At 49.2% G+C, this 461373-nt stretch carries 365 protein-coding genes, 4 tRNA genes and 1 other RNA gene (2 of these 370 cut by a window edge); 140 read left to right on the top strand and 230 right to left on the bottom strand.

Annotated elements, in window-relative coordinates; genetic code table 11:
* Window positions 1-650 carry the beginning of a sigma-54-dependent transcriptional regulator gene (locus tag FPE01S_RS18955; RefSeq protein ID WP_046370557.1) on the bottom strand. The gene continues 1270 nt to the left of window position 1, outside the view, so only the first 650 of its 1920 coding nucleotides appear in the window; its start codon is at window positions 648-650; its stop codon lies beyond the left edge, outside the window.
* Window positions 643-3084 (bottom strand): sensor histidine kinase, encoded by a 2442-nt coding sequence (locus FPE01S_RS18950; protein ID WP_046370556.1) that lies wholly within the window; start codon window positions 3082-3084, stop codon window positions 643-645. Before FPE01S_RS18950 ends, FPE01S_RS18955 begins: the two co-directional genes overlap by 8 nt.
* Before the next feature lie 382 nt (window positions 3085-3466).
* Between FPE01S_RS18950 and FPE01S_RS18945 the strand changes: the two genes are divergently transcribed.
* From FPE01S_RS18945 to FPE01S_RS18920, 6 genes are all read left to right on the top strand, one after another.
* A complete protein-coding gene (locus FPE01S_RS18945) occupies window positions 3467-4039 on the top strand; it encodes a hypothetical protein (RefSeq protein ID WP_046370555.1) in 573 nt (190 codons plus the stop codon).
* A 35-nt stretch (window positions 4040-4074) separates the two neighbouring features.
* Window positions 4075-4485 carry a hypothetical protein gene (locus tag FPE01S_RS25110; RefSeq protein ID WP_157474092.1) on the top strand — a complete coding sequence of 137 codons (411 nt, stop codon included), beginning with the start codon at window positions 4075-4077 and terminating at the stop codon, window positions 4483-4485.
* Window positions 4486-4544: 59 nt separating this feature from the next.
* Entirely contained in the window at window positions 4545-6896 is a 2352-nt protein-coding gene (locus FPE01S_RS18935) for a TonB-dependent receptor (protein ID WP_046370554.1), read from the top strand.
* Complete coding sequence (locus tag FPE01S_RS18930) at window positions 6893-8170, top strand: exo-alpha-sialidase (protein WP_052956010.1); 1278 nt, start codon at window positions 6893-6895, stop codon at window positions 8168-8170. The genes FPE01S_RS18935 and FPE01S_RS18930 overlap by 4 nt, the downstream gene beginning before the upstream one ends.
* Window positions 8171-8333: 163 nt before the next feature.
* Window positions 8334-8705: a 4-fold beta flower protein gene (locus FPE01S_RS18925; RefSeq protein WP_046370553.1), complete on the top strand. Its 372-nt coding sequence runs from the start codon at window positions 8334-8336 to the stop codon at window positions 8703-8705.
* Between the two features lie 384 nt (window positions 8706-9089).
* The gene (locus tag FPE01S_RS18920; RefSeq protein WP_046370552.1) at window positions 9090-9449 is read left to right on the top strand and encodes a hypothetical protein; all 360 of its coding nucleotides are present in this window, start codon (window positions 9090-9092) and stop codon (window positions 9447-9449) included.
* A gap of 3 nt (window positions 9450-9452) precedes the next feature.
* Here FPE01S_RS18920 and FPE01S_RS18915 read toward each other — a convergent pair whose 3' ends face one another.
* The 3 genes from FPE01S_RS18915 to FPE01S_RS18905 are packed head-to-tail and all read right to left on the bottom strand — an operon-like array spanning window position 9453 to window position 12568.
* The gene (locus FPE01S_RS18915; RefSeq protein WP_245624024.1) at window positions 9453-10370 is read right to left on the bottom strand and encodes a transporter; all 918 of its coding nucleotides are present in this window, start codon (window positions 10368-10370) and stop codon (window positions 9453-9455) included.
* A 59-nt stretch (window positions 10371-10429) separates the two neighbouring features.
* Entirely contained in the window at window positions 10430-12070 is a 1641-nt protein-coding gene (locus FPE01S_RS18910) for a glycoside hydrolase family protein (RefSeq protein WP_046370551.1), read from the bottom strand.
* 21 nt (window positions 12071-12091) lie between these two features.
* The gene (locus tag FPE01S_RS18905) at window positions 12092-12568 is read right to left on the bottom strand and encodes a hypothetical protein (protein WP_046370550.1); all 477 of its coding nucleotides are present in this window, start codon (window positions 12566-12568) and stop codon (window positions 12092-12094) included.
* A 91-nt stretch (window positions 12569-12659) separates the two neighbouring features.
* Here FPE01S_RS18905 and FPE01S_RS18900 point away from each other — a divergent pair, with 91 nt between their 5' ends.
* Window positions 12660-13589 carry a heme-dependent oxidative N-demethylase family protein gene (locus FPE01S_RS18900; RefSeq protein WP_046370748.1) on the top strand — a complete coding sequence of 310 codons (930 nt, stop codon included), beginning with the start codon at window positions 12660-12662 and terminating at the stop codon, window positions 13587-13589.
* A 502-nt stretch (window positions 13590-14091) separates the two neighbouring features.
* On the opposite strand, the gene FPE01S_RS25105 is transcribed toward FPE01S_RS18900, so the two are convergent.
* From FPE01S_RS25105 to FPE01S_RS18875, 5 genes are all read right to left on the bottom strand, one after another.
* Window positions 14092-15150: a DUF4998 domain-containing protein gene (locus FPE01S_RS25105; RefSeq protein WP_052956008.1), complete on the bottom strand. Its 1059-nt coding sequence runs from the start codon at window positions 15148-15150 to the stop codon at window positions 14092-14094.
* 35 nt (window positions 15151-15185) lie between these two features.
* Window positions 15186-16364, bottom strand: coding sequence for a DUF5000 domain-containing lipoprotein (locus FPE01S_RS18890; protein WP_046370549.1), 1179 nt, complete (start codon window positions 16362-16364; stop codon window positions 15186-15188).
* 15 nt (window positions 16365-16379) lie between these two features.
* Complete coding sequence (locus FPE01S_RS18885; RefSeq protein ID WP_046370548.1) at window positions 16380-18290, bottom strand: RagB/SusD family nutrient uptake outer membrane protein; 1911 nt, start codon at window positions 18288-18290, stop codon at window positions 16380-16382.
* 18 nt (window positions 18291-18308) lie between these two features.
* Window positions 18309-21521 carry a SusC/RagA family TonB-linked outer membrane protein gene (locus FPE01S_RS18880; RefSeq protein WP_083990329.1) on the bottom strand — a complete coding sequence of 1071 codons (3213 nt, stop codon included), beginning with the start codon at window positions 21519-21521 and terminating at the stop codon, window positions 18309-18311.
* 781 nt (window positions 21522-22302) lie between these two features.
* The gene (locus FPE01S_RS18875) at window positions 22303-24744 is read right to left on the bottom strand and encodes a BamA/TamA family outer membrane protein (protein ID WP_046370547.1); all 2442 of its coding nucleotides are present in this window, start codon (window positions 24742-24744) and stop codon (window positions 22303-22305) included.
* 112 nt (window positions 24745-24856) lie between these two features.
* Here FPE01S_RS18875 and FPE01S_RS18870 point away from each other — a divergent pair, with 112 nt between their 5' ends.
* A complete protein-coding gene (locus tag FPE01S_RS18870) occupies window positions 24857-25522 on the top strand; it encodes a sterol desaturase family protein (RefSeq protein WP_046370546.1) in 666 nt (221 codons plus the stop codon).
* A gap of 19 nt (window positions 25523-25541) precedes the next feature.
* Here FPE01S_RS18870 and FPE01S_RS18865 read toward each other — a convergent pair whose 3' ends face one another.
* The 17 genes from FPE01S_RS18865 to FPE01S_RS18785 form a co-directional block, all read right to left on the bottom strand.
* Entirely contained in the window at window positions 25542-26537 is a 996-nt protein-coding gene (locus FPE01S_RS18865; protein ID WP_052956007.1) for a DUF6807 domain-containing protein, read from the bottom strand.
* A complete protein-coding gene (locus tag FPE01S_RS18860) occupies window positions 26534-27907 on the bottom strand; it encodes a Gfo/Idh/MocA family protein (RefSeq protein ID WP_217998235.1) in 1374 nt (457 codons plus the stop codon). Before FPE01S_RS18860 ends, FPE01S_RS18865 begins: the two co-directional genes overlap by 4 nt.
* Window positions 27908-27918: 11 nt before the next feature.
* Window positions 27919-29670 carry a hypothetical protein gene (locus FPE01S_RS18855; RefSeq protein WP_046370545.1) on the bottom strand — a complete coding sequence of 584 codons (1752 nt, stop codon included), beginning with the start codon at window positions 29668-29670 and terminating at the stop codon, window positions 27919-27921.
* A gap of 81 nt (window positions 29671-29751) precedes the next feature.
* Complete coding sequence (locus FPE01S_RS18850) at window positions 29752-31035, bottom strand: IPT/TIG domain-containing protein (protein ID WP_046370544.1); 1284 nt, start codon at window positions 31033-31035, stop codon at window positions 29752-29754.
* Window positions 31036-31059: 24 nt separating this feature from the next.
* The gene (locus FPE01S_RS25100; protein ID WP_052956006.1) at window positions 31060-32205 is read right to left on the bottom strand and encodes a glycan-binding surface protein; all 1146 of its coding nucleotides are present in this window, start codon (window positions 32203-32205) and stop codon (window positions 31060-31062) included.
* A gap of 18 nt (window positions 32206-32223) precedes the next feature.
* Window positions 32224-33918 carry a RagB/SusD family nutrient uptake outer membrane protein gene (locus FPE01S_RS18840; protein ID WP_046370543.1) on the bottom strand — a complete coding sequence of 565 codons (1695 nt, stop codon included), beginning with the start codon at window positions 33916-33918 and terminating at the stop codon, window positions 32224-32226.
* A gap of 10 nt (window positions 33919-33928) precedes the next feature.
* Window positions 33929-37099 carry a SusC/RagA family TonB-linked outer membrane protein gene (locus tag FPE01S_RS18835; RefSeq protein WP_052956005.1) on the bottom strand — a complete coding sequence of 1057 codons (3171 nt, stop codon included), beginning with the start codon at window positions 37097-37099 and terminating at the stop codon, window positions 33929-33931.
* 139 nt (window positions 37100-37238) lie between these two features.
* Window positions 37239-41399 (bottom strand): hybrid sensor histidine kinase/response regulator transcription factor, encoded by a 4161-nt coding sequence (locus FPE01S_RS18830; RefSeq protein WP_046370542.1) that lies wholly within the window; start codon window positions 41397-41399, stop codon window positions 37239-37241.
* A gap of 110 nt (window positions 41400-41509) precedes the next feature.
* The gene (locus tag FPE01S_RS18825; RefSeq protein ID WP_046370541.1) at window positions 41510-43810 is read right to left on the bottom strand and encodes a GH92 family glycosyl hydrolase; all 2301 of its coding nucleotides are present in this window, start codon (window positions 43808-43810) and stop codon (window positions 41510-41512) included.
* A 41-nt stretch (window positions 43811-43851) separates the two neighbouring features.
* Window positions 43852-45273 carry a glycoside hydrolase family 125 protein gene (locus FPE01S_RS18820; RefSeq protein WP_046370540.1) on the bottom strand — a complete coding sequence of 474 codons (1422 nt, stop codon included), beginning with the start codon at window positions 45271-45273 and terminating at the stop codon, window positions 43852-43854.
* Window positions 45274-45275: 2 nt separating this feature from the next.
* The gene (locus tag FPE01S_RS18815; RefSeq protein WP_052956002.1) at window positions 45276-46406 is read right to left on the bottom strand and encodes a glycoside hydrolase family 76 protein; all 1131 of its coding nucleotides are present in this window, start codon (window positions 46404-46406) and stop codon (window positions 45276-45278) included.
* A gap of 2 nt (window positions 46407-46408) precedes the next feature.
* A complete protein-coding gene (locus FPE01S_RS18810) occupies window positions 46409-47560 on the bottom strand; it encodes a glycoside hydrolase family 76 protein (protein WP_046370539.1) in 1152 nt (383 codons plus the stop codon).
* 16 nt (window positions 47561-47576) lie between these two features.
* Window positions 47577-48713 carry a SusE domain-containing protein gene (locus FPE01S_RS18805; RefSeq protein WP_046370538.1) on the bottom strand — a complete coding sequence of 379 codons (1137 nt, stop codon included), beginning with the start codon at window positions 48711-48713 and terminating at the stop codon, window positions 47577-47579.
* A gap of 28 nt (window positions 48714-48741) precedes the next feature.
* Window positions 48742-50370: a RagB/SusD family nutrient uptake outer membrane protein gene (locus tag FPE01S_RS18800; RefSeq protein WP_046370740.1), complete on the bottom strand. Its 1629-nt coding sequence runs from the start codon at window positions 50368-50370 to the stop codon at window positions 48742-48744.
* An 8-nt stretch (window positions 50371-50378) separates the two neighbouring features.
* Window positions 50379-53720, bottom strand: a complete 3342-nt coding sequence (locus FPE01S_RS18795; protein WP_046370537.1) for a TonB-dependent receptor — start codon at window positions 53718-53720, stop codon at window positions 50379-50381.
* A 31-nt stretch (window positions 53721-53751) separates the two neighbouring features.
* Window positions 53752-54738: a FecR family protein gene (locus tag FPE01S_RS18790; protein ID WP_046370536.1), complete on the bottom strand. Its 987-nt coding sequence runs from the start codon at window positions 54736-54738 to the stop codon at window positions 53752-53754.
* A 78-nt stretch (window positions 54739-54816) separates the two neighbouring features.
* A complete protein-coding gene (locus FPE01S_RS18785) occupies window positions 54817-55455 on the bottom strand; it encodes an RNA polymerase sigma-70 factor (protein ID WP_046370535.1) in 639 nt (212 codons plus the stop codon).
* A gap of 84 nt (window positions 55456-55539) precedes the next feature.
* Between FPE01S_RS18785 and FPE01S_RS18780 the strand changes: the two genes are divergently transcribed.
* Complete coding sequence (locus tag FPE01S_RS18780) at window positions 55540-57006, top strand: M28 family peptidase (RefSeq protein ID WP_046370534.1); 1467 nt, start codon at window positions 55540-55542, stop codon at window positions 57004-57006.
* Here FPE01S_RS18780 and FPE01S_RS18775 read toward each other — a convergent pair.
* Both FPE01S_RS18775 and uxuA read right to left on the bottom strand, forming a co-directional pair.
* Window positions 57003-57431: a DoxX family protein gene (locus tag FPE01S_RS18775; protein ID WP_046370533.1), complete on the bottom strand. Its 429-nt coding sequence runs from the start codon at window positions 57429-57431 to the stop codon at window positions 57003-57005. The genes FPE01S_RS18780 and FPE01S_RS18775 overlap by 4 nt on opposite strands.
* 85 nt (window positions 57432-57516) lie before the next feature.
* On the bottom strand, window positions 57517-58701 hold the full coding sequence (gene uxuA, locus FPE01S_RS18770) for a mannonate dehydratase (protein WP_046370532.1): 1185 nt from the start codon (window positions 58699-58701) through the stop codon (window positions 57517-57519).
* Between the two features lie 73 nt (window positions 58702-58774).
* On the opposite strand from uxuA, the gene FPE01S_RS18765 reads away from it, so the two are divergent.
* Window positions 58775-59524 carry an SDR family NAD(P)-dependent oxidoreductase gene (locus tag FPE01S_RS18765; protein ID WP_046370739.1) on the top strand — a complete coding sequence of 250 codons (750 nt, stop codon included), beginning with the start codon at window positions 58775-58777 and terminating at the stop codon, window positions 59522-59524.
* Window positions 59525-59641: 117 nt separating this feature from the next.
* Entirely contained in the window at window positions 59642-60235 is a 594-nt protein-coding gene (locus tag FPE01S_RS18760; RefSeq protein ID WP_046370738.1) for a diheme cytochrome c-553, read from the top strand.
* 52 nt (window positions 60236-60287) lie between these two features.
* Here the strand turns inward: FPE01S_RS18760 and FPE01S_RS18755 are convergent, their stop codons facing one another.
* A complete protein-coding gene (locus tag FPE01S_RS18755) occupies window positions 60288-60917 on the bottom strand; it encodes an MgtC/SapB family protein (RefSeq protein ID WP_046370531.1) in 630 nt (209 codons plus the stop codon).
* A 65-nt stretch (window positions 60918-60982) separates the two neighbouring features.
* A complete protein-coding gene (locus FPE01S_RS18750; RefSeq protein ID WP_046370530.1) occupies window positions 60983-61525 on the bottom strand; it encodes a hypothetical protein in 543 nt (180 codons plus the stop codon).
* Between the two features lie 131 nt (window positions 61526-61656).
* On the opposite strand from FPE01S_RS18750, the gene FPE01S_RS18745 reads away from it, so the two are divergent.
* The gene (locus tag FPE01S_RS18745) at window positions 61657-62547 is read left to right on the top strand and encodes a winged helix-turn-helix domain-containing protein (protein WP_046370529.1); all 891 of its coding nucleotides are present in this window, start codon (window positions 61657-61659) and stop codon (window positions 62545-62547) included.
* A 25-nt stretch (window positions 62548-62572) separates the two neighbouring features.
* Here the strand turns inward: FPE01S_RS18745 and FPE01S_RS18740 are convergent, their stop codons facing one another.
* From FPE01S_RS18740 to FPE01S_RS18680, 13 genes are all read right to left on the bottom strand, one after another.
* The gene (locus tag FPE01S_RS18740; protein ID WP_046370528.1) at window positions 62573-62983 is read right to left on the bottom strand and encodes a type II toxin-antitoxin system VapC family toxin; all 411 of its coding nucleotides are present in this window, start codon (window positions 62981-62983) and stop codon (window positions 62573-62575) included.
* Window positions 62984-62985: 2 nt separating this feature from the next.
* Entirely contained in the window at window positions 62986-63234 is a 249-nt protein-coding gene (locus tag FPE01S_RS18735) for a DUF6364 family protein (protein WP_046370527.1), read from the bottom strand.
* 647 nt (window positions 63235-63881) lie between these two features.
* Window positions 63882-64994 (bottom strand): 2-aminoethylphosphonate--pyruvate transaminase, encoded by a 1113-nt coding sequence (locus tag FPE01S_RS18730; RefSeq protein ID WP_046370526.1) that lies wholly within the window; start codon window positions 64992-64994, stop codon window positions 63882-63884.
* Between the two features lies 1 nt (window position 64995).
* The gene (locus tag FPE01S_RS18725) at window positions 64996-66309 is read right to left on the bottom strand and encodes a DUF5690 family protein (RefSeq protein WP_174446984.1); all 1314 of its coding nucleotides are present in this window, start codon (window positions 66307-66309) and stop codon (window positions 64996-64998) included.
* Between the two features lie 31 nt (window positions 66310-66340).
* On the bottom strand, window positions 66341-67561 hold the full coding sequence (locus FPE01S_RS18720; protein WP_046370524.1) for an NAD(P)/FAD-dependent oxidoreductase: 1221 nt from the start codon (window positions 67559-67561) through the stop codon (window positions 66341-66343).
* The gene (locus FPE01S_RS18715) at window positions 67558-68652 is read right to left on the bottom strand and encodes an alkaline phosphatase family protein (protein ID WP_046370523.1); all 1095 of its coding nucleotides are present in this window, start codon (window positions 68650-68652) and stop codon (window positions 67558-67560) included. Before FPE01S_RS18715 ends, FPE01S_RS18720 begins: the two co-directional genes overlap by 4 nt.
* A 33-nt stretch (window positions 68653-68685) precedes the next feature.
* Complete coding sequence (gene phnY / locus FPE01S_RS18710) at window positions 68686-70158, bottom strand: phosphonoacetaldehyde dehydrogenase (RefSeq protein ID WP_083990326.1); 1473 nt, start codon at window positions 70156-70158, stop codon at window positions 68686-68688.
* Window positions 70159-70166: 8 nt separating this feature from the next.
* Window positions 70167-71414 (bottom strand): phosphonoacetate hydrolase, encoded by a 1248-nt coding sequence (gene phnA, locus FPE01S_RS18705; RefSeq protein ID WP_052956000.1) that lies wholly within the window; start codon window positions 71412-71414, stop codon window positions 70167-70169.
* 8 nt (window positions 71415-71422) lie between these two features.
* Window positions 71423-72931 (bottom strand): SusD/RagB family nutrient-binding outer membrane lipoprotein, encoded by a 1509-nt coding sequence (locus FPE01S_RS18700; RefSeq protein ID WP_046370522.1) that lies wholly within the window; start codon window positions 72929-72931, stop codon window positions 71423-71425.
* A gap of 18 nt (window positions 72932-72949) precedes the next feature.
* Window positions 72950-76102 carry a SusC/RagA family TonB-linked outer membrane protein gene (locus tag FPE01S_RS18695; protein ID WP_046370521.1) on the bottom strand — a complete coding sequence of 1051 codons (3153 nt, stop codon included), beginning with the start codon at window positions 76100-76102 and terminating at the stop codon, window positions 72950-72952.
* Window positions 76103-76265: 163 nt separating this feature from the next.
* Complete coding sequence (locus tag FPE01S_RS18690) at window positions 76266-76847, bottom strand: helix-turn-helix domain-containing protein (protein WP_046370520.1); 582 nt, start codon at window positions 76845-76847, stop codon at window positions 76266-76268.
* Between the two features lie 97 nt (window positions 76848-76944).
* On the bottom strand, window positions 76945-77544 hold the full coding sequence (locus tag FPE01S_RS18685) for a hypothetical protein (protein ID WP_046370519.1): 600 nt from the start codon (window positions 77542-77544) through the stop codon (window positions 76945-76947).
* Between the two features lie 39 nt (window positions 77545-77583).
* On the bottom strand, window positions 77584-78924 hold the full coding sequence (locus tag FPE01S_RS18680) for a glycosyltransferase (RefSeq protein ID WP_046370518.1): 1341 nt from the start codon (window positions 78922-78924) through the stop codon (window positions 77584-77586).
* A gap of 236 nt (window positions 78925-79160) precedes the next feature.
* Here FPE01S_RS18680 and FPE01S_RS18675 point away from each other — a divergent pair, with 236 nt between their 5' ends.
* Window positions 79161-82223 (top strand): ligand-binding sensor domain-containing protein, encoded by a 3063-nt coding sequence (locus FPE01S_RS18675; RefSeq protein WP_046370517.1) that lies wholly within the window; start codon window positions 79161-79163, stop codon window positions 82221-82223.
* Here FPE01S_RS18675 and FPE01S_RS18670 read toward each other — a convergent pair.
* From FPE01S_RS18670 to FPE01S_RS18600, 14 genes are all read right to left on the bottom strand, one after another.
* Complete coding sequence (locus FPE01S_RS18670) at window positions 82177-83799, bottom strand: ABC-F family ATP-binding cassette domain-containing protein (RefSeq protein ID WP_046370516.1); 1623 nt, start codon at window positions 83797-83799, stop codon at window positions 82177-82179. The genes FPE01S_RS18675 and FPE01S_RS18670 overlap by 47 nt on opposite strands.
* 142 nt (window positions 83800-83941) lie before the next feature.
* On the bottom strand, window positions 83942-85345 hold the full coding sequence (locus FPE01S_RS25090; RefSeq protein WP_052955999.1) for a glycine-rich domain-containing protein: 1404 nt from the start codon (window positions 85343-85345) through the stop codon (window positions 83942-83944).
* 396 nt (window positions 85346-85741) lie between these two features.
* Window positions 85742-86320, bottom strand: a complete 579-nt coding sequence (gene nudK / locus FPE01S_RS18655) for a GDP-mannose pyrophosphatase NudK (protein WP_046370514.1) — start codon at window positions 86318-86320, stop codon at window positions 85742-85744.
* A gap of 411 nt (window positions 86321-86731) precedes the next feature.
* A complete protein-coding gene (locus FPE01S_RS18650) occupies window positions 86732-88933 on the bottom strand; it encodes a hypothetical protein (RefSeq protein WP_046370513.1) in 2202 nt (733 codons plus the stop codon).
* Between the two features lie 199 nt (window positions 88934-89132).
* Window positions 89133-89783: a riboflavin biosynthesis intermediates N-glycosidase gene (gene ybiA / locus FPE01S_RS18645; RefSeq protein ID WP_072054017.1), complete on the bottom strand. Its 651-nt coding sequence runs from the start codon at window positions 89781-89783 to the stop codon at window positions 89133-89135.
* A gap of 18 nt (window positions 89784-89801) precedes the next feature.
* Window positions 89802-90293: a YcxB family protein gene (locus FPE01S_RS18640; RefSeq protein WP_046370512.1), complete on the bottom strand. Its 492-nt coding sequence runs from the start codon at window positions 90291-90293 to the stop codon at window positions 89802-89804.
* Between the two features lie 27 nt (window positions 90294-90320).
* Window positions 90321-91016: a DUF4349 domain-containing protein gene (locus tag FPE01S_RS18635; protein ID WP_245624023.1), complete on the bottom strand. Its 696-nt coding sequence runs from the start codon at window positions 91014-91016 to the stop codon at window positions 90321-90323.
* A 172-nt stretch (window positions 91017-91188) separates the two neighbouring features.
* The gene (locus FPE01S_RS18630) at window positions 91189-91941 is read right to left on the bottom strand and encodes a DUF4184 family protein (protein WP_046370510.1); all 753 of its coding nucleotides are present in this window, start codon (window positions 91939-91941) and stop codon (window positions 91189-91191) included.
* Window positions 91942-91943: 2 nt separating this feature from the next.
* The gene (locus FPE01S_RS18625) at window positions 91944-92480 is read right to left on the bottom strand and encodes a M23 family metallopeptidase (protein WP_046370509.1); all 537 of its coding nucleotides are present in this window, start codon (window positions 92478-92480) and stop codon (window positions 91944-91946) included.
* A gap of 8 nt (window positions 92481-92488) precedes the next feature.
* Window positions 92489-93271, bottom strand: a complete 783-nt coding sequence (locus FPE01S_RS18620) for a fatty acid desaturase family protein (RefSeq protein WP_046370508.1) — start codon at window positions 93269-93271, stop codon at window positions 92489-92491.
* 276 nt (window positions 93272-93547) lie between these two features.
* A complete protein-coding gene (locus FPE01S_RS18615; RefSeq protein WP_046370507.1) occupies window positions 93548-94333 on the bottom strand; it encodes a LytR/AlgR family response regulator transcription factor in 786 nt (261 codons plus the stop codon).
* Window positions 94334-94491: 158 nt separating this feature from the next.
* Entirely contained in the window at window positions 94492-95538 is a 1047-nt protein-coding gene (locus tag FPE01S_RS18610; protein ID WP_083990323.1) for a sensor histidine kinase, read from the bottom strand.
* Window positions 95539-95710: 172 nt separating this feature from the next.
* Window positions 95711-96628 carry a DUF1338 domain-containing protein gene (locus FPE01S_RS18605; protein WP_046370505.1) on the bottom strand — a complete coding sequence of 306 codons (918 nt, stop codon included), beginning with the start codon at window positions 96626-96628 and terminating at the stop codon, window positions 95711-95713.
* Complete coding sequence (locus FPE01S_RS18600; RefSeq protein WP_046370733.1) at window positions 96609-97673, bottom strand: saccharopine dehydrogenase family protein; 1065 nt, start codon at window positions 97671-97673, stop codon at window positions 96609-96611. Before FPE01S_RS18600 ends, FPE01S_RS18605 begins: the two co-directional genes overlap by 20 nt.
* 289 nt (window positions 97674-97962) lie before the next feature.
* Here FPE01S_RS18600 and FPE01S_RS18595 point away from each other — a divergent pair, with 289 nt between their 5' ends.
* From FPE01S_RS18595 to FPE01S_RS18560, 8 genes are all read left to right on the top strand, one after another.
* Window positions 97963-98532 (top strand): YceD family protein, encoded by a 570-nt coding sequence (locus FPE01S_RS18595; protein WP_046370504.1) that lies wholly within the window; start codon window positions 97963-97965, stop codon window positions 98530-98532.
* Between the two features lie 27 nt (window positions 98533-98559).
* Window positions 98560-98754: a 50S ribosomal protein L32 gene (gene rpmF / locus FPE01S_RS18590; RefSeq protein ID WP_046370503.1), complete on the top strand. Its 195-nt coding sequence runs from the start codon at window positions 98560-98562 to the stop codon at window positions 98752-98754.
* Window positions 98755-98784: 30 nt separating this feature from the next.
* Window positions 98785-99726, top strand: a complete 942-nt coding sequence (plsX, locus tag FPE01S_RS18585) for a phosphate acyltransferase PlsX (protein WP_046370502.1) — start codon at window positions 98785-98787, stop codon at window positions 99724-99726.
* Window positions 99727-99735: 9 nt separating this feature from the next.
* Entirely contained in the window at window positions 99736-100677 is a 942-nt protein-coding gene (locus tag FPE01S_RS18580) for a CPBP family intramembrane glutamic endopeptidase (protein ID WP_046370501.1), read from the top strand.
* 90 nt (window positions 100678-100767) lie between these two features.
* Window positions 100768-101397, top strand: coding sequence for a hypothetical protein (locus FPE01S_RS18575; protein WP_046370500.1), 630 nt, complete (start codon window positions 100768-100770; stop codon window positions 101395-101397).
* Window positions 101394-102110 (top strand): DUF3307 domain-containing protein, encoded by a 717-nt coding sequence (locus FPE01S_RS25085; RefSeq protein ID WP_052955998.1) that lies wholly within the window; start codon window positions 101394-101396, stop codon window positions 102108-102110. Before FPE01S_RS18575 ends, FPE01S_RS25085 begins: the two co-directional genes overlap by 4 nt.
* Before the next feature lie 18 nt (window positions 102111-102128).
* Window positions 102129-102539, top strand: a complete 411-nt coding sequence (gene arfB / locus FPE01S_RS18565; protein ID WP_046370499.1) for an alternative ribosome rescue aminoacyl-tRNA hydrolase ArfB — start codon at window positions 102129-102131, stop codon at window positions 102537-102539.
* A 56-nt stretch (window positions 102540-102595) separates the two neighbouring features.
* Window positions 102596-103705, top strand: a complete 1110-nt coding sequence (locus FPE01S_RS18560; RefSeq protein ID WP_046370498.1) for a DNA alkylation repair protein — start codon at window positions 102596-102598, stop codon at window positions 103703-103705.
* Here FPE01S_RS18560 and rnpB read toward each other — a convergent pair.
* The 9 genes from rnpB to FPE01S_RS25080 form a co-directional block, all read right to left on the bottom strand.
* Window positions 103705-104074, bottom strand: an RNA gene (gene rnpB / locus FPE01S_RS25130) — RNase P RNA component class A. The two genes, FPE01S_RS18560 and rnpB, sit on opposite strands and share 1 nt — an antisense overlap.
* Window positions 104075-104092: 18 nt before the next feature.
* The gene (locus FPE01S_RS18555; protein WP_046370497.1) at window positions 104093-105637 is read right to left on the bottom strand and encodes an N-acetylmuramoyl-L-alanine amidase; all 1545 of its coding nucleotides are present in this window, start codon (window positions 105635-105637) and stop codon (window positions 104093-104095) included.
* A gap of 1 nt (window position 105638) precedes the next feature.
* Window positions 105639-106007 carry a BlaI/MecI/CopY family transcriptional regulator gene (locus tag FPE01S_RS18550; RefSeq protein ID WP_046370496.1) on the bottom strand — a complete coding sequence of 123 codons (369 nt, stop codon included), beginning with the start codon at window positions 106005-106007 and terminating at the stop codon, window positions 105639-105641.
* A 57-nt stretch (window positions 106008-106064) separates the two neighbouring features.
* A complete protein-coding gene (locus FPE01S_RS26455; RefSeq protein ID WP_369403733.1) occupies window positions 106065-106289 on the bottom strand; it encodes a macro domain-containing protein in 225 nt (74 codons plus the stop codon).
* On the bottom strand, window positions 106261-107289 hold the full coding sequence (locus tag FPE01S_RS18545) for a Smr/MutS family protein (RefSeq protein WP_046370495.1): 1029 nt from the start codon (window positions 107287-107289) through the stop codon (window positions 106261-106263). Before FPE01S_RS18545 ends, FPE01S_RS26455 begins: the two co-directional genes overlap by 29 nt.
* An 18-nt stretch (window positions 107290-107307) precedes the next feature.
* Window positions 107308-108978: an APC family permease gene (locus tag FPE01S_RS18540; protein ID WP_046370494.1), complete on the bottom strand. Its 1671-nt coding sequence runs from the start codon at window positions 108976-108978 to the stop codon at window positions 107308-107310.
* A gap of 33 nt (window positions 108979-109011) precedes the next feature.
* Window positions 109012-109977 carry a polyprenyl synthetase family protein gene (locus FPE01S_RS18535; RefSeq protein ID WP_046370493.1) on the bottom strand — a complete coding sequence of 322 codons (966 nt, stop codon included), beginning with the start codon at window positions 109975-109977 and terminating at the stop codon, window positions 109012-109014.
* Between the two features lie 31 nt (window positions 109978-110008).
* Complete coding sequence (locus FPE01S_RS18530) at window positions 110009-112300, bottom strand: DUF3858 domain-containing protein (RefSeq protein ID WP_046370492.1); 2292 nt, start codon at window positions 112298-112300, stop codon at window positions 110009-110011.
* Between the two features lie 16 nt (window positions 112301-112316).
* Window positions 112317-114260, bottom strand: coding sequence for a transglutaminase-like domain-containing protein (locus tag FPE01S_RS25080; RefSeq protein WP_052955997.1), 1944 nt, complete (start codon window positions 114258-114260; stop codon window positions 112317-112319).
* A gap of 126 nt (window positions 114261-114386) precedes the next feature.
* Between FPE01S_RS25080 and FPE01S_RS18520 the strand changes: the two genes are divergently transcribed.
* The gene (locus FPE01S_RS18520) at window positions 114387-117809 is read left to right on the top strand and encodes a TraB/GumN family protein (RefSeq protein ID WP_046370491.1); all 3423 of its coding nucleotides are present in this window, start codon (window positions 114387-114389) and stop codon (window positions 117807-117809) included.
* On the opposite strand, the gene FPE01S_RS18515 is transcribed toward FPE01S_RS18520, so the two are convergent.
* Both FPE01S_RS18515 and FPE01S_RS18510 read right to left on the bottom strand, forming a co-directional pair.
* Complete coding sequence (locus FPE01S_RS18515) at window positions 117799-118404, bottom strand: hypothetical protein (protein ID WP_046370490.1); 606 nt, start codon at window positions 118402-118404, stop codon at window positions 117799-117801. The genes FPE01S_RS18520 and FPE01S_RS18515 overlap by 11 nt on opposite strands.
* Before the next feature lie 92 nt (window positions 118405-118496).
* Window positions 118497-119420: a hydroxypyruvate isomerase family protein gene (locus tag FPE01S_RS18510; RefSeq protein WP_046370489.1), complete on the bottom strand. Its 924-nt coding sequence runs from the start codon at window positions 119418-119420 to the stop codon at window positions 118497-118499.
* 55 nt (window positions 119421-119475) lie between these two features.
* Between FPE01S_RS18510 and FPE01S_RS18505 the strand changes: the two genes are divergently transcribed.
* Genes FPE01S_RS18505 through FPE01S_RS18485 form a run of 5 tightly spaced genes read left to right on the top strand, consistent with a single transcriptional unit; the run spans window position 119476 to window position 126151 of the window.
* Window positions 119476-120507, top strand: coding sequence for an FAD:protein FMN transferase (locus tag FPE01S_RS18505; protein ID WP_052955996.1), 1032 nt, complete (start codon window positions 119476-119478; stop codon window positions 120505-120507).
* Window positions 120508-120562: 55 nt separating this feature from the next.
* Window positions 120563-121522: a formylglycine-generating enzyme family protein gene (locus FPE01S_RS18500; RefSeq protein WP_046370488.1), complete on the top strand. Its 960-nt coding sequence runs from the start codon at window positions 120563-120565 to the stop codon at window positions 121520-121522.
* A gap of 28 nt (window positions 121523-121550) precedes the next feature.
* Entirely contained in the window at window positions 121551-122897 is a 1347-nt protein-coding gene (locus FPE01S_RS18495; protein WP_046370487.1) for a Gfo/Idh/MocA family protein, read from the top strand.
* Between the two features lie 35 nt (window positions 122898-122932).
* Window positions 122933-124582 (top strand): amidase, encoded by a 1650-nt coding sequence (locus FPE01S_RS18490; RefSeq protein ID WP_046370486.1) that lies wholly within the window; start codon window positions 122933-122935, stop codon window positions 124580-124582.
* Window positions 124583-124597: 15 nt separating this feature from the next.
* Entirely contained in the window at window positions 124598-126151 is a 1554-nt protein-coding gene (locus FPE01S_RS18485) for a M20/M25/M40 family metallo-hydrolase (RefSeq protein ID WP_046370485.1), read from the top strand.
* Between the two features lie 6 nt (window positions 126152-126157).
* Here the strand turns inward: FPE01S_RS18485 and FPE01S_RS18480 are convergent, their stop codons facing one another.
* From FPE01S_RS18480 to FPE01S_RS18450, 7 genes are read right to left on the bottom strand one after another with little or no spacing between them, the layout of a single operon-like run.
* Window positions 126158-127120, bottom strand: a complete 963-nt coding sequence (locus FPE01S_RS18480) for a pseudouridine synthase (protein WP_072054015.1) — start codon at window positions 127118-127120, stop codon at window positions 126158-126160.
* Window positions 127113-129104 carry a ribonuclease R gene (gene rnr, locus FPE01S_RS18475; protein ID WP_046370484.1) on the bottom strand — a complete coding sequence of 664 codons (1992 nt, stop codon included), beginning with the start codon at window positions 129102-129104 and terminating at the stop codon, window positions 127113-127115. The genes FPE01S_RS18480 and rnr overlap by 8 nt, the downstream gene beginning before the upstream one ends.
* Before the next feature lie 9 nt (window positions 129105-129113).
* Window positions 129114-130190, bottom strand: a complete 1077-nt coding sequence (gene lpxK, locus FPE01S_RS18470) for a tetraacyldisaccharide 4'-kinase (RefSeq protein ID WP_046370483.1) — start codon at window positions 130188-130190, stop codon at window positions 129114-129116.
* On the bottom strand, window positions 130180-130752 hold the full coding sequence (locus tag FPE01S_RS18465; protein WP_046370482.1) for a 5-formyltetrahydrofolate cyclo-ligase: 573 nt from the start codon (window positions 130750-130752) through the stop codon (window positions 130180-130182). Before FPE01S_RS18465 ends, lpxK begins: the two co-directional genes overlap by 11 nt.
* Window positions 130749-131378, bottom strand: a complete 630-nt coding sequence (gene bioD, locus FPE01S_RS18460) for a dethiobiotin synthase (protein WP_046370481.1) — start codon at window positions 131376-131378, stop codon at window positions 130749-130751. The genes FPE01S_RS18465 and bioD overlap by 4 nt, the downstream gene beginning before the upstream one ends.
* 3 nt (window positions 131379-131381) lie before the next feature.
* Window positions 131382-131921, bottom strand: a complete 540-nt coding sequence (locus tag FPE01S_RS18455; RefSeq protein WP_046370480.1) for an RsmD family RNA methyltransferase — start codon at window positions 131919-131921, stop codon at window positions 131382-131384.
* Window positions 131912-132760 carry a DUF3822 family protein gene (locus tag FPE01S_RS18450; RefSeq protein ID WP_046370479.1) on the bottom strand — a complete coding sequence of 283 codons (849 nt, stop codon included), beginning with the start codon at window positions 132758-132760 and terminating at the stop codon, window positions 131912-131914. The genes FPE01S_RS18455 and FPE01S_RS18450 overlap by 10 nt, the downstream gene beginning before the upstream one ends.
* Window positions 132761-132797: 37 nt before the next feature.
* Here FPE01S_RS18450 and FPE01S_RS18445 point away from each other — a divergent pair, with 37 nt between their 5' ends.
* Complete coding sequence (locus FPE01S_RS18445; protein WP_046370478.1) at window positions 132798-134156, top strand: MATE family efflux transporter; 1359 nt, start codon at window positions 132798-132800, stop codon at window positions 134154-134156.
* On the opposite strand, the gene FPE01S_RS18440 is transcribed toward FPE01S_RS18445, so the two are convergent.
* The 5 genes from FPE01S_RS18440 to FPE01S_RS18420 all read right to left on the bottom strand — a co-directional run bounded on the left by FPE01S_RS18440 (window position 134157) and on the right by FPE01S_RS18420 (window position 138826).
* Window positions 134157-134519: a dihydroneopterin aldolase gene (locus FPE01S_RS18440; protein WP_046370477.1), complete on the bottom strand. Its 363-nt coding sequence runs from the start codon at window positions 134517-134519 to the stop codon at window positions 134157-134159.
* Between the two features lie 8 nt (window positions 134520-134527).
* Window positions 134528-135478: a thioredoxin-disulfide reductase gene (trxB, locus tag FPE01S_RS18435; protein ID WP_046370476.1), complete on the bottom strand. Its 951-nt coding sequence runs from the start codon at window positions 135476-135478 to the stop codon at window positions 134528-134530.
* A 30-nt stretch (window positions 135479-135508) separates the two neighbouring features.
* Window positions 135509-136393: a DUF4249 domain-containing protein gene (locus FPE01S_RS18430; RefSeq protein WP_046370475.1), complete on the bottom strand. Its 885-nt coding sequence runs from the start codon at window positions 136391-136393 to the stop codon at window positions 135509-135511.
* A 65-nt stretch (window positions 136394-136458) separates the two neighbouring features.
* Entirely contained in the window at window positions 136459-137316 is an 858-nt protein-coding gene (locus FPE01S_RS18425; protein ID WP_039132713.1) for a sigma-70 family RNA polymerase sigma factor, read from the bottom strand.
* Between the two features lie 334 nt (window positions 137317-137650).
* Window positions 137651-138826 (bottom strand): AIR synthase related protein, encoded by a 1176-nt coding sequence (locus tag FPE01S_RS18420; protein WP_046370474.1) that lies wholly within the window; start codon window positions 138824-138826, stop codon window positions 137651-137653.
* Between the two features lie 54 nt (window positions 138827-138880).
* Between FPE01S_RS18420 and FPE01S_RS18415 the strand changes: the two genes are divergently transcribed.
* Window positions 138881-139831 (top strand): bifunctional riboflavin kinase/FAD synthetase, encoded by a 951-nt coding sequence (locus FPE01S_RS18415; protein ID WP_046370473.1) that lies wholly within the window; start codon window positions 138881-138883, stop codon window positions 139829-139831.
* A gap of 255 nt (window positions 139832-140086) precedes the next feature.
* On the opposite strand, the gene holA is transcribed toward FPE01S_RS18415, so the two are convergent.
* On the bottom strand, window positions 140087-141082 hold the full coding sequence (gene holA, locus FPE01S_RS18410) for a DNA polymerase III subunit delta (protein WP_046370472.1): 996 nt from the start codon (window positions 141080-141082) through the stop codon (window positions 140087-140089).
* A 209-nt stretch (window positions 141083-141291) separates the two neighbouring features.
* Between holA and FPE01S_RS18405 the strand changes: the two genes are divergently transcribed.
* Window positions 141292-142266, top strand: a complete 975-nt coding sequence (locus tag FPE01S_RS18405) for a DUF8428 domain-containing protein (protein WP_046370471.1) — start codon at window positions 141292-141294, stop codon at window positions 142264-142266.
* 189 nt (window positions 142267-142455) lie between these two features.
* On the opposite strand, the gene FPE01S_RS18400 is transcribed toward FPE01S_RS18405, so the two are convergent.
* From FPE01S_RS18400 to FPE01S_RS18380, 5 genes are all read right to left on the bottom strand, one after another.
* Window positions 142456-144279 carry a right-handed parallel beta-helix repeat-containing protein gene (locus tag FPE01S_RS18400; RefSeq protein WP_083990320.1) on the bottom strand — a complete coding sequence of 608 codons (1824 nt, stop codon included), beginning with the start codon at window positions 144277-144279 and terminating at the stop codon, window positions 142456-142458.
* Entirely contained in the window at window positions 144272-148192 is a 3921-nt protein-coding gene (locus tag FPE01S_RS18395) for a beta-galactosidase (RefSeq protein WP_046370470.1), read from the bottom strand. The genes FPE01S_RS18400 and FPE01S_RS18395 overlap by 8 nt, the downstream gene beginning before the upstream one ends.
* A gap of 107 nt (window positions 148193-148299) precedes the next feature.
* The gene (galB, locus tag FPE01S_RS18390) at window positions 148300-150837 is read right to left on the bottom strand and encodes a beta-galactosidase GalB (protein WP_046370469.1); all 2538 of its coding nucleotides are present in this window, start codon (window positions 150835-150837) and stop codon (window positions 148300-148302) included.
* A gap of 144 nt (window positions 150838-150981) precedes the next feature.
* Window positions 150982-151530, bottom strand: coding sequence for an outer membrane beta-barrel protein (locus tag FPE01S_RS18385; RefSeq protein WP_046370468.1), 549 nt, complete (start codon window positions 151528-151530; stop codon window positions 150982-150984).
* Between the two features lie 51 nt (window positions 151531-151581).
* The gene (locus tag FPE01S_RS18380) at window positions 151582-155067 is read right to left on the bottom strand and encodes a DUF8818 domain-containing protein (RefSeq protein ID WP_245624022.1); all 3486 of its coding nucleotides are present in this window, start codon (window positions 155065-155067) and stop codon (window positions 151582-151584) included.
* Window positions 155068-155176: 109 nt separating this feature from the next.
* Between FPE01S_RS18380 and FPE01S_RS18375 the strand changes: the two genes are divergently transcribed.
* Together FPE01S_RS18375 and FPE01S_RS18370 are read left to right on the top strand one after the other, a co-directional pair.
* Entirely contained in the window at window positions 155177-156013 is an 837-nt protein-coding gene (locus tag FPE01S_RS18375; protein WP_157474091.1) for a hypothetical protein, read from the top strand.
* A 77-nt stretch (window positions 156014-156090) separates the two neighbouring features.
* Window positions 156091-156930, top strand: a complete 840-nt coding sequence (locus FPE01S_RS18370; protein ID WP_046370466.1) for a hypothetical protein — start codon at window positions 156091-156093, stop codon at window positions 156928-156930.
* 15 nt (window positions 156931-156945) lie between these two features.
* Here FPE01S_RS18370 and FPE01S_RS18365 read toward each other — a convergent pair whose 3' ends face one another.
* Window positions 156946-158586 (bottom strand): ABC-F family ATP-binding cassette domain-containing protein, encoded by a 1641-nt coding sequence (locus FPE01S_RS18365; protein ID WP_046370465.1) that lies wholly within the window; start codon window positions 158584-158586, stop codon window positions 156946-156948.
* Window positions 158587-158690: 104 nt separating this feature from the next.
* Here FPE01S_RS18365 and FPE01S_RS25950 point away from each other — a divergent pair, with 104 nt between their 5' ends.
* Complete coding sequence (locus FPE01S_RS25950) at window positions 158691-158855, top strand: hypothetical protein (protein ID WP_157474090.1); 165 nt, start codon at window positions 158691-158693, stop codon at window positions 158853-158855.
* Between the two features lie 66 nt (window positions 158856-158921).
* Here the strand turns inward: FPE01S_RS25950 and FPE01S_RS18360 are convergent, their stop codons facing one another.
* The 13 genes from FPE01S_RS18360 to fucP all read right to left on the bottom strand — a co-directional run bounded on the left by FPE01S_RS18360 (window position 158922) and on the right by fucP (window position 173535).
* Window positions 158922-159686 (bottom strand): succinate dehydrogenase/fumarate reductase iron-sulfur subunit, encoded by a 765-nt coding sequence (locus FPE01S_RS18360; RefSeq protein ID WP_046370464.1) that lies wholly within the window; start codon window positions 159684-159686, stop codon window positions 158922-158924.
* Window positions 159687-159695: 9 nt separating this feature from the next.
* Window positions 159696-161669 carry a fumarate reductase/succinate dehydrogenase flavoprotein subunit gene (locus FPE01S_RS18355; protein WP_046370463.1) on the bottom strand — a complete coding sequence of 658 codons (1974 nt, stop codon included), beginning with the start codon at window positions 161667-161669 and terminating at the stop codon, window positions 159696-159698.
* 25 nt (window positions 161670-161694) lie between these two features.
* Complete coding sequence (locus tag FPE01S_RS18350; protein WP_046370462.1) at window positions 161695-162402, bottom strand: succinate dehydrogenase cytochrome b subunit; 708 nt, start codon at window positions 162400-162402, stop codon at window positions 161695-161697.
* A 221-nt stretch (window positions 162403-162623) separates the two neighbouring features.
* Window positions 162624-163061: a DUF3276 family protein gene (locus FPE01S_RS18345; protein WP_046370461.1), complete on the bottom strand. Its 438-nt coding sequence runs from the start codon at window positions 163059-163061 to the stop codon at window positions 162624-162626.
* Between the two features lie 131 nt (window positions 163062-163192).
* Complete coding sequence (locus FPE01S_RS18340; protein WP_046370460.1) at window positions 163193-165028, bottom strand: ABC transporter ATP-binding protein; 1836 nt, start codon at window positions 165026-165028, stop codon at window positions 163193-163195.
* A gap of 23 nt (window positions 165029-165051) precedes the next feature.
* Entirely contained in the window at window positions 165052-165870 is an 819-nt protein-coding gene (locus FPE01S_RS18335; protein ID WP_052955994.1) for a carboxylesterase family protein, read from the bottom strand.
* A 463-nt stretch (window positions 165871-166333) separates the two neighbouring features.
* Window positions 166334-167122 (bottom strand): bestrophin-like domain, encoded by a 789-nt coding sequence (locus FPE01S_RS18330; RefSeq protein WP_157474089.1) that lies wholly within the window; start codon window positions 167120-167122, stop codon window positions 166334-166336.
* A 171-nt stretch (window positions 167123-167293) separates the two neighbouring features.
* Window positions 167294-168931, bottom strand: coding sequence for a UxaA family hydrolase (locus FPE01S_RS18325; protein ID WP_046370458.1), 1638 nt, complete (start codon window positions 168929-168931; stop codon window positions 167294-167296).
* A gap of 4 nt (window positions 168932-168935) precedes the next feature.
* A complete protein-coding gene (locus tag FPE01S_RS18320; RefSeq protein WP_046370457.1) occupies window positions 168936-169721 on the bottom strand; it encodes an L-fucose dehydrogenase in 786 nt (261 codons plus the stop codon).
* A 2-nt stretch (window positions 169722-169723) separates the two neighbouring features.
* Entirely contained in the window at window positions 169724-170602 is an 879-nt protein-coding gene (locus tag FPE01S_RS18315) for an amidohydrolase family protein (protein WP_217998234.1), read from the bottom strand.
* Window positions 170532-171389, bottom strand: a complete 858-nt coding sequence (locus tag FPE01S_RS18310; protein ID WP_046370455.1) for a fumarylacetoacetate hydrolase family protein — start codon at window positions 171387-171389, stop codon at window positions 170532-170534. The genes FPE01S_RS18315 and FPE01S_RS18310 overlap by 71 nt, the downstream gene beginning before the upstream one ends.
* Before the next feature lie 47 nt (window positions 171390-171436).
* Complete coding sequence (locus FPE01S_RS18305; protein ID WP_046370454.1) at window positions 171437-172201, bottom strand: SDR family NAD(P)-dependent oxidoreductase; 765 nt, start codon at window positions 172199-172201, stop codon at window positions 171437-171439.
* A 38-nt stretch (window positions 172202-172239) separates the two neighbouring features.
* Window positions 172240-173535: an L-fucose:H+ symporter permease gene (fucP, locus tag FPE01S_RS18300; protein WP_046370453.1), complete on the bottom strand. Its 1296-nt coding sequence runs from the start codon at window positions 173533-173535 to the stop codon at window positions 172240-172242.
* Window positions 173536-173736: 201 nt separating this feature from the next.
* Here fucP and FPE01S_RS18295 point away from each other — a divergent pair.
* The 5 genes from FPE01S_RS18295 (at window position 173737) to FPE01S_RS18275 (ending at window position 177229) form a co-directional block, all read left to right on the top strand.
* A tRNA-Ser gene (locus FPE01S_RS18295) sits at window positions 173737-173821 on the top strand.
* A 197-nt stretch (window positions 173822-174018) separates the two neighbouring features.
* Complete coding sequence (locus FPE01S_RS18290; protein WP_046370452.1) at window positions 174019-174255, top strand: GIY-YIG nuclease family protein; 237 nt, start codon at window positions 174019-174021, stop codon at window positions 174253-174255.
* A 680-nt stretch (window positions 174256-174935) separates the two neighbouring features.
* Window positions 174936-175610: a hypothetical protein gene (locus FPE01S_RS18285; RefSeq protein WP_046370451.1), complete on the top strand. Its 675-nt coding sequence runs from the start codon at window positions 174936-174938 to the stop codon at window positions 175608-175610.
* A 584-nt stretch (window positions 175611-176194) separates the two neighbouring features.
* Window positions 176195-176731 (top strand): hypothetical protein, encoded by a 537-nt coding sequence (locus FPE01S_RS18280; RefSeq protein ID WP_046370450.1) that lies wholly within the window; start codon window positions 176195-176197, stop codon window positions 176729-176731.
* 57 nt (window positions 176732-176788) lie between these two features.
* Window positions 176789-177229 carry a hypothetical protein gene (locus FPE01S_RS18275; protein WP_046370449.1) on the top strand — a complete coding sequence of 147 codons (441 nt, stop codon included), beginning with the start codon at window positions 176789-176791 and terminating at the stop codon, window positions 177227-177229.
* A 68-nt stretch (window positions 177230-177297) separates the two neighbouring features.
* Here FPE01S_RS18275 and uvrA read toward each other — a convergent pair whose 3' ends face one another.
* A complete protein-coding gene (uvrA, locus tag FPE01S_RS18270) occupies window positions 177298-179814 on the bottom strand; it encodes an excinuclease ABC subunit UvrA (RefSeq protein WP_046370448.1) in 2517 nt (838 codons plus the stop codon).
* 38 nt (window positions 179815-179852) lie between these two features.
* Between uvrA and FPE01S_RS18265 the strand changes: the two genes are divergently transcribed.
* On the top strand, window positions 179853-180875 hold the full coding sequence (locus FPE01S_RS18265) for an LLM class flavin-dependent oxidoreductase (RefSeq protein ID WP_046370447.1): 1023 nt from the start codon (window positions 179853-179855) through the stop codon (window positions 180873-180875).
* Here FPE01S_RS18265 and FPE01S_RS18260 read toward each other — a convergent pair.
* The 7 genes from FPE01S_RS18260 to FPE01S_RS25720 all read right to left on the bottom strand — a co-directional run bounded on the left by FPE01S_RS18260 (window position 180835) and on the right by FPE01S_RS25720 (window position 187285).
* Window positions 180835-183168 (bottom strand): glycosyl hydrolase family 95 catalytic domain-containing protein, encoded by a 2334-nt coding sequence (locus tag FPE01S_RS18260; RefSeq protein WP_052955993.1) that lies wholly within the window; start codon window positions 183166-183168, stop codon window positions 180835-180837. The genes FPE01S_RS18265 and FPE01S_RS18260 overlap by 41 nt on opposite strands.
* 24 nt (window positions 183169-183192) lie before the next feature.
* Window positions 183193-183816, bottom strand: a complete 624-nt coding sequence (locus FPE01S_RS18255; protein WP_245624021.1) for an alpha-ketoglutarate-dependent dioxygenase AlkB family protein — start codon at window positions 183814-183816, stop codon at window positions 183193-183195.
* Window positions 183788-184033, bottom strand: a complete 246-nt coding sequence (locus tag FPE01S_RS18250; protein ID WP_046370445.1) for an Ada metal-binding domain-containing protein — start codon at window positions 184031-184033, stop codon at window positions 183788-183790. The genes FPE01S_RS18255 and FPE01S_RS18250 overlap by 29 nt, the downstream gene beginning before the upstream one ends.
* A 4-nt stretch (window positions 184034-184037) precedes the next feature.
* Window positions 184038-184751 carry a 2OG-Fe(II) oxygenase gene (locus FPE01S_RS18245; RefSeq protein WP_217998233.1) on the bottom strand — a complete coding sequence of 238 codons (714 nt, stop codon included), beginning with the start codon at window positions 184749-184751 and terminating at the stop codon, window positions 184038-184040.
* Window positions 184752-184761: 10 nt separating this feature from the next.
* Window positions 184762-185610 (bottom strand): methylated-DNA--[protein]-cysteine S-methyltransferase, encoded by an 849-nt coding sequence (locus tag FPE01S_RS18240; RefSeq protein WP_046370723.1) that lies wholly within the window; start codon window positions 185608-185610, stop codon window positions 184762-184764.
* 62 nt (window positions 185611-185672) lie between these two features.
* Window positions 185673-186404 (bottom strand): subclass B1 metallo-beta-lactamase, encoded by a 732-nt coding sequence (bla, locus tag FPE01S_RS18235; RefSeq protein ID WP_083990341.1) that lies wholly within the window; start codon window positions 186402-186404, stop codon window positions 185673-185675.
* Between the two features lie 56 nt (window positions 186405-186460).
* Window positions 186461-187285: a cupin domain-containing protein gene (locus FPE01S_RS25720; protein WP_052955991.1), complete on the bottom strand. Its 825-nt coding sequence runs from the start codon at window positions 187283-187285 to the stop codon at window positions 186461-186463.
* Between the two features lie 78 nt (window positions 187286-187363).
* On the opposite strand from FPE01S_RS25720, the gene FPE01S_RS25075 reads away from it, so the two are divergent.
* Window positions 187364-188374 (top strand): helix-turn-helix transcriptional regulator, encoded by a 1011-nt coding sequence (locus tag FPE01S_RS25075; RefSeq protein ID WP_052955990.1) that lies wholly within the window; start codon window positions 187364-187366, stop codon window positions 188372-188374.
* 19 nt (window positions 188375-188393) lie between these two features.
* A complete protein-coding gene (locus FPE01S_RS18220; protein WP_046370444.1) occupies window positions 188394-188687 on the top strand; it encodes a GNAT family N-acetyltransferase in 294 nt (97 codons plus the stop codon).
* Between the two features lie 35 nt (window positions 188688-188722).
* Here FPE01S_RS18220 and FPE01S_RS18215 read toward each other — a convergent pair whose 3' ends face one another.
* From FPE01S_RS18215 to FPE01S_RS18205, 4 genes are all read right to left on the bottom strand, one after another.
* A complete protein-coding gene (locus tag FPE01S_RS18215) occupies window positions 188723-189823 on the bottom strand; it encodes a slipin family protein (RefSeq protein ID WP_046370443.1) in 1101 nt (366 codons plus the stop codon).
* A 188-nt stretch (window positions 189824-190011) separates the two neighbouring features.
* Window positions 190012-190123 (bottom strand) — tRNA-Asn (locus tag FPE01S_RS25945).
* 223 nt (window positions 190124-190346) lie between these two features.
* Window positions 190347-190826 (bottom strand): ribonuclease H-like YkuK family protein, encoded by a 480-nt coding sequence (locus FPE01S_RS18210; protein WP_046370719.1) that lies wholly within the window; start codon window positions 190824-190826, stop codon window positions 190347-190349.
* A 31-nt stretch (window positions 190827-190857) separates the two neighbouring features.
* Window positions 190858-190928 (bottom strand) — tRNA-Gln (locus tag FPE01S_RS18205).
* Window positions 190929-191418: 490 nt separating this feature from the next.
* Here FPE01S_RS18205 and FPE01S_RS18200 point away from each other — a divergent pair.
* The 9 genes from FPE01S_RS18200 (at window position 191419) to FPE01S_RS18160 (ending at window position 201788) form a co-directional block, all read left to right on the top strand.
* Entirely contained in the window at window positions 191419-192258 is an 840-nt protein-coding gene (locus tag FPE01S_RS18200; RefSeq protein ID WP_046370442.1) for a helix-turn-helix domain-containing protein, read from the top strand.
* A gap of 60 nt (window positions 192259-192318) precedes the next feature.
* A complete protein-coding gene (locus FPE01S_RS26485; RefSeq protein ID WP_046370441.1) occupies window positions 192319-192543 on the top strand; it encodes a hypothetical protein in 225 nt (74 codons plus the stop codon).
* On the top strand, window positions 192527-193429 hold the full coding sequence (locus tag FPE01S_RS18190; RefSeq protein ID WP_046370440.1) for an NAD(P)/FAD-dependent oxidoreductase: 903 nt from the start codon (window positions 192527-192529) through the stop codon (window positions 193427-193429). Before FPE01S_RS26485 ends, FPE01S_RS18190 begins: the two co-directional genes overlap by 17 nt.
* Window positions 193430-193449: 20 nt before the next feature.
* A complete protein-coding gene (locus FPE01S_RS18185) occupies window positions 193450-194043 on the top strand; it encodes a short chain dehydrogenase (protein WP_046370439.1) in 594 nt (197 codons plus the stop codon).
* Window positions 194044-194076: 33 nt separating this feature from the next.
* Window positions 194077-194616: a dihydrofolate reductase family protein gene (locus FPE01S_RS18180; protein ID WP_046370438.1), complete on the top strand. Its 540-nt coding sequence runs from the start codon at window positions 194077-194079 to the stop codon at window positions 194614-194616.
* A gap of 92 nt (window positions 194617-194708) precedes the next feature.
* The gene (locus FPE01S_RS25070) at window positions 194709-195026 is read left to right on the top strand and encodes a DUF6660 family protein (RefSeq protein ID WP_052955989.1); all 318 of its coding nucleotides are present in this window, start codon (window positions 194709-194711) and stop codon (window positions 195024-195026) included.
* Window positions 195027-195180: 154 nt separating this feature from the next.
* A complete protein-coding gene (locus tag FPE01S_RS18170; protein WP_046370437.1) occupies window positions 195181-199500 on the top strand; it encodes a CusA/CzcA family heavy metal efflux RND transporter in 4320 nt (1439 codons plus the stop codon).
* Window positions 199501-199510: 10 nt separating this feature from the next.
* Window positions 199511-200719, top strand: a complete 1209-nt coding sequence (locus tag FPE01S_RS18165) for an efflux RND transporter periplasmic adaptor subunit (RefSeq protein WP_046370436.1) — start codon at window positions 199511-199513, stop codon at window positions 200717-200719.
* A gap of 91 nt (window positions 200720-200810) precedes the next feature.
* Entirely contained in the window at window positions 200811-201788 is a 978-nt protein-coding gene (locus FPE01S_RS18160) for a TolB family protein (RefSeq protein ID WP_046370435.1), read from the top strand.
* On the opposite strand, the gene FPE01S_RS18155 is transcribed toward FPE01S_RS18160, so the two are convergent.
* Complete coding sequence (locus tag FPE01S_RS18155) at window positions 201789-203306, bottom strand: amidohydrolase family protein (RefSeq protein WP_217998232.1); 1518 nt, start codon at window positions 203304-203306, stop codon at window positions 201789-201791.
* 103 nt (window positions 203307-203409) lie between these two features.
* Entirely contained in the window at window positions 203410-204090 is a 681-nt protein-coding gene (locus FPE01S_RS18150; RefSeq protein WP_046370434.1) for a type 1 glutamine amidotransferase domain-containing protein, read from the bottom strand.
* Between the two features lie 84 nt (window positions 204091-204174).
* On the opposite strand from FPE01S_RS18150, the gene FPE01S_RS18145 reads away from it, so the two are divergent.
* From FPE01S_RS18145 to FPE01S_RS18125, 5 genes are all read left to right on the top strand, one after another.
* Complete coding sequence (locus FPE01S_RS18145) at window positions 204175-204789, top strand: TetR/AcrR family transcriptional regulator (RefSeq protein WP_046370433.1); 615 nt, start codon at window positions 204175-204177, stop codon at window positions 204787-204789.
* A 29-nt stretch (window positions 204790-204818) separates the two neighbouring features.
* Window positions 204819-205307, top strand: coding sequence for an acyl-CoA thioesterase (locus FPE01S_RS18140; protein WP_046370432.1), 489 nt, complete (start codon window positions 204819-204821; stop codon window positions 205305-205307).
* Entirely contained in the window at window positions 205304-205828 is a 525-nt protein-coding gene (locus FPE01S_RS18135) for a DinB family protein (RefSeq protein WP_046370431.1), read from the top strand. The genes FPE01S_RS18140 and FPE01S_RS18135 overlap by 4 nt, the downstream gene beginning before the upstream one ends.
* Before the next feature lie 68 nt (window positions 205829-205896).
* Window positions 205897-206844, top strand: a complete 948-nt coding sequence (locus tag FPE01S_RS18130; RefSeq protein WP_083990318.1) for a glycosyl hydrolase family 18 protein — start codon at window positions 205897-205899, stop codon at window positions 206842-206844.
* Between the two features lie 31 nt (window positions 206845-206875).
* Complete coding sequence (locus tag FPE01S_RS18125; RefSeq protein WP_046370429.1) at window positions 206876-208381, top strand: family 43 glycosylhydrolase; 1506 nt, start codon at window positions 206876-206878, stop codon at window positions 208379-208381.
* 3 nt (window positions 208382-208384) lie between these two features.
* Here the strand turns inward: FPE01S_RS18125 and FPE01S_RS18120 are convergent, their stop codons facing one another.
* The 4 genes from FPE01S_RS18120 to FPE01S_RS18105 form a co-directional block, all read right to left on the bottom strand.
* Window positions 208385-208768, bottom strand: coding sequence for a response regulator (locus FPE01S_RS18120; protein ID WP_046370428.1), 384 nt, complete (start codon window positions 208766-208768; stop codon window positions 208385-208387).
* Between the two features lie 6 nt (window positions 208769-208774).
* Window positions 208775-212143: an ATP-binding protein gene (locus FPE01S_RS18115; RefSeq protein WP_052955987.1), complete on the bottom strand. Its 3369-nt coding sequence runs from the start codon at window positions 212141-212143 to the stop codon at window positions 208775-208777.
* 70 nt (window positions 212144-212213) lie between these two features.
* A complete protein-coding gene (locus FPE01S_RS18110; RefSeq protein WP_046370427.1) occupies window positions 212214-213161 on the bottom strand; it encodes a bifunctional helix-turn-helix transcriptional regulator/GNAT family N-acetyltransferase in 948 nt (315 codons plus the stop codon).
* A 47-nt stretch (window positions 213162-213208) separates the two neighbouring features.
* On the bottom strand, window positions 213209-215209 hold the full coding sequence (locus FPE01S_RS18105; RefSeq protein ID WP_052955986.1) for a glycoside hydrolase family 97 protein: 2001 nt from the start codon (window positions 215207-215209) through the stop codon (window positions 213209-213211).
* Window positions 215210-215257: 48 nt separating this feature from the next.
* Here FPE01S_RS18105 and FPE01S_RS18100 point away from each other — a divergent pair, with 48 nt between their 5' ends.
* Window positions 215258-215812 carry a DNA-3-methyladenine glycosylase I gene (locus FPE01S_RS18100; protein ID WP_046370426.1) on the top strand — a complete coding sequence of 185 codons (555 nt, stop codon included), beginning with the start codon at window positions 215258-215260 and terminating at the stop codon, window positions 215810-215812.
* A gap of 94 nt (window positions 215813-215906) precedes the next feature.
* Here the strand turns inward: FPE01S_RS18100 and FPE01S_RS18095 are convergent, their stop codons facing one another.
* Window positions 215907-216794 carry an NAD(P)H-binding protein gene (locus FPE01S_RS18095; RefSeq protein WP_046370425.1) on the bottom strand — a complete coding sequence of 296 codons (888 nt, stop codon included), beginning with the start codon at window positions 216792-216794 and terminating at the stop codon, window positions 215907-215909.
* 86 nt (window positions 216795-216880) lie between these two features.
* Between FPE01S_RS18095 and FPE01S_RS18090 the strand changes: the two genes are divergently transcribed.
* Complete coding sequence (locus FPE01S_RS18090; RefSeq protein ID WP_046370424.1) at window positions 216881-217255, top strand: winged helix-turn-helix transcriptional regulator; 375 nt, start codon at window positions 216881-216883, stop codon at window positions 217253-217255.
* Between the two features lie 4 nt (window positions 217256-217259).
* Here the strand turns inward: FPE01S_RS18090 and FPE01S_RS18085 are convergent, their stop codons facing one another.
* Window positions 217260-217556, bottom strand: coding sequence for a helix-hairpin-helix domain-containing protein (locus tag FPE01S_RS18085; protein WP_046370423.1), 297 nt, complete (start codon window positions 217554-217556; stop codon window positions 217260-217262).
* A gap of 100 nt (window positions 217557-217656) precedes the next feature.
* Here FPE01S_RS18085 and FPE01S_RS18080 point away from each other — a divergent pair, with 100 nt between their 5' ends.
* Window positions 217657-219690 carry a beta-L-arabinofuranosidase domain-containing protein gene (locus FPE01S_RS18080; protein WP_046370422.1) on the top strand — a complete coding sequence of 678 codons (2034 nt, stop codon included), beginning with the start codon at window positions 217657-217659 and terminating at the stop codon, window positions 219688-219690.
* 4 nt (window positions 219691-219694) lie between these two features.
* Here the strand turns inward: FPE01S_RS18080 and FPE01S_RS18075 are convergent, their stop codons facing one another.
* The 3 genes from FPE01S_RS18075 to FPE01S_RS18065 form a co-directional block, all read right to left on the bottom strand.
* Window positions 219695-220231, bottom strand: a complete 537-nt coding sequence (locus FPE01S_RS18075; protein ID WP_046370421.1) for an SRPBCC family protein — start codon at window positions 220229-220231, stop codon at window positions 219695-219697.
* 93 nt (window positions 220232-220324) lie between these two features.
* Window positions 220325-221671, bottom strand: a complete 1347-nt coding sequence (locus tag FPE01S_RS18070; RefSeq protein WP_046370420.1) for a voltage-gated chloride channel family protein — start codon at window positions 221669-221671, stop codon at window positions 220325-220327.
* Window positions 221668-222447: an RMD1 family protein gene (locus tag FPE01S_RS18065; protein WP_046370419.1), complete on the bottom strand. Its 780-nt coding sequence runs from the start codon at window positions 222445-222447 to the stop codon at window positions 221668-221670. The genes FPE01S_RS18070 and FPE01S_RS18065 overlap by 4 nt, the downstream gene beginning before the upstream one ends.
* Window positions 222448-222529: 82 nt before the next feature.
* On the opposite strand from FPE01S_RS18065, the gene FPE01S_RS18060 reads away from it, so the two are divergent.
* Window positions 222530-223054: a DinB family protein gene (locus FPE01S_RS18060; protein ID WP_046370714.1), complete on the top strand. Its 525-nt coding sequence runs from the start codon at window positions 222530-222532 to the stop codon at window positions 223052-223054.
* Window positions 223055-223066: 12 nt separating this feature from the next.
* Window positions 223067-224056, top strand: coding sequence for a Gfo/Idh/MocA family protein (locus FPE01S_RS18055; protein ID WP_046370418.1), 990 nt, complete (start codon window positions 223067-223069; stop codon window positions 224054-224056).
* Window positions 224057-224072: 16 nt separating this feature from the next.
* On the opposite strand, the gene FPE01S_RS18050 is transcribed toward FPE01S_RS18055, so the two are convergent.
* Genes FPE01S_RS18050 through FPE01S_RS18040 form a run of 3 tightly spaced genes read right to left on the bottom strand, consistent with a single transcriptional unit; the run spans window position 224073 to window position 228490 of the window.
* Window positions 224073-225017 (bottom strand): helix-turn-helix transcriptional regulator, encoded by a 945-nt coding sequence (locus FPE01S_RS18050; RefSeq protein WP_046370417.1) that lies wholly within the window; start codon window positions 225015-225017, stop codon window positions 224073-224075.
* Window positions 225004-225849 carry an aminotransferase class IV gene (locus FPE01S_RS18045; protein ID WP_046370416.1) on the bottom strand — a complete coding sequence of 282 codons (846 nt, stop codon included), beginning with the start codon at window positions 225847-225849 and terminating at the stop codon, window positions 225004-225006. The genes FPE01S_RS18050 and FPE01S_RS18045 overlap by 14 nt, the downstream gene beginning before the upstream one ends.
* Window positions 225850-225880: 31 nt before the next feature.
* Window positions 225881-228490: an MGH1-like glycoside hydrolase domain-containing protein gene (locus FPE01S_RS18040; RefSeq protein ID WP_046370415.1), complete on the bottom strand. Its 2610-nt coding sequence runs from the start codon at window positions 228488-228490 to the stop codon at window positions 225881-225883.
* A 77-nt stretch (window positions 228491-228567) separates the two neighbouring features.
* Between FPE01S_RS18040 and FPE01S_RS18035 the strand changes: the two genes are divergently transcribed.
* Window positions 228568-228996 (top strand): CBS domain-containing protein, encoded by a 429-nt coding sequence (locus tag FPE01S_RS18035; protein WP_046370414.1) that lies wholly within the window; start codon window positions 228568-228570, stop codon window positions 228994-228996.
* A 2-nt stretch (window positions 228997-228998) separates the two neighbouring features.
* Here FPE01S_RS18035 and FPE01S_RS18030 read toward each other — a convergent pair whose 3' ends face one another.
* From FPE01S_RS18030 to FPE01S_RS18000, 7 genes are all read right to left on the bottom strand, one after another.
* Window positions 228999-231110 carry an endonuclease MutS2 gene (locus FPE01S_RS18030; protein WP_046370413.1) on the bottom strand — a complete coding sequence of 704 codons (2112 nt, stop codon included), beginning with the start codon at window positions 231108-231110 and terminating at the stop codon, window positions 228999-229001.
* 61 nt (window positions 231111-231171) lie between these two features.
* Entirely contained in the window at window positions 231172-231735 is a 564-nt protein-coding gene (locus FPE01S_RS18025; RefSeq protein WP_157474087.1) for a hypothetical protein, read from the bottom strand.
* An 83-nt stretch (window positions 231736-231818) separates the two neighbouring features.
* Window positions 231819-232874, bottom strand: a complete 1056-nt coding sequence (gene trhO, locus FPE01S_RS18020) for an oxygen-dependent tRNA uridine(34) hydroxylase TrhO (RefSeq protein ID WP_046370411.1) — start codon at window positions 232872-232874, stop codon at window positions 231819-231821.
* A gap of 63 nt (window positions 232875-232937) precedes the next feature.
* On the bottom strand, window positions 232938-235400 hold the full coding sequence (locus tag FPE01S_RS18015; RefSeq protein WP_083990317.1) for a DUF5686 and carboxypeptidase regulatory-like domain-containing protein: 2463 nt from the start codon (window positions 235398-235400) through the stop codon (window positions 232938-232940).
* Between the two features lie 3 nt (window positions 235401-235403).
* Complete coding sequence (locus FPE01S_RS18010; protein WP_046370409.1) at window positions 235404-235745, bottom strand: hypothetical protein; 342 nt, start codon at window positions 235743-235745, stop codon at window positions 235404-235406.
* Between the two features lie 20 nt (window positions 235746-235765).
* Window positions 235766-238228, bottom strand: a complete 2463-nt coding sequence (locus FPE01S_RS18005; protein ID WP_046370408.1) for a penicillin acylase family protein — start codon at window positions 238226-238228, stop codon at window positions 235766-235768.
* Between the two features lie 157 nt (window positions 238229-238385).
* On the bottom strand, window positions 238386-239492 hold the full coding sequence (locus FPE01S_RS18000) for an aminotransferase class I/II-fold pyridoxal phosphate-dependent enzyme (RefSeq protein ID WP_046370407.1): 1107 nt from the start codon (window positions 239490-239492) through the stop codon (window positions 238386-238388).
* 54 nt (window positions 239493-239546) lie between these two features.
* On the opposite strand from FPE01S_RS18000, the gene FPE01S_RS17995 reads away from it, so the two are divergent.
* Window positions 239547-240161 (top strand): MiaE family protein, encoded by a 615-nt coding sequence (locus FPE01S_RS17995; RefSeq protein ID WP_245624020.1) that lies wholly within the window; start codon window positions 239547-239549, stop codon window positions 240159-240161.
* 10 nt (window positions 240162-240171) lie between these two features.
* Window positions 240172-241200, top strand: a complete 1029-nt coding sequence (locus FPE01S_RS17990; protein WP_046370406.1) for a phosphotransferase enzyme family protein — start codon at window positions 240172-240174, stop codon at window positions 241198-241200.
* On the opposite strand, the gene FPE01S_RS17985 is transcribed toward FPE01S_RS17990, so the two are convergent.
* Genes FPE01S_RS17985 through FPE01S_RS17955 form a run of 7 tightly spaced genes read right to left on the bottom strand, consistent with a single transcriptional unit; the run spans window position 241171 to window position 248971 of the window.
* Window positions 241171-242157, bottom strand: a complete 987-nt coding sequence (locus FPE01S_RS17985; protein WP_046370405.1) for a GSCFA domain-containing protein — start codon at window positions 242155-242157, stop codon at window positions 241171-241173. The genes FPE01S_RS17990 and FPE01S_RS17985 overlap by 30 nt on opposite strands.
* Window positions 242158-242174: 17 nt before the next feature.
* Window positions 242175-243059: a hydroxymethylglutaryl-CoA lyase gene (locus FPE01S_RS17980; protein WP_046370404.1), complete on the bottom strand. Its 885-nt coding sequence runs from the start codon at window positions 243057-243059 to the stop codon at window positions 242175-242177.
* Window positions 243049-243825, bottom strand: coding sequence for a 23S rRNA (guanosine(2251)-2'-O)-methyltransferase RlmB (rlmB, locus tag FPE01S_RS17975; RefSeq protein WP_046370403.1), 777 nt, complete (start codon window positions 243823-243825; stop codon window positions 243049-243051). The genes FPE01S_RS17980 and rlmB overlap by 11 nt, the downstream gene beginning before the upstream one ends.
* Before the next feature lie 9 nt (window positions 243826-243834).
* Entirely contained in the window at window positions 243835-245346 is a 1512-nt protein-coding gene (locus FPE01S_RS17970) for a serine hydrolase (RefSeq protein WP_046370402.1), read from the bottom strand.
* A gap of 48 nt (window positions 245347-245394) precedes the next feature.
* Window positions 245395-246648 (bottom strand): methionine adenosyltransferase, encoded by a 1254-nt coding sequence (metK, locus tag FPE01S_RS17965; RefSeq protein WP_046370401.1) that lies wholly within the window; start codon window positions 246646-246648, stop codon window positions 245395-245397.
* A gap of 38 nt (window positions 246649-246686) precedes the next feature.
* Complete coding sequence (locus FPE01S_RS17960) at window positions 246687-248114, bottom strand: DUF4270 family protein (RefSeq protein ID WP_169749192.1); 1428 nt, start codon at window positions 248112-248114, stop codon at window positions 246687-246689.
* A 44-nt stretch (window positions 248115-248158) separates the two neighbouring features.
* Window positions 248159-248971, bottom strand: a complete 813-nt coding sequence (locus tag FPE01S_RS17955; protein WP_046370399.1) for a glycogen/starch synthase — start codon at window positions 248969-248971, stop codon at window positions 248159-248161.
* Between the two features lie 100 nt (window positions 248972-249071).
* On the opposite strand from FPE01S_RS17955, the gene panC reads away from it, so the two are divergent.
* Genes panC through rfaE2 form a run of 4 tightly spaced genes read left to right on the top strand, consistent with a single transcriptional unit; the run spans window position 249072 to window position 251845 of the window.
* Entirely contained in the window at window positions 249072-249926 is an 855-nt protein-coding gene (gene panC / locus FPE01S_RS17950; protein ID WP_046370398.1) for a pantoate--beta-alanine ligase, read from the top strand.
* Between the two features lie 45 nt (window positions 249927-249971).
* Window positions 249972-250316 (top strand): aspartate 1-decarboxylase, encoded by a 345-nt coding sequence (panD, locus tag FPE01S_RS17945; RefSeq protein ID WP_046370397.1) that lies wholly within the window; start codon window positions 249972-249974, stop codon window positions 250314-250316.
* A gap of 9 nt (window positions 250317-250325) precedes the next feature.
* Window positions 250326-251339 carry a lysylphosphatidylglycerol synthase transmembrane domain-containing protein gene (locus FPE01S_RS17940; RefSeq protein ID WP_046370396.1) on the top strand — a complete coding sequence of 338 codons (1014 nt, stop codon included), beginning with the start codon at window positions 250326-250328 and terminating at the stop codon, window positions 251337-251339.
* 8 nt (window positions 251340-251347) lie between these two features.
* Window positions 251348-251845, top strand: a complete 498-nt coding sequence (rfaE2, locus tag FPE01S_RS17935; RefSeq protein ID WP_046370395.1) for a D-glycero-beta-D-manno-heptose 1-phosphate adenylyltransferase — start codon at window positions 251348-251350, stop codon at window positions 251843-251845.
* A 337-nt stretch (window positions 251846-252182) separates the two neighbouring features.
* Here the strand turns inward: rfaE2 and FPE01S_RS17930 are convergent, their stop codons facing one another.
* Genes FPE01S_RS17930 through FPE01S_RS17920 form a run of 3 tightly spaced genes read right to left on the bottom strand, consistent with a single transcriptional unit; the run spans window position 252183 to window position 255748 of the window.
* Window positions 252183-252821 carry a DUF4294 domain-containing protein gene (locus tag FPE01S_RS17930; RefSeq protein ID WP_052955985.1) on the bottom strand — a complete coding sequence of 213 codons (639 nt, stop codon included), beginning with the start codon at window positions 252819-252821 and terminating at the stop codon, window positions 252183-252185.
* 59 nt (window positions 252822-252880) lie between these two features.
* Window positions 252881-255331, bottom strand: a complete 2451-nt coding sequence (gene ccsA / locus FPE01S_RS17925) for a cytochrome c biogenesis protein CcsA (protein ID WP_046370394.1) — start codon at window positions 255329-255331, stop codon at window positions 252881-252883.
* 12 nt (window positions 255332-255343) lie between these two features.
* Window positions 255344-255748 (bottom strand): cytochrome c maturation protein CcmE domain-containing protein, encoded by a 405-nt coding sequence (locus tag FPE01S_RS17920; RefSeq protein WP_046370393.1) that lies wholly within the window; start codon window positions 255746-255748, stop codon window positions 255344-255346.
* Window positions 255749-255883: 135 nt separating this feature from the next.
* Here FPE01S_RS17920 and FPE01S_RS17915 point away from each other — a divergent pair, with 135 nt between their 5' ends.
* From FPE01S_RS17915 to FPE01S_RS17890, 6 genes are read left to right on the top strand one after another with little or no spacing between them, the layout of a single operon-like run.
* Entirely contained in the window at window positions 255884-256927 is a 1044-nt protein-coding gene (locus FPE01S_RS17915; protein ID WP_046370392.1) for an agmatinase family protein, read from the top strand.
* A gap of 2 nt (window positions 256928-256929) precedes the next feature.
* The gene (locus FPE01S_RS17910) at window positions 256930-257472 is read left to right on the top strand and encodes a hypothetical protein (RefSeq protein WP_046370391.1); all 543 of its coding nucleotides are present in this window, start codon (window positions 256930-256932) and stop codon (window positions 257470-257472) included.
* 17 nt (window positions 257473-257489) lie between these two features.
* Window positions 257490-258785: a radical SAM family protein gene (locus FPE01S_RS17905; RefSeq protein ID WP_046370390.1), complete on the top strand. Its 1296-nt coding sequence runs from the start codon at window positions 257490-257492 to the stop codon at window positions 258783-258785.
* Between the two features lie 17 nt (window positions 258786-258802).
* The gene (locus FPE01S_RS17900; RefSeq protein ID WP_046370711.1) at window positions 258803-259687 is read left to right on the top strand and encodes a DMT family transporter; all 885 of its coding nucleotides are present in this window, start codon (window positions 258803-258805) and stop codon (window positions 259685-259687) included.
* Window positions 259688-259745: 58 nt separating this feature from the next.
* The gene (locus FPE01S_RS17895) at window positions 259746-260621 is read left to right on the top strand and encodes a hypothetical protein (RefSeq protein WP_046370389.1); all 876 of its coding nucleotides are present in this window, start codon (window positions 259746-259748) and stop codon (window positions 260619-260621) included.
* Entirely contained in the window at window positions 260621-261910 is a 1290-nt protein-coding gene (locus FPE01S_RS17890) for a bifunctional folylpolyglutamate synthase/dihydrofolate synthase (protein WP_046370388.1), read from the top strand. The genes FPE01S_RS17895 and FPE01S_RS17890 overlap by 1 nt, the downstream gene beginning before the upstream one ends.
* Here FPE01S_RS17890 and FPE01S_RS17885 read toward each other — a convergent pair.
* From FPE01S_RS17885 to fbp, 5 genes are read right to left on the bottom strand one after another with little or no spacing between them, the layout of a single operon-like run.
* Window positions 261900-262454, bottom strand: a complete 555-nt coding sequence (locus FPE01S_RS17885; protein ID WP_046370387.1) for an NUDIX hydrolase — start codon at window positions 262452-262454, stop codon at window positions 261900-261902. The two genes, FPE01S_RS17890 and FPE01S_RS17885, sit on opposite strands and share 11 nt — an antisense overlap.
* Before the next feature lie 10 nt (window positions 262455-262464).
* Window positions 262465-263004 carry a YfiT family bacillithiol transferase gene (locus FPE01S_RS17880; RefSeq protein WP_046370386.1) on the bottom strand — a complete coding sequence of 180 codons (540 nt, stop codon included), beginning with the start codon at window positions 263002-263004 and terminating at the stop codon, window positions 262465-262467.
* 17 nt (window positions 263005-263021) lie between these two features.
* The gene (locus FPE01S_RS17875; RefSeq protein WP_046370385.1) at window positions 263022-263789 is read right to left on the bottom strand and encodes an ABC transporter ATP-binding protein; all 768 of its coding nucleotides are present in this window, start codon (window positions 263787-263789) and stop codon (window positions 263022-263024) included.
* Window positions 263790-263809: 20 nt separating this feature from the next.
* Window positions 263810-264307: a CAP domain-containing protein gene (locus FPE01S_RS17870; protein ID WP_217998231.1), complete on the bottom strand. Its 498-nt coding sequence runs from the start codon at window positions 264305-264307 to the stop codon at window positions 263810-263812.
* Between the two features lie 30 nt (window positions 264308-264337).
* Window positions 264338-265348, bottom strand: a complete 1011-nt coding sequence (gene fbp / locus FPE01S_RS17865; protein WP_046370384.1) for a class 1 fructose-bisphosphatase — start codon at window positions 265346-265348, stop codon at window positions 264338-264340.
* A gap of 82 nt (window positions 265349-265430) precedes the next feature.
* Between fbp and FPE01S_RS17860 the strand changes: the two genes are divergently transcribed.
* Window positions 265431-266693, top strand: a complete 1263-nt coding sequence (locus FPE01S_RS17860; RefSeq protein WP_046370383.1) for an aspartate kinase — start codon at window positions 265431-265433, stop codon at window positions 266691-266693.
* 7 nt (window positions 266694-266700) lie between these two features.
* Here FPE01S_RS17860 and FPE01S_RS26020 read toward each other — a convergent pair whose 3' ends face one another.
* The gene (locus tag FPE01S_RS26020; protein ID WP_046370382.1) at window positions 266701-267900 is read right to left on the bottom strand and encodes a L,D-transpeptidase family protein; all 1200 of its coding nucleotides are present in this window, start codon (window positions 267898-267900) and stop codon (window positions 266701-266703) included.
* A 1080-nt stretch (window positions 267901-268980) separates the two neighbouring features.
* A complete protein-coding gene (gene hppD, locus FPE01S_RS17845) occupies window positions 268981-270105 on the bottom strand; it encodes a 4-hydroxyphenylpyruvate dioxygenase (RefSeq protein ID WP_046370380.1) in 1125 nt (374 codons plus the stop codon).
* A gap of 174 nt (window positions 270106-270279) precedes the next feature.
* Between hppD and FPE01S_RS17840 the strand changes: the two genes are divergently transcribed.
* From FPE01S_RS17840 to purE, 5 genes are all read left to right on the top strand, one after another.
* A complete protein-coding gene (locus tag FPE01S_RS17840) occupies window positions 270280-271404 on the top strand; it encodes a 5-(carboxyamino)imidazole ribonucleotide synthase (protein WP_046370379.1) in 1125 nt (374 codons plus the stop codon).
* A gap of 135 nt (window positions 271405-271539) precedes the next feature.
* The gene (locus tag FPE01S_RS17835; RefSeq protein ID WP_046370378.1) at window positions 271540-272607 is read left to right on the top strand and encodes an efflux RND transporter periplasmic adaptor subunit; all 1068 of its coding nucleotides are present in this window, start codon (window positions 271540-271542) and stop codon (window positions 272605-272607) included.
* A 1-nt stretch (window position 272608) separates the two neighbouring features.
* The gene (locus FPE01S_RS17830) at window positions 272609-275701 is read left to right on the top strand and encodes an efflux RND transporter permease subunit (RefSeq protein ID WP_046370377.1); all 3093 of its coding nucleotides are present in this window, start codon (window positions 272609-272611) and stop codon (window positions 275699-275701) included.
* Window positions 275702-275710: 9 nt separating this feature from the next.
* On the top strand, window positions 275711-277030 hold the full coding sequence (locus tag FPE01S_RS17825) for a TolC family protein (protein WP_046370376.1): 1320 nt from the start codon (window positions 275711-275713) through the stop codon (window positions 277028-277030).
* A 44-nt stretch (window positions 277031-277074) separates the two neighbouring features.
* The gene (purE, locus tag FPE01S_RS17820; protein ID WP_046370375.1) at window positions 277075-277611 is read left to right on the top strand and encodes a 5-(carboxyamino)imidazole ribonucleotide mutase; all 537 of its coding nucleotides are present in this window, start codon (window positions 277075-277077) and stop codon (window positions 277609-277611) included.
* Here the strand turns inward: purE and bshC are convergent.
* Window positions 277596-279218: a bacillithiol biosynthesis cysteine-adding enzyme BshC gene (bshC, locus tag FPE01S_RS17815; protein WP_046370374.1), complete on the bottom strand. Its 1623-nt coding sequence runs from the start codon at window positions 279216-279218 to the stop codon at window positions 277596-277598. The two genes, purE and bshC, sit on opposite strands and share 16 nt — an antisense overlap.
* Window positions 279219-279247: 29 nt before the next feature.
* Window positions 279248-280495: an NAD(P)/FAD-dependent oxidoreductase gene (locus FPE01S_RS17810; RefSeq protein ID WP_046370373.1), complete on the bottom strand. Its 1248-nt coding sequence runs from the start codon at window positions 280493-280495 to the stop codon at window positions 279248-279250.
* A gap of 89 nt (window positions 280496-280584) precedes the next feature.
* Here FPE01S_RS17810 and FPE01S_RS17805 point away from each other — a divergent pair, with 89 nt between their 5' ends.
* The gene (locus FPE01S_RS17805; RefSeq protein ID WP_072054014.1) at window positions 280585-281886 is read left to right on the top strand and encodes a sterol desaturase family protein; all 1302 of its coding nucleotides are present in this window, start codon (window positions 280585-280587) and stop codon (window positions 281884-281886) included.
* Here FPE01S_RS17805 and FPE01S_RS17800 read toward each other — a convergent pair.
* Window positions 281810-283261, bottom strand: a complete 1452-nt coding sequence (locus tag FPE01S_RS17800) for a glycoside hydrolase family 140 protein (RefSeq protein WP_245624019.1) — start codon at window positions 283259-283261, stop codon at window positions 281810-281812. The genes FPE01S_RS17805 and FPE01S_RS17800 overlap by 77 nt on opposite strands.
* Window positions 283262-283371: 110 nt before the next feature.
* Between FPE01S_RS17800 and FPE01S_RS17795 the strand changes: the two genes are divergently transcribed.
* Genes FPE01S_RS17795 through FPE01S_RS17785 form a run of 3 tightly spaced genes read left to right on the top strand, consistent with a single transcriptional unit; the run spans window position 283372 to window position 285486 of the window.
* Window positions 283372-283839 carry a hypothetical protein gene (locus tag FPE01S_RS17795; protein WP_052955982.1) on the top strand — a complete coding sequence of 156 codons (468 nt, stop codon included), beginning with the start codon at window positions 283372-283374 and terminating at the stop codon, window positions 283837-283839.
* A 1-nt stretch (window position 283840) separates the two neighbouring features.
* On the top strand, window positions 283841-284812 hold the full coding sequence (locus FPE01S_RS17790; RefSeq protein WP_052955981.1) for an MBL fold metallo-hydrolase: 972 nt from the start codon (window positions 283841-283843) through the stop codon (window positions 284810-284812).
* On the top strand, window positions 284812-285486 hold the full coding sequence (locus tag FPE01S_RS17785; RefSeq protein ID WP_046370372.1) for a DNA alkylation repair protein: 675 nt from the start codon (window positions 284812-284814) through the stop codon (window positions 285484-285486). The genes FPE01S_RS17790 and FPE01S_RS17785 overlap by 1 nt, the downstream gene beginning before the upstream one ends.
* On the opposite strand, the gene FPE01S_RS17780 is transcribed toward FPE01S_RS17785, so the two are convergent.
* Window positions 285483-286622 (bottom strand): serine hydrolase domain-containing protein, encoded by a 1140-nt coding sequence (locus FPE01S_RS17780; protein ID WP_046370371.1) that lies wholly within the window; start codon window positions 286620-286622, stop codon window positions 285483-285485. The genes FPE01S_RS17785 and FPE01S_RS17780 overlap by 4 nt on opposite strands.
* A gap of 69 nt (window positions 286623-286691) precedes the next feature.
* On the opposite strand from FPE01S_RS17780, the gene FPE01S_RS17775 reads away from it, so the two are divergent.
* Entirely contained in the window at window positions 286692-289217 is a 2526-nt protein-coding gene (locus FPE01S_RS17775) for a DUF3857 domain-containing protein (protein WP_046370370.1), read from the top strand.
* A gap of 216 nt (window positions 289218-289433) precedes the next feature.
* Here FPE01S_RS17775 and FPE01S_RS17770 read toward each other — a convergent pair whose 3' ends face one another.
* The 8 genes from FPE01S_RS17770 to FPE01S_RS25060 form a co-directional block, all read right to left on the bottom strand.
* Window positions 289434-289688 carry a hypothetical protein gene (locus FPE01S_RS17770; RefSeq protein ID WP_046370369.1) on the bottom strand — a complete coding sequence of 85 codons (255 nt, stop codon included), beginning with the start codon at window positions 289686-289688 and terminating at the stop codon, window positions 289434-289436.
* Window positions 289689-289892: 204 nt separating this feature from the next.
* Window positions 289893-290330 carry a toxin-antitoxin system YwqK family antitoxin gene (locus tag FPE01S_RS17765; RefSeq protein ID WP_046370368.1) on the bottom strand — a complete coding sequence of 146 codons (438 nt, stop codon included), beginning with the start codon at window positions 290328-290330 and terminating at the stop codon, window positions 289893-289895.
* A 14-nt stretch (window positions 290331-290344) separates the two neighbouring features.
* The gene (locus FPE01S_RS17760) at window positions 290345-298735 is read right to left on the bottom strand and encodes an RHS repeat-associated core domain-containing protein (protein ID WP_083990313.1); all 8391 of its coding nucleotides are present in this window, start codon (window positions 298733-298735) and stop codon (window positions 290345-290347) included.
* 10 nt (window positions 298736-298745) lie between these two features.
* Window positions 298746-299477, bottom strand: a complete 732-nt coding sequence (locus tag FPE01S_RS17755) for a LolA3 family protein (RefSeq protein ID WP_046370366.1) — start codon at window positions 299475-299477, stop codon at window positions 298746-298748.
* Window positions 299478-299487: 10 nt separating this feature from the next.
* Window positions 299488-307092: a PA14 domain-containing protein gene (locus FPE01S_RS17750; protein ID WP_046370365.1), complete on the bottom strand. Its 7605-nt coding sequence runs from the start codon at window positions 307090-307092 to the stop codon at window positions 299488-299490.
* Window positions 307089-308198, bottom strand: a complete 1110-nt coding sequence (locus FPE01S_RS17745; protein ID WP_046370364.1) for a hypothetical protein — start codon at window positions 308196-308198, stop codon at window positions 307089-307091. The genes FPE01S_RS17750 and FPE01S_RS17745 overlap by 4 nt, the downstream gene beginning before the upstream one ends.
* The gene (locus FPE01S_RS17740) at window positions 308198-310414 is read right to left on the bottom strand and encodes a hypothetical protein (protein WP_157474084.1); all 2217 of its coding nucleotides are present in this window, start codon (window positions 310412-310414) and stop codon (window positions 308198-308200) included. The genes FPE01S_RS17745 and FPE01S_RS17740 overlap by 1 nt, the downstream gene beginning before the upstream one ends.
* A gap of 19 nt (window positions 310415-310433) precedes the next feature.
* Window positions 310434-311615: a hypothetical protein gene (locus tag FPE01S_RS25060; protein ID WP_157474083.1), complete on the bottom strand. Its 1182-nt coding sequence runs from the start codon at window positions 311613-311615 to the stop codon at window positions 310434-310436.
* Between the two features lie 369 nt (window positions 311616-311984).
* Here FPE01S_RS25060 and FPE01S_RS17730 point away from each other — a divergent pair, with 369 nt between their 5' ends.
* The 6 genes from FPE01S_RS17730 (at window position 311985) to FPE01S_RS17705 (ending at window position 317331) form a co-directional block, all read left to right on the top strand.
* Window positions 311985-312317, top strand: a complete 333-nt coding sequence (locus FPE01S_RS17730) for a PadR family transcriptional regulator (protein ID WP_046370362.1) — start codon at window positions 311985-311987, stop codon at window positions 312315-312317.
* Window positions 312278-312985 (top strand): HAAS signaling domain-containing protein, encoded by a 708-nt coding sequence (locus tag FPE01S_RS17725; RefSeq protein WP_157474082.1) that lies wholly within the window; start codon window positions 312278-312280, stop codon window positions 312983-312985. Before FPE01S_RS17730 ends, FPE01S_RS17725 begins: the two co-directional genes overlap by 40 nt.
* Window positions 312986-313039: 54 nt before the next feature.
* Entirely contained in the window at window positions 313040-313807 is a 768-nt protein-coding gene (locus FPE01S_RS25055) for an AraC family transcriptional regulator (RefSeq protein ID WP_052955978.1), read from the top strand.
* 63 nt (window positions 313808-313870) lie between these two features.
* Window positions 313871-314764, top strand: a complete 894-nt coding sequence (locus tag FPE01S_RS17715) for a sterol desaturase family protein (protein WP_052955977.1) — start codon at window positions 313871-313873, stop codon at window positions 314762-314764.
* 103 nt (window positions 314765-314867) lie between these two features.
* The gene (locus FPE01S_RS25715; RefSeq protein WP_083990312.1) at window positions 314868-315689 is read left to right on the top strand and encodes a helix-turn-helix domain-containing protein; all 822 of its coding nucleotides are present in this window, start codon (window positions 314868-314870) and stop codon (window positions 315687-315689) included.
* Window positions 315690-315780: 91 nt separating this feature from the next.
* Window positions 315781-317331, top strand: a complete 1551-nt coding sequence (locus FPE01S_RS17705) for an amidohydrolase (protein ID WP_046370361.1) — start codon at window positions 315781-315783, stop codon at window positions 317329-317331.
* A 724-nt stretch (window positions 317332-318055) separates the two neighbouring features.
* Here the strand turns inward: FPE01S_RS17705 and FPE01S_RS17700 are convergent.
* Window positions 318056-319642: an FG-GAP repeat domain-containing protein gene (locus tag FPE01S_RS17700; protein WP_052955972.1), complete on the bottom strand. Its 1587-nt coding sequence runs from the start codon at window positions 319640-319642 to the stop codon at window positions 318056-318058.
* Window positions 319643-319735: 93 nt separating this feature from the next.
* Between FPE01S_RS17700 and FPE01S_RS17695 the strand changes: the two genes are divergently transcribed.
* A complete protein-coding gene (locus FPE01S_RS17695) occupies window positions 319736-320017 on the top strand; it encodes a hypothetical protein (protein ID WP_046370360.1) in 282 nt (93 codons plus the stop codon).
* 245 nt (window positions 320018-320262) lie between these two features.
* The gene (locus tag FPE01S_RS17690; protein WP_046370359.1) at window positions 320263-321315 is read left to right on the top strand and encodes a DUF5677 domain-containing protein; all 1053 of its coding nucleotides are present in this window, start codon (window positions 320263-320265) and stop codon (window positions 321313-321315) included.
* Window positions 321316-321703: 388 nt separating this feature from the next.
* Here FPE01S_RS17690 and FPE01S_RS17685 read toward each other — a convergent pair whose 3' ends face one another.
* The 10 genes from FPE01S_RS17685 to FPE01S_RS17640 all read right to left on the bottom strand — a co-directional run bounded on the left by FPE01S_RS17685 (window position 321704) and on the right by FPE01S_RS17640 (window position 329385).
* The gene (locus FPE01S_RS17685) at window positions 321704-322264 is read right to left on the bottom strand and encodes a hypothetical protein (RefSeq protein ID WP_157474081.1); all 561 of its coding nucleotides are present in this window, start codon (window positions 322262-322264) and stop codon (window positions 321704-321706) included.
* Window positions 322265-322320: 56 nt separating this feature from the next.
* The gene (locus tag FPE01S_RS17680) at window positions 322321-322812 is read right to left on the bottom strand and encodes a hypothetical protein (protein WP_046370357.1); all 492 of its coding nucleotides are present in this window, start codon (window positions 322810-322812) and stop codon (window positions 322321-322323) included.
* 331 nt (window positions 322813-323143) lie between these two features.
* A complete protein-coding gene (gene moaCB / locus FPE01S_RS17675; protein WP_245624018.1) occupies window positions 323144-324088 on the bottom strand; it encodes a bifunctional molybdenum cofactor biosynthesis protein MoaC/MoaB in 945 nt (314 codons plus the stop codon).
* On the bottom strand, window positions 324051-324497 hold the full coding sequence (locus FPE01S_RS17670; RefSeq protein WP_046370699.1) for a molybdenum cofactor biosynthesis protein MoaE: 447 nt from the start codon (window positions 324495-324497) through the stop codon (window positions 324051-324053). The genes moaCB and FPE01S_RS17670 overlap by 38 nt, the downstream gene beginning before the upstream one ends.
* A complete protein-coding gene (locus FPE01S_RS17665; RefSeq protein WP_046370355.1) occupies window positions 324481-325626 on the bottom strand; it encodes a HesA/MoeB/ThiF family protein in 1146 nt (381 codons plus the stop codon). Before FPE01S_RS17665 ends, FPE01S_RS17670 begins: the two co-directional genes overlap by 17 nt.
* Before the next feature lies 1 nt (window position 325627).
* Window positions 325628-325870, bottom strand: a complete 243-nt coding sequence (locus tag FPE01S_RS17660) for a MoaD/ThiS family protein (RefSeq protein ID WP_046370354.1) — start codon at window positions 325868-325870, stop codon at window positions 325628-325630.
* Window positions 325870-326601 (bottom strand): sulfite exporter TauE/SafE family protein, encoded by a 732-nt coding sequence (locus FPE01S_RS17655; RefSeq protein WP_046370353.1) that lies wholly within the window; start codon window positions 326599-326601, stop codon window positions 325870-325872. The genes FPE01S_RS17660 and FPE01S_RS17655 overlap by 1 nt, the downstream gene beginning before the upstream one ends.
* A gap of 2 nt (window positions 326602-326603) precedes the next feature.
* Complete coding sequence (locus FPE01S_RS17650; RefSeq protein ID WP_046370352.1) at window positions 326604-327800, bottom strand: molybdopterin molybdotransferase MoeA; 1197 nt, start codon at window positions 327798-327800, stop codon at window positions 326604-326606.
* Entirely contained in the window at window positions 327797-328777 is a 981-nt protein-coding gene (gene moaA, locus FPE01S_RS17645) for a GTP 3',8-cyclase MoaA (RefSeq protein ID WP_046370351.1), read from the bottom strand. Before moaA ends, FPE01S_RS17650 begins: the two co-directional genes overlap by 4 nt.
* A complete protein-coding gene (locus FPE01S_RS17640) occupies window positions 328774-329385 on the bottom strand; it encodes a nucleotidyltransferase family protein (protein ID WP_157474080.1) in 612 nt (203 codons plus the stop codon). Before FPE01S_RS17640 ends, moaA begins: the two co-directional genes overlap by 4 nt.
* Window positions 329386-329444: 59 nt before the next feature.
* Here FPE01S_RS17640 and FPE01S_RS17635 point away from each other — a divergent pair, with 59 nt between their 5' ends.
* Complete coding sequence (locus FPE01S_RS17635) at window positions 329445-331616, top strand: xanthine dehydrogenase family protein molybdopterin-binding subunit (RefSeq protein WP_046370349.1); 2172 nt, start codon at window positions 329445-329447, stop codon at window positions 331614-331616.
* Window positions 331617-331929: 313 nt separating this feature from the next.
* Here the strand turns inward: FPE01S_RS17635 and rimO are convergent, their stop codons facing one another.
* Entirely contained in the window at window positions 331930-333240 is a 1311-nt protein-coding gene (gene rimO, locus FPE01S_RS17630) for a 30S ribosomal protein S12 methylthiotransferase RimO (protein WP_046370348.1), read from the bottom strand.
* 87 nt (window positions 333241-333327) lie between these two features.
* Between rimO and FPE01S_RS25935 the strand changes: the two genes are divergently transcribed.
* The gene (locus FPE01S_RS25935) at window positions 333328-333525 is read left to right on the top strand and encodes a hypothetical protein (RefSeq protein ID WP_157474079.1); all 198 of its coding nucleotides are present in this window, start codon (window positions 333328-333330) and stop codon (window positions 333523-333525) included.
* Between the two features lie 252 nt (window positions 333526-333777).
* Here the strand turns inward: FPE01S_RS25935 and ftsY are convergent, their stop codons facing one another.
* From ftsY to rpmB, 4 genes are all read right to left on the bottom strand, one after another.
* Window positions 333778-334743, bottom strand: a complete 966-nt coding sequence (ftsY, locus tag FPE01S_RS17625; protein ID WP_046370347.1) for a signal recognition particle-docking protein FtsY — start codon at window positions 334741-334743, stop codon at window positions 333778-333780.
* Between the two features lie 94 nt (window positions 334744-334837).
* Entirely contained in the window at window positions 334838-335011 is a 174-nt protein-coding gene (locus FPE01S_RS25555) for a DUF4295 family protein (protein WP_072039031.1), read from the bottom strand.
* 48 nt (window positions 335012-335059) lie between these two features.
* Window positions 335060-335242 carry a 50S ribosomal protein L33 gene (gene rpmG / locus FPE01S_RS17620; protein WP_046370346.1) on the bottom strand — a complete coding sequence of 61 codons (183 nt, stop codon included), beginning with the start codon at window positions 335240-335242 and terminating at the stop codon, window positions 335060-335062.
* Window positions 335243-335253: 11 nt separating this feature from the next.
* A complete protein-coding gene (gene rpmB / locus FPE01S_RS17615; protein WP_046370345.1) occupies window positions 335254-335490 on the bottom strand; it encodes a 50S ribosomal protein L28 in 237 nt (78 codons plus the stop codon).
* Window positions 335491-335691: 201 nt separating this feature from the next.
* Here rpmB and ppk1 point away from each other — a divergent pair, with 201 nt between their 5' ends.
* The 6 genes from ppk1 to FPE01S_RS17580 all read left to right on the top strand — a co-directional run bounded on the left by ppk1 (window position 335692) and on the right by FPE01S_RS17580 (window position 344325).
* Window positions 335692-337839 carry a polyphosphate kinase 1 gene (gene ppk1, locus FPE01S_RS17610; RefSeq protein WP_072054013.1) on the top strand — a complete coding sequence of 716 codons (2148 nt, stop codon included), beginning with the start codon at window positions 335692-335694 and terminating at the stop codon, window positions 337837-337839.
* The gene (locus FPE01S_RS17605; RefSeq protein ID WP_046370344.1) at window positions 337836-338729 is read left to right on the top strand and encodes a Ppx/GppA phosphatase family protein; all 894 of its coding nucleotides are present in this window, start codon (window positions 337836-337838) and stop codon (window positions 338727-338729) included. The genes ppk1 and FPE01S_RS17605 overlap by 4 nt, the downstream gene beginning before the upstream one ends.
* 51 nt (window positions 338730-338780) lie before the next feature.
* Window positions 338781-339587, top strand: coding sequence for a 3-methyl-2-oxobutanoate hydroxymethyltransferase (gene panB / locus FPE01S_RS17600; protein WP_046370343.1), 807 nt, complete (start codon window positions 338781-338783; stop codon window positions 339585-339587).
* A gap of 772 nt (window positions 339588-340359) precedes the next feature.
* The gene (gene amaB / locus FPE01S_RS17590) at window positions 340360-341883 is read left to right on the top strand and encodes an L-piperidine-6-carboxylate dehydrogenase (protein WP_046370341.1); all 1524 of its coding nucleotides are present in this window, start codon (window positions 340360-340362) and stop codon (window positions 341881-341883) included.
* 80 nt (window positions 341884-341963) lie between these two features.
* Window positions 341964-343676 carry a S8 family peptidase gene (locus FPE01S_RS17585; protein ID WP_046370340.1) on the top strand — a complete coding sequence of 571 codons (1713 nt, stop codon included), beginning with the start codon at window positions 341964-341966 and terminating at the stop codon, window positions 343674-343676.
* 139 nt (window positions 343677-343815) lie between these two features.
* Window positions 343816-344325, top strand: a complete 510-nt coding sequence (locus tag FPE01S_RS17580; protein WP_046370339.1) for a DinB family protein — start codon at window positions 343816-343818, stop codon at window positions 344323-344325.
* Between the two features lie 3 nt (window positions 344326-344328).
* Here the strand turns inward: FPE01S_RS17580 and FPE01S_RS17575 are convergent, their stop codons facing one another.
* The gene (locus tag FPE01S_RS17575) at window positions 344329-346485 is read right to left on the bottom strand and encodes a carboxy terminal-processing peptidase (RefSeq protein WP_046370697.1); all 2157 of its coding nucleotides are present in this window, start codon (window positions 346483-346485) and stop codon (window positions 344329-344331) included.
* Between the two features lie 172 nt (window positions 346486-346657).
* Here FPE01S_RS17575 and FPE01S_RS17570 point away from each other — a divergent pair.
* Window positions 346658-346731 (top strand) — tRNA-His (locus FPE01S_RS17570).
* A 577-nt stretch (window positions 346732-347308) separates the two neighbouring features.
* Entirely contained in the window at window positions 347309-348871 is a 1563-nt protein-coding gene (locus tag FPE01S_RS17560) for a sulfatase family protein (RefSeq protein ID WP_052955968.1), read from the top strand.
* A gap of 43 nt (window positions 348872-348914) precedes the next feature.
* On the opposite strand, the gene FPE01S_RS17555 is transcribed toward FPE01S_RS17560, so the two are convergent.
* On the bottom strand, window positions 348915-351956 hold the full coding sequence (locus tag FPE01S_RS17555) for a choice-of-anchor tandem repeat GloVer-containing protein (protein WP_046370336.1): 3042 nt from the start codon (window positions 351954-351956) through the stop codon (window positions 348915-348917).
* A 231-nt stretch (window positions 351957-352187) separates the two neighbouring features.
* On the opposite strand from FPE01S_RS17555, the gene FPE01S_RS17550 reads away from it, so the two are divergent.
* The 4 genes from FPE01S_RS17550 (at window position 352188) to FPE01S_RS17535 (ending at window position 360615) form a co-directional block, all read left to right on the top strand.
* Window positions 352188-353312, top strand: coding sequence for an efflux RND transporter periplasmic adaptor subunit (locus FPE01S_RS17550; RefSeq protein ID WP_046370335.1), 1125 nt, complete (start codon window positions 352188-352190; stop codon window positions 353310-353312).
* On the top strand, window positions 353305-356430 hold the full coding sequence (locus FPE01S_RS17545; protein ID WP_046370334.1) for an efflux RND transporter permease subunit: 3126 nt from the start codon (window positions 353305-353307) through the stop codon (window positions 356428-356430). The genes FPE01S_RS17550 and FPE01S_RS17545 overlap by 8 nt, the downstream gene beginning before the upstream one ends.
* Window positions 356417-357853 carry a TolC family protein gene (locus FPE01S_RS17540; protein WP_046370333.1) on the top strand — a complete coding sequence of 479 codons (1437 nt, stop codon included), beginning with the start codon at window positions 356417-356419 and terminating at the stop codon, window positions 357851-357853. Before FPE01S_RS17545 ends, FPE01S_RS17540 begins: the two co-directional genes overlap by 14 nt.
* Before the next feature lie 107 nt (window positions 357854-357960).
* Window positions 357961-360615 carry a TonB-dependent receptor gene (locus tag FPE01S_RS17535; RefSeq protein ID WP_046370332.1) on the top strand — a complete coding sequence of 885 codons (2655 nt, stop codon included), beginning with the start codon at window positions 357961-357963 and terminating at the stop codon, window positions 360613-360615.
* On the opposite strand, the gene FPE01S_RS17530 is transcribed toward FPE01S_RS17535, so the two are convergent.
* Genes FPE01S_RS17530 through FPE01S_RS17505 form a run of 6 tightly spaced genes read right to left on the bottom strand, consistent with a single transcriptional unit; the run spans window position 360616 to window position 364438 of the window.
* Window positions 360616-361254 carry a LysE family translocator gene (locus tag FPE01S_RS17530; RefSeq protein ID WP_052955966.1) on the bottom strand — a complete coding sequence of 213 codons (639 nt, stop codon included), beginning with the start codon at window positions 361252-361254 and terminating at the stop codon, window positions 360616-360618.
* Window positions 361247-362311 carry an ATP-grasp domain-containing protein gene (locus tag FPE01S_RS17525; protein ID WP_046370331.1) on the bottom strand — a complete coding sequence of 355 codons (1065 nt, stop codon included), beginning with the start codon at window positions 362309-362311 and terminating at the stop codon, window positions 361247-361249. The genes FPE01S_RS17530 and FPE01S_RS17525 overlap by 8 nt, the downstream gene beginning before the upstream one ends.
* Complete coding sequence (locus FPE01S_RS17520) at window positions 362308-363021, bottom strand: NRDE family protein (RefSeq protein ID WP_052955963.1); 714 nt, start codon at window positions 363019-363021, stop codon at window positions 362308-362310. The genes FPE01S_RS17525 and FPE01S_RS17520 overlap by 4 nt, the downstream gene beginning before the upstream one ends.
* Window positions 363009-363509, bottom strand: coding sequence for a hypothetical protein (locus FPE01S_RS17515; RefSeq protein WP_046370330.1), 501 nt, complete (start codon window positions 363507-363509; stop codon window positions 363009-363011). The genes FPE01S_RS17520 and FPE01S_RS17515 overlap by 13 nt, the downstream gene beginning before the upstream one ends.
* A 21-nt stretch (window positions 363510-363530) precedes the next feature.
* Window positions 363531-364076 carry a YceI family protein gene (locus FPE01S_RS17510; RefSeq protein ID WP_046370329.1) on the bottom strand — a complete coding sequence of 182 codons (546 nt, stop codon included), beginning with the start codon at window positions 364074-364076 and terminating at the stop codon, window positions 363531-363533.
* Window positions 364073-364438 (bottom strand): DoxX family protein, encoded by a 366-nt coding sequence (locus FPE01S_RS17505; RefSeq protein WP_046370328.1) that lies wholly within the window; start codon window positions 364436-364438, stop codon window positions 364073-364075. Before FPE01S_RS17505 ends, FPE01S_RS17510 begins: the two co-directional genes overlap by 4 nt.
* 35 nt (window positions 364439-364473) lie before the next feature.
* Between FPE01S_RS17505 and FPE01S_RS17500 the strand changes: the two genes are divergently transcribed.
* The 3 genes from FPE01S_RS17500 to FPE01S_RS17490 are packed head-to-tail and all read left to right on the top strand — an operon-like array spanning window position 364474 to window position 366370.
* Window positions 364474-365253 (top strand): (Fe-S)-binding protein, encoded by a 780-nt coding sequence (locus FPE01S_RS17500; protein ID WP_046370327.1) that lies wholly within the window; start codon window positions 364474-364476, stop codon window positions 365251-365253.
* An 18-nt stretch (window positions 365254-365271) separates the two neighbouring features.
* On the top strand, window positions 365272-365817 hold the full coding sequence (locus FPE01S_RS17495; RefSeq protein WP_046370326.1) for an HdeD family acid-resistance protein: 546 nt from the start codon (window positions 365272-365274) through the stop codon (window positions 365815-365817).
* Between the two features lie 37 nt (window positions 365818-365854).
* Window positions 365855-366370: a hypothetical protein gene (locus FPE01S_RS17490; protein ID WP_046370325.1), complete on the top strand. Its 516-nt coding sequence runs from the start codon at window positions 365855-365857 to the stop codon at window positions 366368-366370.
* A gap of 403 nt (window positions 366371-366773) precedes the next feature.
* On the opposite strand, the gene FPE01S_RS17485 is transcribed toward FPE01S_RS17490, so the two are convergent.
* Window positions 366774-368117 (bottom strand): sensor histidine kinase, encoded by a 1344-nt coding sequence (locus tag FPE01S_RS17485; RefSeq protein ID WP_046370324.1) that lies wholly within the window; start codon window positions 368115-368117, stop codon window positions 366774-366776.
* Window positions 368107-369465, bottom strand: coding sequence for a sigma-54-dependent transcriptional regulator (locus tag FPE01S_RS17480; RefSeq protein ID WP_046370323.1), 1359 nt, complete (start codon window positions 369463-369465; stop codon window positions 368107-368109). The genes FPE01S_RS17485 and FPE01S_RS17480 overlap by 11 nt, the downstream gene beginning before the upstream one ends.
* Window positions 369466-369663: 198 nt before the next feature.
* Between FPE01S_RS17480 and FPE01S_RS17475 the strand changes: the two genes are divergently transcribed.
* The 10 genes from FPE01S_RS17475 to FPE01S_RS17430 all read left to right on the top strand — a co-directional run bounded on the left by FPE01S_RS17475 (window position 369664) and on the right by FPE01S_RS17430 (window position 386325).
* Window positions 369664-370920 carry an efflux RND transporter periplasmic adaptor subunit gene (locus tag FPE01S_RS17475; RefSeq protein WP_046370322.1) on the top strand — a complete coding sequence of 419 codons (1257 nt, stop codon included), beginning with the start codon at window positions 369664-369666 and terminating at the stop codon, window positions 370918-370920.
* A gap of 31 nt (window positions 370921-370951) precedes the next feature.
* Window positions 370952-371149, top strand: a complete 198-nt coding sequence (locus tag FPE01S_RS17470) for a hypothetical protein (protein ID WP_046370321.1) — start codon at window positions 370952-370954, stop codon at window positions 371147-371149.
* Window positions 371150-371166: 17 nt separating this feature from the next.
* Entirely contained in the window at window positions 371167-371844 is a 678-nt protein-coding gene (locus FPE01S_RS17465) for an ABC transporter ATP-binding protein (protein ID WP_046370320.1), read from the top strand.
* Window positions 371845-371854: 10 nt separating this feature from the next.
* Window positions 371855-374287, top strand: coding sequence for an ABC transporter permease (locus FPE01S_RS17460; RefSeq protein WP_046370319.1), 2433 nt, complete (start codon window positions 371855-371857; stop codon window positions 374285-374287).
* Window positions 374288-374294: 7 nt separating this feature from the next.
* Complete coding sequence (locus FPE01S_RS17455; RefSeq protein WP_046370318.1) at window positions 374295-376724, top strand: ABC transporter permease; 2430 nt, start codon at window positions 374295-374297, stop codon at window positions 376722-376724.
* A gap of 10 nt (window positions 376725-376734) precedes the next feature.
* Window positions 376735-379161 (top strand): ABC transporter permease, encoded by a 2427-nt coding sequence (locus tag FPE01S_RS17450; protein ID WP_046370317.1) that lies wholly within the window; start codon window positions 376735-376737, stop codon window positions 379159-379161.
* Window positions 379162-379171: 10 nt separating this feature from the next.
* Entirely contained in the window at window positions 379172-381586 is a 2415-nt protein-coding gene (locus tag FPE01S_RS17445; protein ID WP_046370316.1) for an ABC transporter permease, read from the top strand.
* 7 nt (window positions 381587-381593) lie between these two features.
* A complete protein-coding gene (locus tag FPE01S_RS17440) occupies window positions 381594-383987 on the top strand; it encodes an ABC transporter permease (RefSeq protein ID WP_046370315.1) in 2394 nt (797 codons plus the stop codon).
* Between the two features lie 203 nt (window positions 383988-384190).
* Window positions 384191-384862 carry an ABC transporter ATP-binding protein gene (locus tag FPE01S_RS17435; RefSeq protein ID WP_046370314.1) on the top strand — a complete coding sequence of 224 codons (672 nt, stop codon included), beginning with the start codon at window positions 384191-384193 and terminating at the stop codon, window positions 384860-384862.
* Between the two features lie 11 nt (window positions 384863-384873).
* A complete protein-coding gene (locus FPE01S_RS17430; RefSeq protein WP_072054012.1) occupies window positions 384874-386325 on the top strand; it encodes a TolC family protein in 1452 nt (483 codons plus the stop codon).
* 1 nt (window position 386326) lies between these two features.
* Here the strand turns inward: FPE01S_RS17430 and FPE01S_RS17425 are convergent, their stop codons facing one another.
* Window positions 386327-388069 (bottom strand): carboxypeptidase-like regulatory domain-containing protein, encoded by a 1743-nt coding sequence (locus tag FPE01S_RS17425; protein ID WP_046370313.1) that lies wholly within the window; start codon window positions 388067-388069, stop codon window positions 386327-386329.
* 87 nt (window positions 388070-388156) lie between these two features.
* Entirely contained in the window at window positions 388157-389920 is a 1764-nt protein-coding gene (locus FPE01S_RS17420; RefSeq protein ID WP_046370312.1) for a carboxypeptidase-like regulatory domain-containing protein, read from the bottom strand.
* A 183-nt stretch (window positions 389921-390103) separates the two neighbouring features.
* Between FPE01S_RS17420 and miaB the strand changes: the two genes are divergently transcribed.
* The 8 genes from miaB (at window position 390104) to FPE01S_RS17380 (ending at window position 397233) form a co-directional block, all read left to right on the top strand.
* Window positions 390104-391531 carry a tRNA (N6-isopentenyl adenosine(37)-C2)-methylthiotransferase MiaB gene (gene miaB, locus FPE01S_RS17415; protein ID WP_046370311.1) on the top strand — a complete coding sequence of 476 codons (1428 nt, stop codon included), beginning with the start codon at window positions 390104-390106 and terminating at the stop codon, window positions 391529-391531.
* Between the two features lie 4 nt (window positions 391532-391535).
* On the top strand, window positions 391536-392774 hold the full coding sequence (locus FPE01S_RS17410; RefSeq protein WP_046370310.1) for a sigma-54 interaction domain-containing protein: 1239 nt from the start codon (window positions 391536-391538) through the stop codon (window positions 392772-392774).
* Window positions 392758-393264 carry an LPS assembly lipoprotein LptE gene (gene lptE, locus FPE01S_RS17405; protein ID WP_046370309.1) on the top strand — a complete coding sequence of 169 codons (507 nt, stop codon included), beginning with the start codon at window positions 392758-392760 and terminating at the stop codon, window positions 393262-393264. The genes FPE01S_RS17410 and lptE overlap by 17 nt, the downstream gene beginning before the upstream one ends.
* A 2-nt stretch (window positions 393265-393266) precedes the next feature.
* A complete protein-coding gene (locus FPE01S_RS17400) occupies window positions 393267-394142 on the top strand; it encodes a DUF8458 domain-containing protein (protein ID WP_046370308.1) in 876 nt (291 codons plus the stop codon).
* A 1-nt stretch (window position 394143) separates the two neighbouring features.
* Window positions 394144-394500, top strand: a complete 357-nt coding sequence (secG, locus tag FPE01S_RS17395; protein ID WP_046370307.1) for a preprotein translocase subunit SecG — start codon at window positions 394144-394146, stop codon at window positions 394498-394500.
* A 74-nt stretch (window positions 394501-394574) separates the two neighbouring features.
* Window positions 394575-395612, top strand: a complete 1038-nt coding sequence (gene mltG, locus FPE01S_RS17390; protein ID WP_052955957.1) for an endolytic transglycosylase MltG — start codon at window positions 394575-394577, stop codon at window positions 395610-395612.
* A 1-nt stretch (window position 395613) separates the two neighbouring features.
* A complete protein-coding gene (locus FPE01S_RS17385) occupies window positions 395614-396591 on the top strand; it encodes a YihY/virulence factor BrkB family protein (protein WP_046370306.1) in 978 nt (325 codons plus the stop codon).
* 39 nt (window positions 396592-396630) lie between these two features.
* Window positions 396631-397233, top strand: coding sequence for a thioredoxin family protein (locus tag FPE01S_RS17380; protein ID WP_046370692.1), 603 nt, complete (start codon window positions 396631-396633; stop codon window positions 397231-397233).
* On the opposite strand, the gene FPE01S_RS17375 is transcribed toward FPE01S_RS17380, so the two are convergent.
* Entirely contained in the window at window positions 397198-397644 is a 447-nt protein-coding gene (locus FPE01S_RS17375) for a TlpA disulfide reductase family protein (RefSeq protein ID WP_046370305.1), read from the bottom strand. The genes FPE01S_RS17380 and FPE01S_RS17375 overlap by 36 nt on opposite strands.
* 150 nt (window positions 397645-397794) lie before the next feature.
* Here FPE01S_RS17375 and FPE01S_RS17370 point away from each other — a divergent pair, with 150 nt between their 5' ends.
* The 4 genes from FPE01S_RS17370 to FPE01S_RS17355 all read left to right on the top strand — a co-directional run bounded on the left by FPE01S_RS17370 (window position 397795) and on the right by FPE01S_RS17355 (window position 405815).
* The gene (locus tag FPE01S_RS17370; RefSeq protein ID WP_046370304.1) at window positions 397795-400863 is read left to right on the top strand and encodes an AsmA family protein; all 3069 of its coding nucleotides are present in this window, start codon (window positions 397795-397797) and stop codon (window positions 400861-400863) included.
* Between the two features lie 56 nt (window positions 400864-400919).
* Window positions 400920-403310 (top strand): sodium-translocating pyrophosphatase, encoded by a 2391-nt coding sequence (locus tag FPE01S_RS17365; protein WP_046370303.1) that lies wholly within the window; start codon window positions 400920-400922, stop codon window positions 403308-403310.
* Window positions 403311-403438: 128 nt separating this feature from the next.
* Window positions 403439-403822, top strand: a complete 384-nt coding sequence (locus FPE01S_RS17360; protein WP_046370302.1) for a BlaI/MecI/CopY family transcriptional regulator — start codon at window positions 403439-403441, stop codon at window positions 403820-403822.
* Window positions 403823-403943: 121 nt separating this feature from the next.
* Window positions 403944-405815 (top strand): M56 family metallopeptidase, encoded by a 1872-nt coding sequence (locus tag FPE01S_RS17355; RefSeq protein ID WP_169749191.1) that lies wholly within the window; start codon window positions 403944-403946, stop codon window positions 405813-405815.
* Window positions 405816-405891: 76 nt separating this feature from the next.
* Here FPE01S_RS17355 and FPE01S_RS17350 read toward each other — a convergent pair whose 3' ends face one another.
* Window positions 405892-406452 carry a WbqC family protein gene (locus FPE01S_RS17350; RefSeq protein WP_169749190.1) on the bottom strand — a complete coding sequence of 187 codons (561 nt, stop codon included), beginning with the start codon at window positions 406450-406452 and terminating at the stop codon, window positions 405892-405894.
* Window positions 406453-406843: 391 nt separating this feature from the next.
* Between FPE01S_RS17350 and FPE01S_RS17345 the strand changes: the two genes are divergently transcribed.
* Complete coding sequence (locus tag FPE01S_RS17345) at window positions 406844-407317, top strand: LEA/WHy family protein (protein WP_157474077.1); 474 nt, start codon at window positions 406844-406846, stop codon at window positions 407315-407317.
* Between the two features lie 72 nt (window positions 407318-407389).
* Here the strand turns inward: FPE01S_RS17345 and FPE01S_RS17340 are convergent, their stop codons facing one another.
* Both FPE01S_RS17340 and pyrE read right to left on the bottom strand, forming a co-directional pair.
* Window positions 407390-407731 carry a heavy-metal-associated domain-containing protein gene (locus tag FPE01S_RS17340; RefSeq protein WP_046370298.1) on the bottom strand — a complete coding sequence of 114 codons (342 nt, stop codon included), beginning with the start codon at window positions 407729-407731 and terminating at the stop codon, window positions 407390-407392.
* A gap of 23 nt (window positions 407732-407754) precedes the next feature.
* The gene (pyrE, locus tag FPE01S_RS17335) at window positions 407755-408390 is read right to left on the bottom strand and encodes an orotate phosphoribosyltransferase (protein ID WP_046370297.1); all 636 of its coding nucleotides are present in this window, start codon (window positions 408388-408390) and stop codon (window positions 407755-407757) included.
* 41 nt (window positions 408391-408431) lie between these two features.
* On the opposite strand from pyrE, the gene FPE01S_RS17330 reads away from it, so the two are divergent.
* A complete protein-coding gene (locus FPE01S_RS17330) occupies window positions 408432-409055 on the top strand; it encodes an NUDIX hydrolase (protein WP_046370296.1) in 624 nt (207 codons plus the stop codon).
* Window positions 409056-409063: 8 nt separating this feature from the next.
* Here FPE01S_RS17330 and FPE01S_RS17325 read toward each other — a convergent pair whose 3' ends face one another.
* The 7 genes from FPE01S_RS17325 to prfB all read right to left on the bottom strand — a co-directional run bounded on the left by FPE01S_RS17325 (window position 409064) and on the right by prfB (window position 414946).
* Window positions 409064-409504, bottom strand: a complete 441-nt coding sequence (locus FPE01S_RS17325) for a hotdog fold thioesterase (protein ID WP_046370295.1) — start codon at window positions 409502-409504, stop codon at window positions 409064-409066.
* A 2-nt stretch (window positions 409505-409506) separates the two neighbouring features.
* Window positions 409507-409983, bottom strand: coding sequence for a pantetheine-phosphate adenylyltransferase (gene coaD, locus FPE01S_RS17320; RefSeq protein ID WP_046370294.1), 477 nt, complete (start codon window positions 409981-409983; stop codon window positions 409507-409509).
* Window positions 409984-409995: 12 nt separating this feature from the next.
* Window positions 409996-410925, bottom strand: coding sequence for an aspartate carbamoyltransferase catalytic subunit (locus FPE01S_RS17315; RefSeq protein WP_046370293.1), 930 nt, complete (start codon window positions 410923-410925; stop codon window positions 409996-409998).
* Between the two features lie 19 nt (window positions 410926-410944).
* Complete coding sequence (pyrR, locus tag FPE01S_RS17310; RefSeq protein ID WP_046370292.1) at window positions 410945-411466, bottom strand: bifunctional pyr operon transcriptional regulator/uracil phosphoribosyltransferase PyrR; 522 nt, start codon at window positions 411464-411466, stop codon at window positions 410945-410947.
* Between the two features lie 82 nt (window positions 411467-411548).
* Window positions 411549-412127: a porin family protein gene (locus FPE01S_RS25040; protein WP_052955952.1), complete on the bottom strand. Its 579-nt coding sequence runs from the start codon at window positions 412125-412127 to the stop codon at window positions 411549-411551.
* Between the two features lie 72 nt (window positions 412128-412199).
* On the bottom strand, window positions 412200-413831 hold the full coding sequence (gene pruA, locus FPE01S_RS17300) for an L-glutamate gamma-semialdehyde dehydrogenase (RefSeq protein WP_046370291.1): 1632 nt from the start codon (window positions 413829-413831) through the stop codon (window positions 412200-412202).
* A 16-nt stretch (window positions 413832-413847) separates the two neighbouring features.
* Window positions 413848-414946 (bottom strand): peptide chain release factor 2 gene (gene prfB / locus FPE01S_RS17295; protein ID WP_369403732.1). Its coding sequence is split into 2 segments (ribosomal slippage): window positions 413848-414894 and window positions 414896-414946, totalling 1098 coding nucleotides; the frame shifts between segments, so codons are not numbered across the junction.
* A gap of 115 nt (window positions 414947-415061) precedes the next feature.
* Here prfB and msrA point away from each other — a divergent pair.
* The gene (gene msrA / locus FPE01S_RS17290; RefSeq protein ID WP_046370289.1) at window positions 415062-415751 is read left to right on the top strand and encodes a peptide-methionine (S)-S-oxide reductase MsrA; all 690 of its coding nucleotides are present in this window, start codon (window positions 415062-415064) and stop codon (window positions 415749-415751) included.
* A 43-nt stretch (window positions 415752-415794) separates the two neighbouring features.
* Here the strand turns inward: msrA and FPE01S_RS17285 are convergent, their stop codons facing one another.
* Both FPE01S_RS17285 and FPE01S_RS17280 read right to left on the bottom strand, forming a co-directional pair.
* A complete protein-coding gene (locus FPE01S_RS17285; RefSeq protein WP_046370288.1) occupies window positions 415795-416589 on the bottom strand; it encodes an acyl-CoA desaturase in 795 nt (264 codons plus the stop codon).
* A gap of 410 nt (window positions 416590-416999) precedes the next feature.
* Entirely contained in the window at window positions 417000-418628 is a 1629-nt protein-coding gene (locus tag FPE01S_RS17280; protein ID WP_046370287.1) for an ABC transporter substrate-binding protein, read from the bottom strand.
* 36 nt (window positions 418629-418664) lie between these two features.
* On the opposite strand from FPE01S_RS17280, the gene FPE01S_RS17275 reads away from it, so the two are divergent.
* A complete protein-coding gene (locus tag FPE01S_RS17275) occupies window positions 418665-420323 on the top strand; it encodes a M1 family metallopeptidase (RefSeq protein WP_046370286.1) in 1659 nt (552 codons plus the stop codon).
* A 3-nt stretch (window positions 420324-420326) separates the two neighbouring features.
* Here FPE01S_RS17275 and FPE01S_RS25710 read toward each other — a convergent pair whose 3' ends face one another.
* Window positions 420327-420983 carry a C40 family peptidase gene (locus FPE01S_RS25710; RefSeq protein ID WP_169749189.1) on the bottom strand — a complete coding sequence of 219 codons (657 nt, stop codon included), beginning with the start codon at window positions 420981-420983 and terminating at the stop codon, window positions 420327-420329.
* A gap of 86 nt (window positions 420984-421069) precedes the next feature.
* Here FPE01S_RS25710 and dnaE point away from each other — a divergent pair, with 86 nt between their 5' ends.
* Both dnaE and trxA read left to right on the top strand, forming a co-directional pair.
* Window positions 421070-424690 (top strand): DNA polymerase III subunit alpha, encoded by a 3621-nt coding sequence (gene dnaE / locus FPE01S_RS17265; protein WP_046370285.1) that lies wholly within the window; start codon window positions 421070-421072, stop codon window positions 424688-424690.
* Window positions 424691-424785: 95 nt separating this feature from the next.
* Window positions 424786-425103: a thioredoxin gene (gene trxA, locus FPE01S_RS17260; protein ID WP_046370284.1), complete on the top strand. Its 318-nt coding sequence runs from the start codon at window positions 424786-424788 to the stop codon at window positions 425101-425103.
* 60 nt (window positions 425104-425163) lie between these two features.
* Here trxA and FPE01S_RS17255 read toward each other — a convergent pair whose 3' ends face one another.
* Complete coding sequence (locus FPE01S_RS17255; RefSeq protein WP_046370283.1) at window positions 425164-426426, bottom strand: NupC/NupG family nucleoside CNT transporter; 1263 nt, start codon at window positions 426424-426426, stop codon at window positions 425164-425166.
* Window positions 426427-426515: 89 nt separating this feature from the next.
* Between FPE01S_RS17255 and mqnE the strand changes: the two genes are divergently transcribed.
* Entirely contained in the window at window positions 426516-427643 is a 1128-nt protein-coding gene (gene mqnE, locus FPE01S_RS17250) for an aminofutalosine synthase MqnE (protein ID WP_046370282.1), read from the top strand.
* A 77-nt stretch (window positions 427644-427720) separates the two neighbouring features.
* Here mqnE and FPE01S_RS17245 read toward each other — a convergent pair whose 3' ends face one another.
* The 4 genes from FPE01S_RS17245 to FPE01S_RS17230 form a co-directional block, all read right to left on the bottom strand.
* Window positions 427721-429448 carry an alpha-L-arabinofuranosidase family protein gene (locus FPE01S_RS17245; RefSeq protein WP_046370281.1) on the bottom strand — a complete coding sequence of 576 codons (1728 nt, stop codon included), beginning with the start codon at window positions 429446-429448 and terminating at the stop codon, window positions 427721-427723.
* 54 nt (window positions 429449-429502) lie between these two features.
* On the bottom strand, window positions 429503-430930 hold the full coding sequence (locus FPE01S_RS17240; protein WP_046370280.1) for an L-serine ammonia-lyase: 1428 nt from the start codon (window positions 430928-430930) through the stop codon (window positions 429503-429505).
* Window positions 430930-431421, bottom strand: coding sequence for an FKBP-type peptidyl-prolyl cis-trans isomerase (locus FPE01S_RS17235; RefSeq protein ID WP_052955942.1), 492 nt, complete (start codon window positions 431419-431421; stop codon window positions 430930-430932). Before FPE01S_RS17235 ends, FPE01S_RS17240 begins: the two co-directional genes overlap by 1 nt.
* Window positions 431422-431523: 102 nt before the next feature.
* Window positions 431524-431871, bottom strand: coding sequence for a hypothetical protein (locus tag FPE01S_RS17230; RefSeq protein WP_245624016.1), 348 nt, complete (start codon window positions 431869-431871; stop codon window positions 431524-431526).
* 63 nt (window positions 431872-431934) lie between these two features.
* Between FPE01S_RS17230 and FPE01S_RS17225 the strand changes: the two genes are divergently transcribed.
* A complete protein-coding gene (locus tag FPE01S_RS17225) occupies window positions 431935-432786 on the top strand; it encodes a hypothetical protein (protein ID WP_046370279.1) in 852 nt (283 codons plus the stop codon).
* 5 nt (window positions 432787-432791) lie between these two features.
* On the opposite strand, the gene FPE01S_RS17220 is transcribed toward FPE01S_RS17225, so the two are convergent.
* The 18 genes from FPE01S_RS17220 to FPE01S_RS17135 all read right to left on the bottom strand — a co-directional run bounded on the left by FPE01S_RS17220 (window position 432792) and on the right by FPE01S_RS17135 (window position 453183).
* Window positions 432792-434177: an undecaprenyl-phosphate glucose phosphotransferase gene (locus tag FPE01S_RS17220; RefSeq protein ID WP_046370278.1), complete on the bottom strand. Its 1386-nt coding sequence runs from the start codon at window positions 434175-434177 to the stop codon at window positions 432792-432794.
* A gap of 2 nt (window positions 434178-434179) precedes the next feature.
* Window positions 434180-435277 carry a non-hydrolyzing UDP-N-acetylglucosamine 2-epimerase gene (wecB, locus tag FPE01S_RS17215; RefSeq protein WP_046370277.1) on the bottom strand — a complete coding sequence of 366 codons (1098 nt, stop codon included), beginning with the start codon at window positions 435275-435277 and terminating at the stop codon, window positions 434180-434182.
* Window positions 435278-435284: 7 nt separating this feature from the next.
* Window positions 435285-436031 (bottom strand): WecB/TagA/CpsF family glycosyltransferase, encoded by a 747-nt coding sequence (locus FPE01S_RS17210; RefSeq protein ID WP_046370276.1) that lies wholly within the window; start codon window positions 436029-436031, stop codon window positions 435285-435287.
* Window positions 436018-437217: a prenyltransferase/squalene oxidase repeat-containing protein gene (locus tag FPE01S_RS17205; RefSeq protein ID WP_046370275.1), complete on the bottom strand. Its 1200-nt coding sequence runs from the start codon at window positions 437215-437217 to the stop codon at window positions 436018-436020. Before FPE01S_RS17205 ends, FPE01S_RS17210 begins: the two co-directional genes overlap by 14 nt.
* 3 nt (window positions 437218-437220) lie before the next feature.
* A complete protein-coding gene (locus FPE01S_RS17200; RefSeq protein WP_046370274.1) occupies window positions 437221-438186 on the bottom strand; it encodes an SGNH/GDSL hydrolase family protein in 966 nt (321 codons plus the stop codon).
* A 3-nt stretch (window positions 438187-438189) separates the two neighbouring features.
* On the bottom strand, window positions 438190-439617 hold the full coding sequence (locus tag FPE01S_RS17195; protein ID WP_046370273.1) for an MBOAT family O-acyltransferase: 1428 nt from the start codon (window positions 439615-439617) through the stop codon (window positions 438190-438192).
* A gap of 4 nt (window positions 439618-439621) precedes the next feature.
* Window positions 439622-440734 carry a polysaccharide deacetylase family protein gene (locus FPE01S_RS17190; RefSeq protein WP_157474075.1) on the bottom strand — a complete coding sequence of 371 codons (1113 nt, stop codon included), beginning with the start codon at window positions 440732-440734 and terminating at the stop codon, window positions 439622-439624.
* A 12-nt stretch (window positions 440735-440746) separates the two neighbouring features.
* Window positions 440747-441493, bottom strand: coding sequence for a GNAT family N-acetyltransferase (locus tag FPE01S_RS17185; protein ID WP_046370271.1), 747 nt, complete (start codon window positions 441491-441493; stop codon window positions 440747-440749).
* A 4-nt stretch (window positions 441494-441497) separates the two neighbouring features.
* Complete coding sequence (locus FPE01S_RS17180; protein WP_046370270.1) at window positions 441498-442694, bottom strand: glycosyltransferase family 4 protein; 1197 nt, start codon at window positions 442692-442694, stop codon at window positions 441498-441500.
* Window positions 442695-442831: 137 nt separating this feature from the next.
* Window positions 442832-443494, bottom strand: a complete 663-nt coding sequence (locus tag FPE01S_RS17175) for a hypothetical protein (RefSeq protein WP_046370269.1) — start codon at window positions 443492-443494, stop codon at window positions 442832-442834.
* A complete protein-coding gene (locus tag FPE01S_RS17170) occupies window positions 443467-444330 on the bottom strand; it encodes a polysaccharide deacetylase family protein (RefSeq protein ID WP_046370268.1) in 864 nt (287 codons plus the stop codon). Before FPE01S_RS17170 ends, FPE01S_RS17175 begins: the two co-directional genes overlap by 28 nt.
* Window positions 444327-445463: a glycosyltransferase family 4 protein gene (locus FPE01S_RS17165; RefSeq protein ID WP_157474074.1), complete on the bottom strand. Its 1137-nt coding sequence runs from the start codon at window positions 445461-445463 to the stop codon at window positions 444327-444329. Before FPE01S_RS17165 ends, FPE01S_RS17170 begins: the two co-directional genes overlap by 4 nt.
* Before the next feature lie 20 nt (window positions 445464-445483).
* Window positions 445484-446659, bottom strand: coding sequence for a glycosyltransferase family 4 protein (locus FPE01S_RS17160; protein ID WP_046370266.1), 1176 nt, complete (start codon window positions 446657-446659; stop codon window positions 445484-445486).
* 43 nt (window positions 446660-446702) lie between these two features.
* Entirely contained in the window at window positions 446703-448166 is a 1464-nt protein-coding gene (locus tag FPE01S_RS17155; RefSeq protein WP_046370265.1) for a lipopolysaccharide biosynthesis protein, read from the bottom strand.
* A complete protein-coding gene (locus tag FPE01S_RS17150) occupies window positions 448144-449496 on the bottom strand; it encodes an O-antigen ligase family protein (protein ID WP_046370264.1) in 1353 nt (450 codons plus the stop codon). The genes FPE01S_RS17155 and FPE01S_RS17150 overlap by 23 nt, the downstream gene beginning before the upstream one ends.
* Window positions 449497-449502: 6 nt before the next feature.
* Window positions 449503-450045 (bottom strand): transcription termination/antitermination NusG family protein, encoded by a 543-nt coding sequence (locus FPE01S_RS17145; protein WP_046370263.1) that lies wholly within the window; start codon window positions 450043-450045, stop codon window positions 449503-449505.
* Window positions 450046-450194: 149 nt separating this feature from the next.
* Window positions 450195-452498 carry a GumC family protein gene (locus FPE01S_RS17140; protein WP_046370262.1) on the bottom strand — a complete coding sequence of 768 codons (2304 nt, stop codon included), beginning with the start codon at window positions 452496-452498 and terminating at the stop codon, window positions 450195-450197.
* Between the two features lie 19 nt (window positions 452499-452517).
* On the bottom strand, window positions 452518-453183 hold the full coding sequence (locus FPE01S_RS17135; protein WP_245624015.1) for a polysaccharide biosynthesis/export family protein: 666 nt from the start codon (window positions 453181-453183) through the stop codon (window positions 452518-452520).
* 610 nt (window positions 453184-453793) lie between these two features.
* On the opposite strand from FPE01S_RS17135, the gene FPE01S_RS17130 reads away from it, so the two are divergent.
* Window positions 453794-457765 carry a PKD domain-containing protein gene (locus tag FPE01S_RS17130; RefSeq protein ID WP_046370260.1) on the top strand — a complete coding sequence of 1324 codons (3972 nt, stop codon included), beginning with the start codon at window positions 453794-453796 and terminating at the stop codon, window positions 457763-457765.
* An 82-nt stretch (window positions 457766-457847) separates the two neighbouring features.
* Here FPE01S_RS17130 and FPE01S_RS17125 read toward each other — a convergent pair whose 3' ends face one another.
* Both FPE01S_RS17125 and groL read right to left on the bottom strand, forming a co-directional pair.
* Window positions 457848-460013, bottom strand: coding sequence for a T9SS type A sorting domain-containing protein (locus FPE01S_RS17125; RefSeq protein WP_169749188.1), 2166 nt, complete (start codon window positions 460011-460013; stop codon window positions 457848-457850).
* 532 nt (window positions 460014-460545) lie between these two features.
* On the bottom strand, window positions 460546-461373 hold the 3' portion of the coding sequence (groL, locus tag FPE01S_RS17120) for a chaperonin GroEL (protein ID WP_046370258.1). Its footprint extends 807 nt past the window's final position; only the last 828 of its 1635 coding nucleotides appear in the window; the start codon falls outside the window, past its right edge; the stop codon is at window positions 460546-460548.

Raw genomic sequence — 461373 nt, 5'->3', positions numbered from 1 at the left:
TTGACAATTTTGGCTAAATCGCTTTTCTGTAAACCTGATATCGTCCTAAACTCATGTTCACCAAAAAACTGGTATTCATTAAACCCGGTACGCCGGTAGCCAACATCAGTAAACTGCTCAGCGTTCATGGGCCGGATACCTAAAGAGATGAAGTCGAATGGAATAAATGATTGCATAATGCCGGCGATCCTGAATAATTTTTGTTCCGGTTCCAATGATTCTTCGCGCAATCCCTCCAGGCGCTTTCTGAGTTGTTCTTCCTGCCGGAGCTTTGATTCAAGGCTGTGCTGATGACGATACCAGGCAATGTCCAGTGCAATCAACAGATCTTTTTCCCGGAAAGGCTTTACCAGGAAGCCATCGGGTTCGGTGGCTTTAGCGGCTTCCAGGATCTTTTGATTGGAATTGGCGGACAAATAAATGAAGGCGATGTGCTCAGTCCGAAGTTTTCTGGCAATATCAATCCCGGATTGCCTGCCCTTCAGTCTTATATCCAGCAAAACAAGATCCGGTTTCCGGCTGATGAATGCATCGGCCTCTTCCCCGGAAACCGCAATACCGATAACCGCATAGCCGGCTTTCTCCAGTATCAGCTGAAGGTCATTGGCGATAATGAATTCGTCTTCTACTATCAGTATTCTTTTAGGCATGCGCGGATATTTCCTTATCTGAAAACTGCAGGTCGCCTGCAATAAACCTGACCGTTATGATCAATCCATCAGCAGCATCTACCCGGAGGTCGCCGTTCAACTGCCGGGCCAGTCCTTTCATTAAATTAAACCCAAGTGAATTGTGTGCGGACACATCCAGGCCGGCAGGCAGCCCTACCCCATTATCCGATATTTTGAGCAATAACGTATTATCTGTTTCCCGTTTCAGCTGAATGGAAACTACTCCCTTACGCCCGTCGGGAAAGGCATATTTCAGTGTATTGACAATGCCTTCATTAATGATCAGTCCCAGCGGGATAGCCTGCGACACATCCAGCTCAACCGGTTCAATGTCTAATGCAAAGGTTACCCGGCCATCAGTATCAAAACCATCTTCCAGGTAGCCTGCCAGTTCCTGGATATAAAGTGGCATGACGATGGAAGAAACATTATCCGACTGGTAGAGCTTCTGATGGATCAGTGAGATGGCATGAACCCTGCGCTGGCTGTCATGAATTGCGGTCAGCGCCGCATCATTATTGATGTACACCGACTGCGAATTCAGTAAACTCATAATGATCTGCAGGTTATTCTTTACACGATGATGTACTTCCCTCAGCAGCCATTCCTTTTCGTTGACGAGTTGTTGCAGCTGCTCATTTTTAAAGGTAATTACAGCATTGTTTTTTTTCCTGTTCTGGCTCTGACGGTATAACAGGAAAGCAATGATGATGGCAGCGCCAATACCGCCAAGCGTCAGGTTCTTTACCAATTGGGTTTGTTTTGCCTGCTGGTTCAGTATGGCGATCTGGCTTTCCTTTTCCTGTGTTTCATAGGTTACCTGCAGCTCTTCTGCCTGTCTTATTTTGGTGACCCTGAAATTGGAGTCGAGCAGTTCTGTATATTTTTTATAATGGAACAGGCCGGATGCCTGATCGCCGAGCGCAGAATCTGCGGCGAGCAGTGAACGGTAGGTATTCAGATCATTGACCAGTGTACGCTGGCCGAATGAAGGCGTTGTAAATTGTTTTTCAAAGAATTCTCTTGCCTTCTGGTATTGCCCGCGCTTAAAATAGAGGTGTCCGTACATATCGGTTACGATACTGCGGCTAAGCGGTCCCCTGATCCGCTCCGCTTCAGTTTCCAGGGAATCCATGATATTGATCTGAACCTCGGCATCATCCAGCCGGTTGAGACTCAGGTAGCACCCCGCAAGCGAAAAATGATACACCAGCTGGTCCGAGAAAGTTATTGCCGGACCGACCGCTTCGGAAACACGCTGTACGAGATCGAGTGCTTCTGCTGCACGGCCCTCGTTGCAAAGCTGGTCTATCACCAGGTTAAGAATATTATATACAGACGGATTGCGGGAGGCCACAAACCGGTCTATTGCTTTGTGCGCCATGTCCATGCTTTCCTTCATCCGTCCTTCAGCATCATAGAGAAATGCCAGCCGGCTGTAAAAATAAACCCACCCGATACTGTCCCGAACATTTTCCGCCACTTCGATGGACTGCAGGGTGTACCGGAAGGGTTCTCCGAATTTGCCCTGGTAGACAGTAACCATGGTCAATGCATCAGTAATGTAATGTGTATAGGGGTAGCGGATCTGTTCCGCCAGTGCAAGTGCTTTCAGAAAACCTTCCTGTGCAGGCTGGAACTGACCGGTTACTACCTGCATATAGCCGAGGTCCATCAATACATTAATTTCTCTTTCTGTGTTTCCCAGCGCCTGGTATAACCCGGCTGCGGTTTGCAGGTCCGTTAGTTTCTGCTGAAAGCTGGCTTGTGTGGGAGCAGTATATATACCACGGTAAGCGATGGCCCGGGCTTCCGTTTCTTTATCGCGATCACGCCTCGCCTGGTTGATGACCAGGTTAAAAATGGAATCGCCTTTAGGGTCGTTGGCCTGTACATATACTTTACCCAGGAGGCAAAGTGCCTGGGCGCCGAGCTTTTTATCTTTGAATACCTCGTTTTCAGTGATCGCCTGGTGGACAAAGTATTCCACGCTGTCTTTATACCTTGTATGACTTCCCGGTTGAAAGGCATAGTAGGCACCCAGCAATGCCAGTAATGGAAGCCTTTTCCTGCCTTTTATGGAGGAAAGCAACGCAACACCGGTACCCGGTTGCTGCGCATCGATCCACGCGGTCTGGCGGGGCAGGTCGCCATCGGCAATTCCCTCTGCCAGAACGGGCAGCCGGCTCAGCCCCAGGGAACGACTGGCCAGGTAAAGACAGGTATCATGATCCACCTGGCCTTCCTTTACCACCACGATATAGGTAGAGCTGAGCCATAAATTCAACCGTTGCCAGGAAAGTTTGTCTTCGGAAGGCGGGTGATAGGCATAACCGGGAGTTGCCGTTTGAGCGCTGCAATACCAACCTGAAAGCAGTAATGCCAGGATACCTGATGAAATAAATCTGAACATGAATTTTAAAGTTACTTTTTTATTTATGCTTTAATCCTGCGGTTTCAGACGATTAACCTACGTTAAACCTTCAGTAATCCTGGCTCCAACCATGTGCCGGCCGGTGGGTTGTTTAAAATATTAAATATGGTTTTTTTATAGATATCTAAAGGTTTTGTTAAAAACGGAACGATTCTTGAGGCATAACCCAGCCGCCGGAGAGAAAAGCCGGAACACAGGCGGGACAGCGGGCAGGCTTGCCTGGAGCCAGGTTGGAGCCAGGTTGAAGCAGTGAGGAGTATAGGTAGCCCCTGACCTGACCCTAAGCTGACCCTAAGGTGACCCTAAGGTGCCCCTGGGCCTAATGTTGTTTTTAATTAATAATCTATAATCTGTGAAAACCATGGCAATTCTTGACCACAACCTGCTCCTGCATGGCGCCAGTGGCTCCATCGACAACTACTATACCCGGCAACACAGGGGCAAAACCCAGCTCTGCCGGAAACCAAGATCAAAAGACGGCTGGAAAGCCAAAGGCGGACAAATTGAAAACCGAGAAAAGTTTAAGGCAGCCAATGCGTATGCAAAGAGGGTGCTGAACGATCCGGAACTCCTTGCCGTTTACGAGGGTCTGCTCAAAAAGTACGAAGAAGTGCAAAATATCGCCGTCCGCGATGCATTCCGCCCGCCGGAGATCCTGGACCTGGACGTCGACTTTAACCCCGCAACAGAAAAGCTTTGCATCTCGATCATCGCGGTTGACGACACCAAAGTAGTCAGCGTTGAAGTAACATTGATGGATTGCATTGAACAGGTCTTACTACAGGGACAAGCTTTGCGTCACCCCTATAACCATAACAAATGGATCTTTGAAGCGGATAATGTAACGGCATTACCAGAAAGCGGAACCATAGAGGCCATTGCGTATGATATTCCCGGCAACAGGGCTACTGCAACCCTGCTCACCGGCAATTAGTATTTCGATTTGCGGAATAATTCACTGCAGCCTGCGTGGTTCAGCGACAATTGATCTACCTTTGCGGCGAAGTGCACAAAATCGTTGCCGTTATATTATTATTTGCCTTTCTCGGACAAACCTTCAACCAGGGTTTATACTACGCTGGTTACCTGGTCGAGAAAAAAGAATACATGAAACGCTGCGTCAACAAGGCTCGTCCGCAGTTGCATTGCGACGGGAAATGCGTGCTGATGAAAAAATTGCGGGACCAGGAAGACAGGGAAAGGGGACAATCCCCGGAATTGAAACTGGCCGCACAACAGTTGATCGCGCAACCGCGTTCATTCGTCACCGTTCCGGCCATCCAGGTCGCAGAAACCCATGCCATTTATTTTACGCGCATCATTGGCGCGCCCATTGACCGCGCCACTACCCTATTCCATCCGCCTGACCTCACGTGCTAGTCTTTTCTTACTGACCATTCTCCATCCAACCTTCAACACGAAGACTAACACGTTTTCTCATGAAAGCATTATATGTGCTCACCATAGCGTTGCTATTGTGCAGCGCCGCATACACACAGACAATTATCAAAGGAAAAATCACTGACCAGCAATCCGGCGAAGTGCTGCCGGGCGCAACGATCGCCAACGGTAAAACAGTGATCACGGCATCCGATAAAGGTGAATTTGAGATCCGGCTGACGGATGATGGAACTTCTTTAGCAGTTTCCTACGCAGGATATGAAACAAAAGTTATTACTGTTCCGGCGAACACGGGTTTCGTGGTGATCGGCATGAACAGCAGCAATATTAATCTCAGCACGGTAGTGGTGACTGGTTATGAAAACAACCGCAGGTTGCTGGAGACTGCCGGCGCCATCGGTGTGTTGAAAGCCAGCCAGCTGCAGCGGGGTGACAACCGTGATATCATGGCTGCCATGAATACTGTACCCGGCGTTAAAATGGAAGCCTATTCCACCGGCAATTACCGGATCGCTATCCGCGGCAGCCTGCTCAACAATCCCTGGGGAATCCGGAATGTGCGGGTCTACTGGAACGATCTTCCGCTATCATCACCGGACGGCACCACCCAGAAAAGCATCGACTTTGATCCTGCGCTGATCGGGTCGGTTGAAGTGCTGAAAGGTCCCTCGGGCAGCATGTATGGCGCCGGTAACGGCGGCGTGTTGCTGATCAGGAACACGAAGGCTGGCGCCGATGAAAATTCCCTCGAAACAGGCTATACGGCTGGCTCATACGGGTACAGCCGTTTCGAAGCCTCCTACAAAACTTCCGGTGAAAATTTCAATATCGCTGCCAATGTGGTCAGCCAGCGCTACGATGGTTACCGCGAAAACAACTGGGGCAATAAAGATGTGATCAATCTTTTTTCGCAATTCAAAACCAGTGAAAAAAGAACGCTGAACCTTTTTGTGACCCATGTGACGGGAAGTCTTGGCATCGCCGGCGCGCTGAATGCATTTCAGGCTGATTCGATGCCGCGTCAGGCTGGCCAGTACAACAAAGACAACAAGACCTCGGTCAAAAAATACGATGCCACTGCGTTCGGGGTTTCGCAGACTTATCGATTCAGCAGCCACTTTACCAATACCACCGGCGTGTACGGAAATTTCCAGACCTATGACCATCCGTTTGGTACCGGCATCTATTATAATGGTTACCTGAAGGAAAGCCTGACGGGTTATGGCGGCAGAACAAGGTTCGTCTATGCCCCGGTATTGGGGAGTATCAGCAGCCGGTTCAGCATCGGGGGCGAATACCAGTACCAGCACCAGTTCGGCAATACTTTTACGGTGATCAACGATGAAGCAGGTTCGTGGCCCGAAACCGGTGATCTCTACCAGAATGATATCGTGGTGTCAAAATCAGCCATGCTTTTTGCACAGGCAGAATTTGACCTTCCCCGGAGTTTTTTCCTGACCCTGGGCGCGAGTTATACCAACCTCAGCTACGATATCCTTGACATGCTGAAGACTGCCGGCCATGTGGATTATTCCGGCCTGCTGCAGTTCCCGGATAAGATCTCGCCACGTATCGGGCTGGTCAAAACAATTGGTAAAAACCTGGCAGTGCATGGCAGCATCAGTTCAGGCTATTCGCCCCCGCCGGTTTGGGAGATCAACAATTATGATGGCACGCTGAACAAGGATATTCAACCGGAAGGCGGCGTGAATTATGAGATCGGGTTCCGCGGGAATATGCTGAACAGCAAACTCAACCTGGATGTGACTGCCTACCAGATGAACCTTAAAAATGCGATCGTCCCCGTAGCACAGGCCAACGGAACTACTGCTTACAAAAATGCCGGTGCGACCAACCAGAAAGGTATAGAAGCTGCGGTGTCGTATTTACTGCTGAGCGATCGGGAACAACTGGTCTCCCTGCTGAAGCCCTGGATCAGCTATACCTTCAACGATTACCGGTTCAGGGATTATAAAACACAATCCTATGATGACGGGTCGTCTTCTGTAATCACTGTCGACAACTCAGGAAAGAAAGTGACCGGTGTGGTTCCCAACAGCGTGGCTGCCGGTGTTGATCTTGATACGCGGCCGGGCATCTACCTGAATACAACCTTTTACTATTACGATAAAGTGCCCCTGAACGATGCCAATACCTATTACGCCGATGCCTATGCGCTGCTGAACCTGAAGATAGGTTACAGGAAAACTTTCAACCGGATCGGGCTTGATCTTTCCTGCGGGGTGAACAATGTAACGGACACGCAATACAGTTCCCTCCTGTTGTACAATGCGGATGCTACTGCCTACGGCGCACCGCCACAATTTTACAATCCGTCTCCCGGCATCAACTATTATGGCGGGGCCAGGCTCAAATACAGTTTCAAATGAAAAATACAATACTCTTCTGTGCGCTGGCCTGGGCGGCAGTGGCCTGCAATACCGGTGTGAAGCCGGATCAACCGGTGCCTGGTGCGACATGTATATCAGATACCACCCGTAAAGCATCAGCGGTATCGCTGAGTACGGATCAGTCCGCCCAACCGGTCATCTCCTGGTGCGAATCTGATGCAAAAAGCACCCACTATTTTTATATGGCATATGCCGATACAGCAACCGGCGGGTTTTCTGCACCGGTTGCCGTGCCGGTAGAAAACGGGGTTAGTCTCCACGAGGAAGGCATGCCCAAAATAGCGATCAAGTCAGACGGCACTATCGTGGCGGTTTATGAAGTTTCCAGTCCCACTACTCAAAACGAATATGCGGGAGCAGTGCGTTTCATTCAATCAGCTGACAAGGGACGCACCTGGTCGGCGCCGCAATATGTTCATGCCGATACGGTGGCGGGTAAGAGCAGGTCATTTGCAGCAATCACGCGGCTCGCGGATGGTGAGCTCGGTGTGTGCTGGCTGGATGCGAAAGTGCCTGGTCAGAAAAGCGGCAGGCCGGTAAAATTTGCCCGCACCAATGGAACCGGCGGCTTTGTGAACGAAATCCTGGCAGACTCCACAGCCTGCGAATGCTGCAGAACTGCCATCACCTGCAATGAATCAGGAAAGATCAGTATCGCGTACCGCGACATCATCAGTGATTCGATCAGGGATATTTCCATAGTCACCTCTACAGACAACGGCCGCACGTTCAGTGAGCCGGTTCCATTCAGCGGGGACAACTGGAAGCTGACAGGCTGCCCGCATAATGGTCCCGCCCTGGTGAATGCAGGCAACATAACCTATGCCACCTGGTTTACCGGGGGGCAAAGCCGGGGAGTAAATTATGCGGAGCTCGACAGCAGCAATATGCCCCGCGCCAAAAAACACCTCTCCAACAATGGAAAATACAGTCAGCTCTGCGTCATGCCTTCGGGGGAATCCGTGGTTGCTTTCAGTGACCTGGTGAAGGCGGGGGGTAAACTGCAGAGCAGGATCGTATTGAATAAAATCAGCCATGACCAGACCGGGATACTGGAACTGACAGCACCAGAAATTGAAGCAACCTACCCGGTGATCAGGCCAGTGGCAACAGGAAAAGTGATGGTCGCCTGGTCCGCGCAGGGAAAAGTGTATTACCAGTTGGTGGAAACCGAAAAGATCTCGCACCCCGTGACGCAGGTGGCATCGGTGACTACCGAAACTCCTGCGCATCATCACGGGCATGGAGAATAGTGATTTATTTTTCAACTATTTATGCAGGTTTTCAGCGAACGGCTGTTGGTGTGGAAAAGGTTTCTGCTGAAGAGCGGATTATGGCAAGGTTGTGGATAAAAACCCGGCAGGTGGCGCGATCCTTAACATTGAGTTAATACTAAAGCGAGACCTTGCCCCGGTTATGATGACACTCTTCCGGAAAGATCAGCGACCTGCTGGCAGGATAATCAACAACATGTTGCTGTTGCCTGATGGCCATATGGTAGGCGTGCTGCTCGGCAGCTGCCTGTTTGGCCTGGATGGAAAAGTAAAGGCGAAATATTTCCACCACACGCTGTATACGCTGGAAGGTGAAATCCTCGCATCGGAGCGGTCGGCACCGGATACGCTGGCGGAACTGGCAAAGCGGCCATCCATATCTGCCGCATGGGAAATCATCAAGCGGATCAAGGACCACACCTGTCCTATCATTCAACCGAAGAGTGAATGGGCCGACCTTAACATGGCCGCCTATTTCAGCAGTCCGGCTGCGGCTGCGGCCACATTTGCGTAAGCTTCACGCATATGCTTGCTTTTCACGCAAGGATTTTTCACGCTATTTTTTTTCCTGGATTCGCTAAAGCTATGGCAGGCAAGGCACGCAAGGGCGCTGGCCACCTTCAAAGACGGTAGCCGAAGCGCGCCCCGCAAAGGGCAGAGGCGCAAAGGTTTGGTTGATAGTGGTTAATGGTTTGGATTAGTTCTCTGGGAGTAAGACAGAAATTATACGGAAACACGAGTTTATTTTTCTGAAACGTAGGCTGGTGGCTCATTTGTGTAAATTTTACAAATTGGCGATTTTGCAATAAGACATCCCCCATCGCGAAAATCCCGGCGACAACACCCCTGGCCCGGCATTTGCAAAGTCCATTTTGTGAAATGCCTGCAACACATATCAGTGATTTTGACCCTGGCATCGGCTGTAGCCTGCCAGCAACCCATACCCGCTGACAACAATACTCCATCGCAGGCAACGGCCACCAAACATCCTAACTGCGACGGCCGCCAAAGTATTCAACCTATCAGTAATACTGCATCTTTTGAAAGGCCTTCCACTATCCTTTTGATTCGTTTGGAAAGACAGGATGCCCCGGTACTCATTGACAACTATAATGTTACTGAAAGCGATAATGCCAGACCGCTGGTGGTGGAAAACATGGTGATCGACTCAGACACCCTCGTTCCTGCATTTTTACGGGAAGAAGCGCTTACAGATAACGGGGATGATATCCGCACCCGTTTGTTTATGGCCAACTAGAATTCAGAAAAATACATATTGCCAGCTCAGCATAACAATATTGTAATCGTATCCCGTATTGGTGAAGGCGCCGATGTGAAACTGCGCTTTCAGGGAATGCTGCTTTGAAACGGGCACACCAAAGGTGGCGCCGATGCGCCAGTTATTCTCGAGGTTGCCCACCGCTTTTCCATCTACTTTGGTTACGCCGCCGCTGAACCAGTTCCCATTCAGACCGATCCACATCTGGTTATTGAAAATATAGTTGGTGTGGGCCTGGAACGAATAAACGGGTGCCTGGGATTGTACCTTATTACCCAGGTAACTGGTATTATCGGTATAAAACCAAACCCCTGCGTAAGCTTCTGCATAGAAGTGCTGCCAGCGTTGCGACACACCGATCTCGGGTTTGAATCCCCAGCGGTTGGCACCGAGGTTGATCAGTTTCTGCGGGTAGTATAATCCAAGGGGAATGGAAGTTACCAGGCTGACACCGAGGATGGTCTTTTGCTTGAATGTTCTGAATTCTTTCGGGGACAAAGCGGGTGAGCCAAGCAGGTTGATGCCAATGCGGATGCGGGCATCGGAGAAACCGTTGCGTGCGGTTGATGTATCCATGCCGCCCACTTTTGCCGTGCCGGACAAAAAAGAAAAGGGCCAGGTCAGTTGCACGCGGGCCAGTTTATTGAAGAGACCGAATGTCCGTACATATCCGATTCCCAGCGTATGCGCCTTGATTTTGCCGTCCGATATGGGCCGTGAAGGATCGGTAAGTACGTTACCTGCTGAATACCCGTATACCAGGGCGATGGCATTGGTACCCTTCGGCAGGTTGGCGTAGGCGCGCGGCTCCAGTTCCTGCGCTGTGGCGGAAGGCAACAAAGTTACAATGAGCAGAAAAATGCAGAAAGCGGCGGAGGCCAACTGCCGGAAGCTGTTCATGCTTCCAAGGTAGTTTTCCCCCGCCGCTTTTCCCGTTTTATGGCTGGTTTACCGTAAAATCAGCTGCCTGTTGAACCGCCTTTCTGCGTGATCATGAGGGGCTGAAATACATTCCTTTTAATTTTAGCCCTGCCGATAAAGCGGTTGCCTTCGATCCGGTTGAACATCCGGGGATAGATCATCACATCTTCATCGCGGGTATCGAACAGCAGTTCCTTTTTCATTTTGCCATCATTTCCGATTTTGGTCACAATCACCTGTCCGCCTTTTCCATTAACGTGGCGCTTCGGAACATCCTCATCTGCCAGGTCCATATTCTTGATATTATCAAGGTAGAGGAAATAATAACCACTGGCATCGCTCACTGTTTTGTAGCCGAGGGTAGCATAATCATTTACACCATACTGACGCTTCGGAACTTTTCTTACCCATGCCATATTGCCGTTTGCATCGATCTTCGTGGCGATGATATCGTCATAGTAATAGTAGTAGTTTTTGGTGCTTGAGTTCATGTATACGCCGGTTCCGGACATCCTGGATGTGTACACCACCTCCATCATGTATTCCTCACAGCTGAAGAAGATACTGCCGTCCTGCTCCACGATTACATCACGCACTTTCAGGTTGGGCATTTCAAAGTCTTCTGCCCTTTCCATCTTTCTCCTGTCGCGTCCTTTCTCATATTTGGCCAGTTCTTCCACCGGAAACTCGTAATATCCCTTTTTGAAATTCACGAGGTTGCCGGTGCCATCGATATTCGCGAGGAAGACGCCGTCTGTTCCGGTGTTCCGTTTTTTGGATTTCTTGGAATAGGTACAGGCTACCACCAGGCTTTTGGATCCATTTTCAATCAGGGTGGTTTCGCGGATGAAATAATCATCCAGCATCACTTTGGTGATCATTGGTTTGCTGCTGCCTTTTGAAAATTTCATGACTTCAAAGTGATACCCGGGTTTGCCTTCCTTGTCTTTCTCTTTCCTGGAATCGTTCTCATATACCTTAGCGAGGAGATAGGCATTTCCCTCTGAATCGACTGTAAAATCAGAGTTATCCATTACAGCTTCCGTGTAGGGCATGCTAAATTCGCCGCCCCAGAGTTTTTCCATATTGTCGTTAAAAACCTGGAAGCCGAGTTTGTCGTAGTTCTTTTTATCGTTGCGTTGTTCCGGGAATAGCCGGTAGCTGATCAGGAGCTTTGTTTTGTCGTGGCTGTAAGTGAAATCGTATTTGTCGTCGACCTTCGATATGTACCAGCCCCTGGGTACCAGGTTTCCTGTAACCTTGGTGGTAGAGAACAACAGTTTGTTGTTGTCTTCCAGTTTTCCGGTTTTCACATTGATGCGGGCAGAATAGAGTTGTTCCTGCTGGTCGTCTTTGTTCCAGTCGCTGTGCAGCCAGAAATATTGGCCATTGGTGAATTCCGTTACGACCTCGCTGTTCATGTTGCGGGTAGCTTCAGGTACGTCTATAATCCGCTCCGAAGATTTGTTCAGTGATTTCGGATCGAACTGAACGAGGATCAGTTCTTCCTTCTTGATCGAAATATTGACCAGGCCGTCTTTGTCGTTGCCGACGAAGGCGAGGTCGGTTGTTTTGCGGGGCAGGTCGTATTCCATGCCCAGTTTGAAATCGAATTTGGCGGTTTGCCCATTAGCGATGCCTGCAAGGAGACAGCCTGAAAGCAATAGAACCTGTTTCATATAAATGGGGATTTGTTTTAATCAGGGTGCGGACAGATTGCCGGTGCTCGAACCGGACTGATTGGATGGTGATGTCAGGGTGAATGTACCTTCCATGGTCACTGTATTCGGAGTCGTCTGACAAGGTGTTTCCGCAGGCGGGTTGGTAACGGTGATGTATATGCTGTCGTTTTTTGTTTCACAGTCAGGAATTCCGAAAGTGCTGAGTACATAGAGGCCTTCATCGAATTTGCTGATGCGACCGATCATGTATTCCGGGTTGTATTCAGAGGACTTGCCCTCACGGGACAATATTACGTTGGTGTAGTCAGGTAACCCTGCGGCGCGTAAGGTCATTTCTTCGCCGCGCAGATAAGCCGTCTTTGCTGTTTCGATGGTAACATTTTCCAGGAGGGTGCAGGCATTTGCTTCGTCGTCGGGGGATTCAGCCAGTTTGACGCAGGAGATGAGGCAAACGGATGCAATTGAGGCTACGGACAGGGCTTTGAACGATCTCAAGGGTAAGGTTTAGGGCCGCAATATAATCGCTTTTTAATTATTTGTCGTATACTTGGCTACCAACGATCGGTTTGCCTGTTACAAAAGCTGTATGAAGAAATACTTGCCTTTTCTGACAGGACATTATTCCACGGCACCGGGGTTGTTACCGATCCACCGGCAGGAGCATGCTGCCGATCAGCTGATCTTCCAGATCGATCAGCAATATTCCGCCTACCGCGCCAACAAGCTGTGTTGCAGGGAAGAAAATATTCATAAATATTATATCGAGAGGGATTGCCGCCTGGAAACGATGCGTGCCGTCAATGAATACCTCGTGTACCAGCTGCAGTACGAATATCCGTTACTGTTTGATTTTACCACGGGCAGGAACGATTCACTGCTCACCAACCTGAACACCGGTGAAATCATCCGGTGGCGGACGGCGACCATGGAACTGGAAGGATCTGCCTATGTCAGCCTGTTCGATGCCCTTTGCAGCCAGGTGCAGGAAGACCTGGCGATTTGCCAGCTGACTGAAGCGCGGGACTGGCTAGCGGCGATTCACCTTTGTGCGCCCAATCACTGGTCGGCGGCAGACAAGATCGGCAAGCCCTTTGATGCCGTTCATGCGCCGGTACCGGGGATGGAAAAGACGATGCCTTCCTATTTTAAAATGCTGCAGAGTATCGTGGACAAGGGGCCATTCACCCGTTTCGCCTGGGGTATAGGGACGGATTACCGGCTGAATCATCATCCCGAACCGCCGCCGGGCTGGGATCCTAAATCATGGCACGGCAGGAAGATCAACCGCAAATCCGAATTATTTATCCGGACTGAGCGGCAGAACCTGGTTGGTTTCCCTGCGCAGCAGGCATTTTTGTTCACGATCCGGACCTACTTCTACCCTGTTCGTGACCTGGATCCTGCTGAGAAAACGGCGTTGTGGTCGGCGGTGCGGAGTATGTCGCACGAGGCGCTGGCATATAAGGGGCTGGAGGGGGTGACGGCCTGGCTCGCGGAGAAACTGTTTGAGGAGTAGAAGAAAGTTTGGGGTCTGGAGTTTGGCTTTGCCTGCCGAAGCTTTAGCGAAGGAAGGTGTTGCTTTCAGGAAAACCGGCAATTCATAAATTCGAGTGAAATGAGCCACCAGCCTGCGTTTCAGAAACGTATACGTTATAAACGGTTAATTTGCGGGGGAAGAACAGGTTTCCGTTAACTTGCCTGCCGTTATATCAGCTTCTCTTTTGGATCAATTTCTCTTTTGGATCAATTTCTCTTTTGTATCACTTATCCGTTTAATAAGCCGCTGAATAAAACGGGTAATACGCATACGACTACGAAACGCAGGCTGGTGGCTCATTTCACTCAAACTTGTGAATTGCTCTTTTTTCAAAAAGGAACCCCTGCTCAAACTAAACCATCAGGTGGAAGCAGGTGGAAGCAGGTGGAAGCAGGTAGAAGCCTGAGGACCGTTAATAAAAAAGGGGCCGCTGAAAAGCAGCCCCGTTTGGGAATTCTAACCAATACAACGGAAGGCAATGCTACTCCGCGTAAAGTACTTCGTCGAATTTGCGATAGAGCCCTGATGCATTCAGGTACATGTATTTCAGGTAAAACACGCGCCCAACAGGATCATAGGTGCAGGCGCCATCGGCTACTACTGAGAGCCCCGCTTCACTGCCGGATTTCGACAGGATATTTACAGTATTGTCTTCATTGATGGTCATGTACACCTGGAGGGTGGTGTTGGCAAAAACAGACGGGGCGATCTGGAACTGGTACTCGCCGTCTCCGTTAAAATAGACCCATTTCCACTCTTCGAAACTGGCGAGGGCTGTTGATGGCCTGTCCAGCGTACCCATGGAATAATACCAGCCTTCGCGTTTGGCATCCAGCATGTCTTTGACTTTCCTGTCCATCGAATCAACACCCGCCACCGCGAAAGTGTCGATTGCCTGGCTGCTGGGTTTGTAGTAGGACTGATAGTACACTTTGGTGCCTTCTTTCCATTCCGGAAGGGTCTTTTCAAAATCGTCAGGGCCCAGAAAAACGGTTTTGCCTTCGCCCCGGATATTGGTGTACCGGATTTCGGTACGTACGTTAACTGTATCAGGTATGCCCCAGGTGGTGACCAGCCCACCGTCTTCGTTCATTGATAGCGAACTGAGGTTTCGGTTATACAACCCCGACAGGTAGTTGTCGCCGTAAACTTTTACATTCAGCACCTGACGAAGGGTGGACCGGTTTCCCTGCTGGTCATAGGAATAGACGAAGAAATTGGTAGTAGATTCCGGAAGACCGGTGATCAGCTGCCTGATCGTGTCACTGGCCTGGTGTGTTGACGCCGGAATTTCAAGAGAGTCATTGCCATTGTTCCAGAAAACCCTGTAACTGACAATGGAAGGGTCTGTATTCGGCAACCACGTGACCAGCACACGCTTGTATCCTGAATAAACGGTAAGCTGTTCCACATTGCCGGGATAAATGATCTCCCGCTCTTTCAGGTAATCGCGGAAATTACTGTCCGCCTTGCTGCAGGAAGCAGCCACGGCCAGGAACAGGCAGATCGCTGCAGCCCACTTTATCGTTTGATGTTTCATTTTAAGGTTTGATGTTTGAGGATTGAAGTTTGGGGTTAATTGCCCCAGAAAGTGAGTTCCATCATATGCATGAAGCTGCTGCCCGACCAGGTTTCCAGCGTTTCGAAACGCAGGTAACGCACTGCAGGCAGACCCACCGGGAAATTGTACTCGAAGCCGGCTTGTGCAAAGAGTTCATCTTCCGGGGTGAAGGATGGGCCTGGTAATCCGGAAGGTTTGGGATAACACTCGAACTCGCCTAACAGGGTCCATCCGTCAAAGCTCCCATCGGGGTTGGGATTGGTTGCTCCCCAGATGCGCCAGCGTTTAGGATTGCCATGGTAATAGGTATACGTGCCTGTTCTTTCCCAGATCTTGTACCGGCTCAGCTGTGAGCTCACCCCAAGGTCAAAGGTGAAATGCTGGGGCATGCCACCACCTACTGCAGTATGGAAGCCGCTGCCTTCGGTTATTCCATCATTGTCCCACAGGTAATTCACCTCCCAGCCCCAGTCGGATGCCTGGTCAGTGGGAAGCGGGTAAGGCTGAAACTTTGCTTTGTCCAGCTGGTATTCATACAACGGTGTCAGGGTGGTGAACAGGGTATCGGAAACATTGTTCCATTTGTCCGTGGTGAAAATGGCAAAGTCCCGCGGCTCAGCGGCATATCCCCTTACGCTGAATTTGATATTTTCAAATGCAGAGAATTGCTGATCGGCAACCTGCCAGTCGCCATTCTGGTCTTTCGTCATCACAATCACACCTACATCTTTTTTCCGGGAATTGGTGCCGCTGACAAATACACCACCGAAATCAGGCAATGCAGTAATGGTTTCCCGCACGAGCCGGTATACCGGTTTCAAGGGATGCACGGTTACAGTAACCGGGTCTGATTTTACTTCAGCACGCGAGATAACGGTGAGGGTTACCTGGTAATCCTGTTCCTCATTGAAACCATCCACCACCAGCTTGTTGTCATAATAGGAAGCTTTTGTTTGCCGTGAAACTGACTGGTTGATCTTGTAGTCGGCCTGCACATACAGGATGTTGTCGGATTTGGGCAGGTCGTAGGAGATCTCGGCACCACCATTCACGGCAACGGACTGAACATTCGTTACGGGCAGTGGTTTGGTGGGATCAGTAGAGGGCGGACTGTTGTAGTCTGCTTTCTTGTCGCACGACAGTATTGTCAGGGAAACGAGCCAGCAGCACAGTAGTATTCTATTGCTAAGCATGTGAAATATTTTGGTTTACCAGTAAAGGTTTTGAACGAGTTTGGGATTTACGGAAAGGTTGTCGGTAAGGATCGGCCAGAAATAATCCCGGGTCTGGAAGGACGGTGTGAGGATGGTCCGCGGACGGTAATAGTACCCGGCTTCCGACTGATCGATATCCCAGCCCTGGATGGGACGGCTCAACACATCGGCCATCGTTTTCCAGCGGCGGAGATCCCATCCGGCCTGTCCCTCGAAACACAATTCAATTCTCCTTTCGTGCTGTATGATTTTGCGCAGGCCGTCTTTTGTTGTATAGGCAGCGGGATATTTTGAATATTGGGTCCATGCCGTTTCCACGTTTTCCAGCCCGGCGCGGTTGCGTACCTGGTTGATCCATTGCAGGGCATTGCCGGTTGGGCCTTCGCTTTCATTCAGTGCTTCTGCATACAGCAGGTATAAACCCGCCATCCGTATGACCGGCCAGGGATACCAGACTTCTGAGGTAATGTTCTCATCGAGTACGGTCTGGTAGTGGATCAGTTTCTTGGGCCAGTAACCGGACACATTGTACCGCGTACCGTCAGTTTTTCCTGCCGGTCCGCCAATACGCCCCTGGAGGTGATAGGCAGTGGCATCACTGAGCTGGCCGTTACCAAACCACTTGCCGCCATCAAAGCCGAGGCTGGCATAGAATCGTGGTTCCCGGTTGAGGTGTAACTGTACGGTTGTATATCCCTGTTCCACATAGAAACGATTGGCCTCATTGCCCGTAGTCAGGTTAAACCTTTCTGCATAATTCCAGGTTTTGTCTTCCTCGATGGGCACCCCATGGTTGGAGTAAAACATTTCTGCCGTATTGATGGTGGAACCGAACTGGCCATAGATGTAATAGTTGTTCATTGCGCCGGGCGTAAGGCGTGCCGCGGTGACGCGCTGGTAATTGTAGCCGGGGTTTAATGCCCAGATCTCTTCATCGTTCCAATCGTCGGTCACGGCATTCTGAAGGGTCAGCAGCAGCTTGGTGGAATCGGACACCTGTCCGAGGTTGCCCGGTGCCACAAAATGATAGAGCTGGTAGTTGGCGGCATGGCAGGCATCGATGGCTTCTTTGCAGGCTGCGACTGCCACTTCCCATTTTTTCGGATCGGTTTCAGGGGCAAATAAGGCATTGCCTTCCTTGTCTTTCAGGGCAGCCATATCGGGGTTGCCGTTGAACAGGGGACTTGCCTGTGTCACCCGCACTTCAGCTTTTACAGCGCGGGCAATGGTTTTGGTGATCCGGCCCATCTCATTGGATTCTACCTGGATCTCTTCCGGCAGGTCTGTAATGGCTTCATCGAGCAGGGCTACCACGTAGTTAAACACGGTGTCAACATGTTCCCGGGGAATACGCACTTCTTCGGAAGTTGCACTCACCGGGAGGTTGGTACGGATGACGGGGATGGGACCGTACATCCTGGTCAGCCAGAAGTGATAATAGGCTTTCAGGAATTTCGCTTCTGCGGTCCACCTTTTCTTTTCCTGCGGGGAAAGGTCGGGCGGAAGACTGATGTTGTCGATCAGGATATTGCAACGCCGGATGGCCTGGTACATCGACGGTGCGCCGCCTTTTCCATCCCAGAAATTGAGTGTGGGATTAATCGCAGTCTGCGTACCGCGAAGGATCTGGAAGCCGTCCATGAACATCTGGGGTTCGCCCCAGAAAGAAGGCATTACCACTTCTCCGGAGGTGGTAAATCCGGGATTGAGGTCCACCCGGCTGAGTTGTTGCAGGGTGTTGTAACAGGTAAAAAGATATTTTTCTGCTTCCAGCCTGTTGCGGAAGGCGTAATCGATGGTCGCGACGTTGTCCGGAACTACATCAAGGTATTTTTTGCAGGAAGTAACGAGGATGGATCCTGTTGCTACCAGCCATATATAAACGAAGAACTTTTTTGCTTTCATCACAATTGCAGGATTGGTTTAAAAATTGGCATTAATGGCAAAACTGAAAACGCGCTGGATCGGGTAAGCCAGGCCGTTACCCGCGAGTTCCGGATCCCAGTCTTTGAACGGGCTCCAGCAGATGAGGTTCATCCCGTTCACATAAACACGGAGGTTCTGCATGAACAGTTTTTTGGAAACGCGTGCCGGCACTGTGTATCCCAGTTCAACAGATTTCAGGCGGAGGAAAGAACCGTTGCGCATATACCAGGTGCTCATTTGTGTGTTGTTGGCATGCTGTTCCGGCGAATAGCGCGGCCAGATGGCGTACAGGTCCTGGTTTTCTTCAGACCAGTGACTGTCGGCATACACCTGCAGCAGGTTGGTATTGTTGACGAAGGGTGCTGTCTTGTTCGGATCAACAAAGAAGGAAGAACGTGCAGATCCCTGGAAGAAGAAGGACAGGTCAAATCCTTTATACCCGCTGGATGCACCAAAGCCATAGATGATTTCAGGCACCGTGGGGTAACCAAAGAAAACCTGGTCTCTTTCGGAAATGATGCCATCACCATTTACGTCACGGTATTTGATATCTCCTCCCCGCACGGCCATGGTTTCACCGGGAAAATTCTGTTGGGGCGATGCAGCCACTTCCTTATCGTCTACGAACAGTCTTTCTGCGATATAACCGAAAGGCCTGTTCAAAGGCTGACCGATACGGCTGCGCCAGGGTTCGTCGTATTGTGGTTCCTCATACTCGGTGTATTTGTTGCGGGAGAAGGTCATGTTGCCGCGGCCTTTGATCCATCCTTTACCGCCTGCAAAATTGACCGTGTAATCGGCCTGCAGGTCGATGCCCCTGGTTTCTGCCTTCCCGAGGTTGGCACTGATCGGAGCTTCCAATCCGAGTGTCGTGGGAATGGTATTTCTTACCTGGAGGATATTGCTGCGTTTCATGCGGTATACTTCGGCAGTAATATTCAGTCCCTTGAAGAGCTGCATTTCCAGTCCCAGGTTGGTGGACAGAGATTGCTCCCAGGTGACAGCGTTGTTCTGGTACCGGGAGATCAGGATGCTGGGCTGCGAATAGGTATTACGGAGACCGAAAACGGCAGCCGTCGGGCCGTTGAGGTTCACGTTGGACATATAGTAAAACCGTTCATCGCTGATGGCATCGTTACCCGAAAGTCCATGGCTGGCGCGCAGTTTCAGGCGCTGGATGATATCGGAGATTCCGCCCTTCCAGAATTTCTCATTGGATAAAACCCAGGATGCACCCAGTGTCGGGAAGAAGCCATAACGATTTTGTTCAGAGAAGCGTTCAGACCCGTTGTACCCGAAGTTGAATTCCAGGAAATAGCGGCTGGAATAGGAATAGGTGGCACGGCCGGCCAGCCCGATGTTACGGTATGGTAGTGATGACAGCAGGTCGTTAACTTCCTTACTCACAGCGAGTGATTGCTGCCTGGTGGCAACCACAGAAGCGCTGACGCCATGTTCACCGAATTTGCGATCGTAATCAATTACACCCTGCAGGTAGTAGAATGAATTGATCTGGCGGTTCCAGGGATTGGAAACATAATCGAGGTATTCTGTGGGCTGGGCGAAATTGGAATTCTGGTTGTTGAGCCAGGATAAGGTATAGGAGTTGCTGACTTTGTCGTACCCCGCATTGGGAATGGTATAGTAAAAAGGATTGTACCGGCGGGTTACATCAAAATAGGAAAACCGGTTGGTGCTCAGCAGCCCGCGGAAATTCAGGCCTTCTGTGATGAAGCCCAGTTTCTGCGTGAGTTCGATTTGCGCACTCATGCGGGAGCGGGAGAAATTCTGGTATCCCCGCATCAGTTCGGCGTAGGGATTTTTAGCCAGGTTACCATCCCGGAGTGTATTACCGAAAAGGATATGCTGCGTATAGGCATTCGCGGCATCCGGTGCGTAATACGCGGGGAAATCCACCGGGCTGGTATGCAGGATCAGGGAATAGATATCGGTATTGATATCCCCTGAATCGGAAATGGGGCCGGTGAATTCATCAAAGTTTCCCGATAATCTTACGACCGCCTGCGTGGTACTGGTGATGTTCACATTCACATTGGAACGCAGCTGGTAGTTGCGGAATTTCGCATTGCTGCTGAAGGTATTCATGTCATCCTTCTTCAGCGTGCCGTTGTCGAACATGGCAGAACCGGAAATATAGTAACGCGCCACTTTACCGCCGCCGCTAACGCCCATGTTCATGCGATGGTTGGCCGTGCGTGACTTCATCAGCATGTCCATCCAGTTGACTACCGGGTACACATACTGGTTGCGGTTGGGATCCATCCGGTTGCGGATATCGTTTTCCGTATAGCGGGGAGCCTGGCGGTTCTCATCGGTTACGCGATTGGCGATAGCTTCATTGTAGCCGCGCATGTAAGTAATCGGATCAGCCAGTTCGATGCTTTGGGTTGGTTGGGAAATGGATTCTTCGAGGCGGAGGTTGATCTGGGCCTTGCCTTCCTTGCCTTCCTTGGTGGTCACGAGGATCACCCCGTTGGCACCGCGGGCACCATAGAGTGCAGTAGCGCTTGCGTCTTTCAGGATGGAGAAGCTGGCGATATCATCTACCTGGATGCGGGCGAGATCGTTGGCAGTCAGTTCGACGTTATCGATCAGGATCAGCGGATCCTGCTTGTAACCGAATGTGGTAACGCCTCTTACAAAAAAGTTAGCGTTATCGGCTCCGGGCTGGCCACTGCGCTGATAGGAAATCAGGCCGGCGATCTGTCCCGATAATGCCGTGGTAAGGTTACTGGCAGGAATTTTTAGGTCCCCGGGTTTGATGGTCGTAACAGAACCGACTGTCGCTTCTTTACGCTGTTTGCGGCCGTAGGCAGTTACCACCACATCCTGCATGGTATTGGCCAGTGACTTCACCACGATGTCGATGACGGTCCTGTTGCTGACAGCAATGGTTTGCGATGAAAATCCCTGGGCTGTAATTTCCAGTTCATCATCCGGTAGTACGTCCAGCACGAATTTTCCATTCATGTCGGAACTCGTTCCTTCACCGGAACGGCTTTTCACTACAATACTGATACCCGGCGTAATCGCACCGGTAGAATCTCTGATGGTGCCTGTAATGGTGATCTTTTTTTGCTGGGAAAAACCTGCTGAAGGCAGGCCGGCCAAAGCGCTGGCCAGTAACAAAAGGGGCAATAGCTGCCTTAACCGGGAAAGCAGTGCTTTTCCAGTGGAGGATAAGTACATAAGCAGTAATGATTGGTTAGATAATAGAGATCCTTATTTGTTCAGATTTTTTACTGTCGGATCTGGCAGCATATTCAAAACAGCAACTGGAGCAGGCTGGGCTACTAATCAAAAACACGGCAACAGGAGCAAGTCAATCTCCGGCACAATAAGACATACCAAATCAATGAAGGCAAATTAGAATGGAAACGAGGGTGAAACAAACAGCGGGTTAACAATTTCTGGCGTTATGTTAGCACTTATGTATTTAGGAAGGTTTGGGTCCGGATACCCGGCGAAGGAAAGGGCTGCTTTTTATAAAACAGGTAATTTATAAAACTCAGTGAAATGAGCCACCAGACTACATTTCACAAACGTATGCGATATAGACGGATATGAAATGAATACAAAACAGACCTTCGTTAATCAAGCCGGAACAGGACTGAGCTGGCTTCCCTGTATTTCCTGCCAATGATGGAGTCGGTGTGCCTTGCCACCCTTATCCGATAATGATTTTCCAGGAGGATCTGGCATATTATTTACCCGTTTAACCATCTACCCGTTTAACCATTTAGCCGCCTGGCCTTCTACCCGTTTAACAATTTATTCGATTAGCGATTCATATGTTTAGCTATTTACACGTTTGCAGAAAGCATTTTTAGACGAATACTTCACATACGGATATAAAACGCAGTCTGGTGGCTCATTTCACTGAGTTTTATGAATTGCAATATTTTAAAAAGAGGATACCTCCCGCGCTACCGAAGCAATCAATACAACCGAACAGCAATCAAAAAATAAATCAGAAACGGAAGGCCATTGTAAAATACGGATACCAGCCTTCTTTGGAATAGCCGGCGAGTACATTGAAGGAAACCAGGGAAGCCGGCACGAAATAAATACCCGCGCCGACACCATTGTGCCATACACCGGATTTTTCATCAGGCACCCATATGCGGCCGATATCCCAGAAGCTGGTGAGGCCAAGTTCACCCGGAAGGATATAACTGGCGACGCGTACGATCCGGATGCGTGCCTCAAGGTTATTGTACAGGCTGTGGCGGCCGGCAAAGCGGAACTGGCGGTAGCCCAGCAGGTTCTCCTGGCCGCCGAGGACGGCCTGCTGGTAAAATGCTTCTTTACCAACGGTTACAGCGCCTCCGGTACGATTGGCGAGCACGAATCGCTTTTTCTTTCCCAATGCCCGGTAGAAATCAATCTCACCGATGAACTGACCATAATCCTTTGCAAAGCTTTCCAATCCGGCGTAGCCCTGCAGCCGCAGGTGGACGTACATGCCGCGGCGCGGTATGATCCTGCTGTCGCGGCGGTCAAGGATATAGGTTAGTCCAGCCCCGAGGTGCAGTTTGTTTTCATAAATCGTGGCACTGTCATAAGTGGTCACGGCACCGGGCTGGTTAATGAACCTGCCCTTGTTGTCTTCGGGGTCATAAACATAGTAGTATAATGACGGACCGGCAGAGAGGGTGGCCGTATTGCCGAAGGTCCACCGCAGGGAGGGTTCAAAGCGGTAGGTGTTGAAGCGGGTGCGGTAATAGGTTTTGTAGTCGCCCGTTTTGTCGTAAACAGTTTCGTTGCCGCTGCCGAAGAAGTTGAAGGTATTGTTGGGGGCATTGATCAGTGCGCGGACAAGCAGGTCGGCATTACCGGCCACATCGGTCCATTCGCCCTGGTAGGTAATGCGGTAAGCGGCTGTAGAGAAAGAATGGGTAGCCATGAGCTGGTGACGGCTGGCAAAAGGTTGCTTTCCGAACCCGTGCTGGCGGGTGAAAATGAATCCGGCGCCAAGAAGGAACCCGTCATCGATGTTGATACCGACATTGATTTTGGGTTGCCAGATATCATAGAGGTTGACGGGGTGAAAAGGTGTTCGTGCCGCATCATATTGTTTCAGTTTCCTTTTGCCGGACTGAAGCGCAACGGTAGCACTGTCCGGTGCGATCAGCCTGAGTTTTATGGGGGAGTTTGCATTGCTGATGCGGACGCTGTCGGCGCCTTCCCCCGTGTATAGCCGGATCTCACGGGTGAGGTGATGGTCATAGGTTTTTTCCATCAGCAGATCGGTGATTTCGTGTTGCCGGTTGATCTTGTACATCCTGACTACCAGGTCACGGTTACCAGTGTCCGCAATGGTGATCCATTCATTTTTATTGCTGGCGCGGATGTCGACGATGCGTTGCGTAAACCGGTAGTATTCCATCGCGGCGTCGGGAACGCGTTCCCGCCTGCTGATCAGTTTTTCCCTCAGGGTAGCGCCGCGCAGCCGGAATGCAGGTGCGGGTAAGCGGAGCAGTGCACTATCGATCACGGCGTCGGTGATGGCGGCCTGGAATGCCTTCGCGGTGGAATCCCACACTGTAGCCGACAACTGGAATCCCGGGTAGGGATGAACGAACCGGGTTTTGGACATCAGCCACCTGACCTTCTTGATGTGCGGATCAAAATCACGGAGAGTAGGTAAAATATAAGACCGGGAAGCCATCTTCGGAAAAAAACCTTCTGTGAGGTGAAATACCTGGTCGCGGTCACGTGGCACGCCGGAATAAGTCGTTATGCCATCAGTTTTTTCAGGATGCCACCGCCACTGGTCCTCGTGCCGGTCCCAGTCCCCCAGGTACATATCCAGTAATCTTGCTGTAAGAAATTCCGCGCCGTTTAACCGGTAGTCGTTATCGGACAGGAGATTCTTTTGCATTTTTTCAGAATTGTCCGACGGTTCCAGCGGCTCTCTTTCTTCAAACAGTACGACGAGGCCGGCGAATTGCCGGCGATATTCACCCAGGGCCGGATCATCTGCCACCACCCCCAGGATGGGTTGTGCATGTGGAATATTGACAGCGGTGGCGAAAGGGGGCACGGCCAGCGCCGAAAACGGGTGCTGGGCACTGGTCACGTCATCGATCCAGTCGCGGGCAAAGGTTTGCTGCAAAAGGGGTGGCAATAATTTGTCGGGAATTTTTTCGACGCTTCTCAACACCCATTCCTTTCCGTTGTTATCCTTCAGCCGCAGCGACTGTGATTGCATGCCGCCACCCAGCTGGTCGGGACGCAGGCCACCTTTCAGGACGGATATGCGCAGTAACGGCAGCGTAACCGGCATGGCCCATTCCTTCCGGTAATTTTCACCAAAAAAGTACCGGTGAAACTTTCCCGGTTTGTCGTAAGATTGATGCACCATAACGGTTACACTGTCCTGTGCAACGGCACGGGTGCAGCAGGTCATCAGACAAATTGCTGTTAAACTGAACGTTATACTGTAAAATCGAATGACGCCGGTCATGTTATTAACATAATTATTTGCCTAAATTAGCAGCCGAAAGCTGTAACCATTCGCTATGAAGTTCGAGAAAATTCACAATAAGGGGCAGGCCAGGCTTTTTGATAACAGAATCCTGGAAATGTTGACCAAGACACATCCACTGGTGATCTGGGCGATGTACATTCCTATTATTTCCTACCTCTTTTACCTGAGTATGGATAAGGGGGGATTAAATTTCTGGAGAGCGGCGCTCACCTTTGGGTCCGGCGTTTTCTTCTGGACTTTCTTCGAATACATCATGCATCGCTTCGCGTTCCATTTTATTTCCGAAGATAAAGGTACACAACGGTTCATCTATGTAATGCATGGTAACCACCATGAATATCCGCGGGATAAGGAGCGGTTGTTCATGCCGCCGTTGCCGAGCCTGATGATCTCTTCTACCCTGCTGGCAATCTTTTATGGCATCGGTTACCTGCTGGATATGCCATTCTACGCACTGCCTTTCTTTGGCGGTTTTATTTTCGGATACCTGCTGTACGGTTCCATGCACTATGCCATACATGCCTGGAAGCCACCGTTTAAATTCATGAAACCTTTATGGCGCAATCACCACCTGCACCATTACAAGGATGAAGGCAAGGGATATGGTGTGAGCACTACCATCTGGGACCGGGTGTTCGGTACCATGTTTGATGTGTCCGACCGCAACGCGGCTGCCGGAAAGGAAGAGAGGGCTTAGCAAAATTCTAACGGCCTGATCAATCCAGTTTCCGCGCAATCCTGTCAATTGCGTCTGCTGCCATGGGTTCTTTTCCGGTAACTACCAGGATCGTATAAGTGAAGGTCACCTGCTCTCCTGTTTTTAATGCCAGGTTGAGATTATCTTTTCCGTTACTGAATACCGAGGCACCCAGCGGGTTCACGGCAAACAGGCCATATCCCCTTGCGTGCCAGTAGGCAGGATAACCAGGATTAGAGGGATGATCCAGCATGACTATGCTTGTTACATTTCCATTCAGGGGAGCCGACAGGCGGCACCAGCGGGCACGTTTACTCCATGCACTGTCACCTCTTTGTCCCTCGCTGTTGAGATAGTCACCCTGGGGCAGCTGCAATTCCTTCGCTACCCGAAAGCCCAAAAGTCCGTCTTTGGCGTCTTTAAAGGTTACCGGTTGTTTTGCAGTTAGGGTGGTTTTCCGGTCGATCCGCCTCATGCCGCCGCTGCCGCTGAAGGTAAGGCTGGTGGTTTCTTCCAGGAGCGTATTTCCGGCCGGATCTTTCCAGTTGGCATGGTATTCCAGCAGTCCTTTTTTACCATCGGCTGTACGGACAACACTGTCGGTGCTGATGGAGCCGTAATGGTCTTTTTTATCGGCAGGGATGGCGTACGAATTATTCCAGAAATCGAAGCCGTTCACATTCTCAAAATTGAGCCAGATGCCAATATGATGGGGATGATCTGTCGGATCTCCCGGTCTCGGATCAAGCGGAAAGCCCCGGGTTACCACAGCCCCGTCGGCACCAATAACAGGAAACAGAACGGGCTTGGGCAGGGTATCCGGAAAGAGGAAATTGGTAAACAGCCTTCCGCTGATGGTAACATTGATGGTCCTTCCCTGGTGGTAAAAGCGTACCGGGTCCTGTGCGCGGCAGGGTGTTGCCCAGATTGCTGTTGCACACAGGAGGGTTAGCAGGCACTGGATGGTAGTGCCGGAGCAACTACGGCGAGAGATTGGTTGATAATTGTTAATCACAGGTGGAAGATTTTTCCGTTAGCCATAACATTCTGGGTGGTTTCGTCAAACACCACGCGTGCGCCGGTATGCGCCGCAGCGGTGGTCATGATGCTGGCGATCGAGTGGTTGTAACCCGCTTCGACGGGGGCATTGGGCGGCTGGCGGCTGCGGACGCATTCCATCCAGTTGCGCACATGTGCAGACGTGAGCGGATCACCGCCGGTATTGGCAGATGCGATCACTTTGGCTGTCTCCTGCAGTTTCATTTCGGGCAGCAGGTTGGGTGCCATCTGCATGGCATCGGCAAAATTCTTGGTGAGCCCGCCTACAGGCGAGATCATGTTGGTATTCAGGTTGAGGGAACCGCCATTGGAATAGTACACTTCCTGCGGATGCTCATCACCGTTACCCATGCGGGAAGCGAAACTTACCTGAAAGCCATTGGCGGGGTCATTTGCCGGACCGTAGTCAAATACGGCGGTGATGGTATCCCAGTTGCGGCGGCCATCTTTCCAGTTATAGATACCGCCGTTGGCAACCACCGAACGTGGGTGGGCCAGGCCGGTGAACCAGTGTACGGTATCGATCTGGTGGCTCATCCATTGTCCGGGTAAACCCGAAGAATAGGGCCAGAAGAGGCGGAATTCAAGGTATTTGCGGGGATCAAATGCTTCTTTGGGGCGATTCATCAGGAAGCGGGCCCAGTCGGTGTCGGCTTCTTTGAGCAGCGGCACTTCTTTGGGGCGGCGCCAGCGGCCGGGCTGGTTCACGTTCCAGGTGAGTTCCACCATATTGACCGGCCCGAATTTGCCGGACTGGATGAAGTCGCGGGCTGCCTGGTAGTTGCCCCCGCTCCTGCGCTGTGATCCGATCTGCACGATCTTACCGGAAGCTTTGACCGCTTTCAGTGCCTTGCGGTTGTCTTCCATCGTTTCGGCGAAAGGCTTTTCCACATAGGCATCGCAGCCGGCCTGCACTGCTTCAACGGTATGCAGGGCATGCTGGAAATCGGCCGTGCTGATAAAGACCGCATCGACCATTTTCGACCCATACAACGCTTCATTGTTCCGGAAGGCTTTTACCTCGTGCTGCATTTTTTCCTTCCAGGCTGCGGCGCCTTCGTCGCGGCGGCGGTTCCAGATATCGGATACTGCGACGACATCGAAGTTGAGTTCCTTGTAGTGTTCCATAAAACAGGGCATGTGGCTCTGGCGATGGCGGTCGGAGTACCCGATAACGCCCACCCTTACCCGATCATTGGCCCCGGGTATGCGGCGATAGCTGGCAGCAGCCATGGCATTGGTGCCCATGTAAATGCCGGTGGCAGCGAGGGCGGACTGGCGGATGAATTTCCTGCGGGAATTTTGCAGCGCTCTGGAATTTTTCATCCTTAAATGTATCATTTTTTGTCGATCACCATCATTACTGCACCATAGGCCGGTACCACAACTTTTACACCGTTGAGGGTATTGGAAGACCTTGCCTTTAGGGTGGCATAGTCTGCCGGGCCTCCGGCGTCTTTGGTGGGACCCGAACCATTGACGATCACTTTGCGGGAAAATTCGCCGTTGTCGTTGGAGCCTTCGAGGGTATAATAGTAAAAGCGGCTGCCGATATTGAAGTTCTTCGATTTGATCTCTACGGTAACCGCGCTGGCTGAAGTATTCAGGATCGTACAATTGGCCTGTCCCGAGCTGTAGGTAGAGGCATAAGCCTTGATGGCAGCGGTGCCGGAAACAGCGGCCGGAACGAGGCGGTCACCCATTAACTTCTGGAAGAAATACAGGTAGTGAAAGGATGGTCGTGGGCTCCATTTCGGGATGCCGGGTTCATCCCCGGGGCTGAACAGCCCATGATCATTGCCGTTATCCCAGCCATTCACCAGGTCCCAACGGGCAGCCATACCAAATTTGTTCTTGAGCGATTCGCCCACTACCAGTAATGCAAACAGGCCGCTGGTATTGCTGACCTGTTGTTTGGAGCCGAGGGCCCACATATTCCATTCGGTGAGGGCAACGGGTTTCAGGGTGCCCCCGTTGTTCAGCACTTCTGATTTAAGGAAGTTCATCATGTCATAAGGCACTTTTTCTCCTGCTATCAGCACCTGGCTGGCGTTGGAATTTTCGCCGTAGTTGGTGAAATAATTGTGCGCGATGAAGAAATCATTTTTGCCTTTCAGGGCCGGGATCAGGGTGCTGTTCCAGGTTTTGACTACATTGGTTGCCCAGGTTGCGGGCGGTGTTTCGATGAGGGTAGCGCCGATATAAATGGTCTTATCAATTTCAACTGCTGCTTTCCGCATGGAGTCAGCGAATACCTGGAAGTGCTGGCCATATAAACCACCCGAAACATATTCCGGCTGGCCGTCTTTATTTTTGGTTTGATCGATGCGGTAGCCCCATTCCCAGTCGCCGTAGGTTTCATTGCCGATCTCCCAGTAGGGAGTGCGGCCATTGTCGTAGCGGACCCAGTCGGCGGCGAGGTGGGCAGCAGCGGCTACGGGGTCATCGCTGGTGCCATAACGTGCGTAGCCGTAGTTGATGGTGATCATCCCTTTGCTGTTGCTTTGCTGCAACAGCGTATAGTATTGGTCGAGGCTTGCCTGCCAGGACTGTGTGCTTTTGCCGAAAAAATGACCGGGCGATTTGATGTTTCCGTCTTTGTCCATGATCTGTGCAGGAGCATCGGGTGGCAGGTCGCCATCGGTGCGGTTGAAGAAATAAACATCACTACCGCTGCCGGCGGGGAACCGGATGATGTGTGGGTTCAGATTTTTTACGGGATCGATGACGATTGGTTTGGCAATGTCCTCTCCCATCCAGGCATTGGCATTGTGTCCGAAGATGGAGAGCGGAATTTTGGTGATGATGGCCGATGCGTCGATGGTGACGGAATTTACTGTGGTGGTAGTCACCGGTGTGGCATCGGTGTAGGCCGGAGCCGTGAAAGTACGGGGCAGCCAGTTGTTGTCAAGGAAGAAGCCCATGGTTTCGGCAACAGCGGGATCGGTTACAGGAACAACAACTGGTGGTTCGTTGCCGCCACCACCACCGCCGCCCGGATCGGGTTCAGGAGTATCATTTTTGCTGCAGGCGATGGCCAGCATAGCGCAGAAGAGTAATGATTCAAGGGTCATCAGCTTACTTTTCATCTAAAAAAGTTTATAAAAAACCCGCCAGCGCAACCAGGGGTTGGTGGCGGGTCCTGTTTATTCCAATTATCAAAAACGCGTTTACCGGAGGCCGATATAGTCGACATAGATGGTGCCGGCCCATTGCTGATCCTGGATCCAGAAATCATTAATGTTTGCAGGGCTGCCGAAGGTGCTCAGTGGGATCCTGTGTTCGGTCCATTCTCCTTCTATTATTTCTATTTCCGTTTGCTTACCGGCCACCTGCAGGTTGATTTTTTTTCCACCGGTGCCAGGTGTTCCGAATATATTGATGATAAACTGGGTTGAGCCTGTAGTGGATGAATTGCCACCCCCCATCTGCAATGCTCCACCCCAATCGCCTGCAAAATTTACTTTAATAGATTTGTCGCCTTCCCGGGAATTGTCGGTGCTGGCAATGTCTGAGCTGCCACCGCCCCAGCCGCCCCATTTGCCCCAGCTGTTTTGAGGAGCATCAAGGTATATGGCAACTGTCAATGGATCCGGTGGAGGCATTGGAAGCACAAGGGTTTCCGCCACTTCAGTTGCGACAAGCGAATGCGCGATAAGCTTCACCTTACCTTTCAACGCCTTCTCCGGCACCAGCACCTTGATCGTTGTTGCGCTCTGGCTTATAAAATCCTTGATGGTGTCTGCAACACCCGCGAACAGCATACCGTAAACGAGATCAAGATCGGTTCCGGTTAGGGTTACTTCCTCATTACGAACAGCAGGGTTGGGAGAAAACGTTGCTCCCTGGGGCAGAATGATGGAGTAATCTGATTCCGTTTCTACGGCGTCAGATTCTGTTCCACCATAGTACAGGATCAAAGCGCCTGTTTTGGCAGCTACCGGTACTTTGACCTTCAGTTCATTTCCGCTGACGCTTTCAAATTGGGTTACCCATTGGTCATCAGCAAAGACGACGGCTGTTACCCAGTTCATGCGTTCCCCGGTGATGGTGATCACATCACCCGGCCTGGCTGACTCAGGACTGATACCAGTGATAACAACAGCCACATTGAAATTGATGGTAGCCACCGATTCGATCTCACCATCCGGTGTAACCAGGACGATCTTGCCTGCTTCGGCGGATTCAGGCACTTTGACAACGATCGTTTCCTTTTCCTGTGAAACGAATGCACTTTGTTCAATGGTAGCGCCTACCATTTTAATTTCGGTAACACGGTCGAGGTTATTACCGATGATGCTGATATTTTCTCCATGGAGTACACCGGCGGGACCAAAGCTTAATAATTGTACTTCGCTGGAAACTTCGTCTTTCTTGTCGCAGGCAGCAAGCAGGAATAAGGCAAACAATGTCATCATTCCCAGCACTACCCTTTTTATTTTCAGAATTTGCATTTCCGTTAGTTTGTTGGTTAGGGATTATTCCTTGATCTCTTTGGGAACGATCCGGAAATTATCAAAGGAAATATCTGCATCCCATTCACCCGGGCCCTGGATCAGTACACGTGTCCAGTAGCCGTTTGGATTTACGGCAAGTTTGGCATTGTAGCTGGATGCCAGTTCATTGAATGGAATGGTTACTGTTTGCCAGGCTCCTTTGGTATCAATAGGCGGTGCCCACTGGTAGTTCGCATTGTCCTGCGCTGCCAGTCCGAAGTTGAACCTGACCATACTTTTGTCGTACGGTTTTTTCGTATTGACTTCGAATTTCAGGTTGTATAGTTCGGGCTTCAGAATTGCCTCATCCGGAATGTTTTTACTGATATCGCCCATGGCATCGGCGGGTCCGCCGGCGACTTCCGTCCAGGCCCAATCGCCAATAACTTTTTTCACCCGGATATAGTTGCCGTTGATCAGTTGCGGATCATCAGGACCTGGTGCGCTAACCACGTATGACGCATTCCACCAGCCGGTGAAGGGATCACTGCTGATGACAATGTTGCGGTTATCGCGGAACCAGAAGTTGGATTTGGTAGATCCGAAATTAGTAGTGACGGTAACCTGGCCAGGCTGGGCACCTTCCGGAATCTTAACCCGCAGAATTTGTGGTTCGACGGATACGATCTCACCTTCTACCCCCCCGGCAAATGCCACTGTAATCGGCTCGTAGAAATAGTCGCCGCGAATCGTGGCCACATCTCCTGTGGCCACATATTCGCTGACCATGCTACCAACCAGTGGTTCGCTGATTTGTACTTCAAACTGATACTCCAGGTTCGTGCCGTTACCGAAAATAAGTTTAACCTTATTGGACACGTCAATGGGGATCGGGCTGGGTACACTTACTAATATTGATGTTGCTGTGATGTAGGTTGAAGTGAGTATGGCTTTCTGATCGTTAAACCAGACTTCTCTTGTGTCGTTGAGATTTTCCCCCATGATGGCGATCAGTTGCCCCTGGGCAGCTCCAATGAGCAACGAATCTGCAGCCGTGGGTTCGGTTATCCGAACATACCGGATGCGGGGTTCACCATTGTTGGGCAGATCGTCTTTTTTGCAGGAAGCAAAACTTCCGGCAAGAAAGAAGGCGAAAAAGGCCCAGATGATGGATTGAAATACTTTCATATGACGTGCATTTTTCGTTTAGTAGTCTACGGGTTCTTTGTTAAGGTTGGGCGCCTGTGCCAGTTCAGGGGAAGGAATAGGCAGCTGGAAGTTTCCTGCATTGGCAACGATATGCCGGTTATTGTCCCAGGTCGTAATCTCAAACAACCATTGTGTGGGATTTGGGAACACATCGGGCACTGCACGGAATAATCCACGATCCTGTGCTTCCAGGATCGCATAAGCTTTCTCCGGATTGTAATAGTGCAGGCTTACGAGATCATACCAGGCCTGTCCTTCCATGGCGAATTCAATGAACCTTTCCTTCTGGATGATGTCTTGTGTGATCGGCATCGGCGTGTGCGTAACAGGATCTTCCAGGCGGGGTAATCCTGCACGTGTACGGATCCGGTTAAAATATTCCAGTGCTTTGGCATCATCCGTCTGCGCATTGTTACCCAGGGTAGCCTCAGCATAAATGAGATACATTTCAGCGAGGCGCAGCATATAGGTGTCATGACCGTAACGCTGTGAAGCTGCCTGGCCATCTACATCCTTTGCCTTGCCCACAACGTATTTTTTAACGGACACAAAGTTGAAATCACCGGTAACATAGGGGAAGATCAGTTTCTGTTCACCGCCATTAATAGATTGTGTGATCTCGGGGTAACTGGCACCCGGCAGCATGAAGGTTGCCTTTAGTCGTTGGTCGAGCGTTCGTCCGGCAATAGCAGTGTCACCTCTTTTGACCATTCCTTCATAATTGGCGAGCATCCAGAAAGTGGCACTCACATCGCCACCCCAACCATCACCATTAGCGATATCACCGCTATAGGTAAAATAGGCCGGTGCAGAATTCTGTGTACCCCACGCATTGGGGCCGGAATATACCCATTGCAATTCAAACAGGGATTCTTTGTTGTTGTCATAGGGGAACAGGAACAGGTCAGCGTAATTTCCCAATAGTTGCGCACCGCTCATCGTTATCACGCGTTCCGCAAAGTATTTGGCACTATCCAGAAATTCCTGTTTGCGGCCATTGGCTCCGGTGCCTTCAACACCTGCCCTCACCAGATATGTTCTCGCCAGCATTCCTTCTGCTGCCCACCGGGTAATTCTACCCGGCCTTGGTGGTGAAAGCGGGAGAATTTCAGCAGCTGCCCGGTATTCGCGGGTAATGAATCTCCAGACACTGGGAACAGTGTTCCGGGTGATGCCTGTATCGCCAAGATGTTTGAGATTGTCTTCGATGATCGGAACGGCGCCCCAGTTCATGACCAGGAAACGATAGGCGGTTGCACGCATGAAGCGGGCTTCGGCGATGGTTTGTTCCTTTACTGCGGGAGTAACATCGGGACCAGCATAGGTATTGATGTTACTGATCGCGAGATTCGACTGTGCAATGACATTGTAAAAGGATCGCCAGGCAGACCCATTATCAATGGTATTACCATTTGTATTGAACCTTACATTGTCCTGGTAATTCCACATGGAGTAAACAGTACCCGCACGGAAGTCTCCGAGGTTAAAGGAAGCTTTGTCATTATAATCAAACCAGACTTTACTGTAGAGCAATTGCGTTCCGGCATACAGCTGATCATCGTTCTGATAGAAACTACCATCCGTCAATTGGTCTGTCGGCGGCCGTTCCAGGAAGTTCTTGCTGCACCCCATCATCGTTCCGGCAAGGCAGGAGATGGTTAAAAACCGAAGTATGATTTTTCGCGTGTTCATGGCAATTCTTTTAGAAGTCAATGTTGATGCTTGCGGTATAAAACCTGGTCAATGGATAACGACCGTAATCCACACCGATCGCCTGGTTATTGGACCCTGCGTCTCTGCCAACATAGGCGCCTACTTCGGGATCCATTCCTGAATAGCTGGTGAGCGTCACCAGGTTCTGACCGCTGACAGAAAGACGGATGCCGCGAACGATCTTCTGTTTTGACAACAGCTTTGGTGGAATACTGTAGCCAATGGTTATGTTTTTTAAGCGCAGGTAAGATCCATCTTCTACCCAACGTGTGGTTGGCCGCAGGTAGTTACCGTTTGGCCCCAGTGAAATCCTGGCCACTTTAGCATCGGGATTTTCCAGGTATACTTTTCCATTTTCATCAACCGGCTTCGCATAGTCCATGGCGTCAATCAACAGGTTGCGGCTTAGGTTAATGTTATTGGGATTGGAATTCACCTTGGCCATATAATTGTATATGTCATTGCCATAACTTCCTGTGATGAGGATGCTCATGTCAATCCCTTTAAAGGAAAAGGTGTTGGTAAAGCCACCAAAAAGTTTCGGCCAGGGGTTACCGATATAGGTAAGGTCTGCTTCGGTGATCTTATTGTCACCGTTGATGTCCTTGAATTTGGCATCTCCCACCCAAATCCCACTAACCGGATCGATGGGATACCGGTCTCCGGTATTGTTGACGGGAACAGCACTGTTCTGGATTTCTTCAATAGACTGGAAGAGGCCTTCTTCCACATAACCGAGGAACATCCATGGGGCATCGCCAACGGTAGACCGTTGCTGCCAGTTGTCCATCCACCAGCTGGATCTTGTCAGCTGTGCATAGGCAGAATTGAGTTTATTGATTTTGGTTTTGATGCCGGAAAGATTCAGTGAGCTTTCCCATTTAAACCTGCCATTGTTGATGTTTACGGTATTGATGGTAAAGCCCCAGCCTTTGTTTTCCATATCGCCCGCGTTCACATAGTTGGGAGCAACGGAACCAGTTCCGTTGGTACCCATGTACCAGGGCAGCAGGTTATCCATCAGCATATTGCTGGTCTTTCTGACATAGTAATCAAACTCCAGGTTTACCCGGTCATGAAAAAGGCCCAGGTTGAATCCGAAGTTGTTGGTATGGGTTTCTTCCCAGCGGAGCGCATTGTTCGGCAGACGGCTAACCAGGAATCCTGTGCCGTTGGGTGAGGCATCACCACTAAGCGGTGAATAGACGCCGGAGCCATTACCCATGTTACCAGTTACACCGGTTTCCACCCGAAGTTTCATTTCACTGATCCAGGGTACGTTAAAGAATTTCTCCTGGGAAATACGCCATGCAGCTGAAACAGACGGGAACCAACCCCACCTGTTTTCGGGTCCAAAATTGGGAGAGCCATCTGTGCGGACAGTCGCTACAACCAGGTAGCGGTTGTCATAATTATAGTTCAGGCGACCCAGGTAGGATTCGATTGCCCATGGGCCTGATCCGCCGGAGCTGCTGGATGTCAGGTCGTCACCTGCTTCAAGATCGAGGATATTATTGGTGAGGAATCCGGATTTACCGGCACCGATATTTTTCCATTTCGATTCCTGGGCTTCGTGGCTGACCATTACACCGATATTATGCAGGCCAAGTTGCTTGTTGTATTCCAGTCCTTGCAGGAAATTCCAGTAAAAGCTATTGTTAGCGTATTCGTTTAAGGTTGAAGTAACGTTTTCAGCCCAACCGATTTTGTAGGTAGGCATATAGTATTGACCGTTACTGTAGTTGAAACTCGTGTTAAAGCTTAGCCTGAAAGTGAGGTCCTTCGTAATCTTTGCTGCGCCATTCAGTCCGGCCATCACCTGGCGGCGAACCCATTTGTTCGTTACCAGGTTAGCAATAGCCACGGGGTTTACGGGAGCAAACTTGTTGGCACCATTAAAATCATCACCGCCGCCCCAGGAACCATCCATGTTCCTTACCGGGATCTGAGGTGTCAGTTGCAGTGCATTGGAAATGGTATTCTCCTGGGTCGCGGTCAGCTTCTCGTCCGTCTGGTTAAAACTCAGGTTGGCGCCGATGGTCAGCCAGTCTTTAGCCTTATTGTCGAGGTTGAGTCGTACTGAATAGCGATCAAAGCCCGATCCTATGGCCACACCATCCTGCTTAAGGTATTCGCCGCCGAGGTAGTAGGTTGTTCTTTCGTTGCCCCCGCTCATACTGAGCTGGTGTTTCTGCATTGCAGCATAATCAAACAACTCATCCTGCCAGTCGGTACCTTCTCCTAAAATAGAAGGGTCCAGAAATTCCTGCGGTGTGTCACCGCCGGCAATGGCATGATACTCTTTTACCATTTGCGCATATTGGCGGAGGTTCATGACCTCCAGTTTTTTGGGGGGTGCCTGGAGGCCATATTGAAAGCCATAATTGAATTTGGTGTCACCATTCTTACCCCGTTTGGTTGTGATGAGTACCACACCATTGGTGCCACGTGTACCGTAGATCGCTGTTGCAGATGGTCCCTGCAGGAGCTGGATATTGTCCACATCGCCCGGATTGAGTCCGGCGAGCACATTGGAGGAGCTTTGTGCGCCAAAACTGACGATCTCCGGCTGCACCTGGATACCATCAATAACATACAGCGGTTCAGTAGTACCGTTAAGGGTACTGACCCCCCGGATATTCACTGAGATCCCGCCACCAGGCTGTCCGCTGTTCTGGGTTACATAAACACCTGCAGACCGGCCCTGAATGGCCTGCTCCAGGGTTGTGTTCACCGTTTTATCCATATCCTTGGCAGATATAGAGGTCTGTGCGCTGGTCAGGTTGGCCCGCCTGGCGGAGCCGTAACCGATCACGACCACTTCACTCATTTTGTTGTCGCCCTGTACCATGCGCACCTGGTAGGTGGCGGCACTGGTAACGATGAGTTCACTCTGCTGGAACCCCACATAGGAGAACACAAGGACATCGTTGTTTCTGGCCGGAACGGAGAAGTTACCGCTGGCATCCGTCGTGTAGGCCCGGCTGGTGCCCTTGACCGTAACGGTGGCACCAGCTACGGGTCTGTTGTCAGAAGAGGTGACCTTACCCGTTATGGTCCGGTCGGAAGTCTGCGCTGTCATCCGGAAGGGAATCAGCAGGGAGAGCAGTAAGGCCCAGAATAGGGTACCCAACTGAACAGCAGTTCTGGTTTTTTTCATACACAAGCAATTGTTTGATGCAATAAAATGCAGCTTAAATATATCTGCGGATGAAAAAAAACAGGATACCCAAACTGTTTTTTATGGGTGTAATTATGTTAGTCGGAGGGTATGAAATTGTTCTTTGAGGGGTATAAAATTATCCGTCCGTACTTTTCCCGGGATTGTTGGTACTTTTTTTCCTGGTTTCTGATTGATAAAGGGAAGGCAGGATTCCGAATTCTTCTTTAAAATACCGCGCAAAGTACTTCGGATTGTTGAATCCGACCATATAAGCCACCTCAGTAACGTTATGCGTGCTCTTTTCCAGCAGCTGAGCAGCTCTTTTCAGGCGGATCGTCCGGATGAATTCGATTGGCGTTTTCCCGGTTACCGATAATACTTTTTTGTACATACTGGTGCGGCTCAGCAGTAATTCCTGCCTTAAATGGTCTACAGAGAACTCAGCATTGGACATATTCGTTTCAATGATGCCCAGCACTTTCTGAACAAAATCATCCTCCGGTATCTCAGCCTGTATATCCGTCGGATTTGCCTCTACCTGTTTCTGATAGGTCTGCTTAACGGCTTCCTGGTTTTGGATGAGATTCTTCATTTTTGAATACAGGATCTCAAAATTGAACGGTTTGGTCAGGTAATCGTTGGGGCCAGTCTCCAACGCCAGCAATTGCTGCTGCTCTCCCTCCAGGGCAGTCAGCAGAATTACCGGCATGTGTTTGGTGCGGGGATCTGTTTTCAGTTTCCGGCAGAGCTCCACCCCATCCATCACCGGCATACTGATATCGCTTACCACCAGGTCTGGGTGGGCCGACAGGGCCTTTTTCCATCCATCCTTTCCATCACTTGCCTCCAGAATGGTAAAATAAGCGTTGAGGTTATCCTTGAGGTAGAAACGAAAGTCATCATTGTCCTCTACCAGCAAAACCACCGGCTTTTTGGAACGTACACCGGGAGAACGCCCGGTAACACCGCTAATTTCCATGGCCTCTTCGTCTGCCAGGTCCGGATTCAGTCCGACTGAACCTGCAGTAACCGGAATGTCCCTCCTGGCCGGAATGGGCAACAGCACTGTAAACAGGCTCCCCACGCCCTGCTGGCTGTCCACCCTGATCGTGCCGCCATGCATTTCGACAAATTCCCGGGTGATCGACAGCCCGATCCCGGACCCCTGGTTCAGGACGTTTTCCGGCAACGAAGCCTGAAAGAACCGGTCGAAGATCCTTGGCTTCTTATCCACGGGTATGCCTATCCCTGAATCTTTCACCTTGATCTCCAGGAAGCCGTCATCACCCTGGTAATACTGGCTTAAGGTCACATGCACATTGCCTTCTTCAGGGGTGAACTTGAAGGCGTTGGACAGCAGGTTGAACAGGATCCTTTCAATTTTATCCTGGTCAAAGGGCATGATCAGCTGTTTGACCAGGCTGTTGAACTGGAACTGGATATGTTTTTTATCTGCCAGATCAGTGAATGCGTAGCATACATCCCTTATAAAAGCCACTATATCGCCCGACGTGGTATGTAGTTTCAGTTCATTCACTTCCATCTTTCGGAAGTCCAGCAGCTGGTTCACCATATTCAGCAGGCGTTTGGCGTTCCGCTGGATCAACTGGAACTGGTCGCGCAATTCGGCATCTTTCACCTGTCCGATCATTTTTTCGATAGGAACCAGGATCAGCGACAACGGTGTTCTGAATTCGTGGCTCACATTGGTAAAGAATTTGATCTTCATCATGTCCAGCTCGCGCATCCGCTGGGCTTCTTTTCTTTCGGTAGCCAGGGCATACCGCATTTTTTCCCGCCGGATGATGCCACGGCGGGCCAGCCAGAGGGCAAATAAGACCAGTAACACATATCCCGCATATGCCCAGCTGGTAGACCACCAGGGTGGTAATACCGTCAGGGCAAGTTTAACCATACCTTTTTCATTCCAGGTACCATCATTGTTCGTTGCCTTGACGAAGAAGGTGTAGTGACCGGGATCAAGGTTGGTGTAAGTGGCTTTGCGGTCGCCCCCATCGGTTACGATCCAGTCTTTGTTGAAGCCTTCCAGCATGTAGGCGTACCTGGTTTTACTGGTATGGGTGAATTCCAATGCAGCAAATTCCAGGGAGATATCATTCTCATCGTAACAAAGCTCCAGTGATTGTGTTTCCGTGATCGTCTGGGGCAGTATCACGTGTTTCTGGAAGATCTGTCCTGCTTTCATGGAATTGTTGAAGAGCTGAAAATCAGTCAGTACAAGCGGTGCCTGGGGGTTATGGTTCCTTACGTCGGCCGGATTGAACAGGTTAAACCCATTGGCGCCGCCGAAGACCAGCTCCCCGGAACGTAATTTCAGTGCAGCATAGCGGTTGAATTCCCTCCCCTGCAGGCCATCATATTCATTGTAGTTGATACAGCGGATGGACAGTTCATTTTCGGGCGTATGCAACACTTCAATTTTTGAAATTCCCGACTTCGTACTTACCCAGAGAAAATGCTGATCATCTTCCAGGATATCCAGTACGGTATTGTCGGCCAGGCCGTCTTTCTTGTAGAAAGTCTTGAAATCATTCCTGCCTTTCTGCAGCACATTCAGGCCCCGGTTGGTACCAATCCAGATATTGCCTTCATGGTCTTCCCGTATACCCGTGACGGTATTGTAGCTGAGTTTGCTGTTGTCGGTCAGGTAATGCACGAACCGGCCGGAACGTTTGTCCAGCATATCTACCCCCCAGGCCGTACATACCCAGAGATTCCCCCTGGAATCTTCCATGATGGAAGTCACATTGGGTGAATGCAGGGTCTGCGGAACACTGGGATTATAGTGGTAAAAAATATCCTTTTCACGATCGAGCCGGTCAAGGCCGAAATTGAGTGTTCCGATCCAAAGGCTGCCGTTGCTGTCTTCATAGATGGAGAAAACCCGGTCGTCGGCAATGCTCAGCGGATCGTTGGCACTATGCCGGTAATGCCGGAAGGTTTTACCATCAAAACAATCCATGCCGCCGAGGTAGGTTCCGATCCAGAGTTTGTCGTTCCGGTCAAGGCAGAGGGCCACGATTACATCGTTGGTGAGACTGGCGGCGTCCCCGTTGCGGTGACGGTACTGGGTAAAGGTTCCTGCCTTACGGTCAAAATAGATCAGTCCGCCGCCATTGGTGCCGATCCAGAGATTGCCTTTTTTATCTTCCACAAAGGCATTGATATCTTCAAATGGAATGCGCCGGTCATCGGGGCCGGACTGGTGATAGTGCGGAAACTTATTACTGTTTTCGTCAAAATAGTTGATGCCTTTTTTTGAAGTGCCGAGCCACATGATCCCCTGGTTGTCGCGATATACTGCATTCAGGGCCTCATCAGAAATGGATTTCTTGTGCACCTGGCTGTTGACCAGGTGCCGGATGGCATTCTTATCCTTATCAATGATATTAACACCACCATGGTCAGTCACGAGCCAGATCTGGCCATGCACGTCTTCGCCAATACCGTTGATGGCGTTGCTGCTGAGTGCAGGACTTGTAGTGGTGCTGAAGTGGCGGATGCTGTTGCGGGCGGGACTGAGTTCGTAGACACCGGCGAGCGTATTGCGCTGGTACAGCCAGATATCGTCATCACTGTCTATCACCATCGCATAACCGAACTGGAGGCCGATATCCTCCTTTTGGAAAATAGCTGTCCGCAGCAGGTTACGGCCCTGGTCGAGGTCCAGTTTTTCGATGATGCCGTTGAAGCGCATCAGCCAGCAATATCCCTTTGAATCCAGCACGGCGCTGTTGATGGGATTGGTACTGTTGTCTTCCAGTACCGATTCCCGGATATGCCTGATCCGGCCGCCCTCCTGGTATTCGTAAACACCTGCATTGGCATATACGAAATAGTACAGGTCTTTGTTCCGGAGGATGGTGATAAAGCCGTCGCTGGGTAACCCGAGCGATTGAAAATAGTATTCAGGCTTCCTGGAAATCTTTTCTGTCCGCTGGTCGTAGATATTGAAGCTGCTCTGGGATTTGATCCAGAGTTTGTCAGACGGACCTTCAAAAATGCCAACAATATTGTCGTCCAGGAGTGTAGCGGTGTCGCTTTCGTCATGTCTGAAGATCTTGAACCCGTAGCCATCATACCGGTTGAGTCCGGACAAGGTACCGACCCACATGAATCCATGGGCATCCTTGTAAATACAGTTGACCTGGTTACTGGAGAGCCCCTGCTGGATATCTACCGTCGCAAACTGGTACTCCTTTTCCTGGGAATAGAGCGCATGGCAAAAAATACTAAAGCAGGTAAACAGAAAAATGGGCAGGCACTTCACACACATGTGTTCTCACAGACAGTTGATGAGCAATCGGTTTGGTCGCTATAAAATAAGCAAATTATCCGATTCGGATCTGCCCCGTAAGAATAATACCAACAATCAGCTAAAAAGTACTAGCGCAGTTTTTCATGAACGGAAAAAGAATACGGTTCAGCAGACGGATCGGTTCCCCGCGTGCGGGAAGGATCTGCCCCCAGGGAGAAATCGAGTACACCGCCTTGTTGAATGGCGGTATGCGACACCCAGTTATTCGTCCAGGTTTTACCATTCAGCAGCACTGATTGTACATACTGGTTTTCCGCTGAGTTGCCGTCGGCACGGATCACCAGTGATTTGCCGTTAGGCTGGCTGAGCGTCAGCTTTTTGAAGAGTGGCGTTCCGAGAACGTATTGGTCGGTACCCGGACAAACCGGGTAAAAGCCCATGGCGCTGAATACATACCAGGCGGAAGTCTGGCCGTTGTCTTCGTCACCGCAATAGCCATCGGGAGTTGCCTTATACAGCCTGGTCATCACCTGCCGCACCCAGTATTGGGTTTTCCAGGGCTGGCCGGCGTAGTTGTAGAGGTAGATCATGTGCTGGATCGGCTGGTTGCCGTGTGCATACTGCCCCATGTTCATGATCTGCATTTCGCGGATCTCATGAATCACACTGCCGTAATAGGAATCATCGAATATGGGTGCCTGCGTAAATACAGAGTCCAGTTTTTTGCCGAAAGCTTCGCGGCCCCCCATCAGTTTAGCCAGTCCGGCGATATCGTGGAATACACTCCAGGAATAGTGCCAGCTGTTGCCTTCTGTGAAAGCATCCCCCCATTTGAAAGGGTTAAAGGGTGACTGGAAAGAACCATCGAGGTTGCGGCCGCGCATCAGTTTAGTGGCGGGATCAAAGAGATTCTGGTAATTCATGGCTCTTTTGGCGTAGAGATCGAGTTCTTTCTTCGGGCGTTTCAGCATTTTACCCAACTGATAGATACTGAAATCATCGAAAGCATATTCAAGGGTGCGGGCGGCATTCTCATTGATTTTGACATCGTAGGGAACATATCCCAGCTTATTGTAATAGTTCACACCCTTGCGGCCCACAGCTTCCAGCGGGCCTTCGTTGTTGGCTCCTTTCAGGAGTGCCTCATACAGTTTATTGATGTCATACCCACGGAGACCCTTTACGTAAGCGTCTGTGACTACTGAGGCAGAATTGTTTCCGACCATTACATCGCGGAAACCGGGACTGCTCCATTCCGGCAGAAACCCGCCTTCCAGGAAACAGTTCACCAGGCCTTCCTGCATTTCCTTATTGATATTGGGGAATACCAGGTTCAGGAAAGGATACAGGGCACGGAAGGTATCCCAAAAGCCGGTGCCGGCATAGAAATAACCCGGAAGCACCTGGCCGTTGTAAGGACTGTAGTGCACTGTTTTGCCGGTGGCATCAATTTCGTAGTGCTTTTGCGGAAACTGGATCGTGCGGTACAGGCAGCTGTAAAACGTCCTGGTCTGCTCCGGCGTTCCACCTTCTACCAGCAGCTTCGACAATTCTTTGTTCCAGGCAGCTTTGGCTTTGCGGCGGGTTTGCTCGAAATCGTCGCTGCCGAGTTCCTGCCGGAGGTTGAGTGCAGCCTGCTCATGACTGATAAAGGAAGAGGCTACACGCGCGCCGAGGGTTTGACCTCTTTCCATTTTAAACCCGATGATCGCGCCGGTATGATCCGCCTGCAATTCGAGTGTGTCTTTCGCGAGTTGTGCGCCATGCCAGGCATGGGCTACCGTAAAGGGCTGATCAAATACAACTTCAAAATAGTTCTTGAAATTGGCCGGAACACCGCCGCTATTGCGGGTCGTGTAGCCGATTACCTTTTTCTCGGAAGGAATAATTTTAATATAAGAACCTTTATCAAAAGCGTCGATCACCACAAAGGCACTGTCGCTGCTGCCATAGGTAAAACGGAATTGCGCGGCACGTTCTGTGGGCGTGATCTCCGTTGTCACATCGTGGTCAGCCAGGTAAACGCTGTAATAATAAGGTTTTGCAACCTCGGCTTTGTGAGAGAACCAGCTTGCCCGTTTGTCCTGCTCGAAAATGTTCATTTTCGTCACCGGCATGATGCTGAACTGTCCATAGTCATTCATCCATGGAGAAGGCTGGTGTGTCTGCTTGAAACCACGGATCTTGTCCGCTGCATACTGGTAGGCCCAGCCGTCGCCCATTTTATTGGTTTGCGGCGTCCAGAAATTCATCCCCCAGGGAAGCGCGATGGCGGGATAGGTATTGCCGTTGGACAGGCTTGGTTTGGAGTCGGTTCCCATCAGCGGGTTTACCCATTCCACCGGGTCGGTCACAGCGGTTACTTCCTGGGCAGATACGGACAGGGCGGCAGTTCCCGCCAAAAGGAAGGAAAGCAGAACTTTCTTCATGAGCGCTTCGTTTTTTTGCAGGCTGCAAGATAACTAAACCGTTATTTCAGCAGCTGGGGTTTTTCACGGTAAGTTTTCCAGATAAATTCTCCAAAGATGGTATTGGCCCAGGCGAACCATTTGCGGGTGAAGTTTGCCGGATCGTCTTTGTGCGCGGATTCGTGCATGAAGCCGGTACCGGCATGGCAATGCTGGAGCGACTGAAGGCAGGAACGGATCTCGCCTTCATCTCCCGATGTAAGGCCACGCATCACGATGCTCATGGGCCATACCATGTCAATGCCGATATGTGGTCCGCCAATGCCGGAAAGCTTTTTACCGCTGAAGAAAAACGGATTGTCTTCAGACAGCACATACGCGCGGGTTTGCTGGTAGACCGGATCAGATCTTTTGACGCCGCCGAGATAGGGCAATGACAAGAGGGAGGGAATATTGGCATCATCCATCAGGTTATAGCTGCCGAAACCGTTGGTTTCGTAGCCATAGATCTTGCCGTATTTCGGGTGGATGGTGGTGGCATGGGCTTGTAGCGCATTCTTTACCTGCTCTGCCAGGGCGATGGCCGCGTTGGCATCTGCTGCGGGTTTGCCGGTTGCGCCCAGGATCTCCGCCAGCTGGCGAAGGGAGCGGACTGCAAAGAAGTTACTGGGAATGAGGTAAGGATACACTGTTGCATCGTCGCTTGGACGGAACATGGAACAGATCAGGCCGTTTGGTTTGGCCGGGTACCCGTAACCGCCCATCGGCACGCCGTCGGTGGCCCAGGCTGTTTTACGCTGAAAAGTGTAGGGACCTTTTCCGTCAAATCGCTGTTGCTCTTTGAAAGTCTGCACCACGAGCTTCATCGCTTTCACCCATTCGGCATCAAATACCGAGGTATCGCCGGTTTCCTTCCAGTAGCCATAGGCCAGGCGGATCGGGTAACACAGGGAGTCGATCTCCCATTTGCGTTCATGAATGCCCGGCTTCATTTCGGTGATATCCGACTCTTTCCATTCCGATACTTTGTTCTCGTCCTTATAGAAAGCATTGGCATAGGGATCCTTGATGATGCACTTCACCTGTCGGTTGATTACACCACGGATCAGTTGCTTCAGTTCCGGATCAGTATGGCAAAGAGGGATATAGGGCCAGACTTGTGCGGAGCTGTCGCGCAGCCACATGGCGTCAATATCACCAGTGATTACATAGGTATCCGGTTTGCCGTCGATCGTTTCAAATTCGACGGTGGTATCGAGCGTATTGGGGAAACAATTTTCAAATAACCAGGCGATTTCCTTGTTGCCTACGTTTTTATGAATGTCGGCAATCAGCTGTTCAACAGCTTTGCTGTTGAATTTGCGGTTGGCCAGTGGCGTCCGCACGGTGGGAAATTCAGCATTTGCCTGTGAGAATCCATAGGTACTCCAAACCAACCCAGCACCGGCGAGCGCCGATTGCTGCAAAAAATTCCTCCTGTCCATGTTTAGAATTGATAATTTTTTTCAAGGTAAGCCAACCTGGCTAATATTTCGAGCATTCCTGACTGATTCACCAGGTCTACCGTTTTTCCCTTGCTGATATACAGTCCGTCTTTGTTGCGTTCACTGGCAATGGCGTTCCGTGTTGCTTTGGCAAAAGCTTTAATATGATTGGTGTCATTGTCATATTGCAACAGTTGCTGGTAGGCACGCAGCAATACCGCGGAGAACCAATAGCCGTCATGCATTTTCCCGTTGGGCAGGAAATAGGTTGTTGCTGCTGTTGCAATACGTTTCGCTTCTGCCAGGTACTTCGGGTTGCGGGTAATTTCATATAGCATCACATTAGCCTGCAGCATGGTGCCGGTGTTGTAGGCATAACGGCGCTGATCAATTTTGCGGGAAGGAAGGCCGATATTGTCGAAATAGAGGCCTTTGTCATCACGCAGGGTATTGTTCACCCAGTTGTATAACAGCAATGCGGTGTCGAGATAAGTCTTTTTTCCGGAAGCCTGGTGCAGTTGCAGCGCGAGGAGAATGCCGGGCCCATTGGAGCAGGTATTCTTGGTATTCAGTTTTCCTTCTTCCCAGTACAATCCGCCCCCGCCAACACTGTCATATGCGGTCATCATGAATGTATAGATCAGCTCGGCGCGGCGCCTGTACGCTGTATCCGGTCGCCGTTTCCAGGCGTCCATCACGGCGATTCCGATCCACTGGTTATCGTCATAGAACCTGTCCCCGCCTCCTTTTTCCGGTGGATAGGAAGCGTACCCGGTTACAGGTGGCCGCTGGTCTTCGTAACGGTCTATCAGGAACATGTAGCGGTCGAGTTCAACGGCTGTTCCCTGCAATACATCCAATTCATTCCCCGCCTGGATCAATCCGCAGAGTGGCCAGAGGTAAGAGACCGGGTTTTTATTCCTGTCTTTTTCAGCGTGTTCATTGTAATAGCCTGTTGCCGGGTTGAGGAAATGCTGCTGGATGGCATTGTTCAGGGAAACGGCAGCCTCACGGAATTCAGCACGTGCGGGTGCCTGGCCCGGGCCAGACACCTGCGCATGTGTGTATAAAGAAAACAAAGCCAAGGGTACGGACAATCCCTTACGAAGGGCACTATTCAACACTATCGTCATGATCAGAATAATTTGTTTTTCTCCAGCGTGGCGGCCGCTTCGATGAGCATGGCGCCGCTGAGTTGCGTGGTCAGGTCGGTGGAAGCGGCCGGTTTGTTTTTCCAGTAAGTGCCAAAGAGCACGGAGGATTTTGATGTGCCGGCAAACCACAGCAATTCAGCATTGTGTTTCAGGAAGGCAATATAACGGCTCCTGTAGGATTCCGACAGGTCAGGATGCTGGATCAGCAACGTGAAGTACCGCACAAATACGCCTTTGAACAATCCGCCGTCACCTTCGCCTTCATCTCTCAGCAGGCGATCAGTGGAATTCGTAAGAGTATTGTCTCCAAGAGTATAACCTGCGGCTTTCTGCGCGTCATTGAAATACACTGCGCTGCCGGTGGCATTATACAGCTCGAGTGCTGCACCGATGAAAGTCCCCTGGTTGTACGTAAATTTCCAGGCGTCACGTTTTCCATCGCCCTGGTTGTTGATCCCATCGTAAACATAACCGGTACCGGTTTCAAAAAGACTATCCTTTTCCCAGGCATAGATCTTCTGTGCCCAGGCGAGGTCTTCATTCTTTTTGTCTTTCTGATAGAGCCGGGCAGCCAGGATGGCTGCGGGCATATTGGCCGGCGTGTTTTTGTAACCCGGCATTGCCCTGCGCCACATGATGCCACCACCCATCGTGGTATTCCATCCGCCTTTGATCTCGTTCCACAGCGCATCTACGGCTGTTTTGAATTTGGCATCACCTGTGGCATCATACGCGCGGAGCATGGCCAATGCGTTCCATTCCATATCGTCATAGAACTCATTGCTGAAGCTTCCGCCGTTCATTTGCTTTACCCCGTCGAACCAGCTGTCTATCTGGGTGCGGTAAACGGCGTCATTCGTCCGCAGGTAAGCATCCACCAGTACATCCAGTGCATGTGCCTGGGGCCAGTAGTTGAAAGTGGTATTGCCACCATTGTCTTTATTGAAATATTTGCCTTGCGGGTTCCAGAAATTAGCAGCAACAGAACGTGAACTGCTGTCGGCAGCCTGCTGCCAGCTCACTTCATACCGCTGGATACCGGATTTGTCGCCGCTGATGATCACATCGTCATAGTCTTTCGTACAGGAAACAAGCGTTCCTGCGGCAAGTGCGACCGTAAGTATTTTCTTCATGAATTTGTTTTATGGATTACCGGATCTGCACCACGTGTGTATAGTGTTCCGTTGCGGAGAAGTCTACTGTAACATTGAGCGGTACTCCGTCTGCTTCAGTCTGAAACTTGTAACAGTTGTTCCACTGGTCACTGTTCGGTAACATGAACAGGTACCAGTAGGCGGGTGAAGTTCCGGTGGTTGGCCGCTGGTTGTCGCCATTGCTGCTGCCATACCACTCGTAGGTATCGTCACCGCCATTATTCACCTTCATGCGGAATTTGTACCGCTCGTCTCTGCCCCAGCTTTCCTGTTTGAAATCGATTTTCACGTTTTCCGCTACAAACTTGCCCAGGCCGGAATACGGGATCGCAAATTTGGTCGTATTGTCGGGAGCAAACCAGAGTTCGATTGCCTTGATCTCGGTGATGGTGGCTGCGCCGCTGTTGAAATCAAGCACCATGCGGTAAACTTTGGTGTCGCCAGTTACCGTAGCGGTTCCACCGGCAACGATCTTATCACCATCCAGGCTGTAGGTCGTGGGCGTGCCGGAAGTTTTATCGGCCAGGTTCCAGGTGCCTGCTTTGAGGGAAGTATACACTTCAAATACACCGTTTGCAGTTTGCTTTGCAGGAACTGCCTGTGCCAGGTTCTCTCCTCCTTCAGTGGCTGAACCGGTCAGGTAAAGCTCCACCGGTTTCACGGCAAACCCGGCAAGCGTTTTCACTTCAATGGTCCTTACCTGGGATGATGTCACAGCGTTGATACCTTTCGAAGAAATGACAGTCCATTTCAATTTGCCATTGGAGTTGGACTGTATTCCAGCCATAGAGGCGATATTGTTCAATACGCTATGCAGGATGGTGGCTTTGTTGATCACGCCACCATTGTCTGACACCATTTTGTAAACAGGGTTGGAAAAATCACCACCTTCCTTGTCGAAGGCCACTTCATACATTACCAGTCCGCCGTCTTCCGCGCGGGCCTGTTCCCATTCAAACACGGCACTGGCTGAAGCGGACTGCTGCAGCTGGATGAACTGGTTGTCTTCAGGACTGAAAATGTTTGTGACTTCCGATACTTTGGTATGATCGAGGTTTTTGTCTTTTTCACATCCGGCGAGGGCCAGGATGCCTGTTGCGGCAAAAAGCAATTGTTTCAGAAAGCGTTTCATATAAAAAAGATGAAGTTTGATGAATGGATTACCAGCCGGTATTTTGGGTCAGATTAGGGTTGAGGTTGCGCTCATCGCGGGGAATGGGCCACAGGTAGTGTTTGTTGGGATCGAAGCTGCGTTCGTTGGCGCGGATGTACCCGTTGTCGATGGTGGGTTCACCAAATTGTGCACCGTGCGCCCAGCCATTGAGCACCTCTTCTGCTGTTTTCCAGCGACGGATGTCAAAAATGCGCAGGCCTTCCATGGCCAGCTCGGTGCGGCGTTCACGGCGGATCACGGTTTGCAGCTGGTCCTGGCCCAGGGCGCCATCAAAGGCAGTAGCGGAAGTCTCCGTGAATCCGGCGCGTAGGCGCAGTGCTTTGATGGTTTTGTTCCAGGTTTCTTCGTCCATTTGACCCAGTTCGTTTTTTGCCTCGGCATACATCAGCAGCACATCGGCGAAGCGGATCAGGATGAGGTTCAGTCCCGAGTTAAAATTGTTGATGGAAGTGGGATCATAGTATTTGCGGATATAGTATCCTGTTGGTGAGCTTACGCCGCCCGGAGCATATTCGTCAAATTTTGTATTGTTGGGATCTGAGCCTGGTTTCGTGTAGATGGTTTGGGTGCTGCCATCCGGCTTTTTCCATTTATATTCATTGTACACGATGGTATTGGTAAGGCGCGGATCACGGCTGGTGTACGGATTGGCTTCGTTATAGCCGGAACCGCTTTCGCTGATGCCTTTTCCATTCAGCATGATGTAGTCATCTACCAGTTCCTGCGTGGGTGCCAGGGCGTTGAGGCGTGCGCCTACAGCCAGGGGAGCCATATCGAAGAAGTTATTGTAAGTTCTAACCTCGGGAACGAATTGCAGATCAAAGATCACTTCTGCATTGTACTCATTCTGCGGAAGGAAAACACCTTCATACTGATTGAACAGGCTGTAGGTGCCGTATTCCATACCATTGATCAGTGGTTCCGTTGCAGCGACTACATCAGACCAGCGGCCTTCATAAAGCAATGCACGTGCCTTCAGTGCCTGTGCAGCACCACGGGTGATGCGTCCGCGATCTTCAGCAGCATAAGCAGAATTAACCGGTAAGGCAGCTGCTGCAAGCTCGAGTTCTGACAATACGAATGCCAAAACTTCCTGGCGGGGACTTCTCACAATTGAAGTTGCCTCATCCACTGAAATATCATGATCGAATAAGGGAACATCACCATACCAGGTATACAACTGAAAATACTGGTAAGCCCTGATGAATCTTGCCTCTGCAATCATGCGGTTGCGCAGGTCTTCGTTCATGCCCGGCACTTTGCCTACATTTTCGATGAAGATGTTACAGGTCTTGATGCAGGTATAGTGGCCATTCCATTCATCTTTAAAACGACCAAGGGAGGCGTCAGCGAGCCCGGCAGCAATGGAGTTAACTCCGGCATTGTCACCACGGCCATTATAGGCATTGTCGCTCAGTGCTTCGTTGTAGAAAAAATAGTTGGCATCGAACATCTGAGAATAGGCCTCTGACAATACTGTTGAAGCCTTTTCGGGGGTCGTCCAGAAATTCTTATCGGTAAATTTATTGGTGGGTACAAGGTCAAGCTTCTTGCAGGACAGTCCCATCATTATTACTGACACAACCAGCAAGCTTTTTATGGGTGATTTTTTCATGAGTGACATTATTTGAAAGTGATGTCAAGACCAGCACCGTAAAAAACCGGTGTAGGATAGTTACGGCCACTGTTTGCCCCTGAGCTCTGAAGGCTGTTGGTGAATTCCGTGCTTTCGGGGTCGATGAAAGAAACACCGGAAACAGTGAAAAGATTCTGTGCTACTACGTAGAACCGTGCACGTTGCATTGAGGCTTTCTCCAGCCAGCGTGCCGGCAGGCTGTAACCTACCTGGATATTCTTCAGGCGCGCATAGGCACCCTCGAAAATATACAGGTCTGATCCCCTGCGGTAGTTGTTCTGGTTGGAAGGCGTGTTAGCAGGAGCAAGGCGCGGATAGTATGCGTTGGGATTCACCGGTGTCCAGTAGTCCAGCTGATGCTGGTACATCACCTGGGAATAATTGAAGTGGAAAGGCTCTACCAGTTCACCACGCACAAACATATCCCGCTGGCCCACTCCCTGGATCAGCAATCCCAGGTCAAACTGGCGGAACGACACATTGTAATTAAAGCCGAAGGTGTACCGGGGAAACGGATTGCCCAGTACAAAACGGTCCTGGTCATCGATCACACCATCCTTATTGCGGTCAACATAGCGTATATCACCGGGCTTTACCTCAATACCTGTTGGTGTAGCACCGTTTTTAATGTCATCAAGGTTCTGGAAATAGCCGTCACGCTTCAGGCCGATATAGCTGTTGTAGGGAAGTCCCTCGCGCAGGATGATCTGCATTTCGTCAGAACTGGTGATCCTTTCGTTACCCTGGAAGTATACCACTTCATTGCGGGAGTCGGCAATATTGAAGCCAAAGCTGTGGTTCCACTGTTTTCCGGGAAGCTGGTAGTTCAGGGTGAGTTCCCAGCCCTTGTTGCGCACTTTACCGGCATTATAGTCTGATACAGTTCCTCCAAAAACACCCGGCACTGCCGGCGTGATCAGGATGTCACTGGTCAGCTTGTTGAAATAGTCGAAACTGGCGGTCAGTCGGTTCTTCAGGAACGAACCTTCCACCCCGATATTGAAAGTTGCTGCACGTTCCCAGCGGATATCAGGATTTGCGAATTTCAGGTCTACACCTGCGACAGGCTGGTTGTTGAATCCGTAGGCGTTGGTGCTGGCGGTATAGGTTGTCTGATACTGGTAGTTATTTACATTCTGGTTACCCAGGATACCATAAGAACCACGGAGTTTAAGATTTCCTACACGGTCACGAAAATCTGCCATGAAATCTTCATCCGTCAGGCGCCAGCCTGCAGATACTGAAGGGAAGAATGCATTCCGGTTATCCGGTGCAAATTTTGAAGAAGCATCTACCCGGAAATTAACCTCCGCAAAGTAACGGTTGTGCAGGGAGTAGCTGACACGACCGAACACTGAGTTCAGGCTGCTTTCATCAGTGCCACTTAATGAGTTAATGGAATTTACATCATCGATAACTGTTCCGGTTGTTGGTGTGCCCAATTCAGGATCAGTGTATTTCTTCCGGATTTCAGACCGCTGGTTGGTTACGGATTCATTCGCGAAGCCTACCAGTGCTGTCACATTATGGTCGCCGAACGAACGCATGTATTCCAGCATCAATTGGGTATTCAGAAAGAGGTTTTTGTTGTAGCGGTCATTGGTATTCCTGTCCGCACCATATTTTCCACTGGGGAAGAAATCAACCTGCTGAATGCGTTCAAGCACATGATTCGAGGCTAAAGTACCTCCAAAGACACCTTTCAGTTTAAGCCCCTTATACAGGCCGAGTTCACCGGTAATATTGGCAAACAGGTTATCGTCGTCGTATTTGCGGTAGCCACCTTTTTCGAGAATTCCAAGCGGATTGTATTCTGCCAGTACTTCATTGGTCAGGTAACGGCCCTGGTCATCTTTCATGTCATAATAGGTCGGCGTTCTGCCGGCGTCCACGATAAGTGTACTGGTATTGGCAGAATGATCTTTGGTTTCATTCCTGGCATAGGCAAGTGTACCGCCTATTTTCAGTTTGCCGACTTCCGTATTCAGGTTAATGCGGTAGTTGTACCGGCGAAGTCCGAGACCCGGACCAACGAGATTGTTCTCCTGCTGAAGATAACCGGCGGAGATCAGGTAGGTGGTCTTATCGTTACCACCAGCCACACTCAGGTTGTGGTTCATCTGCATGGCGGGCTGAAGGATCTGGTCGAGGAACCATTCCTTGCTCCCATCCTGCTGGAACTGACGAATCTGTTCCGGAGAGTAGATCGGCGGCTGGTTCTCATTTACGTTAGACTGGTTCCGAAGGATGGCATTCTCATAGCTTTCAACCGGTTTGTACCACACTTTAGGCTCCTGTACGCCGACAATACCGTTATAAGAAACGATGGGACGGCTATTCTTCTTTCCTCTTTTGGTGGTGACCAGGATAACGCCATTTGCCGAGCGGCTTCCGTAGATGGCTGCGCTACCGGCGTCTTTCAGCACGGAAACATTGTCGATATCAGAGGGGTTCAGCAGATTGAGATCCCCGCCAACGAGTCCATCAATAACTACGAGCGGACTGTTGTCGCCAAGCGTACTGATACCACGGATGTTGATGTTCATGGCACCGCCTGGTTCCATACTGCGCTGTTGAATGATCAGGTTGGGTGAAAGGCCCTGCAGTGCCTGCGTCACATTCACACTGGGACGGCTCTCCAATGATTTGGACTTAATCTGGTCTACCGCGCCGGTCATGGCGGCCTTGCGCTGCGTGCCATAACCGACCACCACGACTTCTCCAAGGTTGTTATCAGCGGCCTGGAGCTTTACGATCATGGGTGTTGCCGTAATGTCCATTTCCTGTGCGCGATACCCTACGAAGCTGATCAGAAGCGTTCCTTTGGCCTCAGGAACACGAAGGCGGAATTCACCGTTGGCATCGGTCACTGTCATCAGGCTGGTTCCTTTTACCTGCACCGTTGCCCCGGAAACAGGCTGCTGCTGTTCATCCAACACCCGGCCGCGGATTTCTTCTTCCACAACATGGGAAGCCAGGGTAACAGTGATGTTTTCCGGCCGGTTGTCAGGACGCAGCAGGATGTTTTTGCCCGAGAGTTCATACGTAATGTTCAGCGGTTCAAAGATGGTCCGGAGTGCGCTTTCAAGTGGTGCATCTTTGAGGCGTACATTCATTTTACGTCCCAGATCGATAGCATCATCTGAATAGACAAATAGCAGGGTGGTTTGCTTTTCCAGTTGCTGGATCACCCAGCGGAGGTCTTTGTCCTTGCAGTTAACACTGACAGTACCATATTGCAGGTAGTCGTGACCGTTGGTTCCCGCTTTTATTCCCGGGGAAGCGGCCAGCAAGAGTAGCATTGTAGCTAATCGCAGTAGGTATTTCATTTGCGGCAAGCGATTTTAGGTAATGGTTAAACTATTTTCCAATGAGAATTGCTGTATCAGAAATGGTAATGGGAAAGGCTTTGGTGCGGCTGAGAAAATGCAGGATCTCTTCTGCCGAACTGTTGCTGAAAGTGCCTGTGTAGCGGAAGCGCCGGAACTTTTCATCGCGGAAAACGATCTTCCTGCCATAAAATCTTTCCAGTTTCCGGGTGATGGCGGACAGTTCTTCTGCGGCAAACACCAGTATTCCTTCCGTCCAGGCACGATCGGCTGCAGCATTGGTGGCGGTAACCGAAACCTGATCATTGCCCGGCGTGTAGGTAACTTTTAGTCCCGGGGTCAGGAAAATGGAATCCCGGTAAGCACGGGCTGCGGGCACAAAGGCTACTTTACCCGTGGCAACGGAAGTGGTGATGGCTTCGTCAGCAGCATATGATTCAATATTAAAAGAAGTACCGAGCACCCGCACATCACCGGATTGCAGGTGGATCACAAAAGGTTTCTCCTTATTCTTAAAAACATCAAAAAAGGCTTCCCCTTCCAGCTTCAGTTCCCGCAGGTTGCCGGTAAAGGCAGCGGGATATTCGAGACGGCTGTCGCCACTCAGCCACACTTTACTGCCATCGGGCAGGGCGATAGTGGAACGAACGCCGCGGGGGTTATAGGACACCAGCATTTCGGGCAATGCGGACTGGCGGGCTTGCATCAGCCACCCGGCAACCAGCAGCAGACCGGCTACGGTAGCTGCAGCCACCCAGTACCATTTGTTGATGCGGCGGATGGGTACTACCGGTACATCGGCAGGGGATTCGCCGGCAGGGGTTTCGCCGGCATGAATTTTCTGCCAGGCGCGTTCGAGGGCGGCTTCGACCGTGGGTGCAGCAGTTTCCTGGCCGGACTGCCAGTAGCGTGCGTATTGATCGTAAAGTACCTGGAATTCGGGGTTGGATTGTACCAGCTCCCTGAGCCGGGTTTCCTCCCCTTCTGCGGCATTTCCCGAAAGTACACGGGTAGCCAATAATAAGAATTGGTCTTTATCCATATGGCAGCAACCTGGTGCGGTTACCCATAAGGACACGGTTTTGGAAAGAACTACTTACAAGCGCTGAAAAAAATATTGGAGCGTCCAGGAAAGCAGCACGACGGACTGCAAATTGCCGGGTAAATTCTGACGGCTGTGCTGTTCATCCGGTGAGAGGACCGCCCTGATTTTTTTGATGGCGCGATAGAGCTGGGTTTCGACTGTGCGTGGTGAGATCTGTAGAATTTCCGCCACTTCCTTGAATTTCAACCCGTCTTCGCGCACCATCCGGAAGACCTGGCGGCATTGGTCGGGCAGGCATTCGATGGCCAGGTGAAGCCGGTGTTTTAATTCCCGGAAAGCAAGGTCTTCTTCCGGGTCGTAGGCGCTGGTGAGGGTGGCGAGGTTATCCGCTTCCAGGGAAACTGTCCAGAAGGAATGGTCACGGAGATGGTTGTAGCATTGATTTTTAACGGCAACGAAAAGGAATACCCGCAGTTTTTCAATCAGCAGCACTTCTTCCCTTTTCTTCCAAAGGCGCACGAATACATCACCGACAATTTCTTCGGCGGCCTGTCTTTGTTTGACCAGGTCAACAGCAAAATGTACAAGCGGCAGGTACAGCTCGCGGAAGATGCGGTTGAAGGCAGTTTCATCTCCCTTTGCCAACTCACGTTGCCAGCTCAGCAGCAGATCATCAGAAACCTCAGGCATAGCGCGTTTTCAACTTTACGGCGGCGGCAAGATAACAAATTCAGTCATTCTGTATTACATTCGGCCACTAACAGATTTGCACACATGAAGAAATTATTTATTGCGAGCATCCTTTGCAGTGCCACCGCACTGCAGGTTTCAGCACAGGCAAACCCTGAATGGACACCGGTTTTCACGCGGATCAATGAAGAGGTCCTCTCCCATTCCAATGCGTATAAAAGTCTGGGTGAAGCGACCTCTACCATCGGTCACCGGCTGACTGGTTCTGCCAACGGTGCAAAAGCCGAGGAATTTGTATTCAACCTGCTGAAATCATATGGCTTCGATAATGTTCGGTACCAACCTTTCGAAGTGGAAAGCTGGAGCCGAAAAACACTGACCGTTAAAATCGGTTCTTCCCTGAAGTCACTGCAGGATGTTAAAGCAGTAACGCTTGCGCACTCACCGGTGAAGGCTGATCTGAAAGGCGAACTGGTGGATATGGGCAATGGCCTGGAAGCAGATTATGCTGCTGCTCCCGATAAAGTGAAAGGGAAAATTGCATTCGTCTACCTGGGCGTTCTGCCGGGTTCCCCGGAGAAGACAGAGAACCTTCACCGCTCAGAGAAAACAGCCATTGCTATTAAGTACGGTGCAAAGGGAATCGTGATTTACAATACGGCAGACGGCGGCATCCTGTTGACCGGAACAGCATCCGTAACGGGAAAAGTGATTCCGATTCCCGCGGTTTGTATCGCGAAGGAAGAAGGCTTTAAACTGAAAGCGGAACTCGCGAAAGGCAAACAGTTTGTTTCGATATCGATGACCAATTTTTCCGGAATCATTAAGGCAAGAAATGTGATCGCCAGCATTCCCGGCAAAACCCTGCCGCAGGAAAAGATCGTTGCGGGCGGGCATCTCGACAGCTGGGATCTTGCTACCGGTGCTATTGACAACGGTATAGGTTCGTTTTCGGTGATTGATATGGCACGGACTTTCAAGGCACTTGGCCTGCAGCCGGCAAGAACAGTGGAATTCGTCTTGTTTATGGGAGAAGAGGAAGGTCTGCTGGGTTCAAAAGCTTACCTGGAAAAAGCAATGGCAGATGGTTCGGTTAACCAGATCCGGTACATGCTGAATTATGACATGACCAATGATCCGAAAGGTTATCATGCCACGACCGATGAAAGCAAGGAGCTTTTCCAGTCGATCGGCAGCATTGCGAAATCAATCGATACTTCTTTCACAAATATATTCAGAAGCGGTGCCGGGTTACATAGTGATCACCAGCCCTTTATGCTGCAGGGCATACCCACAGGCGGTGCCGCCGGTGGAAAGCTGCCCAACAATTCGGGTCCCTGTTACCACGCAGACTGTGATGATTTCAAACTGGTAGATGAAAAAGGCATGCAGAATACAGTCCGCTTCAACGCCATGCTGATCTATGGGTTGGCGGATATTGCCGAAGTTCCGGCAAAGCGGCTGGACGATGCTGCCACACGTGACCTGATGATCCGCAGCAAACTGAAGGAGCCCCTGCAGATTGCCGGCGAATGGCGTTGGAAGGACTAGGGTTTATCCATTCGCAGTGCCCATTTACCATCTCCTGCTATTACGAAATACACGAGCAGGAACAGTACGATCAGCGATACGATCAGTTCAGGAAATGGCCGCCACAGTTCGCGTGTAGTGTTCACAAAAAAGATGGCGCCGAGCACGATCGGGATCTGGATCAGTGCGGCAATCCGGGTATAGGCACCCAGGATCAGGAGAATTCCGCCCAGCAGGTGGGCGACAAATACGTAGTGACCTAAGAGGACCAGTGCGAAGGGAGGCATGGGCAGTTTTGCATCTACCTGTGCCATCAGCGCGCTCATGTTGTATACGAACTGAACGCCCTTTACGCAAAGGAAGATTCCGAGTGCTATCCGAACAATGTCCATCCATCTGGGGTGATGTTGGTCGCCCCACATCTCAATGCGGTGCAATAGATTCATATAGCTGCATTTTAGGTAAGAAGGAAAGAACTACTGTACTCAATTTACGAAATTCTCCTGACCTCCTGCCCTAATGTGCATATCCCTAAACGCGCTTTTCCCGGCTGATCGCATACTCAAGTCCCCGCAGTTCGGCCAGCCCTTTGAGGCGTCCTATTGCTGAGTATCCGGGGTAGGTATCCTTATGCAGGTCATCAAGCATCTGGTGACCGTGATCGGGCCGCATGGGAAGGGAAATTTTCCTTTCCTGCATGATGCGGAAGATCTCCCCCATGATGGCATACATATCGGCATCCCCTTCCAGGTGGGAAGCTTCAAAGAAGTCGCCGTTTTCGTTGCGTTTGGTATTGCGGAGGTGCAGAAAATGAATGCGTTGGCCGTATTGCCGGATCATGTCCACCAGCTGGTTATCGGCCCGCGCGCCGAAGGAACCTGTGCAGAAACAGAGTCCGTTGGCCGGATCCGGTACAGCGGCCAGGAGGTCATCCACGTCACTGGCGGTGCTGAGGATGCGGGGCAAACCCAATACCGGGTATGGCGGATCATCCGGATGGATGGCCATTTTGATTCCGGCAGCTGCGGCATCCGGGATAATATTCCGCAGGAAGTAAAACAGGTGATCCTTGAGTGTGGTGCTGTCGATACCGGCATATTCCGAGAGTGCCTGGAGTACCTGGTCGCGGGTGAAGGCAATTTTGCTTCCCGGCAAGCCCAGCATGCAATTGCGAAAGAGTTTTTCCTTTTCCGCTTCCGGCATCTGCTCAAAATGCTGTCGGGCAATTTCCAGTTCTTCTGGTGTATAATCCTTTGCGGCACCTGGCCTTGCCAGCAGGAAATTATCGAAGATGGTAAAGGCTTTGCGATCGAAATACAGGGCTTTGCTGCCTTCCGGCAGCGTGTAGGCAATATCGGTACGGATCCAGTCGAGTACCGGCATAAAGTTATAGGTAACCACTTTAATGCCGCAGGCGGCAAGATTACGGAGGCTTTCCCGGTAAAAGCTGATCCAATGGTCTCTCAGTGGCAGGCCTTTTTTGATGTCTTCGTGCACCGGCAGGCTTTCCACTACTTCCCATACCATACCTGCTGCTTCAATCATGGACTTTCTTTCTTCTATTGCGGCGACGGTCCAGACTTCACCCACAGGTACCTGGTGCAGGGCAGTGACCACGGCGGAACAACCGGCCTGGCGGATATCGGCGAGGCTGACCACGTCATCGGGACCGTACCAGCGCATGGACTGTTGCAGATAAAAAGGGTAACCCTGCATAAGAAATGGCAATTTTAGTACAAGTCTAAACCAATTTTTAATAGCTAGCTTGCAGCATACAAAAATCAACAGCATGTCAACTGGAAACAGGAAGGTCGCCATCGTTACCGGCGGCGCATCAGGGATCGGGCTTGCGATTGCCCGGAAATTTGCAGACAACGGTATCTTTACGGTTGTACTTGGCCGTGATGAAAATAAACTGGCAGCAGCTCGCGAATTGCTCGGTGCCAATGGTACTACGATCTCCTATGACCTTTCCCAGCTGAGCGGCATTCCGGCCCTGATCGACCAGATCCACCAGGAATACGGCAGCATCGATATTCTCGTGAACAATGCCGGCATCAACCAGAAAAAACCATTTACCGAAGTAACTGATGAGGAATTTCAGCGCGTGATCACCACCAACCTGACGGCGGTGTTCTCCATCTCCCGTGAGGTCGTGAAAAAAATGTTGCCCCAGGGTGGCGGAAGTATTATCCATATCAGTTCCATGGCGGCCTATTACGGCCTTCCCAAGGTAATTGGCTATTCGGCATCCAAAACTGCCATTGAAGGGCTGACAAGGGCCATGGCGACCGAACTTTCTGCCCAGGGCATAAGGGTGAATGCCATTGCTCCCGGCTTTATTGTAACCGACATGACAGACAAGGCACTGAATGCCGATCCGGAAAGAAAAGCGAAGGCGATGGGTCGTACAGCCATTGGCTATATGGGCAAACCGGAGGATATTGCCGAGACAGCTTTTTTCCTCGTGTCACCGGCGGCTTCCTATATCACGGGCACCAGTATCCGGGTGGATGGCGGCAATGCCACAGGTTTCTGATCCGGATACGGTTCATCCTGCATTATCTACAATCCATGCATTGGCGGCTTTACGGCGAGTGCGTTGGGGTCTAATTTGGTGACGGATTACAGCGAAGTGATCCCAAACACTAAATTCATGAAAAAGACCTTTCTCTCGGCGATCGGGCTTGCCGCATTGTTAGCAGCCGCAATAGTATCCTGTCAGCAAAAACCAACGGCAGCAGCAGAAACAGGAACAGTCGCTGCACCCACCAGGGTGGAGCTTGCCAAAAGAGGCGAACACCTGGTGAACGTGCTGGGTTGTGATGACTGCCATTCTACCAAGACCTTTGGTCCAGGAGGACCAGAAATAGATACGGCGCACCGTTTGGCGGGGCATTTATCCGGAGCGCCACTTCCGGTAGCCGATACCGGTGCATTGAAAAAAGGCTGGGTATTGTTCGCGCCTGATCTGACTGCGGCGGTGGGTCCCTGGGGCACCTCTTATTCCGCGAACCTGACTTCAGATGAAACTGGTATTGGTAACTGGAGTGAGGCGCAATTTATCAAGGCGATCCGGGAAGGCAAACTGAAAGGGATGGACAATAGCCGCCCGCTTTTGCCGCCAATGCCCTGGTTCAATTATGCCAGGCTGGAGGACAATGACCTCAAAGCAATTTATTACTTCCTGCAATCCACGAAGCCGGTGCACAATGTAGTGCCGCCTCCGCAACCACCTGTCTCCTTATAGTAGCTATACATGGTGTATGTGGCCGCTCCAGTTTTGGAGCGGCATTTTTTTGTCAATATTCAAACCGCCGGATATCCGGATCAGTGGCCAGTATTTCAAATAGCCGCTGGTGTTTGGCTGCGGTGCCCTGGATGGTCCATCGCAGGGTAAGCAGGTCACCCTCCTTAACCAGCCGGTTGGCCTTATAAGCCATGCCCAGTTTTGCGAATTGTGCTTCCAGCGCGGCGGCTTTGCCGGAGGAATATTTGCAGATCACGGTATAGGACCTGGATTGATTCAGTTTGTCGATCAGCTTTTCAAAGTATGGCAGCACGGCAAGAATGATCAGCATCAGGACGCTGGCACTGGCGGCAGCGACATAGCGCCCTGCACCAATGCCCATTCCAACAGCTGCTACTGCCCAGATAGTAGCGGCCGTGGTGATCCCGTTCACTTTATCTGTGCCGCGAAAAATAACGCCGGCGCCCAGGAATCCTATACCGGTTACAATATTGGAAGCGATACGGTCGGGGCTGGCTGGTGCGCCGATATACATGGACAACATGGTGAACAGGCATGCCCCGACAGAGATCAGGATCATTGTCCGGAAGCCTGCAGCTTTGCTCCGGAATTCGCGTTCAAGGCCTACAACACCGCCCCAAAGGGCTGCAATGAGGAAGCGGATAATAACTTCGTTCTCCATATGCAAGCTTTACCCTGCAATGATAGGAAAAAGAAACCTCCGGGAAAATGGATGTGTACGGCCGTTTAGCAGCCACCTTTGCGGGGGGCACGTTTGTATATTACTTTTTTATCCCGCTCTGCATAGTCGCCCGTTACAATCGGATAGGCATACTTGGGCGCATACGATACAACATGGCTTCTTATAATTATCCTGTCGTTAACTTTCAGGCTACTCAATTGCTGAAATTCATCAGGCTTTCCCGCTCCGAAACTGAGGATATACTCGTCACCATTGATGCTGGCCATCACTGCGAAACCCAATCGTGTGCCTGGCGGAAGCGAAAGAGACGTTACAACAGCCTCCATATTGGTGAAACCACTTACTTCCTTCCTGATTTTAGCAGCACCGGCAAGTACTTTCTGACCTTCAGGAGATGCTTCCCATTTTTTGAACTTTATCCCTTCCGGGGTAGCCTCCCATTTTTTCCTTTCTGCTTCCCTTTCAGCAGCAGAGAGTGGCTTCGGGGTTAATTTTTTAGCAGTTTCTATTTTCTTTTCCCGATTGGCAAATACCAGTCCGCCTGCCACAAGCAGCAGTAAGACCACCGCATAAATAACCTTTTTCATAAATTTTGTAGTTTTAATTAACGCAGATCTCTCCTTAAAAATTGGTCCGGTAAAAGTACTTTGATGGTGTTCAGATGAGGCATCCCGTTTGTAAATAATAGTGTAAACTTTGTAAATAACACCTTGATATCATGCTAGTTAGAAGATTTCTCGTGCCATTGAAACGAAAGCACCCGGGCGGATTATTACTACTCGCGTTTCTCTCGATAATCTGCGTGGCTTTCAGTTTGACCGGCAATGATGACTATGACTTTGCCAGGAGGGAAATTCTGCTTCGCCGGGTCGGGCATGAAATACTTCTTCAGTCTGGCGACAGTGTATCAAGGGTACTTCCGGTTAAAAAAATCGGCGGAAATGAATACCAGATCAGTTTTGAGCATGCGTTTACTTTTCAACCGGAATCCCTGGTAAATACGACTCAGCGATTGTTAGCCAGGGACCCGCTCGCCAGTGATTATGTTGTTAACGTACTGAACTGTGCCAATGCCGGTGTAGCCTATGGATTTGCTATATCAGGAAATAAGAAAGATGATATTGTAACCTGTAAAGGCAGAAGGCAACCCGTGGCCTGTTACAGGATTAATATCAAATTTAAACCGGCAGGAATAATTACTGCTAAGAATGGATATCTCCTGGGCAGCCTGACCGTTTTAGCATTCGTCGGATTCATTTTCTTAAGACCTGTTAAGCCGCGCAAGGCAATACCTGATCGTCAGCCGGAGGGAATACTCACTTTAGGGTCAATGTGGTTCGACGTGGAGGCTCGTAAACTCATGACAGATGGAAAGACCACCGACCTGACCAAAACAGAAACCCGTGTACTACACATTTTCGCGTTGTCGCCCAATGAGGCTATCGAGCGAAGCCGGTTGCAAAAGGAGATCTGGGAAGATGAAGGTGTTATAGTAGGCCGCAGTCTGGATATGTTCATTTCCAAACTCAGAAAAAAACTGGAAGCTGATCCGAACGTTAAGATAGTAGTTATACGGGGCAAAGGATATAAGCTTGAAATCAGCACATAATTCGAATCTCCCGGGTGATGTATCCTTAGGTTCTTTTCAGATAGGATTCAGCAGTAAGTACAGCAATTTTTGCTTCCTTATAATCCTTGATGTTTCTGGTCAGAAGATTATTTATACCATTCTCTGTTGCAGTATAATATTGAATGCCGTCCTCGAAATCTTTAAACTTTGAACTTAACGCCAATCCAATGATTTTATCATCCACTGCAAGTACTTTTACCAGCACTTTAAAACTATTCAGAATCCTTCTGCTTTCTGTTGAATTATACTGCCGTGACAACAAATAATTCAGATTGCTGAAGGAAAGAGAGGAAATGTAAATTGTTACTTCTCCTTTATCTGCAAGACTAAATAGTGCCGCTGCCGGTAAATAATGTGGTTCTCTTTGCGCTAGTAAATCAAGCGCGATATCAGTATCAATAAATACCTTATCCATTCTTATCGATACTTATCAGCTAAAAAATCGCCATACATTTTTTTACTGTCTGAACGATCATCAAGCTTTAATACTCCTGATAAGCTCTTAACCAGGGGAGTGATTTCATTTTTCTCGACCTTGCTTTTTTGGGTCACACTAACAAGATAGTTTTCGATAAGATTCGATAAGGATGTATTTCTCTTCCTGGCATATTTTTTTGCCTCTTCAATTATATCCTTGTCAATTGAAAGGGTAAGTTTGGTGTCCATACTCCATATTTACGTATAAATGTATGAAATATATACGTATCGGCAAGTAATTTGAATTTTAAGTGTTTGTTTTAGTGATTTCACAGGCACTTCCTTTGACCTCTTTGCTACCTCTGTTCAACCTCTGTTGGACCTCAAATTCACTACGCCGGGTACTCGGGTTTGCCTCGAAAACCGAGGCGAACACCTCGGATTCCGAGGTCAACACGTGATTCTACATAGGGAACAAAGACCGGGAACAGAGGCCGAATCAAGGGTTTTGTGATCTCGTCCCTGGAAAAGTGCAACCCCGTCCCGCCAGAAGTGCAACCTCGTCCCTGGAAAAGTGCAATCCCGTCCCATATGACTTTTCCAGGCCAGCCGGGTTGCTAATTTTGTGTCCAGTTCTTTGATACGATTGTTGGCGGTCTGGTTCATAAGCGCGCACCTTCAAGGCCATTACGGATTTCCCGCACCCATTGAAACACTACCGTGATATGCCTGAAAACAGTGTAGACCTACAGCCGAACTGCAGCAAAACTACAGCCGTCCCTTAGCAAACCCACCCTTCCGCTGTAGAATCGGTGCAGGATTGGTGTAATTCGGCTATAAAACGGCTATGGTTCGGGTGATGCCTTTCCGGGCCCTTAACCTACCGGCAAACGGCTTTAAGCCACTTTCACCCCCATTTCTGCCAGCACTTCCCCAATGGCGGCTACCAGGCCACGGACATCATCGGGATAGATCTGGCCGATATTGCCGATCCGGAACGCATCGGTTTTGCCGAGCTTGCCGGGATAGATGACAAATCCCCGCTGGTTCAGCTTCTCGTAGAACTGCCCGAAATGAAAGGCCGGGTCTGCCGGGTATAAAAACGAGGTAATGATATGCCCCTGGATGGCAGGATCAAGGTACTGGCGGAAACCCAGCTTCGCCATCTCTGCATCCAGCACCGCCTTGTTGTTGCGGTACCGCTTTTCCCGGGCCGTTATGCCTCCCTCCTGCTGCAATTCCTGCATCGCCTGGCGGAAAGCCATCAGGCTCAGCGTAGGCGGCGTAAAGCGGAATTGTCCGCTCGCCTCGAGTCCTGCCCATTGCGCATACAGGTCGAGGCTCAGGCTCCGCGCCTGGCCCTTCGCTTTTTCGAGTTCGCTGCGTTTGCAGAGTGCAAAGGCAAATCCCGGCACGCCCTCGATGCATTTGTTGGAAGAAGATACCAGGAAGTCGATATGCATGGCCTTCATGTCCATTTCCGTACCGCCAAAACTGCTCATCGCATCCACGATGAATACTTTGCCCAGGCGCGCGCAAACAGCGCCGATGTCACCAATGGGATTGAACAGCCCGGTGGTGGTTTCACTGTGAATACAGGCAACATGGGTAATCGCCGGGTGTTGCTGTAAGGTCGCTTCCACCGCTGCTGCTGTAACGATTTCGTTTTCCGGACACCGGACAACGATATGATTCAACTGGTGCATAGCCGCCATCGTGGCAATCCGCTCACCGTATGCGCCATTGGCCAGGATGAGCAGCTGGTCATTTTTACCCACCACAGAACTGATCACTGACTCCACACCAAAGGTTCCCGATCCCTGCATAATTACGGTCTCATAACCGTCTTCTTTTGATACATGCGCCAAAGCAAGCAGCTCGCTCCTGATCGCTTTCACCGCCTGCACAAAAGCATCATCACGCGATCCCATGTCCTGCAGCATGGCTTCCTTTACCGTTAATGAAGTAGATAGTGGTCCGGGAGTAAACAACAGTTTCGTGGTAGACATCTTATGGATTTAAGAGGTTAAGTTTTTCGATTTGTTTGGTAACGGGTCCGTTCACACCGAGTTTGCGGTTGAAGTACACCGCTATAAAAACCAGCAGCAGCAGGGAAGCAGCTGCCATGATATAACTGAAATGCATCAGCACCGTGGCCCATTGCGTTTGCTGCATGAAAAATTCTTTGTACAGGATCAATCCCACACTGCCGAGGTAGCCGGTGGCATCGCAGAGGTAAACAAAGTAGCCGGCATTGGCGCGGATCGGAAAAAGGGCGATGATCCTTTCAAAAACAGCCACCTGTATCGGTACATAGGCAAGGAACAATCCCATACCCGACAACATCATCCAGCCAAACGGCGGTAACAATTTGAACTGGAACAGCAGCGTGCTGCCGCCACACATCAGCAGTCCCGCAGCAATCAGCCACAACGTGCTCCAGAAGCCCCGGATATTGTTGCGGATCATCGACAGGCATCCCACGCCCACCAGCACCACGAGTCCGGCAATCATTTCCGTGGTGGAGAAAACCGCGTTGGTCCGGGTGGGATAGATCTCGCGCCAGATCTCCACGGAGAAATTATCCCGGAAATCGCGCATCGTCGTCAGCAGGGAATAGATGAGCACCAATCCCGTAACGCCCAGGCCGATCTCCTGCATTACTTTTCGTTTGTCCGACACCGTCATGGGTAGCCGCTCCGAGCGGAGCAGCTTGTCTGTTTCCGTGGGTTCGGGAATGACTGACAACATCCAGACGAATAGAAAGAAGGCGGGCAGGAAGGCCAGGCCGACCAGGGCCGGCATCCAGAATTCCGATACCGCCGGCAGCCAGTCGTGCAGGTTGAAGTACACCGTTTTCAGGATCCCTGAAGAAACGATCAGGCTGATGCTGAGGCCCATCCCCAGCATTTCGGTAAACCGCCGTCCTTCCAGGTAACTGAAGATGATGCCCCATACCATGCCCAGTGGCAGGCCGTTGAAGAACAGGAATACAAAATTGTACGGATGCGGCACCAGCCCGAACAACACGAGGCTGACCTCGGCCACCAGGATCAGGGCAATGATCAGCTTCCTGCGGTTTTGGGGTTGCAATTCAGAGATCACCTTTATGCCCAGGAATTTGGAGACCATATAACCCAATACCTGCGCGATAATCAATACCGCTTTATATTCCAGGCCAAAGGCAAACAGCCCTTCGTAAACGCCGCTGTTAAAGGGTTTGCGGAAGGCATACATGCAGAAATAAGTACCGAATGCAGCCACCATGGCCCAGATCGCGGTAAAGATTTCCGATCGTTGGAATTGTTTTGACAGGTATAACACAGCGCCTCCGTTTCTTGGTTTTTGAATAGGATCAGCCACTCACTTTTTTGGAGCGGGCCATTGCACATTTGTCCAGCCATTCCTGGCTGAACGGATCAATCTTCCCGAACCTGCTGATATCAAAATCATTGAAGTTGTAGGGATTGGAGCGGCCCGCTGCCAGTTCCGCAAAGGCCCGGCCAACGCCGCCGGCAATTGCAATCCCTGCACCTACACAGCCCGTTGCCAGCAACAGGTTGTTGACGCCGGGAGCAACACCCATCGACAGGTTGCCGTCAGGGGTATACGCCGAAAATCCGGCCATATAATACTTGAGTCCGATATCATAAATGCCCGGAAAAAAGCGGCCCAGTCTTTCGATCACTTCACTCAGGTCTGTCATCCCACGGTCAGGACTAAACGAAAATTCAGTAATCTCTTCCGGGATCAGATCCGGGGACAGGCTAAGCGACCTGTTCTCCCTTACTCCAAACAACAGGGCGCCACCTTCTGGTCGCGCGTATGCCTGTGCATCCGGAAGCAACACGATTGGTGATGCTTCCGGAAAAAGCGATGATCTTTCCGTAATCCAGTACTGGCTGCGCACCGGCGCCATGGGCAACCCGATCCCTGCCTGGCGGGCCAGCAACGGCGACCATGCACCTGCAGCGATCACCACTTTACCGGCATACAGTTTTCCGCCGTCGGTCTGTAACCCGACCACCGTATTGCCTTCCATCAGCATCGATTGCACCCCAACACCCTGGCGGATATCCGCACCCTGTTGCTTTGCGCAACGGGCAAAGAAAGTTCCCAGCAGGTAGGGATCACAATAGGCTTCCTGGGGAAGGAAAGCGATCGCCCGCGCTTCATCAGCCTTGAGCCAGGGCGCTTTCTGCATGGCTTCGTCCGCGCGCAACCATTCAGCTGGCTGTTCATAGGTTCCGGCAATAGCCATCAGTTCCTGCAGGTCTTTTTCCCTGGCTTCACTAGCCGCAACATGCATCATGCCCACTGTCTTCATATCCAGGGATTCGCCGAGTTGCTTTTCCAGCTCCGGGATCACCGCTCTTGTTTCCAAAGACAGCGGGATATAGGATTGTTTGGACCGCACTACCGTCATTAATGCGGCGGCCCGGCTGGTGGCGGCATTGCACAGCTCTTTCCGCTCCAGAACCATCACCGATTTTGCGGGATAGTTCCGCGTATAATAATAGGCTATGGCACATCCAAATATGCCCCCACCCACAATTACCAGGTCAACTGATTTCATTTCTTACCGGGTTGAAGTACTGTATTCACGGGTTCGCCTACCGGATGATTGGCAGTAAACCGGAACCCAAGCAACTGCGCAGCAGTCTGTGCAAACTGGTCCTGGTAAAGCTGTCCGGCGGTTTTTACTTCACCGAGTGGTGCTATGCCAGGGCCGATCACAGCCATCCAGGTTTCATTGGCCCTGGGAATCGAAGAACCGTGACCCGTCCATTTTGGTCCCACGCCCCTGCCATGGTCCGGATAGATCATGATGGTCGTCTGGTCTTTGTAAAAAGGGTCGGACTGGATCATGTTCCAAAGGCTGCCGATCATGGCATCGAGGTAGTGACCGGCATCGAGGTATGAATCGTACTGACCGGCATGAGCATAGTCATCGGGGTCGGCAAAGTCGATGTACACCATGCGGGGATGATTGGCCTGCATATAGGATTTGGTCATGGCAAAACTGTGCGCATCGTCGCGGACCGATTTGCCGAAAAACTCCGGTGTGTAAAACTGCAGTTCGTTGGCCAGCTTTTGTGCCTCGGTCAGGTTGTTGCCTTTCACCTGTTCTCCCGGAAGGATCGTCATCATGCCGTTGCGGTCGCGGTTCACGATCCGTCCCACGGCATCCCAGGAAGCAAACGTCACCACCTTTCCTTCAAACCCTTTTTGTTTGTTCACAAACTCGAGTACATTCTCGTTCGGGTTGTTGGGGTAACTGTTGGAATTCACGGCGGAATCGTAATAGCCACAAAGGGTTTCACTGCGGCCTGGATAGGAGAACCAATATTTGTTTCTCACATTCACCAGGTTGCCCGCGTCGCGGTTGCCGTACAACTGCCCCTGCCGGGCAATGGTCTTCCAGAAAAAGGGCATGAGCTTTTCCCGGCGCTGCTGTGCATCGGGCGCCCAGAATTTGGTCATCAGTTCAGTCGAATCCTGCCTGCGGTATTTGGGTGGAAAAAGCAATGTTGAATCTGCACCCTGAAATACCTCCTGCCAGCGATATCCATCGAGGGAAATCAGGATGATGTTTTTTGATTTCTGTTGTTGCGCCAAACCCATCGTCGACAGGCATAGCAACATTCCTGCTATGAATACTCTCATGTTAATCTGATTGGAAATTGATTGAATAGGGTGTCACCAGGGTAAGGAAAAAGTTTTGACGTAGGTGAAACATTTGATCGCTTCGATCACACCCTCTTTGATGCCGAGACCCGAGTCTTTGATGCCACCAAAGGGAGAACTTTCAATGCGGTACCCCGGTACTTCGTTGATGTTCACCGTACCCACTTTCAGCTCGCGGATAAACCGCAGCGCATAGGCCATATTGTTGGTGACGATGCCGCTGGACAAACCATAGTCGGTTGAATTGCTCAGGCGGATCGCATCATCAATATCGGTGAAGGTGAGCACAGGTGCCAGTGGCCCGAACGATTCGCGTACTACCATTACGGCATTGCGCGGTACGTTAACAATCACAGTGGGTTCGAGCAACGCGCCGTGGCGTTTGCCGCCAATCAATACACGGGCGCCCTGTGCCACTGCCTGTTCTACCACGGATTCGAGGTAGATGGCAGCAGCTTCATCGATCACGGTACCCACCCTGGTTTCAGGATTGGCAGGATCACCGCAGGTATATTCCTTTGTTTTCGCAACCAGCTTCTGAATGAAGGTATCGGCAATACTTTCATGTACCAGTATACGCTTTACAGCGGTGCAGCGTTGTCCGCTGTTCCGGTAGGCGCCTTCTGCGGCAAGGTTTACAGCAAGATCCAGGTCGGCATCTTCCATCACGATCAGTGGATCGTTTCCGCCGAGTTCCAGGATCACTTTCTTGTAGCCTGCAGTGCTGGCAATATGTTTGCCCACCGCAACACTGCCCGTGAATGACACGATATCTACGCGGGGATCTTTTACCAGTGGCTCCGCAATTTCTGCCGTTGGTCCCAGCAGTACGCTGAGCATGTGTTTCGGCAATCCGGCTTCATACAGCAGCTCCACCAGTTTAATGGCGGTAAGCGGTGTTTTTTCAGAAGGCTTCAGGATCACCGGGGTCCCCGCGGCAATGGCCGGCGCGATCTTGTGCGCCACCTGGTTCAACGGATGGTTGAACGGCGTGATGCACACCGCCAGGGAAAGGGGTTCCCGTTGGGTGAAGATCTTGCGGGCCTTGCCTGTCGGGGATATATCACAGGAAAATATCTGGCCGTCATCTTTCAGGCATTCCATGGCAGCAAACATCAGTACATCGTGTGCCCTGCCGGTTTCATAGCGGGCCTCGCGAATGGCGAGTCCCGATTCGGCACTGATGATCTGTGCAATGGCTTCCTTCCTTTCCACCAGCAGCTGACGGGTTTTGTCGAGAATGCTGAATCGTTCATAGCGGGAAAGCGCAGTTCCGCCCTGCAGGGCCTTCTCAATGGCAGCCGTGGCATCGGCTTTTCCGGCAAGGGTTACGGTACCTACCAGCCTGTTGTCGTAAGGGCTGTGTACCTTCAGAAGTTGTTGTGAAGTGATGGGCTGCCCGGCAATGTAGGAAGTCAAGTGCCAGGCAGGAACGCCATTCTTCACATGGCTTCCGGCAATTGTTGAGGTTATGCTATCGGACATGAGCAGTTTCAGTTTGTACCATTGATGGTAAAGTCAAAAATGTCGAAGTTCCTGGGGTCGCCGGCGGCTTTCATGGTATAGGCGCTGTTCAAGGGATGGGAAAGCACCATGGGTACCATTTCTTCGTAGCGGCCACCGTGGGAACGCAGTGTTCCGTCGAGTGCGGAGAGGTCATGGTATTTGGGTTTCCGTCCTACCACCACATCTCTTCCCGATAATACCACCAGGTCACCTATCCGGTCTTCCGGTTGTTCCAGCACATGTACGGCCGTAGCGCGGTCATATACTTCGGTTATGCCTGGCTGTATGGAAAGCCATTTTCTTACTTCGTCGGTCTTTGCCTGATCTTCCAGGTGTACCACCACATAGGAACCCAGGGCACCGTGGTGTTTCACGTAGGGATCAGTAATGGGGCAGATCACGCGGAAACCACCGGCACCGAATTGCGCTTCCAGCATGTCTTCCACGAAGAGCACGTTGGGACTGCCATCAGTTTTCACCTTGGCATTCATGCCGTGGTCGGCCGTAGCACCCACTACGGCCCCCAGGGCCAGCAGTTTTCCGATCTCTGCATCCATTGCCTCATAAAATGCGAGGGAAGCTTCAGCTTCCGGCGCATAGGTATGCTGCATATAATCGGTGAGTGACAGGTAAAGGAAATCGGCGAGTCCGTTTTCAATGAAGGCTACTCCCGCCCGCAACACGAACAGGCTCGCATCGGCGCTGTAAATGGCGGGCGTGGGATGACCCACGATCGCTTCCACCCCATCAATACCATGTGTTTCCTGTTTTGCCTGGTTGGCTTTTTCTGCAGAGATGGCTATGCCTTCCATTTTGTGCGAAAGGATATCCCGCAGTTTTTCCTTGGCGGTCACCACGGCCACCTTCCGGCCGGCCGCTGAAGCAGCTGCCAGGATGGTATCGGCACGCAGGTAATCCGCACTATTCATCATCACTTCGGCGTCTTTTGCCGCGTCGTAAAAAAAGTTGCCGCTGATGCCGTGTACCGCAGGCGTTACGCCGGTTACAATGGAGGAATTGTTCACATTGGTAAAAGAAGGCAGCGCCCCTCTGACCATGCCCCGGTACCCCTGTTGTGTCATCTTTTTGAGGTTCGGCAGCCTGTCGAAAGCCATCGTGGTATCGAGGTATTCATCGGCAGAACCATCAATACAAATCACTACCACCGGCGCAGCGGGCGGCGCATAGGTTTTTCCATTCACTGAAAACGTCTTCGTCGAAATCTGATTGACCATTGTCTCTTTTATTTAATTAACCACATTACATCATTCCGGGTATCTGAGCCACCGAACTGTTCCTGAACGGCATCGGTAACACTTTCTTTATTGTTCGTGTATTCAGCAGAAGGATAGCTGAAACGCACCGGGATCATACCCCCATTTTCGTTGGCTGGTCCGATCACAAAAGCCGGCACACCGGTTCTCCGCTGGTTGTAATAAGCCTGCCAGCCGGAGTTACCGAAATAAGCCACATACTTCTGCGTCAGGATCTGCTCCAGGCCATCGGCATCGTTACCCGCGTAGGTAACTTCGGGCTGGGCAAGAAAGTCAGCGATATCACTGGCTTCCACTCCATAAAACAGCATCGACTGCGTAATACCCATTTTGTAGTATTCACCTGCATCACCGGTAGTCCAGCCGCGGTTGATACCTTCAGCAATGTTAAAGGCTGTTTCGCTGGCACCCAGCTGGATACAGGGTATACCGCTGGCATCCTTCAGCCAGTAGCTGCGGTTGAGGTAAGCATACAGGCCGGCATTGGTAGCGGTCTGAATTTCACTCTGGATGGCCCCTGAATTCGCGCCTTTGTACCGCGCAAACGGATCAGCAGGATCTTCCGGAATATTTTCAGCCGGGGAAGCAATGATAAAAATCCGGGGATCCTTCAAACCGGTAAGCAGATCCACCCAGGTAGCACCCAGTATATTCCTGTTTACATAAAATTTTGAATCATCCGGGAAAACAGGAAAGTTGTTGCTTTTGTCAGTGGAATTGTAGGTCATCTGCAGGTTGCTACTATTGGTCAGTATAACCGGGTATGCTGCAGGGTTGGATACAATCGCGTTGAAACGCTCTTTCAGGTTCAAATCACCATCGGCCTCTTTTTTACTCAGGCTGATCAGGAGCCTCAGGGAAAGTGAATTCACCGCCTGCTGCCATTTGGCGAGACTGCCGCCATAATAAATATCCCCTTCGATGGCAGCATTGGGATTTTCGGTAAGGATGGCTGCCAGCTCTGTATTGGCTTCCGTGAGCCACTGCAGGCACTGCAGGTATACTGATTTCTGGCTGTCGTATTTGGGATAATGCACACCGTCAGCTCCCTGCATGGCTTCGCTCAGGGGGATGTCACCCATCTGCTCTGTCATCTTGCTGTACAGCATGGCTTTGGCAAATTTGGCAAACGCCTTGTAGCCACGTGTTACGGTATTGACGCCCTGCTTGTCTGCTTCGGTTTCCAGGCGGCCCACATTGCGGAGGGTATTGTAGTAAAATGATCCACTGCCCCAGGTGTACGACTGGTTGCCATAGTAGTCGAAGTTCAGCACCTGGGTTTGCGCCATGCGCTGGGAATAGGAATTATCGCTCCAGGAATTGTCGTACATATCGTACTGGATGCCGGTAACGATCAGCTTGGGAGATGCCTGGTCAGAGGCATTGGGATTCTTCTGAATCTCGTCAATTTTTTTACAGCCGGTGATGAGAACGGCGGCCGTGATAGATAAAGCCAGGAATTTATAACTCCGGTTCATGATTACAATTTTTGCTGATTAGAAGATAAGGTTCAGGTTCAGGCCAAAGCTTTTGATGGATGGAGTTTCCAGTTCAGTACTGGTGCTGGTCCACTGGTCGAGGTCGATGTTGCGGGCATTTTTGTCTTTCGCATGATACCAGAGGTTTCTGCCCACCAGGGAAACAGACGCTGCATTGAAAAACCGCTGTTTGGACAACAGGTGCTGTGACGCGTTATACGTGATGGTCACTTCGCGGAGTTTGATGTAGGATTTGTCCACCAGGTTGGCGATGCTGCTGCCATAGTAACCTTTGGCAAAAGACTCCCATTTGATCGGCGTTTCATTGTCTTTATACTCGCGGGTATCCTTCACCATATTGCCGTCACCGTCCACTTCCAGGGTGCCGCTCACAATATTTACGCCATCGGCAACAAAAGTGCCTTTGTAACCTGCTACGTCGCGGTTGTTCCAGTCTGCCAGGCGGTATTCGTTGGCGGACAAAGGATGCGCACCTGCCTGCCATTGTTTCTGGCTGAGGTAGTTGACGAGTTTACCACCATACCGGCCATCAATCAGGAAGCCGAAGCTGAGGTTCTTATAGCGGAAGGTGTTCTGTAATCCTGCCATCCAGTTTTCGTTGCCATAACCCTGCATGGTAACATAGTTGTTGAAAAGGGGCCTTCCGTTTCCGGGGTTATAGATGATCTGACCGTTGGCAGATTTCTGGAAATCGGTGAGGTAGAGTTTGTCTGTGCGCTCTCCCACTTTGATCCGCTGGTAAGTTTGCAGCGTATCGTATACTTCATCGAGGTAACGTTGCTGGGTAGACCAGTTCAACAGGACGTCCCAGCTGAAATTTGCTTTGCGTATAGGCGATGCCGTTACCACCAGTTCAACACCTTTGCGCTTGTAGGTAAGGCCGTTGCGCTGCAGGGTGGTTACGCCGGTACTTTGAGAAAGCGGCAGGTAGAAAATCGATGGACCTTCAATGTTGCGGAAGTAGGTGAAATCAAATCCGAGGCGGTTGCGGAAGAAGCGGATATCTGCGCCGAATTCCAGGGCCTTGCTGAACTCCGGGCTGATATTGGGATCGTAGAGTGTGCCGCTGTAATAGAGCGACGGGTTACCGTTCCAGCGTACACCGGTGGAATAGGTTGGATACAGGGTATAATAGTTTTCACTGCCTGCAACCAGGCCGTCGTTGCCCACTTTGGCATAGGAGGCGCGCACTTTGGCAAAGGAAATCACTTCCGGCAGTTTGACCATTTCAGAGATCACGCCGCTGAGGGACACGGAAGGATAGAAATAGGAATTGTTCGCCTTGGGCAGTGTGGTAGCCTGGTCCATCCTGCCGGTAAGGCTCAGGAAGATCATCTTGCGATAGTCCAGGTCGGCATATCCATAAACGCTCCTGCGCTGGTAAGACGTTTTGAAGGTTTCTGTAGAAGGCGGGTCAACACTGTTCTGTACGGTCCATAGTTGCGGAACGAGCAAACCGTTGTTGGTATGGCTGTACTGGTAATTTGTCCGGCGCGTCAGCAGGTTGGCGCCGGCAGAGGCTTTCAGGGAAAAGGACCGGGAGATATCTTTGCTATAGGTCGCAAGCACATCGGTATTGTTTTCCCAGAAATAGCTGAAGGACTCGTTGTATCCGCCGCGCTGGAAATAGCCGCCGTCACCATTGTACTGCGAGGTGGAGATCGGGTAACGGTTCTGGCGGTTCAGGTAGTTGGTAGAGACGTTGGTGCGCAGGTGCACATCGAGGCCTTCCGTGATGTTGTATTTCAGTTTCGCATACCCATACAGGTCATCTTTATAATAACCACGCAATTGTTCGTAGGCGATAAACCAGGGATTGGAATATTGATAATTCTCTACGTTCTTTTGCTGGGTGCCTTCTTTACCCGGCATCCAGTAATCGCGGAGGTCACGCACATCGTAGTTGGCGGCACCCCAGATCATCATGGCATAGACAGGACTGCTGGGCTGGTAGGCAAATACGGGGTAGTTGGGCGTATACTGTTTGTTGTAGTTGATATTGGTTTCGAGGCGCAACTTCTTGTTGATGTTGAGTCCGCCGGACATGGCCACGTTGGTGGTATTGAGTTTGGTATTGGGAACCTGGCCGCGCTGGTACATCTGGGTGATGGAAAAGCGGATATCGCCCCGGTCGTTGTTGGCAGAAATGGCAATGTTGTTGCTGGAAAGGATACCGTTCTGCAGGAAATTGTCAAGGTTGTTCTTGCCTTTGGCAGTCCATGGCAGGGGAACCAGGTCTCCTGTAGCGGGATCCACTTCGCTGTTCCATTGTTTGATGAGTTGTCCTTCGAAACGGGGGCCCCAGACGTCATAGTCGGCATCATTGATACCGGCGCCACGGCCATCCCCATATTCATATTGAAAATTGGAACCGGGACCGTATTCGCCCTGCAACCCGGGAACGGCGTTGAACCCTGTTTGTAATTGTGTGCTCGAGTTGAATTCTACGGAATAGCCCCTCTTGTTTTTGGATCCTCTTTTAGTGGTGATCTGGATGGCGCCGTTTTGTCCGTCGGAACCATAGAGGGCGGCAGCGGTTGGTCCTTTCAGCACGGAGAAGCTTTCGATATCGTCGGCGCTCAGGTTCCAGGAATCGGAATTGATGCGCACACCATCTACTACGATAATGGTGCCTTTACCACGCAGGGAAATACCGGGATCACCAAACAGGTTGGAGGAGCTGGCGATGCGCAGGCCAGCCACCTTACCCGTGAGGGAACTAATTACGTTGGGTTCCCTGGCTTTCACCAGTTCTTCTCCTTTTACTTCCTGAACGGCATAACCCAGTGCCTTCTTTTCCTTTTTGATACCCAGGGCAGTCACTACTACTTCGCCCATGGCGTCGTTGTTGGGTTTAAGCTGGATGGCGATGTCGGATTCGTTACCGGCGGGTTGTTCGCGGGAAACAAAACCGACGTGGCTGAAAATCAGCACGGCGCCGGAGGCAGCCGGAACGCTGAACCTGCCGTTCTGGTCAGTGGCGGTGCGGGTATTGGTTCCCTTCACCTGAACGGTTACACCAGCTATTGGCTGGTTGGCTTCATTGGTAATGCGTCCTTTTAATTCGGACTGTGCCAGCGAAACATACCAGCACAGCAGCAGGGAGAAGATCAGGCTGCTGCGGCGGAGTGAAGCTAAAATGGGTGACATAAGCAGTGGTTTGAATAATGGTTTGTTTAGTATAAATATACATTGTGTAGTAAACATAATTTACTATTACTAAACAATTGACGCAAACGTATGCGTACCCACTACCGCCCGGGGAAGCCGGAGATGTCTGGAAAAACAACAGGAATTATGATCGGAATGGTGATCAGGAATTTGTCTGGAAGAAGTATACTACCAGGATCAGCGCGTCGGTCTTACCGATATTGGCCGGTTTGTGCCCAAGCCTGCCGTCAAAAAAAAGGGAATCTCCTTCCTGCAGGGTGTACACTTTTTCTTCAATCAGGTATTCTACCGTGCCCTGGATGATGTATTTGTATTCATAGGCATCTGTCTTAACCATCTGGCTGCGGTTAGCGCCTTTTTTCAGTTTCAACAGTACAAAATCCACGGCTCCGCCGGCCATATTCCGGGTAAAGATCCGCTGGTAGTCGAATCCTTTGGCCGTTTCTTTCTTGAAGTGTTTGTAGTCGGCGGATCTTTTGATAACGATTTTCTCTGTCCCGCCATTCGCCTGGATGCCATTGAAAAACTCCGTAAGGTCCAGTCCCAGCGATTGCACGATGCTCATGAGAACAGGAAGCGAGGGAACGGTACGGTTATTTTCGATCTGTGAAATCAGCCCTTTGCTCACATTGGCCTGGGTGGCCAGCTGTTGCACGGTAATATTTTTATTACGTCTCGTCTCTTTTATCTTGTTGCTGATCTGGATCAATATGTCTTCCTGCATCGGGCGGGTTTGAATGGGGCCAAATTACTGGATTTTCCAACAAAAAAGCCGCTCCTTACGGGAAGCGGCCTGACCCTATGATTACTGCTTAACCTGCTTACTTTAAAGCGATATCAAAAGCATTGGGCTTTTTGGTGATGACCAGTTTTGCCGAACGGCTGAACGGCAACTCATGTTCACAGCTGTTCATTTCCGCCAACCAGGGCTGGCTTACCAGCCATTCCATAAATACATGTTTGTCATTACGGCCATAGAACAGGGATTCGTGGAAGGCATGCCCGTTCCATTCGGCTGCATGCTTATCGATCCAGCGCTCTTCGCCTGCTGAACTGGTTCCCCTGAATTTTTCATAATCTTCGGGCAATCCGATTTCACCGGCGCCTGCCAGGAAGCGTATGCTCAGGTGCGGCACTGCATAGAGATCCAGGGGATCTGTGCCGGCCGGGATCTTTTCGATCACCAGGCTATCGGCACCAAGGGTTTCTTTCCATGCTACCGGCAATTTCACTGTACGGCGGGAGAATCCGCTTTCGGCGATGGTAATGCCCAGTACCCCGTCTTTTCCGGAAGCATCTTTTTCAGTCCAGTTGCTTACGCCTGTTGGCGCTGCAGCAGCTCTTGCTTCCTGCCCCAGTTGTTTGCAGGAGACTGCAGCCATAAAGGCAAAAGCAGCCGGGATGATCCAAATCTTTTTCATATTAAGGATGGTTTAGTATTTATCAATTAGATGTAATCATCAGTACACTATGGCTTCCGGATGGATAAAGCGGGGTTGCGGATTGGACAACAGCAATTCCTGTACATAACCTGCTGCCAGTTGCAAAGGCTTGTAGGTATTGAACTCGCGGGATAGTTGTTGTACATTTTTCCGGTAGCTGCCATCGGCCAGTACTTTTTCCACTGCACCTTTAATTTGTGAAGGCTTTGGAGTTTCAGTCCTCAGGTCAATCCCCAGCCTGAAATAACCGATCCTTGCGCAGATCTCATTCTTTCCTTCATGAACACCGGCAACCACGAAGGGCAACTGGTTTTCGATACCCAGCAGCACACCGCCATAACCCCCGTTTGTAATGTACACATCCACATAAGGCATGATGTCATTAAAGGGTATGAAGTCTTCGATGATAATATTGGCCTGCGGGTAGGCTTCGCGAAGTTTTGCGGTACCGCCACCGCCGGTAGTGACCACCACCAGTGTATTGGAGTCTTTATAAGCTTCTAGGGTTGGCACCAGCAATTTGTTCACATCCGTTTCCACAGTACCCTGTGTAACCAGGATGACACGGTCATAATGGTGCACGCGATGGTCCATCCAGGTATCTCTGCCAGCGGGCTGCTGATAGGGCAGTAATGGCCCGATAAAACGAACATTGTCGCTGATGTCGCTCCTTTCATATTCAAAAGACGGACTGCCGCTTTGCAATACCAGGTCAGTTTGACGGTACAGCATATCAAAGAAGTTTTCCTTTCCATGCCGGATGCCGTATTTGTCCAGCAACGCATACATCACCTTTATGGATTTTGCAAACAACACATGGTCAGTTAACCAGCGTAGTGCAGCCTGTTTGCGGCGTCCAAAGAAGCTTTTTGAAGGATGCATACCCAGGCCCGCAGGCGGCAGGTCTACCGATCCTTCTGCCAGCGGCATGATGCCAATGGCCATTACCGGAATATTCATGAGGTTCTTTACAAACGCATTACCGGTGAACATCACGTCTGAGATCATCAGGTCAAAAGGAAATTCGCGATAGATCCCGAGGATATCGGTATAATATTCCGGCCCGCGTTTCAGGAAGAATTCCTGCACATCATAATTCAGCTTTCCGATCTTGCTGCTGATTTTCTCCCTGTCGGGGAATAGTTCTGACAGGTTATCTGTATCCACTTCCAGGGCAACTTTGTATGGATAGTATTGCAAACCCAGTTTTTTCACCTTCCCGGCATATTTGGCAGATGTATACCAGCGTACATCATAACCCAGGTCTTTCAGGAAAACGGCGATTCCGGTCAACGGGTTAAAATGACCATCTGCCGGTACATTAGCAAACAGGATTTTTTTTGCTGTGGATTGTTTCATGATTCTGATAAGGTTTAATGAAGGCACAAGTTTACTACAGGATCCACCGGGGATCAAGCGCGGCCTGCATGAACCGTATTTTCCGGATGTTGAAATGGCGAATTGCCTGACTGAACGATCATAGCTTTCTTGGTACGCAATCCATCCGGGCTTTTCCTCAATTCATCCCCGCCTGTTGCCCGTTGATTGGGAAATTGCCCCCCTCCTTCCTATATTTGACCATAGCCCCGAGTGCCTTGAAAAAATACACCATTCCGTTACTGCTGTTCTGGTTTTGTTCCGGCATACTGCAGGCCCAACAGGCCCGTCAGTATTCCTATACCCATTATAATAATGCGAATGGCCTCGCGTCCAATTTTGTTTACCGGGTAACACAGGACCAGCAGGGATTTATCTGGATTGCCACCGTCAATGGCCTGCAGCGGTTTGATGGCAAGGAATTCATCACCTTCAGGCACAACCGCAACGAGCCCGGATCGATACCTGCCAATAATGTTGCCTCCGTGTACTGTGACAAAAAAGGAAGGGTCTGGATCATCAATGAAGACAATACGGTTGGCATGATCAACACGAGCAAGCTGCAATACCAGCCGGTGTCCATCCGCATGCCGCCCCGGAAGGCCAGGATTTTCATGCCGTCCAAATTCTTTGAGGACTGGCGGGGCAAATTGTTTCTGCGCATCGCGGCCATCGGCATTTTCGAGCTAGACCAGCTGGAGATGACCTTTAAGCCCACCAGCAACATTAAGGTGCCGGACAAATGGTTCGTGTTGGATATAACACCTGATTTTTACCGGGAGTGTTTCTGGATCGGTTGTGATTCGGGGCTGGCCAGGTATCAGCCGTCCACCCAGCAGGTCAGTTACGCCGACCACAATACATTCGGCGATGCTGTGATTGAAGCTTTCAAAAATGTAAAGAACATTGGTGGCATCATGCCGGTGGAAAACAGCAATGATTTTGTCTGCAACAGCTGGCCGCCGAGTTCAGGTAATCCCTTTCTTTATCTCTATCGCGCCACCCCCAATAAACTCATGCGCTTTGACCTGGGAAATATCCTGGGCGTTGGCTATCATGAAATAGAAAATGCTTTCCACCAGAAAAGCGGTCCCATCTGGGCATATGGACTCCCCTTTGCGGGCACCATCGATACTGCCCTGGGCATCTTCAAACCATTGTCACAACTGGTGGCCCAGAACGGCCAGATCAGGTTTGACCGGGCAAACAGCATATTTGAGGACCGGCAGCACAATCTCTGGTTGTGCACCACAGACGGCATTTATGTATTCAATCCGGATCACCAGCCCTTCGATTCCTATAACCTGATCCGACCCGGCAGCAACCAGCCACGGGAAGGTGCGGTGACCAGTGTGGTGGACATCAACCATCAGCTCTGGGTAGGCACCTGGGGGGCGGGGCTATATCTCTATGACAGCTTATTGAATCCGCTCCCCATACCGGCAGCGTTCAAACCCTGGCAGGATCATTTGACGATATGGTATATTCATGAACATAGCAGAACGGGAAAGGTGGTGTTGGGTGAACAGGGTGGCCGGATGAAGGTATATGATCCTTACACCGGCAAGGTGCAGGATCAGTTGCTGGATGTTTTTAAGAAATCCACTATCCGGCAAATCGCGGAAGACAAAGAAGGTAATCTTTGGTATGGCACGCAGAGCGGAAAGCTGATCCGGTGGGACTACCAGAAATCACATGGAGACTTCTCAAAAGGTTATGAAGAAGTGATGGCCATCGGACTGGTGCACCGGCTGTATATGGATACCGATGGCAGTCTCTGGGCGGCGACAATGGGTAACGGGTTGTATCATATTAACCCTGTTACAAGAAAAATAATCGACCAGGTGTCTACCAGCACGCCGGGCGAATGGAAACTGGGAACAGACTCTCCGATTGATATCTTAAGATATAACGACAGCCTGCTGATCGTTCCCGGATTCACGGTAACGGTACTGAATACGCGAAGGCGCCGCGGAACGGTATTGTCGCTGGATGACGGGCTGCCTTCCAATACGGCCTATTATGTACAAAAAGACAACCAGGGCAAATTGTGGCTTGGGCTGCAGAACGGTTTGTGCCGGTGGAATGTGGAGAAGAACAGCTTTACGCTTTTTGACCGGCGGGATGGAATCGTTTACGACAATCTTACCTCCGGCGGGGCTTTCCGGGTGCCGGGCAACCGGCTTGCATTTACGTCGGATCACAATTTTGTGGTGTTTAATCCGTCCAAAGTAGTCACTGCCGATAAGCCTGCACGGGTGCAACTCACCAATATCTACCGGCTGAACAAGAGACTGCCGGTGGACAGTGTGATGAAGATTGGCAACCTCGAACTGGATTATGAGAGAAACTCCGTGGTGATTGACTACAGCACCCTGCAATTTCCGGATCACGGTCAGCAGACTTACTACCACAAACTGGAGGGGCTTGACAAGGACTGGGTGCGGTCCACCACCAACAAAGCCATTTACAATTACCTGCCTTACCGGAGTTATACGTTCAAGGTGAAAAGTGTGAATGCCGATGGTGCTTCAGCACCGGAGACGAGCCTGATGATTCATGTGAAGCCTCCATTTTACAGGGCGTACTGGTTCATGGCACTGATGGTGTTTATCGGTATCGGTTTTTTGTACTGGCTCGACCGGTTACGCCTGCAGAAGCTGCGTGCCACCGAAAGCATCCGGAGCAGGATTGCTTCCAGCCTTACGGATGACCTGACAAACTCTCTCAGCAGCATCAATATATCCAGTGAACTCGCTAAAACCAAAGTGAATACTGATGCCAACAGAACGCGTGATTTCATTCATCACATCAGTGAGACCAGCAACCGGATGACACAGGCCATGTATGATATGGTGTGGAGCATCAATCCGCAGAATGACCAGATGCAGAAGACGCTGGAACGCATGAAGCAGTATGCGATGGAACAGGAATCCATCAGCGATACCAATATTACCATTGAAGCTGACCCCGCGATCAGGGACCGGCAATCGGATATGGAACACCGTTATGAATTGTTGTCCATATTCAAGGAATCCATTTCCAATGCCGTGAGGCATTCAGGGGGCAAAAACATTCATGTTCAGCTCCGGCTCCGGAAAAACAAATTGCTGTTGCTGGTTCAGGACGATGGCCGCGGATTTGATCTGAGCACGGTTCCACTGGGCAGAGGGTTAAATGACATGCGCCGCCGCGCAGAGGCTATTGGCGCGCAGCTGGACATTCTGTCCGAGATCAATACCGGTACATTGATCCGCCTCGAAATGAAACTGAAAGGTTGACGGTCCGGGAGATGCCCAACTGGTCCAGAAAAGCCTGGTCATGCGACACGATCAGCAAAGTTCCGTCAAAGCTGTTGAGCGCTTCTGTCAGAATGGTGATGTGTTGCAGGTCGAGGTTGTTGGTGGGCTCGTCCAGCAGGATCAGTTCCGGGGGCTCCTGTTGTAGGGTCAGGCAACAGAGGGCAAGGCGCATGGACTCGCCGCCACTGAGCACGCTGCAGGATTTGTGCCAGTCGTCTTTTCCGAAAAGGAACCGGGTGAGCCGGATATTCAGTTCATGTTGTTCCAATGCACCATCGTTGAACAGCTGCGCCTGTTCGCTTACGGTCAGGGTGCGATTAAGCAGCGAATAATCCTGATCGATATACATGGCATTCTTAAATCCCCGCAGCACTTCACCACGGTCGGGCTGCCATTCACCGCGTACCAATTTCAATAGCGTTGTTTTTCCTGAACCGTTGTTGCCGGTAACAGCAACACGTTCTCCGCTCAGCAGTTCCAGATCCGGATCGTTTGGCCACAACCAGTTGTTGTTGCGCCGTATATTAATGCCCTGAGCCCGGAACAGTACTTTGCCATGATGCCCGGTTGCATTCCGGAAAGCGAGGCGCATCCCATCGGTATCAGGTGTTGCTTCCCGCAGTTCCTGCAGCGACTGCCGGATCTCCGATATTTTATCCTGGTGCATGCCGGCTTTTTTTGCTGTACTGTTTTCTGCCGCGTTGCGGTAGGTATTCATCATGATCCTGGCGACACCCGCTTTCTCCTGTTTTTGTTTGCCCCTTGCGTTCAGACGGTTCTGTCTCTCCATGGTTTCCCGCGCTTTTTCCCTGGCTTTGCGCAATGACTTTTCCGATTCTTTCAGGTCGTCGGCCAGTGCATCCAGCGCCATGGATTTCTGCTCCTGGTAAAACTTAAAATTGCCGCCATAGGTGATCACCTGGCCACGATCCAGTTCGATTACTTTGTTCAACAGGTTCATCAGGGTTCTGTCGTGGCTGACGACGATCAGCGTTGTGGTGGTACTCCGGATAAAATCGTACAACAACCTCCTGCCCTCCTGGTCGAGGTGGTTACTGGGTTCATCGAGCAATATACATTCCGGCTGATGGATGGCGATGCCGGCGAGGAATACCCTGGCCTGCTGGCCACCACTCAGGGTGGCCATGGATTGTTGCAGGTCGACTTCCTGCAATTGCCATTGCTGCAACGCGGCGCGGCAACGGTCATCGATGGACCAGTCGTCATCCAGCAGGGTCATGTTTTCGGTGGTTACATCACCCTCCAGGATCGCCCGGAGTGCCTGTAATTTATCAGCGACACGCAACGCCTGTGCGACGGTGAGGTGATCGAACTGGCCGAAGAGCTGGGGAACCCGGTATGGGTGAACTGCGCTGTGGTATTGTCCGCCCGAAGGTGTCAGTTCCCGCGCGATCAATCGCAGTAAGGTTGATTTTCCGGTGCCATTGTTTCCGGTCAGGGCAATTTTTTCCCCTGCCTGTACATTAAGCTGAAGATTGTCAAAAAGCGGTTGCCTGTTGGGATGGGAATACGAGATATTCTGAAGGAGAAGCATAATTTCTTTTTCCAGGTGATGGGAATCGACAGCAATGGTATGCTGCGGGTTTTGTCCTGTTGAAAGAAATTATTCTACATGATGGGATGCTCTTAATTAAATGCAGCTGCAATATTACAGCTTTATCGGCAACTTTTGGCAATTAATCGCCTCCACCGCCGCAACCGCCGCAGGAGCTGCCACAGGAACTGCCGCCGCCATCTCCGCCACCACCATCGGAGCTGCCACAGGAAGTACCACAACTGGACGTACTGCCACTGTACCTGTCAGTACGTTCCACCAGCCCGACCATGCGGGGCATAAGCACCGCAGTACCGAGCATCAGGTACTGCCATTGCCAATCGTTGTGAGCGAAAGATCCCATCCGGTACAATTTTGAATAATGCGCGGGAATGGTTTGTGCGAAGAATTGCCGGAGCAGCCACCAGAGGAAGAAGCCGATGGCCGGCACCATCAGGAAGGCAACGGCAGCTATTTTGGTAACGGGCCGGTCGTTTAACATGCCGTTGAACAACCTTGAGGTGGCAATCAGCCATATTGCTGTCAGGATTACAAAATTCCATTTGAACAGGTTGCCGTAACGATGGGATTTCTTCACATGAAAGATCAGTGCGTCCATGCTGTTGGCGGTGTTGGCAAAGACCGGTTTGGCAGAAAGTTCTTTCATAACTGCCGGATACCAGCTGCGCTTGAGATTGCCGATCACCTGCAACACCTGCTGTTCCTCGTTATCATTTCCACGGCCACCGAGATCCAGTTCCAGCGTATGGTCGGGGTTCACGCGGATCGCTTCCCGGTGAAGCAACTCGTTGACCACGCCGCTGACTACGCGCGAAATTTTCCTGGTCTTCAGGAACACCAGCTCCAGGGGTTCGAGGTCAAAAACATATGCATCCCGCTCAATTCCGTTCAGGATGTTTTGCAGCGCCACGCGGTTCACGATGGCCAGCGTTAAAAATGCGGTAAGGGTGATACCAACCAGTCCCTCCAGGAAACCCGGGTTGTTGAGGTGAATCAATACGGGTGCCAGCAGGTAAGTCATCGGGATAGTAAGGAACAATACCACAGGAATGCCGATATTCAGAAACTGGTACACCGAAAATTTTGCTGTGGGAAGGCGGAGGCTATCGGTAATGGTTGTGTATTCCCAAATTGCTTTGGGCTGATCACCGAAAACCTGCTGATAAAGTTTTGTCGTCCTTTCTTTGGCGATTTTGAAAGTGTTGGCTTCAGCATGGTTGTGGGTAGAAGGCACGTGGGCGATCTGCCTGCCGAGCAAGGAGCAGAAGTCGTTGTACGATTGGGTAAAGAGCAGGTGCTGGTGCCAGACCACATCTACAATGGGCGACGGTGACACCATCTGGCTTGCCGTAGCGGCGAGGTACATGAATTTTTTGTATTCAAGAATAGCCTGCCGGGTGAAGTTTTTGGGCCATTGGTTTTCATGGGCCAGCCGGATGGAAAAGCTGTATTCGGAAAAGCTATCGTCACCGGGCGGACTATCCAGGTCAAACTGCAGGATCGCGGACCAGAGTTCCTGTTGCATATCAGCGGTGTTTCAATTTGATCAAAATTCCTTGCTGTTGAATTATGTGCAGGTTAATGTGAACCGTATATACTAGAGTGTCATCACTTCGGAGCATCAATTCAAAATAGGGTTCGCCCAGGCTGTTCAGTTGTTTTTGAACGCTGCTCATCCTTGCAGTATCTGGCCTATTGGGACTTATAAGGACTGTGCTGTTGCCTCTCGTCTGAATAAGGTATTTGCTTTCGAGCCTGAATTGCGTAACCCATGCGATACTATCCTGTAATGTTATCGAAATGGAATTATTTCGGTAAACGCCGTCAGGGATGTGTGACTGGGTAAACCCCTGTATTCCTGCGGTGGCCAGAAGGTAAACCGTCAATATTAATTTCTTGTCCCAAATCTTGTATGAAAGCTTCATAGTATGCCTTTCAGCCGGAGGTGTTGCAACAGCATGATGGTTTTGCCATCTTTAATCTCACCTGATCCAACCATGTGGAGCGCTTTGTCGATGTCCAGTTCCAGTACTTCAATATTTTCCTCTTCGTGTTCAACGCCTCCGCCCTCGTTTACTTTCATGGACGCCGCATATTCGGCAATGAAGAAGTAAAGGATTTCCGTTACAGAACCGGGCGACATATACGCCTCAAACACTTTGCGCACATCATGAATCTTATAACCGGTTTCCTCTTCTGTTTCCCTGCGGATGCAATCTTCCGGATTGTCTTTGTCCAGCAATCCCGCGCAGGCTTCGATCAGCATGCCATCGGCGTTGCCGTTTATAAAGGTTGGCAGGCGGAATTGCCTGGTCAGGATCACTGTGCGGGAACTACGGTTATATAACAGGATCGTTGCCCCGTTCCCCCGGTCATAGGCCTCACGGCTCTGCGTCTGAGAAGTGCCGTCTTTTTTGGAATAGGAATAGGTGATTTTGCGGAGGGTGTACCAGTTGTCGGAAAGAATTTCCGTTTTCAGGATCTCAACTTTTGCAATCATGCGTTAAATGTAGTGACTTATTTAAGGGCTTTCGTAAAGGTGCAATTGAATTTTGCTCCAGCCAATCGGAAATAAACATCGGTTTCATAGGAGAAGTATTATTTTTTTAATGTCATCATCCGGTCGAGCTCTTTCAGGGGCTCATCGTCAAGCCGTGCCTCAAACAATGGCAGCAAGCAACTGCTGCTGTATTGGAAAGTTCTCCGGTTTTCTGCTGGAAACACCAGTAGGCAAAGTCGTAAATCTTTAGCAGTCTGACATGGTCGGCATGCAGGTGGGCTTCCCTGACTTCATGAAGCAGATTAAAGAAAACGATGTATATAGTGGTGTGTTTGTCTGCAAACGTTTTGGCCAGGTCAGGGCAACATTCGATAGCCCGTCGTCTCCAGGTGCTCATAAGGGTAGATAGGATTAACGGCGTCTTCCGCCACCGCCGCGGCCACCTCCGCCCATACTGCTCCGCTGGCGGGAGTAGTTGTTGGTGCGCATATTGCCGCGGTCACGGGACTGGCTTTCGCGGTTCATGTTATTGCGGGTGGCATTATTGTTTGCAGAATTCCAACTGTTGTTGCGATTATCCCGCTCATTCCAGTTGCCTTTATTGTCCCGCTGGTATACATTACCATCGCGGTCTGCATACACATTATTGTTTTCCCTGCTTTGCCGCATTTGTCCGCCCTGATTGGGTAACTGGTTGTTGACACCTGGCTGGCGGCCCTGGCTGGGAAGTTGATTATTGACACCCGGGTTGCGATTGCCGCGGTTATTGCCCAGCGACTGGCCTGGCTTTTTGTCCATCGTGCTGACCCCGGACTGGTTATTGTAAATATTATTCCGGTTGCCGCCACGGTGATCTACCCGGTTGCCGCTTCCATTGCCAACATTGATCTCACCGATATTGATATCGCCGGTGTTTATCCGGTTGCCACCGCCATAATAACCGCCACCGTAATATGGCGGTCTGAAGGGCGGGTAATACATCGGGGGGCCATACCAACCACCATAGCCGCCAAAACTGAATCCAAAATGCATGAAGCCCATACTGAACCCGAAATTCATGCTCCAGCCAGTCCACGGGTTATAACTGAATCCAAAACCCCAGGTCACCGGAGGCGGATAATAGACTGATCCAAACCATGGCGCATAATGATAACCGGTACCGTACACCACGGTCGGACCATATACATAACACCCCATATAACCCGGTGTATAGCCCACGTAGACGTACTCGGGGGTACTTTCATACACATAAACGTATTTGGTATTATAGGCCTCGTTACTTGGCGGGATCTTGCTCACATCTTCAGGTCGTTCATCAGAAACTTTCCAGGGTCCTTTTGCCTTATCAGAGGTGAACCATACACCTTTCTCAACAGCATAGAATTTACCCAGTTCGTCTTTGATCACCGTAACGTTGGAGTTTTCGGCAAGTTCGAGCGAGGTGCCTTCAATCTTTTTGAATTTCGGATTGCCATCATATTCCACTTTGATGGTGGCATCTTTCCTGTTGACTTTTGCAGTCTGTGGGATCTGGGCATCTATCCGGGCTTCTTCCGCAGCCGGTGTTCCCGCGATATTTGCCAGCACTTCATCCTTTTCAGAACCCTCAGGTATTTTGGCGAAATCAGACGGGAGTTTGTCAGATGCAATATACTCCCAGGGTCCCTGCAGGGATGCAGCGCTATACCAGCGACCAGCGAGGACTGTATAGGTTTTCTGTGTATTGATGTCTTTAAAGATCTGGTTCGTGGTATTGGACGCATACAGCAGCGAAGTTCCCTGGATCGACTTATAATCAGCCGCCCCCTTTGTCTGTAATAATTCAGATGGCTCGGTGGTAACGAGAATATCTGTCACAGTTGGTTTCTCTTCTGATTTTTTGCCGTCGTTGTTCTTGGCCTCTTCTTTTTTGATCTGTTCGTCAACAGATTTCACCTTTTTCGACAACGTCTTATTGGGTACCCAGCCTTCCGTTACCGATGCTGATTTATACCAGAGGCCACCGGCGTAAAGATTCCAGACATTACCTTCTTTGAAAATTAAAAATGGTGTGTTGACTACCCGCTCTGCATCAAGATCTTTCTCCTTCTGGATTTTGGGATCGCCGTCGAGCAGGATCAGTGTTGTAGGTTTGTCGCGATAGTAGATTTTGGGCGGATTGTTATTGAAAGTCTCGGTAGTTCCTGAATTTTCCACCTTGATGGTGGCTACCAAAGCATCGAGCGAAATACTAAGATTCCAGCGGGGCACTTCTGTTTCGATGATCTTTGTAAGGGTATCCAGCTTGCCTTTATCTTCCACTCCCGGGAACTTTACATTGGTGATCTTTACAGACCGGCAAAGTGCTGTGCGGCTGTCTTTATCCGTATCAACGGTAGCGTCATAAAAAATAGCGCCAAAAACCGGTTCGGCTTTCGCGCTTTTACGCACAGACAGTGCTGACCTTCCGGTAATGATATTGCCGCTGAAATTTTCAGGCTGGGGTTGGTAGATGGTAATGATTTGCCCGGCTGCAGTAATGATTTCTTTAGGGAAGGCAGTATTTGCGTCCTGAGCATGGCTGAACAGGAAAAACAGCAGTCCGGCGATCAGGCTTAAAGTGTTTCGGCGCATGGTTCAGTCATTTCCATGGGTAAATTACTTATATATGGCCAGTAAGGCCTTCAAGACAATTGGGAAGCATGCGTTTAACCGTAAAATAAACCCGCTGCCGGGAGAATTTCCGGCTTCCGGGACATCAGCATCAACCGCTTAGTTTTTCTTAACAGGGGTAGAAAATTCAAATAGCGGCTCTTTCTCGTTGATCAATTTATCAAGGTAGCACCAAAGTTTGTACCACCGGGTGGAGATATTGGAAAGCAATAAAAAAGGTGAATAGTTGCTGTTTCGGAACATATGGCTGGCTATTTTGGATAAAAGCTTTCAGGTAATCCCTCACCTCCATTAACGCAAAGCCAGGCAGGTTTTCACCGCGCCACTGGCTCGGGTCATAGATTTTCCTGCTGTTTTCGGAAAGTCCTATACCCCAGATGGCATCTACCGGGCTGGCTTCACCGATAACCTTATTTCCAGTGCTGAGCAGGAAGGCTGCCATTTCCGCATGCTGTCTGAATTTGTGGAGATTGCCTGCCTTTACCAGGGCAAACTTTTTTTCATTCCACACGGCATCGTCGTAATGCTGAACGGTACGGCCCAACGCTTTTGCTTCTGCTGGCGTTTCGCATTGTATAATTTTGTCAAAAGCGGCCTGATCATTAAACAGCAGCGCCTTCTGTGCCATCATCCAGTGTTCAGCGGTTTTATAGATAATACCGTCTACCATGAATGGGCTTTCAAACCATTGGCTGAAGCAGGCTTTCCCTGCTTTTTCATTGGCTTTGGCAGTATGCCCCCAGAAGAAGAAAAAGGACACAGCTTCCCCATTCGCTCTCGCATTGATCAACCAGTTCTTATCATAATGCATTGTTTTCTCCTTTGGCTTCTATTGCGGTTTTTTCACCCTGTTCCGGATGATGAATGTCCTGAACTCCTCCAACTGCCCGGTGTTATCAAAACTCCTTTTCGGAATGAGCACGATCCTGTTGTCTGTCACTTCCACATACAATGCGTGCGGAGTTTCATCCCAGCCATTGATGGTGCTTGCCATCAATGCATTTTCCTGATCCGGGTTGCTATACCAGATTTTCCCGTCTGCACATTCAATGAACAGGCTATAGGCTTGGCCATCTGCCGCCACATCGCCGGCCGCCTGCCATTTCCGGAAAAGAACAATACCATACATACCTGAGTAAAGTATGGCAATGCCAAACAGCCAAAAGGCATTCAGGTGAATACCAAATAAATACACGAAATAGGTCATGGCTATAAAACCCAGCGCGGCATAGAGTAGCTGTTGTGGAAGTTCTTTTTTGACTAGCAGCCGATGGCTATATTTCACCCGGTCCTGCGGGGTTATTTCTACTGTAAGTCTCACTCAGATAGTTTAATGTTAAACAAAGGATCATTCTTTTACACTGTTGATCAACACTGTGATCAGCTTCAGTCGGTCAGCGATCATCAAAATTACCAGGATCGCCACACTCGTCAACAGAATTCCTGTAACCAACAAGGCAAAATACCTGATCGTCCATTCCAACGCTACTTTTACCCGACTTATAAATCCGATCTTACTTGCCGGAGCACCTTCATAGAGTGATATTCTGACCGTACAGAACTCATTTTCCGCATTGAAATTACCCAGCTCCACACCCAACTCCTGCAGTCGTTCTTCAGTTTCGAGTATTTTGTCATTCAGGGTCACAAAATCTTCGATCCCGCCTCCTTTTGACTTTAGCTCATTAAGCGCCTGAAGCGATTTTTCAATCGAAGTCTTTTTGGCATTTAGTTGCCGGTATTCGTTGGTTTTGTCCACCTTGGTAACTTCTTTTGAGGTTACCGTACCAATCCGCTGAATATCGAGGTAAAAGCTGTCAAATTTTTCAGGATTGACACCAATCAGAAAATGAATCTGCCTGTTGCCGGTCTGCCCCACATTCTGTTCATATTGAATGACGGCATTATAGTTTTTGGTTTTGCTTTTGATGATCGTTTCATCCTTTTCAAAAGCTGAAGTTTTTGTCCTGACGGACGCAGTCTTTTCAAATTTCTGGCTGGTAGAAAAATCCGCCGTCGCAGATGGATTGAAACCGTTCTTCACGCTTTCAGAGGCATAATTTTTCCGCAGGTTGGTGATATTGCTGAAAAAATCATCGTTCGCATCAAAGTTGAATGTGTTGTTTGAACGATATATGTATCCATAAAGCAACCGAAACAGAAACAGTAAAATAAAGAGGAAAACAAACCATCGGCCTGTTTTTCTGAACCGTTGTCTAAGCCCTGGTATCATGACTGTATTTATTCTTTGTTTTCAGTAAAATCGGCGTCAGGATCAGCGAAAAGATCATGGCAGACATGATGGCTACCAATAGGTGGCTATCGGCCTCAACATCGCCATCAACCAGAATTTTTGCCCCCAGGATCAGCCCGCTGATCAGTAAATACCAGTACCAGAATGCTGAACCGGTAATGGCTGGTTTCGCCAGCGTGGACGGGCGCAATTGCCAGAAGGCCACGAGCAGAACCAGCCCACCCACCATGCTGCTGACATGTTGCAATAGTTTAAACACAGGCACTGAGTATCCGTTGATGGCTATTTCCTGTTGTAAAGCCGAAATCCTGTCCACAAAATAGCCATGCACATGCGTAAAACTATCCCAGAAGAGATGGCTGCCGGCACCTATCCATACTGACAACAATACTATGGGGGCAGCAGACCTGAAGTATTTCATCCAATCAAATTGTTGAAAGATCATCGACCTGCGCTGTATGGCAACAGGCAGATTTTCAAGAAGCGTATCGCGTATTATCTGGTGGAAAATTATGGTCAACAACACCCCGACAGGCAGATTAAACCAGAACAGTCCTGGCAAGGTATGGCTGAAGGTGCTCAGCACACGCATGCGCAGGAAATACTCCATATCCGGCGCGATAGTTCCGGCTACCAGGCCTGTTAAGGAGTACCATCGTTTGGGTAATGCGGTGAACGGAAGGATGATGGCCGGGTGAGAAAACGTGAAGGGCATGTTCAGGCATGCGGTTGTTGCACCGCTGTGTTCAGATAAGGAATAGGATTCAGGTAAAACATTTTTTTCCATCCCTGTTTGGAAAGGTCAATTTTCCAGAACAGGGGTACGATCGATTTTATCGTGTAATGCAAATGTGCCGGTTTCCCTTTAGCATTTCCGGAATCGCCAACTGTTCCAATCTTGCTGCCACGTTGAACCCAACAGAAGCCCGACGTATAGGTGCCATCCAGGTGGGCATAGTAGTGAAATTTCCAGTGTGGCCCGAGAACCAGTACCACATTGCCCCCTAACCGAATATTTCCGGTATACAACACGAGTCCGGAAGTGGCCGCATTCACGCGGGTACCCTTTTTGGCAAAAATGTCAACCCCCTTGTGTGTTCCCGATTCTCCCCATGGATAGTACCAGAAGGATTGCTGATCATAACTTTTTAAGCCGGCATGCTCTACCGGCATGTCGAACCGCTCCGGCAACAGGTAGCCAAGCAACAATACTATGCCGATCGCGAAGAACAACCACCTGGCAATCTTTTTCATGCAAGTCCTTAGAAAGTAGTTTTCTTGTTTATTTCCGGCAACGCTGCGTCGATCCTTCTGGCAAGTTCAGGTAACTTAATAGTGGGCACGGCAGGAAAAAGATGATGTTCCAGGTGATAGAACATGCTAAATGTGACTTTGTTTTTCCAGCCGGTACGCTGTGTTCTTGCTATTTCGGGCCTGTCGTGGGTATCATGATGCACGGTCCATACCGCAAAGAAAGCCATCAGGAATTCCCCAATAATCATCACAATAATGTGATAGATCAGGAAATGAATGTTGAAATAAATCACAGCGGCTGCAAACAGTGCAATTGAAACCAGTTCTGCCAGCACATTGCGCCGATATTTGCTGTTGCCCAGCTGAAAGGTGATCTTGTGGATCAGAAACATGTGTATGGGTCCATACAGGATTGCGCCGTACCAGGTCATCCCGGCAGATTTCCCTTCATAGTCTTCTTCCGACAAGCAGAATTTGTGGTGACGAATGTGATTGAATTTAACAGCATGAATGGACACCATCATCAAAATGCTGTTGAGGTAAAGGGACAGCCAGGTCAGGAACCGGTTTGTGCCGAGCGATTGATGAAATCCATTATGCACCTGCCGCAATCCCGTAAGGAAGAAAAAGGCAGAAAACGGCAATGCCAGTAAGTAATAGCCAAAATAGGCAAGGGTGAGGGAAGTCAGTAACCAGGGGATGGTCAGGTTGTTTTCGATCAGCATTTCCCTGATGGTCAGTTTTTTCAGATCCTTCCACGCTACCCTTTTCAATAATTCCTGATGTGTCATTTTGAATGCTTCGCCGCCTAACTCACAGACGGCAGGCCGGACAAGACATCCGGTAACGGTTAGGAATAAGGTTTTTGCGAATCCGAAGTAATGATAGACAAAGTCCCGAATTCCGCAAAACCTGAAATCTTAAATTCCGCTAAAAAAAAGTGCAACAGCGTCACTGTTGCACTTTTGCCAATATGTTTGCCCTCGCGGGATTCTCAACTTCCAAACCCCAAACTCCCAAACCTCCCACCTACGCTAAAGCTTCGGTGGGCGAAGCCTAAACTTCTCCTACTTCCCCATCCACTTTTTAAAGTCAGTCACTTTTTCCCTGCTGACAATGGCTTCCTTATCTACCATTGGCTTCAGGTTCAACAACAGCCTGTTGCCAAAATAGTCGTGGATCTGTTCAACACTTTCAATGGAAACATAAAAGGACCGGCTGATCCTGAAAAAGCGGTCAGGATCCAGCATTTCTTCGAGTTCATCCATGGTGTAGTCTACAATAAACTTCCTGTTGTCACTGGTCTTGAAGAAATTGACCCTGCCATCACTGTAGAAATAAGCGATTTCTTCCACTTCCACACTCACCAGTTTTTGTCCCTGTTTAACCAGGAACCGCTTGCGGAAATCTTTGGGTTGAAGCCGTTGCTGAAGCTCTTTTACCAGGCTGTCGACATTCAGCTGGCCATGACCATTTCCTTCGGCTGTACCAAGCAGTTGTTTCATTCTTTTGAACTTATCCAGTGCTGCTTCCAGGTCTTCTTTCTGGACTGGTTTCAGCAGGTAATCGACGCTGTTTACCTTGAAGGCTTTGAGCGCATATTCGTCGTAGGAAGTGGTGAAGATGACCGTGCTGTTTACTTCTACTTTATCGAAGATCTCAAAGCTCTGGCCATCGGCCAGCTCAATATCCATCAGGATAAGGTCGGGAGCCTGGTTCTCTTCGAGCCATTTTACAGAAGACCGGATGCTGTCGGTAATGCCCACCACTTCGGCGCCGGCATCAACCGAATGAAGGGTTTTCTGCAACTTTCTTACGGCAAGGTCTTCGTCTTCGATAATCAGGACTTTCATATTTCTGGTTATACGTTGGTGTACGATACAAAGATATTTCGACTTTCGGCCCTTAATACTCCTTCTCCAATGAATTGCAGTATTTCCTGCATGAATTGCCGGGAATGCTATTTCCCTGCTCTTCAAAGGTTTTTGCCTGCCCGGATCAGCTACGGTGGTTAAGGCTGAATCAGGGGAATTACTACGGCAAATTCCTTCCCGTCATCCCGGATCATGATCTCCTCTCCTTTCATCAACCGGTATTTATTGCGGATATTGTTTAGTCCCACCCTGGTAGAATAGACCATCCGGTCCTTTCGCTGCAGGTTATTGCTGACAATGAGCCGGTTGCTGTTGGTGGTGATCAGCTCGATTTTAAGCGGGCTGTCCCGGAGGATCATATTGTGTTTTACGGCATTTTCCACCAGCATCTGCAGGGTGAGCGGCGGCAGCAGGTAAACCATCAGCCTGTCCTCTATCCTGACTTCCATTTCAAGGCCATCGCCATAGCGTGTTTTCAGCAGGTGGAAATAACTTTGTATGAACTGGAGTTCAGTGTCCAGCGTAGTCAGGCCGTCTTCATTGGTCCGCAGCATATAACGGTACACCTTGCTCATTTCATCCAGGAACTTTTCCGCTTTGGCCGGGTCTTCGCTGATCAGGGAACTCAGAGAATTCAGTGAATTAAAGAGAAAATGTGGATTTACCTGTCCTTTCAGGCCTTCCAGCTGGCTTTGGAGGTTTTCTTTTTTCAGCTGTTCCGCTTCGTCCACGAGGGAGCGCCATTTTTCGTAAAAGGCGGCGCCTTCATTGAAACTCGTAGCCAGCAGATTGGCAGTTATCCCGACCAGCAATGCCCAGGAATAATGTTCCATATTGATGCTGTAGCCCAGGAAGCTGACATAGTCATAACCCCAGAAAAGCAGGCTGATGCCGGCTACCATCACGGTGATATACAGGAGCAGGCCGATACAGATCCGTTTGAACGTCTGGCTATAGAGCGGATATTTATGGATCAGCATGGCCGCGATCATGCCGCAGGAGATATAAACCAGGAAGATTGTGGCCAGCGAGATGAGGGTGGCGAGCAGGAATCCGCCGAGACTTTCCGTGTATCGTTTTCCAAAAAGCAAAAAATTGACCACTACCGCTATGGGCGGTAACAGCAGGAAACCGATGATCGCTTCCTTTTTGGAATACTTCATTAGTGCCATTCTCTCCATCATGTGTGCCAGCCTTTGTATTTAATATAGTAATTTTCTTTACGGAGACGACACAGGCCACGACGAAGCAGCCGAAAGCCGGATGAATTGTTGAAAATACTGTATGAATTGTAATCAGCGGCAATAAAATGGGGAACGGTTTCCCGTTCCCCTTGCTGTCAGATAGCCGGGTTCATTACCCCTGCCTTTGAGTTTGTGTGTTATAGGTGCTTTCGAAAATCTTATCAGCATTACCGGCTTCAAAGCCTTCCCGCCGGTGTTCCCGTTTTATTGCTGTTTTGGATAAATCAGAAAATTGGTCCAATACCTTTCTTTCTGCAAATTCTACATATGACCCTGCGATCGGCAGCGTTTCTCCGCCGGCGAAAGTGGCGGTCACCATTCCTGCAACTGTAGAAGACTGTGATAGTTTTCCATCGGGACTGGTTTTGATTTTTCCACCGGCATCATTTAACCGGAATCCTTTCCTTTCGAGGAATGCGTTGAAACCAGCGATGGTATCATAACCTTCCGGAAGGTTGTGAACACTTACGGTAAAATGATTAAGGTAATACCGGTTGTAGATGACCCAGGCGGCATACTCCGATTCAGCGGAAAGTGACTGGTAGTCTGCCAGGGTTGGGGTTTGCCAGAGGGCGCTATGCAGGAACTGATCCACCGCCTCCGGCTGATCCAGGTCGAGTGCATCAACGGGATCCGATTTTACCGTGTCGGTGTAATTGCGGATGGTAACCTGGGCAGCGGGTGAAAGGTCCGGTACTCGAAGCTCGGAAATAAAGATCCGCGGAAATTCCGGGGCCGGAGGCGAATACCAATAGGCATTCAGCTTCTTTTCCGGGAAGAAATACGGATCGCGGCGGCTATAGCCAAAATGCTGGAAGATCTTTTCCAGCGATGCAATTCCCAGGTGGGGAACGCCCATCGTACGAAAGGCGATGTGATCATTCTCGATATCACCGGGACGGGAAATTATGTCTTCCCCGATCATCGCGTTGATGACTGCCATCACATCAGGTACCCTTTCCTGGTACCGGCGCATCAATCCATCAAGCACATATTCCAGGCCTTTTCTGTTATACGTGGTGGTTGGCATAGAGACCTCCGTTTTTCGTTTTCATAAAAGCTTCGAAGGAAATCTCCTCCTGTTTGATGAATCCTTTGGAAGGCAGCGTGCCGTTGGCAACCATTTCCACAACAGCCGCAACGGATGCAGCGGTTGTCCAGCTGATGGCGCGCCACTCCTTGCCGTTGATGTCGATAGGATGATATGCCTGGTAAAATTCTTCGCGTGAAAGCTGGTCATTTTTCCATCCTTCCACAACTGCATATACATATACAACATCTTCCCTGACGGGAGGTTTGGCCTCGGTAAGAATCTGTTCCACCAGTTCCCTCTTTTCCTTGAGGATCAGTTCGTAAAGCAGGAAGCGCATCAGCCGGGCATGTCCGGGATACCGCATGGTCTTGTAATTAAGCGTATCCACTTTTCCTGCCAGTGTTTCGCACATGGTGCCGAGGCCACCGCTGGTGCTGAATGCTTCAAATTCCTGGCCTTCGATATTGATCATTTCGATGCCTTCCAGGGAGGGCACCATTTTCCTTTCGCCGTTATGAATCACCTCAGCGTCATTGATGTATTCATTGATCACGCCGGCAGGTGACCAGGTGAAGGAATAGCCCATGAGGCCATTGGGAAAACGTGGCAGCGCGCCAACACGGAGCTCTACATCACGCAGTTTCGTAAACCTGTTGTAGAGGTCAGCACCAACGATCCCGATGAATCCCGGTGCGAGTCCGCACTGGGGAGCCATCACACCTTTGGAGGTTTCCGCCATTTTACGGATAGCGGTAGTGGTGGGGACGTCTTCCGTGAGGTCGAAATAGTGAATACCCACTTCATGGGCAATTCTGGCAACCGGGAGGTTCAGGTTATAGGGAAGGCAGGATACTACCGCATCCTGGGCAGAAAGCAATTCGCGGAGGGCGGATTCATCCTGAACAGAACCGGTTTTCACGGTGAAGGGAAGTTTATCAGCAGGTTGCTGACGATCGAATCCGGTTACGGTAAACAAGTCGCTGAGCAGCGTTCCCACGAGGGAGCCAACTTTACCCAGCCCGATAACAGCTACATTTTTCATTCCGAAAAAAATATTATAAGATGAGTCATGTTCCGGCGGCATGCCGAAAGCACGGAAAACAATAAACAAGGCGGTATTGCCCGAAGTATCCGGGGTGAAAAATGGTCAGGGAACGTTGGCACAGGCTGACCGCAGATAGGCCAGATAAGCTCCGAATATCTTTAGAAGATGATTCATGCCTGTGAATGCGTACTTTTGATTAAGGCCCCGAAATTACGGGTTTGGGGCAAAAAAAAGGCTTCTATCAAGATTTTTTTACTACCTTTGCCCACCTTTAAAAAAGGTACTCATGAGCAGCAGACGGGAATATGATATCGCTTTTGTGGGGTTGAAGCCTGGGATTCATGAGTTTACATATTCCATTACGGACCGTTTTTTCGAGCCGTACAACGAACAGGATTTTCACAATGTTTCAGCTACAGTGAAGCTGACATTGGATAAGAAGAATGGCTTTATGCTCCTGAAATTTGAGATCGGGGGCAGGGTCGAAGTACTTTGTGATCGTTGTGGCAGCCCGAATTTGCCCTGGGACCTTTGGGATGAATTCAACATCGTGGTTAAACTGGTGGAGAATCCTGAAGAGATGAATGGGCAGGAAGACGATCCGGATGTGTATTATTTATCACGGGGAGAGAGTCATCTTCATGTGGCGGACTGGATTTATGAGTTTGTGGTACTGAGCATTCCCATGCAGAAGATGTGTGCGGAGGAAATGATCGGACAACCCTACTGTAACCAGGAAGCACTGGAGTTACTGAGGAACCTGGGAAAGGGTGAGAAAAAGGAAGGTGAACAGGAAAACAACCAGAGCAATCCTTTATGGAAGGGTCTGGAAAAGTTCCGGAATCTTGATAATTGATTTTTATATTTTATAAACTGTTGACAGATGCCAAATCCGAAACGCAGACATTCACAGCAACGGAGTGCCAAGAGAAGGACCCATTACAAAGCAGCAGCTGCTACGCTGAGTACTGACAGCACTACCGGTGAACTGCACGTACGCCACCGTGCTCACGTGAGCGAAGGAAAGTTGTTCTACAAAGGTAAAGTGGTAGCGGAGCAATCCCCCATCAAGAAATAATCACCTGAACAATCGTATAGTTTGCCGGAGATGACTATCGGTCTGGACATGATGGGTGGAGACTTTGCACCGCTTGAAGCGGTGAAGGGTCTTCAGTTGTACTTGTCTGAACCGGGAGCTCCGGCAAATATTTTCCTGCTGGGAGACGAAGCGATACTTCGTCCATTGTTGGCTACCCACATGATTCCGGAAGACCGGATCAGGGTAGTGCATGCACCTGAAGTCATCGGCATGCACGAACATCCTACCAAAGCGCTCAAGGAAAAACAACAATCTTCCATTGCGGTTGGCTTTTACCTGCTTTCGCAGGGAAAGATCGATGCTTTCATCAGTGCCGGCAATACAGGAGCCATGCTGGTGGGAGCACATTATAGTCTGAAGACTATTGAAGGGGTGATGCGCCCGACCATCAGTACCATTATTCCCAGGGAAGACGGCCGGACCGGACTCCTGCTGGATGTTGGCCTGAATGCCGACTGCAAGCCTGAACACCTCAACCAGTTCGCCGTGCTCGGTTCCCTTTATGCCAGGCATATCCTCGGAATACAGCAACCGCGTGTAGGCCTGATCAATATCGGAGAGGAAGAAGGAAAGGGCAACATTCTCGCGCAGGCCTCCTACCCCCTGCTGAAAGAAAACAACCGTATCCATTTTATTGGAAATGTTGAAGGACGTGATGTACTTGCTGACAAAGCTGATGTGATGGTTTGCGAAGGCTTTACCGGCAACATTATCCTGAAGCTTGCGGAATCCTTCTACGAGATGACTCACCGGCATTCTATCCGGCATGAATATCTCGACCGTTTTAATTTTGAACATTACGGTGGTACTCCGGTTCTCGGTATCAACAAGCCAGTCATTATCGGTCATGGTATTTCGCGCGCACCCGCTTTCAAGAATATGCTGAAACTCGCTGCGAAAATGGTGAAGAGCGATCTCTTCGACCAGATGCAGATTGCTTTCCGAAACTAAGGCAGTGCTATGCAGGCCATCTTTTCCTATTTCCAGGATTTTCTCCAGGCTATCCATCGCGGTTTTTTTATTTGCTGCACGCTGCTCGCAGCTGTATTGGTCTTTGCCAATTACCGGTGGGGCATCGAAACCAGGTGGATCAGCTGCATCGGCCCGAGGCCTTTGCGATTCTTTGCTTTTTATGCGCTGTACCTTGTGTCTTACGGCCTGCCGTGGCTGCTGTTCCTGACATTTTTCCGCAAAGCAGAAAACATCCCTGTAACCGTTCTGGCCGTGGTCATTCTGGCACCTGCAATTTTTGCCCTCAAGGTAACAGCCGGAGGGTGGCAGGATCTTATCCGTAATGCCATCGGCGGAGATCGTGGCCGATACCTGGCTATTGTCAGCGACTGGCCGGTCAGGCTGATATTTACAAGCTGCCTGATTTTTATCGCTTATGCATTTCTTTCCGGTTTCCGGGGGGCTGCAGCCGGACTTGGACTTACAACGGATTATTTCGACTGGAGACCTTATGCTGTTTTGTTGCTGGCGATGATCCCCCTGGTTGCTTTTGCGGCAACACAATCCTCTTTCCTGCAGGCATATCCCAAGCTAAGGGTATTGGGCTTTCTGGCTCCCAGCGGTCCCTCGGCACTGCAACAGGGAGTATATGAACTGGCCTATGCTTCCGACTTCCTGACCATTGAACTGTTTTTCCGTGGTTTCCTGATTGTAATGCTCTGCCGGATAGCCGGACCGGTTGCCGTGCTGCCGATGGCAGTCTTTTATTGTTCCATACATTTTGGCAAACCGATGCTGGAATGTATCTCCTCTTTTTTTGGCGGAATTATCCTGGGCGTAATTGCCTGCTATTCAAGATCCATCCTGGGTGGCATTGTGGTACATATCGGCCTCGCGTGGATGATGGAAGCCGCCGCACTCATCAGTTCGTATTTTCATACGAATAAATAGGTGATTCGTACAATTATACGAACTTAGCCAAAATCCGTACAATTATACGAACTGAACTAAAATACCTAACTTTAGGCTATAAGGAGGCCTATGTCTACAACCACGGTAGCCGTAATAACGGCGGATATCGTTAATTCTACTGCTTTACCCAAAAAGCAGGCAAAGCAGCTGAACCATCAACTGGAAGCATTGCTGCTTCCCTACCAGTATGAATTTTACCGTGGCGACAGCTTCCAGGTATTGGTACCCGATCCAGCTGAAGCCCTTACCATTGGACTTCAATGCCGCAGCCTGGCTATCGCCTTCAGTCCAAAAGACGATGAAAAACACACAGACATCCGGCTCAGCATTGGTATCGGAAAAAGCCCCCTTCCGGTTTCCAAACTTGGCGCCGCATCAGGAGAAGCATTCCTGCTTTCCGGAAGGGCCTTTGACGCACTGGAAAAGTCAGACAAACGGCTAAGCATAACAGTATCCAACCCGCTTGCTTCGACAGCGCTTGCCGTGGTTGCAGACTATGCTGACGCAGTATTTGCTCAACTGACCGTCAACCAGGCTAGACTTTACCAGTTGATGTTTACGGGTGCTACCCAGCTGGAAGCAGCTGCAACACTTAAAAAATCGAAAAGCACCGTTCACCAGTATGTAGTTTCGGGCAAATGGTATGAAACGGAAAGGATATTGTATCATTACAGGGAAATTGTCAAACATATCCTATGATCAGCGAAACCGTCTGGCTTACAAAACTGCTGCTCGCCCATTTGCTGAGCGATTTTATACTTCAGCCGCAACGCTGGCGGGATCAGCGTTATCAAAAACATTTTGCAGCCGGCTCACTTTATCTGCATGGACTGATCATCGGCATACTTGCATTACTTGCAGTCGGGTTTTCTGACTGGCCTGTTGCGGTTTTCATCATGGTTACGCATGTGCTGATCGATGGATGGAAATCCTACCGCCCGGTCACGACAATTTACCTCGTTGCCGATCAGCTCTTGCACCTGTTGATGATCACCCTCTGCTGGTGGCTGCGATTTGGTTCAGCCGATATGGCACTGCAATGGCTCAGTTCCCTGCAACAGCGACCGGACATATGGAAAACGATAACGGCTTTTATCTTTCTTACCAGCCCTGCAGGAATGCTCATCGGTCAGCTGACCCGCCAATGGCGCGACAAGATCGCAGTGGCTGCTCCATCTGAAACAGAAAGTCTTGCCAATGCAGGCAGATGGATCGGATTTGCGGAAAGAACCATCATTCTCATATTCGTATTGCTGGGTCAATATTCGGCGATCGGACTGCTGGTAGCGGCAAAAGGCATCATCAGGTTCAACGAAAAAGACCGCCAGGAAATCAAAACTGAATACCTGGTGGTAGGAACGTTGCTGAGTATCAGCATTGCCGTACTGACCGGCATGGCCATAAAATTGTAAGTAAAAGGAAGATTCGGTATGGAACGGCTCGATATCAGTGAAGAAATCATATTCCAGACTGCCCGTAGTGGTGGCAGTGGCGGCCAAAACGTCAATAAAGTGGAGACGATGGTGGAAGGGCGTTGGGATATCGCCGCATCAGCGCTCGTAAACACAGTTGTAAAAGAAAAACTGCTGCACGCTTTGCATAACCGGCTCGTTGGCGGTACCATACTACTGGTGAAATCACAAACGGAAAGAACCCAATTGGGTAACAAGGCATCCGTGATCCGAAAAATGAATGTGCTGGTGAACCAGGCACTGGTGCCTAAAAAAGCCCGGATTGCCACAAAGCCATCAAAGGCAGCGCTTGCACGCCGTACGGAATCCAAGAAGCAGCTGGCAGAAAAAAAAGCCGGCAGGCGAAAGATCGGTAAAAACGATTATTGATCCTGCTGACATAGGGTTGACATCACGTGCCGGTACCTTTAAAAAAAGTTGCTGACATGGCTACACTGCTCAAAGACCTGTATTCTCCCGCGTTTTATGATCGTTTCCTCGGAATAGCTCCGACTGCAGTTCCACTATTACAACCGGAACAGTTCCGCAGGTCCCTTTTTACTCCTGAATGGCAGGATATGGCGCTTAAACAACGCATGCGGCATACTGCAACAGTACTGCACCAGTTTCTTCCCGATAATTTTGAATCAGCGGCACTGGAACTGGAAGCACTAGTAACTGGCCTGCAGGATGCGTCTTTCTTTGGCGCTGCCCTGGAATTCATGTTCCTTCCGGATTACATTGAACAGTACGGACTTGATCACCCCGATGCCGCCCTGCGGGCTTTTGAGATCATCACACCCTATACCAGTTGTGAATTTGCCATCCGGCCCTTCATCAAACGATTTCCCGAAAAGGTTTTCCAGAAACTTACCTGGTGGTCAAAGCACCCCAATCACCATGTACGCAGGCTGGCCAGCGAAGGATGCCGCCCCAGGCTTCCCTGGGCGATGGCACTTCCTGATCTGAAAAAAGATCCCTCACCGGTAATAAACATTCTTGAAAACCTGAAGCAGGACAGCTCCGAATATGTTCGCCGCAGTGTTGCCAATAACCTCAATGATATCGCCAAAGACCATCCGGAAATAGTAATGGAGATCGCCGCAAACTGGAAAGATCTCAGTGCAGAAACCAACAACATTATCAAACATGGCTGCCGAAGTCTCCTGAAGCAGGGTCATAGGGCAGCACTTGCCCACTACGGACTATCCCCAACACGAATCGCAGTTCCCAGTTTCCGGATCAAAGCCGGGCGGCTCAGGGTAGGTGACCGGTTGCAAATGGAATTCTCCGTGGAGAACCTTGCAGCGTCAGCACGGCTGTTCAGGATGGAGTATGCGATATTCTTCCGGCACAAAAACGGTCGTCATTACCGTAAGGTTTTTAAGATCTCGGAACGGGTAGTGGAAGGTAAAACTTCATTGACCCTGCAAAAGTCACATGACCTGAAACCGATCACGACCCGGAAATATTACCCCGGTACACACCGCGTTGCGCTCATACTGAATGGAAAAGAAATGGCGGTGTTGCCGTTTGAACTGCAATTGAAAAAATAAAAAACTTCCCTCCTGTAAGCCGGATTCTGTACTGCCTGCGCAGTGGCTATCATTTATCTGGCCACGGCATTACTGCCGTGATCTATCTGCCTACCCTCCGGCGTTGATTCCGAAGAATCATTGAGCGGGCCGCTCTCAACCACCGGTATACATGGCATTTCAGCATACAAGGTTTACCCACGAGCTGCATTACTGCAGCAAGCCGTAGTCTCTTACACTACGTTTTCACCTTTTCCCGAAAGGGTAGTTATTTTCTGTGGCACTTTCTGTTGACGGAACTCCGCCCCCCGGCCGTTAGCCGGTGTATTGCCCTGTGCTGTCCGGACTTTCCTCGTTACGTTGCCGTACCGCGATAGCCCGGAGGGAAGCATACAAAGATAGCTTAAATCAGCACCCGCTTTCCAGGTATTGTTGCAGGGCAGTCAGGATCGCCCGGGCGATCGCTTCGCGCCGAACCGGATCATTCAAAGCCTCCCTGTCTGCAGTGAGACTCATATTACCGCATTCGATCAATACGGCCGGCACCTTTGTCTGATTCAACACATAAACTGATCGCCTGACCTGTTTCAGTTGCTGATTCATGGAAATATGAGGTTCCAATGCCTTCGCGATCATGCTTCCGCTTCTCCTGGAAGCCGAAACAATGTCCTTTCCCAACGAATCCGGCGGAATGATTACTTCTCCCTTTGCTACAGCACTTCCGGCACCGACATGCAAGGCAACAAACAGCGCTGCATCCTGGTACATTTTCATCCTGTAACGCAAAGATTCTTTGGGATCGTCGCTACCCGGCAATGCATCACTGGTTCTGGTCAGTTCGATGTCAACCTTATATTCGGAAGCCAGTCTTGCAATATCCTTTGCCAGGCTGAGATTCAGGTCCTTTTCGCTGATCCCTGCTTCCATCGCTCCCGGATCAATACCGCCGTGCCCTGCATCTATCACTATGGTACGGCTTTTTACCGGAGACGAAAATTCCTGACCGAATAAGAAAGGGTTGGCATAGTAACCCAGGCGGGCATGTACCTGGTCAGTTGGCTGTATCACCGTGCGGCCGGGACGAAATGCCAATGCACAGAATATGATGGCAGCCACAGGAAGGGCCAGCCAGCGAAACAAAGTATTATGCTTCTTTGAAGTTTGAATTAACATAAGGATTCTTCTTTTTAATGGTGGATGGGAAAAAGGGAGTATCAACAAATGCTGTTTTCGGGAAATCTGCTGTTCCAGCAGCAACTCGGCATAACGCAGCGCTTCGTCGGCCGGTGTTGCTGCAGCGTCTGCAGCAAATTCATGCACTGTTTTCAACTCTTTATTGATCAGGTGTACAAATGGATTAAACCACGCGAAGGTGCATACCAGTTCCATCAGCAGGATATCAATGCCATGCCGCTGTTGCAGGTGATAGCGCTCGTGCCGCAGGATCAGCTGCCCCTCTTCTGAAGCAGGCTCGAGTTCCATTGGCCAGAACAGATTGTTCAGGAACGTGCAGGGTGCCACCGGATCATTGGTCAGCATCAGCTGCTGGCCATTGAACTCCCGGCGAACAGCCAGTTGCCGCGTTTTTTCCAACCGGATTGCCGATCTTCCGAATCGCCACATCCCCAGCACAAGGCCCCCGAAATAAATCAATGGCCATACCATGTCCCACCGGAAAGCCGATACCGGCACACCGCCAGGAGACAGTTCCGCTTCTTGCCACTCGCCTACCGTAACCGGCAGCTCTCCGGGTACCCATACGCGCATTGGCGCCCTGACGGCAACGGGAATTTCAATATGCACAAAAGGTAGCGCCAGGCTTACCAGTACAGCAGCCAGCAAAAAAAACCGGTTAAACTGATGATGCCGGCGATTGCGTAAGAAAAGCCAGTAATATCCCAGGAATATGCCCGACCCCAGGATCATCTTGTACAACATCGGGATAACAGTCATATCACTTCTTTTTAGCTGATTTGATTGTTTTCAGGAGGGTTTCCATTTCTTCAATACTGAGCTTGTCTTCCCGGAGGAATTGTGACACCAGGTTTGCCGCAGATCCATCGAAATAACCTTTGAGTACCTGCTGAACAGATTTGCGCCCATAAGCGGTTTTGGTGATCACAGGCTCATAAAGGTTATTCCTGCCATGTACTGAATACCGTACAAAACCTTTCTCGACAAGGATCTTGAGCAGGGTTGCAACAGTATTGGAATGGGGTTTGGGAGAAGGCATCCGGTCAATGATGTCTTTCAGGAATCCCTGTTCGAGTTCCCACAATACCTGCATGATTTCTTCCTCAGAACGCGTGAGCTTCATCTCCATGACTAAGTAATTAGTTATACGAACTAACAACTAATTATTTAGTTATGCAAATTTTTTTTAAGAATTCTCCAAATCGCTGGTATAACAGCCAAGGCTCTCTTCGTCGAAACAGACGAAGAAAATCTCCCGGATTTCATTGTCCGGATGAGCCTGCAGGTATAAGCTTACGGTACTGACAGCTATTTCAGCCGCCTTCTCTTCTGGAAAACGGTAGATACCGGTACTGATTCCAGGAAAGGCGATTAATTTACGATCAGGTATTAAAATAAATTTCGGTGGCACCGTACCCGTATCGTGGATCGTACTGGTTTACAAAAGACTTCACTGGTTTCCGGTGCCGCAATATATCATGTACCTCGTCACGCAACCTTCCGGACCCCACACCATGAATAATCGTCAGCATGGGCTGCCGGTGCGCCAGCGCCAACTCGTAATATTTCTCAAAAGTTTCTACCTGTAACTGCAGGATTTCCTGGTTGCTCATGTCTTTCCAGGCGTCAGTCAGTTTCTCGATATGAAGATCTACCACCGTCCGCGCCGGTGGCAGGTGTTGCCTTGCTTTCGAAGCATCGTAAATTTTAAATCCAGCTGCAGCCAGTCTGCCCAGCTCTACCGTATCCTCTTCCACTTTATCAGGATATTGTTTAAACAACTGGTAGCTGAAAAAGGGCTCGCCCTTTGCCTGGATCTCCTGCACTTTCTGGAATACCTGTTTTGGTTTCAATTTCAAAGAAGCCTCAAAATAGGGCGCCTTCTTTTTATCAGCCTGCAAAAGGGAGAATTCAAAATACCATGCGGGACTATCATTCAGGTGGGAAAACGGGATGTCATGCATATAAAAATCCTGAAATGCCAACACTTCGTTCTTCAACTCAAAATCTGTGTTGCCGAAATATTTCAACTGGTAGCGGAAACCATATCCTTCATTATTCTGATTGTGGAGATGGATCTTTAATTGTGTTACGATGTCATCGCCGAATTCATCGGTTTCATAACTGGGAATGAAGGTGAGCCATACGCCATTCGGTGCTTTACGGGGAAGGTCTTTAATCTTTTCTTTCGGAACCTGGTCAATATAGGTTTTGGGAGCAGCAGGCTTTTCCGGCATTACTTTCTTCTGTGAAAACCGTTTGAAATAAGGAAAATCCAGCTGGTCGGTGTAGGCAGGAAACCGTACGCCCCGCACATCCACCATCACCATCTTATCGCTCAGGATCTCCACCACTTCGCCATCCTCATTGGTAATCCTGACCACAACCTTGTCGCCAACTTCAAATTTCATCCGGCAAAGATAAGACGACTACGCCAGACGGCTTCTCCTGTAGCTATAGCCGAAATAAATAGCAAGGCCGACCACCATCCAGCCGAAAAATACCAACCAGCTTTTTGCGGGGATTTCAATCATCAGGTAGAGGCAACATAACATGCCAAGTACCGGAATCAGTGAGTATTTCCGGATAAAAGACATCACGCCGATTACCCAGGCGACGACCATGAAAACAAGGAACAGGATTTCCTGGTAGCCTTCGGTACCGATCTGGCTGGCCGCATCGGCAATACGACCACTGAAGAGTATGGTAAACAGCACGACAAGGGCGGGAATAATCCATTGGCCGTTGATATACGGAAGCCTGAATTTACCGGGTATCTTCTCCAGCCTGGGAAGCAACAACACACCTCCGCAAACCAGCACGAAAGCAAACAGGGTTCCGATGCTGGTAAGATCAGTCATCAGCTTATCATCGGCAAACAATACCGGAATTCCTACTACAAAACCGGTAATGATCGTAGCGAAAGAGGGCGTTTGAAATTTGGGATGAATGCGGGAAAAGGATTTGGGCAGCAACCCGTCACGACTCATACTCATCCAGATCCTTGGTTGCCCGATCTGGAAAACAAGCATTACACTGGTGGCTGCAACCACCGCAGAAATGGAAATAAAAGTGCCCACTTTATGCATATTGATCTTATCAAAAACAAATGCAAGCGGATCGGTAACGCCTTCAAACTCTTTATAGTTCACCATTCCCGTGATGACAAGTGTTGTGACCACATAGATCAGCGTACACAAGATCAGGGAATTGATCATACCCCTTGGCATATCACGTTGCGGGTTGGCACATTCTTCCGCTGTGGTGCTGATGGCATCAAACCCGATATACGCAAAGAAGACGGCAGAAACGCCTTTCAGTACGCCACTCATGCTATTGGGCAGAAATGGTGTCCAGTTGCTGGTGGTGTCATTGCTGAAAATGACCCAGATGCCCACAACTGCTATAAAAATGAGCACGCAGATTTTCAACCCCACCATAAAGTTGGCGGTATTTTTACTTTCCTTGATCCCGATATAAGCCAGCAGGGTAATGATGCATACGATGGCAAAGGCCGGCAGGTTGATGATAAAAGGATAACCTAAAAAGCGTGGCGCCGTTGTGAAGAGCAGGTTGTCTACCGGCTTTCCTGCTGCCAGTGCATCCTGGTACACATGGCTGGCCGTACTGTAACCGGTGGTCAGCCAGGCCGGCAGATTAATGTGAAACACATTGTGCAGGATATTATTGAAATAGCTGCTCCAGCTGATTGCGACCACAATGTTTCCAATGCTGTATTCCAGGATCAAAGCCCAGCCCAGGATCCAGGCCACCAACTCGCCGAACGTAACGTAAGAATAAGTATAAGCGCTGCCGGATACCGGAACGCGTGAGGCAAATTCTGCATAACACAAAGCTGTAAACCCGCAGGTCACCGCGGTGATCAGGAAAAGGAAAATCACCCCCGGACCGCCGTCGAAAGCTGCTGAACCGATGGTAGAGAAGATTCCTGCACCAATGACTGCTGCAATGCCCATAAAAGTCAGGTCTCTAACCGTCAGCACCTTTCTCATCTCACCACCATGACCATCCGCCAGTCCCTGTTCATGATCCCTGATGATCTTTTCAATTGATTTTTTACGGAAAAGCGAATTCGCCATGCAGTTGGTTTAAGGCGTCAAGATAAATAAATATTAATAATCCCGTTGTACGAGAAACCGTGCCAACGCCTCCAATGGGGCTTTTCGCTTACTGACCACAGCTATATCGTCAAGATTCTGCAAGGCAGACTGTAAATATTGCGTTTTCAGATCCAACGCCCATTCGTGCACGCCACAGGCCCTGTAGATCTCCAATACCTGTTCCACTTTGTCAGGAGGATCACTCTTCAGTAATTCCCGGAGCTGTTGCTGCTGACCAGCGTCTGCCGTTTCAAGCGCACGGATCAGGAGGAAAGTTTTCTTGTTGGATAGTATGTCGCCCCCTACCTGCTTGCCAAACCTGACCGGATCACCAAACGCGTCCAGGTAATCATCCTGGATCTGAAAAGATATTCCCAGGTGCTTTCCAAAAGTGTAGATATGTTGCTGGTTGCCTTCACCTGCCCCACCCAGTACAGCTCCCAACTGCAGGCTGGCTGCCAGTAAAACGGAGGTTTTCAACGTGATCATCTGCAGGTAATCCTCCAGCGATACCCTATCCAGTTTCTCAAAATCCATATCCAGCTGCTGCCCCTCACATACCTGGCGGGCTGTCTGGTTGAAGATGCGGATGATTCTATGGAAGGATGGAGCCTTGACTTTATTCAGGTAGTCATAAGCAGCCACCAGCATCACATCGCCCGATAATAATGCTGTAGGCTCACCATAACGGGTATGTACTGTCTCCATGCCTCTTCGCAACGGAGCTTTATCCATAATGTCATCATGGATCAGCGTGAAGTTGTGAAACAATTCGATTGCCGTCGCCACCATCCAGCTGTCCGGTAGAATAGTATCAAAAAGCTCATTGCCCATCAGCACACATACCGGCCTGATGCGTTTACCGCCCATCTCCAGGAAATAGTTGGCAGGTCCATACAGGGTCGGCGTTCCCGCAGGAAAATGGGATTGCTTGAAATGCTCTGAAAACGCTAACAACAACTCGTCAAAGGAATGCATAATTGGCCTTTTGGCCTCGCTAAATTAGCGTTTATTCCTTCGTCAGAATGACACGGGCCTGTGAAAAGTTATATGCCTGATCTATGATTTCAACCAGTTGACTCCAGTCTTTCACAGCCAGGTTGCGCGTTTTATATTTCTTCACTACCGACAGGTATAACTTATTGTTCTCATATTTCACAGTACTCCTGAAGTTTCCGGCAGCGTTGTCCACAGACTGCTGCAGACTTTCCCATCCGATAGCCTTGTATCCGGCCGGCACCTGGAAGGCGATATTCCAGTACAAGCCCCTGGGTGCACCCAGATCTATGGGATAGGTTCGGTTTCTTTCTTCTGCCTTAAGCCGGTACTGACTGCCGATGAGTTGGGGAAGTGACAATATGATATCCTGCCCGGCCCTCGCAGTCATATCGCCCAATTGAAATTTTTCATTATACTTCAGCACTCTCTTTTTAAAGCTTCTGCCGTCGTTCTGAAGTTTAAATAATTCATACTTCTCCACTTTCTTGCCGTATTCATCTTCTGTTACTTCCTTCATCTGCTTCGGCTTTTCTTCCTTCCACTCTTTTTTCCGTTCCGCGAATGCTTCGGTAGCCTTGTCCAATGCAGTGCCGGACAGCCCTCTCCACATGTCGTTTCCATCGTAATTGCGGTAGTCATTTTCCATGAATGGCGTAAAGATCAAAATCTCGTCGATCAGCGCATCTTTCATGAAACCTTTGGCAGTAGTTTCCTTTTCCACCAGCAGGTTGGCCTGGCTGGAATCCAGCAGGCATTTAATGTCAGACAATATAATATTGGATGCCGTGTCTGAAACCGGTATCTGGATGGATTGAAGCGCGCCTGATTTAGCATCTTTTCCAAACTTTACAGCGGTATTGCCTGCGAGATAGGCCGGTATTTCCTCCGGATTCAGGTGATCTCCGGGATTCACATAATATTTTTTGTTAAACAGGATAACCCATGCAATTTCCTGGGTGAAAGCAACCTTACCGCTCTCCGTCTGGTTGTTCCTGGTCGTAGCCACGATCTCATAATCAAGTTTCTGACGGTCGAGCAGGTTGGCCATAACCTTTGCGTAAGCATAGTCATCCCAGTTATTTTCCATGCTCAGGCCACGGATCGAATAATATGCCTTCTGGGCAAATTCGTCGCCACTGCTTACAGTAACGCCTGCTTTCTTCAATTGCCTGTAAATATCGTCCGCCGTAGAACTAATTCCGGCTTTCAGGCCATCTGTATAACCGCCGGCAGACTGAAGCTTGCCTGGTGAGAACCAGAATGTGCGCGCTTTTTCGGAAAGTTCTGCTGGTGTAATATCTTGTTTCATCGCATTCTCATCCGCGAACCAGATAAAGTTCTTACTGCTGTTCCGCGTATAGATCACCTGGAATTTAATGCTGGGCAATTCAATCTTCTCATTCAGATAACGGGTATCCACCAACTTATCGCGGTCACGATCATCCCACCGGTACACTTTGTTGTTTTCCGCACCCTGTGGCTGAAAATCGGGAGCTCCTTTCAGGCTCTTATACCCGATATGATAGTTCTCATCCTGTGTTTTTACCTCAATGATCTGGCGCCCTACGGGGAACTCGCGGTTGCATAGGTAATAAACAGGATCGAATTCCTTATAACTCGGATTATTCAGGTACTCCCGGTTGTTGAGATGCAGGAACTCATATTCGATCACATCGCCTTCCTCCAGGTCAGGTACGGCTATTTTATAATAATCCGGACGGTAATAAAGCCCCGCTGGCTTCTCCGTATAACTCCTGAACATCGATGGTACTGACCTGGAGTCATCGAGATGAATTGCCTCAGTCAGCGAAACTGGTTTCGCTGATCCGTCTTTCTTGATCACTCTCGCCGCGAAAATGTCGCCTTCCCTGGATAACCGGAAATACAAAACGGAGAAATTCTCCAGCGCATATTTGTCACGCAGAAGGATCTTTCTTCTTTCCCTTTCTTCTACCAGCATGCTGGTCTCATTATGAGCGTTGGCGCTCCATATGGAGGTACCCAGTGTAGGAACAGCAAGCAACAGCCCAACAATATTCCTGCCGATCCGCTTGCCCACACTCACTCCCTTCTTATCAAAATCAAAAGTGGTCTTCTGGCAGATGATCACAGCACTTTCTGTATTCCATTTGTCAGAACCGGATGCTTTGAAATCACCGTCGGCATCCAGGAGCAGAGGTGTTTCTTTCAACCCCCTGGACAGGTAACCCAATTCTTTTTCAGAAATTTTCTTTTGTGCCTGTGTGCCTGTTGATATCAACAGAACTGCGGCACAGGTCAGGACTAAGCGGAGCAGTGGCATATTACGGGGGATAGGTTTAAGGCAGCTGGATGCTGACATTGTTACGGTTATATTCTTTGATTCGCGTCAGGAATGCTTTCCATTCCGTAAATCCGTCGTTCATGATCACGGGCGTGGACAACTGCATTTTCTTCCGCAAGACGATCGTATTCTTTTCCGCACTATAGGTGGCCTCAATAGTGTTTTCTTTGAAATTTGCCCTGAACAATTCGGGAAGCTGTTTTGGTTTGGCATTGGCCGGCAATTCCAGGATCACTTCATCTGATGCTACAAAAATGTGATCGAGGTCGATCGGCGTCAGCCGCTCCTCATCTGGTATGAACCCGGAAAAGGTACCGGGGAAAAAATCCATGCTGGTATAACAAACCTTGTCAACTTTGGTAACCTGGTTGCTTACTTCAACATCACCTTCAACGACCAGGGGAATATCCCTGTTTTTGAAATCAGAAGTTTTGAGGTTAGTAACATCCGTATTGTTGTTGTTGAGTTCAACCAGGTTTTTAAGGAAGTCGTTGCGCTTATTGGAAGGGATATTATTATATACATAATGGAAGAAGTTTTTCGCTTCCCCAACGAACTGCATTTTCACATGTCCCTTTAACTTATCCCCGTCCAGTTTCAACCGCACCGTGGTTTGCATTGTATTGTCACCGAGGTTTGCTGCAGGCACTCTTTCTACCTTGCATTTATCACCATGTTCCACGAGAACGGTCTTCCCCTGAATGCGGTAGGCATTAACACCGAATGGCGCATATTTTTCGGTACCGTCCAGGAACCATGTTTTCCCCTGGAAGTATAAGACAGAAATGGCGTGATTGTCCACACACAGAGATTGCACTTCATTGTGATCATAGGGAATTTCACGGGTGCCCACCCAAGCGAAATGAGCATCATATCCTGCCAGTTTCAACATTTCGGTCAACAGGTTTGCCATTCCCTTACAGTCACCATATTTGTTCCTGAACACCTGTTGAACAGTGTGCGGAACAAATCCCGCATACCCTTCCTCAAAAGCGATGTACCGGATATTGTCCTGCACCCAGTAATATATTGCCCTGATCTTCTCTTCATCTGTTTTCAACCCTTTGGTCAGTTCCTCTACCTGGTTGCTGATGGCCTGTTTGTCATTCTGTGCTTTCTGGTACAGCAGGCTATACCAGGAATAGAGATCATCCACCGTTTTGAACCCCGCATAAGATTTGTTGTCTACTGAAAATGACCTGACAGTGATGATCAGGTGGGGCAGATAATACGGTTTGCCCAGGGAGGATGGCTCAGCTTTCATCGCCTGCAGATTCTCGGCCGTATAGGTATAGATGGTAAAATTGCCTTCTTTCCGGGTTTCCTTTTTAATCTTCATGTACCCGAAATTCTTTTCGTCAATGGTGAGTTGAAGCCAGGAAGGCACTTTAAACCTGAACACCCGCTGTTTCACCGGGATTCCCTGGTGAAAGAACAATCTTGTCAGGTATTTGGCATCGGTATACTGGTAGTCATATTTGAACCTGCATCGCTGACCTGACTCGGCTGCCTCAAAACCGTAATACAAACCATAACTATCGTCGAAAAAAATGTCGTCATCCGTCAGCGACATTTTCAACGGCGGATATTTCTGGCTCTTGAAATCTTTGCGGTAAAAGATCTCAAAGTCATAATCACGAAGCTTCACGAAATCATTATAGGGAAGCAGGTAACCAACTGGTGTTCCTTTTTCCAGGGAAACCATTTCAATCGTCCCTTTGTCTCTGGCAGTAACGACTGGCTGATCGTTCATACCCTTTCCGGTGGAAAAGTCAAACTCCTCCTCAATCAGGTATGCGCCGTATTTTGCTTTTTTGGAAATCTTTTTCAGGGCAGTAGACTGTGCTGCGCCATCTCCATCAGGGGTTTGCAGTTGCGCAAACAATGACGTGCATGAAAAGGCAGTCAGCAGGGCTACGGTCAGAATCCTTCCTTTCATAGTTTGGGGTTAAGGCGCTCAAAAATACAATCCAGTTCCCGATTTTAAAAGCGCAAAACACATTTTCACCATTCTAATGTCTCCTGCAGAATGCCTATCTTGGACCCGTTTCAATAAACCTTACCGATGAAAAAGATCCTGATCTGCAACCTGCTGAGCCTGCTAACCTTTTTTTCAGCCCTGTTTGCCCAGACGCCAAAAACGCTGTTATGGCGAATATCGGGCAATGGCCTCCCCCAGTCTTCCTACCTGTACGGTACTATGCACCTGACGGATGAACGGCTTTTCCGTTTTGGCGATTCCGTTTATACTGCCATCCAACAAACCCAGGGCTATGCCATGGAAGTCAACCCGGACGAGCTGGCCGTTTACATCATCAACAAAACATTTGATGCGCTGGCTTCAAAAAAGGCACTGGAAGATATGCTCGACAAAGATGTTTACAACCGTTACTCAAAATCCCTGTCGCGGAAATTCAAAAAACCTGCCAGTGAAATCACGGCACAGGATATACAAAACGCCAGAAATGGATGGATGACCGAGTATTTCCAGAAAGGCGGGATGCCCACCGTGGTTGATGGTTATCTCTATATGCTGGCTAAAAAACAAGCGAAATGGGTGGGGGGAATCGAAGACATCACCGACCAGACCAGCCTGCTGGAAGCGTCCGTAGATGAGAGCGACCTGGCCCAGCTGACTGCTGATGACCTGTCGGACGGCAAAAAATATATTGAAAAAATGATCAGCATATACCAGGCGCAGGACCTTGATCGGCTGGATGAGATGTCGCAGGATATGAAGAAAAGGGATGCGATATTAGTTCGCAGAAATATCAAAATGGCACACAGGATGGACAGCCTCAGCGCCATCAGGCCCATGTTCTTCGCTGTGGGCGCTGCCCACCTGCCGGGTGATGGCGGCGTGATCTCGCTCCTCCGGAAAGCCGGTTTTACGGTTGATCCCGTTTTCAGCGCTAAGCAGATTCCCGCCAAACAATATACGTTCCAGGAAATACCTGCCAGCTGGTCGGAATTGAAAGAAACACGGTCCGGCTATTCCGTGTCGATGCCCGGTAAAGCCAACAAATACACCATGTTTGGCATGATTGACTTTTACTACCAGTTCGATATCACCAATCTTTCTTTTTACGGCATCTACAGCGTTCATATTCCTGCCGGTGAAGGGGACAGCCTCGTGGAGGAAATTATCAGGAAATCACTGCAGGTTGACAAAACACCCAAGACTGTCCGCCAGCTCAGTGTTGATGGGGGAACGGGCCGGGAATTTGAACAAACCACCCCGCAGGGCAGCATCCGGCTCCAGGTGTTCGTCAAACAGGAAATGGTGTTTTTAATGATCGTCAGCGGAGTAAAAAAGTCAAGTCTTTATTCTCCCAATGCCGACAAATACTTCAGCTCCTTTCATATAATTGAACCGGATACCGACGTTCAAAACGGGATGTTGTTTACAGACAGCTTCGGGACAGCACGATTCTATTCGCCCATCCCGATTGAACCCAATGACAACCTGATCAAACAAACCTCTCCTCAATGGAAATTCTCGGCAAATATGGGAATGGACAGGAGAACGGGCGCGATTGTGATGGCCATTTCCAAAAAAACAACCGGCAGTAATTATGTCACATCAGACGAAGCTATTTTGCAGGAAATCCGCAAAAACGCCGGCAAACAGCTAAAAGACACGGTTGAACGCCGGATAAATATTGGCGGCATACCCGGCATTGAGATCACCGGGCGACAAGTTACCAACCCGCGCATATTCATGCATTCTGCCTCATGGGTAAGGGGAAATGTACACTTTTCACTAATCGCTTTGGGTGATTCCGCCGTACTGCAAACGGCCCCCTACCGTAACCTGTTTAAGAGCGTGACATTTGTTCCCTACAGTACACCTGACTGGCAAACCCGATCCGATTCAGCCGGCAGGGTTTCATTCTGGGCTCCCGCAACTGTTGTTGGAAGGGAAAACGATGTCTATGCAGCTGATACCTTTTCCGCAACAGGATATAACGTCAGGCTGGACACACTTTCCATTTATACTACTGCGGCAAATGACTCCGTGTTATTGAACCGCTATTATACCGATCCGGACAGTTCCCAGGTATTTAATAATAACACGGGATTTGCAGGCGGGCAGTACTTTATGGAACGTATTGCCCGGACAAAGGGAAGTTTCATTGTTTCCCGCCATCGCCTTTCACGGCAGGGCAATACGCTGATCAGCTCCTTTGTGAGCGGTGATTCATCCATCATTTTCAACCAGTCGGCCAACCGGTTCTTTAACAGTATCAAATTGCTGAATACGCCGGATGAACTTTCCCTGGCCAGTCCGAAAGCTGAAAGGCTGCTACGGGACCTGGAAAAAGGCGATTCCACCGCCAAAGAAGCTGCCTACGCGTCACTCGATACAACGGTTATTACCAGGAAAGACAAGTCACTGCTGGAAGATTACCTGTTCCGCGAGCTGCTTCCGGCCAATAGTTATGATACGCTAAGCTATAACAGGAAAATCGGCAGTCTGCTATTTTCCTATGATACCGCCGGTGCGATTGCCCTGATAAAGAAAAAATCAGGTGAACACACCAGCCAAACAAACAGCAAGCTGTGTTTGACATTACTCAGCAAAATTGCCACAAAGGAAAGTTATCGCGTACTCTTTGACAATCTTGCTTTACAAACCGGCGATTCCGATTTTGCATCCGGGCTCGTTTATGAGCTCAGGGACAGCCTGCCATTACTGAAGTTGTTTCAGGAGGATTTCAGCAAGTTGTTGCAGCATTCCACAACTGCGCCGCTGGCAGCCGCATTGTATCTCCGGTTGCTGGACAATAATCTGATCACGGTTGATGAGATCCTTGCAAATCAGGACGCACTCCTGAAAATGGCCGAACACTATCTGCCTTTCTCCAACAAGGCGTCGGATTACGAGATGCATTATATTGGCCGCATCCCCGAACTGCTGGCCCGGACTCCCTCCCAACGCGCAGTGGCTATGGCAAGAAAATTCCTGGAAACGAAAGACCAGGCGTTTAAAATGGCATTTGTAACCTATCTGTTTAACCATAACATTTCGGTTGACACCAAATACCTGCGTCAGCTGGCAGCATCCAAAGCATATCGGATAGACCTTTATGATGTGCTGGAGAAAAATAAAAAAACAAAACTCTTTCCGGCGGAATACCTGACCCAGGTACATTTTGCGGAAGCTGATCTCTATACTGTTGCCATTGAAGAAGCAGACTCAGTAAATCTGAAACTGATGGGCAAAAGGACAAGTATTGTCAACGGTAAGAAATATCAGTTTTACCTGTATGAAACCCGGCTATGGTATGACGGCGAACCGGAAAGCCACCTGGGTGTAGCCGGTGCTTACGATATTGCAGGAAAACAACTTAAGCCTGTGCCGGCGTTTACGACACTTTACTGGCAGGAGAATTTCAACGCTAAAAAAATGAACGATCAATTCAAAAAATGGATTCTCCAATTGGAAGAGGCTCTGGCTGAAGAACTAACGATATCTAGCGAATAAGCACCTGTACAAATCCACATTTTCCAGCGGCAATCCGAACCAGCGGGCGGCCGCCTTTTTTTTCCTGGGCTTCAAATATCCCTTCAGGCTTCTTCGTCCATAATATTTCTGTAGGATCAAAAACTACCGCCTGCATATTTCGTTCCGCGGGTGTCATTGTTTCCAGGAGGTGCGTTAACCTGCGTAAGGCATCTTCGTATTTCTGCACGAGTGTTTCGCCACTGGTACCAATGGATGCCTTTCGGAACATTGACAGCCTGTCCAGTTGCCCCTGCACAAAAATCTCCATAGCAAACAGCAATTCCTCCCTGGTTACCGGATCAAGCGGAAGACAGTCCCCATCGGTTATAAGAATAGAATACGGTGTTGCGGCTGCTGTATCAGCATTCTTCCGGAATACCGGGTATCCCCGGTATTCACCTACGCGCTCCGGCATGTAGAAGAGAAAATGTCCGCCAGCCAGCGGAAAATCATTACTGCGGGCCATGGGTTCGAGAAACTCCTGCAGCGCATTGCTGTGATACTGAACGTCCTCCTGGGCCACGGCGCCGGACCATAGCATCAGCCCGGCGCAAATGGCAATTATCAATTTCATAAGAAAGGTTGTTCACAAATTTCCGTTGCGGGAAACCCGTAAACAACCTCTTATCGTATGGACGGTTGAAAATGCTGTATCAATTGCAGTTGCTAGCGGAAGGCGTCTGCATCGCGGTAGGCCCTGATCAATGCTGCTTCCCCTTCTTTGCCCTTAATGGCATTGCCATGCTCCATCCCGAGAATGCCTTTATACCCCTTGTTGTAAATGTGTTTGAAAATATTGCGGTAATTCATCTCCCCTGTTCCGGGTTCGTTCCGGCCGGGATTGTCACCGATCTGGAAATAACCGGTTTCATTCCAGCACCGGTCAATATTGGCAATAATATCGCCCTCGTTGCGCTGCATATGATACATATCAAACAGGAACTTGCAGGAGGGACTGTTCACAGCCTGGCAGATCATATACGACTGATCAGTATGCCGCAGAAAAAGATCAGGGTTGTCGCTCAGGGCTTCCAGCACCATGACAATTCCATGCGGTTCAAGAATAGCTGCCGCCTTCCGGAGTGCATTGATTACATTGCTTGTCTGGTATTCCAGCGACAGGCTCCGGTCATAATTGCCCGGTACCACAGTAACCCATTTGGCATTGCATCGCTTGGCCACTTCAACAGTTTCCTTACAGTCTTTGATCATCCGGTCAATAAATTCCTGCTTACCGGTCGTAAGTGATGTTTTCCAGTGCCAGTTATCGGAAGTCACCACAAATACACCCATAGACATTCCCAGGGAGGCCAGCGTGTCACCGATTTTTTTCTGCTGTTCCACCGGCCGGCCCATCATGCCATTATCTTCAATAGCACGGAAACCCATACTATGCCCGAATTTGATCTGTTCGATGAAATCGGGACCAGCGGAATTTGCGAACATGCCATCGTGAAATGCATAGTTCAGGTTGAATGGTTTTTCAGCAGTGCCGGATTTTGTTTTGGCAGCCTGTGCCGCAGCCATTGTACCGGTTAGCAGACCGCCGGTGGCAAGAACCGACTGCTGCACAAAGTCTCTTCTTAACATGCAGTTGTTTTATATTTTTTAAATTTAACGCCTTCCGGAACAATCCAGCAAAAAAATGACGGACAAGCCAAACTATCACTTACAATATCTGCTTCCCCTGCTCATCCTGCTCGCATTTGCCACTAACCTTCACGCTCAGCCGAAGAAATACGCCTTCAGCCGCGAGAAGATGGGATCCCCGTTCGGCATTACGCTATATTCGGAAGACAGCGTTAAAGCCGCCCGGGTTGCTGAAAACTGCTTTAGCCTGGTGGATTCTCTGGTATTCATCTTCAGTGACTATATTGATAGCAGCGAACTGAACCGGCTCGCTGCTTCGTCTGGAAACCCGGCCGGCTTTACCTGCAGCCCGGCATTGTTCGACATCATCAACCAGGCTGCCGGCGCCTGGAAAGCCAGTAGGGGTACTTTCGACATAACACTGGGTCCGCTGACCCGGCTCTGGCGGAAATCAAGAAGGGAAAAAACCTGGCCCGACAGCACATTGGTCAATGAAACAAGGCGTCGCTGCGGATTTGAACATGTTACAATCAACACGCAGGAGCATAAGGTCTATCTCAAACAGCCCCATATGTTACTGGACCTCGGTGGTATCGCCCAGGGCTATATTGCCAAAGAAGTTTTGAACCGCACCCTGCAACTGGGTATCCGCACGGCGCTGATAGATGTGAGTGGCGATATATCCGTCAGCGACCCTCCTCCTGGAAGGCCGGGCTGGCGCATCAGTATTAATCTGCCGGAATCAGAGGAATCAACTTTACCCGACAACCTGGTGCTTCGCCAGCAATCCGTCACTACATCCGGCGATGTTTACCAACACCAGGCGCACAACGGGAAGCGGTATTCCCATATTGTTGATCCCCGAACCGGTTATGGCTCCACAAACATGCGCAATGTGACGGTCATCGCAAAAGATGCCGTGGTGGCTGACTGGCTCACGAAGGCCGGAACACTGCTGAAGATAAAAAAGGCGAAGAAATTGGCAATTAAGTTGCAGGCTGAGATCCTGATTACCAGTTTGCAGGACGGAAAGCTCGAATATCATGCAACCAAAGGGTTTTCCCAATACTGGGAAGAACAAAATTGAACAGCACGCAATCACTTAATAACCTAAATTGTAGCTCCAAAATCGTTACGCTGCAATGAAATTTTTCGGTACGCTGGTGTTTGCCGGTCTTGTGATGAATATGAGTGCGCAAGGTCAGCAGGCAGACTTCAAACCCTATGAACAGACGGTGCCTGGTTCATCCCTGAAATTTAAAATGGTACCCATACCTGCCGGGAAGTTCCGCCTGGGAAGTTCAGACAAAGAAAAGAATCGTCAACCCGACGAATCTCCGGCCCGTGAGCACGAAATCAGTACTTTCTGGATGGCTGAATTCGAAACCAGCCGCGATGCCTTCGATGTTTTCTTTAAAGACGACGCTTTTTCCCAGAACAATACGGCTGACGCCATAACCCGACCCAGCCCCCAGTATATTGATTTCAGCAAGGGAATGGGTAAGGAAGGCGGCTTTCCTGTGAACAGCCTTTCCCAGTATTCAGCCTTGATGTATTGCCGCTGGCTGTATGAAAAAACTGGCGTTTTTTATCGCCTGCCTTCAGAAGCAGAATGGGAATATGCCTGCCGCGCAGGTTCATCTTCAGCATATTTCTTTGGTGACCAACCGGACAAACTGGGTGACTATGCCTGGTTCGACGGCAACAGTGGCAATAAATTTCACAAATCGGGAGAAAAGAAACCAAACCCATGGGGACTTTACGATATGCTGGGAAATGTCAGCGAATGGACCCTGGACGCATATACAGACAATGCCTACGAAGGGTATGCCGAGGGTAGTAAAGACCCACTGGCAGCGTATAGTGCTTCCCGGTACCCCAAAGTTGTTCGCGGCGGCGGATATGACGACCAGCCGGTAAAATTGCGTTCTGCAGCAAGGGTAAAATCTGATCCCACCTGGAATCGCCGTGACCCCCAGATTCCGAAAAGCCGCTGGTGGCTCACAGAAGCCTCTTCTGTCGGCTTCAGGGTGGTGAGACCATTTCCCCAGCCCTCGGCCGAAACAATTCAGGCATTCTTTCAACAATATCTTGGTAAATAATTCTTCTAATAAACTTTCAAACAGCAAGATGACAAACGAAGCTTTCCACAAAAAATCATCCCGCCGGGCATTCATGTTGAATTCCGGTATACTGGCAGGTGGCGCAATGGCAGCACCGCTGTTGTCAAAAGCCAATTATTTTTCCGGAGCAGACGGCACCATCAAAGTGGCCCTGGTTGGTTGCGGTGGTCGTGGTACCGGTGCCGCAATGCAGGCGCTGCTCAGCAAACAGAATGTTAAACTGGTCGCCATGGCGGATGCTTTCCGTGACCGGCTCGACGAATGTTACAAAACACTGACTGCTGACGACATCTCTGATTACAGCAGCACGGTGAAGAATGTAAAAGCAAACGTGGATGTTCCCGAAGAAAGAAAATTTGTTGGCTTCGACGGCTACCTGAAAGCGATCCCGCTGGCCGATGTTATCATCCTGACCACCCCTCCCGGCTTCCGCCCCATTCATTTTGAAGAAGCCATCAAACAGGACAAACACGTATTCATGGAAAAGCCGGTTGCCACTGATCCCGCCGGCGTTCAACGGGTACTGGCAGCAGCAGCAATTGCAAAACAGAAAAAACTTAACGTAGTGGTAGGGCTGCAAAGACACTATCAGAACTCCTACCGCGAACTGTACAAAAGAAAAAACCTGATCGGTGATATCATTTCAGCCCAGGCCTGGTGGAACAATGATGGCGTATGGGTACGCCCGCGCCAGGCCGGACAGACGGAAATGGAATACCAGATGCGTAACTGGTATTATTTCAACTGGCTCTGCGGCGATCATATCAACGAACAGCACATTCATAATATCGATGCAGTAAACTGGTTCAAAGGTGGCTATCCCGTAAAGGCACAGGGCCAGGGTGGGCGCCAGGTACGCAAGGGTAAAGACAACGGGGAGATCTTCGATCACCACTTCGTTGAATTCACCTACGCTGACGGAAGCATTCTCAACAGCCAGTGCCGCCATATCCCCGGTACCATGAGCCGTGTGGACGAACTGCTGGTGGGAACAAAGGGCAAGATCCATTGCGGTGCCGGCAGCATCAGTGATGCCAAAGGTAAATCGCTGTACCAGTTCGATTCGAAACTGGAAAACAACCCCTATCAAACAGAACATGACGAACTGTTTGCGGCAATCGCCAAAGGCGAATACAAGTTTGCCGATGCCGAAAACGGTGCCAGAAGTACCATGACTTCCATCCTGGGAAGAATGGCCACTTACAGTGGACAGATTGTTGAGTGGGACAAGGCCATTAACAGCGGCATTGATATTCACCCCAAAGTATATGCGTGGGATGCACCACCACCGATCCTGCCAAATGCTGACGGATTTTATCCCGTCGCGGTGCCCGGTGTCACCAAATATGTTTAACTTAAAAAGCCCTGCCACCCGCAGGGCTTTTTACTATGAAAAGACGAAATTTTCTCCGCGATGGCAGCCTCGCCTCCCTGGCTATGGCCGGTCTCGCCATTACGGCCTGCCAAAATACATCCGACGCAAAAAAGGATAGCAAAGACACAGCATCCAACGAAAGCAGCAAGTCAGATCAATCCGCAAACGACGATCTGAATGAAACAACTGTCCGCGAACTGCAACGTAAAATGGAAGCCGGTGTACTCACCGCAACTTCGCTGACAGAAGTTTATCTCCGGCGCATTCGCGAAATAGACCAGGGCGGCCCGAAACTGCGTGCCGTGATCGAACTCAATCCCGATGCGCTTTCCATCGCCCGGGCCATGGACGCGGAACGGGCAGCCGGAAAAACCCGCGGCCTGCTGCACGGTATCCCGGTACTGATCAAGGACAATATCGATACGGCAGACAGCATGCAGACCACTGCCGGCGCGCTTGCGATGGAAGGCAACAAAGCTTCCAAAGACGCATTCCTCGTTACCCGTCTCCGGGAGGCCGGTGCGGTATTGCTGGGCAAAACCAATTTATCTGAATGGGCCAATTTCAGGAGCTCCTCGTCCTGTTCCGGGTGGAGCAGCCGCGGTGGTCAGACGCTTAACCCCTATCTCCTATCCCATAATCCCTGCGGCTCCAGCTCGGGGTCAGGCGTGGCAGTTGCCGCCAACCTCTGCGCTATAGCCGTCGGAACGGAAACAGATGGCTCCATCACCTGCCCCGCTTCCGTGAATGGCGTGGTTGGCCTTAAACCTACAGTTGGCCTTGTCAGCCGGTCAGGAATCATTCCCATCTCGCATACCCAGGATACCGCCGGTCCGCTTACCCGCACAGTAGAAGATACGGCAATCCTGCTGAACTACCTGGTTGGTGCAGACGCGGCGGATAACATTACGGTAAGCGCAGCGGCTAACCTGGAAAAGGACTACACCCGCTTCCTGCAAACCGATGCATTGAAAGGGAAAAGAATTGGTATCGAGAAAAAGCCGCAGGGCAAAAACCAGTTCATGCACCGCCTCCTCGAAAAAGCAAAAGATACGATCACCCAGGCTGGCGGTACTATTGTAGACATCGAATACCTCGACAGCATCAGCAAACTTGGCGACGCAGAATTTACCGTGATGAAATATGAGTTTAAATCCGGCGTCAACAAATACCTTGCTGCGGCCAATGGTAAGATGAAATCCTTGCAGGATGTGATTGCTTTTAACAAGGCTAACGAAGACAAAGCCATGCCTTACTTCAAACAGGAAACACTCGAATCCAGCCAGGAACTGGGAGACCTGGAACAGCCAGACTACCTGAAAGCACTGAAAGAATGCCACGATGGATCCAAACAGATTCTCGACAAAGTTATCCTTGAAAATAAACTGGATGCCATCGCAGGCATTACCATGGGCCCGGCCTGCGCCGTCGATCGATGGTATGGTGACCGGTGGGGTGATGTATTCCTTACCCAACCTGCCGCCATATCAGGCTATCCACACATTTCAGTTCCCTGCGGAATGGTATATGGCCTCCCGGTTGGCTTTTCGTTCTTCAGTAAAGCTTTTTCTGAAGGCCCGCTATTGGGAATGGCCTATGCATTTGAACAAATGAATAAGGCAAGGGTGCATCCCGCCTTTACACCTGCTATTCCACAAATATAAATACCCGGAGATCCTATGATATCAATAGCCGCCAGATTCCATTTCAAAGTTGTTCTTGCACTATTGCTGTTCTTATCGCTTCCCGGTGTTGCACAGCCATTATCGCAGGTGCGTGAAATAAGGAAGAAAAAAGAGATCGGCTGGCTGAAAACCTTTTCTGAATTCCTGTCAATTCCCAACATTGCCTCAGACAGTAACAACATCCGCAAAAATGCCGCATTTATTCAGGAAATGATGATCCGTCGCCAGCTCACCAACGTACAGCTCCTGGAGTCAAAAGAACCCGGAGTGCCTCCGGTGGTTTACGGTGAATACCTGGTACCCGGTGCCTCAAAAACCCTGATCTTCTATGCCCATTACGATGGGCAACCGGTGAATCCGGCGCAATGGGCCACGGGGTTACATCCCTTCGTTCCTGCCCTGTATTCTGATGCAATTTTTAATAAGGGACAGGCCATCACTTTACCGGACAGTAACGGTCATACACAACCGGAGTGGCGCATTTATGGCCGCGGCGCTTCAGATGACAAGGCTGGCGTAGCTGGCCTGTTGTATGCCCTTGAAGCTTTGCAGACTGCCCGAATACGACCATCCGCCAATATCAAATTCTTCTTCGAAGGAGAAGAAGAAGCAGGGTCCCCCCACCTGGAGGGAATCCTCAAACAAAACCGGGAATTGCTGAAGGCAGACGGTTGGATCATCTGCGACGGCCCGGTGCATCAGTCGGGAAGAAAGATGATTGCACTGGGCGTCCGCGGAGATGCCCACCTGGAAATTACCGTGTATGGCCCGGTCCGGCCCTTACACAGTGGCCACTACGGCAACTGGGTGCCTAATCCTGCCATGACACTCTCGAAACTCCTCGCCGGCATGAAAGACGACCGGGGACGAGTTTCCATTCGCGGCTTTTATGATGATGTCCAGCCGCTGACAACAGCAGAAAAAAAAGCCCTTCTGGCGGTTCCATCGGCAGACGAGCAGATGAAACATGAGTTGGGTTTTGAGGAAGCAGAAACACCCGGCCAGTCACTGATGGAAGCAATCAACCAGCCATCACTGAACATCAATGGAATGGCCAGCGGCAACACCGGAAAGCTGTCAGCCAATGTAATTCCCACCACTGCCATCGCTAATATCGACCTCCGGCTGGTATTGGGAAACGACTGGCAAAGACAACAACAAAAAGTAATCGATCATATCCGTTCCAAAGGCTTTATGGTGATTGATTACGACCCCACCGCCACAGACCGGCAATCAGGTAAAAAGCTGGTAAAAGTAACCAGGGGACTGGATGGATACAATGCACAACGTACAGACCTTTCCCTCCCGCTTGTGCAAAAAGTAAAACAGGCGGTTCAATCCACCAGTAAAGAACCGATTGTGCTGTTACCAACACTTGGCGGCTCCCTGCCCCTGTATGTTTTTGAAAAACAATTGGGCGCCAAAACGCTTATCGTTCCGATTGCCAACCACGACAATAACCAACATGCAGAAAATGAAAATATCCGTCTTGAAAATTTCTGGAATGGCATCGAGACCTACGCGGCCATCATGACAATCGACTGGTAACTGTACCTATTTTCTTCTGCCGCGAAATGCCTTGTAACTTCCTTTCGCAGGCACTTTGGCCGCAGCTTTGCCGGGAGGCCGCCCTGGTACTTTGTCTGCCTTCTTTTTGGGCTTATGTGCCGCAGGGGCCTGATCAGCCTTCGGTGCTGACCTGGGTGCCGGTTTAGGTGCCGCATCCTTTTTCAACCCAGGCCTTTTTTCCATCTTTTCTGAACGCACTCCATAACTCCGTTTTGCCTTCCTTTTCGCAGAACCGTCAGACGTTTTAAGCGCTTCAAACAACTGATGCTGCTCCGCATCACTGAGATGCCGCCATTTGCCAACCGGCAGCTTATCAAGCTTAACATGCATCACCCTTACCCGCTGCAGCGCCATCGCCATATAGCCAAGATACTCGACCATCCGCCTGATCTGGCGGTTCAGGCCCTGCACGAGCGTGATCCTGAAAGTCTGCCTTCCGGTAACCGTCACTTTACACGGAAGCGTACGACCTTCTGACAGTGGAATTCCAGCTGCCATTTTTTCTGCAAATCCAGGTGCAAGCGGTTTATTGACTTTAACCACATATTCTTTTTCGTGTGTATTGCCAGCCCGCAGCATTTTATTGACGATATCGCCATCGTTGGTCAGGAAAATCAGCCCTTCAGAATCTTTATCAAGCCGGCCAATGGGAAAGATCCGCTTTGGATAGCCAATAAAACTGATAATATTCCCTGCCACCTGCTCCTCCGTTGTAGTAGTGATTCCAACAGGTTTATTGAAGACAAGGTAAACGGGCTTTTCCTTTTGCTGAGGTGTCACAATACTGCCATCCACTTCTACCTCGTCACCATCCGAATAGCGGTTGCCGGGGCGCGCCAGTTCACCATTCAGCAATACTCTTCCGGCCCTGATCAGCTCATCTGCTTCTCTTCGGGAACAATATCCTGTATCACTGATAAACTTATTCAGACTTACTGCTTCACCCATTATTTTTCTTCTTGGAATGTTCTTTCAATGATGCCGTGATTACCCATTCATAGTCAAGCTGCCGCTTGTCAAGGTTGGCAGACACTACCCTTATCCTTACCTTATCGCCCATGCGAAACTTCCTGCCCGACCGCAAACCTGCCAGCATGTAGTCTGATTCGATCAGCCGGAAATCGTCCACCTCCGAAAGGCTTGCGATACTCACCAGCCCCTCACATTTATGCTCTACAGTCTCTACCCAGAATCCAAAGGAGGAAACGCCGCTGATCACCCCGTCAAACTCTTCTCCCAGGAAATTCTGCATGTATTCCACCTGCTTATACTTGTTCCCGGCCCGTTCTGATTCCATCGCCGCGCGTTCCCTTTCGCTGCTGTGTTTGCACTTCTCCTCCATCTTCTTATCGAAAACAAATTTACTGTCAAGCGCGTCCTGCAGCACACGATGTACCAGCACGTCCGGATACCGCCGGATAGGCGACGTGAAATGACAGTAATGTTCAAATCCCAATCCGTAGTGCCCGATATTCTTTGTGGTGTAAATAGCTTTGGCCATGGTCCTGATTCCCAGCTGCTCCAGCACATGCTGTTCGGGGTGACCCTGCACATCCTGCAACAACTGGTTAAAGGATGCGGCAATTTTTTCAGGCGATTTGGTGTCAAAGGAGTGTCCGAATTTCCGTGCGAATGCAGCAAACGGTACCAGCTTTTCTTCATCAGGCTGATCATGCACCCGGTAAGGAAAAGGAATGGATTTTTTGTTGACTTCGATCTTGCCGATGTATTCCGCTACATAGCGATTTGCCAGCAACATAAACTCTTCGATCAGCTGATGCGCCTCTTTACTTTCCTTGATCATGATGCCGATCGGCCTGCGCTGTTCGTCAAGTTTGAACCGCACTTCCTGTGATGAAAAATTGATGGCCCCTTTCTTGAACCGTTGCTTCCTGAATTTCTGGGCCAGGTTGTTAAGCAGCAATAGCTCCTCTTTATACAGCCCTTCTTCTGATTCAATCACTTCCTGCACTTCTTCATACGTGAACCGGTGATTGGAATGAATCACCGTGCGACCCAGCCAGTGCTCTTTCACCTCTCCCTTTGCCGTAATGTGAAATACTGCGGAGAACGTAAACTTATCTTCATGCGGCCGGAGCGAGCACAGTTCATTGGAAATGCGTTCCGGCAACATCGGGTTCACCCTGTCGGGCAGATAAACAGAAGTGGCACGCTGATAAGCCTCCTTATCCAGCGCAGTGTCCGGTTGCACATAATAACTCACATCGGCAATATGAACGCCGATTTCGTACCCTGATTTCAGTTTCCGGATCGACAAGGCATCATCAAAATCACGGGCATCCACCGGGTCGATGGTAAAGGTGAGGATTTCGCGAAAATCCCGTCTTGCAGCAATATCTGCCTGCGATAATATTTCCGGAATACGGGCAGTCTCTTCCAGAACATCTTCCGAAAACGTCAGGGGAAATCCATTTTCCAGGATGATCTCCTTCATGGCCAGGTCATTTTCAGCTACATCTTCCAACACCTCAATAACTTCCCCGAGCGGTTTTTTTCCCGGCTCCCATTCGAGCATCCTGACCATTACCCTTGCACCGTTCGTCGCACCGTTTACATTGGACAGCGGAACAAAAATATCAGGCATCGGCTTATCACTTTCCGGCAGAAAGAACGCAAATGTTTTGCTGATCTCCAGTTTGCCCACAAATGCCTGTTGCTTGCGGTCTATTACCCTTGATACCACGCCCTGCATCCGGCCGTTTCTGGCAGCAGGTTTGGTTACCCTGACTTCCACCGTATCGCCATGCATCGCTGTATTAAAATCACTGGGCCTCACCAGGACGTCCTGCTCCAGCTGATCGATCACTACAAATCCCATCCCGCTCCGGGTGATGTCGAGCTTACCGGTCCAGGTGGGCAATACGCGCTCCTTGCCTTTTTCCTTTTTCTTTCCTGCACGCTTTTTACTCATTTTGTTGTATTAGGATTGAGCGGAAAACTCCTTAATAAATTTACCAATTAAACCAGTAAAGCGCTCCGTATCATGAAACAAAAACTGCATCTCAATCGGGATCACAAACAAAGGCATATCATGCAGTTCCTGCCTGAATTTGATGAGCCTGACCGCGTCTTTTTCTGTAGTCAGAATGATCTTGTATTTGCCGGTTAACTGCTGAAACCGCTTGCGGATCTCCCGCAGGTCATCGATACTGAAAATATGATGATCACTGTACGTCAGCTCCTCATAGGTACGGCAATGATCATTCAGCAGTTTTTTCAATGGTCTCGGGTTCGCTATTCCGGTTACCAGCAGCACTTCCACATCAGGGGTAAGCTTATAATGCTGTTTGTCAGTAATGTGATATAATTCTCCGTAGTGGATCGTGGAAAAAAACAGCGCCTGCCCGGGAGCCAGCGACAGTTCTTCCCGGATCGCATCGGCTTCCTGCCTGGATAAATGCCCCGGGCATTTCGTCACCACTACCATATCGGCCTCCCTGGCTCTCCGCTTCTCGTCGCGAAGGTCACCGGTCGGAAGGTACCAGTCCCGCGTATACAGGTTATTGAAATCAGTCAGCAGTATATTCCAGCCGGCACTGATGGACCTGTGCTGAAAAGCATCGTCCAGGATAACGCATTCGGTTTCCGGATGATCATGAAGCAACTGCGGCAGCGTTGCCACCCGGTCCTCCCCAACGGCAACTGCCACATCGGGAAACTTCAGGTAGAACTGCATCGGTTCATCGCCAATATCCAGCGCATTCGTATGTCCGTTAGCCAGCACATATCCCCGTGTTTTCCGCTTATACCCCCTGCTCAACGTAGCCAACCGCCGTTCGCGGCTCAGGAACTGCAACAGGAATTCCACCATTGGCGATTTGCCCGTACCACCAGCAGCGATATTCCCCACACAAATTACCGGCAGGGCAAAACTCGAAGTCGGGAACAATTTGAAATCATAACATTTGTTCCGGATGAAAATAATGAGATAGTACAACAGGGAGAAAGGAAACAGAATGATCCGCACCGGCTTCAATAATGGGAAATTAAAATTCATAGACGGTTTCTGGAGTGATGCAGGCATTTAAAGGTACATCAAATTCATTGATCCCCGGAATGACATCCACCGGTGGAAAATAACTGATACCCAACCGAAAACAATCCGGACGGCATCGTTCAAGGAACCGGTCATAATAGCCTTTACCATATCCCAGACGATGGCCGTGCTGATCAAAGGTCAGCAATGGAACCAGTACCAGGTCAATTTGCAGGGGATCCCAGACGGGACCGCTTTTCGGCTCTCCGATGCCGTAAGGCCCCTTTACAAACCGCGTATCATCATCAACACCTATCGCTTCCATCCTGCTCTCCTCAGGATAGGTTTTCGGGTAGGCAAGTGATAGCCCCGGGATCCTGAACTGCATAAAATCTGTCAGCAAAAAACTGCTGGGTTCGTGACTTTCAGCCAGCGACCAGAAAGCCAGTATGCTTTCCGGAAAACCTGGCAGGGACCATTCCTGGAACCGGATGAGCACGAGGTCATCCAGTTTGCTGCGTTCACTATCAGTCAGGGTCAACCGCTTCTCCCTGTATATTTTCCTCAGATCTGTTTTCGTCATAAAAATGTTTTGAGTGGCGGAACAAGTTTCGCCTGTTCCCGTACAAATGCCACGTCAACTGTTGTTGCGGGCAGAATGGAAGCAATGATGGGATATCCGGTCCTTGCTGCAATCTCCTCTTCATAATTCCCGAAACGGTCATTGAAGACCCAACCCAGCACATCCAATCCGTTTTGGCTGCAATACGCCGCCGTAAGCAGGCTGTGATTGATACTGCCCAGGTAATTCCTGCTTACCAACACTATTCTTGCTTTCATTGTTGCCGCAAGGTCTGCCATAGTTTCCCGGTCGTTCAGCGGCACCAGTAATCCGCCTGCTCCTTCTATCAGTAGAGGCTGTGCTGTTTCCGGTTTTGCTTTCACCAGTGCTGCCACGGTGATCTCCAGTGATTCAGCCTTTGCTGCAATATGCGGAGATGCCGGCATCCGTAATACATATTGTTCGGGGAAGATCGTGGAGACCGTTTCATCTGTATGAGCCGCCACCCACTGCCTGTCGGTACCGTCTTCATACCCGGCCTGTATGGGTTTCCAGTAGGCCGCTCCCCAGGCGCTTGCCAGTACGGCTGAAACCAGCGTCTTTCCGACCCCGGTGCCGATTCCCGTTACAAAAATGGGACGTTCCATACCCTACCGGTTGATGAAAAAGGAAAACAGGGTCGTTCCATATGACCTTGTCTGAACAAATTTTTCAAAGCCTTCATATTTGTTGCGGGGGGTATGTTCCAGAACAAACATACCGCCAGGCTTCAACAATCCTTTGGCAACAATCTGGCGGGGGAGTTCATCGATCGCTTCGAGCGCATATGGAGGGCCTGCAAAAATAAAGTCGAACTGATCATTGCAGGAGTCGATGAATTTAAATACATCCGATTTAATCACTTTCAGGTGATCAAGTCCGAACGATGCTGCTGTTTTTTGAATAAACGCATACATTGCCGGGTCTTTTTCTACAATCGTCTGGTCTGTCGCTCCACGGGAGGCCAGTTCATAACTGATACTGCCTGTACCGCCAAACAGATCCAGTGATTTCAGACCTTCGAATTCGATATTTTGTTGTAAGATATTAAAGAGGCCTTCCTTCGCAATGTCCGTGGTAGGACGTGTGAACGGCATTTTTGCCGGAGGATTTACCCTTCGGCCACCCAGCTTTCCACTGATTATACGCATGTTGCCATCTGCATTAAGGGCGTGAAATAATGAGCAGGCTGATCGTCCAGCTGACGCAGATCCCAGGTCAGATCCCCGGGTACCGCGGCAACGCGGAGATTAAGGATATACTTTTTCAATTCAGCGTAAAGTGACGACTCAAGATCGATCCAGCCATTAAAATGCACTTCCGCTGTTTCTGGTGAAAGGTCATATTGTGACAGCACGGCCAGCAGGTAATAACTGATGTCTTCAGGCTGCTGGTACTCGTATTGTTGCAGCAGTAACCAGTCTTCCTTCCGCACCGCCATCACCACGTGACTGGCCTCAAACAACATAAATGCCTGTCCATCCGCGGCTGTTGGCTGTTTTTCCAGCCACGCCATCCATAGACTATACAAATGCCGGTGAACAGTTATGCCATTCACGGCAGATAAAGTATGATAAGCTTCTGTGCTGATCCGGTAAACAGTATAATCCTGCCTCCCGGTAATCTGTTCCGTTAAAAGTGTTCCTTTAAACAGGTCTCCGAACTGCAGGTCCAGCAACTCTTTACCGTTGTCAACATTATAAAGGGAAGCCGGTACAATGGTTGCCTGCTGGCAGTCATGTACTACGACTACCCTGCCCCATTGCCTTGTCCATTCCCTGTTCTCCGCCAGCCACTCAGAGAGTGCAGACAGAGATCCTGTTTCGGCAGTTTCCCGGTCAAATTCCACCATAGAAAATCTAAGGGGTTTCCGGTCGCGGTCAGCCACCAGCATCTGCAACCCGGCATTATTTACCTGCAACAGCAGGATGGCTTCAGCAGGCTGGCCGGCAGTGCCCAGCTCTAATTCAAATCTTGTTGAATATGACATATTGATCGCTGCAATAATACATTATTTTCGGACTTCTATGTCCCAGGCAATTCCAACTGCTGACCTCCGTGTAACGGCTACCAACCGCCAGATTCTGGCGATTGCCCTGCCGATCAGCTTCTCCATTTTCGTACCACAAATCAATTTCATCACCAACAATATTTTCCTGGGGGGGCTTGGTGAGAAGCCACTTGCTGCTGCCGGCATCACCGGTGTATACTACCTGATCTTCGGAGTTATCGGCTTCGGTCTCAACAACGGTCTGCAGGCCATGATTGCCCGCCGCGCAGGCCAGCAAAGGCCGGAAGCTATCGGTAAACTGTTCGCCCAGGGCGTCTATATTGCCATGGCCATCGCCGCCCTTGGCATCATCTGTACCTGGCTCCTCGCCCCGCTGGTACTCAATTACTCCCTGCAGGATCCGGAACTCAGGAGCACCTGCCTGTCGTTTCTCAGGATCCGGATTTTCGGGCTGCCCTTTCTCTATGTCTACCAGATGCGCAATGCCCTGCTCGTTGGCACGAACCAAAGCAGGTTGCTGATTTGGGGCACAGCTGCTGAAACCATCGCAAACATAACACTGGACTATAGCCTGATCTATGGCCGCCTTGGATTGCCCAGGCTGGGCTTCAATGGCGCCGCAGTTGCTTCTGTAATCGCTGAAGCCATCGGTATGCTGGTAGTTTTTGCTGTCATCGAATGGAAAGGCATCAGTAAACAGCTCGCTTTATACAAAGACCTGCGGCCCGACTGGCCGGAAGCCAGGTTGCTGCTGGTGCAGTCTTCGCCGCTTATCCTGCAGTATGGCATCAGCATCCTCAGCTGGGAATTCTTTTATATACTGATAGAACACTATGGCTCCAGGGACCTTGCCATCAGCAATACCATGCGGAATATCCTTGGTTTTTTTGGGGTGTTCACCTGGGCATTTGCCGCCACCAGCAATACCATGGTGAGCAATATTATCGGCCAGGGAAAAGATGAGGAAGTAGAGCCGCTGATCCGGAGAATCGTAAAACTCAGCCTGTATTTCTCACTGGTACTGATAACCCTGCTCAATATTTTTCCGGGATCTATCCTGCAGATTTACGGACAGGGAGAATCCTTTGTCAGCATGGCCATTCCCGTTATGCGGGTGGTCTCCCTCGCGATGGTGATGATGTCTTTTGCTACGGTATGGCTGAATGCGGTCACCGGTACCGGTCATTCCAAAGTCAACCTGCGCATTGAACTCGTGGCCATCATCGCGTATACGATCTATGTATACCTGGTGCTGCGGGTATACAAACTGCCGATCAGCATTGCATGGATGTCGGAATGGCTTTACTGGATCATCCTTTTCCTGCTGTCTTTCTTCTATATCAGGAGCGGCCGCTGGAAAGGAAAGGTAATCTGATCACCTGTCGAATTCCTGTTGCAGCGTAATGCCCACCTTACCCTGGAAATTAGCCAGCGGCGCATTCAGTTTGTAAATCGACAACCTGACAACGCGAACGGATGCATACCGGTGCCTGATCTTCTGAATGATGCTAAAAGCCAGTTCCTCCAGCAGTGGCGTCGGTATATTCATGCGCTGCCGCACGATCTGCAGCACGTCCTCATAACTGATGAGGTTGCGGATATCGTGCACCTTATCCTTCTTTACCGTGTATTCGATATCGACATTCACTTCGAAATCATTACCCACTTTGTCTTCTCCTTCATACAGGCCATGCGCTGCATGAAATACCAGTTTATGTAAATGAACAGTCAGTAGCATATCAATAATTAATGTCCGAGTCCGGAAAGAAATCTTTCAGCATCAAGGGCAGCCATACAACCACTGCCGGCAGCAGTTACCGCCTGGCGATAGGTTTTATCCTGTACATCACCTGCTGCGAACACGCCTTCAATATTGGTCTTTGATGTGCCGGGAATGGTTTGAATATAGCCGGATTCATCCATGGTCAGCCAGCTGTCAAAAATGGCAGAATTAGGCTGATGTCCGATGGCAACAAAGAATCCGCTCAGGGGAATTTCAGTTTTTTCGCCCGTCTGATTGTTACGCACAACCGCAGCGGTTACCTTCTGATCACCGATCACCTCAATCGTTTCGGAATGCCAGTAAACCTTGATATTCGGTGTAGCTTTTACCCGGTCCTGCATCACTTTGGATGCCTTCATTCCGTCTTCGCCCTTACGAACGATCATATGCACGGTTGAAGCTAATTTGGAAAGATAAACCGCCTCTTCACAGGCTGTGTCGCCGGCGCCAACGATGGCAACTTCCTTACCGCGGAAAAAGAACCCGTCACACACAGCACAGGCGCTGACCCCAAAACCATTGAGGCGCTGTTCGCTTTCCAGTCCCAGCCATTTGGCAGAAGCACCTGTGGCGATGATTACGGCATCTGCTGTAAGCACCTTTTCCTCATCGATCTCTACCTTGAAAGGTCTCCGGGAAAAATCTACCTTAGTCGCCAGTCCGAAACGGATATCGGCACCCATTCGTACCGCCTGTTTTTCAAAATGGACCATCATTTCCGGGCCCTGAACGCCATCGGCATAACCGGGATAGTTTTCCACTTCTGTGGTAATGGTAAGCTGTCCACCGGGCTGGATACCCTGGTATAATACAGGTTTCAGGGCGGCACGGGCAGCATAAATTGCAGCAGTATATCCGGCGGGTCCTGATCCGATGATCAGGCAATGAACGTGTTCGGACGGAGTTTGATCCATGTATTCTAAAATTTGAGTCGGCAAAAATAGTTATTTGGGAATAATGATACTCTTATACTGAACGGCATAACCGCCAAAATAACCAAGCGCCCCGTTGGAAACGTTCCCCAGCACCTTCGTGGGGGAAGAAAAGGGACTGCCGATACTTTGATAATTGTATTCCATCGTTCGCCAGAAATCATAAGTGGCTTTGTCTATATTGGCAAACTTGACAATTACGGTGTCACCACGGTCAAAAAAGCTATAGTCCTCAAAATCTATCTCCTCATTCCGGTTCACCCCTTTCTCTACCTCAATCGTGTAAGACTGACCATCGACAATCTGATCATCATATACTGAATTCAATCCAGGCAGATATGCTTCATGATTAACGGAGGTAAAATACCGGATATAGTTCCCGAATCCCGGGGGATCAGTCACAGCTGCCAGTAATACAACCTTGTTGGTGTCAGGATTGTTCGGACTTGGCATCCATCCCAGCGAATCAATCCTTTTGGTCAGGTCCGGGATCACAGTTGTGGCGGCATAACGCTGGTCTTCAACCGATATCTGCAACTGGTAGGTCTTTCCAAATTCCCCCAGGAAAGCAGTCGCAAGATCGCTGGAATCTATCCCATAATAATAAACAGTAGCTTCCGGTGCCTCAACGGCATATTCCTTTAACCGGTGCGTCAGGGTTCCATTGGATACGGTGATATCCGCACCATGAACAAATGAGCTTTCCAATATTTCCGGGGTGATCTCACTGAAATAATCAAGGCTTCTCGAAAGAACCACCATCGGCGGTTTGGTCGACTCAATGCTGCCGTCTACCACCAGTTTGGGTGGTTGCTCATCCAGGTCAAAGCTGACAGCCTTTTCACATCCGTAAAAAGTCAGCAACGCCAGTAAACAGATAGGAAGCCCCCTGTACATGTTCGCAATATACCATAAAAGGAAAATCCTGCCGTGGGCAGGATTTTCAACAATTTTCCGGGTAATTAACCCAGGTATGCTTTCAGCGCATTGCTGTAACGGGCTTTCTGAAGGCGCTTGATCGCCCTTTCCTTGATCTGGCGGATACGCTCTTTGGTAAGATCGTATTTCTGGCCGATCTGTTCGATCGTAACGCCATTTTCACCGTCCAGTCCGAAATAGGCATTCACGATTTCTGCCTCACGGGGACTGAGTGATTTCAGCACACGGCGAATCTCATTACGCAAAGAATCCTGCATAACATCTTCGTCCGTGTCATCTGAACCTTCCAGCAGGTCGCCCATGGCAACATCTTCTGCTTCGTGAACCGGTGCGTCCAGGGAAGTATGACGGGTGTTGCTCTGGAAAATATTATTGATCTCGGTTTCACTCATTTCCAGGATCTCGGCAAGCTCTTCCGTTGAAGGCTCCCTTTCATGTTCCTGTTCAAAAGCCATATAGGCTTTATTGGCCTTGTTATAAGTACCAATCTTGTTCTGTGGTAACCTTACGAGACGACCCTGTTCTGCCAAAGCCTGAAGAATCGACTGACGGATCCACCATACAGCGTAAGAGATAAATTTAAAACCCTTGGTCTCATCAAAACGCTGTGCAGCTTTGATCAGACCCAGGTTACCTTCATTGATCAGGTCACTGAGGGAAAGACCCTGGTGCTGATATTGCTTAGCCACAGACACGACGAAACGAAGGTTCGCCTGTACCAGTTTGTCCAGCGCCCGCTGGTCACCCATTTTGATCCGCTGCGCCAGAGTTGTTTCCTCTTCCGGCGTGATCATGGAGATTTTGGAAATTTCCTGGAGATACTTTTCAACCGCCTGGGAGTCACGGTTGGTAATCTGTGTAGCAATTTTAAGCTGCCTCATGCCTGTCTATTAATATTATAAATTATGCTCGAATGACGCTTACGGTTCGCCGGGGGTTGCAGATAGGTAGGTTAAGGTTAGGCGAAAATCGTCTTGAACTGTCTGCAAAAATAATCACAAGGTTAGAGAAATCATAGAGCCTGTGGATAATTATCTGCTTTTTACAGATAAATATTAACCCGAATGCGATACAGCCTTGTTGATAAATATTTGCGTTCCGTTATACAATACAATTACTTCTAAATTCTTGCCAAATTCTTCCCCATTATTATCAACCTTCCCCGATTATTTCCCCATCCCTTCCGGATCATCCCGGGTCACCCTTTTCCTTGACTCAATACGTCACCAAACTGCTGTCGGCTGCGGTGAGTATTAGATTTTTTTTAACATCTTTTTCCACCCGCCCGATAACCTGTGCCGCTATGCCCAGTTCCGTTGCTGCTGCGATCATTGCCGGTGCTGCGGAAGCCGAAGTGAATAATTCCAGCCGCTGCCCCATATTGAATACCTGGTACATTTCGCGCCAGTCGGAACCTGAAGCGGCTTTCAGTATATCAAAAACAACAGGAGGTTCGAAAAGGTTGTCTTTCACGATTCTGAATGGTTGCGGCAGGTATTTCAGGCACTTGGTCTGTCCTCCGCCACTGGCATGTACCAGCCCATGAACCTCCGGGAAAAAGTCTTTCAGCAATAACTTCAGCAAAGGGGCGTAGGTCCGGGTGGGTGACAATAGTAATTTTCCGACCGGAATTTCACCGAAACCTGACACTTCCACAGTATCAGTCATCCGGTGCGGTCCGATATACACCACGGCATTATCCAGGCCTGTATCAAAAGATTCGGGGAAGGCCGCCGCATAATATTTATCTAATGCATCGTGCCGTGCACTGGTGAGCCCGTTGCTGCCAAGGCCACTGTTATAGGATTGCTCATACAGGGCTTTTCCGGCACTGGCAAAACCAACAATCACGTCCCCATCCTGGATCCGGTCATTCGTCACAAGATCCTTTTTCGGCCAGCGGGCGGTCATCGTTCCGTTCACCGCGATGGTGCGTACCACATCACCTACATCGGCAGTTTCGCCGCCCAGGTAATGAATATTGACCCCGTATCCCTTCATTTCATCAAAAAACTCCTGCGTACCGGAAATAATCGCTTCGAGTACCTCCCCCGGGATCAGCCGTTTGTTGCGGTCGATGGTGGAGCTGAACAGCAGGTTATCATGGATTCCAACACAAAGCAGGTCGTCGATGTTCATCACGATAGCGTCCTGGGCGATGCCTTTCCAGACAGAAATATCGCCGGTCTCCTTCCAATATAAATATGCGAGAATACTTTTGGTGCCTGCACCATCGGCGTGCATGAGGTTCACCCAGTTGCTGTCACCGCCAAGGAAATCCGGATAGATTTTGCAGAATGCGTTCGGGTAGAGTCCCTGATCGAGTTTTTCGGTTGCTTTATGAACTTCCTCTTTTTGTGCGCTGACACCCCTTTGGGAATACAAACTCATGGCGCAAAATTAAGTACTTATTCCCCTATTCTCCTAATTTTGCCCCCTCGCTGCATGCAGGTTCACCGTAATATACAGGAGTTGCCGGCCTTCCGGAACGCGATCGTAACCATTGGAACTTTCGACGGTGTGCACCTTGGTCACCGGTCAATCATCGGCCAGCTGAAAGCAGTTGCCGAAGCCGTGAACGGGGAAACGGTAATCATCACCTTCCACCCTCACCCCCGCCGGATCGTGGGTAAAGAAGCACAATCGGTTCAGCTGCTTACCAGCCTGCCGGAAAAAATCAGCCTGCTCCGTGAGGCTGGCATCGATCACCTGGTGGTAGTGCCTTTTACCCAGGACTTTGCTTCCCAGGCTCCCGAGGATTATGTCGAAACCTTCCTTGTAAAACGTTTTACCCCCCATACCCTGATCATCGGTTATGATCACCGGTTTGGCAGAAATCGCGGTGGCGACTTCCAGTTGCTGGAGCAATACGCCGCCTCCGGCCTTTTTTCACTGGTTGAGATCCCGGCCAAACTGCTGGAGACTGCCACCATCAGTTCCACCCGGATCCGGACCGCCCTCCTGGAAGGGGATATCCGGCTGGCGACGTCCCTCCTGGGCCATCCCTATTTTTTTGAAGGGATTGTGGTGAAAGGCAACCAGCTGGGAAGAACGATCGGATTCCCCACCGCCAATCTCCAGCTGACGGACAACGAAAAACTAATCCCCGCCAACGGTGTCTATGCCGTTACCGTAGAAAGGATCGATCCCAGCACCGGCCTGAAAACACAGCTTAAGGGAATGATGAATATAGGGGTGAGGCCCACGGTCGACGGGTTGAACCGTACCATTGAAGTCAATATCCTGGACTTTAATGAAGATATCTACGGCGAATACCTGCAGATCACTTTCCACCAGTGGCTGCGCGCGGAACAAAAATTCGACGGTCTCCCCGCACTCCAGGCGCAACTCGCGCACGACCGCGACAATGCCCGGCTGGCACTCCGCCACCTTTGACACTGCAACTCCCTGTAAATCAGCTTAAAACTAGTCTAATAGTAACTTAATCCTTGCTTTAACCTTGCTTCAGAAGCAAGGTTCTCATAGGGAAGAAGCAACTTTAAAGCAAGGTTAAGGCAACTTTAAAGCAAGGGAAAAATCGCTGACTGTCTTGTCCTAAAAGCTTCAGCCTTCGCTATCGCTACGGCTGACTATGTCGGCAGGCAATGCCAAACTTCAAACCTCAAACTTCAAACCTCAAACCCTCCTGTATTACATCATCTTCCCCACCATCTCCCGCATCAGCTGTGCATCCGTTGCCGGTGCGGAATCCACTCCCACCGATTTCAGGTTGTACTGATGCAGCAACAACAGCACCTTTTCCACGCCCTCATAATCATACCGCGTCGCTGCCGCCAAATAGTCTTTTACAAAGAATGGCGAAACGCCGAGTGCAGCAGCAACTGATTTTTCATCCCTTGCCGGAACACCAAACACCTGGAAAACCTTGCTGAAGAAATTGTATAGTGCCGGCAGCACCATCTGGATCGGGCCGGCCTTCGGGTTTCCTTCAAAATAGCGGATGATCCTGATAGCCTTAGGATAGTCTTTTTTAGCGAGGGCATCCTGCAGCTCAAAAACATTAAATTCCTTACTGACACCAACAAACTGCTCAATGTCATCTTCGGTTATGCCTTTCCGGTTGCCCAGGTTCACCAGCAGCTTATCGATCTCATTGTCGATCCGGCTAAGGTCATTCCCGATATGATCTACCAGCAGGGCAAGCGCCTTCGGCTGGATCTGGTATCCTTTGGATTCTACCAGTTTTTCCGTCCAGCCCGGCAGCTGGTTGTCATACATCTTTTTGGTCTGGAGCAGTTCAGTTTTATCTTTCAGGATTTTGGCAAGCTTGCTGCGGCCGTCAACTTTCTTCTCTTTATGGGCCACTACCAGCACGGTAGACGACAGCGGTTTGGCAATATAGCCTTCCAGCTTGTCCAGGTCTTTCATCTGCTGCGCTTCTTTCAATACCACCACCTGCCTTTCCGAAAACATGGGATAGCGCATGCAGGCATTCACCACATCAGTCCAGTTTGCTTCCCGCCCATAAAAAACGGTGAGGTTAAAGCCGGCTTCGGCCTCAGTCAGCAAATGCTGTTCCGCCTCACGGGTCAATTTATCAATATAGTATTCCTCCTCCCCTTCCAACCAGTATACCGGTTTGAATTTTTTTTTCTTCCAGTCGTCCAAAATTGATTCTACAGACATGTGCATTACTTGGGGATGCAATAATAATTGAAAGATGGGAAAAAAGTCAGAAATTAGTGTGGGCCTGATTTTCAGCTTTACCGGAATGCTGACTGGATGTGGAATATAAATTTCTGGCACGGTTTTAGAAAAGGCCTAGATGAACACAATCACTAAAACCTTTTACAACCCGACATTAACCATTTCTAAAATTCCAAAAACAAATATCAATGAGTACGACAAATTATCCTTCAGCAACCCCCTCTCAGGAACCTAAAAAGGATTATAAAGGCCTTATCATCGCCCTTCTGGCAGCCGGCCTCCTGGGTACCTGGGGTTACTTATTGTGGAACAACAATAAGAACGAACAGACCATTCAGCAGAAAGAAGCTACCATCGCACAGGTAACTGACGAGAAAACAGAATTGCAGCGCAACTTTGATGCATCTCTCGCCCGCCTGGATTCTGTAACCGGCAGCAACAACGCGCTGGAAGGTAAACTCACTGAAAAAAACAGCGAGATCACCAAACTGAAAGGTGAGATCCGCAGCATCCTCAACAAAAAGAATGCTACTGCAGCTGAACTGAAACGCGCCAAAGAACTTATCACTACCCTGAATGATAAAGTTGCCGGCCTGGAGCAGGAAGTTGCCCGCCTTACTACCGAAAACACGCAACTGAATACCGACCTCACTGCAGAAAAAGGTAAGACCACCCAGCTGACTTCAGACCTGGCGACTACCACTTCTGCAAAGCAGGAACTGGAAAAAACAGTTGACATTGCTTCAACCCTGAATGCTTACAACATTGCAGTAACACCCATCAACGAAAAGAACGGTGGCAAAGAGAAAGTAACTACCTCTGCCAAGCGTGTTGACAAACTGGTTGTTTCTTTTGATGTTGACAACCGTATCGCTCCTGCAGGAACTGCTGACGTGTACGTTGTGGTAACCGGCCCTGATGGCAAACCTGTAGCCCAGGAAGCACTTGGTTCCGGAACCTTTACTACCCGCGAAGAAGGTGAAAAGCCTTTCACTGCGAAAGTTCCTGTAAAAATCGAAACTGCCAAGAAAACCGCTGTTGAATTTGCCCTGAAACAAGGTGATAAATTCCAGAAAGGCAACTACAAGATCGAGATCTATCACAATGGATTCAAGATCGGCGAAGGAACACGTGAACTGAAAAAAGGTGGCCTGTTTGGATAATCTGATGCGAAAGTATATTACAAGCCGTCTGCATGAGCAGACGGCTTTTTTGTTTAAGAGTTTAATTGTTTATAAGTTTAGCAGTTGCGTTCGTCAGTGCAAGTAATCTGCGGACAGCAGGCACCAGCTTATAATACCTGCGACCCGGAGCCCAACAACTAAACTTACAAACTATTAAACAGCTAAACTTTACTTCTTCACCACCTGCAGATCAGCTTTCAACTGATCCGCCTTCATATTTTCGAGCTGAATTTCCGGGCGCCACCCTACCCTGAAATCATTGCCAATGATTTCAACTTTTTTACAGGCCGTCAGGCTGAACGATGGCTTTCCTGTCGTGTTCCCATCTCCGGAAATAATATTACCGGTGAATTGCAACCCGTCAACACTCCTGGCGGTGATGACACTGACATCAACCAAATTGAACCGGTTGCCCGTTATGGTGATATTGCGGTGAACAAACCGGTCTGCTACCAGCTTATGATTTTCAGGGGAAATGGCGATAACTGTGTGCTGCGGATCAGAATTATAACCACATCCTTCAAAAAGGTTGTTGCGGATGATTACATCCTGCACCGGTCCCGATTCATACCAGCTGCTGGCATCATCAGCAATAAGGATGGCATGCATTCCTGTCCGGTAAAAGACATTATTTTCTATCACTACCTTTCTACGGGTGGTAACCAGCAGGCCGCGGGTATTTGTTTTTTCGAAACGGGAATTCCTTACAGTCAGTTCCGGTGTCCACGTGAGATTTTCCAGGCAATCGCCAACCATCATTCCGGCGAGGTCTTTATCCAGCGTCAAAACCATTTCGCGGCGATTGACCAGTTTAGCGGTTTTCACCACAGCAAAGCCTTTAGCCAGTAGGGTCGCCGGATCTGTCAGCGCAATACTATCCCCCGCAAAATATGCTTCGAAGCCATAGGTCTGATGATGCATGAACCGAACAGTCACCTCGTTACCCTTGCTAATTGAAATGATCTTCAGATGGGTGCCATGTACATTAACCGGGTCATCGTGTGAGCCGGAGGTGAGGCAACTGTCCAGCAGGATACGTCCCCTGCATCCGGAAAAATGAAAACAATCCGCGAAAGCGCTGATTACACGACCAGATCCTTCAGGTGGCGCCACACGCACTTTCACCAACGAAATATCTTCTGAAAATTGCGAGACAATCCCTAATCCATGCATATAATTCATGGTGATACCCTCCAGGCGGACATTAGCGCACCTGTTGATAAATGCGCCAACATTGTCTCTGTATGGATCGCGGGTCGTCAGCACATTTCCGGCTGCAAAATTTCCGCGGGAAAAATCACCCTCAAACCGTACTGCGAGGGGGCCACTCCTCACCGCGCGGCTTCCTGCGAACGGCTGAAAGCTGCTGTAGTGCATCCTGCCGCTACCGGTATCCAGCAGGATAGTATGATAGGACCTGCTTTTCCATCCCTCGCCGTACCAGTTGATGCGCTGGCTTTCATCGATGTAAAACCAGGTATCAGGATGGATTGCTGCCTCAATTGCGTTGGGTGAAACCTTTACCAGCGTCATTTCCGACATCGTAGGCCGTTCATAATCGAAACGGATATTCTTAAGCTGCACATTCCGGCAACCCGTCAGTACAAAGGATACCATCTTACCATGCAGCACCACGAGGGTGTTGTTCCCATCGATGGTCAGGTCATGCATATCCGCCAGGTCAAAGGCAATATTCTTCTCCTTCGATAAAGTATCGTTCTCGGTAGCATTCGAGATATAGAGCTCTTTCCGAACGGATCCTTCCGGCCACACATCTATTCTCCCTCCCGGCAACAACAGTGTCGCATTTGATTTACCCCTGCAAAAATCAATTGCTTTCCTGATCGCGCCGCTTGCATTTTCGAAGCTGTTGGATCGAACCCCAAATGCATCTGCCCTGACCACTTCCTGTGCCATGGTAAATACCGGCAGCATCAATATTAACAGTGCCAGCAACCGCATTATATTAATTTCAAGCCTTGCTTTAGTCATATTTTTTGTCCGGAATTATTTTGGAAAGTGTCCCGCCTTCTTTATTGTTAAGAAATGTAACCCCGGAGGAATATTTTACCTGCAAGGGATGAATGCATCCATAGAATGTATTGTTACAGATCATGACATTCTTTGCTCCTGAAACTGAAATGCCATACTGCGACTGTTCGCCTTCTATCAGGTTGTTCTCGATACGAATCTGCTGGTGTACTCCGGGCACCGAAATATCCGATGCTTTCACATTGATGGCTATTGCAGTAGCCTGGTCATTGGTCCCATCACCAGTGCCACATCGAAATATCCGGTTATTTCGAATGATAATATTGGAAGAACCCGGTCCCTCCCGCCAGTCACCTTCGGCTCCTATATGGATGGCAGTACCGGTGCTTTCACGGAATGTGCAATTTTCAATCAGAACATTCCTTGTTTTCACCAGTACGGCCCGGGCGAGGTGACTGTTGACAGTGGAATTGACGAATTCTAGACGGGGTAACCGCGTCACATCAATCAGAAAATAATTTTGATGGTCGTCCGGCAATGGTCTGTCAAGTCGAATGTCTGCGTGCCACTGCACCCGGGAAGTGTCCACCTGCCGCACTATATACTTTTCCGTTGTCTTGAGATTGTTTTTCGACACCAGTTCCAGGGTATCACCTGTGTCCGGATAATCTAAAGTCATAGAATGCGTTCCCCAGGCTTTTTCCATTTGTATCCGGTACAGGTTACTGTCCAGTTTTTTGGTGACGACCTGGTAATAGCCATGCACGTTGGTAGCATCGTCACCATGCCCTTCGAACATACAGCCATCCATCCGTATCGTCCCTTTACAGGCAGTAAAGTGGGTAGCGTCCGTGTTGGTGGACTGGAACTTTCCCGGGCGTGGTACAATACGTAATCCATTCAACAGGATGCCGGTGCAACGGTGCCCGACAATACCCATTCCCGGCTGCGCATGGATGGTTACCCGGTCTAGTGTAGTTGCTGATGATTCGAGGAGAAGTACTGCCGGACGGAAATGGAAGGTGTGATTTACCAATGCCATCATCCCGGTAATGCCAGGCGGGTGCTTTGCCCAGACCCGCAACAGGTCGGTACCAATCATTCGGCTGCTGTCAGGAAAATAAATCGTTTCTCCGGCCAGCCGGTTCCTGGTCTTATCCCAAAACATGATCCGGTTCATCACCAGGCTGTCTTTCACAAAAAATGCATCGTTAAACCTGATATCAAAATACATTTCTGTTGCCCCTGTCACCAATCCTTCGCTGTGAGGCGGTGTTGCATAGTCAATGGTCAGTCCCCGGATGGTTACTCCTTTACAATTCTCAAGGGATACGGGCTCCATCCAGCCTTCAACCATAAACACGGCGCCGTCTGCGATTACCTCCAGGTCGTTAATACGATCAAACCTGATGCCCCTGACATAGTCGTAATAAGGTGTATAAATGATATCCTGGGAATTGCGTCCCATTTTGTGGCTCATGACATCCTGCATCAACTGTATTGCGCGGCCATCTGAAATCTTGTAAGTTCCAGGCGGAATCAATAATCGCCTGATCCTGTTTTTTCTGCAGTAATCCACTGCATTTTGAAGCCCTGACCTGTCGTTGAAATCATCATTTGGAATTGCTCCAAATGACGCGGCAGAAACGGCTGCGGGAAGGGAATCAGGAATGATGTCCACCTGCACCTTGTACTCAGGCACAATCGTTACTTTCACTACACCAGGTTTTGCCGCCTTCACGCGTTGGACGATAGCAGGAGCAACTCCGGTGATGTTATCATTCCATGGTTCTGTTGCAATACGCAAATTTCCTTTCCCCAAGAACTTGTTGATTCCCACCACCCAGGTAGTTCCGTTAAAAAGGTGGTCACCTACTACCACACCTTTATCATTTAATAGCTTAGCAGCCCCGCCGAGATAATCAATGTTCACCTTAACATCCTCCAATGCTGCAGGAATATTTTCCGGCACAATAAGTTCCATCATTCCCGAGGGTGATTCCTTCAATTGTACAGGCAACTTAACGGCCTCACCTTTAATTACAACCACATCCGAAATCGTGCCCTTGCTGGTTATTGCCGTTGGAGAAAAATATTTAATGCCGGAAGGATAAATCGTAAACTGAAAAGATGGCTTGCCTAACTGGCTCAACCTGATCTGGCCATCATCGAAGTTCACATCCGCAGTAGAAATGATCATCGCTTCTTTTTCACCAGCCTGTATTTTCACAGCATTTTCCGCCTCCTGCCTGCTGAGGAATATCATGATCACCCTACTGCCATTGCCCGCTGTCACCGAAATACTTTTTCTTTGGCCGACAGAAATTGCGGTCACTCCATTTTTTTGCTTAAAGAATTTTGCCGGCTGATCAATGCTTTTCAGGGTTGCGGCATCAAATGCAGCTATCGGTTCCGTGCCCGGCAATCGTTGAAAAAAAAGTAACGTATCACTTCCATTGGCCACTCTGCACATCAACTGCGCGGTCACATATTTGATCCGCACGCCATTCACTGACAGGTTGAATGGCAGCACCGGACTCGTCTTTCCTTTCAACCAAAATGAAGGAAAATCGATGGTCTCGCCCGGAAGCTTAACCTGAAGGTGAACCTTCTTATCCGGCATATCCACCCGTACCTGGGCATTGTTCAGAAAAACAAAACCCGAATTGTCTTTTACACGGGTGCAATAGCGCAGTTGTATGGTATCCAATGGATCTTTTACCGGATATTCCGGTTCAACCACCTGCATTTGGGCAAGATCGCTGCCGAAGTCATTGATGAACTGGTGCAGTATCCTGAGATACCGGTAAGAAGGCCGCAATTCATTGTATTCCCCGATGGGCGCCTGGAAATCATAACTCTCCGGAAGGCCTGGCTCCTTCAATCCCGGCGTTTGTGTTCCCCCATGGAACATATAATAACCAACCAGGTTCATCCCCCTGCCAACCTGATTCTGCAAGTGGGCCTCGACGATATGCGGGTCAACCACGAAACGGTTGGCAAAGGTCATCTGGCTGCCGCATCCCTGCTCACACATGCCTTTCGGAAATTTGTGTACATCATAGAACACTTTGCCGAGTGCGTCGTCCATGATCCACTGGTCATTGCCATACAGGAAATCTTTGGTTGCTTTCCCGCCACCAGCCTCCCAGCCCCTGTAGGGATAGGCACCCTGTAGCGGAATTACTTCCATAGCCTCATCATCGAATACAGTATTGGCCGTTACCGACCAATACACGGGTTCAATACCAGCGGCCTGAGCCATTTTTTTTAACGTTGAAATATGTCCCTGCTTTCCGGAAGCATATTCATTTTCCAGTTGTATTCCGATTACCGGGCCGCCATCCTTAAAATACATTCCCGCAGTAACACTACCGATCTGCTTAAATAGTTTTGATGCTGCTTCCAGGTAGGCGGGATCATTGGTCCTCTTCCCTTTCATTTGTTCAATCCACTCCGGAAATCCTCCATGCAATTGCTCGCCATGGCTCCAGGGACCTATCCTTAACCAGACATACATGCCATTACTTTGACAGGTCTCCAGGAATTGCCGCAGATCACGATTGCCCCGCCAGTCCCAGGTACCAGGATGCTGTTCATGTTCGTTCCAGAAAACATAGGTAGCCACAACTGACAAGCCGCCGCTTTTCATCTTCGCGATCTCACTGTTCCAGAAAGCAGGTAACACCCTGTTATAATGCAACTCTCCCATCAGGGGCATCCAGGGTTTGCCATCCCGTTCAAAATAGCTGCTGTTCACCGATAAGGTCTGTCCCGAAGGGTCTTTACCTGTCATGTTGATCACCGCCGGTTTTGCTGGTTCATTCACCCGGCGGAGATCGATGGTACATTGTTGTTCCTGGCACAGCGCCAAAGCCGGAACCACAGACAAAAAGAAAAAGATAATTTTCATCACGGTCTTAAATATTAAAGTACCCTTTCTGGTATAATTCGATATATAAGACAACCTTATCGACCAGAAGGGCTAGTGACGAAAAAAAAAGTGCGTCTTGATTAACACTACCGCTGCTTTATTTCCACTGACACAGAAGCTGGCTGCAATCCGGCGCTTCGGGCATGTAGCTGCAGCTTACCAGACAGCCCTGGTTTTGGCTTTACAATCACCAATACCATCCCGTTAAACGCTGCCTTCGTGTGGCTTTGAAAGGATTCAAAACTTGTCGGATCACCGTTATCGGTAGCAACTATGTCACCCGGCCCTTCCACGTCAAACTGAACAGGCGGGCTGGAACCAGGTACCAGCATGGCGTTTTCATCCACCACCGTCGCAGTGACAAACAGCAACTCTTCTCCGTTACTGATGACCGTTTGCTGATTTGCCGTCAGGTTCAACCCTGACATTGTTCCTGTTGTTTGCACACTGTCTGTCGCCCACCGCCTGCCCTGCTTATAAGCTATCGCTGTCAGCTTTCCCGGCTGGTACACCACGCTATCCCAGATCAGCCTGTAATCTCCCGCCATTTTCTTTTTTCTTCCGAGACTTTTACCGTTAAGAAATAGCTCGGCTTCATCACCGGATGTATACAAATGAACCGGCACAATAGAATCAATCCTGCCCGGCCAGTTCCAGTGCGGCAACAGGTGAGCCATCGGCAATTCAGGCCGCCATACCGACTGGTACAGGTAATACCGGTCTTTGGGAAACCCACACAAGTCGACGATGCCAAAATAACTACTGCGGGAAGGCGGATTCTTCGCCTTCATTTCGGCCAGCTTTTTCTCCAGCGAATCGCGCTTTGCGGGATCATTTCTGAAATTCAGCAGGTTGGTCTCATCAGAACCATAGGGCGTGGGTTCTCCCAGGTAATCAAAGCCCGTCCACACAAACTCTCCCAGCAGCCGTGGCATCCGCTGCAATATATTGAACTGGGTATCTGGAATACATCCCCAGCCTGGTTTAGCCACATCGTAGGAACTGATCTGCCAGTTCCTGTAGGGTGATCCGAAAAAATATTCGCCTCTTGTACTGAGACAGGATGAAGTTTCACTTCCAATCGTAGGTTTCTGCGCATAACGGGGATCTTTATCCCAAACAGGTTGTTGACTGAAAAAATAATTGACTCCCATAATATCCAATGCCTGAGCGGCGCCTGATGACCGGCCTCCGTCCGGATCATTATAGCCATTGGATACCGGTCTTGTGGGGTCTTCCTTATGTACAATATCAACCAGCATGCGGGTGAGCGCTACATCCTGCTGATCCATCACTTCATTGCCAATTGACCAGATAAATACGGATGGATGATTTTTATCCCGGCGTACCATAGCTGCCAGGTCCTTCTCATGCCACTCCGTGAAAATCTTATTGTAGTCATTTTTCTTCTTGCCGGTTTTCCAGGCATCAAACGCTTCATCCCACACCAGGAACCCCATCTCGTCTGCAAGTTCCAGCAATTCCGGCGCAGGCGGATTATGGGATGTTCTCAACGCATTGCACCCCATCTCTTTCAGAATGGACAACTGCCTGCGCAGGGCGCTTTTATTCATCGCAGCGCCCAATGCCCCGAGATCGTGGTGATTACAGGTGCCCTGGATCTGTACCCGTCTTCCGTTTAGCAATACACCGCTGTCCGCTGTTACCCTGATCGTCCTGATCCCGAAAACAGTGTAATAGGTGTCCGTTATTTTGCCTTTTACTTCGATACTGGTTTTTGCGATATACCGGTTGGGATGCTCCAGGTCCCATATTTTCGGATGCTTCATACTGGTCCGGCTGACGGATACAACTGAATCGTAAGCACCGACAAAAACGCTGGTAACAGGCATCGATCCCGCTTCCCGTATGATCCTGTTATGGGCATCCACCTCAAAAAGCGTTGAGCGGATGGCAGCGCTAACGGGTTTACCGGAATGATTAACCACCACCGTATTCAATTTGATAGCAGCAGCAGCCGCAGACACTTCCGGCGTCGTAATGGTCGTTCCCCAGTGCCCTACATGCACCGGGTCTGTCTTCACGAGCCAGACATGCCGGTAAATGCCCGCGCCGGGATACCACCTGGAATCCCATTTTTCTGTATCCAGCCTGACCGCAATCACATTTTCCTGGCCAGCTTTGATGTACGGTGTCAAGTCCATCCGGAAGGAGCTGTAACCATAAGGCCATTTGCCGATATAGTGCCCGTTCAGCCAAACCTCCGCATAAGCCATTGCCCCGTCAAAGTCTATAAATATCCGTTTCCCCGCATCCCCTGCAGGAAGCGCAAAATGCTTACGGTACCAGCCGATTCCTTTCCACGGTAGTTTTCCGGTCTCTCCGGCCAGATCAATTCTGAAGGGGCCGGTAATCGCCCAATCGTGCGGCAGTTTGAGTTGTTGCCAGCCGGCATCCTTAAAATCAACGGCTGATATATTCGCTTCCTCAGCTACACTGAAACCGTCTGCCTGCAGCCCGTAACGCCTGAACAGCCAGCCATCATCAAATGAAAGGGTGCCGGCCTGGCCCATTCGTGAAGGCAATTGCTGAGAAAAAGCAAGCGCAGTTGTTAGTGACAATAACAATACAAGTAAAATGACTTTAGCGTTGTGCCCGGGCATACAATCGTATTTTAATAAAAATACAGGCATATACACACGACCATCTTTTCCGGATTTACCAATTGCTGTTTTTAAATTACCCGCTCACCACCAAAAAAAAATTCCGGCACTATGGCCGGAATCGCTATCATCAAATGATGTTTACTAACGGAAAGTGTAACGCACAGACACCCCTACATTACCACCATTGAAAGAATTGTAACCATTATAGTGGTAAGGATCATCACTATCGTAAGGATCTACCAGGCTGAAGGTGGGACGGAAATCGGCAGACAGGTTCAGGGGAATATTGCCGAATTTGTAATCAATACCGCCGGTAGGGAAGATTCCCAGGCCAAACCCGGTATAATGATCATCATCACTGAAAGAATTGTACGCGGTCAGACCACCTCCAATATACCATTGCAATCCGGGAACTGGCTGGATGGGAAAATGATGCTGGTAGGCAGCGGAAAATGCCAATGTTACCCAATTGATCTTGTCGCCGGGATAATTATAGGTCCGCGGACGAAAACCAAGATCCAATTCAATCGCACCCTTTTCGGTAATGAACGTTTTGTAGGAAGCAGAAAGCAACTCATAATAACCCGTACTCAACCTGCCACCAATGGCTGATTTGTATTCACTGTCCTGGGCACGGGCAGCAACCATGAAAATGCATAAACACAAAATCGATAAACTGAATCTTTTCATACAAGGATTTTAATAGTGGGCGAAATTATTTAAAAAAAAGTGAATCATTGGTTAAAGGATCGCACGCAATCCGGCACGGCCAATGTGTATGATCCTGGTATCACCAGGTTTTCTTCCTTCATATTGTATATTCATTTCAAGATTCCTGCCAAGCCTCTTGGTAAGATCCAGCGTCCACAACAGGTTTCGACCCGGTTGAAGGCCATCCAGCATCACATAACTGACCGTACTGTTCGTCGCATAAGGATACTTGATAGTGTTATACGTGAACCTGGCCTGAACGGAAGTACTTTGCAGAATATTGTATTTGATGTCTGTATTAAAGGCATTGGACAGGTAGATTTCCCCTGCGCCCTCGCGGTTTTCCTTGCGGCCATAGCGATAGCCGCCACTCACGCGGAAATTCGCCCCCTGGGTAAAACTCAGCTTCGGCTCCAGTGATTTTCCGTCAATCCGGTAATTGCGGTTATCAAACTGCGCATTCGCCGTTTCCAGTTCATTCATGTTGGTTTTACCGGTAAGCTCGAACGTGATTTTGCGCGTAAGATTCCATCGGGTCCGAAAGGTAAAGTCATCCAGGGCGCGGCTTTCCAGCCCATAGGTGAGTAATATTTTCCCCCGATTGCGGGACTGACTGATGTCAAATCCCCACTTCGAACTGAACCGGTTAAACGCAAGGCTGTTCACCCAGATATTCGCCAGGGTGATCAGGGTACTGTCATCGAAATTCTTGCTGAAAGGATTGAACTGGCTGATGCCATCAGAAATCTGTTTGCGCGATAACTGCAGGCTGCTCTGCAGGCTGATCCTGGCTATGAATTTCTTCAGGCCGCTGGCGGTCGCCAGTTCGATCGCATTCCTCGGATTCAGCGCCAGGCTATAATTGAAGCTATTGTAACTGGCTTTCACAAAGTCATTGGTAGGAGTGAATATGCGGATGAACTTTGCCTGATCAGAGAATTGTGCGATCTCGAATTCATTCAGTTGCTGCACACCATCCCCGTTATAATCAAACCACGCATACTCCCCCTGGCCGGCAGGCACTTCGAGGAATGCATAATCGCGCTTCTGCTCCTGCCCTGCCCCCAATTCATATAATACGTTACCACTCAGCATCCCGTTCCATTCATTAACGGCGTATTCCATCCGGCCCAGCAGGCTTTTGTCTGACGCGGTATTGGCGACTGTTTTGTGATCTACCTTCAGCACCCTGTAGGTGGTGTTCAGGCGAAGCTGATGCGCCTGGCTTTTCAGCAACTCCGTCATCAGGCTGATGTTCTGGCTTCGGTCCGTCCGTTCCATTTTGGATCCGGCAGGCATCTGGTCTGCCCGGGTATAATAACTGACGCCCCAGCGGTTCGGCTTCTTATCATCAGAGTTCAGATATACTTTGAGGACATCGAAGGAGAAACTGTAAGGCGTGATGGTATCGCTTTGTTTGTACCGGGCTATATTCTGCTCGAGCGAATAACTGGCGCCGAGGGTATAGTTCTGCAGTCCTGACAACGTTTTGGAAATATCGAACGTGGGCCGGAAAAAGTATCCCTTATCCGTGCCGCTTTCTGAGCTTGTCATGCTGACCTGGTTGTTGAACCGCCAGCCTTTCGTTTCCTGCAACTGGGTCAAACTGTTACGGATACCCGAAAAGCCATCACTCCGGTTATAACCGGTCAGCTGGTACCGGAGTTTGTTGTTCCTGTCGTCCCCCAGCTCAAGGCCGGCGCTGAACATCGTTTCATCAGCAGGCTGCACCACCAGCGGCAATCCCCAGTCACGGGTGAACTCCACATTGCGCAAACGCTCCAGGGGCTTGAAACTGTGTTCCACCCATTCCACGGAGCCGTCACCCTGGATACGCCTGCCCCTGCTGATCGGGATCACGTGCTTCAGCTGTAGTCGTCCGGCAAGTCCACGGTCGTTGCCTTTTCCTTTAGTGGAAAAGGTATTGATATCATACCGGCTCATGCCCACATCCGCACTGATCAGGGTTCGGTTGTCCACCTGGTAATCGCCGCCAAACGTCAGCACCTGCTGGCGCTTGGGCGTCACCAGGAAAGTTGCCGCTTCATACTGCCCCTGCGGAACATTGTTGACAGGCGCCACCCATTTGTACACTTTACCATTCGCCGCATTGAGGTCCGGCACATAATTGCCCTTCCCCGCACCTACATCCACGAAGGATAGATTATACCGTGCACTGTCGGGATTGGTAGAATAGATATAGATCGAATCTTTCAGCCCGTTGTTTTCAATCTCCACTTTTTTATAGAGGATTTTGGAAGGAGAAAACGTATCGATCTGGGCCACCGGGTAGAAAGCATATTGTACACTATCACCGATTGCTGACAGGAACTGTTTTTGTTGAGGATCCAGCGTTTGGTTGATGGGTGAGTTTTTGGCGTCATTATTGGAAAACACACCCATCCGCAACCGAAACCTTTTTCCAAAATTCGTTTCATTGGCGAGGTACAGGTTCGTATTCAGGTAGTTCCTGTCTGCATATTCAAACTCCACCTGGATGCGCCGGTCTTTGGTGATCATCCGCCTTGGCGTGAAGGTGATCTCAGCCGTATTGTAATTGATCGTATAATCGCGGTCTTCTCCCCGTTGCATCAGTTCACCATCGATAAATACCCGTTCCGTTCCGGCAAGCACCACGAAGTACAATTCATCATTGGCGCCGGTAAGGCGGTACGGCCCCTGGTTGCCCTCCATGCCATCAAATACATTCCGCGTGAATTTCCCCTTGGCAATCGATCCGCTGAAGAGCGTACTGTTGGTAATATTTCTTCCGATGGTGGATGTATTTTCAAAAGAAGCACCCTGTAGCCTTTTATAGAAATTCAGGAAGTAATTGCGGTTCTGCCGCAGATCGATATCGCCGAGACTCAGGGCCCAGCCGTTCTTTTTGAATTGCAGGAAGATCCGGTCAAACTCGTTCAGCTGTTGGGTGGTTCCGTCAGGCTGAATGGGAATATTGTTATCGGTAATGGCAGCTGCGATCTCAATACTGTCGGCAAGGTAACCGCTGATCTGGAGATTGAGGTTGGAAGTAACCACTGCATCCTGGGCATTGCCGAAGGAAATCCCTCTTCCGAAACTGCCGTTGTACGTGATATTGCCAAAATTGAAAAATTCGTTGTCTGCATTGGGATCTCCATAAGCCTTCCGCAATTCCTGCTGGCTGGCGTAGCTGTTGGCAATACTGTCAAAATTGAGCCGCTGCCTGCTGGCATTCAGCCTGCTCCCCAGCACACGGTAACGAACCAGTACAGAGTCTATGGGGGGCACCTGCTTCCAGTAAACGGTTCCATTCAGCCAGTCGACGGTGTACCAGTGTGCCGGAATGCCCGGAATATGAACCGTGTTGGGGATCAGTGAGGAGCTGTCGATTACCGTGAGCCCGGCATGAACCGGAAGGTATTTTTCGCGGAGGTTGGAAGCGGGAGACGACTTGCCGGGGCCAATAGTCGATTGTGCCCGGGAAAGTCCCGTCGCGAGTACGATCAGCAATGGTATAAGCAGTAGTTTTCCCAAACGCTCCCTTTCCCTTAAAGCGCGAATATAAGCTGATTATTGTGCTTTCCAGACGGGGAGCGGATTACAGCGGATGCAGCGATTCCCCGCGGCCATCTGTCAATGGTGCATGAAATCTAGAAACCCTATCCCCGTTTTTGCCTGCCTCAGCCTGATGGTCATCCTTTTAGGAAGCTGTACCGGATCAAATAAGCTCCTGATGAGTTCCATCCCTTACGCCCAAAGTTCCTACCATGTACAGCCGACCCTGAGTGACAGTATCTCCCACGCCAACTATGTGAGTCTTGCCGGTTCTTTTAACGCCATTGGCCGCGACCTGGAAGACAATTCCCAGTTGGCCCAGTTCAAATTTCACCATGCCGGTACAGCCGGTCGTTTCCAGTATTATGGTGGCCTGCAGTTGAACGCCGGGGCGTATAACATCACGGATGGCCTGTATGAAGACAGCACATTTAGCGAGTACCCCTACAGGCGGTCCAATTTCGTTTTTGCGGGCGCCGTCAGTTTTGGCGCCTATTATACCCTGCCGGTGTCCAAAAGCTTTGAGTGGCGGATCCTGGGTGTGGATGGAAGTGTTGGTTATGAGGGCGGTAAATATGTTCAATACAGGAAAGGTCTTCCGAATCATTTGCTGGGGTATGTGGACAAAGAGAATTTCCAGCAGGTTTACTACCTGAGTACGGAAATGGTGTTTAAGAAGAGACGTTCGGGCTTCAAGCTGGGTTACCAGTTCTCCGTTGGCACCACTTTCAGGGAACTGCCCTATGATGAGTATTATAACGGCAGTAGCAGCGCGGTATTGAACGGTTACAGCACCCCGGCGATCGTACGCAATACCCTGCACCTGGGCAATGACCCGATGTATTTTTATTTCCAGGTGTATGGAAGCCGCTACCTGCTCGGTTTTGGAACTGGCATCACCTATCGTATCAGTAATCTTAGATAAATTCCAAAAGGCGCTCTTAACCAGCGCCTTTTTTGCTATTTTGGATAGTTCGATTTATTAAACCTTAACTATATATCATGAGAACCTTATCCAATTTTGCTATCCGGCTATGGCCGTTTCCCGCCATTTCATTGCTGCTGACCAGTTGCACAGGTCCGGGAATCGTCATGAGTCCGCTGCCCTTTACCCAGAGTACCTACCAGGTTCAACCTACCCAAAATGACAGCGTCAGGTCAGCAAATTACCTGTCGGTTGCAGGCTCCATTAACGGCGTAGGCGATAATGACGATTTCGATATGGCACTGCTGGGACAGATCAAATTTCATCATGCCGGTAAAGCCGGTCGCTTCCAGTATTTCGGGGGTGCACAGGTTAATCTCGGGTCTTATAACTCCAGCGACAAGGTTTTGATTACTGATACTGCGATGCACTATCCCCAGAAAGATCTCTATTTTGTCTGTTCAGGTGCTGTCACTGCAGGATTCTCCTATGTGATACCAGTTCATCCGAACTTCGACTGGCGTATTATCGGCTTGGAAGGGACTATAGGATATGAAGGTGGCCAATATGTAAAATACAGGAAGGCATTACCCGGAGATTATTACGAATACATTGACCGGCAAAATTTACAACAGCTGTATTTTCTAACTACAGAACTGGTATTCCGGAAGAAAAAGAACGGCTCGAAGATCGCCTACCAGCTTGCCGTGGGTACCCATTTTAAGCAACTGCCCACCGATGAATATGACTATGACGGAAACATTTACAATTTTCATACAACTGTGCCGGCAGTGGTCAGGAATACCGTAGCGTTTGTCGGGGATCCAATCAGCTTTCATTTGCAATTCACGGGCAGCCGGTATTTTGCAGGAATTGGTGCCGGCCTTACTTATCAACTTGGTAGAAACCGAAAATAAAGTCTGCTGACAGTTTTAGGCCAACGCCTTCTCCTGGTACATTTCTGCTTTCAGGTTCTTCACCCGGTCGTCAGAAAGGTATTCGTCGAAAGTCATCAGGCGGTCGATAATTCCGTTGGGCGTCAGCTCAATAATGCGGTTGGCCACCGTCTCCATGAAAGTATGGTCATGGGAAGTCATGAGCACCACACCAGGGAAGTTCTGGCAGCCTTCGTTGAAGCTCTGAATGCTTTCCAGGTCGAGGTGGTTGGTCGGCTGGTCAAGGATCACCAGGTTCGGTGCCTGCAGCATCATCCGGCTAACCATACAGCGCACTTTTTCTCCACCGCTCAGCACATTCGTCTTCTTCATGATATCATCACCACTGAACAGCATTTTGCCCAGGAAGCCGCGCAGGAAAGGTTCGTCTGCATCGGTTACATAAGCAGGAACATACTGACGCAGCCAATCCATCAGGGTCAGGCCATGGGTAAAGAACTGGTTGTTTTCCAGGGGCAGGTAGGCCGTAGTGATCGTAGTGCCCCACTCCAGTGTGCCTTTATCTGCCTGCCGGTTGCCGGTGATAATCTCAAAGAAAGCGGTAACAGCCAGGGGATCCTTGCTGAGGAAGGCAATCTTGTCATTCTTGTTGACGCTGAAGGAAACTTTATCGAACAGCACCCGTCCGTCTACGCTGGCAGCCAGTTTCTCCACATTAAGGATCTGGTTGCCCACTTCACGCTGGGGTTGAAAAATGATACCGGGATATCGCCTGTTGGAAGGCTCGATCTCTTCGATAGTAAGTTTCTCGAGGGCTTTTTTCCGGCTGGTAGCCTGCTTGGATTTTGAAGCGTTCGCACTGAATCGCGCGATGAACTCCATGAGGGCGGCACGCTTTTCTTCTGTCTTCTTGTTCTTGTCATTGATCTGGCGGCTCATCAACTGTGAGCTCTCATACCAGAAGGTATAGTTACCGGTAAAGATCTTGATCTTCTGACGGTCCACATCCGCCACATGGGTACATACGGCATCCAGGAAGTGACGGTCATGGGATACGACCAGTACGATATTTTCATAATCAGCCAGGAAGTTCTCCAGCCAGCCGATGGTTTCAATGTCCAATCCGTTCGTCGGTTCGTCCAGCAACAGGATGTCCGGATTGCCGAAGATCGCCTGCGCCAGGAGCACCCGCACTTTCAGGTTGCTGGGGATATCTTTCATCAGGCTGTTGTGGAACTGTTCGGGAACGCCCAGTTCGCTCAGCATGGAACCGGCATCACTTTCGGCTGTATACCCGCCCATTTCGCCGAATTCGCCTTCCAGCTCACCGGCACGCATACCGTCTTCCTCGGAAAAATCAGCTTTTGCATAGATGGCATCGCGCTCCTGCATCACTGACCACATCTTTTGGTGGCCCATGAGCACAGAGTTCAGCACGGTGACCTCATCATAAGCGAAGTGGTTTTGCTTCAATACAGCCAACCGCTCACCTGGGGTAATGCTGACAGAGCCTTTTGAGGGCTCGATCTCGCCGGAGAGAATCTTCAAAAATGTGGATTTACCTGCGCCGTTTGCCCCGATAACGCCATAACAGTTCCCCTTGGTAAAATTCAGGTTCACTTCATCAAACAATACCCTTTTACCGAAAGAGAGTGTTACATTATTAACTGAAATCATATGAATTGCCTTTTTCCGAGGCGCAAAGGTACGAACTAATCCCCTAAACTGGTAAACAACTAAACTGTTAACATTCTCTACCTTAATAGTTCAAATTCAGGGTTATGAGAAAGCAGGTACTATTGTTGGTATTGGTGGCTTTCATGGCCGCCGTTGCTTTTGCCAGTTTACAGAACAGGAGCAGAAAGTCCAGTCCGGCACCTGAAAAAAAGGAGATCAAAAAGGAAGAAAAGAAAAAAGATTGTTCAAGGCATTGCCCCTTCAGTTGAGAAGCGGCACGCAACAGAAAGGGCCATCCCCACGGACGGCCCTTTTTTTATGCAGTAAGGTCGTGGTTATTTTTCTGACACCAGTCCCGCAGCAATATATTCCCCATTGAGGCGGGAGATATTGGAAAGGGAGATTTCCTTCGGGCAAACCGCTTCGCAGGCACCGGTATTGGTACAGGAGCCGAAGCCTTCCTTGTCCATCTGCGCCACCATGTTCAGTACACGGGTCTTCCTTTCGGGACCTCCCTGTGGCAGCAGTGCCAGGTGGCTCACTTTAGCAGAAAGGAACAGCATTGCTGAACTGTTTTTACAGGCGGCCACACAGGCACCGCAACCAATACAGGCAGCGGCAGCAAAAGCAGCATCAGCTTTGTCTTTCTCAACGGGCAGCGCGTTGGCATCAACTGCGTTACCGGTATTCACCGAAATATAACCACCCGACTGGATGATCCGGTCAAAGGAAGAACGATCCACCATCAGGTCTTTGATGACCGGGAAAGCATTTGCCCTCCAGGGTTCAACGGTAATGGTATCACCATCTTTGTAGGCCCGCATGTGCAGCTGGCAGGTTGTATTCGCCTGCCAGGGACCGTGAGGTTTCCCGTCGATATACATTGAGCAGGTTCCGCAAATTCCTTCGCGGCAGTCGTGGTCAAAAGCGATCGGGTCTTTTCCTTCACGGATCAGTTCTTCATTCAATATGTCGAACATTTCCAGGAATGACATTTCCTCAGAAACATTTTTCACCTGGTAAGTTTCGAAACGTCCTGTATCCTGGCTGTTCTTTTGCTTCCAGACTTTCAGTGTCAGGTTCATGTTGTTACTAGACATGGTTCGTATTTATTTGTAAGAACGCTGCGTAGGTTTAGCAACTTCAAAATTCAGATCTTCTTTATGCAATTGCCATTCGTGTTCTGCCTTGTATTCCCAGGCAGAAACATAGGAGAATTCAGCGTCATTGCGTTTTGCTTCTCCTTCTTCGGTCTGGCTTTCCTCCCGGAAGTGGCCGCCGCAGCTTTCCCGGCGATTCAGTGCATCGAGGCACATCAGTTCGCCCAGCTCGATGAAATCCGCTACCCGGTTGGCTTTGTCGAGTTCAGGGTTCATTTCGTTCACTACTCCGGGGATCTTTACATCACTCCAGAACTCTTTCTTCAGCTGCTGGATCTCCACGATGGCTTCCTTCAGTCCCTTTTCGTTACGGGCCATACCGCATTTGTCCCACATGATCTTACCGAGCCGCTTGTGGAAGCTTTCTACGGTCTGTTTACCCTTGATATTCATGAGCTGACTGATCCTGTCGGAAACTGATTTCTCTGCTTCTACGAATGCAGGATGATCTTCCGGGATCGCCTTGGTCATGATGTCATCAGCCAGGTAATTGCCGATGGTATAGGGAATCACGAAGTAGCCGTCAGCCAGCCCCTGCATGAGTGCAGATGCACCGAGACGGTTGGCACCGTGATCACTGAAATTCGCTTCACCGAGACAGTACAGTCCGGGCACCGTTGTCATCAGTTCATAATCCACCCACAGTCCGCCCATGGTATAGTGTACCGCGGGGTAGATCCGCATGGGAATTTCGTAGGGATTCTCGCCGGTGATCTTTTCGTACATATCGAAAAGGTTACCGTATTTCTCTTTCACCACATCCTTGCCCAGCTGGGTCACTTCTGCTGCAGAAAGCCCCTGGAGGTTGCGCTTGTTCACTTCGCCTTTTCCATAACGCTGGATCGCATCGGCATAATCAAGGTATACCGCCTGCCGGGAGGTGCCTACGCCATAACCCGCATCGCAACGCTCTTTGGCCGCACGGCTGGCCACGTCACGGGGAACGAGGTTACCGAAGGCAGGATATCTTCTTTCGAGATAGTAGTCTCTTTCTTCTTCAGGAATTTCATTGGGGCGACGGGCATCTCCCTGTTTTTTGGGTACCCAGATCCGGCCATCATTCCGCAGGGATTCTGACATCAGCGTCAGCTTGCTCTGGTGGTCACCACTCACCGGGATACAGGTGGGGTGGATCTGTGTGAAGCAGGGGTTGCCGAAATATGCGCCTTTTTTGTGGGCTTTCCAGGCAGCCGTTACGTTACAGCCCATGGCGTTGGTGCTGAGGTAGAATACGTTTCCGTATCCACCGCTGCACAACAGTACCGAGTGCCCGAAATGTCTTTCCAGTTCGCCCGTTACAAGATTGCGGGCGATGATACCGCGGGCCTTGCCATCTACGATCACCACTTCAAGCATTTCATGGCGGGCATACATGGTCACATTACCCAGGGCTACCTGGCGTTCCAGGGCCTGGTAGGCGCCGATCAGCAATTGCTGCCCGGTCTGACCGGCAGCGTAAAAGGTGCGCTGCACCTGTGTTCCACCAAAGGAACGGTTGCTCAGCAAGCCGCCATATTCGCGGGCAAAGGGAACACCCTGGGCCACGCACTGGTCGATAATGCTGGTACTTACTTCAGCAAGGCGGTGAACATTGGATTCGCGTGCGCGATAGTCACCTCCTTTGATGGTATCATAAAAAAGACGAAAAACAGAGTCGCCATCGTTCTGATAGTTCTTGGCAGCATTGATACCGCCCTGTGCAGCGATGCTGTGTGCCCGGCGGGGAGAATCCTGGAAACAAAACGCTTTCACCTTGTAACCGAGTTCACCCAGCGCAGCCGCTGCCGAAGCACCCGCCAGACCGGTTCCCACCACTACAATTTCCAGCTTGCGCTTATTCGCAGGGTTCACCAGTTTGCAGTGCCCTTTGAATTCTGTCCATTTCTGTTCAAGCGGACCCGCAGGAGTTTTTGAATTGAGCATATGCAGAAAATCTGAATTTATTGAATCAGGCAACCCAGCCAAAGTGCATGGCAATGGGCATCAGGGCAAAGACCAGGGGAACGATAATGGAGAAGCCATAACCCAGGCTGGTCAGGAGAATATTGTATTTCTTATTGTGCACACCTACCGTACGGAAGGCACTCTGGAAGCCGTGAGCGAGGTGATAGGCCAGAGAAATGCATCCCAGGATGTACACCAGTACCACCAGCGGGCTGGCAAAAACATCCTTCATGCGGGTGAACATATCATGCATTTCTACCCCATTATAGGTTACCGGTGACAGTTGGTCGGTGAAACGCGCTTTTGTCCAGAAATGCCCCAGGTGGAGGATCAGGAATAGCAGGATCAGGGTGCCCAGCAGTCCCATGGAACGGCTGTACCACTTGCTGCCCCGGTTGCCCAGGTTTACCGCATACCCCACACCGCGGGCGGCACGGTTTTTTACGGTAAGTGCATAGCCCTGAACGATGTGCAGGAGTATGCCGATGAAAAGTCCGTATTCAAGGATTCTGATCAATACCGTGGAACCCATGAAATGGGCAGCGACATTGAACATTCTACCGTTGTCTTCGGCATTGAAAATGGGCAGATCAGCAAATATGCAGGCATTGATACTAACGTGAACGATCAGGAACAAGACGAGAAAAATACCAGTGAGCCCCATCACGAATTTCTTACCAATCGATGAAGTGAAGAATTCAGACCATTTCATCCTTGTCAAAATTTTGCACAAAAATAGCCATTGATGGCTACTCTTTAACTTTGTTTTTAAAATAAGTTTTGTCTAAGAGGCGCGTTACCAACGAAATGAGCATCATCGCTATTGTATGGAAACCCGTTTTAATATACACGCCACAGCCTGCGCCAACACCTGCCTTCAATAAAAAACCCCCTGCTGAAGCAAGGGGCTGAATAAGCAATTGGTTGGTCGAATTACCACTTGTCTACTTCCTCGTTGTCACCATCAACCGGAGGTATGCTTGCTGCAACTACAGCAGCACCATTGGTTGGGGCAACACTCGCGGCTGCAACAACCGGTGCATGATGTACATGCTCCGCGCCGTCGCCATTTTCTTCGAGGTTGTCGTGGTTATAGGCATCAAAATCAAAATCCGGCATGAGGTCGGTCTTTACATAATCAACAGCCTCAGTTAATGCCTTCAGGAATTTATTAAAGTCTTCCTTATATAAAAAGATCTTGTGACGGTCATAACCGTTGTCGTCAAATTTTTTACGGCTTTCTGTAATGGTCAGGTAGTAATCGTTGCTTCTGGTTGCACGCACATCAAAGAAATAGGTCCTGCGTTTTCCAGCTCTGATCCGTTTGCTGTAAACACTCTCCATCTTTTTGTCATTGTTCTCGTACGCCACAGGTTTTGTTGTTTTTTGCAGTTAATTAATTTCGTTAGGTGCCGAATAAGAGACAAATAAAGCGGTTGTTGTTCAAATCGCAAAATTTTACAAAACTTTTATAATCAACTAAGTGTTTACCACTACCCCCGCTATTTATCCGTTGCCAGGTCCTCTTCCGGCTCGTCCTGCTGGTGTTCGTACAGGAATTGATAATAACCGTTATTTGTAATCAGTTCTTCGTGTGTGCCCTGCTCAACGATGCGGCCGTCTTCCAGCACGATGATCTTGTCAAAACTGAACAGGGAAAAGATGCGGTGCGTGATGATGATGGCGGTCTTTTGTTGCAGGTATTCTTCGAGGTTAGTGATGATCTGTCGCTCCGTTTTGGCATCCACCGCACTGAGGCAATCATCAAAAACGATGATGTCGGGATGCTTCAGCAATGCCCGGGCAATGCTGATCCGCTGTTTTTGTCCACCGCTTAGGGTAACTCCCCGCTCCCCGATCATCGTGTCATACTGCTGCGAAAATCCTTCGATCTCCCGGTGAACACTGGCAGCTTTTGCCGCCTGCTCCACTGCAGCTGCGTTTACGGTTGCCTCGCCAAAAGCAATATTGTTGCGGATGGAATCGCTGAATAAGAAAACATCCTGTGGTACATAACTGACTTCTTCCCGGAGATGATGCAGGTCAATTTTCCGGATATCCACACCATCCAGGGCGATGCTGCCCTCCTGCGGATCATACATCCTCAGCAACAGCTGGGCAAGGGTCGTTTTGCCGCTGCCGGTACGCCCGATGACGGCGACCTTCTCCCCCTGCCTGATATCCAGTGTAAAATTGTGAACGGCCCTGATCCCGGTATGTTCGTAGGTAAAACTCACATTATTGAAACGGATATTGCCGCGCACCTCGGGTTTCAGCGCAGCCTCCGGCTGAAGGATCAGGGGCCGGGTATCCAGGAATTCGTTGATCCTTTTCTGGGAGGCTGCCGCCCGCTGGATCATACTGGCCGTCCACCCGATCGCGCTTACCGGGAAAGTCAGGATATTGATGTACATCACAAATTCCGCCAGCGTACCCGCTGTAACGCCGGAACCGGGCTGCAGGGCATAAATGCCGCCGACCAGGATGGTCAGCAGGGTACTGATGCCGATCATGAGCGACATGGAGGGGAAATAGATTGCTTCCACCTTCGCCAGGCCGATCGCGCTGTTGCGGTAGGCCTCGGCATTCTCCCCGAAATACTCTTCCTGTGCCTTTTCCTGGACGAAACTTTTGATCACCCGGATACCGGAATAAGATTCCTGGGCCGTGGTCGTCAGGTCAGACAACTGTGCCTGGATCTTTTCACTGCGGCGGTTGATGATCGTATTCACGTAATAAATCGTCAGGGCGAGTAAAGGCAACGGGGCCAGAACGATCAGGGTCAGCTTCCAGTTGGCCGTAAACATATAAAACAGGCTGAACCCGATGGTCACGGCCAGGTTGATGAAGTACATGGTAGCCGGACCGGTATACATGCGGACGCGGCTGACATCTTCCGTGATCCGGTTCATCAGGTCGCCGGTACTGTTCTTTTTATAAAAGCTAAGGTCAAGCAACTGGTAATGCCGGTAGATCTCGTTCTTCTGATCAAATTCGATGTGACGGCTCATCACGATGATGGTCTGCCGCACGAGGAACAGGAAGAATCCGCTGAGCAGCGCGGTTCCCAGCAGCACAATGCCGCAAAGCACCAGCATCTGCCGGAAAGATATGTTATTCGAAAAGGCGACCACATATTGCACCAGGGGATCGTAGGCATGCAGCGTTTTTTTCGCCGTGTAACCGGGCAGGTGTTGTTCCACCGCATCGATCACGAACCCGGTCAGCTGCGGTGCCAGGATCCGGAAATAGTTGGAAAGGACGATAAAAAGGATGCCCAGCAACAGCCGCCAGCGGTACTTCCAGAAATATTTGTTCAGCGAGGTAAGGTGCTTCATGGAAACGCGAAGGTAGAGAGAAACTATTGCTTCCAGAACCAGGCGAGAAAGTCCGGCTCGGCGAATGCGTTGTTCCAGCTGTCATGTTTTACGCCAGGGTATTCGATGTAGGATACTTTTTTGGCTTTCAGGTTTTCCAGGCGTTTAACCATATCACGGGAATATTGCACATTCACAGACTGGTCGTCCGCGCCGTGGAAGATCCGGAAGGGCACTTTCGCTGTCTGGCGGTTATACGAGGCCGTATCGCCACCACCACAGATCGGTGCCGCTGCATGAAATACCGCCGGCGCATGATACACCAGTTCGAAAGTTCCCATACCACCCAGGGATAGACCGGAGAGGAACACCTTTTTCTTGTTCACCTTTTCCGTGGCGATCAGGGCAAGTATTAGGTTAAGTGTCCTTTGCAACGGCCGTTTCATCGGTTGGGAATAGTCAAAAATGAATTCGTTGTGATCTGCCTGCCGGTTCACTGTGATATTGGTCCAGGATTCATTCTGCGGGCATTGCGGAAAGACCACGATCGCCGGAAATTGTTTCCGGTTGGAATCCGCCAGGAAAAGTGCGCCTCCGTGCGTCAGTTGTTTTTCATTGTCTGACCCCCTTTCGCCTGAACCGTGCAGGAAGATGAAGAGCGGATATTTCCCGCCCTGCTCATACCCTTCCGGATATAATATGCGGTATTGAAGGGTGTCACCGGCCGACGAGATGTACAATTTTTTCTGGAAGAGGCTCATATCGGGGGATGCAGCAACAACATTCGCGTTCTGCGCCAGACCGGGCAGCACGGAACAACAGAGCAACATCGCAAGGCAAATGGGACGGAGGGACTGACGCATATGGCTGATCGTAGTTAATGAAGTCTACGCTCTGAAGTTACTGCTGTCTGGCAAAATATAACGGGATATATCCTCTTTTCAAAATAGAGCAATTCATAAAACTGAGTGAAATGAGCCACCACACTACATTTCACAAAACTAAACGTTTGCCAACGCGGGCACTCGTAAATGGCGCTCAAGAGTCAAAAAAGATTATCAAGCCAGGCGGGAAATAAGCTTCATGTTTGAAAGTTTCACGGCTATCATTATTACATTAACAATTTACCGTTTAAGGAAACGGCATTTAAACGAATAATACACATACGCTTCTGAAACTCAGTGTGGTGGCTCATTTCACTCAGTTTAATGAATTGTCCTTTTTTTAGAAAAGAAGTACCATATCTCGTTTGTTCATGTCTGTCCTGATTTTTCTTTCAGGCAACCAACTCTCAAACCACAGACCGCAAACTGCAAACCTTACTCATCACAACCCCTTCCTGAGATCCACAATCATTTTTTCGGCAGCATCAAGGGTAAGGATTCCGCGTCTTGGCCTGTCCAGCTCAATGATCAGGTACAAAACCATTGTTGTCAGCAACGTAAACCCAAAAATCATGACATCATTTCGCTGTTTGGTTTTTGTTCCGTAGCCCAGCAGGAAGGAAGATCCCAAAGTCAATACCAGCAGCAGGATCAGGATGATTGGGGGCACTTTCGCCACCCGGGAGGCCTCACGGGTGGAGACAATATCCGTCATGTTATTCAATGCAGGGATCATCTGAGCTGATGAGATGAGAAAGCGAGGATCATGGGTGAATGATGACGCTATCTGCCAGATCCTTTTGAAATGATCAGCGGTCTGATCCAGGGTTGTCCTGATTTTGTCATCATCATCCCTTGCTTCATAATACGCAATCCTTGTATCGAGGTAGTCTTTGAAATGAGCGCGCAGCAAATTACGGACGCTATCAGGATACATATCACAACGGAGTAAGGCTGTCCCTATGTTATTGGCTTCTTCCACTACGATCTGCCGGCGGGCTTCAAATTTGGAAGCAGCCATACTGAACGTGAAGCCCATGATCAACGCCATCAGGCCCAGCATTGAACTTTCTACTGTTCCCAGCCCTTCACCCTCATCTTCATTTTCCTTATTTCTTCTTAACCTGGATTTCCGGTATCGAAAACCTGTTCCGTTGGCTATGAAAATCAGGACAAATATGACGATGGCTATGAGGGGAGCCGGCATGTCAAAGAGTGCAGACTTGCTCATGTTTTGGGTTTGGAGAAAGTTCAGCATTTTTCGCTGATTTTCTAAATTCCGCTGGGGATATCCCATCATTATCCCGCGTTTAGGCCAAAAAGGTCCGGAACCGGAAAATGAGGTTTGGAGTTGACCTCAAACCCAACTCCAAACCCCAAACCGCAGACTTCAAACCTTCCGCTACAAACTCACCCCTCTCTTCCAGGGAATAAAGTCATCCTGGTTCAGCTGCACCGCCTTCGGTATCACTTCCCCGTTCGCTACCGAAATACAATATTCCAGGATTTCTTCTCCCATCTGCTGGATCGTCTTCTCTCCCGTGATAATGGCTCCCGTATCGATATCGATAATGTCCGGCATCCGGCGGGCAAGCGGCGTATTGGTGCTGATCTTGACAGTGGGACAAACCGGGTTACCGGTAGGCGTACCCAATCCGGTTGTAAACAGGATAATAGTAGCGCCTGCGGCGGCCTTGCCGGTAGTGGCCTCCACATCATTGCCCGGTGTGCACACCAGGTTGAGTCCGGGCCGGGAAGCCTGTTCCGTGTAATCCAAAACATCAGTTACAGGCGAATGGCCACCTTTCTTGGCTGCACCTGCGCTTTTGATGGCGTCAGTAATGAGGCCGTCGCGGATGTTACCGGGACTCGGATTCATAAAGAACCCCGAACCCGCCTGGTGCGCAAGCGCATCGTAGCTTTTCATCAGCCGGATGAATTTCCGGGCTGTGGGTTCATCCACCGCACGATCGATCAGGTCCTGTTCGGCACCGCAGAGTTCCGGAAACTCCGCCAGCAGTACCGTGCCGCCCAATGCTGCCAGCAGATCGGAACAATAGCCCACGGCAGGGTTTGCCGATATACCACTGAAGCCATCGCTCCCACCGCATTTCACGCCGATGGTCAACTTTGATAAAGGAGCTGGCTCGCGTTGCTGCTTATTGATCTCCTGCAATCCTTCAAAAGTCTGGCGGATCGCCGAAGTAATGAGTTGTGGTTCGCTTTCTGATTCCTGTTGCTCGAATACGTATAGCGGCTTGTCGAAAGCCGGGTTCAATGTTTTCAGCTCTTCCAGGAAATCGCGGGTCTGCAGGTGCTGGCAACCGAGACTCAGCACGGTAATGCCACCCACGTTGGGATGATTGGCATAGGCCGCCAGCAGCTTGCCGAGGATCTCCGAATCCTGCCGGATCCCGCCACACCCACCATCGTGGTTCAGGAATTTGATGCCATCCACATGTTTGAACAGGCGGTCCTGTTTAGGTTTGCCCGGCTGGAAGGAAATGGTGCTCAGGCTGTCTCCCTGGCGGATCGCATCCGCCAGCTGATGCGTATAGCGTTTATACTGGTCCGTTACCCCGTAGCCCAGTTCATTCACCAATGCTTCCTTGATCACATCGAGGTTACGGTTCTCACAGAATACGGTGGGAATGAACAGCCAGTAATTGGCAGTTCCCACTCTGCCGTCACTGCGGTGATAACCATTGAAGCTGCGGTTGGCAAACGCCGATACGTCAGGAGCAGTCCAGTGATAGTCGCTGCCGCGATAGTCAAAGGGATCAGCAGCGTGACGGATATTTTCAGTAGTGATCAATCCGCCCTGCGGAATATTGACGATCGCTTTGCCGACAGTAACGCCGTACATAAGCACGGGATCGCCGGGCGCGAGGTCTGTAATCGTTAATTTATGTTTTGCCGGTACGTCATCCCTGAGTGTGATGGCGTTCCCGTTCCAGGTGATGACAGTTCCTGCCTTCAGATTTTGCAGGGCCACCAGCAGGTTGTCGTTGGGGTGAATTTGTATAGTTGGTTGGGACATGTACTTAGTCTTGAATGATAGGATCGAGGTGCACGTAGCCGCCATCCACATGGATGAGCTGGCCCGTTGTGTGGCTGGACCTTTCCGACAGCAGGAAGGCCGTGGTATTGGCAATCTCTTCTGCCGTGGTCATGCGGTTTTCAAAAGGTATCCTGGCATTGATGCTGGCCAGTTTGGCAGCAGGATCCGGCAGGGTCTGGATCCAGGTTTCATATTGCGGCGTCCAGCATTCCGCTACGATGATGCAGTTCACCCGGATGCCATAAGGCAACAGTTCAACTGCCCACTCGCGGGTAAGCGCATTGCGGCCACCATTGCTGGCTGCATAGGCGGAAGTATTCCCCTGTCCCGTTTCTGCAGTCTTGGAACTGATGTTCACAATATGACCTTTGGATTTCTTGAGATACGGTAACGCAAAATGCGCCATCAGGTAATAATGGACCAGGTTGCGGTGCAATGATTCCATGAAACCGGTATAGGATCCATGCTCGAGGCCAACACCATCATTTTTGCCGGCATTGTTCACGAGACCATCGATACGTCCGAATTGCCCTACGACAGCCTTGATTGCTTTTTCACAATTGGCGGGATCGTTCAGTTCCGCCGCCACCTGGAAAGCCTGCTGGCCTTTTGCTTCCAGTTGCTTCACCAGGTTGGAATTATCTTTTACATCCCTGCCAATGATCACGGGGATCGCACCTTCCTGCGCGAGTACACGAACGATGCCTTCGCCGATGCCCTTGGCACCGCCGGTTACGAGTATGACTTTATCTTTTAATTGGAGATCCATGTTCAGAGTTTATAAAATTGACGGGCATTGGTACTGAAAACGGCTTCCTGCTCGGATGCGCTGAAACAATCTGCCACCAGGGAAACGGTCCTTTCATAGCTTCCGGCCAGCAGGCTCACGGGCCAGTCCGATCCGAATACCAGCCGGCTGATACCAAATGTTTCCACGAGGGTATCGATATAGGGACGGATCTGCTGTGGCGTCCAGCTGGTCCAATCGGCCTCTGTAGCGAGCCCCGATACTTTGCAGTATACGTGATCCATTTTACGGAAGGCCTGCATGTCTTTTTTCCATTGATCCATTTCCCCTTTCCGGATATAAGGCTTGGCGCCGTGATCGATGATGAAAGCCTGGTTGCTGAATTTGCCGCAGAGCGTTGCGGCAAACGGCAACTGGTCGGGAAAAATGAGGATATCATAAGTATATCCCTTCTTTCCCAAAGCGGCGATACCATTCAGGAATGCCGGTTGCAGCATGCCGCAGCGATTAAGCTCTCCCTGTAGGATATGGCGGAACCCTTTGAGTAAGGGCTGGTCGCGGTATTTGTCCAGTTGATCTTCCACAAATGGGGCCCGGAGATCCGTCCAGCCCACAACGCCTTTTACAAAGGGCGCCGACGCGGCGAGGTCCAGCAGAAATTTCGTTTCTGTATCGGACTGATCCGCCTGCACGGCTACGCAGCCTTCAAAGCCATTGGCTTCGAGCAGGGGTGCAAGGTCGTCCGGGAAAAAGTTTCGCCGGATAACCTGCATCGAATCATCGATCCAGGCATCGCGTACGGGATCGTACTGCCAGAAATGATTATGGGCATCAACGCGCCGCATAAGCGATACAGGTTTGTTTGGAAGATCCGAGGTGATCGATGCCGAGTTCCATTTCATCACCGGGTTTCAGGTAGCGCGGCGTAGCCATGCCCAACGCAACACCGGCAGGTGTTCCGGTAGAAATGATATCACCGGGAAGCAGGGTCATGAAACGGCTCGTATAAGCGATCACGTGCGGGATGTTGAAGATGAAATCGTTCGTGTTACCATCCTGCATCTTTTCACCATTCACGGTGAGCCACAAACGCAGTTGGTGGATATCAGGAATTTCATCCGGCGTAACGAGCCATGGACCGATCGGGGCGAACGTATCGCAGCCTTTTCCTTTGTCCCAGGTACCGTTTCTTTCCAGCTGGTATTCCCTTTCACTGATATCATTGTGCAGGGTATAACCGGCAACATATTGCAACGCCTCAGCTTCTTCCACATAGGAAGCTTTCTTACCGATCACGATGGCGAGTTCGACTTCCCAGTCGGTCTTCACAGAATCTTTCGGGATCGTTACCTGGTCATTGGGTCCAATGAGGGCCGTGGTGGATTTCAGAAAGATCACCGGTTCAGACGGCGTTTTTGCGTTGGTTTCTTTGGCATGGAGCGCATAGTTGAGCCCGATGCACACGATCTTGGAGGGGCGTGCAACAGGACTACCCAGGCGGGCGCCGTTGGGGATCACAGGAAGATCACTGCCGTACTTCACCAGCATGCGGGCGAGATTTTCGAGTCCGCCTTCTTCAAAGAACTGTTCATTGTAATCCTGGATAAACCCGGATACATCAAAGTTTTTGCCGTCAATGTGAACACCGGGTTTTTCTTTGCCGGGTTCGCCGAATCGGATCAGTTTCATGATAAAAAATTTCTGTTGGTTTATGCCTTGCTATAATATCAGAGCGATCAGGTATTCAGTGTCAGAAAACCGCCATCGATAGGGTAATCGGTGCCTGTGATGAAAGACGCTTCATCCGAGCAAAGGTAGACCATGAGGTTGGCGATTTCGTCGGGTTTGGCCATGCGGCCGATCGGTTGGGATTTCGCCAGTTTTTCGAACATTTCCGCTTCCCGGCCGGCATAGTTCTTCGCGAGGAAACCATCTACGAAGGGGGTATGCACGCGGGCGGGCGAAATGCTGTTGACGCGGATCTTGTCGGCCAGGTAATCTTTCGCGGCTGAAATGGTCATGGCATAGACCGCGCCTTTGGTCATAGAATAGGCAAAACGGTCTGCGAGGCCTACCCAGGCAGCGATGCTGCAGAGGTTGAGAATAGCGCCGCCGCCACCCTCCTGCATCAACGGGATCGCTGCATACAGGCAGTTGTAGACGCCTTTTACATTCACGTTAAACAGGCGGTCAAAATCAGCCGTTGTGGTAGTGGTCACTTTGCCGATATGGGAAACGCCGGCATTGTTCACGAGTACATCCAGCTTGCCGATGCCATTGAAAATGCTGATCATTTTCTGCTGGTCAGACACATCGCCGATATGGGCTTCCACACTCAAACCTTCTTTTGCCATTTCTTCTTTCAGCGCAGCCACATTGGCATCATTCACTTCGATCACATGAACACTGGCGCCCTGGCGGGCAAAAGCCAGTGTGGCGGATTTACCGATACCTGAAGCGCCCCCGGTGATGACCGCTATCTTATTCTTATAACTGAACATCGTATGTTTAGTTGTTTATCTGTTTATGAGTTTAGTTGTTACGCAGTTGCCAGAACGGGCTTTTTTTGTTGACTGAGCGCAAACCACGCGACCACGCCGAAGCAAATCAGGGGCACGATATAAGCCAGCTGGATATTTCCTCCTGTCAGGTCAGATACCTGTCCCATGATCAGTGGGAAAATAGCACCACCCACGATGGACATCACCAACAGGGACGAAGCCATTTGTGACTCACCACCCAGTCCGTCGATGCCCAGCGCAAAGATTGTCGGGAACATGATGGACATGAAGAACGGAACAGCCATAAGACAATACACAGCAGCGTTGCCTTTTACGGTCAGCGCCAAAGCCAGCAGCGCCATACTGATAGTGGCATAGATCAACAGCAGTGTTGCCGGTTTTACATACCGCATGAAGAAGGTACCGGTAAACCGGCCGATCATGAACCCGATCATGGCGATCGATAAATACTGGGCGGCATCTTTTTCAGGCAGGCTCACCACGTAGGCGGAGTACCGCACAAAGAAGCTTCCCACACAAACCTGTGCGCCAACATAAAAGCACTGCGCCAGCACGGCCATGGAAACCTGTTTATTTTTCAGTACGGCCAGGCTAAATCCGGAAACGGAATGGTCGTGATGCCCATCGCTGCTTCCACCGGCTTTGTTGCCATTGCCATTCTCGCCTTCCGGCAAATGCGCCATGAAGAAAAGCCCGATCAGCACAAATACAAGAATACCTATTACGAGATACGGCATTCGGACCGTATTCGCTTCTGTTTGCAGGTAGGCGCCGAGGGTGCCGTTGGCCTGCATGTTCGCCAGTTCTTCTTTGGAGTGTTCGATTCCTGAGAAAATAAATTTACCGCCGATGATGGGCGCAACAAAAGCACCGACACCATTAAAGGATTGCGCGAAGTTGAGGCGTTGTGCGGCGGTGCTGGGCTCCCCGAGTTTGGTGATATAGGGATTGGCAATGGTTTCCAGGAAAGTAGCACCGCTGGCAATCACGAACAGTGCGAAGAGAAAAAACGGAAAGCTCCTGATGCCTGCTGCGGGCAGAAACAGCAAGGCTCCAACGCCATACAGCAGGAGGCCGAACAGGATACCGTTTTTATAACCATATTTCTTCATGAACCAGCCGGCAGGCAGGGCAATGGTGAAATAGCCCATGTACACGGCAAAGTCAATCAGGGCGGATTGGGTGTCGTTGAGCTGGCAGGCTTTCTTGAGGTGGGGGATCAATATCGGGTTGATATTGTGCAGGAAGGCCCACAGGAAGAAGAGGCTGGTGACCAGGATAAAGGGAACTAAATACTTGTTTTTGGCTGGCATGCAATGATGATATTTTCGGGGTGAAAATTAGTGAAGTGGCTGATAACCAGCCACCCCAAATCCGACAAAAACATCATTTAAATTAACCGCCCCACCTTCCCCGGCATCGGCCCATTCCGCTGAAACGCAGTACCGGCGGGCATTTGCGTAAAAAATAAAAAAATATTTTGGTGGAAAGTTTCAAACCCTAATTTTGCGCCCGGAGAGATGGCAGAGCGGTCGAATGCGGCGGTCTTGAAAACCGTTGACTGTAACAGGTCCGGGGGTTCGAATCCCTCTCTCTCCGCTCTCACCCACCGAAGCTTTAGCGTAGGTGGGCTTCGCCCTCCAGGTAACATGCTGAATGTCCCGGTGGGTAAGAGCGGACGCAGTCCGCTTCGTTAAAAACGCGGTTTTCCTCATGGAAGCCGCGTTTTTGTTTGCCGTATCAAATGCGGTGATAATACGCTACCGCTAAAAAAAGCCTTTATTTAGTTTTCGGACATGTATTATGTCTATATCCTTCTTTGCGCAAATGGAGACTACTACCGCGGCTGTACAATCGATCTGAAGGACCGGTTCAGGAGACACCAGGCAGGTCATGTTCCGGCAACTGCTCACAATCTTCCTGTCTCGCTGGTATTCTACGCGGCTTTCCCTGATAAGTATAAAGCTTTCGCTTTTGAGAAATACCTGAAGTCAGGATCTGGCGGCGCGTTCATGCATAAGCGCCTGGTATAACAAAATACCGATGGCCTTTCCCCGGCCAGTCTATTTCCCGGATTTTGACTGCTTGCCGCCCCTTACCCCCGGGCCGCCCACTCCCTGATCACGCATCCGGCATCTTGCGCTACATCTGCATATTCAAAGACCTTGACACAAAATTAGCAAACAGTGCGAGCCGGAAAAGGCATTTGGGACGACGTTGCACTTTTCCAGGGACGAGGTTGCACTTTTGGCGGGACGGGGTTGCACTTTTTCAGGGATGAGATCACAAAACCCTTGATTCCGCCTCTGTTCCCGGTCATTGTTCCCTATGTAGGACCACTGCTTCGCCTCGGATTCCGAGGTGTTTGCCTCGGATTCCGAGGAGCACCCGAGTACCCGGCGTATAGAATCTGAGGTCCTACAGAGGTTGAACAGAGGTTGCAAAGAGGTCAAAGGAAGAACCCATGGCAGTCCATGTCGCTAACGGTTGTTGCCTTTTCTGGGATCTGATCGATTTCTACCCCCCGGATTCTGTTAAGTACCTGGAGTCGCCGGGATCAGCGGGAACAGACTAAAAAATTCAATGCGGAATTATTATCTTGGCAATCCTAAACCTTAAACCTCGTGAAACTGGTTCAGCATCATGACAGTCCTGCATCAACAGCAGGGAACGCCGTAGGCGCTTAAAGAACCAAACGCTAATGAAAATTTCTATGAAAATCAATCCTGTTGCTATTTCCGTACTTGCCATTTTTTTACTTACACTCTCCAGTTGTCTGACAGCCAATAAAGTAAATAATTTCGTTGCTGTACATTACAACAATGAATTCCCCGAACCAGGCAAGAAAATGAAGCCTGAAATAGAAGTATCTCCGGCATTTACTTCGGATAAATCTATTTCAACAACGGTGCATAAAACAGATAAATTCCTGCCTTTACTGGTTTATTGGAAATATGACCAGCGGAAAAACTGTTCGCTGAATCCGTCCATCCCGGTAATCAACTTTTCAAATGCAATAAATTCCGTAGCGACCAAAAGGCTTACCGATAAATTGAATGGACGGAAATTAGAACTGATAGTAGAACAGGCACCTGCAGCATTTTCCCTTGTCATCAAAGAAAATCTGATATGGTTAATACTTGCATACAGCTGGTCTAAAATCTACATAGAACCAGATTTTAAGGACCTGGTCGTTTCTTATAAATTAATGGAAGCTGACAACACTTTAAAATCCGGACAAATCACTGTTAAGAATATAAATGATATTAAAGGGCGACGATTTTTTCAATCATGGAAATCGGCGACATCAGAATATCTATCCGAATACAACTCCAATTTTACCAGCATGACTAAATCGTTTGTAGACCAGCTGGCAGAAGAGCTATAACTTGTCTTGACTTTTGGAAATCAGAAGTCGAAAAACATGTAGCAACTGACATAGACAAAATTATTCCCGCCAATTGCCTGAAAGTTTAGCCTGACATACCTGTATTATGAAAAAACCAGCCAAAACAAGCCGACCTATTTTCTAAATTCAAGCGCCAAATACTATGACTCAACTGACTTTTCAAAAGTCGATGATTTGTCATCCTGGTTTTATGTACTGGTTGACAAAAGCCTGAGTTATGAAGATCCGGTAAAACCAATTGGACAACTTATTTTTCAAAAAGATCAACAAACCAGTTGCAGGAGACATTATCATCATCAATCAGTTTATTTTCCTGAATACTAATGTCTGTTTGAAACGATCATCAATCGGGTATTCTCTAATGTGGATAAAACAAAAGTGACTACACTGGAGAGTATCGTAAAACAGTTTCCCATCAAAGGAGATATAATGAAGTTGCCGTTTTAATCCTGCAGCCAACATATGCTTTGCAAAGTTGGACTGAAGTCACTATCTTAAATGAGTCAATATTAAGATACCAATATTTTTTTAAGGCCAGATTAATTGATCAATCGCTTAATAAAATGAAGACCCTGATAACCTTAGTGGCACTCCTGTTTGTTTGTAAATCTCCTTCAGAGAAAAAGCTTACGCTGACTATTAAGATTTTGCCTCCACTGGCTAAAATTTTCAGAAATCAACCCATAGATATCGACATTTCAACATCAGACTTTACTTATAAATCTTCTGTACTGGTTCCTGACAGTCTGAATTTGACATTTAACCTGAAAAAGGCATCCGTTGTTTGGGTCACCCTGGACGGACTTGCTCAGTATGCAGATAGTTCAACCAGGTATTTTCACAATGGTGCCAGAATAACGCTCTCAAATTCTTCTACAGTCAGGACACTGACTTTTCCCATTGACTGCGAAGTCAATAGATACCTGGGGGGAAAGCTTTGTCCAGGGTGCAAAACTTCCGATGCTGTTATTCCCATTTATTGGGGACTTCCTTCACCTGATTTAAAGGGAGAAATTGGTGTGGACTTCCAGCTGGGCGGCTGCGTAACGTCAGGTTGCGATCCGACCTGGTTCTGTAGAAAAGACACGCTGGAATTCTGAACGGCTATCCAGGCAAAAACAACAGGACAACCGCTGTTCCCCTATTTTTGTCGCCTGATGCGGCCAACATACGATATTGTCAATGAAGTGCTGGAAGAATGTATTCTGGCCTACCCGGTGTCTTCTTTTGTCATCAGCCTCTATAAACAGTACCTCCAGCGGGGCAGCCTGAGTAAAAAGCAACTGGAAGGTCTTTTTGGAAAAGCTTCAAAGATTGAAGGTATTGAACCTGCAAAACTCGCAACCCTGGAGGCTTTGATCAAAAGAATGCCCACGCGGATAAAGTCCACCGTTCCGGTCAGTAAACCCTTGTATCAGAAAGAAGAAACCATCGGCCAGATGATAAACGCCATTCTTCAGCAATATCCTACCCATAAAAGGGTCCTTTTCCTGAAATCAAAATACCAGAACAACGAAGTGTTCAACAGTAGCGAGACCGCAGATGTAAAGCGGTTTCATCAGTTGCTTGTTCTAAAGCAGCAACCGCCAAAATCCTGATTGGGTCAGCCTTCCCCTCCTCACCCAGGCTTCTGGTTCGAATTCCCGACAACAGTATTATTGTCAGATCATACATACCGGGAAAGATATTCCGCTGTTTTGCTTTTTTTATGCTTCGCAACAGTTGCCGGAATGCCTTCCGCCACAATCGTTCCGCCATTTTCACCGGCACCGGGACCAATATCGATCACCCAGTCACTCGCTGCAATCACCTGCATATCATGTTCAACGATAATTACGGTGTTACCAGCATCCACCAGCTTGTTGAGCTGCACCATCAGTTTTTCCACGTCGGAAGGGTGCAAACCGGTTGTCGGCTCATCCAGTATGTAAAGGGAATTGCCCCGCTGTGCGCGCTGCAGCTCGGTCGCCAGCTTAATGCGCTGCGCCTCTCCGCCGGACAACTCCGTTGCAGGCTGCCCGAGTCTCAGGTAACCCAATCCCACCTGTTTCACCACATCAAGGCTGCGCTGCAGTATTTCCTCATCAACAAAAAATTCACTGGCTGCATCCACGGTCATTGACAATATTTCTGCGATATTCTTGTCCCTGTACTTTACTTCCAAAGTCTTTTCGTTGTAGCGTGTACCCTTGCAGGTCGGACAGGGAGAATATACACTCGGCAGGAAGAGCAGTTCCACCATCACAAATCCTTCCCCGGCGCAATGCGGGCAGCGCCCCTTCGCCACGTTGAATGAAAATCGCCCGGCGTCATAGCGTCTCGCTTTCGCCATTTTAGTAGCAGCGAATAATTTCCTTACGTGATCAAACAATCCGGTATAGGTGGCAAGATTAGACCTGGGTGTTCGCCCGATCGGTTTCTGATCAACCCGCACCAGACGCCTGATATGCTCCATGCCTTCCACTATCCGTCCGGAAGACTGCATCGTTTCCTCCAGTAATAAATCATCTTGTTCTTCCGGTGACTGATCAACTTCGTGTCCTAAATGTGCTGCGACAAGGTCAACCAATGCCTGGCTGACAAGACTGCTTTTCCCGGAACCGGAAATACCGGTAACGCTTGTCAGAACGCCTAACGGAAATCTCACACCGAGGTGGTGAAGGTTATTGCGTGACACACCTTCGAGCCGTAACCAGTGTGTTGCAGTACGTGTTGTTCTTTTGGGTGCGTGCAGCTCTCCTATATACCGGCGTGTAACTGACTGTTTGATTTCCTGCAGGCCATCGAGAGGACCGCTGTAAATAATTTCACCACCATTCACCCCGGCAGCTGGTCCCACATCAATTACCCAGTCCGCATGCCTGATGACATCCACTTCATGCTCCACCACAAAAAGCGAATTGCCGGCTTGCTTTAATTTGTCCAGTGCCCGGATCAGCGCTTCTGTATCTGCAGGATGCAATCCCGCCGATGGCTCGTCCAGCACATACACCACGCCAAACAGGTTGGAACGCACCTGTGTCGCCAGCCGCAGCCTTTGCAATTCACCCGGCGATAAAGTCGGCGTGCTGCGTTCCAGGGTCAGGTATCCAAGGCCCAGGTCAAGCATGATCGCCAGCCTCGCCACCAGGTCTTCTGCAATGCGCTGCGCAACCATTGTTTTTTCAGGATGATCGTCTGCGTCAGCAAGGTGTATTTTTTTCGCATAGGGCAGAAATATTTCATTCAGCCTTGACAACTGTTGCCTGGAAATATCCGCAATATCCTGCCCTGCGAAGGTCACAGACAGCGATTCCTTTTTAAGTCTCTTCCCGAGACACACCGGGCAGTCTGTACTGCGCATATACTGCATCACCCTTTTTTTCATCAACTGGCTCTGCGTATTCGCAAATGTTTGCATTACATAGCGCTTTGCACCGGTAAAGGTGCCCATATAACTGGGCTCCATTTTCTGCCGGAGCGCTTTTTTCATCTCCGCGGCAGTAAACCCGGAATACACTGGTACCGTAGGCTGCTCATCCGTAAACAGGATCCAGTCCCGATCCTTCTTCGGAAGGTCCCGCCACGGCTTATCTACATCATACCCAAGGGTCATGAGTATCTCGCGGAGGTTCTGGCCCTGCCATGCTGCAGGCCATGCTGCAATCGCACGTTCACGGATCGTCAGGGTGTCATCCGGCACCATCGACGCTTCCGTTACGTCATAGATACGCCCCAGCCCGTGGCATTCCGGACATGCACCATCCGGCGTATTGGGAGAAAATCCTTCTGCATAGATGATGGGTTGCCCTTTCGGGTAATCCCCCGCCCTGGAATATAACATCCGCAACAGGTTGGATAAAGTTGTAACGCTTCCCACAGAAGATCGTGTTGTCACCGCACCTCGCTGCTGCTGTAACGCTACCGCCGGCGGCAATCCATCGATCTCATCAACCTCCGGAACGGACATCTGGTTAAACAACCTCCTGGCATAGGGTGACACGGATTCCAGGTAACGGCGTTGTGCCTCTGCGTAAAGCGTACCAAAGGCAAGCGACGATTTGCCTGATCCTGAAACCCCGGTGAAAACCACCAGCGCATTACGCGGCAAATCAACATTGATATTTTTAAGATTATGCTCTCTTGCGCCACGAACGCGAACAAAATCTCCGGCAGCAGCGTTTTTGGGTAGTCCTTCTTTCATAGCAAAGATTGTAACTGCAAATATTATACTTACCGATTATGAAGAAAATAGGCTTTCTGTCTTTCGGGCACTGGTCCAACCATCCGGCATACAAAACCCGGTCGGCCAGTGATGTGCTCCTGCAGTCCATTGACCTGGCAGTAGCAGCGGAAGAGATTGGGCTGGATGGCGCCTATTTCCGGGTGCATCATTTTGCTGCACAGCTCGGCTCACCATTTCCCCTGCTTGCTGCCATCGGCGCCAAAACAAGCAAAATAGAAATAGGAACGGGCGTGATCGATATGCGGTATGAAAACCCGCTGTACATGGTGGAAGATGCCGGCGCTGCCGACCTGATCTCGCGGGGAAGACTGCAGCTGGGCATCAGCCGCGGGTCGCCGGAACAGGTCATCGACGGCTGGCGCTACTTCGGATACGAGCCTGCTGAAGGGGAAACTGATGCAGATATGGGCCGCCGCAAAGCACTGGAATTCCTGGACAAGTTAAAAGGTGTAGGATTTGCCCAACCGAACCCCTACCCGATGTTTCCCAATCCGCCGGGACTCCTGCGTGTTGAACCGCATGCCGAAGGACTGCGCGATCGGATCTGGTGGGGCGCTGCATCCAATGCAACGGCGGTGTGGGCAGCCGAGCAGGGCATGCATCTTCAGAGCTCCACCCTCAAATATGATGAGAGTGGCAAACCCTTCCATATTCAGCAGGCGGAGCAGATCAGGCTGTACCGGGAGGCATGGAAAAAAGCCGGACATACCCGTGAGCCGAGGGTGTCAGTAAGCCGCTCCATTTTTGCCCTGGTGACCGAACAGGACCACTACTTTTTCGGACAGGAATCCGACCGCCGCGATAAGATCGGGATGATAGAACAGGACAAACGAGCCATTTTCGGAAGAAGCTACGCGGCCGAACCCGACCAGCTCATTAAGGAACTGGCAGAGGACGAAGCCATCAAAGAAGCAGACACGCTCCTGCTCACTATACCCAATACCTTAGGTGTGGACTATAATGTGCATGTATTGTCTTCTATTTTGAAGCATGTAGCCCCCGGGCTTGGGTGGCGGTAAGTTTGGCGGTAAGCTGGTAAGTGCTTCCTGCTTTGGTAGGAAATGTATAGACATTTCCATTCACTGTTGCGATAAGCGGTTTTCCGTCTTCTGTTACAGACAACGCAGTGTTCCAGGGATTCTCTACTGAACAGGGCCTTCCTTTTTCACTGTTGATGGTCACTTGGCGGACTGTGCCTGCCTGCTTCTCCGAAGATACAAGGAACGCCCCGTATGTCCTGAGGTGGTGAAAGCGGGCGTTTTCACCCGGCCAGGCAGGAAACACCCGGATCATCCCTTCGTAGCTCTGCAACAACATTTCGTTGATGCAGGACGGAACCGCGCTGAGGGTTTCCGTCAACCCGCCCGACTGCTGCACCCAGAAGTTCGGCAGGGCAGTTTTAGCAATTCGCTCTTTGAGTTTTGTAATTACTGCTTCGGGATCATAACCCACCCGTATCGCCGTGGTAAAGTAGGTTTCAAATCCGTTACCCAGGTTGTTCCAGGTGGCATCTCCGCCAGGCAATGAATCCCACCTGCCTATTTCCTTCCGGAGGATCTCTGCAAATTCAGGAGTTGACCGCACTCCTGTAATATCTGAAGGAAACACCCAGGCATACGCCGAAACCCTGCCAAACCCGGGCTTGGTTCTCCCCTCACTTCCTGAGCTGGTTCCGCGCTCAGCCGCCTTGACCCGGGTCATACCATTCGACACTGCCAGTGGAACAGGATACAAATGTTGTTGAATGTGCTCCCACTTAGCCCTTTTATCCTGGTCTACCTGGAGGAATGCGCTCATCTCCAGGATGCCCTTGTAGAACATTTTCAGAAGTCCAAGCGTATTGGTGTTATTGGTATCGCCGGATTGCATGTCCAGTCGCCAGTTGTCTGTCCACGGTCCGACTTCCCAAAAATTATCATTGTAATCGTTATACTGCCCGTTTTCATACTTCAGGTAATCTTCCCAGAAATCAGCTACTTCCCGGATAAAAGGATACACTTTCATGGCATACTCCCGGTCATAAGTGTGATAAAATCGTTGAAACATATTGACAGTCAGGAATGCGGCATTGCTTCTTTGTCCGCAGAACATCAGTCCCCCTTCGAGATTAAGGTCTTTGATGCCATAGTTTTTCATCATCTTTTCTTCTGTCAGCGGATACATGGATGACGCAAAGCCCTTCGGCCCTATCCCCACCGGATAATAAACACCCCGGCAATGCATCAGCTCCTTCGCATGAACCTGTGCTTTCTGCATATAAGCAAGCACCGGGTTATCGTACCCGTCGGTAAGCTCAACATGATTGGACGAAAAGCTCGCCCACCAGGGTGCCTGGTAATTGTAATTCGCATGATAATCTCCCTGCCATGCACTCACGGCATCTGCAGTAATGGAATTGCCGCACAATCCCGGCGGAAAATTGCTGTTCCTGCTGCAGGATGCCAACAGGTATTGCGCGCCGTAATAATATTTCTCCAGGAGGGTGTCTCCCAACTCAACATGGGATTGATTCCAGAAGGTTCTCCACCATTGATCATTGCTTTTCCTCAACCCAGCCACCACTGAAGGTGATGCATGCTTCACACTGGCGATGGCAGCACCGAGGTAATCTGATTGCTCATGATTGGTGCTGGCGCCAACTACCACGATCACTTTTGTCGATGGCTTTAATGTAAAATAATTTCCCGTACTACCGATGGGGTGCACGGCCAGCGCAACATGGGAAGGCCAGTCCAGTTCCGGTGAATCAAAATGGCGCATCGTATAGGATATGCCATCTCTTTCGCCGGATTCATTCCGGGAGTCAAAACCGGTCTGACTCCAGATGCCAAGGGTAACCGCACATGGCTTGCCGGTTACTGACATTTCAAGGATCACCTTATTGCTTCCTGCCGGCACAAATAAGTTGAGCTTATAGGTTAAGTCACCTTTCTTACAGGTTACATTGATATTGCCATTGGCAATTACCTGTTCCGCATAATAAGTTGCACCATCCAGTTCCGGGATGGATATATTCAATCCACCCGGCAGGCATAATCCTCCTTCGGGATAACCCGTCTTCGCCTTCCAGAAATCATTCTTGGCAATGTAGATGCATTGTTTTGCGGGTGTACCGCCCACAACAATGCCAAGATCTCCGTTACCGGCTATCGGCGCATCAGGTGTAAATGCAGTGGGAATAAGTTTTGCGGGACGGGTAAAGATGCCCTTATATGGTGGCAGGAAAGTGTCCTTTTTCTTTTGTGCAAAAACACCTGTAACAAACCAGATCAGGAACAGGCAGCAATAGCTGTAACGATAGCAAGTACTCATTGGTCAAAGTAAACCCTTTGAGCACTACCCCGCAATAGTCCGGAAGGTCAGATTCACCCTCAAAATTGCTATTTTCTTACTCGGAGGCAGCCTGTGCAGCCAGTGAGTCTGTGTAATGCCCTTCATCACCAGCAGGCTTCCATGCTCCAGGTACATTTCCACCTTATCACTGGTTCGTTTATGCTTAAAGGCAAATTTCCTTTCCGCCCCGAAACTTAAAGAAGCAATCGCCCCGTCTTTTTTCAGGTCAGTTTCAGCATCGCTATGCCAGGCCATCCCCTCCTCCCCGCTATGATACAAATTCAACAGGCAGGAATTGTAGGTTTCGCCGGTTTCCTTTTCAGCCAGTTCCTTCAATGCCAATAATTCTTTTGTCCATGGCAGGGCCCTTTTTGTTGTATTGGAATAGGTGTATTCAAAAGGCTGATCACCATACCAGGCGACTTTTCTCCTGGTGACAATCTCTTTACCAAAGATGACGGCTACATCATTTTGCCAGGCGATTGTTTCCAGCAAACTATCCCGGAAGTGATCTGCAGCTTCCCTGGTGAGGACTTTGCCGTAATAATTCACTGTCCCGTCATAGGGGAGCCAGTTACGGGTTTTATCGGCTTCGAAATCAAACAGGTTCATGTTTCCATTTTTCATAGTCACTTTTCAAACAATGTCCGCAAGGGCGATAACCATTGCGTCTTGCTTCCTGTTCGGAAGAAAAGAACACGCGATTTGACTCTTTCATTCTTTTGCCGGACGCACAGGAAAGCATCCCGTAGATCTTCAGCTTGCGGTTTCCGCCGAAGCAGACCAGCTTTTTCCTGATCATGCTCCTCAACGCGGCAGGGGTAACAGCAGTGTGTTGTATCACTATGCTAATTTATCGCATCATGAAAGATGATCCCGAGGGTATGCCGCTGTCCTGATCTCACCTTGCTTACCCCGTGCTTCATATTTACCCGGTAATACCCCTTCGTGCCTTTCTCCGGTTTAAAGTTTGTCGTAAAAATCACCACATCGCCCTTTCGGGGTTTGATAACGATGGCCTCGGATTGCGCCCTGGGGATCTGTCGGGTGAGTACCAGCTCGCCGCCCGTGAAATCCTTTTCGGGATCATTCAGCATCAAAACAATCTGAATTGGAAAATAGATGTCCCCATATAAATCCTGGTGCAATGTATTAAAGCCACCCTGGCCATATTTCAGGATCAGGACCGTCGCTTTATCCTGTCCCTTCTCATGGCATTGCTGCAACAGCGCTGCATGCTCCGGGGGAAACTGCCGGTCAATATCCAGTTTTCTGAACCAGGTGTTGGCGATCGTAGCCAGTTTCGGGTAGATTGCAGTTCTGATCGACTGAATGATTTCAGGCAGCGGGTAGTTGAAATATTTGTATTCCCCCAATCCGAAACGATAGCGCTCCATCACGACAGTCTTTCGGTAAAGCCGCGAATCGCTATAATCTGCTTTCAGGAGTTCGCACTGATCGTCTGAAATTAAACCCGGAATAACAGCGTAACCGTCCCGGTGCATGGAGGCAGCGATTTCCTGCCAATTCACCTTTTCTATTCTATCAGCTATAATCTGCACGGTAGAAGATTTAGATTTCTGATTGCGTTCTGCTACCTTCCCATCCAATGATTGCGGCTTTTCTTGTAGGTCCCCACATGTACCCGCCAAAGGCTCCGGAGGATTGTATCACCCGGTGGCAGGGGATGAGGAAGGCAACCGGATTGCTGCCGATGGCGGTACCCACCGCCCTCGAAGCGCCGGGGCTTCCAATCTGTTCCGCAATGTTGCCATAGGTAGACAACTTTCCCATCGGGATCTTCAGCAGGCTTTCCCATACTTTCAGTTGAAAATCCGTTCCCTTCAGGTGCAGCTTGATTTCACCCAGGCGGCTCCAGTCGTGCTGGAAAATAAATAGGGCATTCTGTTGGATCAGGTCAAGCATTCGGTGGAATGTTGCGTTGGGGAATTTCGCCGTAAGGTCAGTGAATGCTTTTGCCTCATCATCTTCAAATGCCATATAGCAAATGCCTTTTGCCGTTGAGGCAACAATCAGCGAACCGAAAGGACTTTCGGCGAAACTGTAGTTGATGGCCAGTCCCTTCCCGCCGTTTTTATATTCAGCAGGCGTCATGCCCTCAATATTGATGAACAGTTCATGCAGCCGGCTGGTGCTGGAAAGTCCGGTTTCTATGGCCGTATCGGCAAGGGTTGCTTTTTCTGTCTTCAGGATCGTTTTGGCATGCTCCACGCTAATGTATTGCAGAAATTTCTTCGGGCTGGTTCCCGCCCAGTCGGTGAAAAGGCGCTGAAAATGCGCCGGACTCAGGTGTATGCTTTCTGCAACTTCATCCAGGTTGGGTTGCGATCTGAAATGGGCATTGATGAAGTCGATCGCCTCAGCAATCCGCCGGTAATTCAATTGAGCCTGTGTTTCCATAACTGCTGGTTTTATGATACAAATCTCAGCAATAGCAACCAACCAGAAAATCCGGAATATGCTCAATGCCTGAATAAGCGGATCGTATAATCCAATAGCTCTTGCTCGCCGTATGCTCCGTGACCGGGAATAACAATTTTAACATCGGGAAATGCTTTCTTCACCCTTTCAACAGTTGCTGACCAGGCAGCCACATTGGCATCGCCCAGGTAACCTTTGGAAGCATCGATCTCTTTGACCAGGCAGCCTCCGAACAAAATATGCTCACCCGGAAAATAGCCGACTACATTGTCCCGCGTATGACCTTCGCCAAAATATTTTGCCATGATGGTGGCTTTACCAACGCTGAGCACCAGGGAATCCTGAAAACTGTTTTGGGGAATAGCGACCTTATGCTCCCTGGCATATTCAATTGTTTTGAAATATGCATAGGAAGCAATCGCCTGTTGATGAAACGCCTTGAGCCCGCCCAGGCAATCATTGTGAAAATGCGTTGGAATCACCGCTTTCACTTTGCTTTGCAGGGAATCTTTGACCCATGCGATCAGTTCTTCCGATGTGCTGTCATCCGCGGGCGTATCAAAAATCACGGCTTCACCGGCATCATTGACGATCAGGCCATTGCAAGGTACTTTTCCAAAATCCTGTGTTTGCAGGTAAGTCGTATGTTCATATGCATGCGCGGAAATTCGTGTAACCTCCAAACGGTCGGACCGATAAACAATGCGGGGGCCAAACGACATAGTTTTCTGGGCGCAACAATGCAGTGTTGCTAATAAGACAGGAAGGATCATCAGGTATTTCAACACGACTGCTTTTAATGCCCGTAAATATACTGTAACCGGGAACATCAGAAGGTTTGTCCGCTGGCTTTAAAATACTTGTACAGCACTTTATCCTCTCCTTTCCACTGAGCGATCTTCGCCAGGGCGCTGATCAGCGGTTCCTGGAACCAGGATGGTGCCATTGGAAGATAGGATTCGGAATAGGCCAGCAGCAATACCATATGCCAGGGGTTTTTGGTCATGTCATTGTGAAGCTCGCCGTCATTGATGAGTCCGTAAGCGACACGTAAAGTCTTTTCGAGCCCGGATGCCGGCGAAACTTTTACCTGCAGCAAAGCTTTCTGATTGTCCGCATTCTTAAAGAAATGGAAATGTTCGCGCAGGGCAGTTGTTGAATCGCCTTTATTGAGTAATATTTCCTTGCCCTCCTCCCCGATGCGGATGCGCCCTTCGACTACAGTAAATGTTTCCTCAAAACTATTGTGGTAATGCCAGTCGTTGCCGCCAAGTGGTTCCAGCTCTACCTGAACCAGTTCATAGGCACCATTTGTTTCCGTACCGGTTTTCACAAACGTCGCCGAATAGCCGCCTTCACTGTTGGTGATGGTGCGGTCAGCCCGTTGACCGACAGTCCGGTCAAGCGGTGGCAGGAATGCCGCGAACAATACAATGCTACAGTAGGCAAAGCCCAATAAAAAAATGGGCAGGCCGACGATGGTATACAATAGTTTCAGCCAGAGGGGCTTCAGCAACGGTTGCCGCCGTTTCCAGGTTTTGTATACACCGACCGGGTAGACCAGCAACCAGAGAAGGTTCATCCATTTGCGGGAAGGAACAGTTGGTACAGCGTTTTCTTCAACCTGTACCCCATCAACCAGTATTGTTTCCATAATTTTTCCAGTTTTAGTCAAAATTGCGCCGGAAACAGGCGATGGCTTTTCAGGCAAACGGATTCTAAATTTTGATAAATGGATAAAATCAACCTGGCTAACTGGGATCAGCTCTTTGGCAAAGCGGAACAACAAATAGTTTTCGCTTCCGACCGTTATACTGATTTCCGGTTTCAATTTGAAGAAGCTGGACTGGCAAAAGGCAGTATCCATGCGGTGAGCACGCCCGGTATGCAACTCACGGAATTCAGGCTCGATGCCGGCCAGCCATTTCAGCTGGTAGACGAGGCACCCAGGGCATCAGCCGAATCGGTTTTTATCCTGGAAGGAAATGCAGCTTCCCGGTTTCATAATATCGATGGAAGCGTGCGGCTGGCGAAAGGGTTTCACAACCTGCAATATAATCCTGAATTTACCGGGCATCATGCTATTAACGCGCCAGTCTTTCATGCACTGACGATCATTTATGACATCACATTCCTGCAGGGGTTGCTGCAGGGAGATGACACACGCGTTGCCGATCGCATCGCCAATGCCATTGGTGGCGCAAAAACTTTCCTGGCTGATAAACAGGCGATGGCCTGCCGGCCTGGCATCGCGGATGTAATTAGCGCTATCCGTCAATGCCGTTTTACGGGCACCACCCGCTACCTTTTCCTGGAAAGCAAAATGCTGGAATTACTGGCATTGCAACTGGACCAGGCGGCGCAACTACCACCAACAACCAATAGTCAGCAATGGTCAGTTGCTGATCGTGAGCGGCTCCATGCCGTGAAACAATTTGTAGAAAATGCATACCTGGAGGATTTCAGCCTGAAAGAGCTGACCTATAAATTCGGACTGAATGAATTCAAACTCAAGAAGGGCTATAAAGAATTGTTCCAAACCACCGTGTTTGGTCACCTGCACCAGTTGCGCATGCAGAAGGCCAGGGTATTATTGCAGGAAGATGGGATGAATGTTTCGGAAGCCGCATTCTTTATCGGGTACAACAATGTGAGCAGCTTCTGTACTGAATTTAAAAAGCGGTTCGGATACACGCCCGGAAAAAGCACTATGAAAGAAAAAACCCTGAAAGCTGTAACTTAACCGCTCATACCCCATACCAATGGACGAAATAACGTTGCGGTTGAACGACAAAAACCAGGGCGGCTTTTTTATTTTTGAAGGAGAAGAAAAAGTTGCTGAGATGATCATCAGTATTTCGGGAACAGCGCTGACCGTTTACCATACGGAGGTTATACCAAGTGCGGAAGGCCGCGGACTGGCCAAAAAGCTCCTGGCACATATGGTGGATTATGCAAGAAAACATGGGTTGAAAGTCATTCCGCTTTGCCCTTATGTCCATGCACAGTTCAAGCGTCATCCTGCTGAATATGCTGATCTCTGGAAGGAGGAATAGTAAAACATCCGGCACCTGACGATACCGGATGTTGATTATTTACCGGGAATGAAGAGCTGCTTCAGCTGTTCGACCAGCTGGCCGCTGCCATTCACACTGATGTTGCTGATCTTTTCCGCGATCTTCTCCACGTATTCCATTTCCTTCAGTTTCCAGAGCATCGCGTTTTCTTCCATCAGCCGAGCGGTGTTCAGCAGGCTCCTGGTGCTGGCGGTTTCTTCCCGGCGCATGATCGTATTGGCCTGCGCTTTCTTTTCCGCTACCAGTACCTGGTTCATGATCTCTTTTACATCACCGGGCAGTACGATATCCCGGATACCGAAATCATGCAGCGTTACACCCAGCACAGTTGCTTTGTCCCTAACGGCTTCGCGAACGAATGCACCGATGCTGTCTTTCTTTTCCAGCAGTTCATCGAATGCAAATCCGGCCACGTATTCCCGCAGGGCAAGCTGCACAGACACATACAGCTGCGTGTCATACCCCTTGTTGTTCAGTACCGCTTTTTCGATATCGGTAACGGTATACTGCGCCCAGGCGTTGATCCGCAGCGCGGCCTTGTCTTTGGTCAGGATCTCCTGGCCATTGATCTCCAGCTGCTGCTGCCGCATATCCACCCGAGCGATACTCACGGGGATCGCGTTTTTCCAGAAGTAGTAAACACCTCCTTCCAGCACGCGAATGAATTTACCGTCCATGAACAGGAGGGCTTTTTCATAGTTCTCTACGGTGACGGTACGCACATATTGACCCAGGTAGCCGCTGTTCAGCACGGCGCGGTCGAATACAGGATCGATCTCAGGCTGGCTGATATCGGCCTGCAGGAAGTCATACCGGATCACACTTTTCCAGAAAGCATACCGGCCGGTGGTCAGTACTTTTCTCAGCAGCCCGTTTTCGTATTGCAGCGCGATGGCATTGTCTTTCACTTCCACTACCTGCAGCATGGCAGACAGCAGGGGATCCTGCAGCAGGACGTTCAGTTCAACGGTAGGTGTAAAAGGTTTTGTGATATCATAGATCTCCACCTGTTCACCCCTCCAGAACCAGTAGCTGCCCGCTGTGATGGTCCGCTGGTAGGCGCCATTTTTGAATACCAGTCCTACCTGCCAGGCATTCAGTGTTACATGTTTCATTGTTATCTGTTTTGGTCATTCTTTTTTTAATAAGAAACAGGCCTGGGCGCCGGCAACCGGCGGACCGCGGAACCTGGCTGCATTCTGGGTCGGGATACTTTTTCCGGGACGATGACGGGATAAGGTGAGCGTCATTTGCCCGGGGTTGAGTATCATGTTGCCTGAACTGCTGTTCCAGGTCGCAGGCGGGCTTTCGGTGGTGCATTCCCGGGGGAACCACCGCCGTTGCCCGGCCCGTTTCTTTTTTGTTGTTCTTCCAGATTAATAGTCTGGTGTTCTACCATTTGAACTATCCGAACCAGTCGGAGCGGGATTCGAACCCGCAGGTATCCATGCTCTAACCACTGAGCTATCCCCGTTAAGGGAAGAGGAGTCGAACCTCTGACCTTGGATGTGGTGGGGAAAGCGCGCCATAACCAACAGCATACAGCTGATTACTATCGCTGCACTGCGATGCTTCTTTGAAACATCCGCCTGGTTTGAATTACAACGAACAAAACCCATTTCATCCATATTAAAATTTCTATTGTACTATCTTATTCGCGCAGCTGGAGCTCGCAAATGCATGGGGTTTGGACCGGAAAGCGAAGCCCATTCCCATAATGAACCCCATCGCTTCTTTTAACGCATCATTGCTTTTGAACTTCGGATTGGTGTTGATGTCGGCATGCACTTCCATGTCCACACTGTAGCGGGACAGGATATTGCACAATGCATACGCCACGTCAACACTTTTCGCAACTTCAGTCAGCATCCGTTCTTTGATACTGAACCTGCGCCTGGTGGTTTCGTTGCGGATATACATGAATCCGCCCTTTCCTTTCCGGATGAACACCACTACGGTAGCAAACTCGGTTACCGCACCTTTTACCTGGCTGTCGGTACCAATACAAACCTTCAATTCATGCCCCTGCGCTGTTTCGCGCTGCAATACTGCTGTCACTTCATCTGTCAGCGGATGCCTGATCCGCTCGCCGCTCAATTTTCTCCATACCTGTTCCATTGTTTTGGTTTTTAATCTCACTTGTAATTTGTCGTTGCGGCTGGATTCGAACCAACATCTTCTGAGCCAGATTCAGATGTGCTGCCTTTGCACTACGCAACTATAGGATAACGGGCAAAAAAAGCCCGGTCGTTGATTGCGACCGGGCCTTCGAACACAGGGGATGGTTACACCTGTGAAACAAATTTTTCCGATAGCAAATGAACAATATTCAAGGGGATATATTCTAACCGTATACACCATGAACCGCGCACAACGATGCCCTTACTGCACACCTGCAATACACGCGATCTCTCTGTATTCCAATCCTGTTGATGTAATCGATCCATACTGTTCGTTTTATGCATAAAAAAAGCCCCCGATTCAGCGGGGGCTTGTATTTCAGCGAATCTCTTAATTATGATTCTGCAGCAAATATTGCCCCGCCAATGATGTTATAGCCTGGTTGACTAAACTCATTTAAGCTGATGATATGTTTTTCTATCCGGAGCATTTGATGCTGTTGTTTTTTAATTGTGATTGCAAAGATGCAATTCTTTTTTTGATATCACCAAATAATGCATCAAACTTTTTTATACAATAATTTTGAAGCATGAAGTTGATTCCCGTCCGGCAAATAGCCAAAACGCCAACACTCCCGGGTACTACCGGCCGCTTTCGCATACGCGACCTGCAGCACGTACTCAACGGCAAAGACCTGGCGCAAGATCACCACAAACACGACTTCATTTTTGTTCTGGCGGTACAACAGGGAAACGGCCATCACGAGATTGATTTCAAATCTTACGAGGTACACAACAATGTTGTTTTCATACTTCGGCCAGGCCAGGTTCATCAACTGCGTTTAACGGCCGGCAGTACAGGATTTCTCATGGAATTCGATCTCTCTTTTTACCAGCCACCCAAAAAAGCCCTATACAAAAATCACTGTACAATGGAACCTGTACAGTTCGAAAAACTCCATACCCACCTGGTGACCATAGCAGAAGAATTCACTCACCGCGAAGAAAGTTACCAGGAAGCCATTAAAGCCCGACTCGATCTGTTCTTTATTGACTACATCCGGCAAAGCCCCAACCCTTCCGCCATCGCCGATACCGGCAATAACTATCAACAGGAACAATTCGAAGCTTTGGCTGCATTGCTGGAAGCCAATATCAGTAACCTCAAAACCGTATCAGAATATGCAGACCTCCTTAACCTATCTTCCTACCAGTTGAATGCCATCACCAAGGCTTCCGTCGGCAAAACTGTTTCTGAAATGATCAATGATCAGATCATCCTGGAAGCAAAGCGTCAACTGCTCGCCACACCGAACCAGGTTAAAGACATCGCCGGCCACCTCGGCTATGAAGATGCTTCCTATTTTGTCAGGTTCTTTAAAAAACAAACAGGGCAATCCCCGGAAGCGTTCCGGAAGAATTCCAAATAAGTCCTGCTCAACTTCACCATAGTCCTGTTCCCATCCCGGTACACCTGCTACTTTTGTGTTATGAAGACAAAAACACGATGGATAGCATCTCTGAAAATCTGGATAGTCATTTATCCATCCATTACCTTTTTCCTTTTTTTGTTCGGGGACCTATTGTCAGCTCTCCCCTTATACCAGAGAACATTTATCCTGACCATTTCGTTAGTACCCTGGATGATGTTCATCGGTATACCGGTGATTGATTTCTTCTTAAGCAAAATCAACAGGAATGAAAAGAACATTTGATGTGATCATTGTTGGCGGCAGTTACTCCGGGGTGGCCGCGGGAATGGCACTGGGCAGGGCATTAAGAAATACGCTCATTATCGATAGCGGAAATCCATGCAACAAACAAACGCCACATTCTCATAATTTCCTTACCCATGACGGCAAGACCCCAAAGGAAATTTCAACACTGGCTAAGCAACAGGTACTGCAATATGACACGGTGCAATTCATCGATGGATCAGCCATATCCGCTACAAAAACAGCCGATGGTTTTGACGTCTCGCTGGAATCAGGAGAAACCTTTGCTTCACGGAAACTGATACTCGCGACAGGCATTAAAGACCTTATGCCCGACATACCCGGCTTTGCCGAATGCTGGGGTATCAGCGTACTGCATTGTCCCTATTGCCACGGTTATGAAGTGCGCCGGCAACCAACAGGTATACTGGCGAATGGTGATACTGCGTACGAACTGGCTTCACTCATATCCAACTGGACCAGCGAGCTGACTATTTTCACCAATGGAAATTCCACGCTGACACAGCACCAGCTTAACCAGCTCGAAAAGCATCAGATCGGGATTGACGGAAAGCACATTCAAGCCCTTGATCATCACAATGGATTCATTCAACTTGTCATTTTCAAAGACGGATCTGCTACACCTTTGAAAGCAATATATTCCCGTGTTCCCTTTGTGCAGCATTCGGCAATCCCCGAATTGTTAGGATGCGCATTTACCTCCGAAGGCTATATAAGCACAGACCCTTTTCAGAAAACCACTGTCCCCGGTGTTTATGCCAGCGGTGACAATAGCACGCGGATACGCACAGTGGCCAATGCCGTTGCCTTGGGAACCACCTCAGGATTGATGGTCAACAGGGAATTGATCGAAGAAGATTTTTAATCTCCATAAAAAAAACAGCAATGAAAATTGTAATTGTTGGTGCTTCCGGTACCATGGGCACTTATTTGTCCCAGGCCCTGGAAAAAGAACATGAAGTGATCCGTGCAGATCGTAAGGGTAAAGATGTAACAGTCGATATCACTGCCCCTGAAACCATCGAAAAAATGTATCAGCAGACCGGCACCTTTGATGCGCTGATCTGCACCGCCGGACCAACCTGGGTGGGTCCCTGGAAAAACCTGAACAATAACACTTTCCGTTCTGGTGTCGAAGGTAAGATGATGGGACAGATCAACCTGGTGCTCATTGGTCAACACTATATCAATCCGAAAGGTTCCTTCTCCCTGATCACCGGGGCGCTGACTCACGATCCGCAAAAGAATTTCGCGAACGCCTCGGCTGCCAATGCCGCTGTGGAAGGATTCGTAAGGGCAGCAGCCATTGAACTGGAGAATGGAATTCGCATTAATGCTGTGAGTCCCACTGTGATCGAAGATTCACCGCAGTATTTTCCTTTCTTTCCCGGTGAAGTTCCGGTAACCATGAAAGCGCTGGAATTCGCCTTCAGAAAAAGTGTTTTCGGCGCCAATACGGGGCAGATCATAAAACCTTAGCAACTCCATTCCTTTTGTTTACCTTGGGTTACTATGGAAAAAAAGAACTCCGTCTACATCGGCACCAGCCTTGACGGTTTTATCGCTGACAAAAACGGCGGACTCGACTGGCTGGATGCCGTCCCCAATCCCGATAACGATGACATGGGCTATACAGAATTCATGACCCGCATTGACGCCCTGGTCATGGGCCGGAATACATTTGAAGTGGTCTGCGGATTCGATATTGAATGGCCTTACCAGAAACCTGTTTTTGTACTCAGCAACAGCATGGCGGCCATTCCCGAAAAATACCATGACAAGGCCATCCTTGTGAAGGGGCCATTAAAGGAGGTACTCAGCGAAATACACGAACAGGGTTTTCACCGGCTGTATGTGGATGGCGGCAAAACCATCCAGAGTTTTCTGCAGGAAGACCTGATCGACGAAATGACCATCACCATTATTCCCTTCCTGCTGGGGGACGGCATTCCGCTTTTCGATGGACTCCCTGAGCGATTGTTGTTTGAATGTGTGGATACAAAAATTGCGTTGGGCTCGGTGGTGCAGAACCGGTTTGTCAGAAAAAGATAAAGCTTTACCAAAATCCGCTTTTTGCAACAGTATGGCTTTAATAGTTACCCATATACTTTTTAAATGAGCCGTTAAGTTTTACTTTTGCACCGATGAAATCAATTTTCTATTTACTGGCCATCTGGATCCTCAGCCTGTCCTGCCTCCCGTGCAGCGACAGCAGGGAATGCAGTGTGCCAGCAGAATTGAAAGTTTCATCCGGCATGACCCACGATCAGCACAATCATTCGCGGGAAGGCTGTACGCCTTTCTGCACCTGTTCCTGCTGTGCCGTTACCACCATCTGTTCTGTAGTCACCGCCATCCAGGTCGGAAAGCCGCTGATCCGTGCTGAAAAACATATTCTCTATTTGTCTGCCCCCACACGGGACGCGCAATATACCATCTGGCAGCCGCCCCGGCAGGTTTAGATAAGCCCCTCTAATCTATTTTCAGGATTCACCAGCGGCATTGTACTGTTTCCGCTGCATCACGCTGTATGCAAATGCACTGCAGGGTGCATCTTTAGCAACAAAGCATGCCGCTTTCCGCGGACCATTTCCGCTTTCCATTAATCGACAACCCATGTTGAATAAGATCATTTATTTCAGTATCCGGCACAAACTCATCGTCGGCATCATGACGCTGGCCCTCATCATCTGGGGTACCTGGAGCGCCACCCAACTGCCCGTTGATGCCGTTCCTGACATCACCAATAACCAGGTCCAGATCATCACTGTCACCCCTACCCTCGCCGCTCAGGAAACGGAACAGCTGGTCACCTATCCCATCGAACAAAGCCTCGCCAATCTTCCCGATCTCGTGGAGATGCGATCCATTTCCCGCTTCGGCCTTTCCGTCATCACCGTGGTATTTGACGAAAAGATCGACGTCTATTTCGCCCGGCAACTCATCAGCGAAAAACTAAAGGAAGCCCAGGAAAATATCCCTTCCGGGATCGGCAAGCCAGAAATGGCGCCGGTCAGCACCGGCCTCGGTGAAGTATACCAGTACGTAGTCCATCCCAAAAAAGGCGCCGAGAACAAATACACGGCCATGGACCTCCGCACCATGCAGGACTGGATCGTTGCACGGCAGCTCTATGGTACGCCGGGCGTTGCAGAAGTCAACAGCTTCGGCGGGCAGCTCAAGCAATATGAAGTAGCGGTCAACCCAGCCCGCCTCAAGGCCATGAATGTTACCATCGCCGACATCTTCACCGCCCTTCAAAAAAACAATGAAAATACCGGCGGTGCCTATATCGATAAAAAACCAAATGCCTATTTCATCCGCGGCATCGGGCTTATCTCCTCAATAGAGGACATTAAAAGCATCGTGATCAAAAATGTAAATGGTATTCCCGTACTGATCCGCGATGTTGCTGAAGTAGGCTTCGGCAGTGCGATCCGGTATGGCTCAGTCACCTATAACGGCGAAAAGGAAGTGGTCGGCGGAATCGTCATGATGCTTAAAGGCGCCAACAGCGCGGCGGTTGTCAAAAGGGTGAAAGAGAAAATGGAAACGATCAGGAAGGCACTGCCGGCGGACGTGGACATTGAACCTTTTCTAGACCGGACCGACCTGGTGAATCGTGCCGTTAATACCGTCAAAAAAAACCTGGTCGAAGGAGCGCTCATTGTGATCTTTGTACTGGTCGTTTTTCTCGGGAATTTCCGCGCGGGACTGATCGTTGCTTCTGCCATACCGCTATCCATGCTATTCGCCCTCGGGCTCATGCATGTGTTCGGCGTCAGTGCTAACCTGATGAGCCTCGGCGCAATCGATTTCGGGTTGATTGTTGACGGCGCTGTCATCATTGTGGAAGCCACCCTGCATGCATTGGGATTAAGAGCTGCCGGAAAGATCAGTCAACAGGAAATGGATGACGCAGTTGGTCAGAGTGCCAGCCGCATGATGAACGCCGCAGCATTCGGGCAGATCATCATCCTGATCGTATACCTGCCGATACTGTCATTGCAGGGCATTGAAGGGAAAATGTTCCGGCCGATGGCGCAGACCGTTGGTTTCGCGATCCTCGGTGCGTTGATCCTTTCCCTTACCTATATCCCCATGATGTCGGCACTCTTTCTGCCCAAAGCCATCAAACACCAGCGCACCATTGCAGACCGCATGATGGGATTCTTCCAGAAACTGTACACACCACTGTTGCAGTGGGCCATAAGGTTTAAATACGCTGTGGTCGCTACGGCATTTGGCATGCTGCTGGTCGCTTTGTTTTTATTCAACCGGATGGGAAGTGAATTCATCCCGCAACTGCAGGAAGGCGACTATGCGTTTCACTGTATCCTGCCACAGGGCACATCCCTGTCACAAAGTGTGGAAACATCCATGCTGGCCAGCCGGATCGTCCGTTCCTTTCCGGAAGTTAAAATGGTGGTAGGCAAAACCGGGTCTGCAGAAGTGCCTACCGACCCCATGCCACCTGAGGCCAGTGATCTCGTTATTGTATTAAAACCAAGATCGGAATGGACTACTACCCGCGACTATACAGCGTTGGCAGAAATGATCCTGGATAAACTCCAGGTGATTCCCGGCGTGTTCTTCGAATACAACCAGCCCATCCAGATGCGTTTCAATGAACTGATGACGGGCGTCAGGCAGGATGTAGCCGTGAAGATCTTCGGGGAAAATATCGATACCCTTGCTGCACTGGCACCAAAAGTGGCAGCGATTGTAAAAACTGTAAACGGCGCTTCAGGGCCGGAGGTAGAACGGACAGTTGGCCTTCCCCAGATCACCATCCATTATGATCGCGCGAGAATTGCTGGTTACGGGATGAATATTGAGGACATCAACCATACGATCAGCACAGCATTTGCCGGTGAAGCTGCGGGGGTTGTATTTGAGAATGAACGCAAGTTTGATCTCGTTGTACGGCTCGATAGCGCTAACCGTGCTTCCATTGACGATGTAAACAACCTGTTTGTGTCGACTGCTGACGGCAGCCAGATCCCGCTGTCACAGGTAGCTACCGTTTCGTTTAAGGAAGGTCCCGCGCAGATCAGTCGTGAAGCAGGCAAACGACGCATTGTAGTTGGCTTCAACGTGCAGGGCAGGGATGTCGCCGGCGTGGTGAAAGAGATCCGGGAGAAACTCGCGGCTGCTAAAATTTTACCACCAGGCTATTACTACACATACGGCGGAACTTTCGAAAACCTGCAGCAGGCTTCTTCCCGATTGCAGATCGCAGTACCTGTTGCGCTGGCATTGATCTTCCTCCTGCTGTATTTCACTTTCGGATCGCTGAAAGAATCTTTACTGATCTACACCGCTATCCCGATGAGCGCCATCGGCGGTGTATTTGCGCTGCTGTTGCGCGATATGCCCTTCAGCATTTCCGCCGGTGTCGGCTTTATTGCCCTGTTCGGTGTAGCCGTACTGAACGGCATTGTGCTCATGAGCACCTTCAATCAACTGGAAAAGGACGGTATTGACGATGTGACTGAAAGGGTAAAGGAAGGTACCAGGATCCGCCTGCGCCCGGTATTGATGACCGCTATCGTGGCCTCCTTCGGCTTTATTCCCATGGCCTTATCTTCCGGCGCCGGTGCTGAAGTTCAAAAGCCGCTGGCAACCGTTGTGATCGGCGGATTGATCACAGCCACTTTCCTTACGCTGGTGGTATTGCCGCTTCTCTATATTATTTTCTCCCGCAAGCCGCGAATCAACATGAAACCAATTCCAGCCATCCTGATCCTTCCCCTGTTGCTCTACACCAGCCTTCAGCAAGCCCGCGCACAGCAACCGGACCCGCAAAGAATCAGTATCGACAAGGCACTTTCGGCAGCCAAAGCCAACCTGCATTATGCCGTGAACAATGCGCAGATCAGTAAAGGCCAGCTCCACATGAATTCGGCCGGTGCATTACCCAAGACCGGCGTTTTCGCCGAAAATGAAGACCTGCGTCCCAGTGATCACCAGGGGATCCTGAAGATCGGTCTATCCCAAAGCATCGCCTGGCCGGGATTGTACAAGGCGCAAAAAAACCTCTACAGGGAACAACTGAAATATTACCAGGTGAACAGCCTGCTGATCGACGCCGAGATCAGGCGGAATGTACGCAGCGTCTATTACCAGCTGTGGTACCTCCAGGAAAAACAAAAGTTGTTTGTTTCACTGGATAGCGTGTTCCGTTCCCTGACTGCAGCTGCCACGCTAAAGGTCAAAACCGGTGACAGTCCCGGCCTCGACAGCATCGCTGCCAACGTACGCCTGCGGGAACTGCAGGCCCTCATGCTGCAAAACCTGCAGGAGACCGGCATCCAGCAGCAACTGCTGATGCAGCTGCTCAATACCGACACCAGCATGCTGCCTGAAGAGCGACCGCTCGAAAAACTGCGCACTGCACTGCAGCCGCCTGATTCGCTTCATCCCCAGGTGCAACTGCAGCAACAAAATGTAAGCATTGCTACGGCGGGCGTTGCTGTTACCAAAAATGAGAATCGTCCCGAATTCTCAGGACGATTCTTTACGCAACGGATTTACGGCATGAGTGATCCTTATTCCGGCTTTTCTGTAACGGCCGCATTTCCCTTACTCGGAATGGGTTCCTACCGTAACAAACTAAAAGCGTCACAGGCAGAAACCACCTTGCAGCAAAAGGAATATGATCTTACAGCTCAACTATTGCACACGCAATTATTACAGGCAGAAAAAGAAGTGGACAAGAGCAGCAAATTATTATCCTTTTATGAAACTGCCGGTCTGAAGCAGGCCGACGAGATCATTAAGGCCTCCTCCCTCGCCTACCGCGCCGGTGAGATCAGTTTTGCAGAGCTGTCACAGTTCCTGTCACAGGCCATAGATATCCGGCGGAATTATATCGAGAACCTCAATGCCTACAACCAGGCCGTTATTCAATATCAATACTTCATCAACCAATAATATTTTCCCGATGAACAAGCATCTGATCAATTTCGTTATCCTCCTTTCGATGAGCCTGCTGGCAGCCTGTGGCGGTGAACAAAAAGCCAAACCCGAACAGGTTGAAACCGAACATCAGGACGAACATGAAAACAGCAACACCACCTCCCTTTCCGCACAACAGCTGAAAAGCATCGGCATTGAAACGGGTATGATTGAGAACAAGCAACTGACCGCATCGCTGAAAGCCAATGGTGTATTGCAGGTTCCCAATCATAACAGGGCAAGTGTCAATTCGATGTATAGCGGCGTGGTAAAATCATTGCTGATCCAGCCCGGAAACACCGTGTCGAAAGGACAGGTAATTGCTACGATATCGAATCCTGAATTCTTGCGGGCACAAGAGGAATACCTGGGTATCCATCCGCAGATCGAACTGGCGGAGCTGGAATACAACCGGCAGAAAGAACTCAACCAGGGGAATGCCGGTGCCTTGAAAAACCTGCAGGCGGCGGATGCACACCTGAAAACCCTGCGCACCCGGAAAGCATCCCTGCTCAACCAGATCCGGTTAATGGGAATCAATCCTTCTTCCCTTTCCAGTGACCGGTTGGTTTCGGTTTTGTCCATACGCAGCCCAATCAATGGTGTGGTGAGCACGGTGCAGGTCAAGATCGGCAGTTTCGTGGAAAGCAGCACACCGATCACCGAGATCGTGGACAACAGCCAGCTGCACCTGGATCTTTTTGTTTACGAAAAAGACCTGCCGAAACTAAAGGAGAACCAGACCATCCATTTTACGCTGACCAATAACCCGGGCAAGGAATACGATGCTGATATCTATTCGCTGGGGTCTTCCTTTGAAGGCGAGAGTAAGGCGGTAACGGTTCACGCTAAGGTGAAAGGTGACAAGACGGGATTGATCGACGGCATGAACATCACGGCCGTAGTGAGCCTCAATGAACAAACAGTACCCGCTTTGCCTTCTGAAGCGATTGTGACCTGGCAGGGCCAGGACTATATTTTCATTGTGACCGGTGAAATGTATTCAGGTGACGAAAAGGATTCAGCAGGTGAAGTAACCTTTGAAAGAATCCCCGTCGCAAAGGGAACTACCGATGTAGGCTATACTGAAATAACGTTACTGAAAGCGATCCCGGCTGATGCACGGGTGGTGACAAAGGGTGCTTTTTTTGTGCTGGCAAAAATGACTAACGCCGGTGAGCACGACGACCATTAAACGAGGCTTTACAATACAAATCAGGTCCTTGCGTTATTGCGATATTCCCTTAATTTAACCACACGATTCAAGTGTTGCTTAATCCTTATCTATGAAAAAACTGATCCCATTTGTACTTTCCCTGCTTTTTATTGCCTGTAGCCCTGATCATGACCAGGACGGCCCCAATGGCACTGACCTCCCCGCGGATTCTATTGCTATAACACCTTACAACAGCGGAATAATTGTGTATGAGGAATTTCTGGATCATGGACACTATACGATCAATACAATCGACTGGGTAACTGGAATTGAAAAGAAAATATTCCCATTGGAAGCAGATAGCATTTATTGCAGATTTCCCAGGTTTGACCGGGCCAGTAAACGTGTATTTTTTACCTCGCGAAATTCGTATTATGGAAATTCAGACATCTTTTCCATGACTTCAAATGGCAGTGATATTCGAAATCACTCTCAAACTACAGATGTGAATGAGACGATGGCTTGCCCATCTCCAGATGGAAAATCAGTCGTTTTTACTTCGGAAACTCCGGACAGAGAGTTTATTACGCTGTCAATTCTTAACCTTGTCAGCGGTGAACAACAAGAACTTCTTCGTTGGAATTATATTGAACCTGACACCAGGTATGTGGACAAATATCTATTTTGGTCCAGGGATGGCAATTCAATCTTTTTTAATGCGAATATTACCGGAATCAAAAATAGCGTACAAAGATTTGATCTGAACACCAAAAAATACACCACGTTAACACCGGATAACAATTCCTATTATGTCACCAACATTTCACCAACTGAAGACAAACTACTTCTATGCAGGATAGTAACCGGCAGTTGTTCATTATATGCAATGGATTATGCCGGTAATAATCTCCATGCCGTAAGCAACGTAAATTTAGGTAACGCTGTAGAAGCGGCCTGGACGCCTGATGGCAAATCAATTATCGGATGTATCCAGCGCAAGCCGATGGAAAGCTTTCAATATTACTATCTTGCGAACGATCACCAGGTAGGTCAGCAAATCGGTGAAACAAAAAATGTTAAATTTTCCCTGGATTGGATCGACCCCTGATTAAGGATTTCTCCTGACCGGCTTGCCCGGGCGGGCATCAGGATTCAGAACTCCGTTTTCGATCACCAGCTTTCCATTTACCAGCACATACATCATCCCGGAAGCTGGTAAAGTAGGATTGGTAAATGTCGCATTGTCCTGTACCGTTGCGGGATCAAACAGGATGATATCAGCATCCATTCCCAGTTGTAGTCTCCCTTTTCTCTTCATCGCCGGAACAGATCTCTCCAGGATCTGTGCGGGGATCAATGATGACTTGGCAATAGCTTCACTTATAGTTAATGCATGGCGTTCCCGCACCCATTGCGCCAGCAGTCGTGTATAGGTACCAGCTCCCCTGGGATGCGCAAAAGCTTTCTCCGACAAAGGCCATTGGTGATCATCAACCGGCATGCCGGTAGCTTTATCGAGCCAGGGCATGCCATCACTGGCGATCGCTCCACCGGGAAAAAGCACAGACTGATCTAAAAGATCATGCTCCCGCGGCAGATCAAAAAATTTAAACACGATCACTGCACCGGGAGTTTCTTTCCGATACTGGTGGAAGGTCTGATCATTGAGGGGAATTCCGTTTAGTTCGATCTGTGAATACCTGATGCCTTTCCGTTTGATGCCTTCTTCATTAAAAAGCGCAGCACCGATGGTGGTGCTGGAAGCCCCATAGGTATATGCTTCCGTAGAGATGGGTAGTCCCCTCGCCTGGGCGCCGAGGATCAATTTCCTTGTAGTGGCAATATCTTTCCGGCTGGTACTGTTGAGGTGACAGATATGCTCCTGGCTGCCGGTGGCTGCCGCGTAGGAAATGATCTGACCAATGGATTCAGCTGCACTGTTCGGATCATCGGGATAGTCGCCGGTAACATGCGTAAAAACCGGCACCTTGTACCGGGCCGCCAGTTCGTGAACTGCCAGCAGTTCCTTATAGCCGCCGCCGGGTGCATACCCGGCATTCACCCCGATGCCCAGTGATCCTTCCTGTATGCCCTGTTCAATTCTTTTTGCTATGGCAACTGTCTGCGAGTCATTAGCCGGGTCATACACCCAGTGTTTCAGGGAGAATGCCTGCTGGAACCACAGCAGGTCGGCCCGCATGGGGATCCCCTCCATTTCCGAGATCCGCGCAAAAGTCCACGCGGCGGCGGCACCATAGTTCAACACCCGCCCCTGCTTTTCCTGGAACTGGTACCATTCACCAATGGGTAACACACCAGACTCAAGTTCCAGTGCTGTCGTAACCCCATCAAAAGCCTGCATGCGGTCTGCAATAAGGGATTGTCCGTGGGAATGGAGATCAATAAAGCCCGGTGCGACGATCAGCCCGGTTGCATTAATCGTCTTTTTCCCCTCAATTTTTTCATTAGTGATAACACTAATGACGCCACTGTCGATACCAATGTTCTGGATTGCATTAAGCTTTGTTTCAGGATCAATGACGGTACCGCCGATAATGACCAGGTCATAGCGCGAGCCCGTCTTTTCCGGACTATTTTTACAGGAGGAAAAAATTCCCAAAATCACGCTGCAGCAAATTGACAGCACAAAAACGCTCCTCCTGTTCATAAACATGCTTGAATTGAACATCAATTTAATCAATGGACTTCAGTGTTGCAAACCCTTACCATCATTGCGATGCTTCAAGGAGCTTTCTGATCGCCTCTCCAACCCCGGCAGCCGATTGCGGATTCTGACCCGTTACGAGTCGCTGATCAGTCACCACATGTACCTGCCAGGGGGCCGACTTCTCATAGTCTCCGCCCTGCGCTCTCAGTTTATCTTCCAGCAAAAACGGAACAACCTCCGTGAGTCCCACAATCGATTCCTCCTCGTTGGAAATACCATTCACTTTTTTGCCCGCCACCAGGTAGCTGCCGTCACTTAGCTGCACGTTAACCAGTCCAGCTGGTCCATGACACACGGCTCCAACCACACCCTGCCGCTCGTAAATCGCTGCAGCAATACCAGCAATCCTTGAATCGAATGGTAGATCCCACATGGCCCCATGCCCACCGGCAAAATAAATGGCAACATAATCTTCCGGATGCACTTCTTCCGGCCGCAGGGTATGCTGGATTTTATTCCGGTACCAATCATTTCCCCAGAAAAGCCTGTTTTCAGGATCTTCCAGGTCGAAGCCGTCCACCGGCGGCTCTCCGCCCAGAGGGCTGACAAAGTCAATTTCATAACCGGCTTCAGTGAGCACTTTCCAGGGATGCGTCACTTCTCCGAGGTAATAACCGGTCTTCTGACCGGTATTCCCCTTCTCGCCATGACTGGTGAGAACGAATAATATTTTTTTGCTCATGATACCTTTGTAACAGGCGGGAAAAGCAATGGTTGAAAAAAAGTTATTATACCGATCGGTATTTTTATTTACCTTCGGTACCGCATGCCGGAAATACTATCCAAATCAGAACGGACGAGGCAGTTCATTATCGAGAAGACTGCCCCCATCTTCAATGCCAAAGGCTATGCAGGCACGTCGATGAGTGATCTCACTGAGGCGACCGGGCTGACCAAAGGCAGTATCTACGGAAACTTTGAGAATAAGGATGAAGTAGCACTGGCAGCATTTGATTATAATTTCGGGCGGATCACCGATTACATGAAAGAGCGGATCAAGGCATCAGACAATGCCATCGACCGGCTCCTCACGTACCCCAACGTTTACCGTAATTTTCTCAAAATACCCTTTCTGAAAACCGGTTGCCCTTTGCTCAACACTGCTGCAGAAGCTGATGATACCCATCCGCAACTGAAAAAGAAAGCCGCAGCTGCCCTGACCTTCTGGCGGACCTCCCTCGAAAACCAGGTGAAACGCGGCATCGCCAGGAATGAAATCAAATCCGGAACCGATCCCTACCAGTTCGCCGTGATCCTGATGTCGCTGCTGGAAGGCGCTGTATTGCAGGCTAAAGTGACCGGCAAATCCGCGGAACTGCAGGTGGCCATGGACTTTCTTGCTGACCTGATCCGGAACCTGAAAACAACGGGAGACAATTAATTTTTTTACCCAATAATATACCGATCGGTATGAAAAAAGTATTAGAAAGCCAGGTAAAGATCCGCTTCCATGATTGTGATCCTTTCAACCACCTGAACAATTCCCGTTACCTCGATTATATCTTTGCTGCACGCGAAGACCAGGTACTGGAGCATTATGACTTCGATATCTATCGCATTGCCCGGGAACACCACCGGGGCTGGGTGGTGGCACAGTCGCAGATCGCGTATCTTGCTCCGGCCTTTCTCAATGAGACAGTTACCATACAAACCCAATTGCTTTCCTTCACGGAACAACGCCTGTTGATGGAAGCAGTGATGTGGAATGCCGACAAAACTGTTCCCAAAGCGGTACTGTGGGCCACCTTCGCGCACATTAACCTCGCCACCCAACGCAGCCACCCGCACAGCGCAGAGCTGACTGAACTGTTCAGCCAGGTGGTCAACCCTTTGCCGGAGCCCCTTCCTTTCGAAGCAAGGGCAGCAGCTATCAAACTACAAAAACTCATTACCGCATGAAGTTTGACCTTAATCAATCTTATCCCATCCTCGAAAGAACCCCGCTGGTGCTGCAAACCCTGTTGCAGGGCCTTGACAGTACCTGGACGCATCAGCATGAGGGTCCGGACACGTGGAGCCCATTTGACGTGGTGGGCCACCTGATCGTTTGTGAGAAAACAGACTTTATCACCCGTACGCATATTATCCTCTCTGATGAAGCGGAGCGCAAATTTCCGCCGCTTGACATGACAGCGCAGTTCACGGAAAGCATAGGAAAAACCATGGACCAGCTATTGTCAGAATTTGCTTCCCTCAGGCGTGAAAAATTACAGGAACTAATGGCGCTTCAATTGCAGCCAGCTACGCTGCAGCGAACCGGTGCACACCAGGTACTCGGAGAGGTTTCCCTGAGCCAGCTGCTTGCCACCTGGGTGGCGCACGATATGGTTCATCTTGCCCAGATCGCCCGGGTAATGGCAAAGCAATACCGCGAGGCCATCGGCCCATTCCTCAGCTATATGCGGGTGATGCAGTCCTGATTGACACTAATGTGATGCCTGCACGGTAAAAAGCCGGAGGAAATGGTATCTATTAGTAAAACCATCCGATGCGTCTATACCTGATGTTGCTGCTGGCGATTTCCTGCACGAAGCCTGCCACCACCCAATCTGTCATGCCTAAACCATTCAGGATCGTTGCTTATGTACCCGAAGCAGATGTGACGTACCTGGACAGTATCCCTTATGATCGGGTGACGCACATCAACTATGCCTTTGTGAATCCGGCTGCTGATGGCACTTACCACGGTACCCTTTTCCTCGACAGCCTGGTTGCCAGGGCACACCGCAATCGTGTACAGGTGTTGCTGTCTGTTGGCGGTGGCAACCCACCTGGATATTTTAAAGCATTGCTTGCTCCAGGCGCCAGGCCTATGGTGATCCGTTCGCTGGTTCAGCTGCTCCTGAAATCCGGTGCTGACGGTATTGATATGGACCTGGAAGGGGATTTTATCACCGAACATTATGAAGGGTTTGTCAGTGAATTGAAAACGGCTCTCCCGGAAAATCATCAATCCTTCACTGCTGCATTAGCCACATGGTGCGGGGAGAGGGTCACCGCCAGGGCGCTGGAGGCATTCGATTTTATCAACATCATGTCGTATGACAAAACCGGCCCCTGGAATCCGGCACGACCTGGTCCATATTCGCCTTATGAAATGTCCCTGGAGGACCTTTATTACTGGAGTAATACGAGAAAGGTACACAAAGACCGCCTGGTACTCGGGGTACCCTTCTATGGCTATTATTTTGGTCCTGCGGGAGCTGGTTCTATGTCATTCGCCCGGATCGCAGTATTGGGAGACAACGCCGACCAGAATGATCAGTGGGACCTCGGTGGCGGCAATACGATCTACTACAATGGCATCCCTACCATTCAGCGAAAATCCCGGCTGGCCAGGGAAGAAGCTGCAGGCATCATGTTCTGGCAAACGTTCCAGGATCACCCCGGCGAACACTCGCTGCTTTCGGCCATCCTGGCCGCATTAAAAATGTAGGAATGATTTTTATCGGGATTATATTGCGGCTATGAAGAAGTTTGCTTCCGCCCTGTTGATCCCATTCCTGACGGTTGCCCTGCGGTTTTCCGCTTTTGCGCAACCTGCGTTTATACCCGGTGATTTTGCTGATCCCTCCGTTATCCGTGCCGGCAAACAATACTATGCCGTAGGTACTTCTTCTGAGTGGGCACCTCATTTTCCGATCTATGCATCACCCGATCTGCGCAGCTGGAAACAGGCAGGTTATGTTTTTGACAAGGCGCCGGCATGGACCTCCGGTTCTTTCTGGGCGCCGGAATATGTTTTCCGAAACAACCGCTATTATATCTACTATACAGCCAGGCGGAAAAAAGATGGTATCTCCTGTATCGGCGTAGCCAGTTCCCAATTTCCCAACCAGGGTTTTAAAGACCATGGCGTTGTTGTGGATTTCGGAAAGGAAGCCATTGACGCCTTCCTGGTACAGGATGGAAAAGACCTCTACATCACTTACAAGGCCTATGGACTGGACCAGCGTCCGATAGAAATTCTTGCCTTAAAGTTGTCTCCCGATGGCATGACCACCAGCGGCGAACCTGTTTCACTGCTGCGGGATGATCCGCGGATTGGCATGGAGGGACAGGCATTCCTGCAGCATAACGGTTACCACTACTTGTTTTACTCAGCGGGAAGTTGTTGCGGCACTTCCTGCTCCTACAATGTCCGGGTAGCGCGCTCCAGGAACTTTGCCGGTCCTTACGAAATATATAGCGGCAATCCATTGCTCGAAGGAAACAGCGACTGGACCTGCACCGGCCATGGCAGTTTCGTTACCGGCAGTGACCAGCAGGTCTGGTACCTGCATCATGCGTATAGCCGGAGCTCCGGAGTTTTCACGGGGAGGCAGGGAATGCTTGCCAGGTTGCAGTGGAACGACACCACCGGCTGGCCTTCCCTGGCAGCGCAAAGCGATCCCCCACCGCTGGCGAAAGACTTTATCTCCGACGAATTCGATGGACCGGTACCGGGTCTGTACTGGAATTGGGATTTCCGCCATGCGGCACCAGTTGTGCGCCAGGAAAAAAGCAACCTGGTACTTTCAGGAACTACCATCGGGGAGAACAGCACCGGTATCGCGCTCACCACGCGACCTGTTTCCGGCCGGTTTACTGCAGAAACAAAGGTGGTATTACCCAATGCTTCGCGACAGGGACTGGTCTTTTATGGTGATGCCAATGCGGCTGCAGGAATCTGCGTTTCCGGCAACGAAGTGGAAAGCTGGACGGTAACAAAATCAGGCTATAAAATGCTGGCAAAGACAACCATAAATCCTGCACTTCCTGTTGAATTGCAGATCAGGGCAAATGCTCCTGAACAGATACATTTTTATTTCAGGCAGAAGGGCCAGGAATGGCTGCCACTTCCCGGCGAGGGTCTGACAGACATTGGATTTTTGCCACAGTGGGATCGCAGCCCGCGCATCGGCCTGCTTTTCCAGGGAGACGCAGCAGCGAATGCCCGGTTCGATTATTTCCGGGTGACAGGTGTGGAATGATTATCACCGGAAATCCTGCAGGATCTGCTGCAGATCACGCTTCAGGCGGTTGTAATCATCTGGCTTGGCAAAAAAATGACGGGCGCCAAGTTGTTTTGTCCGTTCCTGTTCCGAGCGGATTCTGGAGGTCGTTATGATCACGATGGGAATGCCGGAAAGATCGTCATGCTGCTGTAGTGCAGTAAGGAATTCATAGCCATTCATGCGAGGCATATTCAGGTCGAGAAAAATGACGTCTGGCAACTTGCTGGCGGTGCGGAGATAAGCGAGTGCTTCGAGGCCATTGACGGTTTCGTCACAAGTGATCGATGTGTCAATTTCCTGGATGGCGTCCATGAACAAAAGACGATCATCTTCATCATCGTCAACCAGCAGAATTTTGAACATAGCAGTTTATATCGGTAAATATATGCTAAATGTTGCTCCTTCACCCGGTTGCCCGGTTGCTGTTATAAATCCATGATGATTCTGTACAATTCTTTTGCAGATTGCCAGGCCGATACCTGTTCCTGCATACAGGTCATTCCCGTGAAGACGCTGAAAAAGTTCAAAGATTTTCATGGCGTATTCCGGTTCAAAACCAATTCCATTGTCGGTGATGGTTAACCGCAGATAGTGGTCGGAATGCTGTGCACTTAAGACTGGAAGTTCCGCTGCGCGTACTACAGCAGTCCTGATGGTTATCAGCGGTTGTATGTCAGCCCTCGCGTATTTCAGTGCATTGGACAAAAGGTTGGAGAGTAATTGATGGAACTGGTGCGGAATGGCCTGGATCACAGGAAGTTGATCTGCATCAATAATTGCCATTTTCTCATCAATCTCTTCCTGTAGGTTTGTCTTCACATCCTGGAGCACGATATTCAGATCTGTCGCCTCAAAGGTTTTTTCTGGTGTACCTGCCCGCGAATAATCAAAAAGGGCATTGATCAGGTTCCGCATCTTCTGCGACGCTGCGACAATACGGGAAAAATAATCGCGTGTTTTGTCATTCAGCAATGCCCCCTGATCATCCATAATCCTGCCACTGAAGGTCTGTATTTTACGGAGCGGTTCCTGCAGATCATGGCTGGCTACATAGGTAAAGGACGCCAGTTCATCATTTTGCTGGATCAGCTCCTTGTTCACGCGTTCGAGGTTTTCCTTGGCGGAATTCAAAGCATCTGTCCTTTCCAGTACCATGGCTTCGAGTACAGTCTGGCTTTTTTCCAGTTGCCTGCGGGCCATCACCTGGTAGGTCAGGTCATTGGCAATCCCGATCAGACCAATGATATTACCCCTTTCATCCTTTCTGGGCTCAAAGGCGAAGGAAACATAAATAGCTTCCTCCTTACCGTTGCGGTTAACGAGCACCTTTGTCTCGGGCGACTGGTAACTGATTCCGGTACGATAAACCTCGGCTGCGATTTTATCGAACCCCTGTTCCTTAGCCTCGATCATCAGTTCCCAAAGCGGAGTATTCAGTGCCTGTTCACGGGTGCGGCCCCAATACAACAACATGGTTTCATTAACCAGTTCAATTACCAGGTTTTCACCCCTGTACATAGCAATACCAACAGGTGTTTGCTCAAACAGGTTCCGGATCTCTTTTTCATTGCGCTGCCTGATCCGCTGTGTCTTGATCTGGGATTTTATGCGGGCAAACAGTTCACGGGACGAAAATGGCTTAACCAGGTAGTCGTCAGCGCCGGTCTCCCAACCCTCTATCCTTGACTCCTCGCCGGCCCGTGCCGTTAACAGGATAACCGGCACATGAGAAATCGCAGGATCTTCTTTGATGGCATGCAGCAGCCCTATCCCATCCATCACCGGCATCATGATATCGCTCAGCACAAGATCGGGAGGACAGATTTTCATTTGCTGCAGCGCCTCCCTGCCATTCGCTGCCGTCAATATCTCAAAATGCGGGGAAAGCACTGACCGAAGATGCTGACGCATATCCGGATTATCATCCACCACCAGTACTATGGCACGGTCATCTGCCCTTTCCCGGTCGTCATTATTGCTATTGTCATGACCGCTTACCAGGTCATTCCATTCCTCAATGGCGGGAAAATTGATATCGGACAATTCAACAGGTAAGGTGCTGCTATGTGCTTTTCTCAATGGGATAGTTACCCGGAAGCTACTGCCCTTTCCGACCTCGCTCTCCACAGCCACCTCACCATGGTGCAACGCTACCAATTCCTTCACCATGGAAAGGCCGATGCCGGTGCCTTCAAATGACCTTCCATCGCTCTGCTGCACCCGGTAAAACCGATCAAACAATTTTGGAATCTCGGAAGCCGGAATTCCAACACCTGAATCTGCCACCGTGAATACCAGATTATCACCCGACCGGTTAAGGCAGACCCTTACGTTTCCCTGCAGCGTATATTTATAGGCGTTAGAGATAAGATTAAATACAATCCTTTCCCACATTTGCCTGTCCACCATAACCTCCGGTAGCAACTGGTCAAGTTCCACCAGCAATTTCACATCGGCCTTCTCAAACAACGACTGGAAGTTACCTGCCAGGTTACGGGTGAAAGTGACAAGATCTGTAGGTTCGACATTCGCCTTTTGTTTCCCGGATTCTATCTGGCTGAAGTCGAGCAGGTTGTTCACCAGCCGGAGCAGCCGCAATGCATTGCGGTGGGTGGTTGCGATCTGGTGACTGATCTCCGGAGGCAACGGTTTCGTGTCCCGAAGCAACGCTTCCAGCGGGCTCAGGATCAGGGTCAACGGGGTGCGGAATTCGTGGCTGATATTGCTGAAAAAAATCGTCTTGGCTTTATCGAGTTCTTCCAGTGCTTCCCTTCTTCTACGCTCCGTTGCAGCTTCCAGTACTATCCGGCTTTCATGACTTACCTGTGCCGCAACAAGTTCCACGAAATTGGAAAAAGTATTGTCGAATTTGCGATAAGGATTCAATCCCAGTATCAGAACCGCCAGCGGCTGTTCCTCCTGAATACCTTTGATCGCTACAGTGGCCAATTGCCGGGGCGCTTCATCCCATGGACCCTTTGGCAGGTGGTGCGGAATGGTTGCAGCATCAATCAGCGCGGTAGTGCTATTGTCGGAAAAAGCCTGCCGGGCGATGGCATCAAGCCAGGGTGCCGGTTCGATACCGGAATGTGCAGGCTCCTCCGGATCAGGTGTATACAACAGTGCAAAAGGAAAATCCCTGTCGTTTCCTGCAAGAACACCGATCACCTCCCGGAACAAATCCTTCAGGTTGTCCTGTTTTCTGATAGCACCCAGTTCCTGCAAGGTCTTTAAGGAACGCGCGGTGATGATCTGCTCCGTACTGGCCGTATTGTAACAAATCATCCCTGCAGTATCACCATCGCTTCCCGGAATTGGTGAAAAAGAAAAAGTGTAATAGGTTTCCTCACGATAGCCGTACCGCTCCATAATGAGCAATTGCGATTCTGCATAAACACCCACATTTTTTTCCATCAGCTCTGACAGGCGTGGCTCCATATAATCCCAGATCTCCCGCCACACGACCGATGCAGGTTTTCCAAGCGCCCAGGGATGTTTTCCACCGACGATCGCTTTATAGGGATCATTGTACAACTTGATCATATCCGGTCCCCAGCCGATCCATATCGGCTGCGAGGACGTCAGCATGATGCGCACGCAGGTTTTGAGACTTTGGTCCCACTGTTGAGGAGGGCCGAGCGGGTTGTCGGACCAGTTATATCCGCGGATCAGCGCACCCATTTCGCCACCCCCGGAAAGGAAATCAAGTTGTTTATCAGCCTTTGACGCCATCTCCATGAGGAATGATTGAGCCTTTCGAATGTAGGGGTAAAAGCAATTGCAGTGCCATCAGCAGTTGTTGAAAAAATTACACAACCAGCGCCATTTGAATATTGCACCTTTCGTAAGGCGTCGCGTGCCCTGCTACTTTTTCAAAGCCCAGCTTATGATACAGGTTGATAGCCGGCTTCAGGATAGTATTGCTTTCCAGGTATAGATTCGTGGCGCCGAGTTCCTTCGCTTTTCCGATTGCCGCCTGCCCCAGCAACAAACCTATATTCTTTCCCCGGGCTTCCGGTGACACGGCCATCTTGGCCAGTTCGAAATCATAAACCGGGTCGTTCATTTTGATCAATGCAACTGCACCTACCGGCTGATTGTCCAACAGCGCGATCAGGATCGCGCCTCCTTTATCAAGGATATACTTCTTCGGATGATCCAGCGCCTTATAGTCGGCGGCTTCCATTTTAAAATAGGTGGAGATCCATTGTTCGTTCAGCGCCCGGAAGGCTGCTGCATGGCGGGGCTGAAAATCGACGATTACTACTTCTGCGCTTTCCCTTTTTTTCCGCTGGGCCTCCACACGCCTGAAAAGGCTCTTTTGTTCCAGCAGAAACTCCCATTCCCCGATTGCTTTCCACAGGTCATTCCTGGTAGCCTGCAGGATCTCTTCCACAGCAGCTTCCACATCCTGTAACTGTGTAGCCAGCTTCTCCGCGGCTTTTTTTCCCTTTGCCGTCAGCGATACAAGATTCCGGCGGCCATCCTGCGGGTCTTTTTTCTCTTTCACAAGGCCATCTGCCACCATTTCGGAAACGATCTTACTCACAGAGGGATGGGAATGACCGATCTTCCTGGCGATTCCGGTGACAGATTCTCCACCCTCGCACAACAAATGAAATACAGGAAACCATTTTGGTTGCAGGTTAACCTGATACAACTGGTAAATCTTTTCAGCATCCGCGGTAATGATGTCGGTCAGCATGCGCAACCTGCTACCTATAGCGACCTTTCCCGCCTGGTCATAAAACTCCATATCTAAACAATTACGTAACTGATTACGTAAATATAAGCGTTTCCCGGCTAATCGGCCAGCTTTTCAATTTTCACCAAAAATCCCCCGCCGGCTGCCATGGCCAGTTCCAGCCTGCTGGTGTTGCTGAATGCCTGGCGGCCGATGGAATAATCCGCAGGGTATTTTTCCGCATTCAGGCCATCGCGGCAGATGGTTGCCTGGTAATTGCCGGCTTCCAGGAAATCACCCTCCAGCACAAAAATCCGCGGTGACCAGTTGGTGATACCTGCCACATACCAGGTATTGCCTTTCCTTCTTGCCGTTACCAGATGCTCTCCTGCCCTGCCAGCCAGGATCCTGGTTTCGTCCCAGAGGGTTGGAATTTCACCCAGCAATTCCATAAAGGCCGGTTCAGTGATCGCTTGTGAAGGGTTTCCCACGAAAAACTGGATGGGACTGTCATATACACCATACATAGCCAGTTGGTGGCAACGGGTACCCGCGCTCATTACAAAACCTTCAATAGCGCGGAAACTCTTCCGGCTGGCATTATTGAGCAAACCCGGCTCATAGTCCAGGGGGCCGGCAACCATACGAACAAAGGGAAGCCACGTGTCGTGCTCAGGCGTCACCCGGTCACTCCAGATATTATATTCTGAACCAAGCACTCCCTCGCGCGCCACTGCATTGGGCCAGGTGCGGTTAAAGCCTTTTGGCGGAAACGAACCATGAAACATGATCATGATCTTCTGACCGGCACAGGCTTTGGCAATCCGGTGATGAAAATCAACTGCCACCTGGTCATCGCGGTTGATAAAATCTGTCATGATGAAATCCACACCCCATTTCCTGAAGACGGGCAGGATGCTGTCCAGCTGCCTGTCCAGTGTCAGCGCGAGCGTCCAGAGGGCGATCTTTACCCCTTTTTCCCTGGCATAGGCGGTGAGCGAATCCATATTGATCTGCGGAATCACTTTGAACAGGTCATTGTTGTCGCTCCAGCCCGCATCCAGCATAACGCGGTCAATACCGAACCTTGCAGCAAAATCCACATAGTATTTATAAGTCTCAGTATTGCGTCCGGCTTTGAAAGGCAGGTGATAGAGATTGAGGTCGATGATCCACTCATCCGTGATATTGCCCGGCCTGATCCAGGACGTTTCGGTTAGCCGGGAAGGCGATGCTAGCCTGTACACGATATCGTTGCCGGGCAGCTCCTTTTCGTCAACTGCAATGGCCATAATCCGCCAGGGAAAACTATTGCTGCCGGTGGTCCGCGCAAGAAATCCGGTACGCGCAGTCACTTTTTTTTGCGAAAATTCCCCGCTGTCAATGATCACCTTTTCAGGGTATGCTGCGAAAACAGCCTGCAGCGACAAGGGATCAGCAGGTGCGTTTCCGCGGGTCAGAAACATGCCCGGATAATGTTCCAGGTCTGACTCCGTAAGCACGATGGTGGGTAACCCGGCATTGCGGATCATGACTGGTGAATAGGTCAGTGCCGTTGAAGCCAGCGTATCGAGCCCAACAACACTGTAGGTATCTTCAAAACTTTGCTGGAAACGGTCTGCTGCAGATTCCGGCAGTAGTGGTAGTATGGTTACGGGCTTCCCGGGGAAACTAAAAATTGCAGTCTCCTGCCTGATCACCATACTGTCGGCAAATCCTGAGATGATCCGGTAGGCAACCCCATCGTCATAAGCGCGGAATACCACTTTATAGCCACTCCTGAAATTCAGGATGAGTTGCCGATAGTGATCAGGAATCCTGATTCTTTTCTCCGGAACCGGGGACACGATCGTATCCTTCACCTCATGGTTTTCAACCCGTCGCCATGGCCCGGAAGCCGACAGCGCCGGCTTATCCACCGGCATGATGTCGACCGTACCTTTCTGCAGGATAACCTGTTCCCTGTACCAAACCGTAAAGTGCAGCTGCTTTTCCTGCCAGATCTTCACCCTGATATTGCCGGAAGGCGCTGCAAGTTTCAGGCTATCGGTTGCGGCTTGCAGCTTCGGTGCAATGACCAGTCCCATTACCAGTATCGCGAAACGCAGTGGATAAAACATGCAATCGTTTTAACTTGCCTGAAAATACAATATTCAAACAGAATGGCTATGTCTTATTGCAACGCAATTACAGCGATGACGGGTGAACGGCAGGCATTGCATGCAGCCTATCATGATCACCTTTATGGCTTTCCGATTCTGGACGACGATGCGTTATTCGGCAGGCTGATCCTTGAAATTAACCAGGCAGGATTAAGCTGGGAGACTATCCTGAAAAAAGAGCCGGCTTTCCGGAAAGCATATCATGATTACAGCATAACCAGGATTGCCGGGTATGGAGAAAAGGACAGGAACCGGTTATTGCAGGATGCCGGCATTATCCGAAACAGGCTGAAAATAAATGCCGCAATTGAAAACGCGAAAGTTATCCTTGAGCTGCAGAAAAATTTCGGTTCATTCCGCCAGTGGCTCGATCACCATCATCTGTTGTCAAAGGAGGAATGGATCAGGTTGTTTAAAAAACATTTCCGGTTCACCGGCGGTGAGATCGTAGGCGAGTTCCTGATGAGCACCGGGTATTTGCCTGGCGCGCATTCGGAGGACTGCCCGGTGTATAAAAAAGTGCTGAAGGCAAAACCGAAATGGGTGGAGAAAAAAGTTTAGCAGTTTGGTTGTTTAAAGGTTTAGAAGTTGCCGCCACTGCAGTATGCTTCACCCGCAGGGTGCGCAACTTCTAAACTACTATACTTATAACCCTCTAACCAGCACTATACGCTGCTGCAAACTCATTGGCAAATTCTTCCAGCTTCACCTTCCCCGGTTGCTCAGGCCGATGTTGCTCATAACCTGGCAGCAGCGAGCCGTTCCTTACTGCCTGTCCCATTTCAACAAAAAGCCGGGCAGCTTCATCCGGCAGGCCTGCCCCGCGCAAACCTTCCAAAGCAGCATCGTCAGTAAATGCCACCCAGGGCAACTCAGGTTTTCCAATGGCTTTCCCCAACACAGCCGCAACCTCCCCCAATGTCCGTTCATCACTTACTACATACCTTACGTGGTGATTGCTGTTCAGATCTGTCAGCTCTTCCGCCGCAGCTGCAGCAATATCACTCGGATGAACCATCGGCAGCCGGTTTTCCGCAGCATAATTTGAACCAATGATCCCGGATTCACGGATCATGCCCAGGTTACCGAGAAAATTAAGGTAAAAGAATCCCGCACGCAGGTTGGTCACATTCACCCCTTCCAGGGTATCCAGCAAAGCTTCTGCTACATGCAATCCGGCAATGGGACCCGTTCCGGAAGGAAGTTCAGCACCAATGCTGCTCAGGTTCACGACACGCTTCACGCCCGCTGCCCGAAGTGCGCGGGTAATGCAGGCGGCAATATGTTCCATATGCAACCGGTAGGAATTGCTCATTACATTCGGCGGTATCATCGTGTACACGGCATCCGCGCCCCTGAAAGCTGTTGTCAGAAAAGTTACATCATCCAGTGAGCCGATGGCGGCCGTTGCACCCACCTGTTCTATAGCTGCTTTCCGTGATGGATCACTGCTGATCACGGTTACCTTGTGCCCCTGCTTTACCAGTGAAACTGCCAGCGGCCTGCCTGTATTTCCCAGTGATCCTGTCAATACGATATTCATATTTGGAGATTTTGAAACACAAAGCTAGTTTTGTACTTACTTTTTGACAAGTACTTACCCTAAAGTAGGTTCCTAAACAGGCCAGTATGACAGCTATAAAACCAAGTTCAACCCGCCAGGAAAACAGGCAGACCGCCATCGCTGCCTGTCCCGTTTCGTTTGTAATGGATAAGATCGGGGGCAACTGGAAACCTGTGATCCTTTTCCAGATGATGAGCGGTGCCAAACGATATAGTGAAATAAAAAAAGCCATCCCCACAATTACAGAAAAAGTGCTGATTCAACACCTGAAACAGCTTCAGGATGACGGACTGGTATTGAGGAAAGCTCTTGACGTGGTGCCGCCACACGTGGAATACAGATTAAGCAAATCCGGGCAGGCGCTGACACCTGTGTTGAATGCCATGGCAGCCTGGGCATTTGAACACCGTGAGTTCGGAGGAAGAAAGGCTTCCCGGTAACCATCTACCTGCCAACCCATTTCAGTCCGGCTTCGCTGAAAGCCGCTTCCAGGCGGGGAATGGTAGAAGGACCGATACCGTGAAGTGCCAGCAGCTTTTCCGCAGACCACGCAGATAATGCCTCCAGTGTCGTTATTCCGGCATTTTCAAGGGCTCTTCGGGCCGGAGCAGACAGTTTGGCCATCCACCCGCTTTCAGGCGCCCTGAGCGCCTCGCAAACGGGACAGGTGGGACAATCACTTGATTTTTCGTACCGATGCCCATTGGGGCAGGTTTTCAATTGTGGTTTCCGCGCTGGCATAGGTTAATTTATTCAATTTCATTCAATCTTTCCCTTATTTGTATCCGGGAAAATGGCGTAATGCTGTTACCAATATTTTTGGACCGCAAAAATTTCTGATATGAGCATATTACGATTGCTGCTGGTTGCGGCGATGGTCACGGCAACTACCGTTCACGCGCAACCGATCAACGGCAAAGCTTCCTATAACCAGTACCTGCAAACGAAGTCCCCCCTGCGGCAGAACTCCTACAAAGCACTTCCGTTGGGTGCCATCCGTCCCGAAGGCTGGTTAAGAGAAATGCTCCTTCGTCAGAAAGATGGTGCCACCGGGAAGCTGGACAGCCTTTACCCACTGGTGATGGGTTCCCGCAATGGATGGCTTGGCGGTGATGGCGATCAGTGGGAACGCGGTCCGTACTGGATAGATGGATTGCTGCCGCTCGCTTATATCCTGCAGGATCAGGCACTGCAGAAAAAAGTAAAACCATGGGTGGAATGGGCGATCAATAGCCAGCAACCCGATGGATACTTCGGTCCCTCACGTGATTATGGTGCCGAACCCGGCGTACAACGTGACAATAGCCGCGACTGGTGGCCAAAAATGGTTATGCTGAAAGTGCTGCAACAATATTATTCCGCTACCGGAGATCAGCGCGTTATCACGCTGTTGTCAAATTACTTCCATTTTCAACTGAAAGAACTGCCGCAGAAGCCTCTCGATCACTGGACCTTCTGGGCAAAGTACCGTGCCGGTGACAACCTCCAGGTAGTCTATTGGTTGTATAATATCACGGGAGACAAAGCCCTCCTGGAACTCGGCGACCTGCTCCACCGGCAGACCTTCGACTACAGCACCGCATTCCTGGATACCGACCTGTTATCCCGCACCAACAGTATCCATGGCGTCAATCTTGCGCAGGGAATAAAGGAACCGGCGATCTATTACCAGCACCACCCTGAGAAGCGATACCTGGATGCACTGGACAAAGGTCTCCATGACCTCCGCAAATTCAACGGCATGGCGCACGGACTTTATGGCGCTGATGAAGGCCTTCATGGCAACAACCCAACGCAGGGTTCCGAATTGTGTACCGCCGTGGAAATGATGTTCTCCCTGGAAAGCATGCTCGAGATCACCGGCAATGTCAGCTACGCAGATCAGATCGAAAAAATCGCCTTCAATGCATTGCCAACGCAAACGACACCCGATTATATGGCCAGGCAGTATTTCCAGCAGGCCAACCAGGTAATGCTCACCCGCCATCCGAGGAATTTTGATGTCAACCACTCGGGTACTGACCTTTGTTATGGCTTGTTGACGGGTTATCCCTGCTGCACCTCGAATATGCACCAGGGCTGGCCGAAATTCACACAGAACCTTTGGTATGCAACTCCCGACCAGGGACTGGCGGCAATGCTTTATGGTCCTTCCAGCGTAAACATGCTGGTAGGTAACGGACAGCCGGTGACGATCAGGGAAGAAACCGGGTATCCTTTTGAAGAATCGATCCGGTTCAGCATCACACCCGGCAACAAACAAAAAACCATCACTTTCCCCCTTCATCTCCGTGTACCGCAATGGTGTAAAAAAGCAACGGTGCTGCTGAACGGACAACTGTTGCAGGAAGCGCAGGCCGGGCAGGTACTCGTATTGCGGCGTACCTGGAAAACGGGTGATCAGGTTACCCTGCAATTGCCCATGCATATCTTCCGTGAACGCTGGCATGAAAACACCGCTTCTGTAGAACGTGGTCCCATCACCTATGCACTCAAAATCGGGACAGCGAAAAAGCTGGTCAACAACGACCGCGATCCTGTTGATTATGGCAAAACTTATACTGAACTCAGGCCCACCACACCCTGGAATTATGCGTTGCTCAATGCTCCTGCTGACAAATGGGGAGACCTCTTTACTGTGGAGAAAGCGCCAGCAGTTTCACTTTACCCGTGGACTACCACAACTGCCCCCGTAACGCTGAAAAGCAGGGGTAAAAGACTTCCTTTCTGGACGCTTTACAACGAAATGACCGGACCAGTACCGTATAGCCCGGGATATGGGCTGGAAACCGCTCCTGAAACGGAAGAAATCGAGCTGATTCCTTATGGCTGCACCGAATTGCGTATTGCTCAGTTCCCCGTGGTCGATCGCTGACCCGTCATTTTTCGAGGATGCCTTTCAGCTTTTCCAGGCTCCATTGCAGGTCTTTGCCTAACAGGCGATCCATGTCTGCGAACAACATCATCGCATTCATGGGATATTTCATACTGCTGGACATTCTCCAGCGGATGCGCGTCTGGTTGGTAGTTACAGCTTCAACTGTTATCGGCGCCTGGGCAATCGCCTTAAAGGGTCGTTCGAAACGGATAACGATTCCGATTTGTTTGTTCGGGTCTATGGACATAATCTCCTGTTCGCCGGCGCCTGCCTGCTTGTTGCCATCCCATCCATAAACAAATCCTACCGTTCCGTCGGTACCCCGGAATGATTTTTTCATGTCGGGATCCCGCATCACCCACTTGTTGAAATAATCCTGGTTCTTCAGGTGACGGACATAATCAAAAACCTTATCTACCGGTTGATTGATCACAATCTCGCGTTGAACAGTATAGTCCCGTTTTGAATACAGTGCAATGATCAGTACAAGTATGATCAGTATGGCAAGAATACCGATAATGGTGAGCAGAATTTTCATGATGAAAGATTTATGGAAACAAAGATTGTAGTTCTGCTGCAATCAACCGGGGTGGGATGGCGACAAAGAAAGGGGGGAGTAACGCAGCGGAGATCACTCGTTCCTTCTGCGCAATTGCCAGTCTCTGATCGTCTGCAGTGCCTCTGTTTCTGATGGTCCCACTTTGTTGCCGCGAATCCCCTGGCTGGAATAAATACCGGAATGCCCGCTGAAATAATATGCCGTGAAACAGGCTACCGTGTAATGCAGGATATGATCGCCGCCAAACAGCTCCACTCCCATCAGGGTACAGGCAATCGGCGTGTTGGTGGCACCTGCAAATACGGCGATAAAACCGAGTGCAGCCATCAGGTCAACGGGTGAGCCTGTGGCAACGGCAAGCGTATTTCCCAGCGTCGCACCGATAAAAAACAAGGGCGTAACTTCTCCCCCTTTGAAACCTGTGCCCAGTGTGACCACTGTAAACAACAGCTTGATCGCCCAGCTCCAGGTGCCTGCACCGCCACTGTGAAATGCATTGACAATACTCACACTACCGGCATGGGGACCAGTTACACCCAATCCGAGATAGTCCTGCGTGCCGAAAAGATAAACCAGCTGGATCACCACTACGCCGCCCGTTACCGGGATCAGCCAGGGTACCCTGATCCATTTGGCTGCATACGATTTCACTGCTTCCATGGTATTCGCAAATACCCAGGCCGTCAGACCGAAAGCCATTCCAGCCAGGATGGTCTTGCCCAGCAGCAGCCATTCAGCCGCTGCATTGCTACTGAACATGGCCGTTATCTCTCCTACTGGAGTTGTAATGGCATAGGCGGTGTGATGCACGCCCCACGCAGCAACGGTGAAATTTGCCAGTACGGCAGCGATCAGCGCGGGCACGAGGGCATCATATTTCATATGACCGACCACCAGCACTTCCAGTGCGAACACTGCACCTGCAACCGGTGTCCCGAAAACTGCACCGAATCCCGCAGCAATTCCTGCTGTAAGGATGATCCGTTTTTCCTGCACATCAAATTTTATCCAGCGCAACAAAAGTGAGGCCACACTTCCGCCCATCTGGACAGCCGTACCTTCACGGCCAGCCGAACCCCCGAGCAAGTGGGTAAGCAGTGTTCCACCGAGCACCAGTGGTGTCATTCTTGCCGGTACGCCGCCCCCCGGTTCATGTATCTCTTCGAGCAACAGGTTATTGCCTGCCGCAGCATTTTTTCCGGCATAGCGGTAGAGCAGCCAGATCGCCACACCCCCAACGGGCAACAGGAACAGCAGCCACGGATGCTGATAACGCTGTTGCGTAACATAATCAAGCGACCAGAGGAAAAAAGCTACCAGGGAACCGACCAGTATAGACAGTGGGATAAGTATTATGGTCCATTGTACCAGGAACCGGAAAATAGTTGCTTGTTCGAATTTTGCAAGGGTAGCCTTCATCGCATCAGTTTTTCCAGTATCAGGTTAAGTACTTCCACAAAGATCAGGATGATGATGATCCATTCCAGGGTAACACTATTACGGTACTGAAGCAGGTCTTTGAAGAGTTCGAAATTCTCTGAAACAATGCCCAGGCTTTCCTGGATGTTACGGAAGCGCGACTGAATATCGAATGTTTTCTTCAGACCGGCGTCGAGCTTCAACAGGTCTTCATCTTCCCAGGTTGATTCAGGAGAGTCAAAAACATATAAGTTGGCTGAAATCCTGTTCTTCAGATTCAGCACTTTCCCGATATACTTTTTCATATTGAGCCCTTTGAGCTCGATCCTCCCTTTCCGCTCCAGTACCTGGGTATGGTAGTTGGTTTCGTTGAGCAGCTGGTCGCTTAATTTCTCAAAATGATCCAGTGCCACAGATTGAGAAACATACAACATCACCAGCCGGTACATATCGGTGTCTTTCCGGGGAATCCCCACCTGGTCAAAGCCAAAAGTCAGTTTACCGGCCCTTGCGTCGATCTCGAATTCCTCCTGCAGTTTTTCCGGCAGCGGATTTTTACAGAAACCATCGATCAGCTGCAGGATCTGGGTCGTCTCTACCTCGCTATGATTAAGCAGGCAGACCACACCATACTTAAATACGTAAAGGAACTGGTGCCTTTCCAGCACATAAAACAATTCTTCTGCATCGGAGAAATACAGCGTGCCGGTGAATGCCGCTTTGAACTGGCGGAGATCAATGGCGTCCGCCACCTGGAAAGCCTGGACTTTATCCATATGAATTGTATTGCAAAATAATCAACCTCGGCCAGATCATTTCTTATCTTTCCAACTACACTGTATTACCAACGAAATGGCAATGGATACGATCAGGACAATAACGCCCGGTGAACCGGAAAGATGGCAAATGGGTGCGGTGGACAATATCACCCCGCTCCTTCAGCCTGTGGCCCATGCACTGCTTCAGGCAAGGGATGAGATCAACACCATTATGGCGGACTTTGATGACCGCCTGATCTGGAAAAAACCGGCAGCTGTTGCTGCCCCTGCCTTTCATCTGAAACATATGGCAGGCGTGCTCGACAGGCTTTTTACCTATGCAGCCGGGAACTCCCTCAGCAACCAGCAACTGGAATACCTGCGGTCCGAAGAAAAAGACGAAGGGCAATCCCGCACGCAACTGCTGGCCCACTTTAACGGGGCCGTTGAACGCTCGCTGGAGACATTACGCACCGCGGACCCCGCACAGCTTGCCAATGAACGAAAAGTCGGAAGAAAAGGAATCCCTTCCACCGTGTTGGGACTATATTTTCATGCCGCCGAACATACCATGCGACATACCGGCCAGTTACTGGTAACGGTCAGAATACTCGTTTCCCATTGAAAAAATCAATTCATGTCAACAACAGGACCACTCCGCTGGGGCATCTTGGGCGCCGGATATATTGCCGGTGAATTTGCCAAAGACTTTCGTTTTATGCAACATGCAGAACTGGTTGCGGTTGCTGCCAGTGATATCGGCAGGGCAAAGCAGTTTGCGGCTCAATACGACATTCCCCACGCTTACGACTATGCGCAACTGTATGCATCACCCGAAGTTGATGCCGTATACATCGCAACCACGCATAACTTCCATGCAGAACAGGCCGCCGCCTGTTTAAGGAGCGGTAAAGCCGTGCTTTGTGAAAAGCCCATTACCATCAATCTCCAGGAGTTTCAGTTGCTGCGGAATATAGCCAGGGAAAACAATGTATTCCTGATGGAAGCCATGTGGACCTGGTTCCTGCCGGCACTGCGGCAAGCCAAAACATGGTTGCAGGAAGGCCGCATCGGGAAATTGAAAATGATCCAGGCAGATTTTTCCTTTGCGGTAGAATATAAGCCCCAGGGCAGGCTTTTCAACCGGAACCTGGCGGGCGGCAGCCTCCTGGACATTGGCATCTACCCTATTGCCATGGCCACCTTCCTGACAGACCGGTATCCCAGTGCAATTCAGTCGTCTGCATCTTTCACCGATACCGGTGTGGATGAACGGGTGGGCATGCTCCTGGAATACGGTCAGTGCCTGGGCATCCTGAGCGCTTCCATCGGCACGCGGATGACCAATCACCTGCGCATCTTCGGTGAAACAGGGGCTATCGAAATCCCTGAATTCTGGAAGGCACGTACAGCTACCCTGTTTGACAAAGAATACCGCCAGGTTGAGGTGTTTCAGGATGATCGCCCTTCCCGCGGTTTCATATTTGAGATGCAGGAAGCAAACGACCGGATACTTTCGGGCCATAAAGAGAGTGCTGTTGTACCCCTGGAAAGATCCCTCTGGCTGCAACAGATCATGCAGGAAGTGCGGCGGCAGATCGGGCTGCGGTATCCTTCGGAAGTGTAAACACCAGGCAAAACGGTCACTGATTGCCAGCGATCAGTTGATGCAGCTGTTTCACCCGTTCCTTTACCTGGACCGGTGAGATAATCCTGGCGACATCACCGATCGTCAGGTAGAATCGTGCGAATCCTTCCAGCGAGGCAGACATGAACTGCATTCGGGTGATGCCGTTTTGCTCGGACTCGCTGACCAGCCCCATGTAATACTTCTGATCACCCACATACTTTACCTGGTCGGTAGGTACTTCAATCACCACCTCCTGCAGGGGATAATTGATGTACATTTTGTCGAGGTATGATTTGAGGGAAGGATGCTGTTGCCGGAATTGCTCGGAACTTGTTTCCAGCTTTTCTATCCGGTCCAGCCGGAAATCACGGTAGTCATTGCGCATCCTGCACCAGGCGACAAGATGCCAGAATCCGTCAAGGAAAAATATGCCCATTGGTTCGATCCATCTTTCCGTACGCTCCTTTTTGAAACCGGTGATATAGATTAACCGGATCAGCCGTCGCCCTGCAATGCTGTTCAGGATATCCTGCTGGATGTTTTTGTCTATAGCCGTTCTTGCTGTCCGCACACTTTTCAAAACCTCGATATGGTCGTCAATATTTTCCAGCAGGTCTTTTTCAGTGGTGCGCAATACTGCCCTGACCTTGTACATGGCGGAGCGGTAATGTTCGCTGTTTCCGGAATCCGTAAGTTGTGCCACGAGTTTTTCCGCAGTAAGAAAGGCGATCGCCTCTTCACGGGTGAACATGACCGGGGGAAGCCGGTATCCTTCCATCAGGGTATATCCCATGCCGGCCTCACCCAGAACGGGCACACCAGACTCTTCCAGTGCCTTTACATCCCGGTAAACGGTACGCAGGCTGATGCCGAAACGATCGGCAATATCCTGGGCCTTCACCAGTCTTCGTCCCTGCAGCTGGATCAGTATCGCGGTCAGCCTGTCAATCCTGTTCATATAATATTCCGGTAAATACTTTTGCCTGCAGCCATTCATTCAGCTGGCGGGTGATCGCACCAGCACTGCCATTGCCGATTACTTTGCCATCAATGGCTACCACAGGCCGTACAGGTTTGGTGGTGCTGGTTATAAATGCTTCCGCTGCAGCCATGGCTTCCACCAGGCTGAAGTCTTTTTCAATCACGGGAATGCCGGGCAACGCCGATTCCAGGACTTTTTTTCTTGTAACACCTTTCAGAATGCCTGTAGCGGGCGTTAATACAACACCGTCTGCAGTTACCATGAAAAAATTTGCCCGCGGACATTCGGTCACCCCCTTTTGCGAATAATACAGCATATCGTCCGCACCGGAAGCTTTAAGCTGTGGTTGCAAATGGACCGCCATAAGATAGTCGATCGTCTTAATCTCCGGTAACTGCCGCTGGTGTTCAACACTCATCAGGTGTAGTCCTGCACCAAGCCCTCTTTCAAACAGCATGGGTGATGCCGTCACCATCAGGTTGGGTTTACCAGGTGTATACCCGTCAGCAGAATATCCCCCTGTCAACAGCAATTTAATGCCGCCTTCAGTAAGGTTGTTCCGGGTGGCAATATGGTGGATAATGTCAACCAGTTGCTGTCGCTCCCAACCAGGATCAAGCCCCAGGGAACGGGACGATCTGAAAAAGCGGTCCAGGTGATCTTCCAGGAAAACCGGTTTACCGTCTATGATCCTGAAGAAATCAAATATGCCGAATCCCCTTTGCAATGCGAGGTCGCTGATACCGATACTGGCATCATTGGCCGGAAACCAGGTTCCGTTGATCCAGGAAAAATTGGTGACTGTCATGGCAGATTTTTTTTCATGTTACAAACGGGGGTTAATTCCTGGGATGCAATAATTTGGCGACGAGTCCTGTCCATCCTGTCTGGTGAGAAGCACCCACACCTCTACCATTGTCACCATGAAAATATTCATAAAACAACAGGTAGTCCCTGAATTGAGGATCATCCTGCAGGAGCTGGTAATCACCATAAACGGGCCGCTTTCCGGAGGTGTCTTTACGGAAAATCCTGAGCAGGCGCTGCGACAATTCGTCGGCTACCTGGTCGAGTGTAAGGAAGTTGCCGCTCCCGGTGGGGAATTCTACCTTCAGCTTATCGCCGTAATAGTAGTGGTACCGTTGCAGCGATTCAATCAGCAGGTAATTGAGTGGGAACCAGATAGGTCCCCGCCAGTTGGAATTACCCCCGAACATGCTGCTGTCGGATTCTGCCGGCAGATAGTTCACACTGAAGCGGTTGCCGTCAACATCTATGCTGAAGGGTTTTTCATGATGATGTTTTGAAAGTGCCCTGATCCCGTAATCGCTGAGGAATTCCGTTTCATCCAGTACCTTCTGCAGCATCGCCACAAGCCTGTCTTCCCTGATCAGGGATAACATATGCTTCTTGGATCCGGCGAGCATTTCGGCCCAGTCTTTTACCACCGTAGCGTAAGAAGATTTATGTTTCAGGAACCACTCCAGGCGTTGAACGAATTCCGGGATCTGTTCAAAGAGACTGTGATCAATCACTTCCACGGCGAAAAGGGGTATGAGACCCACCATGGAACGAACGCGGAGTTTCATCTCGGTGCCATCAGGTTTCTTCAGTACATCATAATAGAATTGATCTTCCTCATCCCAGAGTTTGATATCTTTTTCACCGATGAGGTTCATGGCGCGGGCGATGTAGATGAAGTGCTCGAAGAACTTGGTGGCCATATCCGCATACACGTGGTTGTGGGTTGCCAGCTCCAGGGAAATGCGCAGCAGGTTCAGGCAATACATGGCCATCCAGCTGGTGCCGTCACTTTGCTCAATATGGCCGCCACCGGGCAGTGGTGCGCTGCGGTCAAACACACCGATATTGTCGAGTCCGAGGAAGCCTCCCTGGAAGATATTATTGCCGTCATGGTCTTTCCGGTTCACCCACCAGGTGAAATTCAACAGCAACTTATGATATACGCCCTCCAGGAAAGCGATATCGCCTTTACCCCCGTTGCGGTTTTTGTCAATTTCATATACCCGCCAGGTCGCCCAGGCATGCACCGGGGGGTTCACATCGCTGAGGTTCCATTCATAGGCAGGAAACTGGCCATTGGGGTGCATATACCACTCCCGGGTGAGCAGGGACAGCTGGTTTTTGGCAAAACCGGGGTCCAGCACAGCCAGCGGGATACAATGGAATGCAAGATCCCAGGCAGCATACCAGGGATACTCCCATTTGTCGGGCATGCTGATGATATCGGCATTACTCAGGTGGGGCCAGTCGTGATTGCGGCCCCAGCTCCTGTTTTGCGGCGCAGGTTTTTTAGGATCACCATGCAGCCATTGTTCCACATTGTAATAATAGTATTGCTTGCTCCAGAGCATCCCGGCATAGGCCTGACGCTGAATGCTACGGTCATCCGGATCTTTTACACCACGTTGCAGGTCGTTGTAAAAAGCCTCGTTTTCACCCATTCGCTGCCAGAAGATCGCATCGTAGTCATGAAACGGGTAGTCGTGCGCTTCCTTGGATAAGCGAAGCTGAATAGTGACCGTTTCACCCGGATTCACATAGAGATTGTAGTGCAGGGCTGCCCTGGTACCATTTTTCTGTTTGTTCAGCACCCCCCTTTTACGGTTCACAATAAAGTCGTTGATGCCGTCCTTGGCAACCAGGGGAATTCCTCTTTTGCCCTGAAACCTGCGCTGGTTGGTATCATTCTCACAGAAAAGCATGTCGCATTTACCATTGCTGTAGAGGTAGTAGTCACCCATCCGCCGGTGATTGATATACATGGCATTGGATGAATCTGCAGCTATGGTTGGCCGGTAGTCATCATAGCCCCATGACCAGGTATTCCTGAACCACAGGGTAGGCAATACACTCAGGGATGCGGCGCGGCTGCCGCGGTTTACCACCGAAGCCTTGATCAGTATATCATGGGGACCAGCCTTTGCATACTCTATAAAAATATCAAAATAGTTGCCGTCATCGAAGATGCCTGTATCCACCAGTTCATATTCCGGTTCAACCCTGTCACGGGCGTCATTCCCGCGGTACAGTTCATCGTAGGGGAAAGCATTATGGGGATATTTGTACAGCATCTTCATGTAAGAATGAGATGGTGCACTGTCCAGGTAGTAATAATGTTCCTTGACATCTTCCCCATGGTTTCCCCTGGGGCCGGTAAGGCCAAAAAACCGTTCTTTTAAAAAAGGATCTTTTTTATTCCAGAAAGAGAAGGCAAAACACAGCAGCTGGTGGTTATCAGAAATACCGGCAATGCCATCTTCGCCCCAGCGGTATGCATAGCTTCTGGCCATATCATAGGATACCGACTCCCAGGTATTTGTATCCTCACTGTAATCCTCTCTCACTGTTCCCCATTGCCTGTCGGATACATATGGCCCCCATTTCTTCCATTGCGGATCGATCAGTCGTTGCTGCTCCACATTCATGTTTTCAAAGATAAGGATGCACTTTCTGATATCAGGGAAATTCGTTATCTTATGGTAGAAAAACGAACCGCTTGCATATGATGAAAGTTGCAGAAATACTGGCCCGCAAAAACCGCGATGTGATCAGCGTGCGGCCGGACATAACCGTACTCGACGCCCTGAAAATCATGAGTGATAACAATATCGGCTCGATCCTGGTCATTTCAGGCGACCAGTACCTGGGCATCATGACAGAACGTGACTACGCCAGAAAAGTTATCCTGCAGGGGAAATCCTCAGTGGATACCAAGGTTGCAGATATTATGTCCACCGAGTTACCCCGGATCGGACCGGACAGTTCCATTGAAGAATGCATGCAGCTGATGTCGGTAAACAATATCCGCTATCTGCCGGTATTCGAGAAGGACCATCTCAGTGGAATCATTTCCGTAAATGACGTGATCAAAGCCGTGATCGCCAACCAGGCGGAAACCATTTCCCACCTGCAGTCGTATATCCATTCCTGATATCAGGACGCCGGCTCGGCGGGCTTTTCTTTTACCACCACCAGGTCTTTCATGTCTACCTGCATGGGCAGCAACCCTATTTTGACTACTGCACGCTTTCCGCGGATCTCAATAACCTCCCCTACCTGGTGATTTCTTTTCATCTTCACCTTCATACCCACTTCAATCGCTCCGCCTATTTCATCAAATTTTGAATCGATCTTCTTCTGCAGCTTATTCACCACCTTGCCTTCATCTTTTTTGAACAGCAGCGCGGCCATCTCCTTCATTGATTTTTCCTTATCAGTCGCTTTTTTCCACTCGATGATGATCTGCTTCAGTTTCCTGTCCATGTCTTTCAGGTAGGCGATCCGGTCTTCCGTTACCTTGTTCTGCTGCTTCAGCAGTTCCATCTGCTGGCGGTGCTTTTCCTTATCCAGCACCTGCTCCATTTCCTTTTTCAGCCTGGCATTCTCCTTCAGCAATTTATTCAGTTCCTTTTCCTTCTTCTCGAGTTCCCTCAGATCCTGCTCGGTGCGGTTCAACAGCCTGTCAAGACTGAAATGATCTTCATCCACCATATTCCTGGCGCGCTCGATCAGTTTTTTATCCAGCCCGATGCGTTCGGCAATGGAAAACGTATAGGAACTTCCTGGCTTGCCGATGATCAGTTTGTATAACGGTGAAAGGGTTTGCTCATCGAAAGCCATTGCACCATTCACGATGCCCGGAGTTTTGTTGGCCATCACCTTCAGGTTCAGATAGTGTGTGGTGACTATCCCCATAGCATGCTTACGGGCCAGTTCTTCCATGATCACTTCCGCAAATGCGCCGCCCAGGTTAGGATCGGAACCACTACCCAGCTCATCTATGAAAAACAGCGTTTTGCCATTGGCTGTTTCCATAAAATGTTTCATGTGCCTGAGGTGGGAACTGTAGGTACTGAGTTCGAATTCCAGGCTTTGCGTATCGCCGATATGAATCAGGAGTTGCCGGAAAATCCCGAACTGTGACCCCGGATGCACAGGTACGAGGAGGCCGCTCTGTACCATCATCTGGTTCAGGCCGATGGTTTTCATGGTTACCGTCTTTCCGCCGGCATTCGGGCCGCTGATCACCAGTATCCTGTTCCTGTCATCAAGGGTAAGTGAAACGGGAATAGTGGGCTTCTGAAGCCGCTTGTTATAGATCTTCAGCAACGGGTGGTACGCATTCACTACGTGGATCTGTGCCTTATCCTGTACGACCGGGTATTCTCCATCATACTCTTCGGCAAATCTCGCTTTGGCGCGGATAAAATCGAATTCACCGCAAATGTCGAGGTAGGCCTTCAGCAAGGGTGCATGATGACTCAGCTGGGCAGTAAGCGCTTTCAGGATCCGGTAAACCTCGCGGCTTTCCTCGTTCTCGAGGGAGAAGACCTCGTTGTTCAGGTCAATGGTTTCTTCAGGTTCGATAAAAGCTGTTCTCCGCGTATCGCTTTCTCCATGCAGGATGCCTTTGATCATCCGTTTCTGTTCTGCAAATACGGCGAGAACCCGCCTCCCATTCAGGAAGGACTCTTCAATATCTGCCAGGTACCCCTGTTTATTCAATTTGGAGACTACTCTTTCGAATGCCCGCCGCAGGTCTCCCCGCTTTTTGTAGAGACTGATCCTGATCCGGCGCAGCTCTTCGGAAGCGCTGTCGAGCACAGTTCCCTGGTCATCGATCACCGCAGTAATCAATTCGCGGATGGCTTTCTCGTAATAGGTGTCTTTCAACACACTGGCCAGCCCCGGATAGGCCAGCCTCCTTTCATTATCGAACCAGCGGAACAGGCTTGAAATATTCTCGGCAAGCTTCCGGATGTTGACCAGCTGTTCGCCGGTCATTACGGCACCCGGGATACCGAGCAGTTTCAGGTCTTTGGAAAGATTGAGTATGAAGTCGTTGGGGAAATAGACGGCATTGAGCAGCAGCTGCCGGAATTCATGGCTTTGCCTCAGGGCAGTTTCAATGAATTCAAGCCGGGTATGGATGCGAAGATCCCGGCACTTTTGTCGGGCATATTCGGTTTTGGCATGTAGTTCCAGCAGGGTCTTGATCTTTTCGAACTCCAATTGTACCGCCGCCGATTCTGGAAAGAGTTTCATATCGAACGGCAAAGTTAGGGTTTTCACCCGTCGGGCGAAACCCGACGGGTGAAAGAAAATCCTAATAGGTAAATTTACCGTACTCACTCATTTCTCCGTCCACATAACGCAGCTGGAGCCAGTCGTCAATGCCTTTCATGTTGATAATGTAAGCCTTGCCGTCAACAGTGCTGATTTCAGTTACCTGTTCCATGTGATAGCCTTTGTAAGCATCTTTTACCTGGCTGATAACTGAGGAGGGAAGTTTTTCAGCACCATAGTAGCGGATGGTATTAAGCACATCACCTGACTTATCCAGCGTAGTTCTGGTTATCACACCATTTTCCTGGAAAAAGAAACGGGTAAGCTTGCCATCCTGGTACCAGGTAGCATTAACGGCTTTCGGGAAGTTCCTGCTGAACTTTTTAGCCATTTTTGAATTCAGGGTATAGACAGAATTTCCAACAGGAGATTTTTCAACAGCAGTTGCTGATGCCGGATTATTCATTGCCAACAGGGCGGGGTCAACAGTTTTGAATTTCCTGGCATTAATGGCAGCGAAATCCTTCTGTGCGAAAACTTCTGCCACGGCCAACCCACCTACGAGGAGGAGTGCAGTTGCTATGGCTGATGCATGCTGTTTCATTTTTTTTGGTTTCATGTTGAGGAAAGAGGTTGATCATCATGAACCAAAATTACAACCGGCAACTACCCTGAAACAAGGATGAATTACCCGTTGGACGGGGGTATTTTTCCCTGTTGCAACGCTTGCATGCGGTCACGCGATTTGTTAAATACATTCCTGTCTTTCACCTTTCCTTTCCTAAGTAATTGTTGCTCATCATCTGACAGGTGAATGATGTCACGACACGGTTCACTGCAGCATCCTTCAAATGCGGCTGCACAGGCGTCACATTGAATAAAAAGCAGGTGACAACCTTCATTGCTGCAATTAGTATGTGTATCTGCAGGTTGTCCGCACTGGTGGCAAACAGCAATGATTTCCTCGCTGATCCGTTCTCCCAGCCGGTTATCGAATACAAAATTTTTACCACGGAACTTGTTCGCCAGTCCTTTCTCCTTTACCGTATTGGCATAATTGATGATGCCGCCTTCCAGGTGAAAAACATTTTTGAACCCACGGTGCAGCATATACGCACTTGCCTTCTCGCAACGGATACCGCCTGTGCAGTACATAATAATATTCTTGTCGCTGTTGCCCTGCATCATATCAACGGCCATGGGCAGCTGCTCCCGGAAAGTATCACTGGGCACTTCGATCGCTTTGTCAAAATGGCCCACTTCATATTCGTAGTGATTGCGCATATCGATCACCACGGTATCCGGATCATCCGTCAGCTGATTAAACGTTTCCGCATCTACATACCGCCCCTTCCGTTGCATGTCAAAGGCTGGATCATCAATGCCGTCAGCAACGATCTTGTCACGGATCTTGATTTTCAGCACCCAGAATGATTTGCCATCGTCATCAACGGCAATATTGAGCCGAAGCCCTTTCAATGGTTCATACGTTTCAAGTATATCCCGGAACACTTCGACCGAAGATGCCGGTACGCTGATCTGTGCATTGATACCTTCGGCTGCTACGTAGATCCTGCCGAAAACCTTAATTGCAAATAATTTTCGATACAGTTCATCGCGGAATGCCTGAACATCACTGATGGGAAAATACTGGTAGAAAGAAATGGTGGTCCTGGGTTCGGACTCCTCCTGCAGGCGCTGCTTGAGCTCCGCCTGCGATACGCGGTTGTGTAAAATTGCCATTTGGAAATTTTATGGACACTTGCCTGGTGAACAAAATTTCGTTAAACGGCGCAAAGGTAAGCATTAATTGCCTCCTGCCAACCCTTTAATACTGAATCTGAAATAGGCACCCCGGAAGCTGTTCTGGTCGAATGACCAGACGATATCCGTACGGATGATCTTGAAAATATTTTCCAGTCCCGCACTCAACTCACCGTAATGACTGCCACCGTCCATTACCAGGATATGTCCGCCGGCCACCAGGTACCAGTTCAGTTTCCGGAAGCCCGGGATCTTGTTGGTCAGCATGCCGTTAAAATGATGCTCCGCATGCATTTCACTCCAGAATCCAGGAGTGCTGCTGTACTGGTAGTATGGTAATGCCTGGAAGCCGCTGAGATAAGATGTTGCCAGTACAGTCTGGTTGCCGTTAAAATGCCGGTAATCGGGCGTTTGTACCGCATCCCGGTTGATAAACCCGCCAGCTGACAAATGATAGGAAAATGTGCCGGCCAGTTTCATGTTGGCATCCCCGGTGACGCTCACCCCCCACTTCAGGTAGTCTATATCACTCCCGAGAAACTTGTTGATGCCTTTGCTCAGTGCTGCTGAAAATTGAGGGTATTTTGATCCCAGCGAGATCTTTCGGTCCGGGAATTCAATATATTTTTCACCGGGTTTCCAGGTAAGCCCGGCCGTAAGTACCGAAGCCTGGTGTGCAGGCATCGGGCTTTCACTGGCAGGTGCCGGATAGTTGGGCGTATAGTTTTTGTCTTTCACATTCCGCCAGCTGAAACCGGTAGTATTTTCAAGCGGTGAACGGTCCTGGAACTGGAAAGATGTAAATACGGTCATTCCGTTCCCGATCCCCTTCGAATATCCCGCCTGAAACCACGCAGCCTCATATAGCTTCATGTAATTGCTTTCCCAGATCAGGCTGCTCAGGCTGTTGACCAGGCTGCCGATAGGATTGGCATTGTTGAACTGGAAAACATATTTTCCTGCAGCAGCGGTAAGTGTAGACCCATACCCCTTACCAAAGCTATAGCTGGCGTTCAGGCGGCCGTAGAAATGCTGACTGCTGAATCCATACCGGGCATTCCCGGTAACGGCCAGCTGTTTTCGCCCTTCCAGGGTATCGAGCTGCTTTATCCAGGTGACAGATGGATTGACCACCCATCCTTCCACGGTATTAAAGGAAATGGTTGGAATGAGCCCGTTGATTACCCAGGTGGTACGTCGTTTCTGCCGGGAAATGGATTCACCGGTGAACAGCAACCCCATCACGGATAATTTATTCCGGATCCGATCCACAGAATCCAGGTACTCCGGCCGCATCCGCTGCTGCTCAAGACTATCCTTTCTCCTGAAATCCAAGATCTCTTCCGGCTGAAGCGGTAAGGGCCGGATAGAGTCCCAGTACTGATCACTTTTACGGTTAGACCCCTCATGGTATTTCATCAGGGTGTTATTGAAATATTTTGGTGCAAAACCGGCATCCAGGTCGAATTTGGAATACATGGTCACCGCCGATCCGAAGGCATCAAAACCAAAGATCCTGATCGATGGATACAACACCTGGTTCCGGATCACCCATACGTCACGGCTATACGGCGCGTACAACTGCTCGATCTTCAACGTATCCAGAATTTCCATCTGGGAAGATTTCAGCAGTTCGAGCTGCAGGCTGTGGATCCGCCAGCTGTTTTCGGTGATCATGATATAACCGGAAAACAGCGGTTCGTATTTTCTCTTCGGGATGACTTTGATCCTGTTCACTTCAACACTGTCTTCCCGGAAACTTCCTTCATACTGGTAGCGGTAATAATGCAGGGCATTCTCAGAGATGGGCGAAATAAAACCCCGGGGATTCAACGCTTCCGCAGCAATAACATTTTCATAAAAGCTGATAATCTTGGGCAGGCTTAGTCCGAATGCATTCCTGCTGCCACTCACCCTGGTGGACAATACATCAACCCTCGCCTTCCCGGGTGGCTTCACGGCATAACGTGCCACGGTTTCGGAGAGGTACAGCATTTTGCGTTTGCTCGTATCGCCATCTTCGAAATCCACCGGCTGACCCATGAATTTCTTTGGATAATCCCGCAACTGAAGCTGTTCGCGGGTATATACTTCGCTGCTGAAATGTGACAATTCTTCAAGGTGTTGCTTTCTCAACCGGATGGCATTCCGGATAATCTCATAAGCCGGATCCTCTGCACCTGGTTTTACCACCACCTCACTCAGTACCACCTGTTGCAGCACCAGTGTAAAATTGACTGAAACCGGCTCATCACCTACAATGATGGTTTTTTCCACTTTGGCATATCCGACATGGTGCGCGATCAGTACATAGGTTCCTGACGCAAGCGTAAGCTGGAACTGGCCATTGCCACCGCTGGTGGTTCCTTCTCTTCCCTGCTTTACATAAATGGAAGCATATGAAACCGGGTTACCTTTTTCGTCCTTAACCCATCCCGAAATCGTACCGGCATGCAGCATAACTGTCCAGCACAGCAAATGGACAATAAAAAGAATTCTTTTCATACGTTACAACTTTCTGGCAAGGCTGCCGGTAAGTGCGGCTGCTGCGCCTACCAGCCCACCAATGAGGCCACTGACCAGTATCAGCATGCCGGCAGATTGCTGTTTCAGCAACAACATGGATATTTTGTTGGCCAGCAGGTCGTCATTGGCGGTGCTGATCCACCACGCAAGAAGGGACCAAAGTAAAAAAATGCCGAGAAAACCTGTGAGCAATGCTTTCCAGGGTGTCTGTGGAATGGCGAATGCAACTACGAAGGCGGCCAGGGCGATGATCCACCAGGGAAAAAATATGGAGAGTGCAAAACCGAGTAATGCCGTCAACAGAATTGACACAATAATTTTCATGGAATAGTCTTAAGTTGAAATTACGCTTTTCTGAAATGCATCGTCCACTTAACGCGGTCATCGGCTTCCTCACCTGCTTTCATCATCCAGAGCCGGTAATATTTTCCGGTCACCCAATGGTCTACAAAATCATCATAGTAACGGCTGCCCGGGTTACCGCTTTGCCCGCCGGGATATACGCCGTAAGCTTCGATTCCGTCTGTCATCGCCACGATCATTCTCCAGCTTGGTCCGTGATCCGGTCCGGTCGCATTGATAATACCTTTTCCACCGCCAATGGGAAGGTGCAACCTGCTGAAAGGATCAATCACACGAAGCAGGTGCCGGATCTTTGTATCTTTTGCCTTTTCCCAATCGAGGTTGTTCTGCGCTGAAAGTTTGTCCAGCGAATCAGCAGCTGTTTTCAAGGAAGCCAGCAGGTCATCTTCAAGGGTTTCCTTTTCAGGAGTGGAAACATCATCGATCCAGGCATAGGCGGAGTCTTTGTGCAGGCTTTCGATCAGCACATATTCACCCGGCCACGGAAGCGGAACATTTGCACGCGAAAACTCATCTTTCCAGATCTTTTGTTCCAGCTCCCTCCACCAAAGGTGGAAAACAGTTGAACCAGGTTCCCCGGGGTCAGCTTTATTGTTCCATTTCTGATAGAACTCAAAATATTTTTTCAGCCGGTCATCCAGTTTCTCTACTGGTAAACGTGTCAGTATATCGCGGGAAAGTTCAGCCTTGATCACATAATTGCTCGTCTGCATGGCCATCATATCCTGAGGCGATAGATTATTGGCTGTATCCAGGAATCGGTTTACCATAAATCCGCGATAGACCGGGAAAACATTGCCGGTATAATACGGATAACTCGTATCGGCAGAAAGCTGGTTGGCACTGCTGACATATCCTCTTGAAGGATTTTCAAGGTGAGGATTTTCAGTTTCCGGGATAGTGCCTTTCCAGAAATAAGCGCTGTCAGTTCCCGGCATAACGAAGTCGCCCTGCCTGCGCCATTTGGCAGGGAACGTACCCTGTTGCCAGATGCCATAGTCACCGTTGCGGGAAGCAATCAGGCAATTCTGACCCGGACAATGAAGATTCCGGATCGCTTTTACGCCGTCCGAATATGATTTTGCATGGTTCAATCCGTAGAAGGTCAACCCGTCATTGCTGGGTTCATGCGCCTGCCAGCGAACGGCAAGGTTACTGACATTTTTTTCTGAGTTCCTGTAGTTGTTATCATACATCACTGGCCCGATCGCTGTATACGCGACGGTATCCAGGAGATCCGGCTTCCCTTTGATGCGGATGATCTCTACTCTTTTGGAAGTAGGCAGCCATTCATTGTTGAACCGGTAGGCGTTTTTGGTCTCATCCTGAAATTCGATTTCATAATAATCTTTCACATCCCGGCCGGCATTGGTGAACCCGAATGAAATGTCCTCATTGAAACCAATGATCACATTCGGGGATCCCGGAAAGGTGGCGCCATATGCGCTGAACGCGGGGCAGGATAATTGCATCTCAAACCAGAGGGACGGCAGGTTCAATCCCAGGTGTGGGTCATTGCAGAGAATGGGTCTGCCGCTTCTTGTTTTTGTTCCGCCCACCGCCCAGTTGTTGCTGCCGTTTTCAGGGTTTGGCTGATATGGTGGCAGTTTGGTAATGCTGTCTGAACCAGCCGGAAAACGGAAATAAAGCGAATCGGCGTCGGCAGGACGACGGAGATCCATTGCGGCGCTTGCGGGATAGGGTGATTCTGGCGTATTCGGCTGTATGGGCTTCAGGGAATCGGAAAGATAGGGATACAGCTTCTCAAAATCCTGCTTTGAAAAGAAATCACGTGCATTGGTGAATTCAAGATCATCTTCGCCACCTGCGAGGTCAAAACTCATATACTTGAGAAAAAGGGCGGTTTTGAGCGGCGACCATTGCTCCGGCGAATATCCCAGCAGTTTATACTCGATCGGTAACTGGCTTTCCTTCAACTGCGTTATCCAGGCATTCACGCCTTTGGTATAGGCTTCATATTGTGCTTTGGATTCGGGCGTTTTGTCGGCTTCTTCCACGGAACGTTCGGCAGCGTAAACCATACCCAGCCGCCGCATGCTGCGGTCATATTCGAGTATTCTGCCTTCGGGCCCTTCTCCCAGTATTTCACTGAGCCGGCCGGCCGCAGCATGGGTTTGAAATTCCATTTGCCACAACCGGAATTTTGCATGCAGGTAACCCTGCACATAATACAAATCCGTTTCGTTCCGGGCGAACACGTGGGGAACCAGCCGTTCATCAAAGTAAACGTCAACCTTATCCTGCAGATCCGGCAACAACAGGTCTTCATTAAAACCGGCATCGGATGGTTCTGCATTCTGCCAGATACCATGCTGCGGGCTTAATAATCTTCCTAACGGCGCAGGCAATACTTTCCGGGTGTCAAACACGATAATCAACCCGATTGTCAGCAGGAAAGCGAATGCCAGGTATACGAATCTCATAGCGGGCGGTTTACACCGCTAAAAATAAAGCTAGTTTGGCAGAACTTCCGCGACAATTAATTTCTCTTTAACAATCGCACTGTAATCCTTGCCCGCGTTTTGTTGTCTAATAAGTATGGATAGCAAAAAATACATACTTGGCGGCTTATTCATCCTGTTAATCGTGTTCAGCCTGTTTGCGTAGTCCAGACAACAATCCGACCAGACCCTGTAACTCGGCAGTAGTATTGAAAGCATGCAAAACGATCCTGAGCCGCTCGCTTCCCTGCGGAACAGTTGGAGAAAGGATCGGACGAACGTCAAATCCACTGTCGTGAAGCACACCCGCTACCTGTTTCACCTCCTTATTCCCCGGTATGATCACTCCCTGTATGGGTGTGGTTGAATCTAACCTTTCAAAAGGCAGGTCGGTCGCTCTGAAATTTGCAATCAGTTGCCGCAGCTTTTCCCGTTCTGCTGTTGACCCCGGAAATGATGCATAGGCATGGCCGATCGCTTCGAGCGCAGCAGGCGGCAATGCGGTAGAATAGATCAGCGGTCTTGCAAAATTTACCAGGAAATCTTTTAACAGGGCCGACCCGGTTATGACAGCGCCATGCGCCCCGGCAGCTTTGCCAAAAGTATACACCCGTGCCAGGCAACGGGACGCAAGCCCAAGCGACTGCGACAGCCCTTCTCCCTTTTCGCCTAAAATCCCCAGGGCATGCGCTTCATCTACGATCAGATGTGCCTGGTAACGTTCACAGATAGCCGCAATGTCATGCAGTGGCGCAAGATGTCCGTCCATACTGAACACACTTTCTGTCACCACAAACCGGTTTTCACCAGCTCCCGTTTCCAGCTTTTTCTCCAGGTCAGCCAGGTCATTGTGCCTGAATGAGAATGCTCTTGCCTGTCCCAGCCGGATACCATCACGTATGGAGGCATGACTAAGCTGATCATACACAATGAGGTCATTTCTGCCCGCAACGGCACTGAGCAAAGCCAGGTTGGCATCGTAGCCGGAGTTAAACAGCAATGACGCTTCGGATCCGTGGAAGGCAGCCAGTTGCTGCTCCAGGCTGACGGCCTTTGCCGAATTCCCGGAAAGTAACCGGGAACCCGTACTTCCATGTGTTATTCCGGAAACCGGCCATTCCCTGCGCGCATAACCGAGGTAGTCATTCGAACAAAAATCAACGCAGCCCTCCGTCAGTTTCAGCTGCCGAAATGCATGCTGTGCCTTTCGTTCAGCCAGTTTGTTTTCGAGGAATTTTTCTTTCATCCGAATCAAGTAGTTTTGTTGAAACCGGTTACCGGGGCAATTTACACTTCCTCTATGGAAATGAACGAAACCACCGAGGTCAGGAACATCCTGGGGCTTCAGCTGCCCACAGATCCCCGATGGGTGGACCTCGCATCGATCTCGCTGGAAGATGTGCTCACGGATCATGCCTATTGTGAACAAAAAGCCGCTACCACCTGCATCAGCCTTATCCAACGTTATAGTCAGCATCCCGGGCTCGTGCGTACACTCGCTCCGATCGTTACGGAAGAGTGGGGACATTTCCGGCTGGTGTTGCAGGAACTTGAAAAACGCGGGTTGAAGCTGGGCAAACAGCGGAAGGATGAATATGTGAATGCACTGATTGCCTACCAGCAAAAGGGTGGTGATGTGGAAACCCGCATGCTCGATCAGCTGCTCACCATGGCCATGATCGAGGCTCGCAGTTGCGAACGGTTCAAACGCCTCAGTGAAGGCCTTCAGGATAGCTACCTGCGAAAATTTTACCGCCGGTTCATGGAGAGTGAGGCCGGACATTATAAGGTATTCATTGAACTGGCAGAATCCCTGGTCGATCCCACTACGGTACGTGCCCGGTGGGCACAATGGCTGGATCACGAATCAGTGATCATGAACAGCCAGGAAGTAAGGGGGGATCGGATCCATTAAAATTTTATCCATGAGCGTAGAAGCGGCGGCTGCACAATTCCAGACCGGAACCTTTCAGTTCCGGCCAATCGGAAACGGCCTGATCAATGATACTTTCCAGGTCGATTACGACAACGGTGTTACACTGGTATTGCAACGCATCAACGCACACAGCTTTCCGCAGCCCGTACATATCCTGAGGAACTACCAGCGCATGGAAAGATGGCTGGAAGACCATCCCGGAAAAACAAGGATACCCCGCCTCTGCCGCACGATAAACGGTAAAGCCTGGTGGGAAGACGCTACCGGCAGGATATGGCGCGCTACAGGCTGGATCCCCAACAGCAGTTCCCCCCATCAGCCTGATTCCATGCTGATGACCGCCAATGCCGTTCGTGAGTATGCGCTGTTCATCCGTGCCTTTCACGGCATTGACCTGAGGTCCTGGGATATTGTAATTCCTCAGTTCCACAACCTGATGCAGCGTTACCGCCAGTTTGAAAATGCGATGGAGAACGCACCCCTGTTCCGCCTGATGAAGGCAACACATGTCATCGCATCCCTTCGCGAAAGATCACATTACCTGGCATTTTATGAGGAAATGATCCTGCACCCCTCCGACTATCCTGATCGCCTGCAGCATCATGATTGCAAAGTCAATAACCTGCTTTTTAACAGCAGTCATGATGCAGTGCTCGCGGTAGCTGACCTGGATACCGTCATGCCCGGCAAATTCTTTTCCGACCTGGGAGACATGGTGCGCACAATGGCCTGTACGGTTTCTGAAGAGAGTTCGGAGTGGGAAAAAGTAGGCGTTAATATTGACCGGTATGAAAAAATATTATCGGTATTTAAAGATTGCCTGGATGATATCCTGACGCCGTCAGAAAAAGCACACCTGCATGAAGCCGGAAGACTGGTGACCTATATGCAAGCGCTGCGGTATACTACAGATTTCCTGCAGAAAGACATTTACTACAAGACCAGTTTTCCCGAACAGAACCTGCACCGGGCATTCAACCAGCTGATTCTACTGGAGCGCCTCGAGGAAATAGGCTGATTCTTCGCTGAAGTCAAGAAAGGGATAGTTGTCCTGTAATAGTTTCGCTTTATCTGAAAATGTTCTCAGGAAATTCCGGTGCGCCTCCGTGTCCGGTTGAAACGCCCTGTGTTTCCTTGCATTGACAACCTGCTGAACCTGGTCCATCAGTGGATGATCATCCGGGGATATGAAACTGTTCCTGAAATGGTCGAGCACAAATGTTGTTGCCTGGTAGTTGGGATGAGCGAGATCAATATCATAAAAACGGTAATCCCGCAGCACGTCAATCACCAGTTCGTAGGCCGGGAAATAATACAGTTTGTTGAATTTGTGAACGAGGTGGTGTACTGCCTCGATCAACCGCGCTTTACTACGGTTATTCTCCACCACACCATCTCTGAGGTGGCGAACCGGGCTCACGGTAAAAATGATCTTAAGGTCGGGATTGAACCGGAATAACCGATGGAGGGTATTGTCCAGTACAGCGACTGTTTCATCAATGGTACAAAGGTGTTTCCGGAACCATTGTGCAGGCGCACGGTGGCAATTGGCAACAGGCCTTTCATTCTCCTCCACCAGTCGGTAAGAATAGGATGATCCCAGCGTAATAACCAGCCAGCGTGACTTTTTCAGGAAATGATGGGCCTTTTCGCGTTCGTGGTTAATGCCCGCCAGAACAGCATCACGGTCGATGCCAGAGAATCGGGAATGATGATCCCAGCTGTTCCAGCATTCGTTCAGCGGGAAAAGTGACGGCGCAGACGTCGGCCGGTTTTCCATGCAGGCATCGAGCGTCCTGGAAACACTCACGGGATCAAATAAAATACCATGGGGGTTCTGCAGTATGCTGAACTTGAGAGAACCCAGTTTGTCGCCGATGTGCTCCGTAAAACAGGATCCTATCAGGAATAGAGGATCTGTATACCGGATGCGTGTTTCCGGTGAAGTGATATTGATATCGGTCATGAATTTCATGAGCGCGCAGAAGTTAATTAGTGATCATGTACAAATGTGACAGCAGCCAGTGACAGTGCTTCTTCCAATGCAGACTGGTTAATGCCGGAGAATCCTGTTTTTTCTGTAAGGCGGCTAATGATATTCACTGTATCCATATTACCCACCAGGTCATCGCCAGCCATAGGGCAACCACCGATGCCTTTCAGCGCACCATCGAAACGCCGGCACCCCGCATCAACCGCAGCATCAAGTTTGTCCATCCAGTTGCCGGGATGGGCATGCAGGTGAACACCGATTGTTTTTTCCGGCAGTGATGCAATCAGCCGGCTGGTCAGGCTTTTTACCTGGATGGCACTGGCAAGGCCAACGGTATCTGCAAGTGACAGTATGCCAATACCCATGGCTGCCAGCTGTTGCGCCCATTCCATAACAATTTCCTCAGACCATGGATCACCATAGGGATTGCCGAATCCCATGGACAGGTAAACGACCAGTTCCTTGTTCCGGCGGAGGCACAGTTCCTGTATTTTTTCAACTGTCTGACGGGCTGCATCGGGCGTGCTGTTGGCATTGCGTTGCTGAAAGGTGGGAGAAACTGAAAATGGAAATCCGATATACCGGATTACTTCGTAGGCGGCAGCCGTTTCGGCACCACGCAAATTGGCAACAATGGCCAGCAGTGCACTGCGGGTTGCCGCTGTATCAAGTCCGCTCAGCACTTTAGCGGTGTCTGCCATCTGCGGAATCGCTTTCTCCGAAACAAAACTGCCAAAATCGATGGTATCAAACCCCACCTTCAGCAACGCATTGATGTAGCGGATCTTTTTTTCAGTCGGAATAAATACCGGCCATCCCTGCATGGCATCACGCGGGCATTCCACAAGTGTGAACTCCTGCCTGCCAGTGATTTTACCCGGCATTGATCCGTTGTTTCATTGCTTCATATAAGATCATTCCCGCGGCTACGGAAACATTCAGGCTTTCGAACTTCCCGGTCATGGGTATCTTAAAAGACACATCTGCTGTTTTAAGCAAAGCCGGATAAATTCCCTTGTCTTCACTTCCCATAATGATCGCCGCAGGTTCGGAAAAATCCAGGCCGAATATGTTCTCTTCCGCAGTCATTTCACTGGCAAATACCTTCACCCCATTCAGATGGAGGGTATCCACCGCTTTCATCAGGCTCGGCACCCTGCAGACAGCGAGTTTCTCCAGCGCTCCCGCAGAAGTGGCAATGGCATCGTCATTGAGTGCTCCGACACCTTTGTCGGGAATAAGCAGGGCATGCACACCACAACAATAGGCCGTCCGTGCAATAGCGCCTATATTCCTGATGTCGGTGATGCCATCGAGGATCAGTACAAGGGGCGCTTCCCCCCTGTCGATCACCAGCGACAACACATCCTGGAGGTCCTGGTATTGAATTTTCGCAATCAGGCCGACCACGCCGTCATGCCCCGTAATATTGAAACCGTTGAGCTTTTCCACCGGCACCCGGTTAATCGGGGTCGCTGTGGCATCGGCCAGTTTTTTGATCCGGTCCCATACCGGACTCTTATGATTGGGAACTACGTATATCCGTTCGAGTTGCCTGCCTTCCGCCATGGCTTTTTCCAGAGCGTCGGGTCCAATGATCAGGCTGCTTTTTTTGGGCCTGGATTGAACAGGCTGCCGGAAATGCTTCATCCCGCAAATTTACTGTTTTTCAAACTGCACTTTAGCCGGATCACCCGTGAGCTCCGTTTGTATGGCATTGATTTCACCATTTTCCCCCGTCATAAAATACAAATGGAGTTCCGGCAGATCACTTTCCGTTTGCAGTAAAGTAAACTGGTCATAATGAAAATGCTGCAGTTTCAGCTGCATGCCCCAGTACTGAACCGTGAGGTGTTCCCCTGAGGTATCCACGATCATCTTGCCATAAACAGGATGCATATAAGTGCCGCGGTAGGCAGATAAGGCGTGCGAAGGTTTTGTGCCCGGCTGACGGCCAGCGAGATATTTCGCCTCTTCTGCCCTGCCGGTACGCTGCTGTACTGCCAGCTCAGATTTATATCTGGCGATCCAGGGCGTATGAGAAAGACCGAGAAGTATATCCAGCACCGGGAAACCGATTACGTTGCGGAGGGAACCCGCTTCCCGGAGATTGAAAACAATGAAGATGCCGGTCTTCTCTGTCGGACAAAACAACAGCTGCGAATAAAATCCATCGATCGACCCGGTATGGCTGGTGATCTTATAGCCTTTATAGGTTTGCATCGTGCGTCCCAGCCCGTACAACGCGTTGGATAACTCCTCCCATCTGCCTGCTTTATCTGCAATGGCATTGGGAACAAGTGTTTCTCTCAGGGCAGCGGGTGAAATAACACTATGCCCTTTGTAGGAACCGTCATTCAGCAGGGCAATCATCCAGTGACTCATGTCAGCGACCGTTGATTTGATCGTTCCGGCGGGGCCAAGAACTTCCGATTGAGCATATCGGGTGATCGGGAACAGGGTATGGGTACTGTCCTGTTCAATATAGGACGTTGCCCTGTTGGCAACGGCTGACCATTCCGACTCAGTGAAGCAGGAACGATTCATCTCCAGTGGTTCAAAAAAATTCTTCCTGATAAGTTGTTCCCAGGAGCTGTTCGAAATCTTTTCCATCACGAGGCCTGCCGCAGCATACATCATGTTGTTGTAGATATAGCCCTGACGCAGTGATAAAGTTGGTTTCATCGACGGAATCCAATTGACAATGGAGTCGCGGGAGGATTTCCGGTAGATCCAGAGCGCGTCATAACGCGGCAATCCTGTTCGGTGGCTGAGGAGGTCACGCATACTGGCTTTGGCGTTCAGCTCGTCGGTGGAGAAGGTGAGGTCAGCATAGTAATTGCGCACAGGAGCATCCAGGTCAAGCTGTTTCTCCTGCGCCATCTCAGCTGCCAGCATTGCCGTGAATAACTTGGTATTGGAAGCTATTTGAAATAAGGTAGCCGTATCTACCGGCGACCGGGAACTGAGATCCCGTACGCCAAATCCTTTCCCATAAACGAGTTTGTCGGCATACACGATCCCGACAGCCAACCCGGGAATATGCCATTGCCGCATCAGGGAATCAAAATACTGGTCTACCTGCCTGAACTTCCTGTCTGGGTTGGTGAGCTGGGCCATGCTGTGGGAACCGGCGAGCAGGCTGCAGCAATACAACAGGTACTTGTACATGAGCGTTAATTTGGCAAAAAAAAAGCCGTCAATTCTGACGGCTTTAGATTATTTCAGCTTGAATGCTTTTTTTACTTTGGGAACGTAGTCCAGTTTTTCCCAGGTGAAAAGCTCCACTTTCTTCTTGATCACTTTTCCATCCGGTGAGCGGAATTCTTTGTCCACTGTCACCGGTTTGCGACCCATATGGCCATAGGCTGCAGTTTCGGAATAAATCGGGGTACGCAGTTTCAGCCTTTGTTCGATATAGTACGGGCGCATATCGAATATACCTTCAACAATCTTTGCAATTTCGCCGTCGGTCATATCCACTTTTGCAGTGCCATAGGTATTCACATAAATGCCCATCGGCTGTGCAACGCCGATCGCATAGGAAACCTGAACAAGCACTTCATCACAAAGTCCGGCAGCTACCAGGTTCTTGGCAATATGACGTGTGGCATAAGCAGCGGAACGGTCAACTTTGGATGGATCCTTGCCACTGAAAGCACCACCACCGTGAGCGCCTTTTCCGCCGTAGGTGTCAACGATGATCTTGCGGCCCGTAAGACCAGTGTCACCATGCGGCCCTCCGATCACAAACTTACCGGTCGGGTTGATGTGGTACTTGATCTTGTCGTTAAAAAGCTTCGCGTATTTTTTGTACTTGGTTTTGATGCGTGGAACCAGGATCTCAATGATGTCCTTTTTGATTTTGGCCAGCATTTTCGTTTCTGTATCAAAATCATCGTGCTGGGTAGAGATCACAATAGCATCGATCCTTACCGGAACATTGTTGTCATCATATTCCAGTGTCACCTGGCTTTTGGCATCTGGACGCAGGTATTTGATCTGTTTATCCTCCCGGCGAAGCGCTGCCAGTTCCTGCAGCAATTTATGTGCAAGGTCCAGTGCCAGCGGCATATAGTCTTCGGTTTCGTTGGTTGCGTAACCGAACATCATACCCTGGTCGCCAGCACCCTGCTCTTCCTTTTTTTGCCTTTCAACACCCTGGTTGATATCGGCGCTTTGTTCATGAATGGCACTTAACACACCGCACGAGTTCGCTTCAAACATGTATTCGCTCTTCGTATAGCCAATCTTCCGGATTACTCCTCTCGCAATTTCCTGAACATCAAGATAGGCGCGTGATTTCACTTCACCTGCCAGCACCACCTGTCCAGTTGTAACCAGTGTTTCACAGGCCACTTTGGAGTTAGGATCGAACGCCAGGAAATTATCGATCAAAGCATCCGAAATCTGGTCAGCAACTTTGTCCGGATGTCCTTCTGAAACACTCTCTGAAGTAAAAAGATAGGGCATTATGGGTTAATTTAATTAGACGCAAATATAGTCTGCTCTTAAATTCTGGAATACACAATATACAACCTGAGCTTTTTGGTCGTATTCGCGCCACCTCCCACGATGATCCGTCCCCGTGTCACCGGAGTAGCGATATTCATCGTATAGGTAGTGGATGTACCGTACAATACCGGCCTGGTGATATAGGGAGCATAAAGCCGGAGCGGGTAAGATGGATCACCGTCTGTCACAATCCCCTGAACATATCGTGTCAGGTCAAATTCGTACTTGTTATTCTTAAGGATGCCACCAAATTGTGCAGGTTCATATTTCAGCACATTGGTAGCACTGGTGATGAAGGATTTTGGTATGGTATAATAACCGGATCCGCCGGGGTCAGTATTTACCGCATCCAGGAACATGACACTGGGCTCATTGAAATAATTGTCTTCCAGGCCATCAAGCCGCTCGGCGATAAGGGCTGCCCTGTAGACCAGGCGGTTGGAAAGTCCGCTGAGGCCGGGGATACTCAGCATGGCAACTGAACCTGGGGTACTTTGCAGATACAATTCCGACTGGTTGGTACCGGTTCCTGTCGCCAGGTTGGCAGCATACGGTGTACCGCTGTTATTGCGGCTGATCAGGTTGGCATTGGCCTTGTTCCTGAATACAAATTCCGTCACTACAGTGTCAGCGGCATTATTGACTTTTTTCCGGTAATGGAAGGTCAGCCGTGTACCGCCATCGATCAGGCTGATATAGGCCATTGCCCGTTTTGCTGCTGATCCCTCGTCTGCTTTAATGGCAAATCCCCGGAACTGGCTGTTGAAATTGGTATCAGACTTGTAAATCGTAGAATCATATGACATCAAGCGCAGGCCGAAACTGTTATCCAGAGGGATCCGGATCTCATTCACCGTTTTGACAGTGTCATTTGCACGCAGGTAAATCAGGCTGTCATTGAAGGAGCTGAATGTGAAACTTTTCTGGCCAAGGAGATTGTTTGCAGCAAAGGAAGGCTGACTGATGAGGTAACCCAGGGAAGAGTCCCGGAAACCGGAGGACTGGTCAATTTCAAACACCTTCAGGTTTTCCATTGCATTGGAATCACCATAAAGTGACCTGTAGCGCAGCGAAAGTACTACAGAGTCGAGCCCGAGAATGCTGTCAGGTGGTCCGAAGGGCTGTTTGATGGGGCTGCCGCTGGAAAGTTGTGCGAGCAACTGCAGGTAAACCTCACCACTGGTGATGCCAAAAGATGGGTCCTGCATGATACCGAGCGCATGCGTACCGGTATCTCTCATTCTTGTACTGTCCGCCAGCGGGATAATCTCCGACTGAATTTCCAAAACAGTATCGAAAACCGTAACGTTATCCACGGGTGGGATAACATCAGAACCGATTTCGGTTGTTCTGATCTTGGTACAGGAAACAATGCTCAGTATGAAAACTACAATAAAGGAAAGGCTGTACAATAATTTCTTCACAAACAAACCGGTTATTAGTCTGAAATAAGTTGATGACCAGATACTTATTTGGCAAGGTCGGTATACAGTTGTAAATAGTCTGTTAAATCAGACTCAGCGTTGTAGGCAAGCACCTTCTTCCCTTTCACTTTGGCAAATTCCTCGCCCAGCTTCTTGTCAACTTTTTCAGCACCAAACGTAATGGCATCGGCAAAAGAAGCACCTCCCCTGAACAGTGAGGGGTTCGTTCCTTCCTTGAAAAGCTCCATATCCTTCTCTTTGATATTGGTATGGATCATCGCCTGTTTTACAAAATCCTGACCCAGCTTTTCCTTGAAACTGTTCTGGCCGATCGTGAATACTACTTTGCTGTGACCGAAGACAGGTTCTTTTTTATAGGCTGTTTTCAGGTAGAATGGTATCAGGCTGGTCATCCAGCCACTGCAATGAATGATGTCGGGAGGCCATCCGAATTTCTTCACCGTTTCGAGTGCGCCCTTGCAAAAGAATACTGTGCGGAGACTGTTATCGTCAAACCAGTTTTCCTTGTCATCATGAAACACAAACTTTCTTTTGAACAGGTCTTCATTGTCGAGAAAGTATACCTGCAAACGCGCATTCGGTAAAGAGGCTACTTTGATCTGAAGGGGGAAATCGTCATTGTCAACCGACACATTGATACCGCTAAGCCTAACGACCTCGTGGAGCCGATGGCGACGTTCGTTAATCGTGCCAAACCTGGGCATAATGCATCTTACTTCAAAGCCATTGTCGTTCGATTTTATCGCCAGCCGGTTCACAATTTCAGAAAACTCGGTTAGTTCCAGATAAGGCGACATTTCGTTGGCTATGAATAAAATTCTTTTCTTTGTTGACATTTTAACTTTTACTATTGGTGAAAATGGAACTGAATTTTCGGACAATAAGTGTGCAAAGGTAATATATTTTCGCCGAAAATGCGCTAAAACACGCCATTTCATGATCCTTCTCAAAAGGGCAAACGCGCTCCGGGAGTATCTTTCCGGAAAGCAGGCCAACGGAAATACGATAGGCTTCGTGCCTACCATGGGCGCATTGCACCAGGGCCATATCTCCCTTATACAGGCTGCACGAAAAGGCAACAGCATCACTGTCTGCAGCATCTTCGTCAATCCTACCCAGTTCAACGATCCATCCGATTTCCAACGATATCCCGTAACCCTGGAAAAGGATATTCAACTCCTGGAAAAAGAAGGCGTAGATATTCTTTTTTTACCATATGTGGACGAGATCTATCCGGATGGATTGAAGAACCTGCCGTCGTATGATCTGGGCTATCTGGAAACTATCCTGGAGGGAAAATACCGCCCCGGCCATTTCCAGGGAGTCTGCCAGGTGATGCATCGGCTGCTGACTCTTGTCACCTGCGATGATCTTTATATGGGACAAAAAGACTACCAGCAATGCATGGTCGTTTCAAAGCTGCTGCAACTGACAGGGATAAAGACCCGGTTGCATACCTGCCCCACCCTGCGCGAACCGGATGGCCTCGCCATGAGCAGCCGTAACATGCGCCTCTCGCCCGAAACACGTCACCAGGCAGTTTGCATTTCAACCGCCCTGCAAACAATAAAAAACCATATAAAACCGGGCGACACCGCTCACCATTGCCGGGAAGCCGAACAATTCCTTCAGGAAAATGGTTTCAAAGTGGACTATGTCGCCATTGCTGATGCAGCAGAGCTGCGGCTGATCAGCCAATGGGATGGCAATCTTCCCCTGGTAGCCCTTGCCGCCGCTTATCTGAATGATGTCAGGTTAATCGACAATATGTTAATCCCAACAGTTCAATAATGGAAAATTGTACCTTGCGCCCCGTTTCAACTATAAACCAGGTCAATGGATATTGAAATACTGAAATCCAAAGTGCACCGCGCGGTAATTACCGAAGCGAACCTTCATTATGTGGGCAGCCTCACGCTGGATGAAGATCTGATGGATGCCGCCAACATGGTCGAGCATGAGAAAATCCAATGTGTAAACGTCAACAACGGCAGCCGGATAGAAACCTATCTCATCAAAGGAAAACGTGGTTCCGGCGTCTGTTGCCTGAACGGACCTGCTGCCAGGCAGGGTGCGGTAGGAGATGTTGTCATTATCATTTCCTACGCAAGAATGGATTTTGAGAAGGCTAAAACTTTTCAACCCTGGGTAGTGTTTCCCAAAGAGGGAAACCTTTTGTAAACTTGGGTTATGGATAAAAAGAAGATCACCAGTGCACTGCAATACGTTTTTTTTCTGGCCCTGGGGATCTTCCTTGTTTGGTGGAGTATCGGCAAGATCGATCACCAGCAATGGGTGGAGATGAAGGCGGCGATGCGCCGTACCAATTACAACCTGCTGATCCCTGTTGTCATTGCCCTGCTCATCAGTCATTACAGCCGCGCCGTCCGCTGGAAAATACTTATGGAACCCATGGGTTACCGGCCTGACAACCTCAGGGTTTACCTCCTCGTACTGATCGGCTACCTTTCCAATCTCCTGGTACCCCGGCTGGGTGAAGTCTTGAAATGTACCCTGCTGGCCCGCTATGAAAAGATTCCGGCAGACAAACTAATTGGTACGATCGTGGCAGAACGGGCCTTTGATATGATCTGCCTCCTCCTGGTCTTTTTCATCACCCTGATTTCCCAACTGGATGTGATCGGCACATTTGCCCGCGAAAAGTTTTCCACGGTGCTGGCGAACGGCGGGCGTGAACCCAATATATTGTACCTGCTTGCCATTGCGGCCTTCGTGGCAGTAGTGATCTTTCTCGGCATCTGGCTGTTTCGCAGGTTCAGGCACAACAACGTGATGGTGAAGATCATCCGGATTCTCCAGGGCGTATGGGAAGGATTGAACAGTGTGCGCTACGTAAAGAAAAAAGGCTGGTTCTTCTTTCATACCATCCTGATCTGGTTTCTCTATCTCGCCAGCATCCGCTTAGGATTCCTCGCCATGCAGGAGACCAAACCACTGGGATGGCCGCCGGCATTCTCTGTGCTCTCCATGGGCAGTATCGGCATGATCGCAACACAGGGCGGTATCGGCGCTTATCCTGTACTGGTGCAGGAAACAATGATGCTCTACGGCATTCATGAAAATGTCGGTAAAGCATTTGGCTGGATCCTTTGGCTGGCACAGACACTGTTGATCCTGGTAGCAGGTGGCATCGCTTCTGTACTGCTTCCCAGGCTTAAGCGAAATGCTGTTAAAACCGCTTAACTTGCAGTATGAGAAATGCTGCCATCATTCCCCAAAAAATCTATGACCTCAACCGCCTGAAACATGCCGTGGAAGTGTGGCGTTTTCTGGGTAAGACCATCAGTTTTACCAACGGCGTTTTTGACATACTTCACCAGGGTCATGTATACAGCCTCTCCCAGGCAGCGCAGGAAGCCGACATGCTGATCGTTGGCGTAAACTCTGACGCTTCCGTGAAAAGACTGAATAAAGGTCCCGAGCGGCCGATCAATGATCAGAACAGCCGGGCGCTGCTGCTCGCATCCATGCTGATGGTAGATGCCGTTATTGTTTTTGACGAGGATACGCCATACGAACTCATCACCACGCTGATGCCCGATGTACTGGTAAAAGGTGGCGATTACCGCGTAGAAGAAGTAGTCGGACATAAGGAAATACTGGCCAACGGCGGCAATGTGGTGATCAACCCGATAGTGGAAGGATTCAGTACAACAGGAATCGTTGAGCGCATGCGCCACCAGAAGTAAAGCCCGCTATTTCCCGCAGGTTTTTTCGCGGCTCCAAGATATTTGCTCGCAAGGACCTTTGCTCGCAAAGGTATTTTCTCGCAAGGTCGCTACGCTCCCCGCAAAGGTGCAAAGGCGCAATTTTGATTGTATGCCTATACGTAAGTATCCCAACAAAACCCGATCACTAAAAAAACTTTGCGCCTTTGCACCTTTGCGTCTTGGCGTGAAAAAATACACAAGCGCGAACAAGCGCAGCGCCTTCACACCAATCGCAAACATAATCGCGTGAACTATATCACCTCTTTTGCGTGAAACTCCGCGTGAAACCAGTTTCACAACTTTTTCAGGCACCTCGTCAGTGATACATCTTTTCCACTTCCCGCACGATCATCTCTATCTCGCGGTCATCATTGTAGGCATCGTAAGGTTGCTTCAGGCTTGAATTGAAGAAGAACGCCACAGTCTGCCAGAACCTGGCCTGGAACCCGCCCCGGTATTCCTTGATCAGTTCGTAACAGTTATTTCCCGTTTGCCGGTTAATGAGCTTCATCAATACCCGCCCCTGGTAAACCGACAGCTTGGTCAACGGTGCTGTAAATTCCTTTTTCAGCTCCTCCTCCCTGCTCTTGATATAGGCTTTGCGCTCGCCTTCCGGCAGGGTAGCCAGTTTGGCATTGATGTCATTGATGATCACACCGGCTTTGCGGGCATAAGGATAAGTTACATAGACAGCATTCCGCAGGCGGGTCCACTTTTCATACCGCTTCCGCATCGCGGGAGGCATGGGGGCATCTACGTAAACATACTGCAACGTACCGGCAGGCAGCGTATCCCCTCTCAGCACATAAATGGGTACTATTATAGTGTCATTGGGGCCATAGCGGGGATCGGGTGGTTGCGGGGCCGGAGTTTGTGCATGAACATGGCCTGCAACGCCGCAAAACATCATCAGCATTACCAGGAACCTTCCCCAGAAGAATCGGCCTTTTTCCATGTGATCAAATAGACAGTGCTTAACGGTAAAAAGCTGTTAGTAGTTTCCTAAAATTGTATTTAGCTGTTTACCGCCTTCAGCCGCCCCTGTCTGTTCCGGTAAACCAGGCTGATCACAAAACCGGCAATCATGATAATGGTACCGATCCACACCAGGTTGATGTGCGGAAATTCAAACACTTTCAGGGCCACAAAGGGAACCATCTTACTGCTTTCCTTCACCTGTAGCTCTATTTTCTGATTTTCCAGGACGCGGCTGAAAGCAAAAGCAAGGTTTTGCGCATATACGGTATCCATCATATATCGCGCTTCATTGTCCTTTACATAGAATACAGGTTTCGCGCCCCACCGGTTGCCTTCTTTCGACACCACGGTCAGGTCTGCCATCAGTGCTGTATCGCTTGCGGTAAAATGATATTTGCCCTCGGAAGGATTCGGCACCACCTTGTTCAGGATCACATAGCCATTGGAGTAAAACAGGGTGTCACCAATCCGCAGCGGAAAACTCTTAAAGCTCGTTGTGTCTTCGCGGCTGTCCATATTGTCAGCATAACTGATATAGGCAAAAACATCCTTATTCCAGTAATGACGGGCATCAGGGTTATTCGAAAAATTCTCCTGCCCTTTCGTATTCCTGATAAGGTTCGGGTAAAGCGTGAAACCTTCCGAACTATCCTTTTTCATCATGCTGACCTTGTAGTAAATGATATTACCGGGTTTATTGGTCGAATCACTGTGTTCAAACGTAGTCATATAGGTGCCCATATCGGTAGCCACACCCTTGATCAGCGTCAGGTTCTCCATGGGATTCTGTTTCGAACGTTCGTCCCATTTCAGCATGATACCGGTAGTGTTGTAAGACAGCACTTTTTTGTTGCTGGAAGAAATCAGAATTCCGGCCAGCAATATGCCGAAACCGAGATGCGCCATCGAAGCCCCCGCTGCCTTCCATTTCCCGTTAAGTGTATTCCAGATATATCCGGCATTGGCTACTGCCGCAAACACACTGGCGAAGAATGCGAGGTAGATAGCCGCCAGGAAACCCGGACCTTTTTTATCATAATGAAATCCCGTGATCCAGCAGTAGGCGACCGTGATCACAACCGCTGCAACAGCAGGGATCAGCATTTTCTTCAGCCAGTTATAACCGGTCGTCTTTTTATATTTCAGGTACTGACCGAAAGCCGTGAGCAACGCAATAACGATAGCCACGAAAATCTGGATCTTGTTGTAGGCGAATTCAGCATCTTCCGGCGCTGCAGTCGATTTACCGCCGATCTTGTTATAGATCGGTGTAAAGGAGGTTTGCCAGGTGATCACCAGGCCGCTCAGAAACAGTACCAGTGCACCGATAAACATCCAGAACTCGCGTGAACTGGTCTCCTCTTCCTTAACGATATGCGGGATTTGTTTGTAACGCTGACCGAAAAACACCAGCGACGGCAGGAAAAAGACGAGCAACAGCAGCAACAACTGCACATTCATGCCTTCTCCCGTAAAGGCGTGTACGGAGCTGTCGCCCAGCACCCCGCTGCGTGTCAGGAACGACTCGTAGAGGGCAAAGGAGAAGCTCATGATATAAAAAAAATAGGTTGCGCGGAGGGAGTGTCCTGTCGCATTGTAGATCACCTGGGTATGTATACCCGCCACCAGCACCAGCCAGGGCACCAGCGAAGCGTTCTCAACCGGATCCCATGCCCAGAAGCCGCCAAAAGTGAGCGACTCATATGCCCAGGCAGCCCCCATCATAATGCCCAACCCAAGTATTGCGGCTGAAAACAGGTTCCAGGGAAGCGAAACCTTCGTCCATCCGCCAAAATCTTTTTTCCAGAGCCCCGCAATGGCATAGGCAAAGGGAACGATTGTAGAAGCAAAACCCAGGAACAATACGGGAGGATGGATCACCATCCAGTAGTTCTGCAGCAACTGGTTCAGCCCCTGCCCATCCTGCATCTGCGGCAGGCTCAGGTAATCCGGGCGGGCAAATACCGGCGCCTCGGAAAACATTTCCCGAACCAGGAGAAAAGGATTACTGCCGATCTTGATGCCGGCGATATATATGCCGATTACCATCGTTGCCAGCACCAGCTGGGCAAAGGAAATTACAGTCAGCACCGGCGCTTCCCATTTTCCGCCCTTGCGGATCAGGAGCATCCCCAGAACAGCCTGCCAGAGGGTCCATAACAGGAAACTGCCTTCCTGGCCTTCCCAGATGGAGCTCAGCAGGTATTTCATGCTGAGGGAACGGCTGCTGTGATTCCAGGCGTAGAAATATTCGAAGTAGTGATTGGAAATAATGTAAAAGAGAATGCCGAATACGGATAGTACCGACACAAAATCTATTCCGAAAGCAATCCGCGCCAAAGTCTTCCACCGGCGTTCGTCAGCAGGGTCTTTTGCAGATGCAGCCTTAAAAAATGACCACGTGGCAACACCGGAAGCGACCAGGGCCAGGAGGATAAAAAAATGACCCAGTTGCCCGGGTAAAGGATGTTCACCGATATATTTCATGAGCGCGCCGGATTAGTTATCGTTGAGCTGTTCGCGATTGGCATTCACTTCCTCCTTGTATTTGGAGGGACATTTCATCAGCATCTCCTTGCATTCAAACTGGCCGTCGCGCATACTTCCCTTTAACACCAGGCGCTCGCTTTTTTCGAAATCAGTGGGTTTGCTGTTATGGTAAATGACTGTTGTTTTATTTCCCAGTGTGTCCAGCGCCGTAAACCGCATGTAATTGGGGTTTTTTACCGGATCATACTCGACCGGGGCGTTTTTGTCAAGTTTGGCGATGAGGTGCACAAATTTTCCTTCTTTCTCGCGGGCGGAGGCAATCGTGTCGTAGGTGGTCAGGTCACCCATGAAACTAATGAGCACGGCAATTGCTATTGCAATGAAAATCAGGATAATGATGTGGGTCTTTTTCATATTCTCAGGGGGTTCCGGCGCAAAGTTAGGCCAATTTGGGGTTCCAAGCGCCCCACCCGCCTGCCAACGCTTTCTAATTATTTTGCATCTACGGTAAGCTAACCTAATTTTGCGTCCGTTTTCAAAACATTACGTATGGATCTTTCCCATTACGACGCCAATTGCCTGGGTAACCCGCAATTCAATCTTTTCGGTCTTCCGACAACTGAGGAAGAAGCCCGGCTGGTCATTGTTCCGGTGCCCTGGGAGGTAACTGTGAGTTATAGCGCCGGTACTGCCCGCGCAGCCGATAATATCCTCAAGGCAAGCCGTCAGGTTGACCTTTTTGACGCCGACTATCACGACCTCTGGCGGAAGGGTTTTTATCTCCGGGAAGTAGATAAAAAGATTTTGTTAAAAAGTGATTACCTGCGAAAAGAAGCAGAACTCTATATCGATTATATTTCCTCGGGTGAAAAGATTGAGAAAAACAACTTTATGTGCCGGTCATTAAAGGAAATTAATGAAGGCAGTCTTTTTCTCAACCACTGGGTGCACACCCAAACCAGTGAACTGATCCAGAAAGGTAAACTGGTCGCACTGCTCGGTGGCGATCACAGCACTCCCTTCGGTTTCATCAAAGCACTTTCCGAGAAATATGAAAGCTTCGGCATCCTTCAGATCGATGCCCATTGTGATCTCCGGAAATCATTTGAGAATTTCAGGTACTCGCATGCCAGTGTGATGTATAATATCCTGGAGGAGATCCCGCAGGTAGAGCGGCTCACCCAGATCGGCATCCGTGATTTTTGTGACGAAGAGGCTGATTATATTAAAAACAGCAATAACAGGATCATTCCTTTCTTTGATAAAGACATCCGCGAAGCCTTGTTTGAAGGTGGCACCTGGCAACAGCAGGCGGCTAAAATTATCGACACGCTTCCACAGCTGGTGCATATCAGCTTTGACGTCGACGGTCTGGATCCGAAACTCTGCCCGAATACCGGAACTCCTGTTCCAGGCGGGTTTGAAGTAGAACAGCTGTTTTACCTGTTCAGAAAGATCATTGAAAGCGGCAGAAAGATCATCGCATTCGATCTGAACGAAGTAGGCGTCGGTGATACCGACTGGGATGCCAACGTAGGCGCCAGGATCCTTTTCCGCCTGTGTAACCTGCTCACGCACAGCAACCAGAACTGATTATGGTGTATGACTATGTCGTTACCCTGCAGAACCGCAGCCGCAAACTGATCGACCGCTTCAGTATCCTTGCTTCCGGAATATCGGGTGTGGTATTTTTCACCATCTTTCTGCTGGATCCCGAACACCGGCTCATTCACCTGGTGGGAGGCGCGGTAGTGCTCGTTCTGGCGGCGGTAAACCTGTACAAATCAACCCGGTTACGGGAAGCTGTCTCCTACAACTATATCCTGGTGATTGCCGGCATCATCTGGGCAAGCATGCCTTTTTCGCAATGGCTCAGCTTTCTGCTCCTGATCATGGGTTTGCTGGAAAAACAGGCCAAGAAGAACCTTGAGATCGGGTTTCACCAGGATATGATCGTATTCAACAGTTTTCCCAGAAAAAAATATCACTGGAAAGATTTTTCCAACATTGTGCTCCGCGACAACCTGCTGACGCTTGACTTTGTCAACAACCGCCTGCTCCAAAGAGAAACCATCGATGAAGAAGGAGATGCAGACGAAGATGAATTCAATGCCTATTGCCGGTCGCATCTTTCCTGATACACTATCTTTGCGCTATGCTGAAACACTCTCCCTTCCTGCTCTTTTCCGACGGAAAAGGAAATATTTTCGAAGACCAGTCACTGTATGCCACGGGCAGGAGCGGCTGGGACGTTTATCCCGTTCCGGATGAAGACTGGATCGTACTGCCGGAAGGCGGCAACCTTTACGAGCTTCCCGGCAGGCGGGGAATCGGCATCGATGTGAATACCGGTGAAATGCGGCTTTGCGAAAAAGGATGGGCCGTTGCTGCATTTATTCCACCCGCACATACCGGCCTCTTTCTTTCCGCCTATGAATCGGCCCCTGACGCTCCCACACTTCCCCTGTTCTGCTATACCGCAGCAGGATGGGTTGAGGGCGAATTCGTGGTACCGGCAGTACGGATCGAAGCGGATATCCGGCAGGAATGCCGTGGTTATAACGATCAGAAGATCGCTACCGGTGTCGATCATATGGTACAGGCATTCCCCCACAACCGGCTGGTAAAACACCTTGCAGACAATTGCTGTAACACTTACCACTGTCCGGCAGCACGAAACTATTTCATGGGGCGTTGGGAGTGCCCGATCCCGGTATCCCCTGCCTGTAATGCCAATTGCGTAGGCTGTATCTCCCTGCAACCTGACGAAGAACCGATCGTCAGCACGCAGGACCGGCTCCAGTTCAAACCTTCCCCCGAAGAGATCGTTGAATACACTGTTCCGCACCTGGAATCTGCGCCGTATCCCATCGTGAGTTTTGGACAGGGATGTGAAGGAGAACCGTTGCTGATGTGGGAAACGATGCGCGAAGCCATCAAAGAGATCAGGAAACATACTTCAAAGGGAAGTATCAATATCAACACCAATGGTTCCCGCCCTGACGCCGTGAAAGTGCTCGCTGAAGCGGGACTCAACAGCATCCGCGTGAGTACCAACTCTGCAAGGCGCGAGGTCTACATGCCTTACTACCGCCCCAATAACTACGACTTCAACGACATCATCGAAAGCCTGAAGATCATGCGGCAGGCTGGCGGCTGGACTTCCATCAACTATTTTGTATTTCCGGGCATGACCGACAGTGTAGAAGAATATGAAGCGTTGAGGAAGCTGATCCGGGAAACCGATCTCTGCATGATCCAGTGGCGCAATTTCAACATTGATCCTGACTGGTACCTTGGCAAGATCGGGGTCACTGAAACCGGCGAATGCATGGGTGTAAAACAACTGATGGAACTGATCCGGGAAGAGTTTCCGCATTTGAAATTCGGGTATTACAACCCGCCCATGGAACGCATCAAAGGAAATTTCGAACTGGACTTCGCCCATTGAAAAATGCGTCTCCCGCAATGAAGGGCGTGCTGTTTGCCGTCATCGCCACCATTATCTGGAGCGGTAACTTTATCGTGGCCAGGGCCGTGATCAAAGACGTTCCGCCAATATCACTGGCATTTTTCCGCTGGCTCCTGGCAACCATCATCCTGCTGCCGTTTGCATTCCGGCAGCTGCGTACAGAATGGGATGTCGTAGGTAACAATTGGAAGTATTTTCTCTTCATCGCATTTACAGGAATAACGCTCTTCAACACTTTTGTGTACGTAGCAGGCCATTATTCGCCTGCCATCAACCTGGCATTGATCGGCACCACTTCCTCCCCGATCATGGCGATCATGCTGTCAGCGATCTTCCTGCAGGAAAAGATTCCCTGGCAACGGGTAGCAGGATTGCTGCTTTGCATCACCGGTATCCTGTTGCTGCTGTCCCGCGGTGATCTCCGGAATCTTTACCAGCTGCAGTTCGGAAAGGGAGATGGTTATGTATTGCTCGGTGCATTTGCATTTGCCATCTACAATGTGCTCGTACGCAAAAAGCCGGCAGGTATTGGTCCGCTGTCTTTCCTGCTGCTGATCTTCGGATTGGGCACGATCCTGCTGATCCCCGGCCTGGTCTGGGAGATCAACCATGAACCACCCATTCACTGGAGTGCCTCCATCATTGGTGTCATGGTATACCTCGGCGCAGGCACGTCTGTTATCGCCTATCTCTGCTGGAATGCAGCGATCAGCCGGCTCGGTACTTCAAGAACGGCATTGTTCGGCAACCTGATTCCGCTGTTTGCGAGCCTGGAAGCGCTCTGGCTGTTACAGGAAAAATTCACCATGCTTCACCTGGTGTGCAGCGTGGTGATCATCATCGGCCTGGTACTCGCAAATCTGACAACACGAAGAACCTGATTTTAACATTTTTAATGCCACAGGAAGCCCGTATTTTTATGGCGGTAACCCGACTACTATGACCACAGCATTTGAAACACAAAAGAATGTACGTGCCGCCGGATATACGGCAACCGTCCTCCTGGGATTGTTGCTGATCCTGTTTTTTGTACGGTGGTCATTGCCGGTAGTACCTCCCGTTCCGCAGGAAGAGGGAATTGAAGTGAACCTGGGCAATAGTGATGAAGGTTTCGGTGATGACCAGCCCAAATCACCCGAATCACCCGCCCCTGCCCATCAGCCGCAATACCAGCCGCCTAAAGCGGTAGCGGCGGCGACGCAGGATGAAAAGGATGTAGAAACTGACGATACCGAAGAAGACGCGCCGACGGTGAAAAAACCGGAAGTAGTTAAACCGCATGCTGTGAAAGTTCCGGAGAAGGAAACGGCCACCAAACCGAAGTCCGCTCCAACTACGCCCGTTTTGAATCCAGTACCCGCCCCCCCCAAGCCGAAGGCAGTCTTCAAAGGTGTTAGTGGTACAGGTACCGGTGGCAATGAAGCCGACAGTTACAAAAAAGGTGGCAACCAGGGCATTGCCGGTGGCACCGGTGATCAGGGTAAGCCAGGTGGAGATCCTGATAGCAGGAACTATGAAGGGAACGGTGGTACCGGTCACTCCGGTATCTCCATCTCCAGGGGTCTTGCCGGCCGCAGGATCATCAGCCAGCCTTCATTTGAAGATGAATTCAATGAAAATGCAAAAGTTGCTGTCGACATAAAACTCGACGCAACCGGTAAAGTAATTGCAGCTGTATTCCAGCCCAGGGGATCAACAACCTCCAATGCAAACTATAAAGCCATCGCCACCAGGAAAGCGATGCTCCTGAAGTTCAACCCGGGTGGTGAAGATCAAACCGGAACGATTATCTTTAACTTCAGGGTGAAAAATTAATGGACTACACTGCTTCGCTCAGCTTTCTTTATAGCAGGCTTCCCATGTTCAGCAAACTGGGCGCCGATGCCTATAAAAAGGACCTGCACAATATTCTGGCCCTTGAGGAAAAACTGGGCAACAACTACCGGAAATTCAAATCGATTCATGTTGCCGGAACCAATGGCAAAGGTTCCACCAGTCATATGCTCGCAGCTGTTCTCCAGGAAGCCGGTTACAAAACGGGACTGTTAACCTCCCCACACCTGCATGATTTTCGTGAAAGAATCCGGATCAACGGGCAGATGATTCCCGAATCCTTCGTAGCTGCATTCACTACTAACAGCATTCCGCTGATCGACGCGATCGAACCCTCCTTTTTTGAACTGACTGTCAGCATGGCTTTCGCCTGGTTTGCACAGGAAAATATTGAAGTAGCGGTGATCGAAACAGGTCTCGGCGGCAGGCTTGACAGTACCAATATTGTCACACCAGAGATCAGTATCATTACCAATATCGGTCTCGATCATCAGAATATCCTTGGTCCCGATCTCGCCACCATCGCTGGTGAAAAAGCCGGCATCATCAAGCAGGGTGTACCGGTTGTAATCGGGGAAGCCAATGCGGAAACCCTTCCGGTATTTGAAGCTGTCGCAAAAAGCAAACAGGCGCCGATGAGTGTTGCTTCTGAAGCTCAGCAACTGATCCAATGGGGCAAAAACGGAAACAGGCTCGACGCAACTGTACGGGATACTGACCGCACCGATGGCCATCAATACCAGCTGGACCTTACCGGCGAATACCAGACGCGAAACCTGCTGACTGTACTGCAGGCTATCAGGATCCTGCAGCGTGCGGGATGGAATATCAATGAGAAGGCAATTCAAAGTGGTTTGTCCCAAACCAGGAAACTAACGGGACTGCATGGCCGCTGGGAACAGATCAGCGAATCCCCCCGGGTGATACTGGACGTTGGCCACAACGCAGACGGCATTCGCGCGATTGTGCGACAACTTGGACTGGAAACTTTCGCCCATCTCCACATCGTCATCGGGATGGTGAAAGACAAAGACATCAGTGCAGCGCTGGAGCTGCTTCCCAAAACCGCCACATACTACTTTACCGCGGCAAATATTCCGAGGGCACTTCCTGCAGATGAACTGGCACTGAAAGCTGGCAGCTATGGCCTTTCCGGCCGTTCCTGGCCGGATGTGAACCAGGCGCTCAATGCTGCAAAGGCCAAAGCAGGCAAAAACGATCTCGTGCTGGTCTGCGGCAGCGTGTTCATTGTTGGAGAAGTTACCTGGTAGTATACGCCAGCATTCCCATTTTCATAAAAGCCAGCAGAATGCAATTCAGGTGCAGGCTTTGTTTGATCTCACCGGCAGCCACCAATTGCATCAGTTCCGCCATCGTGATCACCTGGACATCGATCTCCTCATTATGATCAAGCGATTGATTGTCTGTTCTGACGCCACCCGTCGCCAGGTAGAGTTCTGTATAATTACTCAGTACTCCCGGGTTGGCGGCAACCCTTCCGAGATAGTCAAATGACGCAAAACTGTAACCGGTTTCTTCCAGCAGCTCCCGCCGCATGCCTTCGGCAAAATCTTCGCCGGGATCAATAAAACCACCAGGCGTCTCCAGCATCACTTCCGCTACGGGATGACGGTACTGTTTCACCATCACCACTTTCCCGTCTTCCGTCAAAGCCAGGGCTGTTGCAGAAGTTGGCAACTCCACTACGAAATAGGGATCCACAATTACACCGTCCTCCCGCTGGCAACGGTCTCTTCTTGCTGTAAAATACTGGTGATTACTGATATACTCGGTCGACAATACGTTCCAGTGCATGCATTCTTTTTTACCAATGATTCCTGTCGCGGAGGCTGGTGATATGGGCAACATGATGTTTGCCGTGCCACGCATACATTCCCAGCAAATACCACAATGTCATTTCTTTCTGATGTTCCGGATGAAAGACTGTCCGCTGCTGCAGGGTCTCCGCATCAATTTTATAAAGCGCAGCATACCATCTGGCATGAATGGCGTGCAGCATGGTCAGCGTGATATTAATGGGCAGCTCCTTTACATCATTGAGCTCGGCCCACGCTGCCTCATCATACGGTTTGATCGCCGGGTTATTCTCCGTGAGCCCCAGCTTAAACCGGATGATGGCATTCATATGACTGTCGCCTACATGATGAACCACCTGTTTGATGGTCCAGCCACCGTCACGGTAAGGTGTTTCCAGTTGTTTTTCATCCAGGTTCAGTATGGCATTCTCGAGTAACTGCGGCAGGAATTTGATATCATTCAGCCATGCCTGGTGTTGCTCCGGAGAATAGGGCACCGGGGTATACTTTCCGGTCGGATAACGCAGATCCTGTGTTGTTGTTTCCATGTTATTAATTTATTGAATCAGTCACCATCGCGAAGCGCGTGACCGGTGAGGTTAATGAACACGTCTTCCAGGTTGGCCTGTTTTACTTCCTTAGGTTTCTCAAAACCTGACGCCACCAGCTGATCGATCAGAACATCGGGCGTGTTCATGGCAATGATGTTCCCCTTGTCGATAATGGCCACACGATCACACAATTTTTCGGCCTCATCCATATAATGGGTGGTCAGGATAACCGTTGTACCTTTTTTGCGAATGGCAGCAATCAGCTCCCACAGGTTACGGCGCGCCTGCGGATCAAGACCAGTCGTCGGCTCGTCCAGGAAGATGATCTTCGGTTCATTGATCAGCGTTGTCGCAATGGAAAAACGTTGCTTCTGCCCTCCGCTGAGTGCCTTGTACCTTGCCTTTGCCTTATCCTCCAGGTTAACCAGCGCCAGCATCGCCCGCGTATCAATGTCACGATTGTACAAACCGGCGAACAGCTCCAGCAACTGCACCAGGTTGAGGCCCGGGTAATATCCCGACGCCTGCAGCTGAACACCGATGATCTTTTTGATGGACGCTGGCTCCTGATCGAGATCAAAACCGCCGATAACAACACGACCACTGGTCTTTTCCCGCAGGGTCTCCATAATTTCCAGCGTAGTGGATTTTCCGGCGCCGTTAGGCCCGAGCAGTCCGAATATTTCACCCGGAAAAACGTCGAAGCTAATGCCTTTCACCGCTTCAAACTGTCCGTATTTTTTTCGAAGATCCCTTACTTCAATGATGGCTGAAGATGACATAACCCCCACAAATTAAGGGATTATTTCAGGATGAAGATCTGGGTATAGTAAACATTCCCCTTGCTGTCGCGGGAAATGCCGATGCCGGTAAGATTATATTTTCCTTCGATGTTTTTTTTGTGCGGTGCGCTTTTCAGCCAGAACTGCACGACGTCATGTGCCGACATTTTTCCGTAGGCAACATTTTCGCCGGAAGCAGAAGTTTCTCCCAGCCTGCTGTTGATACGGGAAAGCCGGGCGGAAAACCCTTCATGCCCGAAAGGTGTCTGGCCACTTGCCATTCGCTGACTGTGTACCGCTGCTTCGGTCGCCACCACACTGCTGGATTCCAGTGCCGGAAGGCCGATTGATTTCCGGTATTTATTGACTTCCGTCACAATATCCACCTCAAGATTCGACAACGAATAAGTACTTGTTTTCTTCGGGGCGCTGGTTGAACCGGAAGATTTGGCCGGTGGTTTGGAATGACAGGCCATCATGACCATGGCAACGGGCACTATGAAAAGCATACAACGCATGTCAGGGGTTTACCAGGCAATCAGCAAGTTTTATACCACGCCGAGAAATCCATGTAATTCAGCCATCATTTCACTGCTGCCGGCAAAGAATGGCGCCCGCTGATGCAATTCAGCCGGTATGATATCCAGCACACGCTGTTTCCCGTTGGTTGCCCTTCCACCAGCTACTTCAATGATGAAGGCAAAGGGATTGCATTCATACAACAGCCTGAGTTTTCCCCCGGGTTTTGAGTCCGTTCCGGGATACAAAAAAATTCCCCCCTTGATCAGGTTTCGGTGGATGTCACTGACCATGCTCCCGATATAGCGCTGGGTATAGGGACCACCGTTGCGACTGTCTTTCTCCTGGCAGGCGGTAATGTACTGTCTCACCCCTTCTTCGAAGCGAAAGAAATTGCCATGATTCACGGAATAGATTTTTCCCTGCTGTGGACATTTCATATCGGGATGGCTCAGGCAGAATTCGCCGATGGATGGATCAAGTGTGAATCCATTAACACCGCGCCGCGTGGCATACACCAGCATGGTGGAGCTGCCATAGATCACGTAACCTGCGGCGACCTGTTTGGTACCGGGCTGAATAAAATCTTCGCGTACACAGGGCGTCCCGATCGGGCTGATCCTGCGATAAACAGAAAAGATCGTTCCTATGGATACATTCACATCAATGTTGCTGCTTCCGTCAAGCGGATCAAACAATACCACATATTTGCTCTGGTTACTGACCTCGTCATCAAAGATCACCACATCATCCATTTCTTCACTGCCGATGCCCGCACAACTGATACCATGCCGCAATACACCGGTCAGCTGGTTATTGGCAAACACATCGAGCTTCATTACCTGTTCGCCCTGGATATTTTCACTGCCATAAGCGCCGAGGATATCGACCAGTCCAGCTTTGTTGACTTCCACATTGATTCTTTTCACAGCAAGTCCGATGTCGCGGAGAAGACGGCTGAGTTCGCCGGTAGCATGGGGAAAAAGGCGCAATTGCTGGATGGTGAATTCATCCAGGGTGAGAATATTCCTGTTGAGCATAGCAATCGTTTAGCAGCACCACAAAGAAACGAAGAAACTGTGCTGAAACCATAACTTTGACCCATAAACGACCAATCATTTTATGCGGATCTACAAGTTCGGTGGCGCTAGTGTCAGTACATTGGAAAGAATCAACCAGGTTAAGGATATTCTCAAGAACGAACAACAGGAAGAATTACTGATTGTGATCTCCGCCATGGGCAAAACGACCAATGCGCTGGAAAAAGTTGCTGAGCAATTCTTTTCCGGTAATCAAAAAGAGGCATTGGCATTGTTTCAACAGGTAAAGGACCAACACCTGGACACCGCAAAGTACCTGCTTGTAACGCATTATCTCGCCTGCGAAAATGACCTGATCAACTTTTTTACGGAAGTGGAATGGCTGCTGCACGATAAACCCGTGCGGGACTTTGACTACTATTACGACCAGATCGTTTGTGTCGGCGAATTGTTGTCCACCTGCATCGTCAGCGCTTTCCTCAATGAATCAGGTGTGGCCAATACCTGGGTAGACGTCCGGGACATACTGCGCACCGATGATCGTTTCCGGGATGCCAATATCGACTGGTCGTTTACGCGGCAACAGGTGGACAAAGTGCTCCGGCCTTTGTTCCTGGCAACCAAACTGGTGATCACCCAGGGCTTTATCGGGGCAACCGACGAAAATGAAAGCACCACATTGGGCAGGGAAGGCAGCGACTATACTGCAGCCGTATTTGCCAACATGCTTGATGCCAGTCACCTGTCCATCTGGAAAGATGTTGAAGGCGTCATGAATGCCGATCCCAAAAAATACCCCGGGGCACAGCTGATCCCCACCCTGAACTATACAGAAGTGATTGAAATGGCGTATTACGGTGCCCAGGTCATTCACCCTAAAACGATCAAGCCCCTGCAGAACAAAAGCATTCCCCTCTATGTCAAATGCTTTCTTGATCCGCAGTTGCCGGGAACCGTCATCCACAATAAGCCAATCGCTCACCTGCCGCCGATCATTGTGATGAAAGACAGCCAGGTTTTGCTGCAACTGAAATCAAAAGATTTCTCTTTTATCGGAGAACAGGAAGTGGGACAGCTGTATCACCTGTTTGAAAAACTTTCTTTCCGCCCCAATCTGACCCAAAACGGCGCGATCAGCTTTACCTGCTGCCTGGATGACCGGCCCGAAAAGATCGAGGCACTGGCGCTTGGCGCAACTGATTATTTTGATGTGACAGTGGAAAAAGGATTGCAACTGCTTACCGTGCGTCATTATCACCAGGATGTGGTGAACAGTCTTGTGGGTGGCAGGAAAGTAGTCTTATTGCAGCAAACGCCCGAAACGATGCAGATGGTGGTGCGGTAAGGATGGATCAGTTGCCCCCGGTCAACGTTGCGGTCTTGTTCTCCACAACAATGGTCTGTTTCAGTTTCATGGGAACTGCTTTTTCTTCGCGAATGGCCGGCGCCCAGTCGGGCATGGTTTCCAGTGCATCCAGCAGTTTCTCATTCAACAGGTCGTTACCGCCTTTCAGAATTTTTGGGTTCAGTACCTTTCCATTTTTGTTGACGATGAATTCGATGAGCACATATGCGGTATGCTGATCTTCTGAAAGATAGGGAGCCAATTCAGTATTCAGGTTCCTGAGATAGTCTCTGAATGCACCAGCGCCGCCGGGAAACTCGGGAAGCTTATGTACGGTGGTGGGAATTTCCTTTTCATTAAATGCTTCCTGCTTCCTGTCTTTCTTGATTACAACAGGAGCGGCAGCTTTTTTATCGGCACCAGGAACAGCTTTCTTTACATCATCATCCATTACATAACTGCCGCGGCCATTCACCATGATAACGGGCAGTTTTTTATGTTTTTCGAAATAGAAGAACACTTCTTTCAGGCTGTTGGCCAAATAACTGTAGTCTGCAAAATCGCGCACATAGCGGTTAAGATATTCCGTACTCCTGCGGTTGTCGAATCGCACCGGAAAAATATGGACCGGAATAAAATCCTGTCCGAGGGATTTTGCATTTGAAGCCAGCACATACAATTCTTCAATCTGGCTGTCGGTAATGGGAATGCAGCCTGTGGTAACACAGCTGCCGTGAATATAAATATCTCCACCTGGCTGGATCGCGTCGCTGAGATAGCGGTCAGAAGCATTCGGGTAGTTAAGGCCCAGGGAAAGATGATAAACGCTGCGGGGATTGAATTCGTTGATGTAGTAGAACCCTTCCGGCACCTGGTAATCGCCTTCCATCCGTTTTGGACCCAGTGTTCCAGCCATGGCGCAAACCTTGTAGGTTTTGAACAACTGGAAGGGCTGGTCTTTTTCTCCTTTCACCCACACTTCCAGCTGGCTGTCGTATTTGAAAGAGCGGATATACAGGTATTTGGCCGGCCATGCCAGTCCCTTGTCCCGGAATTGGCGCACCAGGGAGTCTTCCCTTTTCTTCAGGTTGTCACCAAAACGGGAACCATTACGCTGAAATTCGGCATAACCGGGCTGATACGCAGTTTGTGCAACAGCTTCAGACCCCAATGCCAGAACAAGAAGGTAGGCTAATAATTTTTTCATAGTAACGACCGCACACCGCTAAAATAGGCAATTAATTGGCTATGTGCCATCCCTAAATACCCCCATTTCGGGGAATGGGTGGATAACTGCGGTGAATGGTCGAAGGTTTGAGGTCTGCAGTCTGCTTTACCTGCCGAAGCTTTAGCAAAGGTGGGCTTTGCCCTTCGTCTTCGTCTGCCGAAGTGCAGCGTAGGCAGAAGCCCTGGCTAAGAAGGTATCTGCTTTTTTGAAAGTGGGCAATTTATAAAACTGAGTGAAATGAGCCACCAGACTGCATTTCACAAAACTAAACGTTTGCATACGGTCATTGTAAACACGTGGTTTGTGCCAACGCGGGGCAATTTCACGTTTGAAAGCTTCCCAGCTATCATTTTTCGGGTAACAATTGACTCGTTTATGAAAACGGTATTTCAAACGAATAATACACGTACTCCTCTAAAACTCAGTGCGGTGGCTTATTTCACTGTGTTTACAAATTGTAATATTTTGAAAATCAGACACCTCCCGCTGAGCAGGGGAATCAATATAGCCATATAACGACCGGAAAAATTTGCCGGACAACTGTAGCATGACGTTATGTTGTAAGGCAAAAAATACCTGCAGAATGTAGTGGTCGCTCACCATGCCCTGTGTTAAACGTGTAAAAAAGATAAAAGTTCCGGCTGGAAAACCTTATTGAGGTATCCGTGCAATAAACGGAATTACGAGTTTATTTTCCTGAAACGCAGTCTGGTGGCTCATTTCACTCAGTTTTATAACTTGCCAGTTTCCCCAAAAACAGCAACCACCTCTGGACGCCCTTGCTGTAAACAACTGAAAATCAACAACAATTTTCATAAGTGTAATTACCAAACTTTCGAAAACCCGCGTCCACACAGCATTTGAATAGCAAACCAATAGCAATCCTACAGCGATCATACAGCCGTCCCCCAGCAAAGGGGTGGTTTCGCTATAGGATGGCTGTAGGATTGCTGTTAGACGGCTATTAGACGGCTATCAGATTGTACTGCCTCCGCTCCCACCTGCGCAAAAGCTTCGGCAAGCAAAGCCAAACTTCAAACCTCAAACCCCAAACTTTCTCTACAAGTTCCCCCGCATCTCCTGCTCCCGCTCAATCGCTTCGAAAAGCGCCTTAAAATTCCCTTTGCCAAAGCTTTTGGCGCCCTTGCGCTGAATAATTTCAAAAAACAGTGTTGGCCTGTCTTCAACCGGTTTGGTGAAAATCTGCAACAGGTAGCCCTCGTCGTCGCGGTCAACCAGGATGCCAAGCTGGCGCAACGGCTCAAGGTCTTCGTCGATTTTACCGACGCGGCCAAGCAGGTCATCGTAATACGTAGTCGGAACTTTCAGGAATTCAACACCACGGGATTGCAACGCTTCCACAGTGGCCACAATATCATTGGTGGCAAGCGCCACATGCTGGCAGCCTTCGCCATTGTAGTAATCCAGGTATTCTTCCACCTGGCTTTTCTTTTTGCCCTCGGCGGGTTCATTGATGGGGAATTTGACGAAGCCGTTTCCATTACTCATCACCTTGCTCATCAGCGCGGAATACTCCGTCGAAATATCCTTGTCATCAAAACTGAGGATATTCCTGAACCCCATCACTTCTTCATAGAAATGCACCCATTTGTCCATCTGGTGCCAGCCCACATTGCCCACACAGTGGTCCACATACTGCAGCCCGGTGTCTGCAGGATTATATACCGATTCCCAGGCACGGTATCCCGGCAGAAAAGTGCCTTCATAATTTTTTCTTTCGATAAAGAGGTGAACTGTCTCGCCATAGGTCCGGATACCGCTCATCACCACTTCCCCATAATCATCTGTCTTTACAATAGGCTCCATCCAGGAAATCGCACCCCGGTCTGTCGTTTCTTTCCAGGCCTTGCGTGCGTCCTGCACCCGCAACGCCAGCGCCTTCACGCCGTCACCATGCCGGTAAATATGATCGGCCATGGCATTGTCCGGCCGCAGCGGCGTCGTGAAAACAAAAGTCAGTTTATGCTGGCGGACCGCATAGCTGGCCACTGCTTTCTGGCCGGTTTCCGGACCGGCATAAGCAAGGCTTTGAAATCCAAAAGCAGTTTTATAAAAATGAGCAGCCTGCTTGGCATTGCCCACATAAAATTCCACATAGTCAGTTCCTTCCAATGGCAGGAAATCAAGCGTCGCTGACGCCAGGTTTAGTTCAGCATTTATCATGTTGATTAAGTTTCGGATTGTAGATCTGGATACAGCAAAAAACCTAAACGTCCGAATCTTCAGCGAGTGATACCATCAGCAGGCAGTACGTCCTGCGATTGTCGGGAAACAACTTGTGGGGATAGTCTGGTATCATCTTCCAAAGGTAACAAAATGTATCCTTACTTTTGTGCCATGAAAAAAGTAGGCATACTCGGCGGCGGACAATTAGGCAGGATGTTATTACAGGAAGCAGCCAATTTCCCTGTTGAGACCTGGGTCATGGAAAACGACCCGGAATGTCCTGCAGCCCATTTATGCCAGCATTTCGTAGTGGGCAATATCCGTTCCTACGATGATGTTTACCGTTTCGGAAAAAATTGCGATGCCCTTACCATCGAGATCGAATCCGTAAACGTTGAAGCCCTGGAACAACTCGAAAAGGAAGGCGTGACGATCATCCCGAAGCCTGCGGCATTGCGGATCATCAAGAACAAGATCAGGCAAAAAGAATTCTACCAGCAACACCAGTTACCAACAGCCGCATTCAGAACAGTGGAGAACAGGAGTGCACTCCAGGATTGCCTGGATTTCCTCCCTGCTGCCATGAAACTGGGTGAAGGGGGGTATGACGGGAAAGGCGTTCAGATCCTTGAAAAAGCCGAAGACATTTCGCTGGGCTTTGATGCGCCAAGCGTCCTGGAAAAAAAGGTAACGATCGATAAAGAGATCGCCATCATCGTGGCCATCAATGCAAAGGGCGAAACTGCCCTTTATCCACCGGTAGAAATGATCTTTGATCCCTATCTCAACCTCCTGGATTACCAGGTCGCTCCGGCAGACATCCTGCAAAAGATCCTATGGCGCGCAGAAGCGATTGCCATTACCCTGGCCAAAGCATTTCAAAGCCCCGGACTTTTTGCCATTGAACTATTCGTCGACCGCAATGGCGACGTACTGATCAATGAAACCGCACCGCGCGTGCACAACAGTGGCCATCATACGATTGAAGCCAATACCTGTTCGCAATACGAAATGATGTGGCGCCTGCTGCTGGATCTTCCCCTCGGCAATACCGCTGCCCTCCTGCCCGCCAGCCTGGTTAACCTGATCGGCGAAAAGGGGCATAGCGGTCCCGTGGTCTATACAGGCCTGGAAGAAGTGCTGAAAATGGATGAGACCTTTATTCATCTCTATGGTAAAAAAGAAACCCGTCCCGGTAGAAAAATGGGCCATGTAACCATCCTGGGACGAGACCGCCTCGATCTTACGCGCAAAGCGCAGCAAGTCAAGCGTTTATTGAAGGTTGAAAGCAACTGAGCCGCGCTTTTTCCAACCGCTCATGTCGCTTTTCGACCACTCATCACGGATATCCGTTAAGAAAAAGTAAGGGTGCAGCACTAGAGTGAAATCTGTTAATTTTACCGCTGTTGCAACCTTAAACAGCCGTTACTCATGCCCGTTATAGTAAAGCAATATTTTATTGCGTGCCTTGCCTTATGTACGTTCGTCACTGCCTGCCATTCCAACAAGGATAAAAAAATAGCACCGCCGGCCGCCGGCGGTCCGGCAGGACCGGCAAAGCCAACCAGGGTGGAAGGTCACCTGGTGAAAACGTCGACCGTTAGCGAGAAGCTTGAGGTTCCGGGCAGTCTTCTCCCCTACGAAGCCACTGAGCTCCGGCCGGAAGTATCCGGAAGGATCACCCAGCTGAATATCCGCGAAGGCCAGTCGGTGGGGAAAGGCGCCCTGTTGGTGAAACTATATGATGCCGATCTCCAGGCCCAACTCAAAAAACTCCAGGTGCAGCTTGAAATGAATGAAAAGACCGCTCAGCGCCAGGGAGAATTGCTGAAGATCGATGGCATCTCCAAACAGGAATATGACCTCAGCGTGCTGCAGGTCAGCAATGTGAAAGCAGATATCGAACTGATCCGCACATCCATTGAGAAAACAGAGATCCGTGCGCCGTTTAACGGCAGGATCGGGCTGCGGAATGTAAGTATCGGCGCGTATGTTACCCCCGCTACCCTCATCACCAACATCAGGCAGGAAGAACAGTTAAAACTTGAATTTACCGTTCCCGAAAAATACAGCAGCAAGGTTTCGACAGGCAAAAAGATCCAGTTCACAGTGGAAGGCCTGAATAAATCCGTTCCGGCCAACGTGATCGCCACGGAAGAAGCCGTAACGGAAGACAGCAGGAGCCTTCGGGTAAGGGCAGTCGTAGAAGGCAAAGCACCGCAGCTGATTCCGGGAGCTTTCGCAAAAGTACTGCTCGATTTTGGCCAGGACAATAATGCCCTGATGATCCCCAGCCAGGCCGTGATCCCACAGGCCAGGTCAAAAAAAGTGATCGTCTATCGTGGCGGAACCGCCAAATTTGAAACCGTTACTACCGGTGTTCGTGACTCTTCACAAGTGCAGATCCTGTCTGGCCTGATGCCGGGTGATACGATCGTCATTACAGGACTCCTGACCATCAAGCCCGAAGGAAAGATTGAAATCTCCAAAATGAATTAAGATGAATATTTCAGAACTGAGCCTCCGGCGGCCGGTATTGGCCATTGTGATGAATATCATCATCATTGTATTCGGACTGATTGGTTATAAATTCCTGGGGGTGCGCGACTATCCTGCTATTGATCCCCCGATCGTGAACGTGCGCACCGCCTATTCCGGTGCAAATGCCGATATCGTCGAATCACAGATCACGGAGCCGCTGGAAAAATCCATTAACGGGATAGCCGGTGTAAAGAACATTACGTCCAGCAGCAGCCAGGGTACCAGCAATATCACGGTTGAATTCGATCTGTCTATTGATCTCGAAGCGGCAGCCAACGATGTGCGGGATAAAGTTTCTCAGGCACAACGGTCACTCCCTGAAGATATTGATGCGCCGCCGGTAGTGTCCAAGGCAGATGCCAGTTCAGACTTTATCCTCGCTATGACGGTGCAGAGCAATACCCGGAATCAATTGCAGGTAACGGAATATGCGAACAACAACCTCCTCGAAAGGTTGCAGACCATACCCGGTGTCAGCGGCATCCAGATCTGGGGGGAAAAGCGGTATGCCATGCGGATCTGGTTTGATCCGTCTAAACTGTCTGCATATGGACTCACACCGGCGGATGTAGAAGCAGCGCTACGCACCCAGAACGTGGAACTCCCTTCCGGAAAGATCGCCGGCAATGCCACAGAACTTACGGTAAGAACATTCGGGTTATTAAATACAGAAGAAGAGTTCAACAATATTATCGTCAAGAATGTAAACGGCGCCAATATTAAAGTGAAGGATATCGGGGAAGCCGTGCTGGGACCGGAAAACGAAGAGACTATTCTGAAAGAAAGCGGCATTCCCATGATCGGACTGGCGATCATCCCACAGCCCGGTTCCAACTATGTGGCGATCAGCGATGAATTCTACAAGCGATACGCGCAGATCGAAAAGGATCTTCCCGCAGATTTCCGCCTGGATATCGGCCTGGATCAAACGAAGTTCATCAAACGATCGATCCTCGAAGTGAAAGAAACACTCCTTCTCGCCTTTATTCTGGTGGTGCTGATCATCTACCTGTTCTTCCGCGACTGGATCATTGCGATCCGGCCATTGATCGATATACCTGTTTCGCTGATCGGAGCTTTTTTCATCATGTACCTGCTCGGGTTTACGATCAATGTGCTGACGCTGCTGGCGATTGTGCTGGCGACCGGACTTGTGGTGGACGATGGCATCGTGGTGACGGAGAACATCTTTAAAAAGATGGAAAAAGGAATGGACAAGTGGCAGGCGGCGAAGGAGGGTTCCAAAGAGATCTATTTCGCCGTTATCGCGACCTCCATCACCCTGGCTGTGGTTTTTCTTCCCATCGTATTCCTGCAGGGTTTTGTGGGAAGATTATTCCGTGAATTCGGTATTGTGGTAGCTGGTGCAGTGTTGATCTCTGCATTTGTATCCCTTACCCTTACTCCGGTGCTCAACGTGAAGCTGACCAGGAAGGTGCATAAGAACTCCTGGTTTTACAACAAGACAGAGCCCTTCTTTGAATGGATGGAAAACAGCTACCGGAAAACACTGAACGGGTTTATGAAGGTGCGCTGGATCGCCATCCTGATCATCCTCGTCTGTGGTTGGGCGATTTTCAACCTATGGACAACCATTCCATCTGAATTGGCACCAATGGAAGACCGCAGTCAGTTCCGGTTAACGATCACGGCACCCGAAGGTACTGCCTTCGATTATATGGACAATTATATTGACCGGTTGAGCAAATTCGTAATGGACTCTGTTCCGGAAAAGAAGGTGATGATCACCGTTACAGCGCCTGGTTTCAGCGGATCAGGATCCGTGAATACCGGGTTCCTGAGAATGCTGCTGGTGGATCCGGAAGACCGCGTACGCAGCCAGCAACAGATCGTTGATATGGTGAGCCGCAATCTGCCAAAGTTCAATGAAGGGAAGGCATTTGCGATCCAGGAACAGACCATTTCTGTTAACCGGCGGGGAGGCCTCCCGGTACAGTTTGTGATTCAGAATGTCAACTTTGACAAGATCCGCGAAGTACTTCCCAAATTCCTGGACGAAGCCGGTAAAAACCCGGTTTTCCAGGGCGTGGATGTTGACCTGAAATTCAATAAGCCGGAGCTGCGTGTAAATATTGACCGCCTGAAGGCAAGCCAATTAGGAGTGAGCATTGAAGACGTTTCTTCTACCCTGCAGCTGGCCCTGAGTAACCGCCGCCTGGGTTACTTTACCAAAGATGGGAAGCAGTACCAGGTGATCGGCCAGTTGTCCAGAAATGAGCGGGATGAACCCGCGGATCTGAAGGCCATCTATGTCAGGAGCAATACAGGAAGGAGTATCTCTCTCGACAACATCGTGTCTTTTGAAGAAGAGACTACACCGCCAACGATCTACCATTTTAATCGATACAAGTCAGCAACAATATCAGCAGGACTCGCACCGGGAAAAACGATCGGTGATGGTGTCAAAGCCATGCAGGCCATTGCCAAAAATACCCTGGATGACTCCTTCAGCACGGCATTGTCGGGCAACTCGAGGGACTTTGCAGAAAGTTCGAGCAATACCAGCTTCGCCCTGTTTTTAGCGCTGGGGTTGATTTTCCTGATTCTTGCCGCACAATTCGAAAGTTTCATTGATCCATTCATTATCATGTTCACCGTTCCGCTGGCCATTGCCGGGGCACTGATCAGTTTGTGGATCTTCGATCAGACACTGAATATCTTCTCCCAGATCGGGATGATCATGCTGATCGGCCTGGTGACCAAGAACGGGATCCTGATCGTGGAATTTGCCAACCACAAACGGACGGAAGGCGCCACCAAAAAAGAGGCAGTCGTTGATGCCGCTGTTGGCCGTCTGCGCCCGATCCTGATGACGAGCCTGGCGATGTCACTTGGCGCACTTCCCCTTGCACTTTCCCTTGGTGCGGCTTCTACCAGCCGGATCCCCCTCGGTATCGTGATCGTAGGCGGCATTATGTTTTCCCTGATCCTAACCCTTTATGTTATTCCGGCCATGTATTCGTTCCTTTCTTCCAAAAAGAAAGCGCACAGCGAGCTGGATGAAGTAATTACCATACCGGTCTCCGCGTAAATGATAAGAATGAAAGCAAGAACAGGATTTCTCTTACTGGTACTGTGCGGTTGTTCCCTATGGGCCGGCGCGCAGGATATGCTTAGCCTGGAGCAGGCGATTGCGCTCGCCCTGAAAAACAACTACGATATCCAGTTATCCCGAAATGATTCCGCTTCGTACGCCCTGGATGACAGCTATGCCTATGCAGCATTTCTGCCCCGCCTGAACGGAACGGCATCAAAGGTGTGGAATGTCAACGCGCAGAAACAGGAACTGGCCAATGGCAGCAAACGTGATACGTCAGGACTAAAATCCAATAACCTCCAGGCGGCAATCAACCTGAACTGGACCCTCTTTGACGGACTCAAAATGTTCGCCACCCGCGAAAGGGTTGCCGAACTCGTTAAATTGGGTGACCTGGGTGTCAAAAACCAGGTGGTCAATACCGTCGCTACTGTTGTAACCAATTATTATGGCATCGTCAGGCAAAAACAACAACTGAAAGCCATCATTGAACAGAAAAGCATCAGCGAGGAAAGGGTCAAACTGGCGGACAAAAAGCTTAGCGTAGGCCTCGGCGCCAAACCTGAATTATTGCAGGCCAAAGTCGATCTCAATGCCTTCATTGCCGCACAGCTGCAACAGAATACCCTGATCGAACAACTGAAGGAACAACTGAACCAGCTGATCGGCATCGACAAAACCAGCTACTACGATGTGCTGGATACCATCCCCATCCGCGAAGACCTGATCCTGGGAGACATCCGCAACAATATCGATCTGACCAACCCGCAGTTGCTGATCGCCAAAAAGAACATCACGATCGCTGAACTGACCTACAAGGAAAGAAGAGGGGAAAGATTCCCGGTGCTCAATTTCAACTCGGCCTACAACCTCACCCGTACGACCAACAATTCGGTGATCAACACGTTTACGCCATTGTTCAACCAGAACGCAGGTTTCAACTATGGTTTCAGCCTGCAGGTACCCATCTTCAATGCCTTCAATGCCAAACGGCTCCAGGAGCAGGCTGCACTGGATATCAAATACCAGCAGATCAGTCTCGATAACCAGCGTTCAATCGTAGATGTGCAGGTGAACAATGCATTCAAGGATTATGAGTTGCAAAAACGGAACCTGTCGCTTGAAGAGGAAAACATCAAGCTGGCGCGGGAGAACGTCTTTATTGCGCTGGAACGTTTCAAACAAGGCGTGAGTACCTATATTGAACTGAGGGAGGCGCAGATCAGTCTCAATGACGCCTATAACCGGCTGATCGCGGCCCGCTTCAATGCGAAGGTGGCGGAAACCGAACTCATGCGCCTGAAGGGTGAAATTGTCAAATGAGTTTGTCGGGGAAATAACCTTTTTTTGCAGAACTATTCGACAGTATGGCAAAAGCAACCAACAACACCGCGCCCCAGGTAGGCATTATCATGGGATCTGATTCAGACCTTCCAGTAATGGAAGCTGCCGCGGAAATGTTACGGCATTTCGGCATCCCCTATGAGCTCACGGTGGTATCGGCACACCGCACACCCATGCGGATGGTGGAATATGCCAAAGCCGCCCGGGACCGCGGGTTGAAGGTGATCATTGCCGGCGCCGGCGGTGCCGCCCACCTTCCCGGAATGGTCGCATCGCTTACCCCTCTGCCCGTTATTGGTGTTCCGGTGAAGTCCTCCAACAGCATTGACGGCTGGGATTCCATCCTCTCGATCCTCCAGATGCCCAATGGCATTCCGGTGGCTACTGTAGCATTAAATGCGGCAAAGAATGCGGGCATTCTCGCCGGATCCATGATCGGCGCATTTGATGCCGGGATTGGCGATAAAGTTGCCGCCTACAAAGCGGGACTTGAAGAAGAAGTATTGAAAAAGGCATCCAAACTGCAGGATGCCGGTCACCCCAATCAATTCGACAGCTGAACACTTACCGGTAAGCCACAGACGATAAATTTCATTTCTGTAGTGAGCGAATTTTCATAAATATGATCGATGAATTTATGTCCGTACCGGGCATAAAAAGGCATGAAATTCTCTACCCTTTCCTGCAGGTTTTCCCGCGGAAATAACATGTCTTTCAACTGGTGCAATTGCCGGGACTGGTCGCTGAATTTCCGCTTTTCTGCCCGGAGTAATTTCTTTTCCAGGTTGGCCAGTTGTTGGATCATTCTTTTTTGCAGCGCCTCCACATGCGGCACCAGGGATTGATCAACCTTTCCGGAGATCCCCGAAACGTGCGCGTAAAAGGCGTTGGCGTCCCTGATCTCATTGGTCAGGTGGATCTGCACGGCGGTATCGCGTTTCACCAGTTCATTCAGCAACTGTTGCTCCGGTTTAAAGATCTCCCCCTCATCAATCTCCAGTTTCTGCATCAGGGCCTGGCTCCGGGAGTTGATCAGCAAAAAGGAGTTGCGCAATACCTGTACAGGATAGGGAACCTTGTAATGCTGAAACAGGTCCCTGAGCTGCAGCCAGTAAGCCAGTTCACCACCACCGCCGATGAAAGCAATATTGGGAAGAATGGTTTCCTGGTACAAACCCCGGAGGATCACGTTCGGGCTCAGCCGTTCCGGATGTTCTTTCAATAAAGTCTCCATCTCCGCTGATGAAAATCGGATTGCGGTATCGATCACGTGAAATTCATCTCCGTTTCTGACGATGCGGTTTCGGATATTCCCCTCCAGGTAAAACAGGTTGATTTCCCGCGGATGGGCCTGCACTTTATAGTGTGCAGCCAGGCGATCATTGGTAGCAGTCACCAGTGAAGAGGGCAACTGTTCAAAAAGATCATCGTGAAAGACCTGTTGCATGGTATTTTTCAGCGAAGCCTCATCAGCGATCAGCACCACGAGTCCATAACCGGCAAACAACTGGTGCAGCAGGCGGAATGTAGCGGTCTGGATATCCGGTGCGCCAACATAGGCCGTGGTCAGCATCGACATCAGTTCCGGCCCATAGGGCAACACAGAAAGTTCTCCGCTGATCCTGTTCAGCAGCTTTTCAATACCGGTTGTTTTCATGCGGCCCACAGCACCGGTTTGTTTCGTATCCCAAACCAGTTTCTCTCCGTTCAGAAAAACCTTTCCCAGTTCATCAAGATCGGCATCCTCACTGCCCATATAATATACCGGCACGAAATGCTTGCCGGGAAAATCTTTTTTCAGTTGTTCTGCAAGCTTTACGGCATGCAACACCTTGTAGACAAAATAAAGATAGCCGGTGAAAATATTGGGTTGGTGCGCCGTGCAGATGGTGAAAGTATCGGGCGATAACAGGCTTTTGATATTCTCTTCCACCTGCGAAACGCCCTGCAGGGATGCCTGGGCGTATTGTTTTTCCAGCGCAGTAACCAGCGTTTTCCGGTCTGTGGGGAATTGCTCACGCTGACGGATAGCCGCAGCAAACCCGTCGTGGTCAACGGAATGTTCATAAAATGGCCGGATGGTGGCAGTTTCCCGCACATAGTCCGTAACAATCGTGCTGAAATATCCGGTCTCTTCGTAGGGATAGCAGCGGCAGTTTTCTTCCATTAGGTTTAATTCAATCTAAAGTTATGACTTCAGCCAAACCTTTCGGGGTCATAAGGCCGGAGGTTTACCGAAGGTTGTTGTTCATTCAGCAGCTCGCTTACCAACCGTCCTGTTCCGGCGCCCAGGCTCAGGCCGATCATGGCATGCCCGGTTGCAATTACCAGGTTGCGGGCCTTGCTGCTTCTACCGATATACGGCAGTCCGTCAGCGGAGCAGGGCCTGAATCCATACCAGATCTTATCTGGTGCCGGAAAGGGAATCTGGAAATCGGGCAGGTATCTTTCCACTGCATGGATAATTCCTTTCACTCGCTTCATCCTTGGCGCCCGCGTCGTGTTGGTAATTTCCATCGTTCCTCCAAACCGGATCTTGTTCCCGTCCATGGGTGTTAAAGCGACCCGGCCTTCCATTAATACAGCGGGATGGTTCAAATTGTTGGATGAGTTTTCCAGCGTCAGTGAATAACCGCGGCCGCCGACCATGGGCAACGACAATCCCAGTTGCCGCACGAGATCACTACTCCACGCTCCTGCTGCCAGCACCACTGCCTCTGCATCATACCGGTGACGCGTCGTCACTACCTGGCGGATCTGTTGCTGATCCATACTGAACCCTTTCACGATTTCATTTCCCTTAAAGGTGACGCCCAATCCTGCCAGGGCACTCCTGAGAGAATGCATGAGTTTGTTCGGATAGAGGTGTGCGTCATCGGGGAAATACAAAGCGCCTTTGATATTCAGGGTAGTCTGCGGCTCCATCGCCTGAACGGCTTCCCGCGTAAGCATCTCCGCGCGGATCCCCAGGCGCAGCGCATCTTCGCGCACATGATGGGCATGCGCTTCCTTCTCACTGGTCTGAAAATATTCCAGCAATCCTTTTTTCTCGTAAGCCATCTCCATACCGGGAAGGCTGCTCCATTCATGATAGGTCTGCTGACTGAACAGGGCAATATCCCGCAACGGAACAGCCGCCGCCGTTACCCTTTCGGCTGTTGCATTTTTGGCAAACAACCATGCCCATCGCAGCAGGGGCCAGCTCAGCCGGGGCTCAACATAAAACGGGCTTTCTGAATTCCACATCCACTTTAATCCCTGCCGGATAATGCCGGGTGTGGCTAGGGGTATAAAATGTGAAGGGCATACATACCCCGCATTTCCGTAACTGCAGTTGTCCCCGAAATCATTTCTGTCCACCACCGTAACCTGCCAGCCGGATGTCTGTAAAAACCAGGCGGAACTCAGGCCAACTATGCCGCCGCCAATTACGATCGCACGCATTTGTCAAAAATAATGATTGAAGTCAAGAATAATGGGGATTGCTATGCCAGCCCCGCATTTGGCTTAACTTTATCTATCAGACGCCATATATGGAAACCTACGGTAAAATTTTGCTGATCGCCATGCCTGTCTTTCTGCTGCTTGTCCTGTTTGAAAAGTGGTGGGGCTGGAGAAGAAAATTTGATACCGTCAGGAATATGGACATGATCTCCAGCCTGAGTTCAGGCATCACCAATGTGACCAAAGATGTGCTGGGCCTCAGCGTCATCATCATCAGCTACGGCTGGCTGGTAAAGCACCTCGCGATCGTTACGGTTCCGGATGGCTGGTTAACCTACCTGGTCGCATTCATCGCACTTGATTTTGCCGGTTATTGGACCCATCGCATTTCACATGAATACAATTTCTTCTGGAACAACCATATCATCCATCACAGCAGTGAAGAGTTCAACCTTGCCTGCGCGCTTCGCCAAAGCATCAGCAGCATTGTCAAGATCTTTGCCATTTTCCTGCTGCCGGCAGCCATTCTCGGGGTTCCCGAAAAAGTAATCGCCATCATTGCACCACTTCATCTTTTTGCGCAGTTCTGGTACCATACCCAGCACATTCATAAAATGGGTTTCTGGGAAAAGATCATTGTCACGCCTTCGCACCACCGGGTGCACCATGCGCTGAACCCTGTATACCTGGATAAGAACTACGGGCAAATCTTTATTTTCTGGGACAAATGGTTCGGCACTTACCAGGAAGAATTGCCGGAGGTGAAACCTGTTTATGGCATCACGCGGCCGGTAAGAACATGGAACCCCATCCGCATCAACTTTCAGCATCTCTGGCTGCTGATCACCGATGCCTGGAAAACAACATCATGCAAAGATAAATTCCGGATCTGGCTAATGCCAACCGGATGGCGGCCCGCCGATGTACAGGAACGTGAACCGCTTTATAAGATTGAAGACCCCTATGCATTCAAAAAATACGATCCCGCTGCCTCCACCTTTCTACAGGTATGGAGCTGGGTGCAGCTGGTTGCCTGCCTGCTGTTCATCAGCTATCTGTTTGGCAACATCGCGCAGATCGGCAGTCCCGGCATGTTTCAATATGGTTTCTTTGTTTTCCTGATGATCTATGCTTTCACGGAACTGATGGACAGGAGAAGAACTGCGCTGTTCTGGGAACTTGCCAAGAACGCCTGGTTGTTCTACCTCGTCTGGATCCAGGGAGACTGGTTCGGTTTGTCCGCACTGGTACCCGCCGGCAAGTACCTGGTATTGGGTTATGGCGTATTGTCGACGCTGATTGTAGGCTGGATTGTTATTGCAAAGGCGTTCGGTACTGATAGTCCGGATTATCCAGTACCAGCACCCAGTCCTGGCCAACTCCCTGGGTAGGCGGCGTGAATTCGATCACGTCTGCACGATATTGTGTTTTGCCCTTTACGACCATGCCCAGCCGCGGATCAAACCACCAGCCCTTGATGTCAGAGCTTTTCATCCAGGTGGTTCTGACTTTTATCTTTTTGCCTACCGGCAGATAGATCATCGCAAATGAATTTTCCTTTCCCCGGAAGGCCGTCATAAATTCTCCTTTCTCCCCCTGGCCACTCACAATGATCGAATTGTCGTACACCCGCTCGAGGAGCGGTCGCGATTCCATCAGCTTCCGCAGGATGCTCACATCAACAGCGCCGGGCCTGTCCAGCGCGGCTGTCCAGCTACGGTCCACATGATTGATCGGCTCTTCCCGTTCACTGTAAAACTGCCACACGGCATGATGCCCGTAGGTAACCCCTGCGGCTCCGGCAAATACGGAACGGTAGCATTGTTTGCGCACGTCATAATTGTCGAAATAGCCATTTTTGGGATCCCACTTCGGCCATGGATTCACAGGATGATCTTCATAATTGGGCTCCGCATCAATGGTGGGTTTGGGATTCGGCAATTTTGAATCACGGTCCACCCATTTCCATACCGGCACATCATGTCCGCCACCATGACCACTCTGCATGGTGTTCATATTCAGCCAGGGCTCTTTATGAATATATTGAGAGGTGCTTTTTTCTCCGCCCGAAGTATGATAGGTAATAAAAGCCTGGTAGTTCGTGCCTTCCTGGATGCCGCGCGCCATCGCCCGCCAGATCGGCCGCCAGTCGTTGGTATCTTTCTGCGGGGGCCGGTCGCCACCCAACATCCAGATCACATTCTCGTCATCCTTATACCGGTTGCCCAGCCATTTACCATAGTTGTAGGCATTCTTCTCCGTGAAAATGGCCGGACCATCTCCCCAGTCCTTGGTCACTTTATCGCCCCAGGTGGGCAGCAGGCAAAGAAACATATCGCGGTTCGCACAGAGTTTCACTACCGTATCCACCAGTTCAAAATAGCGGGGATTGGGTGCAGCGATATTAAAATTATTGAAGGGGATGGCGCCGTAACGATTGGGCTTCTTAATACCATCAAACTCGGCCAGTATTACAGCCTGGATCACATTAAAACCTTTTTTGTACCGGTCATTCAGGTAGGTTTGGATCTCTTCAAAGCTCAGGCGGTGGAACAATTCCCAGCCGGTATCGCCTAACCAGAAAAAAGGGCGGTCGTTGGTGGTGGAGAGGAAATGAGCGTCGTTGCTCACCCGAAGACGGCCGTTTTTCCAGCCGGATGCGGGTGCCTGCTTCGGCATGGCCGGTTGTGCGTAAGCATTGCCCGAAAGGAAAGTGACGGCAATGGCAAATACTACACTGAGGGTCAGATATTGGATGAATTTCATAATCGGTTCAGTACTAAGGCTATGAAACTACATAGATAACGCTTTCGGACAGAAAAATATTTCATTTTCAGGGGGTTTCGTAGTTTTCACCGATAAAACAGAATAGCGTTATGTGTAAAGGATGGATTACGATGGCTTTGGCATTGCTGCTCGTTCTGGCCCAGGGTTGCAACAATGCACCTGAAAAGGCCACTGCTGAGGAGAAGCCGGCTGTGGCAGGTGATTCGCTGCAGTCTAAAAAGTGTTATGCCCACCTGTCGGCTACTGACACAATCACCCTGGTGCTGAACGGTCCCGATTCCCTGGTAAAAGGGGTACTGGTTTATGCTTTTTCGGGAAAGGACCGGAACGTCGGCACGATCGCCGGCAAGTTCAATCACGATACCCTGTTTGCCGATTATACCTTTTATTCCGAAGGCGTCGAATCGGTGCGGGAAGTGGCCTTCCTGAGAACCGACAGCAGCATGACAGAAGGATTCGGACCTGTTACGGAAAAAGACAAAAAGATGGTGTTCACCAACCACCAGGAACTGACTTTCGGAAACCAGTTTTTTCTTTCGCCTCAAAATTGCCGGTAATATGCGGTTCCAGAATATCCACCCCACACCGATGCTGCAACCCGGCACGAACCGGTGGAAAATCCTGCGGGATTTTCTGAATAAACCCAGGGACGTTTTCCCTTCCCATCCCCTGCCCCATGTGCAACAGGATCTGCGGGATTACGAAGGTGATCATCCCCGCATCACCTGGTTTGGCCATTCCTCCTACCTCATCCAGGCAAGGGGCATCAACCTGCTGATCGACCCGGTATTCAGCGGTCACGCATCTCCCGTTCCGGGAATGGTTAAAGCCTTTCCCGGTGCCAATACCTACGGCATTTCGCAAATGCCGCCGATAGACCTGGTGATCATCACCCATGATCATTACGATCACCTTGACCGGAAAACGCAGCTGGCGCTGGCTGCACATACCAAGGCATATGTATGTCCGCTTGGTGTGGGCAAATACCTTCAGCGCTGGGGCGTGCCGACGTCAAAGATCCGCGAACTCAACTGGTGGGAAAGCTGGAATGCCGATGTATCCGAAACACCGCTTCACCTCACGGCGATGCCTGCACGCCATTTCTCGGGGCGTGGTCTCGTCAATGGAAAAACGCTCTGGGCCTCCTACCTGCTGCAGTTCGCAGGCGCAAAAATTTACCTGGGCGGAGATTCCGGCTATGATAATCATTTTGTACAAATCGGCGAGAAAGCCGGCCCGATCGATCTCGCCATTCTCGAATGCGGTCAATACAACCTGCAATGGCCGCTGATCCACATGCTGCCGGAAGAAGCCGTTCAGGCAGCCATTGACCTGCAGGCCAAATGGCTGCTGCCCGTGCATTGGGCCAAATTCGGCCTGGCTTACCATGCGTGGGACGAACCGATCAGGCGGGTTACTGCCGCCGCCGCTAAACGGGGTGTCTCCATCACCACGCCGCAGATCGGGGAAAGCATCCTCCTCCAACACCACTATCCGCAAACGGAATGGTGGGCCCAAAAATCTGCCTGATGAAAAAAACGACCAGGGCGCTGCTTGACGAACTACAGGGAGCATTTGACTTTCATGCCGATCCTGCCAAAAGCGAACCCATGGCGAAATACATGAAAAACAGGTTCGCTTATGTGGGATTGCCACAGCCGCTGCGAAAGGAATTGTCCGCTGATTTTCTGAAGCAGGCGCGTTCACTGGAAAGCACGGAGATCATCGCACTCGCCAAAACGCTTTGGAACCTCCCCGAACGCGAATACCAATATGTTGCGATGGAGTTGCTGCATAAAGCAAAAAAGCAGTGGGACAACAATTTCCTGGAACTCTTCCTGCAACTGGTCACGGAAAAATCATGGTGGGATACTGTTGATTTTATCGCTGTAAGGCTGGTCGGCGGCTATTTTCCGCCCGGCGGTAAAGTGCCTGCCATCATGAAGCAATGGGCGCGGTCGGAAGACATCTGGCAGAACCGCACGGCCTTGTTGTACCAGCTCATGCACAAAGAAAAAACGGATACAGCATTCCTTTTCGCCAGCATAGACCAGCTTAAGGGCAAAAAAGAATTCTTCATCCAGAAGGCGATCGGCTGGACCTTGCGGCAATATCACCGGGTTGACCCCGAAACAGTGGAAGCATTTGTGGAGCGTTCCGGCATCGCGGGACTGGCCCGGCGCGAAGCCTTAAAACATGCCTAGGGTTTGATGTAATGGTGATACAAAATACCGGCGCATTTTCGTAGCAGGTCGTTGAAACCTTCTTTGTAAACCGGGTTACAGCCATTGGTGATCAGCACCACTCCGAATTTTTGTTGCGGCTCAAAAAACATCACACTGTACAATCCATAAGCCGAACCGGTATGTCCCACCAGCTGCTCTCCAGGGATAAACTTGTCGGTCTTCCACAGCGCGAGGCCATAGTTTTCCTCCGCCGACAACGGCGTCTGCATGATCTTCGAACTTTCCGTACTGATCAGTTGTCCGCCGGCATAGGCGCCATAGTTCAAGTGCATCATCATATAGCGGGCGAGCCCGGGTGCAGAGATCTTCATGCCACCTGTGGGCGAAAATACCGGTGTGCTGTATCCGAGCTGGTATTGCTGTAGTTCTGTGCGGCGCGGGTTGTAAGCACCGGGCTGGGGAGAAAAGGAGGCAGTAGCACTGTCATATTCGTACAGCGTAGCCAACCGCGAAGCATCCAGCGAATCGACACAATAACCGCCGTACAACTGCAGCGGTTCCAGCACATGATGGCGTACATACTGGTCAAAACGCTCGCCGCCGAATTTCTCGATCACTGCGCCCACCAAATTGTAGTTCAGGTTGCAGTAACGGTATCCCTTCCCGGGCGCATAATCACTGTAACAGTTTTGCCAGTTGGCCGTCTTCGCCGGGTTGATGGAATCGAGGGAAAAATACCCCTGGCTGTCGTTGATACTCGAAGTATGAGACAGCACCATGCGCAGGGTGATCACATCACCCGGAAATTTCGGGTTGCGGACGGTAAAGCCGACCAGGTTGCTGAAATCATCATCCAGGGAGAGTTTGCCTGCTTCCACCAGTTGCATGATGCTGGTGGCAGAAAAGGACTTGGAAATAGAGGCAATCCGGAACAGATCCGTGGTTTCCAGTTTCTCCCGGCTTTGCCTGTCTTTCAGGCCAAACGCGTGTTCATAGACGATCGCGCTGTTTTTAACGACAGCCACCGACAATCCCACCGCTGCATACTCCTTCATCACTTTCCTGATGGCTCTTTTGGTGCGGCCGCCCTGGCCTTCTGCGGTAGATACGAATAAAAATGTTGTTAAAAGTGTAACGGAAAGCAGGATACGCATGAAGCAGGTTTTCCTAAATATACTAACGTTAAAAAAAATCGGCTATATTAGAATCAGAACCCTAACACCATGGTGAAACAGCTCAGCCTTATCCTCACCCTGCTCTTTGCAGGGATGCTGCTCTCCGCCCAAACTGCCGGTCCCGCACCACAATGGCTCCTCCCTGTTACACCCGAGAACCGCCAGGAACCTTCGGCACGCGAAGTAAGTGATGGCTATTACCTTCCTCTCGTGGAATTCCAGGTAAACATCCCGCAGAAAACCTCTTACCGGCATTTCAAAAGAAAAATCGTTAACGCCTCCGGCGTTCAGGCGGCTTCTGAAATTTCCGTGCAGTTTCATCCCGAATATGAAAAAGTAATCTATCACCAGGTGAAGGTGATCCGGAACGGTAACACGATGTCCCGGCTCAGCAACCAGGCGATCAGGGTAACGTCAGTAGAATCAGAAGCGGACAATTACCAGTACAACAATATCAAACGCACCTATATCATCCTGGAAGATATCCAGGCCGGTGATGAAATCGACTATGCCTATTCGGTAGTCGGACAAAACCCGGTATTCCGGAACTATTATGCGGCCACCTGGTATTTCTGTCATGATACGCCCATCAGCAATTATTTTCTGCTGATCCAGTATGATGCCGCCCGGAAACTGAATGTCACCTGCCGCAATGGAGCGGCACAACCGGTGGAAGGCAGGTCCGGCAAACTGCAGACTTACGAGTGGCGGCAACCGGCGCTCAGCCGCTGGAATGAAAATACAGCCGTCCCCTCCTGGTATGAAAATGATCCGGTGATCACCGTCACGAACGTCGACAACTGGAAAACACTCAACAACTGGGCACTGGACGTATTCCATCAATACAATTATCCTCCTGGCCCTGCCCTGCGCAATAAGATCGCAGCCTGGAAAACGGCGGCTGCCGGTGATACCGCCGCTTATGCGGTGAATGCCATTCGTTATGTGCAGGACAATATCCGCTACCTGGGTTTTGAAGTGGGCGTGTATTCCCATCAGCCGCATCATCCCGATGACGTGTTCCAGAAAGGATACGGCGATTGCAAGGACAAAGCCTTGCTGCTCGTTCGCTTGCTGCGCGAAGGCGGGATCCCTGCCTGGATCGCCCTGGTCAACTCCAGCCTGGAAGGGCATATCGAAAATGAAGCACCATCCACCGGGCTGTTTGACCATGCGATTGTAGCGCTCGAATACAGGGGAAAGCAGCGCTTTATTGATGCCACGTCCCAATACCAGCGCGGCGGGCTCGAAGAAATCTATGTAAAGGATTACGGCAATGCCCTCGTGGTGAAGCCCGGCAATGAATCCTTATCCCCCGTAACCGGTAACCACCTTTACAGCAATAAGATAACCGAGACCATCGAGGTCCTTTACCCGGAGAATGGCGAGAGCCGGCTGGAAGTGCGCTCAGAATTTGAGGGCGGGTATGCAGATGCTGCCCGCAGGCACTATCATGAAACCAGCCAGGAAGAGACCAGGCAACATTACGAGGAATACTATGGGGCGATCTACGACAGCGTCACCCTTTCGGAAGATATCGGGTTCACAGATGACAGTGCTCAAAACCGCGTGGTGATCACTGAATCCTATACCATTCCCAAACTGTGGACAGTAACCGAAGGGAAGCAATCCTTTTCCCTGTTCGCCAAAACCATCTACGACCAGCTGACGTCCCTCACGGACCACAAGATGAATACCCCGCTGGCACTTTCCTTTCCCGCAAAGACGAAATACCAGGTGGTGGTGAAGATGCCCGAAAAATGGAATATCCACTTCTCCCCTGTGCTCCTGCACCGCGACAATTACGATTTTGAATTCACCAGTTCAACGGCCGGCAAAACCATTATGCTCGACTACCAATACGAGAGCAAGAATGATCACCTGGCGCCGGAAGACCTGTTCCGCTATAAGAAGGATTTCAAAGCCATGGAAGAGGTGATGCAGTCCGAGATCTACCAGGAGGGCAAATTCGCAGGCACACAAGCCACCTCCATTACCGAGTGGCATTGGCCCGCCGTGATCGTCTGCCTGATGGTTTTCGGCGGCATGATCCCCTTTTTGTTGCGATACAACCAGCGCTTTGAACCCGGCGAGTTTACGGGCACCTATCCCTTAGGAGTTGATTTGTGGACAGGATTGCTTGGACTATCAATCGTCACCCAGATAGTTGTACTGGCCGCCTATTTTGTGGCCAATGAAGCATTTAATCCTGGCATCATGGATGCTATCCGGTTTAATGGCTCACTGGGTCGTTACTACACCATCCTGACGGAGCTGGCGTTGCGCAGCATGCTGCTTTGTATGTCGGTGGCATCTTTGTTCTGGTTCTTTATGAAGCGTGACATCTTCCCGCGATTCATGCTGCTCTATATCAGCGCTTCTGTTGGCGTCAATGTTCTACTTTGCGTGCTGTATTACATGTCCGGGCTGGCAGATGGGGACAACAGCCTGTTTATTGACGCGCTTCGGCAAACGGTGCGTAGTATCATCTGGGGAGCCGTCTGGGGTGCGTATTTATATCGTTCAGACAGGGTGAAGCAGGTTTTCGTGAATATACACCCCGATAATGCCTGATTGTTGACATCCCGACCGCCTGAAGCTTTAAGCGTTAACATCATTGGCCGGGTTGGCAGCTCTAAAGACATCAGCATCAATGAGTCAACACGCGTAAGCTTCAAGTGCGAGTTATATTCTCGATAAAAGCACTCGACATTGATTTTATTTGTCTGAGTATAAATCTGAGCAGGAAAAGCTTCCATTGTATTTTGCTGAGCTAAAGATCCCGTAGTATTAATCAGCCCGCACCAGCTTTCTAATAAAATCAATTTCCTCGCATGGAATTCCTATTATCGCCGCTGCTTCCTTCAAAAGTTCATAAAAACCAAATTCGATTAAAATCTCATGTTCATAAACTTGTGTAACAACTACATCGAGACACAAACCGAACTCGTTATTTTTCAAAAGTTCTCTCGCATTGTCCAAATCGCTCTTGGGAAGGCCCGAAACACCTGCTTTTTCAACTATTTCAGTTAATAATCTTCTCACAAATCACATTAAAGGAAATGCTGATATTATATCTTTTGCTGTCATAATTATTATCATTTGCATTTCTTTACAAAACACAGTCATTTGGTCCAACTGATGGAAAAGTTTGACTTGCTAACAGCAGTATTACCGCTGAAAAACCGACATAGGCCTAGTCATATACCGTAGTAGTATTTAAGATTTCCAGGCACCTCACTGACTGAATTACTGAAGAGGTACTTCGATTCCTTTATTAAACATTTGTTGCTTAATTAATTTTCCTTTGTCGTTGTAGTAACGCCAAGTTCCATTACGCAAAGGCTGATAATACTCAAATATTCGTATCGACTGTTTTCCACTAATACCATCTACGCGTGTATAATATTTTCTTAACAACCCGAGTGAATTAATATAATCTCCTTCCTGAACTATTATTTTATTTTTTAACTGCGTAATATGCATTCTGCCTTTGCAGTCACTTAACTGTACGGTCAATGATGTACCATCTTCCAATTCGGCGGATATCTTTTCATTACACGATGCAGATATTGGCTGAATTGTACAATCAAATTCTAAGAGATAAATTGGTCTATTTTGACTGTTACTTAAATTAAACCCGTTTGCCAAAAATGGCATAAGTACAACTAATAGCTTCAATTCCATAAAACAATTTAGTGTTATTTTACCGTTTTTATTTTATAGTCTACATTCCAACCCACTTGTGGATCGCCCAATTTTATCTGAATTTTTTTCGGATCCAGTCCTGCATCTACAAGCTTCCTTTTAATTTCAGCAGCTCTATGTAAGGCAAGATCTCCTAGGGTTTTGTGTCCATTTAATCTTGCCAACCAAGGAGCCTGAGATTTAAAATTGTCGCTTGGCGTTCCACCCGCATTTCCAAAAATCACTATCTCATAGGTTGAAGATTTGCTAACATAGTCAAAAATTGAGGATATTTCTTCGCTCACTGACCCCTTAACTGAAGCCGTACTAGGCCAAAATTCAATGTTACTAGAAACTTCTTTTAATACCGGCGGAGAGGATATTTCCTTTTTTGGAAGTTCCTCAGCTTCTTTAGTGACCGGTTCAATTCGTACATCTTTGCTACTTTGACTATTCAACTTGAATTTTGTATTGTAATTTTTGCGAAGGGATTCAGAGCTTTCTCCTCCATCACCGTCTTCGCTGCCAAAACTTACTGACCAACTCGAATTCTTAGGATCAATTAGTATTTTTTTTGCCTTTGTAACAATATTTACTTGAGATTCAGTTAAACTAGTTTGATGACTGTAGGTCGTACTGCCATCGTATCTAACATTCCGGACGAGGATATTTTGTCTAGCTATAAAATTGCCATTGTCTTTTTTCAATTTCATATTAACCAGTTTCCCAGTTTTAGTGTCTGTAAGAGTCGTAATTACTGTCTCTTCCAACATATTCTTGCTATTATAATAGTTAGAAACTACTATTTCTTCAAGGCCATCTAGGTCTATCGCAATTACCGGTTTATTTCCAGCAAATTGGAAGGGCGTATACCAAGGGAAAGATTGCGTTAATGGATCAACCGATAAAAATTTGCCAATTCTAGGATTATAGATCCTGAAGCCGTAATCATACTTGTTTCCAGAGCCAGAGATTTCATTGTCCATCTCTTTCCCATTGAAACCATAACGGTATAACCCTCCCGATCCACTCAGGCCACTGCCCAGGTTACCTGTTCCTGCGTATGTTCCGTCAACGATGTAGGCTGTAAAATCATCACTATCCGCAGCCACGAACTCGCCTGTAAATTCAACTGAGCCGGAAGCAACATATTCTGTTGGCTGAGCGCCACTGCGGCTGGATACCGTCAGGTCAGTCGGAACGGAATAACCATTTACGTTACTGTTGCCGCTTGATGTACTGCCGGGGATATTGATCCCCTGGCCAAATTGCCTGCCTGGCATCAGCATCCCGAAGGGATAGTAATCGCTGGCAGTCACCAATTCTGCTTCAAAGTAATCACTATGGGTGCCATCCGTAGAGTGCTGCATTTTCTTGTCGCTCACCGTGGCGAGCACATTCCCAAGATGATTGCTGATTTCAAAGAGCTTCCTGCCCCGCTCATTGCTGAACTGCGCAGGCCCGGAGTAAGGCAGCTTTACATCGCGGTAAAGGTTCAGCACCCCCAACCGGCTGCTACCGTATAAATGTACGTCAGATTGGGTTAATTGTGGTGGCATGGAAGCTGTGGTGCCACTACTGCTATAGGTACTCATCACATTGCCTGTAGCATCCCTCACATACCAGGTATAGCTGACGGTATTGCTGCTGCCTTTAACAGCCTTGCTGATCCGGTTGCCGGAGGCGTCATAGCTATAGGTAATTTCCATCCCGCCGGACTTGACAATCCTTCGGATCTTGCCATAGACATTCCATTCTACATTGTCGATACCCGCCTGGTTGTCTTTCACCAGGTTGCCGATCGCATCATACTGATAGTTGTCCGCCGACTGCGCGTCGATGTCTTCAGCGTATTCAGCAGCATTCACGTTATCCCGCACATGGTTCAACCGGTTATTGGTCAATAACCCATTCTCATCGCGATGGTACTTATAGGTAAGGCTATCCATCGACAACTTGTCGCTGCTACCCTGCCGCAGGTAACGCAGGATATTGCCATTGCCATCATAAGCTACCCGCTCTTTGTACTCGCCGCTGCTGGCCAGGGTTCCCCACTGGTTGGTCATGCTGTTCAAACCAGCGTAGACATCCATCCCGGTAATGCGGTTCAGCTGGTCATAGCGGTAATTGTTCAGCCGCGGTGCATTGAAGCTGGCAATGTTCACCGCCATGCTGGAGATATTTCCGTTATACAGCGGCCGGTATTCACCCGTCGGCAGCCCGGTGCTGAAAGCAGGGAAAGGAACGACGGTATTGCTGATACTGGTATAGTCTCCTTCAAAGTAGTTCAAAGAATAACCCAGAACATCGCGGCCCACGAACTGCGCCTGGGCGCCAGTTGCGCCATCACTGCCCATATCATACAACCCATTGCGCACCGTCGTACTGTTCACCCCCTTGATCCAACCCTGCAGGGTATAGGCATAATCCAGCCCCTGTACGAGCTGATCACCCAATTGCGTCCGGGCCAGCGGACCGTGCAGGTAATAGCTATACGCCGCATCCCGCTCCCACTGCCAGCCATCGGTACTGGTAAAGACTTCGGTGATCCGGTTTTCCGCATCGTATTCATAGCGGTGGAAAAACTGATCGATTTTGCCGGGGTTGTAAGAAACCTTGTTCACTTTACCGCTGACCAGGTCAAACTGATAAGTTAGCTTCTTCCAGCGGTTATTGTTCCCGTTCATGATATTGGCATCGCCGGTCGTCGACGAACCATAATCCTGCACCAACGTATCCACATTGCCATGGATATCATAGCTGTAAAAAGTGGCGGCATTGAACTGGGCCGGGTTGGCGCCCTCAGCAATGCTGGTATAGGATACCCGGTTGCGCAGGTTGTGCTGCACCAGTGGCTCCTCTCCCGCCGTAAAGCCGGTATAGGCCTGGTCGTAAACGGTTGTTGTGATTTGGGATTTCCCGCTGGCCGCAGTGGTCAGCCAACCTGCAAGGCCGGCAACATTGCGGGTAAGGGCATCCGTCACCGGCGTAGTACCTGGATTTTTGATCTCACCTACTTCCGTGATACGTCCCAGCACATCATATCCTGTATAGCTGTACAACCGGTTGGTCTCGGTTCCGGAAGCTGCTTTCTGACGGGCATTTTGCGAGATAGCCAGGCGGCCAAGACGGTCGTACCAGAACTGGCTGATACCAGCATCGGGCGTCAATTGGGCCACCACCTGGTTTAACGTATTGTACCGGTATTGCGTAACCAGGGTGTGCGCGGGTGTATACATAGTTCCCAGGGACCGGGCCTGGTTCACGCTATCACTAAAGCTCACAGCATAACGGGGATGCACGCCCTCAGGCGGTACCGTCTTCACAAGATTACCGGCCTGGTCATAATAATACAGGGTGTAATGGTACTCGCGTACGAAATGGGTGACGGTAAACTCTTCCAGTTTATAGGCCTGGAGGCATTTGGCACGATACGCTGCATCAAAATCATTGTTCAGGGAATCACGGTAGTGCTCGTACAGCACTACACCTTTCCGGAATGCAATCGAAGGATTGTCCGAGCAGTTATTGATCGTATCTTCTGAATATGCCGTCCTTTTGTTGTTGTGTTGCTCGCAGAGGAAGAACCCCGGATCCTTCCAGGTGGTGTCTACAGGGAGGGTCGAAGTGTCGCAGACAGCCAAAGGTCCACAGGCATTCGCCTGGTAAATGGAATCAATCTGGCTATAGGTGTAGTTTGTTCCCTGGTAAGCGTTGTAATATTGCCGGAACCGCTGCTCGCAATTACACACTTTGGAGCCATCGATCCGGGCAAGATGGTAGGGATCATCAAACTCCTCATTATACAGGAATTTGCCATTCAGATCTTTCACCTTTATATAGTCAATAATCGCCTGTGTTGATGTCGGGTGTATCGACCACCCATGCAGTTGCGTAAAGGGCCGGGCCAATGTTACCTCCGCTTTCCAGACACCATTCACATAATAATCCAGGTGCCTGCCCCGTATGGAAAATCTGATCGTCGTCCAGTCATTCATATGAACGCCGGGAACATCGGCATCAAAACAATACTTGTCCGGCGCCGAAAATGCCCTGTTACATAATGCCACGCCTTTGCCATCCACTTTGGAAATAGATGCCATAAATCCGGCATTGTCACCATAAACCCAGATCCATGAAGAGGTCTCGAAGATGTTGCTGATAACGGATGCGTCAGGAACGATCATGCGTGTTTCCCAATCAAACCCAACCGTGTCCAGATTGCATAGTGTATCCAGGTAATCGTAATTGATCCACGGTTTGAGCTTTACAGTATCCGCAAAATAGGCGGGTAACTTGAGAACACCGTTTCCAATTACATGGCCCAATGGAACTTTGGCCACATATCTGAATGTACCGCCATAATTGATGGTCCAGTGAGCAGTATCCACGCCCATGGCATCCAGTTCCGGAATACCCTGATACCGTTTATATTCCCTGGTTATGTCCGTCAGCCGCGTGCAAATGGAATCCTTCAATAATCCGCACTGTCGTTTAAATCCGAGATAGCTGTCAATATCCTTATTGAAACCCAATTTCGCATTGAAGTAGTCCGTATATAATTTGTTATCGCTTTCCGCAGCCAAAGTTGTTGCCTTGAACGACTCAACTGGCTTCACATCTGGATACTTTATGGTAAAAACCGAGTCCAGCGTTTTAAACACCGTACAGCTTGTACAGTGTTCCGCTGTATTACATTCAAACAGCTCCGGCAACGGTATACCAAATCCAGGGAATGTACAATCGCTGCCACCGGCACCGTTGCAAAGTGCCAGCAAACGGGACAACGTCGAATCTGCAATACGTTCATGATGCTTGCCAAAAAGGTAAGAACTGAAACTGCCATACCCTTCAGCATTGGCATCATACGCTCCTTTATACCTATTCACATTCTCGCACTCACAGGGCTCCGGTTTGGTCACGATAATTCTCGGATCAGGCGTTTGACTTACCGCCTTAGCCGGTGTTCTGATCAGGTAGGGATTACAACTGCCTGTAGCCTGTATGCCCCGTGAAGCAAAATATGCTTCCAGAACGCCTTCAAACGTATTGGAAAAAAGGTTGCCCGGTGCACTGCCTACGCCAAACTGGTGCGACAAATCAGCATTGGCAGCACAGACATCCACTAACTGTGCCAGCAAGGCATCCTTGTCATATGATGGTATCTGACAATCCTTTAAAGCATCCAGCCAGCTTTGGGCATGTGCCTGGCAATTGCTCCTCAGATTTTCGTTTATTTTCGCCTGGGCAGCTGTTGTGGTGGTGGCCAGGTCTGAACTATACACTGCCAGCAAGTCTTCGCTGTTTTCAAAATGTGACTCATATCCTAAATCCCTAATTTGTGCAGGCGTCAGCGTCGTGGTACATATAGTCGTCAGCCGGTTGTTGATATGCGTTCTTTTTTCTTCCAGGTACATCTGCCGGAAATACCGCCAGGCCATATCAAGATCAGCCGCGCACATGTCCGCCGGATTAAATGAAGTTGAAATATCCTTGTAGCTGGAATAACAGGAGACGCCCTGGTTGGTGGCTGCGCATTTTACCATAATGGTCGCCATGCTCCAAAGGTTGAGGTTTACTTCGGGACTTAAAAACTTCCTGAATTCCAATAAAGACTGAGTAATCGGCCCTGCGTAGGCGACATCAATTGATGTGATCGGATCACGGTCAGGTGAGCTTCCATTAAACCGGGTATAATCTGAGCCCATCAGGCTGATCGGATTCAGATACCCTTTCGCCAGCGCTTCGGCATAGGTCTGCACTTTCAATACCCGCTGATCCCATTCGATGCTCGCTTTCAGCAAAGCGTATTGCTCAAGCTTTTTAAATTCGGGATGCAGGGGCAAAAGCGCTTCTGCCCAGCTGAGCTGGAAATTTCCGGAAAAGGATTGCGGATTCAGTTGTTGCGGTGGAACCATTATGCCTGCACCTTCATCAAATACCATTGCGGGATAGCCCTCGCCATCTTTATAGGTGGACACAGTCGAGAATCTGGGATCAACCACCGGTCCCGACTCCGCGTCCAACTGGGAATAAAAAATATTCAGGTCATTCCTGATATCATCCAGTCGCGCGTACTGCCCGGAACTGGGCGTCATGTCCAGTAACATCGACCGCCGTTTCTCATCCAGCTCATTAACAGTTGTACACAATTGAGCGCAAGAAGCCTGCGCATCTGCGTATGCTTTCTGCGCGGCCACAAGATAATTGTCAGCTTCAGCAGCCTCGATGCCGGACTTCTCCTTAAATGTATTCCAGAAATTTGCCCAGGTTCCCAGGCTGAGGGTACAAGCTTCACAGGTCGGTGCACAATCACTCATTGCCGCCAGTACTTCCCGTTGCTCCTGTATGAAACTTTCGAGATTACGGCATTGGTTATTGCGCACAAATACCGTGTCACGGTAATAGGCCAATGCAGCCTTGCTGACCATCAACCGCTTGGTGACCTGGTAACTACCCGGAACCAGGTTCAGGTCAAAAGCAACATCGAAACCCACCACGGTATTGCAAGCCGTATCAAGTGAAGTCAGGGTAAAATTGCTCCGGCGTTCGATATGCGGTAGCCCGCCGAAAGTCTGGTTATTGCAATCGTCAGTGATCACAATTTCCAGGTCATACAAACAATCATAGCATACCGGTACATCCTGACAGTTATCTATCTGCAGCAACTCCGGATTCAGGCTGTAATGAAAGGAATAGGTTCCCTCCGTTGACACCAGCAGGCCTTTCTGGGATTCCATCACCATATCCTTTATCACAGCGGCTGACCGATCAGCCAGTGACTCCGTGATCACTCTTTTTGAACTGCTGGCCAAAGTGTCGAGTGCTGCACCGCCAGGTGCTTGACCGGCAAGCGCTGTTGCGATCGTCTTCCCGGCCATATCGGTATAGCTTACACTAAATATGCCGTTGGCATCCCGCACCATGGTTTTAAAATAATGCTCCTTCAAGCCAACTTCAGTACCAAACAGGGCATTGAGCTCTTCCTGGCCTGGTGTTCCATAGTAATATTTGGTATCGTGCCCGCCATTCAGTTTAAACGTTGGTCCTACGCCACTTTGGGCACTTACTCTTCCTGTTTGATCGGGCAGATATTCAACCTGCGTATAGGGATATCCCTGCGCATCAGGAATGAATTTATTGATACCGGTATTCTTCTCGGGGTTTTCCGGTGAATAATACCGGGCGGCACCCGAGGCGGTCGCCATGGCATCGGGTGTAGCGGCACAGTAGGTAGCCGGATCAGTCAGCCTGTCGAAGTCCTGCTTGTCATAACTGTTTCCTGCACTATTGATCCCCTGGTTGAACGCTTTCGTGTACCCGATCACACTGCTCAGCGTTGGGGCTGGCAATACCTGAATGACTGGCCTGCCCTGGAAGTCATATATACTTTCCGCAACAATGGTACGCTGCGTGGTATTGTCCTTTGTTACTGTTTGCCTTGATCGCAGGCTGCCATCGAAATATTGCACGACTGCTTTACGCTTTCCTTCTTCAGCAAAAGACGTTGTCGCCTGCCAGTTGAGCTGATTTTCATGTCCATCGTATTCAAATTTCCCCAGCGCCGTTCCCCATCCTGATTCCCGCCGCGAACCATCCGGCAGGTTCTGAACTGCCCTGGCTCTTACAAACAGGTAACCATGCCCGTCATACAACAGCGGAATCCTATACGATGTCGCTGCTGTTGTAATGCGGCTCCCATTGTTGTCGAAGATCTTTTCTGTCAGGGGAGCACTGAGGGTACCATACATCCCGGAAGCCATCGCATCCGCATCTATATAGGTCCATTCAAGATCATAGGCGTGCGCACCCGCCAGCAGGGGCCAGCTTGCAGTGATTTCATCGGCAGTGGTCGCCTGCGACAAAGATTCCAGGTTAACGGCCGCAACTACATCTGTGTTGCAATCCAGGTCATAGAGGGGAAATGCCTGCAGTTCATTTTCCAGGTAGAAGGATTGCCATACTGACGATGGCGCATTGCTTTGCAGGCTGACGATTTTTGCACTTACCCAATTGGCGCCTTCAAATACATAATTGGCGGAATAGGTATAAATACTATCCAGCTGGTAGTTGATCCTGAAGGTCTTATTAACGGAATGGAATACGCCATTGGTAGTATCGCCAACAGCCACCACCACTTCTGCAAAAAACTTAGCCGGCAACACCAGGTTGGCGGCTTCATTGATCCTCAGACTTATACGATTCTTTACTGTATAGGTTGTTCGTTTCGGTCGAAATGCCGCGTCGTGAAACTTTGGATCTGAAACGATAACAGCAGAATCAGCCGCTATCTGGCCCGACAAGCCATCCAGCTGCATGATCAGTTTCGGATCTCCCTGCTGGGCACGAAGGCCAGTCATGGCAGCGAGCAGCATCAAAACAAATAATATTCTCCTGAAAAACATAGTGCAAGGTTTACAGCGATGGATTGGCTTTGAATACAGAATAGTGCTGGTAGGGTGCTTGTGCCACCCATCCGTTTTGTTCTTTCCGGACCAGCTTTTGCGTATCAAAATCAGCTGGATTAAAATCGTTCCGGTTAACATGCAGGAAACTCACTTCAACGAACACCCAGTTACCCGCTACGCCATCGATTGGCGCATTGGCATCGAGAAGCCTGCGATGAAGCAGTTGCCGGGTTTTAACCAGCCGGCCTTTGTTGTCTGTCCAGAATTCCAGTTCCTTGTAATACTGAGGGTTTAGAAACTTCACTACATATTTCCTTTGCCTGCCATCCGCGCTAACTGATATGGCGGACTGGAACCGGCCATCTGACAAGGAATCCAGCAGGGAAAATTGTTGCTGCAGCAGATGCTGTCCGGAAGGACGGGTGAGATACAACAGCTGATCTTCTTTAAAAACGATCACTGCGACACTGTCGTCACAGGTAGCTTCCGTATTGGACAATGCATACCAGAATCGTTTCCCCCAGATCTTGATACTTCCCCGGAGGGAGTCTTCTATCTGTAACGGGGTCGCTTCATTGCTGTATTTATAGACAAGATCAACATGCAGGTAACCCGTATCGAGGAATACTGCTGCGGCCGATTTCAATTCCCGCATGTACTGGGCCTGTTGTGCCTGCAAAGACCCGGTCATGATCACCAGGATCAAAAGCACCAATTTCAGCTTCAGGTAAGTTCTCACCGGCAAGATTTTAGTTTTTCTGTAATGCACTTCTAGTCTCTTTAATCGTCTGGATACCCCTGATGGTTTCTTTTTTCACCCGGATCAATGTGCCTTCGTCATCGTACTCATAAAAAGTGGCGTAGTTGTTTTCATCCAGCTCTGCCATCAACCGGAGATTCACCGGACTATAGACAAATGATTTCATATTGGCATTGAAAGGGTGTATCCGTATGTCATCGAAGTACACGTCATTGCTTCCACTGGCCTGCAGGCTGATGGCCAGCTGTGTGGCATTGGCAGCGATCTGGTAGAACACTTCATACCGTTGCCACCCTTCCACCAGGGGCCCTGCAGGATGTAAGCTGACAGATGAAATTCCATCATTCAGGATGATCTGGTTTGCTGTATAAGTTCCGGATACACATGGAACTGATTCCTTCACCCAGGCACTTACCAGGATTTTACTACCGGGTGTCGGGCTGAACACGGGCAACAGGTGACTGTTCCTGATTTTTGCCTGCCTGAATACGGTTCCTACTGTCGGACAAGCATGATTGACCGTCTGGAAACTGATCGGCGGGAAATTTCCATCTGCTGCGCCATTGCTGGTGGCATAGCCCAGGCTGGCCTGCTGCCCAGCCGGTATTTTCAGACTGTATTTCCCGGAATGCCGCTGTTCGGTGGTCAGCCACCCCGCAAAGGGTGAATAATCTATATGTCTTGTTGACGGGCAGGCCGTGTCACACCATTGGGTCTTGTAACCATAGTCCTCAAACCCATCAAAGGCGGTTTCACGGTATCTTGCATTTTGGGTAACAGCGACCGGGAGTGATTGCCCATAGCCATATAAGCCTGAATTGAATCTGCCCAGCGGATCGGCATTTTCAACTTCCAATCCACGGCTGTTATACAATGTTGACCGGCTGTTCCACACCCATATCGCAGTATCCGGTTGAGCAATCAATTTTCCATTGGTAAATTTCCAGAATGGTGTGAAGCCTGGTATGGTACCGTCCTTCCTGATATTGGTAGCTGCCGCAGGATCTTTTTCAGCCCTGTCAGTATACAACACAAATGCGCTGTCGGGCCGCCAATTTCCGAGAAGGCCCCATGTATAGGGATTTATCAGCGTATCGGTAAGGCCGACGCAGCCGGTATATACGATCGAATCCTGCAGCCCTACGGTCATCCGGCAGGCGGGTTGCCCATCTTTGGTGATCAAACTATAGCCAGCCGGGCAACTTTTGCTGACAAGAGATTTATGACCGATCAGCTGCCGGGTACTGAATATAATATTCAGATCGCTGTCTTCATCGGCACTTTCTATAGCAGCAGCAGTATTGTTATAAATCTCCACAGCCGCTCCCCTGACGTAGCCGCCGTCTGCGGCTTCAATTTTCAACTCATGAACACCCGCAGTCAGTTGAATAGGTACAATATGAAATAACCAGAAATTCTCATACAGCATTTCCGACAGGTCAACAACCAGTTGCCCATCTATAAAAAGCCGCATGGCGTTGTCCACCGCGAAACCGAGGTAATAGGTTTTGGTTTGAGGCACGGTAAACGGCGACACGATGCCCCACCACACATTGTCATCCGGAGCATTAGGACAACATGGCCAGATAGACGACCGGTTCATTGGTCCAAGTCTTGCCAGGGCCGGGTCATAATTGCATTTATCCGGTTCGCCCGGCGCTGCCAGCAACATTGACCTGCCGGTAAGTACCGGTGTCGAATCCTGTGCAACAATTGTCTTTTCTGCCATCGCATCGGCCTTCATCATTCGGAAGCCCAAAGTGGCGATGCCTTTGGTCTCCTGGGGATCAATGGTACACGTATAGCCTGTGGCCGCACGCCAGTATAGGTTCGTCGTGTCGATCCGCCTTCTTTGAAAAACCGACAGATCGGCCTTGAAGGAGTCATATAACACTGTTCCGCAGGCACTGAATTCCTTATAAGGCGAACCTGCATTGCACAAATCGAGACTGTCAATGATCAGGCTGGAATCCTTTACACACAAATGAAGGCTGTCATTGTAGGTAAATCCGGCCGGACACGTAGAACCGGGTACTACCGACGAAAACTGCCGCTTGCTTTCCGGCACTTTCCATTGCTGGCCAAAAGTCTGCACAGTTGCCTGCACCACGTTCCTGGAAGCATCCGCCAGAAGCGACCAGGATTGCGTCCCGCTGTTGTACTTTACAGGATTCTCCAGCATTGTTACAGCACCGACTGACGCCAGCATATTTCTTCGGCCACTTCGTATTACCCGGATTTTAGCATCGTATCCCGTATAGGGCTTTCCGTCCCTGTCGATCAGGTATAAAGCACGGGGCCCGCCAATATTCACGCTGGTATCGATCACATGCAATACAGCATATTGCGGAAAACTGGCGGGTATCACCTGGCAATCCCCTACACCCCCCGTTTTGACCTTGCCTGCAACCAGCAATTCATCTCCAGCGACAAACTTATTGATCGCACCCTGCGGGAGGCCTTCAACAATCTTACCATCACGGATAGTAAGGTGACTATATTCCAGGTCGATATTCCGGTAAGCCAGCCCCATTCCTTCATAGGCCCAATGGGAAGGATAATTTAAGGAATACACCGGGTCTTCAAAACCATTCATTGTCCGATTGACAACGACATCTCCTGTTTCTGCATCATACAACAAGTCCCGGCTTACGACACGACTTCCCTTATCAATCACAATCACACTATCGAGTATCCCAAACCGTTGCACAACTTTGGTAATGGCTATGGAACGGAACCTGTTTTCTTCTCGTTGTCCAAGACTGATCAACGATGGCAGCAGGAATAGATAGGGTGGCGGTGGAACGCTGAAATTATCCGTATTCACATTGAAATTATTGCCATTCACCACCGTTTGCTGTTCGCGCATGTCTACCATCAGCTCAACATCCTTACCAACAAGTGCCGATGAAGTAATATCCCCATCAGGCTGGATTGCCATGACAGTGTTTGCAAGTCTTTTATGTTCCAACTGGCCGTTCTCCGTGCGGTATACATATTCCGTATACGTTACCGGACGTTCGGGATCATTTTGCGCATAAGTAGCCGTCGACCTGGGCTTTCCATGCATGTCATTCAATTCCACCAGGAACCCCTGGGAAACGGAAACAAAATGTTTGGCATTGATTTTCAGAAAGCTCGCCAAACCAGGTTTGTATCGCTTTTTCGTGGCATCGTCAATAACAGTTCTTTCCACGAAAGTGGGAAAATCATAGGCAGTATAATAGGTGGATTCGCTATAGCCATTGGCCGACTTGACATCTTTAAAATGAATACTCCTGGTCCGGACTTTCCGGTAGCCAACAGATGGTGCCGGGAAAAGCGATTCTCCCAACGGCTCTTCTGTATAACCATCATTCACCGGGCCAAGCAGGCCCAGTTTCTCCTGGTATTCTATCGGCTTCCGGAATGGACTCTCTTCAGAACCGATGCCAGGTTCAAAAGTTGCTACCCCGCTGCTGACTGTCTCGATCTTGCCGTTGACTTCCTGGTTAGTCGTATAGATATATTCCTGACCATATACTGCGGTACGCTGCTGGGTCATCTTGTTCCAGTTATCATAGATCAGGAGCTTCTTTACGCGGTGCCCGCCGCCATATTTCTTTAACCATGGATTGTCCAGGCGGATAAACGACCTGCTAACATCCACACCTTTACACATCTCCGTCCTTCTTGCCATTTCATCAAAGCCCAGTACAAATTCCCGGATATTGTTCCAGCCAGCGCCAATCATTCTTACTGCTGACTCAGCACTCAGGTCGTCATTATCGTAGGCACCAGGATTTGCCACCCTTGGCAGGTTCAATCGCAGAAACTGGATGGCCGTCTTGGTAACCGGACTGAATACGCCATCTGCATCCCCTTTCAGGGAAACGCCTTTCATCTTTATCCAGATCCTGTGGTCATTGACCCGTCCGAATTCGTCGCCGTCAATATCAAAATAGACGGGAATGTTTTCTGTAGTTGAAAGATTATCGCTCATACGGACGGCAACCTTTGCATACAGCTTGGTTATACCCGTGAAATAATACTTCCGGATGTCTTCTTTGGTTGTAACTGCCCGTGGCACATCGACAAACAGGTACATATTGTCATTCATGCCAGTGCTTCCGGAATACAGGTAGGAATTGGGGCTGGAACCGCTGGCAATATTGCCGCCAAATCCGGCAATCTTCATCATTTGCATTGACCGGAACTGCTGTACATAACCGTAGTCGTCGCTTTCATAGATGACTTTCATGCCACCACCGGAGGGAAGTAAAATCGAGTCCAGTGACCAGGCGCCGGCATTAAAAGCTGCGGCAGCGCTGTCCTGCAGCGGGAACGGATAATCGATATTGGAAACCGTGTTGTATGTTGTATATCCGGGATTCTGCCCGGGATCTTTGTAGTTGCCCCAGGCATCATAGGACTTGAGGTTATACGCCGGATTGTTTTGATGATAGGAAAACAGGTAGGGATTTTTTTTGCCTTTGGCGTTACCATTGTAAGTAAACCACAATTTTTTCAGGGTAAGTTTTCCCTGTTCAGGATTGCCGTCAACACCCTTGCACAATTCATAGCTGTATTCAAAATGCACCGTTTTTACCGGCACTGCATTAATGCCTTTAGCCAGAAAATCCGCTTTGCTGTACAACCGGATCTCTTTCAACCTTTTGGCCTGCCCATTGGTCCTGTTTCCGGTTTCGTCGATGGAGGGAAGATCCTCCCGGTTTTCCAGGAAGAATGTCGCCACCATGGTTTTTGAGAGGATAGAGTGCAGGTACCACAGTTCTTTTTCGCCATAGATCAGGTTGCCGCGATCGTCGCTATAGTCAGACCTGGTATTCACCATATAGTTGGCAGAATCCTTAACACCAGGTGACCGCCACTTATACGGAGTCTCCTGGCTGGCAATTCGGGAATAATTGAATTTTACTGCGTTGCCGGGGTCATCATCAGAAATGCCATTGCCTGTCACATCCACATAATCCGGAGAAAGAATTCCAGACAACAGAAAACTGTGGGCATAGGCAGGCACTTCTTCCCGGCTGAAATAATGATCCAAATTGTTGGCATTGCTCACGGAATTGTCTATGGCTGAATATCCCACCAGGCCGGTATTCCTGTTGCCCCTGCTACCATCTACGGCAAATGTTGCTTCTTTTTGGATAAGGTTGTATACCGGTACTCCGTACACATAGCGTTTTCCATCATTATTCAACACTGAGATTTCTGACAGGTGATGTGCCTTCCTGAATTCACGGGCACGTTTCTCCCTTACGATGCCGTCTCCCGGCCAAACGGTCTGGGCCGGCCGGAAGAGGTTCTCTACGGGCACCGGAACAAATTCGGTTATACCAGAACCCGGGCCCCGCCAGAAAAGTTTTGCTGAAGCGCTCTTCTCGCCATCAAAAAAATCCATCCTTACTTTGTATGATTCTCCGGCTACCAGATGCAGCGTTACATAATCAGAACGTTCGCCATGATAGGTCCAGTCATTAAAAACCAGGCTGTCATTTACCCATAACCTTGCGCCATCATCACTGGTAATACGAAACACCCATGCCCCTGTCTCCGGTACTTTAAAACGCCCCTGCCATCTTACAGAAAATGTATTGCCGTCAAAACCTGTAATATCGGGACTGTGTTTCCACATGTAATCGATAAACTGATTGGGTTTATACACTACGGCTCCTTTGAAATCCAGTTCAGGATAGTAGTAGCCATCAAGTCCCGTTCCCAGGCCATCCTTTAATGAGGGTTCTGTCCCGTTACATTTTGAAAGGTTGAACACACCAGGCGTATACGATTCAACATATTTGTCGAGTCCGGCAACTTCAGCTTCCCGGGCGGACAAATAAGAAATCACCTGGGTGCGCTTGTTCCTTTCCTTCCTGTATGAATTTGCCCTGGTAACACTAACCTTATCGCCTGTTGCAATTCCATCCTTGTATTTCCTCAATACGTTTGTAGCCAGGATGAAAGAACTGCTGCGATCCGGCTGGTACAATTCTGCCGCTACTGCAGAATCACCTCCTACCGCATGGTAAAATGCCTGGTCGATGATCGATTTTTCCATGGGATTTCTGAAGTATGCCGGCTGAAAGGTGCTGTCTGAAGACTGAAACGGCAATGCCCGCGCCAGGGCATTTTCATTTTTCCAGGCGTCAGTTTGTGTGATAGACCGGTTAAGATTAAGGTCAACACCCGCATGAATTGTGTTTCCCAGGCCCACGTCCACGCTGAAACGTTGTGAATTATCCCGGGTACGCATATAATGATCATGAACATACCCTATGTCGCTGCGATAAGCCCGGAATTGTCCTCCGGTACCCTCACCCGAAATCGAGAACATATCGTAGGTCAGAAACGGCAGCCCAATATGTGGCATTGCTGGCTTTTCCCGGTAAGGAATATCTTTCTCCCTGTTAAAATCAAGCAGTGCCTCTGCATCACCATTACTTTGCTGAAAATTCATATACCCGTATGCCGGATATAACTTTGACTGGTCTTCAGGAGCAATGTATTGGCGGGATTGATAACCACTCAGGTACACACTGGGACTAAGTGCATAAAATTCTGAGCCCACTTTGGCGGTAAATGTAATTTGCTGAGAGGTATACGGCAGGTTGATAGAAGGTGTAAAAGTCGGGCTGGCAAAAGTCACACCCGAAGAAAATCGTGAACTATATCCAAACTGTCTTACACCAACTGACATTTGCAGCGCTTTAATACCAGATCTGGCACTATAAGGAGCAGAAATTGAAAACGAGCCGCCATAGCCAGATTTCCCGCCAACCGCACTCGCATTCATATTTGCAGAAAAAGTCGGTGTCAACGAAACTCCATCCTGGGAATTGTTATTAAGGGCCAGGCCAGCTGTCAAAGATCCACTGCTTTTCGAACCTGCGCTAATTGATGCGTTTACACCAGATTCAATGCCCCAGCCTTTATAATTGTTATGGAAAAGTCCGCCCGAAAATCCAACACCGACCCCGATGCCAGAACTATCATTTGGCAATCCAACGAGTTCAAGATCGGCACCAAGGGATAGTCCTGTTGTAACGTTTGGTTTTATGTTATCAGTTTTTAGGACAGAATCACCAATGCCTGAAAAATCGTCCGGTAATCCGCGCATGTTCCTCGTTATAGTTCCTGGATTCAGGTTCCAGCCGAGGCCAACCCAGCTCGCCTCCTGGTCCATCGAAACACCGCTTCTGTATCCAAGCGTCAAAGGATAACCGCCAACATCCATTAAGGGTATAGAATAAGAGAAATCTCCGGTAAACTGATCAACCAGGTCTTTACCATTTACTGAAGTAAATGATTGCATTTCCGGTTGTGCAGGACCACCGCCGAAAACCTTGCGGGCCGGTCGTTGTAATTTCCGGTCAACTACTATCCCACCGATAGCATTGGTGGCTGGCCGCGGGTACTCCGCTTTGGGTGAAAATGACTTCAGGTCTTCAATAGAAAACCTTGCAGCATTTCTGAAGGTAGCAGGAACATCACTATTCGCGCTTACCCAGACAGGAGAAAGGAACTGAATATACAGTACCGTCGCAAAAAATGTACTGATTGACTTCTGGTACCGGACAAAAAAAGAAATCATGGTCGACGATATTGAAATGTGAGGTACATTTTTTTACCACCTGTCACTGCTGTCAGGCGGTATATGGATTTATCATTCAGGTGAGCATTCGCTTCCAGGTCAAACTGGAGTAAGTTTTTACCATAACGTAGCGGTAAAATATTATTCACCAAAGCTTCTGTTTGTTGGCCAGCCTGGTTTAACGCCTGGATCGACAACACCATAGTCTTGTCATTCTCCCGATTGTCGTAGGCGATCAGCAGTTTACCCATTACCAGCGCCTGGCTGTTGTTTTCTGCGGAACTCAATGACAGGTATGAGCCTCCGGTCTCCTTTACCAGCCCGACCGCTGAAGGCGCTTCGACACGAAACGACCAGATCTCACTGAAACCAACAGGTGCAGTATTGTTGCTGGCGGCGACCCGCCATGCATATAATTTTCCAGTGTCCAATGCGGGAAGCCCCTGCGGATATTGCAACTGGGTTTGCAATATTCCCGGCTTCCGGAACAACGGCACGTTGACCTGTATTGCTTCTGCAGCTGTCTGATAAGAGGCTACTTCCACCAGCTGGAAATCGTAAGACAGGTTGCTGAAGAATGTATACGGCATGGGTGGCGTCCAGGAAAACATGGGTCTTGCGGTATTGACGCGTTCGCTATCAGCAGGCAATACCAATTGGGGTGGCGACAGTGGTTCCACCTCCAGTGACAAGCATTCTTCCGCCAGCGTCTCGACGGCGTCTCCCTGTTGGTAAACCAGCGCATAACAGATATTGAAAACCCCGACAGGCAGAAAACCATTGGGTGTGTTGTCCACCTGGAAAGTCGGATTGGCATCCTGGTAAATCACCGGCATTACATCATTATGCGTGATCTGGCTTGCCCCCACTGGCATTTGAAAGTTCCGCGTCACACCCGAAAGCACCAGTTGATTGGTGTTAACCTCGGTGATCGTTAACTGAAGCCGCACCATAAATGCCTGTTTACCGGAATTTAGTATCGAAACATTCCAAAGTTGTGGTTTGGTAAAAACGCCGGGGGAAGGCAACTGGGGGCTGATCACTACCTGTGCCTTTACCGGATGGTAAATGAGCAACCAGAAGAATATACCGAATATGACTCTCATCAATTGGTCTGTTTTGATCGTGAAGATTTAAATTGAAATGACTTGGTAAACTGGATATTGCCGATATCAGCCTGTTGCAGTCCGTTGCTGGCGGTAGGCAAAAAAGCCCGCTCGGCAAAAATTGCCAGCTGAGCCTGATGCCAGAAGGCAAATGCTGCGCTGAAGGAACAGCCTGCTGCGGACTGCTTATAATTGTAGTTGTACACTTTCACCCCAATTCCGACAACCGTTCTGCCTTTCAGCAAAGGCACCTGCAGTTTATGGTCACCGACCCACATCTGAAACATAGTATTGCTCACTTTCGACACTGCCAGGCTGCTGGTAAACAGCCTGAAGAACAAAGTCTGCGTCACCTGGAGATTGCTGCTGTTCTGATAAAACAAAGAACTGTCGTACCCGTCAAAAGATTTCAGCAATGCTATGCTGGTACTCATGGGTGTTTCGCGAAGCCGGTACTGGTGCCAGATATTGGTGGAAAAGGTTTGATATTTCGTCTCCACTACCTGTTCACCGACTTTCGCCAGCTGGGTAATGGGAAAATAACCTGCCGTGACCGTTGGCCAACGACGCCTGGCGTAAGTCAGCATGACAGTTTTGAAAATGGTATTTGTCGCATAGGCCTGCGGGAGGTTAGGATTCTGCCATTCATTAGTGCGCAGGGAAGCCGAGAACCTCAATTGATTTCGCAGCAGGCGTTGGTCATACTTCAGGTACCATGCTTCCTGTGCGGTATTTACCTGCCAGGTGCTGAAAGATTGGAAATTGGTGCCCGTTTTTTTATAGCCCGCTTCTATTCTACCATGAATCAAGGGCAGAATGCCTCCAGCTTTTACAGCAATTGCAGAATTGCCATCCTTGCTGAATCCCAGGCTGGTTTTGTCCTGGTATGGATTCGACCGGTAGTCAGGTGAAACAGATTGCCCGACTTCACCGGAAATCCAGATCGTCCGTCCGATATATTTCTTTCCTTCGAGCGTGACACCGGAAACCTGGAAACTTTTTCCGGACGAACTGCCGGAAATCATTTTGCGGCCGGAGTATCCTGACGCGATCAGGTAATCGCGGCCGATTTTTCCGATTCCCAGCCGAAGCAAGACCAATGGTTGGAACTTCCGGGACTGGCCTGAAAGACCATAATCCCTGAAGCGGTAGTCGACTCCACCCGCAGCAAAGGACAGGTAATACCAGCTGTTGTATTCGAAGGCGATGCCATTAACGGAAATATTCCGGGAAGTCAGTTCGCTGCTATTCAGCGGTGCCCTGCCCAGGCTAAACCGACGTATACCTGTAAGCCACTTCAGCCTGGGTGGGAGTTTCCAGTCCCCAGCCACAGCCATCAGTGAATCCTGCAGGGTTTGTCCCCCGGCAATATCCTGCCAGTCTGGCCTGTCCAGCCACCGTTTGACTGTCGAAATCTTTGCCTCCATTCGATTCCGGATCAGCTCGATGGAGTCGATTGAATGTTGCCATTTTTCAATGCGCCCGGCATAGGCGTTATAGGTGTTGATAAAGACACTGGCGCTGTGCCGGAGAGAGTCACCAAGAATTCTGTTAAGCGAATCAGACAAGTTGGGATCATCGGTTATACCGGGCACATTCAGTATCTCCCGGGCTTCAATCAATTTCTGCTGCCACGCACCACCCTGAAGCGTAGCCAGCTGATACTTCAGTTTGCCGAGTTCAGCTTCCAGGCATTGAGACAACTGACCGACAGCTTTTTCATCCACTGCTTCCAGGAGGCGCTGCCGGTAACTTCCATACAACTGACTGGTCATGAAAGACTGATCGTACAGCACCTGAAAATCCGTTATGTCGCGATAAAACATTGAATTGGATTGCCTTGTCCAGGCCCTGGCCTGGATAGGAATGATCCCCGCTACTGTCATATCGAACTGAAGCATGACATTGTGCTGCGCTATATTTTTTTCGATCAGGGGGGTATCAATATTGGATTGATACATGGCCTGGTAACCAATCGTACCGCCGCGGAGTTCCAGTAAGCCGCCTTTGGGTCTGTTGAATGCTGCCAGGGGCTGTATTCCTGCGCCTTTCTTTTCCGGTAATTTGCAGGAAAAGACAAAGCTGGTATCACTGAAAAGCATGCTGGTATCTGTAGTCAGCGTCCAGCTTTTGGCGGTCTGTGAAAAGAGCCGCTGCGGAAGCACTGCCAGCAGAAAAATGCCACCCATTAACCATATGAGGGATAAGGTTTTCATCAATGGTTTGGTGGTCGGCTTAACGGGAGGATTCCAATTGCTGAACACGCAACAGGAGCGATTGGAGGATGGCGGACTGGTCTTTTTTCTCCGCTTCCAGTTTATCGATGGCTTTTTGTTGCTGAATAGCGTAGAGGGTGAGTTCCTCGATCTTTTGAAGGAGCGCTGCCTGGCTATTGCCGACATCTATGCCGTTGGCTTCGACCTCTTTGGCAGAAACGATGCCGGGGAGGTGGCGGTTTTGCTGGATGAATCGCTCTACGGTATAGAGATCCGGCAGGAGATAGTCTGGCTGAAAAACAAAATCCGCCCAGCCGGTTTGGGTAATGCGGATCTTTTTCGCCTTAATGTCACCGTTCACTGACAGCTTACCAGGTGTAGCTGAAGAACCCATTACGATATTGCCAGCGTTGTCTTCCACAATAAGTCTGCGCCAGTTTCCCCAGGTGGTGGAGGCGCCGGAACGTACATACAACTGGCTGCTGTCTGTAAATGCGAGTTCATGAGCGTAGCCATTGCTGCTGTTGGCCCCGTTTCTGATACCAATCACGGAAGCCACGCTGGTACTCGTACCGGGAAGCGTTATTACCGAATGGGTTTTGACCTGAGACATCAGAAGTTGGCTGTAGGTATCAGGCGTAGTTGAGACACTTCTGGTATCCAATGCGTAGAGCTTGCTGGCGCGCAGGGGAGTGAATTGAATTTCACCACTTGAATCCAGTGAAAGGATGGAATCCCTGACAACAGTCTTTCTGCTGATAGTATAAGCAAAGAACCGCCCGGCAGAGTCGAGCTTTATCCTTTCATTTGCGTCTGCTGATCCTCCGGTGTAAAGCCTGATAACACCATTTGGGCTGTAGTTGACCAGTTGCAGGCCGTTGGGAGCATTGGTGGAAAGAAAGGCAGATGAAGTTTTGCGATAGCCGGAAGAGAAATACGCCGAGCCGATTTCACCCAGAATCATATCATATCCTGAGTTTTTAAAGCGCTGTTGAACAACACCATCAAGCGAAGTAGAAGGCCATTCCAACCATAACTTTTCAAAATCGTAAGTGCGGATGTGCAAATTGGCCAATGCATTCACACCAGTTGGGAATGCTCCGATTCTTGCATTGCCTGCGGGAGGGAAAAGGTTGTCTTGAGCAATAGCAGAAGCGCATACAGAAAGGGCTACCAATAGTAGTACAGACCTACATTTCATAGTGAAAGGCTGGTTTAAGGTTTAATAGATGGTACTCACAGATACGAATAAGCGCTTTGGATTTCTACCAACGCACTAAAGTTGCGGAAGCAAAGAAAAGAAAGATTTCCAGAGCAACAACAATAAAAAAATTAAATTTATATGTAACATATTTTTCGTAAGCGCGTGCACGTTATCTATAGTTATTGGCATTTCTACCGCTAGAGGAAATCGTCCATCAAATATTACCGGCAATAAATGTTCACGGCCAAGGGAGAACAGTAATTCCGGCTTCTCCGAAACTTTTGGAACAGTCAGATTGGTAAAGAAAAGTAAAAAATAATTTTCAGATACATAGTATAACTATGTATTTTGATTTACATTTATGCCATGAATAAAGAGTTCATAGACAAATGGCATTCACAGGTGAAAAAAGGAACATTATCCTTTATTGTATTAATTGTTTTGGACAAGAACGAACTATATGGTTATGACCTGATCGAAAAAATAAGGAATCAAACTTCCATTGAAATCGCAGAAGGTACGCTGTACCCATTAGTAAACCGACTCAAAACTGATAAACTTTTAGACTCTAAGTGGGTGGAGCAGGAGACGGGAATTCCCAGAAAGTATTATTTCCTCACAAAAACCGGAAAGCAAACACTGGAAGAAATGAAAGTACAATGGAAGAACCTGCAAAAATTAATCACAAAGCTAATGTAACGAATATGGAATTTAAAAAGCTGCAATTTAAAATCAGTGATGCTCAAAGGATTTATGAAAACTATTTGAAGCAGATAAAATCAGCCACAAAAAAGCTTCCCAGGGAAGATCAGCAAGATATTTTAATGGAACTAAACAGCCATATCTATGAGAGTATGGCCAAAAAGAATCCCGAAACCGGTGAAGTGACCAATCTGCTTACTGTTTTGGATAGAATAGGCGTTCCTGATGAGGTGTTAAAACCCCTGGTTGCTGAAAGGAAATTGAACCAGGCCATCAGAACATTTAATCCGGTCCATGTAATTCAGGCTTTAATGCTAAACCTCTCCTATGGGATAACGTATATAATATTTTTCATTTCATACCTTTTTATTGCTGCATTTTCATTCCTGGCAGTTGCAAAACTATTCTACCCGTCAAGTGTTGGTTTTTATTACAAAAAGGGAGAAATCTTTCGATATGGTGTATTTGCTTCCAATGATAACTTACAGGCGTTCGAAGTTTTGGGAAATTGGTTTATACCGGTTACAGTTCTATTTGCATTCGTATTTTACTTTATAATAACAATTTTCCTGAAGTTGAATGGAAGTTTGAAGTCAGTAAAAAACGATCGACTGGGTAAGCACCTTTCCCCGGATACTACTGTTGAGGGGCATCCAATATGGTAATGTCCGGATGCCGAAAGCTTAATTTATTGAAGGTAAAGCATAGAAATAACAAAAGTGGATTTGGAAAAGAGCGTTCCTTTCAAGTTATTTGTTTCCGATGGGATGGCAATTTACATTGGCCAACGTGTGCAAACAAAGCTCCATACACATCACGCCATCGAAATTGCAATTGCATTTGACAAGCCATTTTTGATTTCACGAAATGGTACTGAATTTAAGGAAAGTGTTTGCACTTTCATTAATGCCGACCTGGCGCACCAGTTCAATGGACAGGATGATCATCATATTTTTATATATTTCGATGCTGAATCAGCAGTTGCACAACTGCTTGAAACATCTTTGAATCTGGATGTCTTTGGAATACTTGATTATACCGGCATATCCATCAACGGGGTGAAGAACCTATTCATAGATTGGTTTTATGATGATTCCGCTAATGATAAGGCGGCCAGTAATTTAATCCAGTTGCTTCTGGAATCGATCCTGGGAACTTCGCAGCGCCATAACATATTAGAACCGAGAATTGCGGATGCAATTGAATTGGTTCGGTCAGCATTGTATAGTGAAATCAGGTTGGAAGCTATTGCAGCAAAAGTATTCCTGTCAGAAGGCCGTTTCGCCCATTTATTCAAAGAGCAGATCGGTATACCCTTCCGGCGGTATGTACTTTGGTGCCGCCTGCAGGCTGCATTAAAAGCCATTGTTCAGGGCAGAACGCTTACGCAGGCTGCTTACGAAGGAGGCTTCGCCGACATTTCACACTTCAGCCGGACGTTTACGGAAATGTTTGGCGCTTCTCCTTCTGTTGTTCTTAAACAATAGCAGGTTTGTTCAAGAAATTTGCCTGCCGATAAAACATTTTTGTTGTATTAAACTGACTACTCCATGGAGAGGCTGTTTCAACTTGGTGTTTATCCCCTTATTATGTTATCTGCTTCAGGCGTTTTAATTTATGGCATTCAGTCCGGGTTCAATCAATATTTGATTGTCCTGCCTGTGATCAGTTTTTTCGGAATGCTCATACTATTACTGGAAAGATGGATGCCTTACGAAATAGATTGGGTAAAGGGTAAAAATGACTGGAACCTCGACCTTACCTACTACATCATTAACTACGGTATAAAACTGGTAGCTCAATTTCTTTTTTTATGGATTGCAGGGACTTTCACGTTAGCTGCCTGGTTTCCCACTCACTTACCGTTTTGGGTGCAGGTATTGATAGCATTGACAATTATTGATTTCTTTCTATTCTTCGTTCATTGGCAAAGTCATCAAAATGAATTTCTATGGAAGCTGCATGCGATTCATCATAGTTCAGAAAGATTGTACTTTTTAAATGGAGAAAAGCGCCATGCGCTACACCAGATTCTGGAAGGCACACCCGGAATATTTATTTGCCTTCTGATTGGTACACCCCAACCGGTTGTGGTCACGGCGCTTGCTATATTGGGAATCAACATGTTTATGCAGCATACCAACCTTAATTATAAGGCTGGCATCCTGAAGAAGTTTTTCTGTGTAGCGGAATTGCATCGATGGCATCACCGGGCCGATTATAGGGATGCACAAGTGAATTACGGCGCGTGGCTCACTATTTGGGACCATATTTTCGCTACAGCCTACGACCATCCTGGAATGCAGCAGCAATTGGGACCAATAGGAATTGCTGAGGAAAGGAATTTTCCCAATAGCTATTGGAAGCAATTTCTTTATCCATTTAGTAAAAAAGTACGGCAAAAGGCTAAGACATTATTTGACCAGGATGTGAATATCGATTAGGCCGGATGATACCCATGGTCTCATGAGATTTTCTTAATTTCAGGCCTGACTGGCCGATTGCCTTTCACTCCTGAACAACATCCAGATTGCATCATTGGCAGCTATGTTTTATCAGCAGTACATACCTCATCCCGCGCTCAGGCACTTCGTTTACCGGATTATTGTGAATGCTGTTCAGTTGAACAGGGATTGCCCGAGGCCGGTCAATCCATTTCCTCCCCAGCCGGAGCATTGCCTGTATTTTTATCCATTTGATACGGTAGTCCGCTACGATAGCGACCACCAGGCTGTTGAATTGCCCCGTAGTATTATTGTCGGACCAAAACTCCGGCGGGTGGATGTAATCATGGGGTATAATACGCTGGTAGTCATCGTTTGTTTTCATCCGGGTGGATTACATCGGCTGCTTAGAATCCCGATGTACGAATTGCTTAATCAGTCTGTTGATTCCAGACTGCTGTTGGGGAACAATGCAGTCGGCATTGTTGAACAATTGAGTCAATGCCGGGATGCTGACCAGATGGTCCGGATTACTGAACAGTATTTACTCACCAAGGCAAAAAACCTTAAAAATATACTGCCGGTTGACCTGGTACTCACCCGGATGATGCGATGCAACAATGCTGTCAACATCGACCAGTTGGCAAAGGAAGCATGTGTGAGTATCCGCCAGCTGGAAAGACAATTTAAAGAAAGAACCGGTCTGCCACCCAAATTATATTCCCGGCTGGTCCGGTTTTCCAAAGCCTGGCAAATGCGCGAAAGCGACTTCCGGACTTCATGGCTGTCAATTGCCCATACCTGTGGTTATACTGACCAGACGCATATGATCCGCGAATTCAGGGAATTTGCCGGTGACACCCCAGGCAACCTTCAGGCCGACCTCGGGAAAAGTCCGCTTCGCCTTCAGCGTTATCAGGAATAATACCATCCATAAATGTCGCATTTGTTCTATGCCGGTGGCATAGGCAGGGGTTAATTTTGAGCCAGGCAATCATTGGTTCAATTTCCTGTTTATGAAAGTAGTTTATGTTCCTCAATTGGTATTATGCTGGCTATTGGGTGTATGGAATATATGTTTCGCACAGCAGGCAGATATTATCCTGACCAACGGGAAGATTTTTACGGCAGATACAAGCTGTTTGTATGTTCAGGCACTCGCTATCAGCGGAAACAGGATCTTATGCACGGGAAGCAATGCTGCTATAGAAAAATTCGCAACTTCAAAAACCAGGAAAATAGATCTAAAAGGAAAAACTGTCGTGCCGGGTTTTAATGACCAGCACGACCATGCCGTATTTCAGCATAGTCCGGTTCGGTTGCAGTATGCGACAACTTTAGAACAGGAACAGAACTGGGAAGGGCTGTCCAAATCTGCAGTGATTGATTCGATTGTCAGGCTGCTTCCAAACGCCCGGGCTGGTGAATGGATAGCTGGAATGATCGGAACCCGTATTTTTTCAGACACCAGTATGCGCCGTACATTAGACAGCCTGGCTCCCAACAATCCCATTGCCTTACAGGTCTGGTGGGGCCATGGCATTGTCACCAACCAGAAAGGGTTGGCTGCAGCAGGGTTAATTGATCGTGATAAAGACCCCGTTGGCAGTCATTATGACCGGAACAGTGAAGGTAAAATTTCAGCAATCCACATCAATGCGCAGATTCCAATCTGGTGGTCCATCAGTGCGGCAAACCAGGGAGCTGTGATCAGGGAAATGGAAAAATTTGGACAGGCGCAAGTGCAGGCTGGTATTACCTCTACCCTTTTTTTCGGTTCGTCGTTTTCTTACCCGGTGATCACGAAACTGCTTCAAAATGCCGCTATTCCACAGCGACTCAGGATCGTTCCGTGGATCAGGTCAACTCCCGATGGCCGGCAGCTGGCAGAATGGCCAACTGCTGAAACCCACCCTACCGCTAAAAGCGTTGTTTCAGGTGTAAAATATGTGATCAATCACTTTGGCCCCCTATTGTACCCACCGGATACTGTCAAAGCAATTATCAGGGAATCCCTTGCTACCCATCGGCAGCTGATGCTGCATATTTCCGGCGACAGCGCATTTGCGTTAGTGCTTCGCCTGATTGAGGCATCAGGAACGGCAAATCAATGGCGGCCCCTGCGTTGCAGAGTTGAGCACAATATGATTGGCAGTCCCTCCGCTGCACAACGCAAGGTGTTGAAGGACTATGGCATATTGATCATGCATACACCCAAATTCAACCGCGGAAGTGTTCTGCGTTCGCTTTTAGCCGATAGTCTACTGGTGGGTATCGGGCCGGACGGAACGGATAATCCGGGCCAGGACATCATGGTGATCACTTCGCAACAAGACAATCCTAATGAGAATATCTCCAGGGAACAGGCGGTAATAGCCTATACTTTAACCAATGCCTATGCTGAATTCAGGGAAAAGGAAAAGGGCATGTTGAAAAAGGGAATGCTGGCAGATCTGGCGGTGTTGTCGTCAGATTTGTTTTCAGTTCCGGCGCAGCAACTGGCAGGTATCAGGAGTGTGCTGACCATCATTGATGGAAAGATAGTATACCAGGCAATTGAAGATTGATACATAAAAATCCGGGTATAGACATACCCGGATTTTTTACCCTTGAATAAGCTACGGTAATCGTAGAAAATACAGAACCATCTGTTACACTAGAGAGAAATCTTTCGGTCAGTCGAAAGATACCTTAAACGCGATTTGTCTGAAACAAATGTAGTGACCAGAAGATCTCGCTACAATCGCCAGATTTGGTGCTGGCGCTACATAATATTTAGTGTAGTTATTTGCAGGAAACGAACAGCTCGGTACGTTGAAGTTTCGTTTCGGCTCATAGGGTTTAGGTTCGGGATTCGTTCGGGATTCGTTCGTTAATTTAACGAAGAACCCCCTTAGAATCCCGAACGAATCCCGAAGGCAACCCGAACACACTGCCAGTGATCGGCGGATCCCGCAGGGTAATCGGCGGATCAATACCATTCGCCTCATTTTTTGAAACAATTCGCAGGGTGAATGTAGTTTTGGGTTCGGTTTTGCACAGCCGGTGTCATGTAAGCAGGCGGAAACATGACCAGTTTGCTTCCGGCAGGCCGAACCCGAATGGCATCAGTATTTTAAATTTTAATCCAATGCCTTATGGCAAAATCAAAAGGCCTGATAACAAGCACCATCGCCGGAATGATCGGTAAAGAACAGGTCTTCCGCAACTGGGAGGACCTGGTAGTTGATATCGGAAGGCATTAAGAGCACACGATATAGCTATTGCGGAAAAACAAATAGCTGCGTGCGTCTACTTTGAATCGTTCCACAAAATCAATACTTGCGGTAACGACTCCACTCCGCGGGCAACCAACTTAGAATATTCTTTGAAATTAAACACAAATGAGCCAAGGATGATATCCTGATCGCCATCGTGATCAAAGTCACAAACCTCCATCGTAAGCCACTTCCCGTTTGCTGCCGCTGGCGTGGACGCTGCTGAAAAGCTGAGGTCTCCCTTGTTTTCGAGGTAAAGGAAAGTGTTCGACTGTTCGTCCGGTTTGTCAGAGAACGCGATCGCCGCAATGTCAAGGTCTCCATCTTTGTCGAAGTCCCGGGCCATCGCTTTGAAAGCCCCGAAAAATGGAATAAACTTCGTCACCTTGAAATTATTTTTCCCGTCATTCATCAGGATCCGGATACCGTGGTAATTTTTTCTGATCTGCGACAGATCCCAGTTATCACCATTGGACAGTAATTTATCAGGATGCCCGTCATGGTTAAAATCAGCCAACTCAAAATAGGTCATTCCATAAACCGGTGGAAACTCATAAACCATTTGCTCTGAAAATTCATTATTCCCCTTGTTGGTAAATAGCAGCAGCTCTTCCCTGGCCTGAGCCATCAACGCCATGATATCGGGTTTCCCATCACCATTGAAATCCCGGACTTCAACATGAATGGCTCCAAGCTGCGCTTTCAACATATGCTCTTTGTGCGGGTCGCCATTTTCAAACCAACTGAGCTTCCCGGTGAAGTTGCCAAACTGGCAGATGATCAAATCATTCACACGATCCCCGTTTACATCAGCTACTGCACAGGCAACAGGTCGTGCAAGCTGATCCATTTTTACGGGGTCATTCCGGGTTGCGGTTACCGTATCAAAGGCATAATAACTCCCGTTCACTTTCTGAGAGGGCTTCAGCGAACCAATACACAGTACCCGAGGGGATGCCCCTGGTTGAAAAGCAAGATCCACCGGGGGACTTTCTATTTTCCAGGACGCCTGCAATTGAAGATCGCGCGTCATCGCGAACAGTTCATTGTGGCCATCTCCGACATATAAAAGCCCGGAACTGCTATCATATTTCAGGAGGCATGTCTGCGGGAATGTTGTGATGGGAAAAGTAAGTGCTTCAACATGAAATTTTTTCAGCTCTTTGTCAACCGTTGGGGGATCTTTTTGTGGCAAGGCGTTGTCGGGCGCATTCTGGATATAGTATTTGACTATTTTTTTCCAGTCCGCCCTGGAAAGCAGCGCCTTTTCAGGAAACACATTTAACGCTTTTACCAGCGGTAATTCATCCCTGTCCATTTTTAAATAGGGATCCTCATCATCTTCCCTGATACCCAATCGCCATCCCATATTGGGTAACACAAATTCGTTCCATGTCTTTTTGTCCAGAAGGGAAGGCTCGGGGTACAGGTGGCAGGTGGCGCAATATGTTTTTGCAAGTTCTTCGCCTGTACCGGGATCCGCGTTCGGCGTAAATGCAAGCACCGAAATAATGAACAACAGCAAGCTCAGGAAGAGGATTGGAAAAATACGGGGCCTCCTGCTATCCTGGTCGGAAGTAGGCTGCAGCGTCAATTGCGGGCGGTAAGCAGCTATTTCCATATCAAAGAATTTAGGACCAACAATTGCGATGTCCCTTGCTGCTACTATGTTGAACTATTGATCAGAGGCTACCAGCGGTGCCATGCTGGTCATTTGTGTTCAAAATTACGCATTCTCACGCCTGTTTCTCGCGCTGATTTTCTGCATGCGCTGGCAACAGCAAGGCATGAAGAAGACAGCCAGTACATTCAAAGCCTGAAAGACTATCTTCTGCGCAGGCTCTATACAGCAGTCGCCGGGGTAGTATTCAATGGAGACGCTACAGAGAACAGCCTGCATACCGTACTCAATGTGGGATTTCCCAAAACGGAAAAAACGGCTATGCTGGCTACCCAGCTGGATATGAAAGGGATCTGCGTGAGTGAGGTGAGTTAAGCAGTGGTAGCGGTGGCTCGCATGTGATCCGCGTGTTGGATGGAGATCTTAATCGGGTAAACATCAGGTTTTCCTTTAGCCGGAACAATACGATAGATGAGATCAATACAGCTATCGCAGAACTAAAACACCTAATGTGACTTTTATCAAATAAATACAGGAGCTTAAAGGTCTGGCAATCATTTGCAGTGCTGAACACAAATAAATGGGTAATTCATATTTTCACTATAAAATTGCCATTACCTATGACAGATCAGAGAATTCGCGGATTGTTATTTGAAAAAATAGATGACGATTTAGAAAAATTCATTGTCAGAAAATTTGGGTCGGTGAATGTACAGATATCCAAAGACAAACAAGATCAACTCCTTATTGAATTTGAGGACCAAGTCATTAGTGACTCCCTTAAAAATCTATATAATGTATACCCGGAATTTTATGCCGCGCATTCCCGGAATCAAAATACCATTTGCAAAGAATTCGACCATAGTTTCAGATATTTTTTCGCTTATTTAAATTGCGTTGATCACATTTTTGAGAACGCGAGAAACTTCCTAATGACTAACCAGCTACCATCGAACTATAATTTGACACTGCCTCATTACGGGATCTTAGTAAGACTTGCGGACCAGATCGGTGTATTGCTAATGAACGGCTATCCAGATGGCGCCCTGAGAATTTGGAGATCATTCTATGAATTTTCAATGACAACGCTACTCTTCCTAAAAGCAATCGATAACGATTCTATTCATAAGGACTTCTTTGACCACTTTCATCGAAGTAAACAAAAAAAGGCGGAAAGCCATCAGAAACACCATACTGCATTGAATTTTCCTTCTTTGGATGAAGAACTTCTTAACTCAATTGCAAAGGAAACCAGAGATTTGAATACCACGCATGGAACTAAATTCCTCGACAATGATTTCGGGTGGTGTAATCGGTTGTTAGGTTCTAAGAAAAAAGTAACCTTACGTGATATTGAAGAATATGTAGGAGTAAATAAATTTCGTCCATTTTACATCTGGGCATCAGGCTATACTCATCCGGGTTTTGAGGCCATGACGGATTTTATTGAAGAGGATTCCCAAAAGATTGTTCTCAATAAAATTAACCGGCAAACGCTAAACAAAACTTCTTTCATAGATCCTATGCAACTCACAGTTGCGCTTTTTCATGAAGTAAATAATGTATTTATTGATATCTACTCCGCTAACTCAGAGAAAGACATCAATGTAAGAATACTAAAAGAAGTATTTGTGGCCCTTTTAAAGTCATTTGACGAGCTCCCGAAGGAATAGGTTCATAATCAAATTTTCTAATGGGATTAGTTTTACTTTGGTATTGTTGCCATTACTTTAAAGAATTACATATCGACTTAGCTGAAGTCACTTATTTGAATTCTATACAGTTTACCCAAAAAAGCCGGGTCCTGTACAGGACCCCGGAGCATTAACCAAACTGATATTCATGAGAAAAACCAGTTACAATATCTGATTTCTGTTAGTTCGGCTGGTAACGATTCGACGATTCCGCAGCTGGCGCTTGCCAACTAGCAAAAAGCCCAGGCCAATGGCTCCCGGGCTGACTACTGACTTCTAGTCCGTTTTATCATAACATGGAAACTATTGCAAGGGCGATCTATTTAGCAAGCCCTTTGTATTTTTCCCATTAGAAATAAAAACAAGCCTACGCGATCTCCAGCACTTTCTTAACATGCTTCCGCTCCTTTTCAATGATGTCATGATTTGACCGCAACTCATTCTCCCGATCCTTCTCCATAATCTTAAACCATAATACGGCCGGAAAAAAGTGGTTGGAATGTATCTCCAGGCGATAAATGATCTTTTCAGTTGGTTTTCTGCGACTGTTGATGACAAGGCTCAATTCAGCTGCTTTTACGCTAATGTCCTGGGCGAAGTCCTTGTTCTTCCTGTTGACACGATGAATGTATTCCTTCAAAAAAGCAGCAAATGATGGAGCCTTTTGGGTCTCCCATTGCTTTTCAGGTAGTGCTTGCGTTTGCAAATACTCTTGCATCATGAACTTCAATTGGAGCATTTTTGACCTTAAATTATCTTTAGGCGTTTGCTTATCAAAAATTGCCTGCCTAATCCCCTTAAACTCGTTCAGGATAGCCTCCCTATCAGGATCAAATTGCGTTCCGGGATAAACAATATCCACAGCCTCCTCCTGAATTGCTTTTTTAATTTGTCTCTTAATAGTATTTTTTGGTCTATTCGTGCTCATATCTTTAACGTTTTTCATAAACTGGGAAGGCAGAATTTTGGCCGTACAAATATTGACTATTCCAGAAATTCATGAATGATATGGTCAGACTGCTGCTGCTCCATCACCATAAATCCATCAGGACGGTTGATTGTTCTAAATGGTATGTGTATAAACCCATACTTTTGGTAATGCTCAATTAGTTTCGTTTTGGGAATTAAAAAAACTACGCCATCATAGCCCATTTTGAACGATTCACGACAAGCAAATGCAATAAGACAACCTGCAATCCAATCCATCAACTTCTCTCTACCCCGATGCTCATGTGCTGCTTCCAAGAGTTCTATCTCTATTGCGTTATTACCAGGGTGATCTGCAATACACATCAATCCGAGGATCTCCGTGCTTGACACCAGGCGAATCTTATATACAACCTGGCCTTTATATTTCCGCCAGTCAAAACAAGGAAACCGCTTCCTATCCTTGTACACCTGGCTTAATTCTTTGTCTGTGACGCGTTCAATTACCGCATCCAGTTGGCTTCCCGTGCTCCTTTCTAATAGTTTCATATCCAATTTTATACTTCATAATGCGGTCTGTTGATTTTTACAAAGATACGAATTAATTTCCATCAATTGGTATTTATTTACATTTCTGTAAACTTTTTGATTCGCCCAAATCAGTAGTAGTTGGCTGATACAATACCAATAGCGGTATTATTAAAAGCAAATACAAAAAGCATAGGCCAGCCTTTCAGCTTATTTCCCGGCTTAATAGTACTATTTGTTTAATAAAACGACATACTAAACGATTAATTCCCATACGGCTACCAAACGCAGTCTGGTGGCTCATTTCATTCAGTTTTACAAATTGAAATATTTTGAAAATAGGATACCTGTCCTAATGTCTTTTACCTTCCCTAACAGAAAATACATGCAGCAATTGCGGGAAAAGCGCATTCATACTTTCAGAAACACCTTTTGGTGAGCCCGGCAGCGTGAGAAAAAGTGATTCGCCTGAAAAGCCTGCAACACCCCTGGAAAGCATCGCCATGGGCGTATAGGCAGCACCGTAAGTCCGCGCGGCCTCCATCACGCCGGGCAGTGGAGTATCGATCAGGCCACCGATGACATCTGGTGTAATATCTCTTGGACCGACGCCTGTACCACCGGAAAAAATAACCAGTCGAAATTCCTCCTCTTTTAACCGGCGCGCAGTTGCGGCAATATCATCTGCATTGTCAGGGATTACTTCGTAATTGGCTACCGTAATGCCAAAGGTTTCGAGGTGAGCCATTGCAGCTTTACCAGACAAGTCCTCCGCCTCGCCTGCAGAGACAGTGTCAGAACAGACGATCACAGCCGTTTTGAGTGATGTAAAATCCTGTTTGCGGTCTGACTTGCCGCCGCTTTTGCGGATCAGGCGGATGTCATTGATGGAAATGCCTTTATCGATCGGCTTCAGCATGTCATACATCGTCAGCGCAGCGATAGCGGCACCATGCATGGCCTCCACCTCTACCCCGGTCTTGTAGATGGTATGCACTTCCACTTCGATATGGATAGCAAGCGCTTCTACAAGGAAGCGGACAGTCGTATACTCAACCGGCAGCGGATGGCAGTCGGGAATGACCGCTGCAGTTTGTTTCACGGCAAACAAGGCGGCAATGCGGCTGCTCTCGAGTACATCTCCTTTGGGAACGGTCTTATTGCGGATCGCTTCGATGGTGGCTTCCGCAGACACATGAACAATGGCCCCTGCTACTGCAATCCTGTAGCTGTTTTGCTTGGCGGTAATATTGACCATATCAGTTGTTGGATTTCCATTGATGTCCCTCTCCTTCAAGCACCTCTTTTCCCCAAACCGGCAATTCTTTTTTGATCCGCTCTACCAGTTCGGCACAGGCTTCTATGGCCGCCTTGCGGTGAGGTGAAGATGTAAAAACAAAAAGACTGATGGCGCCAGCCGGTACCCAGCCGAGACTATGGTGCACATGCATGCAGGTCAGGCCAAATTTTGCAAAGATCTCCTCACGGATCTGGTGCATCTGCTCCAGCGCCATATCCCGGTAGGTGGTGTATTCAATTCCTGCAACGATGCCTTGCGGCGTTTGGTCAGCCCTTACCTGTCCCATGAACATGCTGTGCGCACCGATCTGCTTCTTATGCTGATGGGCTTGCAGCGATGCTGCCACCTGTTCCGGAAGGATCGGGCCCTCCTGGAAAATTTCCCTGATCTTAGATTCCTGATGCATGCTTGCTGCTGTATTCATTCCAGGCATCAATGCCTCCCTGCAAACTATATACTAATGCTGAGCCCGCCAAAACTTCGGGATGCTGCGACAACAACTGCGCCGATCGCTTGCCGCTCTGGCAGAAGAACACCATGATGGCATTCCCGCCTTTTTCCTGCATACTTGCTGTTAGCCGGATAGGCTCCCGGTTGATCTCTGAAAGGGGTAAAAGCATATGGGCAAATCCAGTTGACAAAGGCAATTCTCCGGGTTCCCGGATATCGACAATGAGCAGGTCGGAATTCTCTTTCATTGCGGCAAGTTCAACGGGCGTGATCTCCGGTACTGAATGCAATCCACAAAATGCGCCGTAATCTGTCTGCCGGAGTTCGTCAAGGCTGGCTGGCATGCTGCTTTGCATGTGCCGCAGGGTCTGCTGGGAGGGGATCGAAAAAATAAACTGTTCCTGTGTCAGCGCACGGTACACCAGCAGCCTTCCCGTTAAGGGTTCGCCCACACCGGTAATGAGCTTGATCGCCTCCCCGGCCATGACGGCGCCAATCACTCCCGGAAGAAATCCCAGTACACCGGCAGTGGTACAATCGGGTATCGTACCGGGTGCGGGCGGATCAGGAAAAAGATCGCGGTAATGTACACCGGGCGTGAAAACCGCGGCCTGGCCCTCGTAGCCGGAAACAGCGCCATAGACCAGCGGCTTGTTCAGCAGGACGGCGGCATCATTCACCAGGTACCTGGTGGGGAAATTATCGGAACCATCGATGATCACATCGTATTGCGACAGGATGCGTTCTGCATTCTTCGCTGTGATCATCTCAGGGATGATATCAAACACTACCTGGTGGTTGAGCAATTGCAGCCGCGCGGCAGCGGCGGCGGCTTTCAGTTTGCCGAGATCCTGTTCGGTAAACAGCACCTGGCGGTGCAGGTTACTGAGTGCCACCCGGTCGGCGTCGGCAATGCCGATCCTGCCCACCCCCGCTGCTGCCAGGTATTGCAATGCCGGGCAGCCGAGTCCGCCTGCCCCGATCACCAGCACCCGGGCATTGGCCAGTTTAAGTTGTGCCGCTTCGCCGAATCCGTCGAGGATCATCTGACGCTGATACCGTTCAAAATTTTTAGGCAATAGCATGTTAACCTCCTGAAAATGGTGGCAGCAGCGCGATCTCAGCGCCCTGCGGAATCTCATCTTGTATATCGACCAGTTTCCTGTTCACGGCGACCCGGAAAGGAATATCCGCCAGTACCGGGTAAGCTTCATGAATGGCTTCAATCACTGCAGCGGCAGACTGATCTGCGGCTACAACAATCTCTTTGCTGCCACATTTCTCTGCCAGCTGGCCGAATAACAAAACTGTATGTTGTATAGGTTCCATCAGGTAAAAATTAATTTAACGGCTGCCACCAGCAATACCAGGGCCAGTACATTGCGTACCATTTCCTGGCGGAAACGCAACGCACCCAGCCACGCCCCTGCCAGTCCGCCGGCAAAAGGCACCGCCACCAAAACGGCCATCTCATTGCTCCACTGTATACCGTGCGACAGCTGTCCTGCTAGTCCGGCCATGGAATTCACCAATATAAACAGGGCACTGATCGCCGCGGTTTGTTTTTGGCTTGTCCATCCGAGCAAAAGCAAAATGGGCGATAAGATGATGCCGCCCCCGATACCGATCAATCCTGACAGCAGGCCGATCACGGCACCGATCAGCAGGCTGAGTGCAGTATTGGAAGGCTTGAAACTGGTAGGTTCTGTTTTCTGAAAGAACCAGAAACGGATCACGGGCAGCAACAGCAACAGGCCCAGGAGCTTTTTGTATACATCGTCATGCAACGCAAAGCGGCCACCCAGGTAGGCCATCGGAATGGAGGCGAGCGCCAGGGGCCAGAAGATCTTCCAGTTGAAATGTCCGCCGCGGTAGTATTGTATGAATGCCGTGAGGGACACGAATAGGTTCAGGAGCAATGCCGTCGGTTTCATCTGTTCCGGCGCCATGCCGAAGATGGCCATCAGCGCCAGGTATCCGCTGGCACCGCCATGCCCCACAGAGGCATACAATAATGCCACAGCAAAAAGCAACACATAAAAAAGCCATTCATATCCCATCACTAGCCGATTGGTAAGAGTTGTATGTTTACCGGATCACCTTCAAGATAATGGGTTTTCCCTTCTTCCAGCAGGATAAGGGCATTGGCAACGGCGAATGAACGCAGGCGGAAGGATTCCTGCGCATCGAGGGGAATCACCATGCGGCCATTAAAATAACCTTTGATCAGGCAGGTCAGCTGTTCCGGTTTATTGTAGTTTTTGCTGATGGTGGTTTCCACCAGTTGCCTGGCCAGCGGCAGGCCCATCATGCCGTAAATGGCGGGCAAAACATAATGGTAATAACAGGTCAGCACCGAACCGGGGTTTCCCGGCAATCCAAATACCATCGTATTGCCCGACCTACCGGCAAACAAAGGTTTTCCCGGGCGTTGCCTGACCTTATGAAAGATCGGAATAACGCCCGCGGCAATGGCAGCCGGAACCACATGATCGTGATCGCCCACGCTTACCCCTCCTGTCAGCAGCAACAGGTCGGCATGCCGCAATGCCCTGGCGATGGCGCCGGTCAGTGCTTCGGGATCATCTTTCACCGCTTCTGTTACTATTTCGTGTATCCCTGCCTGTTGCAATGCCTGGGTGAGCGTATAACTATTGGATTCATATACCTGCGAACCCTGCAGCGGAATTCCCGGTGATTGCAGTTCGTTTCCGGTGAGCAGGATGGTCACGCGGGGTAAGGCAAATACCGGGACAGTCGTCAGTCCGGCAGCGGCGATCAATCCTGTTGCGGCTGGCGTCATTCGGTTTCCCTTCGCCAAAATGATCGTGCCATCCACACATTCCGCACCTTTTTTCCGCACAAAATCTCCTGCCTCGGGTATGGGTTCCTGTGGCCATAACTTGCCATCCTTCACCGTTACCTTTTCCTGCATGAGCACGGTGTCTGCTCCGGCAGGCAATGCTGCCCCGGTAAAGATGCGCATGGCTGATCCGGGCTGCAACTGCTTGTCCGGCAAATCGCCCGCGGCCTGTTCCCCCTGGATAGTGAGGGGCGCTTTCGCGAGATCGGCATGCCGTACGGCGTAGCCATCCATGGAACTCTGATCAAATGGCGGAAGGTGAATGGGTGTGGTGATATCCCGTGACGTCAGCCTGCCCCCCAATTGACCGAGTGGCCGGATCTCCTCCGGCAATTGCGGCAGGTGCTGCGCCAGGAGTGCCGATGCTTCCTGTACCGAAATGGGTGTTGTATTCATCCGCCAATGGTTATCATACTTCTGTTCGCCAGCGTATCGGCATCCAGGTGTTCGTAATCCGTATTGATTTGTCCGCCGAGCGCTTTGGCCTTGCCCATAATATTGGCCAGGATCAGGTTGTCAATAGGTTCACCCGCGCGATAAGGTCCCAGCAGGTCTGTTTCTGTCCGGCTGAAGAGGCAATTCTTGAGTTTTCCGTCCGCCGTCAGCCGCATCCGGTTGCAGGTATCGCAGAAGGGATGCGTCATCGTACTGATCATGGCGAAATTGCCGGCATATCCCGGAACCTGGAATTTCTTATCCGTATCGTGCAGGGCATCCTGCAGTCTTTCTACCGGAAACTCCTGCTGGATCAAACCCAGCATCTCATCCATGGAAAAAACTTTGTCGTGGTGCCAGTGGTTGCCCGAGAAAGGCATGAATTCAATAAACCGCACACTGACCGGTTGCTTTTCCGTCCACCGGATAAAATCGGGAATCTCTTTTTCATTGATCCCGCGCATCACCACCATGTTCACTTTGACGTGAAATCCGGCAGCAATGAGAGATTGAATATTGTTATAGACGCGGTGAAAATAATTTCTGCGGGTCAGCAGGTGGAACTTGCCGGCGTCGAGGGTATCCAGGCTGATATTGATGGTCCTGATGCCGGAGGCTGTAAACACCGGCATGAATTCGTCGGCACGTATGCCGTTGGTGGTGATGCCCAGCGTTACCGGCAGGGTGGCAAGATTTTCCATGATCTTCGCAGCATCTTTCCGCACCAGCGGTTCTCCTCCTGTCAGCCGGATCTTCTTTACGCCCATTCGCACAAATATGGCTGCGATGCCGAGGATCTCATCCGGCTGCATCAGTTGCGGGAGGGGTGTAAAATGATAGTCTTCCTCCGGCATGCAGTAGAAGCACCGGAGATTGCAATTATCGGTTAGCGATATCCGTAAGTAATCATGAATGCGGGCAAATTGGTCACGGATCATTTGGTGTAATTGTATTTTGTGGAAAACGCCTGGTAGTCTTCGGGCGTATCCATGTCAACGGCGCCTGCTTCAAAAGGCACTTCGATGACGTGTTCCTTAAATTTTTCGAGAAGGGACCGGGCTCCGCGGTCGCCGGTGATGCCTGACAGGTTCACCCGGTAGGTGGCTGGAAAATAGACAGGGACACCCCTGGTATCACCGTACCGTGTAGCCGCAATTCGATCCGGTGTCCCCTGCGCTGCAGCAACGAGCCGCTGCAGGTGTTCCGTAGTGATCAACGGCTGATCGCAGGTCATGAGCAGGTAGCCGTCACTGCCCGGAACCTGTTGCTCTGCATACCGGATTCCCGCCCGGATAGAAGCGGCCATTCCCTCCTGCCACTCCCCGTTCAACATGATATCCGGCATCGTTTGTTCCAATGCCTGGCGTATCGTTCGCTCCACTGCTTCATGATGATTTCCGGTGACGACGATCACCCGCAGGCCGGTCGCCTGGGCAGTCCGGATGGCATGCACCACCAGCGCGTCTTCCTGGTACGTCAGTAGTTGCTTGGCTTGTCCCATCCGGGTGGATGCGCCTGCTGCTAAAATGATGATAACTTGATTCACACCCTTCACGCTTAAAGTTACAATAAAGAAATTTGGCAGGAATTAGCTAACTTTTATTCATGAAAAATCCTCCAGGTTCTATCAGCCGCAGAAACTTCCTGCGGATCAGCGGCATGACGGGCGCTTCTCTTACCATCGGCTTTTTGTTACCGGCTGCTGCCAAAGATATCCCGGCGATCCTGACGGCCGGTGAGGCCCTGGAGCAGGGTATTGAACTCAGTGCCTGGGTATCGATCGATAAAACAGGATTGGTCACCATCATGTGTCATCGTGCAGAAATGGGACAGGGTGCATTTCAGGCCATCCCGCAGATCGTGGCGGAAGAACTGGAAGTGGAATTTGAAAAGATCAACGTCATGTTCGCAGCCGGACAAACCCGGTATGGCAGCCAGATCACTGGTGGAAGTTCCACCGTACGGGGTGGCTACCAGAACATGCTGCGTGCGGGCGCCACAGCCCGGGAAATGCTGATCACGGCTGCTGCCAATAGCTGGAAAGTAAAGCCTGAGGAATGTTACGCGGAAAAAGGAAAAGTCTTTCACCGCAGTTCAGGTAAGTCCCTCGGATATGGTGAGCTCGTTGAACCGGCATCCAAACTAAAACTGGAAAAACCGGTCACCCTCAAACAGCGGAAGGATTATAAACTGATCGGGAAACCGGTAAAGCGATTGGATACTTCCCCTAAATCAAATGGTAAAGCGATCTTCGGAATTGACTTCAGGGTCAAGGGCCTTTTATACGCATCGGTAGAGCGGTCACCTTATTTCCACGGGAAGATCAAATCGATCGACGACAAAAAAGCAAAAGCCATCAAGGGCGTGAAGCATATCGTGAAAGTGGAGATGCCTGTCTTCGCAGGAACCCGGCATGGTGTGGCCGTAGTGGCAGATAGTATTTATACCGCCATGAAAGCACGCAAGGCGCTGGTTATTGAGTGGGACAATGAAGGCTTTGAAAAAGTAAGCACCGAACTCTTGTACAACCGCATGCGCGCGGATGTGCAGAAAACGGGACTTACCCAGAAAGCCCAGGGCGACCCCACAAGAGTGATTGGCAAGGATGACAAAAAGATCACCGCGGTGTATGAAACGCCGTATGAATCGCATAGTGCCATGGAGCCGCTGAACTGCACGGCGCATTATACAGCAGAAAAGATAGAAGTATGGGGACCCATCCAGGGACCGGACTGGGTGCAGGGTGATCTTGCCGATAAATTCAAGATGCCGAAAGAAAAGGTGATCGTGAACATGACTTTCCTCGGCGGTGGTTTTGGCAGGAAGGCTTTCCTGGATTACACTTATGAAGCGGTGGCGCTGTCCAAAGCCATCGGCGGACCGGTTCAGATCGTCTGGACGCGGGAAGATGATATGACCCAGGGACCATTCCGTCCCGGTGGCGTCTATGGCTGTTCCGCCAGCCTCAGCGATGGACGGCTGCAGGCGCTGGAAATCAAAATGGCTGCCCAGAATATGGATCACCAGTGGGTGCCTGTCCCTGATAAGGCCGACTACAACCGCAATACGATGGAAGGATGGCTCGAACCTTACCTCGAACAACTCTCCCATTATCGTTTTGCCGATATACCCACGGAGTCCCCGATCCCGGTAATGTGGTGGCGGAGTGTGTATTCTTCCACCAATGTATTTGCCTTTGAAAGCTTCTGGGATGAGTTGTCTGTAGCCGCAGGAAAAGATCCCCTGGCCATGCGCCGGGAACATATTTCGCAGGAAAAGGAACGTTACCACAAACTGTTCGATGCCATTGCGGCACTATCGGGATGGGACAAACGCGGCAAAAATGAAGGCTGGGGAATTGCCGTTTCAGAATGTTTCGGCAGCATTGTCGGCGAAGTGGTAAAAGTATCTGCAAGACCCGGCGGCGGCGTTAAAGTCGACAAGGTATTTGCGGTAATGGATTGCGGCTGGTATGTAAACCCCGACATCATCCGCGCGCAGATCGAAGGCAGCATCATCATGGCCTATGGCGCCGCAGCAGTGCACGCCACCCATTTCGCCGATGGCAAAGCGGTGGAACGCAACTTTCACCAGTACGCCATGCCACGCATTATGGACACGCCGGAAATTATCGTACAGGTGATGGATAATGACGAGAAGCCTGGAGGAGTGGGCGAACCGTCGCTGCCACCATTTGCGCCGGCATTGTGCAATGCTATCTTTGACCTCACGGGAAAGCGTATCCGAAAGCTGCCAATGGATCTTACTGCAATCTGAAAGTTTCGCGCTATTTTTTTTCACGCTGGTTTTTTCACGCAATGGCGCCTTTGGCGCCACGCAAAGGTGCAAAGGCGCAAAGAAGATTTTTGTTAAGAGAGAAGAAGCCCGACAATTTTTGGGGAATAGTAGAATGTTAATTTATTGTTCATATAACCTCATGACTGCAGCAATTTCATTTGCTGCAACAACAAAATCAAACATTCCTTTGCGCCTTTGCACCTTCGCGTGCTTAGCGTGAAATTGCAATAAAAAGGAGCGCCAGCGACTGTTCCGTGAAACATGCAACCAGGCCAAAGTAAACTGCGTGCAACTATTCGACCACGTCGCCTTCGAGATCGTAGTCGAAAGCCTTCGTGATCTTTACGTTCACGAACTGTCCAGCTTTCAGTGGTTTGGTGGCATTGATCACCACTTCGTTGTCTACCTCCACGCTATCAAATTCAGTGCGACCGAGATAACGTCCGGCTTCTTTTTTGTCCACCAGTACGCGGAAAACTTTACCGATCTTTTCCTGGTTCTTTTCCAGGCTGATTTCCTGCTGCACTTCCATGATCTCCTGTGCGCGGGCTTCTTTTTCGTCAGCCGGGATATTGTCTTCGAGGCCATAGGCACTCGTGTTCTCTTCGTGGCTGTAGGTAAATACACCAACACGGTCAAAGCGCATGCGGCGCAGAAAGTCTTTCAGTTCTTCAATATCGTCGCGTGTTTCGCCGGGGAAACCAACGATCAGGGTAGTGCGGAGGCAGATGCCGGGAACTTTTTCGCGGATCGCGGCAATCAGGGTTTCCATTTCTTCCCGCGTGATCTGGCGTTTCATTGCTTTCAGCATGTTGTTGGAAGCATGCTGTAGCGGCATATCCAGGTAGTTGCAGATATTGTCGCGGTCGCGCATGGCGTCCAGCAGTTCAAGCGGGAATTTTGATGGATAAGCATAATGGAGACGGATCCATTCGAGTCCCTCCACTTCACTCAGGCGGTACAGTAAATCACTCAGGGCTCTTTCCTTATACAGATCGAGTCCGTAGTAGGTCAGTTCCTGGGCGATCAGCATGACTTCCTTTACGCCTTTTTTCACGAGGCCTTCGGCTTCTTTCACCAGTTCTTCGATCGGGCGGCTTACGTGTTTGCCCCGCATCAGGGGAATCGCACAGAAGGCACAGGTCCGGTTACAGCCTTCAGAGATTTTGAGATAGGCATAATGCTTCGGTGTAGCCAGCAAGCGTTCCCCGAGCAATTCCGTTTTATAGTCGGCTTCGAGGGCTTTGAGGATGAAGGGAAGTTCCATGGTACCAAACCACTGATCTACCTCGGGAATTTCTTTTTCCAGGTCATCGCGGTAGCGCTGGCTCAGGCAACCGGTTACAAAAACCTTGTCGAGTTTTCCTTTTTGCTTCAGGGCAACCTGGTCGAGAATGGTATTGACAGACTCTTCTTTAGCCTTGTCGATAAAACCGCAGGTGTTCACCACCACGATGTTGTGGTCGAGCTTTGTGTTCTCATGCACCACGTCGATCGCATTGGCAGCCAGCTGGCCGCTCAACACTTCACTGTCCACCATGTTCTTGCTGCAACCCAGCGTAATGATGTTGACCTTATCCTTTCTGAGCGTCCTGGCTTTCATGCTTTTTCAAATTGGCTGCAAAGGTAGGCAAATCCAGCCCGCCAGCGGCGTTTAAAGCCTCTGGAATTCGTTAAATATCGTATATGAGTGGACCCCGTAAAGTTTCGCGCAGGGTTTTTTCCTGCCTACGCTAAAGCTTCTACCTCCGCTTTGCTGCGGCAGACAAAGTCGGCAGGCGATGCACGCAGGGCTGAGGTGCAGGGGCGCAGGGTGGAAAAACTGACAGAAAATGCTTTTGTTGAGGATGAATGGAAAGAGGGCAATGGGCGGATGGATGGAGGATGAATGGGTGAATGGCGAATGGGCGAACGTCAATCCAATAGCAAACGGAAGCAGCTGTTTAAATTTCTGTAACGCAGTCTGGTGGCCGATTTCAGTGAATCAGACAAATTACCAGATTTGTGAGAAGCATATCCCCCTCCAAATAATTTATTCCCTGCGCCCCTGCACCTATCTCAGCGAGCCCTGTGCGAAAGAGCGCGAAACACTGTGTGAAATCGCTCAGGCATCGCCTACCGAAGCTTTAGCGTAGGTAGGTCAACTTTTCTCCAGCGAGAAAAGACTGCCCACAAACGCCTGCTTGTCAAATACCAGCAGATCCTCCATCTTTTCACCGACGCCGATAAATTTGACCGGGATGCTGAACTGGCTGGCGATGGCGAGCACCACGCCGCCTTTGGCTGTGCCGTCGAGCTTCGTGATCGCCAGGGCGGAAACGTCGGTGGCGGCAGTAAAATGGCGGGCCTGTTCGATCGCATTCTGGCCGGTGGATCCATCGAGCACCAGCAGTACTTCATGTGGCGCTTCGGGAATTACTTTCTGGATCACCCGGCGGATCTTGCTGAGTTCGTCCATCAGGTGGAGTTTGTTATGGAGGCGTCCTGCCGTATCTATGATGATGACATCGGATTTCTGGGCCACGCCGCTTTGTACAGTGTCGAAAGCGACGGCAGCGGGGTCTGAACCCATTTCCTGTTTCACGATGGGAACGCCTACCCGCTCGCTCCAGATAGTGAGCTGGTCGACGGCTGCTGCCCGGAAAGTATCGGCAGCGCCAAGCAATACTTTTTTGCCGGCCTTTTTGAAGTTGTAGGCGAGTTTACCGATGGTAGTGGTTTTGCCGACGCCATTTACCCCCACCACGAGGATCACGTAAGGGGTGGTAGGCAGGTCTGATTGAAAAGCATAACTGTTGCTATGGGGTGCATCTACCAGCAGCCCGGTGATCTCCTCCTGCAACAGGCGGTTCAATTCGCTGGTATTCAGGTATTTGTCACGAGCCACCCGCTGCTCGATCCGGTCGATGATCTTGATGGTAGTATCTACCCCGACATCTGCCCCGACCAAAGCCTCCTCCAGGTTATCCAGCACTTCACTGTCCACCGTGCTCTTGCCTGCTACGGCTTTGGTGATCTTGCTGAGAAAACTGTCTTTGGTTTTCTGCAGCCCCTGGTCGAGGGATTCCTTTTCTTTTTTACCGAATAGCTTATCAAAAAAACCCATGGTTGGCGTTTGAGTGTCAAAAATAATACGGGATAAAACAAAAAAGCTGTTCCGGAAATACAGAACAGCTCAATGGGCGGTGGGTTCGCCAGAATTATTTTTCGGCCAGAAAGTCCTTGATCTTGTCTTTGTGCACGATCGCCTCCTTAAAGGTATAGGCGCCGGACTTCGGACTGCGGACAGCCTTGATCACTTTAGTCCAGTTTTTCGCTTCTGCGGCGGCTTTCTGGTCTTTGGTCTTGATCGCGGTTTTTGCTGCTTTTGCCATGATATAATGAATTAGATATTGTTAGTAAATCAGGTGAGGTGGGTCGCCTTATTTGATCTCTTTGTGAACAGTTACTTTCTTCAGGATGGGGTTGAATTTCTTCAGCTCCAGCCTTTCAGGGGTGTTCTTCTTGTTCTTGGTAGTGATGTAACGGCTGGTTCCGGGCTTGCCACTGGCTTTATGCTCGGTACACTCCATAATCACCTGAACGCGGTTTCCTTTCTTTGCCATTGTTAATCAGTTTAAAGTTTTACTCCTTTAGCCCGCAATTCCTTCACAACACTGTACAGACCATTCTTGTTGATGGTCCGCAGGCCTTCTGCAGACAATTTCAGGGTGATCCATTTATCTTCTTCCGGAAGGAAAAAGCGTTTTGTCAGCAGATTCGGTAAAAACCTGCGCTTGGTTTTAATATTGGAATGGGAAACACGGTGACCAGTGATCGGCGTTTTACCCGTAACCTGACATACTCTAGCCATAACTGTCGAAATTTTGGACGGCAAAGGTAGGAGAAAAATTCAATAGTAACAATTCCAATCACAAAAAAAGGCCGGATTTTCAGGCACTTTTCCAGATTTCCTTTTCGGTGGCAAAAATACGGGATTGCCGCAACGATGGTAACAATTACTTAATTTCAGGCAGCCGCCAGTGCCCTCAACTTTGGGCTTAAAAGGCTGATTATGACTGATATGGATGGAAAACGAAAAACGATAGCAAGGGATATCAGCTGGCTTTCCTTTAACGCCAGGGTTTTACAGGAGGCTGCCGACCCGACGGTTCCGCTCAAGGAAAGGATCCGGTTCCTGGGAATTTTTTCCAATAACCTCGATGAATTTTTCCGGGTTCGGGTAGCTACCCTCCGCCGCATGATCGAGATCACGGGCAAAAAGACCAAGGCGAACATGCACCTGGAGGAGTCGCCTGAAAAGATCCTGGAAGAGATCATGATCATGGTACTGCGCCAGCAAAATGAGTTCAACCTCATCTGGGAATCGGTGCGCCAGGAAATGGAAAAGGAAAAAGTCTTCCTGATCTCCGAAAAACAGCTGAACAAGGAACAGAAGGCTTTTGTCAAGCAATATTTCGAAGAGGAAGTACGGGTGAACACGATTCCGCTGATGATCGAGCAGATCCCGCAGTTCCCTTACCTGAGGGACAAGAGTATTTACATGGGTGTGGTGATGACGCGGCGTACTACCGCGTTCGAACAGAAATACGCGATCATCGAAGTACCGTCTAAAGTACTCGGCCGGTTTGTGCTGCTCCCCTGCCCTCCCGGCGAAAAGCATATTATCCTGCTGGAAGATATCATCCGCTTCAATCTTCCGGCCCTGTTCTCTTATTTCCAGTATGAAAAATTCGATTCCTGGGTCTTCAAAGTGACCAAGGATGCCGAGATCGATATCGACAACGATATCTCCACGACGTTGATCCAGAAGATCGAAAAAGGGGTCAAAAACCGCCGGAAGGGCAAACCGGTCCGCTTTGTGTACGACAAAGAAATGGATGCCGGCCTCCTCGAATTCCTGATGCGGCGCATGAACCTGACCAAAAAAGACAATCTCATCCCCGGCGGCAGGATTCACAACTTCAGGCATTTCATGGATTTCCCGGATATACTTCCGCGGCGATCGCAACGCAAAAAACCATTTATCCATCCGTTGCTGGCGAGCACGGCCAGGGTTACCGATATCATTCAGCAGAAGGATGTGATGTTGTGTTTCCCCTATCATTCCTTCGGACCGGTGATCGAATTGCTGCGTGAGGCCGCCATGGACCCCGATGTCGTTTCCATCAAGATCACCGCTTACCGCCTCGCGGAAAACAGCCGGATCATCAATGCCATTATCAATGCCGTTCGTAACGGCAAACAGGTGACCGTCATGATGGAACTGCGTGCCAGGTTTGAAGAAGAGGCCAACCTCGAATGGAAGGAAAGGCTGGAGGAAGAAGGTGTGAAAGTGCTGATCGGTATTCCCAATATGAAAGTGCATGCAAAACTCTGCATCATCAGGAAACGGGTAGGCACCCGTACGATCCAGTATGGATTCGTGAGTACCGGCAACCTGAATGAAAGTACCGCACGCGTTTACGGCGACCACTGCCTGCTGACCGCCCACCGCGGGATCATGGCAGACATCAACCGCATCTTTCTTTATCTCGAAAAATACAGAACACAACCCGACATCCTGAAAGGCTGCAAAACGCTCATTCCCTGTCCCGGTAACCTGCGCCGGGAATTGCTCAAACACATCGCCCAGGAGATCAGGGCCGCCAAAAAGAAAAAGAAAGCAGGCATCCTGCTCAAACTGAATTCATTGTCGGACGAAGCGCTGATCGAAAAACTGACGGAAGCCGCCAGGGCCGGCGTAAATGTCAGGCTGATCGTGCGCGGCATCTTCTGCATGTATTCGGAAAACAAAAAATTCCGGCAACCAGTAAAAGCCATCAGCATCATCGACGAATACCTGGAACATGCCCGTGTATTTGTTTTCCATAACGGGGGAAAAGAAAAGGTATTTATTTCCTCAGCCGACTGGATGGTCAGGAACCTCGATCACCGTGTGGAAGTGACGTGCCCGATTTTTGATGAGGATATCCGTAAACTGTTGCGCAACATGCTCAAGATCCAGCTGAATGATAACGTGAAGGCGAGAATACTGAACAATTCACTCACCAATGAATATGTGCGGACTGACGGAAAAAAATTGCGCTCGCAGGTGGAGCAGTATATTTACCTTCAATCCAAGCAACCCAAAATGGTGGAGATCACGGAAGAAGCGGCAGAGGAAGCACCCACCATCACCATAAATGAAACCAGCAATTGAAACTGGCAGCCATTGATATCGGTTCCAATGCAGCAAGGCTGCTCATTACGGAAGTCGTGCAGGACGGTGCGGGACAGGATCAGTTCAACAAGCTGAACCTGGTCAGGGTACCGCTGCGGCTGGGCTTCGACGTATTTGAATCGAGCAGGATTTCGCCGGAAAAAGAAGATCATGTGCTGAAAACGATCAAGGCCTACCGGGCATTGATCGATGTGTATGGGGTGAAACATTATCTCGCCTGCGCCACTTCCGCGATGCGCGATGCGGCAAACGGACAAGAGATTATTTCCAGGATCGCACAGGAAACCGGCATCGAAATCAAAATCATTTCCGGTGACGAAGAAGCGTCTTTTATTTACGAGAACCATATCGCGGAGAATCTCGATACCGACCACTCTTACCTCTACATTGATGTGGGCGGGGGCAGCACGGAGCTGACGTTCTTCAGCGACAATACTATGGTGTTCAAGGAATCCTTCAATATTGGTACCATCCGGCTTTTGAAAGACCAGGTCACTGAAGAAAAATGGGATGAGATGAAGAACTACATCCGTACCCGCACGAAGGGATACAAGGAGATCACCTGCATCGGATCCGGGGGCAACATCAACAAGGTCTTTTCCCTGTCCAAGAAAAAAGATGGCAAACCATTGCCATTGGAATTGTTGAAAGATTACTACAAGGAACTCAGCAGTTTCAGTGTGGCAGACCGCATGCGGCTGTACAGCCTGCGGGAAGACCGCGCTGATGTAATCGTGCCGGCACTCAGTATATTCATCAACGTGATGCGCTGGTCGGATGCCAGGGAGATCTATGTACCCAAGATTGGTCTGGCTGACGGATTGATCCATATCCTGTGGTCGAGAATTCAGTCCGGCAAATCCAAATAATTCCACACCTTTACACCCGTTTTTTACCAAACTTTCCAATTGTCTTTTACCATGCCCGACGTAAAAAAGATCACGACGCATACCCTCCAGAAAATGAAAGCAAGCGGCGAGAAGATCTCCATGCTTACTGCCTATGATTTTTCATTTGCCCGCATTTTTGATGCAGCCGGAATCGATGTGATCCTCGTTGGCGATTCAGCGAGCAATGTGATGGCAGGCCACGAAACGACGGTGCCCATTACCATGGAGCAGATGATCTACCATGCGCAGTCTGTGGTACGCGGCATTAACCGCTGCCTCGTAGTGGTGGACCTTCCCTTTGGCACTTACCAGGGCAACAGCGGTAATGCGTTGGCGAATGCCATCCGCGTAATGAAGGAGACCGGCGGTCACAGCATCAAACTGGAAGGCGGAGAAGAGGTGGTGGACAGTATCCGGACCATCGTCCAGGCGGGCATACCCGTAATGGGGCACCTGGGACTTACCCCGCAATCCATTTATAAATTCGGCACGTATTCCGTCAGGGCAAAGGAGGAAGAAGAAGCTGCCAAACTGAAAAGAGACGCACTGCTCCTCCAGGAAGCCGGATGTTTTGGGGTGGTACTCGAAAAGATCCCGGCAGCGCTTGCCAAAGAAGTAACAGAGAGCCTGCATATTCCGACGATCGGCATTGGTGCGGGTCCGCATTGCGACGGGCAGGTACTGGTGATGCACGATATGCTGGGCATCAACAATGAATTCAATCCGCGTTTCCTGCGCAAATACGCCAACCTTCACCAGGTGATCACCGCGGGCGTACAGCAATATATTGCCGATGTGCGGTCGAAGGATTTTCCGAATGAGACGGAGCAGTATTGAGGAAAGGTTTGAAGTCTGCAGTTTGCGGTTTGAAGTTGGGCTTAGCCCACAGACCCTGGATACTGCTTTTCTGAGAATCTGCAATTTGAAAAACTCAGTGAAATGAGCCACCACACTGCGTTTCAAAAATTTACACGTTTATATACGGTTGCTCTAAATTGTATATTCCCGGGCGATACTGCCAGCGGAGGAATTGTTTTACCTTAACGCTGATACTCATCAGGATTTTCCCGGCTGTTCCTTCATAAATTTCCCGCTTAACAAATTTCCTGTTCAATAAATACGATTGGAAACGGCTATTACACATACGGGTATAGAATGCAGTGTGGTGGCTCATTTCACTGAGTTTTTCAAATTGGTCTTTTCTGCAAAAGGCACCTCTCCCTCAAACAGGCAGGTTCCTTTACGCTTCACATGCTCATCACGGCTTCTTCACATACCTTGTTAAGGGAATATCAGGGGAATGCAATCGTGGTTTGTAGGTAGGAGCCCACTACACGAATAAGGGGGTTCACTACATGGAAATTGCCGGTTTTAAGAAAAAAAGCCAGCTTGCCCCGCCTGTTGTCACCCAGATGGTTAAACATTAATTCCCCACCTTCGTTCAAGCTTCAGCCTTCGCTATCGCTACGTCTGACAATGCCGGTGAGCGAAGCCCGAACCCCAAACCCCAACTTCAACCTTCCCCACCCCGGGGTTCAAACAACTAAACTTCTAAACTCCCAAACTTCTAAACTACTTCAACTACCTTTGGCGGCTAAAATTGTAAGCCATGCTTTTTCTACAACAGCTGAATGTTCATGCACAGAATGAGGGTACATCAACCGGCACGAAATGGATCAGTTCCCAGGGTGAAGAGCTTTCCTCCTATTCACCGGTTGACGGCAAGCTGATCGGATCAGTAAGAACAACTGATAAAGTAGGATATGAAGCTGTTGTACAGGCTGCACAGGGCGCCTTTGCAGAATGGCGCAAATGGCCTGCACCCCGCCGTGGTGAAGTGGTTCGCCAGATCGGAGAAGTGTTGCGTGAAAAGAAACAGCCGCTGGGTGAACTGGTTTCTTATGAAATGGGAAAAAGCCTCCAGGAAGGCCTGGGCGAAGTGCAGGAAATGATCGATATCTGTGATTTTGCGGTTGGACTTTCCCGCCAGCTTCACGGGCTTACCATGCACAGCGAAAGGCCGGGGCACAGGATGTATGAGCAGTGGCATCCGCTGGGTATTGTAGGCATTATCTCCGCGTTTAATTTCCCTGTTGCCGTCTGGAGCTGGAATACCATGCTGGCCTGGGTTTGCGGGGATGTATGCATCTGGAAGCCATCAGAAAAAACACCCCTTTGCAGCATTGCCTGCCAGAATATCATTACTGAAGTGTTTGCCCGGAACGGCGTACCGGAAGGTGTCTGCGGACTGGTCAACGGCGGCCGCGAACTGGGTGAATGGATGTCTGCTGATGCGCGGATTCCGCTGGTTTCGGCTACCGGATCTACCCGCATGGGTAAGGCTGTTGGTGCGGCCGTTGGTTCAAGACTGGGTCGCAGCATCCTGGAGCTGGGCGGAAACAACGCCATCATTATTTCGAAAGATGCTGACCTGGATATGGCCCTGATCGGCGCTCTTTTTGGAGCGGTAGGCACGGCGGGTCAGCGTTGTACCACCACGCGTCGCCTGATCATTCATAAGGACGTATACGAGCAGTTTACGGGGAAACTGGTAAAGGCATATGGACAGCTTCGTATCGGAAATCCGCTCGACCAGCATAACCATGTGGGTCCGCTGATCGATAAGGATGCTGTTACATCCTATCTCGCTGCTATCGAAAAATGTAAGGCAGAAGGCGGCAAATTCATTGTTGAGGGCGGCGCCCTTGAAGGCGATGGATTCGAAAGCGGCTGCTATGTAAAACCCTGTGTGGCGGAAGCTTCCAATTCCTTCCAGATCGTTCAGCATGAGACCTTTGCACCGATTCTTTACCTGATGAAATACGATACCATCGAGGAGGCTCTGTCTTACCAGAATGGTGTTCCGCAGGGACTTTCCAGCGCGATTATGACCCTGAATCTCCGGGAAGCCGAGCAATTCCTGTCCGCCGCCGGTAGCGATTGCGGCATTGCCAATGTAAATATCGGCACCAGCGGGGCAGAGATCGGTGGCGCCTTCGGCGGGGAAAAGGAAACAGGGGGTGGCCGCGAAAGCGGCAGTGACGCCTGGAAAGCTTACATGAGGCGTCAAACCAACACAATTAACTATTCCAACAGCCTTCCGCTGGCACAGGGCATTAAATTTGATCTTTAATAAGGCCATAAATTTTAGGAACGGTAAACGAAAAGATCGTTTTTGACGTCTATTTGTATCATTATCACTAAATCGTTTGAATGAAGCACTTTTTAATCCTGCCTGCCGGATTGCTATTCGCCACATTTCAGGTCAATGTTGCCCAGGCACAGGGTACCACGTCGGTTGTGAAGAAAGAAATCCCTAAAGGTTGGCATCTTGGCGATTATTCTCAGGACGGATACTACGGTATCAGCATGAATAAAGCCTATGAATTTGTTAAAGGCAAACCGGGTAAGACCGTAATCGTTGCCATCATTGACTCCGGTATCGACACCCTTCATGAAGACCTCAAAGACATCCTTTGGGTAAATCCCAAAGAAATTCCGGGAAATGGTATTGATGACGATAAGAACGGGTACATTGATGATGTACACGGCTGGAATTTCCTGGGTGGAAAGGATGGCCGAAATGTAAAGCAGGACAGTGATGAAGCGGCCCGTGTGTATCACCGTTTCAAGGCGAAATTTTCAGCGCCGGAATTCAATCCGGAGAATCTGAAAGGAGAAGAAAAAGATCAATACCAGATGTGGCTGAAAGCCAAGGTAAAAGTGGAAGGAGATGCCAGCGGCGGTGGCGCCGACCTGATCTTCCTGAAGCGTGCGCTCGAAACGAGCATCAAAAATGACAGCCTCCTGCAACAGGCAATGGGTAAAACAACCTATTCCGGAACCGAACTGGAAGCGTTTACTCCCACTACCACGCAGGCCCAGAAGGCCAAAGCTGGCATGCTCTATATTTTCAAGGCATTCGATATGATGGAAACACCGAACGGTGAATTCATCGAAGGATTTTCAACCTATGTAAACGGTGAAGAACGTAAGCGTGAAGCTGCTGAAAATGCACCGAAGGATTTCCGCGGCGAGATCGTAAAGGACAACTATGATGATTTCAACGACCGTTACTACGGCAATCCCGATGTAATGGCCAATACGCCCTCCCATGGAACGCACGTGGCAGGTATAATAGGTGCAAAAAGGGGTAATGATATCGGCATGGATGGTGTGGCTGATAATGTCAGGATCATGATGATCCGGGCCGTGCCTGATGGCGATGAGCATGATAAAGATGTGGCACTGGCTATCCGTTATGCTGTTGACAATGGCGCCAGGGTAGTGAACATGAGCTTTGGCAAAAGCTTTTCCCCGGAAAAGCGCTGGGTGGACGATGCTGTGAAATATGCAGAATCCAAAGGCGTCTTGCTGGTTCATGCGGCAGGCAATGAATCGGAAAATGTTGATTCCACCGATAATTTCCCGAACCCGCATTTCGCGGCATCCAAACTGAAAGCCAGTAACTGGATCACCGTTGGCGCCAGCAGCGATCCGCTGGCTGAGCCCGGTTTCAATTCCTATACCGCATCCTTCTCCAATTATGGTAAGAAAGAAGTGGATGTATTTGCTCCCGGCACCCGCATCTACTCTACCCTTCCCGGTGGAAATGTATACGGCAACCAGCAGGGTACCAGTATGGCTGCCCCGGTTGTAACAGGTGTTGCAGCATTCCTGCTCACTTACTACCCCAACCTGACGCCGGCTCAGATCAAAGCGATCGTTGAGAAAAGTGTTTCGCACACGGACGAAAAGGTGAAAGTACCCGGTACTGATGAAATGAAAGATTTTTCAGAGATCAGTGCTTCCGGTGGTTTCCTGAATGCCTACGAAGCCGTTAAACTGGCCGACAGCCTTCAGCAACAGCCAAAGCAGAAAATGAAAAAATCAGGATCAAGCCTCAAAAAAGGCAACAGAGGATAAGACAAAAAAGCGTGTAATAAGGAAACCCCGCAGTGCGGGGTTTTTTGTTGTTTGGTAGTTTATATGTTTATAAGTTTAGTAGTTAATGTCCGGGGATGGAGGATGTGTTAGTGAAGCGCACAGTTTGTAACTTCAGGAAATGAAAAACAATTACCACCTGGTCTACGGCGATTTCTACGCCAATTACATCAAACTCGCCGAAAGTGATGATCTGCTGAAAACTTTGAAAAAAAATACCCGCAAATTCAGGGCATTCATGGAAGAGATCCCTGCTTCCAAAATCGACTATGCTTATGCGGAAGGAAAATGGACGATCAAACAGTTACTGCAACACATCATAGACGCCGAAAGAGTATTTTCCTACAGGGCGCTGCGAATCGGGCGTTTCGACACGACGCCCCTGGCTGGTTTCGATGAGAATTCCTGGGCGGAAAAAGCAGATACCACTGCCCGCGGCTGGAAAGAAATGATCAAAGAATTCATGCGTCTCCGCAAAAGCAATATCCAGATGGTTGGCAGCTTCACTAAAGAAGCACTGGCAGCCGAAGGGACTGCCAGTGATAATCCGATGAGCACTGCGGCACTTTGTTTTATTCTTGCCGGTCATGTGCAACACCACATGAATATTATTAAGGAACGGTACCTGTAAACCTTATTGCTGGGTAGCCGGCGTCAAAACCTGCCGGTTGCCCAATGCGATATTCCGCTGGTAAACCATATCATTCACCGCATTGATCGCTTCGTCCAGGTAAATATCTGTACGCAGGTTCTTCTTCCATGCCTTGTAACGTTCCATTTTATCGGTATCAGTTGCAAAACGCTGATCTTCTCCGGGAACATCATCAACGGCCAGTTCTGTCTTCAGCTTGTTATAGCCTTCGAGTTCCTTTACGGTGGCACTGATTTTTTTCTTCTCTGAACGGAACTTCTCCAGGTTCAGGGAATAGGTTTTGTCGTTTTGCTCCGCCAGCCATTCTGTATTCTTTTTAATGCTGTTGAAAGCTTCGCTGGCATTCACCCGGGTCTGGCTGTTGCGGGCTACTACATCGAGGTCGTACGGCGCTTTCCAGGTGGTATAGGGAGAACGCTGGATCTCATCCCAGGGAAGTGCGTCCGGATCATCTTTTTCACGAACCTTGGACTTTTCCAGTACATCAGGCAAAACAATATCAGAATTGACACCACGCAGTTGCGTGGAACCACCATTGATCCGGTAGAACTTCTGCAGGGTCAGCTTGATCGTACCCAACTCGCTGTTGGACGAATACATGCCGGTTTCTTTATCCAGCCCGATATTCCGCTGCACTGTACCTTTTCCGTAGGTTGACGTGCTGCCGATCACAATACCGCGCTTGTAATCCTGGATCGCTGCTGCAAATATTTCAGAAGCAGAAGCACTGAATTCATTTACCATGACTGCCAGCGGGCCATCATACAATACGGATTTGTCACGGTCACGCATCACACTGGGTTTGCCATCGCGGTCACGCACCTGTACAATCGGTCCGTCTTCGATGAAGAGACCCACCATTTGTACCACATCATATAAAGAGCCACCACCGTTGTTGCGGAGGTCCATGATCACACCATCTACTTTTTGTTCTTTCAGTTTGATGAGCTCCTTGGCTACGTCCACCGCGCAACGGTTGCCTTTGGGGTTGTCGAAGTCTGCATAGAATTCGGGCAGCCAGATAAAGCCGATTTTGCTTTTGCCGTTTCCGACGATCGCACTGCGGGCAAAGGCTTCGTCCTGCACGATCTCATCGCGGATAATGGGCACCACTTTAATGCTGCCGTCATTCTTGCGAAGGGTGAGGCGCACTTCCGTACCCTTTTTACCGCGGATCAGCTTAACTGCGTCTTCGGTAGTAAAGCCGGTCAGGTCAACGGGCTCTTCCGCACCCTGGGCAACTTTCATCACCACATCACCAACAGTGATCTGGTTGCTTTTCCAGGCTGGCGAACCGGTAATAACAGACCCGATCTTGATCACACCATCAGACTCCTGGAGAGAGGCGCCGATGCCGAAGAAACGGCCGCTCATCTGTTCGTCGAAATATCGCTTGTCTACCGGCGGGAAAAATGAGGTATGCGGATCCATGGTGTTGGTCACCACATTTACATACTGGTTAAACCGGTCGTCGTCTGAATATTTCAGCTTCAGCCTTTCGAACATGCGGTTGACCACTTTGGTCACTTTATCACGGGCTTCCTTTTCGAAGTCAGTATTGCTCTTGTTTACATAGCCTTCCTTACCCTTCATTTTTTCCTGGGTATCCATCAGTTCGGAATAGCGCTCGAGGGCCATATATTTAAGGCGTTTGCGCCAACGGTCTTTTTTCTCCGCTTCGTTTTTGGGGAAGTCGAGCTTTTCCGGCTCCAGCACTACAGATTCATCGGTAGTGAATTCAAAAGGTTTGGACAGGATATCTTTTGACATGGTCTCGGCTTCCAGTACGCGGCTTTTATAAACTGCGGAAACGGCAGGAACGAATTCCACCGGGCCACCGTTGATCTCGTCATCCAGCTTTGTCTCAAATTTTTTGAGGGACTGAATATCAGATTTCAGGAAAACGTTCTTTTCACCGTCAATGGACGTGAAGTATTTGGTAAAAATCTCTTTGGAGAATTCGTCATCCACTTTCTTTGGACTGTAGTGCACCTGGGCGAGGATGTCGCCGACATTGTGCAATATTTTTTCATATTTGCCGGGAGGATCGCTACGGCCGGTTCCCAGGGAGCGGAAACCGATGAAAAGGGCGCAGGAAAGTACGATCACCAGCACGGGTAAGCTTTTTCTACTGAACATAAATTCAACCAGTTTTTGCATTGTTCCAAAAATAACGATAAATGGACATGGCTTGTTGTCAGGGGGGCCATTTAACAGCTGATTATGATGAGCGGTTTCCACTCCTTTCAACATAATTTTCAGGAGATTGCAACGCGAATGCCAAATTTCCCTATTTTTGTGCCCCTTTACGGAGGCTGTAGCTCAGTAGGTTAGAGCGTCAGTTTGTGGCACTGAAGGCCGTGGGTTCGAGACCCATCAGCCTCCCTTCTGAAACCCATGCAGTTGCATGGGTTTTGTTATTAGGAAAAGTTTGGAGTTTGAGGTTTGGGGTCTGGAGTCACTGTTATCCAGCAAATTTTTCCGATTGTTAAAACGGCTGAATGGATTCCCCCGGATGAGCGGGGTATCTAATTTTCAAAATAGTGCAATTCATAAAACTCAGTGAAATGAGCCACCACACTGAATTTCAGAAGCGTATGTGTATAATTCGCTTAAATTCCGTTTTCTTAAATCGGGTAAATTGTCAAACGGAAAAATGAGAGCCGGGAAACTTTCAAACGTGAAACTTATCTCTTCCCGGGCTTGAAAATCTTTCTTGACTGCTGGAGCAACCATTATGTGTGCGCGCGTTGGCAGCATAACCACATATTTACAATAACCATATACAAACGTTTAGTTTTGTGAAATGCAGTGTGGTGGCTCATTTCACTGAGTTTAATAAATTTCCCACTTTCGCTAAGCTACTGCCTTCGCTAAAGCTACTGCCTTCGCTAAAGCTCCGGCAGTCAAAGCCAATGGGCAAAGCCCTCCATCGGTAAAGCCAGATTTCGTAACATGCAGCATGAATTGGACGAAACGTTTCCCGGCAATTATTCTATCAGCCTTGCTGACCGGCTTTTTACCCTGTAGTATCACAATGACTGCCACCGCCCAGGCGGTGAAAAACAAAACTCCCAATGTCATTCTCATCATGGCAGATGACCTGGGCTACGGAGACCTGAGCTGTTACGGGGCTACCAAACTGCGAACGCCCTACCTGGATCAGCTGGCAGCCGGCGGCATCCGCTTTACCAACGCCCACAGCACCTCCTCCACCTGTACACCATCGCGGTATGCCCTGATGACCGGTCAGTATCCCTGGCGGCGCAGCGGCACGGGTATATTACCAGGCGATGCTGCATTAATCGTCCCAACCGACCGCATCACCCTTCCCAAAGTGTTTAAAAATGCTGGCTATCATACCGGCATCGTCGGCAAATGGCATCTTGGGCTCGGCACGCAGGTGGAAAAGAACTGGAATGGAACCATCTCCCCGGGTCCCAATGAAACAGGGTTCGATTATTCCTTTATTTTTCCGGCAACAGCAGACCGCGTGCCGACTGTATTTGTCGAAAATCACCGGGTGATCGGCCTGGACACTACTGATCCGATCCTGGTGGATTATGCCAAAAAAGTGGGTGATGAGCCCACCGGGCTGGAACATCCGGAACTCCTGAAAATGCAGGCCACTCCCGGCCATGGTCATAACCAGACCATCGTGAACGGTATTGGCCGCATAGGTTATATGAAAGGCGGAAAAATGGCCAGGTGGACGGACGAAGAAATGCCGCTCACCTTCCTGGAAGAATCCCGCAGGTTTATCCGCGACCACCGTTCAAAACCTTTTTTCCTGGTGTATAACCTGACCGAGCCGCATGTGCCCCGAGTGCCTTCGACGATGTTCAAAGGTAAAAGCGGACTGGGTTATCGCGGAGATGCCATACTGCAGCTGGACTGGTCCGTTGGACAGATCCTGCATGCACTGGATGCCGCGGGCATCCGCGAAAATACCATCATTGTATTTACGAGCGACAACGGACCGGTACTGGATGACGGCTATATGGACGGTGCTGTTTCTCAGCTGAATGGTCATACGCCATGGGGTGCACTGCGTGGTGGAAAATACAGTGTACTGGAAGCGGGAACACGTGTACCATTTATTGTGACCTGGCCGGCTGGTGCAAAAAAAGGCGTTTCGGATGCATTGATCTGCCAGGTCGATCTGCTTGCGAGTTTCAGCGCCCTGCTGCGGCAGCGTGTACCGGCTGGTGAAGCGGCCGACAGTGAAAGCCTGCTGCCGGCATTACTCGGGGAAAGCAGCAAGGGGCGGAATGAACTGGTAGAACAGGGATCCACATATGGTTTCCTGCAGGGAGACTGGAAATATATTGTTCCCAATAACGGGCCCGCCAATACTGATCCGGAAAGGACCAATATTGAAACCGGCAATTCACCGCTTCCGCAATTGTATCATTTGAAAAAGGATCCGTGCGAGAAAGACAACCTTGCTTCCCAGTATCCGGGTAAGGTGAAGGAAATGGCGGAGGCGTTGGAAAAAATAAAAAACCGGCAACAAGGAAAATGAATTTCCCGCTGCCGGTTGCCAGCCAACCCCTTGACCAGTATTGCTATTTGACTCTTACTACCGTAAAGCGATAGTTGATCTTTTCCGTTTGAATAACCAGGAAGTAGCTGCCAGCGGGAATATCGCGAAGGTCGATTTCCAGCAGGTTGCCGGCCGCTGCACGATGGATGTTCCTGCCCACACACAGACCTCCTGCATTGTACAATTGTGAGCTGATATGCGTTGCACTTTCCTGCAGCTGCACTTTGCAGCTTTCGCCTGAAACCGGGTTCGGATACAATTTGCCTTCGCCATACCCGGACACTTTGGTTTCAGCACCAATGGAAGACAAAGAAGCCAGGCCAGCTACTGCCGCCGTAACGGTGATGGTTACCGGCTTTTCATCAAACAGGTTGGTATTGTCGGTTGCCCGCACAGATATGGTGTAAGTGCCCACTGCCGATGGCGTCCAGGTAAAGGCGCCAGTGGTAGCGACGATAGTTGCGCCAGTGGGCGGACTCACGAGTGTGTATTTTATTACTGCTCCTGCATCGGGATCAGTTGCTCTTGCGGCAAATGTCAGTTTTGTGCCGGCGACAACTGTCTTCGCCGGAATGGCGGTGAGTACTGGCTTATCATTCACAGGAGTAATGGTAAACTTCACCACCACAGGTTTGGACGCCATGCAACCAATGCTGATCGTATAGCTGAAAGAATCCACGCCGTTGAAATTCAGTCTCGGCGTATAGGTACGGTTGGCGCCGGTACCGGATAGTGTTCCGTTTTTCGGTGCAACAGTAATGTTGAATACCTGCGGCGTTCCCCCGTTTCCACCCAGCACAACGGCTTTGGTGGCATCTTCGGCAAGTGTTTGCGCAGCAATGGTTGCTGCGATGAGATTATTTTTAGGCGCCAGGATGAGTCCGCCGGAAGGCACACCACCATCCTTCAGCAAACTGAAATGCCGCAATACGGCAAAATTTCCGGCAGTGGATATGCGAAACAGTGTTCCTGCCTTGTTGGTACCGCCGCCGGTGCAGATGCCATAGAGGTTGCCATCTGCCGCCTGCATCAGGCTGCCTTTCGGAGCACTGCCATCAGTAGTGGCGGTGAGGCTACGCAATACGGTAACCACGCCTGCAGTGGTAATCTTAAAGATGGTTCCTGCACTGCTTTTGCCACCGGTACTGTTATTGCCATAGAAGAAGCCATCTTTAGCAAGCAACAGGGAACCCGTAAAACCGTTGCCCTCTGTTCCGTAGGTCAGCGTCTTTATCACGGTAAATACACCCGCTGTGGTGATCTTGAAAAAGCGGGAATTATAGGAAGTCAGGCCATACAGCAATCCATCCTTGCCGACGGTAAGTCCGCCTTCTGCAGCCGAGCCATCTGTTGAAGCTACGAGGTGACGCAGCACCGTGAATGCTCCGGCAGTAGTGATCCGGAAGATGGTTCCGGAATTGCCTGTTCCGCCGCCGCTGGTCATACCGTACAGCGCGCCGTCAGGACCCTGCACCAGCGGGCCTTTGGGATTGCTGCCGTCAGTAGTTGCTTTCAGGTGACGGATCACGGCAACGGCTCCCGCTGCAGTCATTCTGAAAATGGTTCCACCACCATTCGTGCCACCAGTTTCTGTCATCCCGTAATAATTACCATCAGTGGCACGCAACAGGGTGTTCACCGGGTTGGCGCCATCCACATTCTTATTGAAAGACTTCACCACCGAAAGCGAACCGGCGCAGGATTTAAAAATTGTGCCCCATCCATATGCACCGCCATTACGATTGACGCCGTAACGCACGCTGTCTTTCCCGATCACCAGCGCACCTTGTGGTATGTTACCAACTGTTGAACCACTTAACGCTGCCAGTACAGTATATACGCCTGCAGTAGTCACCTTGAAGATGGTACCATGCGCATTTGTGCCGCCGTCATTGGTCATGCCATAAAGGACGCCATCTGTATTCTGGTACAGGCTACCACCGGGATAACCTCCCGTTGTGGCCAGTTCAAATTTTTTCAGTACAGTTACAACGCCGGCAGGTGTCATCTTTATCACCGAACCGTGAAAACCACCGGCAAGATTTTTCGTTAACCCGTAAAAGTTTCCATCCGTTCCCTGGATCAGGTTTCCGGAAGGATTACCACCTTCTACAGCAGCACTCAGTGCACGCAACAACGTGAATTGTCCCGCTGTGCTGATCTTAAAAATAGTGCCATTGCCATTCGCACCGCCGTTCGCACACATGCCATAGAGAAAACCATCCTTCCCTTCCACCAGGTCACCCCAGGGATAACTGCCGTCGGTTGCGGGAGTGAAAGAACGCAGAATAGTATACACGCCTGTTGTGGTAATGCGAAAGACAGTACCGAAATTGGTACCGCCTCCCCAATAAGTCATGCCATAGAGATTGCCATCTTTTGCCTGGATAAGGCTGCCGTAGGCGTTTCCGCCATCCGTTTGTTTCAGGGCTTTCAAAACAGTATAGGTACCGGTAAGGGTTAATTTGAAAATTGTTCCATAGCTGCCACTGCCACCGGCATAGTTCATGCCGTACAAATTGCCGTCAGTTCCCTGGATCAGTTTGCCCTGCGGACGGCCGCCATCCGTATTGACACTAAGGCTCCTGACGATCGTATATACACCGGCAGGAGTCAGTCTGAATATAGCACCACCATTGTTTACCGATCCGCCACTTACATACCCGTAGAAGTTGCCATCTGTAGCAAGCAAAAGACTTCCTTTCGGGTATCCTCCATCGTTGGTCAGGTCAAATTGTTTAATGACCGTAACCTTTCCGGCAGCAGTCATTTTGAAGATGGTGCCATACCCATAGGTGCCGCCCTGGTAGGTCATGCCGTAAAAGTCACCATCCGCGCCTTTGGTCAGGTTGCCCAGCGGTCCGTCACCCCAATCGGCGAATCCGTTCACCACAGAAAAATCGGCACCGTTTGTTTTAATGGAATACAGGGTGCCCTTCCCTTCCGGACCACCATTGGTGGTAAGTCCAAGCATTTCCTCCTGGGCTGTCAGCCGGAAAGCTGACAACAGCATCAGCAGGATCAGGGCACAGGAAATGCGGTTGTGGGTAAATGTTCTTTTCATAACTAAGGTTGTGCAGCAAATTTGCGGTGATGCATCGATGTGATCCTGCCCTACCTGCTGAATTGTCGAAGTTGCGTGATGAAATGTTAGCCCATGTATCCGAAATGAAACATGCACTCATGCAACATCCTTAAAGAAATGTTATAACGCTTTTTAATTTCTTTCTAATCCTTTTGCGCAAAGCCTCTGATCATGGTTGAATAGATTGCACTGCCAATTCGTATAATTATCATGACATTCCAATTCAGTTACCTGCACGTGCTGATAGGCGGTGCCATTATCCTGCAATGCGCCTGCAGTGCAAAAGGACATCCCGACAACAATAAGCAGGAACTCCTCAAACTTCCGGTCGTTACTGTTCAGCAGCTGGACACTTTAATGGTCAAATCTTATGTAGCCGATTTACAGGCATTGCAGAATGTCGAGATCCGCGCCAAGATCCAGGGATTCCTGGAAGAGATCATGATCGATGAAGGACAGGCGGTAACCAAGGGACAGCCTTTGTTCCGGATCAATGACGCTGAACTCCGCAACCAGGTTTCGCAGGCGAATGCACTGGTGCAAAATGCTGAAGCAGAGGCGGAAACGGCAAGACTGGAAGAGACAAGGGTAAAAAAACTGGTAGAGAAGAATATTATTTCCGCTTCTGAATTGTCACTCGCTGCTGCAAAAGTAAAATCTGCGGAAGCGCGTGTGCAGGAGGCTAAAGGACACGCTGAGAATGCGCGCATCAGGCTGTCTTACGCCTTCATCCGTTCCCCGTTTACAGGTGTGATCGACCGCCTGCCGTTTAAGGTCGGCAGCCTGGTAGATGAAGGCAGTCTGCTCACGACGATTTCCAATCTTGATGCCATTTATGCTTACTTCAATGTGAGCGAAAATGAGTACCTGCATTTCATGAAATCGAAGGAAGAGAACAAGCCCAGCCTCAATGATATCGGCCTTACACTTGCAGACGGCAGCCGTTATCCGCAGACCGGCGTCGTGGAAACTATGGAAAGCATATTTGACGAAAAAACAGGCTCCATCGCCTTCCGCGCAAAATTCCCCAATCCCGACCGGATCCTGAAACATGGCGCAACAGGAAAAGTGAGCCTCACCAGGAATGTGGCAGATGTGATGATGGTGCCGCAAAAAGCGGTGTTTGAAATACAGGACAAGAACTATGTTTTTGTAATGGACAGCCAGCATACTGTCAAAATGCGTGATATCCGGGCCAATGGCAGGATGGATCAGTACCTGCTGGTGGCTGACGGACTGCAACCGGGAGAAACCATCGTTTCCGAGGGCATTCAACAGATTCGGGACGGTTCGGTTATCCAGCCGCGTTATATAAACCAGGCTTTCAATGATTGAGACTTTTATCCGGCGCCCCGTCCTCTCTCTTGTTATATCGATCCTTATTACACTCCTGGGTGTGCTGGCGCTGTTTACCCTGCCGATCACACAATTTCCTGATATCGTCCCCCCCAGTGTTGTGGTAACGGCCAATTATAACGGTGCTAATGCCGCAGTTTGTGCCAATGCAGTAGCAACTCCACTTGAACGTGCGATCAACGGTGTTCCCGGAATGACCTACATGAACTCCATCAGCAGTAACAATGGTACCACGCTGGTGCAGATCTTCTTTGAAGTGGGCACCGATCCTGACCAGGCCGCGGTGAATGTACAGAACCGGGTGACCACTGTACTGGATGAATTGCCGGAAGAAGTGATCAAGGCGGGAGTAGTGACGGAAAAAGAAGTGAACAGCATGCTGCTGTACCTGAATATTTACAGCACCGACAACAGCATGAATGAAGAGTTCATTTACAATTACGTCGACATTAATGTATTGCCTGAACTGAAGCGGATCGATGGCGTGGGCTTCCTGGACATTATGGGTGCGCGGGAATATTCGATGCGTGTGTGGCTGAAGCCGGACCGGATGCTGGCCTACAATGTGTCCAGTGAGGAAGTGATACAGATCCTCCGGGCGCAGAATATTGAAGCTGCCCCTGGTGTAATTGGTGAGAATTCCGGGAAAGACCGGCAGGTGAAGCAGTATGTGCTGAAATACACCGGCAAATTCAGCACACCGGAGGAATATCAGCAGGTAGTGCTAAAGTCTCAACCGGACGGTTCATTGCTGCGCCTGAAAGACATTGCAGATATTGAGTTCGGTACCGTGAGCTACGATATGGCGTCCAAAACAGATGGCCGGCCTTCGGCGTCTATCATGATCAAACAGCGGCCGGGCAGCAATGCCAGCCAGGTAATCGACGAGATCAAAAGCAAGCTGGAACAATTGAAGGAAGAAGGCTTTCCGCCGGGCATGACCTACAATTACGCCTATGATGTATCCCGGTTCCTGGATGCCAGTATTTCTTCTGTGCTGCATACCCTCGTAGAAGCATTCATTCTCGTGTTCATCGTTGTGTTTATCTTTTTGCAGGATTTCCGCAGTACGCTGATTCCTGCCCTGGCTGTTCCTGTAGCGTTGGTGGGTACACTGGCATTCCTGCAATTGCTGGGTTTCTCCATCAACATCCTGACCCTCTTTGCGCTGGTGCTGGCCATCGGTATCGTGGTGGACAATGCGATCGTGGTGGTGGAGGCGGTACACGTCAAGATGACTACCAAACACCTGCCACCACTGGAGGCGACCATCGAGGCGATGAAAGAAATTAGTCCCGCCATCGTCGCTATCACCCTGGTCATGTCCGCCGTATTTGTGCCGGTGGCATTCCTGAGTGGGCCCGTCGGCGTATTTTACCGGCAATTCTCCCTCACACTCGCCATATCGATTGTGCTTTCCGGTGTCAATGCGCTCACGCTCACGCCGGCACTCTGTGCCCTGCTGATGCGCCATGATACGAATGTGAAAAGAAGCTGGCTGCAGCGGTTTTACAAGGTTTTTAATAAAGGTTATGATGCTACGGAAAATTCCTTTGGCCGCATGGTATCGCGCATTGCAGGCAGGCGGATCATTACGGTGGTGCTCTTCTTTGTGTTTTGCGGGCTCGTCTGGCTGAATGGCAAATTTCTTCCCGGCGGATTTATTCCCACGGAAGACCAGAGCATGATTTATGTAAATGTGACCACGCCGCCAGGCTCCACGGTTGAAAGAACTGAGCGTGTGCTGGATAGCATTGACCAGATCTCACGTTCCCTGCAGAATGTAGAAAATATCAGTACACTGGCAGGTTACAGCCTGATGAGTGAAATTTCGGGCGCTTCCTATGGCATGGCCATGATCAACCTGACGCCCTGGGATAAGCGCGACAAAACCGTTCCGCAACTCGTCACAGAACTCAACAGCCGGACCAGGCACCTGACAGACGCTACCATCGAATTCTTCTCCCCGCCCACCGTGCCCGGTTTTGGCAATGCCAGCGGGTTCGAACTCAGGCTGCTTAACCGGAACCGCGGTGCGAGTCTTGAAGAAACGGCGACCGTGACGGAAAAATTCCTGGAACAATTGAAGCAACACAAAGCCATTGCTACGGCATCTACCAGCTTCGATCCGAATTTCCCGCAATACCTGATTCATGTTGACCAGGAAATGGCAGCCAAAAAAGGAGTTACGATAGACAACGCGATGAGCACGTTGCAAACCTTGCTGGGGAGTTATTATGCGACGAATTTTATCCGATTCGGCCAGATGTACAAAGTGATGCTGCAGGCTTATCCGCAGTACCGGGCAAAGCCTGAAGATGTACTTAACCTGCATGTGAAAAACAGTGACGGGGAGATGGTTCCGTTTGCCACCTTTATCCGGCTTGAACGGGTGTTTGGTCCGGAACAGATCAGCCGCTATAACATGTATACTGCTGCGATGGTGACGGGTGAAGCGCGGGAAGGTGTCAGCAGCAGTGAAGCAGTGGATGCAATCAAAACTGTAGCGGCCACTGCATTGCCGAAGGGGTACACCTACGAGTGGAGCGGCATGACGCGCGAACAGGTGCTTTCCGGAAATCAGACAATTGCCATTTTTGCCGTGGTGCTGGTGTTTGTTTACCTGTTGCTGGCTGCGCAGTATGAGAGTTTTGCCTTACCGATGGCCGTGATACTCTCCCTTCCTCCGGGCATTTTCGGCTCCTGGCTTTTCCTGACGATGGCCGGACTCGACAACAACATTTATGCGCAGGTGGCCCTGGTAATGCTGGTAGGGCTGCTTAGCAAGAACGCCATTCTCATGGTTGAATTCTCGATCCTCAGAAGAAAAGAGGGCCTGAGTATCCTCGAAGCGGCGAAGGAAGGAGCGATATCGAGGCTTCGCCCCATCCTGATGACATCGTTTGCATTTGTGGCGGGACTGATACCGCTTTGCCTTGCGAGTGGTGCAGGTGCGATGGGTAACCGGAGCATCGGCATGGCGGCCGCCGGCGGAATGCTGATCGGAACGATATTCGGTGTATTCCTTGTACCCGGGCTGTATGTCCTCTTCGCATCGCTGTCTGAAAACAAAAAGAAAAAAAATGTTGCGGCATAACTTTTTCGTCTATATCATTTTGCTGGCAACCCTGGCAGTGGGTTGCAGTGTCAGACCGCCACAATCATTGCCGGAAGTAAAAACGGTACCCGTATCATATGACAGCAGTGTGCAGTCAGCGCCCTACCAACGAATTTCGTGGAAGACCTGGTTTACGGATGTGCATCTTCAGCAACTGATCGACTCCGCGCTGCGGAACAACCCCGACCTGCTGATTGCCTGGCAACGAATGGAACAATCCAAAGCAAGGCTCCTGATGAGCCGTGGTGCCAGGTTGCCACTGGTCAATGCAGCGGTCTCTGCTTCGGGTGATCACTACGGTGATTATACGATGAATGGTGTGGGCAATTTTGACACCAACCTGTCAGGCAATATTGACAAGGATCAGAAGATCCCTACCGGCATTACACCCGACTTCTTTGTCGGTTTCCGGAGCACCTGGGAGATTGATATCTGGGGCAAACTGAAAGACAGGCAAAAGGCTGCCGCCGAGGCGTTGCTCGCTACCAGTATGGGGAGGCAGGCACTTCAGACTGAACTGGTAGCCACCGTGGCACAGCTTTACTATGATCTTATGGCGCTGGACAGTGAACTGCAAATTGTTAACCGCAACAGTGCGCTCCAGGAAGCAGCATTCGAAGTAGTGAAAGTGCAGAAGGACGCAGGGAAGGCAACGGAGCTTGCGGTTCAACAATTCAGGGCGCAATGGCTGCGTACGAAGGCGATGGTGTTTGGTATCAGCCAGGCCATCACGGCAACAGAAAATGAACTGAATGCCCTCTGCGGCCGTTACCCCGGGGCCATTTCGCGGGACAGCATCAGCCTGGATGCAGTACCCCGCAGTTCAGCACTGCCGGGTAGTCCTGCCGATCTTCTCGGCAATCGACCTGATCTCCTGGAAGCCAGTCACCAGGTGGCAGCCGCCGGTTACCTGAGTTCAGCAGCCGGAAAGGCATTCTTTCCTTCTCTGTCGCTCAACCCTTATGTCGGTTTCAATGCGTTCAAAGCGGCGCTGCTATTCCAGCCGGCATCCCTTGCCTATGGTGCATTTGCCGGCCTCACGGCTCCCCTGTTCAACCGGATGCAACTAAAGGCAGAACAGGCGATCGCGCATGCCGAGCAGCGTGAAGCCATCTTGCGTTACCAGCAAAGGTTATTGCAGGCATACCGGGAAGTCAAAACATTACATGCAGGCCTGGATAATTCCACCAAAGCTTACCAGCTGAAACAGGAAGAGGTTACCGTGCTGCAGTCCGCCGTAGGGACAGCCCGCGAATTATATTACACAGGCTATGCGAACTACCTGGAAGTGATCAGCGCACAACGTGGCGCACTCGATGCAGAACTTGAATTGACCGAACAGCAACGTGACATATTAAAATTATCCGTCGGGTTATACCGGGCCCTGGGCGGCGGATGGTAGTGTTGTCGACCATGCCTGCCCGATGGTCGGGAGAACGTAACCACTCATCACAATGTAACGGGGGATCACAAACTTTTCATGAAATTTGCGCCTTCAGCGCACACACTATGAAAAGAACCCTGACTACACTCTTATTTTCCTTCTTTTGTTTCACCCTGTTTGCCCAGGCTCCCGGCGGTATGGCCGCCGGACGCGGGGCTGCTGGCGGGATGAATATCGGCCGCTTTTATGGCAGGATCGTAGATGCCTCCAACAACAAGGGAATGGAAGCAGTTTCCGTACAACTCTTTCAAAGCAAATTTGATACACTTACCAAAAAAAGAAAAGATACGCTGGTCAACGGCATGCTCACCGACAAAAGAGGTGAGTTCAGCTTTGAGGGGCTGGCAGTAGCCGCTTCCTACCGGTTAAAAGTAAGCGCCATCGGTTTCAAGGTAATTGACCAGAAGGTCGGGTTTGAATTCAAACCCGGCGGAGATATGTCAAAAGCCATGAATGCGGTGGACAAAGACCTGGGAAACGTCAAACTGACTGCTGACCCGCAAACGCTGGAGAATGTAACCGTTACCGGTTCGAAACCCACAGTTTCTGCGGCTATCGACCGGAAGGTATTCAACGTTGAAAAAAATCTGAACTCAACCGGCGGAACCGCGGTGGACGTGATGAAGAATGTTCCTTCCCTGCAGGTTGACCTTGATGGTAATGTCACCCTTCGCAATTCCAGTCCGCAGATCTATGTAGACGGCCGCCCCAGCACACTTACCCTGGAGCAGATCCCGGCAGATGCCATTTCCAGTGTGGAAGTGATTACCAATCCGTCTGCAAAATTTGATGCATCCGGCGGTACATCCGGCATCCTGAACATTGTATTGAAAAAGAACAAAAAGGTAGGTTACAGTGGAAACCTCCGTGCAGGAATCGATATGCGCGCGCAACCCAATGCCGGCGGCGACATCAACGTGCGGCAGAACAAACTGAACCTGTTCGCCAGTGGCAACTACGGCCAGCGGAAGTCGATCTCTATGGGGGAAACCGAAAGGCTGTCTGTTTTCGATAAGCCCAACACGATCCTGAACCAATACGACAAGAATACCAACAAGGGCTATTTTGCTTTTGGCCGTTTTGGTGCGGACTATTTTATCGACAACCGTAACACATTGTCCGCCTCCATGAACCTGGTGAAAGGGGAATTCAAACCAAACACCATCAGCGACATCTATATCGATACGTTGCTGGAAGGTTCGAAACCCGAATCCTACAGCCAGCGGAATTCCAATACCGTGGGCAATTTCCGGAACCTCGGTGCAACACTCGGTTTTAAGCACAATTTTGCGAAAGCCGGAAGGGAATGGACTGCTGACATGAATTTTAACCAGAGCAAGAACGAGAACCATAACGACATCTTTACCACTACCCAACCTGTTTCCGGCTCAACGGAGGGCATGCGCACCTTCCGGCAGCTACAGGATGGTAGCGGTACCAACCAGTTCATGACCATCCAGACGGATTTCGTGAATCCGCTGACTGAAACGGCAAAACTGGAAATGGGTCTGCGGGCGCAGTTCCGCAATGTGGACAATGAAAATATTCTTTCGCAGCAGCAGGCAGATGGCAACATCATCAAGATTCCGCAGCTGAGTTCACGGTATAAGAACGACGACCAGGTTTATGCCGGGTATCTGTCTTTCTCCAACAAGTATAAAAAACTGGGTTACCAGGTTGGCCTGCGGGCGGAATCATCTTCTTACCAGGGTACGGTGTATTCTACCAGTGTCGTGACAGGAAAAGACAGCACGTCTACATTCAGCAACAGTTTCCCGATCAGCCTGTTCCCGAGTGTTTTCCTGAATTATGACCTGGGCAATGACCAGTCGCTCCAGTTCAGCTATACGCGCCGTGTGAATCGTCCGAATTTCTTCCAGTTGTTTCCATTTACTGATTATTCTGATTCCCTTAACCTGAACCGGGGCAATCCCGATCTGCGGCCGGAGTTCACCAACTCCATGGAAATGAGTTACCAGAAGAATTTTGAGAACAACAGCAACATCCTGGCATCTGTGTACCTGAAGCAGACGGATAACCAGATCACCCGTGTGCAAAAGGTAGAAACAAACCCTGTTACCGGTAAGGAAGTATTGATCAATACCTACGAAAATGCCAACAGCAGCTATGTTGGCGGTCTTGAACTGACAGCGAAGATCAATATGAAAAAGTGGTGGGAACTAACGCCCAACGTCAATTTATACACATCAAAGATCAACTATGATGATCCGACGGTGGCTGCGCAGGATAATATCTACTCTTACTTCATTAAGATCAACAACAACTTCAAGTTGCCGAAGAATTTTACCATTCAGCTCAGTGGAGAGTACACTTCCAAAACGATCCTGCCTCCGGGCGGATCAGGTGGTGGTGGCGGCCGCTTTTCAGGCGGTGGATTTATGGGTGGTCCTTCCAGCTCGGCACAGGGTTATGTGGAACCCAACTATTTTGTAGATATGAGTGTGCGGTATGAGTTCCTGAAAAACCGTACAGCTGCGATTACATTAAGCTGGAGCGATATCTTCCGCACCAGGATCTATCAGACCCATTCAGAATCTGCCTATTTCGTGCAGGATGCCAGCCGTCGTCGTGACCCGCAAATGTTCCGGGTGAACTTTTCCTGGCGTTTCGGCAAGTTTGACACAGCCTTGTTCAAGCGTAAGAATGTAAAAGGTGAAATGCAGAATATGCAGAACATGAATGAAAGTTCACAGTTCTGATCAGGAAGTAAGGTGCTTTAAGATCCGGTATAGCTGGATAAAGGCAGACAAAACAAAAACCAGCCCAACTACGAGATTGATGGTCCGTTGGGAGGTCTGAAGGCGGCCCACGATCCATCGGCCACCATAAATAAACAGGAGCAGTGCGGTGCAGGTACCCAACCCGATTCCCAGGGTATAAAGGTTAAACTGCAGCGTACTGCTTTTTAATAATCCCACACTCATCAGGTAACTGCTCCAGAGGAACCAGAACGGGATTTGTGCCGGGTTGATGGCACTCATGAACATGCCCAGCAGGAAGCGGGGCATTTTGCTGTTGAGAATAATATTTTTACTGCCCGCTGCTGCCCTTCCTGCAACGATCAGGCTATTGATACCCAACAGGAGAAACACTGCCACAGTGATCCACTCCATCACCCTGAAAGCCTGCTGGTGCGACATGATCCAGTCCACCCCCTTGAGCGAAAAACGGACATAGGTAATCTCCACCAATGCTACACCCAGGGCAAACAGAAGTGCCCTTTTTACCGATTCGCTTACCGCAAGCTGCATGGCAGAAATGTTCAAAGTGCCCAATGGAAGGGTGCCCAGGAAACTGATGCCCAGGCCGATGGCCATTATTTTCAGCACCTCAAACACGGATGGTGTTTATTTTCTTGTTGAAAGCAGCGTCATCCCGAAAAAGCTGCAGTCCTTCCTTAACGGTAAGATAGGGAATTCCTTTGCGGTGTTCGTCTCTTGCCACCCTGCTCAACAGCCACCAGTGACGGATGATTTCCTTCCAGGCAAAGAAGATGCTGTGCCGCGGATCGTAGATATGCGTAGGCTCAGATCCTGATCCGTTCAACTCGATCACGCTATATTGTTTACCTTGTTTGAGCAGCTCCCAGGAAACGAATCGGATATCAAGGCGTCCATACCGGAAGCCCGGGATCTGTTGGCAGAGCTGATCCACCACGTTGAGCAGCGCATCGTCTGCCAGGTGGGAATCATCCATGAATTTAGAACCGCGTGCATGGTTTCCGAAAGGAACCAGTTCTTTTTTTCCCCCGGCGGGAAGGATATCATTCAGCCTATCGCCATATAATTTTTCGAGGTCAGGCAGCTGGAGTATGTAGCGGTCTTCCCGGAGGACCAGTTCGCGGAGGGTGCTTTGACCGTCACCCGTAACGGTCATAAATTCTTTGGTAACGATGCCGGTGATGCGGCCTTTTTCTTCACCCGGCAGGCGGCAGTAAAAAATGCCGGCCTCCAACGGGTGGGAAATGAATTCCTGGACGAGGAAGTCGAGGGGACATTCCCGGCAATAAAGCGATAGTTCCGCATCATTTCCGATTTTCCTCACTCCCCGACCTCTCGCACCCACATCTGGTTTTGCAATCAGCGGATAGGTCAACCCTTTTTCACGCACAGAGCGAATTACCTGGTCAGGCAGGCTTCCGGCGGTGAAAAATGCGGTCTGCGGGTAAGCACATGCCGGCATCAGGTCATAGATCTCTTTTTTGGATTCCATGAGAAATCCACCGTTCCTGATGCCCGGGTTGGCAGCAGAAAAGAAAAAAAATGATCGTGCCCTTGCACCGATCAGGAGGTATATGGGAAGAATTGGTCCATAGACGGTGTTGAAAGACCAGTATTCCCAGTGCAGCAGACGGATAAAAAAAGGCTGGTGTAACCAGTTTCTGACTGCCTTCATGGTTGGAATGCGAGGCTGTTGCGGAAACTGAGTCGGCTGCGGGAAAAGTCATCTGCTGCAAGGTCAAGGTAGGCCATTTCAGCGGCGTCCTGTTTGAGTTCAATGCTGGTGATGCTGACCGTCTGCAGGAGGGGGTGTTCTCCCAGGATGAAATCGCTGGCGTGCAATTGCAGGAGATCTTCCATCGCAGGCGATTTATGGCGCGAAAGCCATTTCCGGAGTATCGTTATTCTTTGGTTTACTGTTTCGGAGGAATAGATCGTCGCAGATCCCCAGAGGTGTGCCTGCAAGGGATCGATTTCGCAGGAATGTTTCTGCTGGCCGTCCCAGCGGTTTTCCCAAAGCATGCCATCCTGGTAAAAAATAATACTGAAAGGCTCGATCAGATCGAGGCTGATGTCGTTGAAATTGTCCTGGAATCGTTTATGCCTGCCGGTTACCAGGTCAAGAAAGATCAATCCCCTGCTTTTTCGGTAGGGGTAAGCCGGCCGGTGGGCGCGGAAGGCGCCGTTAAACAGTACGGCGATGCCTTTATTCTCATGAACGCCAATCCAGGTGCCGCAGGCTTTGGCATCTTTCGGAAAGAGCAGTTCCTGGTTGTTGATGCTATAGGAATGGGGAAGGATTGCAGAAGGCCGACCCGGCTGCTCGTCACGGTTAGAAGTAATCAGGACACGGTCTGCCAGTGGCAAAAAACTTACTGTGCACATTCGTTTCGGTGCTTGATGGTAGATGGAGCGACGCCAAAGGCGTCAGGAACCGCAAGATCGGAAACTTCGCGGAGACCGACGCGGATGAGTGCCATATGATGGATCGTATGTTCGAGATTATAGGCTATTTCCCGGTAATAATTGGTTTCCACCTGTAATATGTCATTGCTGTCATCGCGGTAGGTGGCTTCCAGGATCATCGGGCGGTTGGCTTTGTCGAGTTGCCCGTTCACTTCGTGGATCAGGTCGATGGCCAGCTGCTTATCCTGTTCAATTTGCCGGTTGCGCAGCCGCTTCTCGTAATTCACTATCCCGCTTTCATACCCGATGAGCAGGCATTGAAACATTTCAATGATATGCCGGGTGTGCTGGCCGATGGTAGCATGCGATAAATTATGACAGGGCTGGTTGTAGTGTGCGTGTTGCAACAGTCCCAAAGTGGCGCTGAGTTGTGAAAAAACTGTTTGGATGGCCGTATGCAACTGCATATCTATGAATATAGTAAATTTTTATTTGCCGAGTATTTTCAGGTTTACCGTGGCATTATCGGCCATCGAAAGACTGTTGCCGCCAACTTTATAATCTATCCGGTTTACTGTAAAACTGCCCTCGAACAACCAACCACCTCCTGAAGGTTTGACTGTAAAAGGAATTTCAATTGTTCCGGACTGACCATGCAATTGAAGCTTCGCCACCAGTATGTAGGTGTCGGGATTTTTACCCGCTTTTACTGTTTCGCTGGTGATACTGACGCGGGGAAATTTACTCACATCAAGGTAGTCGTCAGACCGCAGGTGTTTGTCGCGGGTATTGTTGCCGGTATTGATCGACGCAGCACTGATGCTGACGTCAAATTTCGCGGCTGTCGGCCTGGCAGGATCAAACTGCATCTCCCCATCCAGGCCATGGAAATTGCCATTTACAGCAAATCCGAAATTTTTTATGCTGAAACTAACGGAGGAATTTTCTTCAACAGGGTGCAGGGTCTTTTGTTGTGCTGCGGCTGATGCCAGAACGAACAAACCAAAAATGCCACTTATGAGTCTTCTGATCATCTGATTTTTTTCCTTTCCAGTATGCAAATTATGACGCAGGCTGCAAATACGGTTACTGCATAGGTAAACAACAAGGCATCTCCTCCAAAATATATGCCCAATTTGGTCAGGTGAAAAAAAATGGCTCCAGCCATAAGGGCCATTCCCGCCAATGCACCATAAAAGCAGGTAGCGGGAACCAGGAGCAACACAGCGGTGATCAACTCGGCTATCCCCGTACCAATTCGTCCCCAGGGCTCCATGCCCAGTTGCGTAAACAAAGTGACCGACTCCGGCTGGCCGGTGAATTTGAAATAGAGGGTCTGCAATAAAATTACGGCGGCGACAATCCGAAGGACCCAGCTGAGTATTCGTAATTTCATATCTTACAATTTACTAGATTTATAAAAATAATTGCATGAAGGTTCCCAGTATGGCTGAAATGGCAGCCAATGGTGAAACGCCCGATATCCTGTTCTGGGTTGGATGCGCCGGTAGTTTCGACCAGCGCGCACAAAAGATCACCCGTGCTTTTGCTTTGATTCTGGAAAAAGTGGGCGTCAGGTTCGCCATTCTTGGAAAGGAAGAAATGTGCACCGGCGATCCCGTACGCAGGGCCGGAAATGAATTTCTCTTTCAGATGATGGCCTATCAGAATATCCAGATCCTGAACGGATATGGCATCAAAAAAATCGTTACTGCCTGCCCGCATTGTTTCAATACCCTGATGAACGAGTACCCCGAACTGGGTGGAAACTATGAAGTAATTCACCACACCACATTTTTGCAGCAACTGATCGATGAAGGAAAGATCAGGCTGCAGGAAGGTGGCCCTTTCAAAGGAAAAAAGATCACGTACCACGACAGTTGTTACCTCGGCCGGTCGAATGGCATTTATGAAGCTCCGCGAAAAGTGCTGGAAGCTCTTGATGGCGCATTGGTGGAAATGAAAAGATGCCGCACCAACGGAATGTGTTGCGGAGCGGGTGGCGCACAGATGTTCAAGGAAGAAGAAAAGGGAACCACGCGGGTAAATTTCGACCGGGCGTCGGAGGCCGTCCGAACCGGTGCCGGCATTATTGCAGCGGCCTGTCCTTTCTGCAATACGATGCTCACCGATGGTGTCAAGAACAGTGAGCGGGAAGATTCTGTGAAAGTAATGGACATTGCCGAGCTGATTGCTTCCAGCCTCTCCTAGTCATCAAACCCTACACATATGCCTTCTACCATCGCCCGTTCGGTGTGGAAACTGTTGCTTTTCCGCGGCATTCTTGCTGTGCTGTTTGGCCTGTTGGCAATCTTCCTGCCGTCGGTCACATTTGCCACCATCATCCTCTGGCTTGGTGCTTGGTTGTCCATCAGCGGTTTACTGATGATCATTGCCGCTTTCCAGAACCGCAATAACGACAGCAACTGGTGGTTTGGCCTTATTGCAGGCATTGTAAGCCTGCTGCTGGGAATTTATACATTTATGCGTCCGAATGTGACTGCTGCTGCCGTGATCATCTACCTGGCCCTGATGGCCATTGTTGTAGGCATAGCCGAAATCGTATTTGCCATTCGCGTTCGAAAAGTGATCCAGGGAGAAGGATGGTTGATCGCAGGCGGTGCTGTTTCAGTTCTGTTCGGCGTGTTGTTGTTGTCGAATCCGATCGGGGGAGGCGTTACGCTCACCCTGCTGCTTGGATTTTATGCCCTGATCCTTGGCATTTTCCTGCTGATGCTGGCATTCCGCATCAGGAAATACGGCATCCGGGGCTAATCAATGGTCATTTCCCTGCAATCTTTACCTTTACGCCATGAATCTGGCGTATAAGGACCTGTTACCCGAAAATTTCGCACCCGACTCCCGTGTATGGATCTATCAGAGCAATCGCCTGATGGGCATGGGTGAGGTATTGGAAGCGGATAGAATTCTCCAGCAATTTGTGCAGGAATGGAATACCCATGGCGCACCCGTTAAAGGTTTTGCTACCATTTTTTTCGGTCAGTTCATCGTGATCATCGCCGATGAATCCCGCGATGCTGTAAGCGGCTGCAGTACCGACAGCAGTGTAAGAGTGATCAAGGCGCTCGAGTCGGCTTTCAATATTTCTCTTTTCGACCGCCAGTTGCTCGCTTTCGTAGTGAAAGAAAAAGTGCAGCTGATCCCGATGGCGCAGCTCAAACATGCCCTTCAGCATGGGATGCTCAAAGAAGATGACCTCTATTTCAACAACATGGTGAGTACGCTCGCGGAGCTGAGGAATAACTGGATCATCCCGATCAATCAAAGCTGGTTGCAAAGCAGGCTGGGGCTTGGGAGTCTGAGTTAGGCGTCAGCCTGATTTCACGCAAAGTTTATTTTTGTTAGCGCTGGTGCTTTTTTGCTTTGGTGTATGTTGCACGCAGGGTTGCATGTTTTTTCACGCAAAGGCGCAGAGGAGCGGAGGCGCAGGGGAATTTTTTGGGAATTATTATCTGTACATGGGGAGTTATCAAATTTACTAAAATGAATTTCCCGGCTGCGTTTCATTGAGTAAAATTCTTGTAAGCGAACATTGCGTTGTCTCATCTACCAGCTATGCGAACAAACTGATTGTTACTAACCGTATCGATTAAACGCTTTCTTACAATTTCTCTGCGCTACTGCTCCTCTTCGCCTTTGCACCTTTGCGTCTTTGCGCGAAACAAAAAAGGCGCGCAGCGCCGGCCAATAAAGCAACAAGCTTTGCGGGCTTAGAACTGTAAGAGGAAGGCAGTCCCCTCTCCTTCCACCGATTGCACCTGGATGCTTCCCTTGTGCAACATCATGATCTGCTTGCAAAGGCTCAGGCCGATTCCACTGCCGGTTTTTTTGGTGCTGAAGAACGGAACAAAGATTTTGTCGAGAACCTCCTGCGACATGCCGGATCCATTGTCTGCGACCTTGATCATTGGCTTCCGGTTGGGCGTCATTGCAGCGGATAGTACAATCTTGGGGTGAGGGTTTTCTTTCACTGCATCCATCGCGTTTACCAGCAGGTTAATCAGTACCTGTTCCAGCAGGTTAATGTCGGCCTGCAGGGAAATATCCATATCCTTCAACAGGATCTCGAGTTCGATATTTTTCTGATCGAGTGTAGGTGACATCAGTTGCTGCAGGTTTCGGAAAATGTCGAATACATACACTTTCTCCAGGTGCAGTTCGCTGATCTTATTGAGATTCCGGTAGGTTTCGGCAAATCGCAGCAACCCTTCACTCCTGCGCTTGATCGTTTCAATGCCGAGGTCGAGGTCTTCCAGGGTACCGGTTTCGTCCCGGATCTCGGTTGCAGCCTGCTGCAGACGGTTCTTCAGCGTATCTGCGAGCGAAGAAATAGGTGCTACTGAATTCATGATTTCATGCGTCATCACGTTCAGCAGTTTCTGCCAGGCTTTGGATTCAGTTTCATCCATTGCCTCATTCACATTCTGAAAAGCCACCAGTTTGTACTGGCTTTCGGAAGTCTGGAAAGCAGTGCAGGATACCAGGATCTTAAAATTGGTATTGTCCAGCGAAACATTGGTCAGTCGCGATTCACCGGGACGCAGGTTATCCAGTACCTGGAATAATCCGGGGTCACGTTTCTCCAATGACTGGATAGATTTCAGGTAAGGCAGGTGCAACATCTTCTTGAGTGATTCATTCATCCATACTACCTGTCCATCGGTCATATCAAATGAAAGTATTCCGGTGTCAACCAGTTCGAGAATTTTCTGCAGGTATTGATATTGCGTTTCCTTTTCCTTACTGATTACCTTGAAAGTGGAATTGATCTCATTGAACCCATGCCGCAACGGCTGCAGTTCAGCCGGTGCATGTTTCACATCAAAATAACGGGAGAAATCGCGGTAATGCACCGATTCCACAAACTGGTTCAGCTCGTCTTGTGCCTTCCGTTGTGACTTATACAAATCATAAAGCTGGTAGATGATCAGCGGCATCAGCAAAACGAAGAATTTTATCTGCTGGTTAACGAGCAGGTATGCACCCAGGCATAAAACTGCAAAGAGCAGGAATACCTTGAGGAACAGTTTATTTTCAACTTGCTTAAATATCATACTTGCTGAGTCTGCGATACAAGGCCGTGCGGGTCAATCCCAGTTCCTTCGCGGCTTTGGTGATGTTGCCATTATGTTTTTCGATCACCCGGAGAATAGTATTTTTCTCGATGGCACTTAATTTGAGTTCATCGGGTTCATCCTGCTGGTCTGTGGTAAATTCGATCGGTGAGAACAGCAGGTCGGCAGCTTTCAATTCTTCGCCTTCCGCCATAATTACCGCCCTTTCAATGGTGTATTGCAGTTCCCGCACGTTTCCGGGGAAAGGATAGGTAAGCAGTTTTTCTGTTGCGCCGTTATCAAACGGCAGCAAAGGTTTCATGTATTTTTTGCTGTACATCTTATTAAAGAAGTTTGCCAGCAGTAAGATGTCCTTGCCTCTCTTCCGCAGCGGTGGCATGATGATCTCAACAGTATTGATCCTGTAAATAAGATCTTTTCTGAATCTGCCTTCATTGGCCAGCTCAGCGATTGGCAGGTTGGTGGCACAAACCAGCCTGACGTCAATAGGAACCGGTGTATTGGAACCCAGCCGCGTCACCTGTCGGTTTTGTAAAACGGAAAGCAGTTTTGCCTGTTGCTGCAGGCTGATGTTACCGATCTCGTCGAGAAAAATAGTTCCGCCATTGGCAGATTCGAAACGACCGGGTCTGTCTTCACGCGCATCGGTAAATGCGCCTTTTTTGTGACCAAACAATTCACTTTCAAAAAGGGAATCCGTGAGGGCGCCAACATCCACTTTTACAAAGGGTTTTGCAGCGCGGAGAGAATGCTGATGGACAGCTTTTGCAATCAGGTCTTTTCCCGTACCATTCTCACCCAGGATAAGAATATTAGCATCCGTTGGTGCGATCTTTTCCACCTTGTAAAAGATTGCCTGCATCAGCTCCGAATTACCCAGCAATTCTGTACCAATGATGGATCCTGCATCAGACTCGCTTTTTGCATTGGCGGGACCTTCCTTCTTTTTAAGCACTTCCTTGATGGTACCGATGAGACGATCGTTGTGCCAGGGTTTGACAACAAAATCAGCAGCGCCTTCTTTCAGGGAGCGCACGGCAAGATCCACATCACCATAGGCGGTGATCATGATCACGGCCGCTTCCGACTTTAACTCCTTGATCTTCCGCAGCCAGAAAAGTCCCTCATTACCTGTATTGATCGAACTGGTAAAGTTCATATCAAGCAGGATGACATCAAATTTCTTGGCGGAAAGGATTTGTTGTAACAATTGCGGATTCTTTTCCGTCACAACATCTTTCACTTCTGTTTTGAGCAGCAGACGGACTGCCGTCAGCACATCGGTGTCGTCGTCGACAACCAGGATGGAAGCATTTTTCAGGGTCATAGTAATTCGATGCAATGATAGGATTTCTTTTTATTTCACCGGTGGGGCAGCAAAAACGAACACTAATTGTATCGAAAGCGGACAATGGTTCCACAGGCGGCCGTCCAAGTGACTGGTTTTCAGTATATTAAATTTATGGCACGCGGTTTAGCTAAATAGAATACAAATATTCAACAAGGAACCGAAAACCGAATCAACGTGGATAGAGTCATAGAAAAAAAGAAATGGTCAACCAAGAAGATCCTGACGATCGCCGGTGTCGTTGCGCTGGCAGCGCTGATTTTTGGCAGCTATTATTTCACTTCCGGCAAAAGCCGGCTGAATGTGGATACTGAAAGGATTTCCATCCAGGAGATCAAAAAAGGCATTTTTCAGGAAAATATTCCGGTAAACGGTATTGTGCTGCCGATGACAACCATATACCTTGATGCCACTGAAGGTGGTCGTGTCGAAGAAAAGTATGTGGAAGACGGCGCCATCATGAAAAAAGGCCAGCCTATCCTGAGGTTGAGCAATACTGACCTGGAACTTAGCCTGTCCAACCAGGAAACCCAGGTATTCAACGTGTTGACCCAGATGCAGATCTCAAAGAACAACGCCGACCAGAACACCATCACCCGCCTGAACCAGATGGCGGAAGTGGACAATGCGCTTAAAGAAGCTGACCGGGTTTACCAGGTGAACAATAAACTGTATCAGCAGAAGGCTATTGGTTCCCAGGAATTCCGTTCTTCCCAGAACCTGCTGGACTACCAGAAACGGAGGAAAGACCTGACCGTAGACATCCTGAAAAAAGACTCGGTTTCCAACCGCCAGCAGCTGACGCAGATGCAGCAGTCTTATGAAAGGATGCAAAATGCCCTTCAGTTGATGCGTAAGAAAGTGGGTGACCTCGTGGTACGTGCCCCGGTAGACGGACAGTTGACTTCACTTGACGCAGAGATCGGTCAATCCAAGAATAAAGGTGAAAGGCTGGGACAGCTTGATGTGATGGACGGCTATAAAGTGCGGGTGGATGTTGACGAACATTATCTTTCCCGGGTTTTTGTGGGCCTGAAAGGAAGCTTTGAATTTGCGGGCAAGTCATATGTCCTGGTGATCAAAAAAGTTTATATACAGATTGCCAATGGCAGGTTCCAGGTGGATATGGAATTCGAGGGCGAAGTGCCCAAGGGAATCCGCCGCGGACAAACCCTGCAGATAAGGCTTGCATTGAGCGACGAGAAACAGGCTATCCTGTTGCCGAAAGGCGGTTTCTTTCAGCAGACCGGCGGTAACTGGATCTTTAAACTGAACGAAGCTGGTACCATGGCCTACAGGGTCGATATTCAACTTGGCATGATGAGTCCGGATAACTATGAAGTGTTAAGTGGTCTGGAACCTGGTGACAAAGTGATCACGAGCAGCTATGAAAACTATACCACGATGCAGGAACTAGTGTTGAAAAAACCATAATCAAACACCATTAACCATTAAACTTTAAGGTATGAAAAAGCTGACGAGAACAATCGGACTGTTGCTGGTACTGATGGCGGCCTTTTCTACGAATACGCAAAGCGGCGAAAAATACCTGAACATGGACGCTCCGCCAAAACTGACAATCACCTGTTGCCCTGAATCCTGCAGCACCGCGATCGTTGATGAAGAAACCACTTCTCCCCTTTTGATGCTTATTCAATTTTAATACATAAACCAATCAATATGATCAAGATCACAAACCTCGAGAAATACTATCGCACTGAAGAGGTTGAAACCGTAGCCCTCAATAAGTTATCATTTGAAGTAAAAGAGGGAGAATTTGTTGCCGTCATGGGACCTTCCGGATGTGGCAAATCCACCCTGCTGAATATCCTGGGACTGCTGGATGATCCTGATGCAGGAAGCTTTCTGTTCAATGGCATTGAAGTGGCGAAGTTTAACGAACGCAAGAGAGCTGACCTGCGCAAGCACAATATTGGTTTTGTATTCCAAAGCTTCAACCTGATTGACGAACTGACGGTATTCGAAAATGTGGAACTGCCACTCATTTATACTGGCGTAAAGGCTTCTGAGCGCAAGAAGATCGTTGAGGAAGTACTGGACAAAATGGTGATCATGCACCGCCGCAACCACTACCCCCAACAGCTTTCCGGTGGTCAGCAACAACGTGTGGCCGTGGCCCGTGCAGTGGTGAACAATCCAAAGCTGATCCTTGCGGATGAACCGACAGGTAACCTCGATTCCAGCAATGGTAATGAAGTAATGCAATTGCTCACGGATCTCAACGAACAGGGAACTACCATCATCATGGTAACGCACAGTGAACATGATGCACGATACAGCCATCGCGTGATCAGGATGCTCGACGGGCAGACCGTGATGGAGAATATCATGATTTAACCAGTTTTTTATGTTGCTGAATTATCTGAAACTGGCCTGGCGGAATCTGTTGAAATACAGGTTTTTTACCGCACTGAACATTACCGGCCTCTCCATTGGCGTGGCCTGTTTTCTTCTGATCACCTTGTTTGTGACGGATGAATTAAGTTTTGACCGGTTTCATGATCATGCCGGCAACATATACCGGGTAGATGCAGATATTGTATTCGGCGGATCATCACTGGCCCTGGCGGTTGCATCGGATCCCATGGGAGAAGCCCTCCGGAAAGACTATCCGGAGGTGCAGGGCTACACGCGGATCTATACCAGCAATGGTTCCAAGCTGATCAAAAAGGGGAATGTCTTTATCAATGAAGACGACGTGGCCCATGTGGACTCTACTTTTTTTGACATCTTCACCTACCCAGCAATTTCGGGTGACACCCGGAAGGCGTTGACCGAACCCAACACGGTAGTGCTTACTGAATCTGCTGCCAGAAAGTATTTCGGCAATACGGATGTCCTGGGAAAGATGCTGGAGACCAATGATGCCGGCGGTACCCTGTATAAGGTAACAGCGGTTATTCAGGACATGCCAAGAAATGCGCATTTCTATTTCGACTTTCTTTTTTCGATGAAGAATGTGCAGTATGACTTTGGAAATTACCTTAGTCATAACTTCTCCACCTACCTGCTGCTTCGCCCCGGCACCACCCGCAAGGCATTTGAGAAACATTTCCCTGACTATATCAACAAGTATGTGTTCCCGCAGGCTGCCCAGTTTATGCAACTGAAGTCGATCGATGAATTCGAAAAGAGCGGGAACAGGATCAGTTACCAGCTGACGCCGTTAACGGATATCCACCTCCGCTCCGACCGGATGGCCGAGATCCGGGTCAACAGCAACATCCAATATGTTTACATTTTTTCGGCGGTGGCCATTTTTACCCTGCTGATCGCCTGTGTCAATTTTATGAACCTCAGTACCGCACGGTCGGCAAACAGGGCAAAGGAAGTTGGCATAAGGAAGGTTTTGGGCTCTGAACGCAAAACATTGATCCGGCAATTCCTGACGGAATCCGGTTTGCTGGCTGTGATCTCCCTGGTTATTGCCATTGTACTGACCTGGGTGGCGCTACCTTTCTTTAATTCGCTTGCCGGAAAATCCTTCCGGCTCACCGACCTGGTGCGACCGGATTTTCTGCTTTTCCTCGTACTGCTGCCGGTTTTCATCGGGTTGATGGCAGGACTTTATCCGGCATTTTATCTTTCCTCCTTTAACCCGATCACGGTGCTCAAGGGAAAACTGAATGCAGGAGCCAGACGCAGCGGCCTGAGAAGCACCCTGGTGGTATTCCAGTTTGCAACGTCCATTATCCTGATCGTCGGTACGATTGTGGTTTACCGGCAACTCAATTTTATCCAGAACAAGAAGATTGGTTTTAATAAGGACCAGGTGCTCGTAATCAATGGTACCGGTGCACTGGATGCACAGTACCGCGCCTTCAGGAATGAAGTGGAAAAGCTTCCCGGAGTGCTGGGGAGCACGATGAGCGGATACCTGCCCGTAATGCCTGGCGCGCGAAGTGATCAGACATTTTCCAAAGAATCGGTAATGGATCCGCGCAACGGTTTCAACATGCAATGCTGGCGCATTGATGAAAATTATATTCCTACCCTGGGTATGGAAATGAAAGCCGGACGTAATTTCTCCAGGGCATTCGGAACAGATTCCTCCGGCATCATTATCAATGAGAGTACTGCCGCGCTACTTGGGTATGCTGATCCGGTGGGCAAAATACTTTATTCGGCCGATGGCGTGAACAGCGAGCCTGGACCGCATACCATTATCGGGGTGGTTAAAGATTTTCACTTTGCGTCATTGAAACAGAAGATAGGACCCCTTTCTTTTGTATTGGGTAATGCCAATTGGGCAACATCGTTTAAAGTGAAGGCAGCCAATGTAAAGGATATCCTGAACAAGGTGCAGAAAATCTGGACCGGGATGGCACCGCAACTGCCTTTCAGTTATCAGTTCCTGGATGAATCCTTCTCCAACATGTACCGTGCAGAGCAACGGGCGGGTAAGATTGCACTGGTATTCTCTGTACTGGCTATTCTGATTGCTTGCCTGGGACTGTTCGGGCTGGCTTCTTTCATGGCTGAACAACGTACGAAGGAGATTGGTGTGAGAAAAGTATTGGGAGCCAGTGTGCAGGATATTGTCGGAATGCTGTCAAAAGATTTTTTATTGTTGGTGGTAATATCGTCCGTCGTCGCTGTTCCACTTGCCTGGTATGGCATGCACCGCTGGTTAGAGGATTTCGCCTACAGAAGTGCATTGCCTGCCTGGATATTTGTGGCGGCAGCAATTGCTGCTTTACTGATCGCATTGATCACCATCAGTTTTCAGGCAATCAAAGCGGCGCTGGCCAACCCGGTCAGCAGTCTCCGCTCAGAATAATAATTATATGATCAGGAATTACTTCGTCATTGCGCTGCGTAATATCAGGCGCTATAAGGGGCATGCAGGCATCAATATCCTGGGGCTTGCCGTCGCCCTGGCCGCCTGCACCATCATCTTCCTGGTACTCCAGCATGAGTTCAGTTACGACCAGTACCATAAGCATGCCAACCGTACTTATCAGTTGGTGCGGAAGGACGTATATCCCGATGGCGATAATTTTGACATCGGCATGCCCTTTCCCACCATCCGGGCGCTCAGGAATGATTTCCCGAAAATTAAATTTGCCGAGATCTTCACCAGCTACGGGTCACAGGTTACGGTTATGCAGAATGCCGAAACCATCAGCAACAAAAAATTCATTGAAGGACCCGGGATCATTTTTGCTGAACCTGAGCTATTTGACATGCTGGATGTAAAATGGTTAGCGGGTAATGCTACCGCATTGAATTCTCCAGGGCTTGCAGCTATTTCCCGCAGCCAGGCCAACAAATATTTCGGCGACTGGAAAGCTGCGATGGGGCGGTATCTCAAACTTGACAATAATATCCTGATCCAGGTAGCCGCAGTAATGGAAGATGTACCGGTTAACTCTGATTTTCCTTTCCAGATTGTTCCCTCCTACAAAACTTTCCTGGCCAATAAAGATGTGTTCAGCTATACGGCCAGCCTCGATAACTGGGGTGGCAGCAGCAGCAATCACCAGGTATATGCGCTTTTACCGGAAGGGTCGGATGCTGAAGGCTTTAATAGCCGGATGCCGGCTTTCCTCGAAAAATATTACCCTGATAAAAAGAACCAGCCAGGCAAATTGTATTTTTTCCTGAATCCTCTGAAGAATATTCATTTTGATACGCGGTTCGGTCATAATGGCGATCACGTTAGCAGCAAAACATCCCTGATGACCCTTGCCCTGATCGGTCTCCTCATCATCCTCATGGCTTGTATCAATTTTGTGAACCTGTCTACAGCGCTGGCCGTAAAGCGATCCAAGGAAGTAGGTATCCGCAAGGTAATGGGCGGTAAAAAATCCCAATTGCGCCTGCAGGTATACCTCGAAACATTTGTGATTGTCTGCTTTGCTGCATTGCTCGGCCTTGGCCTGGCCTGGTTTGGCCTCCCCTACCTTAAATACATCGCAGATATCCAGCAGCCCCTGCAATTGCTCAATAGCGGCAGCATCACTTTTATACTCGCCGTAATTCTTGCTACGACCGTTATCAGCGGTTTTTATCCCGCTCTCGTGATGAGCAGGTTTCAACCGGTAGAAGCCATCAAAAACAAGATCAATACCACGGCAGTTGGCGGAATATCACTGCGCCGGGTGCTCGTAGTGCTGCAATTTGCCTTTTCGCAATTGCTGATCGTTGCTACCATTATCGCTGTCAGCCAGATGAATTTTATCAGGGATGCAGACCTGGGTATGGACAAGGAAGCTGTTTTACTGGTGAATGGCAATGCAGACAGCAGTTTCTTATCGCGCCAGCCGAATTTTGAGGCAAGACTGCGCCAGGTGGCAGGTATCAGGCAACTCAGTTTCGCACTGGATGCGCCGAGCAGTGATAACTCCTGGACCACCAATATGGCTTTTGACAATGATGCGACCGATAAGGACTTCCATGCTTCCATCAAGATGGGAGATGACCATTATGCCGAAACTTTCGGACTGCAACTACTGGCAGGAAGTTTTTATCCGCCGCGTGATAGCACACCTGAGTTTGTGATCAACGAGACTATGGCCCGCAAACTGGGTTACAATAACCCCAAAGATATCGTGGGTAAAACCATCCGGCTGGGTGGTGGAAAATGGCTTCCGGTGGTGGGTGTAGTGAAGGATTTTAAGAACAAGAGCCTGCGGGATGAGATCAGGCCCACCGTGATCACCAATAATCCAAAATTCCAGACCACTGCCTGTATCAAGATCAGCGCTGCAAACCTGGGCAAGACAAATCGCGACATTGAAGCGATCTGGGAAAGTGTTTATCCCGAATACGCCTACAGCAGTACCTGGCTGGATGAATCGATCCAGAACTTTTATCGCCAGGAGGAGCGGCTGAGCCGGCTGTATAAAGTTTATGCGGGACTTGCCATATTTATCAGTTGCCTCGGCCTTTACGGGCTGGTTTCTTTCATGGCTGTTCAGAAAACGAAAGAAGTGGGTATCCGGAAAGTACTTGGCGCCAGTATCTCCAGCATCCTATACCTGTTCTCCAGGGAATTTACCATCCTGGTAGTAGTGGCATTTGTAATCGCAGCACCCGTTGCCTGGTTCCTGATGAATAACTGGCTGTCGAATTTCGTTTTCAAGATCTCTATTGGTGCCGGTGTGTTCGTGCTTTCTATAGCAGCATCCCTGCTGATTGCCTGGATCACCGTGGGGTATAAAGCGATCCGTGCAGCACTGGCAAACCCGGTAAAAAGCCTTCGTTCAGAATAAAAACACCGGCATGTTCTACCACAATCTGAAACTTGCTTTCCGCACCCTGTTGCGCAATAAGATTTACAGTCTGGTGAACATCGGTGGCCTTGCGTTGGGCATAGCGGTCTTTCTGCTGCTGCTGGAATATGTAAGCTTTGAAAGAAGCTTTAATAATTTCCAGGAAAATGCCGGCAATACATACCGGTTGCTCAATGAAGATCAGAAGAACAGCTTCTGGCCGGAAATAGAACCCGGATGGGCACCCAGGGCGAAGGAAAAATTTCCGGCCATCATTGACTATTGCCGGCTGGAAAGCGATGTTGCAAAGGGCATTCTGCAGCGAAATACAGGTAATGCACCGGCCTTTCGCGAAACATCCATTGGATTTGCCGAAGGCAATTTTTTTGAGTTCTTCTCCTTCCCTCTCCTGAAAGGAAATGCCGCCAGTTTTCATGCTCCGAATACCATTTTTCTTTCGGCCGGCAGCGCTGAGAAATATTTCGGTAATGAAGAACCGGTTGGGCAACAGCTGATTCTGTCCAACCAGTTTGGCAAAACAATCTACCAGGTTGGCGGTGTATTTGAGATTCCCGCGAATTCGGATATCCGGTATGACCAGGTATTGTCACTGGAAACGCTCCGAAATCCGGCCAACCTTAATGGCAACGACTGGGCAGCGTTGGAAAATACCGGGTCGCAATACCTGCAAACCTATTTACGGCTGACACCGGGCACAACACCGGAATTGCTGGAAACAAAACTTACAGCGCTCCGTAACGAGGTGGGAAAAGAAAACGATGGCGTGCGTTTTCGTTTGCAGTCCTTTCAACACCTGCACCTGGCAGCGTCATTGAACGACTCATTCCCTACAGCGGGAAATATCAAATACCTGTATATCCTGAGCCTGATTTCCGTATTGATCCTGCTAATCGCCTGGTTCAACTATGTGAACCTCTCCACAGCACAAGCTTTGAAAAAAGCCAATGAAGTAGGTGTAAGGAAAATTGCGGGAGCCAGCAGGTTGTCGCTGATTGGTCAGTTCCTGGTGGAAGCCATGCTCGTGAACCTGCTTGGATTTGTCATCGCACTGCTGCTCGTCTATTTTCTTCAGCCTTTGTTCAACAGTGTAATGGCACTTAAGCTGTCACCTGCCGACATCCTCTCTTCTTCCGCATGGATGTTTGGATCGGGACTATTGCTCGCAGGATCATTGCTCACGGGAACCTATACTGCATTTGCATTATCCGGGTTCAATCCAATCGTTACCCTCAGAAACAGGCTCACCAGGTCAGGCAGCGGAAGCAGGATCCGGAAGACGCTGGTCGTCACCCAATTCGCTATTTCCATCGCGCTGATCATTGGCACGGTGCTGATTTATCAGCAGCTGCGCTACCTGCAGGAGAAAAATATTGGTGTCACCAAAGCGCAGATGCTTATCGTGCGGGGACCCGAGGCCGGAAAGGACAGCAGCTTTAACCAACGCCAGGTGGCATTCCTGCAGATGTTATCACGATATCCGTTCGTGGAAGATTATGCAGGCAGTGGCACTTATCCGGGTGGATGGTACAATTTTGTGACGTCAGGATTTACACAGCCAGGTTCCCTGAAAGGTGATGAATTCAAATCTTACGCCTTTGCCATTATCGATGAACGCTATCTTCCTGCTTTTGAAATCCCACTGGTCGCAGGCAGAAATTTCCGTCCGGAAGAGACCGGAATTCCCTGGGACAAAAACAACAAGGTATTGCTGAATGAAACTGCCGTTGCTGCGCTGGGATTTAAAAATCCCGACGATGTGCTGCATACCCCGGTACAGTGGGACGAACGTGCTTTACAGGTGATCGGCGTGGTGAAAGATTATAATCATGCGAACCTGAAAAAGACAATCATGCCGATGATCTTCTATCCGCAGAACAGCAGTGCTTATTGCTGTATCCGCCTGGCTTCAGGTAGTGTTTCGCAACATATTGCCGGGGTGGAAAAACTTTACAAACAATATTTCCCGGGAAATCCCTTTGAGTATTTTTTCCTGGACGAGAATTATCAGCGCCAGTATGCAGCAGAAAAGCAATATGGCCAGTTGTTCACGGCCGCATCTGTGTGGGCAGTGATCATCGCCTGCCTGGGACTCTTCGGCCTTACAACCTTTACGGTCACTTCACGCACCAAAGAGATCGGTATCCGGAAGGTCCTGGGAGCCAGTGTGTTAGATATTACGCAGCTGCTGTCAAGAGACTTCCTTCTGCTGGTGGGCATTGCAGCGCTGATCGCATTTCCGGTCGCCTGGTGGGCCATGCAGCGCTGGTTGCAGGATTTCCCTTACCGGATCAATATCAGCTGGTGGGTATTTGCCCTGGCGGCTGTAATTGCCAGCGTCATTGCCCTAATCACGATCGGCTTCCAGTCGGTTCGTGCAGCTTTATCTAATCCCGTCAAAAATCTCCGAACTGAATAAAACGATCATCATGTTCAAGAACTATCTGAAAATCGCCTGGAGAAACATTTTTCATCATAAAGCCTATGCAGCGATCAACATCGTTGGTCTTGCGCTGGGTATTGCAGCCTGTTTGCTGATTCTGCAGTATGTCAATTACGAACTGGGATTTGACCGGCAGCATGCCAGGAAAGAAAATATTTACCGGGTGATCCAGGACCGCTATGACAATGGCAAGCTCAGTACCCAGTGGGCAGCCGGGGCATATGCAGTCGGAAGTGCATTTAAGGAGGCATTTCCGGAGATTGATGATTACGTAAGGCTGAACCAGGCGGGCAGCCAGGTGCTTCGTCGCGGGAACGACCTGATCAAACTGGAAAATCCCTACTTCGCCAGCAGCTCTTTCTTCAAAATATTCAGTTTCCCCCTGGTGAAAGGTGACCCTGCTACTGCACTTAAAGAACCCTTTACCGTTGCTTTGTCTGAAACGCTCGCTAAAAAACTCTTTGGCAGTGTTGATGTTTTGGGAAAAGAACTGAAAGTTACGGGCGACCGGATTTACAAAGTAACTGCTGTATACAAGGATATGCCCAGCCAGTCTCACATGCATTTTGAGGCGTTGTTCTCCTTCGCCAGTTTTGTTCAGCTGATTGGCCCCGACAACAACCCCGACAATGCCTGGAACTGGGACGGATGCCTCACCTACCTGTTGCTTAAACCAGGTACTGACCCTAAAAAGCTGGAAAAGAAATTTATGGCAGTGGTCACCCAGAAAAACGGCGAATCCCTAAAGCAATATAACGCCGATGTAAAATATTACCTGCAGCCGCTTACCGATATCCATCTCTATTCCAACAGGATGCTGGAAGCTGGTGCCAACGGTGATGGCAAGACCACCTACCTGCTGATGGGTATTGCCTTCTTTGTAGTACTGATCGCATGGATCAATTATATTAACCTCGCTACAGCCAGGGCGATCAGCCGGGCTAAAGAAGTGGGTATTCGGAAAGCGGTGGGGTCGCAGCGCAGTCAGCTGATCGGGCAGTTCCTGTTTGAATCAGCCCTGCTGAATGCGATGGCAGTTGCGCTCGCCTTCGTGATCATCCTGGCAGTTGTACCGCTGTTCAACCGTCTTACAGGTCAATCGATCAGTATTGGTCAGCTTGGCGGTGGTATGTTCTGGCTCAACTTCCTGCTGCTGTATATTGCGGGCAGCTTTATCAGTGGAATCTATCCGGCGCTGGTACTGAGCAGTTTCAAACCAATCGTGGTGCTGAAAGGTAAACTCGTTCATACCACTCAGGGTTCTTACCTCAGAAAAGGACTGGTGGTGTTGCAGTTTGCCGCCTCCCTGTTCCTGCTGATCGGTACACTGGCTGTTTCCAAACAGATCCGGTACATGAAGAAACAGGAACTGGGAATGAATATTGACCAGACACTGGTGATCAAAAAACCGATTGTGGTCACCGATTCCACCTTCCTGAACCAGTTGACTTCCTTCAAGAATTCGCTGGAAGGACAATCCGGCATACAAAAGGCGAGTTCCTCCACTTCGGTTCCCGGCGAACCGGTAGGCTGGAATGCGGGCGGCATCCGGCTACTCAGTCAGCCCGAGAATGTTGCCAAGCAATACCGGGTGATCGGGGTAGATTATGACTATGTAGACATGTTTGACCTTAAGGTAAAAGCCGGCCGCAATTTCTCGAGAGATTTCGGGGAGAAAAAAGGTGTAATCTTTAATGAGTCGGCCGCCAACCAGATTGGATTCACCAAACCAGAAGACGCGATCGGCAAGGATATATTTTTCTGGGGAGATACCCTTCGTATCGTTGGTGTTGTACACAATTTCCACCAACAGTCACTTCGCGATGCATTTGAGCCGCTGATACTGCGACTATTTCCTGATGTGAGGGGTTATATCAGCCTGAAAGTTCATGCCGCTGATGTGAAAGGTTCGATCACTAAAGTGGAAAAAGAATGGAACAGATTCTTCCCCGGTAACACTTTTGAGTACTTTTTTCTTGACGAGCATTTCAATTCCCAATATAAATCCGACCAGCAATTCGGCCTGGTATTTGGCATATTTACCACGATGGCCATATTTGTAGCCTGTATGGGACTTTTTGGCCTTGCGTCTTTCACCACTTTACAGAAGACGAAAGAGATAGGCATCCGTAAAGTATTGGGCGCATCGGTTAACTCCATCCTCAAAGCGCTTTACCAGGAGTTCGCGTGGCTGATCCTCGTAGCTTTTGTGATCGCTACTCCCATTGCCTGGTTTGCCATAAACAAATGGCTGGAAGGATATGCTTTCCGCATGCGTCCTGACACCATCACTTTTGTATTGCCACTGCTGGTGATCTTACTGGTAGCACTGATCACGGTCAGCTACCAGACCATCAAAGCCGCTTTGGCCAATCCCGTACATTCATTAAGAACCGAATAACACTGCCATGTTCAGAAACTATTTCGTGATCACACTGCGCAATCTCTGGCGGAACAAGGCCTATTCCGCGATCAACATCGTTGGTCTCAGCATTGGCCTCGCCTGCTGCATGCTGATCGTTTTATATACCAAAGATGAATGGAGCTTTGACCGCTTCCACCAAAAACAGGAAAGGTTATTCCGGATCACCAATACTTCAAAAAGTCCGGACGGAAATGTGCGTAAAAGTGGCATTACAGGCCTAATGCAAGGGCCGTCCTTTAAAGAGGCAGTGCCGGAAATTGAAGCCTTTTTACGTTACTCCAGTACCGGTTTCACGATAAGGCAGGGAACGCAGGTCTTTGACCAGGGGGCAACTTTTGTAGACGATAATTTTTTTGAGGTCTTCAGCTTTCCCTTGCTGAAAGGCAACCCGGCGACTGTGCTTAAAGAACCTCGTTCTGTAGTATTGACACCGTCATTGGCCAAAAAGTATTTCGGGGACAAGGATCCGTTGGGACAAACACTTGAGTTGAAAAACGGTGAAAATTTCGAACCCTTTACAGTAACCGGTATTGCGGGGGAAAGTCCATCGAACTCTTCCATTCAGCTGGGTATGCTGATCCCGTTCAAGATCCGCCTGGGGGATCAACCCCTCCTGAACGAAGAGTGGCTGAATTATTCCCTGAATACATTTATCCTGCTAAAACCAGGAACTGATTTCCGGAAGGCGGCAGCCAAATTTGACAAGATCTATCAAACACTGGCTGCTGAAGAAATCAAAAAGGCAAAAGAACAATACAATTGGGAAGACAATGTCCACTTTGACCTGCAGCCGTTTGCCGATATTCACCTGAACACCGAGTATGGCGCAGCTAACGGACTCGATCACGGAAGCGATCCACGCTATGGCTATATCCTTTCAGGCATTGCTTTTGTGTTGCTCATTATTGCCTGTATCAATTTTGTGAATCTTACGGTGGCACGGTCACTAAAGCGGGCCAGGGAAATAGGCATCCGCAAAGTTGTTGGTGGCCAAAGGCGGCAGCTGATCGCACAGTTCCTGGGAGAATCGTTTCTGTTGTGTTTGCTTTCCTTCGTGCTGGCTGTATTTTTTGTTGAGCTGGCACTCCCCCTGTTCAATACGCTCAGTAACAAGGCACTTTCCTTCAGTTACCTTTTTGACGCAAAACTGATGTTAACCTATGCCGGTATTTTCCTGTTAACAGGATTGCTGGCGGGCTGGTATCCTGCATTGGTATTGTCGGGATTTAATCCCGTTCAGACGCTGTATGGCAAGTTCCGGTTTACCGGAAAGAATTACCTGTCACGCGGGTTGCTGGTGTTTCAGTTTACCCTTGCTTCTCTCCTGATCATCGCTACGCTGGTGATATCACAACAGTTCCGGTATCTGACTAAAGTGGACCTGGGTTATGACGACAGCCGTGTCGGAATCGTATCTACCTCCAGGATTGAAATGGCAAAATGGCCGATGATCAGGGAGGAGTTACTGAAAATACCGGAAATTGAATCTGTGACCGTCGATCAGGGTGGCTACTGGGGAACGGTTGCAAGGGTGAACGGAAATAAGGATATGCAATTTGATTTCAAAATCGTTGATGACAATTACCTTCCCTTGTTCAGGATCCCCTTTGTATCAGGCAGGAATTTTAATACCCGGATTGCCAGTGATACCGCATCCGGCGTAATCGTCAATGAAGCATTTGTAAAAGAAGCCGGATGGAAAGCACCATTGAACGAGACCGTGGACTTTTTTTACAACAACAAAAAATACAAGGTAATTGGCGTAATCAAAGACTATCACTCGGCGGCGTTGACACAGAAGATCAATCCGCAATTGTTCGTTGCCAATCCGACCTATTCTTACAGCCAGGTGTTTATCAAATTCAGAAAAGACAAGATGGCCGCCGGCCAACCCAAACTGGAAGCAGTTTGTAAAAACCTATTTCCATTTCAGCCCTACAGCTTTGTGTCAATGGAGGAAAAAAATTTCAACCAGTATGATTCAGAGGCACGCTGGCAAAAGATCATTGGATTCAGTACAATACTCACTATCCTGATTTCCTGCATCGGATTGTTTGGACTGGCTACACTTGCAGCAGAAAAACGTACGAAAGAGATCGGCATCAGGAAAGTACTGGGAGCATCCGTACCGGTGATCGTACGTACCCTTTCGGCCGATTTCCTGAAACTTGTCTTGCTTTCTGCCGCTATTGCCAGTCCGATTGCCTGGTGGGCAATGTTCAGGTGGTTGCAGAATTATCCTTACCGGATCGAATTAAACTGGACGGTATTTGCCCTGACGACCGGCCTGATTGGAACACTGGCGTTTCTGACAATTGCTTACCAGGCTATCCGCGCCGCTATGGATAATCCTGTAAAAAGCTTAAAGTCAGAGTAGACCCAGGCATAAACGAAGTTCCATTTAAACCCGTCCGGAACAAACCGGATGGGTTTTTTATTGATAAATGGTGGATCGTTCGCCTGCATCAAAAGAGAACAATAACTGTATCATTTCCGTACAACAAAGATTTTTTCACCCTCACAATCTAATGGTTTTCAATATATTGCAATGTTGGCATATAATTCCATTCCATAAAGCATATGATTACACTAGAACATATTTCCAAATGGGTGACTACGGCAGGTTTGCGTACATTTCTGCTGAAGGATATCAACCTTACCATTAAGGAAGGAGAGTTTGTTTCGATCATGGGCCCTTCCGGCTCCGGAAAATCCACCCTGCTGAATGTTATCGGCATGCTGGATGACGCAGACGAAGGGAAGTACGACTTCATGGGCAACCAGGTGCATTCAATGAAGGAAAAGCAGCGGTCTCAACTCTACAAACAATACATCGGATTCGTATTCCAGGCATATCACCTGATCGATGAGCTTACGGTTTATGAAAATATTGAAACCCCATTGCTGTACCAGGACACCAAGTCGACGGAACGAAAGGCAATGGTGGGCGATATGCTGGACCGGTTCCAGATGGTAGGCAAGAAGGATCTCTTCCCCACGCAATTGTCCGGTGGACAGCAACAGCTGGTCGGTATTGCCCGTGCACTGATCAGCAGCCCGAAGCTAATCCTTGCCGATGAACCTACCGGCAACCTGAATTCCCGTCAGGGCGAGGAAATAATGGAATTATTCAAAAAATTAAATGAGGAAGACGGGGTGACCATCATCCAGGTAACCCATTCCGAGAAAAACGCAGCCTACGGCAATCGTATCATTCATTTGCTGGACGGCCGAATTGAACATCCCAGATAAAGAACGCATTCATGAAATATTCTTTTCTTAACCGCCTAGGCATTGCCGCGGCCTGCTTTTTATTGTCTTTCAGCCCCTTTATCAGCTTTGGACAGACCGATACAACGGGGCAACTTACCCTGCAGCAGTGCGTTGACATAGCGCTTCGCAATAACCTTGATCTCAAACAAACTGAAATCACGGCTGCAGGAACTGCCCTGGATTACAAACAGGCCAAGAACAACCTGCTCCCCTTTTTCAGTGGCAATGTGGAACATGGTCTCAACCAGGGCCGCAGCATTGATCCTTTCAGTAATACTTACCTGAATCAGAACATCAATTATGCAAACTGGGGGCTGAATGGAGGCATTCTGATCTTCAATGGTCTTTCTGCATTGAACAATGTGAAGCAACAAAGGCTTGCCAGGGATGCCGGCAACATGGATGTGCAGCAGAACAAGGATCTCCTTACGTTGAATGTGATTGTGGCTTACCTGCAGGTGTTGACGGCGGAGGATCTCCTGGTACAGATCAGCAACCAGGCGGAGCTGTCGCGTAACCAGGTAGCACGTTTGACCATTCTCAATAACGAAGGAAGTGTTACGCCTTCCCAGTTGTTTGATCTGAAAGGGCAGCTTGCTAATGATGAAGTAAGTTTGATCAACACGAAGAACCAACTGGATGCGGCTAAACTGACCCTTTCCCAACTGATGAATCAACCCTATGACGGCAGCATGCACCTGGAACGGATCAGTCCGGAGCAGTTTCTTACTGCCTACCCCGCAAAACCGGATTCCATTTATGCGGTTGCGCTGAACACACTCGCGCAGGTGAAAGCGGTAAAGCTCCGCAAGGAAAGTGCAGAGATCGGCGTAAAAACCTGGAGGGGTCAATACTGGCCTTCCTTAAGCCTGAATGGCGGACTGTATACCAATTACTCGAGTGCGGCAACAACTGCCAACCTGATTTCTACTGTAGAACAGACCAATGGTGATTGGGTTAATATCGGCACCACGAAGGAGCCCGTCTATACCACTGTCAACAATTATGATAACGTGAAGATCGGGTATGGTGATCAGTTCAGGAATAACTACAGTACCAATGTGAACCTGAGCCTGCGCATACCCATCCTGAATTCCTTTACCACCAGGAACAGGGTTGCGAGGGCGAAGCTGGACCTGCAAAACGCCTCTGTGGTGGAAAGCTCAACAAGGATCAGGTTGCAACAACTGGTAGAACAGGCTTATTTCAATATGACGGCAACCTTTAACCGCTACAATACCTTGTTGCAGCAGGTGGATGCGTTTGGAGAATCTTTCCGGGTAACCGAAACGCGTTTTAATGAAGGAGTATTGAATTCAGTGGATTACCTGGTGGCAAAAAATAACCTGGACCGGGCCAATACGAACCTGATCCAGGCTAAATATGAGTATGTATTCAGGACAAAGATCCTGGATTACTACCAGGGTAAGCCGTTGTGGTAGATTATTGTGAGGTTTTCATATTGAAATTTACAATAATTGGTAGTACGGTACGACCGGAATCTCTCGTTATGGTCGCGCTGACACTTCCCGCAACATAATTATCAAATGCGGTAATTGTTGCTGATGCTGTACCTGTCGGGTAATAGAAACGTCCGGCTTCGTCTGTATAATATACGGCCGACACGGGTACTTCTCCAAGAGCAAGGTCTTTCGAAAACCAACAGCTAATTTTCGGATTTGCACCTCTGCGTTGGACAATAATACTTCTGGGAGTATAGGAAAGGCTGTCAGTGGGAGAGACAAAGGAAAACGTATTTCCATCGATGCTGATCGTAGCGGTGGAATTTGTTAGTGCATCACAGAGTGTCTTCCCGGGTAAAGTATTGAGGCCGTCAGCAACTTCATCCAGGGAAAATGTTATTTCTTTCCCTCCTGTAAAATCAACCAGGTAGAGCAAAGCAGGTTCTGCCTGCCCCGAACAACGCAATAATGACAGGGAATAATGTCCGTTTTCAATGGTGGTTGCAACAACTTTTCCGTTATAGTGCACTTCAGCGCGTCCCGAAGTAACAGGTTCGTTATTACAATTGACCGCGTCACCCACAAATTGGATTAATTTATCCGGTGCGATCTGAATTTTGATTATCCCCAGGTCAGCCATTTGGGTAAACGGACCATGATCTACCGAATAAATATTCTCATCACATTCACCCTTTACAGTGATATGCAGAGGCTTTCCTTTGGGTACAAAACCCTGAATCATACCGGACTCGTTGGCATAGCCGGAAGTTGTACCAGCATCCCCGGCGCTGATGTCCACTTTTACAAATGAAAGTGGTGCTCCCTGAGGCGTTTGCAGTACGGCTTCCAGCATCACATAATCATTTGGAACATCACAGTTCCAGAATGAAAAATGCGCAACCTGCCCAACATATTCATTTCCGGTTTTTACTGCACTGCCTTCTTCTTTCCAAAGGCCCTTGGTTTCATCAAAATACCAGAGCGGAATAGAAGCAGGTGCTTTTGACAATAAAGCGGCCGGGATGGGGAAATGAAGCGTAGCGGGTTTGCCGGCAGCAAGTTTCACCGGCTGGTTGTTTTCGCTGCGCATTTCCACCGCCAGCATGCCAAAGGAGGTTAATACTGTAGCCGCATTGTTCCGGTCTATTGCCAGCAGGTTGCCCGGCATTTCGGTTTCAAAGCCCGGCGTTGTCGGATCAATGAAATGAGCCATCACATCAACTTTACCGGTATACGGTGTACTGTCGGCACTGATAAAGGCATTGGCTGCGAAGGTAGCTGAACCGCCATTGTTGAAAGTCACCGTACCGCCTGTTCCGGCGACGACAGACCCCTGTTTTTCTTCCCTGATCAAACGGAATTCGACATAGTGAAAAGCTTTACTGACAATGAGTGTACGAAAGCCATTGAGGTAGCCCGGTTTGGATGCTTTCACCAGCCCGGCAAGGGAATCAACCGTTGCGTTGATCAATTCAAATTCACCGTTCTCATTCGTAAGAGAAGACCTGGTGCCTGCGGTAACAGTTACGGCGGACAGTGGGATCCCCTGGAGGTCGACTACCCTCCCGCGAAAGCTCGCAGATACAGGTGAACTGTTACCCGGGGTGGCATCGGTTATTACCGGAGGGGGCTGGAATTCATCGCTGTGAGGTTTCTGGCAATTCCAGCTAAGGCATACTAACAGGAAATAAAATAAGAATTTCTTTTTACGGAAGAAGTCCATAAGGATGGGTTTAAGGTAACGGCCAGGTTTAGCCGAAAAAATTTATTCCGGCCAAAAATATAAATTATTTCGGATATATTTTAATTGTCAGAATTGTCGCTTGATCCGGAACGTGGCTTTTATGGGATGCAATTCCCCCTGGGGATCTTTCGCCTGGATATCTATTTTACCGGCAATGAATTCGCCAATGCTTCCAAAAGAAGTGATTTCCACTTTTGATTCATTGGGATACAAACCGAGTTGAGTGATTTCAGTATTCGGCTCGTTGTTCCGGTACCGCATCGAGAATAGCGGATAGTTCCCTGTTCCGCTGATCTGGTCTGCCCAGAAATACAAAGTCACGGAACTGTCCGGCCTGACGATATCGAAAGATCCGTCCAGGTTGAAAGAAACTACATCAGCCGGCGTATTAAACGTGTAGGTTTGTCCGCCTGTTTCAATTGTTGCCGTCGAAGCATCAGAAACATCACAGATTGCAGTCACGGGAACTTCATTAATTCCATTGGCTACCTGCGAAAGCGTCACCAATTTTTCCTTTTGGCTGGTATTGTCGTAAAAATACAATCTGACTGCGCCGGTAAAATTCTGGCAATTGATTGTGCCCAACGCAAAATGACCATCAGTAATGGTCGCGGCCAATGATCGGTTTCCCAGGTCAATCGTTATGCTGCCATCAGCTAAAGGGTCTCCCGAACAGTTTACTACATCGCCTTCAAATTGCAACAACTGGCTTTCAACAGGCTGCACCTGAACCGTTCCCAGGTAAACATCACCGGTATACGGGCCATAGCTTCCTGTATAGGTAGCATTGCCACATTCATCCAGAACAGTCATCTGCAATTGCCGGCCTTTGGGAACATATCCCTGGATAAAGCCATCTCCATCGGTAATGCCGTATACCGCCCGTGAAGTATCAGTCTGCATCCGAACTGATGCAAAGGAAAGCGGCGCTCCTGTATTGGTTTCCAGATCTGCCTGCAGCACAACATAGTCTTCAGGTACGGCACAACTCCAGAAAGAAAAGTGTATTACCGTCCCGATATATTCATTTCCGGTTTTAATTGCGGTCCCCTCCTCCCGCCACAAACCTTTGACGGCATCGAAATACCATAATGGAACAGATACCGGTGCCTGGGCCCGAAGGGAAGCCGGAACCGGAAAATGCAATGTTGCCGGCTTGCCGGTAGCCAGATGTACCACCTGATTATCTTCTCCGCGCAATTCAACGGCCAGTACTCCAAATGATTTCAGCAAAGCAGCATGTTTATGCTGATCAATGGCAAGCTGGTTTCCGGGCATTACTGCTGCAGCTCCTGCTTCCAAAGGATCAATGAAACGGGCCATCACGTCTACCCTGCCCTGGTAGGCGCTGCTATCGGAGCTAATAAACGAACCTCCCGAAAACACCAAAGCGCCTCCGTTACTAAAATCCACTCTTCCTCCGGCGCCAGCCTGAACGCTGCCATGCTTTTGTTCCGGCAGGATCTTAATCACCACATAATTGATGCTGCGGCTGGCTATCAATGTACGGTAGCCGTTCAGGAACCCCGGTTTATTAACGCTGATCACTGCTGCGAGCGAGTCAACGGAAGCGTTCTGCAACTCGAATTCACCATTAATATTGGTACCGGTCGAAGTATTCCCGGCACTAACCGTGGCCCCTGGTACCGGGAAACCAGCCAAATCCAGGATTCTGCCCCTGAAATCTGCCTTAACAGCCAAACTGTTGCCGGGCTCGGGGCGATCGGTTGGCGGCGTGAAGGCTTCGTCGTGGGGCTTCTGACAGCCCAAGCCTGACAGTATACAAAAGAGGATAACCCGGATGAATCCGGGTGAGCAATAGATTTTCATAAATAAAGTTTTGCTGTAAAGTTGGTAGTGGAGGAATGACCCTGATATGCACGTCAATGTTGCACGGATATAGAAAATACCAAACGTTTTACACCAGCACTATCCTGTGGGAGGTAATATTCGCTCTGCCAATTTGGCACTTTGAGCTAAAAAAGGTTATTTTTGCTCCCTTAATTTTGATGGATGCTGGAGATACTTTCGAAGGAACATGATGAAGCCCGCCAGGGAGAGGCATTCACGGCAGGGGCTGGTGAACAGCGCAGCTATGCCCGTCACTTTTATATTGAGAGTTATGGCTGTGCGATGAATTTCGCAGACAGCGAGGTGGTTGCTTCTATCCTGATGGAAACGGGGTTTGGTCCTGTCAAAGGCCCCGAACAGGCGGATCTGATACTGGTTAATACCTGTTCCATCCGGGAAAAAGCAGAACAAACCGTGCGGAAAAGATTGACGGAGTTCCGTCAATTCAAGAAGAAAAAGCCGGAATTAATGGTTGGGGTGCTCGGTTGTATGGCTGAACGCCTGAAAAATAAACTGCTGGAAGAAGAAAAACTGGTTGACCTGGTGGTGGGTCCGGATGCCTACAGAAGTTTACCTGCGCTTGTAAAGGAGGTGGAAGGCGGTCAGAAGGCCGTAAATGTTTTACTGAGCCGGGAAGAAACCTATTCCGACATTTCGCCTGTACGCCTTCAATCCAATGGCGTCAGCGGGTTTGTTAGCATTATGCGGGGTTGCAATAACATGTGTTCTTTTTGCGTGGTGCCGTTTACCCGTGGGCGTGAACGCAGCCGCGATGCCAACAGTATTGTTGCCGAAAGCCGTCAGTTGTTTGAAGACGGTATCCGCGATATTACATTGCTTGGACAGAATGTAGACAGTTATTATTATTTTGATGAGCAGCTGGACAAAGCCATCAGTTTCGCGAGTTTACTGAAGATGGTTGCCGGGATCTCTCCGCTGCTTCGGGTACGGTTCTCTACCTCTCATCCGAAAGACATAACTGATGAAGTACTGGAAGTGATGGCGGCACATGAGAATATCTGCAAATACATCCATCTTCCCATACAGAGTGGAAATAACCGCATTCTGCAACTGATGAACCGCACCTATACCAGGGAATGGTACATGGCGAAAGTCAACAGGATCCGGGAAATTCTTCCAGGTTGCGGCATCAGTTCCGATATCATTGCAGGCTTCTGCACTGAAACGGAAGAGGATCATCAGGACACCCTCCGGATGATGGAGAGCAGCCAGTATGATTTCAGCTATATGTATTTCTACAGTGAAAGACCCGGAACACTGGCAGCCCGCCGTTATGAAGACGATGTTCCCGAGGCTGTAAAAAAACGCCGGCTCCAGGAGATTGTTGATCTCCAGGGCAAGCTGAGCAGGGAGAGCAATCTCCGGGATTTAGGTAATATATATGAAGTGCTCATTGAAGGAGAAAGTAAAAAGAGTGACCAGGAATGGATGGGCCGGAGTTCTCAGAATAAGGTAATCGTTTTTCCGAAAGAACAATTTCAACTAAAGAAGGGAGATTATGTTAAGGTGGAAGTAACCCATTTCACCCAGGCAACCCTGTTAGGAAAAGTAAAAGTTATTGAGGCTTGACCCCATGGATATTCAAAGCATAAAAAACAGATTTGGCATAATCGGTAATACTGTGGCATTGAATCATGCCCTTAATGTTGCTGCGCAGGTTGCCAATACAGACCTTACCGTTCTTATCGTCGGGGAAAGTGGTGTAGGTAAAGAAGCATTTTCCCAGATCATTCACGCCCTGTCTGCCAGAAAGCACAATGCTTTTATTGCCGTTAACTGCGGTGCCATCCCGGAAGGCACTATTGATTCCGAATTATTCGGTCACGAGAAAGGCGCTTTTACCGGTGCGGTTGACAGCAGGAAAGGATATTTTGAAACGGTAAACGGAGGCACCATTTTTCTTGATGAGATCGGTGAGATGCCGCTGGGCACCCAGGCCCGGTTGCTGCGCATGCTGGAAACCGGTGAGTTCATCCGCGTGGGATCTTCCAAAGTGCAGAAAACGGATGTCCGTGTCATTGCGGCAACCAACAAAGACCTGCTGGAGTATACCCAGAAGGGAAAATTCAGGGAGGATCTTTATTACCGTCTCAGCACGGTTCCCATCAGGGTTCCATCGTTGAGGGACCGTAAAGATGATATTCCGCTGCTGTTCCGCAAGTTCGCCGTTGATTTCGCGGAACGGTATAAAACAGCACCGGTGCAACTGGACGATGATGCCCGTCAATTGCTGATGAATTATACTTTCCCGGGCAATATCCGCGAGCTGAAAAATATTGCAGAGCAGATTTCAGTATTATCGGTAGACAAACATATCAATTCGACGGATTTGCGCCGGTTCCTTCCGGAACATCCCAACAACCGGTTACCGATGGTAGTGAACAACTCCAATGGTACGCATACCAGTGAGTTCGGCAACGAGCGGGAACTGCTGTACAAATTGTTCTTTGACATGAAAAAAGATGTTACGGAACTCAAAAAAATGTTTGTGGAGATCCTGCAGAATCCCGGTGAGGCAGCTGCAGCTGCAGCTTATACGAAAGAAAGCCTTCTCCGCGATTATCCGGTACCGGTTGAGTTGTCACCCGCGCCTGCGATCATCCACAATCAACCGGCGGTGTTGCTGCCTCATGACGACATTCATGAACATGAAGAAGTGGAGGAATCGCTCAATATTATGGATAAGGAAAAAGAGCTGATCCTGAAAGCCCTGAAAAAACACAAAGGAAAACGCAAAGATGCTGCATCTGATCTGGGCATCAGTGAAAGAACCCTTTACCGAAAACTGAAAGAATATGATATCAACGATTAAGGCCTTTTTGCTGGTTGGCCTGATTACCGGGTTCGCCGGCTGTTATTCTTTTAAGGATGTTTCCATTCCCCCGGAGGTAAAAACGGTAAAGATCAATTTTATTGAAAACAGGGCAAGATATGTAAACCCCCAGCTGGCGCCGCAGTTGACAGAAAGACTCCGCCAGAAGGTGATCAGCCAGACCAGGCTGACGATGATCCAGGGTGATGATGCGCATTATATTATTTCTGCTACCATTACGGATTATTCCGTGACCACTTCGGGCATCCAGAATCAGACAACAGCCACCAACCGCCTGAACGTATCTGTGGCCATTATGTTTGAGAACAAACTTGACGAAACGAAAAGCTATAAGGATCCGGTGACCATCACCCGTAACTTCGACTTTAACGCGAACCTTGCCCTTCCCCAGGCGGAATCGCAATTGAACGAAACCATGATCAGGAACCTTTCGGATGAAATTTTTAACCGTATCTTTTCGAACTGGTAAACATGTTGCTAGCCAAAACGATACCGTTCTATTTCCGTCAGCCAACCCTGGAAAGTGTCAGTATTCCTGAATTGGAAAGGGCGATTTCCAAACACCCCTATGCTGCGTCGCTGCAATTGCTGTTGCTGAAGAAACAGCAACAGGAAAAGGATCCTGGTTTTAACAGCCAGTGGGATAAATGCAGCCTGTATTTTCCAAACCCATACCTGTTACAGACAGTACTGTCAGAAACATCTGTGTGGGTGAAACCGGCAGCCGAACCTGTCAGTCCGTTGAAAACTGAACAATACCATGTTGCTGATCCCGTGGTGCCGGAACCGGAAGCATTGGTTAAATCAACTGTTACCGAAGCAGTAGCGGCACCAGCACCTGAGGTTCCCGCTGAACCGGAATCTCCAGTCCAGTCAACAGAAGACAACAGTACCCTACGGAGCGATATCCTGAGCAGGGAATCCCCCATTCCAATTCCCGGACTCAAAGACATCTTGCCTCAGACTGATTCCCAACCGTTATTCGAACCCTATCATACGATCGATTATTTTGCCTCGCAGGGTATCAAACTCAGTACGGAGGTTGCGCCCGGTGACAAACTGGGTAAACAGCTGAAAAGTTTTACCGAATGGATCAGAACCATGAAAAAGCTGCCTGCCCCGAGGATAGAACAGCAGTTAATGGACGCTGGCAACGGTGAAAAGATCCAGGAAATGGCTGCCGGATCGGTGCAGCACCGGGAAATATTGACCGAAACAATGGCAGAAGTGCTTGTAAAACAGGGAAATATTCAAAAAGCCATCGAATTGTATGCTAAATTAAGTTTGGCTCATCCCGACAAATCCGCTTATTTTGCGACTCGAATTGAACAACTAAAACAACATTGAAATGGTAATTTTCTTTCTGATACTGGTGATCCTGGCTAGTGTGATCCTGGGTTTTATCATCCTGGTTCAAAACCCGAAAGGTGGTGGTCTTGCCGGTAATGTGGGCGGACTCAGCAACCAGTTCATGGGTGTTAAGCAAACTACTGACGTGCTTGAAAAAGGTACGTGGATCTTTGCTACAGTTGTTGCATTGCTCTGCCTTTTCTCTGCTGTATTTGTACCGAAAGGTTCCAAAAGCAACATGATCGATCAGCTGAATACCAAACCTGCTGCAACAGCGCCGGCCAATGCGCCAGCCACTCAGCCGGCAACACAACCGGTTCAACCTGCTCCCACGCAACCGGCAACGAACCCTTAAGCTGAACCAGATAACGTTTTTTAACCCTGCTACCGGCAGGGTTTTTTGTTTATTTTACAAGCCAATCAAATCCAATGAAAAAAGTATTGTTCGTGTTCGGTTTGGTGATCGTGGTGGTGGGTATCGTACTCCTGTGGGGATTTTTTGGTCCGGCTACAAGTTTCCGGGACAAGGTCTATTACCTGGAAATTCCAACTGGCAGCACCTATGGACAAGTGCTCGAAAAGGTGAGCAAAGACAACGTAGTGAAGTATCCTTCATTGTTTGACTTCCTTGCGAAAAGGCTGAACTATCCAGATAAGATCAAGGCCGGCCGGTATGCTATCCATCACAATACAAACCTTTTAAATATAATCCGGAAACTTCGGAATGGTGCGCAGGAACCGGTTAACCTGGTGATCAATAAGCTCCGAACCAAAGAAGACTTTGCAGGTATGGCCGGGCGGAAATTTGAATCTGACAGCATTCGCTTTCTCCGTTTTCTGAACAGCAATGACTCGCTCCTGCCTTATGGCCTTGACTCCAATACAGTTTTATGTGGTGTGTTGCCGGACACCTATACATTTTTTTGGAATACCAGTCCGCAGATCGTTATGAACAAGATCCTGGAGAATTATAAATCATTCTGGACTTCAGAACGAAAAGACAAGGCAACCGAGATGGGGTTAACGCCCGTGCAGGTATCAACACTGGCGTCCATTGTAGATGAGGAAACCAATAACCGCAATGAAAAAGGAAATATTGCCAGTGTGTATCTGAACCGGCTTAAAAAAGGAATGCGCCTCGGAGCAGATCCGACTGTTAAGTTTGCTTTACGGGATTTTTCCCTGAAAAGGATTTATCACAAGCACCTCCTGGTTGAATCCCCGTATAATACCTACCGGGTGACCGGATTACCGCCCGGCCCGATCTGTACGCCGCAAAAACAGACAATTGATGCCGTACTCAATGCTCCTTCAACAAATTATCTATTCTTTGTGGCAAAACCAGGGTTCACAGGGGCTCATGCTTTCGCCGCCGACTACCAGGAACACCTGAAACTAGCCAGGGAATACCAGCAATTCCTGGATTCACTGGCAAAGAACCCAAAAGCTGAAGAAACAGGACACTGACATGATCAAACTGGAACGCATTGCCAGGAACAGCCTGCCCGCCAGGTGGATTGTTGCCAAAAGCAAAAAAATCAGCCTGCCGGGATTTGAAGGACTACCACTGTATGATGTGGTCAAATTCTTCCTGGCACAGGTGAAGAAAGTCGGCCTGAACGACCGTGCAGCTGCCATTTCCTTTAACCTGGCAATGGCAATTCCTGCTGCTACCATCTTCCTGCTGACGCTATTTCCCTACATGCCGTTTTCCAAACAGCTTACCAATGAACTGCTGCAACTGACAAAGGACCTTACTCCCAACTACAAAACTTATGAACTGGTACGCGACTTCCTCCAGGACTTTCTCCAGACTCCCCGGTCGGGTCTGCTTTCCCTGGGTTTCCTGGTAGCCGTATTTTATGCGTCCAATGCAGTGCTGGGCATCATGCGCACCTTCAACAAGTCATTGATGTACAGTACGAGCAGAAATTTCTTTCAAAAACGCTGGATGGCGGTTAGGATTACAACAGTACTCATATTCCTGCTGTTGTGTGCGATCATCCTGTTGATCGCGCAAGGTAATGTGCTCAGCTGGATGTTGAATAAGCTGAACATCAATACACCAGCAATCAAATGGCTAGTACGTAACCTCAGATGGTTGTTCATCATCGCGCTCGTTTATTACAGCATTGCGATCATATATAAATACGTGCCATCAGTACATGAACGATGGCAGCTTTCTTCCCCGGGCACCATATTCGCAACAGGGTTGATCATTCTTACCGTGATGGTGTTCTCCGTTTGGGTAAACAAATTCAATAATTTCAACAAGATCTACGGTTCAATTGGTACCATCATGATCCTGATGCTGCTTATATATTTCAGTTCACTTGTGTTACTAATTGGTTACGAGCTTAATGTGAGTATACATTCACTGAAGATGATGGCTGAAGAGCGCGCCAGGACCGAAGCTGCCAGGGCTTCCGAATCTCAGAAAATTTAGCGAAATTGTGAGAACTGCTTGACCATTAAAAAAGAAACCATGAAAGCATTGTTATCACTCTTTGCACTGGCCATCGCAGGAATTGCCTTTAAATTGGCTGATCCGCTGCCCATCGGCGCCGACATTCCTATGGCGGCTACAAAAATGAAAGACGTATCAGGTAAGATCATCTCCCTGAATGATGTCAAAACTTCCAATGGCCTGCTGGTCATGTTCAGTTGTAACACTTGTCCATACGTGGTTAAGAACCAAAGCAGGACAACTGACATCGGGAATTTCGCTACGGGGAAAAATATTGGATTCGTTGTGCTGAACTCAAACGAAGGCAACCGCGCCAATGAAGATTCGTATAAGGCGATGCAACAATATGCTGCCTCCCAACATTATAAGTGGCCTTATGTGGTGGACAGCAATAATGAACTAGCTGATGCCTTTGGCGCATCCCGTACGCCGGAATGTTATCTCTTCGACGGACGGGGAAAACTGGTATACCGTGGCGCAATTGATGACAGCCCGGCTGACCCCTCCAAAGTCTCCCGCAATCACCTCAAGGAAGCCATCACTGAAATGGCCTCAGGAAAATCGGTTTCGGTAAAAGAGAGCAGGTCAGTTGGCTGTGGCATCAAGAGAAAGGAAGGATAGCCGTATTTCTTCCTGACGCATTGGCTTATCTACAAATTGCCGGTATTGTTTCTGCGGATTGATGAATAGCGTGGCAGGGAGACTCCCCTGCCAGGCAGAATCTACTTTTGGGCAAAAGAAATCAGCGTTGGTCTCATTCAGCCAGTATTGCACCGCGGGTTGAAATTGCTGCTGGCTGACAAACTTCTCCAGTTTGTCAGGATAATAATCAGCCATATCAAGACTCACCATGATCAGTTCGACATTTGGTGAAGTTCTGGCAAGCTCAAGCATAAGGGGGATTTCCTCGAGACAGGGTTTACAAAATGTTGCCCAAAAATTAATTACCAGTGGCTTCCTGCTTTGTTTGATATAATTTTCCAATTCATTGATCGAAATCTTCTTTACGGTTTGTCCATTACCGGTATGCATTAGCAAAAAACAGCATATCACAAAAAAGACTTGTCTCATGGCGAAGTAACACCACAACAGTCCTGCCAGTTTAACGTTTCTAAGAGAATTATTTAAACGGGCACGGAATTTTTGGAGACCCGCCAGAAGGCCCTTTAAAATTATTGCAGCATGATGAAGAAAGTGTTGACTACGCTTGGTATTATTCTGTTGGTATTGTTCGTATTGGCATTTGCGGCCCCCTTGTTATTTGGCGGCAAGTTAAAAGCAATCGCCAAAAAAGAAATGAACGAAAAGATCAGGGGAAAATCCGGCTTTTCAGATGTGTCTATTTCCCTGTTCAGACATTTTCCACGGGTTAGCGTTGGACTGGACGGGCTGTATATGACTGGTCCGGAAAACTTTCCCGGAGATACTTTGCTGTCTGCCAACCGTATCGATGTTGCGGTAAACCTGATGAGCCTGTTCGGATCCGGACCGATAGAGATCTCGCATGTAACGCTTGAACAGCCCCGCATCCATGCCATAGTATTAAAAGATGGCCAGGCAAACTGGGATATCATGAAACCCGATGAAGATACAACTGCCGCCAGCGAACCCGGAAAAGGCTTCAGCATGGATCTGAAAAAATACAGCATCAGGGATGGCTATATCCGTTATGATGATGAACAGGGGAACATGCACCTGCTCATCAACCAGCTGGATCACGAAGGCAGTGGCAATTTCAGCAGTGAGAATTTTATTTTGAAAACACAGACCAATGCTGTCAGGATCAATTTCTCCATGGAGGGCATCCCCTACCTGGTTGACACACAAACTGATCTTGCTGCAGACTTTGATATAACAGCTTCCCAGAGTCTTTATAAATTCAGTCATGCAGCACTAAAACTCAATGAACTTGCAGTGAATGCTGATGGATTCTTCCAATTGGTGAATGACTCGACTTATAAAATGGACATCACGTTCAAGACTCCTTCCAACGAATTCAAGAGTTTGCTCAGCCTCGTGCCCTCGGTATACAGAAAAGATTTCAATGAGTTGAAAACAAAAGGAACGGCAGCCTTTGAAGGTTGGGTGAAGGGAACATACTCGGGAAATCAGTTGCCTGCATTTGAAGTTAAAGCCAAGGTAAAGGATGGCTTCTTTCAATATCCGGACCTCCCCCAACCAGTGCAGGATATCAATTTACAGTTGACGGCTTCCAATCCCGACGGTGTGATTGATCATACGGTTGTTGATATTCCGCAAGCAAACCTGAAGTTCGGTGCAGAGCCGTTTCAGTTCAGGCTTCTCCTAAAAAACCCCGAATCAGTTCGTTACATTGACGCAGCTGCCAAGGGAAAACTGGATCTGGGAACCATCGGTCAATTTATCAAACTGGCAGAAGGTACCCGGATTGGAGGCCAGGTAACCGCTGACCTTTCCGCTAAAGGAAATCTTGAAGTTGTGATGCAGCAAAAACCCGGGCCGTTCCAGGCACAGGGTATGTTGCAGCTTGCTAATGTCAGCTATGCGGCAAAGGATTTTCCCCAACCCATCCAGAAAACAAATGCCCTGATAGAGATCACCAACCCGGATGGATTACCGGACCATACGATTGTCAGAATCCCTGCCGGACATGTGGAACTGGGAAGTGATGCCGTGGATTTCACCCTGCTGCTGACACAACCGGCAAGCGATCCTACATTCGACGCAGGACTTAAAGGAGGTTTGCAACTTGACCGCGTCAAACAATTTTACACTTTTGAACCGGGAACAAGTCTTGAAGGAAAACTGCTGGCTGATGTCAGGTTCGCCGGGAAAAAATCCATGATAGACCGAAAGGCGTATGATCAGGTAAAAGCGTCCGGTAGTATCAACCTTTCTGACTTAATCTATAAAAGCCTGGCTTATCCTGACGGGATGCAGGTGAAGAAGGCCGACCTGGTATTTACACCGGCGTCGGTATCATTGCCTGCCGCCAGTGGTAAAATGATGGGTACAAATTTCACCGTATCCGGAAAACTTGATAACGCCATCGGCTATGCGCTGAAGGATGAGCCACTTGCCGGAACCCTGCAATTCAATGCCGATAAAATTGACCTGAACAAATGGATGGGTCAGCCTTCCACCGGCGACAAACAGGATCCGAAAGCCACAGAGAACGACAGTGCAACCAGTTCGATACCATTTGCTGTGCCGGCAAATCTCAACCTGACACTTCAGTCAGCCATTGGCCAGTTGGTTTACGACAAAATCAATTACAACAATGTAAAAGGAAATGTCAGGGTAGCCAACGAAACAGTTACACTAGACAATCTCTCGATGGATGCCCTTGATGGCAATATCCGCCTGGCCGGTCATTATTCCACAAAGGAAAATAAACTGAAACCGGAAATTGGGTTTGAATACCAGCTGAACGGGCTGGATATCGGCAAAACCTTTTCGTCTTTTAACACGGTGAAATACCTGATGCCGGTTGCGGGATTTATTACAGGAAAATTACAATCCGGACTCTCCCTTTCCGGAAAAATGAGTCCCTCGATGATGCCGGATCCGGCTTCACTGGCAGGGAAGGGAAATATTGTTGTAGACGGGATACTCAGCAAATTCAAGCCCTTTGAAACGCTGGCACAGCAACTCCAGATCAAAGGCCTTGACCAGATTGAACTCAAAGGCATCAAACAGTCATTTGAATTCATTAAAGGGAAAGTGATGGTAAAGCCTTTTCATGTCAAATGGCAGGATATAGATATGGAAATTGGCGGCATGCATGGTTTTGACCAGTCCCTCGATTACATTATTAATATGAAAGTACCCAGGGAACGGTTTGGCAGTGACGCCAATAAGCTGTTGAACAATATGGTAACCAGCCTGAACAGTAAAGGCATTCCGGCAAATCTGGGTGAGACCGTAAACCTGAAAGTCAACCTTGGTGGAACGCTGCAACAGCCACAGCTTAAATATGACCTCCAGCAACAGGGTACGAGCCTCGCGGCGGAGGTAAAAGGGAAAGCTGATTCCCTGGTGAATGCAGCTAAAAAAGAGGCGCAGGATTCGCTGGAATCCGTTAAGAAGCAGGCAGTTAAGGATCTCGAAAGCATTATAAAAGAGCAGGTTTCCGGTAAAAAAGACACTTCGGCTACCGGGAAAGATGCCGGATCAACCACCAAAAAGGCTGAAGAAGCCGCGAAAGGCCTGCTCAACAACATTTTAAAAAAGAAGAAAAACGCCGCCGACAGCACCCAGAAAAAACAATAATTGGGGTTTCTCCCCTATTTTTGCCCACTCTAAAATTTTTGTTAACAAGAATTCGTATGGACAAATTGTTTTATCTGGTGCCTGCCTTTGGGGTGATTGGCTTGCTGTATACCATCATCAAATTTGCCTGGGTATCCAAGCAGGATGCTGGTAACGATCGCATGAAAGAAATCAGCAACTACATCGCTGAGGGGGCAATGGCCTTCCTGAAAGCGGAATGGAAGATCCTTGGCTACTTTGTGGTAATTGTAGGTATCCTCCTGGGTTTCATGGCTACAAGGAATGACAACTCCCACTGGAGCATCGCCCTGGCATTTGTTCTGGGCGCCGTATTCAGTGCGCTGGCCGGTTTCATCGGAATGCGTATTGCAACGAAAGCCAATGTGCGAACAGCACACGCAGCCCGCACCAGCCTGTCCAAAGCGCTGGCAGTGTCGTTCACCGGTGGTTCAGTGATGGGCCTTGGTGTAGCGGGGCTTGCAGTACTTGGGCTGGGTAGTCTTTTCATCGTGCTGGTTATGGCGTTCGCGCCCGGACTGGCGGCCAACGACCATCTTGTTGCGAAAGCAATTGAAGTATTGACCGGATTCTCCCTGGGTGCTGAATCAATCGCCCTGTTTGCCCGCGTGGGTGGTGGTATTTATACCAAGGCTGCGGACGTAGGTGCCGACCTGGTAGGAAAAGTAGAAGCCGGTATTCCTGAAGACGATCCGCGTAACCCTGCAACCATCGCAGATAACGTGGGTGATAACGTTGGTGACGTTGCCGGTATGGGTGCAGACCTGTTCGGTTCTTATGTTGCAACAGTTCTGGCTACTATGGTACTCGGCCAGGAAACTATCGCAACGGATGCCTTTAACGGATTCTCTCCCATTCTTCTCCCTATGCTGATCGCCGGAACAGGTATCCTGTTTTCCATCGTAGGTACCTGGTTTGTACGGATTTCAGATAATGCCGGAATCAGTACAGACGTTGTTCAGAAAGCACTGAACATGGGTAACTGGGGCTCAATTGTGCTGACTGCAGTAGCATCTTTTTTCCTCGTTCAATATATCCTGCCTGATACAACCATGAACCTCCGCGGATTTGAATTTACCCGCATAGATGTATTCTACGCAATTGTGGTAGGACTTGTGGTAGGTACACTGATGAGTATCATTACCGAGTATTATACAGCAATGGGCAAGGGCCCGGTGAATTCCATTATCCGTCAATCTGCTACCGGTCACGCCACCAACGTCATTGGTGGTCTTGCTGTTGGTATGCAATCAACCTTTCTGCCGACAATCGTACTGGCAGCAGGTATCTACGGCTCCTATCATTTTGCCGGACTATATGGTGTTGCGATCGCAGCAGCCGGTATGATGGCCACTACAGCCATGCAACTGGCGATCGATGCATTTGGTCCGATCGCCGACAACGCAGGTGGTATTGCCGAAATGAGCGAATTGCCGAAAGATGTACGTGAAAAAACAGATGTGCTGGATGCTGTGGGTAATACGACAGCCGCAACCGGTAAAGGTTTTGCCATCGCATCTGCCGCCCTTACTGCCCTGGCACTGTTTGCCGCTTTTGTGGGCGTTGCCGGAATCAAAGGCATCGATATCTATAAGGCGGATGTGTTGGCTGCCCTGTTTATCGGCGGCATGATCCCCTTTGTATTTTCTTCTCTCGCTATCCGCGCTGTTGGTGAAGCTGCCATGTCGATGGTGGAGGAAGTTCGCCGCCAGTTCAAAACCATCCCTGGTATCATGGAAGGTACCGGCAAACCGGAATATGACAAATGTGTTGCCATCTCTACGGACGCTTCCATCAAAAAAATGATGTTGCCCGGTGCAATTGCCATTGTTTCCCCGCTGCTGATCGGGTTTATTTTCGGACCGGAAGCACTGGGTGGTTTTCTTGCAGGCGCGACCGTTAGCGGCGTACTGATGGGAATGTTCCAGAACAATGCCGGTGGTGCGTGGGACAATGCCAAGAAATCATTTGAAAAAGGTGTTACTATCAACGGAGAGGTATATTATAAGAAATCAGAACCGCACAAGGCATCGGTAACCGGTGATACCGTGGGTGATCCATTCAAGGATACTTCAGGTCCATCCATGAACATCCTTATCAAACTGATGAGTATCGTTTCTCTGGTAATCGCGCCTACCCTTGCCCAGATCCATCATACCGGCGATCACACTGCGAAAGTTGAGGAAAAAGTCAAAGTGCAGGTGATTGCAGATAATGTAAAGAAAGAGGGTCAGGCTAATATTGAAAAGCTGGTGGAGGCCCTGAAGGCGGATGGATTTACTCAGAATGGGAAACTCGCTGTTGCAGTGAAAGAAGGTAAACTCATCATAAATGGGGTTGAACAACCGCTTGAGACTGTTAAGAAATACGAAAATCTTATTCCTGCAGGCGGTAACGTAACCGTCAATGTGGAAGTGGTGCAGGATTAATGTATCTTTGTTCCAGAAACTAATCAGATCCAAATACCAAAAGTCCCGACGTGTCTACGCCGGGACTTTTTTTTGTTTTTACTTTTCTTTTACGAAAGAAATCGTATTTTAGTCCCAAATGTTCCACCATGGCTTCAACCAAGTATATTAAACCGACAGACAGTGAACTGGAGATCCTTCAGGTTCTTTGGACACGGGGGCTGGCCAGTGTCAGAGAAGTACATGAAATCCTCGCCGCATCTAAGGATGTAGGTTACACCACTACCCTTAAACTGATGCAGATCATGCACGAAAAGGGTCTGGTACGCAGAGACGATTCAGTGAAGACGCACATCTACCAGGCTGCGGTAAGCAGGGAAAGGACACAGAAACACCTGCTGGGAAAGATGATTGATGGACTTTTCGGTGGATCCCCTACCCAATTGATTTTGCAGGCACTCGGTAATCACAAAGCATCGGCCCAGGAGCTGGAAGAAATCCAGCACCTTTTAAATAACCTCAAAAAACAGTAGGATGCCAACCCATCCCCAGACCGCTTTCCTTGAAGCCCTGGGCTGGACGCTCTTGAACAGTTGGTGGCAATTGGGAATTTTGTGGGTTCTGTTTCTGTTCTTGAAAAAGGTCTCGCCCCGTATGACTGCTGCTCACCGGTATAACCTGGCCCTGGTGTTCCTGATGGCTGGTATGTTATGGAGCCTGGTCACTTTTGCCGTCCGCTGGTCTAATCCGGAAGGCTATCATGTGACAGGTTTTGCAAACAGCGACTGGTACCGGTATTACCTGTTGATCCTTAGCCAGGTCCGGATCTTTCTCCCCTATCTTTCTCTGATCTACCTGTTTTGGCTGACCATGAGAATTGCCCGCTTCTGCAGGCTGTACCTGGCGACCAATAAATTGAGGCGTGACGGGCTGCACAAAGTTCCCGTAGAATGGAGATTGTACCTGGAGCATATGAGTGGGCACATGCATATTGGCAGAAAGGTGACCATCTGGTTTTCCGAAAAAATCGACACCCCCATCCTGCTCGGCTGGCTGAAACCCATGATCCTCCTGCCTTTCAGCGCTGCTACCCAGTTGAGCAATGATCAGCTCGAAGCGATCCTGCTGCATGAACTGGCGCATATCCGCCGGAACGATTTCTTCTGGAATATCATCGTTTCGCTGGCTGAAGTTGTTTTGTTTTATAATCCCTTCGCGAAACTCCTAATTTCCGCTATCCGTGAAGAAAGGGAGCATTCCTGTGATGACTGGGTGCTTCAGTTTCCCTACAAACCGGAATCTTACGCCAATGCATTGTTGCGTTTGGAACAACAGCGGGTTTACCCTGCTTCGCAGCTATTGCTGGCTGCGAGAGGAAATGGTTCCAGGTTATTGCTGCAACGGGTGAAAAGAATGTTGCACCTGCCAGGTGAAAAAAGAGAGCCAATCGGCAAATTGGCAATCCTGACGGTGATGATCGGCATGCTCGTAATGCTGGCACTTGTAGAACCCAGGGAAGAAATTAAAACATTTGTATGGGATGTGGTCCAGGCGCCGGTTGCCTCTCTTGAGAACAGGATCAGCCGCATCAACTTTAATTTTGCCAATGCGGACAACGGGGAGCCAGCTCAGCCGGAAACCAAGAAGAAGTCCGTCAAACTAAAGCCAAAATCGACTGAGGCAATCAACCGCAATAACTCGGCGGGACATGATCTCGAGTTATCGGAAACCCAGATCGATAATCTTCAGTTGGTTGCAGATTTCGACGCTACACCCTCGACGGATCCCTACGAGGCTGCTGCCCCGGCGTATGATTTCCAGCTGGCACCCAATACAACACCAGCCCTCGTATTAAATGAACGGGCTTTTGTATTACCGGATTACAGGGAATCGTTACCAGATGATGTACCGGTTGGGTCATATATGCCTTACGTCCCGTTGAACAGTTTTCAGGTTGCCCAGGCTGTTTCCGAAGATACCGCCCGCATGATCCGGAAGAATGCCATCAGCCGGAACCGGGCAGCTATGGCAACTAAAGCACAGGGTACAGCAACCCAGAAAGCTGAACTTTCCCTGCAGGCCAAACAGATGGCGCTCCAGGTACAACTGGCCCTTGATCAGCTGAACTGGGAAAAATTGAAGCTGAAACTGGAAAGGTCAGGAGCCTCAGCCGAAAGCATCCAGTATGAACTCGAAAAGGAACTGGCGAAGCTGGACTGGAACAAATTGCAACTGCAGGCGAAATGTGCCCTGGAAGGTTTGTCCCGGAAAGCTGATCAGGAACAGGAAGCTGAAAAGCAACGCCGGAATGTTGATTACATCCGGGCTTCTGAACAGGCTCAGTTAGACGGTTTATCGGTAATTGCTGATGATGGTGAAAACGACAATGACGAGGACAATCCGCAACAGAAATGCCAGAAAACTACCACGCCCGCTGCTTCAACAACTGTAACCGTTACTGCAACCAGTAAGTGTAATGGTAAAACAAAAACCGAGGTTAGAAAGAAACAGATAGTATATTTCTAATATATTAAATATAAATTATCAAAAGAGCCGGTTGTTAAACAGCCGGCTTTTTTGTGCCCACCGCCAGCCGGCCTGTTCATTTTCCTGGCTCTTCAATCGTCCGCAGCCATTGCACGGCCGCCGGTCCTTCACAAAATAAGAGGTCGAGAATCGACAATCCCGGTATGAATCCATGCCTGTCACGGAAAACCTGACCGTACATCCCAACAGCATCTTTCCCGGAAGTCCATTCTGACCGGCTGGCGGGCAGGAAATGGTTTCGGAAATCATCAGCATTGCCGGGGTCCCCGCCGGCTTTCCGGAGCGCCGGAGCAGGAACAGGATGCGCCGGCGAAAGGTCAAAAGTTACGGGAAGCTTCAGTTTTGATTGCACCCAATGCAATGCGTCAATATTGAAATCCAGGAGGAACCGGTAATGCTTTTCAAAGATGCCTGCCAGATCGTCACGGAAATATTCAAACCAGGGGGAGCGATTATATGCCGAAACAATTCCCCGCCAATGGTCCCGCTGCCAGGGTTCATCAGCAATTTTAATATCATTATACAAGAGCTTTTCATTCCTGGCATCCAGCAGGGGTACTGACAAATTCATGATGCCGTTTCCTCCGGCGATAAGAATTCTGTTCCTGAAACTCATTTTTTTATGACGCTCATATATAAACATTTCAACATTATAGTAACTATATACTTTTTTATACCAATCAACATTTGCAAAACATTGTAAATCAATAATTAATACTCTGTTATTCTCCATATGATGATCTCCCCGTTTTTCGTTGACAAAATCGGCGTTCCAGGTATAAAATGAGTCGTAAAGTTTGCATTACACAATGTTAGTTAAACGCTATTTTAAATTGATGATCAATATATTACTTGCGAAAATTTATTACTAATAATCTTGACCTGGTCTATTGATCAATAATTATCCTGTAAACCGCCCGTATTCTAAAAACATTAGGGCCAAATATACCGCAATTCTGAAAATTGATTTTGCTGATAATTGGCCGATCTCCTATTTTGCCATTAATATGTCGATAAACACATTACGCCGCCGGAAACAGCTTATTACTGCTGTCCTATTGTTCCTATCTTTTGGATTGTTTTCCTGTAGCAAGCCGGTAATCCCGGAATACCAGGCATTTGAAAATTTTCAGCTCAGTAAAATCAGTTTAGGGGAAACTGTCGTTTCGGCAGACCTTAAGTATTATAATCCCAATCCTTATCCGTTGCAATTGAAGCATGCAGATCTCGCCATACGGCTGGAGGATAAGCCGGTTGGAACAACAGTACTGGATACCCTGATCACGATTCCCGAGAAGGATACATTTTATATTCCTGTAAGTCTGAAGGTGAACATGAAGCAGCTCCTGAGCAATGCCTTGACTTTGCTTATGCAATCGGAGATCGATGTTAAGGTAGATGGGACAGTGAAAATGGGGAAGTCAGGTATCTTCTTTAATATGCCGGTTCATTACGCCGGTAAGCAGAAAATCGAATTTTGATGGGTATGTATAAATAAAAACGCCCCCGAAAGGGGGCGTTTAATATTTGCCTGAGATTACGTAAACCGGTTCTTATTCCGGTTTTTTACAGCATTTGGGGAGCTTTTCGTATGATTCTTCGTTGGCGCTTACATCATCAGCGTCATAGCCAACGTTCGCAATAGCTGTCTTTATGTTCTCAATATTGGTACGGTCTGTATAAAATGTTACCGTAGTCTTCTTCTTTTTATAGTCAACATTAGACTTTGTAACTCCTTCCTCTTTTGCCAGGAACGTCTCAATTCGCTTTTTACACATATCACATTGAACAGATGGGGTGCTGATGACCACCGTCTGCAGCGTTTTTTTAGCCTGTGCAAAAGCGCCTGTAACAAGACCGGTTACCAAAACAACCAGCAGCGAAAGTTTTTTCATATGACGAAATTTTATCGAAAATACTAAACTCCAGTCCAGTTTGCCGGGTCCTCCCGCCATTTTAACAATACCGGCTTCAATTCCGGTCCGAAGGTGCCTTTTTCTTCCCCCAGTGCGATCAGTGATTCATAACTGGTCAGAGACCGGAAAGGCACCCCTGCTTCCTGAAATGCTGCTGATGCCTGCGGGAAGCCATAGTTGAAAATGGATACCATTCCCACTACTTCCATACCTGCCTGGCGGATGACCTCCACTACCTGCAGGCTGCTTTTCCCGGTTGAGATCAGGTCTTCTATGACCAGCACTTTAGCGCCTTTCGTATAGTCGCCCTCTATCTGGTTGCCCAGCCCATGTTCCTTGGGTTTGGGTCGTACATAGATGTACGGTAGTTTCAACTGGTCAGCTGCCATGGCACCCCATGCGATACCAGCTGTCGCAACACCCGCCAGTAATTCAGCGTCCGGGAACTGTTCAAAAATGACATTGCACATTTCAGACTTCACAAAATCCCGGATGAATGGGAAGGACAATACTTTTCTGTTATCGCAGTAGATCGGGCTTTTCCAGCCGCTAGCCCAGGTAAAGGGCTGTTCCGGACTCAATCTTACTGCCTTACATTGCAACAGTTTCTCTGCTACAGCTTTTTCGTTTGACTTCATATTATCTTTATTACCAACGGGCAAAAATACCTCACCCCTTTATGTACATCAAAATCTATTTTGGCGACAAGCCCCTCTTTCTGTGTGATGAGATCACTCCTGACCTTGAACCCTTCCTCCACCATGACGATGCTGTTTATATAGACGAATTCTCCAGCCCGGCAATAAAGAGCATGATCTATGAAATGCAGCTTCCTGGAATCCATGCAGGAATTCTCCGGCATAACGACCTTGAATTGCTGAGAAAGGCTGTCTGGAAGAAATTCCACCTGGTAGCGGCTGGCGGAGGTGCAGTATGGAATGACCAGCAACAGCTGCTGTTCATTCACAGAAGGGGAAAATGGGATCTTCCGAAGGGGAAATGGGATGATGGAGAATCCATCCGGGAATGTGCCGTCAGGGAAGTAAGAGAAGAAACCGGCATATCAGCTGTTATCCGCCAGGAACTGCCCACTACATTTCATACCTATTACGACAGCGGAAAACATATCCTGAAACCAACTTACTGGTTTGAAATGGACGTCACCGGTAATACCGAAACGAAAGTTCAGACCGAGGAAGATATCCACCTTGCGGAGTGGCTAGCTCGGGAGGAATGGTCACAGGTGCTGAACAATACTTTTCCCAGTATCAAAGATGTGTTGCAGGCGCTTTCATCCGGATAACAGGTCAACTATTCTATGGCCTGCTTTTTCAGGATAGCTACCGTGATCCGGCTGATGCAAACCAGCTTCCCTCTTTCGTCAACTATCCTGATCTCCCATACATGGGTACTGGCGCCCCGGTGAAGGGGGCTGGCTGTTGCGGTCACGAAACCGCTTCTGACGCTCCTGATGTGGTTGGCATTGATCTCCACCCCTACAGCGATGAACCTGGCCGTATCCACCGACATGGCTGCTCCCACACTTCCCAGCGTTTCTGCCAGGGCAACCGAGGCGCCGCCGTGCAACAATCCATAAGGTTGCTGGGTCCTGTGATCCACGGGCATCCGGGCCCGGATAAAATCGGGACCCAGTTCTGTCCATTCGATTCCAAGGTGATCGCCCATGGTGTTGACCCCAAGAGGCTTCAGGTCATCGATGGTTAATGCGGGATTATGCCATATAACGTCCATGATCAGCCGTTTTGTTCAAGACTGCGGAAAACAGCATCCGGAATAAAGGGGGATGCGTCACCGTTGTTCCTGATGATATCCCTGACGATGGTGGATGCAACTGATGTGTATTTGGGTTCACCTGTCAGAAAGATGGTTTCGATGGAATGATCCATAGTCCGGTTCGCGTCGGCGATAGTTTTCTCATATTCAAAATCACTGACATACCGGATTCCCCTCAGGATAAATTTCGCACCGATCTCCTGGCAAAACTTTACCGTCAGGCCCTCGTATACGGCGCCTTCAACTTTGTCGACGCCTTTGAAGATCTCAGAAATCCACAACAACCGCTGCTCCGCTGAAAACATTGGTGCCTTGGCGGCGTTGAGCCCCACTCCGATCACGATTTTATCAAACAAGGGCAGTGCACGCTTTACTATATCCACATGCCCAAGTGTTATTGGATCAAATGTTCCGGGAAAGAGACAAATTCTATTCATGAAGGGGATTTATCAAGGGGTTTCGCGGCCAGCCAGCAGGTAAAGAACTGCCATCCTGACGGCAACACCGTTTTCGACCTGTTGAAGAATGATGCTTTGACCGCTGTCAGCTACATCACTGTCCAGTTCTACTCCACGGTTAATTGGTCCCGGGTGCATTACCAGAATTTCTTTTTTGAGGCTTGCCAGCATTTCTTTCTTTACGCCGTATGCCTGGTTGTATTCGCGCAGGGAAGAGAACAACACCTGGTTCTGCCGCTCCAGCTGAATCCTCAATACATTCGCCACATCACACCATTCCAGTGCTTTCCTCAGGTTGTATTCCACTTGCACACCGAATGCTTCTTTCATGTAGGTAGGAATCAGGGTGGGCGGGCCTGCTACCATCACCTCAGCTCCCATTTTTTTCAGCAGGTAAAGATTGCTGAGGGCAACGCGGGAGTGCATGATATCTCCGATGATAGCGATCTTTTTCCCTTCCAGCGTACCGAGGTTTTCGCGTATAGAAAAAGCGTCGAGCAATGCCTGTGTGGGATGTTCATTAATGCCATCTCCGGCATTCACAATTGCCGCAGGAATATGCTTGGCAAGAAAATGGGGCGCACCGCTGGCACTATGCCGCATCACCACCATATCCACCTTCATGCTGAGAATGTTATTTACCGTATCCAGCAGCGTTTCTCCCTTCGATACGGAGGACGCGCTGGCACTGAAGTTAATGGTGTCAGCACTTAACCGCTTTTCTGCAAGTTCAAATGAAATCCTTGTTCTGGTGGAGTTTTCGTAAAAGAGGTTAACTATGGTGACGTCCCGTAAGGAAGGAACCTTTTTTACCGGCCGCTGCAAAACCTCTTTGAATTGGGTTGCGGTATCTAAAATAAGCTGAATGTCGTTCGGAGAGATATCTCTAATGCCCAGGAGATGTTTTGTACTAAGTCGCATTAGGAGGCAAAGTTAAGTTTTAGAGCAATATCACTTCATCCTTTCCGCTATTTTCCTTCCAGCCAACCTTTACCCGCTGGGTAATAATGGAATCGATCGCTTTTCCGACATAATCCGGCTGGATTGGCAGCTCTCTGCTGAACCGGCGATCAATCAGCACGCAAAGCTCAACTTTCCGCGGACGGCCGAAATCCATCAATGCATCCAGGGCGGCGCGAATCGTTCTCCCGGTATATAACACATCATCGATCAGGATCACCTTTTTATTCTCAATGGAAAAATGAATATCCGTCTGATTGGCTACATGAAGTTCCTTGCGAACATCATCCCGGTAAAATGTTATGTCGAGCACACCGTACCTGATGGGGTGGTTTGGTTTAATGATATTGATCGCCTGCATGATCCGGCTGCTGAGCCAGATACCCCTGGGCTGGATTCCGATTATACATGTTTCTGCCAGTTCCGGACTGTTCTCTATGATCTGATGCGCAAGCCTTTGAATCGTAATGCTAAGCTGCTCCCCGCTGAGGATCGTTTTCAATTGATGAAATTTCCGCTAAAATACGGCATCAGGAGGCTATCAAAAAAAAGAACCGCCGGTTGGCGGTCCTGATGTGTTTAGATTATTTCGCATTGAACAGGTACAAAACACCGAGCTGGAAGACCGACTGGTGTAATTTGGAATCACCGTCTTCATCCAGCCGGCTGATCCCAAGGTTGTACCGTGCATTGATCCCCAACTCCGGCAGAAGGTGGAAACCCAAACCAAATCCCCAGGAAAAGTCCACCTTTTTTGCGTCATCGGAAAAGTCGTGGGCATCGCCGTCATACTTCTGTTTCGCGCTGACCAGGAATCCAAGCTGGGGTCCTGTTTCAGCGTAGAAACGTTGAGGGAAATGATACTGGACCATCACCGGCACATTGATAAAATTCGTGGCGTAGCGGATCTTGTAACCATCGATCTCCCTTTCAGTCCGCGCACCTTGTGTTGAGAATACAATTTCCGGTTGAATCCTGAAAGCGTCCGTTACTGCGATCCTTGCAAGACCGCCGACATGCAGGCCCGCTTTCGATTCTACGTTATAACTGGATTCACCGACAAAGGAGGTAATGTTCAGACCACCTTTAACACCAAATTGTACTTGCGCTGCTGCAAACTGTGTGATAGCAGTTGCTGCAGCAATCATCAGAAATTTTTTCATGGTACGTTCAATTTTTTAACCATCGCTACAACGTCAAATTGCGTGCGAAAGTATAAAAACGCACCTCCAAAATTATTCCTCTGACAGGAATGGATACCTGAAGCTTGTCGGTGGGTTATATGTTTCCTTGATCGTGCGTGCGCTCAGCCAACGGTAAAGGTTCAACATTGAACCAGCTTTATCGTTGGTACCGCTAGCCCTTGCTCCGCCAAAAGGTTGTTGTCCCACCACGGCGCCTGTCGGCTTGTCGTTGATATAGAAATTTCCTGCAGCATTCCGGAGACGGCTTGTTGCCAGTTCAATGGCATCGCGATCCCTGGCGATAATTGAACCAGTCAGTGCATAAGGAGAGGTATTGTCCACAAGATTCAATGCCTTTTCAAAATTGTTGGCATCGTAAGTATAAATCGTGAGTACCGGGCCGAAGATTTCCTCGCACATGGTTACATACTGCGGGTCGGTTGTTTCGATTACAGTCGGTTCAACAAAATATCCTTTGCGTTTGTCGCAATTGCCTCCTACCAGGATTTTGGCCTTCCGGTCTTTCCTGGCACGGTCAATGTATTTTTTGATCTTATCGTAACTCCTTTCATCAATCACGGCATTGATAAAATTGCTGAAATCTTCCACGCTTCCCATTTTCATCTGCTCCACCTGGTCTACCAGTTTCCGCTTGACAATTTCAGCAATATTGGAGGGCAGGTATGCCCTTGAAGCAGCCGAACATTTTTGTCCCTGGAATTCAAATGCCCCCCTGGCGAGTGCAGTAGCCACTACATCGGGATCGGCGCTGCGGTGTACCAGCACAAAATCCTTACCGCCTGTTTCGCCAACGATGCGCGGGTAGGTTCTGTATTGTGCAATATTGGCGCCGATAGTCGCCCACATGGTATTGAATACACCAGTAGACCCCGTAAAGTGTACGCCGGCAAAATCGCGGTGAGAAAAACAAACATCCCCGAGCGTGGGTCCATCCACATAGATCAGGTTGATCACACCGTCCGGCAATCCCGCTTCCTGGAGGATCCGCATGAACATTTGTGCAGAATAGATCTGTGTATGGGCTGGTTTCCAGACGACTGTATTGCCGCACATGGCGGGCGCGGTGGGAAGGTTGCCACCGATCGCGGTGAAGTTGAAGGGTGTAATAGCAAGTACAAATCCCTCCAGGGGACGCCACTCCATGCGGTTATGCATGCCCGGGCTACTGATCGGCTGTTGTTTATAAATCTCACTCAGGAAATGTACATTGAAACGCAGGAAATCGATGATCTCACAGGCCGCATCAATTTCTGCCTGGTAGGCATTCTTGCTTTGCCCAAGCATCGTGGTCCCGTTCATGTAGGAACGGTATTTGGTTGCAATAAGATCGGCTGCTTTCAGGAAAATTGCTGCACGGCTTTCCCAACTTGTTTCCGCCCAGGATGCCCTTGCTTTCAATGCGGCATCGATGGCTTGCTGAACATGTTTGGCATCACCTTCATGAAAGTAACCCAGCACATGATCTTTTTCATGGGGAGGTGTAATCGCAATCCGGTTGCCGGTTCTTACTGCCCTGCCACCGATATACATGGGGATATCCGCTTCTTTTTTCTTCAACTCTGCCAGTGTCTTTTTCAGCGTGGCTTTTTCCGGAGATCCCGGTCCATAGTTCAGCACCGGCTCGTTTACCGGCATCGGATAAGCAAAATAACCTAAGCTCATAATGTGTGTTTTAAAACTAAGAAGCTGGTTCTTCTTCTTTCTGGCTCATCAAATATGCCTTGATAAAACCATCCAGTTCACCGTCCATTACAGGCTGTACATTGCCCACTTCAAAGTCGGTCCGGTGATCTTTGATCATTTTATAAGGGTGAAATACATAACTCCTGATCTGGCTTCCCCATTCGATTTTCTTCTTGCTGGCATTGGTGGCATTTTTCAGTTCCTCCCGGCGGCGAAGTTCTTCTTCATACAGACGGCTTTTCAGCATCTGCATGGCTTTTTCCCGGTTACCCAGCTGCGTTCTTTCGGTTTGGCAAATCACTACAATTCCTGTAGGAATATGGGTGAGCATCACCTTGGTTTCCACCTTGTTCACGTTCTGACCGCCTGCACCGCCGCTTCGGGCTGTTTCCATCTTCACTTCGCTGTCTTTTACTTCAATTTCGATCGTGTCATCTACCAGCGGGTAGACGAAAACGGAGGCGAAGGAAGTATGCCTGCGGGCGTTGGAGTCAAACGGCGAGATCCGCACGAGGCGGTGAACACCACTTTCGCCTTTCAGGAAACCATAGGCAAACGGGCCGTCAAACTGAAAGGTTGCACTTTTAATACCAGCGCCATCGCCGTCCTGCCAATCGAGTTCCGTAACAGCGTACCCCTGTTTTTCGCCATACATGCGATACATGCGGGATAAAATCTGGGCCCAATCCTGGCTTTCGGTACCGCCGGCACCGCTGTTGATCTGGATAACGGCAGGAAGTTCATCTTCGGGCTGGTTCAGCGTACTCTTGAATTCGGCTTCCTCAATGGCAGCCAGCGCCTTTTCATAGGCCGCTTTCACTTCTTCTTCGGTAGCCTCGCCTGCTTTCCAGAAATCATGAAGAATGGCGAAATCCTCTACCGCAGTATCGACTTCCCCGAAAAGGCCGATCCAGTACTCATGTACCTTGATTTCCTTCAGAATAGCGGTAGCACGCTGATTATCATCCCAAAAGCCGGATGATAGCGTTAATTGTTTGTCTTGTTGGATCTTGTGGGTTCGGTTAGCGACGTCAAAGAAACCTCCTTAGAACCGAAACCCGCTCCCGTAATGTTTTCAAATTTTCTTGTGTCATAGCGGGTGCAAAGATATTGGAAATATCGGTACATTGGGGACACGTACCCGACATATTGTAACATTCCGTAAACAATTAAGGGTCGTAACTTGCCGTTTGAATTTTGGTTATCAATATGCATCGATTCTCTTTATACTTAGGCGTAGTAGCACTGGCTTTCAGTCAGTACCTGGCCGGCTGCGCCCAGAAAGAAAATCCCAATAAATCCATGAGCAATGACCTTGTGTATGCGAATTATGGGGCAACCGATACGGCAACGCTAGGCGCCGGATGTTTCTGGTGTGTGGAGGCAGTATTCCAGCAACTTAATGGTGTGCTGAAAGTTTCTTCCGGATACTCCGGTGGCAAAGTGGCCAATCCCACTTACGAGGAGGTGTGCCAGAAAAATACTGGTCATGCAGAAGTGATCCAGGTAATTTTTGATCCTGCGATCGTGACCTATGATGAGTTATTGGAAGTGTTCTGGCAATCGCATGATCCCACTACACTTAACCGCCAGGGAAATGATGTTGGTCCGCAGTACCGCAGCGTGGTATTTTATCACAATGAAGAGCAACGGGAAAAAGCTGAACATTATAAGGAGCAGCTGGATGAAAGCGGTTCTTTTAATGCACCGATCGTTACTGCTGTTGAGCCTTTCAAAAACTTCTACCTCGCAGAAGATTATCACCAGAATTACTATATCAATAACGGATCACAACCTTATTGCTATTTCGTGATCAGGCCGAAGATGGAAAAATTCGAAAAAGTATTTAAGGATAAACTGAAAAAGAATAATCAGGCGCAAACAAAAAGGGAAAAGTAAATTTTCCCTTTTTTTATTGATATATTATTTTCTCGTTTTCTTATCAGGCTACCCGCTCTTTCTTTCCATTGCTGATTTCTTTCAGGGGTTGTTCTACCTCCACCATCAGTTTGTTCAGCCGGATAATGCCTACAAAGTTCATCAGTTTCATTACCTGGTAAGTCGGATCCAGTTCAAACCACTTGCGGGCAAAGTTCGGATTGGTACCCTGCTTATGGTGGTTGTTCTGAAACAACTCGCCCAGCAGGAATATACCCCAGGGCTCACTATTCTTGCTGTGATCACCATTGGTATAGTTGGAATATCCATATTTATGTCCGCACCAGTTCACGATCGCGCCCTGAACCGGTCCCATCAGGAAATGAATGGGCAATAGCAGAAACCACCAAAAACTGGGTGCAAATACCACGTAGATACCAACGTACGCAGCGCCAAACAGGAGACGGCTCCACATGCTGTCGGCTATACGGTCCAGTTTTGACCAGATCGGAAGATATTCACGGGTAAACTGGGCATCCGGCACATTTTTACCGGTCAGAAAAGCATTGTAAATATTCCTGGTATGGATCATCATGCCCCAAACGTCTTTGAAGAAATGGGGGCTATGCGGGTCTTTTTCAGTGTCACTGTATACATGGTGCATTCGGTGCATTACAGCATAAGCGCGGGGTACGAGGTAGGATGAACCCTGGGTAAACCAGGTGGACAGGTAAAAGAATCTCTCCCAGCCTTTGCTGGTCGTATACATCTGGTGGGATGCAAAACGATGCAGGAAAAACGTATGAAAGAAAAGGGATAAGAACCAATGGGCGAAAAAGAAAGTCAGAATAACTGCCATACTGCACATTTAATTAAGGCGCAAAGATAAATCAAAATGATGCTACTTGGGCAGTTTTAAGAAACCCTTGCAGGCAATTTTAATATCAACAAGCTGATAATCAATAGACAATATATCGAGGTAGGTTTGAAGTCTGGAGTCTGGGCTTCGCCCACCGAAGCTTTAGCGAAGGTGGAGAGTTGAAATTGGCGCAGGCGGGTTTTGGGGTTACACAGCGCTGAAAAAATGTAGTGGGCTATATTAATTGGTGTAGTGGCGGCCTCGGATTCGTGTAGTAAACCGCTGTTTTACACAGGGAACAGGCCTGCTTGTTCGAGATGGGTTCGACATGAGAAGGAGGCTGGAAGGTGAATTTCTTCCTTCAAACCCCGAAACGAGCCCCTTTCAGACACCCTATCGCCCCGGACCAATCAGGGCTGATCCAGCCGTGCATGCCGGAGTTCAAGCAGGTTCTGGCTATTGGGGGTAAAGCCCGTCACATTCTTTCTGACCAGCCAGCAAACTTCATCATACCAGAGTGGCACCACCGGCGCATCGGCCACCAGCAGACGGTCCATTGACCGGTAAAGTCCATACCGGATACTGTCATTTGTCTCAAGCAGGGCAGCTTCATATAGTTTGTCAAAAGACGGGTTGCTGTATCGGGTATAATTGGGCGGTGCCGGGTTTTTAGAATAAAAAACACTGAGATAGTTTTCCGCATCCGGGTAATCGGCGATCCATGATCCCCGGAAAAACATGGCCTGCGACTGGGCAGTTTGCTCCAGCAGAAAACTTTTCTGTACTACTTCCACTTTTACCTGCAGACCGATCTCCTGCAATTCCCTGGCAATATAACTGGCCAGATCAGAATAGATCGGAATGGTAAGCAGTGTAACAGCAGCCTGTTCACCACTTTCCCTTTTTATGGATGCAACCAGTTTTCTTGCTGTATCCGGTCGAAAGGTGTAGCCCGGTACTGCTGCACTGTCAAATGAAGGCAGACCGGGCGGTACAAATCCGTTCTCGGCGGGCCTACCGATCGAGTTGCGCAGGTATAACATCATCTTTTTCCTGTCGAAACCATAATTAATTGCCTGGCGCACCTGTTTCCAGCGTAATGGCGATCGTCTGACCAGCGCATTACCCGGGTCCATCAGGATGCCCAGATATTCTGTATTGAGATAAGGATGTTTCTTCAGTGTAACCTGTTCCTTCCAGGCTTCCCGCAAATCCCCTTTTTTATTCAGCACCTCATCTTTGAACGAAGGATCGATATCATTCACAAAATGCAACTGGCCCTGCCTGAACAGGAGGAATTCTGTAGCCTTGCTTTCATTGAATGTGATTTTAATTCCAGGAAGGTAAGGAAGGTGTTGCCCGCTGCTGTCTTTCTCAAAGTATTGCCTGTGGCGTTTCAGTAAAAGCGTTTGACCCTCTTCATAAGCCAGGAAAAAAAACGGCCCTGAACCTACGGGATGACTCCGGAAACCTGCACCGTAAAATTGCACTGCTTCTTCCGGAATAATCGAACAATACTGCATGCTCAGCATACCCAGTATGGGTGGGAAGGCCTTGTATAGCTCAAGTTCAAAAGTGCTGTCATCAACAGCGCGGAACCCCTGCCGGGGATCGAGTTTTCCATTGAAAATCCATGCACCGCTGCTGGCTGTTGCAGGATCTACGAGCCGGCGAAGGCTGTAAACAACATCGGCTGCTTTGAGACGCCGTCCCCGCCCGCCAGGAAAACAGGGACTATCATGAAACCACACACTGTCTTTAAGGTGAAACCGATAAATGCGACCGTCAGCACTGATCTCCCATCTGTCAGCAACAGATGGCCGGATCTCCATATCGTCTCCAACTTCTACCAGTGTACTGTATAACTGGTGAATGATCCACATAATACTTTGATTTTTGGCAAATGCAGGATCAAGACTGGCAACACCTGATGATTCATTGTAATGGAAGTAGCCATCATTGTTCCCGGACTGTCTGGCGCAGCCCGCCAGCAGCCAGCAACCAAGCAAAATAGTACTACACCACCGGTAATTATCCATGAAGCGGAAATTGGGTTTAGCCCTTATATTTACCGCATGCAACTTACATCATTAAAAACAGTAATCCTCACTGCTATTGGAGCAGCACTTGCCTGCACTCACCTGCATGCTCAACCGCTGTCCAAAAGAGAAACCCTTACTCACCAGGACACGCTACGCGGATCCCTTAATCCTGAGCGCGCCTGGTGGGATGTTCAACGATACGATATTACAGTTACCCCCGATTACACTGCTAAAACGATCAGCGGAGAAGTAGACCTGAGTTTCAAAGTAGTTCGTAACAGTGGTGCCATGCAGATAGACCTGCAGGAACCCATGATGCTGAATAAAGCCGTTCTTAATGGAAAAAACATCAGCATCGCCCGGGAAGGAAATGCGTGGCATCTTGCTGTGCCGGGTGATCTGAACCAGGAAAGTGATCAGGTGATCCGGCTTACATTTTCCGGTAAACCACGGGAAGCGATCAGGGCACCGTGGGACGGAGGCTGGATCTGGACCAAAGACAGGGCTGGCAACCCCTGGATGAGCGTAGCCTGCCAGGGCCTCGGGGCAAGCGTATGGTATCCTTGTAAAGACCACCAGAGCGATGAGCCTGATAAAGGCGCCACACTCTCCATGATCGTCAGCAAAGACCTTGTAGCAGTTGCGAACGGCCGGCTGAAGGAAAAAAAAGACCGTGACAGCAAGACGGTTCAGTACACCTGGGAGGTGAAAAATCCGATCAACAATTACGATATTATTCCTTATATAGGAAAATACACCAGCTGGAATGAAACGTTCCAGGGAGAAAAAGGCAACCTTGATCTGCAGTTCTGGGTTTTGCAGGAAGACCTCGAAGCCGCCAAACAGCAGTTCATCCAGGTGAAACCGATGCTGCAATGCTTTGAACACTGGTTTGGCCCTTATCCCTTTTATGAAGATGGTTATAAACTTGTACAGGCACCCCATCTAGGCATGGAACATCAGAGTGCAGTTGCCTATGGCAACAAATTCAAAAATGGTTACCTCGGGCGCGACCTTAGCGGAACAGGCTGGGGACTAAAATGGGATTTTATCATCATCCATGAAAGCGGGCATGAATGGTTCGGTAATAATATTACCAGTAAAGACATTGCCGATATGTGGGTGCACGAAGGTTTTACCAACTACAGTGAAACAATCTATACAGAATGTCAGGATGGTCTCGAAGCCGCCAATGCCTATATCGCCGGTGTGCGGAAAAATATCAGGAATGACATTCCGATCATCGGCATCTATGGTGTAAATAAGGAGGGCAGCGGCGACATGTATCCGAAGGCGGCCAATATGATACATTATATCCGTCAGCTGATGAAAGACGACGAAAAATTCCGCCAGCTGCTGCGCAACCTGAACAGCACCTACTATCACCGCACGACAACCTCGTCAGAAGTGGAAGCCTTTATCAGCCGTGCTGTTGGTCGTGACCTTTCGCCGCTTTTTGAGCAATATTTGCGTACCACCAAAGTGCCGGTATTGCAGTACGGCAACAGTAGTGGCGTGCTCTCCTACCGCTGGAAAAACGTTGTACCCGGATTCAACCTGCCGGTAAAGGTTAAGATCAACGGTAAGGAAACCTGGCTGGAACCGACAGAGGAATGGCAGACGTTGAAAGTAATGCTGCAGACATTTGAAGTTGATCCGAACTTCTACGTAGAAACAAAGAAACAGGATTAAATATCAGTAACGACCGGCGCCCACAAGGCGCCGTTTGTAATATTCCTCATTCAGGTCACTGATCACTACACCGCTGCTGGTTGATGCATGTACAAATTTGTTGTGAAGCAGATAAACACCTACATGGGATACCCCGCCGCGGGTGTTGAAGAAAACGAGGTCACCAGTTTGAAGGTATTCCAGCGGGATCTTCTGGCTCTGATCAAATTGTTCTCTCGAAGTACGGGGAAGTGTTTTTCCGAAAACAGCTGAAGACAACTGGTTGACGAACGCGGAACAATCAATGCCCTGGCGGGTTGAACCTCCATAACGGTATTTCGTGCCGTACCAGTCGTCGATATACTGCAGCAAAACAATATTGTTCAGATTTTCTACATTCTCATCGAGCAGGATAGCGTATTTGAACTGGAGCGCCGTACTGCTTTCAATATTACCGGAAGCGGCATAACTGTTCATTGCCGGGCCGCCGAATAATCCTGTATTCGGAGAATAGCCGGCTCCGGGTCCATCTTCACCGGGATTGATCCTGATTGTTTCAATAAACCGGGGATCGCCGGAAACGGTCCGTTTTACCGTTGGCGAAGCATTGGATGTCGTATTTCTGCTGCTCCCGCAGGCAACGAGCAGACAGCTAAATGGTAACAGATAAAAAAATTTCACCAAGGATATTTTCATGTAGGCATCAATGTGCAAAACTAACGAATTCATATTTTAAACCCGCTGGTGGAAAATTTGTTACTTGCATCATGTCCGATTTCTCCCACCTTCATTGTCACACCCAGTATTCCCTTCTCGACGGAGCCGCTTCGATCCAGGCCCTTTACAAGAAAGCTGTTAAAGATAAAATGCCCGCTATTGCCATTACGGACCACGGCAATATGTTTGGCGCATTTGAATTCGTTGCAGAGGCGTACAAGCACAAGGGGGAAGATGGAAAGCCGCTGGTTAAGCCGGTGGTGGGTTGCGAGTTTTACGTTGTGGAAGATCGTCACCGGAAATCCTTTACCAAGGAACAGAAAGACGAGCGTTACCACCAGGTACTCCTGGCCAAGAATGCACTAGGTTACCAGAACCTGATTAAGCTGACTTCCCTTGGTTATACGGAAGGCATGTACAGCAAGTACCCCAGGATCGACAAGGAGCTGATCGAAAAATATCACGAGGGGCTGATCGCCACAACCTGTTGTATCGGCGCTTATGTTCCGCAAACCATTCTGCACGACGGAGAAGCTGCCGCAGAAAAAGAATTCAAATGGTGGCTCGACATTTTCGGAGAGGATTATTTCATCGAACTGCAGCGGCATAAGATCCCTGAACAGGAAACCATCAATGCGTGCCTGCTCCGTTTTGCGCAGAAATTCGATGTACCGGTAATTGCGACCAATGACAGTCACTATACTGACCGGGACGATGCCAATGCACATGACATCCTGCTTTGTATCAACACCGGCGAAAAGCAAAGTACACCGGGATTTGATGATTTTGTGAATGACGATGCCGCTGTCAGGAACCGTCGCTTTAAATTCCCGAATGACCAGTTTTATTTCAAGTCCACTGAAGAAATGAAACAGCTGTTCAGTGATATTCCGCAATCGATCACCAACACCAATATGATCGTGGAGCGCGTGGAATTGCTGAACCTGAAAAAAGATATCCTGCTACCGGCGTTTCCGATTCCTGCTGAATTCCAGGTTCATGGCGACAGTAACCTGAACCAGTGGGAATACCTCAAACACATCACCTATGAAGGGGCCGCTGCGCGTTATGCAGAGATCACTCCGGACATCCAGGAGCGGATTGACTTCGAATTGTTCACCATTAAAACCATGGGGTTTGCAGGTTACTTCCTGATCGTAAGTGATTTTATCAGGGAAGGCAGGAATATGGGTGTATTTGTAGGCCCCGGGCGTGGTTCTGCTGCAGGCAGTGCAGTTGCCTATTGTATTGGCATTACCAATATCGACCCCATCAAATACAACCTGCTCTTTGAACGGTTTCTTAATCCCGACCGGAAAAGCATGCCGGATATCGATACCGATTTTGACGATGATGGACGCCAGCGGGTGATCGACTATGTCGTACGCAAGTATGGTCGCAACCAGGTAGCGCAGATCGTTACCTATGGTACTATGGCTGCGAAAATGAGCATCAAGGATGTTGCACGGGTACTGGACCTTCCGCTCGCAGAATCCAATGCGCTGGCCAAGATGGTGCCGGACAAACCAGGCATTGAATTGGGTCGGGTACTGAAAGCGCCGCTTACAGAGAAGGAAGGTGAAAAATCGCTCGAGGGGAAGGAACAACTTGGGCCGGAAGACCTCGAATCAGTTAAAAAACTGAGAGAGATCTACAACGGGTCGGATATCCGGGCGCAGGTGCTGCACGAGGCTGAGCGGCTCGAAGGTTCTGTACGGAATACCGGTCTCCACGCTGCAGGCATCATCATCGCACCGGATGACCTGATGAACATTATACCCGTATGTACGGCCAAAGACTCTGACCTGTTGGTTACCCAGATTGAAGGAAGCATCATTGAGGATGCCGGCGTAATCAAGATGGACTTCCTGGGATTGAAAACCCTCACGATCATCAGGAATGCTTTGCAACTGATCGAACAGAATCACGGGATTTCAATTGTTATTGATGATATCCCCCTCGATGATGAAACCGCCTTTCAGTTGTATCAGCGTGGAGACACCATTGGAACGTTCCAGTTTGAAAGTCCCGGTATGCAGAAATACCTCCGTGACCTCAAGCCCGACCAGTTTGCCGACCTTATTGCGATGAACGCCTTGTATCGTCCGGGGCCACTCGCTTATATCCCCAACTTTATCGACAGGAAACACGGAAAGGAACCGATCACCTATGACCTTCCCGAGATGGCGGAGTACCTCCAGGAGACCTACGGTATCACGGTTTACCAGGAACAGGTGATGCTGCTTGCCCAGAAGCTGGCAGGTTTCAGCAAAGGGGATGCCGATGTACTCCGGAAAGCGATGGGGAAGAAGCAGAAATCGGTACTGGACAAAATGAAGTCTCAGTTCGTTAACGGAGCTGCAGAAAAGGGACATCCGAAAGATAAACTGGACAAGATCTGGACCGACTGGGAAGCATTCGCCCAATATGCCTTTAACAAATCTCACTCCACCTGTTACGCCTTTGTCGCTTACCAGACGGCCTACCTGAAAGCACACTATCCTTCCGAATATATGGCTGCTGTACTGAATAACGCCGGCAGTATTGAAAAGATCACCTTCTTTATGGAGGAGTGTAAAAGGATGGGGCTGGAAGTGCTGGGCCCGGATATCAATGAATCCCACAAGGGTTTTGCTGTTAACAAGGAAGGGGCGATCCGTTTCGGATTAGGCGGACTTAAGGGGGTTGGCGAAGCAGCAGTGGATGCCATCATTCTTGAGCGTGGAAAGGAAGGGGCCTTTACCAGCATATTCGATATGATCAAAAGAATCAACCAGCGATCAGTCAACAAAAAAACGCTGGAAAGCCTTGCTTATGCAGGAGCATTTGATTGCTTTACTGATCTGCACAGGGCCCAGTACTTTTTTATGCCGCAGGGGGACAACACAACGGGACTCGAAAAGATTATCAGGTATGGTAACGTTTACCAGGCGCAAAGCCAGGGAACAACCAATACCTTATTTGGGGATCTTCCCGCTGTGCTCGACATCCCTGCACCAAAGATCCCAGCCTGTGAGCCCTGGACCCTGACAGACCGCCTTGACAAGGAAAAAGAAGTGACAGGCATTTTCATCAGCGGTCATCCGCTGGATCATTTTCGTTTTGAAATGCGGTATTACAATATCATGTCACTGCAGGACTTTAATGAAGCAAAAGACAACCAGGCGTTACAAGCCAGTGGAAGGCAGTTCCGGATCGCCGGACTGGTGATTGACGGACAGCACCGGATCACCCGGACGGGCAGGAATTTCGGCGTGCTCACGCTGGAGGACTACAGCGGCAAGACAGAAATAATGTTGTGGGGTGAGGATTATATGCGGTTCAAGGACTATCTGGACAAAGGGAAAAGCCTGTTCCTGACCGGCAGTTACAAAAGCCGGTTTAATACAGAACAATACGAATTTAAGGTGGAAAGGATTTGTTTGCTGGAATCCATTAAATCTCAACAAACAAAGCAATTAACCTTATCGGTGGAGCCGCGGCATGTCAGCGGTACCATGATTGGCTTCCTGGAGGCGAATTTCAAGCGTTTTCCCGGAAAGACGGGTATCCGCTTCAATTTAGGCAAGAGCAGCCTGTACAGCATCGAAACGGGCATTGAAATGAATGACGAATTGACGGCCTGGCTGGTACAACAACCGGAATTATCTGTCAAAATTGACACAAACTAGCAGTTATTCACATCGGGGGACTGTCATAACCGGGCAATTCAACCAAGGGACCTATTTTTGCGTTTTATATAAAACAACAAAAAAAATCAACAATTATGGCTTTAGAATTCACCGATGCCAACTTTCAAAATGAGGTGCTGGCATCTGATAAATTGAGTGTCATTGATTTCTGGGCAGAGTGGTGTGGACCTTGCCGCGCAATTGGGCCGGTGATTGAAGAACTGTCCAAAGAGTATGATGGTAAGGTGAAGATTGGTAAGGTTAACGTCGACAATAACCCTCAGCTGTCTATCAATTACGGCATTACTTCTATTCCGGCGATCCTGTTCGTTAAGAACGGTCAGGTAGTAGACAAACTGGTTGGTGCACAACCAAAGGCCAATTTTGTTAAGAAAATTGAAGCCCACATCTGATTACCAGGCAAATAATTGCCCTTTCGATATCAGGCCGCACGCAGCGGCCTTTTTTTATGTTTACATGAGGATGCCGGCGATCGTGGCACTCAGGTAGGAAGCCAGGGTGCCGCATAATAACGCTTTCAATCCCAGTTTGGCCAGGTCTGCGCGTCGGCCGGGTGCGATCTCTCCTATACCACCGATCTGCATGCCCACGGAACTGAAATTGGCGAATCCGCAAATGGCAATGCTGACAATCAGCAGTCCCTTTTCAGAGATTACCGGTACCGATTTATTGGTGAGGTTCTGGAATGCAACAAATTCATTGATCGTTAACTTCTGTCCCAGTAAAGTAGCAACACCGTTTACATCCTGTGCCGGTACGCCCATAGCCCAGGCAAAGGGATAGAATATCTTACCGAAAATAAAATTTAGGCTAAGGTCAAAGGAAGGGTTGAAAAGGTGACCGATTTTAATTAGCATCCAGTCGAGGCACGCGATCACGGCGATAAATCCAATCAGCATGGCGATCACATTCATGGCAATCTTGAACCCATCTCCCGCCCCATGTGAAATGGCGTCTACCACATTGGTATAATGGCTCTTCACCTCGAGTTTGACAGTACCCATTGTCTGACTCTCCACTGTTTCCGGGAACACGATTTTGGAAATTACCAGGGCGCCTGGTGCGGCCATCAGGCTGGCCATGATCAGTTTGGGAGCAAGGTCGATGCCCGCCTGCGCGCCCATATTGGCGTACACTACAAGAATTCCGCCAGCAATACAGGCCAGGCTGCCGCTCATACTGGCCAGCAGTTCGCTCATGGTCATAGTGGCCAGGTAAGGCCGGATCAACACCTGGGCTTCCACCTGGCCCACAAAAGCGCTGGCAACATTACTGAGGGCTTCTGCCCCACTGACCCGCATCACAAAATTCATGGCTCTTGCAATCACTGCCACTACCCTTTGCATTATTCCAAAATGATAGAGTACGGCTACCAACGCGCAGACCAGGATAATAGTGGCAGTTACATTAAAGGCAAAAACAAAACCACCATTTACATAGTTGGCCACGGTTCCGTCGGGTTGTGCAGTAATGAGGCCTCCGTATACGAATGAGGCACCTTTGCGGGCAAATATTTCAATCTTTGACATCCCTTTACCCAGAAACTGGAAGAAATTCGCTACAACAGGAACCTTGAGTACGAGCACCGCGATGATCAGCTGGAGAATTATCCCGCTGAAAATAACCCTGAGATTAATCTGTTTCCTGTTATTGGAAAACAGATACGCAATGGACAATATCAGCAGGATGCCGATAATTCCCTGGAAACGAGCCATCCGGTAAAAGTTTAGTTATCAGCAAGATATTGCTTTTACGGAGGAATCTGATATACCGCTACCTTTGCGGTGAAAATCATCAGCGTACCATGGCAACGACAACCGATCCCCGATTGCAGCAGATAGAAGATAAGGTGAAATCCGGACGGCGCATAACGCCGGAAGAAGGGGTTCTGCTTTTTGAAAGAGGAAGTTTAGGCTGGCTGGGTAAACTTGCCAACCTGGTGCGGGAAGGCAAACATGGTGACGTGACGTATTTCAACCGCAACTTCCATATTGAACCTACCAATATTTGTGTATTCAGTTGCAAGTTCTGTTCTTATTCCAGGTTGTATGCTCATCGTGAAGAAGGATGGGAACTGACTTCAGCACAAATGCTGGATATTGTCAGGAAGTATGACGGCCAGCCCGTCACTGAGGTACATATTGTCGGCGGTGTTCACCCCAAACTGAACCTGGAGTTCTTTGCAGGTTTATTGCGCGACATAAAAGCGCACCGGCCGGAGTTGCATATCAAAGGATTTACTCCCGTAGAGCTGGATTACATGTTCAGAAAGGCCAAAGTTTCTGCAGAAGAAGGAATGGCTTATCTGAAAGCAGCGGGCCTCGATTCGCTGCCAGGCGGTGGTGCCGAGATCTTTGCTCCCGAGATCAGGAAACAGATCTGCGACGATAAAGTGGACGCTGATGGGTGGCTGTCCATTCACCGCGCGGCGCACCAACTCGGTATGCATAGCAACGCTACCATGCTGTACGGACATATCGAAACTTTCGCCCACCGGATTGATCACATGGAACGCCTTCGGCAGATGCAGGATGAAACAGGCGGCTTCAACACTTTCATTCCCCTGAAATTCCGGAACAAGGACAACGAAATGAGTCATGTTACCGAAAGCACCATAGTGGAAGACATGAAAATGTATGCCGTTGCGCGGATCTATATGGACAACTTCCCTCACCTGAAGGCATACTGGCCAATGCTTGGCCGAAACAGTGCACAGCTTGCGCTTTCATTCGGCGTGAATGATATTGATGGGACCATCGATGATTCTACAAAAATTTATTCGATGGCCGGATCCGAAGAACAAACACCAAGCATGACCACCGAACAGTTGGTTGCATTGATTCACCAGGCCGGTCGCGTTGCGGTAGAACGGGATACGCTTTATAATACTATACGCAATTACACCGCGACTTCCGGGGTAAGCCAGAACTAACCAAAAGAAAGACAACAAAATAAAAAAGCGCCCGTGCTGTATGCCGGGCGCTTTTCTGTTCAGAATTTCTTATTTGTTTATTGCGGCATTGTATAAGGAATTGCTACCATTACGGTTCCTCTTTTAGGTATGGATACCACTACACCATCTGTTGCCGGAGATACATAGGCGGGTATGGTGCTATAGTTTGCAGGACCACCCGCATTTCCCGTGGGACCCTGACCATTAATGATCACTTTTTGTGAAAATTCGCCGTTGTCTGTTCCGCCTTCCAGTACATACCAATAGGCTTGATTTCCCTTATTCCAGTATTTCAGATCAACTTTTGCAGTAACAGCATTTTCTGATTGATTCTCAATAACCAGCCCGACATAGTTGTTGCTGAAGGAAGTAGAATACAATAACAGTTCTGCAGTACCATCGGATATTGAGGCAGTTATGGCACGGTCTCCCATGAATCGGTTTGCAAACCACTTGTAATAAAAGCCCGGGCGGGGACTTCCCTTGTCTAAGCTACTTCCCGCATCTCCGAGTCCAAACATCCCCGGAGAATTACCATTATTCCACCAGCTTGCCAGTCCATCATGAATGGTAACTCCGATATTATTATTGAGACTTTCATTTATTACGGCTATAGTATGCATGCCACCAACAAAGGAGGATTGCTGTTGACGGCCGATGGCATTAATACCGTAATCGGTTAATGCCAACGGCTTGGCATCAACGCCTGCGGATTTGAATGCTGCATTCACATAGTTTGACATGTCTTTGGTACTCGATGCCGGTGAATACAGTATATATGACGCATTAGGGTCTTCACCGAACGGCGTATAGTCATTGTGGAGGGAGTAGAAATCAACCTTACTGTTCACCTTCTTGATTACCTTCACGTTCCAGTCAATCTCAGTAGGAGTTGAAGAAGTATATTGCCCCTCTACCAGCACTGCACTGATATAAATGGATTTGCCGATTTCCGTCGCAGCTTTACGCATGGAGTCAATGATCACGTTGACCTGGTCGCCATAGAGATCGCCGTTGATGATCTCAGGCTGTCCGTCTTTGTTATTGGCTGTAGCGATGCGATAACCGGCCTGCCAGTTGCCGTAGTTCTCGTTACCAACTTCCCAGTATTTGGTGCGGCCGTTATCGTAGCGAACCCAGTCAGCTGCAAGTTTCCCGGCAGCGGCAACGGGGTTGTCGGCTGTACTGTAACGGGCATAGGCAGCATTTACTGCAATGATACCCTTCGCCCCGGTTTGGCTGAGCATCTGGTAATAGTTGTCAAGTGAGAGGGTATTGCTAGCCGTGCTCTTTCCGTAATAATAGGATGGCGTATAGGCTGTACCATCTTTGTCGACCAATTGCGCCGGAACATCAGCCGGAAGACTTCCTGCCGCCCGGTCCCAGAAAAACAGGCTCGTCTGATCGCCGCCGGGGAAGCGGATAAGGCTTGGATGCAGCGCGTTGATATTCGTCATCAAACCTGTTTCGTTAACGAACTGGGTAGTGATGACGTTGGCGTTTTCACCTGCCAGCAGAGCCGGTATTTTGGTTTTAATTTTATAGGGATCAATGCTGATAGTTACCTGCGGGTCGGCAACTGTCTTGTCTTCGGTATTACCAGGAACACTAAACGACCTGGATTGCCATCCATCGAGGAAAAAACCAATGGTCTTGGCAGTTTCGGGGTCTACTGGTGGTTTGGTAGGGTCAACATCCGGCGTTGGATTGTCAGGATCCTTGCTACAGGAGGGGAGTCCACTGATCAGGGCAGACACGAGGAGTAAGGTTACGATACGATTCATCAGGTTACGTTTTGAGGAAAAAATTATACGTTATGTAAAATATACAACAAAAAATCAACATTCCGGAAGGCTCAGGGGAATATTGATCGCCAGTCCCCCATCAGCAGTTTCCTTGTATTTACTGTTCATGTCCAACGCTGTGTCCCACATGGTTTTGACGACGGCATCCAGGCTTACTTTAGCAAAATCCGGGGTGCTCTGAAGCGCCAGTTGTGCTGCCGTAATAGCCTTGATGGCTCCCATGGTATTTCGTTCGATACAAGGCACCTGAACAAGGCCGCCAATGGGGTCACAGGTCAGGCCAAGATGGTGTTCCATAGCGATTTCCGCAGCCATCAGTGCCTGTCTTTGTGTTCCACCCAGAGATTCCGTCAGCGCTGCTGCTGCCATTGCGCTGGATACGCCGATTTCCGCCTGGCAGCCGCCCATTGCAGCACTGATCGTTGAACCTTTCTTAAATATGCTGCCAACTTCAGCCGCAGTCAATAAAAAGGCTGCAATTTTCTCTTCCGTATTACCATCGCAGAAAACAACGAAATATTGAAGAACTGCAGGGATAACGCCGGCAGCGCCATTGGTCGGTGCCGTTACTACGCGGCCGAATGATGCATTCTGCTCATTGACTGCCAATGCAAAACAGCTTACCCAGTCCAGGATGTATTTAAAGTCATTGCCTCCTTCACGGATGGCAGCGATCCAATCCTGCGGGCTGTTGTAGGTTTTGCCACCAATCAGTTTCCTGTTCAGGGCAGCAGCACGACGCTTTACCAATAATCCTCCGGGAAGTATGCCTTCTTCATGACAGCCACGGTACATACAATCCAGCATCACCTGCCATATGTTCTTCAATCCCCCTCTTGTAGCGGCTTCCGGCCGCCAGGAAAGTTCGTTCTCCAGTACCACTTCATGAATAGAGAGGCCCGTTTTTCTGCACCAGTGTAAAAGATCATCCGCTTTGTCCACCGGAAAAGGCAATTGTATTGTTTCACCTGCCTGGTGCTCCTCCCCTTCCTGTTGCACAAATCCTCCGCCAACGGAATAGTAAGTCGCCGCTTCCATTTCTCCCCCTGCAAACTTTACCAGGAAGGTAAGGGCATTGGGGTGAAAGGGCAGTGATTCCAGGAACAGAAACCGGATATCCTTTTTCGGATCAAAAGACAAGCGATACGTTCCTGCAAAAAGCAATTCACAGGTTTCCCTGATGTTGCTGATTTTGGACGATATCGCTTCAACTGCACAGGTTACGGGATCTTCATCCATGAGACCCATCTGAATTGCAACATCTGTGCCGTGGCCATGACCGGTTTTCGCAAGCGAACCATACAATAACACTTCGATCCCGGTAACAGATTCAAGCATGCCTTTCTTACGAAGGCTTTCAATAAAAAGGCGTGCGGCCCTCCAGGGTCCCAAAGTATGGGAACTGGAGGGCCCGACACCAATTTTGAAAATATCGAATACGGAAATTGCTTCCTGTGACATTATTCGTAATCTGACAATTCAACATCGAAAACGAGGACAGAGTTTGGTGGAATGGTTGCACCACTTCCACGGCAACCATATCCCAGGGCAGAAGGAACGATCAGTTTCATCTTTCCACCTTTCTTCAACTTGGGAAGGCCGATTTTCCAACCATTGATGAGCGTACCCAGCACCCATCCTGTTTGGGAAGGATCGGTCTGTTCATCGAAAACTGTTCCGTCGGTAAGATAGCCTTTATACTTGATGTAGATCTTGGAGCTCAGGTTGGGGGAACCACCAATGCCGGGGTCAGAGATCTGGTAAAACAAACCGGATTCGTCAAACTGAACCCCTTCGAGGTCTTTCTCGGCGATATAGGCCTGGATAGCTGCTTTTTCGTTGGCAGGCGGCACTACTTCACAAGTGGAAGAACCCGTGCTGCTTTTGGAGCAGCTCCACACAAACGCAATGCCAATGGCAAGGGTCAGGACAAAAAGGACTTTTTTCTGCATGTACTGAAAAAATTTTGGCGAAGATAATTATTGACTGTAAGTAGACCCATTTTTTCCCTTGCCTGTTGCATGGCAGTAGCATTAGACTTTTATATCATTTACTTATGCCTGGTTATTACCGGTTTCATTTTTTCCTGCCGATTCCCGCGCTTTGAGTTCCCGGTACTTCTGGTCATACTGATCCCACTGATGCTGTTTATAAAAGATGGCGGTGAACGTAACAATGGCCAGCAACGCAATGATCAATACCATGGGATTAAACTGGCTGCCAGCGACCATAACGGCCCGCTTATGCCACCCGGTGACATAACTGATCACGATCGGTATAACGATCACAAGACCCATCGGCAGGCCAACCAGCCACTGCCGGAAGACCTTTTTCTGTTTATCCCGGTTCTGCTCCCAATAAGCCATAAAGCGCTTTTCATCATCGGTAAACATGTGCTTCATTTGGACAAATGTAAACCGTCGGGCTATTTTTCCTTAATTTGTGCCTAACCAATCTGATTCGTTTTGAAAATTGACCAGCTAATCACCCAGTATCTTTACCAGCACAAACGTGTGAGCCTGCCCGGAATCGGGACTTTTACCACTGATGGCAGTGTTGTGAAATTTGATACCAAATCGGATCCCACCTTCAGCAAGGAACTGATTGAATATGTCAAGACACATACAGGGAAAATGACTTCGCTGGCGCAATCTGACCTGGAGTCATTTATCATGCTCAACTCCCAGTTCCTGAATATCGGAAAAGCACTTTACCTGGATGGTATTGGTACCCTGGTTAAATCGAAGGAAGGCATACTGACATTTACACCAGGTGAGATGGTAACAGACCGTTTGGATGAAGGGATGCTGGAAAACCGCCGGAATTCTGTGTTTTCTGATGAAAGCCGTTACCAGCCGCAAACGGGAGTTAACAGGGGCTGGCTCATCGGCATCGCTGCACTGGCTACAATTGCCATAGTAGTTTGGGGAGGCTGGAAATTATCCCAGAATAACAATCCGGAAAATGCCGAAACGGTAGTGAAGGCAGATACTGCAGCTACTGTAGCGGATACAACAATGCATCTGCCTGCTGATACGGCCAATACTGCAACAGCAAAAAGAGACAGTGTTATCCAGCCGGTGCCGGACAATTCACAGTGGCGTTTTGTAATTGAAGCAACGGGGAACAAGCTGCGTGCGGAAAAGCGTTTTGCGCAGCTCAGGGAGATCGGAGATAAGATTCAATTCGACAGCACCGACACATCGCGGTACAAGCTTTATTTTCTGCTTCCGGGGCAACCTTCGGATACAGCAAGGATGAGGGACTCGCTCCGGCGTTTCTATGGCAGCCGGTTGGTATTTGTAGAACCTAAATAAACTGGTCAGAAGGCATTCTTATCGCCCTTGATAGACAGGAACGCTGTCATCATGATGATGCGCAGATCCAGCCAAAGTGTCCAGTTTTCCATATACCAGATATCAAATTCAATCCTCTTCTGCAACAGTTTGTTGTCTGTGATTTCGCCGCGAAAGCCGTTTACCTGGGCCCAACCGGTTAGTCCCGGTTTCACAAAGTGCCGGATCATGTATTGTTTGTAGAGATGGGAGAAATCTTCGGTATGTTTCAGCATATGTGGTCTTGGCCCGACTACCGACATATCACCCAGAAATACATTAAAAAACTGGGGTAACTCATCAATATTGGTCTTCCGCATTATACGGCCCAGACGGGTGATCCGGCTATCATTCCGGGTTACCTGTTTGCTGTTTGCCTCGTCGTTCACTTTCAGGCTCCGGAATTTGATGCATCGAAATGGCTGGTTGTTTTTTCCCGAACGCATTTGTGTAAAAAAGATTGGGCCTTTTGAATCCAGTTTGATCAGCAGTGCAATCAGGGGAATCAGCCAGCTGAGCAGGAATATGATCACAAAAGTGCTGAATACTATGTCAAATAATCTCTTCTTTAAACGGTTACCCGTGTCTTCCAGCGGTTCATTTCTCAGGGAAAGGACAGGAATATTGTCTACGAAGTCGACGAATATATTGCGGTTGACAAAGATCTTATAGTCAGGCACAAATTTGAAATGTACAAACTGCTTTTCTGCTGCCTTGGCGAGTTCATACAGGTCGGGGAAATTTTCAGGAGCAAGGGTACTGTAAATCTCAGTAACCTGGTTCTCCCTAACGAAAGGCATACAATCTTTCAGATCGCCCATAATCGGAAACTCCGACAATTCAGATATCCGCTCTTTGTCTTCAAAACAGCCGGCCACGTGCACAAATTTGGACTCTTCCCTGAAGTAACGGATCAGCCGCTTGGAGATCTCATTATAGCCAAGAACCACTACATTTTTCTGAAGGCTGAATTTGTTTCTTAAAGAAATGATAAGGAGGTTGAAAACCACCCTGTTCACAGACAATACTAGACCGAGCCCGGCAATTACCACCAGGATGTATGCTCTGGAATACTGGTAATGATAGAGAAAGATAAAGACCATCAGGATCAGCACGGTGAGCAGGTAGGCTTTGGCCGTTCGTTTATAAAAACTTTCGAAGTCAAGCCAGTTCTTGCTCATGTACAGTGTAGTCAGGTACACCGCTGCCATCCAGGCCAGGTTGATTACCGCAAAGAAGACATGATATTCTTTTTTCTCAAATGCTTCTGCCCTGCCTACCACGAAACTGGCGATCAGCAGAATGACGTTCAGCGAAAAAATATCCCAGAGCCACAGAAGGGTCCGGTAGAATACATAGGAAAGTTTGTTCATGCTTAGGCGTTGTAGAGGGCGGCGAGTTTATCGACGATCCTTGTGGCTGTATTCCCGTCCCACATGGGTGGAATTCCACCCTTTTTCCAGTTTCCCTGAATTACTTTTTCAAGGTAAGGTATGAGTTTGGCCGGGTCGGTGCCAATCAGTTCGTTGGTGCCCATGGTGATGGTCTCGGGCCTTTCGGTAGAGTCGCGCATGGTCATGCAGGGAATTCCCAGCACGGTAGCTTCTTCTGTAATGCCGCCTGAATCGGTAATAACAGCCATGGCATTGCGGATCAGAAAAATGAACTCCAGGTAACCCATCGGATCCGCCAGTATCAGTCGGTTATCGCGGTAGCCGATCCCGTCAAGAATTTTCTTTGTTCTGGGGTGAACCGGAAATACAACAGGATGATTTCCCGTGGTATTCATGATGGTTGACAGGAGATGCTGCAGATTGGCGGGGTCATCCACATTGGCTGGCCGGTGCAGGGTCAGCAGGAAGTATTGCTTTTCTTTCAGCCCCTCAGATTTCCAGAGTGCAGGTTCCTGCAATCGTCCCAGGTTCTGTTGCAGGGTATCGATCATGGTGTTGCCCACAAAGTGGATCCGTTCATCAGAAACGCCTGCCCGGCGCAGGTGCTCATTCGCAAACTCACTTGTAGTAAAGAAATGATCTGTAATAGAATCCGTCACGATCCTGTTAATCTCTTCAGGCATCGTCATATCGCCGGAACGGATACCCGCTTCCACATGTACAGCATCAACACCAAGTTTTTTTGCGGTGATGGTACAGGCCATGGTCGAGGTAACATCTCCTACTACCAGAATCACGCCTGGCCTGTTTTCCATCAGTTCCTTCTCGAACCGGGTCATGATTGCAGCAGTTTGTTCTGCCTGCGTTCCTCCACCCGCTTCCAGGTTGGCATGAGGTTCCGGAATACCGAGCTGTTCAAAAAAATCAGCACTCATTTTTTTATCGTAGTGCTGCCCGGTATGAACAAGGCGGTAGTCTATTTTTGAGTGGCCGTTACTGTTGTAATGCTGAATAGCCTTGATGATAGGCGAAATTTTCATAAAGTTTGGACGGGCTCCTGCAACGATCGTAACCTTCATATCAAAGTCATTTAGCTTTATTAAACTGCATTTTTTCTTTCATTACCAGGTATCCGAATTCAATATTCCCTACCAGGTATCGCTTCCACATGCGCCGGGGTTCCTGGATCACACGGTAAAACCACTCCAGACCGGCAACCTGCATCCAGCGTGGTGCCCTTTTCACGAACCCTGCAACCACGTCAAAGCTTCCACCGACACCCATGATAAACGGAACATTGATCTCATCCTTGTATTTATTGAGAAAAATTTCCTTTTTAGGTGAGGTGATGGCCACAAACAGCATCTTGGCACCGGATGACCCAATGCTTCTGGCGATTTCAAGTTCCTCGTCTGGTTTGTAATACCCATTACGGTAGCCCCCGATAATATCAGGTGAATACTTCTCGGACAGTATCCGGGCAACTTTCGAAACAATCTCTTCTTTGGCACCAAGCAGGTAAATCTTGTATCCCTTTCGATGAGCCAGCGCAATCAGCTCATCCATGAGGTCTATGCCCGCCACCCTTTCCGGCAATGGTTTGTTGAGAAAACGGCTGGCCCAAACAACTCCCTGCCCATCTGCATTAATGATATCACAGTTAACGATGGAATCCATTAATTCAACATTCTTGTTGGCATTAACCACTTTCGCGGCATTGATCACAACATGGTGAATTGGCCGGTTTTCCTGAAGGGCATCATCGATAAGTCCGACAGTTTCCTCCATGGTATAGGCGTCAACCGGAATATTGCAAATACTAATGCGTTTCATACACGATTGTTTTTTCGGGCTGTAGGGATAGTTTTCGGTCATAAAGCGCCAGGGTATAAAGCATCCAGGCCTGAGACCAGCGCATATAGGGTATTCTGGAAGAGAAATAGCGGTTGATCTGGAAATAGAAATAACCTTGCTTGTCCTGCATATTGTTGATGGTCCAGTTCAGCACACGGTCGGCGAGGGCCTTATTGGATTCAAAACAACGCAGTTTGATCAGGGTGATGATCAATTGTGCAGGTGCATGAATATCTATTGGATAAACGCTGTTGTTATAATATTTCGGAATACCATCCGAAGTAAAAAAATTGTTCAGGTAATAGTCCAGACCTTTTTCGACGTAGGTCTGATAGCTTGTGTTGCCCGTGAAATCGGCGTAATCCTGCAGGCACTCGAGGTTGTACCCGGTATGAAAACTGTCAATCCACTGGTGGAAGGAATATGTACCGTAACTCCATGATCCGTCCTCCTGTTGATACTTACAACAAAAGGCAACGGACCTTGTGGCGGCTTCCAGCAGTTCCGGTTCACGCGTATAGCTATATACCCTTGCCAGTAACCTGCTTCCGAGCAATGAAGCATTGAATACGATACTAGTGTCAAGTTTGGAATAGGAAAAAGCAAAGTCCCCCTCATCATCCACATTCCTGTTAAGATCTTTCAGGATAAAATCGCAGGTGCCCCTGGCTGTTTCCAGCAATATGTTTTCGTTGGTAATCTCGTAAGCATCAAGCAGGGCGTTGGCAATGAATGAAGAGGCAACGATCGTGGGAGTAAACCGCGGTTGAAAAAACGCCCGGGCCTGCCAGTCAAAATTATATCCCCAACAGGCTCCGCTATACCCTTTGCTCGTAAAGTGAAGAATCTCACGGATGAAAAACCGGATTTTTCCCAGATCAGCAGGTTCCCTGTGTTGTTGGTAAAGCTGACAGTAGGCAGTAAGAAAAATCCCTAAAGCCTTGGGGTTGGTCTCCTTTTTTACTCCTGTAACCGAACGAAGGTTGAATGGCGACCTTTTGAAAGCCTGGATCCAGGCGAGCCGGAAGAATTTTTGATCTCTGATCCATGGCAATGCCTGAAATAACCTGCTGTTCAGGCCATCGTAGGGATCGTAACCACGAAATCCTTCTTTCTCACAATATGTCTTAAGCCGTTGAAGGGCTTGCTGATGAATTTCTGACATGCTTTACCTTTTTGCACTCGCGTGACTTCCCGCTGAAGCCGTGATTTTATCAGCGATCAGCTTAGAATAACGTTCTGCGCCCTCCTTGTTAAGGTGCGCTTTATCATCAAAAATATCGGCCTTACCGGTGAATGTAGTATCAACCGAATAGTCCCAGAACGGAATACTATATTCCGCAGCTATCTGGCGGGCAATTCTGACGCTCGGGTCTTCGGCACGGAGATAATCATAATACGGGGAACAAATCACAAAGAGGCGGATATTGCTGGCTGAACAAGTTTTTACCAGTTGCCGGAAAGCTTCCACCTTGATGGTATCGATAGGATATTCTCCTTCCACAGCAACTGAATCCGCAGGTCGTTTCATTACACGTTCCAATGGAATATAGCCGCCAAAATCCTGTTTGCGGCTTTTATTCAGCTCAAGATTTCCCATGGCTATTGCTTGAAGCTTCGAATTATACGGATAGATGGCGCTAAGGTTTTTAATTGGTTCGAATGGCCCGCGCAAATTGATGATCGGTCGGATGGCTTCGTGATTCCGGTAAAACGGCATCAACGTTGCCAGCCGGTCATAACTCTCGCGGTTTACTGAAAACTCTTTGTTCAGCAAATCCAATACCACCACTTTGGGGTGATACCGTTGGATCATACACTGCAAAACGGCGTTGTGATAGAGGATGAAATTTCCCTCCCGACCTGCGTTATAAGCACTCATGTTTAGTTCCTTACCAATGATGGCAGGCACATAGTGATGGCTCGCTCTCGAAGACCCCAGCACGATCAGTTCTTCATTGGCTTTATCAATCGCATAGATAGTCCTGGCTTCCAATCCGCTCTCCTGTGAAAAATAAAATTTACGCAGCAGGAATCCTACAGCAAAATCAGCTATCACAAGCAGAAAAAGAAATAAGAGAAAGTTTCGCAGGAATTTTTGAACCGGATTGTTTTTGATCAGATCTTTCTCCATGGCTCAGAATTGGAAATAAATAAATTGACCACCATCAAATACGCCAATCAGCAGGATCAACAGGATCAATGCGAGATAGGTGCTGTAACGTACGAGTGGGCTTTTGTTATCAATGAGGGTAAAGGAACCTTTATAATATTCCTCTTTGGCTTCCACCAATAGCAGGAACGCAATGGCAAACAGGGAATAGGTGAAAGTGGGATTACCAGTAAACAGGGAACCTTTTTCGAACCGGAAGATACGGCCGATGACCAGTGTTGCCTGATTGAGGTCAGCAGCGCGGAAGAATATCCACGCAAAACAGGTCAGTAAAAAAGTGATTCCTATATTGATCATGCGCATCCACCAGGATGGCTGATCATTTTCTTTCCAGCCCCATTTCGATAACAAGCGGTTTCTGATCAGTGCGGCGACCAGATAAAAGCCATTCAATGCGCCCCAGATTACGAAAGTCCAGTTCGCCCCATGCCAGAGGCCACTGACGAGGAATACGAAAAAAAGGTTAAAATACCAACGGGGTATGGATACCCTGTTGCCTCCCAGGGAAATGTACAGGTAGTCTTTGAACCAGGTGGAAAGTGATATGTGCCAACGGCTCCAGAACTCGGAAATATTGGCTGAAAAATATGGCCGGTTGAAATTTCGCATCAGTGTGAAGCCCATTACTTTGGCAGAGCCAATGGCGATATCAGAGTATCCCGAGAAATCGCAATAAATCTGGAATGCAAAAAACACGGTCGCAACAATCAGTGACAAACCGGAATGCTGATCAGCGTTGCCGTATACTGCATCAACGTATAAACCGAGGCGGTCTGCGATCACCAGTTTCTTTACAAAGCCCCACAACATGATCTTCAGGCCATCTACCACCCGTTCGTAATCGAAAGAGTGTTTTTCATAGAACTGATGCAGCAGGTTCTGTGGCCGTTCAATCGGTCCGGCAACGAGCTGCGGATAAAACATTACATAAAGCGCATAGATGCCAAAATTCCTTTCTGCTTTCTGGTGTCCTCTGTATACCTCAATCGTGTAACTCATTGCCTGAAAGGTGTGGAAAGAAAGGCCGATCGGCAACAGAATCTTCAAATAAGGGACAGGGTTGTTCCAGCCAACTCCGTGCAAAAGTGTGGTAAGGTTGTCATTCAGGAAGTTGTAGTACTTGAAAACTGCCAGTACGCCGATGTTGGCGACAAGACTAGCTATCAGCCAGACCTTTCGTTTCCGGCCACGGGCCTCTTCGAGAAAAATACCTGCGAAATAATCGATCACTATGGTAAACCCGAGAATCAGGATGTACACCGGCACAAAAGCCATGTAGAAATAACAGCTTGCAAACAGCAAGAGCATCCAGCGGAAGCGATGTGGCAGCAGGAAGTATAAACTTGTTACTACTATAAAGTAGAACAAAAACTCCATAGAATTGAATAACATAGGGCTAGTTTTTTTGACGGATCACCGTCGGGTCCTGTTGCAGTTCGCGATAGTATTGTGAAAGGGTAAGGAATTCCACCTCATCCCCGTAGGCATCCAGGATATATTTCAGGAATGCCTCAATATGTTTATAATGTGCCAGAAATTGTTTGGTATGGGACTCCATGACAAGTGGAATTCTTCGTTCCGGATAATCCCGCAGTCGTTTGATGATGGAATCAATAGATGACTTAAGATAGTAAAAAGGCTGGTTTCCGATCTTCAGGTGAGTACGGTAGGGATTCCAGCTGAACTGCATTTTCTTTTCGTCCATCAGTGGGGAAAGGGATTTTATTGTTGCAGGTATGGGTTCCTGGTAATACCATGCCGTATCATCCCGGCCAATCAATTTTTGCTTCACCAGATCTATGCCGAGCGAGATCATGGGGAAGATGCTCGGCGCGTATTCCGGCTGAGGAACAATCACGATATCCTCTTTTTTGCGACTTACCTTCCGGATATCTGAAGGATCTGCATAATAGGGCATGATCTTTTCCTCGATATTACTGTAGTCGGTACCGCTATTGGGCAGCCGGAGACCATTCCTAACACCCATGATTATTCTTACTCCCTTATCGGCCATTGCCTGAAATAAGGTTTCTGATGGCTGGAGGCCCCAGCTTCCGCCTTTAAAGGCGATGACCTTATAATCAGGATAATGGGGCCGGATCAGGTTTTCGAGGTAGTCGATGCCTTCGGAAATCATCTTCCGCTGCAACTCAGGGGCGTATCTTCCGATATTCCAGTTATTACCCAGCAGGAAGTGATCGCCGGTACGTACAGCTTCAAACCACTGTGGATGCAGGTGCAGCTGAACATCGAAACCATAGTCTTTCATCAGTAGTACATTTTCTTCCCAGATGCGTGATTGCATGCGGAGATTCCTGTCACTGATGTCTGACTGAAGGTACCTGAGCTGATGTACGACATCAACCATAAAGGTCATCGTACCACCCAGTTTTTTGAGTGTTTTCATGAGGAATAGTGAAGGGAGGTATTGGAGTTGGGCAACATTACCCAATCCGTTACCCATAACTTCCCAGTCATCCTCGAGGAGTATACAGAATTTCTTTGCCATTTTCATGACGCGTTAACCATGACCCAGCAGGTTCAGTTTATCTGCTGCCGATCTGAATATAAAATACGGAATTGAATAATAATTTCTGCAGGTAACCACTTCTCCACCGAAACTTAGTTTGAAATCGTCAATACCTTTGAGGTTTCTTTTATCCTTATCTCCGGCGTATCCGCCAAAATCGTAAATATGGGCGCCCAGGCTTTTCAGGTGGATCATGTCCCGGTAATGCAGCAATTTATTGGCTTTCCCAATCAGATTCTTATCTAAACCGCTGTCTTCCATTCTGATAGAAGCACTTTGAAAAGTCCTGACCACACCGGTTGCCTTGTCAAAATGGTAACTATGGGCCGCCAGGAGTTTGCCGTCGAGTTCTGCAAAGCTCAGGAACAACCCGTCACCCATTTCTTCCAGGCGCCTGACACTGGTGGTATTGATACCTTTTGACCTGGCAAAATCATTGAAAAATTCCACGAACCGGGGTATATCTTTCCGGAAATAACAGGTTACACCCTCGCGTTCAGCCTGCCGGATCTGGTTCCGGAATTGCTTGCTGAAAGCTTCAAAAATCTGATCTTCGGAAAGCGTCAGGTTGTTTTCAATAGTAAAGTTCTCCTTTAAAATAGTCATCGGTGGTTGGGGGACATCATTTTTAACATGCAGATACGCTGTAAGTCCCAACAACTCCGGCCATTTGTACTGACATTGATACCAATGTTCGATCACCTCGATAAAGGTGAACCTTTTACGAATCGTAAGCATTATCTTAAACTGATGGATTGAAAACTGATTCGCTTTCACCTGATTCAGACAGGTGAAGCAGTTGGTAGTAATTGAACGTTTTTTCGGCTATTACGCGGCAATGGAATTTCCGGTTTGCTGAGCGACGGGCAGCTGCGCCAACTTCGCTCACGAGTTCATGGTTATTGAACAGTTCCATCAGGATACCTTCCAGTTGATCTTCCTGATGTTTTTGATAAATAAAACCGTCTTTCCCGTGATCAATCATTTCGGGAATGCCGCCAACGTCTGTGGTCACCATAACCCTTGCAGCAGACATCGCTTCCGCAATTACAACAGGAAGTGTTTCCTGCAGGGATGGTAATACCACGATATCATGATTTGTATATAATTCTATGAGATCCTCCTGTGTTTTCCATCCCAGGAAATTAACCCGCTGGGAGAGTCCCCGGGCAGCCACAAACGGCAAAACTTCTTCGCGGTACTTTTCACTTTCGTCAAAGTCTCCCACAATATCCAGCGTGAAGGCACAGCCTTTCTGTTGCAGGCGATCGAGCACTTTCAACAGCGACATGAGGTTTTTCCTGCGGTTGATAACGCCCACATACAGCAGCCTGTTACCAGTCGCCTTTAATTCAGGAATGGGAAAATAACTGTTACCTACTGCATTAAATATGATCGGGGCTTTCTCGCGGATCAGCCTGGAGAAAATATTTTTCGAATATTTGGAAATATGAATGACATGCGGAGGGAGCATGACTCTTTCCACGATTCCGTTCATGTACCATTTCATCCGCTGCTTCCAGTATTTCTTGAGCTTTGCTTCCGCAAATGTGATACCGTGTATGGTAAGCACATGCTTATACCGCTTGTGTGCAAAGAACCGGATCAGCAGGAAGTTCATTCCTTCTTCAAAATGAATGATGTCTGGCTTATATTCCTTAATGATATTCCTTACAGCGCGTGAACAGTGGAGAAAATAGTTGACAAATGATAGCGGCGCAGGTCCTTCCGGAACATAAATCACTTCCACGTTGCTATATAGCTGTCTGCGATATTCGTTGTCGGTATCGCGCGAAATGGACACTACTTTAACGTCAATGGGTAATGACTCAAAACCTTTCAGCAGGTTAAGTACAGCCGATTGAATACCTCCCTTAATCCTGTCGGGAGGATCGGGAAAGTCAGGCACCAGAAACAATACACGCATCGGTTTCCTCATGATCTGTCGTCGCTTGATGATTCAATGACTGTCAGAGCCAAAAGATGTCTGGCTACACGGCGTGCAGGGGTTTGGGGTTGAGGTGTACTCATCTGTTCAGGTCTGCCCAAATTAGGGCATTTAGGTTAAGGTTTATATTAAAATCCAAGTGGTTCCGAAGTTTCCTTGACAACAACTTTCCAGTTGCCCAGGAATTTAGTGGCGATTATTTTCTTTTTGGCGACAAATCCGTTTTTGGCCTGCGTTGTGCGCGCTGCCCGGTTATCTTTGTCGATAATTGTGATTGCATATTTTTTACCCAGATCCCTTAGTTGGTTGTATCGCCAGCTCGTGTAAAAAGGATGGAATCCTTTCCCGCGGTAATCCGGATGACTGAAGGCATCAAGCAGGTATCCCTCATCCGGTGACAGGCTGATTGAACCATTTGCCGGTTGGGGGAATGGCGTTTCAAGGCGGTTAAGCGACATCCACGCTAGACCTACCAGTTTTTTGCCATCAAAAATCCCTACACCCGTATAACCATCTTTGGCAAACCTTTCGCGGAACACGGTAAGTTTTTCGTCGCTGAACGACAGCCCGGCAGCATGTTCGAGGTCATTTAACGATAACACTTTGTAGGAGAAACCTTCCGGCAAAGGTTTTACCGGGTAGGTTTTGGCAAGATCGAAGGAACAAAAATAAAAGGTCTCCTGGTAATAGCCGGCCTTGGCCATCGCCCGTTTGACAATCCTCTTTAGCACCGTGGGTAAGCCATACAACCTGATGCGCTCTCCTAATTTTCCCCCAATACCTTTTGCCATATGCCTATTAATTTTGCATAATTTTCATAATACCCGCCATGTTCATTCAATGAATTCCTGGGAATTTCCAGTGGTTTATTCCAGGGAAGGCAGATATCGCCGTGCCGGTCTGTGAATGCCAGCCGGTAGCCCGCTTTTTGCACCAGCGCAACGGTTTCCTGATCATAGTCTCCATTTGGATAAGCAAAATAGCGAACAGGCGAATTTGTCCATTCCTGTAAAATAGCCTTACTGTCAATAAGTTCCCGCTCCTGTTGTTCCTTACTGCAACGGTGCAAAATGGGGTGATTCACGGTATGGGAACCAAGGGTAATCCAGGGAGAACTGCTCAGTTGTTGCAGCTGCTGCCTGGTTACACAGGAGCGATCCAATGAATACCTGTTTTTCAGCATGTCGACCATCGATCTGCGATCATTATCCGGGAGATTTTTGAACGCTTTGACGTCCGGCAATTCACTGCCATTTTCTTCAACCGCCTTACGGGCATATTCCCACCAGAAATTTCCCGCTTCAACAGGTTCTGTAGGAACGAAAATGGCTAGCGGAACTTTTCTTTCTTCCAGCAGTGGCAACAAATCCAGGTTACTGTTCCAGGCATCATCCAGCGTAATCACGGCAACCTTTTCTCTGTCAGAAGCACGCTGAAGCAGATCGGCAACTGTGTCGAGGGAGCAGATCCGGTACCCATGTTTTTGCAGCTGGTTAATAATATTCCGGAGCATGTCAACGGAGGGATAGTGACAGGTAACTGACAATACAGGGTGAAGTTTTTTCCTGCTCAGGAAAAACCATTTAACCAGGGAGAATCCGATTATTTCGCGTAACAACTTTTTCAAGACTGGTGTAAAACTTTATAATAATACTCGATGGTTTGTGTCGCTATCCTGTTGCTGTCGTACCGTTGCCTGGCCAGGTAGCCTGCCTGTAACGATACGTTCTGCATCAATGTTGTATTGTCGAAAAGGGAATCAAGGATAACCGTTAGTGCTCCTTCTTCATTGGATGGAAAAAGAAAGCCTGTCTCTCCGTGCCGGATCATTTCTTCCAGCCCACCTACATTTGCGGCCACCACTACCCTGCCTGCAGACATTGCTTCCGCTACAGACATAGGTAAAGTTTCCTGCTGGCTGGGAAGCACCATTATGTCATGTTGCTGTAGCAGTTCCGGCAATCGATGTTGCTCCTGCCAGCCGATAAAGTCAACTTCAGCCTGCAGCCTTTCATCAGCGTAAGAACGGACGAGATCAAAATATTCGGGATGTTGTCCGGCTCCCCCCACAACCGTCAACCTGTATACTTTCCCTTTGGCTTTGAGCGCTGCCATAGCCTTCAGAAGTAACAAAAGGTTCTTTCGTTCATCCACCACCCCAACATACAGCAACCGGTTTCCCATAGATTCCCGCTGCGTAACCTGGAAATAGGATTCTCCGGCAGCATTGTAGATCACCGGGAATTTCGGATTACCACCATCACCACAAAGTGCCTTCGAATAGTTCGAGATATGAATAATATTATCCGGTCTGATTCTTCTGGTAATCCATGCATTGAAGTAATAGGTCATTTTCCTTCTGAATGATCTCGTCACTTTCGCCTCCTGCATGGAGATGCCATGTATTGTAAGCAGGTAAGGCAGCCGTCTCCCGATAAAACTCCGGGTGAACAGGAAGTTACCGCCAATCTGATAATGCAACAGGTGTGGTTGGAAATCGTCGATCTGCCGCCGAAGTATCCCCGATCCGGTCATCAGGTAAGCCAGCACCTTAACCGGAGTCTTAATGATCCGGCAATAATGCACCTCAACCTGATCATTCCAGCGGGCAACCGTGTCATTTTCGAGTGCAGGATTCAGCGATACAATTCTCACCGTTACACCCTGTTTAGCCAGTGCAGGGGCGAGATTCAGAATAGCGGAATGAACACCGCCACGAATCGCCTCCCGGTTGAGCGGAAATCCGGGAACCAATAACATTATTCTCAGTTTCTCCGCCACTATACTGCCATTGACCGGTAAGCGCCTAAAATATGCGGCCTCGAACGTTGCCAGGGCTGCTGATCCACTTCCTGCCTGATATAGCGGCTCCAGTTCAGGTAAGACCCCGACTCCAGTGCTGCTATTATACTATTTGCCAGTGCTACAGGATCATTCACTTTTACCAATGTTCCGTTCCTGTCTTCTTCAATAAATTCCGGAAAAGCACCTACATCACTGGCGATCACCCCACGGTAACATACAAATGAAGTCAGCAAAACCCCGCTTTGGGTAGCGTCGAGATAGGGACACACCACGAGCTTGGCATCTTCAACAAGACCTGCAAGTTCTTCGTTGGAGATATACTTTATCCTGCATTCCAGCTGTTCACCGGCTGCTGCAATATCAGTTTCACTTAATTCGTAACCTGCATTCTTGGACCCGGCGATCACAAATTTCTGCCGGGGGAATTTCTCCAATACGATCGGAATTGACTTAAGGAATACATCCACACCCTTGTATGGAGAAATCCTGCCAAAAAATAAAATAGTTTCCCCCTCTCCTGCCTGATCACGACAGAATTTACGGTAGAAACTTAACGGATGCATACCCATCCAGCCGGTCTTTCCGGAATAGTTGGGAAAAATTTCTTTAAACGTCTTTTCTGAAAATCTGGAATAAAACAGGAATACTTTGGCAAGAGGGAAAAATCCTTTTTTTACAAGAACATTCCGCCAGTTGAATTCGCCGGAGTGTGGCGCAGGATCGTGAATAGTGATGGCGATCTTCTTCCTGTAATGCCTGTATAAAAATGGCAGGAGGCCTAAAGCACGGGCCTTGACAGTATCAAAATGAATCAGTTGCGCGCCAGTCTTTTTCATATGGCGCGCCAGTACCTGGCAATCCTTCCAGCTTTGCCAGCTGAAAGTACGGGGATGTTGCTGAACGAAGAAACGAACTGACGCTGCACCTTCCCAGTATGGCTGGAAAAAGCGAAGCGTAACCTCATCCAATACTTCTTCTGGTTTTGCCAGAACCGGCAACCCCTCCAGGGATTTAACGTCAAGGATATTGGTGGTTTTTGATTCCGGAGCGATTTCGATCACAACATGCAATTCCACCTCGTGCTTGATCTGGTTGATCACTTCGATGGCAGAATCCAGATAGGATGCTCCGGCATAATACAGTACGACCATTTTCTTTCAGGGTTGGGGGGTAAACAGAATAACATAAAAACGGTTATCGGGCAGTAGCCGCTTTTTTCTTCCAGGGCAGCAAATCGGGATCCATGTGTTTCTGCAGATAACGGATGGCAAAAAAGCCTACAAGCAACCATACCAAAACAAAGTAAACAACGGGATGAACAAATGGCTGAAGCGCGATATAGGCAGAAATAAAAACTATGGATCCGGAATAAAAAAGGAATATATGTTTCGAATCAGTCATTCCTTTCCTGTACAGAATAATATCCTGTAACAGGTGAAACACAAAAAACGAAGCAAATATTGATAAGTTGATAACGGTCAGCGACCGCACAAACTGCAGGGCAATCAGACTGATTGAAATATTTAATACCAGGCTTACCAGGTTCAATATCATATCCAGTTTTTCCAGCTTCATAGCCACCAGCACATTGGCCTGCAACAAAGCCGTAGGGAAAAGTAAAATGGTCAGAAACATCATCTGCGTAGGCTCCGTGGTTCCGCCGTATTTGGCACCAAAGGCAAATGGCAACAAGATATCAGCAAAAGAGTAAATAAACGTATAGGTTACCAGGCCAAACAGGAAATAAATGAAAAACACATTCTGATAAAACCTCCTGAAACCGGGTATATCATTGTTTTTAAAGTAAGTGACAAGAATGGGAAATACCGTCGTTGAAATGATCACTGGAATGATCTGAGAAATAGAAAACAACTTGAACGCAATTTCATAATTCGCAATATCCGCATCCGATAGCGTCTTGGAGATAATAAGTTTCCCGATGCTCCAGTAAACTACTGAAATCGACCCGATAACAATGAAGGCCCAATTGGCAAATACAATGTTCTTGAAGTCACTCCTGGTAATGCGTTGCCGGATAAGCCCGGTAAGCGAAACCAGATTTGAAGCACCGATCCGCAGGAAAAGGTTGAGCGTAAGAAATCTGAAAACAATCGCAAATACAGAAAGATATACAATTGAAAAAGACTGAAAAATCAGCACCACACCAAGCAGGAGTTTCAGGCTTGCTTCAATCAACAGAATCTGAAAGTTCTTTTTTTGTTTGTGCTCGGCTACATTCAGGCTTTTAAGAGCGTAGATAATGTTGTCGAAAAGAATATTTATACCAACGTACACCGAAATACTCCTGATGAGTGGATCCTTATACATGGCAAATACAAAAATCATGTTCACCACATAAAATACCACACCAAGTATCAGCTGTAATTTCAGAAATGTGTTTACAGTGGCTTCCCGGCTCTTTGCATTGACCATTTCGCGGGTGAACCACTGCCCAAGTCCCATAGTAGAGAACGCAGCAACAAGCTGGTAGGCATTATTGGCAACGATATAGTCAGCAAAATCCGCTTTACTATATTGCCGGGCAATGATCACAAAGAACAGCCCGAGAAATACATTCTGAAGAATATTTGATCCAATACCCCAGAGGCTGTTGGATACGACCTTCTTCCCCGCCTTAAGCGATTGCGTTTTTTCCATATGGTAAATGCGCTTCTCTTTCTGCCAGACTTTTGTCTGCCTGTTGCATCACATGAATCAAAGCGCAGGTAAGTGAAGTAACAACAATAAAAATGCGAACATCGGTAAGCGAGCAAACTGTGATGAATCCTATCATCCAGCTTAGTGGTGACGCCACGAGAATCAGCAGCCGCTCGTCTTTCACACCGACCAGGTAAAGGTAAACTGACCTGACAAGTGGTATTATAAGAAACAATATAAAGACGGTGAACCCAAACAGGCCGAACTCGATCAGGTACTTCAGGTAGCCGCTTTCCGGCTGATCAAAAAATGTGATCTCATCCTGTGCGTACCAGTAATTATCCGGCTTGTATCTTTCAGTATAGAGTTGATAGTTGCCTACACCAATTCCCATTAAAGGGTGCTTGTTGTAAATGGTCAGTGCATCCAGCCAGAAACCAGTTCTTTCGTCCAGGGCAGAGTTGGTATCGGTCTGCCGGTTGAACATGACGAAATTCTGCTTATACAGCGATATAACCATAAACAGCAATACGACTGGTACTGCAAACAGCAGTTTGTACCGCATCGGAAAGAAAAGGTACAGAAATCCCAACCCGATTACCAATCCAAGTAAACCTCCGCGTCCTCCGGTAAGAAACAAAGACACCACTGCTACCAGGAATAGCAATAGGTTGAGCCAGAGTGCTTTGGACCGTTTTTTGTCGTAGATCAGGAAAACAAAACTTAATGCGGCAATAAACTGGGCAAACTTCTGCGGATCCTGAAAATAACTGGGATAACGAATTCCTTCGATAGTGTCGATATTGGGATTCATGAAGTTGCCAGAGAGAAAACTGAACGTCACACTGATTTTTACACCAAAAATCATCTGAAGGCCCATAAAAATAAGTGCGACCAGCAACACAATTTTCAACATCCTCATCAGCTGCATAAAAAAGTCAGGATCTTCTTTCAGTTCCGTCAACAGGACCTTTGCGAAGATGATGACTGAAACGAAGCGTAAGTAACTCATCATGGATCGCCAGAAAAAGTCGCTGTTGAATACACCGATGAGCAGTATGATCAGGACAGCGTACCCCAGTAATCCGAAAATGGAATTCCTTCCCGGCCGGTTATAAAACAGGAACACAAAGAAATAGCTCCATGACAACAGGTCAAATACTGTAAACTCCTCAAGACCGGGCATGAGATCGAAGCTCATATACGGAAGAATCAGCAGCACATAGGCGAGATACACCTTGTTCTTATTGTCGTCTTTTGCCCTGAAAACCAATACAGGGAAAAGGGCAATCAATCCGAGGAGGATCAGAATAGGAATTTGCGATTTCATGCAGACTTACCTGTTCTCCAGAATAAATTTGAAATCTTCCTGTGAACTGAGCACCATTACAGGATCTTTGAATTCACCGTGAACTTCTGCAGCAACGATGTAACCCAAGGTGGGAAGCTCGGCTTTTATGGCTTTGCTTTTTACATCATAGGAATCACCATCCATCAGGAGAAATGGCCCCGTGTTGAAAACAATCTCTCCTTCGGGATTGACCGGTATTTTTTCAAAAAACAAATCTTCATTGATCTCGGTAAAGTACCGGATAACCAGGATCTCCCGTTCGTTGATCAAAGCAGGCTGCTGGTGCCAGTAGAACAAATGATCCACGCCCTTCATAGCAGAAATCATTGCAATCTTATCTGCTTCGGCCCTTACAAATAACAGTGATTCCAGAAACCCGGGTTCATTGGAACGAACGCGTTTTCCCAGGCGAATCGCCGGGCTTACGGGTGACAGACAGCTTACGCCTTTATTCTCGAGTAAAGACGGCAGTTTCTCACTCCAGTTTTCTTTCATGCGGATAGCATACCATTTCCTCTGCTCAGCCATGTATCAAATTTTTCGTATGTACGGGTAGTGTTCCATTCAAAGCTTCGCCTCCTCAGTCCCACAGGCAGACCAAGCAGATTCGCTTAAATAAAGCCACCGATCTTTTACACTACAAATCCAGCCTAACCTAACCCTTACCGCTTTCTGAATCAGAAGGCGGGTTTCAATTCGTAACCATATCCAAAACCGAAACCGTATCCGCCCTTCATCCAACCACGTTTCCTAACGTCATTGAAAACCAGGTAGGGGCGTTTCAGGCCTTCAAGTTTGCCTTCGTTAGTAAGCATCAGCAGCGCCGATTTTGGCGTCATGCCGTGCCGGATTACGAACACGCTGGCATCTGCCAGTTGGGAAATAGCCTGCGCATTCGCGTTCAGACTGTATGCCCCGCCGCTCACCACTATATGGTCAAATTGCGTTTTGAGTACACGGAACAAATCCGTCACCTTCTCTGATCCGCCAATCTCCACACCTGAATGTTCCAGGGTACCGAAGGGCAATACACTCAGGAAAGGATGTAACGCGGATTTGTGGACGATATCATGAACATTTTTTCCGTCAGTAAGATAATCACCGATACCCAATTTACCGTCCATTCCCGCATGGGTGGATACCTTATGATGATCAACATCCAGGTCGATCAGCAGGGTGCGTTTAGACAGGGCTGCCAGGCTTAACGCCAGGTTAAGGCTTACAAATGACTTTCCTTCATTGGGCATAGCGGACGAAATGAAGATTGTCTGGTTGTTTTCTTTGCCGGCGCCGATAGTCAGTGCGTTCCGCAGCGATCGGAACTGCTCCACAGCAAAATCCTTTTCTTTATCCTGGTATACTACCGGGTCGGCCTTACGCACGTGAATCAATTCACCGATAACCGGAACATGGGATATTTCTTCAATCTCCTTGCGAAAAAGCACTGTACGGTTGAATGTTTCCTTTACTGCAATGAATAAAGCAGCCAGTACTGTTCCGAAGATGGCTGAAGCCAGGTAAATGACAGACATTTTAGGACTTACCGGCTTTTCAGATGACTCAGCAGCATCGATCACTTTTGAATCTGCCTTGGCGGTAGAATACGACAATGCAGCTTCTTCACGGCGTTGGAGCAGGTAAGAGTAAATTTCATTTTTGATACTTTGCTGACGGCTGATCTCCAGCAACTGCTTCTCTTTCTGTGGAATAGATCCCAGCATAGCGGTATAACGCTCACTGGTGCTGGTAAGACTTTGCTTGGTAATCTGAAGGTTACGTTTCTGGTTGGTAACCATATCCTGTATTGCAGGCCGCAGTTTATCAATCTGGTCGCGTATGCCTACAATTAACGGGCTCTGCTCTGCTGTGGTCTTGCGGAGTTTGTCGTATTCGCTTTGCGCATCGTTCAGCTTAGTGATCATAGTACCGAGTGCGGGGTCTTCAACACCGAGGGCTGAGGGCATTACAGTACCACTTACATTTTTGGAGTTGATATATTTTTCAACTTCATCCAGTACGGCCACTTTGATATTCACATCCTGTAATTGTTTATCGTACTGGCCAACATTTTCCAGGTAAAGTTTACCCTGCTGGCTGATATCAATTACACCCTGGTTGGAACGAAAGCGCTGAATTGCATTTTCAACAGAATCAAGTTGACCCACGACGAACCGCAACCTGTTTTCAACGGAGTTCAGGATATTACCGGCGAGGATATTTTTGTCTTCCACTTCTGCTTTCGTGTACAGGGAAAGTAGCTCATTCAGAATGTCTTCTCCTCTTTTCGGATCGGAGTCATTAAGGCGAAGCGTAACAAGACTGGCCAGTTTATTCAGGGTGATAACTTCCAGGGACTTGATCAGTTTTTCTTCCTTGGTTTTCACGGGGCTGATCGAGAAGGTGTACTCTACAGGTTCTGCAGGTGGATTGTAATTGTTGTTGGAGATAAAACTCAATTCACCCCACTTCGTATTGACCCATTGATTCAACGGGAAGGGTTTTCCTTCAATTACGACCTGTCTCAGATCTGGTTTGTACACGAACGGAACATCTTCAGCAATAACCATGTCTTCAAGCGACTTCAGCCGGATATAAAATGGCGCATTGCTGTAAACGTCCATCTTTTTGAATCCCTGTTGCTGGGTGACCGTGGAATAAAGGCCAAGGTTTTTTACCACCTGGCGCATCAGGGCGCGGGAGTGCAAAACTTCCACCTCGTTTTCTACGATCTTTTTTCCCTTGAATACATCGAGCGCTTCGAGCATCTTTGACTCATCCATACCCTTTTTCTGGTCCTGGATCAGTACAGTTGCCGTGATTTCGTAAGTCCTTACGGTAATCCTGGAATACAGGAATGCCAGTATTCCGCAAATCAATACCACCAGCACGAACATTGGTATGTAGGGAACATACCGCTGTACCAATACCTTGAAGATATCCTGCTCTTTTTTTGCGGTTGGGACTTTAGTGGTTTCAGCCATTTGGTAAGGTAATTATTCGTTAGTAAGCAACTCGGTCTACGATGATCGCAACGAAGGCCAGGGCGCTGAGCAGGATCGGCAGAAGGGTGTTCGACCTGGACGTGCTTTGCACTTTTGCCTTGTTTGATTCAACGTAGACGATATCGTTTGATTTCAGGTAATAATATGGAGAAGAGAAAAGTTCGTCAGTATTCAGGTTGATACGGCGGGTAATTTTTTTACCTTCTTCAGACCGGATAAGCAAAACGTTATCACGTTTTGCATAAAGGGTCATATCGCCCGCAAAACCGATGGCTTCGAGCAGTGAGATCTTTTCATTGGGAACATCAATAACGCTTGGACGGCCTACCTCACCCAGCACGGTAACCCGGAAGTTCAGGATCCTGATGGTGACAACCGGATTCAGCAGGAGTTGTTTAGTGGTAAGCTCATTAACGATCTGATCGCGGAGCTGTTTCTTGTTCAGTCCCGCTGCTTTCATTTCCCCCAGGACGGGAAATGTGATCCTGCCCTCAGGAGTTACCAGGTAACCGGTGAGGTTAGCAATACTGTTGGAGTTATTGGCCGACGTGACACTGTTGATTGGCGCATTGTAAATGGCATTCTCAGCCGGGTTCAGACTCGATACTGTAATGTTAAGGATGTCTCCTTTCTGAATAATCGGATCTGGATTATCATTAGGCATCCTGTATTCTGCGTTGGGTAGCTCATTAAAGTACCGCGCTTTTTCGGGGCTCGCACAAGAAGTTGCCAAAAGGGTACCAATCAAAATCCAAAAAAATACATTTTTTTGTACTAAAAATCTCATAGACAGTCCGTTGTATATTGGAAATTCATTTATTCTTCCGATTTTCCTAGGAAATGCGCCTAGTATTTCTACCCATTTACATTAAAAAACATTCGTAAAAACTACAGGTCCAGTTCTTAACGCCTTTTAACCGAAAGAATTGTGGATATTAAAAATCCTGGGGTTTAAAAAAAGATATCGGATTACTAATCAGGGAGGTGGGACAAAGATAATGTTCAGGATTAGTAAATCCAATGACTTATGCTTTAATAATATGTTTTCTGAATGCCTTCTTTTCCACAATAAAAGGCGCCCGAATCTGTTATACTATTGTGTGATTTCCAGTTGTCTATAATTGACAAAAAATGGCCACAACCCGTACCTGATGAGACTTTGAGGATTTTCCTTGCCGCGTCGAGGAAAGTTATCAACGTTTGTAGTGTTGGAACATTATGGCATAGTATTTGGGTTTAGCCAGTTTGTATTTTGTAAGTACAATCCAATAATTATGACAAAACCAGCACCACAAATCCTGGGTGGAAGAATTATTGCATTATCCGTACTCCTATTGTTAAACTGCTTATTTGGTAAGGCGCAGACGGGGGTGTTGATGCAAAGCTCATTTGAGACTTCGGACGTGAAAGCAGGATGGAAAAGTATCGAGTACTGCTGCTCGTATTCGCTGACTCAATCCACAGCCCAGAAGAAAACCGGTTCATCCGCATTGCGGGTTGAACTGAACAAGACAGATCCTGAAGCCACTTACGGCAACAAACGCGCAGAATTGGTTTACAATTCCGCTTCCTCAGAAAGTCAGGCTAATCCTAATCTCCGTTGGTGGAAATGGTCCAACTATTTTCCATCTGCTACCTGTAAGGTAGATGCAGCGGAAGAAATTTTCTCCCAGTGGCATGATAAGAGCCCTGACTGTTCCGCCTCTCCTCCCCTTGCTTTTGAAATGAAAAACGGAAAGTACCGTATCGTAATCCGTTCTTCAACAGAAGATTATTGTAACGGCGGAAAAGTTACCACACAGTATTTTGATCTTGGCAACATTGGTTACGACCAGTGGAATGATTGGGTGGTTTATTACAATCCTCAATACACCAGTTCCGGTCAGGTGAAAATCTGGCTGAACGGGAAAGTTGTGCTTGATTACAAAGGCCCCTGCTTCTACAATGGCAGCTGGCCTGCATACTGGAAGCTCGGCATCTACAAGTGGCTCTGGATGGGCAGCGGTTCATCTTCCTCCACTACACAACGAATTTATTATGTGGATGACGTAAAGATCGGCGACAACACGGCAAGCGAAAGCAGCTTTGTAACCGGCTCAACTACTCCTGCCAATGCTGCTCCTACTGCCGCAGCAGGTAGTGATCTTTTCATTACGCTTCCCACATCATCAGTAACATTAAATGGCAGCAATTCATCTGACGCAGATGGTTCAATCTCTACTAATAAATGGACCCAGATATCCGGTCCAAGCACAGGCACTTTTGCCAATTCCGGTAATGCGAGCACTGCCGTAAGCGGACTTGTACAGGGAACATATGTATTCCGGCTTACCGTAACTGATAACGACGGTGCAACCGATACCGATGATGTAACGGTAACCGTAGCGGCAAGCACTACAACACCAAACGTAGCACCTGTGGCAGAAGCCGGTTCGTCAAAAACCGTCACATTGCCCACCAGCTCAACAACGCTGAGTGGCAGCGGTACCGACAGCGATGGTAGTATTGCAAGTTATAAGTGGAGCCAGGTTTCCGGACCGAACACTTCAAGCTTTAATTCATCATCATCATCATCATGTACTGTTTCCAACCTGGTACAGGGATCTTATTCCTACAAACTTACTGTGACGGACAACAAGGGAGCGACTGCTTCCGATAACGTAACCGTAACGGTAAATGCGGCACCTGTAGCCAATAAAGCTCCGACCGTAACAGGCGGATCAGACAAGGCCATTACCTTGCCAACAAATTCCACATCAATTTCCGGTAGCGCCGCAGATAGCGACGGCAGCATCGCAAGTTACAAGTGGAGCCAGGTTTCAGGTCCCAATACTGCAACATTCAGCACAACAACTGCTTCGAACACAACAGTATCCAACCTGGTACAGGGAAATTATTCCTTTAAACTGACCGCAACGGACAATGATGGCGCCACAGCGTCAGCCACTGTTGACGTAACCGTAAATGCGGCAGCAAACACAGCACCGACAGTAAGTGCGGGTTCAGATAAATCTGTTACCCTGCCGACAAGTTCCACTTCCCTCAGCGGCAGCGCTTCTGATAAGGAAGGCAGCATTGCCAGCTACAAATGGAGCCAGACATCTGGCCCGAATACAGCAACATTCAGCACCACCACTGCGGCAAGCACTACAGTGTCCAACCTTGTTCAGGGAACCTACAGCTTCAAGCTGACAGCTACCGACAACAATGGCTCCGCATCTTCTTCAACCGTCAGCGTAACGGTAAATGCGGCTGCGAATACTGCACCTACGGTTAGCGCGGGTTCGGCGAAATCCATTACCCTGCCAACAAACTCCACTGCTCTTAGCGGCAGCGCCTCCGACAAAGATGGCAGCATCGCGAGCTACAAATGGAGTCAGGCTTCCGGCCCCAATACGGCAACGTTCAGCACTACAACTGCAGCGAGCACAACTGTGTCAAACCTTGTTCAGGGAACCTACAGCTTCAGGCTGACGGCAACTGACAATGATGGTTCAGCAGCATCTTCAACTGTAAGCGTTACCGTGAATGCCGCAGCAGCAACCAACAAAGCTCCAGTAGTAAATGCAGGTTCAGATAAAACCATCACCCTGCCGACCAGCACTACGGCCCTTAGCGGAAGTGCTACAGACAGTGATGGCAGCATCGCCAGTTACAAATGGAGCCAGGTATCCGGTCCGAATACAGCAACTTTCAACACTACGACTTCTGCCAGTGCTACGGTTTCCAACCTTGTTCAGGGAAGCTACAGCTTTAAGCTGTCAGCAACCGATAATAAGGGCGCTACCGGATCTGCTACCATGACTGTAACAGTAAATGCAGCAACGGCTACCAACAAGACCCCTGTAGCTGATGCCGGTGCACCGGTAACTATTACCCTGCCCACCAGCAGTGCGCAGCTGTCATCCAAGTCATATGACCCGGATGGTAAGATCGCAAGCTATACCTGGAGCCAGGTTTCCGGACCCAATACAGCAAAATTCAATACCACCACATCGTCCATGCCAACCGTGTCAGGTCTCGTAGCAGGAATCTACACCTTTAAACTGGCGATCAAAGATGACAAAGGTGCAACAGCTTCCGCGACCACTACGGTTACCGTTAAAGCTGCTACCAGCACCAATCAGGCACCGGTTGCCAAAACAGTTGGTGTGCAGGATCTGGTAGGTACCAGCGTAACATTGAACGGAGCTGACTCCTATGACAATGATGGCCAGATCACGGCTTACAGCTGGACGCAAAAGAGTGGTCCTTCCACAGCAACCATCAGCAACAGTACTTCAGCAACAGCACAGGCGAGCGGCCTCAAGCCGGGAACCTATGTATTTACGCTGCAGGTAACTGATAATGATGGTGCAAAAGGAACGGCTACCCTTACGCTGAATGTGTCTGCACCAACTGCAGCAACTGCACCGGTTGCCCGCGCAGGAGCTGATCAGACGATCTATCTGCCGACCAATTCTGTAACAGTGGATGGTTCCGGCTCTTCAGATCCGAATGGTACGATCAAATCGTATGTATGGACCAAGATCAGTGGCGGTACTGCTGTAATCGGTACGGCATCTACAGCCAGGACATCAATTTCCAGCCTTGTTGAGGGTACCTACTCTTTCAAACTGGAAGTAACTGATAACGACGGCCAGAAAGATGCTGACACCATTGTGGTAAAAGTGCTCAAAAATGCGACGTCTACCAATCAGACACCGGTTGCTAAAGCTGGTGACGACAAAACCATTAATGAGCCCATTTCCTGGATCACCCTGGATGGTTCATGGTCGATTGATAATGATGGAAAGATCGTCATGTATCAGTGGAAACTGGTAAGCGGTGCCACCAGCGCGGTTATCGAGAATCCGAATGCAATGACCACTAAAGTGAACGGACTGGTACCTGGTGTATACACCTTCCAGCTTACCGTAAAGGATGATAAAGGTGCAATTGCAACCGATCAGCTTCGCACGACTGTTGTCGGAACTGATGGTTCTACCGGCACATCCAACCTGACCATCTGGCCCAACCCCGTTTCCTCCACGATGAATTTCAAACTGGATGATAACGTAACAGGTAACGCGGTGGTGAAAGTGTTCACAATCAGCGGCGTGGTGGTGATGACAGATCAGATCAACAAGACAGGAACCACATTTACCAAACAATACAACCTGAGCAACCTGACAGCGGGCACTTATGTACTTAGCGTACAATTCGACAAACTGCCGGCTTCCGTCAAGAAGTTCCAGAAGTTATAACACCCTGTGATACCATGAAAGCAAGGGCCCGCTGCGGATGCAGACGGGCCCTTTTTTATTGACGGGAGATCTTGCTCAATCTTTATTTCACCCGCACCACGCGGCCGGTATAAACGCCGTCATCGGTAGTTACACGAACCATATAAATTCCGGAAGGCTGGTCAATCAATTCACCGGCAGAGAACATATTGCTGCCTTTTTGCAATACCAGTTTTCTGCTTGTTACCATCCTTCCGTTGGCATCAAAAATCTGGACGGTTGCGCTGCTGGCTTTCTTCAGCGTGAGACTGATATTCGCCCTGTCTTTTACCGGGTTGGGGTAAATGGTCAATCCGGGTAAGCTATTAGCGCGGTTGTTAACGGCAACTATATCACTGTATACAATTTTTGTATCATTTTTGGTTGCCTTGATCCGGTAATAATTACGGATTGCATTGGGTTTGATATCCAGGTACTGATAATGAGCAGTGGTGGTCACGCTTGAGGAGCTGATCTCGCTGATGGTGGCGAAATTGTTTCCGTCAGCACTTTTCTGCACTTCAAATTTCTCGAAGTCAATGTTATTTTCGGCATCCCACAGCAGGTTGTTAGATACCCCGTTGTTGTTTACGCGCAGGTTCAAAGGATCAGCCGGGAGGATACCGATATCGATGGGGAGTTCACTGAAATTGATCAGCCCCAGACCATTGCCTCCATTGTTGGCAATTGAGGGAATTGCAAATCTTGATGCCGAACTCTGCAGTGAAACACTGGTAGGGTTATCGGAGCCGCTGGAAGTAAACCCTATTTCAATTACATTATTAACTGCTGGCAAAGTAGCCTTATTGACAATACTAACGCTGTTGATAGTATACGTATTTCCGGCAGGTCCATTTAACTTGAATAATGTCGTCATATCGCCGTTGACGACCAGATTATCTGTTGGTAAATTGAGTCTGATCTGAATTTTATTGGGTCTGTTGCTGAGGTTAACTGCACTGTATGCGGCACTGATTGCCACGGGTGTCATTGTATTGGCTAAAACCGGAGCACCATAAAAATATTGCGAGATCAGCGTATAAGTTCTATTGCCTATTTCCTGATAGCCTCCAATGTAGTTATAATGACAGTTGTCAGAATATTTATCAAGGTTATTGGTAGAAATAATTTCCATCTGTTGATTGTTCAAATCAAGTCGTCGCTGAGCTTCCTGTATTGGAAGACTTGATTCCGGAGTGGAAATATTAATACACCCTGGTTTGATCTGATATATGTAATATTTTTCCGCACGACCTAAGTCTGTCTCCCAATCCAGATATAGTTTGTTGAATGCGGCTATATACTGCACTGTATTAATCTTCTCACCCTCCACCTCATTTGTTGAAGGATTTGTATAAGTATAGGTGTTGGATTCTCCCTGAAACCAAATAACCGCTCTAATATGACTTTTTAGTCCCGCTTGTGTTAAACGGGCCAACTCTCTTTGGTAATTGTTAGTCGTAAAGTTTGAATACAGATCAGGAGGAGCGTCTTTCTGAAAATAACTTATTGGATGTCCAAGCTCAGCTCCATTCATAATGGCCACAGGGATTGACTGATTTTGAACTATTTGGGAACCTATTCTCAGCCCAAACTGGCCAAGGCTGGCATCGGCATTATAACCTTTAACACCGCTTCCTACATACCATCGTGGAGTATTTCCTCCTCCGCCAAAAACACGAACCCATTGCCGATTTGAACCAGCATCATTATTTGCAGAATTGTTGGCCAGATCGTTACCAAATGGCTTTGCTTCGGCATTAGACTGACCCTGTATATAAATAGCATCACCAGCAACAATTCTGTTCCTGCTTAACCAAACGCTGTTGGAACTATACGCAAGTCGAATACGATAGTTGAATAATTCAGCCGGTATCTGTATTGTATCAGAGTAATTTATTGGACCATTTCCTATATAGACAGTACGTTTACTATCCTGTGGCCCATCGTAATTATCATCATTATTACCATCCCGAAAAATCTCTATTCGAATGTCCTGAATGCTTTTTGTTACAATGAATGCAATTTGAATACTTGCCTTGTTGGTTGCCGGATTTCTTGCAACAAGCTGTGTATCCATTGGAAAGCTCGAATATGTACCATCGCCGTTTGGAAGGTTACCACTATTCGTAAATTGTGAAAATCCTGTAGAATAGATATTTAGGAAAATAATTAATAGGGCAAATATTTTCACATAACGGTACGTAAAATTACAGTTCATCTCTCCCATTCTTTTGTGGTTCATTAAAAAGCTACCCAGAAAGGAAATTCAATAGGAGAAATGGAAAGGTCTAACGGTAAGTCTGTTCAGAGGTTGTAAGACAAAAATATATGTTTTACTGACAAATTAAAATCGCCTGAAAAAAGTTTTCGAAATTCGGCTGATTTACCGCGTAAGATTTGTTTTCTACAGCGAATATGGCAATAAAGTCACCATAAACCATAGTCGCTTTCTGGCCTGTTTTCGACACCCGAATTTCGGGTTACAACATCAAACTCATGTAAATAGCAGGGATGGGTAGCCGCCGGGGCCTTACCTATGGAAGTACATATTTTAATCGAAGGGTGGCACCTGGTTAATTAACAAAATGCAGAACTGGTTGTGTATTCCAGAAAAAAACACATTTCAGGGATCTTAATATTACATTGATAGTCAATACAATAAAGAATAAATCCCGGCAACACCAATCGTTGGCATTACGCAACGAAAAGAGCCACCCCGAAGGATGGCTCTCTATATTTTTTCAATGATAATCAATGGATTAGTAACCCATGTCTCCCATACCACCACCGTGCGGCATAGCAGGTGCAGCCTCTTTGGAAGGCTTGTCAGCTACCACACACTCAGTAGTCAGCAGCATACCTGCGATAGACGCAGCATGTTCCAGGGCAACACGACCCACCTTGGTTGGATCGATAACACCTGTTTTCAGGAGGTTCTCAAATTTCTCTGTACGGGCGTTGAAACCGTAGTCGCCTTTTCCTTCACGGATCTGGTTGATGATTACAGAACCTTCCAGGCCGGCGTTCTCAACAATAATACGGAGCGGAGCTTCCAGTGCACGACGAACGATCTGGGCACCCAGTTTTTCGTCTTCGTTTGAACTGCGGAATCCGTCGAGGGAAGTGATTGCGCGGATGAAAGCAGTACCACCACCGGGAACGATTCCCTCTTCAACGGCAGCGCGGGTAGCGTGCAGGGCATCGTCAACGCGGTCTTTCTTTTCTTTCATTTCCACTTCAGTGGCTGCACCAACATTCAGTACAGCAACACCACCACTGAGCTTCGCGAGGCGCTCCTGCAGTTTCTCACGGTCATAATCAGATGTAGTAGACTCGATCTGAGCTTTAATCTGGTTGATGCGCTTCGTGATATCATCTTTTTTGCCTTTTCCGCCAACGATAACGGTATTGTCTTTGTCGATGGTAATGGAAGAAGCCACGCCGAGATAGCTGAGGTCAGCGTTCTCCAGTTTGAAACCCTGCTCTTCGCTGATCACTGTACCAGCAGTCAGGATCGCGATATCCTGGAGCATTTCCTTGCGACGGTCGCCGAATCCGGGCGCTTTAACAGCAGCCACTTTCAGCGT

It is taken from the genome of Flavihumibacter petaseus NBRC 106054 (genome assembly GCF_000974785.1).
Lineage (GTDB): Bacteria > Bacteroidota > Bacteroidia > Chitinophagales > Chitinophagaceae > Flavihumibacter > Flavihumibacter petaseus.
This window is presented reverse-complemented; position numbering and strand designations above follow the sequence as displayed.

Excerpts from the sequence above, each read along its gene's own strand:
- FPE01S_RS18950 (WP_046370556.1), bottom strand. The coding sequence starts at position 3,084 with ATGTTCAGATTTATTTCATCAGGTATCCTGGCATTACTGCTTTCAGGT.
- FPE01S_RS18945 (WP_046370555.1), top strand. The coding sequence starts at position 3,467 with ATGGCAATTCTTGACCACAACCTGCTCCTGCATGGCGCCAGTGGCTCC.
- FPE01S_RS18935 (WP_046370554.1), top strand. The coding sequence starts at position 4,545 with ATGAAAGCATTATATGTGCTCACCATAGCGTTGCTATTGTGCAGCGCC.
- FPE01S_RS18930 (WP_052956010.1), top strand. The coding sequence starts at position 6,893 with ATGAAAAATACAATACTCTTCTGTGCGCTGGCCTGGGCGGCAGTGGCC.
- FPE01S_RS18925 (WP_046370553.1), top strand. The coding sequence starts at position 8,334 with ATGATGACACTCTTCCGGAAAGATCAGCGACCTGCTGGCAGGATAATC.
- FPE01S_RS18915 (WP_245624024.1), bottom strand. The coding sequence starts at position 10,370 with ATGAACAGCTTCCGGCAGTTGGCCTCCGCCGCTTTCTGCATTTTTCTG.
- FPE01S_RS18910 (WP_046370551.1), bottom strand. The coding sequence starts at position 12,070 with ATGAAACAGGTTCTATTGCTTTCAGGCTGTCTCCTTGCAGGCATCGCT.
- FPE01S_RS18900 (WP_046370748.1), top strand. The coding sequence starts at position 12,660 with ATGAAGAAATACTTGCCTTTTCTGACAGGACATTATTCCACGGCACCG.
- FPE01S_RS25105 (WP_052956008.1), bottom strand. The coding sequence starts at position 15,150 with ATGAAACATCAAACGATAAAGTGGGCTGCAGCGATCTGCCTGTTCCTG.
- FPE01S_RS18890 (WP_046370549.1), bottom strand. The coding sequence starts at position 16,364 with ATGCTTAGCAATAGAATACTACTGTGCTGCTGGCTCGTTTCCCTGACA.
- FPE01S_RS18885 (WP_046370548.1), bottom strand. The coding sequence starts at position 18,290 with ATGAAAGCAAAAAAGTTCTTCGTTTATATATGGCTGGTAGCAACAGGA.
- FPE01S_RS18880 (WP_083990329.1), bottom strand. The coding sequence starts at position 21,521 with ATGTACTTATCCTCCACTGGAAAAGCACTGCTTTCCCGGTTAAGGCAG.
- FPE01S_RS18875 (WP_046370547.1), bottom strand. The coding sequence starts at position 24,744 with ATGACCTGCTGCACCCGTGCCGTTGCACAGGACAGTGTAACCGTTATG.
- FPE01S_RS18870 (WP_046370546.1), top strand. The coding sequence starts at position 24,857 with ATGAAGTTCGAGAAAATTCACAATAAGGGGCAGGCCAGGCTTTTTGAT.
- FPE01S_RS18860 (WP_217998235.1), bottom strand. The coding sequence starts at position 27,907 with ATGAAAAATTCCAGAGCGCTGCAAAATTCCCGCAGGAAATTCATCCGC.
- FPE01S_RS18855 (WP_046370545.1), bottom strand. The coding sequence starts at position 29,670 with ATGAAAAGTAAGCTGATGACCCTTGAATCATTACTCTTCTGCGCTATG.
- FPE01S_RS18850 (WP_046370544.1), bottom strand. The coding sequence starts at position 31,035 with ATGCAAATTCTGAAAATAAAAAGGGTAGTGCTGGGAATGATGACATTG.
- FPE01S_RS25100 (WP_052956006.1), bottom strand. The coding sequence starts at position 32,205 with ATGAAAGTATTTCAATCCATCATCTGGGCCTTTTTCGCCTTCTTTCTT.
- FPE01S_RS18840 (WP_046370543.1), bottom strand. The coding sequence starts at position 33,918 with ATGAACACGCGAAAAATCATACTTCGGTTTTTAACCATCTCCTGCCTT.
- FPE01S_RS18835 (WP_052956005.1), bottom strand. The coding sequence starts at position 37,099 with ATGAAAAAAACCAGAACTGCTGTTCAGTTGGGTACCCTATTCTGGGCC.
- FPE01S_RS18830 (WP_046370542.1), bottom strand. The coding sequence starts at position 41,399 with ATGTGTGTGAAGTGCCTGCCCATTTTTCTGTTTACCTGCTTTAGTATT.
- FPE01S_RS18825 (WP_046370541.1), bottom strand. The coding sequence starts at position 43,810 with ATGAAGAAAGTTCTGCTTTCCTTCCTTTTGGCGGGAACTGCCGCCCTG.
- FPE01S_RS18820 (WP_046370540.1), bottom strand. The coding sequence starts at position 45,273 with ATGGACAGGAGGAATTTTTTGCAGCAATCGGCGCTCGCCGGTGCTGGG.
- FPE01S_RS18815 (WP_052956002.1), bottom strand. The coding sequence starts at position 46,406 with ATGACGATAGTGTTGAATAGTGCCCTTCGTAAGGGATTGTCCGTACCC.
- FPE01S_RS18810 (WP_046370539.1), bottom strand. The coding sequence starts at position 47,560 with ATGAAGAAAATACTTACGGTCGCACTTGCCGCAGGAACGCTTGTTTCC.
- FPE01S_RS18805 (WP_046370538.1), bottom strand. The coding sequence starts at position 48,713 with ATGAAACGCTTTCTGAAACAATTGCTTTTTGCCGCAACAGGCATCCTG.
- FPE01S_RS18800 (WP_046370740.1), bottom strand. The coding sequence starts at position 50,370 with ATGAAAAAATCACCCATAAAAAGCTTGCTGGTTGTGTCAGTAATAATG.
- FPE01S_RS18795 (WP_046370537.1), bottom strand. The coding sequence starts at position 53,720 with ATGAAATACCTACTGCGATTAGCTACAATGCTACTCTTGCTGGCCGCT.
- FPE01S_RS18785 (WP_046370535.1), bottom strand. The coding sequence starts at position 55,455 with ATGCCTGAGGTTTCTGATGATCTGCTGCTGAGCTGGCAACGTGAGTTG.
- FPE01S_RS18780 (WP_046370534.1), top strand. The coding sequence starts at position 55,540 with ATGAAGAAATTATTTATTGCGAGCATCCTTTGCAGTGCCACCGCACTG.
- FPE01S_RS18775 (WP_046370533.1), bottom strand. The coding sequence starts at position 57,431 with ATGAATCTATTGCACCGCATTGAGATGTGGGGCGACCAACATCACCCC.
- uxuA (WP_046370532.1), bottom strand. The coding sequence starts at position 58,701 with ATGCAGGGTTACCCTTTTTATCTGCAACAGTCCATGCGCTGGTACGGT.
- FPE01S_RS18765 (WP_046370739.1), top strand. The coding sequence starts at position 58,775 with ATGTCAACTGGAAACAGGAAGGTCGCCATCGTTACCGGCGGCGCATCA.
- FPE01S_RS18760 (WP_046370738.1), top strand. The coding sequence starts at position 59,642 with ATGAAAAAGACCTTTCTCTCGGCGATCGGGCTTGCCGCATTGTTAGCA.
- FPE01S_RS18755 (WP_046370531.1), bottom strand. The coding sequence starts at position 60,917 with ATGGAGAACGAAGTTATTATCCGCTTCCTCATTGCAGCCCTTTGGGGC.
- FPE01S_RS18750 (WP_046370530.1), bottom strand. The coding sequence starts at position 61,525 with ATGAAAAAGGTTATTTATGCGGTGGTCTTACTGCTGCTTGTGGCAGGC.
- FPE01S_RS18745 (WP_046370529.1), top strand. The coding sequence starts at position 61,657 with ATGCTAGTTAGAAGATTTCTCGTGCCATTGAAACGAAAGCACCCGGGC.
- FPE01S_RS18740 (WP_046370528.1), bottom strand. The coding sequence starts at position 62,983 with ATGGATAAGGTATTTATTGATACTGATATCGCGCTTGATTTACTAGCG.
- FPE01S_RS18735 (WP_046370527.1), bottom strand. The coding sequence starts at position 63,234 with ATGGACACCAAACTTACCCTTTCAATTGACAAGGATATAATTGAAGAG.
- FPE01S_RS18730 (WP_046370526.1), bottom strand. The coding sequence starts at position 64,994 with ATGTCTACCACGAAACTGTTGTTTACTCCCGGACCACTATCTACTTCA.
- FPE01S_RS18720 (WP_046370524.1), bottom strand. The coding sequence starts at position 67,561 with ATGAAATCAGTTGACCTGGTAATTGTGGGTGGGGGCATATTTGGATGT.
- FPE01S_RS18715 (WP_046370523.1), bottom strand. The coding sequence starts at position 68,652 with ATGAGAGTATTCATAGCAGGAATGTTGCTATGCCTGTCGACGATGGGT.
- phnY (WP_083990326.1), bottom strand. The coding sequence starts at position 70,158 with ATGTCCGATAGCATAACCTCAACAATTGCCGGAAGCCATGTGAAGAAT.
- phnA (WP_052956000.1), bottom strand. The coding sequence starts at position 71,414 with ATGGTCAATCAGATTTCGACGAAGACGTTTTCAGTGAATGGAAAAACC.
- FPE01S_RS18700 (WP_046370522.1), bottom strand. The coding sequence starts at position 72,931 with ATGAACCGGAGTTATAAATTCCTGGCTTTATCTATCACGGCCGCCGTT.
- FPE01S_RS18695 (WP_046370521.1), bottom strand. The coding sequence starts at position 76,102 with ATGTCACCCATTTTAGCTTCACTCCGCCGCAGCAGCCTGATCTTCTCC.
- FPE01S_RS18690 (WP_046370520.1), bottom strand. The coding sequence starts at position 76,847 with ATGCAGGAAGACATATTGATCCAGATCAGCAACAAGATAAAAGAGACG.
- FPE01S_RS18685 (WP_046370519.1), bottom strand. The coding sequence starts at position 77,544 with ATGAAAAAGATTTGGATCATCCCGGCTGCTTTTGCCTTTATGGCTGCA.
- FPE01S_RS18680 (WP_046370518.1), bottom strand. The coding sequence starts at position 78,924 with ATGAAACAATCCACAGCAAAAAAAATCCTGTTTGCTAATGTACCGGCA.
- FPE01S_RS18670 (WP_046370516.1), bottom strand. The coding sequence starts at position 83,799 with ATGCTTCTCCTTCAGAATATCTCGTATTCCCATCCCAACAGGCAACCG.
- FPE01S_RS25090 (WP_052955999.1), bottom strand. The coding sequence starts at position 85,345 with ATGCAACAGGAACTCTGGTCCGCGATCCTGCAGTTTGACCTGGATAGT.
- nudK (WP_046370514.1), bottom strand. The coding sequence starts at position 86,320 with ATGATTGCAAAAGTTGAGATCCTGAAAACGGAAATTCTTTCCGACAAC.
- FPE01S_RS18650 (WP_046370513.1), bottom strand. The coding sequence starts at position 88,933 with ATGCGCCGAAACACTTTAAGCCTGATCGCCGGACTGCTGTTTTTCCTG.
- ybiA (WP_072054017.1), bottom strand. The coding sequence starts at position 89,783 with ATGCATTATGATAAGAACTGGTTGATCAATGCGAGAGCGAATGGGGAA.
- FPE01S_RS18630 (WP_046370510.1), bottom strand. The coding sequence starts at position 91,941 with ATGCCCTTCACGTTTTCTCACCCGGCCATCATCCTTCCGTTCACCGCA.
- FPE01S_RS18625 (WP_046370509.1), bottom strand. The coding sequence starts at position 92,480 with ATGAAAAAGATTGCCAGGTGGTTGTTCTTCGCGATCGGCATAGTATTG.
- FPE01S_RS18620 (WP_046370508.1), bottom strand. The coding sequence starts at position 93,271 with ATGACACATCAGGAATTATTGAAAAGGGTAGCGTGGAAGGATCTGAAA.
- FPE01S_RS18615 (WP_046370507.1), bottom strand. The coding sequence starts at position 94,333 with ATGAAAGTCCTGATTATCGAAGACGAAGACCTTGCCGTAAGAAAGTTG.
- FPE01S_RS18610 (WP_083990323.1), bottom strand. The coding sequence starts at position 95,538 with ATGATGGAGAGAATGGCACTAATGAAGTATTCCAAAAAGGAAGCGATC.
- FPE01S_RS18605 (WP_046370505.1), bottom strand. The coding sequence starts at position 96,628 with ATGCCAACCACCACGTATAACAGAAAAGGCCTGGAATATGTGCTTGAT.
- FPE01S_RS18600 (WP_046370733.1), bottom strand. The coding sequence starts at position 97,673 with ATGAAAAATGTAGCTGTTATCGGGCTGGGTAAAGTTGGCTCCCTCGTG.
- FPE01S_RS18595 (WP_046370504.1), top strand. The coding sequence starts at position 97,963 with ATGAGCAGCAGACGGGAATATGATATCGCTTTTGTGGGGTTGAAGCCT.
- rpmF (WP_046370503.1), top strand. The coding sequence starts at position 98,560 with ATGCCAAATCCGAAACGCAGACATTCACAGCAACGGAGTGCCAAGAGA.
- plsX (WP_046370502.1), top strand. The coding sequence starts at position 98,785 with ATGACTATCGGTCTGGACATGATGGGTGGAGACTTTGCACCGCTTGAA.
- FPE01S_RS18580 (WP_046370501.1), top strand. The coding sequence starts at position 99,736 with ATGCAGGCCATCTTTTCCTATTTCCAGGATTTTCTCCAGGCTATCCAT.
- FPE01S_RS18575 (WP_046370500.1), top strand. The coding sequence starts at position 100,768 with ATGTCTACAACCACGGTAGCCGTAATAACGGCGGATATCGTTAATTCT.
- FPE01S_RS25085 (WP_052955998.1), top strand. The coding sequence starts at position 101,394 with ATGATCAGCGAAACCGTCTGGCTTACAAAACTGCTGCTCGCCCATTTG.
- arfB (WP_046370499.1), top strand. The coding sequence starts at position 102,129 with ATGGAACGGCTCGATATCAGTGAAGAAATCATATTCCAGACTGCCCGT.
- FPE01S_RS18560 (WP_046370498.1), top strand. The coding sequence starts at position 102,596 with ATGGCTACACTGCTCAAAGACCTGTATTCTCCCGCGTTTTATGATCGT.
- FPE01S_RS18555 (WP_046370497.1), bottom strand. The coding sequence starts at position 105,637 with ATGACTGTTATCCCGATGTTGTACAAGATGATCCTGGGGTCGGGCATA.
- FPE01S_RS18550 (WP_046370496.1), bottom strand. The coding sequence starts at position 106,007 with ATGGAGATGAAGCTCACGCGTTCTGAGGAAGAAATCATGCAGGTATTG.
- FPE01S_RS18545 (WP_046370495.1), bottom strand. The coding sequence starts at position 107,289 with ATGAAATTTGAAGTTGGCGACAAGGTTGTGGTCAGGATTACCAATGAG.
- FPE01S_RS18540 (WP_046370494.1), bottom strand. The coding sequence starts at position 108,978 with ATGGCGAATTCGCTTTTCCGTAAAAAATCAATTGAAAAGATCATCAGG.
- FPE01S_RS18535 (WP_046370493.1), bottom strand. The coding sequence starts at position 109,977 with ATGCATTCCTTTGACGAGTTGTTGTTAGCGTTTTCAGAGCATTTCAAG.
- FPE01S_RS18530 (WP_046370492.1), bottom strand. The coding sequence starts at position 112,300 with ATGCCACTGCTCCGCTTAGTCCTGACCTGTGCCGCAGTTCTGTTGATA.
- FPE01S_RS25080 (WP_052955997.1), bottom strand. The coding sequence starts at position 114,260 with ATGAAAGGAAGGATTCTGACCGTAGCCCTGCTGACTGCCTTTTCATGC.
- FPE01S_RS18520 (WP_046370491.1), top strand. The coding sequence starts at position 114,387 with ATGAAAAAGATCCTGATCTGCAACCTGCTGAGCCTGCTAACCTTTTTT.
- FPE01S_RS18515 (WP_046370490.1), bottom strand. The coding sequence starts at position 118,404 with ATGAAATTGATAATTGCCATTTGCGCCGGGCTGATGCTATGGTCCGGC.
- FPE01S_RS18510 (WP_046370489.1), bottom strand. The coding sequence starts at position 119,420 with ATGTTAAGAAGAGACTTTGTGCAGCAGTCGGTTCTTGCCACCGGCGGT.
- FPE01S_RS18505 (WP_052955996.1), top strand. The coding sequence starts at position 119,476 with ATGACGGACAAGCCAAACTATCACTTACAATATCTGCTTCCCCTGCTC.
- FPE01S_RS18500 (WP_046370488.1), top strand. The coding sequence starts at position 120,563 with ATGAAATTTTTCGGTACGCTGGTGTTTGCCGGTCTTGTGATGAATATG.
- FPE01S_RS18495 (WP_046370487.1), top strand. The coding sequence starts at position 121,551 with ATGACAAACGAAGCTTTCCACAAAAAATCATCCCGCCGGGCATTCATG.
- FPE01S_RS18490 (WP_046370486.1), top strand. The coding sequence starts at position 122,933 with ATGAAAAGACGAAATTTTCTCCGCGATGGCAGCCTCGCCTCCCTGGCT.
- FPE01S_RS18485 (WP_046370485.1), top strand. The coding sequence starts at position 124,598 with ATGATATCAATAGCCGCCAGATTCCATTTCAAAGTTGTTCTTGCACTA.
- FPE01S_RS18480 (WP_072054015.1), bottom strand. The coding sequence starts at position 127,120 with ATGGGTGAAGCAGTAAGTCTGAATAAGTTTATCAGTGATACAGGATAT.
- rnr (WP_046370484.1), bottom strand. The coding sequence starts at position 129,104 with ATGAGTAAAAAGCGTGCAGGAAAGAAAAAGGAAAAAGGCAAGGAGCGC.
- lpxK (WP_046370483.1), bottom strand. The coding sequence starts at position 130,190 with ATGAATTTTAATTTCCCATTATTGAAGCCGGTGCGGATCATTCTGTTT.
- FPE01S_RS18465 (WP_046370482.1), bottom strand. The coding sequence starts at position 130,752 with ATGACGAAAACAGATCTGAGGAAAATATACAGGGAGAAGCGGTTGACC.
- bioD (WP_046370481.1), bottom strand. The coding sequence starts at position 131,378 with ATGGAACGTCCCATTTTTGTAACGGGAATCGGCACCGGGGTCGGAAAG.
- FPE01S_RS18455 (WP_046370480.1), bottom strand. The coding sequence starts at position 131,921 with ATGCGTATAATCAGTGGAAAGCTGGGTGGCCGAAGGGTAAATCCTCCG.
- FPE01S_RS18450 (WP_046370479.1), bottom strand. The coding sequence starts at position 132,760 with ATGTCATATTCAACAAGATTTGAATTAGAGCTGGGCACTGCCGGCCAG.
- FPE01S_RS18445 (WP_046370478.1), top strand. The coding sequence starts at position 132,798 with ATGTCCCAGGCAATTCCAACTGCTGACCTCCGTGTAACGGCTACCAAC.
- FPE01S_RS18440 (WP_046370477.1), bottom strand. The coding sequence starts at position 134,519 with ATGCTACTGACTGTTCATTTACATAAACTGGTATTTCATGCAGCGCAT.
- trxB (WP_046370476.1), bottom strand. The coding sequence starts at position 135,478 with ATGGATCAAACTCCGTCCGAACACGTTCATTGCCTGATCATCGGATCA.
- FPE01S_RS18430 (WP_046370475.1), bottom strand. The coding sequence starts at position 136,393 with ATGTACAGGGGGCTTCCTATCTGTTTACTGGCGTTGCTGACTTTTTAC.
- FPE01S_RS18425 (WP_039132713.1), bottom strand. The coding sequence starts at position 137,316 with ATGAGGCAGCTTAAAATTGCTACACAGATTACCAACCGTGACTCCCAG.
- FPE01S_RS18420 (WP_046370474.1), bottom strand. The coding sequence starts at position 138,826 with ATGAGTTTGTATTCCCAAAGGGGTGTCAGCGCACAAAAAGAGGAAGTT.
- FPE01S_RS18415 (WP_046370473.1), top strand. The coding sequence starts at position 138,881 with ATGCAGGTTCACCGTAATATACAGGAGTTGCCGGCCTTCCGGAACGCG.
- holA (WP_046370472.1), bottom strand. The coding sequence starts at position 141,082 with ATGTCTGTAGAATCAATTTTGGACGACTGGAAGAAAAAAAAATTCAAA.
- FPE01S_RS18405 (WP_046370471.1), top strand. The coding sequence starts at position 141,292 with ATGAGTACGACAAATTATCCTTCAGCAACCCCCTCTCAGGAACCTAAA.
- FPE01S_RS18400 (WP_083990320.1), bottom strand. The coding sequence starts at position 144,279 with ATGACTAAAGCAAGGCTTGAAATTAATATAATGCGGTTGCTGGCACTG.
- FPE01S_RS18395 (WP_046370470.1), bottom strand. The coding sequence starts at position 148,192 with ATGAAAATTATCTTTTTCTTTTTGTCTGTGGTTCCGGCTTTGGCGCTG.
- galB (WP_046370469.1), bottom strand. The coding sequence starts at position 150,837 with ATGCCCGGGCACAACGCTAAAGTCATTTTACTTGTATTGTTATTGTCA.
- FPE01S_RS18385 (WP_046370468.1), bottom strand. The coding sequence starts at position 151,530 with ATGAAAAGATTCAGTTTATCGATTTTGTGTTTATGCATTTTCATGGTT.
- FPE01S_RS18375 (WP_157474091.1), top strand. The coding sequence starts at position 155,177 with ATGAAATCTAGAAACCCTATCCCCGTTTTTGCCTGCCTCAGCCTGATG.
- FPE01S_RS18370 (WP_046370466.1), top strand. The coding sequence starts at position 156,091 with ATGAGAACCTTATCCAATTTTGCTATCCGGCTATGGCCGTTTCCCGCC.
- FPE01S_RS18365 (WP_046370465.1), bottom strand. The coding sequence starts at position 158,586 with ATGATTTCAGTTAATAATGTAACACTCTCTTTCGGTAAAAGGGTATTG.
- FPE01S_RS25950 (WP_157474090.1), top strand. The coding sequence starts at position 158,691 with ATGAGAAAGCAGGTACTATTGTTGGTATTGGTGGCTTTCATGGCCGCC.
- FPE01S_RS18360 (WP_046370464.1), bottom strand. The coding sequence starts at position 159,686 with ATGTCTAGTAACAACATGAACCTGACACTGAAAGTCTGGAAGCAAAAG.
- FPE01S_RS18355 (WP_046370463.1), bottom strand. The coding sequence starts at position 161,669 with ATGCTCAATTCAAAAACTCCTGCGGGTCCGCTTGAACAGAAATGGACA.
- FPE01S_RS18350 (WP_046370462.1), bottom strand. The coding sequence starts at position 162,402 with ATGAAATGGTCTGAATTCTTCACTTCATCGATTGGTAAGAAATTCGTG.
- FPE01S_RS18340 (WP_046370460.1), bottom strand. The coding sequence starts at position 165,028 with ATGAAGCACCTTACCTCGCTGAACAAATATTTCTGGAAGTACCGCTGG.
- FPE01S_RS18335 (WP_052955994.1), bottom strand. The coding sequence starts at position 165,870 with ATGCGTCAGTCCCTCCGTCCCATTTGCCTTGCGATGTTGCTCTGTTGT.
- FPE01S_RS18330 (WP_157474089.1), bottom strand. The coding sequence starts at position 167,122 with ATGAGCAAGTCTGCACTCTTTGACATGCCGGCTCCCCTCATAGCCATC.
- FPE01S_RS18325 (WP_046370458.1), bottom strand. The coding sequence starts at position 168,931 with ATGTCCCAACCAACTATACAAATTCACCCCAACGACAACCTGCTGGTG.
- FPE01S_RS18320 (WP_046370457.1), bottom strand. The coding sequence starts at position 169,721 with ATGGATCTCCAATTAAAAGATAAAGTCATACTCGTAACCGGCGGTGCC.
- FPE01S_RS18315 (WP_217998234.1), bottom strand. The coding sequence starts at position 170,602 with ATGAAATGGAACTCGGCATCGATCACCTCGGATCTTCCAAACAAACCT.
- FPE01S_RS18310 (WP_046370455.1), bottom strand. The coding sequence starts at position 171,389 with ATGAAACTGATCCGATTCGGCGAACCCGGCAAAGAAAAACCCGGTGTT.
- FPE01S_RS18305 (WP_046370454.1), bottom strand. The coding sequence starts at position 172,201 with ATGTTCAGTTATAAGAATAAGATAGCGGTCATCACCGGGGGCGCTTCA.
- fucP (WP_046370453.1), bottom strand. The coding sequence starts at position 173,535 with ATGCCAGCCAAAAACAAGTATTTAGTTCCCTTTATCCTGGTCACCAGC.
- FPE01S_RS18290 (WP_046370452.1), top strand. The coding sequence starts at position 174,019 with ATGTATTATGTCTATATCCTTCTTTGCGCAAATGGAGACTACTACCGC.
- FPE01S_RS18285 (WP_046370451.1), top strand. The coding sequence starts at position 174,936 with ATGAAAATCAATCCTGTTGCTATTTCCGTACTTGCCATTTTTTTACTT.
- FPE01S_RS18280 (WP_046370450.1), top strand. The coding sequence starts at position 176,195 with ATGAAGACCCTGATAACCTTAGTGGCACTCCTGTTTGTTTGTAAATCT.
- FPE01S_RS18275 (WP_046370449.1), top strand. The coding sequence starts at position 176,789 with ATGCGGCCAACATACGATATTGTCAATGAAGTGCTGGAAGAATGTATT.
- uvrA (WP_046370448.1), bottom strand. The coding sequence starts at position 179,814 with ATGAAAGAAGGACTACCCAAAAACGCTGCTGCCGGAGATTTTGTTCGC.
- FPE01S_RS18265 (WP_046370447.1), top strand. The coding sequence starts at position 179,853 with ATGAAGAAAATAGGCTTTCTGTCTTTCGGGCACTGGTCCAACCATCCG.
- FPE01S_RS18260 (WP_052955993.1), bottom strand. The coding sequence starts at position 183,168 with ATGAGTACTTGCTATCGTTACAGCTATTGCTGCCTGTTCCTGATCTGG.
- FPE01S_RS18255 (WP_245624021.1), bottom strand. The coding sequence starts at position 183,816 with ATGAAAAATGGAAACATGAACCTGTTTGATTTCGAAGCCGATAAAACC.
- FPE01S_RS18240 (WP_046370723.1), bottom strand. The coding sequence starts at position 185,610 with ATGGAAACACAGGCTCAATTGAATTACCGGCGGATTGCTGAGGCGATC.
- bla (WP_083990341.1), bottom strand. The coding sequence starts at position 186,404 with ATGATCCTTCCTGTCTTATTAGCAACACTGCATTGTTGCGCCCAGAAA.
- FPE01S_RS25720 (WP_052955991.1), bottom strand. The coding sequence starts at position 187,285 with ATGGAAACAATACTGGTTGATGGGGTACAGGTTGAAGAAAACGCTGTA.
- FPE01S_RS25075 (WP_052955990.1), top strand. The coding sequence starts at position 187,364 with ATGGATAAAATCAACCTGGCTAACTGGGATCAGCTCTTTGGCAAAGCG.
- FPE01S_RS18220 (WP_046370444.1), top strand. The coding sequence starts at position 188,394 with ATGGACGAAATAACGTTGCGGTTGAACGACAAAAACCAGGGCGGCTTT.
- FPE01S_RS18215 (WP_046370443.1), bottom strand. The coding sequence starts at position 189,823 with ATGAAACATGTAACACTGAATGCCTGGCAGGTAGGACTGGTATTCAAA.
- FPE01S_RS18210 (WP_046370719.1), bottom strand. The coding sequence starts at position 190,826 with ATGGAACAGGTATGGAGAAAATTGAGCGGCGAGCGGATCAGGCATCCG.
- FPE01S_RS18200 (WP_046370442.1), top strand. The coding sequence starts at position 191,419 with ATGAAGTTGATTCCCGTCCGGCAAATAGCCAAAACGCCAACACTCCCG.
- FPE01S_RS26485 (WP_046370441.1), top strand. The coding sequence starts at position 192,319 with ATGAAGACAAAAACACGATGGATAGCATCTCTGAAAATCTGGATAGTC.
- FPE01S_RS18190 (WP_046370440.1), top strand. The coding sequence starts at position 192,527 with ATGAAAAGAACATTTGATGTGATCATTGTTGGCGGCAGTTACTCCGGG.
- FPE01S_RS18185 (WP_046370439.1), top strand. The coding sequence starts at position 193,450 with ATGAAAATTGTAATTGTTGGTGCTTCCGGTACCATGGGCACTTATTTG.
- FPE01S_RS18180 (WP_046370438.1), top strand. The coding sequence starts at position 194,077 with ATGGAAAAAAAGAACTCCGTCTACATCGGCACCAGCCTTGACGGTTTT.
- FPE01S_RS25070 (WP_052955989.1), top strand. The coding sequence starts at position 194,709 with ATGAAATCAATTTTCTATTTACTGGCCATCTGGATCCTCAGCCTGTCC.
- FPE01S_RS18170 (WP_046370437.1), top strand. The coding sequence starts at position 195,181 with ATGTTGAATAAGATCATTTATTTCAGTATCCGGCACAAACTCATCGTC.
- FPE01S_RS18165 (WP_046370436.1), top strand. The coding sequence starts at position 199,511 with ATGAACAAGCATCTGATCAATTTCGTTATCCTCCTTTCGATGAGCCTG.
- FPE01S_RS18160 (WP_046370435.1), top strand. The coding sequence starts at position 200,811 with ATGAAAAAACTGATCCCATTTGTACTTTCCCTGCTTTTTATTGCCTGT.
- FPE01S_RS18150 (WP_046370434.1), bottom strand. The coding sequence starts at position 204,090 with ATGAGCAAAAAAATATTATTCGTTCTCACCAGTCATGGCGAGAAGGGG.
- FPE01S_RS18145 (WP_046370433.1), top strand. The coding sequence starts at position 204,175 with ATGCCGGAAATACTATCCAAATCAGAACGGACGAGGCAGTTCATTATC.
- FPE01S_RS18140 (WP_046370432.1), top strand. The coding sequence starts at position 204,819 with ATGAAAAAAGTATTAGAAAGCCAGGTAAAGATCCGCTTCCATGATTGT.
- FPE01S_RS18135 (WP_046370431.1), top strand. The coding sequence starts at position 205,304 with ATGAAGTTTGACCTTAATCAATCTTATCCCATCCTCGAAAGAACCCCG.
- FPE01S_RS18130 (WP_083990318.1), top strand. The coding sequence starts at position 205,897 with ATGCGTCTATACCTGATGTTGCTGCTGGCGATTTCCTGCACGAAGCCT.
- FPE01S_RS18125 (WP_046370429.1), top strand. The coding sequence starts at position 206,876 with ATGAAGAAGTTTGCTTCCGCCCTGTTGATCCCATTCCTGACGGTTGCC.
- FPE01S_RS18120 (WP_046370428.1), bottom strand. The coding sequence starts at position 208,768 with ATGTTCAAAATTCTGCTGGTTGACGATGATGAAGATGATCGTCTTTTG.
- FPE01S_RS18115 (WP_052955987.1), bottom strand. The coding sequence starts at position 212,143 with ATGGAGATGGCGTCAAAGGCTGATAAACAACTTGATTTCCTTTCCGGG.
- FPE01S_RS18110 (WP_046370427.1), bottom strand. The coding sequence starts at position 213,161 with ATGGAGTTTTATGACCAGGCGGGAAAGGTCGCTATAGGTAGCAGGTTG.
- FPE01S_RS18105 (WP_052955986.1), bottom strand. The coding sequence starts at position 215,209 with ATGTTTTATCCACTGCGTTTCGCGATACTGGTAATGGGACTGGTCATT.
- FPE01S_RS18100 (WP_046370426.1), top strand. The coding sequence starts at position 215,258 with ATGTCTTATTGCAACGCAATTACAGCGATGACGGGTGAACGGCAGGCA.
- FPE01S_RS18095 (WP_046370425.1), bottom strand. The coding sequence starts at position 216,794 with ATGAATATCGTATTGACAGGATCACTGGGAAATACAGGCAGGCCGCTG.
- FPE01S_RS18090 (WP_046370424.1), top strand. The coding sequence starts at position 216,881 with ATGACAGCTATAAAACCAAGTTCAACCCGCCAGGAAAACAGGCAGACC.
- FPE01S_RS18085 (WP_046370423.1), bottom strand. The coding sequence starts at position 217,556 with ATGCCAGCGCGGAAACCACAATTGAAAACCTGCCCCAATGGGCATCGG.
- FPE01S_RS18080 (WP_046370422.1), top strand. The coding sequence starts at position 217,657 with ATGAGCATATTACGATTGCTGCTGGTTGCGGCGATGGTCACGGCAACT.
- FPE01S_RS18075 (WP_046370421.1), bottom strand. The coding sequence starts at position 220,231 with ATGAAAATTCTGCTCACCATTATCGGTATTCTTGCCATACTGATCATA.
- FPE01S_RS18070 (WP_046370420.1), bottom strand. The coding sequence starts at position 221,671 with ATGAAGGCTACCCTTGCAAAATTCGAACAAGCAACTATTTTCCGGTTC.
- FPE01S_RS18065 (WP_046370419.1), bottom strand. The coding sequence starts at position 222,447 with ATGGATAAAGTCCAGGCTTTCCAGGTGGCGGACGCCATTGATCTCCGC.
- FPE01S_RS18060 (WP_046370714.1), top strand. The coding sequence starts at position 222,530 with ATGGATACGATCAGGACAATAACGCCCGGTGAACCGGAAAGATGGCAA.
- FPE01S_RS18055 (WP_046370418.1), top strand. The coding sequence starts at position 223,067 with ATGTCAACAACAGGACCACTCCGCTGGGGCATCTTGGGCGCCGGATAT.
- FPE01S_RS18050 (WP_046370417.1), bottom strand. The coding sequence starts at position 225,017 with ATGAACAGGATTGACAGGCTGACCGCGATACTGATCCAGCTGCAGGGA.
- FPE01S_RS18045 (WP_046370416.1), bottom strand. The coding sequence starts at position 225,849 with ATGACAGTCACCAATTTTTCCTGGATCAACGGAACCTGGTTTCCGGCC.
- FPE01S_RS18040 (WP_046370415.1), bottom strand. The coding sequence starts at position 228,490 with ATGAATGTGGAGCAGCAACGACTGATCGATCCGCAATGGAAGAAATGG.
- FPE01S_RS18035 (WP_046370414.1), top strand. The coding sequence starts at position 228,568 with ATGATGAAAGTTGCAGAAATACTGGCCCGCAAAAACCGCGATGTGATC.
- FPE01S_RS18030 (WP_046370413.1), bottom strand. The coding sequence starts at position 231,110 with ATGAAACTCTTTCCAGAATCGGCGGCGGTACAATTGGAGTTCGAAAAG.
- FPE01S_RS18025 (WP_157474087.1), bottom strand. The coding sequence starts at position 231,735 with ATGAAACAGCATGCATCAGCCATAGCAACTGCACTCCTCCTCGTAGGT.
- trhO (WP_046370411.1), bottom strand. The coding sequence starts at position 232,874 with ATGGCAATTTTACACAACCGCGTATCGCAGGCGGAGCTCAAGCAGCGC.
- FPE01S_RS18015 (WP_083990317.1), bottom strand. The coding sequence starts at position 235,400 with ATGAAAAGAATTCTTTTTATTGTCCATTTGCTGTGCTGGACAGTTATG.
- FPE01S_RS18010 (WP_046370409.1), bottom strand. The coding sequence starts at position 235,745 with ATGAAAATTATTGTGTCAATTCTGTTGACGGCATTACTCGGTTTTGCA.
- FPE01S_RS18005 (WP_046370408.1), bottom strand. The coding sequence starts at position 238,228 with ATGAGATTCGTATACCTGGCATTCGCTTTCCTGCTGACAATCGGGTTG.
- FPE01S_RS18000 (WP_046370407.1), bottom strand. The coding sequence starts at position 239,492 with ATGAAAGAAAAATTCCTCGAAAACAAACTGGCTGAACGAAAGGCACAG.
- FPE01S_RS17995 (WP_245624020.1), top strand. The coding sequence starts at position 239,547 with ATGGAAATGAACGAAACCACCGAGGTCAGGAACATCCTGGGGCTTCAG.
- FPE01S_RS17990 (WP_046370406.1), top strand. The coding sequence starts at position 240,172 with ATGAGCGTAGAAGCGGCGGCTGCACAATTCCAGACCGGAACCTTTCAG.
- FPE01S_RS17985 (WP_046370405.1), bottom strand. The coding sequence starts at position 242,157 with ATGAAATTCATGACCGATATCAATATCACTTCACCGGAAACACGCATC.
- FPE01S_RS17980 (WP_046370404.1), bottom strand. The coding sequence starts at position 243,059 with ATGCCGGGTAAAATCACTGGCAGGCAGGAGTTCACACTTGTGGAATGC.
- rlmB (WP_046370403.1), bottom strand. The coding sequence starts at position 243,825 with ATGAAGCATTTCCGGCAGCCTGTTCAATCCAGGCCCAAAAAAAGCAGC.
- FPE01S_RS17970 (WP_046370402.1), bottom strand. The coding sequence starts at position 245,346 with ATGTACAAGTACCTGTTGTATTGCTGCAGCCTGCTCGCCGGTTCCCAC.
- metK (WP_046370401.1), bottom strand. The coding sequence starts at position 246,648 with ATGCCCTATCTTTTTACTTCAGAGAGTGTTTCAGAAGGACATCCGGAC.
- FPE01S_RS17955 (WP_046370399.1), bottom strand. The coding sequence starts at position 248,971 with ATGTCAACAAAGAAAAGAATTTTATTCATAGCCAACGAAATGTCGCCT.
- panC (WP_046370398.1), top strand. The coding sequence starts at position 249,072 with ATGATCCTTCTCAAAAGGGCAAACGCGCTCCGGGAGTATCTTTCCGGA.
- panD (WP_046370397.1), top strand. The coding sequence starts at position 249,972 with ATGGATATTGAAATACTGAAATCCAAAGTGCACCGCGCGGTAATTACC.
- FPE01S_RS17940 (WP_046370396.1), top strand. The coding sequence starts at position 250,326 with ATGGATAAAAAGAAGATCACCAGTGCACTGCAATACGTTTTTTTTCTG.
- rfaE2 (WP_046370395.1), top strand. The coding sequence starts at position 251,348 with ATGAGAAATGCTGCCATCATTCCCCAAAAAATCTATGACCTCAACCGC.
- FPE01S_RS17930 (WP_052955985.1), bottom strand. The coding sequence starts at position 252,821 with ATGGAAAAAGGCCGATTCTTCTGGGGAAGGTTCCTGGTAATGCTGATG.
- ccsA (WP_046370394.1), bottom strand. The coding sequence starts at position 255,331 with ATGAAATATATCGGTGAACATCCTTTACCCGGGCAACTGGGTCATTTT.
- FPE01S_RS17920 (WP_046370393.1), bottom strand. The coding sequence starts at position 255,748 with ATGAAAAAGACCCACATCATTATCCTGATTTTCATTGCAATAGCAATT.
- FPE01S_RS17915 (WP_046370392.1), top strand. The coding sequence starts at position 255,884 with ATGGATCTTTCCCATTACGACGCCAATTGCCTGGGTAACCCGCAATTC.
- FPE01S_RS17910 (WP_046370391.1), top strand. The coding sequence starts at position 256,930 with ATGGTGTATGACTATGTCGTTACCCTGCAGAACCGCAGCCGCAAACTG.
- FPE01S_RS17905 (WP_046370390.1), top strand. The coding sequence starts at position 257,490 with ATGCTGAAACACTCTCCCTTCCTGCTCTTTTCCGACGGAAAAGGAAAT.
- FPE01S_RS17900 (WP_046370711.1), top strand. The coding sequence starts at position 258,803 with ATGAAGGGCGTGCTGTTTGCCGTCATCGCCACCATTATCTGGAGCGGT.
- FPE01S_RS17895 (WP_046370389.1), top strand. The coding sequence starts at position 259,746 with ATGACCACAGCATTTGAAACACAAAAGAATGTACGTGCCGCCGGATAT.
- FPE01S_RS17890 (WP_046370388.1), top strand. The coding sequence starts at position 260,621 with ATGGACTACACTGCTTCGCTCAGCTTTCTTTATAGCAGGCTTCCCATG.
- FPE01S_RS17885 (WP_046370387.1), bottom strand. The coding sequence starts at position 262,454 with ATGCACTGGAACGTATTGTCGACCGAGTATATCAGTAATCACCAGTAT.
- FPE01S_RS17880 (WP_046370386.1), bottom strand. The coding sequence starts at position 263,004 with ATGGAAACAACAACACAGGATCTGCGTTATCCGACCGGAAAGTATACC.
- FPE01S_RS17875 (WP_046370385.1), bottom strand. The coding sequence starts at position 263,789 with ATGTCATCTTCAGCCATCATTGAAGTAAGGGATCTTCGAAAAAAATAC.
- FPE01S_RS17870 (WP_217998231.1), bottom strand. The coding sequence starts at position 264,307 with ATGCGTTGTATGCTTTTCATAGTGCCCGTTGCCATGGTCATGATGGCC.
- fbp (WP_046370384.1), bottom strand. The coding sequence starts at position 265,348 with ATGCTCAACAGGAATATTCTCACCCTGGATGAATTCACCATCCAGCAA.
- FPE01S_RS17860 (WP_046370383.1), top strand. The coding sequence starts at position 265,431 with ATGCGGATCTACAAGTTCGGTGGCGCTAGTGTCAGTACATTGGAAAGA.
- FPE01S_RS26020 (WP_046370382.1), bottom strand. The coding sequence starts at position 267,900 with ATGAAAAAATTATTAGCCTACCTTCTTGTTCTGGCATTGGGGTCTGAA.
- hppD (WP_046370380.1), bottom strand. The coding sequence starts at position 270,105 with ATGATAAATGCTGAACTAAACCTGGCGTCAGCGACGCTTGATTTCCTG.
- FPE01S_RS17840 (WP_046370379.1), top strand. The coding sequence starts at position 270,280 with ATGAAAAAAGTAGGCATACTCGGCGGCGGACAATTAGGCAGGATGTTA.
- FPE01S_RS17835 (WP_046370378.1), top strand. The coding sequence starts at position 271,540 with ATGCCCGTTATAGTAAAGCAATATTTTATTGCGTGCCTTGCCTTATGT.
- FPE01S_RS17830 (WP_046370377.1), top strand. The coding sequence starts at position 272,609 with ATGAATATTTCAGAACTGAGCCTCCGGCGGCCGGTATTGGCCATTGTG.
- FPE01S_RS17825 (WP_046370376.1), top strand. The coding sequence starts at position 275,711 with ATGAAAGCAAGAACAGGATTTCTCTTACTGGTACTGTGCGGTTGTTCC.
- purE (WP_046370375.1), top strand. The coding sequence starts at position 277,075 with ATGGCAAAAGCAACCAACAACACCGCGCCCCAGGTAGGCATTATCATG.
- bshC (WP_046370374.1), bottom strand. The coding sequence starts at position 279,218 with ATGGAAGAAAACTGCCGCTGCTATCCCTACGAAGAGACCGGATATTTC.
- FPE01S_RS17810 (WP_046370373.1), bottom strand. The coding sequence starts at position 280,495 with ATGCGTGCGATCGTAATTGGCGGCGGCATAGTTGGCCTGAGTTCCGCC.
- FPE01S_RS17805 (WP_072054014.1), top strand. The coding sequence starts at position 280,585 with ATGGAAACCTACGGTAAAATTTTGCTGATCGCCATGCCTGTCTTTCTG.
- FPE01S_RS17800 (WP_245624019.1), bottom strand. The coding sequence starts at position 283,261 with ATGAAATTCATCCAATATCTGACCCTCAGTGTAGTATTTGCCATTGCC.
- FPE01S_RS17795 (WP_052955982.1), top strand. The coding sequence starts at position 283,372 with ATGTGTAAAGGATGGATTACGATGGCTTTGGCATTGCTGCTCGTTCTG.
- FPE01S_RS17790 (WP_052955981.1), top strand. The coding sequence starts at position 283,841 with ATGCGGTTCCAGAATATCCACCCCACACCGATGCTGCAACCCGGCACG.
- FPE01S_RS17785 (WP_046370372.1), top strand. The coding sequence starts at position 284,812 with ATGAAAAAAACGACCAGGGCGCTGCTTGACGAACTACAGGGAGCATTT.
- FPE01S_RS17780 (WP_046370371.1), bottom strand. The coding sequence starts at position 286,622 with ATGCGTATCCTGCTTTCCGTTACACTTTTAACAACATTTTTATTCGTA.
- FPE01S_RS17775 (WP_046370370.1), top strand. The coding sequence starts at position 286,692 with ATGGTGAAACAGCTCAGCCTTATCCTCACCCTGCTCTTTGCAGGGATG.
- FPE01S_RS17765 (WP_046370368.1), bottom strand. The coding sequence starts at position 290,330 with ATGGAATTGAAGCTATTAGTTGTACTTATGCCATTTTTGGCAAACGGG.
- FPE01S_RS17760 (WP_083990313.1), bottom strand. The coding sequence starts at position 298,735 with ATGTTTTTCAGGAGAATATTATTTGTTTTGATGCTGCTCGCTGCCATG.
- FPE01S_RS17750 (WP_046370365.1), bottom strand. The coding sequence starts at position 307,092 with ATGATTTCTTTTTTTGTCCGGTACCAGAAGTCAATCAGTACATTTTTT.
- FPE01S_RS17745 (WP_046370364.1), bottom strand. The coding sequence starts at position 308,198 with ATGAGAGTCATATTCGGTATATTCTTCTGGTTGCTCATTTACCATCCG.
- FPE01S_RS17740 (WP_157474084.1), bottom strand. The coding sequence starts at position 310,414 with ATGAAAACCTTATCCCTCATATGGTTAATGGGTGGCATTTTTCTGCTG.
- FPE01S_RS25060 (WP_157474083.1), bottom strand. The coding sequence starts at position 311,615 with ATGAAATGTAGGTCTGTACTACTATTGGTAGCCCTTTCTGTATGCGCT.
- FPE01S_RS17730 (WP_046370362.1), top strand. The coding sequence starts at position 311,985 with ATGAATAAAGAGTTCATAGACAAATGGCATTCACAGGTGAAAAAAGGA.
- FPE01S_RS17725 (WP_157474082.1), top strand. The coding sequence starts at position 312,278 with ATGGAAGAACCTGCAAAAATTAATCACAAAGCTAATGTAACGAATATG.
- FPE01S_RS17715 (WP_052955977.1), top strand. The coding sequence starts at position 313,871 with ATGGAGAGGCTGTTTCAACTTGGTGTTTATCCCCTTATTATGTTATCT.
- FPE01S_RS25715 (WP_083990312.1), top strand. The coding sequence starts at position 314,868 with ATGTTTTATCAGCAGTACATACCTCATCCCGCGCTCAGGCACTTCGTT.
- FPE01S_RS17705 (WP_046370361.1), top strand. The coding sequence starts at position 315,781 with ATGAAAGTAGTTTATGTTCCTCAATTGGTATTATGCTGGCTATTGGGT.
- FPE01S_RS17700 (WP_052955972.1), bottom strand. The coding sequence starts at position 319,642 with ATGGAAATAGCTGCTTACCGCCCGCAATTGACGCTGCAGCCTACTTCC.
- FPE01S_RS17690 (WP_046370359.1), top strand. The coding sequence starts at position 320,263 with ATGACAGATCAGAGAATTCGCGGATTGTTATTTGAAAAAATAGATGAC.
- FPE01S_RS17685 (WP_157474081.1), bottom strand. The coding sequence starts at position 322,264 with ATGAGCACGAATAGACCAAAAAATACTATTAAGAGACAAATTAAAAAA.
- FPE01S_RS17680 (WP_046370357.1), bottom strand. The coding sequence starts at position 322,812 with ATGAAACTATTAGAAAGGAGCACGGGAAGCCAACTGGATGCGGTAATT.
- FPE01S_RS17670 (WP_046370699.1), bottom strand. The coding sequence starts at position 324,497 with ATGCATCAGGAATCTAAGATCAGGGAAATTTTCCAGGAGGGCCCGATC.
- FPE01S_RS17665 (WP_046370355.1), bottom strand. The coding sequence starts at position 325,626 with ATGCTATTGCCTAAAAATTTTGAACGGTATCAGCGTCAGATGATCCTC.
- FPE01S_RS17660 (WP_046370354.1), bottom strand. The coding sequence starts at position 325,870 with ATGGAACCTATACAACATACAGTTTTGTTATTCGGCCAGCTGGCAGAG.
- FPE01S_RS17655 (WP_046370353.1), bottom strand. The coding sequence starts at position 326,601 with ATGGGATATGAATGGCTTTTTTATGTGTTGCTTTTTGCTGTGGCATTA.
- FPE01S_RS17650 (WP_046370352.1), bottom strand. The coding sequence starts at position 327,800 with ATGAATACAACACCCATTTCGGTACAGGAAGCATCGGCACTCCTGGCG.
- moaA (WP_046370351.1), bottom strand. The coding sequence starts at position 328,777 with ATGATCCGTGACCAATTTGCCCGCATTCATGATTACTTACGGATATCG.
- FPE01S_RS17635 (WP_046370349.1), top strand. The coding sequence starts at position 329,445 with ATGAAAAATCCTCCAGGTTCTATCAGCCGCAGAAACTTCCTGCGGATC.
- rimO (WP_046370348.1), bottom strand. The coding sequence starts at position 333,240 with ATGAAAGCCAGGACGCTCAGAAAGGATAAGGTCAACATCATTACGCTG.
- ftsY (WP_046370347.1), bottom strand. The coding sequence starts at position 334,743 with ATGGGTTTTTTTGATAAGCTATTCGGTAAAAAAGAAAAGGAATCCCTC.
- FPE01S_RS25555 (WP_072039031.1), bottom strand. The coding sequence starts at position 335,011 with ATGGCAAAAGCAGCAAAAACCGCGATCAAGACCAAAGACCAGAAAGCC.
- rpmG (WP_046370346.1), bottom strand. The coding sequence starts at position 335,242 with ATGGCAAAGAAAGGAAACCGCGTTCAGGTGATTATGGAGTGTACCGAG.
- rpmB (WP_046370345.1), bottom strand. The coding sequence starts at position 335,490 with ATGGCTAGAGTATGTCAGGTTACGGGTAAAACGCCGATCACTGGTCAC.
- ppk1 (WP_072054013.1), top strand. The coding sequence starts at position 335,692 with ATGACTGATATGGATGGAAAACGAAAAACGATAGCAAGGGATATCAGC.
- panB (WP_046370343.1), top strand. The coding sequence starts at position 338,781 with ATGCCCGACGTAAAAAAGATCACGACGCATACCCTCCAGAAAATGAAA.
- amaB (WP_046370341.1), top strand. The coding sequence starts at position 340,360 with ATGCTTTTTCTACAACAGCTGAATGTTCATGCACAGAATGAGGGTACA.
- FPE01S_RS17585 (WP_046370340.1), top strand. The coding sequence starts at position 341,964 with ATGAAGCACTTTTTAATCCTGCCTGCCGGATTGCTATTCGCCACATTT.
- FPE01S_RS17580 (WP_046370339.1), top strand. The coding sequence starts at position 343,816 with ATGAAAAACAATTACCACCTGGTCTACGGCGATTTCTACGCCAATTAC.
- FPE01S_RS17575 (WP_046370697.1), bottom strand. The coding sequence starts at position 346,485 with ATGTTCAGTAGAAAAAGCTTACCCGTGCTGGTGATCGTACTTTCCTGC.
- FPE01S_RS17560 (WP_052955968.1), top strand. The coding sequence starts at position 347,309 with ATGAATTGGACGAAACGTTTCCCGGCAATTATTCTATCAGCCTTGCTG.
- FPE01S_RS17555 (WP_046370336.1), bottom strand. The coding sequence starts at position 351,956 with ATGAAAAGAACATTTACCCACAACCGCATTTCCTGTGCCCTGATCCTG.
- FPE01S_RS17550 (WP_046370335.1), top strand. The coding sequence starts at position 352,188 with ATGACATTCCAATTCAGTTACCTGCACGTGCTGATAGGCGGTGCCATT.
- FPE01S_RS17545 (WP_046370334.1), top strand. The coding sequence starts at position 353,305 with ATGATTGAGACTTTTATCCGGCGCCCCGTCCTCTCTCTTGTTATATCG.
- FPE01S_RS17540 (WP_046370333.1), top strand. The coding sequence starts at position 356,417 with ATGTTGCGGCATAACTTTTTCGTCTATATCATTTTGCTGGCAACCCTG.
- FPE01S_RS17535 (WP_046370332.1), top strand. The coding sequence starts at position 357,961 with ATGAAAAGAACCCTGACTACACTCTTATTTTCCTTCTTTTGTTTCACC.
- FPE01S_RS17525 (WP_046370331.1), bottom strand. The coding sequence starts at position 362,311 with ATGAAGGCAGTCAGAAACTGGTTACACCAGCCTTTTTTTATCCGTCTG.
- FPE01S_RS17520 (WP_052955963.1), bottom strand. The coding sequence starts at position 363,021 with ATGTGCACAGTAAGTTTTTTGCCACTGGCAGACCGTGTCCTGATTACT.
- FPE01S_RS17515 (WP_046370330.1), bottom strand. The coding sequence starts at position 363,509 with ATGCAGTTGCATACGGCCATCCAAACAGTTTTTTCACAACTCAGCGCC.
- FPE01S_RS17510 (WP_046370329.1), bottom strand. The coding sequence starts at position 364,076 with ATGATCAGAAGACTCATAAGTGGCATTTTTGGTTTGTTCGTTCTGGCA.
- FPE01S_RS17505 (WP_046370328.1), bottom strand. The coding sequence starts at position 364,438 with ATGAAATTACGAATACTCAGCTGGGTCCTTCGGATTGTCGCCGCCGTA.
- FPE01S_RS17500 (WP_046370327.1), top strand. The coding sequence starts at position 364,474 with ATGAAGGTTCCCAGTATGGCTGAAATGGCAGCCAATGGTGAAACGCCC.
- FPE01S_RS17495 (WP_046370326.1), top strand. The coding sequence starts at position 365,272 with ATGCCTTCTACCATCGCCCGTTCGGTGTGGAAACTGTTGCTTTTCCGC.
- FPE01S_RS17490 (WP_046370325.1), top strand. The coding sequence starts at position 365,855 with ATGAATCTGGCGTATAAGGACCTGTTACCCGAAAATTTCGCACCCGAC.
- FPE01S_RS17485 (WP_046370324.1), bottom strand. The coding sequence starts at position 368,117 with ATGATATTTAAGCAAGTTGAAAATAAACTGTTCCTCAAGGTATTCCTG.
- FPE01S_RS17480 (WP_046370323.1), bottom strand. The coding sequence starts at position 369,465 with ATGACCCTGAAAAATGCTTCCATCCTGGTTGTCGACGACGACACCGAT.
- FPE01S_RS17470 (WP_046370321.1), top strand. The coding sequence starts at position 370,952 with ATGAAAAAGCTGACGAGAACAATCGGACTGTTGCTGGTACTGATGGCG.
- FPE01S_RS17465 (WP_046370320.1), top strand. The coding sequence starts at position 371,167 with ATGATCAAGATCACAAACCTCGAGAAATACTATCGCACTGAAGAGGTT.
- FPE01S_RS17460 (WP_046370319.1), top strand. The coding sequence starts at position 371,855 with ATGTTGCTGAATTATCTGAAACTGGCCTGGCGGAATCTGTTGAAATAC.
- FPE01S_RS17455 (WP_046370318.1), top strand. The coding sequence starts at position 374,295 with ATGATCAGGAATTACTTCGTCATTGCGCTGCGTAATATCAGGCGCTAT.
- FPE01S_RS17450 (WP_046370317.1), top strand. The coding sequence starts at position 376,735 with ATGTTCTACCACAATCTGAAACTTGCTTTCCGCACCCTGTTGCGCAAT.
- FPE01S_RS17445 (WP_046370316.1), top strand. The coding sequence starts at position 379,172 with ATGTTCAAGAACTATCTGAAAATCGCCTGGAGAAACATTTTTCATCAT.
- FPE01S_RS17440 (WP_046370315.1), top strand. The coding sequence starts at position 381,594 with ATGTTCAGAAACTATTTCGTGATCACACTGCGCAATCTCTGGCGGAAC.
- FPE01S_RS17435 (WP_046370314.1), top strand. The coding sequence starts at position 384,191 with ATGATTACACTAGAACATATTTCCAAATGGGTGACTACGGCAGGTTTG.
- FPE01S_RS17430 (WP_072054012.1), top strand. The coding sequence starts at position 384,874 with ATGAAATATTCTTTTCTTAACCGCCTAGGCATTGCCGCGGCCTGCTTT.
- FPE01S_RS17425 (WP_046370313.1), bottom strand. The coding sequence starts at position 388,069 with ATGGACTTCTTCCGTAAAAAGAAATTCTTATTTTATTTCCTGTTAGTA.
- FPE01S_RS17420 (WP_046370312.1), bottom strand. The coding sequence starts at position 389,920 with ATGAAAATCTATTGCTCACCCGGATTCATCCGGGTTATCCTCTTTTGT.
- miaB (WP_046370311.1), top strand. The coding sequence starts at position 390,104 with ATGCTGGAGATACTTTCGAAGGAACATGATGAAGCCCGCCAGGGAGAG.
- FPE01S_RS17410 (WP_046370310.1), top strand. The coding sequence starts at position 391,536 with ATGGATATTCAAAGCATAAAAAACAGATTTGGCATAATCGGTAATACT.
- lptE (WP_046370309.1), top strand. The coding sequence starts at position 392,758 with ATGATATCAACGATTAAGGCCTTTTTGCTGGTTGGCCTGATTACCGGG.
- FPE01S_RS17400 (WP_046370308.1), top strand. The coding sequence starts at position 393,267 with ATGTTGCTAGCCAAAACGATACCGTTCTATTTCCGTCAGCCAACCCTG.
- secG (WP_046370307.1), top strand. The coding sequence starts at position 394,144 with ATGGTAATTTTCTTTCTGATACTGGTGATCCTGGCTAGTGTGATCCTG.
- mltG (WP_052955957.1), top strand. The coding sequence starts at position 394,575 with ATGAAAAAAGTATTGTTCGTGTTCGGTTTGGTGATCGTGGTGGTGGGT.
- FPE01S_RS17385 (WP_046370306.1), top strand. The coding sequence starts at position 395,614 with ATGATCAAACTGGAACGCATTGCCAGGAACAGCCTGCCCGCCAGGTGG.
- FPE01S_RS17380 (WP_046370692.1), top strand. The coding sequence starts at position 396,631 with ATGAAAGCATTGTTATCACTCTTTGCACTGGCCATCGCAGGAATTGCC.
- FPE01S_RS17375 (WP_046370305.1), bottom strand. The coding sequence starts at position 397,644 with ATGCATACCGGTAATGGACAAACCGTAAAGAAGATTTCGATCAATGAA.
- FPE01S_RS17370 (WP_046370304.1), top strand. The coding sequence starts at position 397,795 with ATGATGAAGAAAGTGTTGACTACGCTTGGTATTATTCTGTTGGTATTG.
- FPE01S_RS17365 (WP_046370303.1), top strand. The coding sequence starts at position 400,920 with ATGGACAAATTGTTTTATCTGGTGCCTGCCTTTGGGGTGATTGGCTTG.
- FPE01S_RS17360 (WP_046370302.1), top strand. The coding sequence starts at position 403,439 with ATGGCTTCAACCAAGTATATTAAACCGACAGACAGTGAACTGGAGATC.
- FPE01S_RS17355 (WP_169749191.1), top strand. The coding sequence starts at position 403,944 with ATGACTGCTGCTCACCGGTATAACCTGGCCCTGGTGTTCCTGATGGCT.
- FPE01S_RS17350 (WP_169749190.1), bottom strand. The coding sequence starts at position 406,452 with ATGAGTTTCAGGAACAGAATTCTTATCGCCGGAGGAAACGGCATCATG.
- FPE01S_RS17345 (WP_157474077.1), top strand. The coding sequence starts at position 406,844 with ATGTCGATAAACACATTACGCCGCCGGAAACAGCTTATTACTGCTGTC.
- FPE01S_RS17340 (WP_046370298.1), bottom strand. The coding sequence starts at position 407,731 with ATGAAAAAACTTTCGCTGCTGGTTGTTTTGGTAACCGGTCTTGTTACA.
- pyrE (WP_046370297.1), bottom strand. The coding sequence starts at position 408,390 with ATGAAGTCAAACGAAAAAGCTGTAGCAGAGAAACTGTTGCAATGTAAG.
- FPE01S_RS17330 (WP_046370296.1), top strand. The coding sequence starts at position 408,432 with ATGTACATCAAAATCTATTTTGGCGACAAGCCCCTCTTTCTGTGTGAT.
- FPE01S_RS17325 (WP_046370295.1), bottom strand. The coding sequence starts at position 409,504 with ATGGACGTTATATGGCATAATCCCGCATTAACCATCGATGACCTGAAG.
- coaD (WP_046370294.1), bottom strand. The coding sequence starts at position 409,983 with ATGAATAGAATTTGTCTCTTTCCCGGAACATTTGATCCAATAACACTT.
- FPE01S_RS17315 (WP_046370293.1), bottom strand. The coding sequence starts at position 410,925 with ATGCGACTTAGTACAAAACATCTCCTGGGCATTAGAGATATCTCTCCG.
- FPE01S_RS25040 (WP_052955952.1), bottom strand. The coding sequence starts at position 412,127 with ATGAAAAAATTTCTGATGATTGCTGCAGCAACTGCTATCACACAGTTT.
- pruA (WP_046370291.1), bottom strand. The coding sequence starts at position 413,831 with ATGAGCTTAGGTTATTTTGCTTATCCGATGCCGGTAAACGAGCCGGTG.
- msrA (WP_046370289.1), top strand. The coding sequence starts at position 415,062 with ATGCATCGATTCTCTTTATACTTAGGCGTAGTAGCACTGGCTTTCAGT.
- FPE01S_RS17285 (WP_046370288.1), bottom strand. The coding sequence starts at position 416,589 with ATGGCAGTTATTCTGACTTTCTTTTTCGCCCATTGGTTCTTATCCCTT.
- FPE01S_RS17280 (WP_046370287.1), bottom strand. The coding sequence starts at position 418,628 with ATGGATAATTACCGGTGGTGTAGTACTATTTTGCTTGGTTGCTGGCTG.
- FPE01S_RS17275 (WP_046370286.1), top strand. The coding sequence starts at position 418,665 with ATGCAACTTACATCATTAAAAACAGTAATCCTCACTGCTATTGGAGCA.
- dnaE (WP_046370285.1), top strand. The coding sequence starts at position 421,070 with ATGTCCGATTTCTCCCACCTTCATTGTCACACCCAGTATTCCCTTCTC.
- trxA (WP_046370284.1), top strand. The coding sequence starts at position 424,786 with ATGGCTTTAGAATTCACCGATGCCAACTTTCAAAATGAGGTGCTGGCA.
- FPE01S_RS17255 (WP_046370283.1), bottom strand. The coding sequence starts at position 426,426 with ATGGCTCGTTTCCAGGGAATTATCGGCATCCTGCTGATATTGTCCATT.
- mqnE (WP_046370282.1), top strand. The coding sequence starts at position 426,516 with ATGGCAACGACAACCGATCCCCGATTGCAGCAGATAGAAGATAAGGTG.
- FPE01S_RS17245 (WP_046370281.1), bottom strand. The coding sequence starts at position 429,448 with ATGAATCGTATCGTAACCTTACTCCTCGTGTCTGCCCTGATCAGTGGA.
- FPE01S_RS17240 (WP_046370280.1), bottom strand. The coding sequence starts at position 430,930 with ATGTCACAGGAAGCAATTTCCGTATTCGATATTTTCAAAATTGGTGTC.
- FPE01S_RS17235 (WP_052955942.1), bottom strand. The coding sequence starts at position 431,421 with ATGCAGAAAAAAGTCCTTTTTGTCCTGACCCTTGCCATTGGCATTGCG.
- FPE01S_RS17230 (WP_245624016.1), bottom strand. The coding sequence starts at position 431,871 with ATGAAGCACATGTTTACCGATGATGAAAAGCGCTTTATGGCTTATTGG.
- FPE01S_RS17220 (WP_046370278.1), bottom strand. The coding sequence starts at position 434,177 with ATGAACAAACTTTCCTATGTATTCTACCGGACCCTTCTGTGGCTCTGG.
- wecB (WP_046370277.1), bottom strand. The coding sequence starts at position 435,277 with ATGAAGGTTACGATCGTTGCAGGAGCCCGTCCAAACTTTATGAAAATT.
- FPE01S_RS17210 (WP_046370276.1), bottom strand. The coding sequence starts at position 436,031 with ATGAAACGCATTAGTATTTGCAATATTCCGGTTGACGCCTATACCATG.
- FPE01S_RS17205 (WP_046370275.1), bottom strand. The coding sequence starts at position 437,217 with ATGTCAGAAATTCATCAGCAAGCCCTTCAACGGCTTAAGACATATTGT.
- FPE01S_RS17200 (WP_046370274.1), bottom strand. The coding sequence starts at position 438,186 with ATGGAGAAAGATCTGATCAAAAACAATCCGGTTCAAAAATTCCTGCGA.
- FPE01S_RS17195 (WP_046370273.1), bottom strand. The coding sequence starts at position 439,617 with ATGTTATTCAATTCTATGGAGTTTTTGTTCTACTTTATAGTAGTAACA.
- FPE01S_RS17190 (WP_157474075.1), bottom strand. The coding sequence starts at position 440,734 with ATGGCAAAGAAATTCTGTATACTCCTCGAGGATGACTGGGAAGTTATG.
- FPE01S_RS17185 (WP_046370271.1), bottom strand. The coding sequence starts at position 441,493 with ATGCTTACGATTCGTAAAAGGTTCACCTTTATCGAGGTGATCGAACAT.
- FPE01S_RS17180 (WP_046370270.1), bottom strand. The coding sequence starts at position 442,694 with ATGAGGAAACCGATGCGTGTATTGTTTCTGGTGCCTGACTTTCCCGAT.
- FPE01S_RS17175 (WP_046370269.1), bottom strand. The coding sequence starts at position 443,494 with ATGGCAAAAGGTATTGGGGGAAAATTAGGAGAGCGCATCAGGTTGTAT.
- FPE01S_RS17165 (WP_157474074.1), bottom strand. The coding sequence starts at position 445,463 with ATGTTATTGGTTCCCGGATTTCCGCTCAACCGGGAGGCGATTCGTGGC.
- FPE01S_RS17160 (WP_046370266.1), bottom strand. The coding sequence starts at position 446,659 with ATGGTCGTACTGTATTATGCCGGAGCATCCTATCTGGATTCTGCCATC.
- FPE01S_RS17155 (WP_046370265.1), bottom strand. The coding sequence starts at position 448,166 with ATGGAAAAAACGCAATCGCTTAAGGCGGGGAAGAAGGTCGTATCCAAC.
- FPE01S_RS17150 (WP_046370264.1), bottom strand. The coding sequence starts at position 449,496 with ATGAAATCGCAAATTCCTATTCTGATCCTCCTCGGATTGATTGCCCTT.
- FPE01S_RS17145 (WP_046370263.1), bottom strand. The coding sequence starts at position 450,045 with ATGGCTGAGCAGAGGAAATGGTATGCTATCCGCATGAAAGAAAACTGG.
- FPE01S_RS17140 (WP_046370262.1), bottom strand. The coding sequence starts at position 452,498 with ATGGCTGAAACCACTAAAGTCCCAACCGCAAAAAAAGAGCAGGATATC.
- FPE01S_RS17135 (WP_245624015.1), bottom strand. The coding sequence starts at position 453,183 with ATGCCTAATGATAATCCAGATCCGATTATTCAGAAAGGAGACATCCTT.
- FPE01S_RS17130 (WP_046370260.1), top strand. The coding sequence starts at position 453,794 with ATGACAAAACCAGCACCACAAATCCTGGGTGGAAGAATTATTGCATTA.
- FPE01S_RS17125 (WP_169749188.1), bottom strand. The coding sequence starts at position 460,013 with ATGGGAGAGATGAACTGTAATTTTACGTACCGTTATGTGAAAATATTT.